This window comes from uncultured Polaribacter sp., from assembly GCF_947497125.1.
Classification (GTDB): Bacteria; Bacteroidota; Bacteroidia; order Flavobacteriales; family Flavobacteriaceae; genus Polaribacter.
On the sequence record NZ_CANMFI010000001.1, the window covers coordinates 115,344 to 576,716 of the forward strand.

Annotated in this window: 402 protein-coding genes, 3 tRNA genes, 1 other RNA gene, 2 pseudogenes and 1 riboswitch (2 of these 409 running past the window's edge); of the genes and pseudogenes, 215 read left to right on the forward strand and 193 right to left on the reverse strand. The window is 30.6% G+C overall.

What is annotated here, in order from left to right; translation table 11 throughout:
• The 5 genes from Q0678_RS00555 to rlmF all read left to right on the forward strand — a co-directional run.
• A protein-coding gene (locus Q0678_RS00555; RefSeq protein ID WP_299052417.1) for a DUF4295 domain-containing protein crosses the window boundary here: on the forward strand, positions 1–64 show its 3' end. 89 nt of this gene lie to the left of the window's left edge; 64 of the gene's 153 nt are visible here — the last part of the coding sequence; the start codon falls outside the window, past its left edge; it ends in the stop codon at positions 62–64.
• Positions 65–255: 191 nt separating this feature from the next.
• Entirely contained in the window at positions 256–1,230 is a 975-nt protein-coding gene (gene ftsY, locus Q0678_RS00560) for a signal recognition particle-docking protein FtsY (protein ID WP_299052420.1), read from the forward strand.
• 125 nt (positions 1,231–1,355) lie between these two features.
• Positions 1,356–2,708: a 30S ribosomal protein S12 methylthiotransferase RimO gene (rimO, locus tag Q0678_RS00565; RefSeq protein ID WP_299052422.1), complete on the forward strand. Its 1,353-nt coding sequence runs from the start codon at positions 1,356–1,358 to the stop codon at positions 2,706–2,708.
• Positions 2,709–2,852: 144 nt separating this feature from the next.
• A complete protein-coding gene (gene bshC / locus Q0678_RS00570) occupies positions 2,853–4,445 on the forward strand; it encodes a bacillithiol biosynthesis cysteine-adding enzyme BshC (protein WP_299052426.1) in 1,593 nt (530 codons plus the stop codon).
• Positions 4,442–5,299: a 23S rRNA (adenine(1618)-N(6))-methyltransferase RlmF gene (rlmF, locus tag Q0678_RS00575; RefSeq protein WP_299052429.1), complete on the forward strand. Its 858-nt coding sequence runs from the start codon at positions 4,442–4,444 to the stop codon at positions 5,297–5,299. Before bshC ends, rlmF begins: the two co-directional genes overlap by 4 nt.
• Positions 5,300–5,354: 55 nt before the next feature.
• Here rlmF and lon read toward each other — a convergent pair whose 3' ends face one another.
• A complete protein-coding gene (gene lon, locus Q0678_RS00580; RefSeq protein WP_299052431.1) occupies positions 5,355–7,808 on the reverse strand; it encodes an endopeptidase La in 2,454 nt (817 codons plus the stop codon).
• A 283-nt stretch (positions 7,809–8,091) separates the two neighbouring features.
• Between lon and Q0678_RS00585 the strand changes: the two genes are divergently transcribed.
• Positions 8,092–8,835, forward strand: coding sequence for a head GIN domain-containing protein (locus Q0678_RS00585; RefSeq protein WP_299052434.1), 744 nt, complete (start codon positions 8,092–8,094; stop codon positions 8,833–8,835).
• Positions 8,836–8,854: 19 nt separating this feature from the next.
• Here the strand turns inward: Q0678_RS00585 and Q0678_RS00590 are convergent, their stop codons facing one another.
• Positions 8,855–9,670: a DUF1853 family protein gene (locus Q0678_RS00590; protein WP_299052437.1), complete on the reverse strand. Its 816-nt coding sequence runs from the start codon at positions 9,668–9,670 to the stop codon at positions 8,855–8,857.
• Between the two features lie 56 nt (positions 9,671–9,726).
• On the opposite strand from Q0678_RS00590, the gene Q0678_RS00595 reads away from it, so the two are divergent.
• The 5 genes from Q0678_RS00595 to Q0678_RS00615 are packed head-to-tail and all read left to right on the forward strand — an operon-like array spanning position 9,727 to position 13,038.
• A complete protein-coding gene (locus Q0678_RS00595; protein WP_299052440.1) occupies positions 9,727–10,398 on the forward strand; it encodes a DUF2461 domain-containing protein in 672 nt (223 codons plus the stop codon).
• A complete protein-coding gene (locus Q0678_RS00600; RefSeq protein ID WP_299052442.1) occupies positions 10,398–10,793 on the forward strand; it encodes a thioesterase family protein in 396 nt (131 codons plus the stop codon). The genes Q0678_RS00595 and Q0678_RS00600 overlap by 1 nt, the downstream gene beginning before the upstream one ends.
• A gap of 31 nt (positions 10,794–10,824) precedes the next feature.
• The gene (locus Q0678_RS00605) at positions 10,825–11,946 is read left to right on the forward strand and encodes a DEAD/DEAH box helicase (RefSeq protein ID WP_299052444.1); all 1,122 of its coding nucleotides are present in this window, start codon (positions 10,825–10,827) and stop codon (positions 11,944–11,946) included.
• Complete coding sequence (locus tag Q0678_RS00610; protein WP_299052447.1) at positions 11,947–12,573, forward strand: trimeric intracellular cation channel family protein; 627 nt, start codon at positions 11,947–11,949, stop codon at positions 12,571–12,573.
• Positions 12,574–13,038, forward strand: a complete 465-nt coding sequence (locus Q0678_RS00615) for a MaoC family dehydratase (protein ID WP_299052450.1) — start codon at positions 12,574–12,576, stop codon at positions 13,036–13,038. It begins immediately after the preceding gene.
• Positions 13,039–13,062: 24 nt separating this feature from the next.
• Here the strand turns inward: Q0678_RS00615 and Q0678_RS00620 are convergent, their stop codons facing one another.
• From Q0678_RS00620 to Q0678_RS00635, 4 genes are read right to left on the reverse strand one after another with little or no spacing between them, the layout of a single operon-like run.
• On the reverse strand, positions 13,063–14,460 hold the full coding sequence (locus Q0678_RS00620; protein ID WP_299052453.1) for a TolC family protein: 1,398 nt from the start codon (positions 14,458–14,460) through the stop codon (positions 13,063–13,065).
• A gap of 29 nt (positions 14,461–14,489) precedes the next feature.
• On the reverse strand, positions 14,490–15,845 hold the full coding sequence (locus tag Q0678_RS00625) for an HlyD family secretion protein (RefSeq protein WP_299052455.1): 1,356 nt from the start codon (positions 15,843–15,845) through the stop codon (positions 14,490–14,492).
• Positions 15,846–15,851: 6 nt separating this feature from the next.
• On the reverse strand, positions 15,852–17,516 hold the full coding sequence (locus tag Q0678_RS00630; RefSeq protein WP_299052460.1) for a peptidase domain-containing ABC transporter: 1,665 nt from the start codon (positions 17,514–17,516) through the stop codon (positions 15,852–15,854).
• A gap of 2 nt (positions 17,517–17,518) precedes the next feature.
• Positions 17,519–18,190: a TetR/AcrR family transcriptional regulator gene (locus tag Q0678_RS00635; protein WP_299052464.1), complete on the reverse strand. Its 672-nt coding sequence runs from the start codon at positions 18,188–18,190 to the stop codon at positions 17,519–17,521.
• A 246-nt stretch (positions 18,191–18,436) separates the two neighbouring features.
• Between Q0678_RS00635 and Q0678_RS00640 the strand changes: the two genes are divergently transcribed.
• Both Q0678_RS00640 and Q0678_RS00645 read left to right on the forward strand, forming a co-directional pair.
• Entirely contained in the window at positions 18,437–18,889 is a 453-nt protein-coding gene (locus Q0678_RS00640; protein ID WP_299052466.1) for a cold-shock protein, read from the forward strand.
• Positions 18,890–19,025: 136 nt separating this feature from the next.
• Entirely contained in the window at positions 19,026–21,506 is a 2,481-nt protein-coding gene (locus tag Q0678_RS00645; RefSeq protein WP_299052469.1) for an outer membrane beta-barrel protein, read from the forward strand.
• A 12-nt stretch (positions 21,507–21,518) separates the two neighbouring features.
• Here the strand turns inward: Q0678_RS00645 and Q0678_RS00650 are convergent, their stop codons facing one another.
• Together Q0678_RS00650 and aroB are read right to left on the reverse strand one after the other, a co-directional pair.
• Positions 21,519–22,250, reverse strand: coding sequence for a hypothetical protein (locus Q0678_RS00650; protein WP_299052472.1), 732 nt, complete (start codon positions 22,248–22,250; stop codon positions 21,519–21,521).
• A gap of 53 nt (positions 22,251–22,303) precedes the next feature.
• Entirely contained in the window at positions 22,304–23,362 is a 1,059-nt protein-coding gene (gene aroB / locus Q0678_RS00655) for a 3-dehydroquinate synthase (RefSeq protein WP_299052475.1), read from the reverse strand.
• Positions 23,363–23,448: 86 nt separating this feature from the next.
• Here aroB and Q0678_RS00660 point away from each other — a divergent pair, with 86 nt between their 5' ends.
• The 3 genes from Q0678_RS00660 (at position 23,449) to typA (ending at position 26,918) form a co-directional block, all read left to right on the forward strand.
• Positions 23,449–24,612, forward strand: a complete 1,164-nt coding sequence (locus tag Q0678_RS00660) for a proline dehydrogenase family protein (protein WP_299052478.1) — start codon at positions 23,449–23,451, stop codon at positions 24,610–24,612.
• Complete coding sequence (locus Q0678_RS00665; protein ID WP_299052481.1) at positions 24,612–24,893, forward strand: LETM1 domain-containing protein; 282 nt, start codon at positions 24,612–24,614, stop codon at positions 24,891–24,893. Before Q0678_RS00660 ends, Q0678_RS00665 begins: the two co-directional genes overlap by 1 nt.
• 252 nt (positions 24,894–25,145) lie before the next feature.
• Positions 25,146–26,918: a translational GTPase TypA gene (gene typA / locus Q0678_RS00670; RefSeq protein WP_299052484.1), complete on the forward strand. Its 1,773-nt coding sequence runs from the start codon at positions 25,146–25,148 to the stop codon at positions 26,916–26,918.
• A 130-nt stretch (positions 26,919–27,048) separates the two neighbouring features.
• Here typA and Q0678_RS00675 read toward each other — a convergent pair whose 3' ends face one another.
• From Q0678_RS00675 to Q0678_RS00705, 7 genes are all read right to left on the reverse strand, one after another.
• On the reverse strand, positions 27,049–27,780 hold the full coding sequence (locus tag Q0678_RS00675) for an SIMPL domain-containing protein (protein ID WP_299052487.1): 732 nt from the start codon (positions 27,778–27,780) through the stop codon (positions 27,049–27,051).
• 250 nt (positions 27,781–28,030) lie between these two features.
• Complete coding sequence (locus tag Q0678_RS00680) at positions 28,031–28,789, reverse strand: carbonic anhydrase family protein (RefSeq protein ID WP_299052489.1); 759 nt, start codon at positions 28,787–28,789, stop codon at positions 28,031–28,033.
• 50 nt (positions 28,790–28,839) lie between these two features.
• Complete coding sequence (locus Q0678_RS00685; protein ID WP_299052491.1) at positions 28,840–29,289, reverse strand: RDD family protein; 450 nt, start codon at positions 29,287–29,289, stop codon at positions 28,840–28,842.
• Between the two features lie 49 nt (positions 29,290–29,338).
• The gene (locus tag Q0678_RS00690) at positions 29,339–30,013 is read right to left on the reverse strand and encodes a hypothetical protein (RefSeq protein ID WP_299052494.1); all 675 of its coding nucleotides are present in this window, start codon (positions 30,011–30,013) and stop codon (positions 29,339–29,341) included.
• A gap of 253 nt (positions 30,014–30,266) precedes the next feature.
• A complete protein-coding gene (locus tag Q0678_RS00695) occupies positions 30,267–30,989 on the reverse strand; it encodes a phospholipase D family protein (protein ID WP_299052496.1) in 723 nt (240 codons plus the stop codon).
• 161 nt (positions 30,990–31,150) lie between these two features.
• Entirely contained in the window at positions 31,151–32,071 is a 921-nt protein-coding gene (locus tag Q0678_RS00700; RefSeq protein WP_299052499.1) for a hypothetical protein, read from the reverse strand.
• A gap of 154 nt (positions 32,072–32,225) precedes the next feature.
• Positions 32,226–33,308, reverse strand: coding sequence for a hypothetical protein (locus Q0678_RS00705; protein ID WP_299052502.1), 1,083 nt, complete (start codon positions 33,306–33,308; stop codon positions 32,226–32,228).
• 577 nt (positions 33,309–33,885) lie between these two features.
• Between Q0678_RS00705 and hisG the strand changes: the two genes are divergently transcribed.
• The 11 genes and pseudogenes from hisG to Q0678_RS00760 all read left to right on the forward strand — a co-directional run bounded on the left by hisG (position 33,886) and on the right by Q0678_RS00760 (position 44,852).
• Positions 33,886–34,743, forward strand: a complete 858-nt coding sequence (hisG, locus tag Q0678_RS00710) for an ATP phosphoribosyltransferase (protein ID WP_299052505.1) — start codon at positions 33,886–33,888, stop codon at positions 34,741–34,743.
• A gap of 150 nt (positions 34,744–34,893) precedes the next feature.
• Positions 34,894–36,177: a histidinol dehydrogenase gene (gene hisD, locus Q0678_RS00715; RefSeq protein ID WP_299052509.1), complete on the forward strand. Its 1,284-nt coding sequence runs from the start codon at positions 34,894–34,896 to the stop codon at positions 36,175–36,177.
• A 101-nt stretch (positions 36,178–36,278) separates the two neighbouring features.
• The gene (gene hisC / locus Q0678_RS00720) at positions 36,279–37,334 is read left to right on the forward strand and encodes a histidinol-phosphate transaminase (protein ID WP_299052512.1); all 1,056 of its coding nucleotides are present in this window, start codon (positions 36,279–36,281) and stop codon (positions 37,332–37,334) included.
• 34 nt (positions 37,335–37,368) lie between these two features.
• Positions 37,369–37,650, forward strand: a pseudogene (locus tag Q0678_RS00725) (GIY-YIG nuclease family protein).
• Positions 37,651–37,714: 64 nt separating this feature from the next.
• The gene (hisB, locus tag Q0678_RS00730) at positions 37,715–38,851 is read left to right on the forward strand and encodes a bifunctional histidinol-phosphatase/imidazoleglycerol-phosphate dehydratase HisB (protein WP_299052515.1); all 1,137 of its coding nucleotides are present in this window, start codon (positions 37,715–37,717) and stop codon (positions 38,849–38,851) included.
• Between the two features lie 73 nt (positions 38,852–38,924).
• Positions 38,925–39,518 carry an imidazole glycerol phosphate synthase subunit HisH gene (gene hisH, locus Q0678_RS00735; protein ID WP_299052518.1) on the forward strand — a complete coding sequence of 198 codons (594 nt, stop codon included), beginning with the start codon at positions 38,925–38,927 and terminating at the stop codon, positions 39,516–39,518.
• Between the two features lie 15 nt (positions 39,519–39,533).
• Positions 39,534–40,292: a 1-(5-phosphoribosyl)-5-[(5-phosphoribosylamino)methylideneamino]imidazole-4-carboxamide isomerase gene (gene hisA, locus Q0678_RS00740; RefSeq protein WP_299052521.1), complete on the forward strand. Its 759-nt coding sequence runs from the start codon at positions 39,534–39,536 to the stop codon at positions 40,290–40,292.
• 74 nt (positions 40,293–40,366) lie between these two features.
• Entirely contained in the window at positions 40,367–41,122 is a 756-nt protein-coding gene (hisF, locus tag Q0678_RS00745; RefSeq protein ID WP_299052524.1) for an imidazole glycerol phosphate synthase subunit HisF, read from the forward strand.
• 70 nt (positions 41,123–41,192) lie between these two features.
• Entirely contained in the window at positions 41,193–41,795 is a 603-nt protein-coding gene (gene hisIE, locus Q0678_RS00750) for a bifunctional phosphoribosyl-AMP cyclohydrolase/phosphoribosyl-ATP diphosphatase HisIE (RefSeq protein WP_299053744.1), read from the forward strand.
• A 72-nt stretch (positions 41,796–41,867) separates the two neighbouring features.
• Positions 41,868–42,761, forward strand: a complete 894-nt coding sequence (locus Q0678_RS00755; RefSeq protein ID WP_299052528.1) for an EamA family transporter — start codon at positions 41,868–41,870, stop codon at positions 42,759–42,761.
• A gap of 297 nt (positions 42,762–43,058) precedes the next feature.
• Positions 43,059–44,852 carry a T9SS type A sorting domain-containing protein gene (locus Q0678_RS00760; RefSeq protein ID WP_299052531.1) on the forward strand — a complete coding sequence of 598 codons (1,794 nt, stop codon included), beginning with the start codon at positions 43,059–43,061 and terminating at the stop codon, positions 44,850–44,852.
• Between the two features lie 77 nt (positions 44,853–44,929).
• Here Q0678_RS00760 and Q0678_RS00765 read toward each other — a convergent pair.
• A tRNA-Lys gene (locus Q0678_RS00765) sits at positions 44,930–45,002 on the reverse strand.
• A gap of 93 nt (positions 45,003–45,095) precedes the next feature.
• On the opposite strand from Q0678_RS00765, the gene Q0678_RS00770 reads away from it, so the two are divergent.
• Positions 45,096–45,611, forward strand: a complete 516-nt coding sequence (locus Q0678_RS00770; protein WP_299052534.1) for a shikimate kinase — start codon at positions 45,096–45,098, stop codon at positions 45,609–45,611.
• Here the strand turns inward: Q0678_RS00770 and Q0678_RS00775 are convergent.
• Positions 45,603–46,106, reverse strand: a complete 504-nt coding sequence (locus Q0678_RS00775; RefSeq protein ID WP_299052537.1) for a phosphoribosyltransferase family protein — start codon at positions 46,104–46,106, stop codon at positions 45,603–45,605. The two genes, Q0678_RS00770 and Q0678_RS00775, sit on opposite strands and share 9 nt — an antisense overlap.
• On the reverse strand, positions 46,103–46,483 hold the full coding sequence (locus Q0678_RS00780; protein ID WP_299052540.1) for a S4 domain-containing protein: 381 nt from the start codon (positions 46,481–46,483) through the stop codon (positions 46,103–46,105). The genes Q0678_RS00775 and Q0678_RS00780 overlap by 4 nt, the downstream gene beginning before the upstream one ends.
• Before the next feature lie 79 nt (positions 46,484–46,562).
• Between Q0678_RS00780 and Q0678_RS00785 the strand changes: the two genes are divergently transcribed.
• Positions 46,563–47,396 (forward strand): peptidylprolyl isomerase, encoded by an 834-nt coding sequence (locus tag Q0678_RS00785; protein WP_299052543.1) that lies wholly within the window; start codon positions 46,563–46,565, stop codon positions 47,394–47,396.
• A gap of 73 nt (positions 47,397–47,469) precedes the next feature.
• Here the strand turns inward: Q0678_RS00785 and Q0678_RS00790 are convergent, their stop codons facing one another.
• The 5 genes from Q0678_RS00790 to smpB form a co-directional block, all read right to left on the reverse strand.
• On the reverse strand, positions 47,470–48,078 hold the full coding sequence (locus Q0678_RS00790) for a porin family protein (RefSeq protein ID WP_299052546.1): 609 nt from the start codon (positions 48,076–48,078) through the stop codon (positions 47,470–47,472).
• A gap of 34 nt (positions 48,079–48,112) precedes the next feature.
• Positions 48,113–49,066 (reverse strand): transketolase C-terminal domain-containing protein, encoded by a 954-nt coding sequence (locus Q0678_RS00795; RefSeq protein WP_299052549.1) that lies wholly within the window; start codon positions 49,064–49,066, stop codon positions 48,113–48,115.
• A 448-nt stretch (positions 49,067–49,514) separates the two neighbouring features.
• Positions 49,515–50,093: a Maf family nucleotide pyrophosphatase gene (locus Q0678_RS00800; RefSeq protein WP_299052552.1), complete on the reverse strand. Its 579-nt coding sequence runs from the start codon at positions 50,091–50,093 to the stop codon at positions 49,515–49,517.
• A 79-nt stretch (positions 50,094–50,172) separates the two neighbouring features.
• Positions 50,173–51,084: a geranylgeranylglycerol-phosphate geranylgeranyltransferase gene (locus tag Q0678_RS00805; RefSeq protein ID WP_299052555.1), complete on the reverse strand. Its 912-nt coding sequence runs from the start codon at positions 51,082–51,084 to the stop codon at positions 50,173–50,175.
• A gap of 9 nt (positions 51,085–51,093) precedes the next feature.
• On the reverse strand, positions 51,094–51,561 hold the full coding sequence (smpB, locus tag Q0678_RS00810; protein WP_299052558.1) for an SsrA-binding protein SmpB: 468 nt from the start codon (positions 51,559–51,561) through the stop codon (positions 51,094–51,096).
• Positions 51,562–51,659: 98 nt separating this feature from the next.
• Here smpB and Q0678_RS00815 point away from each other — a divergent pair, with 98 nt between their 5' ends.
• Entirely contained in the window at positions 51,660–52,388 is a 729-nt protein-coding gene (locus Q0678_RS00815) for a DUF6503 family protein (RefSeq protein WP_299052561.1), read from the forward strand.
• Positions 52,389–52,493: 105 nt separating this feature from the next.
• On the opposite strand, the gene Q0678_RS00820 is transcribed toward Q0678_RS00815, so the two are convergent.
• Both Q0678_RS00820 and clpB read right to left on the reverse strand, forming a co-directional pair.
• Positions 52,494–52,991 carry a phosphoglycerate mutase family protein gene (locus Q0678_RS00820; RefSeq protein ID WP_299052564.1) on the reverse strand — a complete coding sequence of 166 codons (498 nt, stop codon included), beginning with the start codon at positions 52,989–52,991 and terminating at the stop codon, positions 52,494–52,496.
• Positions 52,992–53,110: 119 nt separating this feature from the next.
• Complete coding sequence (gene clpB, locus Q0678_RS00825) at positions 53,111–55,717, reverse strand: ATP-dependent chaperone ClpB (protein WP_299052566.1); 2,607 nt, start codon at positions 55,715–55,717, stop codon at positions 53,111–53,113.
• A 173-nt stretch (positions 55,718–55,890) separates the two neighbouring features.
• Here clpB and ytxJ point away from each other — a divergent pair, with 173 nt between their 5' ends.
• The 7 genes from ytxJ (at position 55,891) to Q0678_RS00860 (ending at position 62,852) form a co-directional block, all read left to right on the forward strand.
• Positions 55,891–56,292 (forward strand): bacillithiol system redox-active protein YtxJ, encoded by a 402-nt coding sequence (gene ytxJ, locus Q0678_RS00830; RefSeq protein WP_299052569.1) that lies wholly within the window; start codon positions 55,891–55,893, stop codon positions 56,290–56,292.
• Between the two features lie 59 nt (positions 56,293–56,351).
• Positions 56,352–57,902, forward strand: a complete 1,551-nt coding sequence (locus Q0678_RS00835; RefSeq protein WP_299052572.1) for a DEAD/DEAH box helicase family protein — start codon at positions 56,352–56,354, stop codon at positions 57,900–57,902.
• Positions 57,903–58,396: 494 nt separating this feature from the next.
• A complete protein-coding gene (locus tag Q0678_RS00840; RefSeq protein WP_299052575.1) occupies positions 58,397–59,788 on the forward strand; it encodes an arginine decarboxylase in 1,392 nt (463 codons plus the stop codon).
• A 10-nt stretch (positions 59,789–59,798) separates the two neighbouring features.
• Positions 59,799–60,740, forward strand: a complete 942-nt coding sequence (gene speB, locus Q0678_RS00845; RefSeq protein WP_299052578.1) for an agmatinase — start codon at positions 59,799–59,801, stop codon at positions 60,738–60,740.
• 12 nt (positions 60,741–60,752) lie between these two features.
• Positions 60,753–61,514, forward strand: a complete 762-nt coding sequence (locus Q0678_RS00850; protein WP_299052585.1) for an RMD1 family protein — start codon at positions 60,753–60,755, stop codon at positions 61,512–61,514.
• A gap of 35 nt (positions 61,515–61,549) precedes the next feature.
• On the forward strand, positions 61,550–62,518 hold the full coding sequence (locus tag Q0678_RS00855) for a deoxyhypusine synthase family protein (protein ID WP_299052588.1): 969 nt from the start codon (positions 61,550–61,552) through the stop codon (positions 62,516–62,518).
• Positions 62,519–62,585: 67 nt separating this feature from the next.
• The gene (locus Q0678_RS00860; RefSeq protein ID WP_299052591.1) at positions 62,586–62,852 is read left to right on the forward strand and encodes a hypothetical protein; all 267 of its coding nucleotides are present in this window, start codon (positions 62,586–62,588) and stop codon (positions 62,850–62,852) included.
• Between the two features lie 55 nt (positions 62,853–62,907).
• Here the strand turns inward: Q0678_RS00860 and Q0678_RS00865 are convergent, their stop codons facing one another.
• The 8 genes from Q0678_RS00865 to Q0678_RS00900 form a co-directional block, all read right to left on the reverse strand.
• On the reverse strand, positions 62,908–63,426 hold the full coding sequence (locus Q0678_RS00865) for an OmpH family outer membrane protein (RefSeq protein ID WP_299052594.1): 519 nt from the start codon (positions 63,424–63,426) through the stop codon (positions 62,908–62,910).
• A gap of 68 nt (positions 63,427–63,494) precedes the next feature.
• Positions 63,495–64,409, reverse strand: coding sequence for a tRNA (adenosine(37)-N6)-dimethylallyltransferase MiaA (gene miaA, locus Q0678_RS00870; RefSeq protein WP_299052598.1), 915 nt, complete (start codon positions 64,407–64,409; stop codon positions 63,495–63,497).
• The gene (locus Q0678_RS00875) at positions 64,410–65,243 is read right to left on the reverse strand and encodes an ion transporter (RefSeq protein ID WP_299052601.1); all 834 of its coding nucleotides are present in this window, start codon (positions 65,241–65,243) and stop codon (positions 64,410–64,412) included. It lies immediately after the preceding gene.
• Positions 65,244–66,323: an exonuclease domain-containing protein gene (locus tag Q0678_RS00880; RefSeq protein WP_299052604.1), complete on the reverse strand. Its 1,080-nt coding sequence runs from the start codon at positions 66,321–66,323 to the stop codon at positions 65,244–65,246.
• 11 nt (positions 66,324–66,334) lie between these two features.
• Positions 66,335–67,003 (reverse strand): YggS family pyridoxal phosphate-dependent enzyme, encoded by a 669-nt coding sequence (locus tag Q0678_RS00885; protein WP_299052606.1) that lies wholly within the window; start codon positions 67,001–67,003, stop codon positions 66,335–66,337.
• 60 nt (positions 67,004–67,063) lie between these two features.
• The gene (locus tag Q0678_RS00890) at positions 67,064–68,017 is read right to left on the reverse strand and encodes a D-2-hydroxyacid dehydrogenase (RefSeq protein ID WP_299052609.1); all 954 of its coding nucleotides are present in this window, start codon (positions 68,015–68,017) and stop codon (positions 67,064–67,066) included.
• Positions 68,018–68,073: 56 nt separating this feature from the next.
• A complete protein-coding gene (gene serC / locus Q0678_RS00895; RefSeq protein ID WP_299052612.1) occupies positions 68,074–69,138 on the reverse strand; it encodes a 3-phosphoserine/phosphohydroxythreonine transaminase in 1,065 nt (354 codons plus the stop codon).
• 107 nt (positions 69,139–69,245) lie between these two features.
• On the reverse strand, positions 69,246–70,307 hold the full coding sequence (locus Q0678_RS00900; protein ID WP_299052615.1) for an acyl-CoA reductase: 1,062 nt from the start codon (positions 70,305–70,307) through the stop codon (positions 69,246–69,248).
• Between the two features lie 69 nt (positions 70,308–70,376).
• Here Q0678_RS00900 and Q0678_RS00905 point away from each other — a divergent pair, with 69 nt between their 5' ends.
• Both Q0678_RS00905 and ychF read left to right on the forward strand, forming a co-directional pair.
• Positions 70,377–70,727, forward strand: a complete 351-nt coding sequence (locus Q0678_RS00905) for a 4Fe-4S dicluster domain-containing protein (RefSeq protein WP_299052618.1) — start codon at positions 70,377–70,379, stop codon at positions 70,725–70,727.
• 148 nt (positions 70,728–70,875) lie between these two features.
• Positions 70,876–71,967 (forward strand): redox-regulated ATPase YchF, encoded by a 1,092-nt coding sequence (gene ychF / locus Q0678_RS00910; protein ID WP_299052621.1) that lies wholly within the window; start codon positions 70,876–70,878, stop codon positions 71,965–71,967.
• A 60-nt stretch (positions 71,968–72,027) separates the two neighbouring features.
• On the opposite strand, the gene gcvT is transcribed toward ychF, so the two are convergent.
• The gene (gene gcvT / locus Q0678_RS00915; RefSeq protein WP_299052623.1) at positions 72,028–73,113 is read right to left on the reverse strand and encodes a glycine cleavage system aminomethyltransferase GcvT; all 1,086 of its coding nucleotides are present in this window, start codon (positions 73,111–73,113) and stop codon (positions 72,028–72,030) included.
• 133 nt (positions 73,114–73,246) lie between these two features.
• Here gcvT and Q0678_RS00920 point away from each other — a divergent pair, with 133 nt between their 5' ends.
• Positions 73,247–74,872, forward strand: a complete 1,626-nt coding sequence (locus tag Q0678_RS00920) for an aminopeptidase P N-terminal domain-containing protein (protein ID WP_299052626.1) — start codon at positions 73,247–73,249, stop codon at positions 74,870–74,872.
• Positions 74,872–75,093, forward strand: coding sequence for a VF530 family protein (locus Q0678_RS00925; protein ID WP_299052628.1), 222 nt, complete (start codon positions 74,872–74,874; stop codon positions 75,091–75,093). The genes Q0678_RS00920 and Q0678_RS00925 overlap by 1 nt, the downstream gene beginning before the upstream one ends.
• Positions 75,094–75,199: 106 nt before the next feature.
• Here the strand turns inward: Q0678_RS00925 and Q0678_RS00930 are convergent, their stop codons facing one another.
• The 8 genes from Q0678_RS00930 to Q0678_RS00965 all read right to left on the reverse strand — a co-directional run bounded on the left by Q0678_RS00930 (position 75,200) and on the right by Q0678_RS00965 (position 84,788).
• On the reverse strand, positions 75,200–77,563 hold the full coding sequence (locus Q0678_RS00930) for a type IA DNA topoisomerase (RefSeq protein WP_299052630.1): 2,364 nt from the start codon (positions 77,561–77,563) through the stop codon (positions 75,200–75,202).
• Positions 77,564–77,609: 46 nt separating this feature from the next.
• Positions 77,610–77,912: a type II toxin-antitoxin system RelE/ParE family toxin gene (locus tag Q0678_RS00935; protein WP_299052633.1), complete on the reverse strand. Its 303-nt coding sequence runs from the start codon at positions 77,910–77,912 to the stop codon at positions 77,610–77,612.
• Positions 77,912–78,274, reverse strand: a complete 363-nt coding sequence (locus Q0678_RS00940) for a hypothetical protein (protein WP_299052637.1) — start codon at positions 78,272–78,274, stop codon at positions 77,912–77,914. The genes Q0678_RS00935 and Q0678_RS00940 overlap by 1 nt, the downstream gene beginning before the upstream one ends.
• 34 nt (positions 78,275–78,308) lie before the next feature.
• On the reverse strand, positions 78,309–80,432 hold the full coding sequence (locus Q0678_RS00945) for a Tex family protein (RefSeq protein ID WP_299052639.1): 2,124 nt from the start codon (positions 80,430–80,432) through the stop codon (positions 78,309–78,311).
• A gap of 81 nt (positions 80,433–80,513) precedes the next feature.
• On the reverse strand, positions 80,514–80,987 hold the full coding sequence (locus Q0678_RS00950) for an N-acetyltransferase (protein ID WP_299052641.1): 474 nt from the start codon (positions 80,985–80,987) through the stop codon (positions 80,514–80,516).
• A gap of 52 nt (positions 80,988–81,039) precedes the next feature.
• Positions 81,040–81,651 (reverse strand): fumarylacetoacetate hydrolase family protein, encoded by a 612-nt coding sequence (locus Q0678_RS00955; protein WP_299052644.1) that lies wholly within the window; start codon positions 81,649–81,651, stop codon positions 81,040–81,042.
• Positions 81,652–81,734: 83 nt separating this feature from the next.
• Positions 81,735–82,979, reverse strand: a complete 1,245-nt coding sequence (gene lysA / locus Q0678_RS00960) for a diaminopimelate decarboxylase (RefSeq protein WP_299052646.1) — start codon at positions 82,977–82,979, stop codon at positions 81,735–81,737.
• A 102-nt stretch (positions 82,980–83,081) separates the two neighbouring features.
• Positions 83,082–84,788: a sensor histidine kinase gene (locus Q0678_RS00965; RefSeq protein ID WP_299052649.1), complete on the reverse strand. Its 1,707-nt coding sequence runs from the start codon at positions 84,786–84,788 to the stop codon at positions 83,082–83,084.
• A 217-nt stretch (positions 84,789–85,005) separates the two neighbouring features.
• Here Q0678_RS00965 and Q0678_RS00970 point away from each other — a divergent pair, with 217 nt between their 5' ends.
• From Q0678_RS00970 to Q0678_RS00980, 3 genes are all read left to right on the forward strand, one after another.
• Positions 85,006–86,865: a DNA topoisomerase IV subunit B gene (locus Q0678_RS00970; RefSeq protein ID WP_299052651.1), complete on the forward strand. Its 1,860-nt coding sequence runs from the start codon at positions 85,006–85,008 to the stop codon at positions 86,863–86,865.
• Positions 86,862–87,059, forward strand: coding sequence for a hypothetical protein (locus Q0678_RS00975; protein ID WP_299052653.1), 198 nt, complete (start codon positions 86,862–86,864; stop codon positions 87,057–87,059). The genes Q0678_RS00970 and Q0678_RS00975 overlap by 4 nt, the downstream gene beginning before the upstream one ends.
• A gap of 192 nt (positions 87,060–87,251) precedes the next feature.
• Positions 87,252–89,993, forward strand: a complete 2,742-nt coding sequence (locus Q0678_RS00980) for a DNA gyrase/topoisomerase IV subunit A (protein WP_299052655.1) — start codon at positions 87,252–87,254, stop codon at positions 89,991–89,993.
• Positions 89,994–90,164: 171 nt separating this feature from the next.
• Here the strand turns inward: Q0678_RS00980 and Q0678_RS00985 are convergent, their stop codons facing one another.
• Complete coding sequence (locus Q0678_RS00985) at positions 90,165–91,298, reverse strand: ABC transporter substrate-binding protein (RefSeq protein ID WP_299052659.1); 1,134 nt, start codon at positions 91,296–91,298, stop codon at positions 90,165–90,167.
• Positions 91,299–91,359: 61 nt separating this feature from the next.
• A riboswitch (cobalamin riboswitch) is annotated at positions 91,360–91,604 on the forward strand.
• Between the two features lie 86 nt (positions 91,605–91,690).
• On the opposite strand from Q0678_RS00985, the gene Q0678_RS00990 reads away from it, so the two are divergent.
• A complete protein-coding gene (locus Q0678_RS00990; protein WP_299052662.1) occupies positions 91,691–93,637 on the forward strand; it encodes a TonB-dependent siderophore receptor in 1,947 nt (648 codons plus the stop codon).
• Between the two features lie 68 nt (positions 93,638–93,705).
• Here the strand turns inward: Q0678_RS00990 and Q0678_RS00995 are convergent, their stop codons facing one another.
• Genes Q0678_RS00995 through Q0678_RS01005 form a run of 3 tightly spaced genes read right to left on the reverse strand, consistent with a single transcriptional unit; the run spans position 93,706 to position 95,560 of the window.
• Positions 93,706–94,218: a hypothetical protein gene (locus Q0678_RS00995; protein WP_299052665.1), complete on the reverse strand. Its 513-nt coding sequence runs from the start codon at positions 94,216–94,218 to the stop codon at positions 93,706–93,708.
• Positions 94,219–94,941, reverse strand: a complete 723-nt coding sequence (locus tag Q0678_RS01000) for a DUF3307 domain-containing protein (RefSeq protein WP_299052668.1) — start codon at positions 94,939–94,941, stop codon at positions 94,219–94,221.
• Position 94,942: 1 nt separating this feature from the next.
• The gene (locus Q0678_RS01005; protein ID WP_299052670.1) at positions 94,943–95,560 is read right to left on the reverse strand and encodes a SatD family protein; all 618 of its coding nucleotides are present in this window, start codon (positions 95,558–95,560) and stop codon (positions 94,943–94,945) included.
• 239 nt (positions 95,561–95,799) lie between these two features.
• On the opposite strand from Q0678_RS01005, the gene Q0678_RS01010 reads away from it, so the two are divergent.
• From Q0678_RS01010 to Q0678_RS01050, 9 genes are all read left to right on the forward strand, one after another.
• Positions 95,800–98,121: an ATP-dependent helicase gene (locus tag Q0678_RS01010; protein WP_299052673.1), complete on the forward strand. Its 2,322-nt coding sequence runs from the start codon at positions 95,800–95,802 to the stop codon at positions 98,119–98,121.
• A gap of 141 nt (positions 98,122–98,262) precedes the next feature.
• Complete coding sequence (locus Q0678_RS01015; protein ID WP_299052676.1) at positions 98,263–98,916, forward strand: DUF4290 domain-containing protein; 654 nt, start codon at positions 98,263–98,265, stop codon at positions 98,914–98,916.
• Between the two features lie 5 nt (positions 98,917–98,921).
• Positions 98,922–100,232, forward strand: coding sequence for a UDP-N-acetylglucosamine 1-carboxyvinyltransferase (gene murA / locus Q0678_RS01020; RefSeq protein ID WP_299052679.1), 1,311 nt, complete (start codon positions 98,922–98,924; stop codon positions 100,230–100,232).
• Between the two features lie 231 nt (positions 100,233–100,463).
• Entirely contained in the window at positions 100,464–101,012 is a 549-nt protein-coding gene (locus Q0678_RS01025) for a nucleotide exchange factor GrpE (RefSeq protein ID WP_299052681.1), read from the forward strand.
• A gap of 54 nt (positions 101,013–101,066) precedes the next feature.
• Positions 101,067–102,191, forward strand: a complete 1,125-nt coding sequence (gene dnaJ, locus Q0678_RS01030; protein ID WP_299052683.1) for a molecular chaperone DnaJ — start codon at positions 101,067–101,069, stop codon at positions 102,189–102,191.
• Between the two features lie 190 nt (positions 102,192–102,381).
• An RNA gene (gene rnpB, locus Q0678_RS01035) (RNase P RNA component class A) lies at positions 102,382–102,683 on the forward strand.
• A 230-nt stretch (positions 102,684–102,913) separates the two neighbouring features.
• Positions 102,914–105,688, forward strand: a complete 2,775-nt coding sequence (locus tag Q0678_RS01040) for a bifunctional aconitate hydratase 2/2-methylisocitrate dehydratase (RefSeq protein ID WP_299052685.1) — start codon at positions 102,914–102,916, stop codon at positions 105,686–105,688.
• A 335-nt stretch (positions 105,689–106,023) separates the two neighbouring features.
• The gene (locus tag Q0678_RS01045; protein WP_299052688.1) at positions 106,024–108,291 is read left to right on the forward strand and encodes an aconitate hydratase; all 2,268 of its coding nucleotides are present in this window, start codon (positions 106,024–106,026) and stop codon (positions 108,289–108,291) included.
• Positions 108,292–108,386: 95 nt separating this feature from the next.
• Positions 108,387–109,079, forward strand: coding sequence for a peptidoglycan DD-metalloendopeptidase family protein (locus Q0678_RS01050; protein WP_299052691.1), 693 nt, complete (start codon positions 108,387–108,389; stop codon positions 109,077–109,079).
• Between the two features lie 9 nt (positions 109,080–109,088).
• On the opposite strand, the gene Q0678_RS01055 is transcribed toward Q0678_RS01050, so the two are convergent.
• Both Q0678_RS01055 and Q0678_RS01060 read right to left on the reverse strand, forming a co-directional pair.
• Complete coding sequence (locus Q0678_RS01055; RefSeq protein WP_299052694.1) at positions 109,089–110,270, reverse strand: aspartate aminotransferase family protein; 1,182 nt, start codon at positions 110,268–110,270, stop codon at positions 109,089–109,091.
• Positions 110,271–110,272: 2 nt separating this feature from the next.
• Complete coding sequence (locus tag Q0678_RS01060; RefSeq protein WP_299052696.1) at positions 110,273–111,892, reverse strand: OstA-like protein; 1,620 nt, start codon at positions 111,890–111,892, stop codon at positions 110,273–110,275.
• Between the two features lie 139 nt (positions 111,893–112,031).
• Here Q0678_RS01060 and Q0678_RS01065 point away from each other — a divergent pair, with 139 nt between their 5' ends.
• The gene (locus tag Q0678_RS01065) at positions 112,032–112,709 is read left to right on the forward strand and encodes an RNA methyltransferase (RefSeq protein WP_299053746.1); all 678 of its coding nucleotides are present in this window, start codon (positions 112,032–112,034) and stop codon (positions 112,707–112,709) included.
• Here the strand turns inward: Q0678_RS01065 and Q0678_RS01070 are convergent, their stop codons facing one another.
• The 4 genes from Q0678_RS01070 to Q0678_RS01085 form a co-directional block, all read right to left on the reverse strand.
• Complete coding sequence (locus Q0678_RS01070) at positions 112,710–113,081, reverse strand: DUF4258 domain-containing protein (protein ID WP_299052699.1); 372 nt, start codon at positions 113,079–113,081, stop codon at positions 112,710–112,712.
• Positions 113,082–113,129: 48 nt separating this feature from the next.
• Positions 113,130–114,326 (reverse strand): alanine dehydrogenase, encoded by a 1,197-nt coding sequence (locus Q0678_RS01075; RefSeq protein WP_299052701.1) that lies wholly within the window; start codon positions 114,324–114,326, stop codon positions 113,130–113,132.
• 4 nt (positions 114,327–114,330) lie between these two features.
• A complete protein-coding gene (gene tsaE / locus Q0678_RS01080) occupies positions 114,331–114,738 on the reverse strand; it encodes a tRNA (adenosine(37)-N6)-threonylcarbamoyltransferase complex ATPase subunit type 1 TsaE (RefSeq protein ID WP_299052706.1) in 408 nt (135 codons plus the stop codon).
• 246 nt (positions 114,739–114,984) lie between these two features.
• Positions 114,985–116,532 (reverse strand): bifunctional response regulator/alkaline phosphatase family protein, encoded by a 1,548-nt coding sequence (locus Q0678_RS01085; protein WP_299052709.1) that lies wholly within the window; start codon positions 116,530–116,532, stop codon positions 114,985–114,987.
• A gap of 229 nt (positions 116,533–116,761) precedes the next feature.
• On the opposite strand from Q0678_RS01085, the gene Q0678_RS01090 reads away from it, so the two are divergent.
• The 9 genes from Q0678_RS01090 to fabG all read left to right on the forward strand — a co-directional run bounded on the left by Q0678_RS01090 (position 116,762) and on the right by fabG (position 127,620).
• On the forward strand, positions 116,762–117,994 hold the full coding sequence (locus Q0678_RS01090; protein ID WP_299052712.1) for an HD domain-containing protein: 1,233 nt from the start codon (positions 116,762–116,764) through the stop codon (positions 117,992–117,994).
• Between the two features lie 45 nt (positions 117,995–118,039).
• The gene (gene lpxD, locus Q0678_RS01095) at positions 118,040–119,068 is read left to right on the forward strand and encodes a UDP-3-O-(3-hydroxymyristoyl)glucosamine N-acyltransferase (protein ID WP_299052715.1); all 1,029 of its coding nucleotides are present in this window, start codon (positions 118,040–118,042) and stop codon (positions 119,066–119,068) included.
• Between the two features lie 7 nt (positions 119,069–119,075).
• Positions 119,076–120,467 (forward strand): bifunctional UDP-3-O-[3-hydroxymyristoyl] N-acetylglucosamine deacetylase/3-hydroxyacyl-ACP dehydratase, encoded by a 1,392-nt coding sequence (locus Q0678_RS01100; protein ID WP_299052718.1) that lies wholly within the window; start codon positions 119,076–119,078, stop codon positions 120,465–120,467.
• A 2-nt stretch (positions 120,468–120,469) separates the two neighbouring features.
• On the forward strand, positions 120,470–121,255 hold the full coding sequence (lpxA, locus tag Q0678_RS01105; protein ID WP_299052721.1) for an acyl-ACP--UDP-N-acetylglucosamine O-acyltransferase: 786 nt from the start codon (positions 120,470–120,472) through the stop codon (positions 121,253–121,255).
• A 10-nt stretch (positions 121,256–121,265) separates the two neighbouring features.
• A complete protein-coding gene (efp, locus tag Q0678_RS01110) occupies positions 121,266–121,832 on the forward strand; it encodes an elongation factor P (protein WP_299052724.1) in 567 nt (188 codons plus the stop codon).
• Positions 121,833–121,851: 19 nt separating this feature from the next.
• The gene (locus Q0678_RS01115; protein WP_299052726.1) at positions 121,852–122,778 is read left to right on the forward strand and encodes a UDP-3-O-(3-hydroxymyristoyl)glucosamine N-acyltransferase; all 927 of its coding nucleotides are present in this window, start codon (positions 121,852–121,854) and stop codon (positions 122,776–122,778) included.
• Between the two features lie 62 nt (positions 122,779–122,840).
• Entirely contained in the window at positions 122,841–123,716 is an 876-nt protein-coding gene (gene sucD / locus Q0678_RS01120) for a succinate--CoA ligase subunit alpha (RefSeq protein ID WP_299052728.1), read from the forward strand.
• Positions 123,717–123,815: 99 nt separating this feature from the next.
• Positions 123,816–126,779 carry a pitrilysin family protein gene (locus Q0678_RS01125; protein ID WP_299052730.1) on the forward strand — a complete coding sequence of 988 codons (2,964 nt, stop codon included), beginning with the start codon at positions 123,816–123,818 and terminating at the stop codon, positions 126,777–126,779.
• Between the two features lie 97 nt (positions 126,780–126,876).
• On the forward strand, positions 126,877–127,620 hold the full coding sequence (gene fabG / locus Q0678_RS01130; RefSeq protein ID WP_299052732.1) for a 3-oxoacyl-[acyl-carrier-protein] reductase: 744 nt from the start codon (positions 126,877–126,879) through the stop codon (positions 127,618–127,620).
• Between the two features lie 54 nt (positions 127,621–127,674).
• On the opposite strand, the gene Q0678_RS01135 is transcribed toward fabG, so the two are convergent.
• Positions 127,675–128,574, reverse strand: coding sequence for an EamA family transporter (locus Q0678_RS01135; RefSeq protein WP_299052734.1), 900 nt, complete (start codon positions 128,572–128,574; stop codon positions 127,675–127,677).
• A 140-nt stretch (positions 128,575–128,714) separates the two neighbouring features.
• Here Q0678_RS01135 and Q0678_RS01140 point away from each other — a divergent pair, with 140 nt between their 5' ends.
• The 4 genes from Q0678_RS01140 (at position 128,715) to Q0678_RS01155 (ending at position 133,218) form a co-directional block, all read left to right on the forward strand.
• Positions 128,715–130,055 carry a DEAD/DEAH box helicase gene (locus Q0678_RS01140; RefSeq protein WP_299052736.1) on the forward strand — a complete coding sequence of 447 codons (1,341 nt, stop codon included), beginning with the start codon at positions 128,715–128,717 and terminating at the stop codon, positions 130,053–130,055.
• A gap of 2 nt (positions 130,056–130,057) precedes the next feature.
• Entirely contained in the window at positions 130,058–131,371 is a 1,314-nt protein-coding gene (locus Q0678_RS01145) for a DEAD/DEAH box helicase (RefSeq protein WP_299052738.1), read from the forward strand.
• A 1-nt stretch (position 131,372) separates the two neighbouring features.
• Positions 131,373–132,908 (forward strand): SDR family oxidoreductase, encoded by a 1,536-nt coding sequence (locus Q0678_RS01150; RefSeq protein WP_299052741.1) that lies wholly within the window; start codon positions 131,373–131,375, stop codon positions 132,906–132,908.
• A 118-nt stretch (positions 132,909–133,026) separates the two neighbouring features.
• Entirely contained in the window at positions 133,027–133,218 is a 192-nt protein-coding gene (locus Q0678_RS01155; RefSeq protein WP_299052744.1) for a cold-shock protein, read from the forward strand.
• Positions 133,219–133,297: 79 nt separating this feature from the next.
• Here Q0678_RS01155 and lipA read toward each other — a convergent pair whose 3' ends face one another.
• From lipA to Q0678_RS01170, 3 genes are all read right to left on the reverse strand, one after another.
• Positions 133,298–134,167: a lipoyl synthase gene (lipA, locus tag Q0678_RS01160; RefSeq protein ID WP_299052747.1), complete on the reverse strand. Its 870-nt coding sequence runs from the start codon at positions 134,165–134,167 to the stop codon at positions 133,298–133,300.
• Positions 134,168–134,337: 170 nt separating this feature from the next.
• On the reverse strand, positions 134,338–136,224 hold the full coding sequence (gene yidC, locus Q0678_RS01165; protein ID WP_299052750.1) for a membrane protein insertase YidC: 1,887 nt from the start codon (positions 136,222–136,224) through the stop codon (positions 134,338–134,340).
• A 166-nt stretch (positions 136,225–136,390) separates the two neighbouring features.
• Positions 136,391–138,004: a CTP synthase gene (locus Q0678_RS01170; protein ID WP_299052756.1), complete on the reverse strand. Its 1,614-nt coding sequence runs from the start codon at positions 138,002–138,004 to the stop codon at positions 136,391–136,393.
• A 279-nt stretch (positions 138,005–138,283) separates the two neighbouring features.
• On the opposite strand from Q0678_RS01170, the gene rpmH reads away from it, so the two are divergent.
• Positions 138,284–138,445, forward strand: coding sequence for a 50S ribosomal protein L34 (gene rpmH / locus Q0678_RS01175; RefSeq protein ID WP_026775082.1), 162 nt, complete (start codon positions 138,284–138,286; stop codon positions 138,443–138,445).
• A gap of 107 nt (positions 138,446–138,552) precedes the next feature.
• A complete protein-coding gene (gene carB / locus Q0678_RS01180; RefSeq protein WP_299052759.1) occupies positions 138,553–141,408 on the forward strand; it encodes a carbamoyl-phosphate synthase large subunit in 2,856 nt (951 codons plus the stop codon).
• A gap of 82 nt (positions 141,409–141,490) precedes the next feature.
• On the opposite strand, the gene fahA is transcribed toward carB, so the two are convergent.
• A complete protein-coding gene (fahA, locus tag Q0678_RS01185; protein WP_299052762.1) occupies positions 141,491–142,768 on the reverse strand; it encodes a fumarylacetoacetase in 1,278 nt (425 codons plus the stop codon).
• Positions 142,769–142,970: 202 nt separating this feature from the next.
• Here fahA and glyA point away from each other — a divergent pair, with 202 nt between their 5' ends.
• The gene (gene glyA, locus Q0678_RS01190) at positions 142,971–144,245 is read left to right on the forward strand and encodes a serine hydroxymethyltransferase (protein ID WP_299052765.1); all 1,275 of its coding nucleotides are present in this window, start codon (positions 142,971–142,973) and stop codon (positions 144,243–144,245) included.
• Positions 144,246–144,320: 75 nt separating this feature from the next.
• On the opposite strand, the gene rmuC is transcribed toward glyA, so the two are convergent.
• On the reverse strand, positions 144,321–145,652 hold the full coding sequence (gene rmuC, locus Q0678_RS01195) for a DNA recombination protein RmuC (protein ID WP_299053750.1): 1,332 nt from the start codon (positions 145,650–145,652) through the stop codon (positions 144,321–144,323).
• 89 nt (positions 145,653–145,741) lie between these two features.
• Here rmuC and Q0678_RS01200 point away from each other — a divergent pair, with 89 nt between their 5' ends.
• Positions 145,742–146,281: a 1-acyl-sn-glycerol-3-phosphate acyltransferase gene (locus Q0678_RS01200; protein WP_299052768.1), complete on the forward strand. Its 540-nt coding sequence runs from the start codon at positions 145,742–145,744 to the stop codon at positions 146,279–146,281.
• 6 nt (positions 146,282–146,287) lie between these two features.
• Here the strand turns inward: Q0678_RS01200 and pepT are convergent, their stop codons facing one another.
• Together pepT and Q0678_RS01210 are read right to left on the reverse strand one after the other, a co-directional pair.
• Positions 146,288–147,529 (reverse strand): peptidase T, encoded by a 1,242-nt coding sequence (pepT, locus tag Q0678_RS01205; RefSeq protein WP_299052771.1) that lies wholly within the window; start codon positions 147,527–147,529, stop codon positions 146,288–146,290.
• A 97-nt stretch (positions 147,530–147,626) separates the two neighbouring features.
• Positions 147,627–148,673 (reverse strand): oxidoreductase, encoded by a 1,047-nt coding sequence (locus Q0678_RS01210; RefSeq protein WP_299052773.1) that lies wholly within the window; start codon positions 148,671–148,673, stop codon positions 147,627–147,629.
• 46 nt (positions 148,674–148,719) lie between these two features.
• Here Q0678_RS01210 and Q0678_RS01215 point away from each other — a divergent pair, with 46 nt between their 5' ends.
• On the forward strand, positions 148,720–149,652 hold the full coding sequence (locus Q0678_RS01215; protein ID WP_299052775.1) for a patatin-like phospholipase family protein: 933 nt from the start codon (positions 148,720–148,722) through the stop codon (positions 149,650–149,652).
• A gap of 5 nt (positions 149,653–149,657) precedes the next feature.
• Here the strand turns inward: Q0678_RS01215 and Q0678_RS01220 are convergent, their stop codons facing one another.
• A complete protein-coding gene (locus tag Q0678_RS01220) occupies positions 149,658–151,121 on the reverse strand; it encodes a S41 family peptidase (protein ID WP_299052777.1) in 1,464 nt (487 codons plus the stop codon).
• 166 nt (positions 151,122–151,287) lie between these two features.
• Here Q0678_RS01220 and Q0678_RS01225 point away from each other — a divergent pair, with 166 nt between their 5' ends.
• The 5 genes from Q0678_RS01225 to Q0678_RS01245 all read left to right on the forward strand — a co-directional run bounded on the left by Q0678_RS01225 (position 151,288) and on the right by Q0678_RS01245 (position 155,993).
• A complete protein-coding gene (locus tag Q0678_RS01225; RefSeq protein WP_299052779.1) occupies positions 151,288–151,797 on the forward strand; it encodes a sigma-70 family RNA polymerase sigma factor in 510 nt (169 codons plus the stop codon).
• Positions 151,784–152,206, forward strand: coding sequence for a hypothetical protein (locus Q0678_RS01230; protein WP_299052782.1), 423 nt, complete (start codon positions 151,784–151,786; stop codon positions 152,204–152,206). Before Q0678_RS01225 ends, Q0678_RS01230 begins: the two co-directional genes overlap by 14 nt.
• Before the next feature lie 40 nt (positions 152,207–152,246).
• On the forward strand, positions 152,247–152,753 hold the full coding sequence (locus Q0678_RS01235) for a DUF4252 domain-containing protein (RefSeq protein ID WP_299052785.1): 507 nt from the start codon (positions 152,247–152,249) through the stop codon (positions 152,751–152,753).
• Positions 152,754–152,818: 65 nt separating this feature from the next.
• Entirely contained in the window at positions 152,819–153,376 is a 558-nt protein-coding gene (locus Q0678_RS01240; protein ID WP_299052787.1) for a DUF4252 domain-containing protein, read from the forward strand.
• Between the two features lie 166 nt (positions 153,377–153,542).
• Positions 153,543–155,993 carry a M1 family metallopeptidase gene (locus tag Q0678_RS01245; protein ID WP_299052790.1) on the forward strand — a complete coding sequence of 817 codons (2,451 nt, stop codon included), beginning with the start codon at positions 153,543–153,545 and terminating at the stop codon, positions 155,991–155,993.
• A 9-nt stretch (positions 155,994–156,002) separates the two neighbouring features.
• Here the strand turns inward: Q0678_RS01245 and Q0678_RS01250 are convergent, their stop codons facing one another.
• Positions 156,003–157,241: a DUF2130 domain-containing protein gene (locus Q0678_RS01250; RefSeq protein ID WP_299052793.1), complete on the reverse strand. Its 1,239-nt coding sequence runs from the start codon at positions 157,239–157,241 to the stop codon at positions 156,003–156,005.
• Between the two features lie 226 nt (positions 157,242–157,467).
• Between Q0678_RS01250 and Q0678_RS01255 the strand changes: the two genes are divergently transcribed.
• Positions 157,468–159,333, forward strand: a complete 1,866-nt coding sequence (locus tag Q0678_RS01255) for a radical SAM protein (protein ID WP_299052796.1) — start codon at positions 157,468–157,470, stop codon at positions 159,331–159,333.
• A gap of 12 nt (positions 159,334–159,345) precedes the next feature.
• Here the strand turns inward: Q0678_RS01255 and Q0678_RS01260 are convergent, their stop codons facing one another.
• Positions 159,346–159,696 carry a helix-turn-helix transcriptional regulator gene (locus Q0678_RS01260; RefSeq protein ID WP_299052799.1) on the reverse strand — a complete coding sequence of 117 codons (351 nt, stop codon included), beginning with the start codon at positions 159,694–159,696 and terminating at the stop codon, positions 159,346–159,348.
• A gap of 343 nt (positions 159,697–160,039) precedes the next feature.
• Here Q0678_RS01260 and Q0678_RS01265 point away from each other — a divergent pair, with 343 nt between their 5' ends.
• The 4 genes from Q0678_RS01265 (at position 160,040) to Q0678_RS01280 (ending at position 163,043) form a co-directional block, all read left to right on the forward strand.
• Entirely contained in the window at positions 160,040–161,113 is a 1,074-nt protein-coding gene (locus Q0678_RS01265; RefSeq protein ID WP_299052803.1) for a M14 family zinc carboxypeptidase, read from the forward strand.
• 85 nt (positions 161,114–161,198) lie between these two features.
• On the forward strand, positions 161,199–161,678 hold the full coding sequence (locus Q0678_RS01270) for a winged helix-turn-helix transcriptional regulator (RefSeq protein WP_299052806.1): 480 nt from the start codon (positions 161,199–161,201) through the stop codon (positions 161,676–161,678).
• Between the two features lie 175 nt (positions 161,679–161,853).
• Positions 161,854–162,858 carry an NADP-dependent oxidoreductase gene (locus tag Q0678_RS01275; protein ID WP_299052808.1) on the forward strand — a complete coding sequence of 335 codons (1,005 nt, stop codon included), beginning with the start codon at positions 161,854–161,856 and terminating at the stop codon, positions 162,856–162,858.
• On the forward strand, positions 162,858–163,043 hold the full coding sequence (locus Q0678_RS01280; protein WP_299052811.1) for a CPXCG motif-containing cysteine-rich protein: 186 nt from the start codon (positions 162,858–162,860) through the stop codon (positions 163,041–163,043). The genes Q0678_RS01275 and Q0678_RS01280 overlap by 1 nt, the downstream gene beginning before the upstream one ends.
• A gap of 128 nt (positions 163,044–163,171) precedes the next feature.
• On the opposite strand, the gene Q0678_RS01285 is transcribed toward Q0678_RS01280, so the two are convergent.
• Positions 163,172–163,873 carry a pseudouridine synthase gene (locus Q0678_RS01285; RefSeq protein WP_299052814.1) on the reverse strand — a complete coding sequence of 234 codons (702 nt, stop codon included), beginning with the start codon at positions 163,871–163,873 and terminating at the stop codon, positions 163,172–163,174.
• An 11-nt stretch (positions 163,874–163,884) separates the two neighbouring features.
• On the reverse strand, positions 163,885–165,093 hold the full coding sequence (locus Q0678_RS01290) for a multidrug effflux MFS transporter (RefSeq protein WP_299052817.1): 1,209 nt from the start codon (positions 165,091–165,093) through the stop codon (positions 163,885–163,887).
• 497 nt (positions 165,094–165,590) lie between these two features.
• Between Q0678_RS01290 and Q0678_RS11665 the strand changes: the two genes are divergently transcribed.
• From Q0678_RS11665 to Q0678_RS01300, 3 genes are all read left to right on the forward strand, one after another.
• Complete coding sequence (locus Q0678_RS11665) at positions 165,591–165,743, forward strand: T9SS type A sorting domain-containing protein (RefSeq protein WP_367181481.1); 153 nt, start codon at positions 165,591–165,593, stop codon at positions 165,741–165,743.
• A gap of 177 nt (positions 165,744–165,920) precedes the next feature.
• Entirely contained in the window at positions 165,921–166,535 is a 615-nt protein-coding gene (locus Q0678_RS01295) for a DEAD/DEAH box helicase (RefSeq protein WP_299052820.1), read from the forward strand.
• Between the two features lie 21 nt (positions 166,536–166,556).
• On the forward strand, positions 166,557–167,150 hold the full coding sequence (locus Q0678_RS01300) for a thiamine phosphate synthase (RefSeq protein ID WP_299052823.1): 594 nt from the start codon (positions 166,557–166,559) through the stop codon (positions 167,148–167,150).
• 58 nt (positions 167,151–167,208) lie between these two features.
• On the opposite strand, the gene guaB is transcribed toward Q0678_RS01300, so the two are convergent.
• Complete coding sequence (gene guaB, locus Q0678_RS01305) at positions 167,209–168,684, reverse strand: IMP dehydrogenase (RefSeq protein WP_299052826.1); 1,476 nt, start codon at positions 168,682–168,684, stop codon at positions 167,209–167,211.
• Between the two features lie 262 nt (positions 168,685–168,946).
• On the opposite strand from guaB, the gene Q0678_RS01310 reads away from it, so the two are divergent.
• Positions 168,947–171,178 (forward strand): TonB-dependent receptor, encoded by a 2,232-nt coding sequence (locus Q0678_RS01310; protein ID WP_299052829.1) that lies wholly within the window; start codon positions 168,947–168,949, stop codon positions 171,176–171,178.
• Between the two features lie 41 nt (positions 171,179–171,219).
• Here Q0678_RS01310 and Q0678_RS01315 read toward each other — a convergent pair whose 3' ends face one another.
• Both Q0678_RS01315 and Q0678_RS01320 read right to left on the reverse strand, forming a co-directional pair.
• Positions 171,220–172,740 (reverse strand): bifunctional metallophosphatase/5'-nucleotidase, encoded by a 1,521-nt coding sequence (locus Q0678_RS01315; protein WP_299052831.1) that lies wholly within the window; start codon positions 172,738–172,740, stop codon positions 171,220–171,222.
• 23 nt (positions 172,741–172,763) lie between these two features.
• A complete protein-coding gene (locus tag Q0678_RS01320; protein WP_299052833.1) occupies positions 172,764–173,621 on the reverse strand; it encodes a hydroxymethylglutaryl-CoA lyase in 858 nt (285 codons plus the stop codon).
• Between the two features lie 206 nt (positions 173,622–173,827).
• On the opposite strand from Q0678_RS01320, the gene Q0678_RS01325 reads away from it, so the two are divergent.
• Positions 173,828–176,734, forward strand: coding sequence for an FAD-binding and (Fe-S)-binding domain-containing protein (locus Q0678_RS01325; RefSeq protein ID WP_299053753.1), 2,907 nt, complete (start codon positions 173,828–173,830; stop codon positions 176,732–176,734).
• An 85-nt stretch (positions 176,735–176,819) separates the two neighbouring features.
• Here the strand turns inward: Q0678_RS01325 and Q0678_RS01330 are convergent, their stop codons facing one another.
• Complete coding sequence (locus Q0678_RS01330; RefSeq protein ID WP_299052836.1) at positions 176,820–179,459, reverse strand: valine--tRNA ligase; 2,640 nt, start codon at positions 179,457–179,459, stop codon at positions 176,820–176,822.
• 125 nt (positions 179,460–179,584) lie between these two features.
• Here Q0678_RS01330 and Q0678_RS01335 point away from each other — a divergent pair, with 125 nt between their 5' ends.
• The 5 genes from Q0678_RS01335 to Q0678_RS01355 all read left to right on the forward strand — a co-directional run bounded on the left by Q0678_RS01335 (position 179,585) and on the right by Q0678_RS01355 (position 183,426).
• Positions 179,585–179,989: a DUF1573 domain-containing protein gene (locus Q0678_RS01335; protein ID WP_299052839.1), complete on the forward strand. Its 405-nt coding sequence runs from the start codon at positions 179,585–179,587 to the stop codon at positions 179,987–179,989.
• Positions 179,990–180,107: 118 nt separating this feature from the next.
• A complete protein-coding gene (locus Q0678_RS01340) occupies positions 180,108–181,298 on the forward strand; it encodes a pyridoxal phosphate-dependent aminotransferase (RefSeq protein WP_299052841.1) in 1,191 nt (396 codons plus the stop codon).
• Complete coding sequence (murB, locus tag Q0678_RS01345; RefSeq protein ID WP_299052843.1) at positions 181,299–182,339, forward strand: UDP-N-acetylmuramate dehydrogenase; 1,041 nt, start codon at positions 181,299–181,301, stop codon at positions 182,337–182,339.
• Between the two features lie 128 nt (positions 182,340–182,467).
• Positions 182,468–182,551: transfer RNA gene (locus Q0678_RS01350), tRNA-Leu, on the forward strand.
• Positions 182,552–182,622: 71 nt separating this feature from the next.
• Positions 182,623–183,426 carry a carboxypeptidase-like regulatory domain-containing protein gene (locus tag Q0678_RS01355; protein WP_299052845.1) on the forward strand — a complete coding sequence of 268 codons (804 nt, stop codon included), beginning with the start codon at positions 182,623–182,625 and terminating at the stop codon, positions 183,424–183,426.
• A 71-nt stretch (positions 183,427–183,497) separates the two neighbouring features.
• Here the strand turns inward: Q0678_RS01355 and Q0678_RS01360 are convergent, their stop codons facing one another.
• Positions 183,498–184,328 carry a prohibitin family protein gene (locus tag Q0678_RS01360; RefSeq protein ID WP_299052847.1) on the reverse strand — a complete coding sequence of 277 codons (831 nt, stop codon included), beginning with the start codon at positions 184,326–184,328 and terminating at the stop codon, positions 183,498–183,500.
• A gap of 174 nt (positions 184,329–184,502) precedes the next feature.
• Positions 184,503–185,189, reverse strand: coding sequence for an aquaporin Z (gene aqpZ / locus Q0678_RS01365; RefSeq protein ID WP_299052849.1), 687 nt, complete (start codon positions 185,187–185,189; stop codon positions 184,503–184,505).
• A gap of 129 nt (positions 185,190–185,318) precedes the next feature.
• Between aqpZ and Q0678_RS01370 the strand changes: the two genes are divergently transcribed.
• The 4 genes from Q0678_RS01370 to priA all read left to right on the forward strand — a co-directional run bounded on the left by Q0678_RS01370 (position 185,319) and on the right by priA (position 189,766).
• Positions 185,319–185,522, forward strand: coding sequence for a membrane or secreted protein (locus Q0678_RS01370; protein ID WP_299052851.1), 204 nt, complete (start codon positions 185,319–185,321; stop codon positions 185,520–185,522).
• Between the two features lie 79 nt (positions 185,523–185,601).
• Positions 185,602–186,636 (forward strand): glycosyltransferase, encoded by a 1,035-nt coding sequence (locus Q0678_RS01375; RefSeq protein ID WP_367181475.1) that lies wholly within the window; start codon positions 185,602–185,604, stop codon positions 186,634–186,636.
• The gene (locus Q0678_RS01380; protein ID WP_299052855.1) at positions 186,627–187,190 is read left to right on the forward strand and encodes a sigma-70 family RNA polymerase sigma factor; all 564 of its coding nucleotides are present in this window, start codon (positions 186,627–186,629) and stop codon (positions 187,188–187,190) included. The genes Q0678_RS01375 and Q0678_RS01380 overlap by 10 nt, the downstream gene beginning before the upstream one ends.
• 134 nt (positions 187,191–187,324) lie before the next feature.
• Positions 187,325–189,766, forward strand: coding sequence for a primosomal protein N' (gene priA / locus Q0678_RS01385; protein WP_299052857.1), 2,442 nt, complete (start codon positions 187,325–187,327; stop codon positions 189,764–189,766).
• Positions 189,767–189,776: 10 nt separating this feature from the next.
• Here priA and Q0678_RS01390 read toward each other — a convergent pair whose 3' ends face one another.
• Positions 189,777–190,952: a GlmU family protein gene (locus Q0678_RS01390; RefSeq protein ID WP_299052860.1), complete on the reverse strand. Its 1,176-nt coding sequence runs from the start codon at positions 190,950–190,952 to the stop codon at positions 189,777–189,779.
• A gap of 111 nt (positions 190,953–191,063) precedes the next feature.
• Here Q0678_RS01390 and Q0678_RS01395 point away from each other — a divergent pair, with 111 nt between their 5' ends.
• Positions 191,064–191,609, forward strand: coding sequence for an acyl-CoA thioesterase (locus Q0678_RS01395; RefSeq protein WP_299052862.1), 546 nt, complete (start codon positions 191,064–191,066; stop codon positions 191,607–191,609).
• 87 nt (positions 191,610–191,696) lie between these two features.
• On the opposite strand, the gene Q0678_RS01400 is transcribed toward Q0678_RS01395, so the two are convergent.
• A complete protein-coding gene (locus Q0678_RS01400; RefSeq protein WP_299052864.1) occupies positions 191,697–192,125 on the reverse strand; it encodes a hypothetical protein in 429 nt (142 codons plus the stop codon).
• Between the two features lie 61 nt (positions 192,126–192,186).
• Entirely contained in the window at positions 192,187–193,350 is a 1,164-nt protein-coding gene (locus tag Q0678_RS01405) for a class I SAM-dependent RNA methyltransferase (protein WP_299052866.1), read from the reverse strand.
• A 209-nt stretch (positions 193,351–193,559) separates the two neighbouring features.
• Here Q0678_RS01405 and Q0678_RS01410 point away from each other — a divergent pair, with 209 nt between their 5' ends.
• Complete coding sequence (locus Q0678_RS01410; protein WP_299052868.1) at positions 193,560–194,291, forward strand: class I SAM-dependent methyltransferase; 732 nt, start codon at positions 193,560–193,562, stop codon at positions 194,289–194,291.
• Positions 194,291–194,968 carry a ZIP family metal transporter gene (locus Q0678_RS01415; RefSeq protein ID WP_299052870.1) on the forward strand — a complete coding sequence of 226 codons (678 nt, stop codon included), beginning with the start codon at positions 194,291–194,293 and terminating at the stop codon, positions 194,966–194,968. Before Q0678_RS01410 ends, Q0678_RS01415 begins: the two co-directional genes overlap by 1 nt.
• A 10-nt stretch (positions 194,969–194,978) precedes the next feature.
• On the opposite strand, the gene Q0678_RS01420 is transcribed toward Q0678_RS01415, so the two are convergent.
• On the reverse strand, positions 194,979–197,162 hold the full coding sequence (locus Q0678_RS01420; protein ID WP_299052872.1) for an ATP-dependent DNA helicase RecQ: 2,184 nt from the start codon (positions 197,160–197,162) through the stop codon (positions 194,979–194,981).
• A 135-nt stretch (positions 197,163–197,297) separates the two neighbouring features.
• Here Q0678_RS01420 and Q0678_RS01425 point away from each other — a divergent pair, with 135 nt between their 5' ends.
• The 4 genes from Q0678_RS01425 (at position 197,298) to lptB (ending at position 200,216) form a co-directional block, all read left to right on the forward strand.
• Positions 197,298–198,266, forward strand: coding sequence for a KpsF/GutQ family sugar-phosphate isomerase (locus tag Q0678_RS01425; RefSeq protein ID WP_299052875.1), 969 nt, complete (start codon positions 197,298–197,300; stop codon positions 198,264–198,266).
• On the forward strand, positions 198,266–199,078 hold the full coding sequence (gene tatC / locus Q0678_RS01430) for a twin-arginine translocase subunit TatC (RefSeq protein WP_299052878.1): 813 nt from the start codon (positions 198,266–198,268) through the stop codon (positions 199,076–199,078). Before Q0678_RS01425 ends, tatC begins: the two co-directional genes overlap by 1 nt.
• Positions 199,068–199,415 carry a carboxymuconolactone decarboxylase family protein gene (locus tag Q0678_RS01435; protein ID WP_299052881.1) on the forward strand — a complete coding sequence of 116 codons (348 nt, stop codon included), beginning with the start codon at positions 199,068–199,070 and terminating at the stop codon, positions 199,413–199,415. The genes tatC and Q0678_RS01435 overlap by 11 nt, the downstream gene beginning before the upstream one ends.
• A gap of 63 nt (positions 199,416–199,478) precedes the next feature.
• Positions 199,479–200,216: an LPS export ABC transporter ATP-binding protein gene (gene lptB, locus Q0678_RS01440; RefSeq protein WP_299052884.1), complete on the forward strand. Its 738-nt coding sequence runs from the start codon at positions 199,479–199,481 to the stop codon at positions 200,214–200,216.
• A 10-nt stretch (positions 200,217–200,226) separates the two neighbouring features.
• Here the strand turns inward: lptB and Q0678_RS01445 are convergent, their stop codons facing one another.
• The 9 genes from Q0678_RS01445 to Q0678_RS01485 form a co-directional block, all read right to left on the reverse strand.
• Positions 200,227–200,697, reverse strand: a complete 471-nt coding sequence (locus Q0678_RS01445; protein ID WP_299052887.1) for a DUF6495 family protein — start codon at positions 200,695–200,697, stop codon at positions 200,227–200,229.
• A 66-nt stretch (positions 200,698–200,763) separates the two neighbouring features.
• The gene (locus tag Q0678_RS01450) at positions 200,764–203,916 is read right to left on the reverse strand and encodes a carboxypeptidase regulatory-like domain-containing protein (protein ID WP_299052890.1); all 3,153 of its coding nucleotides are present in this window, start codon (positions 203,914–203,916) and stop codon (positions 200,764–200,766) included.
• A 107-nt stretch (positions 203,917–204,023) separates the two neighbouring features.
• A complete protein-coding gene (gene rplI, locus Q0678_RS01455; protein WP_299052892.1) occupies positions 204,024–204,470 on the reverse strand; it encodes a 50S ribosomal protein L9 in 447 nt (148 codons plus the stop codon).
• A 14-nt stretch (positions 204,471–204,484) separates the two neighbouring features.
• Positions 204,485–204,781 carry a 30S ribosomal protein S18 gene (gene rpsR / locus Q0678_RS01460; protein ID WP_299052895.1) on the reverse strand — a complete coding sequence of 99 codons (297 nt, stop codon included), beginning with the start codon at positions 204,779–204,781 and terminating at the stop codon, positions 204,485–204,487.
• Positions 204,782–204,784: 3 nt separating this feature from the next.
• A complete protein-coding gene (gene rpsF / locus Q0678_RS01465; protein WP_299052897.1) occupies positions 204,785–205,126 on the reverse strand; it encodes a 30S ribosomal protein S6 in 342 nt (113 codons plus the stop codon).
• 192 nt (positions 205,127–205,318) lie between these two features.
• Positions 205,319–206,428, reverse strand: a complete 1,110-nt coding sequence (locus Q0678_RS01470) for an efflux RND transporter periplasmic adaptor subunit (protein ID WP_299052900.1) — start codon at positions 206,426–206,428, stop codon at positions 205,319–205,321.
• Between the two features lie 24 nt (positions 206,429–206,452).
• Positions 206,453–207,697 (reverse strand): ABC transporter permease, encoded by a 1,245-nt coding sequence (locus Q0678_RS01475; protein ID WP_299052902.1) that lies wholly within the window; start codon positions 207,695–207,697, stop codon positions 206,453–206,455.
• Positions 207,698–207,699: 2 nt separating this feature from the next.
• Positions 207,700–208,932: an ABC transporter permease gene (locus Q0678_RS01480; RefSeq protein WP_299052904.1), complete on the reverse strand. Its 1,233-nt coding sequence runs from the start codon at positions 208,930–208,932 to the stop codon at positions 207,700–207,702.
• Between the two features lie 2 nt (positions 208,933–208,934).
• On the reverse strand, positions 208,935–209,627 hold the full coding sequence (locus Q0678_RS01485) for an ABC transporter ATP-binding protein (RefSeq protein WP_299052907.1): 693 nt from the start codon (positions 209,625–209,627) through the stop codon (positions 208,935–208,937).
• 243 nt (positions 209,628–209,870) lie between these two features.
• Between Q0678_RS01485 and Q0678_RS01490 the strand changes: the two genes are divergently transcribed.
• Together Q0678_RS01490 and Q0678_RS01495 are read left to right on the forward strand one after the other, a co-directional pair.
• Entirely contained in the window at positions 209,871–210,287 is a 417-nt protein-coding gene (locus Q0678_RS01490; protein ID WP_299052909.1) for a thiol-disulfide oxidoreductase DCC family protein, read from the forward strand.
• A gap of 8 nt (positions 210,288–210,295) precedes the next feature.
• Positions 210,296–210,961: an HAD family phosphatase gene (locus Q0678_RS01495; RefSeq protein ID WP_299052911.1), complete on the forward strand. Its 666-nt coding sequence runs from the start codon at positions 210,296–210,298 to the stop codon at positions 210,959–210,961.
• Between the two features lie 130 nt (positions 210,962–211,091).
• Here Q0678_RS01495 and Q0678_RS01500 read toward each other — a convergent pair whose 3' ends face one another.
• Positions 211,092–212,420 carry a dicarboxylate/amino acid:cation symporter gene (locus tag Q0678_RS01500; protein WP_299052913.1) on the reverse strand — a complete coding sequence of 443 codons (1,329 nt, stop codon included), beginning with the start codon at positions 212,418–212,420 and terminating at the stop codon, positions 211,092–211,094.
• Positions 212,421–212,539: 119 nt separating this feature from the next.
• Here Q0678_RS01500 and Q0678_RS01505 point away from each other — a divergent pair, with 119 nt between their 5' ends.
• Positions 212,540–213,175: a DUF937 domain-containing protein gene (locus tag Q0678_RS01505; RefSeq protein ID WP_299052915.1), complete on the forward strand. Its 636-nt coding sequence runs from the start codon at positions 212,540–212,542 to the stop codon at positions 213,173–213,175.
• A 106-nt stretch (positions 213,176–213,281) separates the two neighbouring features.
• Here the strand turns inward: Q0678_RS01505 and bshA are convergent, their stop codons facing one another.
• The 3 genes from bshA to dnaB form a co-directional block, all read right to left on the reverse strand.
• Complete coding sequence (gene bshA / locus Q0678_RS01510) at positions 213,282–214,403, reverse strand: N-acetyl-alpha-D-glucosaminyl L-malate synthase BshA (RefSeq protein WP_299052917.1); 1,122 nt, start codon at positions 214,401–214,403, stop codon at positions 213,282–213,284.
• Positions 214,404–214,572: 169 nt separating this feature from the next.
• Positions 214,573–215,418 (reverse strand): transketolase, encoded by an 846-nt coding sequence (locus Q0678_RS01515; protein ID WP_299052918.1) that lies wholly within the window; start codon positions 215,416–215,418, stop codon positions 214,573–214,575.
• Between the two features lie 221 nt (positions 215,419–215,639).
• Complete coding sequence (dnaB, locus tag Q0678_RS01520; RefSeq protein WP_299052921.1) at positions 215,640–217,148, reverse strand: replicative DNA helicase; 1,509 nt, start codon at positions 217,146–217,148, stop codon at positions 215,640–215,642.
• Between the two features lie 139 nt (positions 217,149–217,287).
• Here dnaB and Q0678_RS01525 point away from each other — a divergent pair, with 139 nt between their 5' ends.
• The 8 genes from Q0678_RS01525 to Q0678_RS01560 all read left to right on the forward strand — a co-directional run bounded on the left by Q0678_RS01525 (position 217,288) and on the right by Q0678_RS01560 (position 228,626).
• Complete coding sequence (locus tag Q0678_RS01525; protein ID WP_299052924.1) at positions 217,288–218,364, forward strand: DUF3810 domain-containing protein; 1,077 nt, start codon at positions 217,288–217,290, stop codon at positions 218,362–218,364.
• Between the two features lie 91 nt (positions 218,365–218,455).
• The gene (locus Q0678_RS01530; RefSeq protein ID WP_299052926.1) at positions 218,456–221,416 is read left to right on the forward strand and encodes an amidohydrolase family protein; all 2,961 of its coding nucleotides are present in this window, start codon (positions 218,456–218,458) and stop codon (positions 221,414–221,416) included.
• A 5-nt stretch (positions 221,417–221,421) separates the two neighbouring features.
• Positions 221,422–222,717, forward strand: coding sequence for an amidohydrolase family protein (locus tag Q0678_RS01535; protein ID WP_299052928.1), 1,296 nt, complete (start codon positions 221,422–221,424; stop codon positions 222,715–222,717).
• A gap of 124 nt (positions 222,718–222,841) precedes the next feature.
• Complete coding sequence (locus Q0678_RS01540; protein ID WP_299052930.1) at positions 222,842–223,633, forward strand: RNA methyltransferase; 792 nt, start codon at positions 222,842–222,844, stop codon at positions 223,631–223,633.
• An 84-nt stretch (positions 223,634–223,717) separates the two neighbouring features.
• Complete coding sequence (ppgK, locus tag Q0678_RS01545) at positions 223,718–224,464, forward strand: polyphosphate--glucose phosphotransferase (RefSeq protein WP_299052932.1); 747 nt, start codon at positions 223,718–223,720, stop codon at positions 224,462–224,464.
• A 119-nt stretch (positions 224,465–224,583) separates the two neighbouring features.
• Entirely contained in the window at positions 224,584–226,803 is a 2,220-nt protein-coding gene (locus tag Q0678_RS01550; RefSeq protein ID WP_299052934.1) for a RelA/SpoT family protein, read from the forward strand.
• 72 nt (positions 226,804–226,875) lie between these two features.
• Positions 226,876–227,355, forward strand: coding sequence for a Fur family transcriptional regulator (locus Q0678_RS01555; RefSeq protein ID WP_299052937.1), 480 nt, complete (start codon positions 226,876–226,878; stop codon positions 227,353–227,355).
• Positions 227,355–228,626: an adenylosuccinate synthase gene (locus Q0678_RS01560; protein WP_299052940.1), complete on the forward strand. Its 1,272-nt coding sequence runs from the start codon at positions 227,355–227,357 to the stop codon at positions 228,624–228,626. The genes Q0678_RS01555 and Q0678_RS01560 overlap by 1 nt, the downstream gene beginning before the upstream one ends.
• 72 nt (positions 228,627–228,698) lie before the next feature.
• Here Q0678_RS01560 and Q0678_RS01565 read toward each other — a convergent pair whose 3' ends face one another.
• Complete coding sequence (locus tag Q0678_RS01565) at positions 228,699–229,451, reverse strand: CDP-alcohol phosphatidyltransferase family protein (RefSeq protein ID WP_299053756.1); 753 nt, start codon at positions 229,449–229,451, stop codon at positions 228,699–228,701.
• 113 nt (positions 229,452–229,564) lie between these two features.
• Between Q0678_RS01565 and Q0678_RS01570 the strand changes: the two genes are divergently transcribed.
• The 3 genes from Q0678_RS01570 to Q0678_RS01580 all read left to right on the forward strand — a co-directional run bounded on the left by Q0678_RS01570 (position 229,565) and on the right by Q0678_RS01580 (position 232,874).
• Entirely contained in the window at positions 229,565–230,539 is a 975-nt protein-coding gene (locus Q0678_RS01570) for an alpha/beta fold hydrolase (protein ID WP_299052942.1), read from the forward strand.
• 106 nt (positions 230,540–230,645) lie between these two features.
• Positions 230,646–231,689, forward strand: coding sequence for a PorV/PorQ family protein (locus Q0678_RS01575; RefSeq protein ID WP_299052944.1), 1,044 nt, complete (start codon positions 230,646–230,648; stop codon positions 231,687–231,689).
• A gap of 3 nt (positions 231,690–231,692) precedes the next feature.
• A complete protein-coding gene (locus Q0678_RS01580) occupies positions 231,693–232,874 on the forward strand; it encodes a DUF4105 domain-containing protein (protein WP_299052946.1) in 1,182 nt (393 codons plus the stop codon).
• Here the strand turns inward: Q0678_RS01580 and Q0678_RS01585 are convergent.
• The 9 genes and pseudogenes from Q0678_RS01585 to Q0678_RS01625 form a co-directional block, all read right to left on the reverse strand.
• On the reverse strand, positions 232,854–234,236 hold the full coding sequence (locus Q0678_RS01585; RefSeq protein WP_299052948.1) for an exopolysaccharide biosynthesis polyprenyl glycosylphosphotransferase: 1,383 nt from the start codon (positions 234,234–234,236) through the stop codon (positions 232,854–232,856). The genes Q0678_RS01580 and Q0678_RS01585 overlap by 21 nt on opposite strands.
• Positions 234,237–234,311: 75 nt before the next feature.
• Positions 234,312–235,058, reverse strand: a complete 747-nt coding sequence (locus Q0678_RS01590) for a glycosyltransferase family 2 protein (RefSeq protein WP_299052950.1) — start codon at positions 235,056–235,058, stop codon at positions 234,312–234,314.
• Positions 235,059–236,381 (reverse strand): hypothetical protein, encoded by a 1,323-nt coding sequence (locus Q0678_RS01595; RefSeq protein WP_299052952.1) that lies wholly within the window; start codon positions 236,379–236,381, stop codon positions 235,059–235,061.
• Positions 236,374–237,393: a glycosyltransferase family 4 protein gene (locus Q0678_RS01600; protein ID WP_299052954.1), complete on the reverse strand. Its 1,020-nt coding sequence runs from the start codon at positions 237,391–237,393 to the stop codon at positions 236,374–236,376. Before Q0678_RS01600 ends, Q0678_RS01595 begins: the two co-directional genes overlap by 8 nt.
• Positions 237,394–238,719 carry an O-antigen ligase family protein gene (locus Q0678_RS01605; RefSeq protein WP_299052956.1) on the reverse strand — a complete coding sequence of 442 codons (1,326 nt, stop codon included), beginning with the start codon at positions 238,717–238,719 and terminating at the stop codon, positions 237,394–237,396.
• Complete coding sequence (locus tag Q0678_RS01610) at positions 238,716–239,783, reverse strand: glycosyltransferase (protein WP_299052958.1); 1,068 nt, start codon at positions 239,781–239,783, stop codon at positions 238,716–238,718. The genes Q0678_RS01605 and Q0678_RS01610 overlap by 4 nt, the downstream gene beginning before the upstream one ends.
• Position 239,784: 1 nt before the next feature.
• Positions 239,785–240,339, reverse strand: a complete 555-nt coding sequence (locus Q0678_RS01615) for a GNAT family protein (RefSeq protein WP_299052960.1) — start codon at positions 240,337–240,339, stop codon at positions 239,785–239,787.
• A complete protein-coding gene (locus Q0678_RS01620; protein ID WP_299052962.1) occupies positions 240,336–240,758 on the reverse strand; it encodes a glycosyltransferase in 423 nt (140 codons plus the stop codon). The genes Q0678_RS01615 and Q0678_RS01620 overlap by 4 nt, the downstream gene beginning before the upstream one ends.
• A gap of 13 nt (positions 240,759–240,771) precedes the next feature.
• A pseudogene (locus tag Q0678_RS01625) lies at positions 240,772–241,257 on the reverse strand (ABC transporter permease); the annotation flags it as partial.
• Positions 241,258–241,498: 241 nt separating this feature from the next.
• Between Q0678_RS01625 and Q0678_RS01630 the strand changes: the two are divergent.
• Positions 241,499–241,966, forward strand: a complete 468-nt coding sequence (locus Q0678_RS01630) for a GNAT family N-acetyltransferase (RefSeq protein WP_299052964.1) — start codon at positions 241,499–241,501, stop codon at positions 241,964–241,966.
• Here the strand turns inward: Q0678_RS01630 and aroQ are convergent.
• Complete coding sequence (gene aroQ / locus Q0678_RS01635) at positions 241,961–242,374, reverse strand: type II 3-dehydroquinate dehydratase (protein ID WP_299052966.1); 414 nt, start codon at positions 242,372–242,374, stop codon at positions 241,961–241,963. The two genes, Q0678_RS01630 and aroQ, sit on opposite strands and share 6 nt — an antisense overlap.
• A gap of 42 nt (positions 242,375–242,416) precedes the next feature.
• Between aroQ and xerD the strand changes: the two genes are divergently transcribed.
• Positions 242,417–243,313, forward strand: coding sequence for a site-specific tyrosine recombinase XerD (xerD, locus tag Q0678_RS01640; RefSeq protein ID WP_299052968.1), 897 nt, complete (start codon positions 242,417–242,419; stop codon positions 243,311–243,313).
• A 61-nt stretch (positions 243,314–243,374) separates the two neighbouring features.
• Here xerD and rny read toward each other — a convergent pair whose 3' ends face one another.
• The 3 genes from rny to Q0678_RS01655 all read right to left on the reverse strand — a co-directional run bounded on the left by rny (position 243,375) and on the right by Q0678_RS01655 (position 245,767).
• Positions 243,375–244,943, reverse strand: a complete 1,569-nt coding sequence (gene rny, locus Q0678_RS01645; protein ID WP_299052970.1) for a ribonuclease Y — start codon at positions 244,941–244,943, stop codon at positions 243,375–243,377.
• Between the two features lie 229 nt (positions 244,944–245,172).
• Positions 245,173–245,466 carry a cell division protein ZapA gene (locus tag Q0678_RS01650; RefSeq protein WP_299053759.1) on the reverse strand — a complete coding sequence of 98 codons (294 nt, stop codon included), beginning with the start codon at positions 245,464–245,466 and terminating at the stop codon, positions 245,173–245,175.
• A gap of 10 nt (positions 245,467–245,476) precedes the next feature.
• The gene (locus Q0678_RS01655; protein ID WP_299052972.1) at positions 245,477–245,767 is read right to left on the reverse strand and encodes a hypothetical protein; all 291 of its coding nucleotides are present in this window, start codon (positions 245,765–245,767) and stop codon (positions 245,477–245,479) included.
• Between the two features lie 144 nt (positions 245,768–245,911).
• Here Q0678_RS01655 and Q0678_RS01660 point away from each other — a divergent pair, with 144 nt between their 5' ends.
• Both Q0678_RS01660 and Q0678_RS01665 read left to right on the forward strand, forming a co-directional pair.
• The gene (locus Q0678_RS01660; protein WP_299052974.1) at positions 245,912–247,615 is read left to right on the forward strand and encodes a M23 family metallopeptidase; all 1,704 of its coding nucleotides are present in this window, start codon (positions 245,912–245,914) and stop codon (positions 247,613–247,615) included.
• 6 nt (positions 247,616–247,621) lie between these two features.
• The gene (locus Q0678_RS01665) at positions 247,622–250,069 is read left to right on the forward strand and encodes a TonB-dependent receptor (RefSeq protein ID WP_299052976.1); all 2,448 of its coding nucleotides are present in this window, start codon (positions 247,622–247,624) and stop codon (positions 250,067–250,069) included.
• Positions 250,070–250,076: 7 nt separating this feature from the next.
• Here the strand turns inward: Q0678_RS01665 and bcp are convergent, their stop codons facing one another.
• Positions 250,077–250,529, reverse strand: a complete 453-nt coding sequence (gene bcp, locus Q0678_RS01670; RefSeq protein ID WP_299052978.1) for a thioredoxin-dependent thiol peroxidase — start codon at positions 250,527–250,529, stop codon at positions 250,077–250,079.
• Positions 250,530–250,648: 119 nt separating this feature from the next.
• Here bcp and nth point away from each other — a divergent pair, with 119 nt between their 5' ends.
• Positions 250,649–251,302 carry an endonuclease III gene (gene nth / locus Q0678_RS01675; RefSeq protein WP_299052980.1) on the forward strand — a complete coding sequence of 218 codons (654 nt, stop codon included), beginning with the start codon at positions 250,649–250,651 and terminating at the stop codon, positions 251,300–251,302.
• Positions 251,303–251,554: 252 nt separating this feature from the next.
• On the opposite strand, the gene Q0678_RS01680 is transcribed toward nth, so the two are convergent.
• Positions 251,555–252,142, reverse strand: coding sequence for a sigma-70 family RNA polymerase sigma factor (locus Q0678_RS01680; RefSeq protein ID WP_299052982.1), 588 nt, complete (start codon positions 252,140–252,142; stop codon positions 251,555–251,557).
• Between the two features lie 218 nt (positions 252,143–252,360).
• On the opposite strand from Q0678_RS01680, the gene uvrA reads away from it, so the two are divergent.
• The 3 genes from uvrA to Q0678_RS01695 all read left to right on the forward strand — a co-directional run bounded on the left by uvrA (position 252,361) and on the right by Q0678_RS01695 (position 257,980).
• Positions 252,361–255,147, forward strand: a complete 2,787-nt coding sequence (gene uvrA / locus Q0678_RS01685) for an excinuclease ABC subunit UvrA (RefSeq protein WP_299052983.1) — start codon at positions 252,361–252,363, stop codon at positions 255,145–255,147.
• Positions 255,148–255,351: 204 nt separating this feature from the next.
• Positions 255,352–256,062 (forward strand): response regulator, encoded by a 711-nt coding sequence (locus Q0678_RS01690; protein WP_299052984.1) that lies wholly within the window; start codon positions 255,352–255,354, stop codon positions 256,060–256,062.
• A gap of 7 nt (positions 256,063–256,069) precedes the next feature.
• On the forward strand, positions 256,070–257,980 hold the full coding sequence (locus Q0678_RS01695) for a sensor histidine kinase (RefSeq protein ID WP_299052985.1): 1,911 nt from the start codon (positions 256,070–256,072) through the stop codon (positions 257,978–257,980).
• A 226-nt stretch (positions 257,981–258,206) separates the two neighbouring features.
• On the opposite strand, the gene Q0678_RS01700 is transcribed toward Q0678_RS01695, so the two are convergent.
• A tRNA-His gene (locus tag Q0678_RS01700) sits at positions 258,207–258,282 on the reverse strand.
• 54 nt (positions 258,283–258,336) lie between these two features.
• On the reverse strand, positions 258,337–259,053 hold the full coding sequence (gene bshB1 / locus Q0678_RS01705; RefSeq protein WP_299052987.1) for a bacillithiol biosynthesis deacetylase BshB1: 717 nt from the start codon (positions 259,051–259,053) through the stop codon (positions 258,337–258,339).
• A gap of 149 nt (positions 259,054–259,202) precedes the next feature.
• On the opposite strand from bshB1, the gene Q0678_RS01710 reads away from it, so the two are divergent.
• Genes Q0678_RS01710 through Q0678_RS01720 form a run of 3 tightly spaced genes read left to right on the forward strand, consistent with a single transcriptional unit; the run spans position 259,203 to position 260,860 of the window.
• The gene (locus tag Q0678_RS01710; protein WP_299052989.1) at positions 259,203–259,898 is read left to right on the forward strand and encodes a Rossmann-like and DUF2520 domain-containing protein; all 696 of its coding nucleotides are present in this window, start codon (positions 259,203–259,205) and stop codon (positions 259,896–259,898) included.
• The gene (locus tag Q0678_RS01715; RefSeq protein WP_299052991.1) at positions 259,888–260,412 is read left to right on the forward strand and encodes an HAD family hydrolase; all 525 of its coding nucleotides are present in this window, start codon (positions 259,888–259,890) and stop codon (positions 260,410–260,412) included. The genes Q0678_RS01710 and Q0678_RS01715 overlap by 11 nt, the downstream gene beginning before the upstream one ends.
• A 22-nt stretch (positions 260,413–260,434) precedes the next feature.
• A complete protein-coding gene (locus Q0678_RS01720) occupies positions 260,435–260,860 on the forward strand; it encodes a DUF2147 domain-containing protein (RefSeq protein ID WP_299052994.1) in 426 nt (141 codons plus the stop codon).
• A gap of 17 nt (positions 260,861–260,877) precedes the next feature.
• On the opposite strand, the gene Q0678_RS01725 is transcribed toward Q0678_RS01720, so the two are convergent.
• Positions 260,878–261,600: a toxin-antitoxin system YwqK family antitoxin gene (locus Q0678_RS01725; RefSeq protein WP_299052996.1), complete on the reverse strand. Its 723-nt coding sequence runs from the start codon at positions 261,598–261,600 to the stop codon at positions 260,878–260,880.
• 47 nt (positions 261,601–261,647) lie between these two features.
• Between Q0678_RS01725 and Q0678_RS01730 the strand changes: the two genes are divergently transcribed.
• Positions 261,648–262,226, forward strand: coding sequence for an adenylosuccinate lyase (locus Q0678_RS01730; protein WP_299052998.1), 579 nt, complete (start codon positions 261,648–261,650; stop codon positions 262,224–262,226).
• Positions 262,227–262,303: 77 nt separating this feature from the next.
• The gene (locus Q0678_RS01735; RefSeq protein ID WP_299053000.1) at positions 262,304–262,648 is read left to right on the forward strand and encodes a hypothetical protein; all 345 of its coding nucleotides are present in this window, start codon (positions 262,304–262,306) and stop codon (positions 262,646–262,648) included.
• Here Q0678_RS01735 and Q0678_RS01740 read toward each other — a convergent pair.
• Complete coding sequence (locus Q0678_RS01740) at positions 262,629–263,030, reverse strand: group III truncated hemoglobin (protein WP_299053003.1); 402 nt, start codon at positions 263,028–263,030, stop codon at positions 262,629–262,631. The two genes, Q0678_RS01735 and Q0678_RS01740, sit on opposite strands and share 20 nt — an antisense overlap.
• 47 nt (positions 263,031–263,077) lie before the next feature.
• Between Q0678_RS01740 and Q0678_RS01745 the strand changes: the two genes are divergently transcribed.
• Genes Q0678_RS01745 through Q0678_RS01775 form a run of 7 tightly spaced genes read left to right on the forward strand, consistent with a single transcriptional unit; the run spans position 263,078 to position 269,680 of the window.
• The gene (locus Q0678_RS01745; protein ID WP_299053005.1) at positions 263,078–263,689 is read left to right on the forward strand and encodes a Crp/Fnr family transcriptional regulator; all 612 of its coding nucleotides are present in this window, start codon (positions 263,078–263,080) and stop codon (positions 263,687–263,689) included.
• Between the two features lie 56 nt (positions 263,690–263,745).
• Positions 263,746–265,089 carry an adenylosuccinate lyase gene (gene purB / locus Q0678_RS01750; protein ID WP_299053007.1) on the forward strand — a complete coding sequence of 448 codons (1,344 nt, stop codon included), beginning with the start codon at positions 263,746–263,748 and terminating at the stop codon, positions 265,087–265,089.
• A gap of 24 nt (positions 265,090–265,113) precedes the next feature.
• On the forward strand, positions 265,114–265,569 hold the full coding sequence (locus Q0678_RS01755; RefSeq protein WP_299053010.1) for a hypothetical protein: 456 nt from the start codon (positions 265,114–265,116) through the stop codon (positions 265,567–265,569).
• Position 265,570: 1 nt separating this feature from the next.
• On the forward strand, positions 265,571–266,338 hold the full coding sequence (locus tag Q0678_RS01760) for a TerC family protein (protein WP_299053014.1): 768 nt from the start codon (positions 265,571–265,573) through the stop codon (positions 266,336–266,338).
• Positions 266,339–266,390: 52 nt separating this feature from the next.
• Positions 266,391–266,657, forward strand: a complete 267-nt coding sequence (locus Q0678_RS01765; RefSeq protein WP_299053016.1) for a hypothetical protein — start codon at positions 266,391–266,393, stop codon at positions 266,655–266,657.
• A gap of 39 nt (positions 266,658–266,696) precedes the next feature.
• Positions 266,697–269,102, forward strand: a complete 2,406-nt coding sequence (locus tag Q0678_RS01770; protein ID WP_299053018.1) for a TonB-dependent receptor — start codon at positions 266,697–266,699, stop codon at positions 269,100–269,102.
• 5 nt (positions 269,103–269,107) lie between these two features.
• Positions 269,108–269,680 (forward strand): type 1 periplasmic binding fold superfamily protein, encoded by a 573-nt coding sequence (locus Q0678_RS01775; protein ID WP_299053021.1) that lies wholly within the window; start codon positions 269,108–269,110, stop codon positions 269,678–269,680.
• 73 nt (positions 269,681–269,753) lie between these two features.
• Here the strand turns inward: Q0678_RS01775 and Q0678_RS01780 are convergent, their stop codons facing one another.
• A complete protein-coding gene (locus tag Q0678_RS01780; protein WP_299053022.1) occupies positions 269,754–271,061 on the reverse strand; it encodes an MFS transporter in 1,308 nt (435 codons plus the stop codon).
• 73 nt (positions 271,062–271,134) lie between these two features.
• Positions 271,135–271,950: a M48 family metallopeptidase gene (locus Q0678_RS01785; protein WP_299053025.1), complete on the reverse strand. Its 816-nt coding sequence runs from the start codon at positions 271,948–271,950 to the stop codon at positions 271,135–271,137.
• Positions 271,951–272,073: 123 nt separating this feature from the next.
• Between Q0678_RS01785 and msrB the strand changes: the two genes are divergently transcribed.
• From msrB to Q0678_RS01810, 5 genes are all read left to right on the forward strand, one after another.
• Positions 272,074–272,550, forward strand: coding sequence for a peptide-methionine (R)-S-oxide reductase MsrB (gene msrB / locus Q0678_RS01790; protein WP_299053027.1), 477 nt, complete (start codon positions 272,074–272,076; stop codon positions 272,548–272,550).
• Between the two features lie 149 nt (positions 272,551–272,699).
• A complete protein-coding gene (gene ffh / locus Q0678_RS01795; RefSeq protein WP_299053029.1) occupies positions 272,700–274,028 on the forward strand; it encodes a signal recognition particle protein in 1,329 nt (442 codons plus the stop codon).
• A gap of 59 nt (positions 274,029–274,087) precedes the next feature.
• Positions 274,088–274,963 (forward strand): bifunctional methylenetetrahydrofolate dehydrogenase/methenyltetrahydrofolate cyclohydrolase FolD, encoded by an 876-nt coding sequence (folD, locus tag Q0678_RS01800; protein WP_299053031.1) that lies wholly within the window; start codon positions 274,088–274,090, stop codon positions 274,961–274,963.
• A gap of 3 nt (positions 274,964–274,966) precedes the next feature.
• Complete coding sequence (locus tag Q0678_RS01805; protein WP_299053034.1) at positions 274,967–275,881, forward strand: YitT family protein; 915 nt, start codon at positions 274,967–274,969, stop codon at positions 275,879–275,881.
• 27 nt (positions 275,882–275,908) lie between these two features.
• Positions 275,909–276,610 (forward strand): TIGR02206 family membrane protein, encoded by a 702-nt coding sequence (locus Q0678_RS01810; RefSeq protein WP_299053036.1) that lies wholly within the window; start codon positions 275,909–275,911, stop codon positions 276,608–276,610.
• Here the strand turns inward: Q0678_RS01810 and Q0678_RS01815 are convergent.
• From Q0678_RS01815 to Q0678_RS01870, 12 genes are all read right to left on the reverse strand, one after another.
• Positions 276,607–276,978 carry a cupin domain-containing protein gene (locus Q0678_RS01815; protein ID WP_299053039.1) on the reverse strand — a complete coding sequence of 124 codons (372 nt, stop codon included), beginning with the start codon at positions 276,976–276,978 and terminating at the stop codon, positions 276,607–276,609. The two genes, Q0678_RS01810 and Q0678_RS01815, sit on opposite strands and share 4 nt — an antisense overlap.
• A gap of 97 nt (positions 276,979–277,075) precedes the next feature.
• A complete protein-coding gene (locus Q0678_RS01820; RefSeq protein ID WP_299053042.1) occupies positions 277,076–277,642 on the reverse strand; it encodes a hypothetical protein in 567 nt (188 codons plus the stop codon).
• A 41-nt stretch (positions 277,643–277,683) separates the two neighbouring features.
• Complete coding sequence (locus Q0678_RS01825) at positions 277,684–279,198, reverse strand: helicase HerA-like domain-containing protein (RefSeq protein ID WP_299053044.1); 1,515 nt, start codon at positions 279,196–279,198, stop codon at positions 277,684–277,686.
• A gap of 71 nt (positions 279,199–279,269) precedes the next feature.
• On the reverse strand, positions 279,270–280,265 hold the full coding sequence (locus Q0678_RS01830; protein ID WP_299053047.1) for a bifunctional oligoribonuclease/PAP phosphatase NrnA: 996 nt from the start codon (positions 280,263–280,265) through the stop codon (positions 279,270–279,272).
• A gap of 158 nt (positions 280,266–280,423) precedes the next feature.
• Positions 280,424–281,179 (reverse strand): LytTR family DNA-binding domain-containing protein, encoded by a 756-nt coding sequence (locus Q0678_RS01835; RefSeq protein WP_299053050.1) that lies wholly within the window; start codon positions 281,177–281,179, stop codon positions 280,424–280,426.
• Between the two features lie 68 nt (positions 281,180–281,247).
• A complete protein-coding gene (locus Q0678_RS01840) occupies positions 281,248–281,547 on the reverse strand; it encodes a 2TM domain-containing protein (RefSeq protein WP_299053053.1) in 300 nt (99 codons plus the stop codon).
• Positions 281,537–281,863 carry a 2TM domain-containing protein gene (locus Q0678_RS01845; protein WP_299053056.1) on the reverse strand — a complete coding sequence of 109 codons (327 nt, stop codon included), beginning with the start codon at positions 281,861–281,863 and terminating at the stop codon, positions 281,537–281,539. The genes Q0678_RS01840 and Q0678_RS01845 overlap by 11 nt, the downstream gene beginning before the upstream one ends.
• 5 nt (positions 281,864–281,868) lie before the next feature.
• Positions 281,869–282,189 carry a 2TM domain-containing protein gene (locus tag Q0678_RS01850; protein WP_299053059.1) on the reverse strand — a complete coding sequence of 107 codons (321 nt, stop codon included), beginning with the start codon at positions 282,187–282,189 and terminating at the stop codon, positions 281,869–281,871.
• Positions 282,190–282,191: 2 nt separating this feature from the next.
• Positions 282,192–282,518 (reverse strand): 2TM domain-containing protein, encoded by a 327-nt coding sequence (locus Q0678_RS01855; protein ID WP_299053061.1) that lies wholly within the window; start codon positions 282,516–282,518, stop codon positions 282,192–282,194.
• Positions 282,508–282,816, reverse strand: coding sequence for a 2TM domain-containing protein (locus Q0678_RS01860; protein ID WP_299053063.1), 309 nt, complete (start codon positions 282,814–282,816; stop codon positions 282,508–282,510). The genes Q0678_RS01855 and Q0678_RS01860 overlap by 11 nt, the downstream gene beginning before the upstream one ends.
• A gap of 1 nt (position 282,817) precedes the next feature.
• Positions 282,818–284,179, reverse strand: a complete 1,362-nt coding sequence (locus Q0678_RS01865; protein WP_299053065.1) for a 2TM domain-containing protein — start codon at positions 284,177–284,179, stop codon at positions 282,818–282,820.
• Between the two features lie 25 nt (positions 284,180–284,204).
• Complete coding sequence (locus Q0678_RS01870) at positions 284,205–284,618, reverse strand: DUF2141 domain-containing protein (RefSeq protein ID WP_299053068.1); 414 nt, start codon at positions 284,616–284,618, stop codon at positions 284,205–284,207.
• Positions 284,619–285,229: 611 nt separating this feature from the next.
• Between Q0678_RS01870 and Q0678_RS01875 the strand changes: the two genes are divergently transcribed.
• From Q0678_RS01875 to argH, 9 genes are all read left to right on the forward strand, one after another.
• Complete coding sequence (locus tag Q0678_RS01875) at positions 285,230–285,847, forward strand: GNAT family N-acetyltransferase (protein WP_299053070.1); 618 nt, start codon at positions 285,230–285,232, stop codon at positions 285,845–285,847.
• Positions 285,844–287,019: an argininosuccinate synthase domain-containing protein gene (locus tag Q0678_RS01880; protein WP_299053072.1), complete on the forward strand. Its 1,176-nt coding sequence runs from the start codon at positions 285,844–285,846 to the stop codon at positions 287,017–287,019. Before Q0678_RS01875 ends, Q0678_RS01880 begins: the two co-directional genes overlap by 4 nt.
• A gap of 57 nt (positions 287,020–287,076) precedes the next feature.
• A complete protein-coding gene (gene argC, locus Q0678_RS01885; RefSeq protein ID WP_299053074.1) occupies positions 287,077–288,060 on the forward strand; it encodes an N-acetyl-gamma-glutamyl-phosphate reductase in 984 nt (327 codons plus the stop codon).
• Positions 288,061–288,192: 132 nt separating this feature from the next.
• Positions 288,193–288,993 (forward strand): pyrroline-5-carboxylate reductase, encoded by an 801-nt coding sequence (gene proC / locus Q0678_RS01890; protein ID WP_299053076.1) that lies wholly within the window; start codon positions 288,193–288,195, stop codon positions 288,991–288,993.
• A gap of 50 nt (positions 288,994–289,043) precedes the next feature.
• Positions 289,044–290,171 (forward strand): aminotransferase class III-fold pyridoxal phosphate-dependent enzyme, encoded by a 1,128-nt coding sequence (locus Q0678_RS01895; RefSeq protein WP_299053078.1) that lies wholly within the window; start codon positions 289,044–289,046, stop codon positions 290,169–290,171.
• A 78-nt stretch (positions 290,172–290,249) separates the two neighbouring features.
• A complete protein-coding gene (locus Q0678_RS01900) occupies positions 290,250–291,188 on the forward strand; it encodes an N-acetylornithine carbamoyltransferase (protein WP_299053080.1) in 939 nt (312 codons plus the stop codon).
• A gap of 82 nt (positions 291,189–291,270) precedes the next feature.
• The gene (gene argB, locus Q0678_RS01905; protein ID WP_299053082.1) at positions 291,271–292,047 is read left to right on the forward strand and encodes an acetylglutamate kinase; all 777 of its coding nucleotides are present in this window, start codon (positions 291,271–291,273) and stop codon (positions 292,045–292,047) included.
• Between the two features lies 1 nt (position 292,048).
• The gene (locus Q0678_RS01910) at positions 292,049–293,116 is read left to right on the forward strand and encodes a M20 family metallo-hydrolase (protein ID WP_299053085.1); all 1,068 of its coding nucleotides are present in this window, start codon (positions 292,049–292,051) and stop codon (positions 293,114–293,116) included.
• A 75-nt stretch (positions 293,117–293,191) separates the two neighbouring features.
• The gene (gene argH, locus Q0678_RS01915; protein ID WP_299053089.1) at positions 293,192–294,469 is read left to right on the forward strand and encodes an argininosuccinate lyase; all 1,278 of its coding nucleotides are present in this window, start codon (positions 293,192–293,194) and stop codon (positions 294,467–294,469) included.
• Between the two features lie 23 nt (positions 294,470–294,492).
• Here the strand turns inward: argH and Q0678_RS01920 are convergent, their stop codons facing one another.
• Positions 294,493–295,713 carry a DUF1343 domain-containing protein gene (locus tag Q0678_RS01920; RefSeq protein WP_299053092.1) on the reverse strand — a complete coding sequence of 407 codons (1,221 nt, stop codon included), beginning with the start codon at positions 295,711–295,713 and terminating at the stop codon, positions 294,493–294,495.
• Between the two features lie 4 nt (positions 295,714–295,717).
• On the opposite strand from Q0678_RS01920, the gene Q0678_RS01925 reads away from it, so the two are divergent.
• Both Q0678_RS01925 and Q0678_RS01930 read left to right on the forward strand, forming a co-directional pair.
• Entirely contained in the window at positions 295,718–296,953 is a 1,236-nt protein-coding gene (locus tag Q0678_RS01925; RefSeq protein ID WP_299053095.1) for an FtsX-like permease family protein, read from the forward strand.
• Positions 296,954–297,087: 134 nt separating this feature from the next.
• Entirely contained in the window at positions 297,088–298,458 is a 1,371-nt protein-coding gene (locus Q0678_RS01930) for a pyridoxal-phosphate dependent enzyme (RefSeq protein WP_299053098.1), read from the forward strand.
• 138 nt (positions 298,459–298,596) lie between these two features.
• Here the strand turns inward: Q0678_RS01930 and Q0678_RS01935 are convergent, their stop codons facing one another.
• Positions 298,597–299,121, reverse strand: coding sequence for a YkgJ family cysteine cluster protein (locus Q0678_RS01935; RefSeq protein ID WP_299053101.1), 525 nt, complete (start codon positions 299,119–299,121; stop codon positions 298,597–298,599).
• A gap of 277 nt (positions 299,122–299,398) precedes the next feature.
• Between Q0678_RS01935 and Q0678_RS01940 the strand changes: the two genes are divergently transcribed.
• From Q0678_RS01940 to lpdA, 3 genes are all read left to right on the forward strand, one after another.
• The gene (locus Q0678_RS01940) at positions 299,399–300,475 is read left to right on the forward strand and encodes a DUF4143 domain-containing protein (RefSeq protein ID WP_299053762.1); all 1,077 of its coding nucleotides are present in this window, start codon (positions 299,399–299,401) and stop codon (positions 300,473–300,475) included.
• 232 nt (positions 300,476–300,707) lie between these two features.
• Positions 300,708–302,483, forward strand: a complete 1,776-nt coding sequence (gene argS / locus Q0678_RS01945; RefSeq protein WP_299053104.1) for an arginine--tRNA ligase — start codon at positions 300,708–300,710, stop codon at positions 302,481–302,483.
• A 263-nt stretch (positions 302,484–302,746) separates the two neighbouring features.
• The gene (gene lpdA / locus Q0678_RS01950) at positions 302,747–304,135 is read left to right on the forward strand and encodes a dihydrolipoyl dehydrogenase (protein ID WP_299053106.1); all 1,389 of its coding nucleotides are present in this window, start codon (positions 302,747–302,749) and stop codon (positions 304,133–304,135) included.
• Positions 304,136–304,240: 105 nt separating this feature from the next.
• Here lpdA and pheT read toward each other — a convergent pair whose 3' ends face one another.
• The 6 genes from pheT to Q0678_RS01980 all read right to left on the reverse strand — a co-directional run bounded on the left by pheT (position 304,241) and on the right by Q0678_RS01980 (position 310,887).
• Positions 304,241–306,667: a phenylalanine--tRNA ligase subunit beta gene (gene pheT, locus Q0678_RS01955; RefSeq protein ID WP_299053110.1), complete on the reverse strand. Its 2,427-nt coding sequence runs from the start codon at positions 306,665–306,667 to the stop codon at positions 304,241–304,243.
• 212 nt (positions 306,668–306,879) lie between these two features.
• Positions 306,880–307,443 carry a phosphatase PAP2 family protein gene (locus tag Q0678_RS01960; protein WP_299053112.1) on the reverse strand — a complete coding sequence of 188 codons (564 nt, stop codon included), beginning with the start codon at positions 307,441–307,443 and terminating at the stop codon, positions 306,880–306,882.
• A gap of 4 nt (positions 307,444–307,447) precedes the next feature.
• Positions 307,448–308,602, reverse strand: a complete 1,155-nt coding sequence (locus Q0678_RS01965) for a peptidylprolyl isomerase (protein WP_299053114.1) — start codon at positions 308,600–308,602, stop codon at positions 307,448–307,450.
• Positions 308,603–308,607: 5 nt separating this feature from the next.
• A complete protein-coding gene (locus Q0678_RS01970; RefSeq protein WP_299053116.1) occupies positions 308,608–309,333 on the reverse strand; it encodes an FKBP-type peptidyl-prolyl cis-trans isomerase in 726 nt (241 codons plus the stop codon).
• Entirely contained in the window at positions 309,330–309,869 is a 540-nt protein-coding gene (gene gldI / locus Q0678_RS01975) for a gliding motility-associated peptidyl-prolyl isomerase GldI (RefSeq protein ID WP_299053119.1), read from the reverse strand. The genes Q0678_RS01970 and gldI overlap by 4 nt, the downstream gene beginning before the upstream one ends.
• Positions 309,859–310,887 (reverse strand): bifunctional oligoribonuclease/PAP phosphatase NrnA, encoded by a 1,029-nt coding sequence (locus tag Q0678_RS01980; protein ID WP_299053121.1) that lies wholly within the window; start codon positions 310,885–310,887, stop codon positions 309,859–309,861. The genes gldI and Q0678_RS01980 overlap by 11 nt, the downstream gene beginning before the upstream one ends.
• 78 nt (positions 310,888–310,965) lie before the next feature.
• Between Q0678_RS01980 and Q0678_RS01985 the strand changes: the two genes are divergently transcribed.
• Positions 310,966–311,385, forward strand: coding sequence for a nucleoside-diphosphate kinase (locus Q0678_RS01985; RefSeq protein WP_299053123.1), 420 nt, complete (start codon positions 310,966–310,968; stop codon positions 311,383–311,385).
• A gap of 69 nt (positions 311,386–311,454) precedes the next feature.
• On the opposite strand, the gene Q0678_RS01990 is transcribed toward Q0678_RS01985, so the two are convergent.
• A complete protein-coding gene (locus Q0678_RS01990) occupies positions 311,455–311,751 on the reverse strand; it encodes a DUF721 domain-containing protein (protein WP_299053125.1) in 297 nt (98 codons plus the stop codon).
• A gap of 36 nt (positions 311,752–311,787) precedes the next feature.
• Positions 311,788–312,867: a DNA replication/repair protein RecF gene (locus Q0678_RS01995; protein WP_299053127.1), complete on the reverse strand. Its 1,080-nt coding sequence runs from the start codon at positions 312,865–312,867 to the stop codon at positions 311,788–311,790.
• A 114-nt stretch (positions 312,868–312,981) separates the two neighbouring features.
• Here Q0678_RS01995 and Q0678_RS02000 point away from each other — a divergent pair, with 114 nt between their 5' ends.
• From Q0678_RS02000 to Q0678_RS02030, 7 genes are all read left to right on the forward strand, one after another.
• Positions 312,982–313,746, forward strand: coding sequence for a hypothetical protein (locus Q0678_RS02000; RefSeq protein WP_299053130.1), 765 nt, complete (start codon positions 312,982–312,984; stop codon positions 313,744–313,746).
• Positions 313,747–313,804: 58 nt separating this feature from the next.
• Complete coding sequence (gene ribH / locus Q0678_RS02005) at positions 313,805–314,311, forward strand: 6,7-dimethyl-8-ribityllumazine synthase (RefSeq protein ID WP_299053132.1); 507 nt, start codon at positions 313,805–313,807, stop codon at positions 314,309–314,311.
• 163 nt (positions 314,312–314,474) lie between these two features.
• Positions 314,475–314,750, forward strand: coding sequence for a riboflavin synthase subunit beta (locus Q0678_RS02010; RefSeq protein ID WP_299053134.1), 276 nt, complete (start codon positions 314,475–314,477; stop codon positions 314,748–314,750).
• Positions 314,750–316,567 carry a DNA mismatch repair endonuclease MutL gene (gene mutL, locus Q0678_RS02015; RefSeq protein ID WP_299053137.1) on the forward strand — a complete coding sequence of 606 codons (1,818 nt, stop codon included), beginning with the start codon at positions 314,750–314,752 and terminating at the stop codon, positions 316,565–316,567. The genes Q0678_RS02010 and mutL overlap by 1 nt, the downstream gene beginning before the upstream one ends.
• A gap of 2 nt (positions 316,568–316,569) precedes the next feature.
• Positions 316,570–317,301 (forward strand): rhomboid family intramembrane serine protease, encoded by a 732-nt coding sequence (locus Q0678_RS02020; protein ID WP_299053139.1) that lies wholly within the window; start codon positions 316,570–316,572, stop codon positions 317,299–317,301.
• Entirely contained in the window at positions 317,301–318,152 is an 852-nt protein-coding gene (locus tag Q0678_RS02025) for a rhomboid family intramembrane serine protease (RefSeq protein ID WP_299053142.1), read from the forward strand. The genes Q0678_RS02020 and Q0678_RS02025 overlap by 1 nt, the downstream gene beginning before the upstream one ends.
• 4 nt (positions 318,153–318,156) lie before the next feature.
• Positions 318,157–319,167: an endonuclease/exonuclease/phosphatase family protein gene (locus tag Q0678_RS02030; protein ID WP_299053145.1), complete on the forward strand. Its 1,011-nt coding sequence runs from the start codon at positions 318,157–318,159 to the stop codon at positions 319,165–319,167.
• 3 nt (positions 319,168–319,170) lie between these two features.
• Here the strand turns inward: Q0678_RS02030 and Q0678_RS02035 are convergent, their stop codons facing one another.
• On the reverse strand, positions 319,171–319,488 hold the full coding sequence (locus tag Q0678_RS02035) for an antibiotic biosynthesis monooxygenase (protein WP_299053148.1): 318 nt from the start codon (positions 319,486–319,488) through the stop codon (positions 319,171–319,173).
• Between the two features lie 166 nt (positions 319,489–319,654).
• On the opposite strand from Q0678_RS02035, the gene mtaB reads away from it, so the two are divergent.
• The 4 genes from mtaB to Q0678_RS02055 are packed head-to-tail and all read left to right on the forward strand — an operon-like array spanning position 319,655 to position 323,350.
• Entirely contained in the window at positions 319,655–320,977 is a 1,323-nt protein-coding gene (gene mtaB, locus Q0678_RS02040; protein ID WP_299053151.1) for a tRNA (N(6)-L-threonylcarbamoyladenosine(37)-C(2))-methylthiotransferase MtaB, read from the forward strand.
• A gap of 11 nt (positions 320,978–320,988) precedes the next feature.
• Complete coding sequence (locus Q0678_RS02045) at positions 320,989–321,732, forward strand: DUF6438 domain-containing protein (protein WP_299053154.1); 744 nt, start codon at positions 320,989–320,991, stop codon at positions 321,730–321,732.
• 3 nt (positions 321,733–321,735) lie between these two features.
• On the forward strand, positions 321,736–322,398 hold the full coding sequence (locus Q0678_RS02050; protein ID WP_299053156.1) for an alpha/beta hydrolase: 663 nt from the start codon (positions 321,736–321,738) through the stop codon (positions 322,396–322,398).
• Between the two features lie 40 nt (positions 322,399–322,438).
• A complete protein-coding gene (locus Q0678_RS02055; RefSeq protein ID WP_299053158.1) occupies positions 322,439–323,350 on the forward strand; it encodes a lytic transglycosylase domain-containing protein in 912 nt (303 codons plus the stop codon).
• 91 nt (positions 323,351–323,441) lie between these two features.
• Here the strand turns inward: Q0678_RS02055 and Q0678_RS02060 are convergent, their stop codons facing one another.
• The 5 genes from Q0678_RS02060 to Q0678_RS02080 all read right to left on the reverse strand — a co-directional run bounded on the left by Q0678_RS02060 (position 323,442) and on the right by Q0678_RS02080 (position 328,317).
• Entirely contained in the window at positions 323,442–323,633 is a 192-nt protein-coding gene (locus Q0678_RS02060; RefSeq protein WP_036786735.1) for a cold shock domain-containing protein, read from the reverse strand.
• 116 nt (positions 323,634–323,749) lie between these two features.
• A complete protein-coding gene (locus Q0678_RS02065; RefSeq protein WP_299053163.1) occupies positions 323,750–324,691 on the reverse strand; it encodes a nitronate monooxygenase in 942 nt (313 codons plus the stop codon).
• Positions 324,691–326,364, reverse strand: a complete 1,674-nt coding sequence (locus Q0678_RS02070) for a S8 family serine peptidase (protein ID WP_299053166.1) — start codon at positions 326,362–326,364, stop codon at positions 324,691–324,693. Before Q0678_RS02070 ends, Q0678_RS02065 begins: the two co-directional genes overlap by 1 nt.
• 39 nt (positions 326,365–326,403) lie before the next feature.
• Complete coding sequence (mnmA, locus tag Q0678_RS02075) at positions 326,404–327,591, reverse strand: tRNA 2-thiouridine(34) synthase MnmA (RefSeq protein WP_299053170.1); 1,188 nt, start codon at positions 327,589–327,591, stop codon at positions 326,404–326,406.
• Between the two features lie 84 nt (positions 327,592–327,675).
• On the reverse strand, positions 327,676–328,317 hold the full coding sequence (locus Q0678_RS02080) for a protein-L-isoaspartate(D-aspartate) O-methyltransferase (RefSeq protein ID WP_299053172.1): 642 nt from the start codon (positions 328,315–328,317) through the stop codon (positions 327,676–327,678).
• 180 nt (positions 328,318–328,497) lie between these two features.
• Between Q0678_RS02080 and Q0678_RS02085 the strand changes: the two genes are divergently transcribed.
• The 3 genes from Q0678_RS02085 (at position 328,498) to Q0678_RS02095 (ending at position 331,191) form a co-directional block, all read left to right on the forward strand.
• Positions 328,498–329,457: a Gfo/Idh/MocA family oxidoreductase gene (locus Q0678_RS02085; protein ID WP_299053174.1), complete on the forward strand. Its 960-nt coding sequence runs from the start codon at positions 328,498–328,500 to the stop codon at positions 329,455–329,457.
• Between the two features lie 213 nt (positions 329,458–329,670).
• On the forward strand, positions 329,671–330,558 hold the full coding sequence (locus Q0678_RS02090) for a 3-hydroxybutyryl-CoA dehydrogenase (protein WP_299053177.1): 888 nt from the start codon (positions 329,671–329,673) through the stop codon (positions 330,556–330,558).
• 3 nt (positions 330,559–330,561) lie between these two features.
• Positions 330,562–331,191, forward strand: coding sequence for an acyloxyacyl hydrolase (locus Q0678_RS02095; protein ID WP_299053179.1), 630 nt, complete (start codon positions 330,562–330,564; stop codon positions 331,189–331,191).
• 51 nt (positions 331,192–331,242) lie between these two features.
• Here the strand turns inward: Q0678_RS02095 and Q0678_RS02100 are convergent, their stop codons facing one another.
• Entirely contained in the window at positions 331,243–331,716 is a 474-nt protein-coding gene (locus Q0678_RS02100) for a Dps family protein (RefSeq protein WP_299053182.1), read from the reverse strand.
• 93 nt (positions 331,717–331,809) lie between these two features.
• On the opposite strand from Q0678_RS02100, the gene Q0678_RS02105 reads away from it, so the two are divergent.
• The gene (locus Q0678_RS02105; protein WP_299053186.1) at positions 331,810–332,751 is read left to right on the forward strand and encodes a hydrogen peroxide-inducible genes activator; all 942 of its coding nucleotides are present in this window, start codon (positions 331,810–331,812) and stop codon (positions 332,749–332,751) included.
• 84 nt (positions 332,752–332,835) lie between these two features.
• On the opposite strand, the gene Q0678_RS02110 is transcribed toward Q0678_RS02105, so the two are convergent.
• The gene (locus Q0678_RS02110; RefSeq protein ID WP_299053189.1) at positions 332,836–334,455 is read right to left on the reverse strand and encodes an ABC-F family ATP-binding cassette domain-containing protein; all 1,620 of its coding nucleotides are present in this window, start codon (positions 334,453–334,455) and stop codon (positions 332,836–332,838) included.
• 177 nt (positions 334,456–334,632) lie between these two features.
• Here Q0678_RS02110 and Q0678_RS02115 point away from each other — a divergent pair, with 177 nt between their 5' ends.
• A complete protein-coding gene (locus tag Q0678_RS02115) occupies positions 334,633–336,024 on the forward strand; it encodes a hypothetical protein (protein WP_299053191.1) in 1,392 nt (463 codons plus the stop codon).
• Between the two features lie 132 nt (positions 336,025–336,156).
• Positions 336,157–337,992, forward strand: coding sequence for a DEAD/DEAH box helicase (locus Q0678_RS02120; protein WP_299053194.1), 1,836 nt, complete (start codon positions 336,157–336,159; stop codon positions 337,990–337,992).
• Positions 337,993–338,125: 133 nt separating this feature from the next.
• Here the strand turns inward: Q0678_RS02120 and Q0678_RS02125 are convergent, their stop codons facing one another.
• From Q0678_RS02125 to rocD, 4 genes are all read right to left on the reverse strand, one after another.
• Complete coding sequence (locus Q0678_RS02125; RefSeq protein WP_299053197.1) at positions 338,126–339,373, reverse strand: aminotransferase class I/II-fold pyridoxal phosphate-dependent enzyme; 1,248 nt, start codon at positions 339,371–339,373, stop codon at positions 338,126–338,128.
• A gap of 80 nt (positions 339,374–339,453) precedes the next feature.
• Positions 339,454–340,449 (reverse strand): PLP-dependent cysteine synthase family protein, encoded by a 996-nt coding sequence (locus Q0678_RS02130; RefSeq protein ID WP_299053200.1) that lies wholly within the window; start codon positions 340,447–340,449, stop codon positions 339,454–339,456.
• Positions 340,450–340,565: 116 nt separating this feature from the next.
• Entirely contained in the window at positions 340,566–342,668 is a 2,103-nt protein-coding gene (locus Q0678_RS02135) for a S9 family peptidase (RefSeq protein WP_299053764.1), read from the reverse strand.
• A gap of 146 nt (positions 342,669–342,814) precedes the next feature.
• Positions 342,815–344,092 carry an ornithine--oxo-acid transaminase gene (rocD, locus tag Q0678_RS02140; RefSeq protein ID WP_299053203.1) on the reverse strand — a complete coding sequence of 426 codons (1,278 nt, stop codon included), beginning with the start codon at positions 344,090–344,092 and terminating at the stop codon, positions 342,815–342,817.
• A 194-nt stretch (positions 344,093–344,286) separates the two neighbouring features.
• On the opposite strand from rocD, the gene Q0678_RS02145 reads away from it, so the two are divergent.
• From Q0678_RS02145 to Q0678_RS02190, 10 genes are all read left to right on the forward strand, one after another.
• Positions 344,287–344,772, forward strand: coding sequence for a hypothetical protein (locus Q0678_RS02145; RefSeq protein WP_299053206.1), 486 nt, complete (start codon positions 344,287–344,289; stop codon positions 344,770–344,772).
• A complete protein-coding gene (locus tag Q0678_RS02150; protein ID WP_299053208.1) occupies positions 344,769–345,464 on the forward strand; it encodes an OmpA family protein in 696 nt (231 codons plus the stop codon). The genes Q0678_RS02145 and Q0678_RS02150 overlap by 4 nt, the downstream gene beginning before the upstream one ends.
• Before the next feature lie 102 nt (positions 345,465–345,566).
• The gene (rlmD, locus tag Q0678_RS02155; RefSeq protein ID WP_299053210.1) at positions 345,567–347,018 is read left to right on the forward strand and encodes a 23S rRNA (uracil(1939)-C(5))-methyltransferase RlmD; all 1,452 of its coding nucleotides are present in this window, start codon (positions 345,567–345,569) and stop codon (positions 347,016–347,018) included.
• 51 nt (positions 347,019–347,069) lie between these two features.
• Positions 347,070–347,372 (forward strand): 4a-hydroxytetrahydrobiopterin dehydratase, encoded by a 303-nt coding sequence (locus Q0678_RS02160; protein WP_299053212.1) that lies wholly within the window; start codon positions 347,070–347,072, stop codon positions 347,370–347,372.
• A 35-nt stretch (positions 347,373–347,407) separates the two neighbouring features.
• Positions 347,408–347,893 (forward strand): DUF6452 family protein, encoded by a 486-nt coding sequence (locus Q0678_RS02165; protein ID WP_299053215.1) that lies wholly within the window; start codon positions 347,408–347,410, stop codon positions 347,891–347,893.
• Positions 347,874–348,581 (forward strand): DUF6048 family protein, encoded by a 708-nt coding sequence (locus Q0678_RS02170; RefSeq protein WP_299053218.1) that lies wholly within the window; start codon positions 347,874–347,876, stop codon positions 348,579–348,581. Before Q0678_RS02165 ends, Q0678_RS02170 begins: the two co-directional genes overlap by 20 nt.
• 62 nt (positions 348,582–348,643) lie before the next feature.
• The gene (locus Q0678_RS02175) at positions 348,644–349,591 is read left to right on the forward strand and encodes a 2-oxoglutarate and iron-dependent oxygenase domain-containing protein (RefSeq protein ID WP_299053221.1); all 948 of its coding nucleotides are present in this window, start codon (positions 348,644–348,646) and stop codon (positions 349,589–349,591) included.
• 53 nt (positions 349,592–349,644) lie between these two features.
• Complete coding sequence (locus Q0678_RS02180) at positions 349,645–349,968, forward strand: translation initiation factor (protein WP_299053223.1); 324 nt, start codon at positions 349,645–349,647, stop codon at positions 349,966–349,968.
• Between the two features lie 20 nt (positions 349,969–349,988).
• Entirely contained in the window at positions 349,989–350,858 is an 870-nt protein-coding gene (locus tag Q0678_RS02185) for a nucleoside phosphorylase (RefSeq protein ID WP_299053225.1), read from the forward strand.
• Positions 350,859–351,719: a substrate-binding domain-containing protein gene (locus Q0678_RS02190; RefSeq protein ID WP_299053227.1), complete on the forward strand. Its 861-nt coding sequence runs from the start codon at positions 350,859–350,861 to the stop codon at positions 351,717–351,719.
• Positions 351,720–351,911: 192 nt separating this feature from the next.
• Here Q0678_RS02190 and ung read toward each other — a convergent pair whose 3' ends face one another.
• On the reverse strand, positions 351,912–352,574 hold the full coding sequence (gene ung, locus Q0678_RS02195) for a uracil-DNA glycosylase (protein ID WP_299053230.1): 663 nt from the start codon (positions 352,572–352,574) through the stop codon (positions 351,912–351,914).
• Positions 352,575–352,725: 151 nt separating this feature from the next.
• Here ung and Q0678_RS02200 point away from each other — a divergent pair, with 151 nt between their 5' ends.
• Together Q0678_RS02200 and Q0678_RS02205 are read left to right on the forward strand one after the other, a co-directional pair.
• Positions 352,726–356,400, forward strand: a complete 3,675-nt coding sequence (locus tag Q0678_RS02200; RefSeq protein WP_299053234.1) for a T9SS type A sorting domain-containing protein — start codon at positions 352,726–352,728, stop codon at positions 356,398–356,400.
• A 172-nt stretch (positions 356,401–356,572) separates the two neighbouring features.
• Positions 356,573–358,780: a DNA mismatch repair protein MutS gene (locus tag Q0678_RS02205; protein ID WP_299053237.1), complete on the forward strand. Its 2,208-nt coding sequence runs from the start codon at positions 356,573–356,575 to the stop codon at positions 358,778–358,780.
• Positions 358,781–358,854: 74 nt separating this feature from the next.
• On the opposite strand, the gene leuB is transcribed toward Q0678_RS02205, so the two are convergent.
• The 4 genes from leuB to leuC all read right to left on the reverse strand — a co-directional run bounded on the left by leuB (position 358,855) and on the right by leuC (position 363,752).
• The gene (gene leuB, locus Q0678_RS02210; RefSeq protein WP_299053239.1) at positions 358,855–359,910 is read right to left on the reverse strand and encodes a 3-isopropylmalate dehydrogenase; all 1,056 of its coding nucleotides are present in this window, start codon (positions 359,908–359,910) and stop codon (positions 358,855–358,857) included.
• Positions 359,911–359,975: 65 nt separating this feature from the next.
• Positions 359,976–361,496 (reverse strand): alpha-isopropylmalate synthase regulatory domain-containing protein, encoded by a 1,521-nt coding sequence (locus Q0678_RS02215; protein WP_299053240.1) that lies wholly within the window; start codon positions 361,494–361,496, stop codon positions 359,976–359,978.
• A 158-nt stretch (positions 361,497–361,654) separates the two neighbouring features.
• The gene (leuD, locus tag Q0678_RS02220; protein ID WP_299053242.1) at positions 361,655–362,254 is read right to left on the reverse strand and encodes a 3-isopropylmalate dehydratase small subunit; all 600 of its coding nucleotides are present in this window, start codon (positions 362,252–362,254) and stop codon (positions 361,655–361,657) included.
• Between the two features lie 100 nt (positions 362,255–362,354).
• Positions 362,355–363,752 carry a 3-isopropylmalate dehydratase large subunit gene (leuC, locus tag Q0678_RS02225; RefSeq protein WP_299053245.1) on the reverse strand — a complete coding sequence of 466 codons (1,398 nt, stop codon included), beginning with the start codon at positions 363,750–363,752 and terminating at the stop codon, positions 362,355–362,357.
• A 316-nt stretch (positions 363,753–364,068) separates the two neighbouring features.
• Here leuC and Q0678_RS02230 point away from each other — a divergent pair, with 316 nt between their 5' ends.
• Positions 364,069–365,913 carry a PLP-dependent transferase gene (locus Q0678_RS02230; protein WP_299053247.1) on the forward strand — a complete coding sequence of 615 codons (1,845 nt, stop codon included), beginning with the start codon at positions 364,069–364,071 and terminating at the stop codon, positions 365,911–365,913.
• 207 nt (positions 365,914–366,120) lie between these two features.
• On the opposite strand, the gene Q0678_RS02235 is transcribed toward Q0678_RS02230, so the two are convergent.
• From Q0678_RS02235 to Q0678_RS02265, 7 genes are all read right to left on the reverse strand, one after another.
• Complete coding sequence (locus Q0678_RS02235; RefSeq protein ID WP_299053250.1) at positions 366,121–366,735, reverse strand: LysE family translocator; 615 nt, start codon at positions 366,733–366,735, stop codon at positions 366,121–366,123.
• 43 nt (positions 366,736–366,778) lie between these two features.
• Complete coding sequence (locus Q0678_RS02240) at positions 366,779–367,813, reverse strand: quinone-dependent dihydroorotate dehydrogenase (protein WP_299053253.1); 1,035 nt, start codon at positions 367,811–367,813, stop codon at positions 366,779–366,781.
• 118 nt (positions 367,814–367,931) lie between these two features.
• Entirely contained in the window at positions 367,932–368,375 is a 444-nt protein-coding gene (locus Q0678_RS02245) for a sterol desaturase family protein (RefSeq protein WP_299053255.1), read from the reverse strand.
• 1 nt (position 368,376) lies between these two features.
• Positions 368,377–369,219: a phytoene/squalene synthase family protein gene (locus Q0678_RS02250; protein WP_299053258.1), complete on the reverse strand. Its 843-nt coding sequence runs from the start codon at positions 369,217–369,219 to the stop codon at positions 368,377–368,379.
• 4 nt (positions 369,220–369,223) lie between these two features.
• Positions 369,224–370,687 carry an NAD(P)/FAD-dependent oxidoreductase gene (locus Q0678_RS02255; protein WP_299053261.1) on the reverse strand — a complete coding sequence of 488 codons (1,464 nt, stop codon included), beginning with the start codon at positions 370,685–370,687 and terminating at the stop codon, positions 369,224–369,226.
• 50 nt (positions 370,688–370,737) lie between these two features.
• Complete coding sequence (locus tag Q0678_RS02260) at positions 370,738–371,640, reverse strand: MerR family transcriptional regulator (RefSeq protein ID WP_299053264.1); 903 nt, start codon at positions 371,638–371,640, stop codon at positions 370,738–370,740.
• A 114-nt stretch (positions 371,641–371,754) separates the two neighbouring features.
• Positions 371,755–372,792, reverse strand: coding sequence for a low specificity L-threonine aldolase (locus Q0678_RS02265; RefSeq protein ID WP_299053267.1), 1,038 nt, complete (start codon positions 372,790–372,792; stop codon positions 371,755–371,757).
• Between the two features lie 87 nt (positions 372,793–372,879).
• On the opposite strand from Q0678_RS02265, the gene prfB reads away from it, so the two are divergent.
• From prfB to Q0678_RS02280, 3 genes are all read left to right on the forward strand, one after another.
• On the forward strand, positions 372,880–373,968 hold the full coding sequence (gene prfB / locus Q0678_RS02270) for a peptide chain release factor 2 (protein WP_299053270.1): 1,089 nt from the start codon (positions 372,880–372,882) through the stop codon (positions 373,966–373,968).
• A 61-nt stretch (positions 373,969–374,029) separates the two neighbouring features.
• Positions 374,030–374,371: an arsenate reductase (glutaredoxin) gene (gene arsC, locus Q0678_RS02275; RefSeq protein ID WP_299053273.1), complete on the forward strand. Its 342-nt coding sequence runs from the start codon at positions 374,030–374,032 to the stop codon at positions 374,369–374,371.
• Between the two features lie 87 nt (positions 374,372–374,458).
• A complete protein-coding gene (locus Q0678_RS02280; RefSeq protein WP_299053275.1) occupies positions 374,459–376,912 on the forward strand; it encodes an outer membrane beta-barrel protein in 2,454 nt (817 codons plus the stop codon).
• 161 nt (positions 376,913–377,073) lie between these two features.
• Here the strand turns inward: Q0678_RS02280 and Q0678_RS02285 are convergent, their stop codons facing one another.
• Entirely contained in the window at positions 377,074–377,247 is a 174-nt protein-coding gene (locus Q0678_RS02285; protein ID WP_299053278.1) for a hypothetical protein, read from the reverse strand.
• Positions 377,248–377,405: 158 nt separating this feature from the next.
• Between Q0678_RS02285 and fumC the strand changes: the two genes are divergently transcribed.
• On the forward strand, positions 377,406–378,803 hold the full coding sequence (gene fumC, locus Q0678_RS02290; RefSeq protein ID WP_299053281.1) for a class II fumarate hydratase: 1,398 nt from the start codon (positions 377,406–377,408) through the stop codon (positions 378,801–378,803).
• 81 nt (positions 378,804–378,884) lie between these two features.
• On the opposite strand, the gene Q0678_RS02295 is transcribed toward fumC, so the two are convergent.
• Genes Q0678_RS02295 through Q0678_RS02305 form a run of 3 tightly spaced genes read right to left on the reverse strand, consistent with a single transcriptional unit; the run spans position 378,885 to position 382,707 of the window.
• Positions 378,885–379,391 (reverse strand): DinB family protein, encoded by a 507-nt coding sequence (locus tag Q0678_RS02295; RefSeq protein ID WP_299053283.1) that lies wholly within the window; start codon positions 379,389–379,391, stop codon positions 378,885–378,887.
• Positions 379,392–379,444: 53 nt separating this feature from the next.
• The gene (locus Q0678_RS02300; RefSeq protein ID WP_299053285.1) at positions 379,445–381,901 is read right to left on the reverse strand and encodes a polysaccharide biosynthesis tyrosine autokinase; all 2,457 of its coding nucleotides are present in this window, start codon (positions 381,899–381,901) and stop codon (positions 379,445–379,447) included.
• A gap of 5 nt (positions 381,902–381,906) precedes the next feature.
• Positions 381,907–382,707: a polysaccharide biosynthesis/export family protein gene (locus tag Q0678_RS02305; protein WP_299053289.1), complete on the reverse strand. Its 801-nt coding sequence runs from the start codon at positions 382,705–382,707 to the stop codon at positions 381,907–381,909.
• An 85-nt stretch (positions 382,708–382,792) separates the two neighbouring features.
• Here Q0678_RS02305 and Q0678_RS02310 point away from each other — a divergent pair, with 85 nt between their 5' ends.
• From Q0678_RS02310 to secA, 4 genes are all read left to right on the forward strand, one after another.
• Positions 382,793–383,569, forward strand: a complete 777-nt coding sequence (locus Q0678_RS02310) for an O-methyltransferase (protein WP_299053292.1) — start codon at positions 382,793–382,795, stop codon at positions 383,567–383,569.
• A gap of 96 nt (positions 383,570–383,665) precedes the next feature.
• Positions 383,666–384,238 (forward strand): cob(I)yrinic acid a,c-diamide adenosyltransferase, encoded by a 573-nt coding sequence (locus Q0678_RS02315; RefSeq protein WP_299053295.1) that lies wholly within the window; start codon positions 383,666–383,668, stop codon positions 384,236–384,238.
• Between the two features lie 169 nt (positions 384,239–384,407).
• Positions 384,408–384,629: a DUF2795 domain-containing protein gene (locus tag Q0678_RS02320; RefSeq protein WP_299053299.1), complete on the forward strand. Its 222-nt coding sequence runs from the start codon at positions 384,408–384,410 to the stop codon at positions 384,627–384,629.
• 148 nt (positions 384,630–384,777) lie between these two features.
• Entirely contained in the window at positions 384,778–388,116 is a 3,339-nt protein-coding gene (secA, locus tag Q0678_RS02325) for a preprotein translocase subunit SecA (protein ID WP_299053301.1), read from the forward strand.
• Between the two features lie 68 nt (positions 388,117–388,184).
• Here the strand turns inward: secA and Q0678_RS02330 are convergent, their stop codons facing one another.
• The 6 genes from Q0678_RS02330 to nadC all read right to left on the reverse strand — a co-directional run bounded on the left by Q0678_RS02330 (position 388,185) and on the right by nadC (position 393,375).
• Positions 388,185–388,748 (reverse strand): HNH endonuclease, encoded by a 564-nt coding sequence (locus Q0678_RS02330; RefSeq protein ID WP_299053303.1) that lies wholly within the window; start codon positions 388,746–388,748, stop codon positions 388,185–388,187.
• Positions 388,749–388,763: 15 nt separating this feature from the next.
• Entirely contained in the window at positions 388,764–389,432 is a 669-nt protein-coding gene (gene folE, locus Q0678_RS02335; RefSeq protein ID WP_299053305.1) for a GTP cyclohydrolase I FolE, read from the reverse strand.
• A gap of 64 nt (positions 389,433–389,496) precedes the next feature.
• Positions 389,497–390,861, reverse strand: coding sequence for a histidine--tRNA ligase (gene hisS / locus Q0678_RS02340; RefSeq protein WP_299053308.1), 1,365 nt, complete (start codon positions 390,859–390,861; stop codon positions 389,497–389,499).
• A gap of 112 nt (positions 390,862–390,973) precedes the next feature.
• Entirely contained in the window at positions 390,974–391,912 is a 939-nt protein-coding gene (locus tag Q0678_RS02345) for a YihY/virulence factor BrkB family protein (protein ID WP_299053310.1), read from the reverse strand.
• Between the two features lie 2 nt (positions 391,913–391,914).
• Positions 391,915–392,487, reverse strand: a complete 573-nt coding sequence (locus Q0678_RS02350; protein ID WP_299053312.1) for a pentapeptide repeat-containing protein — start codon at positions 392,485–392,487, stop codon at positions 391,915–391,917.
• Positions 392,488–392,517: 30 nt separating this feature from the next.
• Complete coding sequence (gene nadC / locus Q0678_RS02355) at positions 392,518–393,375, reverse strand: carboxylating nicotinate-nucleotide diphosphorylase (RefSeq protein WP_299053314.1); 858 nt, start codon at positions 393,373–393,375, stop codon at positions 392,518–392,520.
• Between the two features lie 162 nt (positions 393,376–393,537).
• On the opposite strand from nadC, the gene rlmH reads away from it, so the two are divergent.
• From rlmH to Q0678_RS02380, 5 genes are all read left to right on the forward strand, one after another.
• Positions 393,538–394,011 carry a 23S rRNA (pseudouridine(1915)-N(3))-methyltransferase RlmH gene (rlmH, locus tag Q0678_RS02360; RefSeq protein WP_299053316.1) on the forward strand — a complete coding sequence of 158 codons (474 nt, stop codon included), beginning with the start codon at positions 393,538–393,540 and terminating at the stop codon, positions 394,009–394,011.
• An 84-nt stretch (positions 394,012–394,095) separates the two neighbouring features.
• Positions 394,096–394,677 (forward strand): non-canonical purine NTP diphosphatase, encoded by a 582-nt coding sequence (locus Q0678_RS02365; RefSeq protein ID WP_299053318.1) that lies wholly within the window; start codon positions 394,096–394,098, stop codon positions 394,675–394,677.
• Positions 394,678–394,748: 71 nt separating this feature from the next.
• Positions 394,749–395,777 carry an iron ABC transporter permease gene (locus tag Q0678_RS02370; protein ID WP_299053320.1) on the forward strand — a complete coding sequence of 343 codons (1,029 nt, stop codon included), beginning with the start codon at positions 394,749–394,751 and terminating at the stop codon, positions 395,775–395,777.
• A gap of 136 nt (positions 395,778–395,913) precedes the next feature.
• Entirely contained in the window at positions 395,914–396,612 is a 699-nt protein-coding gene (locus Q0678_RS02375; RefSeq protein ID WP_367181482.1) for an ABC transporter ATP-binding protein, read from the forward strand.
• 42 nt (positions 396,613–396,654) lie between these two features.
• Entirely contained in the window at positions 396,655–397,692 is a 1,038-nt protein-coding gene (locus Q0678_RS02380) for a M28 family metallopeptidase (protein ID WP_299053324.1), read from the forward strand.
• A gap of 72 nt (positions 397,693–397,764) precedes the next feature.
• Here Q0678_RS02380 and msrA read toward each other — a convergent pair whose 3' ends face one another.
• A complete protein-coding gene (msrA, locus tag Q0678_RS02385; protein ID WP_299053326.1) occupies positions 397,765–398,415 on the reverse strand; it encodes a peptide-methionine (S)-S-oxide reductase MsrA in 651 nt (216 codons plus the stop codon).
• A gap of 276 nt (positions 398,416–398,691) precedes the next feature.
• Here msrA and dnaX point away from each other — a divergent pair, with 276 nt between their 5' ends.
• Positions 398,692–400,386: a DNA polymerase III subunit gamma/tau gene (dnaX, locus tag Q0678_RS02390; RefSeq protein WP_299053329.1), complete on the forward strand. Its 1,695-nt coding sequence runs from the start codon at positions 398,692–398,694 to the stop codon at positions 400,384–400,386.
• Between the two features lie 5 nt (positions 400,387–400,391).
• Here the strand turns inward: dnaX and Q0678_RS02395 are convergent, their stop codons facing one another.
• Positions 400,392–402,215, reverse strand: a complete 1,824-nt coding sequence (locus tag Q0678_RS02395) for a sodium:proton antiporter (protein ID WP_299053332.1) — start codon at positions 402,213–402,215, stop codon at positions 400,392–400,394.
• A 103-nt stretch (positions 402,216–402,318) separates the two neighbouring features.
• Between Q0678_RS02395 and Q0678_RS02400 the strand changes: the two genes are divergently transcribed.
• From Q0678_RS02400 to Q0678_RS02430, 7 genes are all read left to right on the forward strand, one after another.
• The gene (locus Q0678_RS02400) at positions 402,319–402,900 is read left to right on the forward strand and encodes a tRNA-(ms[2]io[6]A)-hydroxylase (protein WP_299053335.1); all 582 of its coding nucleotides are present in this window, start codon (positions 402,319–402,321) and stop codon (positions 402,898–402,900) included.
• Between the two features lie 44 nt (positions 402,901–402,944).
• On the forward strand, positions 402,945–403,376 hold the full coding sequence (locus tag Q0678_RS02405; RefSeq protein WP_299053338.1) for a DUF4268 domain-containing protein: 432 nt from the start codon (positions 402,945–402,947) through the stop codon (positions 403,374–403,376).
• A gap of 300 nt (positions 403,377–403,676) precedes the next feature.
• Positions 403,677–405,071, forward strand: a complete 1,395-nt coding sequence (gene mnmE / locus Q0678_RS02410) for a tRNA uridine-5-carboxymethylaminomethyl(34) synthesis GTPase MnmE (protein WP_299053770.1) — start codon at positions 403,677–403,679, stop codon at positions 405,069–405,071.
• 317 nt (positions 405,072–405,388) lie between these two features.
• Positions 405,389–408,610, forward strand: a complete 3,222-nt coding sequence (locus Q0678_RS02415) for an AAA family ATPase (RefSeq protein WP_299053341.1) — start codon at positions 405,389–405,391, stop codon at positions 408,608–408,610.
• The gene (locus Q0678_RS02420) at positions 408,610–409,863 is read left to right on the forward strand and encodes a restriction endonuclease (RefSeq protein ID WP_299053344.1); all 1,254 of its coding nucleotides are present in this window, start codon (positions 408,610–408,612) and stop codon (positions 409,861–409,863) included. The genes Q0678_RS02415 and Q0678_RS02420 overlap by 1 nt, the downstream gene beginning before the upstream one ends.
• A 194-nt stretch (positions 409,864–410,057) precedes the next feature.
• Complete coding sequence (locus Q0678_RS02425; protein WP_299053348.1) at positions 410,058–411,176, forward strand: Fic family protein; 1,119 nt, start codon at positions 410,058–410,060, stop codon at positions 411,174–411,176.
• Between the two features lie 130 nt (positions 411,177–411,306).
• Positions 411,307–411,672 carry a YchJ family metal-binding protein gene (locus Q0678_RS02430; protein ID WP_299053351.1) on the forward strand — a complete coding sequence of 122 codons (366 nt, stop codon included), beginning with the start codon at positions 411,307–411,309 and terminating at the stop codon, positions 411,670–411,672.
• A 41-nt stretch (positions 411,673–411,713) separates the two neighbouring features.
• Here Q0678_RS02430 and Q0678_RS02435 read toward each other — a convergent pair whose 3' ends face one another.
• The 9 genes from Q0678_RS02435 to Q0678_RS02475 all read right to left on the reverse strand — a co-directional run bounded on the left by Q0678_RS02435 (position 411,714) and on the right by Q0678_RS02475 (position 421,843).
• Positions 411,714–412,415 (reverse strand): sulfite exporter TauE/SafE family protein, encoded by a 702-nt coding sequence (locus Q0678_RS02435; protein WP_299053354.1) that lies wholly within the window; start codon positions 412,413–412,415, stop codon positions 411,714–411,716.
• Entirely contained in the window at positions 412,415–412,861 is a 447-nt protein-coding gene (locus Q0678_RS02440; protein ID WP_299053357.1) for a FixH family protein, read from the reverse strand. The genes Q0678_RS02435 and Q0678_RS02440 overlap by 1 nt, the downstream gene beginning before the upstream one ends.
• A gap of 32 nt (positions 412,862–412,893) precedes the next feature.
• Entirely contained in the window at positions 412,894–414,315 is a 1,422-nt protein-coding gene (gene ccoG / locus Q0678_RS02445; protein WP_299053360.1) for a cytochrome c oxidase accessory protein CcoG, read from the reverse strand.
• 18 nt (positions 414,316–414,333) lie between these two features.
• Positions 414,334–415,209 carry a cbb3-type cytochrome c oxidase N-terminal domain-containing protein gene (locus Q0678_RS02450; protein ID WP_299053362.1) on the reverse strand — a complete coding sequence of 292 codons (876 nt, stop codon included), beginning with the start codon at positions 415,207–415,209 and terminating at the stop codon, positions 414,334–414,336.
• Between the two features lie 17 nt (positions 415,210–415,226).
• Positions 415,227–415,391, reverse strand: a complete 165-nt coding sequence (locus Q0678_RS02455) for a CcoQ/FixQ family Cbb3-type cytochrome c oxidase assembly chaperone (protein ID WP_299053365.1) — start codon at positions 415,389–415,391, stop codon at positions 415,227–415,229.
• 5 nt (positions 415,392–415,396) lie between these two features.
• A complete protein-coding gene (ccoN, locus tag Q0678_RS02460; RefSeq protein WP_299053369.1) occupies positions 415,397–417,592 on the reverse strand; it encodes a cytochrome-c oxidase, cbb3-type subunit I in 2,196 nt (731 codons plus the stop codon).
• Positions 417,593–417,602: 10 nt separating this feature from the next.
• Positions 417,603–417,779, reverse strand: a complete 177-nt coding sequence (gene ccoS, locus Q0678_RS02465) for a cbb3-type cytochrome oxidase assembly protein CcoS (protein WP_299053371.1) — start codon at positions 417,777–417,779, stop codon at positions 417,603–417,605.
• A 253-nt stretch (positions 417,780–418,032) separates the two neighbouring features.
• Complete coding sequence (gene hemN, locus Q0678_RS02470) at positions 418,033–419,400, reverse strand: oxygen-independent coproporphyrinogen III oxidase (RefSeq protein WP_299053374.1); 1,368 nt, start codon at positions 419,398–419,400, stop codon at positions 418,033–418,035.
• A 70-nt stretch (positions 419,401–419,470) separates the two neighbouring features.
• Positions 419,471–421,843, reverse strand: coding sequence for a heavy metal translocating P-type ATPase metal-binding domain-containing protein (locus Q0678_RS02475; RefSeq protein WP_299053377.1), 2,373 nt, complete (start codon positions 421,841–421,843; stop codon positions 419,471–419,473).
• A 105-nt stretch (positions 421,844–421,948) separates the two neighbouring features.
• Here Q0678_RS02475 and Q0678_RS02480 point away from each other — a divergent pair, with 105 nt between their 5' ends.
• Both Q0678_RS02480 and Q0678_RS02485 read left to right on the forward strand, forming a co-directional pair.
• Positions 421,949–422,638 carry a Crp/Fnr family transcriptional regulator gene (locus Q0678_RS02480; RefSeq protein ID WP_299053379.1) on the forward strand — a complete coding sequence of 230 codons (690 nt, stop codon included), beginning with the start codon at positions 421,949–421,951 and terminating at the stop codon, positions 422,636–422,638.
• 22 nt (positions 422,639–422,660) lie between these two features.
• Positions 422,661–423,017 (forward strand): hypothetical protein, encoded by a 357-nt coding sequence (locus Q0678_RS02485; RefSeq protein WP_299053382.1) that lies wholly within the window; start codon positions 422,661–422,663, stop codon positions 423,015–423,017.
• Positions 423,018–423,107: 90 nt separating this feature from the next.
• Here Q0678_RS02485 and bglX read toward each other — a convergent pair whose 3' ends face one another.
• From bglX to Q0678_RS02565, 16 genes are all read right to left on the reverse strand, one after another.
• A complete protein-coding gene (bglX, locus tag Q0678_RS02490) occupies positions 423,108–425,375 on the reverse strand; it encodes a beta-glucosidase BglX (RefSeq protein WP_299053385.1) in 2,268 nt (755 codons plus the stop codon).
• Positions 425,375–427,000, reverse strand: a complete 1,626-nt coding sequence (locus Q0678_RS02495; protein WP_299053388.1) for a glycoside hydrolase family 16 protein — start codon at positions 426,998–427,000, stop codon at positions 425,375–425,377. Before Q0678_RS02495 ends, bglX begins: the two co-directional genes overlap by 1 nt.
• An 8-nt stretch (positions 427,001–427,008) precedes the next feature.
• Complete coding sequence (locus Q0678_RS02500) at positions 427,009–429,081, reverse strand: hypothetical protein (protein WP_299053391.1); 2,073 nt, start codon at positions 429,079–429,081, stop codon at positions 427,009–427,011.
• Positions 429,082–429,107: 26 nt separating this feature from the next.
• The gene (locus Q0678_RS02505; protein WP_299053773.1) at positions 429,108–430,553 is read right to left on the reverse strand and encodes a RagB/SusD family nutrient uptake outer membrane protein; all 1,446 of its coding nucleotides are present in this window, start codon (positions 430,551–430,553) and stop codon (positions 429,108–429,110) included.
• 51 nt (positions 430,554–430,604) lie between these two features.
• Complete coding sequence (locus Q0678_RS02510) at positions 430,605–433,607, reverse strand: TonB-dependent receptor (RefSeq protein ID WP_299053394.1); 3,003 nt, start codon at positions 433,605–433,607, stop codon at positions 430,605–430,607.
• Between the two features lie 209 nt (positions 433,608–433,816).
• On the reverse strand, positions 433,817–436,624 hold the full coding sequence (locus Q0678_RS02515; RefSeq protein WP_299053397.1) for a triple tyrosine motif-containing protein: 2,808 nt from the start codon (positions 436,622–436,624) through the stop codon (positions 433,817–433,819).
• A gap of 209 nt (positions 436,625–436,833) precedes the next feature.
• Positions 436,834–438,486 (reverse strand): alpha-amylase family glycosyl hydrolase, encoded by a 1,653-nt coding sequence (locus Q0678_RS02520; RefSeq protein ID WP_299053400.1) that lies wholly within the window; start codon positions 438,484–438,486, stop codon positions 436,834–436,836.
• 9 nt (positions 438,487–438,495) lie between these two features.
• A complete protein-coding gene (locus Q0678_RS02525) occupies positions 438,496–440,370 on the reverse strand; it encodes an alpha-amylase family glycosyl hydrolase (RefSeq protein WP_299053403.1) in 1,875 nt (624 codons plus the stop codon).
• Between the two features lie 9 nt (positions 440,371–440,379).
• Entirely contained in the window at positions 440,380–442,806 is a 2,427-nt protein-coding gene (locus tag Q0678_RS02530) for a TIM-barrel domain-containing protein (protein ID WP_299053406.1), read from the reverse strand.
• A gap of 61 nt (positions 442,807–442,867) precedes the next feature.
• On the reverse strand, positions 442,868–443,836 hold the full coding sequence (locus Q0678_RS02535) for an alpha/beta hydrolase-fold protein (RefSeq protein WP_299053409.1): 969 nt from the start codon (positions 443,834–443,836) through the stop codon (positions 442,868–442,870).
• Between the two features lie 61 nt (positions 443,837–443,897).
• Entirely contained in the window at positions 443,898–445,823 is a 1,926-nt protein-coding gene (locus tag Q0678_RS02540) for a glycoside hydrolase family 13 protein (RefSeq protein WP_299053411.1), read from the reverse strand.
• A 3-nt stretch (positions 445,824–445,826) separates the two neighbouring features.
• Positions 445,827–447,995 (reverse strand): GH92 family glycosyl hydrolase, encoded by a 2,169-nt coding sequence (locus Q0678_RS02545; RefSeq protein ID WP_299053415.1) that lies wholly within the window; start codon positions 447,993–447,995, stop codon positions 445,827–445,829.
• Between the two features lie 168 nt (positions 447,996–448,163).
• Complete coding sequence (locus Q0678_RS02550; protein WP_299053417.1) at positions 448,164–450,470, reverse strand: glycoside hydrolase family 65 protein; 2,307 nt, start codon at positions 450,468–450,470, stop codon at positions 448,164–448,166.
• Positions 450,471–450,613: 143 nt separating this feature from the next.
• Positions 450,614–451,267 carry a beta-phosphoglucomutase gene (gene pgmB / locus Q0678_RS02555; RefSeq protein ID WP_299053420.1) on the reverse strand — a complete coding sequence of 218 codons (654 nt, stop codon included), beginning with the start codon at positions 451,265–451,267 and terminating at the stop codon, positions 450,614–450,616.
• Positions 451,268–451,275: 8 nt separating this feature from the next.
• Positions 451,276–452,646 (reverse strand): MFS transporter, encoded by a 1,371-nt coding sequence (locus Q0678_RS02560; RefSeq protein WP_299053422.1) that lies wholly within the window; start codon positions 452,644–452,646, stop codon positions 451,276–451,278.
• Positions 452,647–452,789: 143 nt separating this feature from the next.
• Positions 452,790–453,812, reverse strand: a complete 1,023-nt coding sequence (locus Q0678_RS02565) for a LacI family DNA-binding transcriptional regulator (protein ID WP_299053424.1) — start codon at positions 453,810–453,812, stop codon at positions 452,790–452,792.
• A gap of 197 nt (positions 453,813–454,009) precedes the next feature.
• Between Q0678_RS02565 and Q0678_RS02570 the strand changes: the two genes are divergently transcribed.
• From Q0678_RS02570 to Q0678_RS02585, 4 genes are all read left to right on the forward strand, one after another.
• Positions 454,010–456,922: a SusC/RagA family TonB-linked outer membrane protein gene (locus tag Q0678_RS02570; protein WP_299053426.1), complete on the forward strand. Its 2,913-nt coding sequence runs from the start codon at positions 454,010–454,012 to the stop codon at positions 456,920–456,922.
• A gap of 14 nt (positions 456,923–456,936) precedes the next feature.
• Positions 456,937–458,826, forward strand: a complete 1,890-nt coding sequence (locus Q0678_RS02575; RefSeq protein WP_299053429.1) for a RagB/SusD family nutrient uptake outer membrane protein — start codon at positions 456,937–456,939, stop codon at positions 458,824–458,826.
• Positions 458,827–458,837: 11 nt separating this feature from the next.
• Positions 458,838–460,157 carry a SusE domain-containing protein gene (locus Q0678_RS02580; protein ID WP_299053432.1) on the forward strand — a complete coding sequence of 440 codons (1,320 nt, stop codon included), beginning with the start codon at positions 458,838–458,840 and terminating at the stop codon, positions 460,155–460,157.
• A gap of 74 nt (positions 460,158–460,231) precedes the next feature.
• Positions 460,232–461,373, forward strand: the 5' end (the start) of a protein-coding gene (locus tag Q0678_RS02585; protein ID WP_299053435.1) for an alpha-amylase family glycosyl hydrolase. Its footprint extends 1,639 nt past the window's final position; only the first 1,142 of its 2,781 coding nucleotides appear in the window; it begins with the start codon at positions 460,232–460,234; its stop codon lies beyond the right edge, outside the window.

Sequence of the window (461,373 nt, forward strand, 5' to 3'; positions counted from 1 at the left end):
TTATACATTTGTAGAAACTATTATAGATCCTTCTAAAGTAGATGCATTTTTAGCTAAAAAGTAATTTATACTTTTAACAATATTTAAAACTATTTTCTAGATTAGAAAGTAGTTTTTTTTATGCTCTATAATTACGTATTTTTGAACATCAATAAATTACAGATCTGTAATTTTAAGCAAATACATTTATAATAAAGTAAATCAATCGTATAATTGACTTTATTTGAAGGTATTGCCGTAGTAAAAAAAATAAATATGAGTTTTTTTAAGAAAATTTTTTCAAAAGAAAAAAAAGAAACATTAGATAAAGGTTTAGAAAAATCTAAAGACAGTTTTTTAGGTAAATTGTCTAAAGCTGTTGCGGGTAAATCTAAAGTAGATGCAGCTGTTTTAGATGATTTAGAAGAGGTGCTTGTAGCTTCTGATGTAGGTGTAAATACAACGCTTAAAATTATTGACAGAATAGAAGAACGCGTTGCTAGAGATAAGTATTTAGGCACAGACGAGTTAAATAAAATTCTTAAAGAAGAAATTGCAAATTTATTGTCTGAAACCAATACAGGTAATGAAACCGATTTTACAATTCCTAAGATTGCTGCTGATTCTAACGGGCATAAGATGCCTTATGTTTTAATGGTAGTTGGTGTAAATGGTGTAGGTAAAACAACTACTATTGGTAAGTTGGCTTCTCAATTTAAAAAACAAGGTTTAAAAGTAGTATTAGGCGCAGCAGATACTTTTAGAGCTGCTGCTATAGATCAATTACAAGTTTGGGCAGATAGAACAGAAGTGCCTATTGTACGTCAAGAAATGGGTTCTGACCCTGCATCTGTAGCTTTTGATACACTAAAATCTGCAGTGACCCAAAATGCAGATGTAGTTATTGTAGATACAGCTGGTCGTTTACACAACAAGGTAAATTTAATGAATGAATTGACAAAAATTAAGCGTGTTATGCAGAAAGTAGTTGCAGATGCACCACACGATGTTTTGTTAGTTTTAGATGGTTCTACCGGACAAAATGCTTTTGAACAAGCAAAACAATTTACCAAAGCAACAGAAGTTACCTCGTTGGCAGTTACAAAATTAGACGGTACAGCAAAAGGTGGCGTAGTAATCGGAATTTCTGATCAGTTTCAAATTCCTGTAAAATATATTGGCGTAGGAGAAGGAATAGATGATTTACAAGTTTTTAATAAATTCGAATTTGTAGATTCCTTTTTTAAATAGTATTCTATCATAGAACAATCAACATTAAAGCTCTTACATAGAGCTTTTTTTTATTATACAACTTTGTAAAGCCTCTTTAAAAGTAGTTAATTTAGCTTTATATTTGCAGTCAGAAAAAAAACAATATGCGTACAAAAACCAGTAAACAAAATAAAATTAACGTAGTTACTTTAGGCTGCTCTAAAAACGTTTACGATAGTGAAGTTTTAATGGGACAATTGAAAGCCAATGGCAAAGATGTAGTGCATGAAGATGAAAATGACGATGGCAATATTGTAGTTATTAATACCTGCGGTTTTATTGGCAAAGCCAAAGAAGAATCTATAGATACTATTTTGCATTATGCGCAAAGAAAAGAAGCTGGCGAAATAGACAAAGTTTTTGTTTCTGGATGTTTAAGTGAAAGGTACAAGCCAGATTTAGAAAAAGAAATTACCAACGTAGATCAGTATTTTGGTACGCATGATTTGCCAAACTTATTACAAGCTTTAGAAGCAGATTATAAGCATGAATTGATTGGAGAGCGTTTAACAACGACTCCAAAACATTATGCATATCTAAAAATAGCAGAAGGTTGCGATAGACCTTGTTCTTTTTGTGCAATTCCGCTTATGCGAGGAAAACACGTATCTACACCAATTGAAAATTTGGTTACCGAAGCAACCAAACTTGCCGAAAAAGGGATTAAAGAAATTATGCTAATTGCACAAGATTTAACCTATTACGGTTTAGATATTTATAAAAAACGTGCACTTGCAGACTTATTAATTGCGTTGACAAAAGTAGAGGGTATAGAGTGGATTAGAATGCATTATGCTTTTCCAACAGGTTTTCCGATGGATGTTTTAGAGGTGATGAAAAACGAACCTAAAGTATGTAATTATTTAGACATACCCTTGCAACACATTAATACAGAGTTGTTAAAATCGATGAAACGTGGTACAACACATGAGAAAACAACTGCTTTAATACATAAATTTAGGGAAATAGTGCCAGAAATGGCTATAAGAACTACTTTAATAGTTGGGTATCCAGGAGAAACAGAAGAAATGTTTCAAGAGCTTAAAGATTGGGTAGAAGAGATGCGTTTCGAGCGTTTAGGTGCTTTTGAATATTCTCACGAAGAAAATACTGGCGCATATGTTTTAGATGATAATGTGCCCGCAGAAGTAAAGTTTAGAAGAGTTAATGAAATTATGGAGGTACAATCTCAAATTTCTTGGGAATTGAATCAACAGAAAATAGGAAAAACATTTAAATGTTTGTTTGACAGAAAAGACGGTGAGTTTTTCTATGGTAGAACAGAATCTGATTCGCCAGACGTAGACAACGATGTTTTGGTAGATGCCAAAGAACACTATATAAAAATTGGCGAGTTTATAGATGTTAAAATTTATGATGCCGGAGATTACGATTTGTATGGTACTCCTGTAAAAAGACAAGAGAAGCCAATGCCTTTGCATCAAAAAAGAAAATAGAAGTTACAGAAAAGTAATCATTATTTTTATAAGGTGTTTTCTAAAATTAAGATGGTATTTAAATCGTCTAATAGGTGCTTTTTAAGATAACAAAAACAAAAAACAGTTGTATTTTTAGTTTTTAACAAAGAACAATTAAGAGAAATGAAAGTAACTCATATACCTTATAAACAAACTGGTTTTTTTTCTAAAACCATGCTAGATTATCTTAACAAAACAGCATCTATAGCTCCATTTTATAATAATTTTCCAGATATAACAGGTTTTCATAATCAGATAGAAGAGAAAGAGAAATCTTTTCGGTTACAATCTCGATTGGTATTATCATCTGCTTTAAAAGAACAATACAATAACTTTAATACTTCTTTAAAGACAGCAGATAATATAGCTTCTTTAAAGGATAAAAATACGTTTACAATAACTACAGGTCACCAGTTAAATTTATTTACTGGGCCTTTGTACTTTTTGTATAAAATTATTTCTACGATTAATTTATGCAAAGAATTAAAACTAAAATTTCCTTCTAAAAATTTTGTACCAATTTATTGGATGGCTTCTGAAGATCATGATTTCGATGAAATTAATTATTTTAATTTTGATGGTAAAAAAGTAAGCTGGAATTATGAAGATGGTGGTGCAGTTGGTCGATTTTCTACCGAAAGTTTAGAAGCAGTCTTTGCAGTTTTTTCGGATCATTTGGGCAGTTCTAAAAATGCACTTTTTTTAAAACAACTTTTTTCTGATGCCTATTTAAAACATACAACTTTAACATCGGCAACACGGTATATTGCTAACGAATTGTTTGCTGACGATGGCTTGGTTATTATAGATGCAGACGATAAAAATTTAAAAGAACTATTTGTGCCTTTTGTAAAAGATGAGTTTGAAAATAAAACGTCATTTACAGCAGTTAGCAAAACGATTAAAGATTTAGAAAAGGAATATAAAATTCAGGTGAACCCTAGAGAAATTAATTTATTTTATTTAGGAAAACATTATCGAGAACGCATTGTTTTAGAGCAAGGAATTTATAAGGTTAATAATACAGATATAGTTTTTACAAAAGACGAAATAATTAAAGAGTTAGTAAATAACCCAGAAAACTTTTCGCCAAATGTAATTATGCGTCCGCTTTATCAAGAGGTAATTTTACCAAACATCTGTTATATTGGTGGTGGTGGCGAAATTGCTTATTGGCTAGAGTTAAAAGCGTATTTTAATAAAGTTAATGTTCCTTTTCCGGTATTGTTGTTAAGAAATTCTGTTCAAATTATAGAAAGCAATCAACAGAAAAAGTTACAAAAATTAAATATTTCTATTCAAGAACTCTTTTTGAGTCAGCATCAATTAATTGCAAATAAAGTAATTGAAAACGCCAACTTAGAAATAGATTTTGATGAAAAAATAGCTTTTTTAGAGCAACAATTTTTAGAGTTAAAGCAGGTTGCTAAACTAACAGATGTAACTTTTATAAATGCTGTAAACGCCCAAGAAAGAAAACAAGTTAAAGGACTACAAAACTTGCAAAAAAGATTGCTAAAAGCAGAAAAAAGGCGTCAAAAAGATTTAGTAGTAAGAATAAGTGAATTGCAAAATAAAATTTTACCAAACCAATCATTAGAGGAACGTCAGCGAAACTTTTCTGATTATTATCTTTCTTACGGAAGTACTTTTGTAGAAGTTTTAAAAGAGGTTTTACAGCCTTTAAAATTAGAATTTACAGTAATAGAATTATGAGTAAAGATAAAGGACTACATCCTAAAAATAGGTTTAATAAAGGTTATGAGTTTGAGAAGTTAATTCTTTTAAATCCGGCCTTAAAAGAATTTGTAATTACCAATCAGTATAACAGCGTAACAATCGACTTTTCGAATCCGAAGGCAGTAAAAGAATTAAATAAAGCATTATTATTCTCGTATGATGTAATTTCTAATTGGAATTTTCCTGACCAAAATTTATGTCCGCCAATACCTGGTAGATTAGATTATATTCATCATTTAGCATCACTTTTAAAAGATGAAAAAGATGTGAAAATATTAGACATTGGTACAGGAGCAACCTGTGTTTATCCTTTATTAGGTGTTGCAGAATATAATTGGGATTTTGTTGCAACAGATATCGATTTAGATTCTTTAGATACCGCACAAGATATTATTGATGACAATCATTTAACATCAAAAATTAATTTGCGCCAGCAGTTTGATGAATCTAAGATATTAGCAAATATTATAGAGAAAACAGACTCCTTTTCTGCAGTGATGTGCAATCCACCGTTTTATAAGTCTGCAGAAGAAGCACAAGGCGCTAATAAAAGAAAGAATAAGAATCTAGGCAATAGTGCGGTTCGTAATTTTTCTGGAAATAATAATGAATTATGGTATGTTGGTGGCGAAAAGGCTTTTTTACACAACTATCTGTATGAAAGTACGCTTTATAAAAATTCTAGTAAGTGGTTTACAAGCTTGGTTTCTAAAAAAGAGAATGTAGAGAGTTTAACAATTTCTTCAAAAAAATTAGGGGTTAAAGAGTTTAATGTTATTTCTATGAATCAAGGAAATAAAGTGACAAGAGTTGTCGCTTGGAGGTTTTAAATAAACCTAATTCATAAAAAAAAACCGCTATCTAATTAGATAGCGGTTTGTGGTTTTAAGCTAATTTTTTAGCATTTTTTACTTTTTGTTTGGTAAGTGCAATTGCAATTACCTCTTTCATTTCAGTTACGTAATGAAAAGTTAACCCTTTCAAATAACTTTCTTTTATTTCTAAAATATCTTTTTCGTTTTCTTTACACAAAATAATTTCTTTAATATTTGCTCTTTTTGCAGCAAGTATTTTTTCTTTAATACCACCTACAGGTAAAACTTTGCCTCTTAAAGTAATTTCGCCAGTCATGGCTAATTTGTTTTTAATTTTACGCTGTGTAAATGACGAAACTAAAGAAGTTAACATCGTAATACCAGCACTTGGCCCGTCTTTTGGTGTAGCGCCTTCTGGTACATGTATGTGTACATTGTATTTGTCTAAAATTGCTGGCTTAATACCAAATTCTTCTGCGTTAGATTTTATGTATTGCATTGCAATTGTTGCAGATTCTTTCATTACAGTACCTAAATTACCAGTAATAGAAAGTGTACCTTTTCCTTTAGATAAGATAGATTCTATAAATAAGATATCTCCACCAACTTGCGTCCATGCTAAACCAGTAACAACACCGGCAACCTCATTATTTTCAAATTTATCTCTATTTCTAGGCGTACCTAATATTTCTTCTATTTTTTCTGATGATAAAGCAATATCATAGTCTTCTTCTAAAGCAATTGATTTAGCAGCAAAACGAACTACTTTCGCAATCTTTTTTTCGAGTCCTCTAACACCAGATTCTCTTGTGTATCCTTCAACAATTAATTCTAGTTGTTTTTTGCCTAATTTTAAATGTTTACTATCTAAGCCATGTTCTTTTAGTTGTTTTGGTAACAAATGCCTTTTAGCAATCTCTACCTTTTCTTCTATAGTATAGCCAGTAACATTAATAATTTCCATTCGGTCTCTTAAAGCCCAAGGTATTTGTCCTAAATTATTAGCTGTAGCTATAAATAGTATTTTAGATAAATCATACCCAACTTCTAGATAGTTATCGTAAAAACTTTCATTTTGCTCTGGGTCTAAAACTTCTAACATTGCCGATGAAGGGTCTCCTTGATGACTTTGACTTAGCTTGTCAATTTCATCTAACACAAAAACCGGATTAGAAGTTTTGGCTTTTTTTAAGTTCTGAATTAAACGACCTGGCATTGCACCGATATATGTTTTTCTGTGGCCTCTTATTTCAGCTTCATCTCTTAAGCCTCCTAAAGACATTCTAACATATTTACGCCCTAAAGCTTCTGCAACCGATTTTCCTAAAGATGTTTTTCCAACTCCAGGAGGTCCGTATAAACAGATAATTGGAGACTTCATATCTCCTCTTAATTTTAAAACAGCCAAATGTTCTATAATTCTTTCTTTTACTTTTTCTAAGCCAAAATGTTCTCTATCTAAAACTTTAGTAGCAACTTTTAAATCGAATTTGTCTTTAGAGTAAACACCCCAAGGTAACTCTAAAAGTAGTTCTAAATAACTTCTTTGAACCCCATATTCTGCTGCTTGTGGGTTCATTCTTTTTAATCTATTTAGTTCTTTTTCAAAAGTTTCGGCAACTTCTTTATTCCATTTTTTACTTTTTGCCTTAGTGCGCATTTCCTCTAGCTCTTCATCGTTAGAAACGCCGCCTAATTCTTCTTGAATGGTTTTTAATTGTTGATTTAAATAATATTCTCTTTGTTGCTGATCTAGATCTTCACGTGTTTTAGATTGAATATCATTACGTAGTTTTAATTTTTGTAACTCTTTATTTAAGTTTGTTAAAGCTAATAACGCACGTTCTTTTAAATTATCTTTCTCTAAAATTAGTTGTTTTTGAGCAACTGTTAAATCCATATTAGAAGAAATAAAATTCACCAAAAAAGCGTCTGATTTTATATTTTTTATAGCAAAAGAAGCTTCCGAAGGTAACATCGGGTTTTCTTTAATAACTTCTAAAGATTGCTCTTTAATAGATTCTATAATTGCTTCAAATTCTTTAACATTTTCTACTTCCTTATCATCAATAGCCTCTTTTACAGTTGCTTTTAAATAAGGTTTGTCTTGTATAATTGCATCAATTTTAAAACGTTTTTTACCCTGAATAATAACAGTAGTGTTACCGTCTGGCATTTTTAAAACACGTAAAATTTGAGCAACCACACCAGTTGTATGAATGTCTTTTAAGCTAGGTTTTTCTTCTTCTTCATTTTTTTGAGCAACAACACCTATTACTTTGTCTCCTTTATTGGCATCTTTAATCAATTGTATAGATGTATCTCTACCTGCTGTAATAGGTATTACAACGCCAGGAAAAAGTACCGTATTTCTTAAAGGTAAAATAGGCAATATTTCGGGTACACTTTCTTTGTTAATAATTTCCTCATCTTCAGGAGTCATTAAAGGTATTAACTCAGAATCTTCGTTTAACATGCTGTTAAGCGACATATTGTCTAAATGCATTATTTTTGGTTTGCTCATAGTATTGTATATCTGTCATACTGACATTGATTTTGCTAAAGTATAAAAGCAATGTCAATTTTAAATTTTTAATTATCTGATAATCAATATTTTTATTATAATTAAATGATATTGTTTAATCATAAAAACAATTGTTGTGCCAAAGGATTTAATATCTTGTTTTTTTATAAAACATCTTTAAATCATAACGATTAAAAATAAAGTGTGTACTTTTATAATCAAAAGACAGTTATTTCTATTGTAAATAAATTTAGGGTAACTCTATTAAATTAACTCTATTAATATGAACACAATTATAAAAAAGGTCCTCTTATTAAATTTTATTTTTATAATAACCACATCTTTAAGTGCTCAAAATTGGTTTTCTGGCAATAAAAAAATAAAAGGAAATGGAGTCCTATTAAAAGAAGTTAGAGAGGTGCCTAACTATAAAGAGATTTCGATTGGCGGATTTTTCGAAGTTGTTTTGGTTTCTGGTAAACAAGGAAAAATTGACATTGAGGCAGAAGAAAATTTGATGGCTTACATAACAACAGAAGTTACAGACAGAGTTTTAAAAATAAATTTTAAAAAACACACAAACATCAATGCTACTAAAAAAATGCAACTTTTGGTTCCCTACAAAGGTTTAGAAGGTGTTGCAATTGGCGGTTCTGGTAGTGTTTCTAGCAATCATATAATAGATACAAATAACTTTAATATATCAATTGCAGGCTCTGGCGGTTTAAATCTTTCTTTAAAGGTTGTAAATGTAACTACCTCAATTAGTGGTTCTGGTACGATAGATTTACAGGGTAGTACAGAAAATTTAAATTGCTCAATTGCAGGTTCTGGGTCAGTAAATGCCTATGATTTAAAAGCAGACAAAGTAAGTATAAATATAGCGGGTTCTGGTAGCGTTAAAACCACTGCTATCACAAAATTAAAATCTAAATTAGTGGGTTCTGGGAATGTTTATTATAAAGGAAAACCAAATAAAATAGATACAAAATCGGTAGGTTCTGGTAGTGCATTTAATCGAAATTAATATGTAACAGCTTCTTTATTTAAGGCCACCAGATTAGAAAGAATTTTTCAATCTCTCCATTTTTCTTTTTTAACCAACAAAGCGGTGTAGTTTGTTTTGTTAAATATCCATCAGTTTTGGTAACAAAATCGTTATAATTTAGCCAGTTTACGGTTTTATGAGGAATGGTAATCCAATCTTTTTTTACAGGAATAAAAAACTTACAATTTTCGAACTGTTTTAGTTCTTTTCTATTTATATAAAAACCAGCAATGCAATTCTCGTCTAAATGATTTAAAGTAATATCTTTACTTGCAAAGGGCATAAATAATTGCCCCATAAAATAAACTTGTTGTTGTATGTTTTTAGCATTTAGGTTGATGTTTTTTAAATATGAATCACTTTCTTTAGAGTAGAGAAGTGGCAGTTGTTTTTCTTTTAGTTTCTTAATTTTTTCTAACAAAGAATCTTTTCTGTTAGGGCCAATAAAATGAGCTATTTCAGAATTGCCAACACTAGCATCGTACAAATAAAATTTATAGACAATTTCTAAATGAATGGGTTGTTTTTCTTTTAAAAGAATGCAATCTAACTCACCTAAAGTAATTTTTTCTTTTTGAATTTGAATGTTCTCGCTAATTATTTGGATGCTTTTGTTCTGCTTCAATTCAAAAGAAACAAAACGTTCGATGTATTTACCCAATCTTAATTTTTCATCGATATCAATTGATATTTTTGATGCTTTTTTTTCAATTTCAAATTGATGAAGCTCACAAACAGCATTCTTTTTCCACAAAGTATTTGTTTGTAGAAAACCTTCATATCTTTTTTGAATTATTTTTTCTTTTTGATGCATATAAAAACGAAGTTACAATTCTATTTTGTAAATTTAAACTTTCAAAATTCAATAAAATGCCCTTCCAAGAAACAAGTTTACAATTTTTAAAAACCTTACAAAAAAATAACAATAGAGATTGGTTTACTGCCAATAAACCATCTTTTGTAAAAATTCAAAAAGAAGTAAAAGAGGTTTTTTTAGAAATACAATCAGATCTAGAAAAACATGATGAAATAGAAAAAATGAAAATTTATAGAATCTATAGAGATGTTCGTTTTTCTAATGATAAAACACCTTATAATCCAAGGTTAGCAGCATCTTATACAAGATTAGGCAAAGCTTTAAGAGGCGGTTATTTTTTACAAATAAAACCAGGAGAAACAATGTTGGCTGGAGGTTTTTGGCAGCCAGAAAAAGACGATTTATTAAGAATTAGAAAAGAAATTGCACAAGATGCAAGTGAATTTCGTGAAATATTAAACGATAAAAACTTTAAGAAGTATTTTGGAGGTGTTTTTAAAGGAGACGAATTAAAATCTGCACCAAGAGGTTTCGATAAAGACCATAAAGACATCGATTTATTAAGAAAGAAAGGTTTTATTGCTATAAGAAGTTTTACAGATGCAGAAGTTTTAGCACCCAATTTTTTAAAAGAAATAGCAGATAGTTATAAGGCTTTACGACCTTTTTTTAATTTATTTAGCGATGTTTTAACAACTAATTTAAACGGAGAATCTATCTTATAATGAATACTGTGTTTTCTTTAACCATCAAAGTTTCATCCGAAGATATAGATACGCTACAACATGTAAATAATTTAGTTTATGTGAAGTGGATGGATGATATTGCTACAACCCATTGGTCTTATTTAACTAAAAATAATCCATTGCCACAATACGTTTGGGTAGTAACTAGGCATGAAATAGACTATAAAAACCAGGCAACTTTAGGAGATGAAATTCTTGTAAAAACATGGGTTGGAGAAACTAAAGGCATTACTTCTATAAGGTTTATGGAGTTTTATAAGAACGATATTTTGTTAGTAGCCGCAAAAACTACATGGGCAATGTTAGATGCCAAAACTTTTAAGCCTACAAGAATTAGAGAAAATGTTTTAAAAGTACTACAGCCTCTTAAATAAAAGTATCTTTGCATAAAAATTAAACTACAAAATGTCAACTTTTTCTTCATTAGGTATTCAAACAGATTATATAAAAGCACTTCAAGAATTAGGGATTACAAAACCCTCTGAAATTCAAGAAAAAGCAATTCCTATTTTAATAAATTCGAAAACAGATTTTATTGGTTTGGCGCAAACTGGTACTGGTAAAACAGCCGCTTTTGGATTGCCTGTTTTACATCATATAGATGCTAGTTCTAACAACATTCAAACCTTAATTTTATCTCCTACAAGAGAGTTGGTTCAGCAAATAAAAAAGCAATTATTTAAGTTTACTAAATTTAGTAATGATAAAATTTTTGTTGAAGCTGTTTTTGGTGGCGAAAAGATAGATCGACAAATGAATAATCTAAAAAGAACGACTCACGTAGTTGTGGCAACACCAGGTAGATTAATCGATTTAATAGAAAGAGGTAGCATTGATATTAGTCACGTTAAAACAGTTGTTTTAGATGAAGCTGATGAAATGCTAAGCATGGGTTTTAAGCAAGATTTAAATAGAATTTTAAAATTTACAACCAAATTAGATAGAAAAACATGGTTGTTTTCTGCCACAATGCCAGAAGAAATTAAGCGAATTGTTAAAACGTATATGGATGCGAATGCACCAAGAGTAGAAATTAATAGAAGTGCTTTGGTAAATGCAAATATTCGTCATCATTTTGTTAAAACAACTCTAAAAGAAAAACCTTTAGATATTATTTCTTTTCTAGAAAAAAGACAAGATCAAAGAGGTATTATTTTCTGTAGAACAAAAGCAGGAGCTCAAAATTTAGCAGCTTTACTAATAGAAGAAGGCTTTTCTGCGGCCGCATTAGAAGGAGATATGCAGCAAAAAGAACGCGATAAAGTAATGAGAGCCTTTAAAAAAGAAAATATTCAGTACTTAGTTTCGACAGATGTTTCTGCTCGTGGTATTGATGTTAGTGGATTAGAGTTTGTAATACATCATCAATTACCAGAACAATTAGAATACTATACACATAGAAGTGGTAGAACAGCAAGAGCAGGTAAAACCGGAGTTTCAATAGCTTTTATACTGCCATCAGAATTAGAGAGAATTCATCAAATTCAGAAAGAATTAAATATTAAATTCTCTGAAGTTACTGTATAAATGAATCTTATCTATTTTTTAGACATATCAGGAACCTTTGCCTTTGCTATTAGTGGTGCCTTGGTGGCTTCTGATAAAAAGTTCGATTTATTTGGTGTAGCAATAATTGCTTTTGTTACCGCCGTTGGTGGTGGTATGCTTCGAGATATCTTAATTGATGCACATCCAATCAATTGGATTGGAGATCTTAATTATTTATGGACTATCTTTTTAGCAGTGATTCTAACTTTTTTGTTTAAAAGTAAAATAGCACCTTTAAGTAAAACACTTTTTTTGTTTGATACCATTGGTTTAGGTGTTTTTACGTTACTGGGTTTGCAAAAAGGATTGTCTTTTAATTTGCATCCTATCATTGCTTTGATAATGGGAATGATTTCTGCTGTTTTTGGCGGCGTTTTAAGAGATGTGCTAACAAATAAAGTACCTTTAATTTTCGAAAAAGAAATTTATGCCTCTGCTTGTTTAGCCGGTGGTTTTACTTATTTAATTTTAAGTTATTTTAAACTGTCAGAAAATTTAATTTTTATTGTTTCTGCAACTATTATTGTTGTTATAAGAGTTATTGCTGTAAAATTTCAACTACAGTTACCAAAAATTAAAGACGATTTATTTACTAAAACGAAATAAATGAGTAGTGTAATATTTAATAATTTTGAAGATTTTAAACAGTGTAAAGGGCAACAGTTACCTTTAGGGGAATGGTTTCTTATAACACAAGAAATGATCAACAATTTTGCAAATGCTACTTTAGATAAACAGTGGATTCATGTTGATGAAAAAAGAGCTTTAAAAGAGAGTCCGTTTAAAAGTACAATAGCACATGGTTTTATGTCTGTTGCTATGATTTCTAAATTATTAGGAGAAATTTTTACTATTAAAAGCTTAAAAATTGGCTTAAATTATGGTTTAAACAAAGTTCGTTTTCCTAATCCGGTACCCGTTAACAGTCAGTTAAGAATGATTGCTAGTGTAATTGATGTTACAGAGATTAATAACAACGGTATTAGGGTTACTTTTTCTTGTATAGTAGCGATAAAAGGGCAAGAGAAACCTGCTTGTGCTGCAGAGTTTATTGCAGCCTTTTTTGAATAAAATAGATTGATAAAGTAGCCTTTCTTAGTCTGTTAAATTGATGACAGCAACCTTAAATAAATTAGCTTTAGTTTTAAAGAATGAGTTTTCTAAATCGATCGCTTTTAGTTTCGCTTCAATTAATTTTACTTCTCGATAGTTTACAAGAAATAGAGAGCTTTCTCCTAAAAAAAACTTACGATCTTCTGCATTAAGTAAGGTGTGGTAATCTTTTACAATACTGCTAGTTAGGTTGTTTTGGTATCGAAAAGAATTGAGTTCTTGTTGTATTGCGTTTACTTTGTTTTTTATTGTAATTTTTGCAATCTCATTTTCTAATTTTTGGTCTTGTAGTTTTATGTTTGCTAACTTTAAATCTCCTCTTTCTTTTCTTAAAAATATAGGTACTTTAAAGTTAATTCTAGCTTTATAATCTTGATTATTAAAAGAGTTTATTTGGTTTCTATTTTCAGTTAAAAAATTATATTCTACATCTAATTTAGGTAATAAATTATTTAGCTTTAATTTTCTATCAATGTTTAAACCATTAATTTTAAAGTTTAAAGATCTTATTTTTGGGTGATTATTAATGTCAAAATTTTCATCGTTAAACAATGCGATATTAAATGTTACATCTACATTATTTATAGTGTTTGTATCGGGAATAATATTTTCTTGTAGCTCTACAGGTGTATTATTGTTTAGCCATAAAAAATTAGACAATTCTAAAGAAGATTTTATCAGTTTTATTCTTGCTTTTTCGAAGTTTAACTTTCTTGTATTTAATGTAATTTTAGCTTCTGTAGTATCTATTGCCGGTTTTTGACCTTCAAAAAAAGCTCTCTTTGTTGCTTTAAATCGTGTATCTGCATTTATTAAAAAACTTTCATATACTTTTTTCTCGTTGTAAGTTTTAAGCCAGTTAAAGTAGGTTGTAGCAGCATTGTATAAAATTTCATTTACCAATATTTGTTGGTCTTCTTTTGCCTGATTTAAGAATAGCTTGGCTTGTTTTAAAGAAGCCATTCTTTTATTAATTAAAAGACCATTTAATAAAGAAGCAGAAATACCTGCACTATACAAACCATCATTTGGGGTATTTAGATCGTTACTTAAAAATTGACCACTATTATTTTCAAAATTAGCTTTCAACTCTAATCCGTAATACGTTGGTATTTTAAAAGTAGAATTTAATTCTGTGTAATAGTTTTTGTCTTTAAATTGTTTTTTATCAAAATCAACTTCTATTTTTGGATCAAAAGCACCTCTAGATTTTAAAAGTTTTGCTTCACTTTCATTAATAATAAGGTTTGCCTGTTTTACAATTGGATGGTAATTTTTTACATACCCTAAGTACTCAGACAATGTCATTACAGAAGTAACATTTTGAGATAGAATACACGTTGTAAAAAAGAATAAAAATACTGTTATAGATGCTTTCATGTGCTATTTTTAAAAGTAAGCAATTGAATTTATGATTTCTTTTTTTTGTCTTTTTTGTCTGTTTCTGGTTGATAGTAATTAGGAGGGAAACTATTTAATTGTCTCCAAAGTTCAAACCAAATAGGTACATCTTCTAGTAATGCAATTGTTTTAGCGCCAGACCCAACTCTAATGGCTTCTGGCCAGGTATGATCTTTTTCATCTGGGGCAAGTAACACTCTATATTTTCCGTTTTCACTAATAAAACGTTCAATGGCAACTACTTCTGCACCATAGGTACCGTAAGAAACATTTGGCCAACCAGAAAATACAATAGCAGGCCAACCATCAAATTGCACACGTACTTTTTCTCCGATATGAAGTAGTGGTAAATCTATAGGTCTTACAAAAGTTTCTACAGCCAAATCATAACTTGCGGGCATTATACCAACCAAATCATCACCTTCTTTAAAAGTACCTCCAATACCGCCTTTAACAGCTTTATTTATGTAACCATCATGTGGTGCCGTTATGTATAATAAACTGTTTCTAATTTTGTAGTTGCTGTTGCTATTTTCTAGTTTAGATACCTGTACTTCTGCATCAAAACCACTAGACATTGCAGTAGACATATCACTCTGTGCTTTAGAGATTTTATTTGTATACTCTGCTTTAATTCTTGTAATTTCTATTTTTGCATTTAAGATGTTATTCTTACTTTCTAATAGTTTATTTTCTTTATTGATTAATTCGGCTTGCGTTTTTTGTAGTTTTAAATTCTTTTCTTCTACGTCTTTCTTTGCAGCAATGCCTTCTTTTTCTAAAGTTTCTGCTCTGGTAAATTGCCTTTTTGCAATTTTAATATTTGTTTTTGCAGCTTCAAATTCAATACTATCGCTTTGTACTTTTAATTTAGATTGTATCAATTTATTTTCTGCCATTTCTAACTTAAAACCTTGTTCATTTTTAAGCGAAGAAATTTGTCTTTGCAGTGCACTTACTTTTTCTTTATAGGCACCTACAGAAGAAATTTTTGCATTAATTTGTTGATTGGTTCTTTCAATAAGTCTACTGTCAAAATATTCGCTTTTTACTTCGGATATTCTAAGGATAGTATCACCTTTTTTTACAAAATTACCTTCCCTAACAAACCATTGTTCTATTCTGCCCGGAATTTGTGATTGTATTGTTTGTGGTCTCTGTCCTGGTGTTAAAGTTGTAACCAATCCGTTACCAGAGATGTTTTGTGTCCAAGGTAAAAAGAGAGCAATAAAACCTACAATGGCAAAAACTAAAAGAAACTTATTTAAAGCTTTGTAATAGTCTTTGTTAAAAATAGTTTTACCTGATTTGTATTGCTGTATATCAAATGATTTGTGTAGTTGGTTTTTAGAGATATTTAACATAACAAATTATTTTATAGATTTAACTTCACCTTTTTCTAAGGTAATTATTTGACCGCATTGGGTGCTCCAACTTTTTTTACTACTAACAACAATTAAAGACCACGGTCTATTAAAATCTGTCAAATAGTTGATAATTCTTTCAGATTCTTCAACATTAAATTGATCTAATGGATCTTCTAAAATCATTACTTTTGGCTGTTTTATAATTGCTCTTGCAAGAAGGATTTTTTTAGCAATTGTAAAAGACATTTGTTTTCCCTCTGGATATAAAACAGTTTCAAGACCATTTGGTTGTTCTTTTAAAAATTGTGTTAAACCAACAATATCAAGTGCTTCATACATAATTGTATCTGCAATTTTATGATTGCCAAAAACTAAATTTTCTTTTATAGTACCTTCAAAAGGAGTTTCATCTGCTAAAGATAGTCCTAGTTGAGATCTGTAGTGGTTTAATTGCAAGCTATTTAATGATAAATTATTTACGTAAATATTACCACTTGTAGGTTCTACAATACCAGATATTAAACGTAATAAACTAGATTTTCCTGAACCACTTTCTCCAATTACTAAAATTCTACTTTTAGGTTCTAATTTAAGTGATATGTTTTCTAAAATGTGTTTTTTTCTATTTTCTACTCGGTAAGATGCTTCATCTAATTCGATAGTTAATCCCTCTTTAAATACTGGCATTTCTCCTTCTTGAGGTTCTAGCTCTTTGTCAACAACCTGACCAATTTTTTCAATTGATGTTAGTACATCGTAAAAAGATTCTAAGCCAATAATTAATTTTTCTACAGACTGAATAACTAAAAGAATAATGATTTCTGCAGCAACAAACTGACCAATATTCATTTCTTGATTTAAAACCAATGCACCCCCAATAAGAAGTAAGCTAGCAGTTACAATTACTTTAAAACCAATCATTTGGCTAAATTGTAGTATAAGTATTTTAAAGTGATTTTCTCTAGCTTTTAAGTATTTATCTACTAAATAATCGTTTTTAGTTAATGCCAAGTTGGTGTTTCCAGAAAGTTTAAAACTAACAACAGTTCTTGCTATTTCTTGAATCCAATGCGCTACTTTATATTTAATTTTAGACTCAGCTAAACTTGTTTCTAGTCCTTTTTGGGCGGTGAATTTAAAAACTATATATATTAATAGTAAAAGTAAAATTCCAAAAATAATAAAAAATGGGTGGTAAAAAGACAAGAGTATTAGCGCAAAAATAATTTGCAATAGTGCTGTTGGTACATCAATTAAAATTTTAGACAATCCTTTCTGTATGGTTAAAGTATCAAAAAAACGATTGGCTAATTCTGGTGGATACACATTTCTAAGCTGATTCATTTTTATTTTAGGAAATCGATAGCTTAACTCAAAAGAAGACCTTGTAAATATTCTTTGTTGTATGGTTTCTATAATTCTTAATTGCATTAATTGTAACAAGCCAGAAAAAATTACACCCATTGTTACTACAATCACTAAAACTACCCATGAAGTAGAAATTTGTGCACCTTGTATTAGGTTAATAATTGCTTGTATACCTAACGGTAATGAAAGTGCAACTACACCACCAAAAATGGCATAATAAAATATCTGAAAAATATCTTTTTTTTCAAGTTTTACTAAACCAACAAAACGTTGCCAAGGAGTTAATTGTTTATTTTTCATATTTATTTGATAGTATTTTTAACTAAATGAATAAAAAAACTAGTAGGTGTTTTTTCTTTGTCACAATTAGTAATTGAAGGAAAATGTTCTGTAAGGTAGTGTTGGTGTAGGCCACCTTCAATAATGCTACTTGCTAAACTTAATGCAAAAGGATACTCTTTTTTTACTCCTAAAATCATTTCACTAATACGTGTAATAATTCTTTTATAAATTTCAAAATACCCTTCTTTATTTTCGGTATCTACAGCTTTTGTTAAAAATGATTTAGAACTTTCTTTAACAATTATTTTATATAAAACTGTTTCGTTAATATGAGAATAATTACTGTCTTCTATAACCGTTCTGGTTACTATATCTATTGCTTTGTCTAGTTTTTCATTAGCGTCAGAAATACTAAATGTTTCTATTACTAGTTGGTATTCTAGCCATGCCCAATACCAAGAGGTTAAATAAAGAAGTAATTTGTGTTTACTTTCAAAGTACCTGTAAATAGAACTTTCATTAGAATTAATTTTTGCTCCTAATTTCTTAAAAGTAAAACTTTCAAAACCTATTTCTTCTATTAGAGAAATAGCATGTTCTATAATTCTTTTTCCTAATTCTGAAGTTTCAGGATCTTTGATAAATATTTTATCAGGTACAGATATTTTTAATACAGATAATAAATTTTTCATAATATTTGATTGCTGCGCAAATATAATAGTATTACTATTATAATATTGTGTTTTATCTGTTTTTTTAATATTTTTTTAACATCTTGTATTAAGAGGTAAAGAATAGTTACGCAATTAATAGTATATTTGCATCGTAAGAAAAAATACAAATCATTAATTACACTAGTTAGCTATAGTTTAATCTTTAGTTTTCTGTTAAGTATTTTATCTTATCAGATACAATAATTTAAAACTCTAATATTTTTAATGGCAAAATCGCAACAAACTTTTAGTAAAAGTGAAAAAGAAAAAAAACGTCTAAAAAAACGTTTAGATAAGCAAAAGAAAATGGAAGCCAGAAAGGCTGAAAAAGAAGAAAACGGTACAGCAGGTATTCAGTTTGCTTATGTAGATCATAATGGTAATTTAACAGATACTCCACCAGATCCAGAATTAAAGGTAGAGTATGAGTTAGAGGATATTCAAATTTCAGTTACTAAAAAAGAAGATTTACCAGAAGAAGATCCAGTAAGAAAAGGTAAAGTATCTTTCTTTGACTCATCTAAAGGATTTGGTTTTATTATAGATGCTGTAAATAGCGAAAAATATTTTACACACGTAAGTGGTTTAATTGATGAAATTGCAGAAAATGACAAAGTTTCTTTTGAGTTAGAAAGAGGTATGCGTGGTATGAATGCAGTAAAAGTTAAGAAAGTTTAATTTTTATATTATCAAAATATATAAAGTCTTTTTAGAAATAAAAAGGCTTTTTTTAGTTTAAAATTCACTATTAATTAAATTAATTTTTACTGTTGTAATGAAAACACTGATACATAAATTATATGTTATATTTAGTATGCTTTTTATCTCACAAATTGTTTGTGCACAGATCACAGGTAAGGTCGTAGATGCAGAAGACAACTATCCTTTAGAATATGCTTCTATTGCCTTGTTTAATGCTAGTTCAAAAATAATAGTAAGCGGAGTTGTAACTAATAAAAAAGGTGTTTTTGCTATAGAGAATATAAAACCAGGTGCGTATTATGCAGAAATTTCTTTTTTAGGATACCAGCTAAATATACAAGAGAATATAACCGTTTTAAAGACTGGAGAATCAATTTCTTTAGGAGTTATAAAACTTGTTTTAGGTTCTAGAAATGAATTGAATGAAGTTATAGTAACATCAGAAAAACAAGTGTTGTCTCATAAAATAGACAGACAAGTTTTTAGTACAAAAAAATTCTTGAATACCGTTGGCGGAAATGCTATAGACGTTATAAAAAACTTACCCTCAGTAACCACAAATGGATTAGGAGAAATTACGGTGAGAGGTAGTACTGGTTTTACAGTATTGATAAATGGCAAACCTACGCAAGGAGATCCAACAACTATTTTAAATCAATTGCCTGCCAATGCATTAGAAACGGTAGAGTTAATTACAGCACCTTCAGCAAAATATGACCCTGAAGGAAAAGGTGGTATTTTAAATATTATAACTAAAAAAGGTGCTACAAATGGCACATTTGCTCAAGTAAATATACGAGGAGGTTTTCCATCTATTGAAAACTACAATACACAAGTAGCTGCAAAAAGGTACGGAATAGATGCAACTGTAAATAAAAGAACCAAAGATTTTAATTTTTCTTTTGGTACAAGTTACCAAAGAAATGACAGAACGGGTAGAAGAGAAGGAGAATTATTTATAGTAAATACTCCTGAAAATAAAACAACGTTTTTACCCTCTGATGGCGAACGTAGTTTTGATGAAATTAGCTATAATGGACGTTTTAATGTAGATTATACACCCAATGAGTCTGATGTTTTTTCAGTGGGCTTCTTTGCAGGAAAACAAACTAAAGATAGACTGGCAGATATTGTGTATTCTAATTACGCGGTATCACCTATAAATAGCAATAACAGACTGTATAATTTCACCTATTTCAATCATAATTTAAGAACGAGAAAAGGAGATTTTGCTCTAGGAAGTATAGATTATGCTCACAAATTTGTTGACAATTCTAAAATTAGTGCCTCATTCTTATATGAATACACATTTTTAGGCGGTCCTACAGAAAATGATAATTTAGGTTATCCAGACAATACTATTGTTTATCAAAGAGAATTTAATACCAATAACAACCCTTTATACGGGAGTCGATTCAATCTAGATTACCAGTTAAAACCTTTAAAAATTGGTCTCGTAGAAATGGGATATCAATACAGAAATTTAGAACATTCTGGTACATTTATTTATGAAAGAGATGGTGTGTTGGTTCCAGAGTTTTCAAGTGAAATTAATTTAACACGTAAAATTCATTCGGGATACACTCAAGTTTCTGGTGCTAAAAATAAGTTGTCTTACAATGCAGGTGTTCGTTTAGAAGCAATGGATAGAGTTTATGTAGAAGCATTAAAGAGTGCTGCAACAAACAATACGTATTCGTATAATTTTTTAAAATTGTTTCCAACGGCATCACTTCAATATAAAATTGATGCGCAAACAAGTTTAAAAACAGCCTACAGTAAAAGAGTAGAAAGAACAACTACTTTTAAGATGAATAGTTTTGCTGAAAGAGAACACTCTGAAGTTTTTGAACAAGGAGATAACACTTTGCTTCCTGAATTTATAGATTTGGTAGAACTAGGGATCACTAAAAACTTTAAAAAAGGAAATACAGCGTATGCAACTCTTTATTATAGACATGTAGACAATGTAATAAATCGTGTAAATACTTTAGCATACGAAGAAAACGGAATGGTAATAGATAGCGTTTTAAACAGAGTATACTCTAATGTTGGCAAAAGCAATACGGTAGGTATAGAGCTTGGGGCAACTTTAAAACCTTCTAAAAACTGGACAAACTTTATAGGCGCTAATATTTACAACACAAATATAGAAGGCGTTTTAAACTTTAAGCACAGAGACGGCATAGAAAGAGCTTATGCCATCCAAACAAATGCTACAATGTATAGTATTAATTTAAATACAACGTATCGTTTCTGGGAAAATGCCTCTTTACAATTTACCTTCAATTACCTGTCAGATAGAACTACAGCTATGGGGCAAGACTCTCGTTTTTATTCTCCAAACTTAACTTTTGTAAAAAGCTTTTTCGATAACAAACTACTAGCTACATTACAATGGCAAAATATGGATGCCGGTTTGTTAAAAACAAACGAACAACGTATTACTACAGCCAGAGCAAATCAGTTTTATACAACAACTAATTATAGGTATGAGGTAGATATGATTTCTTTGAATTTGTCTTACACGTTTAATAAAAGTAAAAATAAATCAAAATTCATAAAAAGTGAATTCGGAAAAAGAGAATTTTAAATTGGCTTATTTTTAAAGAGAGAAGTAGCTTTTTTTAGCTCTAAAACCATTGTCTTTAAGAAATAACATGCCATTTTTATACATATTAAATTGCACTAGCTCATTTTCTAAAGAATCATTTAAAAAGCGACAAACATAAGAGAAGTTACCTGCTGTAAAAGTATAGCTAACTGAACCCTCTAAATAATTTGTAGTTTTAATACCCTTTAAAATTATTTTTTTTGGCTTTGAAGTGCTAACTGTATTTACAGGCCAGTATGCTAATCGATAAGAGTTATTCTCAAACAAATCTATTCTTATAAAAAACCGATTGGTATGTATAAAAGCTTCAAATGCTTGGTTTTCTCTTAAACTTTCATGGATGTTCTCTTTGTCTAAAGCTAAGAGTCGTTTTTTCTTTGCAATACTTTCTTTAGAATTGTAATTAACAGCAATTAATTTGCCATTAAAATCCAACCAAAGCAATCCGTTCTCTAGCATAATTCCTTTGAGACCAACAACAGACCATTTGCCAAGATTGTAAGAGTTTGTAATTAGATTTCTAAAACCTTCATCAAAAAGTACTTCATACTCATTTACAAAATCTACGGTATCTAAAATAGAGTTGAAAGGTTTCTTTCTATGTAACGGATATTGTACTTGATTTTTTAGGGAATCTATGTTATGATTGTTAATGAGTTGTATAAAGTTTAAAACTACTTTTTCTTCATCAGTATTTAATTTTTGGGCATTGCTATGATTCAAACAAAAGAACAATAAGAGAAAAAAACAACTTTTTTTAACCATTGAAATACTGTTTACGCATTGTAAAAATCCATACTTTCTATAAGTAGTTCTTCAGTTACTTTACAATCTAGTTTGCATTTCTCAAAAGCTTCTAACAAAACAAAGTTCACTTGTCCGTTTATGTTTTTCTTGTCATGCTTAAGCAGTTCTATAATGTCAGAAAAATCTTCTTTTAAAAGCCTTGTTTTGTCATAAATAGATAAAATCACCTCTTTTATTTCGTTTACATTTAGCATGTTAAAACCTAATAATTTAGAAGAAATATAGCTTTCGCAAACCATACCAATGGCAATAGCCTCGCCATGAGTAAGGTTTTCTTTGTCATTAGACTCTAGATAAAAAGATTCTATTGCATGCCCTAAAGTATGTCCGAAATTTAAAATTTTACGTAAGTTTTGTTCCTTAGGATCTTGTAAAACTACTTCGTTTTTAATTTCTATAGATCGGTAAATTAAATCTGTTATACCAAGACCTTTGTCTTTCTTAATCTGGTTAAAAAGATTGGTATCATAGGTAATACCATATTTAATAATTTCTGCAGTACCAGAGTTTATTTCTCTTTGTGTAACCGTTGCTAGATAATTGGTATCTACAAGTACCATTTCTGGATTTGCAAATAACCCAATCTGATTTTTTAATACGCCTAAATCTACTCCTGTTTTTCCGCCTACAGATGCATCAACCATAGAGAGTAGTGTAGTTGGTATGTTTACAAAATCAATCCCTCTTTTAAAGCAAGAAGCAACAAAGCCACCTAAATCTGTAATTACGCCACCACCTAAAGTAATTAGTAAACTTTTTCTATCGCCACCTAACTCAGTAATAGCGTTCCAAACGCCCATACATGTTTCTAAGTTTTTATGAATTTCACCAGAGCTTATCTCAATAACTTCAATTCTTTTAGTTGTAGATAAGTTGCTTATAAACTTTGGGTAGCAATGCTCAAAAGTATTTTCATCAACTAAAATAAAAAGGGTAGAGTACTTATTATCGTCAATTAATTTAGATAAATTTGTATACGCTTCTTCATTAAAATGGATAGGATAAGTAGCTGCTTTAATAGTTTTCATTTGTAATTTATTAAGTATGCAAATTAAAAATAAATTAATTAAATATTACTATTCTATGTCTATATTTGTTATATAAAATTTAATACATGAAACTTTTTGAAAACACAGAAGTAGCTTTCGCTTTAAAATCAGATTCACAATTAGAGCGCGCTTACTTTTTATTTAAAATGATACAAAACCAACCAATGGTTCGTATTGGTAGTGCGGTAACTAATTTTGCATTAAAAGTGCACTTGCCTATAGAGGGTTTGATTAGATCTACTGTTTTCGATCATTTTTGTGGTGGTGTAACAGAAGAAGATTGTATGCCTATTATAGATAATATGCATCAAAATGGTAATGTGCATAGTGTGTTAGATTATTCGGTAGAGGGTAAAGATCAAGAAATAAGTTTCGATGATGCGTTGTCTAAAATTATAAGAATTATTAATTTTTGCGAAGAAAAAAAATCGATTCCCTTTGCAGTTTTCAAACCTACTGGTTTTGGGCGTTTTGCCCTATATCAAAAATTATCAGAAGGTAAAACCTTAACTCCTGTAGAAGAAGAAGAGTGGCAAAGAGTAGTAGCAAGGTTTCATACTGTTTGTAAATTAGCACAAGAAAAAGACGTGCCGGTTTTAATTGATGCCGAAGAAAGCTGGATGCAAAAAGCAGCCGATGCGTTAATTGAAGAACTGATGCAGCTTTATAATAAAGACAAAGCCATTGTTTTTAACACCTTGCAAATGTATCGTCATGATCGATTAGAATATTTAAAAAATTTGCATCAAAAAGCCATCGATCATAATTTTCATATCGGTATGAAAGTGGTTCGTGGTGCTTATATGGAAAAAGAAAGAGAAAGAGCCGAAGAAAAAGGTTATCCGTCTCCGATCTGTAAAGACAAACAAGCAACAGATATTAATTACGATGCCGCTATAAATTATATGATGGAGCATTCTAAAATGGCCTTATTTGCAGGCACACACAACGAAGAAAGTTCTTATTTGTTAATGTCTTTAGCAGAAAAACACGCCATTAATAACAATGATAAGCGTTTGTGGTTTGGTCAGTTATTTGGCATGAGCGATCATATTAGTTACAATTTAGCAAACAAAGGATACAATGTTGCCAAATACTTGCCATTTGGCCCAGTTAGAGATGTAATGCCTTATTTAATAAGACGTGCAGAAGAAAATACTTCGGTAGCCGGACAAACAAGTAGAGAACTAAATTTGTTAAAAATAGAACGTAAACGAAGAAAACTGTAATGAAAACAGTAGAAGAGTTTAAAGAAATTTTACAGAAAAATAAATTAAGGCTTTTGCAAGAGTTATCTCAAAGCAAAGAAGCCATGCAGTTAATAAAAAAATCTACTCGCACGAAGTTATCTTCCGAAGAAAAAGAAAAAATTAAAATTCAATTAATAGATATTTGCAAATCCATCCCAGCGTTAGCCGTTTTTTTATTGCCAGGCGGCGCTTTGTTGCTGCCCCTTTTAATAAAACTAATTCCAGATATACTGCCTTCTGCTTTTAGAGACGATACTTAAAATACTATTTTTTTTGGGCATTACTTACCCTAAAAGCATTTAGGGTTTAAGTCACGCTTTACACTAAATCTTTTTTTTAAAACAAAAAAAAGGATACCGTTTCAATCGTTAATGCAACAATTTATTGCCAATTTTAAATAGTAAAAGATGTAAAAGTTGTCAGTAAACAAAAGCTAACAAAAAATAAATAGTTAGAATAGGTTTAAATTGCTAAGAAACAACTATTTTTGCACGAAATTTAAGAAATTACAAATGCAAGAAATAAGAAACATTGCAATTATTGCCCACGTAGATCATGGTAAGACTACATTAGTAGATAAGATTATAGATCAAGCTAAAATCTTAGACGAACGTAAAGAACGTACAGATTTGTTATTAGATAATAACGATTTAGAACGCGAAAGAGGAATTACAATTCTTTCTAAAAACGTTTCTGTAAATTATAAGAACACAAAAATTAATGTAATTGATACACCTGGTCACGCCGATTTTGGAGGAGAAGTAGAGCGTGTATTAAAAATGGCAGATGGTGTTTTATTATTAGTAGATGCATTTGAAGGGCCAATGCCACAAACTCGTTTTGTATTAGGTAAGGCACTAGAATTGGGATTAACACCTATTGTTGTTGTTAACAAAGTAGACAAAGAAAACTGTACACCAGACATCGTTCACGAAAAAGTATTCGATTTAATGTTTGCTTTAGAGGCAACAGAAGAGCAGTTAGATTTTACAACCATCTATGGTTCTGCAAAGAACAATTGGATGTCTACAGATTGGAAAAACCAAACAGAAGACATTGTACCATTATTAGATGCGGTACTAGAATCGATTCCTGCAACAAAATACAACGAAGGAACACCACAAATGCAAATTACTTCTTTAGATTTTTCTAAATTTACAGGAAGAATAGCAATCGGACGTGTTTTTAGAGGAGATTTAGAAGTTGGTAAAGATTACATGTTGTGCAAAGCAGACGGTACTACCAATAAAGTAAGAATTAAAGAATTACACGTTTTTGAAGGAATGGGTAAGGTGCAAGTAGATAAAGTACCTTGTGGAGATATTTGTGCTATTACTGGTGTAGATGGTTTTGAAATTGGCGATACAATTGCAGATTTAGAAAACCCAGAAGCATTGCCAAGAACAGAGATAGATCAGCCAACAATGAGTATGTTGTTTACAATTAACAACTCTCCTTTCTTTGGTAAAGAAGGTAAATTTGTAACCTCTCGTCACTTAAGAGATCGTTTATTTAAAGAATTAGAAAAAAACTTAGCCTTAAAAGTAGAAACTACAGATAGCGAAGATAAATTTAATGTTTTCGGTCGTGGAGTTTTACACTTATCTGTATTGATAGAAACAATGCGTAGAGAAGGGTATGAGTTACAAGTGGGAAGACCACAAGTAATTATTAAAGAAATAGACGGTAAAAAACACGAGCCAATGGAAACATTGTCTATCGATGTGCCAGAAGATATGGCTTCTAAAGCAATTAACTTAGTATCTCTTAGAAAAGGAGATATGTTGGTTATGGAACCAAAAGGAGACTTACAACATTTAGAGTTTTCAATTCCTTCTAGAGGTTTAATTGGTTTAAGAAACAAGATATTAACTGCAACAGGTGGTACTGCAATTATCAATCACCGTTTTAGTGAATATGGTCCTTATAAAGGAGACTTTACAGAAGAGGTAAAAGGAGCAATCGTTTCTTCTGCAGCTGGTAAAGCTACTGCATATGCTTTAAACCGTTTGCAAGATAGAGGTGTTTTCTTTATAGACATTAACCAAGAAATTTATGTTGGTCAGGTTATCGGAGAAAACAGTAAATCAGACGATATGGCTGTAAACTTAATTAAAGGTAAGCAATTGACAAACATGCGTAAATCTGGAACAGATGATGCAATGAAAATTGCTCCGAAAGTAGATTTCTCTTTAGAGGAAAATATGGAGTATATTAAAGCTGATGAGTACTTAGAAGTTACTCCAGAAAGCTTACGTATGCGTAAAATTACTTTTAAAGCATAACAAATTGTCACCTTCAGTGCAGTCTAAAGGTCTTTAATAGTTCTTGACTGCGCCAGAACAGACATTTATAATAAATAAAAAAGCTCAAGTTTTTAACTTGAGCTTTTTTTGTGTCTTAGAACCAACTATTTTAATTTGCTTTATAAATTAATTTCATTGTTATCGATGCTGTTTTTTCTCTAGAGCTCGTGTTAAAAGTGCCTCCCCAAGAATAATCTTCTTTAGAGTTTTGTCCCGTAATTTGAAAAATTCCCATTTTAGCAGATTTTAATTGTCCAAGTTTTCCGCCAGAGAATTTAGAAATATTTTCTGCTCTTACTTTTGCATCTTCTGTGGCTTTAGAAATCATTTCAATTTTTAGATCGGCAAGTTTTGTGTAGTAATATCTAGGTGATTCTGAATAAAATTCTACACCCTGATTTAATAATTCTGTTACTTCTCTTGATACTTTTTCAACCCTATCAACATCTCTAGATTCTATCTGAATAGATTGGCTAAGTTCATAGCCAACAAATTCAGAGCCCATGTATTTGCCACTATCAGAATATAAAGATTTACTTAGTTTATTGGTTTTAACAGCGCTAAAAACCAATTGTTCGGTTTTAATACCTTTGTTAGATAAGTATTTTTTTATGGTATTTTTCTTTACTTCTAAAGTGAGGTATGCCTTTTTTAAATCAACATTTTTAGCATTAAATTTTCCTTCCCAGACTATTAAATCAGAAGAAAAATCTGCTTTACCTAAACCAGTTACTCTAATTTCTCCATCGGTTTTATTTCTGTCTGTAAATGCTTTCCCTAGAAATATAGATGATACTACTATCGCGATTCCGAATACGATTGAACTTGTGTGTTGTTTCATTTTTTTTGATTTTTGGTTATAGTTTATAATTTTATTTTTAGTTAAAAACGAAATGCTATTTTGTTGTTTCCTTTTTCTCTATTTGTTTTTTACGAGAGAAGTTGAAGATACCTTCAATCCAAAAAAAGAAGAAAAATAATTTAAAATATTTTATATAATATGGGCAATCTATAAAGTAGGGTAGAAACCCAATAATTCCTAAGAACCCTATATAACTTAGTTTTTTCATTTTAACAATTTTATAGATGGCTTATTTTAAGAAATCTACACTTCCGTTATCCATATCGTAAACTGCACCTATAATTTTAATCTCCCCATTATCTTCCATTTCTTTAAGAATACTAATGTTTTTTCTTATTTCTAGAATTGTATTTTTCACGTTACTCTCACAAGCCATATGTACAAATTCTAGGTTTTTTGATGTTCTGTCACCCTCATACTTTATGTTTTCTACTGCAGGACGAATTTTTGACAACATTGGTGTTATGTTTCCTAGTTTTACATTATCTACAGCAGCTTTAACAGCGCCACAATGTTCGTGTCCCATAACTAAAACAAGTTTAGAGCCCGAAACTTTACAAGCAAACTCCATACTACCCAATATATCTTCATTTACAAAATTACCTGCCACTCTAGCTACAAAAATATCGCCTATTCCTCTATCAAAAACATCTTCTACAGGCACTCTACTATCTACACAAGAAAGTACAATAGCTTTAGGAAACTGTGCATTTGTACTTTTACGTACTTGCTCAGAGTGGTCTCTTGCAGTTAGTTCATTATTCATAAATCGTTTATTACCGTCTTTAAATAACTGTATTACCGTATCTGGTGTTAACGCATCTTGTTCTTCTTTTGTTAAAACATTTTCTACTAAACCTACAATACGTTCACTCTGTATTTCTTTAGTTTGTTCATTATTAGTTTGTTTTTTGGTTTCATTTTTACAAGCTGTCAAGCTTAAGCTAATACATAATATTGCAATTCCTGTTTTTCTTATTGTATTCATTTTTTTTTTTTTTTTTTTTTTGATTTTTGTTAAATAATTATAATTTTTTATTACTCCTGTTTTTCTTCTACAACTAAAGTCTTGGTAATTTTATCATATAAGTTCTGGTTTTTATCATCCCATAATATCCAAATAATCGGAATTATTAAATAACTTAATATATGTTTTAAACTTTCTCTAATAGCGCCTTTTTCTGGTTTTTTATAATCGTCTCCGTTTTCTTCTGAAATCACTTTCAATTTAAATATTTTATGGCCTAAATTACCTGTGAATAATGGGTAAAATATGCTTCCAATAAGTATGCCTGTTGCTAAAGAGTAGGCTAAATCTATTAATTGTAAGTCACTATTTAATGCATCCCAAAATTCAGAAGTTGTTTTTCCTAATATTAGATAAATTAGCAACATTAAAATTCCAAAAATAATTTCTTCAGTTAAAGCTGCAAGTAATCTTTTTCCTTTTGATGCTAATTTGTAACCGTGTGTTTGTGTTTCTTTCATAGTTTTTATTGTTTATAGTGGTACATTAGAATATCTAATTATACCTAGGTTAGTTATTTAATTCTTCCTGAATAATTTTAATTAAAGTATCTACCCTTTCAAGATCTATATGACCACTAATAAGGTTATATTTTGTTATTTGAAAATTGATTAAATTCATTAAAATTGGATCTTTTAATTTTTCTCTAACAATACTTTCATCAATCATTTTATTAAGATGTATAGGCAATTCTTTTAAAATGTAAGGTCTAAGAATGTTATAAGAAAATGCAGTATGCGATATGGTTAGTGCCTCATGACCGCTATAATAGGCCTCATAAAATGAAATCAATTCATTTTTGAGTTCATCATTATCTATAATGTTTAGCTTGCCTTCATATTTTAAATTCAAATAGGCCGAATTCATTTTTTGATGAACATATTCGTTTTCTAAATTTATAAGTATAGAATCTAGTGAAATATCATCTATTTTACCTTCAGATATTTTGGTTAAATACTTACTTGAGTTTTTCAATTTTTGTTTTGAATAACTCATTATGTATCTATCCATTTTCAACTCATTCACCAATAGTTTAAGTGCTTTTTCTTCTTCGGTTTTTAAGTGCACACCCTCATTCCAATTGTTTAATTGTAAGGCAAATAGAATACCTAAAACAACAATTAGAACCTCTATTAAAAAGTACTTTACATTTTTATTAATAGTTGGTTTGTTTAAAAAAGCCATTAGCGAGTATATTTTTAGATTGTTTCTGTTAGATATTTTTTAAAGTAAAAAATAATTTATCCAATCAAACTTACAAGTAATCTTTTTCCTTTTGATGCTGATTTGTAACCCTGTGTTTGTGTTTCTTTCATAGTTTTTATTAATTTATTTTACCGATAAGCCAAATTTTTAAATTTTGCAGACTTTGTAAAAATATACACACACCTTAAAAGTTTTAATAGCTAGGTTTTGAATATATTTTTGTGTGTATTTTTTATTCCGCTATTTGTTTTCCAATCTCTTCTGGCCAAATTATAAATTGTCCATATTGACCACTTTTTTCAATTCCTCCAATTTCTTTTCCGCGTTTTGTGGTAAGCCAATCATCTTCTTTCTTATACATAAGTTTATTATCCGTCAACCAACTATTAACTTTTCGACTACTTAATCCTGTAGTTTGAGCTAATTCTTTTGTTGTTAGAAGTTTCGAACTTGAAGAATTTATAATCTTTTGTTGTGTTTCTTTCTTTTCCGTTTTAACTACTTCAGAAATGGACGTGAATTCAAACCTTTCGCTTGTTTCGTCAATAAAATCTATTTCTTTATATGCGTCTTCAAATAATTCTTTGTCAGATTCGACATTCAAGTCTACTAAAACACCCATTTCTTTATTGTTGTTAATTGAGAATTCATAAAGATTTAGGGAAGTAATAATCATTTTATCATCATTCAGATAACATTTTGCGTGTAAATCTTGATTATATTTTAAAATTACAAATCTCAATCCTTGAAGAAATTTCATTTCATTCGGATTCAGTTCTTGTTTTCCGAAAATTACTGTTGTTATTTTATCCTTGCTGTTTCTGTATGTAAGTAATTCTTTAAAATCTTTTGATAATTTTAGATATGGTGAAATTAAAATCAGTCTGGTTTCAGCATTTCGTATTAAGTCTTCTATTTCAGATACTGCTTTTCTCGTGTTTAAAAATTTTGCCATTTATCTTTTAGTTTATTTTATTTTTTTTTTGTGAATTTTTTACAAAGTGATTGTATATGATTAGATACTAAATTCAGCGAATAAAACCGAATAGAAAGTCCCCGAGGACTTTCGTAAGTAGGTTATAACAAGTAATTAATTTTATACGTTGTTGGGCACAGTTATTTTTTTTCTATTATTTCTAATTTAACATGAAGACTACTTGATAAAACATTTACAGAGTAAAGATTATCTTTTTCAGATTTAAAGTAAAACCTATCTCCTTTAAATACCTCAATAATTTGACTGTCAAATGTACCGCTAGCAGTTTTTGATACACCTTTAATTCCTTTAAATTCAATTAAAGCCTTTTCTCCTATTTCGTCTTTTACAGTTATTAAAATTTCTCCCTCAAAAATCGATGTTGGTGATAAAAATGAAATGTCAATTTTTAATGGAAATAAACTTTGATTTGTCAAGTTCTCAGGAATTAGTTTGGTTAAGTTTTGAATTTTATTATTCGCAGAATCAAGCTCTTTAGTTAAACTGTCATTTTTCTTTTCAAGCAACCTGTTATTTTCAAATATCTCAAGTTTCTCAGTATCAAACTTTGCGTTTCCAATTATATTACCAAGGAAAAAAGCACCACCTAATGCCGTTAAAATACTTGGAATAAATATTCCCCAATTTATTTTATTCCAAAGACTTTTGCTCTTTCGAAGTTCACTGTTCTCTTGCGTTAATTCATCAATTCGAGAATTATCCTGAACTGTCACAATTTTCTCTATAATTCTTGGTTCAGATTTTGTCTTTGGTTTAGAAGTTAATTCAAGATTCTTTTCTTCAATTCTTGTGTCAAGAAAATTTATAAGCTTTTGCTTTCCATTTGTCCAAGAATCACGGTAAGGTTGGTCTCCCATTCCAGTCACATAAAAAGATGGTTTAAATTTTATTGCTACTATATCAGACTCATATGTTGGTTTCATGGGAAAAAGCTTCTCAACATACATTTTTGTTTTTCTGATTATGTCATCGAGTTCTTTTTCGTCCTTATAATTTAGGCTTTCAGCCCGAGATTTTAATTCTTCTATTTTTTCAATCATTTTCTGTGTATATTCTAATGGTATAGAACGTGTTTGTATATCGTTTGTTGCGTGGTTTAGCACATGATTTAGCAAATAAAAACCGAATAGAAAATCCGCGAGAATTTTCGCAAGTAAGCTAGAACCAAGCAATAAATTATATGCGGTGTTGGCATTAGTTTTTTCCGACTTTGACAGAGTTAGTTATTGAGTTGACCAAATCTTTAAGGTCTGTTTTATTTATTCTTGCTTTTTCTAATTCAACAGTTGTTTCTCCTTTTTTTAGAATAAAGTTCCTTTCAGTTTTTGAAAGCTCTAACGTAATTGCACTAATATCAATGTCTTTCCCAAAATTAATAGCTGTAGTAATTGATGCAAGTTTTAGTTCAACCGTTGTTAATTCATTCTGGAAGTATTTCATATCGTTAAGATTCAACTTGTATAATTTTAAAAAGAAATAAGCGAAGACTTCTATAAATATAATTAAAGAAATTCGTGGTATATAATGATATAGAATTTCAGTATAAGTTGTTAGAGTTACTCCACTTTGAAACACTAAAAAACTCAAAGTAATTAAAGCTACAATTGTTGTAAGTGAACCAATAACCAAATTGACATTGGCTTTTCTACTTAATTTTTCTATTTCTCCACTTAATCTACGCTTTATAGATTCAAAATCGTTTAAAAGTAAATCTAATCTGCTTCTTTTTTCTTTAGTTAGTTCAATTGATATGTTTTCATTTAACTTTTCAAAAAAATCATCATTCACGTTTATAGTAAATGATTCTTTTAATGAATTAAATAATTCGTCCTTTTGATTTTTATTTAGTTGTAATTCATTCTGTTTTTCAAATTGTTCTTCAAATCGTTTTAAAATTTCTCTTGTTTCATAGCGACTTCTATCTTGATTGTGTCTTGTTTCTTCAAGAAATCGTTTAAGTTCGAAATTGAGTTTTGTATTATCATGATTGTTAATAATATTTGGTTCATTAGGTTTAGAAACTTTATTACCTTCTAAATAACCAAACATTAAATATCCTATTCCAAGAACCATTAGAATTATTGGACTAAACCGTAAAATAGTTTTAAGAATTTGTTCAGAGTTATATAATTCTAAATTATAAACATTATCAAAGACAAATAGAATTGCTCCAAGATAAACTAGAATTATACCGATTCTAGATTGTCTTTTTTTCAGAATCGCAACCATTTTCCTTATTGGCGAATTATTTTTATCTCTCTTGTATTCTTCTTCCATTTCTGTTTTTTTTTAATGAATGATAACTAGTTTATATATATATATATATATATATATATATATATATATATATATAATTTATAACGTTATCAAGTCCAAAAACAAAGACAACAGTTCTATTCTATACCAATTGCATAGATGATTTTCAATAATATATGGGGGAAGTTTTAAAAGCGATAGATGAACTAATGTGCTTTTACTATACAAGTATAGTAAAAATATTTAGCATTTAATACTTATAAAACTTATTTAAGCAGTTGTTTTTTAGATGTTATGAAATAATTAAACAAAAATTAATAAAATGATAAATTTTTATATTTTAAAATTATTTTGTGGGTTTTTTATGCATACCTAAAATATATTTTAGATATTTGCATCATAATAAAAAGAACATGAAATTTATTCAATCACATCATCATCATTTTTTCAATTGCAATCAAGCGATTTAAATGTGTATTGAATAAAATCAAGATATTTATAAACCCGTTTGATTAAATCAAACGGGTTTTTATTTTTACTCGTTTGATCAAACAAGTAAAAACATTCTAACAAAGGTTAGAATCTAAAAAAAAAGAATATGAGTAATTTAAGAATTGCAGTACAAAAGTCAGGTAGATTAAATGAAGATTCTATGCGTCTTTTAAAAGACATCGGAATCTCTATCGACAATGGTAAAGATCAATTAAAAGCATCGGCAACAGATTTTCCGGTTGAAGTTTTTTATTTACGAAACGGAGACATTCCGCAATATTTAAGAGATGGCGTAGTAGATGCAGCCATTATTGGCGAAAATGTATTGATAGAAAAAGGGAACGATTTAGAATTTGTAGAGCGTTTAGGATTCTCTAAATGCAAGGTTTCTATTGCGGTGCCTAAAGATTCTAATGCAAACTCGTTAAAAGATTTAAACGGCAAACGCATAGCAACTTCGTATCCAGAAACGGTAAAAAAATATTTAAAAGAATACAATATTGATGCGCAACTGCACATTATTAACGGTTCTGTAGAAATTGCACCAAATATTGGTTTGGCAGACGGAATTTGTGATATTGTTTCTAGTGGTTCTACCTTGTTTAAAAATGGTTTAAAAGAGATTGAAGTCCTGCTAAAATCTGAAGCTGTGTTGGCTGTTTCTCCTGAAATTACTGACGAAAGAAAAGCGATTTTAAATAAAATTCAGTTTAGAATTCAGTCGGTTTTAAAAGGAAGAGCCTCTAAATATGTGTTGTTAAATGCACCAAATGATAAATTAGAAAATATTTTAAAATTATTACCAGGTATGCGTAGTCCTACAGTTTTGCCTTTGGCAGAAGCCGGTTGGAGCTCTGTACACACTGTAATTACTAAAAATGATTTCTGGGATATTATAGAAGATTTAAAGAAACAAGGAGCAGAAGGAATTTTAGTTTGCCAAATAGAAAAAATGGTGCTTTAGATTTTTTTTAAATCTAAAGTATGCTGAATAAGTTTCAGCATCTTATAAAACAGGCAAGGAAAATAAAAAGATACTGAAATAAATAGTAAGACCCTGAAACATACTGAAACAAGTTCAGCATAAAAGTTTAGGGTGATTAACAAGTTAATCATGAAAATTATAAATAATCCATCAAAAAAAGATTGGAACAAAATCTTAGAGAGACCCACAAAAACAGTTGGTGATATAGAAAATACTGTGAACGCTATTTTTGATGATATCAAAGGAAATGGTGATGTTGCTATTAAAAAATACACTCAACAATTTGATGGTGTCGCTGTAGAAAACATCTTAGTTTCTGAGCAAGAAATACAAGAGGCGATTGCATTTGTTTCTGGTGATTTAAAAAATGCCATTGCAATTGCAAAAGAAAACATTACAAAATTTCATGCGGCGCAAAAAACCGAAAAAGTATTTGTAGAAACTGCTGTAGGTGTAAACTGTTGGCAAGAAAAAAGACCTATTACTAAAGTTGGTTTGTACATTCCTGGCGGAACGGCACCTTTATTTTCAACAGTGTTAATGTTGGCAATTCCTGCACAAATTGCAGGTTGTAAAGAAATTGTATTGTGTTCTCCACCAAATTCTGAAGGTAAAATTCACCCAGCAATTTTATATGCTGCAAATTTGTGTGGTGTTACAAAAATTATAAAAGTAGGTGGTATTCAGGCCATTGCCGGAATGACATTTGGTACAGCAACCATACCGCAAGTATATAAAATATTCGGACCAGGAAATCAGTTTGTAACCGTTGCCAAACAAATAGCTACCAAATTTGGAGTTGCTATTGATATGCCTGCTGGGCCAAGTGAATTGTTGGTAGTTGCAGACGATGCTGCCAAGGCAAGTTATGTGGCTTCAGATTTATTAAGTCAAGCAGAACATGGTGTAGATTCTCAAGTAATTTTAGTGTCTACTTCTAAAACATTGATTGATAGCGTATTGATTGAGTTGCAGAAGCAGGTTTTAGCACTTTCAAGAAAAGAAATTGCTGTAAAAGCAATTGAAAATTCTAAAATGATTTATGTAGAAAATGATGCTATCGCGTTAAATTTAATTAACGAATACGGTCCAGAACATTTTATTGTTTGTACAAAAGATAACAATTACTATATAGACAATATCGAAAATGCGGGTTCTGTTTTTATTGGCAACTATACACCAGAAAGTGCAGGAGACTATGCTTCAGGCACCAACCATACATTGCCAACAAACGGATTTTCAAAATCGTATTCAGGTGTAAATTTAGATGCATTTACAAAGAGCATTACGTTTCAAGAAATCTCTAAAAAAGGATTGCAAAACATTGGCAATGCAATAGAAATTATGGCGGCTGCAGAAGGGTTAGACGCTCATAAAAATGCGGTTACTTTAAGATTGAAAGATTTAGAATAAATATTGTGTCATTCCGAACCAAGAATGAGTAGGAATCTCGTAATAAGATTTCTCAATCGCCTAAAAATGCTCATTTCGAAATGACAACAGAAACATATAAAATGAAAAATTTCAACATAAACAATATCATCAGAGAAAACATAAAATCTTTAAAACCATATTCTTCTGCAAGAGATGAGTATAAAGATGTTTCTATAGATGAAATGGTGTTTTTAGACGCCAATGAGAATCCGTTTGAAAATGGAGTGAATCGTTATCCAGATCCGCAACAACACTCGGTTAAAGAATTGTTGTCAACGATAAAAGGTGTTGCCACCAAAAATATGTTGTTAGGCAACGGAAGCGATGAAGTGTTGGATTTAATTTTTAGGGCTTTTTGCGAACCTAACAAAGACAACATTATTACATTACCGCCAACATATGGCATGTACGATGTTTTGGCAAATGTAAATGCCATTAGCAATACAGCGGTTTTATTAACTGAAGACTTTCAACCAAAAGTATCTCATATTTTAGAAGCAGTTACTAAAAACACCAAAGTTTTGTTTTTATGTTCGCCCAACAATCCTTCTGGAAATAGTTTTTCTGAAGCAAGTGTGCAAGAACTGTTAGAACAATTTAACGGTTTGGTGGTTATTGATGAAGCGTATATCGATTTTTCTGAGCAAAAAAGTTGGTTAGAAAAGTTAAACGAGTATCCGAATTTAATCATTACACAAACCTTGTCTAAAGCCTATGGTTTGGCAGGTATTCGCTTAGGTATTTGTTATGCATCCGAAGAAATTATAGCGGTTTTAAATCGTATAAAACCACCTTATAATGTAAACGAATTAACGCAACAAAAAGCAATAGAACGTTTGTTAAAAAGAGCTGAAGTTGCGCAAGAAGTTGCTGCAATTATAGCGCAAAGAACAAAAGTTATAGCTGTTTTAAAAGAAGTTTCTTTTATTACAGAAATATATCCAACAGATTGTAATTTTGTTTTGGTAAAAGTTGATGATGCAACCATGCGTTACCAACAATTAATCAAAAATGGAATTGTTATTAGAAATAGAACCACGCAACCATTGTGCGAAAACTGTTTGCGTTTTACAATCGGAACTGAAAAGGAGAATGAGAAATTATTGAAAGCACTTTCAATAATTTCGAAATCCTGAACTTGATTCAGGAACATTTAAAAGGTAAAAAATAATGGATCAATATTATTGTTATACACTAACAAATAAAAATAGAATGGTTTTATATATTGGTTACACAGATAATTTAAAAAGAAGAATAACTTAACATAGAAAAGGAACTGGCGCTTTATTTACAAAAAAGTATAACGCTAACGAATTAATTTATTTTGAAATATTTGGAAGTAAAAAAGAAGCAAAGAATAGAGAAAAACAGCTTAAAAATTGGCATAAAAAGGGGAAATGGGATTTAGTGAAAACTAAAAATCCAAATTTAAATACAGTAGAAATTAATTAGAGAGACCCTAAAACATACTGAAAGAAGTTCAGCATAAAAGTTTAGGGTGATTAACAAGTTAATCATGAAAAAAGTATTATTTATAGATAGAGACGGTACGTTGGTTTTAGAACCACCAGTAGATTACCAATTGGATAGTTTAGAGAAGTTAGAATTTTATCCAAAAGTGTTTCAATACATGGCAAAAATTGCCTCAGAATTGGACTACGAATTGGTAATGGTAACCAACCAAGACGGATTGGGAACAGACTCTTTTCCGGAGGAAACTTTTTGGCCTGCACAAAACAAAATTATTACTGCTTTTGAAAAAGAAGGCGTTGTGTTTTCTGAAATTTTAATCGATAAAACGTTTCCGCATGAAAATGCCGAAACACGCAAACCTAGAACAGGCTTGTTAACCAAGTATTTATCTGAGTCTTATGATTTAGAAAATTCTTTTGTGTTGGGTGATCGAATTACAGACATGGAATTGGCAAAGAATTTAGGTGCAAAAGGAATCTTTGTAGCTGAAAATTCTGAGTTAGGTGTTGATGAGATAGCCGCATCAAAACAAGAGATTTTAGACTGTATTGTATTAACTTCTACCGATTGGAAAACCATTTACGAGTTTTTAAAGTTAGAAGATCGTGTATCAGAAATAACAAGAAACACCAATGAAACTCAAATTTATATCAAATTAAATTTAGACGGTTCTGGTAAAAATGAAATTAATACTGGGTTAAAGTTTTTTGATCACATGTTAGATCAGATTGGTAGACATGGTAATATGGATTTAACAGTGCAAGTTAATGGCGATTTAGAGGTTGATGAGCATCATACAATAGAAGATACCATGATTGCTTTGGGCGAGTTATTTAACAAAGCATTGGGCAATAAATTAGGCATTGAAAGATACGGTTTCTGTTTGCCAATGGACGATTGTTTGGCACAAGTAGCGGTAGATTTTGGTGGTAGAAATTGGCTGGAATGGGATGCCGAATTTAAAAGAGAAAAAATTGGAGATTTGCCTACAGAAATGTTTTTTCACTTGTTTAAATCGTTTACAGACGGTGCAAAGTGTAATTTAAACATTAAAGCTGAAGGGGTAAACGAACATCATAAAATTGAAGGTATTTTTAAAGCTTTTGCAAAAGCAATGAAAATGGCGGTAAAAAGAGACCCAAATAAGATGTTTTTGCCATCAACAAAAGGAGTATTGTAAATCGTTTTTGATTTCTGTTGATGGTTGCTAATATTAACCATTAACTAAAAACCAATAACCAACAACCAAAAAAATGAAACTCATAATTATAGATTACGGAGCAGGAAACATAAAAAGCATTCAGTTTGCCTTTAAAAGACTAGGTGTAGATGCTGTTTTATCAAATAATATTGAAGAAATAAAAGCTGCCGATAAAGTAATTTTTCCTGGCGTTGGAGAAGCAAGTTCTGCTATGAAAATGTTGCGAGAAAGTGGTTTAGATTCAGTTATTCCTGAGTTAAAACAACCGGTGTTAGGTATTTGTTTGGGCATGCAGTTAATGTGTAATTCATCCGAAGAAGGTAACACCAAAGGATTGGGTATTTTTAACGTAGCCATAAAAAAGTTTTCGAGTGCTGTAAAAGTTCCACAAATGGGTTGGAATGTAATTACTGATTTAAAATCGGATTTATTTACTGGAGTAAAAGAGGAAGAATTCATGTATTTGGTGCATAGTTTTTATGCAGAAAATTGCAAAGAGGCCATTGCAACAACTTCTTATGAAATTGAGTACGCTTCTGCATTGCAAAAAGATAATTTTTATGGCGTGCAATTTCATCCAGAGAAATCATCAAAAGCAGGAGAACAAATTTTAAAGAATTTTTTGGAACTAAAAACCAATAACTAAAAACCAACAACTATTTTGAGAATAATACCAGCAATAGACATCATAGACGGCAAATGTGTTCGTTTGACAAAAGGCGATTACAATACTAAAAAAATATACAATGAAAATCCGTTAGAAGTAGCCAAAGAATTTGAAGCTGCCGGCATTGAATATTTGCATGTTGTTGATTTAGATGGCGCAAAAGCAAGTGAAATAATCAATTACAAAGTGTTAGAGCAAATTGCTTCTAAAACCAATTTAAAGATTGATTTTGGAGGTGGTTTAAAGTCTGATAAAGATTTAGAAATCGCTTTTAACTCGGGTGCAAACCAGATTACAGGCGGAAGTATTGCGGTAAAGAATCGTGCTGTTTTTGAAGGTTGGATATCAACTTATGGTGCACAGAAAATTATTTTAGGTGCCGATTTTTATCCTGACACTTCTGGAGGAAAAATTGCAACCAATGGTTGGCAAGAAGAAAGTAGTTTAGAATTGATTCCGTTTATTAAAGATTATCAGCAAAAAGGAATTCAGTATGTAATTTGTACAGATATCTCTAAAGACGGCATGTTACAAGGACCAAGTTTTGAGGTTTATAAACAAATTTTAAAAGAGTCTGCCATTTCGAGCGGAGTAGAGAACGCTTTAAAATTAATAGCTTCAGGAGGAATTTCTTCTTTTGAAGAACTGCCAAGACTTGCCGAGAATGGCTGTGAAGGCGTTATTATTGGTAAAGCAATTTATGAGAATAAAATTAGCTTAAAACAATTGACAAATTTCATTTTAAATAATTAAATGTCCGTTCGAGCGCAGTCGAGAACTCATTAACCTCTCGACTGCGCTCGAGGAGACACATTAAAAAAGAAAAAATGTTAACAAAAAGAATTATACCTTGTTTAGATATTAAAAACGGACGCACCGTAAAAGGGGTGAATTTTGTGAATTTAATTGATGCTGGAGATCCTGTGATATTGGCAAAACAGTATGCTGAATTGGGTGCAGACGAATTGGTGTTTTTAGATATTTCTGCAACATTAGAAGGAAGAAAAACCATGTTAGAAATGGTATTAAAAGTTGCAGAACAAGTAAACATACCGTTTACAGTTGGTGGCGGAATTTCTTCTGTTGAAGATGTTGATGCATTGTTAAAGTGTGGTGCAGATAAGATTTCGATCAATTCATCTGCAGTAAAAAGACCCGATTTGGTAAATGAATTGTCTAATAAATTCGGAAGTCAGTGTGTAGTGGTTGCTATTGATGCCAAACAGATAAATGGCGAATGGATGGTGCATTTGGCAGGTGGTACAATACCTACAGCACTTAATTTATTTGACTGGGCAAAAGAAGTAGAGAGTAGAGGAGCAGGAGAAATTTTATTTACTTCTATGAATAATGATGGCACAAAAGCTGGTTTTGCAAATGAAGCCTTGGCAAAACTATCAACAGAATTAAATATACCAATTATTGCTTCTGGTGGCGCAGGAACCGTACAACATTTTACAGATACTTTTACCATCGGAAAAGCAGATGCAGCTTTGGCAGCAAGTGTTTTTCATTTCGGGGAAATAGCCATTTCAGCATTAAAAAAAGAGTTAAAAGAACAAAAAATTCCAGTAAGACTTTAAAAATAGTTGTTGGTTTATAGTTGCTGGTTATTAGAACTAACAACAATAAACCAACCATCAACAAACAACAATTATGAATATAGATTTCAATAAAAATAACGACGGATTAGTGCCAGCAATCATTCAAGATGCAACTACAAAAAATGTATTGATGTTGGGATATATGAATGAGGAAGCGTTTAATAAAACCAACGAAACGAAATTGGTTACTTTTTTTAGCAGAACTAAAAATCGTTTATGGACCAAAGGCGAAGAAAGTGGCAATACATTACAGTTGGTTGATCTTAAATTAGATTGTGATAATGATACGTTGTTGATTTTTGTAAATCCGAATGGGCCAACCTGTCACAAAGGTTCTGATACCTGTTGGAATGAAGAAAACAATCAGAATTATGGATTCTTTTCTACTTTAGAAAATGTGATTTCTGAACGTGTTTCAAACAAAGACACTCAAAAATCTTATGTGGCAAGTTTGTTTGATAAAGGCATTAATAAAGTAGCGCAAAAAGTAGGAGAGGAAGCTGTAGAAGTTGTAATCGAAGCCATGGATACCAATGACGAATTATTTTTATACGAATCTGCAGATTTGTTGTTTCACTATTTAATGTTGTTGCAAGCAAAAGGATTTACCTTAAAAGACATTGAATTAGAATTGAAAAAAAGGCAGAAATAAGTATTTTTAAAATCAATTTAAGTAAAAGTTTGCAAAATATTAGTGGTAATATTGCAGCTTAATTTTTAAAAAATGAAAGGTAATAGGTCTCAAGTATTAGTAGTTATTGCATTTTTATCAATATACATTATTTGGGGTTCTACCTACTTATTCAATAAAGTTGCGGTAACAGAGTTGCCTCCGTTTTTTTTGGCTTCCATTCGTTTTTCTACAGCGGGTATTTTAATGTTAGTAATAGCCAAAATTCTTAAATTCAATTTTAGCATCACCAAAAAGCAGTTTAAAAATACTACAATAGCTTCTTTTTTCTTTTTACTATTAGGAAACAGCGTGTTTGTCTGGGCATTGCAATATGTAGACAGTGGTTTTGCCGCATTAATAGCAGCCACTCAACCTTTATTTGTTTTATTAATTTTACGATTCCTTGATAAAAAACCATTTCAAAAAAAATCAATTATAGGTGTTTGCTTAGGTATTTTTGGCATGTATTTGTTAATCAGCCAGCAAGAATTAGTAACCTCTAAAGAAACCTTATTAGGCATTTTAGTCATGTTAGGCTGCGTTATGGGGTGGAGTTATGGCGGTGTTTTTGTATCAAAAGCAGATTTACCTAAAAACTTTTTTGTAAGTACGGGTATTCAAATGGTATTTGCGGGTGTTGTACTTGCTTTTATCAGCTTGATAGCAAATGAAAGTTGGACTTCGCCACTGAGTTGGTCTTCTAATGTTCAGTTATCGATGCTTTTGCTAATTATTTTAGGTGGAGTAGTAGCTTTTACAGCTTTTAATTACTTGTTAAAAGTTGTTTCTACAGAAAAAGTAGCTACGTCTGCTTATGTAAATCCTGTAATTGCACTTTTTATGGGTTGGTATTTTTTAGATGAAAAAATATCCAATCAATCTATGATTGCCTCTGCTGTTCTTTTAACAGGGGTTTATTTTATTACTTCTAGAAAAAGAAGGTAAATGGTATTTTACTGATTTTTAAAAAGATACAAGATATATCTTTGATAAAAAAGATACAATTCTGTATTGTAGCTCTTCACAATCATCACAGCAACTACAACATTACCCATACATTTATGTTTTTTTATGATTTTGATGATTGAAAAAGAGTAAATTAAAACTGCTACAACGGTTACTCTCACTCAAAATAGAGTTTTTTATTTTACGATGTATGTTTTTTATATGGGTGTTTATTATTAAAAACACATAAAATACTATTTAAATTTACGATATTATTAATTTATAAATTAAATAGGTATGAAAAAAATTACTTTATTATTAACCTTATTGACTTTTTCAATTGGGTATTCTCAAACTTACGATCTATTAGAATCGTTTAATGGCTCTGGATTAGAAGGCACCTTTGGTAGTACCACTGCCCAATATGCAACCGATCCTGTTGGTACTGATCAAGTAGTTCAAATAACCAGTAATACTAATGGTGATGTTTGGCAAGGAGTAGACGTTGATTTAGCGAGCAACTATAAATTGACTTCTGATACTCAGCTTACAATGCAGTTAGATGTATACTCAACCACAGCAATAACAATTGCACCAAAAGCACAAGGAGGTGTATCAGGAGCACCAGATTCAGTTACCTCTGTTGATCATACTGGATCGGGATGGGAAAATTTAACATTAACTTTCGATAAAAGTTTAGATGGTAAAGTGCCTGCAAATGGAATTTATGCTGATTTTGCTTTACACATAAATTGGGATACAACGAACAACAATTTTGGAGCTTCAGATGGTAGGGTTTTTTATATAAAGAATCTTAAAGGTTTGCTCTCTGCACCGGTTGTAAATTCGCAAACGTATGATTTATTAGAATCGTTTAATGGCTCTGGATTAGAAGGCACCTTTGGTGATACAGCTGCCCAATATGCAACCGATCCTGTTGGTACTGATCAAGTACTTCAAATAACCAGTAATTCTAATGGTGCAATTTGGCAAGGTGTAAATTTCGATTTTGCTAGTAACTATAAATTGACATCCGATACACAGCTTACAATGCAGTTAGATGTATATTCAACCACAGCAATAACAATTGCACCAAAAGCACAAGGTGGTGAATCAGGAGCACCAGATTCAGTTACTTCTGTTGATCATACTGGATCGGGATGGGAAAATTTAACATTAACTTTCGATAAAAGTTTAGATGGTAAAGTGCCTGCAAATGGAATTTATGCTGATTTTGCGTTACACATAAATTGGGATACTGCGAACAATAATTTTGGAGCTTCAGATGGTAGGGTTTTTTATATAAGGAATCTTAAAGGTTTGCTCTCTGCTTCAACTGTAGAAATAGCTCCAACGAATACACCACCAACACCACCAAGTTTTGACGCACAAAATGTAATGTCTTTATATAGCGAGGCGTATACAGCTTCAACATCAATACTAAATTCAGATTGGGATGATTCTTCTATGGAAGAAGTTACCATTGCAGGTAATAAAGTTTTAAAGGTTTCTGGAAATAATTTTTTAGGAATAATTTTAGGTGATTATTTAGATGCGACAACTATGACTCATTTACATATGGATTATTGGTTAGCTGTAGATCATACTCAAGGTCAGGTTCTTAATCCTAAATTATCTAACCATGCTGCACAATCTGGTGAAACTAGTGCAATTGATATTACAAACACTATTAACAGTCAAAATGAGGTTAAAAAATGGCAATCTAAAGAATTTGCTTTAAACGGTGATAGAAATTCAGTTAAAGAATTTTTAATTACGCAAGCAGGTAAAACAGGATTGTATTATTTAGATAATGTATATTTATATGTTGCAGGAACTGCAAGCCTAGAAAACAATAAATTATTAGGTTTGTCTATGTTTCCAAACCCAGCATCTGATAAATTAAATATTTCTGTTAAAGAAGCTATTAGCAACCTAGAGATATTTAATATTTTAGGTAAAAAAGTAATGAGTGTAAATGTAAATGACACAAGAGCTTCAATAAATATTTCTAGTTTAACTTCTGGTGTTTATTTAATTAAATACAATGTTGGTAACACAATTGGTACTTCTAAATTTATCAAGCAATAAATTAATGTAACATTATTTTTAGAATGCGATATTGTATTGCATAAAAAAACCTTACTAAAATTAGTAAGGTTTTTTTGTGACCGGGCTGGGGCTCGAACCCAGGACCCTCTCCTTAAAAGGGAGATGCTCTACCAACTGAGCTACCAGGTCTTTTTTAATTGAGTGCAAATATACTATCAATGATTGGAATTATTGGCATTAATTTGAAAAAATTTTATAGATATTTGCATAAAACATAGATTGATGAAAATAGTATTATTAGGTTACATGACTTCTGGAAAATCGAGTATTGGTAAACAACTCTCTAAAAATTTGTCTATGAAGTTTTTAGACCTAGATGATTATATTGTTGAAAAAGAAAAAATGCCAATTACAGAAATTTTTTCTTCAAAGGGAGAAATATATTTTCGATTAATTGAAAACACCTATTTAAAAGAAGTATTGGCAAAAGAAGAAGATTTTATACTTTCTCTTGGCGGTGGTACTCCTTGTTATGCCAATAACATGGAGGCAATAAATAAAGGGAAAACCAAATCTGTTTACTTAAAGGCCACCAATCAAACCTTAATAGATCGATTAATTCTTAAAAAAAGCACTCGCCCAATAATAGCGAATTTAAGTGATGATCAAATTCCAGAATTTGTGGCAAAACATCTTTTTGAAAGACGCTTTTATTATGAACAAGCAAAGTATACTTTAAATGTTGATGATAAAACAATCAAAAAGGTTTCCGAAGAAATAGAAATGTTATTATATTAAATAAGCAACAGCCTTGTTTTTATGAAACTCTACCTGAATGTGTTCTTTGATAGAGGTTGATAAAGAAATGCCTTTAAAATCTGCTTTTACCGGATATTTTTTATGATTTCTATTTACTAAAACAGCTGTTTTAAATTTCTTTAACGGAACTTCTAAAAAATGTTTAATTCCGTATATTAAAGTTGTACCAGAATTTAAAACATCATCTACTAAAACCAACGATTTATTCTTATAATCTTCAACTTCTAGAGAGGTTTTAATAGGTTTTAAAGGCTTTTTTTTGTCTATATCAACCTTACAAAGGGTTACTTTTAAAGTAGATATTTCTTGTAATACATCTACAATTTTTTCAGCAAAAATAAAACCATTACCAACAATTCCTGCAAGTACAACTTCTTTTTCAGTATTATTTGTTTCGTAGATTTGATATGCAATTCTTCTAATTTTTTGTGAGATTTGCAATTCGTTTAATATAACGTTTTTAGTTGTTTTCATATATCTAGTGTTGTATCTTCTTGATAGTCATCAATATCACGTCTATCTTTTTTTGTTGGTCTGCCTGTACCTTTTTTTCTGTAATAATCTTTTGCATATTTTAAAAGCTCAGTTTTTTCAAAAGCTTCTTTGGGTGTAACATCTTTTCTGTAAAGATCTACAATTTTGGCACCAACTCTACTTTCTGGTAAATCTAAAACTTTTATTTGATAATTTATTTGATTTTTTCTTACTATAATCAATTCATCACCAAATATTTCTTTAGAAGGTTTTACGCTTTTATTTTCTAGTTTTACTTGTCCTTTTTTACAAGCTGTTGTTGCAATACTTCTTGTTTTAAAAATACGAATGCACCACAAATATTTATCAATTCTCATAAAAATAGTTAAAATGTAACGTTTGTCTTTTTACAAAGGTATAAAATTGGTAAATTGCGCGCTTAAAAATTATTGTTAAATGAATAAAATAAAATATAGTATTGTACTTTTCGTATTGTCAATTGTTATTTACTCTTGTGGAGACGATAATTTTAGAGGTATAAACAACCCATTTTTAGACATCGACCACGAGGCACTTGCTTTGTCTGATAATGACACATTAGTTAATTTTTTAAAGAATCATTATTACGATGATACTGTTGGGGTAGATTCTGTTAAAACATTAGTTGCTGGTAAAACACCATTGTTTGATAATATTATTACAATGAATGTAAAAAGAAACGATATTGACTATAAATTGTATGTATATAAAATTAAAGATGGAAATCCGATAGATCCTGTTTACGGTTCTCCTTCAGATGATAAAGGATATCCATCAGTTTCAGATTCTATTTATGCAAATTATTCTGGCCAAGCAATACTTTCTACAAACGAATTAGGTGTAAATTTTGATCGTAATACAACAGGATCGTGGTTTAGCTATACTAGTTTAGCGGTTAGAGGTTGGTCTTTTGGATTTACTAATTTTAAAGGGGGATATTTAAAGAAAGAAGCAGATGGTAGTGTTTTTAATGGGCCTATTACTTATTTAGATGGTGCTAAAGGAATACTATTTATTCCGTCTGGATTGTCTTATACTTCTATAGATACAAGAAACTATACGAGTAGTTTAGTAAATCAAAATTTACTTTTTTATGTAGAATTACTAGATTTTGTAAAAGATACTGACCATGATAACGATGGAACACCTTCAGATGAAGAAGATGCTAATAATGACGGAGATTTAACAAACGATTTTAGTGATGCTGATAATCCTACATTTGCAGATTACTTGAATCCGAATGTAAATTAGCCACATTTTAAAACATAAAAAAAAACTCTTGAATTTTTCAAGAGCTTTTTTTTGTACGTAAAATTTTTAAAACTTATAGCTTATAAGATAAACCAATTATAACTTGATTTACTCTCGTATCAAATTTTACATTAGTTGTATCGTCTAAAAAGGTAGATTCTATCCCGTTAAAGCCTCTTTCTACTCTAATGTCTAAACCAAGGTTTCCTATTTCTATACCACCACCAAACTGAAGTCCAACGGTAAATCCATCACCTTTAACATCTCCAATATCATTTAAGCTAAAATCTGAGCTTAATAGGTACTGAAAAGAAGGCCCTACAAATACGTTACCAATTCCAAAAACCTTTTTACCTAATAAAACCGGAATGTCTATTTTTTGAAAGTTGTAAGAAGTAGAAGTAGTACTTCCCGTTTTTTTATATAAAACTTCGTTTTCTAGATTTGTATAAACCAATTCTGGTCTAACATATAAACCAACAACAGGTATTTTAAGACGTAACCAAATACCAGCATGATATCCAGTTTTACTTTTTTCACCCTCAAATACTTTTTCTCCTGTTTCTTTGATAGAGTTAGAGTTGTAGTTGATACCACCTTTTACACCAAAATCTAATTGGGCATTTGATAGTTGACTAAATCCGAATGTTAAACACAATACTAAAATTATTTTTTTCATCATTTTTCTTTTTTAAGTTCTTTTAATAAAAACGTTTTTATTTTCTAGTTAGTACTTTTTTAACAGCTTTTACTACTGCATTTGCATCTAAACCATATTTTTCCATTAATTGTTCTGGTGTACCAGATTCTCCAAAAGTATCGTCTGTTGCCACAAATTCTTGAGGTGTTGGATTATTTAAAGCCAACGCTCTTGCAACACTTTCTCCTAAACCACCAAGTTTATTATGCTCTTCTGCAGTAACAATACATCCTGTTTTTGCTACAGATTTTAAGATAATATCTTCATCTAAAGGCTTAATGGTATGAATGTTAATTACTTCAACAGAAATACCTTCTGCTTCTAATTTTTCTGCGGCTTGTAAAGATTCCCAAACCAAATGACCAGTAGCTACAATAGTTACATCTGTCCCTTCAGTTAATTGAATCCCTTTTCCGATTTCAAAAGCATCTTCAGTAGGCATAAAAACCGGTACTTTTGGTCTACCAAAACGCAAGTATACTGGCCCATCAAAATCTGCAATAGCAATAGTTGCTGCTTTTGTTTGGTTATAATCACAAGTGTTGATAACTGTCATGCCAGGTAACATTTTCATCAAACCGATGTCTTCTAATATTTGATGAGTTGCGCCATCTTCTCCTAAAGTTACACCTGCATGAGAAGCACATATTTTTACATTTTTACCAGAATAAGCCACAGATTGGCGAATTTGGTCATACACTCTACCTGTAGAAAAGTTAGCAAATGTACCAGTAAATGGTATTTTTCCACCAATAGTTAAACCCGCTGCAATACCAATCATATTTGCTTCGGCTATACCAATTTGGAAAAATCTTTCTGGATTTTCTTTAATAAATTGATCCATTTTTAGAGAACCAATTAAATCTGCACATAAAGCAACTACATTAGGGTTTGTTCTACCTAATTCTGTCAATCCGTCTCCAAAGCCAGAACGTGTATCTTTTTTTTCTGTGTACGTGTATTTTTTCATTATAGTTTGTTGTGTTGTATAATTTGCGTAAAAATAAACTTTTATTTTACTTTACAGAAAATAAATGAAGTTTAAGATAAAAGACTTTTTAACATGCTTTTCATTTTATGAATATTATCAATATTTTTTATTGATTTTTAAATATCTGGTAAAAAAAATAAGCTCTTTTTTTACAAAGAGCTTATTTTATATTGAAAAGAATAGTTGTTTATCTGTAACGTCTTTTTAAATTCCAAATGATAGAATTTGTATTACTAAAGTTTCTTATTAGTAAGGTAACTTTACTTTCTTTTGTTGTTTTTTGATTTCTTGTTTTCATAATTTTTATTTAATACTGCAAATTTAGAGCATTTTAAAGTGTTGAAAAACAAGTGTTTAATATGTGTATACTATATTAACCCTACATTTTTTAATTTACATGAAATAGGGTTAATATTATTTCTAGCACTTATATATTCATTAATTCTTGGTATAATTTATGAACCGGCAAACCAACAACATTGTAAAAACTACCTTCTAAATGATCGATGGCAATATGGCCAATCCATTCTTGAATTCCGTATGCTCCTGCTTTGTCAAAAGGTTTGTAATTTGTAATGTAGTAGTTTATTTCATCATCAGAAATTTCTTTAAAAGAAACAACAGTAATATCATTAATAATTTTCTGAAAATTTTTGCTTTTTATACTTACAGAGGTAATAACTTCATGACGCTTACCAGATAATGCACGTAACATTTTAAAGGCATCTTCACTGTCTTTTGGTTTTCCTAATGCTTGGTTGTCTAACCAAACAATAGTATCAGAAGTAATTACAATATCATTTTTAGATAAATTGGCAAACGGCTTCGATTTTAAATCTGCTAAGAAATCTGTTATTTCTATACCTTTTAAATTTGTAGGATAAATTTCTTCTACCTCTTTTAATGCAATTGTAAAATCGATGTTTAGGTCTTTAAAAAATTGCTGTCTTCTTGGCGATTTAGATGCTAGAATAACGTTGTAGTCTTTTAGTTTTTCTTTTAACATTTCTTTGTTAGGTAGCGTGCAGTCTTAACCTATTAAATAATTTATACAAACCCTCTCGACTGCACTCGAGGAGTTAATTTTAATTTATGTTAAACAATAACATTGATAAAATTCCGAAGAACATTATCGTCTTTAAAAGCTTACTTACTGTAGCATACTCTTTTTTAGTTTTAGCTATTAATAACAAATACATAAAGTAGACTAGTGGTACTATTATAAAAATGCTACTGTAGGTTAAAAAAAAAGTGCTTTTTTTAACTTCTTTAATAATAAGTGTCAAAAATAGTAAAAGGAAACAAGAAAAAAAGAAAGCTACTTTTGCGGCTCTTTTTTTACCTATAAAAATTGGCAACGTATTGGCGGTTATTTTTAAATCGCCATTTACATCTTCTATATCTTTAATTATTTCTCTAATTAATGTTGTTATAAATGCAAACAAAGCATAGTAAAATATTACGTTATAAAGATTTGTGTGTAACATTGAATGACCACTTATAAGCATAGGGGCAGATAAAAAATGATACCAATACACTATAAAAATGACAAGACTTATAAAGCTAGAAATAAGCAAATTACCAACTAAAGGGATTTTTTTTAATATTTTTGAGTAGTAATACAAACCAACAATAGTACCAATAAAAATGAAGCTATAAAAAGGCATTTCTTTGTAAAAAGAGAGAATTATTGCTAAAAATAATCCTATAAAATTAAAAAGATAATAAAAGAAGTAGGCCTTTTTTTTTGAAATTGATACAGTAATAAAAACCTTGTCTGGCTTGTTTATTTTATCCGTTTCAATATCAAAAATATCATTTATAATATACCCCGATGCTGTTATTAGTAAGATGCTAAAGGTTAAAATAAAGAATTCTAAATGTGTTAAATGTGCTACAGATATAAAAGAATTTATTAAAGCATATTTAGTTAAAACCATGGTTAATAAAACCATCAATAGGTTTTTGTAACGAATTAGTTTTAAAAAAGAAATCATAGTAATTTATTAAGAATTAAAACTCTTTTTAATTCTTGCCAAATCTCGCTTATTATCTCTATCTTTTATCACCTCACGCTTATCATGGGTTTGTTTTCCTTTTGCCAGCGCAATTTCTAGTTTGGCAAACCCTCTATCATTTATAAATAAACGAAGTGGTACAATCGTGTTTCCTTTTGCTTCTACATCTCTTTTTAGGCTTCTTAATTCACGTTTGTTCATTAACAATCTACGTTCACTTTTAGGTTTGTGATTAAAGTGATGCCCAAACAAATACTCTTCAATGTACATATTTACTATAAACAATTCTCCTCGATCATTAAACTCGCAAAAACTTTCTGTAATTCTAGCTTTACTTAATCGAATCGATTTTATTTCTGTTCCAGTAAGTTGAATACCAGCAACAAAATTGTCTAGTATTTCGAACTCGAAACGTGCTTTTTTGTTTTTTATGTTAATGTTTTTCTGTACCGCCATTGACAGATATAAGTTTTATATAATTTTAACAAAGATACATTTTATCTTCGGTCAAAGAAATGTAATTTTGAAAACTATTAGAATCAAAAAACAATTTAATGAAATATTTATCGCTCTCTTTTTTACTCTTTTTAGTTGCCTGTACAAATTCTAAAAAAGAGCTAACAGCACAGCAAATTATAGATAAAACAATCCTTTTTTCAGGTGCAGAAAAAGTAGCAAACTCAGAGATTAACTTTACTTTTAGAGACAAAGCTTATTTTGCCTACAGACAAAAAGGGCAATTTAAGTTAATTAGAGAGTTCGATTCTATTATTGATGGTTTAACCAATACTGGATTTAGCCGTTTCGTAAATTTTAAAGAACAAATCTTATCAGACAAGCAAATCTCATCTTATTCTAATGCTGTAAATTCTGTCCATTATTTTTCGGTGTTGCCTTTCGGGTTAAATGATGCTGCTGTTCATAAATTAAAACTACCCAACAGCTTTATTAACGGAAAAGAATATTACAAAGTTCAAATCTCTTTTTCTGAAGATGGTGGCGGAGAAGATCATGAAGACATTTTTGTTTATTGGATTGGCAAAGATGATTTTTTAGTAGATTTTTTGGCTTATTCTTATAATACAAACGGAGGTGGTAAACGCTTTAGAGTTTTAAAAGAACAATGTGTAAAAGAGGGGATTCGTTTTGTAGATTATCATAATTACAAACCCTCATCAAAAGATATTTTATTGACTAATTTAGACAAAGCTTTCGAAAACGATAAACTAGAAAAAGTGTCAGAAATTATTTTAAAAAATATAGAAGTAACACTTTTACAATAATTTTTTTTGAAGCTATTTCCCGCTTTTCGCACTCGCTTCACGCTAAAAAGCGTGAGAGCTTAAGCAATTGCTACAATCGGGGCTATTTTAGTGTTTAAAAAAACACTAATTCACAGTAATAACCTTGCTCGTTTTTTTATCACCAGAGACAGTAACAACATACAAACTTGTGTTGTTGTTTTCAGTCATATTTTGAAACTTTTTTTCTCCTAAAATTTTATTAGCAAAAGCAGGTGTTGTATTACTATGACCAATAATTAATACATTTTTACCTTTGGATTCTGCTCTAAAAGTTTCGTCATACAATTTTCTAGGATCATATTTTATAATCTCTAAATTTTTACTTTCTGCAGTTGGTTGTGCGGTTTGTGTTGTTCTGTGGTAATTTGTCGAATAAACCGCATCTATTTTAATGTTTTTAAAATATTTTGCCCAATTGTCAGCTCTTTTTAACCCTTTTTCATTTAAATATGGATTTCTATTATTAGCGTCAGTTTTTATTTTTTCTGCATGACGAATTAAGTAATACGTACTCGTTTCTGTTTTTTTACAGCTGTAAAAAACAAAAAGCATAAAAATAAAAAGCAAGAATATTTTTTTCATATCAAAAATTTATGACTCAAATATAGATAAAAATGAGGCAGAAGAACAATTCGTGTAAGCATAAAAAAAAAGCAATCTCTTTATTAAGTGAGATTGCTTTTAAAACTATTTTGTTCTTTCTAATTAGTGACTAAGTCTGATTGGTTTCTAAAAACCAGTTGTTCATCAAAAGCATCAATTAAAATAATACTATCTGTACTAATTTTTCCGGCCAAAATCTGTTTAGACAGTTCGTTTAAAACTTCTTTTTGTAATACTCTTTTTACAGGTCTTGCGCCAAACTCTGGTTGATATCCTTTTTTAGCCAAGTATTTAATTGCTTCGTCAGTTGCATCAACAGTAATCTCTTGTTTGCCAATCATTTTTTTAATACCCTCTAATTGAATTTTAACAATTTTAAAAATATCTTTTTCATTTAAAGGAGCAAACATAATTATATCATCAATTCTGTTTAAAAACTCTGGTCTAACCGTGTTTTTTAACAAAGCAAGTACTTCATTTTTAGCTGTTGTAGTAATGCTTTCTAAATCTGCTTTTTTATCTGCAAATTTTTCTTGAATAATATGGCTTCCCATGTTAGAAGTCATAATAATAATTGTGTTTTTAAAATCGGCAATTCTCCCTTTATTATCAGTCAACCTTCCTTCGTCTAATACTTGTAGCAATAGATTAAAAGTATCTGGATGCGCTTTTTCAATCTCATCTAAAAGAATAACAGAGTAAGGTCTTCTTCTGACTGCTTCTGTTAACTGACCACCTTCATCATAACCAACATAGCCAGGAGGCGCACCAACCAATCTACTAACCGAATGACGTTCTTGGTATTCGCTCATGTCAATTCTTGTCATGGCATTTTCATCATCAAAAAGATAGGCGGCTAATGCTTTTGCCAAGGCAGTTTTACCAACACCAGTAGTTCCTAAAAACAGAAAGCTTCCAATGGGTTTATCTGGGTTTTGAAGTCCTGCTTTAGATCTTCTTACTGCATCAGATACAGCTACAATAGCCTCTTCTTGACCAACAATACTTTTGTGTAATTGTAGTTCTAGCTTTAATAGTTTGTCTTTTTCAGATTGAATCATTTTAGATACTGGTACACCAGTCCATTTTGCAACAACTTCCGCAACATCATCATAGGTAACTTCTTCTTTAATTAAAGAGCTCTCAGATTGATTTTCTTGTAATATTTTCTGATTTTTTTCTAATTCTTCTTGAGCTTCTTTTATCTTTCCATAGCGAATTTCTGCTACTTTACCGTAATTGCCTTCCCTTTCTGCTTTTTCTGCTTCAATTTTAAAATTTTCTATCGCAGCTTTTGCGTTCTGTATATTGTCTACAATTTTTTTCTCAGATTTCCATTTTGCATTAATATCTGTGCGTGTTTCTTTAAGGTTGGCTAAATCTGCTCTTAAAATTTTTAATTTAGTTTCATCTTTTTCTCTTTTAATTGCTTCAATTTCAATTTCTAACTGCATTACCTTTCTATCTAAAATGTCTAACTCTTCTGGTTTAGAGTTTATTTCCATTCGTAGTTTTGCCATAGCCTCGTCTATTAAATCGATGGCTTTGTCTGGTAAAAAACGATTGGTAATATAGCGTTGCGATAATTCTACCGCACCAATAATAGCTTCGTCTTTAATACGTACTTTATGGTGTGTTTCATATTTTTCTTTAATACCTCTTAAAATAGAAATGGCGCTTTCTATGTCTGGTTCATCGACTAAAACCTTCTGAAAACGTCTTTCTAGAGCTTTGTCTTTTTCAAAATATTTTTGATATTCGTCTAAAGTAGTTGCTCCAATCGCTCTTAACTCTCCTCTAGCCAAAGCAGGCTTTAAAATATTTGCAGCATCCATTGCACCTTGGCCACCACCAGCGCCAATTAAGGTATGTATTTCATCAATAAAAAGTACAATATCTCCGTTAGATGTAGTTACTTCTTTAATCACTGCTTTTAATCGCTCTTCAAATTCTCCTTTATACTTTGCTCCGGCAATTAAAGCACCCATATCTAAAGAAAAAATAAGTTTATCTTTTAGGTTTTCGGGTACATCTTTAGCCACAATTCTATGTGCTAAACCTTCTGCTATTGCTGTTTTTCCGGTTCCTGGTTCACCTACTAAAATAGGGTTGTTTTTAGTTCTACGAGATAAAATTTGAAGTAGTCTTCTAATTTCTTCATCTCTACCAATTACAGGGTCTAGTTTGTTTTCTTGTGCTAATTTATTTAAGTTTTTAGCAAATTTATTTAATGAATTATACGTTTCTTCTGCACTTTTAGAGGTTACTCTTTCTCCTTTTCTAAGCTCGTTAATGGTAGTTTTTAAATCTTTTTCTGTAACACCTTGGTCTTTTAAAAGTTGTGCTACAGTACTTTTAGATTTGTAAATGGCTAGAATTAAATGTTCGATCGAAACATAGTCATCTTGCATATTTTTAGCAATTATGCTAGCCTCGTTTAAGGTTTTACCAGTTTCTCTAGAAAACATTAGTTCGGCGCCAGAAACTTTAGAAAAGCGATCTAGTTCTTTTTCTAAAACTTGTTTAATAATCGCTATATTAATGTTTAGTTTTTTTAAAATAAAAGGTAAAACATTTGTATCTATTTCTAATAAACTTTTAAATAGATGTTCGTTTTCTATTTGTTGATGCCCCAATTCTTGTGCTAATTGATTTGCATACTGAAGCGTTTCTTGTGATTTTGTTGTATAGTTGTTCAAATTCATGCTATTATTATTTTAAGCAAGGTTGTTAATTTTGCTGTTTGTTAAAAGATTTATCAATAATAATACCATCAGTATTTAGTAATTATTAAAAGACATATTGTCTTAAAAACCCTTGTTAATACTGACTTTTTGTCTGAGTAAAGTTTCTTATATTTGCAAATAAAAATCATATAATGGGCTTACTTAATAATATTTTTGGCAATAAAGAAACAGATGCAACAAAAGAAGAGAAGACCTCTTTTTTAAATTTTATACCCCTAACTTCATCAGAAGAGTTACAAAATATTAAAGAATTGTCTGCAACTACAACTGTTTTAATTTTTAAACACTCTACACGTTGTGGTATTAGCAATATGGTTATTAAGCAGTTCGAGAAACTTTTTAAAGAAGAGCACAAACAATTAAAGGTCTATTATTTAGATTTATTAAATTACAGAAACGTTTCAGATGAGATTGCAGAAATGTTTCAGGTAATGCATCAATCGCCTCAATTATTGGTTATAAAAAATGGTGTTTCTGTCTACAATGCTTCTCATTCAGACATCAACTCTGTAAATTTAACAACATTTATATAGCATAAAGTTGCATTAAACCTTATTTAAGTCTTATTTTTGCTGCTTAAATTTATATTCCTTTGGCAGAAATAAACACTTCAGTAAACACATCAGGTAAAGAATTATACGGATATCAAAAAGATGCACTTCAAGAAATTTTTAGAAGATTTAAAGATGCACCTAAAGATTATCATTTATTATATCAATTACCAACAGGTGGTGGAAAAACTGTAATTTTTTCTGAAATTGTTAGGCGTTATTTAGAAACCTTTAAAAAGAAAGTATTAGTACTTACCCATAGAATTGAATTGAGTAAGCAAACCTCTAAAATGTTAAAAGAGTTTGGGGTTGCCAATAAAATTATTAATTCTACCGCAAAATTAGACGATCAGGAAGATTTTAGCTGTTTTGTTGCCATGGTAGAAACCTTAAAAAATAGGTTAAACGATGATAAATTAGATATTTCTGATATCGGTTTGGTTATTGTAGATGAGGCTCACTATAATTCTTTTACCAAGATTTTTAAGTTTTTTGATGAAGCATTTGTTTTAGGAGTTACTGCAACACCTTTAAGCTCGAACATTAAATTACCAATGTATGAAAATTATCAAGAGTTATTTGTTGGTGAATCTATACAGCATTTAATTGATAATGAATACTTAGCAAGTGCTAATTTATATTCTTACAACGTAGGGTTAACCTCTTTAGAAGTTGGTGCCAACGGAGATTATACCGTTAAATCATCAGAAGACTTATATACCAATTCAGACATGCTTTCTAAGTTAGTTTCTGCTTATGAAGAAACTGCAAAAGGTAAAAAAACATTGATTTTTAACAATGGTATTAATACCTCTATTCAAGTATTTCATGCTTTTAAGAAAGCAGGTTATCCAATTGCACATTTAGATAATACCAATACAAAAAGTGAGCGAGAGCTTATTTTAAAGTGGTTTAAAAAAACACCCAATGCAATTATTACTTCTGTAAGTATTTTAACTACAGGTTTTGATGAGCCCACAATAGAAGCAATTATTTTAAACAGAGCTACAAAATCTTTAACACTTTATTACCAAATGATTGGTCGTGGTTCTAGGGTATTAAACAATAAGAGTACTTTTGATGTAATTGACTTAGGAAATAATTTTCACAGATTTGGTCCTTGGGGTGCAGATTTAGACTGGCAAAAAATGTTTAGAGCGCCAGACTATTATTTAAATGCTATTTTATCTGATGAAGATATAGAAAGTACATTTAGGTATGAATTAACTGCGGATGTTAAAAAAGAGTTTGCTAAATCTACCGATACTTATTTCGATATGAAAAAAGTATATATAGATACTGTAAGACAAGGAGAATCTTCTAAAAGAGTTTTAGAAAAATCGATTGTACATCATGCTAAAATGTGTATCGAAAATAGCGAAGATGTTTTTGATGCTTTAATTTTAGCTAAATTATTAGGCGAAGAAATAGATGACAGAATTAACAGGTATGCAAAATGTATTTCTAAAAGCACACATAATTTTGTTACTTGGCTTAAAGACGATTATAGAAAAAAATTAAACGCCTATTTACGTGCAAACTTTGATGAAGATTTTGAAGAAATTCATGGTCATCCACCTATTGAAGAGTAAAATAAGTTTTATTAAATTAGCATGTATTATTTAACTTTATAATGTGTTTTTTTGATTTTTAAAAACACTTTTTTCATCAATTTTAGAACCTATAGTTTATTTTAAACTCTTTTTGTAGTTTGTAACCCTTTGTTTTAAAGGAGTTTGAAATTTTTTAAAATATTTTCATTTTTTTTTCATTTTTGTTTTTTGTATTTAAAAAAAAGATACATTTGCTTAACTTATTTAAGTAAAATGTTTAGTTTTTCTTATTTCGGGAATAACACTCAGTCGGAGAATGATTGTTATATCGCATTTTGGAAATGCAACGAAAAAATTAAGGTATCTCCATTTTCTACACTTCAAAATTTGCAGCTTTTCTCAAAGTTGCACGTCGTTTACTTACAAATATTACAGTGATAACAATCTTTTTATAGGGTTACTATTTCTATTCTAAAATGTTGATAATATTTTAGCTTAGACAGATTTATCATATAATTAATATAAAAAATAAAGTGAACACAAAATATATAGATTTAGTCGATCAAACATTCGACTTTCCTCAAGAAGAGTTTAAAACAGAAAATAATAAATTGTTTTGGCATGGCATCAATTTAATGCAATTAATAGAAGAATATGGCGCTCCGCTTAAATTTACCTATTTGCCAAAAATATCAGAAAATATAAATAGAGCCAAAGGTTGGTTTCAAAATAGTATTGATAAACATCAATACAAAGGCAAGTATTTTTATAGTTATTGCACTAAAAGTTCTCATTTTAAACACGTGTTACATGAGGCTTTAAAAAATGAAATTCATATAGAAACATCTTCTGCTTTTGACATTGATATAGTAAACAACCTAAAGAAAGAAGGTAAAATAAAGGATAACACTTTTGTTATTTGCAATGGCTTTAAAAGAGACCAATACATTAAAAATATAGGTGCTTTAATTAACTCGGGACATAAGAATGTAATTCCAATAATAGATAATTATGAAGAAATTAATCTATTGTTAGATGAAACAGATAAAAAGTTAAATGTAGGTATTAGAATAGCCTCTGAAGAAGAGCCTAAATTTGAATTTTATACCTCTCGATTAGGAATTGGTTATAAAAATATTGTTTCGTTTTACGAACGTGAAATTTCGAATAATAAACAAGTAGATTTAAAAATGTTGCATTTTTTCATCAATACAGGTATTAAAGACAATGCCTATTATTGGAACGAATTAATGAAGTGTTTAAATGTCTATATAAATCTAAAAAAGGTTTGCCCTACACTAGATAGTTTAAATATTGGTGGTGGTTTTCCTATAAAAAATTCTTTAGGTTTTGAGTATGATTATCAATACATGATTGATGAAATTATCAATCAAATTAACGAGGCTTGTAAAGAGGCAGATGTAGATGTACCTAATATTTTTACAGAGTTTGGAAGTTTTACTGTTGGCGAGTCTGGTGCTACAATTTATGAAATTTTATATCAGAAAAAGCAAAATGATAGAGAGCGATGGAACATGATAAACTCTTCGTTTATAACCACACTACCAGATGCTTGGGCTATTAATAAGCGTTTTATTATGTTGCCAATTAATAAATGGAACAGACAATATGAGCGTGTTTTATTAGGTGGTTTAACCTGCGATAGCGACGATTATTATAACTCTGAACAACATATAAATGGTATTTATTTACCTGTTTATGAGAAAGATAGTCCTTTGTATATCGGTTTTTTTAACACTGGTGCATATCAAGAATCTATCGGTGGCTTTGGTGGTTTACAGCACTGTTTAATTCCGCATCCAAAGCATTTAATATTAGACAGAGATGTAGACGGAAAATTAACCATTAAGGTATTTAAAGAACAACAAAAAAGTAGCGAACTATTATCAATTTTAGGATATTAAAAAAATCAAAATGAAAACAAACAAAACATACGCAGGCATACCAGAAGAGTTTGGCAACCTGTCAACATCAAAAATAGTAGTAATACCGGTTCCTTATGATGGAACAAGTACTTGGCAAAAAGGTGCAGATAAAGGGCCACAAGCTTTTTTAGATGCTTCAGAAAATATGGAGTTGTATGACATAGAAACCGATTCTGAAGTATACAAAGAAGGTGTTTTTTTAGCAGATGCAATTACAGAAAACTCTTCTCCAGAGGCTGTTGTAGAAGCCGTACATCAAGAAACAAAAAAGTACATCAATAGAAATAAATTTGTAACTATTTTTGGTGGCGAACATTCAATTTCTATTGGTACTATTAGGGCTTTTAATGAATGCTTTAATAATTTAACAGTTTTACATATTGATGCTCATGCCGATTTAAGAAAAGAATACGAAGGTTCTTCTTGCAATCATGCTTGTGCCGTTTATGAGGCTAATTCTACTACTAATTTAGTACAAGTTGGTATTAGAAGTATGGATATTTCTGAGAAAAGAAATATGAACTTAGATAAAGTTTTCTTTGCACATGATATGGCTGTTAATGAAGATTGGATGGTAGATGTTATCGATCAATTAACAGACAATGTATTTATTACCTTCGATTTAGATGCCTTAGATCCTTCTATCATGCCATCTACCGGAACACCAGAACCTGGCGGATTGTTCTATTATGAAACACTAGATTTCTTAAAACAAGTTTTTGATCAAAAGAATGTAGTTGGTTTTGATATGGTAGAATTACGACCTAATGAAAATGAAAAGTCATCAGATTTTTTAGCGGCAAAGTTATTTTATAAGATGTTAAGCTATAAGTTTTTAGATAAAGATGATACGTATGAAAACGGAGATGAAAATGATTCTAATCCTTTTAGTAAGTTGTCTAAATTTAAAGATCTTGAAGATAATTTCTAATCATTTACTATAATGGAAACTACTGTTACTGCATATCATTTAGAAAAATTAATCGATTTAAAAGAGTTTAGAAATCAGTTTAACTTTCATCTAATTAAAAGAGAGCACTCCTTTTTATTGTATAAATCTGATAATGATGCTTATGTTTATGTAAAAAACTACGGAAGTGTTGTTTTCTTAAACTGTTCTAAAGAGATTGTTAGCAATGTTTTTGGCATTATTAATCCTAAACACAAAAAGGTTAACGAGTATCCGAAAGAAACTTTTATAATTGCTCAAGGAGAGAATATTGAAGTAGATTTTGGTAAAATTACCATGCCAGAGCTTACAGTAGATATTGCTCATATTTTAATGTTAAACCTTGCACAATCGGTTGCTTTAAACAACTATGTAAATAAAACGTCTGACCTGCACGAGCGTACCTTTAAATATGTAAAACAATTAGAAGAAACAGGTAACATTAAAATGTCTAAAAAGAATATGCGCATTTTTATAGGGAAAACAATGAACCTAAAAAATAGCATTTCAGAGAATTTATTCATTTTAGATTCTTCAGATTTGGCATGGTCTAAAGAGCATTTATCAAAATTAGATTATCAATTAAAAGATGAGTTAGATATTGTTAAAAGACACCAAGGACTTCAATTTAGTATCGATGTTATTAAAGAAAATTTAGAGTTATTTAAAGATATTTTACAGCATAGATATAGCAGTATGTTAGAGTGGATTATTATTATTTTAATTCTTTTTGAAGTAGTACAAATTTTTATTTAAATATTAAAAAGCTATCAAAAATAGCAACAAAAACAATGAAAAAACCAATTACAAATTTTATAGAAAAATATTTTTTACACTTTAATGCAGCTGCTTTAGTAGATGCAGCAAAAGGATATGAAGCACAATTAAAGCAAGGTTCTAAGATGTTAGTTTCTTTGGCAGGCGCAATGAGTACTGCAGAATTAGGTAAAATTTTTGCAGAAATGATTCGTAAAGATAAAGTGCAAATTATTTCTTGTACAGGGGCAAATTTAGAAGAAGATATTATGAATTTAGTTGCGCATTCTCATTACAAACGTGTGCCCAATTATAGAGATTTAACACCTGAAGATGAATGGGCATTGTTAGAAAAAGGTTTAAACAGAGTAACAGATACTTGCATACCAGAAGAAGAAGCGTTTAGAAGAATACAAGAACATATTGTAAAAATTTGGAAAGATGCAGAAGCTGAAGGGAAACGTTATTTACCACATGAATACATGTACCAATTATTGTTATCGGGTGTTTTAGAGCAGTATTATGAAATTGACATAAAAAACTCTTGGATGTATGCTGCAGCAGAAAAAAACTTGCCTATTATTTGTCCTGGATGGGAAGATTCTACAATGGGTAATATTTTTGCTTCTTATGTAATGAAAGGAGAATTAAAAGCAAGTACCATGAAATCGGGGATCGAATACATGACTTTCTTGGCAGATTGGTATACAGAGAACTCTAACAATGGTATAGGATTCTTTCAAATAGGAGGAGGTATCGCAGGAGATTTTCCTATCTGTGTGGTTCCAATGTTGTACCAAGATATGGAAAGAACAGAAACACCTTTTTGGAGTTACTTTTGTCAAATTTCTGATTCTACAACTAGTTACGGATCTTATTCTGGCGCTGTACCGAACGAAAAAATTACATGGGGTAAGTTAGATATTAATACACCTAAGTTTATTATAGAAAGTGATGCAACCATTGTAGCACCTTTAATATTTGCTTACTTGTTAGAAATGTAAACTTAATATTTACAGAGGTCTTTGTGGCAATTAATAAGTTTGAATAAGAATTTTTAAAACTATAAAAATGAAAAGAGTAATCGTAGAATATTCTAAATTAACTAGAGATTTATTAGATCTGTTAATTGAAAAATATCCTGAGGGATATGATTATGATGATATCATTTCTTTCAAAAATGCAAAAGGTTTAACAGTTAAGGCAGTAGAAGTAAAAACCGTTGATACTGTTTATTTGGTAAAAATTAGCGACCGTTTAGAGCAAACAATGGAAGATTATGCAGATGACGAAACTTCTTTTGAGGAAGATTTAGACCAAGAAGAGCTAGATATATAAACATAAAAACACCTTACAATTGTAAGGTGTTTTTATGTTTTAAACTCGGTTAAAATTATTCTGTAGCTTTTGGAATTTCGATTCCTAAATTTTTTAAGACCAATTCTGTAATATCAAAGTCGTTATCTATATATGCAAATTCGTTACCAGTTATTGTTAAAATTTGAGTATAACCTGCATTTTTAGCAACCAATGCAATTGCATCACTCAGTTTTTTGTACAAAGGACGCATTAATTCTTCTCTTTTTAGCTGCATTAATTTGTTACCGTTTTCTTGATATTTTTTTATATCATTTTCCATTTCAGTAATTTCTTTAATTTCTGCTTGCTTTGTTAAAGGCCCTAAGGTATCCTCATTTTTCTTAAAAGTTTCTACTTTTGTTTTGTATTCTTCTACTTTTATTGAAAAAGAAGAATCTAACTTTGCACCATAAGATTGAGATCTTTCTAAAACAATGGTTGTTTCTGGCATTAAATTCATAATATACTCACTATCTACAGTACCAACTTTACTTTGTGCCACTGAAATTGTACTTAATAAAACAGCACAAATACCTATAATTTTTAATTTCATTTTTTTAATTTTAATAGTTGATGTCAAAGTTTCCAAAGAAAGGAAATTACAAATGTTTTTAAGTTATTTTAAAAGTTAATTTTATCAGAAATTTTAGCAGTTATTTCTTTAATATCTGTGTTAAAATCAAACCAAAGGGTGTTTATATCTTTTTTAAACCAAGTTATTTGCCTTTTTGCAAACCTACGAGTATTTTTTTTAATTTCAGAAATGGCAAATTCTTTAGTAAATTCACCCTCAAAATATGAGAATAATTCTCTGTAACCAACGGTTTGCAGTGCATTTAGTTTTTTATGTGTGTGCAGGTTTTTCGCTTCTTCTAACAATCCGTTTTTTACCATAATATCTACACGCTCATTAATTCTATCGTAAATTACTTTACGTTCTGCAGTTAAGCCTATTTTTAGTGCTGTAAAATTTCTTGGTGCTTTTGGTTTATTTTTAAAAGTTGAATAGGGTATGCCAGAACCGATGCAAACTTCTAAAGCTCTCAATACTCTTTTAGGGTTTTTTAGCTCGATGTTATTGTACGTTTCTAGGTCTAATTTTTTTAACTGCTCTTGTAGCACTTCTAAACCTTCGTTTTCTAGTTGAAAAGTTAGTTGTTCTCTTATTTTTAAATCTACTTTAGGAAAGTAATCTAATCCTTTTAATACAGCATCTACATACAAACCAGAGCCACCAACCATTATTTGAACTCTATTTTTTTTGAAAAGTTGCTCTAATTTAGCCAAGGTATCTCTTTCAAAAGAACCCACATTATAATCATCAAAAATACTTCTGTCTTGAATAAAATGGTGTTTTACAGCTGCTAATTCATTTGCATCAGGTACAGCCGTTCCAATAGTCATTTCTTTATAAAACTGCCTAGAATCGCAAGAAATAATTTCTGCATTAAAATGTTTTGCAAGTGCTATGCTTAGTGCTGTTTTTCCTATTGCTGTTGGCCCAACAATTGTAATTAATAAATTAGTAGAACTCATTTATTTTAATTTATGACCACAGTTATAGCAATATTCTGCATCATCTTTATGCTTTTCTTTTGCACAATTAGAGCAAGATTGTGTGTTTGTATCGATAGCGTTTAGGTTTGTTTTTGTCATTTCTGATGTTACAATTCCTGTAGGTATTGCAATGATACCATATCCTAAAATCATGATAATACTTGCAATAAATTGCCCAAAAGGGGTATGAGGCGCAATGTCTCCATAACCAACAGTAGTAAGGGTTACAATTGCCCAATAAACACTTGTTGGTATGCTTGTAAATCCATTTTCTTCTCCTTCTACCATGTACATGATAGTGCCTAAAATGATACACAAAATCATCACAAAAAATAAAAAAACCGCAATTTTTGCTTTACTAGCTTTTAAAGCAACAGATAGTCTGTTTGCAGCACCAACATATCTTGCTAATTTTAAAATTCTAAACACTCTTAGTAATCGCAATGCTCTTAATGCTGCTAAATGATGAGAACCAATAAATAATAATGATAAATATTTCGGAATGGTAGATAGCAAGTCTATGATGCCATAAAAGCTAAAGATGTATTTTAATGGTTTTTTTATCGATATGATTCTCAGAATATATTCTATTGAAAAAAGAATAGTAATAATCCATTCAGAAATATCTAAAAAAGTGTGATATTTTACATCAAAACTTTCAACACTTTCTAGCATAACAAGTAATATACTAGCAAGTATGGCTATTAATAAAATAACATCGAAAATTTTACCAGCATTGGTATCTGCTTCATATATTATTTCATAAAGTCGGTATTTCCAAGAATTATTTTTTGATTGTTTTTGGTCTTTCATTTACAATCTTATTATTTTTTGAATTTTATTTCTATTGATATAATTTTTTATGATGTTTTTAGCTTGTATTTTATTGTCAATTTTAGTTAGTACAGCTTTTAAAATGTCTATTTGATTTTCTTGATAGCTTAACGAGGTATATCCATATCCGTAAACTTCACTCTTTTCAACCAAAATAATAGCATTTTCGCCGGTATTTCTTCCTTTTTCAATAATTAAAAAGTCATCGTTATTAAAATAAGATATTTTTGTTTTTGGTTTCTTTTTAATATTTAATTTTGGCGATAAAATTTCGAGTTCAATAGCATATTTTAACTGTGTAAATAATTCATTACCGGTTTCGTTGTATGTAATTGAATCTGCTCTTTCTTGAATTTTAATTGCTCTTTTTGTTTCTTTTAAAAAGAGTTTATTTATTTCAGATTTTATGTCTTTTCCTTTTCCAATATAAACAACTTTTCCAGAGCTATCATGAATGTAAAATACAGCTTGTACATTTGGTATTTCGTCAATTAAAGTACGTAGTTTTTGTTTTTCTCTTCTTCTATCATAATATTTTACGGCACTTTGAATGATGGTTTTTTTATTGTCTTTATCTAAAAGTAGTTTAAATAATTGAACTGTAGCTAAAGCATCACCAGAGGCTCTATGTCTGTCTGTCATAGGGATTCCTAAAGACTTTGTTAATTTACCCAAACTATACGAAGGTTGGTCTAAAATTAATTTCTGACTCAGTTCTACCGTACACAATGTGTTTCTATTAAAATCATATCCTAAACGTTCAAATTCTGTACTTAAAATGCGATAATCAAAAACCGTATTATGTGCAACCAATGTACAATCAGAAGTTATTTCTATAATTCTTTTTGCAACTTCGTAAAACTTTGGGGCATTGCGCAACATTTTATTATTAATACCGGTTAGTTTAACAACAAATGCTTGTATTTCCCTTTCAGGATTAACTAAGGTAATAAATTGATCTACAATGTTATGACCATCAAATTTATAGATGGCAATTTCTGTAATGCCTTCTTCATTAAATTTACCACCCGTAGTTTCGATGTCTAAAATTGCGTACAAATTATTTAATTTTAATTGTAGTTTCTATTTCCAAAGATAGAACTTCCTACACGAACCATATTACTGCCTTCTTTGATTGCCAAATTAAAGTCACCGCTCATTCCCATAGACAATGTTTCTAAATGACAATTTATTGGTAACTCTACCTTTTGCTGCTTCTTATAAAACTTCTGTAAAGAAGAAAACTCTCCTTTTAATTGCTCTTGGTTATCTGTAAATGAGGCCATGCCCATAAACCCTACAATTTTTATATTCTCTAAATTTTTTAACTCTTGAGATTGTAAGATATTTTCAATTTCATCAAAAGACAAACCAAACTTAGTTGCTTCTTCTGCAATTTTAGCCTGTAAAAGACAGTTAATTACTCTGTTGTTTTTTTTAGCCTGCTTATTTATTTCTTTTAAGGTAGAAAATTTATCGATTCCATGAATTAAATCTACAAAAGGAGCCATATATTTTACCTTATTACTTTGTAAATGACCGATCATATGCCATTTAATATCTTTAGGCAAAACCTCATACTTGTCTGCCATTTCCTGAATTTTATTTTCACCAAAAATTCGTTGTCCAGCATTATAAGCTTCTTGCAAATCTGCAATGGGTTTTGTTTTTGATACAGCAACCAATGTTACATGATCAGGTATTTGTTGTTGTATTTCTTTTAAGTTTTCTTGTATCATTGTAAAAGTTTAAAATTTTAATTTTTAATAGTTTTTTCTATTTCAAACTAAAATTAAATACTAGTTTTTCATTAAAGCAATTATCTGATTTGCCAATTCCAACCCAATTCTATCTTGCGCTTCTATGGTTGCAGCACCAATGTGAGGAGTAAGAGAAATTTCTGGGTTCATTAATAGTTGAACAGCAGGTGTTGGTTCTGTTTCAAAAACATCTAAACCAGCAAATTGAACCTTACCTTCTTCAATAGCATTTACTAAATCTACCTCATTTAAAATTCCTCCTCTTGCAGCATTAACAATACCCACACCTTGTTTCATTTTAGCAAATTCTGTTTTTGTGATGATGTAATTTTCTTGAGCAGGTACATGAAGCGAAATAAAATCAGCTTCTTTTAATACTTCTTCTTTGTCTATGGTATCTATGGTAAACGTAATTTTTTGTCCGTTAAAGAAATCTAAGGTAATAGGAGCAGAAGTTATTAATTGGTCTGTAGCCAAAACGGTCATTCCTAAACCTAATGCAATTTTAGCAACTTGCTGACCTATTTTTCCAAAGCCAATAATTCCGATTGTTTTACCTCTTAACTCTGTTCCGTTGGCATATGCTTTTTTTAATTCTTTAAACCTTGTGTCTCCTTCTAAAGGCATTTCTCTGTTAGAGGAATGTAAAAAACGAACCATGCCAAATAAATGTGCAAAAACCAACTCTGCAACAGAGCTAGAAGAAGCAGCCGGAGTATTTATTACATGCAAACCGTTATCTTCTGCAAATTCTACATCAATATTGTCCATGCCAACACCACCACGACCAATCAATTTTAAACTTGGGCAAGCTTCAATTAATTCTTGTCTTACTTGTGTTGCACTTCTTACTAAAATTGCATCAATAGTATGTTCATTAATATAGTTTTCTAATTGATTTTGTGCTACTTTAGTAGTTATTACTTCAAAACCTCCATTTTCTAAAGCTTCAATTCCGCTCTTAGAAATTCCGTCATTTGCTAATATTTTCATTCTCTATTTTTAAAGATGGGTACTTTGCTTATTGCATTTACCCTTACACTTAATTCTTATTTGTTTTTTTCTAAGGCTTGCATTACATCCACTAAAACCTGAACACTATAAAGTGGTAAAGCATTGTACATACTTGCTCTATATCCGCCAACACTTCGGTGTCCTTTAAGTCCATTAATTCCGGCTTCCGCACACATTGTATCGAATTTTGCAGTCATTTCTTCATCTGTTAAAACAAATGTAGCATTCATAACACTTCTATCTTCTTTAGCTACAATTCCTTTAAATAAAGGGTTTCTATCTATTTCAGCATATAAAAGAGCAGCTTTTTTATTGTTTACATCTTCAATAAATTGAATGCCGCCTAAGTCTTTTAACCATTGTAAAGTTAACATAGACACATATACGGCAAAAACAGAAGGTGTGTTAAACATGCTGTCTTTGTCTATATGAGTTTGATAATCTAGCATTGCAGGAATTTGTCTTTCTACTTCTCCTAAAATTTCATCTTTTACAATAACCAGAGTGGTTCCTGCAGGGCCCATATTTTTTTGTGCACCCGCATAAATTAAATCGAATTTTTCAAAATCTAGCTGACGCGAAAATATATCTGAACTCATATCACAAACCAAAGGGATTTTAGTATCAGGAAAAGATTTCATCTGAGTACCAGCAACGGTATTGTTACTTGTGCAATGAAAATAATCTGCATCTTCTGGTATGGTGTAATTTTTAGGGATGTAGTTAAAATGATTGTCTTTAGAAGAACCAACTTCTACCACTTCTCCGAATGCTTTGGCCTCTTTAATCGCTTTATCAGACCACGTACCCGTGTTTAAATAAGCTGCCTTTTTATTTAATAAATTGTAGGCTACCATTAAAAATTCTAAGCTTGCGCCACCTTGTAAAAATAGAGCGGTATAGCCTTTGTTTTCTAATCCTAATAATTCTAAAGCCAAAGATCTAGCTTTCTCCATAACTGCAACAAAAGGTTTGCTTCTGTGAGAAATTTCGATCAAAGATAAATTGTCATCATTAAAATTTAAAATCGCTTCAGATGCTTTTTGTAACACTTCTTGTGGTAAAATACAAGGACCAGCACTAAAATTATGTTTTTTCATTATGGATTTTTTTAAATATTCATCAATTTAATAATTCATGAATTTATTAGTATCTGTTTATTTATTCTGAGAGTTATAACGTTCTATTTTAAACGGCTATAACTTTTTTATATTTCTGATAAAAATTCTAATGTGTTTATGCCATCTGCATAATCATTTAATTTAGGATGTTGTGTTTGCCCAAAAGCAATTTCATTTTCTACAAATCCTTTAGCAACTACACATTGTATTTTTTCTTTATCCTGTTCTATTTTTAACTTTAAATCGTCTAAATGGTCGTAATATTCATAAAAAACGGTTGCAATAGGAGAGGCGTAGCTCTTATCTTCTTTGATCATTAAAAAACCATTTTCTAATAAATCGAATAGGCTCATTAAATATACCGCTTTGTTATAATCGTAGTTATTGGCATATTTTGCGTTGTTAATCATCTCTTTTTTAGAATACATTCCATTAAAAAAAGCATCAAAATTATAATTTTTAGGGACATATAATTTAGAAACGGATCTACAACCCAAGCCAAAGTACTGAAAGATATCATCAGATAAATTTATAAAATCTTCTTCCGTTTCATTACCGGTTAAAACTGCAACGGAATTTCTGCTTTTTCTTATAATACTGGGTTTATTTTTAAAATAATACTCAAAATAACGAGCAGTATTGTTGCTTCCTGTGGCAATAACCGCATCAAAGTTTTCTAATTTTTCTGTTGTAAAAGTTATTGTTCCTTTAAAACTTTCTTCTACATACTCTAAATACTTTGCCAAAAAAGGTAATAAATACTTATCGTTAGAAGACTGTTTTACCAAAACATGATGCCCAGAAAGTAGTACCGATAAAAAATCATGAAAGCCCACCAAAGGAATGTTTCCTGCCATAATTATAGCAACTTTTTTTGTGTCTTTTTGAGGTGTTTTTACACTTTCTATAAAATCTGTAATGTTTTTTTGAGTTAACGCTTTGCTCCAAGATTCTAGAGCAAACAAGATATTCTCTTTGGTAAACCAAGAGTTTTTTTCTTGTGCTATTTTTAATTGATGCAAAAAACCATCAAAAAATAATTCATTATGTTCAATGTTTTTACTTTTTTTTATTCCATTAACTGAAAATTGACCTAAAAAGGCACCTAATTTAGCGAAAGCAGCAATTCTATTTTGAATACTAATCATTTATTTTGGTTGTCTATAATTTTGGCTTTATTTTTGCAAACACAAAGGTACAAAAACAGAACAAAAATTATGGCAATTATAATAACAGATGAATGTATAAATTGTGGGGCATGTGAACCAGAATGTCCTAATACTGCAATATATGAAGGTGCAGACGATTGGAAGTATGCAGATGGTACAGATTTAAAGGGCAATGCTGTGTTACCAAATGGTAAGCAAGTAAATGCAGACGAAGACCAAGAGCCAATATCAGATGAAATTTATTACATTGTTGCAGATAAATGTACAGAGTGTAAAGGTTTTCATGAAGAGCCACAATGTGCTGCGGTTTGTCCTGTAGATTGTTGTGTGCCAGATGATGACAATGTTGAAACTGAAGAAGAATTGTTGGCAAAACAAAAATTTATGCACAATGATTAAGTGATATTGATTTAAAAATCAATAAATACCTTACAAAATAACACAAAAATTCCCGAAGTAAATTCGGATTTTTTTGTTTTTAAAACACATATAACAGTAAATTATCAACCGTTGGTTCTTTTGTCTGTTATTTAAATATCTTAAAAGAATGAAAGCCGGAATTGTAGGATTACCAAACGTAGGAAAATCGACCTTATTTAATTGTTTATCAAATGCAAAAGCACAAAGTGCAAATTTTCCTTTTTGTACTATAGAACCAAACTTAGGTGTGGTAAATGTACCAGATAAAAGAATTGAAAAATTAGAAGAATTGGTTAATCCAGAGCGCGTTTTACCTGCTACTGTAGAGATAGTAGATATTGCTGGACTGGTAAAAGGAGCTAGTAAAGGTGAAGGTTTAGGAAATCAGTTTTTAGCAAATATTAGAGAAACAGATGCTATCTTGCATGTAGTTCGTTGTTTTGATAACGACAATATTATTCATGTAGACAATTCGATAGATCCGGTAAGAGACAAAGAAACGATAGATATAGAGTTGCAGTTAAAAGATTTAGAAACGGTTCAGAAAAGATTAGAACGTGTTAAAAGAACTGCAAAAACAGGTAATAAAGAAGCGCAAGCAGAATTAGTTGTTTTGTTAAAAATTGAAGAAACTTTATTGCAAGGTGTTTCTGTTAGAGCCTTAGATTTTAACGAAAAAGAGTTAGAGTTTGTACAATCGTTACAGTTTATAACAGCTAAACCAGTATTGTATGTTTGTAATGTAGATGAAGGATCTGCAGTGTCTGGAAATGCGTATGTAGATAAAGTTAAAGAAGCAGTAAAAGATGAAGGTGCAGAAGTTATTGTTTTAGCTGTTGGTACAGAAGCAGATATTACTGAATTAGATGATTATGAAGAGCGTCAGATGTTTTTAGCTGATATTGGTTTAGAAGAAGCTGGTGTTTCTAGATTGGTAAGATCTGCATATAAATTATTAAACTTACAGACCTATTTTACAGCGGGTGTTAAAGAAGTAAGAGCTTGGACAATACCGATTGGATCTACTGCACCACAAGCAGCTGGTGTAATTCATACCGATTTTGAAAAAGGTTTTATTAGAGCCGAAACAATTGGTTATGAAGATTATGTTGCCTTTGGTTCTGAAGCGAAAGTTAAAGAAGCTGGTAAAATGAGAGTAGAAGGTAAAGACTACATTGTTAAAGATGGCGATGTAATGCACTTTAGATTTAACGTCTAAGAAGTCTTAAAATTTATAATAAAAAAAAAGCTGACTTTAATTAGTCAGCTTTTTTTTGTCTTATTTTTTGTAAAACGGTAGTTTTACAATTGTTGCAGGTAGCGCTTTTTTACGAACCTGAATGTAAATTTTTGTATCTGCTTTAGCGAAGCTAGTTGGTACATAACCCATTCCAATTCCTTTACTAATAGACGGACTCATTGTGCCAGATGTTACCTTACCTATAATTACACCATTATCATCTACAATATCATAGCCTTGTCTTGGTACACCTTTTGTATCTAACATAAAACCAACTAATTTACGTGTTGGTTTTTGTTCTTTTTCTTTTAACAAGGCATCACAATTAATAAATTCTTTGTTAAATTTTGTAATCCAACTTAAACCAGCTTCAATAGGCGAGGTATTGTCATCAATATCATTGCCATATAAACAATAACCCATTTCTAATCGTAAAGTATCTCTTGCAGCCAATCCAATTGGTTTAATTCCATACTTTTCTCCAGCTTCAAATACCGCTTTCCATATCTGAGAAACTTCAGTATTTTTACAGTAAATTTCAAAACCACCAGCACCTGTATATCCTGTTGCAGAAATGATAACATTATCTATTCCTGCAAAATCACCAATTTTAAAAGTATAAAAAGGGATTTCGGCTAAATCTAAAGAAGTTAAATTTTGCATTGCTTTTACAGCTTTTGGTCCTTGAATGGCTAATAAAGAATACTCATCAGATAGATTTCTTAAGTCGGCATTAAAAGAAGTATTATGGCTTACAATCCAGTTCCAATCTTTTTCAATGTTAGATGCATTAACAACTAATAAGTAAGTGTCTTCTTTAAGTCTGTAACAAATTAAGTCATCTACAATTCCGTTATTTTCATTCGGAAAACAACTATATTGAGCATCACCAACATTTAATTTAGAGGCATCGTTAGAAGTTACTTTTTGTATTAGTGCAAGCGCATTTTTACCTGTAACTAAAAATTCTCCCATATGGCTTACATCAAAAACACCAACGGCATTTCTAACGGTTAAATGTTCTGCGGTTACTCCTTCGTATTGAACAGGCATATTAAAACCAGCAAAAGGAACCATTTTTGCACCTAGTGACTCATGAATGCTAGATAAAGCTATATTTTTCATTTGTAAATTTCTTGATATTTTGGCTAAATTATTGAAAATTCAGCAATAAACAATCACTAATTATTTGTTAATATTTTAACTAGCTAATAATAAATGTTACATTTGATGTTCTAAATTTGAATAGTTTTATCTCATGAAAAATTTTTATCCAATCTTTTTTAGCTTATTTCTTTTAGTAAGCAATGTTTTTTCTCAAATACCAACAGATTTTTTATCCAAAGAATTTCATCAAGAAAAACGTGCTGCTTTTAGAGCTAAAATGCCAAAAAATACTGTAGCTGTATTGTTTGCAAACCCTGTAAGAAATAGAGCTAATGATGTAGATTATGTATATCATCAAGATCCTAACTTCTACTATTTAACAGGTTACAGAGAACCAAATGGGGTATTAGTGTTGTTTTCTGATGATCAAGTTGATGCAAACGGAGCTGTATATAACGAAATTTTATATGTTCAAAAAAGAGATCAAAGAGCAGAGCAATGGAATGGCAAACGTTTGGGGATAGACGGCGCTAAAAAAGAGTTGGGATTTAAAATGGTCTTTAATGCCAACGATTTTATAACTACAGACATTAATTTTAAACAATTTGATAGAATTTTTATAGAACAATTTAAAGACGATTACAGAAATTCTAGCAATACTGCAGAAATATACGATTTGGTAACTGCATTTAAAAATAAGGTAAATTACCAGTCAGCCACTTTCTTATCCCCAGTAAAAAAGCAAGTGTACGAGCTTATTAAGGTAACACCAATTATAAATACAGCAAATGTTGCACAAGTTATTGGTAGGGCTTTAGTATATGATCCTTCTTTAAAAAATGATGCAGATTTAATGGCCTATAAAGCGGAAACCGATATGGCATTAAAGAAAGATTTAAAAGATAAAATATCCTTAAAATTAGACGCTAAAACAAACATAGATATTCAATTTTTGTCAAATTCGCTTGCAACTTTAAGAGAGATTAAAACGGAGGCTGAATTAAAGTTGCTTACTAAAGCGGTTCGTATTTCTGCAGTAGGTCAAATTGAGGTAATGAAGGCAATGAAACCACATATGTCTGAAACAGAGTTACAAGGAATTCATGAGTTTGTTTACAAAAAATACGGAGCAGAATATGAAGGCTATCCTTCAATTGTTGGTGCCGGTAATAATGGGTGTATTTTACATTACATAGAAAACAATAAAACACAGGTTGGTAACGAGTTGGTTTTAATGGATCTGGGTGCAGAATACAGAGGATATACTGCAGATGTAACTAGAACAATACCTGCAAATGGTAAATTTACAAAAGCCCAAAAAGAAATTTATCAACTAGTTTATGATGCTCAAGAAGCAGGTATTGCACTCTATAAAATAGGGAATTCTATGAGTGCGCCTAATAAAATTGCCAGAGAAATTATTAATAAAGGGTTGTATCAATTAGGCATTATAAAAAGTATTGATGAAAAGCATCCGTATTTTCCTCATGGTACTTCGCATCATATTGGTTTAGATGTTCACGATCCAGGGAATTATGGTAATTTTGAAGAAAATATGGTGGTTACTATGGAGCCAGGAATTTACATTCCGGAAGGTAGTAATTGTGATAAAAAATATTGGGGAATTGGTATTCGAATCGAAGATGATATCTTAGTTACCAAAACAGAACCAATTAATCTTTCTGCAGAAGCCCCAAGAACTATAAAAGAGATAGAAAAAATGATGGCAAAAAAATCTGTTTTAGATGATTTTGTGTTACCCGATTTAGATAAATAATGAGTAAAGAACAACCAAATAATCCATTACACGGCATAAAATTAGCGACTATGTTAGAACAGCTATTTTTAGAATATGGATGGGAAGAGTTAGGAGATGCCTTAAACATAAATGCGTTTAAAAACAACCCGACTTATAAATCTAGTTTAAAATTTTTAAGAACAACCCCTTGGGCAAGAGAAAAAGTAGAGCAGTTTTATTTAAAAAATATGATTGATTAATTTTTTGAAGCTATTTCCTGCTTTTCGCACTCGCTTCACGCAAAAAGCGTAAGAGCTCAAACAAATGCTACAATCAGGGCTAATGGTTTTTAGCTAACTTTGTTGTTTAGGTCTTAATTATTTGCAATACCAACTCTTTTGTTAAAGGCTTTCCATTGGCTATTTGCTTGATTTTATCAAACGTAAAAACAAAATTGCAACCAGTTTTGTAGGCAGAACAACCATAGGCAGTTTTTCCTTTTAAGATAGTACCATTTTTACATTTTGGGCAGGCAATTTTTTCATTCTCATTTTTACCTTGCAGAGACTTCTCAACTGCGCTAGTAGTTACAGTTTTCTTTTTAGGCTCTAATTGTAAGTCAAAATTATCATTAAAACGAATTAACGCTTCTATAGAGCCAGCATCTGTTTTAAAGCCTTTTAAATTAGTAGTAGAGCCTTTGTCTAGCAAACGAATAAGCTGATTTTCTGAAATCTTTTTATCTGAAAAAACAAATGGCAATTTAAAAGTACAATTGTTCTTGTATTCAGAGCATCCAAAGGCAGCAGCCCCTTTTAATAATTGCCCTTTTTTACATTTCGGGCACGTCTTACCAACAACTTGTTTTTTTACCTTTTTGTCACTTTTACTTTGTGTAGAAATACTTTTTTTAGAGTTCTCTGCTGCGCTAGAATTACCAGTTGAGTTAGAAGAAATTCTCTTTTTAACTTTGTTAGAGCGAACTTCGTACACCAATTCATCAACCATTTTTTTCATATTATTTATGAAAGTTCCAGCGTTAAATTCGCCACGTTCAATTTCTTTCAAACGTTTTTCCCATCTACCAGTTAATTCGGCAGATTTTAAAAGTTCGTTATCAATAATATGTATTAAATCAATGCCAGTTTCTGTAGGTAATACCAATTTTTTCTTGCGTTCTATGTATTTTCTTCTAAATAAAGTTTCTATAATACTTGCTCTTGTAGACGGTCTACCAATACCGTTTTCTTTCATCAGCTCACGCATTTCATCATCATCTACTTGTTTACCCGCAGTTTCCATGGCGCGTAATAAACTTGCTTCTGTAAAGTTTCTTGGTGGTTTGGTCTCTTTTTCTAAAAAAGAAGGTTCGTGCGTTCCTTTTTCTCCTTTTACAAAAGAAGGCAAAGTTGTTTGTGCATTTAGTTCTTTTTTAATTTTACTTTCTTCGGTTTCAAAAACAATACGCCAACCTTTGGTTAAAATTTCTTTTCCGGTAGTTTTAAAAGGTACTTCTGCTGCTTTTGCAATAACAGAAGTATTTGAAACATCAGAATCTGGATAAAATACACCAATAAACCTTTTTGTTATAATATCATATACTTGTTGCTGATTGTATTGTAAGTTTCCTTGAATTCCGGTAGGAATTATTGCATGGTGATCGGTTACTTTTTTATCGTCAAAAACACGTTTCGATTTCTTTATTTTCTTTCCTAAAAGTGGTTGTGTAAGTTCACTATAATTGGTAAGTTTCGATAAAATTCCTGCTACTTTAGGATACACGTCATTTGGTAAAAAAGTAGTATCTACTCTTGGGTAGGTAACCACTTTCATTTCGTATAATTTTTGTACCATTTTTAGAGTTTCATCCGCAGAAAAACCAAACTTATTGTTACAATATACTTGTAAGCCAGTTAGATCGAATAATTTTGGGGCGTATTCTTTTCCTTTCTTTTTGGTTACCGAAACAATTTCAAAATCAGATTGTGCCACTTTATCTGCCAACACTTGTCCGTCTTCTTGTTTTAAAAAACGCCCATCTTCATAATTAAAAAGAGTGTTTCTATAAGTTGTTTGCAACTCCCAATAAGGTTGTGGACTAAAATTTTTAATCTCTTCAAACCGATTTACCAACATGGCTAGGGTAGGAGTTTGAACTCTACCAACAGACAACACTTGTTTGTAGCCGCCAAACTTAACCGTATACAATCTTGTTGCATTTAAGCCTAAAAGCCAATCTCCGATAGCTCTAGAGTAGCCTGCGTAATACAAATTGTCGTATTGTTCTGCAGGTTTTAAATTGTTAAAACCTTCTTTAATAGCCTCTTCGGTTAAAGAAGAAATCCATAAACGTTCTACTTTTCCTTTGTAGTTGCATTGGTTAATTACCCAACGTTGTATAAGTTCTCCTTCTGTACCAGCATCACCACAGTTTATTACAACGGTAGCTTTTTCAAACAAAGATTTTACAATTTCAAATTGTTTTTTAATACCTGCATCGCCTGTAACTTTAGTGTCAAAACGCTCTGGCAACATTGGTAAATTGTTTAAATCCCAACTTTTCCAATGCGGTTTGTAGTCTTTGGGTTCTAAAAGTGTGCACAAATGGCCAAAAGTATAGGTAACAGCATAGCCATTGCCTTCATAAAAACCATCACGTTTTGTGTTGGCACCTAGAATGTTGGCAATTTCTCTGGCTACAGATGGTTTTTCGGCAATACAGACTTTCATGGGGTAATTTTACAATTTTCGAAAGTAAGAAAATAATTGAGAAGTTTTATAAATCTTTCTGTAACTTATTAGGGTTTTGTCTAGTATCGAAAATGGTAATGATTTCTATTTCTTGTTGATTTTGTAAAACTCTATAATACAGTGTGGTTTGTTTTGTAAGTACACATTTATAAAGTCCTTTGTTTTCAAAAGATACAATACAGCTAAAAGGATAATGTGATATTTGTTTAATTTTAAGTGTCAACTTTTTGTGAAAATCATTCTTAGTCTGTAGGCTAAAATTTTCTGTAAGATAATTGTATAATTTTATTAGCTTAGATGTAGCTAAATTGGAAAGAGAAACTTTCATTAAGAGGTTTTTACTAAAAAATCTTCCCAAGAGATTTTTTTACCCTCGTCTAACTCTTTAATTCCTTGTTCAATTTCTTCTTTTTCTGCAAAACTTAGATCATTCCAAAAATCATTATTTTTCCAGAGTAAATTTTCTAATTTAATTATAGTCTCTTCATTTTCTAAATTAATAAAATCTTTAATAAAATTAAGTTTTCTGTTAGTTTTAGACGTTGATTGATATCCACTTTCTGGTTCATTAGCCATATTAGAAAGTTCGTTTTCTTCTAAAAGTATGTTTTTTATTTTAAGAATTAATTCTTGAGAATCGATTTGTAATATTTCTTTAACTAAATTTAATTTTTCAGATTCAATGTCCATTTTCCTTTTTTATAAAGATACTAAAATTATTGATTTATTTCACCAATGCCAATTGAATTCTCTTTCTAGCAACATCAACTTCTACTACTTTTACAATAATTTGTTGCTGTAAGTGAACAATAGTATTTACATCTTTTACAAACGTATCCGATAAATTAGAAACATGAATTAAGCCGCTTTCTTTAATCCCAATGTCTACAAAACATCCAAAATTGGTGATGTTATTTACAATTCCGGGTAATAATTGCCCGGTTCTTAAATCATTAATCGTTTTAATATTTACATCAAAAGAAAATACTTTTGCTGTTGCTCTTGGGTCTAAACCTGGTTTTTCTAATTCTTTAACAATGTCTTGTAAAGTTGGCAAACCAGTGTTTTCAGTACTATAATTTACAAGATTAATTTTTTGAAGCAAGCTTGTGTTGCCAATTAATTCTTTAATTTTTATCTTATAATCTTTAGCCATTTTATCAACCAAAGCGTAACTTTCTGGGTGCACGGCAGAATCATCTAACGGATTTTTACCATTTTTAATTCTTAAAAAACCAGCAGCTTGTTCAAAAGCTTTGCTACCTATACGAGGAATTTTTTTAATATTGTTTCTATTAGAAAATGCCCCATTTGTATTTCTATGATTTACAATATTTGCTGCAATTTTTGGCCCTATTCCAGAGACGTAGCTCAATAAAGATTCGCTTGCAGTATTTATATTAACTCCCACAGTATTTACACAACTTTCTACTGTATTGTCTAGCGATTTTTTTAGCTTCGTTTGATCAACATCATGTTGATATTGCCCAACACCAATCGATTTTGCATCAATTTTAACCAATTCTGCCAACGGATCTTGCAAACGCCTGCCTATTGAAATTGCGCCTCTTACAGTCACATCATAATTAGGAAACTCTTCTCTGGCAATTTTAGAAGCAGAATATATAGATGCGCCAGCTTCACTAACAACAAATACAGCAATGTTATTTTTAAATTGAATTTTTTTGACAAATTGCGCTGTTTCTCTAGAAGCAGTTCCGTTACCAATGGCAATGGCTTCAATTTTATGCTCATCTACTAAAAAACTAATTTTTTTTATAGCCTCTAATTTCTGATTTTGAGGTTCGTGCGGATAGATAGTTTCATTGTGTTCTATATCGCCTTGTGCATTTAGACAAACCACTTTGCATCCAGATCTAAAACCAGGATCTATGGCCAATACTCTTTTTTCACCCAAAGGAGCTCCTAAAAGTAATTGTTTTAAATTTTTAGAAAATACAACAATGGCCTCTTCATCAGCTTTTTCTTTTGCGAGTGACATTCTTTCATTACATAGAGAAGGCGATAGCAACCTTTTATAAGCATCTTGAATTGCAAGTCTAATTTGTTCTGAACACTCATTTTCTATGCGAATTATTCTGTTTTCTATTCGATGTAAAAGTCTATCTGAATCTACTTCTATTTTAACACGAACAAAACCTTCGTTTTCTGCTCTTAAAATAGCCAACAATCGATGCGATGGTATGTTGCTTAAAGATTCACTCCAATCAAAATACTGACTGAATTTTTGCGCTTTTTCATCATCAATTTTATTTTTTATAACTTTTGAAGTAATTGTAGCATGTCTTTCTAATTCTTTACGAATGGTATTTCTGATATCGGTGCGTTCATTTATCCATTCTGCAATAATATAACGAGCACCTTCTAGAGCGTTTTCTGCATTTTTAATGTCTTTAGAAATGAACTTAGTTGCAGTTTGATGTAAGTTAGATACACGCTGACTCATCATCATCTTTGCCAATGGCTCTAAACCTTGTAAACGTGCTGTTTCTGCTTTTGTTTTTCGCTTTTTCTTAAAAGGTAAATACACATCTTCCAAAGAAATTAAATCTGTTGTATTGTGTATCTTTTTAGAGATTTCTTCTGTTAAAACTTGTTGTTCCTCTAGTGCTTTTAAAATGGCTTTTTTACGTTTTTCTAAGGCTTCAAAAAGACCTTTAAATTTTTCAATTTCACCAATTGCAACTTCATCTAGATTGCCTGTCATTTCTTTTCTATATCTAGCGATAAAAGGGATGGTGGCATCTTCATTTAAAAGAGAAATGGTGTTTTCTACAGCTTTTGAAGGAAGTTGTGTTTGCTGAATAATGTATGAAAGTAATTGCATTTTTAAGTTGAATTTATCTGAAAAAGAAACCTCATAAAAATGAATTTATGAGGTTGTAAATATAGTTTTATTTTGTGTTTTCTAGGAAACTATTTTCTCAAAAGCCAAGCGTTTTGCGTTGTAATTTGTATAAATAATTCCACAATATACATATCCTAATTTTTTTAGTAAAGATTGCATCCCGAGGTTGTCTTCATGCGTATCAATTTTAAGGCTCTGTATGTCATTTACTTTTAACTGTTGATGAAACTCGTTAAAAAGTAAAGTTGCTAAACCAAATTTTCTGTATTCTTTTTTAATTGCCATTCTATGGATAACTCCGTATATTTCTTCTTCAGAAACAAGCCAATTGCCATCAATTACTTTTTTGTAAGTAGGTTCTTTTCTTAGCGTAAACATTGCGGTGGCAAGTACTAGGTTTTCATCATTTACCAAAACATAGCTTTCTCCTTTTTTGATATCATTTTCAACTTGCGCTGTGTTCGGATATCCGTTTTGCCACTGGTCTATATTTTGTGCAGCCAAATAGCTTTTAGCATCGTTAATAACGATCATAATTTTCGGGATATCTTCAATTTTTGAAAGCCTAATTTTCATCAATAAAAAATTAAATCATTTTAAAATCTAACATTAATTCTCCGTTAACGCTACATTGTAAATGGTCTCCTTTAAAAATTTCACCTTTACCAACTGCAGGTGTTCCAGTAAAAATTAAATCACCGGGTTGTAGTGTCATGTATTTAGATATAAAGACAATAATATCTGCAAAATTATGAATCATATAGGCTGTATTGCTTTTTTGCTTTTCAATTCCGTTAATTTTTAAGTCGAAATTAATATCACTTAAATTATATTTAGAAACTGGTTTAAAGCTAGAAATGGGTGCAGCACCGTCAAAACCTTTTGCAAAGTCCCAAGGATGTTTTGTTTCTCTGGCATCATTTAAAAGATCTGCCGCTGTGTAATCTATGCCCACAGCAATTTCAGAAATGTATGAATTTGCATCTTCTTTAGAAATATTTTTACCTTCTTTTCCTATTTTAACTACCAATTCTACTTCATAAATCAAATTTGATGTAATGTCACTAGGATAGTCAACATCACAATTAACGGCTAAACTACTTTCTGGTTTCGAAAAAATAAATTTTTTATTGTTTCTTTTTTCTTTAATTTCTTTTAAGTCGGTTACATAATTACTACCAATGCCTAATATTTTCATTTTATAAAATTTTATTGTTTGTAAATATAAAAAATCCACTAAAAATAGTAGTTAGTGGATTAAAGGTTTGTTTGAAAGTTATTTTATGCTTTTATAGTTTCTCTCTTTTTTGTTTCTGTTTTAGAAAGATCTACTGCAACTTGATTGTGTAAAATGTCTTCTATTGTTTGACGTTTTCTAATTAAATAATCTTTACCGTTGTGTATCATTACTTCTGCAGGCAAGTATCTAGAGTTGTAGTTAGATGCCATTGAATAACAGTAGGCACCAGCATTATGAAAACACAAAACATCTTCTTCAGAAATTTCTGCTATTCTTCTGTTAGAACCAAAGGTGTCTGTTTCGCAAATGTAGCCAACTACAGAGTAGTACCTGTCACGCCCTTCTGGGTTAGAAATATTACTTATGTTATGGTAAGAATCATACATCATTGGTCTTACCAAATGATTAAAGCCAGAATCTACATGTGCAAAAACAGTTGAAGTGGTTTGTTTAACAACATTAACTTTTGCTAAAAATACACCAGCTTCAGAAACTAAAAATTTACCAGGTTCAAACATTAAGGTAATTTCTTTACCGTATTCTGTACAAAACTCATTAAATCTTTCAGATAGTTGTAATCCTAATTGTTCTATGTCTGTAGAAATATCTCCTTCTTTGTAAGGTACTTTAAATCCGCTACCAAAATCAATAAAATCGATATTAGTAAACTGTTTAGCTACATCAAATAAGATTTCTGTTGCACGTAAAAAAGTATCAATGTCAAGAATATCAGAACCAGTATGCATATGAATACCGTTAATATTCATGCCTGTATTTTCTACCACACGTTTGATATGCGGAACTTGGTGAATTGATATCCCAAATTTAGAATCGATATGACCTACAGAAATTTTAGAATTACCACCTGCCATAATATGAGGGTTAATTCTAACACAAACTGGTATAGTAGGGTGTTTTTGTCCAAACTGCTCTAAAATAGACAAATTGTCTATGTTTATTTGAACCCCTAACTTAGCAACTGCTTCAATTTCATTTAAGGAAACACCGTTTGGTGTAAATATTATTTTTTTAGGATCAATACCAGTTGTTAATCCTAATTGTACCTCTTGGATAGAAACGGTATCTAAACCTGCACCAATATTTTTAAAAAATTTTAATATATTGATGTTTGAAAGAGCTTTTACAGCGTAGTTTAATTTTAAGTTTTTAACAGCGCTAAATGCATTGGTAAGACGATTATATTGCGCCTCTATTTTTGCTGTGTCATATACATATACAGGTCCGCCGTATTTGTTTGCTATTTCTAAAAGTTGATTTCTATCCAAAATAAATATGTTTTAAGTAAGATCAAAAGTACATTATTAATTAGTGAGTAGATGTATTTGTTTAAAAATACAACAAATTGTTTTTTATTGTTTTTATTATAACTATTCCTTCCTATTAATTTTAAACTTAAACCAAACTTTTAGTCCGTTTTTAGAATCAAAATTAGCATCAGTACCTAATTGGTTCGCCAATCTATTTATTAAATTTACGCCTAATTTATTTGTCTTATTTAGTAAATCTTCAATATTAAAAGGTCTTCCAGAATCTTTATAATAAAAAGTTACAGTATTTAACTTCTTTTTAATGTCTATAAATATAGTGTCTTCATAATCGCTTTTAATTGCATGTTTAAAAGAGTTTGTAATTAGTTCATTTATTATAAGGCCTATTGAAATGGCGTCATCTATATTAGAATAAATATTTTTATCTAAATTTAAATTAAGAAATACTTTTTTATTTATGTTGTATACTTTGTGAATATCAGATGAAAGAGAAGTTATGTACTCGCATAATTTTATTTTAGTTAGGTCTTCATTTTCATATAGTTGATGGTGTATTTTAGAAAAAACACGAATTCTACTTACAGAATCTTTAAAAATTGTTTCAGAGTTTGTAGCGGTCATGTTTTTTTCTTGTAAGTTTAAGAGACTAACAATGGTTTGTAGGTTATTTTTAACTCTGTGATGTAATTCGTTTAGTAATAAGTTTTTTTGATCTAAGTTAGATTCAATGATTTCTTTTTGAGCTTCTATTACTTTTGTTTGTTTACTTTTTGTGTTTAAAAGAAAGATTGCTAAAAGAGTTGTCATAAAAAGAATTGTTAGAATTAAAAAAATAATTCTTATTTGAACCTCTTTAGAAGCTATATCGTCATTTTTTTTGTCAGAGATGGCTTTAATTTCTACTTGTTTTAATGCAAAAGAAGTGTTTCTATATTGTTCTTTAAATTTTTTATAAGCTTCATTTTGCTTGTCTAACATTTGATTCATGTAGTAATAAATAGAATCTTTATTTTTATCAGTCTTTAAATAATAGATTGCTTTGTAATAACTATATACTGCATATCTTTTTTTAGCATTTAATTCATTAGATTCCTCTAAAAATTTTTTTATTTCAACTAAAATTTCATGACCTTTTTCATGTTCACCCAATTCAATAAGAGCAAATGCTTTGTATGCTTTAATAGTATTCAATCCGTATGAATTGTAATATGTATCTTTATGGTTAGCTTCTTTTTTAAAGTGCCCTTTTTTTAATAAGTAAATGTATTCATCAGCTCTTTTTATAAGCTCCTCATAATTTTTATGTTCAAACATGTATTTTACATACGTTATTTGAATATCAAAATAATTAGAACTTTTTATTTTTTTTGTTTCTTTAATGGCAAGGTTTAAAATACTATCTCTTTTTTTAAATTGCTTTTTCTTGTTGTATATTATACCTAGATTTCCAATGAGTCTAATGGTTCTTACAGAGTCTTTTATCAAAGAAAAAACCTCAATACCTTTTTTAAAATTTGTTTCTCCAGCATCTAAATTTCCAGAGGCACTATACACGGTTCCTATAATATTATAAGCCAATCCTAAAGCAAGTTTATTGTTTTTTTTAGAGCCTTTTTCTAATAAAATACCACCAATTTTTATAGCTTTAGAAAATTCATCAATTTTAATAAGCGAATCTGCTTTTGCTGCTATTTTTATGTTTTCTTGATTGCTTAAATTAACTTGACCATTAATACAATGTGTCGAGAATAAAAGTATTATGATTAAAATTATTTTTATTTCTGTAGGTAAAATAATATTTTTCATAATAAAATTTTTAAAAATTGTTAATGCTTTTCTCAAATATAGCATTCTTATTTCAAGAATAGATTTGTTTTGTTGTGAACTGGGTTAAAAATGATGTGTTTTTGTATTTGAAATACTATTTTATAAAAAATTAAAACTATGTTGAAAACAAATTGAATAGTCCTTTTAGAATTGCTAAGTAAATGCTATTTTAGCAGGGTTAATTGCCACTTATTTTATGACACAAGAAACTAAATATACAGAAGATAATATTAGATCTTTAGATTGGAAAGAGCATATAAGAATGCGTCCAGGAATGTACATTGGAAAACTTGGAGACGGCTCTTCTGCAGATGATGGTATTTATATCTTAGTAAAAGAGGTGCTCGACAATTCTATTGATGAGTATGTAATGGGTGCTGGTAAAACCATCGAAATTTCTATACAAGGTAGTAAAGTAACTGTTAGAGATTATGGTCGTGGAATTCCTTTAGGTAAAGTGGTAGACGTTGTTTCTAAAATGAACACTGGTGGTAAATACGATTCTAAAGCATTTAAAAAATCGGTAGGTTTAAACGGAGTAGGTACGAAAGCAGTAAATGCTTTGTCATCATTTTTTAGAGTAGAATCTTCTAGAGAAGGTAAATCTGCCTCTGCAGAATTTAGCAAAGGTAATTTAGAAAATGAAGAGTTTTTAGATGAAACTTCTCGAAGAAAAGGAACCAAAGTACAATTTGTACCTGACGAAGAAATTTTTAAAAACTACAAGTTCAGAAATGAATATGTAGCAAAAATGTTAAAAAATTATGTGTATTTAAACCCCGGTTTAACCATTGTTTTTAACGGAGAAAAATTCTTTTCAGAAAACGGATTAAAAGATTTACTAGAAGATAACAACAATAAAGAAGACATGTTGTACCCAATCATTCACTTAAAAGGGAATGATATAGAGGTTGCAATAACCCATAGTAAAACACAATATTCAGAAGAGTACCATTCTTTTGTAAATGGGCAACACACTACACAAGGTGGTACACATCAATCGGCATTTAGAGAAGCTGTTGTAAAAACAATAAGAGATTTTTATGGCAAAAATTTTGAAGCTTCTGATGTTCGAAAATCTATTATTTCTGCCATTGCCATAAAAGTAATGGAACCTGTTTTTGAAAGTCAGACCAAAACAAAATTAGGATCTACAGATATGGGGGGAGATTTGCCAACCGTAAGAACCTACATCAACGATTTTTTAAAGACAGAATTAGATAATTTTTTACATAAAAATCCTAACGTTGCAGATGCATTACAACGTAAAATTATACAAGCAGAAAAAGAACGTAAAGAGCTATCTGGAATTAGAAAGTTAGCAAAAGATAGAGCTAAAAAAGCGAGTTTGCACAACAAAAAACTACGCGATTGTAGGGTTCATTTAGGTGATATTAAAAAAGACAATTACTTAGATTCTACGCTGTTTATTACAGAGGGAGATTCTGCTTCTGGATCTATAACAAAATCTAGAAATGTAAATACACAAGCTGTTTTTAGTTTAAAAGGAAAGCCTTTAAATTCTTACGGATTAAGTAAGAAGATTGTATACGAAAATGAAGAATTTAACCTATTGCAGGCGGCGCTAAATATAGAAGATGGTTTAGAAGATTTACGTTATAACAACATTGTAATTGCTACAGATGCCGATGTAGATGGTATGCACATTCGTTTGTTATTAATTACCTTTTTCTTACAGTTTTTTCCAGAACTGATTAAAGAAGGGCATTTGTATATTTTAGAAACACCTCTTTTTAGAGTTCGTAATAAAAAAGAAACTTTTTATTGTTATTCTGATGAAGAAAAACATGACGCGATAGAAAAATTAAAAGGAAAGCCAGAAATAACTCGATTTAAAGGTTTGGGAGAGATTTCACCAAACGAATTTGTGCATTTTATAGGTGATGATATTCGTTTAGATCCTGTAATGTTAGACAAGGAAATGTCTATTGAACAAATGTTAGAGTTTTACATGGGTAAAAATACGCCAGACAGGCAGAAGTTTATCATAAACAATTTAAAGGTTGAATTAGATTACGTAGAAGAGGAAGTATGAAAAAAATAAAAACAGTTTTTAATATTTTTTCAATTATTTTATTGGTCATTTTAATTTTTTGGCTCACTCAAATTAATTACAAAGAGTTATCATTTAAAGAAAATTCATCGGCGTATTTAGGAGTGTTATCTTCATCAATGATGTCTTTAGCTCTTCAAATGATAAAAGGAGGAATTAAAGAGAAAAAGAAATAAAATTAGAACCAAAAAAGATTCTGATTAAAGCAGATAGTTAGCAAACAGGCTTGCGTTAGGGATTGAAGTGACATCCTTTTTACTAAACCCTAAATTAATTTAGGGTTGCTGGAAAAAGATATAACGGAAAGCCCGTTAAAACGCCCAAATAATAAACAATGAAACGCTTAAACAAATAAACGTTTTTTTTAAATGAGTGAAGAAACAAACGAACACGAAGAGAAATTAACTGATCAAGAACATCTTGATAATCAAGCTGATTCGGTAGAAACCATTACTAAAGTTACAGGTATGTACAAAGAATGGTTTTTAGATTATGCTAGTTATGTAATCTTAGAAAGAGCCGTCCCTTCTTTAGAAGATGGATTAAAACCTGTGCAACGTAGAATTATGCATTCTATGAAAGATCTAGACGATGGCCGTTACAATAAAGTAGCGAATATTGTTGGTCATACCATGCAATATCACCCTCACGGAGATGCTTCTATTGCAGATGCGATGGTGCAAATTGGTCAGAAAGAATTGTTGATAGACATGCAAGGTAACTGGGGTAATATCTTAACAGGAGATAGAGCCGCAGCATCAAGATATATAGAAGCGCGTTTGTCTAAATTTGCTTTGGATGTTGTTTTTAACCCGAAAACGACAGAGTGGAAACTTTCTTATGACGGTCGTAGAAAAGAACCAATAGATTTACCAGTAAAGTTTCCATTATTACTAGCGCAAGGCGCAGAAGGTATTGCAGTAGGTTTGTCTACTAAAATATTACCACACAATTTTTTAGAATTAATAGATGCTTCTATTAAATATTTAAAAGGTAGAAGTTTTAAAATTGTACCTGATTTTTTAACTGGCGGAATTGCAGATTTTACCAATTATAATGATGGTAAACGTGGTGGTAAAGTACGTATTCGTGCTAAAATATCTCAATTAGATAAAAAAACATTGGTAATTAACGAAATTCCGTTTTCTACCACAACTTCCTCATTGATTGATAGCATCTTAAAAGCCAATGACAAAGGAAAAATCAAAATAAAAAAGATAGAAGACAACACGGCTGCAGAGGTAGAGATTTTGGTGCATTTACCACCGAATGTATCACCAGATAAATCCATTGATGCTTTGTATGCGTTTACCAATTGCGAAACTTCAATTTCACCTTTGGCATGTACCATAGAAAATAATACACCTGTTTTTGTTGGAGTTACAGAAATGCTAAAACATTCTACAGATTTAACCGTAGAATTGTTGAAAAAGGAATTAGAAATTCAGCTAAATGAATTAGAAGAACAATGGCATTTTTCTTCTTTAGAGCGTATTTTTATAGAAAATAGAATTTATAGAGATATAGAAGAAGAAGAAACTTGGGATGGTGTAATTGAAGCTATTGATAAAGGATTACAGCCTCATATAAAACATCTAAAACGTGCTATTACTATTGATGATATAACACGTTTAACAGAAATTAGAATTAAGAAAATATCTAAATTTGATATTGACAAAGCCAAGCAGTTTATTGAAGGTTTAGAAGAGAAAATTGCTGGGGTAAAACACCATTTAGCAAATCTTATCGATTTTGCAATCGACTATTTTAAGCGCTTAAAAGAAACGTACGGAAAAGGGAAAGAGCGTAAAACCGAAATAAGAATTTTTGATGACATTGTAGCTTCTAAAGTTGCAATGAACAACGCAAAACTATATGTAAATAGAGCGGAAGGTTTTATAGGTACCTCACTTAAAAAAGACGAATTTGTTACCGATTGTTCTGATATTGATGACATCATTATTTTTAGAAAAGATGGAGTAATGTCTGTTACAAAAGTAGACGCTAAAACTTTTGTAGGGAAAGATATCATTCATGTAGCTGTCTTTAAAAAGAAAGATAAAAGAACGGTGTACAACATGATTTATAGAGACGGTACAAAAGGTGCTTCTTATATGAAACGCTTTAATGTAACCTCTGTTACTAGAGATAAAGAATACGATTTAACCAATAATAAAAAGGGTTCTTTAGTGCATTATTTTACAGCAAATCCGAACGGAGAAGCAGAAGTAGTAACTGTTAATTTACGTGCAGTTGGTAGCGTTAAAAAACTAAAATGGGATATTAATTTTGCAGATTTAGCGGTAAAAGGTAGAGGGGTTAGAGGAAATACAATTACAAAGTATGGTATAAAGAGTATAGATTTTAAAAGTGAAGGAGTCTCTACATTAAAACCTCGTAAAATTTGGTTTGATGACGCTGTACAACGTTTAAATGTTGACAATAGAGGAGAGTTGTTGGGTGAGTTTAGAGCTGCGGATAAGTTATTGATTGTTACTCAAACGGGTAAAGCCAAAGCGGTAAAACCAGACTTAGCAATGCATTTTGAAGATGACATGATTGTACTTGAAAAATGGAAGCCAAACAAACCAATATCTGCCATTTATTACGATGGTGAAAAAGAGCGTTATTTTGTAAAACGTTTTTTAATTGAAACCACAGACAAAGAAGAAGAGTTTATTTCTGATCATCCAAAGAGTCAGTTAGAAATTGTAGCTACTGATTATAGACCTATTGCAGAGGTTCAGTTTTCTAAAAGAAGTTTAGAAAATGAGCTAGTTAATTTTGAGGAGTTTATTGCTGTTAAAGGAATAAAAGCACAAGGAAATCAATTAACTACAGAAAAGATAAAGAATGTTAATTTATTAGATTCTTTGCCTTTTGATTTAGAAGATGATGAAAAAGAAGAAACAGAAGCGGTAGTAAATGAGTCAAAAGAAGAAAGAGAAGAGCAATTACCGATTGAAATAGAAGAATCAAATATTGTAAAACCTGTCTTAGAAGAGTTATCTGCAGAAGAAAAAGCAAAAATTGCCTTGCAAAAGTCAATTGCAAAAAAGAAAGCAGAGCAAAAAAGAATTGATGATGAAAATCAAACCAAATTATTTTAATTTAAAATTTTAGGATGAATAAATACATTAAAAAACTTGTTGTGTTCGTTTTTATTCTAAGTTTAATTGAATTTAGTTGTCACTTTTTTAGTGGTTTAATTGCTCCATTTACAGTAAACTAAAGATGTTTTAAGTTAGTTAATCTCTTTTACAACCAAAAGTAATAAGGTTTTACTTCATTTTTTCAAAAAAAGTAAGGGTGTAATTGGGTAATAACTTTGGGTTGGTAATTTTTATGAAATCTTTTAGTACTAAATCTGGTCTTGTCGGAGCCAGTTCATAATAGATAACACCTCCAGTAGTTCCTTTTTTTGTGGTTGGTGTGTATATTTCATCATCTTTAAAAGCTTTAAATTCAGCATACAAATTATTACTCTTTAGTAAATCTTTTTTGGTAGTAAAATAGGCAGGTGCAATCCAAAAGTCAGCATTTTTACCTTTGTCAAAAACACTCTCAAAACTAAGAGATAAACTACCTTTTCCTTTGGTGTTTTTCCATAAGTAATTTAAATTGGCATCCTTCATAAATTGAGCAACAAAACTATCACCTGCGGGTAAATTCCAAATACCTTTACTCATTATTGCTCCAGAGATTATTTTGGGACTTATTTTTGATTTTTTTGCAATTTCCTTCGCCTCGTTATAGTTTTTTTCAATGGTTTTAAAAATACTATCGGCTTGTTTTTCTTTGTCGAAAAGTATGCCAAAAAACTGTATCCATTCAGCTCTTCCTAATGGCGTATTTTCTAGCCAATCAGCATTGTATATTACAGGTATTCCTGCTTTTTTTAGTGTAGTTAAATTTTTATCTTCAGATGCTACAGCAAAACCTACCACTAATTCTGGTTGTAATTCTAATATTATTTCTGTGTTTAAAGAGCTTTCTTTTCCAATTTCTTTTATTTGACCATTGTCTATTAATGATCTTGTTTTTTTTGATGAAATATATTTTGAATTTGGAAAGCCAATAATCGATTCTTCTTCATTTAAGAGTTCTACCATAGGTACATGTGTTGTAGAGGTAAGAATGATTTCTTTAATAGGAACTCTAATATTATAATGAGATTCAGCTACTTGCTGGTTATTTTTTTTTGTTATAGTGTAATCAGAAAAATTATTAGAATTTTTATAGTCTGTCTTAATAATTAATTTTTTACTTCCTTTTTTATCAATGATATCAAACCCTTTTGCGTACCTTATTTTACTTAATATTTTTTTCTTTTTATGATTGGTATTAGATTGTTTGTTGCAAGCAAACATTAAAAGGAAAGGTATTAAAAAAGATAATTTTAATATTTTGTTCATATTATTAGACGAAATTTTCAACAAGATTACAAAAATGTTTTTTAATACTAATTTAAAACTTACTTTTGCATCGAATTTTGGTTTTAATACAAATCTCATTTTGTATTAAATTAAAAGGGAATCTAGTTAAAATCTAGAACTGTTCCCGCAACTGTAAGTTAATACTGATTTTTAATTCGATAGAATTATTAAAAAGTACCTTTTTAAAGGATGTTATTTACACTCTAGCCACTGATAGGTTACTATTGGGAAGGCAAAATAACATAAAAACAAGTCAGGAGACCTGCCAAGAATCACAAGTTAAAAAACTTTCGGGATAAAAGTTTTCTGTACTAATCTATTTTCGTACACGAAATTTACCTGATTTATTGTTACAATTAAATCAAAAAAAAATGAAAAAACAATTATTAATTGTTGGTGTTTTGGCATGTAGTTTTGCTAGCACAAATCTATTTGCTCAAAAAAAAGAAAAGCAAACAGAACAGGTAGAATCTTTAGATGAAGTGGTTGTTACAGCCACAAAGTTTAATTTAAAAAAAGAGAATACAGGAAAAGTAATTCATGTAATTTCTCAAAAACAATTGCAAAGTAATGCAGGTAAAACGGTTATCGATCTAATTAATACTGTTGCAGGTATTGATGTTAAAGGTGTAAACACAAATCTTACAGAGCCAAGAAGTATAAATATAAGAGGCGGTAGAGCTAGGCAGGTTTTGGTGTTGATTGACGGTGTGCCAGTTACAGATCAATCTGCAATTAATCAAGAATTTGATATGCGTTTATTAGCGATTAATCAAATTGAAAAAATTGAAATTTTAAAAGGAGCCTCTTCTGCATTATATGGCTCTGGTGCTGCAGCTGCTGTTATTAATGTGATTTTAAAAAAAGCGTCTAATAAAATTATTTCTGGTTCTTTTGAAACTAGTTTAGGTACCAATAATTCCGCAAAAACGTCTAATAGTAATTTGTCTGATAGAAATCAGAATTTAAATTTAAACGGTACTTTAGGAAAATTTAATTTTTTAGGTTCTTATAGTTTAACGGGTTTAGATGGAATGTCTTCGGCAAAAAGCACTACCAATACTAATTATGAAAATGATGCTTATAATTCTGCAAACGGATTGTTTAAATTAGGATACCGCGTTAATGATCAGTTATCGCTAACTGCTTTTTTAAATTATGATGAATTTCAGTATGATTTTGATGCTGGTGCATTTTCTGATAGCGATGTAAATACTGGTAGCCAAGAACAATTAAGAGTAGGTTTTCAATCTAATTACACATACAAAAAAGGTGTATTTAATATTTTAGCATCAAAAAATAAAGTACAAAGAAGTTTTAATCAGTTTAACTCTTTTTCTAATACGTTAGATAATTATCAGTTTAACGGAAATAGCATCAATCTAGATTTTGTGCACAAATATGAATTAAGCAATAAATTACAGTTAATTACAGGTGTAAATTACCAAGAACATAGCAATAGTACAGTAACACCTTTTGCAACTATCGATAAAGAGGTGGCAAATTTTAATACTGTAGATCCTTATGCGAGTCTTGTTTATGTTTTAGATTTTGGGTTAAGTGCTAATATTGGAGGTCGTTACAACATGCACAATGTTTATGGTAATCAATTTGTATATGATGGTAACTTGGCTTACACGATTTTTAAGAATAAAAAAACAAAGTTGAAACTATTTACTTCATATAGTACAGCATTTATTGCCCCAAGTTTATATCAATTATATGACGGTTTTTCTGGAAATATCGATTTAAACCCTGAAACAAATGAAACTTTTGAATTTGGTTTTGATATTAATTACCAAGATTGGTTGCAGTTTGATGCGGTCTATTTTGATAGAAAAGAAACAAACGCTATAATTTACGACAACGCTAGCTTTAGTTATGCAAATGGTTCTTCTGATGCAAACGGAATAGAGTTAAATACACGTGTTATACCAACCTCATTTTTAACAATTAATGCATCTTATACCTATATTGATAGAGATAAATTTGAAGATTTTAACGATTATATTCCAGCACACAAGTTTGTTACAGATTTAGAAATTACTCCATTTAAAAATGCAATTTTTAATGTAGTATATAGACATGTCGGAGAACGAAGTATATTTGATAGATATGGCTCATTTACCACTGCAGGTAACAATGTTATTTTAGATAGCTTCAACGTGGTAGATTTTACTACAAATTATAAGTTTTTAGAAAATACTGTTAATTTATATGCGGCAGTTACCAATCTTTTAAATGAAGATTTTGATGATATTTTAGGTTTTTCTACAAGAGGAAGAAATTACAAAGTAGGCGTACGGTTAAATTTTTAATAACCAAATAACCTTTTTAAAGTTAATCGAAAAGCACTTATGTAATTAAAATAGGTGTTTTTTCGGTTTTATATCAAACCTTTAACTTCTTTTTTTATAAATGCGATTGCAGTTTCTGTTGGAGGCAATGTTTTAGAATAATCTATTAAAACATTTTCTCTAAAATCATTGGCAGAAGAAGCGTTTTCTGCAACTTGTTTTAATTTATTAATTACTGCATTTTTTGCAATACAGATGGTTGTCCAGGTTTCTTCTGATATGTAGATTTGTTGTACTAAATTATGTTCAAATTCTTGCTCTATGTTTGCTAATAATAGTTGTAAATAATCTTCGGTATTGTTAGATATTGGTTGAACCCTCATTAGCATTTTTACAGGGTTTATTCTGTCACAAAAAAGCATTAAGCGCTCGTAAGCTTGAAGTTTAATTGGTAAAGTTTCTTTTTTTCTTTCTGCTAATAATTCTAATTTTTTTTCAGAATTTTTATTTTGGATGAACCCATTAAACATATAATAAGCTACAAAACCAGTAACAACTGCTGGTAAAACATAAGCAATACTTTCTAATAATTTATCTTCCATTTATGATTGTAAATTTAATACATACAAATATAAAACTCCTAAAAAGATAGCAAAGCCAAAACTTAATAAAGTACCAATTAAAATATATTCCGTCAGTTTTCTGTCTTTTGAAGTTCTTAAATCTCCAAATCTAAAAACAGACTTTGCAGCCAATAAAAAACCAATAGCTTCCCAATGATTGGTAATTACAAAGGTAAAAACGAATAATCTTTCTAAAATTCCAATATAGCGTCCTGCTTTGGCTAAAGATTCATCATTTTCTTTTTTATTCTCAGGATTCCATTGTGTTATAATTATTTTAATGATAATTGCAGATACAAAACTAACCAAGAGTAAAAAGATGGTAACTAATAAAAGTTTATCTGTGATAAAGCTTTCTGCCGAAAAATAAAAATCAACATAAAAAGAAGCTGCTATAACTAAAAATAATAGATGTAACATTTGATCTATAAAAAACCAATATCTTTTTGTAGGCTTTTTTTGAAGGTATAGTTTTAGTAAATCAATAGTAAAATGACTACTTATTATCAACAAAAAACCAAGCCAATATTCTTGTAAATTTAATTGAAGTACCAGTAATAATAAAAAGGCGTGAACAGCTATATGAAAGTAAAGTTTTATAGATTTTACTTTCTTTTTTTCTTTGTCTTTTACCCATTTTTCTGGTTGAAAAACAAAATCTCCTAAAATATGTGCCAACAATAATTTTAAAAATAAAATCATTTTATACCTGTATCTTTTGTTGAATTAATTTTCTAAAATGTTTTTCTAATTTCATAATAGGTTCAAAACCTGCTCTTTTTTGACGTTCGCTAACGCTACTTTGAGATATTCCTAAAATTTTCGAAATCTCTTTTTGAGTAGCATCCATATTATCTAAAGAAAGTTTAAAAATTTCTGCAGAGTTTTGTGTCCAAGAATTTATGGTTAAAAGAGCCAAATCAAAAGCAATATTTAACTCTTCATCAACCTCTTTCCAGGGTGTTTTTATAGCTAAGTGTTGTTTTTTAAGATAATTATCAAAGGCAAAACCAGAGTTGATAAAAGCCTCTCCATTAGACTCTGTAATTTTAGAAGTACTAAATTCTTTTTTACCAATTCCTATGCCAATTCTAACATCAATATTTTCAGTCGATTTTAGGGCAGATTTTATTTGTAAAGCTGTAAATAAAGCACTTTCACAACTATTTATTTCTAATTGAAAACTATCTCCTCTGTATATTTCCCATGTTTTTGGAGATTCTCCATACATATTTAATATTTTCTTAAGGCTATTTATCAACCAAGAAACATCTTGCGTTTTTCTAGAATTTACAATGTCTGCTGTTAATATACTTGTCATTAGAATAGAATCATTTTTAACAAATATAGCTTTTTTATTTATCAAACAATAAGATTATCGGGTTTAGAGCAGATATTTTTCATTATCGGGTTTAAAGCAGATATTTTAAAATATCTGGTTAAGAGCAGATATTATTCGTTTAAATAATGAATAACTTTTGAATAAAAATATGTATCATATTTTATAAAAAACAAATAGTTTGGTTAAATTCACATTTTAATTTTTCAAAAAAATAGATATTGAATAGTTACTTAAATTCTTTAAACGAAGCACAGAAACAAGCGGTTCTTCAAAAAGACGGACCCATGATTATTATTGCAGGAGCAGGTTCTGGTAAAACACGTGTGTTAACCTACAGAATAGCTCACTTAATGCAACAAGGCGTAGATTCTTTTAATATTTTATCGCTAACTTTTACCAATAAGGCGGCAAGAGAAATGAAAGAAAGAATTGCGGGAGTAGTTGGTGCAAGTGAAGCAAAAAATCTTTGGATGGGAACATTTCACTCTGTCTTTGCAAGAATTTTACGTTCTGAAGCAGATAAGTTGGGTTTTCCTACCAACTTTACTATTTATGACACCCAAGATTCTGTTCGTTTGATATCGGCTATAATCAAAGAGAAAAATTTAAACAAAGAGCAATATAAGGCAAAGCAAATTTTAGGAAGAATATCATCTTTTAAAAATAGCTTAATTACTGTTAGAGCATATTTTAATAATAGTGATTTACAAGAAGCAGATTTGCATGCAAGTAGGCCAGAAGTAGGTAATATTTATAAAGAATATGTAGACAGGTGTTTTAAAGCAGGTGCTATGGATTTTGATGATTTATTGCTAAGAACCAATGAGTTATTAGTTCGTTTTCCAGAATCGTTGGCTAAATATCAAGACCGCTTTCGATATATTATGGTTGATGAGTATCAAGATACAAATCACTCGCAATATTTAATTGTAAAAGCTTTGGCAGACCGTTTTCAGAACATTTGTGTGGTGGGTGATGATAGCCAAAGTATCTATAGTTTTAGGGGTGCAAATATTCAGAATATTTTAAATTTTCAAAAAGATTATCCAGAAGTAAAAACCTTTAAATTAGAACAAAATTATCGTTCTACAAGCAATATAGTTAATGCAGCAAACTCTGTGATTGCAAAAAACAAAACAAAGTTAGATAAAGAAGTTTGGACAAGTAATGATGCCGGCGAAGCCATCAATGTTATGCGTACAATTTCTGATGGAGAAGAAGGACGTTTTGTGGCACAGTCTATTTGGGAAAACATGATGAACAATCAGTTAACACCAGATGGTTTTTGTGTTTTGTACAGAACCAATTCGCAATCTAGAGCCATAGAAGACGCATTGCGTAAAAAAGGAATTGATTATAAAATTTATGGTGGTATTTCTTTTTATCAAAGAAAAGAAATCAAAGATATTTTATCTTATTTACGTATTTTAATCAATCCGAGTGATGAAGAAGCGTTAAAAAGAATTATTAATTATCCTGCACGAGGTATTGGTGCAACTACGATCGATAAGTTAACAATAGCTGCAAATCATTATAAAAAATCTATTTTCGATATTATAAAATACATCGATAAAATTGATTTAAAAATAAATTCTGGTACTAAAAATAAGTTACAGAATTTTATGAATATGATGCAAAGTCTGCAAATAGAAGCGCAAACAAAAAACGCTTTCGAAATAGCAGAAATAGTAGTTAAAAAGACACTTTTAATAAAAGATTTAGAAAAAGAAGGTACACCAGAAGCGGTAAGTAAAGTAGAAAATGTACAAGAACTTTTAAATGGTATAAAAGACTTTATAACAGATAAAATAGAAGAAGGAGAAGATACCTCTTTAACTACTTTTTTAGAAGATGTTGCCTTGGCTACAGATTTTGATGCTAAAAAAGAAGACGATAAACCAAGCGTATCGTTAATGACCATTCATCAATCTAAAGGGTTAGAGTATTTGTATGTATATGTAGTTGGTTTAGAAGAAAATTTGTTTCCTTCTGCGATGAGTATGAATACCAGAAGCGAGTTAGAGGAAGAGCGAAGGTTGTTTTATGTAGCAATAACAAGAGCCGAAAAAGTAGCTTATTTAACCTATGCACAAACACGTTACAGGTGGGGGAAGTTAGTAGATGCAGAACCAAGTAGGTTTTTAGAAGAAATTGACGACCAATATTTACATTATTTAACACCAAAAGCACCCGAAAGAGCTGTAAATAATTTTATTGATAAAAGCATTTTTGAAGATGCACCAAAAGGAATTCGATTTCAAAAGCCAATTCAGCGTAAGAAAATGGAGCGTGATATGGCAAAAAAGAAAGAAATTATTATACCCAAAAATTTAAAAAAAGTTTCGGAAACCAACACAAAAGCAAATTTATTTGATGGCAATATTATTGTTGGTAATATTGTGGAACACAATCGTTTTGGTAGTGGAGAAGTAATTGCATTAGAAGGAAACGGGCCCAATAAAAAAGCGGAAATTAAATTTGGTACCGTTGGTAAAAAGAAATTATTACTACAATTCGCAAAATTAAAAGTGATTGGATAAAAAATCGATCTAAAAGACAAAAAAAAATGTTATTTTGCAACACTAAATAACTACAAATTACAAGTTGTCAGTTCGAGTGTTTTCTTTTTAAGAATTAAGTAAGAGAAAATGTATCGAGAACACTTCACAAATAATACACAAATGACATTCGATTTAGAATACAATTCTGAAAGACCGTTAATGATAATACCAGAATACGGCAGACACATACAAAAATTGGTAGATCATTGTTTGGCTTTAGAAACCAAAGAAGAAAGAGATAAAATGGCTAAGGCCATTGTAGATGTAATGGGTAATTTACAACCTCATTTAAGAGATGTGCCAGATTTTAAGCATAAATTATGGGATCAGTTGTATATTATGTCTGATTTTCAGTTAGACGCAGAGTCTCCTTATCCAAAGCCATCAAAAGAAGAGTTGCAAGAAAAACCAGAAGGTTTAGCATATCCAAAATCTGCTTCTAGATATCGTTACTACGGTAACAACATTCAAACCATGATAGACATTGCCTTAAGTTGGGAAGAAGGTGAGAAAAAAGAAGCGTTGGTTTTTACGATTGCCAACCACATGAAAAAATGTTATTTAAATTGGAATAAAGATACTGTAGATGATGCTGTAATTTTTAAACATCTGTATGATTTATCTGACGGAAAAATAGATTTAAGAGAAACAGAAGAGATCCTTTCTGAAAGTAAAAATTTGTTAAGAAAACCTAGAACTCAAGGTCAAAATAATACAAAAGGGACTTACAAGAAACCACATCATAATAATCAACATAAAAATAGAAAAAGATAAAGTCTATGGCATCATTTAAAATAGAAGGCGGTCATAAATTAAACGGAACCATTACACCGCAAGGCGCAAAAAATGAAGTATTACAAATACTTTGTGCCGTTTTATTAACTCCAGAAAGAGTGGTAGTTAATAATGTTCCTGATATTATAGATGTAAATAAATTAATTTTTATTTTAGGAGAGTTAGGTGTTAAAGTAGAAAAACTTTCACGTAATTCTTATGCTTTTCAGGCAGATGAAGTTAATTTACCTTATTTAGAGTCTGAAGCATTTAAAAAAGATGGAAGCTCTTTAAGAGGATCTATCATGATTGTTGGGCCTTTATTAGCACGTTTTGGTAAAGGATACATACCAAGACCAGGTGGAGATAAAATTGGAAGAAGACGTTTAGATACTCATTTTGAAGGATTTATTAGATTAGGTGCAACGTTTAGATACAATAAAGAAGAATCTTTTTACGGAGTAGAAGCTACGGAATTACAAGGCGTAGATATGTTGTTAGATGAAGCTTCTGTTACAGGAACAGCAAATATTTTAATGGCAGCCGTTTTAGCAAAAGGAACTACTAGAATATACAATGCAGCCTGCGAACCTTACATTCAGCAATTAAGTAAAATGTTGAATTCTATGGGCGCAAAAATATCAGGTGTTGGCTCTAATTTATTAATCATAGAAGGTGTAGAATCTTTGGGCGGTTGCAATCATAGGGTTTTACCAGATATGATTGAAATTGGCTCTTGGATTGGTGTTGCTGTTATGACAAGGTCTGAATTGACCATAAAAGATGTTTCTTGGGAAAACTTAGGACAGATTCCAAATGTGTTTCGTAAGTTAGGAATAACACTCGAAAAAAGAGGAGATGACATTTACATACCAGAACAAGAATCATATGAAATTCAGAATTATATAGACGGTTCTGTGTTAACAGTTGCAGATGCTCCTTGGCCTGGTTTTACACCAGATTTGTTAAGCATTGTGTTGGTAATTGCTACACAAGCCAAAGGAACTGTTTTAATACATCAAAAGATGTTTGAAAGCCGTTTGTTTTTTGTTGACAAGTTGATCGATATGGGAGCAAAAGTAATTTTATGTGATCCGCACAGAGCAACCGTTATTGGGCATAATTTTCAGAGCCAGTTAAAAGCAACAAAAATGACTTCTCCAGATATTAGAGCTGGTATTTCATTGTTAATCGCAGCACTATCGGCAAAAGGAACTTCTATTATCAACAACATAGAGCAGATAGATAGAGGTTACGAAAACATAGAGGCACGTCTAAAATCTATAGGAGCAAGAATAGAGCGAATTAACGATTAAGAGCATAAGTTTAAGTTGTTTTAGAAGCTATTTCCCGCTTTCAACACTCGCTTCCCGATAAAAATCGGGAGAGCTCAAACAGATGTTTCAATCGGGGCTATCTATTTTTAGAACATTCGGTTATAACTTTTAAAAGTTTATATTTTAAAAAAGAGTGTCAGTTTGACACTTTTTTTTTGTTGGCAACATTTTTGCAAACACAGCATATACAATTTAATGATTACAAAGAAAATGAGTAAAAAAGATAATACACCAGAAGAAGAAATAAAAAATGATCAAGAAACTACGCAAGTAGAAGAAAATCAAGAAATTGAAGCAGAGATAGTAGAAGAAGAACCAACACCAGAAGAGCTAATTCAGGCAGAAAAAGATAAGTTTTTACGTCTTTTTGCCGAATTTGAAAACTATAAAAAAAGAACAACCAAAGAAAGAATAGAGTTGTTTAAAACAGCAGGACAAGAAGTTATGACATCTTTACTGCCAGTTATAGACGATTTCGAAAGAGCACTGTCACATATAGAAGAAGATAAAGAAGCAGAAGAATTAAGAAAAGGTGTGTTGTTAATTTACAATAAATTTTACAATACATTAGAGCAAAAAGGGTTGTCTAAAGTAGAAACCAAAGCTGGTGATGTATTTGATGCAGAAATACACGAAGCAATTACGCAAATACCTGCTCCGTCAGAAGATTTAAAAGGGAAGGTTATTGACTGTGTAGAAAAAGGCTACAAGTTAGGCGATAAAATTATCAGATATCCAAAAGTAGTTATCGGACAGTAAATAAATTAGAATAACAATTACCTATATAGTGTTAATTGATCATTGAAACATAAAATGGCAAAACAAGATTATTACGAAATATTAGGCCTTTCAAAATCTGCTTCACAAGCAGAAATCAAAAAAGGATATAGAAAAATGGCGATAAAGTATCATCCAGATAAAAATCCTGATGATAAAACTGCAGAAGAAAACTTTAAAAAAGCAGCCGAAGCTTATGAGATTTTAAGTGACGAAAACAAAAAAGCACGTTATGACCAATATGGTCATGCAGCCTTTGACGGTCCACAAGGAGGTGGCGGTTTTGGTGGCGGTGGCATGAATATGGATGACATATTTAGCCAGTTTGGTGATATTTTTGGCGGTGGCGGCTTTGGTGGCGGCGGTTTTGGTGGTGGCCAAAGACAAGCCAGAGTTAAAGGGAGTAATATGCGTATACGTGTAAAACTTACTTTAGAAGAAATTGCAAAAGGAGTAGAGAAGAAGGTTAAAGTTAGACGTAAAGTACAAGCAGATGGTGTAACTTATAAAACGTGTACAACATGTAATGGTTCTGGCCAACAGATGCGTGTAACCAATACTATTTTAGGTAGAATGCAAACTGCTACTACCTGTGGTACTTGTTCTGGTGCAGGAGAAATAATGAATAGTAAGCCGAACGGTGCAGATGCTCAAGGTTTAATTGTTAAAGAAGAAACTGTTTCTATTAGCATACCTGCAGGGGTTACAGAAGGAGTTCAGTTAAAAGTTGGTGGTAAAGGAAATGAAGCACCAGGAAAAAATTCAATTGCTGGAGATTTACTTGTTTTAATAGAAGAAATTCAGCACGAAACATTAAAAAGAGAAGGAACAAATATTCATTTCGATTTATATGTTAGTTTTTCTGAAGCAATCTTAGGAACTAGCAAAGAAGTAGAAACCGTTACAGGTAAAGTTAAGATTAAAATTGATGCTGGAACACAATCTGGTAAAATTTTAAGACTTAAAGGAAAAGGATTGCCAAGTATAGAAAGATATGGTACTGGAGATTTTTTAATTCACATAAATGTTTGGACACCGCAAGAATTAAACAAAGAACAACGTCAGTTTTTTGAAAAAATGTCTGATAACGAGAATTTTAGACCGAACCCAAATGTCTCAGATAAATCGTTTTTCGAAAAAGTAAAAGACATGTTTTCATAAACATATGTTTATAGAATAAAAAAAAAGATTTATTTTTAAATACAATGCTATTTGCTATTAGTATTTAAGTTATATTTGCAGTGTTGTTAAGCAATTAACAACACTTTTTCTTTTTCATAGCAATTTTCCCACTCAATTTATTGAGTGGGTTTTTTTATAAAAAAGGATGTATTTTTACAACATTATAGATATTGCAGACTTATCTTATCGCCACGTTTTACGTGGAGGAAAGTCCGGACACCAAAGAGTATCATAGCGGATAACATCCGTCCAACGTAAGTTGAGGACCAGTGCAACAGAAAGCAAGTACAGTTCGGCTGTAGTGAAACCAGGTAAACTCTATGAGGTGCAATGCCATGTATATTAGAGCTTGAGAGCTACTCGCTCGATTCTAAAGGGTAGGCAGATAGATTCTAAGAGCAATTTTAGAACTAGATAAATGATAAGAGCCTTTTAAAGGAACAGGATTCGGCTTATTAGTCTGCATTTTCTATAATATTATCATATTACAATTAAAACTACATAAATTACTTATTTTGTTAAATTATATTTAACAAAATTTAAAATAACTTTTTTTTATTTATAAATTACTCTAATCTATTATTTATCTTTTAAAGTTCATATAAAAAATGTAGTTTTGTTTTACAAAATTATAAATAAAAGACTGTGTTTTTATAGGTGTAAAAACTATTTATATCACACGGTTATTAAAGAATACTTTCATGAGCATTTATAAAGATTACTTGAAGCAGATAGAAGCACGAAAAGAGCAAGGACTTCATCCGCAGCCAATAGATGGTGCAGCATTATTAAGCGAAATTATTGAGCAAATTAAAGATGTAAATAATGAGTATAGAGCAGATTCTCTAAACTTTTTTATCTATAATGTTTTGCCTGGTACCACAAGTGCTGCTAGTGTAAAGGCAACCTTTTTAAAAGAGATTATTTTAGGACAAGTCGTTGTTTCTGAAATTTCTACAGATTTTGCTTTCGAGCAGTTATCGCATATGAAAGGTGGTCCATCAATAAAAGTATTATTAGATATTGCTTTAGGATCTGATGCTAGCTTAGCAAAAAAAGCAGCAGAAGTTTTAAAAACACAAGTATTCTTATATGAAGCAGATACCGATAGGCTAGAAGCAGCTTTAAAAGAAGGTAATGCTATTGCAAAAGAAATTATAGAAAGCTATGTAAAAGCAGAGTTTTTTACAAAGTTACCTGAAATAGAAGAAGAAATAGAAGTTGTTACTTACATCGCGGGTGTTGGAGACATTTCTACAGATTTATTATCACCAGGTGGCGATGCACACTCAAGATCTGACCGTGAATTACACGGACAATGTATGTTTGAGCATAACAAAGATATGCAAAATGAATTGTTAGCATTAAAAAAAGAGCATCCAGATAAACGTGTAATGCTAATTGCAGAAAAAGGCACCATGGGTGTTGGTTCTTCTAGAATGTCTGGGGTTAACAATGTGGCTTTATGGACAGGTGTTCCTTTTAGTAAATACGTACCATTTATTAATTTTGCACCGGTTATTGCTGGTACCAATGGTATTGCTCCAATTTTTTTAACAACAGTTGGTGTAACAGGCGGTATTGGTTTAGATCTTAAAAACTGGGTAAAGCAAAAAGATGCAAATGGTAATACAATTGTAGATAAAGATGGCGAGCCAATCTTAAAAGAAGAGTATTCTGTAGCAACAGGTACAGTACTTACCATCAATACAAAAGAGAAAAAATTATACAATGGTACCAAAGAATTAAAAGATATATCTGCAGCGTTTACACCACAAAAAATGGAGTTTATGAAAGCAGGAGGTTCTTATGCTGTTGTTTTTGGTAAAAAATTACAAACATTTGCAGCCAAAGCTTTAGGTGTAGAGATGCCACAGGTATATGCTACTTCAAAAGAAGTGTCTATAGAAGGACAAGGCTTAACGGCAGTAGAAAAAATATTTAATAAAAATGCAGTAGGTACTTCAGGTGCTGTTTTACATGCAGGTTCTTATGTGCGTGCAGAAGTAAACATTGTAGGATCTCAAGATACTACTGGGTTAATGACATCGCAAGAATTAGAGATGATGGCTGCTACAGTTATTTCTCCTATTGTAGATGGTGCTTACCAATCTGGTTGTCATACTGCATCGGTTTGGGATGATAAATCAAAAGCAAACATTCCAAGATTAATGAGTTTTATGAACGACTTTGGTTTGATTACCGGTCGTGATCCTAAAGGGAAATATTTTCCAATGACAGATGTTATTCATAAAGTTTTGAATGACCTTACTGTTGGTGATTGGGATATTATTATTGGTGGAGATTCTCATACACGTATGTCTAAAGGAATTGCCTTTGGTGCCGATTCTGGTACTGTTGCCCTTGCTTTAGCTACCGGAGAAGCTTCTATGCCAATACCAGAGTCTGTTAAAGTAACCTTTAAAGGTGAAATGAAACCGTATATGGACTTTAGAGATGTGGTGCATGCTACGCAAGAGCAAATGTTACAACAGTTTGGTGGAGACAACGTTTTTCAAGGAAGAGTAATCGAAGTTCATATTGGTACACTTACTGCCGATGAAGCCTTTACTTTTACAGATTGGACAGCAGAAATGAAAGCAAAAGCCTCTATTTGTATTTCTGAAGATGATACTTTAATAGAATCTTTAGAGATTGCAAAAGGTAGAATTCAGATTATGATCGATAAAGGCATGGACAATGCCAAACAAGTTTTACAAGGTTTATTAGACAAAGCAAACAATCGTATTACAGAACTTAAAACTGGTATAAAACCAGCAATAAGACCTGATGCTGATGCAAAGTATTTTGCAGAAGTTATCATTGATTTAAATGAGATTGTAGAGCCAATGATTGCCGATCCAGATGTAAATAATGAAGATGTATCTAAAAGATATACACACGATAACATTCGTCCATTATCTTACTATGGCGGTACTAAAAAAGTAGATTTAGGATTTGTAGGTTCTTGTATGGTGCACAAAGGCGATATGAAAATATTAGCCCACATGTTAAAAAATATAGAAGCACAACATGGTAAAGTTGAGTTTAAGGCACCGTTAGTGGTAGCGCCACCAACATACAACATTGTAGACGAGTTAAAAGAAGAAGGAGACTGGGACGTTTTAGTAAAATACTCAGGTTTTGAATTTGACGATAGCGCACCAAAAGGATTGGCAAGAACTAAATACGAAAACATGTTGTATTTAGAGCGCCCAGGATGTAACCTTTGTATGGGGAATCAAGAAAAAGCAGAACCAGGAGATACCGTTATGGCAACTTCTACACGTTTGTTTCAAGGAAGAGTTGTAAAAGATGCTGGCGAGAAAAAAGGAGAATCTTTACTATCATCTACACCGGTGGTTGTTTTATCTACAGTTTTAGGAAGAACACCAACATTAGCAGAATATCAAGCAGCTGTAGACGGTATTGTTTTAACAAAATTCAAACCATCAACAAAGCAGTTGGTAAAATAAATTCATACTATTATAGAGTTAAAATCCCAAGTTTACCGCTTGGGATTTTTTTATGCCCTAAACATTTTATACTATCAAAAATAGTATGTGGGCGTTTCCCAAAAAAGGGTCGGGCTTTCCGTTATATCTTTTTTAGAAGACTATTTTGTAAAGTATTCTAAGATCATCTTTTCATCCAAAAGAGACAATATCCAAAAGAAAAAATCTCAATTCTAAAAAAGGATGCCACTTCAATCCCTAACGCAAGAATGATCACTCATAATTATTTAGAAATTAAATTTTTAAACTAAGGCTATATTTTGTAACTTAGATATTCAATACTTAAAATAAAAAAAATGGCATTCGATATAGAAATGATTAAAAAAGTGTACGCAAATGTTGTAGAACGTGTAGATGCAGCTCGTAAAATTACCGGAAAACCTTTAACCTTAGCAGAGAAAATTTTATATGCTCATCTTTGGGAAGGTAAACCAACCAAAGCATTTGCTAGGGGTAAAGATTATGTAGATTTTGCGCCAGATAGAATTGCCTTACAAGATGCAACAGCACAAATGGCTTTATTGCAATTTATGCAAGCAGGTAAAAATAAAGTTGCCGTTCCAACCACAACTCATTGCGATCACTTAATACAAGCAAAAAACGGTGCAAGTTCAGATTTACAAACAGCATTAAACACTAGTAATGAGGTTTTTAACTTTTTAGAATCTGTTTCTAATAAGTATGGTTTAGGGTTTTGGAAACCAGGTGCCGGAATTATACATCAAGTAGTTTTAGAAAATTATGCTTTTCCAGGAGGAATGATGATTGGTACAGATTCGCACACCGTAAATGCTGGTGGATTGGGTATGGTTGCCATAGGTGTTGGTGGTGCAGATGCTGTAGATGTAATGGCAGGAATGGCTTGGGAATTAAAATTTCCTAAATTAATTGGAGTAAAATTAACAGGTAAACTTTCTGGTTGGACAGCTCCAAAAGATGTTATTTTAAAAGTTGCCGATATTTTAACCGTTAAAGGTGGTACAGGTGCTATTGTAGAATATTTTGGCGAAGGTGCTACTGCAATGTCTTGTACAGGAAAAGGAACTATTTGTAATATGGGCGCAGAAATAGGAGCAACAACCTCTACTTTTGGGTATGACGATTCTATGGAACGTTATTTAAGAGCTACCGATAGAAGTGATGTTGCAGATGCTGCAAACAAAGTAAAAGACTATTTAACAGGTGATGCAGAAGTATATGCAAATCCAGAAGATTATTTTGACCAAGTAATCGAAATCAATTTATCTGAATTAAGTCCGTTATTAAATGGGCCATTTACACCAGACTTGTCTACAAAAGTAGGTGCAGATATGACCGCAATTGCAAATAAAAATGATTGGCCTTTAAAAGTAGAATGGGGTTTAATAGGGTCTTGTACCAACTCTTCTTATGAAGATTTATCTCGTGCTTCTTCTATTGCGCAACAAGCAATAGATAAAAATTTAGGTATTAAAGCAGAATTTGGTATCAATCCTGGTTCTGAAAAGGTACGATATACTGCAGATAGAGATGGTATTTTAGGAATTTTTGAACAACTAGATGCTACTATTTTTACAAATGCTTGTGGGCCATGTATAGGGCAATGGGCTCGATACTCAGATCCAGCAAACGCACCAAAAAATTCTATAATTCACTCTTTCAATAGAAACTTTGCAAAACGTGCAGATGGCAATCCAAATACACATGCCTTTGTAGCTTCACCAGAAATGGTTGCAGCAGTTACTATTGCAGGTCGTTTAGATTTTAATCCAATGACAGACACGTTAATTAATAAAAACGGAGAAGAAGTGATGTTAGACGAGCCTACTGGTTGGGAATTACCACCAAAAGGTTTTGAAGTAAAAGATGATGGTTTTCTTGCGCCAGAAGCAGACGGGAGTCATGTTAAAGTTGCAGTAAGCAAAGATTCTGAAAGATTGCAATTGTTAACGCCTTTTACTCCTCTAGGAGATACCATTAACGGAGCAAAATTACTAATTAAAGCTTTTGGTAAATGTACAACAGATCATATTTCTATGGCAGGACCGTGGTTGCGTTATAGAGGACACTTAGACAATATTGCAAACAATACTTTAATTGGTGCTGTAAATGCTTTTAATAAGAAGACAAATTTTGTGAAAAATCAATTAACAGGTGAATATGACGGAGTTCCTGCTGTGCAAAGAGCCTACAAAAAAGAAGGTATTAAAACTGTAGTTATTGGAGATCATAACTATGGCGAAGGTTCTTCTAGAGAGCATGCGGCAATGCAGCCAAGGCATCTAGGTGTTGCAGCAGTTATTGTAAAATCTTTTGCAAGAATTCATGAAACAAACCTTAAAAAACAAGGAATGTTAGGATTGACATTTGCAAATGAAGCAGATTATGATTTAATACAAGAAAACGATACTTTTAATTTTATTGATTTAAAAGAGTTTTCTCCTGAGAAACAACTAACTCTAGAAGTGGTGCATTCAGATGGAACAAAAGATCTAATTAAATTGAATCATACGTATAATGATGCTCAAATTAGTTGGTATCATGAAGGTTCTGCACTTAATTTAATTAAGAAAGAGAATGCTTAAAATAAGCGTTTTTTAGAGTTCATAAACAATTACTAGTTAGAAATAAATAGACGCTAAATAATTTAGTATATCATCTACTTATCATTATAAAATTAATGAATACAGAAAAATTTAATAATTTTTTATCTCAATTATCTAACTTACCTATTAGTGTAATTAAAACATCGGCTTTAAAAGATATTTTAAAGCCGATTGATCTTTCTGCCAAGAATAAAGAGTTGCTAAAGTTTGATACAGCTATTTCTAGTGACTGGGAAACTTATATAGCTACCTTTTTAGAAGATCATAAAGCAACCATTGCATTTGGTGGTTATTTAGAAAAAAGAAATTTATACGATAGAAGTAGTTATTTTAAAAATGTTTCTGAAAAAGAAAAAAGAAATATTCATTTAGGTGTTGACTTATGGTGTAAAGAAAACTCAAAAGTTTTAGCAGTACTTGATGGAAAGGTTCATAGTTTTAAAAATAATTTGAATTATGGAGATTATGGTCCTACAATTATCTTAGAGCATGAAATAGAAGGACAACTTTTTTACTCGCTTTATGGTCATTTAAACTTAAAATCGATACGTAATTTAAAAATAGGGCAATCCTTTTTACAAGGAAATGAAATTGGTGCCATAGGAAATGCATCTGTAAATGGAGATTATGCGCCCCATTTACATTTTCAACTCATTAGAAATTTAGAAAACTGTTTTGGTGATTATCCAGGTGTTTCATCCGAAGAAAAGAAAGAGTTTTATGCAAATAATTGCCCAGATCCCAATCTATTATTAAAATTGTATTAAATAGTGAGCCTATTTTACAATCTCATCGATGGCATTTATAATAATTTTACAACCTTTTTTAATTTCTTTGTCAGAGATTGTTAATGGTGGTGTTACTCGCATAGCACTTCCTTCAAACAATAAGAAAAATAAGATCAATCCTTTGTCGATACACTTGTAAATTACTTTTTGTGCCATTTCTGACGATTCTAAAATGACTGCTAACATTAACCCTTTACCTCTAATTTCTTTAATAGAAGGGTGGGTTAGTAGCTCTCTTATTAATATCTCTTTTCTTAAAGATTCTTTGAGTAAGTTTTTTCTTAAAATTTCTTTGACGGTTGCAACTGCTGCTGCTGCAATTACAGGATGACCAGCAAATGTAGAAATATGACCTAGTGTTGGGTTTTCTTTTAGCAGGCTCATGTGTTTGTAAGAGGCTATAAAAGCACCAATTGGCATACCACCGCCCAAACCTTTGCCTGTTATAACGATATCTGGTTGTACGTTATAATTTTCAAATCCCCAGAAACAGCCAGTTCTACCAATGCCTGTCTGTATTTCATCTAAAATTAGCAATGCGCCAACTTGTTCGCATCGTTGTTTTATTTTTAATAAAAAATTATTTTTAGGCTCAATAAAGCCAGCACCACCTTGAATAGTTTCTAAAATAACAGCAGCTGTTTTTGATGTTATATTAACAAGTTCTTTGTCATTATTAAACTCGATAAACTTTGTACCAGGTATTAAAGGTCTAAAAGCGGCATGTTGTTTTTCTACCCCAGAAACACTCATTGCACCCATAGTATTACCATGATAAGAGTTTTTTGCTGATATTATTTCGGCTCTATTGGTAACTCTTTTCGCTAATTTTATAGCACCTTCTGTTGCTTCTGTACCAGAATTTGTAATATAAACAGCCTCTAAATTTTTTGGAGAATTTTCTACAAGTAGCCTACATAAATCTACTTGTGGTTGTTGTACAAACTCGCCATAAACCATTACGTGTGCATACTTGTTTAGTTGCTTTTTGATGGCTCTTTTTACGTTGTAATTATTATGCCCAACACTGTTGGCAGAAACACCGGCAACAAAGTCTAGGTATTTTTTTCCAGAAGTATCATAAATATAGCTTCCTTTTGCTTTGGCTATTTCTAATGAAATAGGGTAATGAGATGTTTGCGCTTGGTATTTAAGAAAATCTTTTTTCAAACTTATTTTTTTATAGATAGGTTTGTACTAGGTTTAGGTGCTTTTTTTATCTTTTCTTTTTTGATGTCTAATTTATCAGTAGTTTTTGAACGCTCTTTTTTTACGATTGATAATTCAGATTTTATAAAAATATCTTCCATTTTTTTTGGTTGTTCACTTTCTCGCCAAATAAAACCTTCTAATTCTTTTACATCATCTGGTAATTGTGAGGGCGGATACGTTTTACCATCAGACTCTTTTAAGTATTTTATGGTTTGTATCAAACCATCTTTAAGTGTAAATTCTATATTGCTTGATATTTCTTTTGTAATTGTTTCTAAAACCTGTGTTTGTTCATTTCTATTAAAATAAACAGATTCAGCATTGCCCTTTACAAGTAAAAGATTGAGTTTGTTATTTTTAAATTTCCCAAAGATATTACGTCCTTTTATTTGGTTAAAATCTGTATTAGAAATAGAATCTTTAGAGATGATAAAAGAGTTATTAATCACTTTTAAAGAATCTAATTTTTGGGTATCTACTTTTGATTTTAGATGTATGGTATCTCCTGTTATTTGATTTTTTTCTGACCAAATTACAGGATTTGTAAACATTTTAGTCAAGCCTGTTTTCTGATTGGTATGAATAGAATCGCATTTTCCTTGTAAATCCGATTTAAATATTTTTACATTGTGGTAAGTACGTACAATTCTTTCTTTGGGTTTGCCAGTTACCAATAAGGTGTCTCCATGAATAAACATAGAGTCTTTATCGATAATCGATATTGCAACAGCTTTTTTGATGATAAATAACGAATCTTTTAATTCGAAAATTTCTGCATAATTGCCCTTTGTAATAAAATTTTTAACAGTATCGATTACTTTGATATTATTGGTTGCAGAGGCAAATCCTTTTCTTTTATCATAAAATAAACTATCGCCTTCAACAGTTCTTTCTTTTAAATATAATTTTGCATTTTTAACAAAGTGTGATACTGCTGTTTTCGTATTGTAAAAACCTCTTTCGCAATAAATTCTATTGTTATTACTAGAATTTGTAATTGTAGATGGGCCGTATAAATAGGTAAGACCAGAGTTTGTGTAATAATCTAAATGATTCGATTCTAAATGATGCTCTGGGTTTACAACCGTAACTCTAGTTGTTGCAGTAAATTTTTTATCTTCTAAATAATAATTACCGTTTTTACTTTTTAAAGTATTTGTTTGGTCTTTTATGGTAGCATAACTTCTGTAGTATAATTTTTGATTTAAGCGATCAAATTGCAATGTGTCCGATTTTAAAGTCATTGTATCATCCTTTAACACAACATTTCCCCAAGAAAGTGCTTGTTTCGAGTTGGCATCATAATCGGTATAATCACTTGTTTGCGTAATAGAATCTCCTTGCTTTATAATGACATTACCAATGGCTTTAAAAAAGTTTTTCTCTTTATAAAATAAGGCTTGTTCACTTTTTAAAACAATACCGTCATGCGTCATTTTTACATTACCAATTAGCAATGTTGCTCCTGGAAACTTGTCTTCATTGGCCTCTTGATATTCAGCTTCGTATTTTATTTTTTTCGATTGAGAAAAAAGAAATGAAGTTGATGCAATTAGGATTAAAAATAATATTTTTTTCAAACGGTTTAATTTTCAACAAAAATAAACAAAAGAATATTGCTTACTACTAAAGAAAAGTGAAAGTTCATTGATTACAATTCAATTCTTATTTTTTTTAAAAATTGATGAGGATAAAAATAATAATTTTAAGTTTGTATTTATGATAGATGCACAATTACTAAATTATTTAGAAGGTTTTTTAACAGACAAGAGAAAGCATTTGTTTAAAAAGGTTTTAGACAATAGAACCAATCATTTTACGGTTGTTTTAGAAGATATTTATCAAGCCCATAATGCAAGTGCGGTGGTTAGAACGGCAGATATTTTTGGTGTACAAGAAGTGCATACAATCGAAAATAAATACACCAATAGAGTTTCTAGACATGTTGCTAAAGGCTCTCAAAAATGGATTACCTCGAAACGTTATAATACAGACGGAGATAATACCAAAACTTGTTTAAATCATTTGCGCAATCAAGGATATCAAATAATAGCCACTACGCCTCATAATGACTCTTGTTTATTACACGAGTTTGATATTACTAAAAAATCGGCATTTGTTTTTGGGGTAGAAGCAAATGGGGTATCAGACCTTGTAAAAGAGCAAGCAGATGGATTTTTAAAAATACCGATGGTTGGTTTTACAGAGAGTTTAAATATTTCTGTAGCAGCGGCAATTATCTTACAAGAGGTAACAACTAAACTAAGAAAGTCTAATATTGCTTGGCAATTATCAACAAAAGAGAAAGAGGAGTTGTATTTTGATTGGGTACAGAAATCAATAAAAAATAGTGCAAAAATACAAGCACATTATCATCAAGAAATAAAAGAAAAGTAACTACGGTTTAACAATTACTTCTTTAACGGTAGCAGTAGAATCGCAGCGTTTTACCAATAAACTTATGTTTTCTAATGTTTTAACACCAGTAATATAATATTCGGCACAAGGTTTTTGTCTTGGTGCTCCTTTGCTAAAATTAACATCGCCGGTATGTAAGATGGTGCTTATTTTTAGGGTATCTATCTCAAACTTTTGCATTGCATTTTTTGCATCATCAGAATACAATCGTTGTTTTATACGAATCGATTTTAATGTTCTTGCATCCATACCATAATCAAATGTTGCTTTTTTCTTTTGCCAGAAAAAATACACACCAATACAGCCTAATGATAAACCCACTAAATAATATCCTATTCGTTTTAAAAGCATTGTAAAATTTTGAATTGCAAAGGTACTTTTTTGTTATGATAAAGTATCTTATAATATTAATAAATTAATATCTCTAAAAGGAATATCGAACCAATTTGCTACGGTTCTATTTGTTAAAACACCATGGTAAAAATACATACCGTTGCGCAAACTTTTATCAAATTTTGCCGCATTTTCGAAACCGCCTTCTTCTGCGATGTCTAGTAAATAAGGAGTAAAAATATTACTAATAGAAACAGAAGCAGTTCTTGCATATCGTGCAGGTATATTAGGTACACAATAATGTACTACACCATGTTTTATAAACGTAGGGTTTTTATGTGTGGTAACGTTAGAGGTTTCAAAACAACCACCTCTATCAATACTAACATCAATAATAACAGCACCTTCTTTCATGGTTTCTATCATTTCTTGTGTTGCACAAATTGGCGATCTATTTTTGCCTCTAATTGCACCAATGGCAACATCTGCTCGCATTAATGCTTTTGCAACAGATTTTGGTTGCAAAGTAGAAGTGTATATAGGTGCGTTTAAGCTGCTCTGTAATTTGCGTAATTTGGTAATAGAATTATCGAAAACTTTTACGCGAGCACCCAAACCAATAGCTGTTCTTGCTGCAAATTCGCCAACGGTACCTGCACCAAAAATAACAACGCTAGTAGGCGGTACACCACCAATGTTTCCTAATAACAAACCATTACCAACATTGGTGCCACTCATTAATTCGGCAGCAATTAAAACAGATGCAGTACCTGCAATTTCACTTAAAGATTTTACAATTGGGTAAGTGTCATGTTCATCTTTTATATAATCAAAGGCAACAGCGGTAATTCGTTTTTTTGATAATAAATGAAAGTAATTTTTGTTTTGTGTTTTTAGTTGAAGCGAAGAAATTAAAATTGTCTTCGGATTCATGTATTCAATTTCTTTTTCGCTCGGTGGTGCAACTTTTAATACAATATTACATTTAAAAGCTTCTTCTGTATTGTAAGATATTTTTGCCCCTGCATCGGAATATTCTTTGTCTGAATAATTTGCATTTTTACCGGCACCAGTTTCTAAAACAACTCGATGACCATGCGCAGATAAAGCAGAAACAGCATCTGGAGTTAAGCAAACTCTTTTTTCACCAGAATAGGTTTCTTTGGGCAAGCCAATAAACAACTCTCCTTTTTGCTTTTTTATTTCTAAGGTTTCTTCTTGCGGAAGCAACTCTTCTTTACTGAAAGGAGAAAATAAACTCATGATTTTATCTTATTTGAATATTTCTTTGTTGGTCTTCTAAAATTGTTAGCTCAATTTTAAGAGCTTCTAAAGGTAATAAATTTTCAATATTTTCTGGCCATTCTATCAAACACCAGTTTTTTGAGTCAAAATACTCATCTATTCCCATATCTAAGGCCTCTTCTTCGTCTTCTATTCTGTAGAAATCGAAATGATATACGATTTCATTTTCTTTAGTTTGATACTCGTTTACCAAAGAGAATGTAGGAGAAGAGATGCGATCTAAAACACCTAATTGTTTGCAAATTTCTTTGATAAGTGTTGTTTTACCAACACCCATTTCTCCGAAAAACAACAATGTTTTGTGTTCTTTTTTAGAAATAATTGCTGCAGCAATTTCAGAAACTTGATTTAAAGTATAGTTTTTGTTCATTTTGTAGTTAAAAATGTAAAAATAATAAACCTCAAAGTTATTTTAATGTCTTTGAAGTTTATTTTAAATGAAATAATTATATAGCCCAGATTGAAACGGCATCCTTTTTATGCGATGTAACTTTATAGATCTCATCTTAAACAAAACAAAGGCTTAACAAGATTAAAAGTTATTGCTATTTAAACTGCATAAAAAGATATAGTAGAAAGCTGGAAAAAGCTTCAAAAAAATATAATTATAAAACAGTTATTTTGGGCTATATATTGCACACGGAATAATGACTTCTTCTAATGAAATACCGCCATGCTGATAGGTGTTTTTATAGTATTTAACAAAATGGTTAAAGTTGTTTGGGTAAGCAAAAAACAAGTCTTCTTTAGCAAAGATAAAAGGACTATTCATTGATATTGAAGGTAAAAATATATCTTTCGGATTTTTTACTGCGTACACATTTTTCTCTTCATATGTTAAGCTTTTACCAGTCTTGTAACGAAGGTTTGCACTAATATTTTTGTCGCCAATAACTTTGCTAGGTTGTTTGCAATTAATGGTACCGTGGTCTGTGGTAATGATTAATTTTTGTCCAAGTTGCTGTGCTTTTTGTATGATTTCGAATAAAGGAGAGTTCTTAAACCAACTTAAAGTTAAGCTTCTGTAAGCTTTATCATCGCCAGCTAACTCTTTAATGACTTCCATTTCTGTTTTAGAATGCGATAGCATGTCAACAAAATTATATACAACCGCAGTTAAATCGTTTTCTTTAGTGCCATTGTAATTTTCTGCCAACTCTTTACCGTTTTTAAGGTTGGTAATTTTATAGTATTCATGTTTAATGTTTAGTCCTAATCTTTTAATTTGTGCAGATAGAAACTCGTTTTCATGCAAATTCATTCCACCTTCATCGGTATCGTTTTTCCAGAATTCAGGATATTTTTTATCCATATCTAGTGGCATCAAACCAGAAAAAATAGCATTTCTTGCATATTGAGTTGCGGTAGGTAGTATTGAAAAATAAGAATGTTCTTCTTCCTTTTTAAAATGGTTGTTTATGATAGGCTCTAAAATTCGGTATTGATCGAAACGCAAATTATCAATTACAACCCATAAAACACCTTGTTCTTTGCTTAGTTGTGGTGCCACATAATTTTTGAATAAAGTATGTGAAAATGTCGGTTTATCTTCAGAAGTTAAATACTCTTGGTAATTCTTTTTTATAAATTTAAAAAATTGATTATTGGCTTCTTGTTTTTGGCTTTCTAATATGCCTAACATACCGGTATCGTTAATATTTTCTAGCTCAAGCTCCCAATGAATTAGTTTTTTGTATAACTCTATCCAATCTTGGTAAGTAGTAACCATTCCCATATCCATAGATATTTTACGAAACTCTTGCTGATAATTTGCTGTTGTTTTTTCTGAGACCAATCTAGAGTTGTCTAAATTCTTTTTTAAACTTAAAAGAATTTGATTCGGATTTACAGGCTTAATCAAATAATCTGCAATTTTAGAGCCAATGGCTTCTTCCATAATATATTCTTCTTCACTTTTGGTAATCATTACCACAGGTAAATTTTGCTGTTGCTGTTTTATAGCCGCAAGTGTATCTAAACCAGACAAGCCAGGCATGTTTTCATCTAAAAAAACAATATCAAAATTTTGTTCGGTAACCAAATCAATTGCATCGGCACCATTTGTACAAGAAACTACCGTGTAATTTTTACTTTCTAAAAATAGAATGTGGGGTTTTAGCAATTCAATTTCATCATCTACCCATAAAATTTGTATCTGGCTCATATATTGTATTTATTTCTAAGATTAGAACGATAAAAATACATATTTGTTATTCTAGTAAGTGCTTATAAATGATAAAATATTGCCAATTATAACACGTCAATGATTAGATTGTAAAATAGGATTGAAAATGACTCTATAAAGTTTGGCTGATTTGCCTATAAATTATAAAAAACCAGCAAAACAAATTACTGTGAAACTATAAATTTGTATTTTGCCATTTATTGAAAAAATGAACCTTTTGAAGAATAAAATACCCAATAAATTAAAAATATTGAATGACCCTATTTATGGTTTTATTCAAATACCAAATACATTAATTTTTGATATTATAGAACATCCTTATTTTCAGCGTCTCAGAAGAATAACGCAAATGGGGTTTTCTAACTTGGTATATCCTGGTGCTAATCATACCCGTTTTCATCATGCAATAGGGTGTATGCATTTAATGCAAAAAGCTGTCAATGTTTTAAGGCTAAAACAAGTTGTAATTTCGAAAGAAGAAGAAACAGCCTTGTATGTGGCTATTTTATTACACGATATTGGTCATGGTGCTTTTTCTCATGCATTAGAGCATAGTATTGTTAGTGGTATTTCTCATGAAGAGATTTCTTTAAAATTTATGCAAAAGTTAAATGCCGAGTTTGATGGACAATTATCATTAGCAATTCAGATTTTTGAAGGCAATTATTCTCGTAAGTTTATGTGTCAGTTAATATCTAGTCAGTTAGATGTAGATCGATTAGACTATTTAAAGCGAGATAGTTTTTATACAGGTGTTACAGAGGGTAATATTTCTTCGGATCGATTAATAGCCATGATGAATGTTAAAGATGATGCCTTGGTCATAGAGGAAAAAGGAATTTATTCTGTTGAAAAATTTTTAATGGCAAGGCGTTTAATGTATTGGCAGGTTTATTTACATAAAACAGGCTTGGTGGCAGAAAACATGTTGGTTAATGTTTTAAAAAGAGCCAAACAATTGGCAGAGCAGGGCAAAGATTTATATGCAAGTACTGCTTTAAAATACTTTTTGTACAACCCAATATCTAAAGTAAATTTTAATGAAGAAACATTACGTAAATTTTCTATTTTAGATGATTATGATATTTTGTCTGCCATTAAAGAGTGGATGCATCATGAAGATAAAGTACTTTCTACATTGTCTAAAATGATTATTGATAGAAAATTGTTACGTATTGAAATTCAGGAAGATGTATTTACTGATTTGCAAATAGAGACCCGTATTAAAAAAGCAATGAAGAAGTTAGATGTTTCTGAAAACGAAGCCCAATTTTTTGTTTTTTCTAAAAAAATAGTGAATCAGGCGTACCAACAAGACAAGCCTATTTTTATACGTAATAAAAAAGGACAGTTGAAAGATATTGCAAAAGCTTCTGATCAATTAAACATTCAGGCACTCACAAATCCTGTTGTTAAACATTTTATTTGCTATCCAAAGTAAAAAGAGATTAGCCAAATCACTATAAATTTTATATTTTTGCATTTGATGAAATTTACAACAAAACAAATAGCTACTCTTTTAGATGGCGATATAGAAGGGAATCCGGATGAAGAGGTTTCTACACTTTCTAAAATAGAAGAAGGTAAAAAAGGTTCTTTATCTTTTTTGTCTAACCCTAAATACAACTCATACTTATACACTACAAATGCATCTATCGTAATCATTAATAAAGACTTTTTATTAGAGAAAGAGATAGATACTACGCTGATTAGAGTAGAAAATGCCTACGAGTCTTTTTCTAAATTACTAGCATTTTACAATGAAGTAAAAAATGATAAAGTAGGTGTAGAGCAACCTAGTTTTGTATCAACTTCAGCTAAAATAGGAACAAACGGGTATTTAGGTGCTTTTTCTTACATAGGAGAAAATGTTGTTATTGGTAATAATGTAAAAATTTACCCGAACTCATATATTGGTGATAATACTGTGATAGGCGATAATACAATCATTTTTGCAGGTGTTAAAATATATTCTGAAACAGTGATCGGGAAAAATTGTAAAATACATTCAGGCGTAGTAATAGGCTCTGATGGTTTTGGTTTTGCTCCTGATAATGACGGAGAATATACCGCAATACCTCAAATAGGAAATGTTGTCTTAGAAGACAATGTAGATATTGGTGCAGCTTCTACTATTGATAGAGCCACACTAGGGTCTACTATCATTAGAAAAGGGGTAAAGTTAGATAATCAAATACAGATAGCACACAATGTAGAAATTGGCAAGCATACTGTAATTGCCTCACAAACTGGCGTTGCAGGATCTACCAAAATAGGGAGTCACTGTATGATTGGTGGTCAAGTTGGTGTTGCAGGTCATGTGAAAATAGGTAACAACGTAAAAGTACTTGCGCAATCTGGCGTTACTAAAAACGTTAAAGAGAATCAAATAATTAGTGGTACACCTGCTTTTAAAGTTTTAGACTACAATAGAAGTTCGGTGCATTTTAAAAATTTACCAAAAATAGTATCAAAAGTTAATCAACTAGAAATAGAGTTGAGGGGGAACAAATAAATTGAATATGAGTAAGAAACAAAAAACGATTCAAAAAGAAGTAAGTTTATCTGGTGTTGGTATTCATACTGGTAACACCGTAAATATGACTATAAAACCTGCTCCTGTAAATCATGGATTTGCGTTTAGTAGAGTAGATCTAGAGGGTGCACCTATTATTGCTGCAAAAGCAGAGTATGTTGTAAACACACAAAGAGGAACCAATTTAGAGAAAAACGGTGTTCAAATTCAAACTTCAGAGCATGTTTTAGCGGCTGCTGTTGGTTTAGATATCGACAATTTATTAATTGAATTAGATTCTTCTGAGCCTCCTATTATGGATGGTTCTTCGAAATATTTTATAGAAGCATTAGAAAAAGCAGGCATACAAGAACAAGATGCAGATATAGAAGAATATGTAGTAAAAGAAATTATTTCTTACAAAGATGAGGCTACTGGTAGCGAGATTATTTTAATGCCTTCTGATGAGTATCAAGTAACCACAATGGTTGATTTTGGTACAAAAATATTAGGCACACAAAATGCAACACTGCAGAAAATGTCTGATTTTAAAGAAGAGATTGCTGCAGCAAGAACTTTTAGTTTTTTACATGAAATTGAAATGTTAATAGAAAATGACCTTATAAAAGGAGGTGATTTAAATAATGCTATTGTTTATGTAGACAAAGAATTGTCTAACGATACGATGCAAAAATTAAAAAAGGCATTTAACAAAAAAGACATTGCTGTTAAGCCAAACGGTATTTTAGATAACTTAACATTGCATTGGGCAAATGAAGCGGCTAGACACAAGTTGTTAGATGTTATTGGCGATTTAGCTTTGGTAGGTATTAGAATTAAAGGAAAAGTAATTGCTAACAAACCAGGACATTTAATTAATACATTATTTGCTAAAAAATTAGCAAAAATGATTAAGCTAGAAAAAAGAAACAATGTACCTGCATATAACTTAAATGAAACACCTTTGATGGATATTCATCAAATTATGGATGTTTTACCTCATAGACCACCCTTTTTACTAATAGACAGAATATTAGAGCTTTCTGATACGCATGTTGTTGGTATGAAAAATGTAACAATGAATGAAAATTTCTTTGTAGGGCATTTTCCAGGATCTCCAGTAATGCCAGGTGTTTTACAGGTAGAAGCTATGGCGCAATGTGGTGGTGTGTTGGTTTTAAATACAGTACCAGACCCAGAGAATTATCTAACGTATTTTATGAAGATGGATAATGTAAAGTTTAAGCAAAAAGTTTTACCAGGAGATACTGTTATTTTTAAATGCGAATTAATAACACCAATTAGAAGAGGTATTTGTCATATGCAAGCCTATGCGTATGCCAATGGTAAATTGGTAGCAGAAGCAGAATTAATGGCACAAATTTCAAAAATAAAATAACTATGAATCAACCATTAGCTTACGTTCATCCCCAAGCAAAAATAGCTAGAAATGTAGTTATAGAGCCTTTTACAACCATTCATAATAATGTTACTATAGGTTCTGGCACCTGGATAGGATCTAACGTTACCATTATGGAAGGTGCTAGAATAGGTAAAAACTGTAGGATTTTTCCGGGTGCAGTTATTTCTGCAATTCCGCAAGACTTAAAGTTTGATGATGAAGAGACCACAGTAGAAATTGGCGATAATGTAACTATAAGAGAATGTGTTACTATCAACAGAGGTACTTCTGATAGAATGAAAACAAAAATTGGAGACAATTGTTTGATTATGGCTTATTGTCACGTAGCGCATGATACTTTTGTTGGTGAAAATTGTATTTTTTCTAACAATACAACATTAGCAGGTCATGTAACTATTGGTAACAACGTAGTGCTTGCAGGTATGGTGGCTATTCATCAATTTGCATCAGTTGGTAATCATGCCTTTGTAACAGGCGGTTCTTTGGTTAGAAAAGATGTACCACCATTTGTTAAAGCTGCAAGAGAGCCACTATCATATGTAGGTATTAACTCTGTGGGATTAAGAAGAAGAGGTTTTACAACCGAAAAAATTAGAGAAATTCAGAATATTTATAGAATACTATTTCAGCAAAATTATAACTATACACAAGCGATAGATATTATTGAGGCAGAAATGGAAGCAACAACAGAACGTGATGAAATTGTGCAGTTTATAAAAGACTCGCACAGAGGAATTATGAAAGGTTATTATAAAGCAAATTAAACATATAGAAATGGCAACAACTTCAGATATTAGAAACGGATTATGTATTAGGTATAACAATGATATCTATAAAATAGTAGAATTTTTACACGTAAAGCCAGGTAAAGGCCCAGCTTTTGTAAGAACAAAATTAAAGAGTGTAACCAACGGTAAGGTAGTAGATAATACTTTTCCTGCAGGTAGAAAAATTGATGATGTTCGAGTAGAAACACATAAATTTCAATTTTTATACAATGATGGCGAGTTTTATCATTTTATGAATGAAGCAGATTATACACAAATTCGTTTGTTAGAAGCTGCTTTAGACAACCCTGGGTTAATGAAAGAAGGAGAAATAGTAACTATAATTATTAATTCTGAAGATAACATGCCGTTGTCTGTAGAGTTACCAGCAAGTGTAATTTTAGAAATAACAGCAACAGAGCCAGGTGTAAAAGGAAATACAGCGACCAACGCAACTAAACCAGCTACTGTAGAAACTGGTGCTTCTGTAAATGTGCCTTTATTTATTAATGAAGGTGATAAAATTAAAGTAGAAACAACTAAAGGTACTTACCAAGAAAGAATTAAAGAATAATTACTTTTAATAGGTACGTATGAAATTTAAAAAAGTACAAACTCTACAACAAATAGCAACACTAATAGATGCAAAATTTATTGGTGATGCTGTTTTTTCTATTTCAGGTATTAATGAAATTCATGTTGTAGAAAGTGGTGATATTGTTTTTGTAGATCACCCAAAGTATTATGACAAAGCATTAAATTCTGCGGCAACAACGATTCTAATTAACAAAGAAGTTGAGTGCCCAGAAGGAAAATCATTGTTAATTTCCGAAGATCCTTTTAGAGATTTTAATAAAATAACCAATCATTTTAATCCGTTTATAGCATCAAAAGAAAGCATTGCAGATACTGCTGTTATTGGAGAAGGAACAATTATACAGCCAAATGTTTTTATTGGTAACAATGTTGTTATTGGTAAAAATTGTGTCATACACCCAAATGTTACTATTTATGATGATAGTATTATTGGTAACAATGTAACGATTCATGCAAATACAGTTTTAGGAGCCGATGCTTTTTATTATAAGAATAGAGCAACAGGTTTTGATAAATTAATTTCTGGAGGTAGAGTAGTGTTAGAAGATGATGTAGATTTGGGTGCTTCTTGTACCATTGATAAAGGAGTTACAGGAGATACAACCATAGGTAAAGGAACTAAAATAGACAACCAAGTACATGTTGGGCATGATACACGTATCGGAAAAAAGTGTTTAATAGCCTCTCAAACAGGTATTGCAGGTTGTGTAGTTATAGAAGACGAGGTTACAATTTGGGGGCAAGTTGGTACCAATAGTGGAATTACAATTGGTAAAGGAGCTGTTATTTTAGGGCAAACTGGTGTTACAAAATCGGTTGCTGGTGGTAAAAGCTATTTTGGAACGCCAATATCAGAATCTAGAGAAAAATTAAAAGAATTAGCTGAAATAAAACGTTTTTTAAAAGAACGAAAGAAATCTTAATTTTCTTTTTTAAAAGACCTAAAAAAGTTATTTTTGCATCACAATAAATAAAAAGCAAACCAATGAGTGTTTTAGTAAATAAGAATTCAAAAATTATAGTTCAAGGTTTTACAGGTAGTGAAGGTACTTTTCATGCTGGTCAAATGATTGATTATGGAACAAACGTTGTTGGAGGTGTAACTCCAGGAAAAGGAGGTCAAGTTCATTTAGGGAAGCCAGTTTTTAATACTGTTTTAGAGTCTGTACAAAAAGTAGGTGCAGATACGTCTATTATTTTTGTGCCGCCTGCTTTTGCTGCGGATGCAATTATGGAGTCTGCTGATGCAGGTATTAAAGTAATTATTTGTATTACAGAAGGGATTCCTACTGCAGATATGGTAAAGGTAAAAGCTTACATAGATGGTAAAGATTGTAGATTAGTTGGGCCTAACTGTCCGGGTGTAATTACACCAGATGAAGCTAAAGTTGGTATTATGCCAGGTTTTATCTTTAAAAAAGGTAAAGTAGGGATTGTTTCTAAATCAGGTACATTAACTTATGAAGCTGCAGACCAAGTTGTAAAACAAGGTTTTGGTATTACTACTGCAATTGGTATTGGTGGAGATCCTATTATTGGAACTACTACTAAAGAAGCAGTAGAGTTGTTAATGAATGATGCAGATACAGAGGCAATTGTAATGATTGGTGAAATTGGTGGAAACCTAGAAGCTGAAGCAGCTAAATGGATTAAAGCTGATGGAAATAGAAAGCCAGTTGTAGGTTTTATTGCTGGTCAAACAGCTCCTGCAGGTAGAACAATGGGTCATGCAGGTGCCATTGTTGGTGGAGCAGATGATACTGCACAAGCAAAAATGAAAATTTTAGCAGAAAACGGAATTCATGTAGTAAGTTCTCCAGCAAAAATAGGAGAGATGATTGCTAAAGTTCTAAAAAAATAAATATCATATTAAACTGTTAAAGTTTAAAAATAAAATAGTTTTAAATCCGTTGAATTTGTAAATTCAACGGATTTTTTATTTCAACTTAAATTAATAACTATGAAAAAATTAAAATTAGTATGTATTAGTTTTTTATTAGTTGCAGCTGTTAGCTGTAAAACTAATAACGAAAAAACGTATAACGTTACTTCTAAAAAAGATGGTAATGGTCTTGCTTTTGAAACGGTAGAAAACGACCCAACTGGCTTGCGTTTGTATACTTTAGAAAATGGATTAAAGGTATATTTAAGTCAGAATTCTGATGAGCCTAAAATTCAAACTTATATTGCAGTAAGAGCTGGGTCTAATTACGATCCTAAAGAATCTACTGGTTTGGCTCATTATTTAGAACACATGGTTTTTAAAGGAACTCACAAAGTTGGAACTGCAAACTGGGAAAAAGAAAAAACATATTTAGAAAGAATAGCATCATTATACGAGCAACACAGAGCAGAAAACGATGCCGATAAAAAATTAGCACTCTATAAAGAAATAGATAAAGTTTCTTTAGAAGCATCTAACTATTCAATAGCAAATGAATACGATAAAATGACCGCTTCTTTGGGGGCAACTGGTACAAATGCTTATACTTGGTTTGAGCAAACTGTGTACACAAATAAAATTCCTGCTAACGAATTTGATAAATGGGTAGATTTAGAGGCAGAAAGATTTAGTACGCTAGTATTAAGGTTGTTTCATACAGAATTAGAAGCAGTTTTTGAAGAATTTAATAGAGGTCAGGATAATGATTTTAGAAAGCAATATGCAGCTATGTTAGATGGTTTGTTTCCTAATCATCCATACGGGCAGCAAACTACTATAGGCACGGCAGCTCATTTAAAAAATCCTTCTATGGTTGATATTCATAACTATTTTAACAAATATTATGTGCCTAATAATATGGCAGTTGTTTTAGTGGGCGACTTTGAGTTTGAGCCAACAATCAATAAAATAAATCAAACTTTTGGTAAATTTGAACGAAAAGAATTAACACACCCTAATTTACCAAAAGAAGCTACAATTACATCACCGGTTGTAAATGAAGTTTTTGGACCAACATCAGAATCAATTTCTATAGCATACAGATCAGAAGGAGTGAATAGCGATCAAGAGAAATTTGTAACCTTATGCGATATGATTATGGCTAACGGAAATGCAGGTATTATCGATTTAAACCTAAATCAAAAACAATTGGTACAAAGAGCAAGTTGTTCGCCAACTTTTTTAAATGATTATGGGTATCATTCTTTTACAGGATCACCTAAATCTGGCCAAACATTAGATGAGGTTAAAGATTTGTTATTAGCACAAATTGAAAAATTAAAAAACGGAGAGTTTGAAGATTGGATGATTGCTGCTGTTGTTAATGATTTAAAACTGAGTCAGACCAAACAATACGAAAACAACTCTGCGTTGGCAGATACTTATGTAGATGCTTTTATTTATCAACAAGATTGGTCTAAAAGAGTTCAATTTTTAGATGATTTAAAAAAGATTACAAAAGAAGAATTGGTTGCTTTCGCAAATGAATTTTATCAAAATAACTATGTAGTTACGTATAAGAAAAAAGGTGCAGATAAAAACATTGTAAAAGTTGCCAATCCTGGTATTACTCCTGTAAATTTAAACAGAGGTAAAAGTTCTGCATTTTTAAATGCCTTTAATAAAAAAGAATCTAAACCATTACAACCTCAATTTATAGATTATAAGACTGCTATAAAAGAGACAAAAACTACAAACGGTATTAAAGTTTCTTATGTGTTAAATGAAAAGAATGATTTGTTTGATATGAATATCATTTTTGATATGGGTAGTGATAATGATAAAAAATTATCTTTAGCTGCTGGCTATTTAGAATATATTGGTACCGATGTTTACAGTAACGAAGCCTTAAAAAAAGAATTTTATAAATTAGGTATTTCTTATTATGTAAGTACAGCTGCAGATAAAACGTATGTTGGTTTAAGCGGTTTAAAAGAAAATTTACCAAAAGGGTTAACCTTATTAGAACACCTTTGGGACAATGCAAAAGCAGATAAAGATGCTTATGATAAATATGTAGAAAAAATTTATAAAGGAAGGCAAGATGGTAAAACTCAAAAAGGAAACATTCTTTTTAATGGGTTGATGAACTTCGGTAAATATGGCGAGAATTCTCCTTTAAGAGATATTATGCAAATAGATGAATTAAAAGCTATCAATCCAGATGAATTAGTTGCTCTAATTAAAGATATGAAAAACTATAAGCAACGAATTTTTTATTATGGTAAAGATGTAGATGCTGCAGTATCGGCTTTAAACGAAAATCACAAAGTATTTGGTGATTTAAAAGCGTATCCTGAAGCAAAAAAATACGTAGAAACTGAAACAGGAGATAACGTGTTTTTTACAAATTACGATATGGTACAAACAGAATTGATCTTTTTAGCAAAAGGAGCACCATTTCAACCAGAAAACATGGCTGCTTCATCGTTGTTTAATACATATTTTGGTAGTGGATTATCGTCAATTGTTTTTCAAGAAATTAGAGAATCTAAGTCTTTGGCTTATTCTGCTTTTGCTTCTTACAGCAATGCCTCTAAAAAAGACGCACCTAATTATGTAATGGCTTATGTGGGTACGCAGGCAAATAAATTAGAGCAAGCAGTAGATGCAATGATGCAGTTAATGAATGATATGCCAGAGGCAGATAAACAGTTTGAAGCAGCAAAAGAAGCTACTTTAAAAAAGTTAGCAGCACAAAGAATTACAAAGTCTAATATTTTTTGGTCTTATGAAAGGTTGCAGAAATTAGGGATTGATAATGATCATAGAGAAGTAATGTATAACACCATACAAAATATGACCATAGCCGATTTAAAAGCTTTCTTTAATAAAAATATTAAAGGAGAATCTTATAATGTAATGGTCATTGGTAATAAAAAAGATTTGAATGTAAAATCGCTTCAAAAACTTGGAAAAATAAGAGAACTAGAAATTGATTATTTGTTTAATTATATAGACAAAAAAGAAGTTAAATTATAATTTATAATAACTAACACAACTTAAAACTCGTAAAATAAATTTGTTTTGCGAGTTTTTTAATTTTAGTATATTTGACACCTTAAAACAACACTATTATATGAAGTTATTAGAAAATAAATCTGCAATTATTACAGGGGCAACAAGAGGTATTGGTCGTGGTATTGCTATAGAATTTGCAAAACAAGGCGCCAATGTAGCTTTTACATATAGTTCTTCTGTAGATGCAGCAAATGCTTTGGAAGAAGAGTTAAAAGCGTTCGGAGTTTCTGCAAAAGGATATCAATCAAATGCAGCAAATTTTGATGCCGCTCAAGAATTAGCAAAAGAGGTGTTAAATGAGTTTGGTGCTATTGATATTTTAGTAAACAACGCAGGTATTACAAAAGATAATTTGTTAATGAGAATTACTGAAGATGACTTTGATAAAGTATTAGAAGTAAATTTAAAATCGGTATTTAATTTAACAAAAGCAGTTATAAGACCAATGATGAAGCAGCGAAACGGCTCTATCATAAATATGAGTTCTGTAGTAGGAATTAAAGGAAACGCAGGGCAGTCTAATTATGCGGCATCTAAAGCAGGTATTGTTGGTTTCTCTAAATCTGTTGCCTTAGAATTAGGGTCTAGAAATATTAGAAGTAACGTAGTTGCACCGGGCTTTATAGAAACAGAAATGACTGCTAAATTAGATGAAGCAACTGTACAAAGCTGGCGAGATGGAATTCCATTAAAAAGAGGTGGTCAGCCAATAGATATTGCAAATGCATGTGTGTTTTTAGCATCTGATATGAGTGCTTATATTACAGGGCAAACCTTGTCTGTAGATGGTGGTATGAACTAAACATCTTATAAACATTAACTTAAAAAACTTCAATAGTAACTTATTGAAGTTTTTTTATGCATATAAAATAAAGAAAACTCCTAAAAGAATTCCGAATAAAGGCACTAGTTTTTTACGCTTATTTTGCTCTTTAAAAAGCAGACCGCCAACAACAACAGCAATTAAAATCTGACTTCTTTTAATAGCAGATAATAGCATTATTAAAGCATCTGGGTCTTGTAGTGCTTTAAAGTAAAAATAATCTGCAGTTTGTAATAAAATACCAACGGCAGGTATAGACCATCTAAATTTAAAAGCTTTTCTTTTTTCTTGATACGGAAACCAAGTAATAGCAAGTATAATTAATAAAATAACAATGGTGTAAAAGCAAAACCAAAACTGTAATGTTTGCGGGTTTAAAGTTAAGCTCTGAATCAAAAATTTATCATACAAACCACTAGAAGCACCTAAAAAAGTAGCGCCAATGATGGCAAAAATCCATTTGTTTTTCTTGAAATTGATACCTTCTTTTTTTCCTATTTTAGAATACATTAAAACAGATAAAATAATAAGGAAAAAACCAATCCATTGCCAAAAACTAGGACTTTCATTATAAATAAAAATGGCACCAATAAAAGTAAAAAAAGGCCCTGCAGAACGAATAGGAGTAACGATTGTAATAGGTAAGTGCTTTAGTGCTTGATAGGCCAAAACCCAAGAAGAAGCCATTATCATAGATTTTATAGCAATAAAACCATGTGTTTTTAAAGAAATACTTGTAATGTAAAAACCAATCTCTTTAAAGTATTCAGGATAAAAAAGAGAGCCTAAATAGAAGGGAAGTATTAGTAAAAAACCAGCGACTATTGTTCCTAAAAGCACAGGAAACACTTCATTACCTTGCACAGCATGTTTTTTACATAAGTTGTGTAAGCCTAAAAATAATGCCGCTAAAAGTCCTAAATACATCCACATAATGGCGGTAAAGATACTTTAAAGAAAAATTTTCTATTGTAAAAAACACCCATATTTTTACTATAAATTAAAATAATTAATAACAATACAAATTATAGTATTCCTAATAAAGAGGAGTATCTTTGCCAAAAATAATAGTAATGTTAAAATCATTTTCAGCTTTAGGGGTTCATAAAGAATTAGAAACTCGATTAGCAAAGTTAGCAATTACAGTTCCTACTACTGTTCAAGAAAAAGCCATCCCTTTTATTCTTCATAAAAAGAAAGATATGGTTGTTTTGGCAAAAACGGGTTCTGGTAAAACAGCAGCTTTTGGGGTTCCGTTATTGCAGAAAATTAAAGCAGAAGAAACGCAAATACAGGTTTTAATTCTAGCGCCTACTAGAGAGCTGTGTAGTCAAATTTATCAGAATTTAGTTTCATTTTCTTCGGATGATCAACAAAAAAAGATAGTTTCTATTACAGGAGGAACTCCAATAAAACCTCAAATAGAAAGCATCAAAAGCAAACCGAACATTGTAGTTGCTACACCAGGTAGGTTGGCAGATTTAGTAGAAAGAAAAGCGATAGACATCACAAAAATTAGTTATTTAGTTTTAGATGAGGCAGACGAAATGGTTACTGCTTTAAAAGAAGAGTTAGTAGCTATTATTGCAGAAATTCCTAAAATAAGAAGAACATTGTTGTTTACGGCTACCATGCCAGGTACCATAAAGCAATTGGTACAAAACTACATGTCTAAACACGTTACGTATTTAGAGACAGACATAGAGCCTTTAGCTAAAAGTGGTATTGATCACCAATATGTTGTGGTAAAACCAATAGAAAAGCTAGATGTTTTAATGCATTTTTTAACCACAAAAGAAAACGAACGTGGTATTATTTTTTGTAAAACAAAAGCAGCAGTTAATAAATTAGCTAAAAATTTAGCCATTCATAAGTTTTCTTCTGGTGCCTTGCATGGTAGTTTATCTCAAGGAATTAGAGATCGTGTGATGGAGCAGTTTAGAGCTGGAAATATAGATATATTGGTGGCAACAGATTTGGCGGCAAGAGGTATTGATGTTAAAGAAATTTCGTATGTTGTAAATTATCATTTACCAGATAGGTATGATACGTATGTACACCGAAGCGGAAGAACTGCAAGAGCAGGAGCTACAGGGCTTTCTTTAAGTGTAATTCAAGAAGAAGAATTAGAAGAAATTCCTGAGTTTGAAGAAGATTTAGGGTTGGTTTTTACCGCATATAAAAAAGCAGATGCAAAAAGTATTGAAGAAAATAATACGTTGCTATGGGCTAAAAAAATCTTTAAAACGAAACCAAATCGTTCATTATCTGAAAATTTGAAATCAGAGATTAAAACTATTTTTCATCACCTTACAAAAGAGGAGTTGATTGATAAAGTAGTAGCGAATTATGTGGCGAATAACTCGGCTACTAAAACAATAGCATCAAATTCTAACAAGAAGAAAAAGAAATAGAGATGGCAAATACTATTAAAACACAGCAAGATATATTAGCAAAGTTGCAAATAGAAACTTTAAACCCGATGCAAGTAGAGGCTGTTGGGGTAATAAAAAAGAATGCAAATACAATTTTGCTTTCTCCTACGGGAACAGGAAAAACATTGGCCTTTTCTTTACCGTTGTTAGAAATGTTAGATCCAGAAAATAAAGAAGTGCAAGCTTTAATTTTGGTGCCTTCTAGAGAGTTAGCCATACAAATAGAGCAGGTAATTAGGTCTATGGGATCTGGTTATAAAGTAAATGCAGTGTATGGTGGTAGACCGATGTCTAAAGATAAAATAGAGCTTAAGCATATCCCTGCCATTTTAATAGGTACACCCGGAAGAATATCTGACCATTTTGCGAATGATCGTTTTTCTAAAGACGCTATTAAAACCTTAATTTTAGACGAGTTTGACAAGTCTTTAGAAGTTGGTTTTGAGTATGAAATGCGTAATATTATTAATCAATTAAAAACTTTAGATAAAAGGATATTAACTTCTGCAACACAAGGAGTTGAGATTCCAGATTTTGTTGATTTAAAGAATGCAAGAACCATCAATTATTTAAAAGGAAAAAGAACCTCTCAGCTTAATTTTAAGACTGTTATTTCTCCGAATAAAAATAAGTTAAAAACATTGCTAAATTTAGTACAGCATATTGGTAATGAGCCTGGTATTGTTTTTTGTAACTTAAAAGATTCTATTACTCAGTTGAGTTCTTTTTTAGAGGAAAATAAAATTAGTCATGCTTGTTTTTCTGGCGGAATGGAGCAAAAGGATAGAGAACGTGCCTTAATTAAATTTAGAAACGGAACCTGTCAGTTATTAATTGCAACAGATTTGGCGGCACGTGGTATTGATGTGCCAGAAATGAAGTTTATCATTCATTATGAATTGCCAAAGCACGAAGAAGAATTTATCCATAGAAACGGAAGAACAGCTAGGGTAAATGAAAAAGGAACTGCTTATATTCTGAAATGGGAGAATGAGCGAGTGCCAGATTTTATAAAAGAAAGTAAAGGAATTAACATCTCTAAAAAAGCAGCTCAAACTCCACAATATTGGGAAACTTTGTTTATTTCTGGTGGTAGAAAAGATAAAATATCTAAAGGAGATATTGCAGGCTTGTTTTTAAAGCAAGGTGGTATTTCTAAAGAGCAACTAGGTACTATTGAATTAAAACCCGACTGTGCTTTTGTTGCAATTCCGTTAACTTTGGCAGATGATTTGGTTGACAAACTAAACAATACCCGTTTAAAAAAGAAAAAAGTAAGAGTTACATTGTTGTAGTATGAGTGAAAATAAAAACAATTTAGAGGTTGCGTCTTGTATACATACGTTGCAAAATTTATTAGACGATACAAATAAAATTTTCGATTTACCAGAGGCGCAAAGAGTTGCACTTTTTAAGGCTGCTGGCGCTTTGTCTAGACCAAATAGAGATGAGTTTCAGCGCAGGAGAAAAGACGCTAAAAAAGCGGCAAAACGCAAGCAAATAGAAAGTGATAAACACGCAAGAAAATCTACCGGAATTCGATCTGCTAGAGAAGCGGCACTTTTTGTAGCACCAAAGCTTTTGGGAGCAGCAGAAATTACGAAAGAAACACCAGAGTTAGCATCCTCAAGAAATTGTTATGTATGTAAAACTGTTTTTACAAAATTACATCACTTTTACGATACGATGTGCACCAGTTGTGGCGATTTAAACTATGCCAAACGTTTTCAGACAACAGATTTAAAAGATCAAGTAGCGGTAATTACAGGTTCTCGACTAAAAATAGGCTATCATATTACCTTAATGTTGTTGCGTTCTGGGGCAACTGTTGTTGCAACTACCCGTTTTCCTGCAGATTCTGCAATTCGTTTTGCAAAAGAAGATGATTATAAGGATTGGAGTCATCGTTTGCACATACATGGCCTGGATTTAAGGCATATACCAAGTGTAGAAATATTTTGTAATTATATAGAGCAAAAGTACGATCGATTAGATATTTTAATAAACAATGCTGCACAAACGGTTAGAAGGCCTTCTGGTTTTTATTTCCATTTGATGGAAAATGAAAAGAAGCCGATAGATCAGTTGCCAAAGTTGGCACAGAGGTTATTGGAAGATCATGAAAGTTGTTTAGAAGAATTGTCTAGTTTAAGTGTTGGCCCTTCTAAAAACGATAAAAATAATGTGTTACCAGTAACTTGGCATGGTCCAGAACCAGGGATTGGACTTAGAAATTCGGCAGAATTATCTCAAATACCTTATAGTTTTGATAATTCTTTGCAAACTTCAGAGGTTTTTCCGGAAGGACAGTTAGATGCAGATTTACAACAAGTAGATTTAAGAAAAACAAATAGTTGGCGTTTACGATTGGGCGAAATAGAAACAACAGAAATGGTAGAAGTACAGTTGGTAAATGCTGTGGCGCCTTTTGTTTTGTGTAATCGGTTGTCTAACTTAATGATGAAAGAAAATACAGGTAAAAAGCATATTATAAATGTAACTGCGATGGAAGGGAAGTTTCATCGATTTAAAAAAGTAGACAGGCATCCGCATACAAATATGGCCAAAGCAGCCTTAAATATGCTTACGCATACTTCTGCATCAACTTTTGCGAAGTCTGGTATTTATATGAATGCTGTAGATACAGGTTGGGTTACTGATGAAGATCCGGCAGAATTATCAAAGAAAAAAATAGAAACACACGATTTTCAACCGCCTTTAGATATTGTAGACGGTGCCGCACGTGTAATGGATCCGTTAATTGATGGCATAAATACAGGTAAACACTGGTGCGGAAAGTTTTTAAAAGACTACTTTCCAATAGATTGGTAGTTGGTTATTGAGGCAGTTTTTTTAAATAAAATAAAAAAAAGTGTTTAAAATGTTGTTTTTCAGAAAAATGGCATCATCTTTGCAAAAGAATAAATATTATAAATTTAATAACACTATTATGAGTAAAGGTACAGTAAAGTTTTTCAACGAAACAAAAGGATTTGGTTTTATCACTGAAGAAGGTGTAGAAAGAGATCATTTTGTACACGTTTCTGGTTTAGTAGACGAAATTAGAGAAGGTGACGAAGTTGAATTTGACTTAAAAGAAGGAAACAAAGGATTAAATGCAGTTAACGTAAAAGTTATCTAATATATATAATTTAAGTTTTTAAAAAAGCCCATCAATTTATTGATAGGCTTTTTATTTTTACAAAAAATAGTAGTTATTTTTAGATGGCATGTTTATGTGCCTTGTATGAAGAACGAACTAAAGGTCCGCTTTCTACATACATAAAGCCCATTTCTAGGCCAATAGTTTCATATTTTTTAAATTGCTCTGGTGTTATAAACTCTTTTAAAGGCAAATGCTTTTTTGTAGGTTGTAAGTATTGACCAATTGTTAAAACATCTAAACCAACACCTTGTAAGTCTTTCATGGTTTGTATAACTTCATCTTCGGTTTCACCAAGCCCAAGCATTAAACCTGTTTTGGTTCGCATACCATTTTCTTTTAAGTACTTTAAAACACCCAAACTACGGTCGTATTTTGCTTGTATGCGTACTTCTCTAGTTAATCTTCTTACAGTTTCCATGTTATGAGATACAACTTCTGGATGAACTTCGATAATACGATCTATCTGTTTTGTGTTTCCTTGAAAATCAGGAATTAAAGTTTCTAGAGTTGTTTTAGGGTTTGCTCTTCTTATTGCATCTACTGTTTCTGCCCATATAATAGAGCCACCATCTTTTAAATCGTCTCTATCTACAGAGGTAATAACGGCATGCTTAATACCCATTATTTTTATAGAACGCGCTACTTTTTCTGGCTCATCCCATTCTACAGTATCTGGTCTTCCTGTTTTTACACCGCAAAAACCACAAGAACGTGTGCAGATGTTTCCTAAAATCATAAAAGTAGCAGTACCTTCTCCCCAACATTCACCCATATTAGGACAACTACCACTTGTACATATTGTATTTAGCTTATACTTGTCTACCAAACCTCTTAATTCGGTATATTTTTTACCAACAGGTAATTTAACACGCAGCCATTTTGGTTTTTTTGGTTTTTCTGGAAGTACTACAGATGCTATTGCCATTTCTATTGAATTTGTTATGCAAATATACAAAGGAAAGATTAATTTTTAGCAGCTTTAGAGGTAGATGATTTTAAGTTAATAGCTATTTATTTTTGATTTTATGAATCTATTTATCAAAAAAAAACCGAAACAGTTATGTTTCGGTTTTAAATGGTTTTAGAACAGTAAGCTTACTTTTTTCTTTGTTGTGCTTGTTGTTCTTGTGCTTGTTTCATTGCAGTGTCTATTCTTTCTCTAAACTTAGATTTTTTCTTTTCAGGTTTCTTTTTATTTTCTTCTATCTGTGCATGAATCTTGTCTTCATCGATTACATAGTTTTTAATAACCAACATAATTGCAATGGTTAATAAGTTAGAAATAAAATAATACAAACTTAAAGAACTTGCATAGTTATTAAAGAAAAATAGCATCATAATAGGAGAGAAGTAAATCATGTACTTCATCATTTTACCCATATCTGGCATACCTTCTTGAGTAGGTGCCTGCATGTTTGCTTGCTGGCTCTGGTTCATTTTCATGTAAAAGAAAATAGCAATAGAGGCTAGTATTGGAAACAAACTTACGTGGTCTCCATAAAAAGGAATTTTAAAAGGTAATGTAAAGATTGTATCATAAGAAGACAAATCTGGCGCCCACAAAAAGCTTTCTTGTCTTAGTGCTAAGTTTGTTGGAAAAAACTTAAACAAGGCAAAGAAAACAGGCATTTGTAACAATGCAGGAATACAACCAGAAAGCATGCTTACACCAGCTTTTCTCTGGATAGCCATGGTTTCTTGCTGACGTTTCATTGCATTCTCTTTCCCTGGATATTTTTCATTTAATGCTGTTAATTCTGGTCTAATAACCTTCATTTTTGCACTAGATAAGTAAGATTTATAGACTAATGGAGACATTATTAAACGAACTACAATGGTCATTAAAATGATTATTAAACCATAGTTTGATAAAAATCCTTTTAAGAAATTAAAAACAGGATAAAAAATAGTTCTATTTAAGAATCCGAAAATACCCCAACCTAAATCTGCAATCTGATCTAAATCTGTACCTTCAAACTGTTTACCATTTAATAAATTATAATCACTAGGTCCGTAAAACCATTTCATATTATAATTCAATTCTCCGTTTGATAGCGCTAAAGGTGTTTTTAATTCAAAACGTTTGGTAAAAACAGTATCAATTTCTTCATTTAAAACCAAATCGGTAGATGTTACCGTAGCATTTGTAAAAGGAGTATCTGTTAATAGGTTAGAGGTAAAGAAGTGTTGTTTGTAAGCAACCCAGTCTACATCATTTATTATTTCAGATTTTCCAGCATTTAAATAATCTACTTCACCTTCTGTTTTATAATAGTAATAAGAATACATTGTATTCTCTGTTTTTAAACTTTTTTCATGTCGGTAACCATCTAAAGACCAATCTAAATTAATTGGGGTAGAAGAATTAATAACACTATTTAAACCTTGAGATCTAACAGCAAAATTCACTAAGTAGTTATTCGGTTTAATTTCGTATCTGTATTCTAAAAACTTAGTCTCTGATACCTTTAATTTCATAGAAAGTACCGTAGTTCCTCTATTTTCTGTAAGTGTAGGTTCGAAAAATAAATCTTTAGTATTTAAAATTCTGTTATCAGTTGTACCAAAATTAATGTTAAAAGACGCGTTGTTGTCTTTTATCATATATAAAGGCAAAGAATCGTAGGTTTTATAGTTTTTAATTAGCGCTTCTTGTATTTGTCCACCTTTGTTGCTAATTGTTAATTTAACCAAGTCATTTTCTATAACAGAAACATTTTCAGAAGCATTTATGGCACTTAAAGCAAAGGCTCCTAATTTATTTTTTAGAGCTATTTGTTTAAGAGAATCATTCTCGAAAATTGGTTTTGCAGCTGTTTTAAGCGTATTGCTTTCGGTTGTATTGTTGGTAATTACCTGTGCAGGTACTTCTTTAGTATCAATAGGTTCTTCTGGTTTATTAGAGTTTAGCCACCATAGTGCAATACCTGCTAATAAAATCATTCCGATAAAAGAATTGTAGTCGAATTTTTTTTGTTCCATGTTTATATTTAAAATGTCAATTTGTCATTTTTGCTGTTATTTAAATAATAAAAGCCGACAAATTTAGCAAAACTGCACTGTTTTAGGTTTATTTTGCTATGATTATTGTTGTTACATTAACTAGTTCAAATAGTGTACCCTTTTGTACCGAACACAATCCAGTATCTTATTGTTTAGAATATTTTAAGGCTGCCTTAATAAAATCTACAAATAATGGATGTGGTTTTAACACCGTACTTTTGTATTCTGGATGATATTGAACGCCCACAAACCAAGGATGTTTTGTGATTTCTACAACTTCTACCAAACCAGTTTTTGGGTTGGTACCAGCGGCTTTCATTCCAGCATTTTCTATTTGTGTTAAATATTCGTTGTTAAATTCATAACGGTGTCTGTGTCGTTCGCTTATAGTTTCAGAATTATAGGCTTTAAACACATTCGATTTTTTGTTTAAAGTACAATCCCAAGCACCAAGACGCATTGTGCCACCTTTTTCTGTTACATTTTCTTGGCTTTCCATTAAATTGATAACAGGATGCTTCGTGCTTTTATTCATTTCTGTAGAAGAAGCATTTTCTAGCTGAAGTACATTTCTAGCAAATTCTATGACCGCCATTTGCATTCCTAAACAAATTCCGAAGAAAGGAATATTACTTTCTCTTGCATATTGTACCGCTCTAATTTTACCTTCAATACCTCTGTCTCCAAAACCAGGAGCTACCAAAATACCATGAACACCTTTTAATTTTTTCTCAAAATTCTTCGGAGTTAAACTTTCAGAATGTACCCATCTAACTTTTACTTTAGTTTCGTTTGATGAACCTGCGTGTATAAAAGCCTCTGTAATAGATTTATAAGAGTCTTGTAGCTCTATATATTTACCAATTAAAGCAATTTCTACTTCAGAAGTAGGATTTTTGTGCTTCTGCAAAAAGTTATTCCAAAGTTTTAGTTCTGGCTCTCCTTTAGAGGATAATTTCAATTTATTTAAAACAACAGTATCTAACCCTTGTTCTAACATTAAATTAGGAACATCGTAAATAGTTTCTGCATCTATAGATTGTATGACATCTTCTTGTTTTACATTGCAAAACAAAGCAAGCTTACGTTTAATATCATCAGAAATTTCATGTTCTGTTCTACAAACCAAAATATCAGGACTAACACCACTTTGCATTAACATTTTAACAGAATGTTGTGTAGGCTTTGTTTTTAACTCACCAGCAGCAGCTAAATATGGCACCAATGTTAAATGAATAACAATGGCATTATCTTCTCCTTTTTCCCAAAGCATTTGTCTTACAGACTCTACATAAGGTAAAGATTCTATATCGCCAACAGTACCACCGATTTCAGTAATTACAATGTCATAATCACCTGTTTCACCTAAAAGCTGAATGCGACGTTTAATTTCATCAGTAATATGAGGTATCACTTGTACCGTTTTTCCTAAAAAGGCTCCTTTACGCTCTTTATTAATTACCGATTGATAAATTTTACCAGTAGTAACATTATTTGCTTGGCTAGTTGGTATGTTTAAAAAACGCTCGTAATGACCTAAATCTAAATCTGTTTCGGCACCATCATCTGTTACATAGCATTCACCATGTTCATACGGATTTAAAGTTCCTGGATCGATGTTGATATATGGGTCTAATTTTTGAATGGTTACAGAAAAGCCTCTTTGCTGAAGTAGTTTTGCTAAAGACGCTGCTATTATTCCTTTTCCAAGGGATGAAGTTACGCCTCCTGTTACAAAAACATATTTAGTATTACTCATGGTATTCTTAGGTTTGCGCAAAAGTACTAACTCTAAAAATTCTGTCAAATAAAAAATGATGAAAAGATTATTTTTTTTGGCAACATCATATTTTTAAGACATTGAGCTAAGATATTGTAGTAATTATGATCACTAAATATCACTAATTAAAAATATTTCATTTTTTTTTAAAATAGTATTTGTGATAAATAAAAACAATTGTATATTTGCGCACGCTTACGAAGATGTAGAATTTTTAAGCAATATAATAATAACAGAAGATATTTAAAAATACAGATAATGCCAAAAAGAACTTACCAACCGTCAAAGAGAAAGAGAAGAAATAAACATGGTTTCATGGAGAGAATGGCTTCTGCTAACGGTAGAAAAGTATTAGCTCGTAGAAGAGCAAAAGGAAGAAAGAAAATTTCTGTTTCATCTGAAACTAGACATAAAAAATAAATGATTAACAATTGTTAATATATAAGGTGTTACTTTTTTAAGTAACACCTTTTTTTATACCCAAGCACTAACTATTTTTGTAAAACTAAATAACACAACAACTTACAATGCCAAAAAGAAAAGACCTTAAATCAATTTTAATTATCGGATCTGGACCTATTGTTATTGGTCAAGCTTGTGAATTCGACTATTCTGGTTCACAATCTTTACGTTCTTTAAGAGAAGACGGAATTGAAACAATCTTAATCAATTCGAATCCAGCAACTATTATGACAGACCCTTCAATGGCAGATCATATATACTTGTTGCCTTTAACAACAAAATCGATCATTCAAATTTTAAAAGAGCATCCTCAAATAGATGCCGTTTTACCAACAATGGGTGGTCAAACAGCTTTAAATCTTTGTATTGAAGCAGATGACAAAGGCATTTGGAAAGATTTTAATGTAAAATTAATTGGGGTTGATATCGATGCTATTAATGTTACAGAAGATAGAGAGCAGTTTAGAGAGTTGATGCTTAAAATTGATGTGCCAATGGCACCACAAGCAACAGCAACTTCTTTCTTAAAAGGTAAAGAAATAGCCCAAGAGTTTGGTTTTCCTTTAGTAATTAGATCTTCATACACCTTAGGTGGTGCAGGAGCTTCTATTGTTTATGATCCAAAAGATTTTGATGAGTTATTAAGTAGAGGCCTAGAAGCATCACCAATACATGAGGTGATGATAGATAAGGCAATGATGGGGTGGAAAGAGTATGAATTAGAATTATTACGTGATAAAAACGATAATGTTGTTATTATTTGTTCTATCGAAAATATGGATCCAATGGGTATTCATACCGGAGATTCTATCACAGTAGCTCCTGCAATGACACTTTCTGATAAAACGTATCAGAAAATGCGTGATATGGCCATTCATATGATGCGCTCTATTGGCGATTTTGAAGGTGGGTGTAATGTTCAATTTGCAGTTTCACCAGATGAAAAAGAAGAAATTATTGCCATTGAAATTAACCCACGTGTATCTAGATCATCTGCTTTAGCAAGTAAAGCAACAGGATATCCTATTGCAAAAGTTGCAACAAAATTAGCAATTGGTTATACGTTGGATGAGTTAGAAAACGGAATTACAAAATCTACATCAGCACTATTTGAGCCTACTTTAGATTATGTAATTGTAAAAATACCACGTTGGAATTTTGATAAATTTGAAGGTTCAGACAGAACTTTAGGTCTGCAAATGAAAGCTGTTGGTGAAGTTATGGGGATCGGTCGTTCTTTTCAAGAAGCCTTGCACAAAGCAACACAATCTTTAGAGATTAAAAGAAATGGTTTAGGTGCAGACGGTAAAGGATATACAGATTACAATCAAATTATAGAAAAATTAACCAATGCAAGTTGGGATAGAGTGTTTGCTATATATGACGCTATTGCAATGGGCATTCCATTAAGTAAAATTTACGATATCACTAAAATAGACATGTGGTATTTAAAGCAATACGAAGAGTTGTTTCAATTGCAAAAAGAAATTTCTACTTATACAATAGACACTTTAAGCAGAGATTTATTATTAGAAGCAAAACAAAAAGGATACGGAGATAGACAAATAGCACATATGTTAGGCTGTTTAGAAAGCGAAGTTTATACCAAAAGAGAGCAGCTAAAAGTACAGCGTGTTTTTAAATTAGTAGATACTTGTGCAGCAGAATTTACAGCAAAAACTCCTTATTACTATTCTACCTTCGAGAACGAAATAGAAACTGCATCTGGAGATATTACCATTGCCAATGAAAGTATTGTAACCGATAAAAAGAAAATAATCGTTTTAGGTTCTGGACCTAACAGAATAGGACAAGGTATTGAGTTCGATTATTGTTGTGTGCATGGTGTTTTAGCAGCGGCAGAATGTGGTTACGAGACTATTATGATCAACTGTAACCCAGAAACGGTTTCTACAGATTTTGATACTGCAGATAAATTATACTTCGAACCTGTTTTTTGGGAACATATCTATGATATCATCCGTCATGAAAAACCAGAAGGTGTTATTGTTCAATTAGGAGGACAAACAGCCTTAAAATTAGCAGAAAAGTTAACAAAATACGGTATTAAGATAATTGGTACTTCTTTTGAAGCTTTAGATTTAGCCGAAGACAGAGGTAGTTTTTCTGAGTTGTTAAAGAACAACAATATTCCTTATCCTGAATTTGGTATTGCCGAAACAGCAGATGAAGCTTTGGCTTTGGCAGACGAATTGAATTTCCCAATCTTAGTAAGACCATCCTATGTTTTAGGTGGTCAGGGAATGAAAATTGTAATCAATAAAGAAGAATTGGTAAAACATGTAGTAGATTTATTAGGTAGAATGCCGAATAACAAACTATTGTTAGATCATTATTTAGATGGTGCAATAGAGGCAGAGGCAGATGCAATTTGTGATGCCGATGGAAATGTATACATAATTGGTATTATGGAGCATATTGAACCTTGTGGTATTCACTCTGGAGATTCTAATGCAACCTTACCAGCTTTTAATTTAGGTGATTTGGTATTGCAACAAATTAAAGATCATACACATACCATTGCAAGAGAATTAAAGACAGTTGGTCTTATTAACGTTCAGTTTGCCATTAAAGATGATGTGGTTTATATTATTGAAGCAAACCCAAGAGCTTCTAGAACAGTGCCTTTTATTGCAAAAGCGTACAAAGAGCCATATGTAAATTATGCAACAAAAGTAATGCTAGGTCATAATAAAGTAACAGATTTTAATTTTAATCCTCAGTTAGATGGATATGCAATTAAACAACCTGTTTTCTCTTTTAATAAGTTTCCGAATGTAAATAAGAAATTAGGTCCAGAAATGAAATCTACTGGAGAAAGTATTTTATTTATTGATAGCTTAAAAGATGATGAGTTTTACAATTTATATGCAAGGCGAAAAATGTATTTAAGCAAGTAAATACAATAAATAGTTCAACAAAAAAGAGGTTTTCTAAATATAGAAAACCTCTTTTTTTTATAATCGTATTTTAAAATACAGCTTATTTTGCAGGTAAAATTTTACCAGTACAATTACCAAAACCGATACGAACTTTATCATTTTTACAATGAGCACGCATAATTACGGTATCATTATCATTGATAAATTTACGCTCAGTACCATCATTAAGTTTGATAGGGTTTTGTCCTTTCCAGGTAAGTTCTAGCATAGAACCAAAACTGTCTTTTGTTGGGCCAGAAATTGTACCAGACCCCATCATATCACCTGCTTCTACAGGGCAACCATTGACAGTATGATGCGCTAATTGTTGCGCCATGGTCCAATACATATATTTAAAGTTAGAGTTTACAACCACAGTTTCTTCTCCGTTTTCTGGTTGTATAGCCACTTGTAAATGAATGTCATAACTTCCTTTTCCTTCTTGTTTTAAGTAAGGTAAAGGCTCGTGTACTTGTTTCGGGTTATCTACCTTAAAAGGTGCTAATGCATCTAAAGTTACAATCCAAGGAGAAATTGTAGAGGCAAAACTTTTTCCTAAAAAAGGGCCTAATGGTACATATTCCCAAGCTTGAATGTCTCTTGCAGACCAATCATTAAATTGTACCAAACCAAAAATATGTTCTTCTGTTTCGTTAATTGGTATTCTTTCTCCCAACACATTGGCATCTGTTGTTATAAAAGCCATTTCTAACTCGAAATCTAACAATTTTGTTGGGCCAAAACCAGGTGTTTTACTTCCTTCTGTAGGTTTAGTTTGTCCGTAAGGTCTTCTTACAGGTGTGCCCGAAGGTATAATTGAAGAGCTTCTACCGTGATAACCAATTGGCACATGCAGCCAATTTGGTAACAACGCATTTTCTGGATCTCTAAACAAAGAGCCAACATTGGTGGCATGTTCTTTACTAGCATAAAAATCAGTGTAATCACCGACAGCTACAGGTAGTAACATTTCTACTTCATCCATTCTAAAGATAATTTTCTCTTTGTGAATAGCATTGTCTCTTAAAGTCCCGTTAGTAACATCAAACACTTCTGCAATTCTGTTTCTAACCAAACGCCAAGTTTTACGGCCATCAGCAATAAAATCATTTAAATTATCTTGTAAAAAAATATCATCTGTTAGTGGTATTCCTTCAAAATATCCTAATTGATGAAAAGCACCTAAATCAATCGCAAAATCTCCAATTCTACTTCCAATGGTAATAATATCATCTCTAGTTATAAAAACACCAAAAGGAATATTTTGTATCGGGAAATCTGAATCTTCATCTACTTTTAACCAAGATTTTCTGTTTGGGTTATTTGCTGTTATAATCATTGTGGGTAAGATTTATATTTATATCAAACCTACATAATTTTTTTTCATTTTTCCTATAAAAAGGCATCAATAACACATTTTTAACACTCCTTTTTTTCGATATATACAATATTAAAAAAAAGTAATAAATATCGGCTCAACTAATTTTTTACAAATAGGTTTTTTGTTATTTTTGTAAATCTTTAAAAAAACAACAACTACAATGCAACTAGACAATCAAATTTTTGATCTAATTCAAGAAGAAAATGAAAGACAATTAAACGGTTTAGAGTTAATTGCCTCAGAAAACTTTGTAAGCGACCAAGTAATGCGAGCACAAGGTTCTATTTTAACAAATAAATATGCCGAAGGATATCCTGGAAAAAGATATTATGGAGGTTGTGAAATTGTTGATATTGTAGAGCAAATAGCCATAGATAGAGCTAAAGAATTATTTGGTGCTGCGTATGTAAATGTTCAGCCTCATTCTGGTTCTCAAGCAAATACAGCGGTATTTTTTGCATGTTTAAACCCTGGTGATACTATTTTAGGGTTTGATCTTTCTCATGGAGGTCACTTAACACATGGTTCTCCAGTAAATTTCTCTGGTAAATTATACAACCCTGTTTTTTATGGTGTTGATAAAGAAACAGGTGTTTTAAATTATGATAAAATACAAGAAACAGCAACTAAAGAACAACCAAAATTAATAATTGCTGGTGCTTCTGCATATTCTAGAGATATTGATTTTAAAAAATTTAGAGAAATTGCCGATAGTGTTGGTGCTATTTTAATGGCAGATATTTCTCATCCAGCGGGTTTAATAGCCAAAGGTATTTTAAACGATCCTTTGCCTCATTGTCATATTGTTACTTCTACAACACACAAAACATTGCGTGGGCCAAGAGGTGGAATTATAATGATGGGTCAAGATTTTGACAATCCATTTGGTCAAACCTTAAAAAACGGAAGTCCTAAAAAAATGTCGATGTTGTTAAATTCTGCAGTTTTTCCTGGGAATCAAGGTGGTCCTTTAGAGCATGTTATTGCTGCCAAAGCAATTGCTTTCGGAGAAGCTTTAACAGACGAGTTTTTAGAATATCAAATTCAAGTAAAAGAAAATGCTGCTGCAATGGCAAAAGAGTTTGTTGCTAAAGGGTATAACATTATTTCTGGTGGTACAGACAACCATTGTATGTTAATCGACCTAAGAAATAAAAATATTTCTGGTAAAGACGCAGAAATTGCATTAGGTAAAGCAGACATTACTGTAAATAAAAACATGGTTCCTTTTGATGATAAAAGTCCTTTTGTTACTTCGGGTATTAGAGTAGGTACGCCTGCAATTACTACACGTGGTTTAAAAGAAGAAGACATGAAAGCGGTTGTAGATTTTATAGATGAAGCAATAACAAATGCTGCTAATGAGGTTGCTTTACATGAAATAGGAGAGCGTGTTTCTGATATGATGCGTTCTAAAAGATTGTTTGTTATGTAGTGTTATTTAATTAACACAAACTTACTAAATTACAAAAAGCATTAAGTTTTACTTAATGCTTTTTTTTATGACCTATTATTTTTCAGTTTCTTCTATTTGATTCTTTTCAATAAATTTTTCGGGGAGTGCTTTTTTAGCTTTTGCACCCATTTTCTTTAGTTTTTCTACACTGGTAATTAAATTACCTCTGCCTTCAACTAGTTTATTCATTGCATGGTCATGGGCGGTTTTGCTATCATCAATTCGTTTGCCCACAGCAATTAAGTCGGTTAATAAACCTTGAAATTTATCATACAAAGCGCCTGCTTGCCTAGCAATTTCAATAGCATTTTTTTGTTGTTTTTCGTTATTCCACATAGAATCTATTGTTCTAAGAGTTGCTAATAGAGTTGTTGGTGTAACAATTACAATGTTTTTTTCAAAAGCTTTGTTATACAGCTCATTATCAGCATTAATAGCAACAGCAAATGCTGGTTCTATAGGAATAAACAGCAACACAAAATCTGGTGATTCTATTTGATAAATATCTTCATATTTTTTTTCTGATAATTGATTAATATGTCTTTTAATAGAAGCAATATGGTCTTTTAGAAAAGACTTTTTTAAGGTTTCATCTTCTTCATTTATATACTGTTCATAGGCAGTTAAAGGCACTTTAGCATCAATAATCATTTTTCTATTACCGGGTAAATGAATAACAACATCTGGTAAAATTCTTTTGCCTTGCTTATTGGTAAAACTTTGTTGAACAAAATATTCTCTCTCTTTTTCTAAACCAGATTTTTCTAAAACACGCTCTAAAACTAACTCACCCCAATTACCTTGTGCTTTATTATCGCCTTTTAACGCTTTTGTAAGGTTAATGGTTTCTTTACTCATTTGTTGGTTTAGGTCTTTTAAACCAATAATTTGCTGACGTAAAGCGGCATGATAATCTATACTTTCTTTATGAGTTTGATCTACTTTATGCTCGAATGTTTTTATTTTTTCTTGTAATGGATCTAAAATAATTTTTAAATGTTCTTTATTTTGTTGGGTAAATTTAGCCGATTTTTCCTCTAGAATTTTATTTGCTAATATTTCAAAATCTGTGGTAAATTTTTCTTGAAGTTTTTTTACTTCGTTTTGATGTTCATCAAGTTTTTCTTGTAGGTTTTTAAGTTCTACTTCTTGTCTGGTGTTTAAATTGGTTGCAATTTCTTTTTCTTGCTGTAATTGCTTAAACTCTCTTTGTAGCTCGATGTAGTTGTTTTCTAATATCTCTTTTGATTGCTCTGTTAAAGAAGCTCTTTCTTCTAGTGTTGCTTTTTCTTTTTCTGAGTTTAATTTTGATAATAATTTACCTATAAAATAGCCTATTGTTATAAAAATAATAGCAGTTAGTAAGTATGTAATTAATTCGTTCATCATGTCAATTTAAGTGCCTAAATTTATCACTTTAATTTACGATATAAAAACCAATACTAATTGGTTGTAACATTTTTCATGTATTTACTATGCAAATAATTTCAAAGTTTATTTTAGGAACTGTTTTAGGATGGAAATTAGAAAACGATTTCCCTAAAGACATTCATAAATACGTTGTTATTGCTGCTCCGCATACCAGTTGGGTAGATTTTCCTATCGCTGTTTTATCTCGCTTGTCTTCTGGTGTTATGATTCATTTTATTGGTAAAAGCTCTTTGTTTAAATGGCCTTTTGGTTACTTTTTTAAGCTTTTAGGAGGCACACCGGTAGACAGAACTAAAAGTCATAATTTGGTAGATGCTGTTATCGAAATTTTTAATACCAAAAAAGAATTTAGATTAGGGTTGTCTCCAGAAGGAACTAGAAAAAAAGTTGATAAATGGAAAACAGGGTTTTATTATATCGCAAAAGGGGCAAATGTGCCAATAGTAATGGCAACTTTAGATTTTGAGAATAAAAAAGTTAAAATTTCTAAACCTTATTATACCACAGATAATAAGGAAAAAGATTTTGAACTTTACCACCATTTTTTTAAAGATGTTAAGGGTAAAAACCCAGAATTGTCCTAAAATTAGTTATTTAAATTTAGTTGCTACTTTATTTGCAATACCAATAATTACTTCTGTTGCCTTTATCATAGATTCTACCGGAACATATTCAAATCTTCCATGAAAATTATGACCGCCTGCAAAAATATTCGGACAAGGTAATCCTTTAAATGATAATTGAGATCCGTCTGTACCGCCTCTAATCGCTTTTATTAAAGGTTTAATTCCTAAATCGGTCATTACTTCTTCGGCAATATCTACAATATGCATTACTGGCGTAATTTTCTCTTTCATATTAAAGTATTGATCTTTAATATCGATGTTGATAAGTGCCGCATTGTATTTTTTATTCATCTCAGTTACAATTTTAAGAAGCAGTTCTTTTCTGTTTTCAAAAAGTAAAAAATCATGATCTCTAATAATATACTCTAATACTGTTTTTTCTACATTTCCGTTGATATCATGTAAATGGAAAAATCCCTCGTAACCACTAGTTTTTTCTGGTACTTCGTTGATAGGTAGTTTCGACATAAATTCGTTGGCAATTAACATCGAATTAATCATTTTTCCTTTTGCATATCCCGGATGCACAATTTTACCTGTTATGGTAACTTTAGCACTCGCGGCATTAAAATTTTCATATTCTAGCTCACCAATCTGGCTACCATCCATAGTGTAAGCCCATTCAGCATTAAATTTTTCAACATCAAATAAATGCGCACCTTTACCAACTTCTTCATCGGGTGTAAAACAAATTCTAATTGTACCGTGTTTAATTTCTGGGTGCTGCACAAGATACTCCATCGCAGTAACAATTTCTGTAACACCTGCTTTATCATCGGCACCTAAAAGTGTTGTGCCGTCTGTAGTTATAATTGTTTGACCTTTGTATTGCAATAAATCTTCGAAATAATCTGGAGATAAAATAATATTTTCATCACTATTTAACACAATATCCTTGCCGTCATAGTTTTCAATAATTTGTGGTTGTACGTTTGCACCTGTAAAATCTGGACTTGTGTCTATATGCGCAATAAAACCAATAGTGGGTACTTTGTAATTGATATTACTAGGTAAAGTAGCCATTAGATAACAATTTTTATCTAAAGTAACATCTTGTAAACCTATACGATGTAATTCTTCAGCTAAAATATTTGCCAAATTCCATTGTTTTTCTGTGCTTGGAAAAGCTGGGTTATTTGGGTCGGATTCTGTCTCTATTGTTACATATTTTATAAACCGATTGATAAGTTGCTGTTTTTGAATCATGTTTGGTGTGCTATTTTAATTTTTTGTTGATGTAAAAATAATTAACCTTTTAATTACACTTTTTTTTAATAATTATCTTAAAAATAGGAGAGAAGTGTTATTTAAAAACTAAGGTTCCTAATTTATTATTGCCAGACAACCAAGCGTTGTTTTTGTCAACAAACTTAATGGCATAAAATGGCTCTTTACTTATTTCTTGCCAAGAATAACCGCCATCTTTAGAATAAGAAATTCCGGTTTTACCTACTGCAACAATTTCTTTGCTATTTGAATTTGGTACATATTGTACGCAGCTTTTATAATTTGGATTTTGTTGGTTGGCAACCAATGTCCATGTTTTTCCACCATCAATAGTAATTGCTTTATTGGCAGTATTATTAAGTGGTTTTGCGTAGTTTCCGCCAATGGCAATTCCGTTTTCTTTATCATAAAAATCGATAGAATAGATGCCTTGCGGCCCATCGCCTTGTATGATTGGTGTTGTGAAAATGTCCCAAGTTTGTCCGTAATTATCAGATTTTAAAATTCTTGCTTTTTTACCACCAGAGGCAATCCAAACACTGCTACCAATGGTTTTAATATTGGTGTTACTTGCTGCAAAAAAAGCTTCACCATCTTCAAATAACGGAAGTTTAGAGCAGGGTATTTTGTGCCAAGTTTCTCCGCCGTTATCAGTTAATATAATTGACGGACAATCTTCTGTTGGATCGCCAACGGCAATACCGTGAAGTTTGTCATCAAAAAAATGCATCGAATCATAAAAAACTTTTTCATTTTTTTCGATGTATTTTAAATCATAATTATTTTTAGACACCTTATATAGTAGAGCAGGATTGCCAACACTTAACGCATAAATGCCAGTGTTACTACTTGCAATACTTCTAAAATTTGGTGTTAAAGAATCTAAATATTTTATAGAAACCGTTAAAGTTGTTGTATTTTCTTCTGCAGAAAATATACCAACACTTCCGTTAGAGCCAGCATAATAAACATGTTTAGTATCGATAGGATGTATTGCTCGAATACTAACACTATCCATTTTAAAAGTTTGAATGTGAATGTTGCTAGTATTTCTTTGCGCAAACGTATGAGCATGAATTAGAAATAATAGGAAAATTAAATTTATACTGTTTATTCTCTTCATTTTTGATACTTTTATAGCACTAAAATAAACAAATCATTTTTAGATAATGAAAAAAGCATTGGTAATTTCTGGGGGAGGAAGTAAAGGAGCTTTTGCAGGTGGTGTTGCCCAATACCTTATGAAAGAAGAAAAGAAAGAATATGATCTTTTTATAGGTACTTCTACAGGTAGTTTAATGGTTTCTCATCTTGCATTGGGTAAATTAGATGCCTTAAAAAAACTATATACCAATGTAAATCAAAAAACAATTTTTAGTAACAACCCTTTTAAGATTAGAAAGATTGCGGGTGAAAAAGTGGTGAGTATTCGTCATTTAAATACAATATGGAATTTTATAAATGGCAGAAAAACCTTCGGAGAAAGTAAAAATTTAAGGTCTCTTATTAAAAGAAATGTTACCGAAGAAATGTATCATCAAATTAAAGCAGATCATAAAGAAGTTGTAGTTACGGTTTCTAACTTAACAGCAAATCAGATAGAATATAAATCAATTAACGATTGTACTTATAAAGATTTTTGTGATTGGATTTGGGGTTCGTGTAATTATGTGCCTTTTATGAGTTTGTTAGAAAAAAACAACTGTCAATATGCAGATGGCGGTTTTGGTTCTTTAGTACCTATTAGAGAAGCCATTTTAAGAGGCGCAACAGAAATAGATGCTATTATTTTAGAAACAGAGGTAACCCAAATAAACAGATTGCCTGCAAAAAATCCTTTTTCTTTGTTGTTTGATGTTTTTGGTTTTATGCTAACCCATGTAGAAAGACACAATATTACAATTGGTAAATTGGCTGCAAATAATAAAGATATAAAGTTAAACCTTTATTATACACCTACTGTTTTAACTACAAATTCTTTAGTTTTTGATGAAGTTTTAATGCGTAAATGGTGGAAATCGGGTTACGAATATGCTAGATCAAAAAAAGAAGAAATTATGAGCGAGTTTAGGCCAAATGTTTTAACAGATAAAGAAATTTAACCGAGTTACTTTTTTAAATTAACATACATATTGTTACCAGTTGGTGTTGCTAATTTTGAATTGTAAATTTCAGAATATTCACCCACACTTTGCATTACATTAGCCCTTGCGCCATTAGTTATATAGCTTAAGGTTCTTTGTAGCAAAGGTTCAGTTTTATTACCTAAAACTCCTAAATTACCATAATCTTCGGCAATTTCTACTCCTGGTAAAGTAACACCAGGTGTAAAGCCTAAAAGTTCGTTTTGATTGTCTTTATTAGAAATTTCTAAAACAATTGGCTGAATTGCATACGTATGATTTGGGTTTAGATTAATACCTGTTTTAGTAAGGTTATCTGAATCGTATAAGGTAACAGAACCAACTTGTTTGCCAACAGTTGTGGTACCAATTATTGCTACATCAATATAAGCTCTTAAAGAATTGATAACCAGTTCAGATGCAGATGCAGTACTGCCAGTTACAATAAAATAGGCCTTTGTTAAATTAAGGCTGTTAATGGGTTCTTGTAAAACAATATTTTCGTTTTGATCGAAATTTAAAATTTCATCTGTAAAATAATTTAAAAAACGATCTTCACTAATTGCATTCTGTACTTTTTCATTCCATACTTCTTTAGAGTACACTTGTTCATCAAATTGACCAGTAATCATGCTTCCTAGATAAGTAGCTGTTTTTACAGAGCCACCACCATTATATCTTAAATCTACAATTAATTCATCTATATTTTCTGCTTTAAAAAAGTTAAAAGCAGCATTTAATTGTGCGTCATAAGCACTAGAAAATTGGTTGTAAAGTAAATAACCAATTTTTTTTCCATTTTCTGGTATTATATTATAAATGGCTACTGGGTTTTCTACTACTTGTTCTTTTGTTAAATTGATAAAAGTGCCATTGCTAATTGGATTGCCATCATTATAAGAAGCTAATTCAATATTTAAATTTGCATTGCTGTCAAACAATAAACTGTTGTAATTAGTATCAGTTAGTTGTGTGCCATTAACAGCATTAAAAATCATGCCTCTTTCTACATTATTTATTGCAGCACTAGAGTTTGGCACAACATATCTTACATAGCCATAAACTTTGGTGTCGTTGTCTTTGTATCGTTTTAAGCCAAATTCCATACCCGTACTTACGTTTATCCCTTGAAAAGAATTTTCTAAAGCGTTATAATCTTCAACCATCCAAGAAAAACGGTCTGTAGGCCTATTTAAAAGACTTTCAAAAAGTGACTCTGGACTATCATATGCCGCTAAAAAACTATTTAGTTCGTTTTGATTGTTAAAGTAGTTGTCTTGAAGTTCTAAAACACTACTTTGCCATAAATAGTATGCGTTTAGGCCTTTCCAAGCAAAAGTATGTACTTTAATTTCTTGAGGTGTTTGTTCTTTTTCTGATGAGCAATTGTAATATGTTATTGCCATTAGTAAAACAACAGCTATTTTTTTAAAAAATTTAAGAGTCATAAATTTTATTTTATTCTATTATACAATGCAATATAAATAGAATTCTTATTATTTTTAGCAAGAACTTGTAACAATATATAGTAATTGTCGTCTTACTTATATAAAACAAATAGAAATATAGTTTTTTATCAAAAAGCAATAAAGAATAACATTTGTTAATGGTTAAATGAAGCAATCAGAATTTTTAAATATTGTTTTACCTTTTAAAGATAAGGTCTTTAGATTGGCAAAAAGGCTTTTAGTCTCTACAGAAGAGGCAGAAGATGCTACTCAAGAGTTGTTCTTTAAGTTATGGAGAAATAAAAATAAAATTAAAGATTATAAAAACATAGAAGCTTTTGCAATGACCATGACAAAAAATTATTGTTATGATCGGTTAAAATCAAAACAAGCAAGTAATTTAACCTTAGTACATAGTAATTATAAAGAGAAAGAGACTTCTTTAGATAAGCAAGTTGAGTATAGAGATAGTGTAAACCAAGTACACGAATTGATAGAAAAACTACCCGAGCAACAGAAAATTATTATTCAGCTTAGAGATGTTGAACAATATGACTTTGATGAAATTTGTAAAATGGTACAAATGAAACCAACTGCTGTTAGAGTTGCTTTGTCTAGAGCTAGAAAAACAATACGAGAACAGTTAATTAAAAAACACAACTATGGAATTAGCTAACATAGAAAAATTAGTTCAGAAATACTTAAACGCAGAAACATCTTTGCAAGAAGAAGCAAGCCTAAAAGACTATTTTACAGCAGGTAATGTTGCGCCACATTTGCAGGAATATGAAAGTATGTTTAACTATTTTGCAACTGCAAAAAAAGATACGTTTACCAAAAACATTCAGTTATCACAAAGAAAACCTACAAAGAAAAACTTTAAATGGCTTTCTATAGCAGCGTCTTTTATGTTGTTGCTTAGTGTATATGTTGGTAAAAATGAATATGAAAGGTATCAAGCAAAAAAACAATTTATGCAAGTAACTAAAGGTTTAAAGTTGTTGTCTTACAATCTTAAAAAAGGAGAACAAGCACTTGCAACTTTATATACTTATGAAAACACTGTAAAAAAAATATTAAAATAAAACCAAGTAAAATAAATAAAACCAAGTAAATAGAAAAATTATGAAAAAAATAGCAATTTTAATTGCTTTTGTTTTAGCCCCTATGCTAGCAAATGCACAAACTTTTTTCGATTCTTTAGAAGATACCGATGGAGTAGATATGGTAGTAGTTACCAAAGACGCATTCGAGCTTATATCTAAATTTAAAGATATAAAAGTAGATGACAATGAAGCTTTACAAGTTTTTAATATGATAAAAGAATTGAAAGAGTTTAAAATGTTTTCTACCAGTAATGTAGGTATTGCAAATAAGATGGAAATCATGGCCAATGCTGCCATTAAAAAAATGAATTTAACACAGTTAATGAGAATTAAAGAAGATAACTCTCGTGTTAAGATTTATATAAAATCTACAGACAATAAAGACTTTGTTAGTCAGGTTTTAATGTTTGTTAAAGGTATAGACTCTAAAACGAAGGGACAATCAGAGGCAATGATTATTTCTTTAACAGGTAATATCGATATTAACAAAATGTCTCAACTAGCAGATACTTTTACAAAAGAGTAAAAAAGTTAAATGTTAAATTGAAGTAGGATTTACAGTCCTACTTTAATTTTTTAAATATATAAACAATGAAAAATAGATTTAAAGTTATTGTGTTGTTGCTTTTTGTAGCTTTTGTTTCTTGTGATAATAAGCCTTCTTTACAAAGTTATTTAGTTGAAAGTCAAGAAAAATCAGGTTTTATTACTTTAGATGTACCTACCAGTTTTTTGCAGTTAAAAGAAGATACTGTTTCTGATGAAGTAAAAGAAACGCTTAAAAGTATTCGAAAAATTAATGTTGTAGCTTATCCAAAGAAAGAAGGAGAAGAAACTTATGAGTTAGAAAAAGCCACATTAAAAACCATTTTAAAAGATACTAAAAAGTATAAAAATTTAATGGTTATGAAGGTCAAAGAAATGCACGTAAATATGTATTATACGGGTGATTCTAATTCGATAAACGAAGTAATTGCATTTGGTTACAATAATAAAATGGGTGTTGGTGTTGCAAGGTTATTAGGTGACAATATGAACCCAGCTAAGATTATTGAAATGATGAAAAGTATCAAGTTAGATTTTGATTCTTTAGATTTAAATCAGCTTAATGGACTCTTCTCTCAATTTGATAAAAATAAAATGAAGTAAACCAGTTACTATTACCTCTTTAAAAACCTATATTTTAATTAAAGTATAGGTTTTTTTATGTTGTAAACTTTCTATTTTTAATAAACAGTTTGTGTAAAATAAATTTATTTTAACGACTCATTAACAGCTACATTCTTTATATTTATTACTTTTGAAACTTATGAAAATGACCTTTAAAATGCTTAAAAATACTGTGTTTTTGTTTTTGTTGATGTTTAGTAATTTTAGCTTTACGCAAACATATTTAAACTATAAACCAGCAAAAGATAAAACCAATCAATTAATTCATACAAAGCTAAAAGTAGATTTTAATTTCAATAAAAAGCAGTTAAATGGTGAAGCTTGGGTTACAGTAAAACCATATTTTTATAAAACAGATATGCTTGTTTTAGATGCAAAAGCAATGCTAATACACGAGGTATCTTTAAATAATAAAGTAGTTGCTTACAAGTATGATGACCATCAACTAAAAGTTACATTACCTAAAACTTATTTAAAAGGAGAAGCATATACGGTTTATATTAAATATACAGCTCAACCAGAAAAAGTGCAACAAAAGGGTAGTGCTGCAATAACCGCTGCAAAAGGGTTGTACTTTATTAATGCAGATGGTTTAGATAAAAACAAACCAACTCAAATATGGACACAAGGAGAAACAGAAGCAAGTAGTTGTTGGTTTCCAACGATAGATAGTCCGAATCAAAAAACAACACAAGAAATTTTTATAACAGTACCTAATAAATTTGTAACCCTTTCTAACGGTAAATTAATAAGTAAAACACAAAAAGGAACTCTTAGAACCGACTATTGGAAAATGGATAAAAAACATGCTCCTTATTTAGTGTTTATGGGAGTAGGTGAGTTTGAAGTTGTAAAAGATTCTTACAAAGAAATTCCGGTTAATTATTACGTTGATAAAAAATATGCTAAGTATGCCAAAGATATTTTTGGTTTAACACCCGAAATGATAGGTTTCTTTTCTGAACTTTTAGGGGTAGATTATCCTTGGGATGCTTACAATCAAATAGTAGGTGTAGATTATGTTTCTGGGGCTATGGAGAATACAACTGCGGTAATTCATGGTGAAGCAGCTTATCAATCTCCCGGTCAATTAATTGATGAAAATAAGCAAGAAGACACTATAGCGCACGAATTATTTCATCATTGGTTTGGTAATTTAGTAACTTCAGAAAGTTGGTCTAACCTTACCTTAAACGAGTCTTTTGCAAATTATAGCGAGTATTTATGGAGAGAGCATAAGTATGGGTTGTTAAATGCTAACACACATTTATTTGATGTTAGAGAAGCTTATTTTAATGGGCAAAATGATAACAAACAGTTAGTTCGTTTTAATTATGATGACAAAGAAGACTTGTTCGATTTAGTAAGCTATAACAAAGGAGGAGCAATTTTACACATGCTAAGAAATTACTTAGGTGACGAGGCTTTTTTCTTAGGATTAAAAAATTATCTAACAACATATCAGTATAGCGCCACAGAAGTACATCAGTTAAGGTTGGTCTTCGAAAAATTGACAGGTAAAGACTTAAATTGGTTTTTTAATCAATGGTACTACAACTCTGGTCATCCAAATATTGAAATCACTTATGATTACAATACCATTCAGAAAACCGTAACCGTAAATATTTTACAGTTAAATGCCAATCCTTTTAAATTTCCTTTTGCAATAGATATTTTTGAGGGTGATAAACGAACAAGACACACTGTTTTTGTAGATAATAAAGATGCGTCTTTTACATTTTCTTATGCTAAGCAACCTACTTATATTCAGATGAATGCAGATGGTGTTTTATTGTGTAAAATAACCGAGAACAAAGTGTTAAGCGATTATGTTTTTCAGTTAAAAAATACCTTAAACTATGAGCACAGAAGGGCTGCATTGTTAGAGGTTGTTAAAAAACAAGATGACAAAGTTGCTTTTAATGCCGTAAAAGAAGCTATGGATGATGCTTCTTTTAAAATTAGAATTCTAGCACTTGAAAACATCGATTTAATTAATAAATTTTCTAAAAAAGAGGCCATTCAGCAAATAATGTTATTGGCTAATAATGATACAAATACATTAGTGCAAGCAGCTGCAATAGAAACATTGGGTAAACTAACAGACCCTTCATTAATAGCTATTTTTGAGAAAGGCTTACAAAGTAAATCTTATGCAGTATTAGGCAAATCTTTAGTAGCCATGTATTATGTAGATAAGTCTAAAGCAATCGCAAAATCTAAAGATTTACCCGATGAAGTAAGAAGAATATTAGCAACACCGCTAACGCAAATATATATTGAAGAAAAGGATGAAAAACAGCTTCCTTTTATCGCAAAAAATGTATTATCAGGAATGTATTTAACAGGTGATGATACTATCAAAAACATGTATCAGAAAGCTTTTAAGCAAATTTCTGAAAGTAATAATACGTTGGCAATTCAGAATTTAGTTAACGATATGGTAGAAAAAGGACAGCAATACAAATCATTTAATTTTGATAAAGTGGTTATCAATTTAATGAGAGGTATGATAAACGATCAGAAAAACAAAGCGACTGCCAATCAGCTTCGAAATATTGAAATTATTAAAGAAGCAATGGCAAAATTATTATAAAATGTATTTTTAAGAATCGATTGTAGTATCTGGTAAATTTAAGATAGCAGATGTAGACAACTCGTTACCAGCAATGCCTTTAATAGAGCCAAATAATACATTAATATTTTCTTGAACACCCCAAATTTGTTTTTCTCGGGTTGCAAAATTTTTAAATGCAGCTTTTTTCTCGTAGTTTAATTGCTGAATCATTGTATCATAGTTTTCAATAATTCTATTGATGTTTTGCACAAACTCGTTGCTTGTTAAGTAACTGTATAAAAGTTCCATTTTTTCTCCCTTATTTTCATCAGAAGATTTGATAGATTTTGTTTTTAAAAGTAACTCTCTAAGAACAAGAGAAACACTTTTTACTTCGTTAAAACTACAGATCCAAACACCATTTCTTTCTCCGAATCGATCCATATCACTTGGGTAGGTTTCGGTAACAATAACTGCAATGTCTGCTTTACAATTAATCTGATCTTGTTTTAATTTGTTTATCCAATCATTAGAAAAATTCTTTGTTCTTTTACTTTCATAAACAATTGAGCCACAATTTTGTTGAAGCGCATTAACAACGGTTTGTATACAATCTGCGCCTCTAATTCCCTTGCCAACTTCTTCAATGTTATCAAAAGGGTAGGTGTTTGTTAGTAATTCTTCTAAAGCTAATTCTTGCACTTCACCTTGCATTTGCATAGAGCCTTGCTCTGCTTTTCTTTTCATTTGATCAATTAGCTTCTTTTGATCTTCAAGCTGTTTCTGGTATTCTTTTTCTTTAAGCGCCATCGATTCTCTTTCTTTGGCTTTCGCTTTTTCTTCTATTTCGGTTTGCTTTTCAAGAAGTTCTTTTTGAACATTTAGCTTTAAATCTTCTGCTTTTTCTTTTAACTCATTTTCTCTTTTAAGTAAGTTAATTTCTTGGGCTCTTAATGTTCTGTTTTCTTCCTTCTTTTTTTCGTTTTCTTGTTGCAACGCTTTTAGCTGTTGTTCAAAGTTTTCATGCGTACTTTTTTGTATTCTTTCAGATTCTTTTACCAGCCTTTGTGCAAGTTTTTCTTTAAAAAGTTCGTTTTCTTTTTCTTTCTTTTTTTCAAAATCTTCTTTTTCTTGTTCTAAAAGACTACGTTCTTTATTAAATACTTTGGCTTGTTCGGCTATTTTAAGTTCGTATTCTGCTTTAAAATGAGCTTGCATTTTACCAGATAAAGCTTCTTCAACATCAAATTCATTTAAACAATTTGGGCATTTTATTTTATCTACCATATCTTTTTTTTACAAGCGTTAATCAGTATTTTATTTGTAGTTAAATATGTTTTTTAACTACAATTACGAAATTAAAGGTTTCCTTTTAAATATCACAAAAAAAGGCTGCTTTTAATTTAGGTGAGTGCTGTTATCAAAATAAAGGCTACACTATTTTGCAAACCCTTTTTAATTTTAGATGCTTTTTCTAAAACTGGTAGTATCTTTGCTGCCATACTTATTAATCATGTCTATACATACGCTTTTAATTACGCCACCTTTTACCCAGCTAAATACAGCTTATCCTGCAACCGCATACATTAAAGGTTTTTTAGATTCTAAAGGTGTAAAAACAACGCAAATAGATTTAAGTATCGAGTTATTTACGGCTATTTTTACAAAAGATTTTGTAGCCGCAATTTTTAAACAAGCTGCAATGCTTGGTCATAAAGAGTATCCTTTAGTCTTAAATTTACAACAAGAGTATATAGATAAGGTAGATACTGTTATGAGCTATTTACGCAATCAAGAAGTAACAGCCGCGTATCAAATAGTTCATAAAGATTTTTTGCCTTTCGGGCATAGGCGCGTTCTTTTAGAAACAGATTTATCAAATGATTTTGGTAAGCTTGGTATTTTAGATAAGGCCAAACACATAGCTACTTTGTTTGTAGAAGAATTAGGTGATTTTATCAATGCAAATATTGATGAGTTTTTTTCTTTTACAAGATATGCAGAGCAAATTGCAAGAGCAGCATCTAGTTTTGATACTTTAGATACCTATTTAAAGTACGAAACCACTTTAATAGAAGATGAAATGTTGTATTTGTTAAATGAGCAATTACAAAAAGATACTTATAATTTGGTCTGTTTTACGGTTCCTTTTCCGGGTAATTTATTTTCAGCACTTCGATGTGCGCAATTTATAAAAGAGCATTATCCGAAGGTAAAAATAGCAATGGGTGGTGGGTATTGTAATACAGAATTAAGGCGTTTGTCTGACCCAAGAATTTTTAATTTTGTAGATTTTATAACTTTAGATGATGGTGAAGGGCCTTTGTTAAGAATTACAGAATTTATAGCGGGTAACATCAAACAAGATCAATTAGAGAGAACTTATGTGTGTGTAGATAAAGAAGTGGTGTATGCAGATAAAACACCAAATACAATATTTCATCATAAAAATTTACCGGCACCAAGTTATATTGGTTTGCCAACAGAGAAGTATTTGTCTTTTTTAGATGTTAAAAATCCGATGCACAGAATGTGGTCTGATGGTAAATGGAATAAATTAACCATTTCTCATGGTTGTTACTGGAAAAAGTGCTCTTTTTGTGATGTTACATTAGATTATATTGGCAACTACCAAAATACTACTGCAGATGATTTGGTTGATAAAATTGAAAAAATAATATCAGAAACAGGTATTACAGGATTTCATTTTGTTGATGAAGCTGCGCCTCCTAAAATGTTAAAAGCATTGGCAACTAAGTTGATAGAAAGGAAGGTGTACATAACTTGGTGGACAAACATTAGGTTCGAAAAAACATTTACACAAGAGCTATGTGCCTTATTGTCTAAATCTGGCTGTATTGCTGTTACTGGAGGCTTAGAGGTAGCATCTGATCGATTGTTATTAAAAATGAAAAAAGGCGTAGATATTGCTCAAGTTGCGAATGTTACCAAGGCTTTTTCTGAAGAAAATATTATGGTGCATGCTTATTTAATGTTTGGTTTTCCTACAGAAACAGTACAAGAGACAATAGATTCTTTAGAGGTTGTAAGACAGTTATTTTATAATAATTGTATTCAGTCTGCGTTTTGGCATCAATTTGCGTGTACAAGTCATAGTCCGGTTGGTAAAAATCCAGAAGAGTTTCAGATTAAAATAACAGGGCCAGAATTTAAAGGTTTTGCAGAAAATGATTTATACCACGAAGATCCAACGGGGGCAGAGCATCATTTGTACAGTGAAGGTTTAAATAAAGCTTTAAACAACTACTTAAATTATAAGGGATTTGAAATTCCTTTACAGCGTTATTTTAATTTTAAGGTTCCGACAACTAGCATTAGCAATCGTTTGATAAAAAACTATCTATTAGCTTCAAAATAAGAATTATTATAATTATTTCTTGTATTCGTCAAAAGTACCATCTTCATAAAAAACAACAATTCGTTTTATTTTTTTAGCATTGTTTTTAGAAGTAGCATCTACAATTGGTGAAGTAGGAGTGATGCTTGCTTTTTTTGTATCAGGAAAAATACCTTCTCCTTTAAGAAGCCAATTTATATTTACGTCTTTAAATTCTGCAACAACTTTTAAAACAAAATCTAAACTTGGTTTGTTTCTACCAGATAAAATATGCGAAATACTTGAGCGTTGCACACCCACTTTATCTGCAAACAAAGAGGCAGATAATTGATTGAAATCCATAATTTTTTTTAGCCTAGATGTAAATTGCTCACTGTTTACCATTGTATAATTATTGTTTTTTACAAATGTAAAAAATTCAAAAACAACAACAATGATTATTTAATTAAATAATTTAAACTCAATTTATTTAATTAAAGTTATGGTTTATATAGGTTTTGTAAATTATTAATAATAAGTATTTTAAAAATAAAAATAAACTACACTTAAAAGAATTATAAGTTTTATAAATGATGTTGTGATGTTATTTGTAAAGCAGTTTACAGGTGTAATATTTTAACTGTAAAAAACGATTTACATTTGTAACAATTTAGTGATTTACAATTGTAATTTTATGTCATATAATACCTAGTTATAAATGATTGTAACTTTTAAAAATTCTTTATTTTTGAAGAAATATTTTTCATACATCATGCAAACTTTAACGCATCAATTTTTAGAATCGATTTATAATGTTCAAAAAGAAAATTCATTACACGGAAGATGGATTACCTTTAAAGATTTAGAAAATTTATTTAGTAAGTATTCTTCTAAGTTTAAAGTATCACAAATTGGTACATCCGAAGAAAACAGACCTATAATGCAATTAAAAATTGGTGTTGGTGCTAAAAAAATACTTTTATGGTCTCAAATGCATGGTAATGAAAGTACAGGTACAAAGGCTTTGTTTGATTTATTCAATTGCTTTTTAAACGAGTCTGATGTAGTTTTTGAAAATATTTTAACTACTTGTACTTTGGTTTTTATACCAATGTTAAACCCAGATGGTGCGTTGGCATATACAAGGGTTAATGCCAATAATATTGATTTAAATAGAGATGCAGTAGATCGATTAGCAGTTGAGAGTAAGCTTTTAAGACAGATTTTAGAAACATTTAACCCTCAGTTTTGCTTTAATTTGCACGACCAAAGAACTATTTTTGGTGTAGAAGGCACAAACAACCCAGCAACAATTTCATTTTTAGCGCCTTCCGAAGAAATTACAAGAGCCATTACTAGTGGTAGAAAACAAACAATGGATGTGATTGTTGGTATGAATTTAATGCTGCAACAAATTATACCAGATTTTGTGGGCAGGTATACAGATGAATTTTATCCAACGGCTACCGGAGATAATTTTCAGAAGCTTGGTTACAATACTATTTTAATAGAATCTGGCCATTATCCTAATGATTACGAAAGAGAAATTTCAAGAAAATTTACATTTTTTTCAATTTTACAAGGGCTATATCACATTGCAAGTAACGATGTATTTACTAATTACAAGCCTTATTTTAACATTCCGAATAATAATAAGAACTTCTTTGATGTAATACATCGATACACAGATTCTAAAAAGGATATTGCTTATCAATATAAAGAACAAATTTTAGAGAATAAATTTGTTTTAAAATTGGTAGAAGTGTCAGAAAAAGAATTATCTTCTAAGTCAGGACACTCCGAAATCGTTTTCGAAAGCTAATTTTCTTAATTTTTTCTCACTTTTTTTGTTACTTTATTAAATTAAAATCATAAATTTGCTTTTTTAATTGAATAATACGTAAAAAATGAAAAAGTTTATTTTAGATGAGATAGATCATCAAATTTTAGATGTCTTAATAGAAAATGCAAGAACCCCCTTTACAGATATTGCAAAGCAATTATTGGTATCTGCAGGTACAATTCACGTACGTGTAAAAAAGATGGAAGATGAAGGTATTATTCAGGGATCTACATTAACGCTTAATTATGAAAAAATGGGCTATTCTTTTATAGCTCACGTTGGTGTCTTTTTAGAGAAAACCTCAATGACACAGAATGTAATTGAAGATTTAAGAAAAATATCGAATGTTACCGTAGCTTATGTTACTGCTGGTAAGTATAATATTTTCTGTAAAGTAAGAGCAAAAGGGACTAATGATGCTAAAGATATTATTTATAGAATTGATGACATCCCTGGCGTTAATAGAACAGAAACAATGATTGCTTTAGAAGAAAGCATTAACGATAAAAAGAGAATGATGCATGCAATTTTTAAAGAATTGTAACCTTATTTTCTAATCATAATTTTGTACAAAACCTTATCATTTTCTGATAAGGTTTTTTTTTGATATTTAGCCTAGCTATGTTTGTTGTTTAATTATTTAAAATTAATAGATAACATTCAAAGCCCATTAATATTTATATAATTATTAAGTATCTTTAGCCTACAAATAAACATGTATGATTAACAAACAAATTATCTTTAAAAAAAGACCCTCTGGTATACCAGATACAGATACTTGGCAATTACAAGAAACAGAAGTTGCAGAACTACAAGCCGGAGAAATTTTAATAGAACAACATTATATTTCTTTAGATCCCGCAATGAGAGGTTGGATGAATGATACAAAATCATACATACCACCCATTGCTATTGATGATGTAATGCGAGCTGGATCTATTGGTAAGGTTATTAAAAACAATGGCAACCCTAAGTTTGAAGTAGGAGATTGTGTAACTAGTTGGGGCGGCGTGCAACAATATGCCATTACAAACGGAGATGGTTGGTATAAAGTAGATGATCAATTAGCACCAATGCCTTTGTACATCGGTTTGTTGGGTATGCCTGGTATGACAGCTTATTTTGGTATTACCCAAGTAGCAAAAATTAAAGAAGGCGATATTGTTTTGGTATCGGGTGCTGCAGGTGCTGTTGGAAGCACAGTAGGGCAAATTGCAAAAATTAAAGGTTGCAAAGTAATTGGTATTGCTGGTGGTTCAGAAAAATGTAAGTATTTAATTGACCAATTAGGTTTTGATGATGCCATTGATTATAAATCAGAAAATATTTACACAGCATTAAAAAGAAAATGCCCCAAAGGCATAGATGTTTATTTCGACAATGTTGGTGGTGTTATTTTAGATGCAGCATTAGGCAAGTTAAGAATGCATGCCAGAGTAGTAATTTGTGGCGCTATTTCTCAATACAACAATACCACAAAAATTAAAGGACCTAGCAATTACTTGTCTTTATTAGTTACTCGTTCTACCATGCAAGGTATGGTTGTTATGGATTATAGCAAAGAATTCGGAGTAGCAGCAAAACAAATGTCTTTATGGCTTAAAGAAGGCAAACTAACCTACAGAGAGGCAATGTATCACGGAATTGAGAATTTTCAGGAAACATATAACAGATTGTTTACCGGAGATAAAAAAGGAAAACTAATTTTAAAAGTAAAAGAGTAGTGGAGTTAGAGCATTTTTTTCAATGCCCACATTGTTGGGAATCTATTTCTATGATCTTAGATAAAAGTGTTGCACATCAAACCTATATAGAAGATTGTGAAGTTTGCTGCAACCCAATAGAAATTACACCCACCTTTAATGCTGGTGAGTTAGAAGGTTTTTACGCAGAATCTATAGAACAATAATTTTTTTAAGAAGCTTTTTCTTGCTTTCCGTTGTATCTTTTTTACAATTATTTTAGGCAATTAAAATGCCTTATTAGCGGTAAAAAAGGATGCCACTTCAATCAAGGCTAGAGAGAACGTCTTATAATTTACAAAGGATTTTTCCAATTAAATTCATTAAAAAGAGCAATCCAATCATCAGGAAAAGAAGCTTTTAATGTCAATTTTTCATTTGTAAACGGGTGATTAAATACTAAAATACCCGCATGTAAAAACATATTTTTCCATCCAAAGTTAGTTTCAAACATTACATCATGATTTTTGTCACCATACTTTGTATCACCAATTAAAGGATGGCTAATTTTATTGGTATGTATTCTTAGTTGATGCATTCTGCCTGTTTTTGGCATTAATTTTACCAGGCTATAACGAGATGAATTGTAGGGTTTTACAGCAATATCTAAGGTAACTTTATTTAGTGTTTCTAAATGCGTTAGTGCTTCTTTATGTATGTTTGCATCTTTACCTTTTACCGGAGTATCGATTGTCTTTGTAGCTTCAGAAAATCCGCGAACTACCCCAAAATAATTTTTATCAATTTTATTCTCGGTAAATAATTCTTGAAATTTAGAAACAAAACCAGTCTCTTTAGCAAGTAGAATAATGCCAGAGGTTTTTCTGTCTAACCGATGTATTGGGTATACTTTTAAACCAAGCGACTCGCTAATTAATTTTAACAGCGATACTTCATGGCTCATGTTTCTTGAGTGATGCGCATGGTGTACAAGCATGTTATTGGGTTTATTAACCGCAATAAAATAATTGTCTTCAAAAATAATTTCTAAGTCCATTTTTAAAGTTTTTAAATAGCTGACGATTTTTTATTGTTAAACTTTAAAAAACCAATTAATAGTAAAGAAATGAGTCCGCATATAAAAAAACCAATGAATAGCGGTAAAGCGGTTTTAACTAAATAGCTACCAATAAATGTTGCAATTGGCACTGCCATAATAGTAGAAGTAAAGCCGTTAATTGCTGCGCCAATGCCTGCTATATGTCCTATTGGTTCCATGGCTAAAGCTCTGGTATTGCCAAAAAGAAAACCGAGGGCAAAAAATTGCAGTCCGAAAAATAAAATTAACATATAAATACTTGGGTTCTGTTCGCCATAAAAGAAACAAATATATAGCAAAGGTATAGCGGTAAAAAGTAGCGTAAAAATGGTGACTAATTTTAACATGCCAAGTTTTACAACAAATTTTCCATTTAAAAAAGTGGCAAAACCAACACTAATTGCCAAGCCAGCAAATATGTACGGAAACTCTTCTTTTAAATTGTATTGCTGTTCAAAAATTAACTGACTAGCGCTTAAATATACCATAAAAGAACCTGTAATAAAACCAGAAAATAAGGTAAAAATAATAGCTTGTTTGTGTTTTAAAAACTCTTTTGTACCCTCTACAAAAAGTGCTAATTTAAAGGTTTTTCGATGTTCTTTTTTTAAGGTTTCTGGTTGTCTTTTCCAGACCCAAATCATTGTAAATAAGCCAAAAATCAATTGGCTATAAAATATAGAACGCCAACCATAATTATCTAACATTAATTTACCAATAGCAGGTGCTACAACCGGAACTAAAATAAAAATAACAACAATAAAAGACATCACTTTTGCCATTTGATTGCCACTAAAACGGTCTCTAACCATTGCAATACTTATAGTTCTAGGTGCAGACAAACCAATACCTTGTAAAAGTCTACCAACAATCATCGTTTCTAGGCTAGTAGCAGAAACACAAATAAAACTAGCAAAGGCAAATACAATAAAACCAACATAAATTACTGGTTTTCTTCCAAAACTATCCGATAATGGCCCAGATATTAATTGACCAGATCCTAAGCCAAGAAAAATCATTGTTATAAACAACTGATTATTTTTAGGACTTACAACTTGTATTGTTTTGCTAATATCTGTTATTGCTGGTAATAATGCATCGATTGCCAATGCAACCAAAGACATTAAAGATGCCATTACGATAATAAATTCTAGTTCTGTTTTTTTTCTGATCTCCACGCTGCAAAAGTAGTTTTATTTATAGTTTCTAAATACTTTTTATTTAAAACTATTTTACCAAACAGTAGAGATCTATAGTAAGTTAAAAATACTATTTAACATAATATAAATTATAGTACATGTATATAGTAATTTCTGTATAGCCGTTTTTCAGGCTATTTACAAATAATTGTAGATATGACTTCTTTAGAATCATATCATCAACAATTATGTTAAAAGAAATTACGGCTCATTAACTTATAGGTTTATTTCATAGCTATAATTCTCTATTATGTAAAATATCCTAGAAAGCTCTTAACATTAAATATTCATTCGCTTGTTGGTGTTTTAAAATTCGTTAACAAGTCTCAATTATAATTCCGTAGTATCTTGTATTTAGCAATATTCAATAGCATTTATTAAAAACGTCTTTAGAATTATAGTAATAGATATTTCGTTAAAAATAATTACGAATCTAATTATTATCAATTGTTTAATATCATATTAATTGAGTAGCTATTCTAAATCTACTTGGCCAACAATTAAAATCTTTTGACGTTAATTTTAAATCTACAGAAATTTCTATTAGTTCTCTTAGGAAAGGAGTTTACTTTTTAAAAGTATCATTTTATAATGGTAGCCACGTTTTAACAAAAATTGTTAAAGAATAAGACAAACTCTATTTAGTTTTTATTTACTATTTTCAATAAAAACATGAGATAATAATAATTAATACTATTAATAAATCTATCTTAAGTTAAGGTGTAATTTATCAGGTTATAATTCTATCAAAAGTAATTTAAAACACAAGTTTAATAGTATATTTGTGGTCTTTAAAGATTTATAGAATGGTATTTAAAAAGTTACATCCTTATATAAAAGAGAAGTTAGCATCGTTAGATATTACAACTCCTACCCTTTTTCAAACTAAAAGCATTCCACTTATAAAAAGTGGTGCCAATGTATATTGTTTTGCTCCAGAAAACAGCGGAAAAACAACAACATTAATACTTACAACATTGCATAAATTACAATGTGAAGAAGCTGGCAGCGCACCAAGAGCAATTATTTTAGTTGAAAATAATGTAAAAGCGGGCGAATTGTATGATGCTTTTATAAGTTATACCAGACATAGCACTTTACGTGTCTATTATGGTGATGAAAGAGAGCATATAGATCTTTTAAAGTCTGAAATATTTGAAGGCATTGATGTTTTAATAGCAACCCCGAAAATTGTAAACAAGCTACTTTTATTAGAAGGATTAAATACTACGCAAGTAAAAATATTTCATATTGATGATGCTTCTTTTCTATCAGAAAAATCTGCATATGCTGCTTTAATAGCTATTACGCAAAGTATTCATAAATGTCAGTATGTTATTTATGCAGATAAAATTGAACCTAACTTAAAAAAATTACAAGATTATTTTATGCAGTTTGCAAAAACAATTAGCATTAAATAACCTAAAAAAGACATCAGTATAATGATTATACCTAAATTACATTATGTATCGCAAGGAAATACTGCTAATGAACATCTAGAAAACATTCAGAAAGCATGTTCTTCTGGTGCAGAATTGGTGCAATTGAACATTAAAGATATCTCTGAAAAAAAATATTTAAAGTTTGCTGAAAAAGCAAGAGAAATAACAGCACACTATCAAACAAGACTTATAATTACAAACTATTATAAGGTGGCTAAAACTATAAAAGCAGATGGTGTTCATATAGATAATACCGAGTTTTGCCCTACCGTAGCGTTAGATTATTTATTTACTTGGCAAATTATTGGTGCAACAGCATCAAACTTAAAAGAATGCCAAGTTTTAGTAGAAAAAAAAGTAGATTATATTGTGTTCGATCCTTTTACAACTTTTGACTCTAATTCTTTAAGCACAACAATTCCAATTCTTGGTGCTGGTAGTATTACTGTGAAAGATATTCCTGTTATTTTACAAAAAGGGATTTCTGGTGTTGCAATTTCTGATGCTATAACAGAAGATTTTAATAGTATAAAGGTATTTCATCAGCTATTAAATGCTGCTTCTTCAGACGAAAAGAAGTATACATTTCAATAATAAGGCATAAAAAAAACACAACTATATTAGTTGTGTTTTTTTTAATAAATTCTATTGCTTAACGTCTGCTATAATTAGGAGACTCTTTTGTTATCACAACATCGTGTGGGTGACTTTCATTGATACCACTTGCTGTAATTCTTACAAATTTACCAGTATCTTTAAGTGTGGCTATATCTTTTGCACCACAATAGCCCATTCCTGCACGTAAACCACCAATAAATTGATGAATACTTTCTGATAATTCTCCTTTATAGGGTACTCTACCGACAATACCTTCGGGTACTAATTTTTTAATATCGTCTTCAACATCTTGAAAATATCGATCTTTAGAGCCTTTTTTCATTGCTTCTACAGATCCCATACCTCTGTACGATTTAAATTTTCTTCCTTCGTAAATAATTGTTTCTCCAGGAGATTCTTTTGTACCTGCAAGTAAAGAGCCTAGCATTACACAATCTGCACCGGCAGCAATTGCTTTTGGTATATCTCCGGTATAACGAATACCACCATCTGCAATAACTGGTACACCACTCCCCTTAATAGCGGCAGCAACTTCTAAAACGGCAGAAAATTGAGGAAACCCTACTCCTGCAACAATTCTAGTGGTACAAATAGAGCCAGGTCCAATTCCTACTTTTACAGCATCTGCGCCAGCAGCTACTAAATATTTAGCGGCTTCGGCAGTCGCAATATTTCCGACAACAACCTCTAATTCTGGAAACTTTTGCTTTACTTGTTTTAATACATCTACAACACCTTTGGTGTGGCCGTGAGCTGTGTCTATAATTACAGCATCTACACCTGCGGCAACCAATGCAGCTGCTCTATCTACAGCATCACCAGTAACACCTAAAGCAGCAGCAACTCTTAATCTACCATATACATCTTTATTGGCAATTGGTTTTTGAGTTACTTTGGTAATGTCTCTAAATGTGATCAATCCTTTTAATTTGTAATCTTCATCAACAATTAAAAGTTTTTCTATTTTATAGTTTTGTAAAATCTTTTCAGCATCGTTTAAAGAGGTTCCAACAGCAGCAGTAACCAAGTCTTTACTTGTCATTACTTCTACAATAGGTCTTTTTAAATTATGCTCAAAACGCAAATCTCTATTGGTTACAATTCCTTTTAAAATACCATTGTCATCAACAATAGGAATGCCACCAATGCCATGCTCTTTCATATATGTTTTAGCATCTAAAACTACTGCTGTTAAGGGCAAAGTAACGGGGTCTATTATCATGCCAGATTCTGCACGTTTAACTCTTCTAACCTCTTGCGCTTGTTGCTCAATGGTCATGTTTTTATGTAAAACACCAATTCCGCCTTCTCTTGCAATTGCAATTGCTAAAGAAGATTCTGTAACAGTATCCATAGCAGCAGATGCAATGGGTACATTAATAGTGATGTTTTTGGTAAATTGAGTTTGAATATTTACTTCTCTTGGAAGTACTTCTGAAAATGCAGGAACTAATAAAACGTCATCGTATGTTAGTCCTTCTCCTAAAATTTTGTTGTTGTGTGCTGTCATGTTGCAATTAAGGTATAATTGCGTGCAAATTTACAATTAATAAATCAATTTTCTATGATTTACCTATACTTGTTTTATTCTCATTACCATATTATTTACTTGCTAGTAATTTATGAAGGAAAAATATTTTCATTTTTAAAACATTGACTTCTAGTAATTTAACTTTATTATTCTTATTTGTTCTAAATAAGCTTTGTAAATATGTTGTTGTGATGTATCTTTGCACTCGAAATAAAAACTATTTATAATTAATCTAAATAAAATGAGGAAAGTACTTATTATTGCAACTACTTTATTTACAGTAGTATTAACTGCTCAAAAAGGTGAAAATAAAAAAGGGTCTTTAGACTCTATTCAGAAATTAGACGAAGTTATTATTGCTACAAATGCCATATTAGGTAATAAATATGTTGCTAAAAACAGAACTGGTTCTGCGTATTATTTATCACCTAAAGAATTAAAAAAGTTTAGCTTTACAGATGTGTCAAGAGCATTAAGAATTGTGCCTGGTGTAAATATTTATGAAGAAGATGGTTTCGGGTTAAGACCTAATATTAGTTTGCGAGGTACATCGCCAGAAAGAAGTTCTAAAATAACTTTAATGGAAGATGGTGTATTAATTTCTCCTGCTCCATACAGCGCTTCTGCTGCCTATTATTTTCCTACAATTGCAAGAATGGAAGCTGTAGAAGTTTTAAAAGGTAGTAGTCAAGTTCAATATGGTCCTTTTACTACGGGCGGTGCAATCAATATGATTTCTACGCAAATACCTAATGAGTTTGGTGGGCAAGTAAGAGCCAGTTACGGTAGTTTTAATTCGAACCAATTACATGCAAAAATTGGTGGTGGTAATGATAATTTTGGATACGCTTTAGAGTATTTAAATTATGGTTCTGATGGTTTTAAAACATTGCCAAGTGGTAAAAATACTGGTTTTAATAAAAATGATGTGGTTGCTAAAGTGCACGTTAACCTTTTTCCTAAGGCTGCAATCCAACAATCTTTATCATTCAAATTTCAATATTCTGATGAAGTGGGTAATGAAACTTATTTAGGCTTGTCTGAAGAAGATTTTAACAGCAATCCTTTTTCTAGATATGCTGCTTCTGATAACGATAAAATGACCACAGATCATAGGCAGTATATGTTAACTCATAAATTGGTTTTTTCAAAAAATTTACAAATTACAACCACTGCATATCAAAATAACTTTGCAAGAAATTGGTACAAATTAAATGATGTTACTTTTAATGGCGATAAGCAGTCTATTGCAAATGTTTTAGAAAATCCTACTTCTTTTTCTAATCATTTTTCAATACTTAACGGGTCTGTAAATTCTGATGTTGATGTGCTAGGAATAAAAGCAAATAACAGAAAATATATTTCTAAAGGTATTCAGACAAAATTAGATTATCATTGGTATAATGGCGATTTTTTTCATGACTTAGAAATTGGACTTCGCCTTCATTATGATGAAGAAGATCGTTTTCAATGGGTAGATAAATACAGTATTTCTAACCAAGGAGATTTACAATTAACTACCGCCGGAATACAAGGAAGTGATGCAAATAGAATAAGTAGTGCAAATGCTTTTGCTTCTTATATTACTTATAAGTTGAAATTTAATAAATGGACCTTTACACCTGGTATACGTTACGAAAACATTACGTTAGAAAGAGAAGATTTTGGTACAAGCGATGTTACCAGATCTGGCGTAAACTTGTCTGAAAGACAAAACTCTGTGGGTGTATTTATACCTGGTATCGGATTCAACCATAAATTTAATAACGAATTATCCCTTTTTGGTGGTGTACATAAAGGTTTTTCTCCTCCAGGAAATCAAGAAGAACAAAAGGCCGAAGAAAGTATTAATTATGAGCTTGGTACTCGTTTTAATTTTGGAAAAATTAAAGGAGAACTTGTAGGTTTCTTTAACGATTATTCTAACCTATTAGGTAGCGATTTAGCTGCTTCTGGCGGAACTGGTTCTTTAAATCAATTTAATGCAGGCGAAGTGAATGTTAATGGTATTGAAGTTCTATTAAACTATAACTTTTTAAATGAAAAGGCTTTATTTTCTCTTCCTTTTTCTTTTGGATACACCTTTACAAACACAGAGTTTTTAAATAGTTTTGGTAGTACAGATAGTCTTTGGGGCACTGTTGCCAAAGGAGATGAAATGCCATACATACCAAAACATCAATTTAATGCAACTCTATCTTTAGAGCATGCCAATTTCGAAATTAATTTAAACGGTCGTTATAATGGTGCTTTTAGAACTATGTCTGGTGCAGGTGATATTCCTGATAATGAAAAAGTAGCCTCTAATTTTATTATTGATGCTTCTAGTAAATATCATGTAAATAAAAATTTAAGTTTAACTGCAAATGTTATCAATGTTTTAAATAATACATATGCTGTCTCTAGAGTGCCAGCTGGTTTAAGACCAGGTCATCCATTCGGTATTTTTGGTGGATTAGAATTTAAGTTCTAATAACCAAACTAGAGATAAACTAAATGACAAAGAAGAACGCTTTACTTAAGGCGTTCTTTTTTTTGCTTTAAAAATATAATTACTGCTTTTCTAATATCCGAAGAAATAGCTGTAGAGTTTGTTTCAGCAATACTAATTACTTCTTTGTTTTCTTTGGATAAAAAAGGAATGTCGAATCCTTTTAATAAGTAATCAGAAAATGCGACTGTGTATATGTTATTTTCTTGTAGTTTTTGGTTTTTAATGTACCACTTCTCTCCTACTTTATTAGCATTAAAACGCTGTAAATAAGCTCCGGTACCTGCCGCTAAATGACCATAATCTAAAACTCTTTTTAACAAACGACCTTTAATCTTTACCTTTAAGATAGATCCACCATAAGGCAATACTCTAAAAATATCTACAGCATTAATAGCGCCTTCTAATTGATCATCAATTCTAATAGAACCGCCATTTACCAGTGCGCAATCTACTGTATCATCGAATGCAAAAGACATCGATTGGGTTATTAAATGTCCCAAATTTGTTTGCGTACTTCTAATTGGGGTATCTCTACCATCTAAAGGGGTGTTTGCTGTGAAAATTATTTCGTCTGGAGACTCTATTATATCTTTAATTTTAGCATTTAAAATAGTTTGCCATTTGCCTACAATTTCTGCTATTTTAGCATCGGGTTGTATGGTAGAATTTACTTCTTTTAGCTCAGAGTTTACAATAGTGTTTTTAGTTTTTTTATCAAACGTTATCTTATGAATATATACTGTTTTTGCATTTGCATCTGCCTTTGTTATTAGTACATTACCAACTTTATTCATACTATTGGTATGCTCATGACCGCCCATTATTAATGGAATGTTAGGTATTAGTTTTGCAATTCTTTTGTCGTTGGTTAATTTTACATGTGTTAAGCCAAACACAATATCTACTTTATCTTTAATTGCAGCATAAGAGGCTCTAGCTTTTACAAACATATTGCCATATTCTACATATTCTTTTGGATTAGAAGGTATGCAAACACTAATAAACCCTATCTTTATTTTGGTGCCATCATTATCTTGTAGTTCTTTGATAAAAGTTTCATGTAAAGGTTCTCTTTGTTTGTTTATTTCTTTGTAAAAAGGGATAGATCCCTCGGCAGTTTTTAGTTTTACATTGGCAGAAATCCACGGAAAATTACTTTCATTGAACCTTTTTTGAAGGTCATTCTTAGAAACATCAAATTCATGGTTGCCAAAAGCAACTAAATCAAAATTCATGGCATTCATCACTTCTACCATCTGTTTGCCCTTTACCCTTTCTCCTGCTACTTTTAAGGTGCCTAACAAAGACGGATTTAAAAAATCGCCAGCCATAAAAAGCAGGGTGTTTTTGTTTTCTTTTAATAGGTTTTTATGAATCGTTTCTACTCTTGCCATTCCGCCGAATTCACCTCCTTGTATCGGTGCAATTTCATAAACGTCATTTAATTGTAAAAAGGTAAACTCAATTTTATGATCGTCTTTTTTACAAGATGATACTAATAATATCAATATAAAATAGATGTGTGGTTTTAGAAATTTCATTAAAAAGGTGTAAAAAAATAGGTTTATAAAAGGATCTCTAAAGCTTTATTATAGGCGCTTTCGAAACTCATTGGTTTGATGTTGGTAATGGCTTTTTTTGCAGTAAAATAGCTTAATAATTTTTCAGTTGGCATATTACCTGTCAACTCATCTTTTGCCATTGGGCAACCTCCAAAACCCTTGATAGCACCATCAAACCTATTGCAACCTGCTGTGTATGCGGCATCTACTTTTTCGAACCATTTATCGGGTGTAGTGTGTAAATGAGCACCAAACTCTATATTAGGGTATTGCGAGATTAAGTTTGAAAACAAGTACTTTATATCTTCTGGTGTAGAGCTGCCAATAGTATCTGATAAAGACAAGATAGAAACCCCCATTTTAGATAGTTTTTCTGTCCAATTAGCTACAATTTCAACATTCCAAGGGTCTCCATACGGATTGCCAAAACCCATCGATAAATAAGCAACAACTTGTTTGTTATTTTTAGTAGCAATATTTAAAACATTGTCTAAAGTATGGATAGATTCTGCAATTGTTTTGTGCGTATTACGCATCTGAAAGTTTTCTGAGATTGAAAATGGGTATCCTAAATAATCAATTTCTTCAAATTGTACGGCATCGTTTGCTCCTCTGGTATTTGCTATAATTGCTAATAATTTACTGCTAGTTTTAGAAAGGTCTAATTTTGATAAAACTGCGGCAGTATCTCGCATTTGCGGTATTGCTTTTGGTGATACAAAACTACCAAAATCAATAGTATCAAACCCAACTTTAAGTAGAGAGTTTATGTACAATGCCTTTTTTTCTGTAGAAATAAAATGAGATTTTATTCCTTGCATTGCATCTCGTGGGCATTCTATAATTTTGACTTGCTTCATTTTAATCAAAGATAAAAATTCTAATCTATCAACAAAGCATTTTAATTGAATATTGATGTAATTTTAAAAAGAACTATAATATTAAAATTTCTTAAAAATATCAGGCTTAATTAATCAATTCAATAAAATTTAATAAACTATAGGCCTATTTTCTTTAAATGGATTTTTTATGCTGATATTTGTTATTTAAACAACGATTTTTTTTGATGATTGATAATGCTACTTTAAAAAAATTAAACAATTCGCTTTCAGGAACTGTTTTGTTTGATGATTTACACAAAACATTATATGCAACCGATGCATCTGTATACCGTAAAATACCTTTAGCAGTCGCTTTTCCTAAAACGGCACAAGATATTAAAACACTTATTTCGTTTGCAACGCAAAATAAGATTACTTTAATACCAAGAACAGCGGGTACTTCTTTGGCAGGGCAATGTGTTGGCGACGGAATTGTTGTAGACGTTTCTAAGCATTTTACCAATATTATTTCTTTTGATGAAAATGCCAGAACAATAAAGTTACAGCCAGGTATTGTTAGAGATTCTTTAAATGTTTATCTAAAAGAATTTGGTCTTTTCTTCGGCCCCAACACATCTACTTCAAATAGATGTATGATTGGTGGTATGGTTGGTAATAATTCATCTGGTAGTACGTCTATTAAATACGGAGTTACTAGAGATAAAGTTTTAGAAATTGAAGCTATTTTAAGTGATGGCTCTTCTGCAATATTTAAAGAAATTAGTTCTAAAGAATTCTTAGAAAAAGCATCACAAACAACCTTAGAAGGTAAAATTTATAAGGCTATTTTTGAAGAGCTTTCTAATACAGAAAATCAACAAGAAATTCACAAAGAGTTTCCCAAAGAAACCATTCATAGAAGGTGTACAGGCTATGCTGTTGACGAGTTTTTAAAGTCTGATTTATTTGGTGGGCAATTACCCACCATTAATGTTGCGAAGCTTTTATGTGGTAGCGAGGGCACCTTGGCTTTTACCACTTCTATCACTCTTCAATTAGATGCTTTACCACCAAAGGAAAGTATTATGGTTTGTACTCATTTTAACAGTATTAACGAGAGTTTAAAAGCTACTGTTATTGCTATGAATCATAATTTATACAATTGCGAACTAATGGATAAAACCATTTTAGATTGCACAAAAAACAATAGAGAATTAGCAAAAAATAGGTTTTTTTTACAAGGCGATCCTGAAGCTGTTTTAATGCTAGAAGTTGCCGCAGAGACCAAAGAAGAAGTTGCCGTTTTAGCAGATAAGTTAATTGCAGATTTAGAAAAAAATAACTTCGGATACCATCATCCAAAAGTATACGGACAAGATATTGCCAAAGTTCATTACCTACGAAAAGCAGGTTTGGGTGCATTGGCAAATATTATTGGTGATAAAAAAGCAGTTGCCTGTATAGAAGATACTGCGGTTGCTCTCGAAGATTTACCAAGTTATATAGAAGAGTTTACCAAAATTATGGCTAGGTATAAGCAAAGCGCTGTTTACTATGCTCATGCTGGTGCCGGAGAATTGCATTTAAGACCAATTTTAAATTTAAAGAAAAAAGAAGATGTTGTTTTATTTAGAAAAATAACAACAGAAACAGCGCAACTTGTAAAAAAATACAAAGGCTCTTTTAGTGGAGAACATGGCGATGGTATTGTACGAGCTGAATTTATTCCCTTAATGATTGGTGAAAAAAACTATCAATTATTAAGACGAATTAAAAAAGCTTTTGACACGAATAATGTTTTTAATCAAGGTAAAATAACTGATGCTTTTTCGATGGACGAAAGTCTACGTTACCAAGTAGATAGAAACGAACCAGTTATCAAAACAATTCAAGATTTTTCTGATAGTGAAGGAATTTTAAAGTTAGCGGAAAAATGTAATGGTTCTGGCGATTGTAGAAAGCCTGTAGAAGCTGGTGGTACCATGTGCCCTAGCTACAGAGCTACTAAAGACGAAAAAGATACAACCCGAGCTAGAGCTAATACTTTGCGAGAATTTTTAACAAATAATACTGCCGATAATAAGTTTGACGCTAAAGAGTTAAAAGAAGTTTTCGATTTATGCTTAAGCTGTAAGGCTTGTGCTTCAGAATGCCCAAGTAACGTAGATGTTGCAAGTTTAAAGGCAGAATTTTTATACCAATACCAAGAAACCAATGGGTATAGCTTTAGAAGTAAGATGTTTGCAAATAATGCCAAGTATAATAAACTAGGAGCTTTATTGCCCTCTGTTACTAATTTTATTACCAATACAAGCCTTACCAAAAAAATATTAGGAGTTGCCCAAGAAAGAACGGTACCTAAATTAGCAAAACAAACACTTGCCAGCTGGCTAAAGAATAGAAAAACGATAGATTATAAATCAAACTCTAAAGTTGTTTATTTATTTAATGACGAGTTTACTAATTTTTATGATGTTTCAATAGGAAAAGATGCTATTGTTTTGTTAGAAAAATTAGGGTATCAAGTTAAAAATATTGCCCATGATGAAAGTGGTAGAAGTCATATTTCTAAAGGGTTTTTAAAACAAGCGAAACAAATTTGTAACAATAATGTACGTATTTTTAAAGACATTATTACAGATAAAACCCCTTTAATTGGTATCGAGCCTTCTGCAATTTTAACTTTTAAAGACGAATACATTCGGTTGGCAGATGATAAAAAATCTGCAGAAAAAATTGCTTTAAACTGTTTTACGTTCGAAGAATTTTTATCAAAAGAATTAGAAAACCAACAAATTGATACTTCTTTGTTTACCGACACTTCTAAAACATTAAAAATTCATGGTCATTGCCATCAAAAAGCTTTAACAGGTACTTTTGCGGGTTTTAAAATGCTTAGCATTCCTAAAAACTACTCAGTTACCATTTTAAATACAGGTTGTTGCGGTATGGCAGGTTCTTTCGGATATGAAAAAGAACATTATAAAGTATCTATGCAAGTTGGTGAAGATACCTTGTTTCCTAAAATTAGAAATTGTGCAGAAACTACAGAAATTGCAGCTTCTGGAACAAGTTGTAGACATCAAATTTTTGATGGTACAAAGCGTATTGCAAAACACCCAATTACACTTTTAAAAGAAGCCTTAATTTAATTAGAGTTATTAAAACGCTGTATGTTAATTTTATAAACAAAAAAAAAGCCTTATTTCTAAGGCTTTTTTTACGATTTATTTTTAGTTAATTTAAACTTGCCAAACTACTTTTAATAGTTTCAATTTTAGCCAAAGTGTCTGCTTCTTTTTTACGCTCTAAAGCCAATACTTGCTCTGGCGCATTGTTTACAAAACGTTCGTTAGATAGCTTTTTTGTAATGCCAACTAAAAACCCTTCTGCCCTTTTAAGCTCGGTATTTAATTTTTCTATTTCTGCCTCAACATCAATATTATCTATAGAAATTGGCACAAAATACTCATTCGATTTTACTCTAAAAGAAGCACCTTCTACTTTTTCTGAAACATATTCTATAACATCTGTATTTGTAAGTTTTTGTATCACCTTATCAAACACTTGCGTATTGTTATCGTTATTAATTACAAATAAAGAAACAGCATCTTTAAAAGAAATGTTTTTATCTTTTCTGATGGTTCTAATTCCTGAAATTACATCTGTAGTAAATTCAAAGTTTGAAATAATGGTAGCATCAAAATCTTTTAAAACAGGATATTTTGCAATTACCAAGGCTTCTTCAGGAGTTCTTTCTGCAATAAATTGCCAAATTTCTTCTGTTAAAAATGGCATAAATGGATGCAATACTTTTAAGTTATTTTCTAAAACTTCAATAACTGCATCAAATGTTGTTTTGTCTATTGGTTGTTGATATGCTGGTTTTACAATCTCTAACAGCCAAGAAGAAAAATCGTCATTAATCAATTTATAAATTGCCATTAATGCATCTGACAAACGGTATTTAGAAAAATGATCTTCTATTTCTGCCAAGGTTTTTTGAAACTTCGCTTCGTACCATTCTAAACCAATTTTTGAGGTTTCTGGTTGTGATAGATTTGCATCTACTTCCCACCCTTTTATCAGTCGAAAAGCATTCCAAATTTTATTGGCAAAGCCTTTTCCTTGCTGACATAAATCTTCATCAAACATTAAATCGTTTCCAGCAGCAGAACTTAATAACAACCCAACACGTACGCCATCTGCTCCATAATCTGAAATTAATTTTAATGCATCTGGTGAATTCCCAAGAGATTTAGACATTTTACGTCTTTGTTTATCTCTAACCAAACCAGTTAAATACACATTATTAAAAGGCTTTTCATCTTTGTACTCGTATCCTGCAACAATCATTCTGGCAACCCAGAAAAATAAAATATCTGGACCAGTAACTAAATCGTTGGTTGGGTAATAGTATTTAATTTCTTCATTTTCTGGATTTCTAATTCCATCAAAAACAGACATTGGCCATAACCATGAAGAAAACCATGTATCTAAAGCATCTTCGTCCTGACGTAAATCTTCAATTTTAAAAGACTTCTCGACTGCGTTGGAAGAGACCGCTAATTTATATGCTTCTTCTTTAGTTTCTGCAACTACAAAATCTTCTTTTCCATCACCATAAAAATAGGCCGGAATTTGTTGTCCCCACCAAAGTTGACGAGAGATGTTCCAATCACGCACATTTTCCATCCAATGACGATACGTATTTTCAAATTTCTTTGGATATAAATTGATATCAGTATCGTCTCCTAAAACCGCCTTAATCGCTGGTTTCGCCAATTCTTCCATCTTTAAAAACCACTGGTCAGACAATCTTGGTTCTATGACTGCTTTGGTTCTTTCTGATGTTCCAACTTTATTTGTATGAACTTCTGTCTTAACTAAAATTCCCTTTTCTTCTAATTCTTTGGCAATCTCTTTTCGAACTACAAACCTATCTTTGCCTTGATAATGCAATCCGAAGGAATTTAAAGTAGCATCATCATTAAAGATATCTATTACCTCTAATTTGTGTTTATCGCCTAAATTTTTATCATTTTCATCGTGTGCAGGTGTTACTTTTAAGCATCCTGTACCAAATTCTAAATCTACATATTCATCTTCAATAATAGGAATAACTCTATTTGAAAGAGGTACAATTGCTTTTTTGCCTTTTAAATGGGTAAAACGCTCATCATTTGGGTTGATACAAATAGCTGTATCTCCAAAAATAGTTTCTGGTCTTGTAGTAGCAATCGTTAAAGTATCTGAAGAACCTTCTATTTTGTATTCTAAATAATACAAGTTTCCTTGTCTTTCTTCATGAATTACTTCTTCATCAGACAGCGTTGTTTTAGCTTCCGGATCCCAATTTACCATTCTATAGCCTCTGTAAATAAGCCCTTTGTTGTATAAGTCTACAAAAACTTTAATTACAGATTCAGACATTTCTGGATCCATTGTAAAAGCAGTTCTTTCCCAATCGCAAGAAGCACCTAGTTTTTTTAATTGTTCTAAAATAATACCTCCATATTCATCTTTCCAATCAAAAGCATGTTGTAAAAATTCTTCACGAGTTAAATCGCTTTTAGAAATACCTTGTTCTTTTAATTTGGCTACAACTTTTGCTTCTGTAGCAATAGAAGCATGATCTGTACCAGGTACCCAACACGCATTTTTACCCTGTAAACGGGCACGACGAATTAAGACATCTTGTATGGTATTGTTTAACATATGCCCCATATGCAAAACCCCTGTTACGTTTGGTGGCGGAATTACAATGGTGTAAGGCTCTCTTTCATCTGGTGTAGAATGAAAATAATTGTTTTTCATCCAGTAATCGTACCATTTATCTTCTACTTTACTTGCATCATATTTAGATGGAATTGTCATGTTTTGGTATTCTTTTTTTGATAATTAATGCGCAAAAATACAATTATCTAAATTTGTAGAGAAAATTAGTGCTTAGTTTTTTAAAACAAATTATTAGCACTAATTTTGTTGTAAAATATCATGTTATGAGATTATTATTTTGTTTTGTAGTGGCTTTTTTTGTTTCCTTATCGATGTTTTCTCAAGAGTTTAAATTCGAAAACGAAACAATCGATTATGGCAGCATAGAAAAAGGTAGTAATGGAGACCGTATTTTTACTTTTAAAAATATTGGTACAGAACCAATTATTATTACCAACATTGTATCGTCTTGCGGATGTACCATTCCTAAAAAACCAGAAAAGCCAATTATGCCAGGTGAAAAAGGAGAAATTAAAGTTTCTTACGACACGCAACGACTTGGTTCTTTTTCTAAAGTGATAACTATTTTTTCGAATGCAAAAAACACTAGAAAAGCAATTAAAATTAAAGGATTCATAAAAAAAGGGATTTCTTTAACAAAACAAAAAAGCATCTTATCTAACTATTAATTTTAGTTGAATTAAGCTTGTATCAAACAGAAAATAAAGAGATATTGTCTCTTAAAAAAAGATTTAGTAACCCTACATTTCGGGATTTTTTTTCCGTAATAAAATTAAAAATAAACGAATGCCTTCTATTTCACAAAAAGGAATATCAATGCCAGAATCGCCAATTAGAAAATTGGTACCTTATGCAGAAGATGCAAAAAAAAGAGGAACTAAAGTATATCATTTAAACATTGGTCAGCCAGATATTAAAACGCCTCAGGTTGCTTTAGATGCTGTAAAAAATAATGATGTAACAACACTTTCTTATGCTCGTTCTGAAGGATCTGAAGAATACAGAATAAAACTGGCTAATTACTACAAAGCACATCAAATAAACGTTACTGCGAATAATATTGTGGTTACAACTGGTGGTTCTGAAGCGTTACTTTTTACGATTGGTAGCATTACAGATCCTGGTGATGAAATTATAATTCCAGAACCTTTTTATGCCAATTACAATGGTTTTTCTAGAGCATCTGGTGTTACAGTTGTTCCTGTAATTTCTAAAATTGAAGATAATTTTGCGCTCCCAAAAATTGAAGATTTCGAGAAGTTAATTACTAAGAATACCAAGGCTATTTTAATATGTAATCCTGGTAATCCGACGGGATATTTATATTCTGAAGAAGAAATTAAGAAATTAAAAGCAATTGTTTTAAAGCATGATTTATTTTTAATTGCTGATGAAGTTTACAGAGAGTTTACCTATGATGGTGAACAGCATACATCTGTTTTATCTGTATCTGGTTTAGAACAACACGCTATCATTATCGATTCTGTTTCTAAGCGATATAGTATGTGTGGTGCTAGAATTGGATGTATTGTATCTAAAAACAACGATTTTATAACTACAGCTATCAAATTTGCACAGGCAAGATTGAGTCCGCCAACCTACGCTTTAATGGCAAGTGAAGCTGCTTTAGACACTCCGCAAAAATATTTTGATGATGTAAAAGAAGAATACGTTGCAAGAAGAAATACGCTTGTTACAGCTTTAAAACAAATACCTGGCGTAAAAGTAGCCAATCCTAAAGGGGCATTTTACTGTGTTGCAGAATTGCCTGTAAAAGACACAGATCATTTTGCACAATGGTTGTTAGAATCGTTTAGTTATCGAAATGAAACGGTTATGGTGGCACCAGCAAGCGGATTTTATTCTACGGAAGGAGAAGGAAAAAACCAAATAAGAATGGCATATGTTTTAAATAAGCAAGATTTAATTAAGTCTGCAGAAATTTTAAAACAAGCTCTAAATAGCTATCAAGACTAATTGAAGATACTAGAAAATATATCCTTAAAAAAATACAATACATTTGGTATTGATGTTACTGCAAAACGGTTTATTTCTATAAAGTCTGTATACGAGTTACAGCAGTTATTAAAAATAGAAAAAGAACTGTTTTTAATTTCTGGTGGAAGCAATATGTTATTGACGAAAGATATTAATAAACTAGTTGTACATATTGATATTAAAGGAATTTCTATTGACAATGAAGATGATTCTTTTGTTAATTTAACAGTAAACGCTGGCGAAAATTGGCACGAATTTGTGCTGTGGTGTGTTGATAGTAATTATGGAGGTTTAGAAAATTTATCTCTAATACCGGGTAATGTTGGTACCTGCCCTATTCAGAACATTGGTGCTTATGGTGTAGAAGTAAAAGATACAATTACCAAAGTAGAAGCGTTAGAAGTTGCCAGTGGTAAATTAGTAACTTTTTCTAATGAAGATTGTAAATTTGGGTATCGAAATTCCATTTTTAAAAATGAAGTTAAGGGCAATTATATTGTTACTTCCGTTAGTTTTAAACTGACTAAAAAACAACACCATTTAAATTCTTCTTATGGTGCAATTGAAGTAGCACTTGCAGAAAATAATATAACACAACCCTCTTTAAAAGATATTTCTAATGCAGTTATTGCCATTAGAAAATCGAAATTACCAGACCCAAAAGAAATTGGTAATAGTGGTAGTTTCTTTAAAAATCCTGTGATTTTAGAAACCCACTTTTTAAAGCTTCAGAAAAAGTATCCAAAAATACCTTTCTATCCTGTAGTTGCAAGCGCTAAAGTGAAAGCTCTTGATAAAGAAGCACAAGTAAAAGTTCCGGCTGGTTGGTTGATAGAAAAACTAGGTTTTAAAGGCAAACGTTACGGTAGTTATGGTGTGCATGAAAAACAGGCATTGGTTTTGGTTAATTATAGCAATGCAAGCGGAATAGAAATATATGAATTAGCTAAAAAAATTCAGAGAGAAGTTCATACTACTTTTAAAATTGCTTTAGAAATTGAGGTGAATGTAATTCAGTAATTTTTATTCTAAAACTTCTTTAGTAATTCTGAATAATATCCATAGAAAACAATTAAATTTGCCCGTATTTTAAAATTAGGATTTAATACTGTTCTTAAACAGATTACTCATAATCTACACTAGAAAAAGCGCACGTGGCGAAATTGGTAGACGCGCAGCCTTGAGGGGGCTGTGAACGTAAGTTCGTGGAAGTTCGAATCTTCTCGTGCGCACTTAAATAAAAATTAAAGAGGCTTTCACAAAAAATTAACCTTTCTAAATTCTTTTATTACTAATATTGCATATGCAAAAACTTCTATTATTTACCTGTTTAATAGCTTCTTTAAGCTTGTTCTCTCAAAATGATACTCTTCGTGTTAACCATTTAAAAGGACAGATTATTCATGCTGAAAGTAAGAAAGCACTTAGTGCTGCTCATATCTTAAACTTAAATACTGTTCAAGGATCGATAACAAATGAAAATGGTTTTTTTGAAATACCAACCAAAGCAAATGACACCATTTTAGTTTCTTATTTAGGGTATGCTTCTATAAAGTTAAAAATAACAAACGACCTTTTAAAAGGAAATGAACTTTTAATTGCTTTGTATGAAAAACCCGAGGAAATTAAAGAAGTGGTTATCAAGTCTACCAATTTAATTGGTGTTTTAGAAATAGACATAAAACAAGTGCCTAAAGATAGATTTACTAGGATTAAAATTAATGGTTTGCCTCAAACTTATGAAGTTGGTAAGCCAAAAGCAAAAGACTTCTCATCTCCTATTGCAGCATTGTTTAACCCAGTAGACTTCTTATATGCTCATTTTGGTAAAAAACCAAAACAGTTAAAAAAGCTTCAAAAATTAAAAAAAGAAGACAATTTACGTAAAATGTTGTCTGGTAAATTTGATAGAGAAGTAATGATGGAATATTTACAAATGGATAGACAAGAATTAACAGCGTTATTGTCTGATTGTAATTACTCTGAATATTTTGTAAAAAAAGCATCAGATTTACAAATGATTGAGGCCGTTTTAGACTGTTATGAAAACTATAAAGCATTAAAAAACGGAAAGATTGAAAGAGATAAAATTCCTACTAAAGACTAGTAATTAATTTTTATTTTAAGCATAAAAAAAACCAGCATTAGCTGGTTTTTTTGTTGTACTAAATTTGTATTTTATTGATTGCCTAATATGATTGGCAATCCATCTTTGCCAGAACCAATAACAATTACTTTACTGTTAGGAGACTTCGATAGCTCTAAAGTAGCATCGATACCTTTTTCTTGTAAAATTTTCTCTGTTAAAGAGGCACTTAAAATTTTATTTGCAATAGCCTTTCCTTCTGCATCAATTTTTTGTCTTTCGGCCTCTTTTTTAGCTTTAGATAATCTAAATTCATATTCTAAAGATTCTTGCTCTTGCTTTAATTTTGTTTCAATAGCAATTCTAATAGTACTAGGTAACTTTACATCTTCAACTAATACTCTAGTAACTAAAAGGTATTGGTCTTTTAAAACGTTTTGTACTTCTTCTAAAATTTCTTGCTCTATCACATCTCTTTTACTCGAATACAATTGCTCTGGAGTATAACGTCCTACAACGCTTCTAGCAGCAGCATTAATTGCAGGGTCTAGTAATTCTCTTTCATAGTCTTGCCCTTTTGTCTTAATTAGTTTACCAAGGTTAGAAAATTCTGGTTCATACCAAATAGTACCGTTAACCTTTACTTCTAAACCATTTACAGATAGAACATTCATCTCATCTGAAATAGATTGCTGACGTACTTTTCTTACAATCATTTTGTTCCAAGGAAACATAAAGTGAAATCCTTCTCCGTAAGTTGTGTCGGTATCAATACCATCACCTAAAGTTCTAAAAATTACACCACCCTCACCTGGGCCAATTGTTACGGTAGATTTTGAAAAAGCGATAATTGCAATTACCACTAGTATGATAAAAAAAGCACCCCCTTTTGGAAACTTGATATCCATTTGATTATTTGACATTTTTATTTTTTTTAAATTCAATCAAATTTACAACTTAACTTTGTGAAACACAATCTATCGTTGCACAAAATTTTTAAATTGTTCTTTGTTTTATTCTGATATACATATCGTTTTAACCAAAAAAAAACCAGATAAATACAAGATTTATCTGGTTTAAAAATAAGTTATTAAAACTTAATCTTTATCAAACAATGCTTTATGTAGCAAACCTGCAACTACTGCACCTGCTAATGGCGCTACCCAAAATAACCAAGACTGAGACAAATAGGCTCCTTCCGCAAAAATTGCCTGACTTAATGATCGAGCTGGGTTAACAGATGTATTTGTTATTGGTATGCTAATTAAATGTATTAGTGTTAGTGCCAAACCTATTGCAATTGGTGCAAATCCTTTTGGTGCATTCTTATTAGTACTTCCTAAAATAATTAATAAGAAAAATAGGGTTAATAAAAACTCTACAATAAAGGCAGATTGCATTGAATAATTATCTGGTGATAATTCGCCAAAACCATTTGCAGCAAAACCACCAACAGATTCAAAATCGGCTTTGCCAGAAACAATTAAATATAATGCAGATGCTGCTAAAATAGCACCAATTAATTGAGCAATAATATATGGTATTAATTCTTTTATAGAAAATTTACCAGCAGCAAAAAGCCCCACAGAAACAGCAGGATTAAAATGACCTCCAGAAATGTGTCCTACAGCATAAGCCATTGTTAAAACTGTTAAACCGAAAGCCAAAGAAACACCAACAAAACCGATGCCTAAATCTGGGTATCCAGCAGCAAAAATTGCACTACCACAACCGCCAAAAACTAACCAAAAAGTTCCGAAAAACTCTGCTATGTATTTTTTCATAATATTTTTTATTTTAAGGTATTCACAATGTTAAGACACCAAAAAAAGAAGGAAGTCACATTGCAAATTATAAAAGAACATTTTTAAAAGAACATAAGAATTTGTATCTTTGTTTAAGATTTTTATACAATGAAATTATTATTTATTACTATTGGTTTATTAGCGTTTGGTGTTGCAGGTATTGCAATTAAAATTTGGGCAAAAAAAGACGGCAAATTTGCAGGTACCTGTGCAAGTCAAAATCCGATGCTAAACAAAACTGGCGAATCTTGTGGTTTTTGTGGTAAATTACCAGAAGAATTTAATACATGTGCAGAGCCACAACATAACTAAAACATATTTTTATTAAATGATTTTAACTGTGCTTTTCTACTTTTTCGTAGCATTTACAGTCATACAAATTATTTATTATTTGTTCTTTTCTTCAATCTTATTTCATAAAGATGTAATCGAAAAAGGCGTTTCTTTACCTGTTTCAGTTATTATTTGTGCTAAAAATGAAGCCAAAAACCTCAGTTCTTTTCTACCTTATATATTAGAACAATCTTATTCAAATTTTGAAGTTATTTTAATTAATGATGCCTCTTCTGATGCAACCCTTGAGGTGATGCAGTCTTTTAAAAAAGAGAATGAACGAATTACGATAATTGATGTAAAAAATAATGAAAGTTTTTGGGGAAATAAAAAATATGCATTAACACTAGGTATTAAAGCTGCAAAAAACAATCATTTACTATTTACAGATGCCGATTGTAAACCTCTTTCTAAAAATTGGATTACTACTATGGTACAAAAATTTAAAACAGAAAAAACAATTGTTTTAGGCTATGGTAAATACAAAGCAGAAAAAAGTATTATAAATCTACTGGTTAGGTATGAGACCTTATTAACTGCCATGCAATATTTTAGTTATGCTAAAATTCAATTTCCTTACATGGGTGTTGGTAGAAATTTAGCCTATACAAAAGATACGTTTTTTAATGTAAATGGTTTTATAAGTCATATTCAGCTAAAATCTGGTGATGATGATTTATTTATACAAGATGCTGCAAATAAAGAGAATACAACAATTTCTATGTCTAAAAGTAGTTTTACAGAGTCTTTAGCACCGACAACTTTTAAGCAATGGTTTCTTCAAAAAAGAAGACATGTATCTACTGCAAAACACTATAAGTTTAAGCACCAATTTTTTTTAGCACTATTTTATATTTCTAAATTATTATTTTATTTAATGGGTAGTGTGTTATTATTTTTTAATCCGTTAAAAATTTTAGTATTCATATTAACTTATTACCTAGTTCAGATATTGGTTACTTATTTTTCTGCTAAAAAGTTAGAAGAACCAAAGGTGGCATTATTTGCTCCTTTTCTAGAAATAGGACTCTTATTATTTCAGTTATCAATATTTATTACTAATTTGACCTCAAAACCAACTCATTGGAAATAAGTGAAAATAAATTAAGTTTAAATATAACTAATGCCAAGCAAGGCGATCAAGCGGCATTTAGGTATTTATTAAATTCTTTTTGGGGTGCTGTATATGCCTATCAATTAAAAAGAACACAGAGTGAAAATGATGCAGAGGATATTACCATTCAAACGTTTTCTAAAGCTTTTGATAAAATTGAAACTTATGATGAAAAGTATGTATTTAAGACATGGTTAATTGCCATTTCTAAAAATGTTCATATCGATTTGTTAAGAAAAAAGTCTATTTCTATTTCTGCTGATAATTCTAAAGAGCATGAAAAAAAAGTCTATTTAATTGTAGATGAAAGCCCTACGCCCGAAGACAAAATTATAACCGAACAAAATTTAGCTAAATTATTAAGAGATATTAAACAGTTAAAGCCCAAGTACCAAGAGGTCATACATTTAAGATACTTTCAAGAATTAAGTTATAAAGAAATTTCTAAACAAATAGATGAACCTATGAATAATGTGAAAATTAAGCTTTTAAGAGCAAAAAAATTACTTGCAGAAATTATTAAAAAGTCTTAAAAAATAGATTATTTCTAATGATTAGTTAGTTTTAGATTCTCAATTTAAACTTCATTTAAATTCTATAAATTACTGTTGATTATTTTACGTAATTTTGAAATATTAAAGTAATTTTTTAATCACTTTTAGTGAAAATGCACTTCATAGACGTTATACTTCCCATACCCATTCAAAAAACATTTACATATGCTGTAACTGAAGAAGAAGCTGTATTTTTAAAAAAAGGAATGCGTGTTGCGGTATCATTTGGTAAAACTAAAATGTATACTGCATTGGTGCTAAATATACATCAAACTAGTCCCGTTTTATATGAAGCAAAAGACATTCATCAAATTTTAGATGAAACGCCTCTTGTAAATGAAAAACAGCTAAAACATTGGCAATGGATTGCCGACTATTATATGTGCTCTTTAGGCGATGTATATAGAGCAGCACTACCCTCTTCTTTTTTATTAGAAAGTGAAACAATTATTTTTAAAAATAAATCTTTTTCTGATGAAAGTATTTTAACTGATAACGAGTATCTAATTTTTGAAGCATTGAGTAATCAATCTCAATTAACAATACATCAAGTTTCTAGTATTTTAGGAAAGAAAAAAGTAATGCCTATTGTTAATGAGTTGATTAATAAAGAGGTAATTACTATTAAAGAAGAAATATATGAACAGTACAAACCAAAATTAGTAAAATATGTTCGTTTACATGCTTCTCATTCTTCAGACACATCTTTAGAGATATTGCTAAATACATTGGCAAGAGCAAAAAAACAGCGTGAAGTTATTTTATGCTTCTTTCAGCTAATGAGTGCTAAAAAACCAATAAAGGTAAAAGAGTTAGAAGAAAAATCGAATGTTTCTAGTTCTATAATAAAATCTTTAGTAGATAAAAATATCTTAGAATTCTATACAATTCAAACCGATAGAATTCAATTTAATGGAGATACAAACGACTTAAAAAAGTTGAATACCCATCAAGAGAAAGCTCTTACTGAAATAAAAGAGAGTTTTAAAGACAAAGATGTTACTTTGTTGCATGGTATTACAAGTTCTGGTAAAACAGAAGTATATACAAAGTTAATTAAAGAAGTTTTAGACCAAGGCAAACAAGTACTATTCTTATTACCAGAAATTGCGTTAACTACTCAAATTATAACTCGTTTGCAGTTTTATTTTGGAGAACAAATTTCTGTTTTTCACTCTAAATATTCATTAAATGAACGTGTAGAAGTATGGATTAATATTTTAGAAAATAAGTCTAAAGCAAAAATTATTTTAGGAGCTAGATCTTCTATTTTTTTACCATTTTCTAATCTAGGATTGATTGTTGTTGATGAAGAACATGAAACTTCTTATAAGCAATTTGAGCCATCACCTAGATATAATGCTAGAGATGCAGCCATTGTTTTAGCTAAGATTCATGGTTCTAAAATACTTTTAGGGTCTGCTACTCCATCTTTAGAAAGTTATTTTAATGCCCAACAAAATAAATATGGTTTTGTGTCATTAAATAAACGTCACGGAAATGTTTTGTTGCCAAAAATTGAGTTAATAGATGTTAAAGAAAAGCAACGAAAAAAGGAAATGTCTGGTCATTTTTCTGATCGATTACTTACTTTAATTCAAGAAGCATTAGATTTAAAAGAACAGGTTATATTATTTCAAAATAGGCGTGGTTATTCGCCAGTAGTAGAGTGTAACACTTGTGGTATTTCTCCGCAATGCCCAAATTGTGATGTTAGTTTAACCTATCATAAATTTAAGCATGAACTTCGTTGTCATTATTGCAACTATCAAAGAGCAATGCCAAATAGTTGTGGTGCTTGTGGCAGTAACACACTAGATAATAAGGGCTTTGGAACAGAGCAAATAGAGTTAGAACTAAAAACATTGTTTCCAAATTATAATATTGGCAGAATGGATTTAGATACCACAAGAGGTAAAAATGGGTATCAAAAAATTATAGGTTCTTTTGAGAATAAAGAAATAGATATTTTGGTTGGTACACAAATGCTTTCTAAAGGATTGGATTTTGAGAATGTTTCTTTAGTAGGTGTTTTAAATGCCGATTCTATGCTTAATTTCCCAGATTTTAGAGCCCATGAACGTGCCTATGATATGATGGTACAAGTATCTGGTAGAGCTGGTAGAAATAAAAAACAAGGTAATGTAGCCATACAAACTTACAATCCTTATCATAAAATACTACAGCAAGTTTCTACAACAAACTATACAGAAATGTATAAAGAACAATTGCAAGAAAGGTGGCAATATAAATACCCACCTTATTATAGATTGATAAAAATAACCTTAAAACATAGAGATTACACAAAAGTTGATAATGGTGTTAATTGGTTGTTTAAAGCTTTATATAGCTCTTTCGGAGAACATGTTTTAGGACCAACAACGCCTGTTGTATCAAGAGTTAGAAATCAATATATAAAAAATATTGTCATTAAAATTCCACCAAAGCAACACTTGTCAAATACGAAACAACAACTTCAAAAAATTAAAAACACTTTTGAAGCTGTTAAAGATTTTAGACCAATTCGTTTTATTATAGATGTTGATGCTTATTAAAACCTAATGGTTAATAATTTCTGTATTGTTTGGTTTCGTTAAATACATGCTCTAATATTTTTTGCTCCTTTTCATCAAAAATAAGATTTCTACGTTTCATTACCATTGTAGCAACTTCTGCAACTTTATTAGTTTTGTATTCCGTAAAACCAGCAGCACCACCCCAACTAAAAGAGGGTATAAAGTTTCTTGGAAAACCACTTCCAAAAAGATTAGCACTAACGCCAACTACTGTCCCTGTATTAAACATGGTGTTAATTCCGCATTTAGAATGATCTCCCATCATTAATCCACAAAATTGTAAGCCAGTATTGGTAAAACGTCCTGTTTCATAATTCCATAACTTAACATCTGCGTAATTATTTTTTAAATTAGAATTATTGGTGTCTGCGCCTAAATTACACCACTCTCCAATAACAGAATTACCCAAATAACCATCATGGCCTTTACTAGAATAACCAAATAAAACACTGTTACTAACCTCGCCTCCTACTTTACAAAAAGGTCCTAAAGTTGTACCTCCATAAATTTTGGCACCCATTTTTAATACCGCATCTTCACACATTGCAAACGGACCTTTTACAGCAGAGTTTTCAAGAATTGTGGCGTTTTTTCCAATATATATTGGACCAGAAGAAGCATTTAAAATAGCAAAAGTTATTTCTGCACCTTCTTCAATAAAAATATTTTCTTTATTAATATACCTTGTTCCTTCTGGTATTGGTTCAGAAGTTCTACCTTCTGTAATTAAATCAAAATCTTGCTGAATGGCTTTTTCGTTTAAAGCAAAAATATCCCAAGTGTTTTTAATTTGCAAAAGCGGTGATTCGAATTCTATATGCTGGTAGGTGTCAAAATCTACTTCTTCTTGAGTATCTAAAGTATAAAAAGCAATAACATCATCTCCTTTAAAAATAGCTTCATTTTCAGAAAGATTTTTAATTTTACCAACAAGTTCTTTAGTCGGACAAAAAGAAGCATTTATCAAAATATTTCTTTCCATTTCTACCATCGGATACTTTTCTTCTAAGTATTCTTCTGTTATTGTAGTTGTAGTTAAACCTAAATGTTTCTCCCATTTTTCTCTTAAGGTTAAAATACCAACTCTAATATCTGCAACTGGTCTTGTGTAAGTAAATGGTAAAAGAGCATTTCTAACAGCTCCATCAAATAAAATATAGTTCATTTTTTTATTTTTAACTGTCACAAATTTACTTTAAATATAAGCAGTATAAAAGTAAAAAATATAATTGTATTTTTGAACGACCAATAGCTATCAATTATTAAAATACACGCAATGTCTAGTTTCAAACACATATCAGCATCTCAAATTACAATTACAGAATTAATGTTGCCTTCTCATTCTAATTTTAGTGGAAAAATTCATGGGGGACATATATTAAATTTAATGGATCAAATTGCTTTTGCTTGTGCATCTAAACATTCTGGTTATTATTGTGTAACAGCCTCTGTAAATAAAGTAGATTTTTTAAACCCAATAGAAGTAGGAGAACTTTTAACCTTAAAAGCTTCTATAAATTATACTGGTAGAACCTCTATGGTTGTTGGTTTAAGAGTAGAGTCTGAAAACATTAGAACTGGTAAAATAACACATTGTAATTCTTCTTATTTTACCATGGTTGCTAAAGATGATGATGGTAAAAGCGCTGCTGTACCTGGTATAATTTTAACCTCTAAAGAAGAAATTAGACGATTTGCTAGAAGTATTACTAGACAAAATGAAGGGAAAAATAGAACTTCTAGATTTAACAGTAAAACGTTTAAAGTTGATAAATTTATTCACTTATTAGAAAAAAGTAACTCTAAAATTGAGTTTAAATAAGCTTTCTTCTAGCGACCACTTTTAGTATAAAAACTAGAGACTGTATCTGTAATTAATAAGTTTTATATAGAAATAATATAGGGTGTTTTAATTATTTTCTTTTGATTTTAACTTGATAACATGACCAATAATCAACGTTAAAAAACTTAAAATCCATAAGTAATACCCAATTTTATAGCCAGTTATTTCTCTAATGTTTCCTGCTTCATCAACAATAATTTCATCAAAAAACACAAAACTAACTCCAATTAAGAATGCTAAAATACTGGTAATCAAAGAAAATTTTGTTTTTCTATAAGTAATCCACGAAATTAAAATAATTGGGTTTGCCAACCATGTTAAGCAAGGACCTCCAATAAATATTCCAAAAATTCCAGATATTAAAACGGCCAAACCACTCCATTCACTTCCACAATCATAATTTGTACAATAAACTCTTTGAGAACAAGCAAGCATAAAAAGTAGTATGCTAATGAGTAAAAAAATATCGGGTATTTTATGTTTTAAGTTAGACATATTTTAAAATTTATATTTTACTAATTTAAGAAAAAATAAAAATTATCTGTTTGCCTGTTGTTTATTCTTTCAATTCTTTAAACTTTCTAGTACCTTCATACAACTCATATTTTACAAATTTACAATTAAGGTCACCGTTTTTTAGAGCTATTCTTCTAGAAGTTCTTAAGCCAACCGCTTTTAGAGCGTCTATATCTGAGGTTATTAACCAAGCTACAGAACCTGGATAATTATGTTTTAGCGTATCGCCTATTTTTTTGTAAAACTCTTCTGTATCAATGTTTAATCGTTCTCCGTAAGGCGGATTAAATAAAATGGTAGTATTACCAAACACCTCTTTTTTAGAGTTAAAAAAGTTAACATGGTGCACTCCAATAAATTCATCTAAATTGGCATTTTCTATGTTTGCTTGTGCTTTTTTAACCGCCGAAGGAGCTTTATCAAAGCCCATAATTTTAAAATGTGATGAGCGTATTTTTTTTAACAAAGAATCTTGAATTAAAAAATATAAATCTTCATCATAATCTTTCCAATTTTCAAAAGCAAAAAGTTTTCTATTAATATTTGCAGGAATATTATTGGCAATCATTGCAGCTTCTATCAAAATTGTACCAGAACCACACATTGGGTCTATAAAGTTTTCATCACCTGTATAACCAGATAATAATACCATACCAGCAGCCAAAACCTCGTTTATAGGAGCAATATTGGTTGCAGTTCTATAGCCTCTTTTATGTAAAGAATCTCCTGATGAATCCAAAGAAATTGTTAACCATTCTTTATGAATATGGATGTGAATTTTTAAATCAGGGAAATCTAAATCTACATTAGGCCTTTTACTATATTTATGTCTAAAGTAATCTGCAATAGCATCTTTAGATTTTAAAGAGATGTAATGAGAATTAGACGTAAAATTTTTAGAGTTTACAACAGCACCAATTGCAAAACTACCTTCTATTTCTAAATAATTTTCCCATTTTATTTTCTGTATTGCCTCGTATAAATCTTCTTCATCGTAAATTTTACAAGTTTTAATTGGTTTTAAAATTCTTACAGCAGTTCTTAAAGCAATATTTGCCTTGTACATAAAACCTTTATCGCCTTTAAAAGAAACACTTCTAATGCCTTCTTTTACATCTTGCGCCCCTAGGTTTTTTAATTCATCTGCTAAAACACCTTCTAAACCAAAAAGTGTAGTGGCTGTCATTTTAAAATCGTTATTCATACTCATAAAATTAGCCACAAAAATACATTTTATTAATAGGAATATTAGTTCTAGCACTCTTTTTATTAAGCTGTAATACTTTTTTTATTTTTCTGTTAATCAACTATAACAATAAAATGAAAGAATAAGTATGAAAACGAATTTTTTGAAAGGTAAGATTTAGTTACTTTTACAACTTTTAATAAATTAAAATAACATCTTGCAAGTATATGAGTAGTAAAAAAGAAGATTGGTTTACAGATTGGTTTAACACTTCTTATTATCATATTTTATATAAAGATAGAAATGACGCAGAGGCAGAATTATTTATGAAGAATATTACTTCATTTTTAAATTTGCCAACAACAGCACATATTCTAGATTTACCCTGTGGTAAAGGGCGTCATGCTGTTTTTTTAAATTCTCTTGGATACAAAGTTACTGGTGTAGATTTAGCAGTAAATAGTATAAAGGAAGCAAAAAAATATGAAAATGAGACCTTACAATTTAAGGTGCATGATATGCGAGATTCTTTAAACTGTTCTTATGATGCAATTTTTAATTTATTTACAAGTTTTGGTTATTTTGAAAATGATATTATTGATATTAAAATTTTAGAAGAAATTAAAAAAGGTATAAATAATAACGGTTTTTTTGTGTTTGATTTTCTAAATGCCGAAAAAGTAAAAAAACAGCTTGTTTCATCAGAAATTAAAACGGTTGATACGATTAGTTTTAATATTAAAAGAGAAATTAAAGATGGTTTTATCTTAAAACACATTAATTTTTTTGCAGATGAAAAGCAGCATTTTTTTACAGAACGTGTAAAATATTTAGATTTAGAAAAAATGACTGATTATTTAAAAAAAGTTGGTTTTAAAATTGAGCATATTTTTGGAGATTACACTCTTAATCAGTTCGATTCTAAAACATCTAATCGTTTAATTATAGTTGCAAGATAATGAGTTACATATTATTGTTTTTATCTGTTATAGTTGGTGTTGTACTTGTTTTTATTAAAAAACCTAGTACTAAAATAGTACGTCTTTTATTAGCTTTTAGTGGTGCCTATTTATTATCTGTAACCATTTTACATTTACTACCAGAGGTTTATTCTGAAGCTACAGATTTTAAGAAAATTGGTGTATTTATTTTAGTAGGTATTATTTTACAATCGGTTTTAGAGTCTTTTTCTAAAGGCGCTGAACATGGTCATATTCACATTCATTCTGATGGTAACAAATTTCCGGTCTTACTATTTATAAGTCTTTGTTTGCATGCTTTTTCTGAAGGTTTACCAATACACAATGCAAATGATAATTTATTGTGGGCAATTATTGTTCACAAAATTCCGATTGCAATTGTATTATCAACTTTTTTGATACACACCAATTATTCTAAAAAAACAATAGTTACTTTTTTATTCTTTTTTGCAGTTATGAGTCCTTTAGGAGTCTTGATAGGAGATAAAATTGAGTTTTTTAACAATTACAACAAAGAAATTACAGCTTTAATTATTGGTGTTTTCTTACACATTTCTACCATTATTCTTTTTGAAAGCTCTGAAAATCATACATTTAATTTGCAAAAATTTACAGCAATATTAATAGGTATTTTATTAACCTTCTTTACATTGTAAAATAACAGATTTAATTTGCTACTTCGTTGATAAATTTAATTCTCATTAAACGTAGTTCTTCCTCATCATAATCACCATCAAACTCATCTAAAGCCACTTGTATTTTATCAGTGTCAGCTTCCATAAAGTAATCAAATATTTCTTCTTGTTGATCTTCATCTAATAAATCATCTAAAGAATAATCGATATTTAGTTTAGTACCAGAAAAGATTATCATCTCCATTTCTTTAATAAGCGCACTCATTTCTAGTCCTTTAGATTTTGCAATATCTATTAGAGGTAGTTTTTTATCTGTATTTTGTATGATAAATAATTTAAGTCCAGAATTGTTACCTGTACTTTTTACAATTAAATCATCAGGTCTTAAAATATCATTTTCTTCAACATATTTTTCGATAATCTTTATAAACTCTTTACCAAATTTTCTAGCCTTACCCTCTCCTACGCCATGAACAGTAGAAAGTTCTGCTAAAGAAATTGGGTATTTTAAAGCCATATCATCTAAAGATGGATCTTGAAAAACAGCAAAAGGTGGCACACCTTGTTTGGTTGCAACACTTTTTCTTAAATCCTTTAGTAGTTTTATTAATTTTTGATCTGTTACGCCTGCAGCAGACTTTGTATTTGTGATAATGGCACTATCATCATCTTCATTGTAAGTATGATCTTCTGTCATTAAAAAAGAATGCGGGTTGTCTATATATTGATTTCCCTTATCAGTCAGTTTAACAACACCATATTGTTCTATTTCTTTTTTAATTAAATTAACTACTAAAACTTGCCTAATTAAGGCCATCCAATACAAAGCAGATTTCTCTTTACCACTTCCAAAAAATGGCTGTAAATGAGTTCTATGTGAAGTTAAAAGGGCATTTTCTTTACCAATGATAGTATTAACAACTTCTTTCGCTTTGTACTTTTGAAGTGTCTTTTTTATAACTTTTAGTAGTAGTTGAACATCTTCTTTAGCTTCATGCTTTTTCTTTGGATTTTTTGTATTGTCATCCATATCAGCACCATCACCATTTACTTCATCAAACTCTTCGCCAAAATAATGTAATAAATACTTTCGCCTATTCATAGAAGTTTCTGCATAACCAACAACTTCCTGTAATAATGCATGACCAATTTCTTGTTCTGCAATAGGCTTACTAGCCATAAATTTTTCTAGTTTTTCGATATCTTTGTAAGCATAAAAAGCCAAACAATACCCTTCTCCATCATCTCTACCTGCTCTTCCGGTTTCTTGATAATAGCTTTCTAAACTTTTAGGAATGTCGTGATGAATTACAAACCGAACATCTGGTTTGTCAATTCCCATACCAAAAGCAATAGTAGCAACCACTACATCACAATCTTCCATTAAAAACATATCTTGATGCTTTGCTCTTGTTTTTGCATCTAAACCAGCGTGGTAAGGAAGTGCTTTAATGCCATTAACTTGAAGTATTTGAGCAACTTCTTCAACTTTTTTACGACTTAAACAATAAATAATGCCCGATTTTCCCATTCGTTGTTTTACAAAACGGATGATATCTTTGCCTACATCTTTTGTTTTTGGCCTAACTTCATAAAATAAATTTGGTCTGTTAAAAGAAGCTTTAAACCTATTTGCATCTGTAATGCCAAGTGTTTTTAAAATATCTTCTTGTACTTTTTCTGTAGCAGTAGCTGTTAAACAGATAACAGGTACATTGTCTATGGCTTTAATTATGTGTTTTAAGTTTCTATATTCAGGTCTAAAATCATGCCCCCATTCAGAAATACAGTGGGCTTCATCAATGGCTACAAAAGATATTTTTTGAGTTCTTAAAAAAGTTACATATTCTTCTTTAATTAAAGACTCTGGTGCTACATATAATAGTTTGGTAATACCATTGTTTATATCTTCTTTTACCTGATTAACTTCAGTTTTATTTAAAGATGAGTTTAATACATGAGCCACACCATTGTGCTCAGATATACCTCGAATTGCATCTACTTGATTTTTCATTAAAGCAATTAAAGGAGAAACTACAATAGCAGTTCCTTCAGACATTAACGCAGGTAGTTGGTAACAAAGCGATTTACCACCACCGGTAGGCATTATTACAAAAGTATTGTTATTGTTTACAATGCTTTTTATTACCTGCTCTTGTAATCCTTTAAACTTATTAAAACCAAAGAATTTTTTAAGAGAATCATATAACTCCATCTTCTAGAAATATTTATTTAACATCAATCAACTTACAAACCAATGAATAAGTTTGTTCAAACTATTATTTGTAGTAAATTTGCTTGTTTACTATACCAAGGTATAACTTTTTTTATTCTGATAAAAACAAAACGATTGAAAGATATAAACACCATTATTAAAACAGCAAAAGAAACAATATTAATTGAAAGCAATGCCATTGCTAATTTAGCCAATTTAATTGATGACAATTTTGACAAAGCCGTAAGATTTATTTTAAATGCTAACGGAAGAGTTATTGTTACTGGTATTGGTAAAAGTGCAAATATAGCTACCAAAATCGTTGCTACTTTAAATTCTACAGGCACACCAGCAATTTTTATGCATGCTGCAGATGCCATACATGGAGATTTAGGAAACGTTCAGGATGAAGATGTGGTAATATGTATTTCTAAGAGTGGTAATACACCCGAAATTAAAGTTTTAGTGCCATTAATTAAAAATTATGGCAATAAAATTGTGGCAATTACAGGTAATATTTCTTCTTATTTAGGCGAAAATGCAGACTTTACTCTTAATGCTTTTGTAGAAAAAGAAGCTTGCCCTAATAATTTAGCACCTACTACAAGTACAACGGCACAGTTGGTGTTAGGTGATGCTTTAGCGGTTTGTCTACAAGAATTAAGAGGCTTTACAAGTAAAGATTTTGCAAAATATCATCCAGGAGGTGCTTTGGGGAAACGTTTGTATTTAAGAGTATCAGATTTATTAAAAGATAATCAAGTACCAAGAGTAAATAAAGAAGATAGTATTGCAACTGTTATTTTAGAAATTTCAGCAAAAAGATTGGGCGTAACTGCGGTTGTTGAAAATGATATTGTTGTAGGTATTATTACAGATGGTGATATAAGAAGAATGCTATCTAAAACAACAGATATTACAACTTTAGTTGCAAAAGATATTATGGGCGCTAACCCAAAAACCATAAAAGAAGATGCAATGGCTATTGATGCTCTAAATACTATGGAAAACAATAGCATTACGCAGATATTAGTAACAAACGATTCGGATAAATACTTAGGTGTTGTTCATTTACACGACTTAATTAAAGAAGGTATTTTTTAATGAAAGAGAAACAAAAAGAAATGTCTTTTTTAGGGCATCTAGAAGAGTTAAGATGGCATCTTGTTAGAAGCGCATCTGCTATTTTAATCATAGGTATTTTAATCTTTATTTTTCAGAAAGAAGTCTATGAAAATTTTTTATTGGCACATAGAAAACCAGATTTTATTACCTATCAATTATTTTGTGATTTTTTTAGTTTTCTTGGCTTAGATAGTAGTTTCTGCAACGTTACATTTAAAGATAACTTAATAAGTTTAAAGCCTACTCAACAATTAATGAATGCAATTTGGTCCTCATTAATATTGGGCATCATACTTTCGTTTCCTTATTTGTTATGGGAAATTTGGCGTTTTATTGCACCAGGATTAACTAAAAATGAAGTAAATAAGTCTAAAGGATTTATTTTTGTAGCGTCTTTTTTATTTTTCTGCGGAATCGCTTTTAGCTTTTATGTAATTGCTCCGATCTCTATTCATTTCTTATACAACTATCAAATAACAGATCTTATACAGAATAATTTTACAATGGACTCTCATATTGGTTTGGTAACAAATATGTTACTAGGAGTTTCTATTTTATTTGAATTGCCTGTTTTAATATTTTTCTTAACTAAAATAGGATTGGTTACCCCTACTTTTTTAAAAAAATATAGAAAGCATGCCTTGGTTGTAGTACTTATTTTAGCGGCTATTATTACTCCGCCAGATATTGCTAGCCAAGTTATTGTAGCAATACCTATTTTAATATTATATGAAATAAGTATAAAAGTTTCTAAAATTGTCATCAAAAAACAAAAAAATAATGCATCCTAAAGTACAAGAGTTTAACGATTATCGTCAAAAAATGAATGATAAAATTTTATCATCAGACAATAAAGTATTAAAAAGAATATTTAATTTAGATACCAACACTTTTAAAGAGGCTCATTTACCAGTAAAAACTAAAGAGCTTTTAGGATTGGTAGCTTCTGCTGTGTTAAGGTGTGATGATTGTGTGCAATATCATTTAGAGGCTGCAATGAAGAACGGAGTTACTAAAGAAGAAATGATGGAAACAATGTCTATAGCCACTTTGGTTGGTGGTACAATTGTAATTCCGCATTTAAGAAGAGCCGTTGAATATTGGGAAGCATTAGAAAGTGAAATCTAAATTTTTATAACCTTATTCAAGTACTTTTACAATGAATATTAATTTACACATTTTTTACTAATTATGATTTTAAGAGCAGATAATATTCAAAAAATTTACGGAAGTAGAAAAGTAGTTCAAGGAATTTCTTTAGAAGTTAAGCAGGGTGAAATTGTAGGACTTTTAGGACCAAACGGAGCAGGAAAAACAACTTCTTTTTACATGATTGTTGGAATGGTTAAACCCAATGGTGGCTCTATATTTTTAAATGATAAAGAAATTACAAATGATGCAATGTATAAGCGTGCCGAAAAAGGCATTGGTTATTTAGCACAAGAGGCCTCTATTTTTAGAAAGTTGTCTGTAGAAGAAAATATTATGTCTGTATTACAATTTACAGACTTATCTAAAAAAGAGCAAAAAATAAAGTTAGAGTCTTTAATTGAAGAGTTTAATATTGGTCATGTTCGTAAAAACAGAGGAGATTTATTGTCTGGTGGCGAAAGACGAAGAACAGAAATTGCACGTTGTTTAGCATCTGACCCAAACTTTATATTATTAGATGAGCCTTTTGCTGGTGTAGATCCTATTGCGGTTGAAGATATACAGAGTATTGTAGCTCAATTAAAAAATAAAAACATTGGTATATTAATTACCGATCATGATGTACAGGCAACTTTAGCCATTACAGATAAAACTTATTTAATGTACAATGGTAGTATTTTAAAAGAAGGAACTCCCGAAGAATTGGCTGCAGATGAAATGGTAAGAAAAGTATATTTAGGAAAGGACTTTGAATTAAAAAGAAAAAAAGTATTTTAAAACTCTTCTTTTAAGAAATTAACTGATTAAAATAATCGAATATTTCTCCTTTAGAAATTGCGCCACCTTTTTCAATTAAATCAAATAACTCACTATTTCTTTTATTGTTATTGTAAGGTTTACTGCCTTTGTAAATAGAAACTGAATTGTCTAATGGGTTTTGCATCAACCACTCAAAACCCTTTTGTTCAAGTAAATTAATGTCCCAACTTATTTCTATTGCAATTCTGTGAATTTCATTTTCTTCACACTTAAATAAATTTAAAGTAGTCTTCGAAAAGTGTTCTATATAATTTGTCTTATTTAGTACATCATCCCAAACCATATCAGAAAAAACATCTAATTGCTTTTCAGCCAACGGCATATTTTCTGCTTTAATAGTGTTCCATTCTTTTATATCAATACTTTGCGTGGCTAAAAAACTAGCAAAATCTTTGTGCAAACTCTCAAATTGTTCTTTAGATAGTTGTCTGTATTTCATATGGTACATTGTAAAAAAAACCGCTCAAAAAATTGAGCGGTTCAAATATCTTATTTTTAAAATGATTTAGAAAATATAACGTAAACCAATTTGAGCTTGCCAACGAGATCTTAAATCAGAAACAGGTGTAAATGTTTCTTGTAAGTCTGTGTTAAAAGTATAAGTTGGTGTATTTGTTGCATCAACAGTTACAGATAAAGGCTGTAAATCTCTTGGTTCTTTTACAACTCCCCAATCAGAATTTAATAAGTTTCCAATGTTTAATACATCTAAACTAATCTGAATGGTATGTTCTTTACTTTCTGAAACTTTAATTTGAATATCTTGAAGTGCTTTAAAATCCCAACGAGATCTCCAAGGAGATAAAGCTCCGTAACGTTCTACATACTGCCCTCTTCTTCCACTTAAATAATCATCTTGGTTGATGTAAGCTTCAAAAGCAGCTGCTTGTCCTGCTCCTGTAAACTGCATCTGATTTAATTCTGATGCTGTTGGTACATATAACAAGTCATTATTCTGAAAAGAAGAATCTCCATTTATATTTCCTGCATAGGTATAATTAAATCTTCCACCTCTAGCATACTCAAAGAATGTAGAAAATGTTGTTGGAGAGTTTTCACCGAAAAAATTAAACTTCTTAGAAGCTACACCAATAAACCTATGGGTATCTCCATATTTAGAATATGACAACACATCTTGGTTTGCATTTCCTAAATTTGGATTAAAATCGAATGCATCTCCTGTTATTTCTGCTTCAATTGAATTTACATCTTTCGCATTTAAATAATTGTATGCAACACTTGTATACAAACCATTATCAAATGATTTTTGTAGTTTTAAAGAAGCATTCCAAACTCTACCTTTATCAGAATTTGTAAATACATAAGCATTGTTTTCTTTGTCACTAGCTATATAAACAGGTCTATTATCACCAGGAGCATTCAACGTTCCAGAAGGATTTCTTAATCCCCAGTTTTGTACATGTGCTCCGTTAATATCTTTTGTGTAAGAAATGTCTGTAGTAGCAATTATGCCGTTTTCGAAACGGTGATCTACCCCAATATTTGTTCTCCAAACTTGTGGCCATTTAAATTCAGGATCTACAATTTGATAGAAAAAACTATCTAAGCCTTGTACTTGGTTACCCAACCAAACAAAAGGAAAACGACCAGTAAATATACCGCTTCCACCTCTAACTTGGGTTGTGCCGTCTCCATTTACATCCCAATTAAAACCAAACCTTGGCGAAAATAAGAAGCCATTATCTGGTAATTGTCTAGAATCTAAAGTAGTTGTTTCATTTGTATTTGGGTTAAAATATTCTATACTTGGATCGAAAGTAAAAGGTTTTCTATCGATGTTTTCATCAATTTTATCTTGAGTGTCAAAGTATAAAGGCTTGTCTAAACGAATACCATAAGTTAATTTAAAATTGTCATTCACATTCCATTCATCTTGCACATAAAATGACAACTGACCAACATTTGTTTCTGCTAAAGACCAACCATCACCAGTTGGTAAATTATTATTGGTATTGTAAAGAGATTCTGCATTTGCTATTGCATCTGCTAAAAAACCATTATTTACAGCTGTTTCAAAATCTGCAATGCTTGCATAAGCCCCAAAAGCGCCTATATATCCTCTTGCATCTCCAAAACCATAAGCACCTAAGTTAAAAGAATTATCAAACTGAAATTTCTCAAAAGAAACCCCTGCTGTAATTGTATGATTTTCTAATAAAAAGTTCGTGTTATTTGTAAATTGAAATACTTTTTGATCTAATTTATTGTTAGTAGAAAATGGTTCGTGACCTGTTATAATATAATTAGTTCCGCTTCCATCTTGTATAGAAATTGCTGGTATTGGTGTTGATAATGGAGTTCTAAAATCATCAAAATGAGTATAACCAGCTTGAAATTTATTCGTAATTTTATCAGATAATGTTGAATTTAATTCTACCTGAAATGAATTTATATTGTTATTAATCTCATAACCAGAATTTTCGAATTGTAATGTTTGAAAATTTGGACCTCTAGTACCTAATGCTGTTGGATGCGCTGGGTTTTCTTTAGAAGCATTCAAGAAGTTATAAATTAAAGATAATCTATGGTCTTCATTTATGTTTAAATCTAATTTAAAAATACCTTTAGAAGATTTAGACCCATAATTAAAACCTTGATATCTACCAGTTTCATAACCTAAGCCAGAAAGTGCATTTTTTACGGTAATTAAATCAGATTCTAAAACACTAGATTCATTAATAGACAATGTTCCGTCATTATTATTAGGAATCCATCCCGCAGTTCCTAAATCAGTTCTATCATCTTTCTCATAATTTGCAAAGAAAAATAATTTGTTTTTAATAATCGGTCCACCAATGCTAAAACCAAATTGTTTTTGGCTTAAATCTGGCTTTACAACATCTTGTCCTTTAATTTTACCACCTGTTAAATTTTCGTTTCTAAAAAAACCATAAACAGTTCCTTTAAATTCGTTGGTACCACTCTTTGTAACAGCATTTACAGAAGCACCAGTAAACCCAGATTGAGTAACATCATAAGGTGCTATAGAAACAGAAATTTGTTCAATTGCATCTAAAGATATTGGTTGCGCCCCTGTTTGACCTCCAGGAGTTGGAGAATCTAACCCAAAAGGGTTGTTAAAGATAGCTCCGTCTAAAGAGAAGTTATTAAACTGATCATTTCTACCACCAAAAGAATTTCCACTTGCAGAAGGTTCTAATCTTGTAAAATCTGATGCCGATCTAGAAATTGTTGGCAATGTTTTTAGTTGTTCTACAGAAACACTCGTTTGTGCGCCAGTTCTATCACTATTAAACGTTGAGTTTTTAGAAGATGAAATTACTATTTCATCTAAAGATTCTCCTTCTTCAAACAATTTACCATTTACGTTAAAAGTTTTACCTAATGACAAATAAATATCATTTACCTCTTGAGATTTGAATCCCAAGTAACTAAATGTAACTTTGTAAGGACCACCAACTCTTAGGTTTAAAACGGTAAATCTTCCGTTTTCTTGAGCTGTTGTACCTGTTAAAGTACCTGTCGGAGTGTGTAGTACAGAAATAGTTGCACCAAATAACGGTTCTCCTGCAACGTCTGTTACAATCCCTTTAATTTTTGATGTAGTAACCTGTGCATTTACAGCGCTAAAAATCAAAAAAAGAAATGATAATGATAAAAGTAATTTTTTGTTCATCTTTTTTTAGTTTGAATTAACGTTAACAAAAATAAATCAAAATAAAAGCAAAAAAAAAACATCTACTATAATTAGTAGATGTTTTTTTAACAATTAGTTAACAACTATTACTCTGCAATAACCTCAAAAGTAATATCTGCAACTACAGCTCTGTGTAATCTTACAGATGCTTCGTATTTACCTAATCTTTTTACAGAACCACCAACAACTTTGATAAACTTTTTATCTAAGTTTGTTCCTGCTTTTGCAAGTGCTGCAGCTAAATCTATGTTGTTTACAGAGCCAAATAACTTGTCTCCAGAACCAACTTTAGATGCAATCTTAATTTCATATCCTTTAATTGTTTCTGCTATTTTATTAGCTTCTTCAATTAATTTAGCTTCTTTAAAAGCACGTTGTTTTAAATTCTCTGCTAAAACTTTCTTTGCAGAAGAAGTAGCTAAAACTGCTTGTCCTGTAGGGATTAAAAAGTTTCTACCATAACCGTTTTTTACAGCTACAACATCATCTTTAAATCCTAAATTTTCTACGTCTTGTCTTAATATCAATTCCATGTCCTACGTCTTTATTATTTTAACATATCTCCAACGTAAGGCATTAATGCCAAATGACGACATCTTTTAATTGCTTGCGCAACTTTACGTTGATATTTTAATGAAGTTCCTGTTAAACGTCTTGGTAAAATTTTACCTTGTTCGTTTACTAAATACATTAAGAAGTCTGCATCTTTATAATCGATATACTTAATACCTTTCTTCTTAAATCTACAGTACTTTGATTCTTTTTTAGTATCAATATCTAATGGCGTTAAATATCTAACGTCAGCAGATTTACCACCTTTTGCTTGTTGTTCTATTGTAGCCATTTGTTATTTTTTTGAAGATTTAACACGTTCAGTTCTAACTTTTGCCCAAGCAGCAGCATGTTTGTCAAGTTTTACAGTTAAATAACGCATAACGCTATCATCTCTTCTAAACTCTAACTCGAATGCTGAGATTTCTTCTCCGGCAACTTTAAACTCTAATAAGTGATAAAAACCACTTTTTTTCTTCTGAATTGGGTATGCTAATTTTTTTAAGCCCCAATCTTCTTTTGAGATCATTTCAGCTCCTTTAGAAACTAAATAATCTTCGAACTTTTGTACTGTCTCCTTTATCTGAGTATCAGATAAAACGGGATTCATAATGAAAACAGTTTCGTAATGATTCATAAATTAAATATTTATTGTTTATTTTTAAGGCTGCAAATATACTAACTTTTTCTTATTTAAAAGCATATAACATCAATAAAAATAAGCTATTGATTATTTTGCATTTGTAAGGCTCTTTTTTTTAGGTTTATTTTGATAAAAAAAAAGAGGAACTTAATTTGTAAGTTCCTCTTTTAAATACTTTAATATCTATTAACTCTTATCTTTATTTTCTGATTTAGAAGCTTTGTTCCAAATTTTAATTTCATCTTCTATTGCAACACCTTCTACTACTTCTACATTTACACCATCTGAAGTACCTAGTTTTAGAGTCTTTTTTTCAAACGTACCATCTTCAACCTTAACTTCTACATACGGTTCTTCTGTTTTTTTGTCAAATCTTAACAATGCTTCTTTTATAGAAAGAACACTGTCTTTTTTAACCAACACAATATCTGCGTTGGCACTATATCCTGCTCTAATAAAAAAGTCATCATCTAAAGAAACATCTGCTTTAATTTTAAATTGAACAGCACCACCCTCTTCGGTTCCTTTTGGAGCAATAAAATTAAGTTTCGCAGGAAACTTTTTACCTTCTATAGCACCAATAGAAACTTCAATATCGGTTCCTTTAATTAATTTACCTACTTCAGATTCATCTACTTTACCTTCAAAAATCATTTTGGTCATATCTGCAATGGTTGCAATTGTTGTTCCCGCACTAAAACCGTTTGTTTCTACAACTTGAGTTCCTTTTTTTACTGGAATTTCAACCACCATACCAGAAGTAGTTGCTCTAATATTTGTGTTTGCTCCAGAAGCACCTGCAGAACCTTTCTTTATAATTTGATAATCGTTCTGAGCATTTCTTAAATCATTTTTTGCTTGATTGTAAGAAAATTCTAAAGTTTCAAATTCTTGACGAGATATAACCCCTTTGTCAAATAAATTCTTATTTCTGTCATATTGAATTTTAGCATTATTCAATTGAATTTGAATCGAATTAACTCTACCTTTTGCACTGGTTAATGACTGCTCGTTAGGCACTACTCTTACGGTTGCAATCAAATCTCCTGTTTTAACAACAGCACCTTCTTCCACAACAATTTTATCTATAATACCCGCAATTTGAGGCTTTATTTCAACTTCTTCTAACGGAGTTACTTTACCTGTTGCTACTGTTTTTTTAACAATGGTAGTTTTAAATGGCGTTTCTGTTTCATAGGCAACAATACTTTTTTTGTTTTTTTTACCAAACCAAATAAGTGCTGCTATAAAACCTATTGCAATAACTATTAAAATAATTTTAGATCTTTTACTCATGATATATTATTAATTGATTGATTTTTATTCTTCTCTTAATGCTTCTATTGGCCTTACTATTGTTGCCATATGAGCCGGTATTAGTCCTATTAAAGTACCCAACACAATTAGTGTGGTAAATGCAATTATAATGATAGGTATGTCTACTGTTGGATTTATTAAAACAGCATCATCACCAGCTCCCAGAAAAGTATCTATTAGTGCTAAAATAGATGCTCCAGAAATAATACCAATCATACCTGCAATGGTAGTTAAAAAAACCGACTCTAATATAATTTGTTGCCTTATGCTTTTAGGTGTTGCTCCTAATGCTCTTCTAATTCCTATTTCTTGTGTTCTTTCTTTAACGGTAATTAATAAAATGTTACCAATCGCAAAAACACCTGCAATTAAAGTTGCTATACCTACAAACCAAGTTAAAAACTGCATGCCTGTTAAAAAACCTGTCACTTTACCAATTTCTTTCCCTAGATTTACACTACCAAAAGCTCTTTCATCTTCTGGATGCACTTTATGAAGCCCTTTTAAGGTAAGTAATACGTCTTTTTCCATTTGCTCTATATCAACGCCTTCATACGCAGTAATCATCATCCAATCTACTCTGTTTGCTGTATTGTATACTTTTTTAAAAGTTGTAAAAGGTATGTAAGCAGTATCTCCATCAAAATCAACAGATGTAGAAGGCTTGTAAACACCAATTACTTTATAGTTGATGCTATTTATTTTCACCAATTGTCCTATTGGAAACTCATCCAAATCAAACAATTGTTTATACATATCTTCTGATATTACTGCAACTTTTGCATTTGATAGAATATCATTTTCGTTTAAAAAACGTCCATATAAAAGTTGTTTTTTCTGAATTTGATCGACGATGGGATAATCTCCACTTACATTAAAACTTCCAGATTTAAAGTCTTTTATAATAAGGTTGTTTGTCTGATTTCTGGGTGCTAAAAGTCTAATTTCATTAGCATATTCAGATGTTAAAAGTTCAATATCATTTAATGTTAAAGTAAATCTTCTACCCTCTTGAAAACCTTTAAAAGGTTTGTCTGTAGATTGTGTCCAAACAAAAACACTATTGGTTGCAAAATTACCAAACAACTTGTTAAAACTATTTTCTAAACCTCTTGCAGAACCTAATAAAACTACCAGTAAAAAAATACCCCATAACACTCCAATAATTGTTATTGCAGTTCTTATTTTGTTTTTACGGATGCTACCGTAAATTTCTTGCCAAGTATCTGAATCGAATAAAAATTTCATAATTAATCTGCTCTTAAGGCTTCTATAGGTTTAATATTTGCTGCTTTTTTTGCGGGTACATAGCCTGCAATCAATCCAGAAATAATCAACACAATTGTTGCACCAATTACCACTCCAGAACTTACACTTGGGTCTTTTATAAAATATTTTTCTTCTAAGCTATTGCCTATAAAACTTAAAATATAAGTTCCTAAACTTAAACCAATATAACCTGCAATAGTTGTAATTAAAACAGATTCTTGAACAACCATACCAACTATAGAAGATGGTTTTGCACCTAGTGCTTTTCGAATACCAAATTCTTTGGTTCTTTCTTTAATAACAAATATCATAATATTAGAAATACCAATAATACCAGCAATAAGAGTTCCAGATCCTATAAAAATTATAATAAACAAGAGTGCTAAGCTTACAGTGCTCACAAATTGATTTGCTTCGGCCATGTTTCTTATAGAAAGTGCACTTTGATCATCTGGATGAATGTTTAGTTTTTTTCTTAAGTCACGTTCCATCTTATTCCCAAAAGCAATCGCTTCATTGGTACTTAATTTCGGATTATAGCCTAAGTTAATCTGACTGATATAATCGTTATTACCATACATCATTTGAGAGGTAGTAACGGGTATATAAGCCTTACGTTCTTCATTATCTCCTCCATCATCAGAAAAAATTCCGATTATCAAAAAAGAACTTCCGTTTACATTTACACGCTTACCCAAAGCGGGCTTTTCGCCAAATAAATCTTTTTTAATAAGCCTTCCGATAACAATTACTTTCGATTTTTCTCTTAAATCTCGCTCATTTAAATATCGACCCTCATCAATCATTGTTTTTTCTAAAAATTGATGATCTGGATTTACTGCCATTACACTATATGTACTAGCCTCATTTTTGTATTTAATTACAAAGTTTTTGTAAATTCTAGTAGATTGATACTCTATCTTATCAGCATACTCTTCGGTTACATAATTGTAATCTTTGTTTTTTAACTGTATTTTTCTGCCTGTTTGTAATCCTTTATATGGTTTAGAGGTTTTCCAGACTCTTACAAACATCGAATTTTGAGCATCATCTGCAAAAGCTCCTTTAAAAAAGTTGCCAAGACCATTAGAAATACCAAATAATAGTGTGAAAAGTAAAATTGCAAATGCAACTGTAAATCCCGACATTACAGAACGTAATCGGTTTTTATTAATACTTTGAAAAATCTCTCTCCATCTATCTATATCAAACATAATTAATTAGATTTTGCTGCATTAGTATATTCATCACTAATAATAACACCATCTTTAAGCCTTACAATTCTTTTGGTTTGTTCTGCAACTTCTTCTTCATGTGTAATTACAAAAACCGTCATTCCTTCATTATTAATGTCTTTTAACAAATCCATTACAGAGTCTGTCGTGGTAGAATCTAGTGCACCAGTTGGTTCATCTGCCAAAACAACTTTAGGTTTAGTAACTAAAGCTCTTGCGATGGCAACACGTTGTTTTTGACCACCAGATAGCTCGTTTGGTAAATGATTTGCCCAATCTTTTAGACCTACTTTGTCTAAATATTCTAATGCTATTTCTAAACGTTGTTTTCTATTCATTCCCTTATAATATAAAGGAAGAGCAACATTTTCTAGTGCAGTTTTGTAAGATATAAGATTAAATGACTGAAAGATAAAGCCTAAGAACTTATTTCTTAAAGTAGCCGCCTTCTTCTCATTCATATCTTTTATTAACTGACCGTTTAAAAAATAGTTACCTTCATCATGAATATCTAAAAGACCCACAATATTTAATAAAGTAGATTTTCCTGAACCAGAAGACCCCATAATCGAAACAAACTCACCCTCTTTTATGTGTAAATCTATCCCCTTTAAAACATGTAAAGAATCTTTACCAATTGGATACGATTTATGAAGTTTTTCTATTTTAATCATTTCTTATTAAATTTTTAACGAAAGTAGCAATTATCAAATGCCAGCAATACTAATTTTATGTTAAAAGCAATTGCTTTTAAAGCACACAAACATAAGACGACTTATTTTAATTTATGTTACAATCAATAACTATTTTTTTAATATTAGCAATTGTAGATGCTTCTTATTAATTAAAAAATGTTCTGTTATTTAATGGTTATATAAAGTATCTTTGTTTTTTCTACCAAATATTAATTGTTTTAAATGATTGAAATCCCTAAACATAAAAAAGTTATTATTTTTGATGGTATTTGTAATTTATGCAATTCTACAGTAGAAAAAATTATAAAATTGGATGTTAAACATCATTTTATGTTTGTTTCCAATCAATCAGAAGTTGGTCAAAATTTAATTCGTTATTTAAATATAGATCCTGCTTTAACAGATTCTGTAATTTTATATGAACCTGGTGTTTCTTATGATATAAAATCTACTGCAGCCATAAAAGTGATGAGTAGTTTTGGCGGATTTTGGACGATTACCAAAGTTTTTTGGTTGTTTCCTGAAAGTTTTAGAGATGCTATTTATGATTATATAGCCAGTAATAGATACCAATGGTTTGGACAAAAAGATACTTGTATGCGACCGTCAAGTGATTTAAAAGAGCGATTTTTAGAATAAAATTTTACATGAAAAAGCAATTAGAATATAAAATTAAATGTGTCATTTTTGACATGGATGGTGTAATTATAGATTCAGAAGAAATACATAAAAAAGCTTATTATGAAACTTTTGTTTCTTTAGGTTTAAATGTTTCTGAAGATTTATATAAAACCCTAACAGGATCTTCTACAATTAATGCTTTTCAGAAACTAGTAAAACATTTTGATTTAAATTTAAATCCCGAAGATTTAGTTTTAGATAAAAGAAAACGCTATGTAAATTTCTTTGAAAATGACCCGAATTTAAAATTGGTTGCCGGTGTTGAAGACATTATTAAATATTTCTACGAAAAACAAATAACATTAATTTTAGCTTCATCTTCTGCAATGATTAATATTGATCGAGTTTTTAACCGGTTCAATTTAAACAACTATTTTACCGCTAAAATTAGTGGTGCAGACTTAACTGCTTCTAAACCTCATCCAGAAATTTTTGAAAAAGCAGCTATTTTAGCCAATATTCCTAAAGAAAACTGTGTTGTTATCGAAGATTCAGACAATGGCATTATGGCCGCTAATGATGCAGGTATTTTTGTGTTTGGATATAAAAATCCTTTGTCTGAAGGACAAACTTTAGAAAATGCAGACTTTATAATTAATAACTTTAAGCGCTTAAAGAAGTTTGTAAGTTAAACTTCTAAGAATCCATTTTTTATTTATCATACAATTAAAAATAGCTAAAAAATAAATACTTTACTCTAAACTAAAATAGTTTAAGAATAAAGTATTTACTGAATTATATTATAAAATGATTAAAGTAAAACTACTTTACTTTATCGTAATTATCATCCCATTCTTTGGTATTTGGTTTGTCTTTTAACTTACCTAAAGATTTAGCAACTAACATAGAAACAGTAGCGTCACCTGTAACATTTACAGTAGTTCTACACATGTCTAACGGTCTGTCTACTGCAAATATAAGTGCCAAACCAATAGGCAATAACTCTGCCGGAAAACCAATAGATTCTAACACAATTACCAACATTACCATACCCGCACTTGGCACAGCTGCAGAACCAATAGATGCCAACAAGGCAGTAAAAACAATTACCATTTGATTGCTAAAAGTTAATCCCTCTGGCCAAATAACCTGCATGATAAAAACAGCTGCAATACCTTGGTATAAACTTGTACCATCCATATTAATGGTTGCTCCAACAGGCAATACAAAACCAGAAACTTCTTTATCTACACCTAAATGCTCTTCTACCCTTTCCATAGTAACTGGTAGAGTTGCTGCACTAGAACTAGTAGAAAAAGCCAATAATTGTGCAGGACTTATTTGTTTTAGAAACCATAACGGAGATTTTTTAGTAATTACACTAATTAATAGCAAATAAAAACCAATCATTAATAGCAAACCACCAACTACACACAATGCATATTGTAAGAGTTTTAAGAGGATTTCTGTATCATCAAAAGCAATAATAACGTTTGCTAATAAGGCAAAAACGGCATAAGGTGCAAAAAGCATGATAAGGTCTACCATTTTCATCACCATTTCATTTAAAGAATCAAAAAAGTCCATTAAAGGTTTTGCTTTTTTCTCTGGAATTAATAACAAAGAAATACCGACAAACATGGCGAAAAATATAATTTGAAGCATGCTAGCATCTACAAACGACTGAAAAATATTACTCGGAAAAATATCTACCAATGCTTGTAAAGGACCTGCATCATTTTGTGCAGTTGCTTTGGTTAACTTATCTGTAACATCTGCAGAAGTTTCGTACTTGGCTTTAATTTTTTCGATGGTATCTAATGCCATTCCTTCTCCTGGCTTTACTATATTAACAATACCCAAACCGATAATAATAGCAACTAAAGTAGTACCTATATATATTGAAATGGTTTTAAACCCCATTTTCTTAATTTTAGAAATATCTTTTAAATCAGAAATTCCTTTAATTAAAGAAGCTAAAATAAGTGGTACCGCAATTAATTTTAATAAATTGATAAAAATGGTTCCAAAAGGTTTTATCCAATCTGTTACAAAACCTTTACCGCCATCTATAGAATTCATTATAAAACCAAATAGGATTCCTAATGTCATTCCAATTAAAATTTTCCAGTGTAGTGCTAATTTTTTCATTAATATATGAGTTTATTTAATGCTGAAAGATAAAAAATAATTAAAACTTTGAGTGACTTAATGCATAAAATGTGTCAAATTTGTATAAAACAATAACATAAATTATTAAAAAAACAAAAATGGGGGGTATTTTAGATTTATTAAACAGTGATTTAGGGAAACAAATTGTATCAGGTGTTGCAGGTGCTACAGGTAATGACAGCAATAAAACAGGAAGTGCATTAACAATGGCTTTGCCAGTATTAATGAAAGCTATGGAGCGTAATGCTGCTACTCCAGAAGGTGCTGCAGGATTAATGAGTGCTTTGTCTGGCAAACATGATGGTAGTATTTTAGACAACCTTGGTGGTTTTTTTGGCGGTGGTGTTGATGAATCTGCAAAACAAGATGGCGCAGGAATTTTAAAACATGTTTTAGGAACAAAGCAACAAGGTGTTGAACAAGTAATTGGACAAAAATCTGGATTAGATGCGGGCGCTGTTGCAAATATTTTAAAAGTTGCCGCACCTTTAGTAATGGGAATGTTAGGTAAACAAAAGAACCAACAAAATGTTAGTGATTCTAATGGTTTAGGTAGTCTTTTAGGCGGAATGTTAGGTGCTGGAGATAGTACTACTGACCAAAGTTTTCTTGAAAAAATATTAGATGCAGATGGTGACGGAAGTATGATTGACGATGTTGCAGGAATGTTATTAGGTGGTGATAAAAAGAAAGGTGGTCTTGGTAGTTTATTAGGTGGCCTTTTTGGGAAATAAAAAGTATTTGTAAAAAATTACATTTTACTTATAGGGTAAAAAGCTCAAACAGATGTCTGTTTGAGCTTTTTATTGTATTTAATTTTAACTAATTAAGCAATTGTATTTAAACAATCGACTTGTAGATACCTTCATAAACAGGTAAAATACTTTCTAAAGAAAATTGCTTTGTATGTTTTTTTGCATTGCTTTTAAAACGTTTTAAAGTAGCATCGTCTTTTAAAATAGAAATAGCATTTTTAGCCATATCGTTTACATCACCCAAGTCACTTAAATACCCTGTTTTTCCTTGGGTATTTACTTCTGGTAAACCTCCTGTATTTGTAGAAATTACAGGTGTACTAGCAGCCATGGCTTCTAAAGCTGCCAATCCAAAACTTTCTGTTTGCGATGGTAACAAAAACACATCAGAATAACATAAAATTTTTGCCACTTCTGTACTATTTCCTAAGAAAAAAACATCTTTAGAAATTTTTAATTCTTTTACTAATTTTTCTGCTTTTACTCTTTCCGGTCCTTCACCAATTAATAATAACTTAGAGGGTATTTCTTTATGTACTTCGCTAAAAATACGTACAACATCTTCTACTCTTTTTACAGGTCTAAAGTTACTTACATGTGTTAAAATACGTTCGTGAGGCTTGGCAAGAGCAATTCTTTTACACTCTTCGTTATGCAACACCTCATACTTATCTGTATCAATAAAATTGTAAATAACCTCTATTTTTTTAGATATATTAAAGAGTGTATTTGTAGTTTCCTTTAGGTTGTTAGACACTGCTGTAACAACATCAGAATTGTTGATGCTAAATTCTACCGCTGTTTTATAGGTTGGATGACTGCCTACCAAAGTAATATCTGTACCATGCAAAGTTGTAACCACTTTTACATCTAAGCCCTTTTCTTTTAACATTTGCTTTGCCATATATGCTGCGTAAGCATGTGGTATTGCATAATGTACATGCAGTACTTCTAATTCATGCTTTCTTACAACTTCAACCATTTTACTAGACAGAGCCAATTCGTACGGTTGGTATTCAAACAATGGATATTCTTCTATAACTACTTGATGAAAATGTAAATTGTGTGATAAAAAATCTAATCGAACAGGCTGATTATAGGTGATAAAGTGCACCTCATGCCCTTTATCTGCCAAAGCCATTCCTAATTCTGTAGCTACTACTCCACTTCCTCCAAAAGTTGGATAACATACAATACCTATTTTCATGAAATTATATAAAATTTAAACAATATGTAAAGGTAGAACTATTCTTATGGTTTAATTCTAAATAAAACTATAAAAAAGCAACCTCTTAAATCTATTAGAAATAAAAAACCTGCACGTTGTGTACAGGTTTAAAATTTATCTTTAAAAAATACTAAAAACAAGTTTAGTATTAATAATCACCTAAAGTTACAGGGTTTTGCTCTAAAGCACTTTCTAATTGTGCATCATTAGGTGCTTTTCCGTGCCAAGCATGCGTATGCATCATAAAATCTACACCATTCCCCATTTCTGTATACAATAAAATACAAACAGGCTTTCCTTTTCCTGTTAATGATTTTGCTGCTGCCAAACCAGCAAGAATAGATTCGATATCATTTCCTTTTTTTACTTGTAATACTTCCCAGTCAAAAGCTTCAAACTTCGCTTTTAAACTTCCCATTGCAAGAACTTCGTCAGTTGTTCCGTCAATCTGCTTTTCATTAACATCAATTGTACAAATAAGGTTGTCTACTTTTTTTGCAGATGCATACATAATTGCCTCCCAGTTTTGTCCTTCTTGCAATTCTCCATCTCCGTGTAAAGTATATACTATTTTAGAATCTCCATTCAGTTTTTTTGCTTGTGCAGCACCTAAAGCAACAGACATTCCTTGCCCTAAAGAACCAGAAGCCATTCTAATACCAGGCAAACCTTCGTGCGTAGTTGGGTGGCCTTGCAATCTAGAATTTAACAATCTAAAAGTGCTTAATTCTTCTACTGGAAAAAATCCAGAATGTGCCAAAACACTGTAAAAAACAGGAGAAATATGTCCGTTTGATAAAAAGAATAGATCTTCATTATTACCATCCATCGTAAAATCTGTACTATAATCCATTACTTCTTGATACAAACAAGTAATAAATTCTGCACAACCTAAAGAACCTCCCGGATGCCCAGAATTAACTTTGTGTACCATTCTTAAAATATCTCTACGAACCTGTTGGGTAAAATCTTGTAACTGTTGTGTTGTTGGCATTTTGTTATTTGTTTATAAAAACAAAAATACAAAAGAGAATGAATTAGTAGTGGTTTTAATAATTTTTTATTTGATAATTATAAACAGTTATAATTTATAAATCCATAAATACTTTTATTAAAAATTGGTCAAAATAGGATGACCTTAAAATAGTTATCAAAAAAAAGACAGTTACTATTTAGCAACTGTCTTGTAATATAATTGTGTTAATCATTTAATCTTTAAAAGGGAACATCGTCACCAAAAGCATCTTTAGGTTCAATTCTCTGATTAATAGTAGTGTCATCATCAAAAGGATTGTTCATAGAAGACTGAAACTCGCTACTAAAACCTTCTTCTAAATCAGAAAATTTAGCAAGATGTCCAGTAAATTTCAAACGAATATTGTCTAAACCACCATTTCTGTGTTTTGCTACAATAAACTCACCTTGTCCTTCACAAGGGGTGTGTTCATCATCATCCCATTCTGTCATTCCGTAGTATTCTGGTCTAAAAATAAAGCTTACAATATCTGCATCTTGCTCTATGGCTCCAGATTCACGTAAATCTGATAACAATGGTCTTTTAGAACCACCACGGGTTTCAACGGCACGAGATAGTTGAGATAGTGCAATAACGGGTACTTCTAATTCTTTTGCTAATGCTTTTAAATTTCTAGAAATCATAGAGATTTCTTGTTCACGGTTCCCTCCTGCTTTACCACCAGCTGTCATTAATTGTAAATAATCTATTACAATAATTTTTACATTATGTTGCGATACTAATCTTCTTGCTTTTGCACGTAAATCAAATACAGAAAGAGAAGGGGTATCATCTATAAAAATAGGTGCGTCAGATAGTTTTTTAACCTTTACGTTTAGTTGTTCCCACTCATGAGGCTCTAGGTTTCCTTTTCTTAATTTTTCTGATGTTAGCCCTGTTTCAGAAGAAATCATACGCGTTATTAACTGCACAGAAGACATCTCTAGAGAAAATACCGCAACACCATGATTAAAATCAATAGCCATGTTTTTTGCCATAGAAATTACAAAAGCTGTTTTTCCCATACCTGGTCTTGCAGCAATAATTACCAAATCAGAAGGTTGCCAACCAGAGGTTAAAGCATCTAATTTTGTAAAACCTGTTGCCAAACCAGACATTCCTTCTTGATTCCCAATTTCTTGAATCTTCTTTAAAGCTTGTTTAACAAGAGATCCTGCAGGTTCTGAACTCTTTTTTAAATTGCCTTGGGTAACTTCAAATAATTTTGCTTCTGCGTCATCTAACAAATCAAATACATCTGTACCTTCATCGTAGGCATTTTCAATTATTTCACTAGAAATAGAAATTAATTTACGTTGAATATATTTTTGTAAAATAATACGAGCATGGAACTCGATATGTGCAGAAGAGGCTACTTTTTGTGTAAGTCTTATCAATGAGAAATCACCACCAACAAAATCTAATTTCCCGTTCTTTTTTAACAAGTTAGATACTGTTAATAAATCGATAGGTTCAGAATTTTGAAACAACTGATAAATTGCTGCATATATTTCTTGGTGTTTTTGATCATAAAAAGCATCAGAACTTAAAACATCAATTACATCATCAATTCCTTTTTTATCAATCATCATTGCACCCAAAACAGCTTCTTCTAATTCTACTGCTTGTGGCGGAATTTTACCTTTTTCGAGGCTAATAATTCTTGCTTTATCTTTTTTTTTACCTGCTATTGCATTCGTTTTTTCCATGACTACAAATGTACTTTTTTAGGTTGATTGTATTTTTAAATTTCTAATTTTTATTTGTACACATTTTTTGTAAACTAAATTGTTATTATCTTGTTAACAACCAGTCAACTTGTAAAAAATAATAGTATTTTTACAATAAATGAAGTTAAACAAAAACCATCTTTTTCTTTGTATTTCTCTACCAATTCAGATTTTTTTGGTACAATTATCTGCAAAAAATCCTAGTTTTGTAGAACAGTATTATGCAAATGGAATCTACCCTTTTATTTCTAAATTTTTAAGAATTATTTTTGGTTGGCTCCCTTTTTCAATTGGAGATCTTTTATTGGGTTTCCTCCTATTTATGTTTCTACGCTTTTTAGTTAGATTGATAACGTCTCGTTTTAAAAACTTTATTCCAAAAGTAATTCATTTTACGGCAATCGTATCAGTACTTTATTTTTGTTTCTATCTTTTTTGGGGATTGAATTATTATCGAAAACCATTGGCTGAAAACTTAAATTATCAACAAAAAAAATATACTACAGTACAACTTCAAAATGTTACAGAACATATTATAGAAAAACTTAATTTTTATCAACTTGAAATCACAAAAAACGATACTCTACAAGTAAAAAATCCTTATCAACAAAAAGAAATGTATGATATGGCTGTTGTAGGTTATCAAAATTTAGAGAAAGAGTATCCGCAGTTAAAATACCGATATGCATCTGTAAAAAGCTCTTTAATGAGTTTGTTGCAAACCTATAATAGTACCGGAGGTTATATGAATCCGTTAACCGGAGAAGCTCAGGTAAATGATAAAATTCCGAAAACAGGATATCCAACAACGGTTTGTCATGAAATGGCACATCAGATTGGGTATGCGGCAGAAAATGAAGCCAATTTTGTAGGTTTTTTAGCAGCAACCTGTAATGAGGATCTGTATTTTAAATATGCAAGTTACAGAATGGCTTTTAGTTACTGTATTTCTGAACTTAGAAAAAGAGACTCACAGCTATCTAAAGAACTTTGGCTATCTGTAAACAAAGGTGTTTTAAAAGATTTTAACTCGAGTTATTTGTTTTGGGAAACGTATAAAAATCCTTTTGAACCCATTGTGAAAAAAGGATATAATGCGTATTTGAAAGCCAATAAACAAGCCAAAGGCATTGCTTCTTATAATTATGTAGTAGATCTATTAATCACTTATTTTGATACTTTAGAGCTGAACTAGTTTCCTTAAAAAATTGTTAATTTTTTGTTTTTTAACAACTAACAAAAATGGTATCTATAAATTTAGCAACAATTCAAATAACCCAAACTACATGAAAAAACTATTTTTCCTACTCTTTTTCTTGTCGCTAACCTTTTCTTATGCGCAAGACTATTTCCCTACGGATGCAGGAGTAAAAACAACAGAAAACACCTTAACGGCATTTACAAATGCTATCATTTATGAAACCCCAAAAAAAGTAATTAAAAATGGGACTTTACTAATAGAAAATGGCAAAGTATTGGCTATTGGAAAATCTGTAAAAATTCCAAAAAATGCAAAAATCATTGATTTAGAGGGTAAAACAATCTACCCTTCTTTTATAGATGTGTATTCTAATTTCGGAATCAATAAACCTAAAAGAGCAAGTAGCAACTCTAGATCAACACAATACGAACCTTCTAGAGAAGGCTATTATTGGAACGATCATATTAGACCAGACGTAAATCCTTTAAAAGATTTTTCTTTTGATGGTAAAAAAGCAAAAGAATTAATTGCTGCTGGTTTTGGTGTAGTAAATACGCACATGGAAGACGGTATTGTTAGAGGAAACGGAATATTGGTTGCTTTAAACCCTAATTCTTCTGATGCATACAGAATTTTAGATACCAAGTCAGCACAATATTTATCGTTCTCTAAAAGTGCTGCTTCTAGTCAAGCTTATCCTGGTTCTAAAATGGGTGCTATGGCATTGTTAAGACAAACCTATAATGATGCTTCTTGGTATGCAGACGGAAATATGCAGAATAAAGATTTAGCATTAGAAGCTTTAAATAAGAACAAAAACTTAGTTCAAATTTTTAAAACTGATAACCTTTTAGATGCATTTAGAGCAGATAAGGTAGGAGATGAATTTGGAATTCAATACACCATTGTTGGATCTGGAGAAGAATATGAAAGAATTACTGATGTTAAAAACACAAATGCAAATTTTATAATTCCGATTAATTTTAGCAATGCATACGATGTTTCTAATCCGCTTTTGGCGCAACAAATATCTCTAAGAGATATGCGTAAATGGAATCAAGAACCATCAAATTTAAAAGTATTAGCAGAAAACAATGTAAACTTTGCAATTACCACAAATGGTTTAAAATCTGTAAAAACATTTCATACAAACCTACAGAAGGCCATAAAATATGGTTTTGATAAAGAAAAAGCGCTAGAAGCTCTTACAACAATACCTGCAAGCATCATTGGTAACAACCTAGTTGGTAATTTAACTGAAGGTAGTTATGCCAATTTTATCATTACTTCTGGCGATGTTTTTGATGCCGAAACAACCTTATATGAAAATTGGGTGCAAGGCGGTAAAAATGTAGTAAACAGCATGTCTATAAAAGACATTACAGGTGAGTACATGCTTTCTGTAAATGGCCAAAATTATTCAATGTCTGTTTCAGGAAAAGGAGCTAAACAAACTGCAGCCATTCAATTAGGAGATCAAAAAATTAAGTCTAAATTTTCTTTTAAAGATGATTGGATTGCGATTACTTTAAACGAAGATAGTGGCTACACAAGGTTAATGGGGCAAACTATTAACAATGCTTCTGTTTTAGAAGGAATAGCCTATGATACAAAAGGAAATGAAACTTCTTGGTCTGCAAGTAAAAAAGTAGCTAAAGATTCTGAAAAGAAAAAACAAAAAGAAACCAAACAAACTCCAGTTGTTGTACTTCCGGTTAGTTATCCAAACCTTGGTTTTGGAAATATAAAGGTACCAGAAACTGAAACGATTTTAATAAAAAACACAACTGTTTGGACTAGTGAAGACGCAGGTATATTAAAAAACACAGATGTACTTTTAAAAGATGGAAAGATAGCAGCCATCGGTAAAAATTTAAAATCAAGAAATGCTACCGAAATTGACGGAACAGGCAAACATTTAACTGCTGGTATTGTAGACGAACATTCACACATTGCAACATCTGCAGTAAATGAATGGGCTCAAAACTCTACAGCAGAAGTAACCATAGAAGATGTAATAGATCCGAACGATATTAATATTTATAGAAATCTTTCTGGTGGTACTACTACATCACAAATATTACATGGTTCTGCAAACCCAATTGGTGGACGTTCTGCAATTATCAAACTAAAATGGGGAGAAAATGCAGAAAATATGATTTATGACAATTCGCCTAAATTTATAAAGTTTGCTTTAGGAGAAAATGTAAAACAGTCTAGATATGAGAATGGTACTCGTTTTCCACAAACCAGAATGGGTGTAGAACAATTGTTTATAGATTATTTTACAAGAGCCAAAGCCTATGATGCTGTTAAAAAAAGTGGCAAACCCTACAGAAAGGATGACGAAATGGAAACCTTGGCGGAAATTTTAAACGGAGAACGTTTTATTTCTTGTCACTCTTATGTTCAATCAGAAATTAATATGTTAATGAAGGTTGCAGATAAAATGGGCTTTAAAGTAAACACGTTTACACATATTTTAGAAGGCTATAAAGTAGCAGATAAAATGGCGGCTCATGGTGTTGGAGGTTCTACTTTTTCTGATTGGTGGGCATACAAATACGAAGTAAATGATGCCATTCCTTACAATGCTGCAATTATGCACAATGCGGGTGTAACTGTTGCTATTAATTCTGATGATAGAGAAATGTCTAGAAGATTAAACCAAGAAGCAGCTAAAACTATAAAATATGGAGGTATGTCTGAGTTAGAAGCTTGGAAAACAGTAACCATTAACCCTGCAAAGTTATTGCATATAGACGACAGGGTTGGTAGTATAAAAGAAGGTAAAGATGCTGATGTAGTGTTGTGGAGCCATCATCCGATGTCTATTTATGCAAAAGTTGAAAAAACAATTGTAGAAGGTAGTATTTTTTTTGACAGAATAGAAGATCAGAAAAAACGTGTTGCAATTCAACAAGAAAAAAGTACTTTAATTACAATGATGTTGAATGAAAAATTGAATGGCGGAAAAACAAAACCACCAATGAAAAGAGAAGACAGAAACTTTGAATGTGATACTTTAGAAGAACTTAAAAACTAATAACCATGAAAAAAACATTATATAGTTTGCTATTTTTCTTCTTAGTAGGAAATAGTATAGCGCAGCAAACACCAGCAGATACACAAACAATGCCATTTTCTATTGAAGGTGCAACAGCACATTTAGGAAACGGAAAAGTAATAGAGAACTCATTAATTATATTTAGTGATGGGAAACTTACGTTTGTAGGCTCTGCAATGAATAAAATTGCAAGACAAGGCACCATTATTGATGCCAAAAACAAACACGTATATCCTGGATTTATTGCTACCAATGCCACTTTAGGTTTGGTAGAAATAGATGCCGTAAAAGCAAGTGATGATGAAGATGAAATTGGTCCAGTAAATCCGCATATTAGAAGTATTATTGCCTACAATGCAGAAAGTAAGGTAGTAGAATCTATGCGTCCGAATGGTGTTTTAATGGCACAAATTACTCCAAGAGGCGGTATTATTTCAGGTACTTCTTCTGTTGTACAATTAGATGCTTGGAACTGGGAAGATGCAGCCATAAAAACAGATGACGGAATTCATATGAATTGGCCAGGAAGTTTTAAGCGTGGTAGATGGTGGTTGGGTGAAGATCCGGCAATGAAACCAGACACAAAATATGCCGAAAACATCCAAGAGATAAAAGGTTATTTAGAAAATGCTAAATTGTATCTATCAAACACCAATGTAGAAAAACATCTACCATACGAAGCTACTGCTGGCTTGTTTGATGGTTCTAAAAGATTGTATGTACATGTAGATGGTTTAAAAGAAATAACAGATGCAGTAACCATTGCAAAACAATTAGGAGTTAAAAAAGTTACCATTGTAAGAGCTGCAGAAGCAGATAAAGTAACAGAGCTATTAAAAAAGCACAATGTTTCTGTTATAATAAACAGACCTCATAGAAATCCTGATAATGAAGATGATGCTTATGATGCTTCTTATACAATTGCAAAAACATTAAATGATGCCGGTATTGTGGTAAGTGTTGGTATGGAAGGGCAAATGGAGCGTATGAATACTAGAAATATTCCGTTTTACGCTGGTACTTTTGCCGCTCACGGTTTAGAAAAAGAAGAAGCTGTAAAATTAATTACCCTAAATGCAGCTAAAATAATTGGTATAGATGCTTTTGCAGGTTCTTTGGAAGTTGGTAAAGATGCTACCCTATTTATTTCTGAAGGAGATGCATTAGAAATGACAGGAAACATTTTAACAGATGCATTTATTCAAGGAAGAAAAATTAGTTTAGAAACGCACCAAACAAAATTATGGAAACGTTATTCTAATAAATACAAGTCTAAGTAAATGTATTGAAAATAAAAGTAAAGGCTCGCTATTTGCGAGCCTTTACTTTTTAAATGAAATAGACAGACAGTTAATACATGTTGTTAGTAGTAAAAAACACCAACAATTAGGTATATTTGTGCTAATGAAAGAAATTACAAGCACGCAGAACCCTTACATTAAAGACCTTTTAAAACTGCAGGAAAAAGCAAGAGAACGCAAAAAAAAAGGACTTTTTATTATTGAAGGAAAAAGAGAAATATCACTCGCAGTAACTGCAAATTATGTTTTTGATACTGTACTTTTTGTCCCAGATTTAATTACTGAACAAGAACTCTTAGCATTGTTTAACGAAAACGTAAATCGTATTGTAATTTCTAAAGAAGTCTATCAAAAAGTTGCTTATAGAGATTCTACGGAAGGCATTATTGCAGTTACAAAAACCAAAAACTTTGCACTAGATCAAATCGTGTTTAACAACAAAAAACCATTAGTTTTAGTTGCAGAAGGCATTGAAAAACCTGGAAACCTTGGAGCACTTTTAAGAACTGCAGACGCAGCAAATGCAGATGCGGTATTTATTGCAAATCCAAAAACAGACGTTTACAATACAAATATTATTAGATCTAGCGTAGGATGTGTATTTACCAATCAAATCGGCATTGGCACATCAGAAGAAATTGTAACCTTTTTACATGCAAACAATATCGCTATGTTTGCTACTACCTTGCAAAACTCAAATCCCTATTTTAAAGAAGATTATACCAAGGCAACTGCTATTGTAGTTGGTACAGAAGCAACAGGTTTAACTACTATTTTTAGAGAAAAAGCAACTCAAAATATAAACATACCAATGCAAGGCAAAATAGATTCTATGAATGTATCTGTTGCTGCAGCTATTGTTTTGTTTGAAGCAAAAAGACAACGCGGTTTTTAAACAAAACCCAAACAATAGTCGTATTATTTTCGCGAAAAATTGTAAATTGTATGCGAACACCTCATATAAAGTAACGTAGAGAAAATGAAAATGTTAGGAATAGATATTGGTGGTTCTGGTATAAAAGGAGCCATTGTAAATACAAAGACAGGAGCTTTATTGTCTGATAGATTTAGAATAGAAACACCAAAACCTGCTACACCAGAAGCTGTTGCCAAAGTAATACAAGAAATGGTTACTCATTTTAATTGGAAAAAAGCTGTGGGTTGTAGTTTTCCTACTACAATTGTAGATGGTAAATGCATACATTCAGGAAATTTAAGCGAAAAATGGCTACATGTAAAAGTAGACAAGTTGTTTAAAAAAGAATGCAACTTACCTTTTTACATTAGCAATGATGCAGATTTAGCTGGTTTGGCTGAAGTTAGTTTAGGAGCTGCAAAAAAAGAAAAAGGAGTTGTAATTGTAATTACAATTGGCACAGGCATTGGTTCTGGCTTATTTTATAATGGTAAATTAATTCCGAATCTAGAAATAGGTAAAATGCTACATTCAAACGGTAAAATTATTGAGCTTTATACTGCAGATTCTGTAAGAAAAAAAGAAGGTTTAAAATTGGCGGAATGGGCAAAAAGATTTGACAATCTTTTAGAATATATTAGAGTTGTGTACACACCCAGTTTAATTGTGTTAGGTGGTGGTATTAGTAAAAAATTCGATAATTTTAAACAACACCTAACCACAGATGTAAAAGTAAAAGTTGCTAAATTTAAAAACAATGCAGGCATTATTGGTGCTGCAATGCATGCTGCTAATAATTCTAAAAAGTAATTTTATCTAAAATTAGATTACACCCTTCATTTAGCTATAAATATTTTTAAATGATAATCTTTGTAAGTTATCATTCTTATTGTTAATTTCACTTTATCATATACTAACAAACATTTCACTTGAATTACACAGCAACAATAGAAGAAGAAAACAAGGAAATAGCAAATCGATACAAAGATTTACTGAAAGGCACCTATGAGATTTTATCAAAGGAAGATAAAGAACTGATAAGAAAAGCCTTCGATATTGCTGTAGATGCACATGCAGATCAACGAAGAAAAACAGGAGAACCATATATATATCATCCTATTGCTGTTGCCAAAATAGTAGCATATGAAATAGGTTTAGATGCAGTCTCTATTGCATCTGCACTTTTACATGATGTTGTAGAAGATACCTCCTACACCATTGAAGATATGGAGCGTTTATTTGGTGAAACGATTGCTAAAATTGTCAATGGTTTAACCAAAATTTCAAGACTAAATAAAGAACAAGACGCATCTATACAAGCCGAAAATTTTAGAAAAATGCTTTTGACATTAAATGATGATGTTCGAGTTATCTTGATAAAAATTGCAGATCGGCTTCATAACATGCAGACCATGGATGCCATGCCTGCATATAAACAAGTTAAAATAGCCTCTGAAACCCTTTATATTTATGCTCCTTTAGCACATAGACTTGGGTTGTATAATATTAAAACATCTTTAGAGGATTTAGGTTTAAAATATACAGAACCAGAAGCATATTACGGAATTTTAAGTAAAATTAAAGAAAGTAAAGAAGATCAAAATAAATACCTAGCTAGTTTCGAAGAAACTTTAAAAGCAGGCTTAGATAAAGAAAATTTTGATTACGAAATAAAAGGACGATTTAAATCTATTTATTCTATTAGAAGAAAGATGATTCGTCAGAATGTAACTTTTGATGAAGTATATGACAAATATGCCATTCGAATTATTTACAATACAAAATCGAATGATGATAAATTTGATGCTTGGAAAATTTATACCATTGTAACCGATTACTTTAAACCCAATCCCTCTCGATTAAGAGATTGGATTTCTCAACCAAAATCTACAGGGTATGAAGCCCTACATATAACAGTTGTAGGACCTGGCTCTGAATGGGTTGAAGTTCAGATTCGTTCTAATAGAATGAATGAAATAGCAGAAAAAGGGTATGCAGCTCATTTTAAATACAAACAAGTTGCCAGTAATGAAAATGGTCTAGAAGATTGGCTAAATAAGCTTAAAGAAACCTTAGAAACTCAATCTTTAAATGCTGTAGATTTTGTAGAGAATTTTAAATTAAACCTATATTCTAAAGAAATTTATGTTTTTACACCTAAAGGGGATTTAAAATCTTTACCTAAAAATGCAACAGCATTAGATTTTGCTTTTTCGATACATACAGATGTTGGTTTAAAATGTAGAGGAGCTAAAGTAAACGGAAAGTTAATGCCTTTAAGTCATCAACTTAAGAGTGGTGATCAGATAGAAGTAATTACTACAACCAATAATAAACCTAACTCTAGATGGTTAGATTTTGTAATAACCGCAAGAGCTAAAGCAAAAATTAGAACCGCATTAAAAGAAGAAGAAAAAGCTATTTCTATTGAAGGAAAAGCAATTTTATTAAGAAAATTGCGTCATCTAAAAATTACTTTTAATGAAAAAGTAACCAATGAATTGGTTAATTACTTTAAGTTAAAAACAAGTTTCGATCTATTTTTTAGAATTGGTAATGGCGCAATAGACAACACACATTTAAAGGCATTTGTATCGCAACGAAATAGTAAGTTGATAAATTTCTTTAAAACAAAATTAAGAAAAAATACGGCTGTTAAAGAAGTAATTGACACCGAAGAAGTAAATTTTAAGTATGACGATTTAGTTTTTGGTAGAGAAGAAGAAAAATTAGACTATAAATTTTCTAAGTGCTGTAATGCAATACCAGGAGATAAAGTTTTTGGTTTTTTAACTATAAATGACGGAATTAAGGTTCATAAAACGAATTGTCCGAATGCAATTTCTTTACAATCTAATTATGCTTACAGAATCATGCAAGCAAAATGGATAGACTCTACAAAACAGGATTTTAAAGTTATCATACATATTTCTGGAGTTGATAACCAAGGTATGGCAAATGACGTTACAAAAACAATTTCTAACAATATGGGAGTTTTTATTCACAGTATTAACATTGCAGGTAACGAAGGTGTTTTTGATGGAAAAATATCTATAAGTGTTAAAAACAGTACTCAGTTAGACAAATTGATTAAAAGCCTTTCTAAGATAGAAGGAATGAAAAAAGTAGAACGTGTTAATACTTTGTAAATATCATTTGATAAAAGTATTTTTTAATTCAGAAATAACTGTAAATTTGTTTTTTTGTAAAATCATTTATAAATGAGTAATTCTCTTGAAAATCAAGAAATAGTAAAAAAAGTTTTCACTAGCTATTTAGAAGAAAAAAAGCATAGAAAAACACCCGAACGTTACGCTATACTTCAAGAAATTTATGTAGCCGATGAACATTTTGATATCGAATCTCTTTATATCAAAATGAAAAATAAAAACTACCGCGTTAGTAGGGCTACACTCTACAATACAATTGACTTACTTTTAGATTGTGGATTGGTTAGAAAACACCAATTTGATGGACAATCGATGGCTCGATATGAAAAAAGTTATTTTGATAAAAATCACGATCATGTAATATTTACAGATTCTGGAGATGTAAAAGAGTTTTGCGACCCTAGAATTCAAATTATCAAAAAAACAATTGAAGAAATTTTTGATATCGACATACATAGCCATTCGCTATATTTTTACGGAACAAAAAAAAACACAACAGAAAATAACAACACAACAGAAAATAACAACTAATGGCTGTAGATTTATTATTAGGATTACAATGGGGAGATGAAGGAAAAGGAAAAATTGTAGACGTACTTACAAAAAATTATGACATCATTGCACGTTTTCAGGGCGGGCCAAATGCAGGTCATACTTTAATTTTTGATGGTCGTAAACATGTTTTACATACAATACCTTCCGGAATTTTTCATAAAACAGCTTTAAATGTTGTTGGTAACGGTGTTGTAATAGACCCTGTTATCTTTAAAAAAGAATTAGAAAACTTAGACAAACATAAAATTGATTATACTTCTAAATTACTAATTTCTAGAAAAGCACATTTAATTTTACCAACACACCGTTTGTTAGATGCCGCTTCTGAAACCTCTAAAGGTAAAGCAAAAATTGGCTCTACATTAAAAGGAATTGGTCCAACGTACATGGATAAAACCGGAAGAAATGGAATGCGTGTTGGAGATTTAGAATTAGAGAATTGGAAAGATAAGTATGATGCTTTAACTGCAAAGCACATTAAAATGCTTGAATTTTTTGATGTACAAGTTGAATATGATTTAAAAGAGTTAGAAGCAGAATTTTGTAGAGGAATTGATAAATTAAGAACGCTTAAGTTTATTGATAGTGAAGAATTTTTGAATCAAGCTATAAAAGATAAAAAAACAATTTTAGCAGAAGGTGCTCAAGGTTCTTTATTAGACATCGATTTTGGTACTTATCCATTTGTTACATCATCTAACACTACTGCGGCAGGTGCTTGTACAGGTTTGGGTGTTGCACCAAATAGAATTGGCGAAGTTTTTGGTATTTTTAAAGCCTATACAACTCGTGTTGGTTCTGGCCCCTTCCCTACTGAGCTGTTTGATAAAGATGGTGAAGACATGGCAAGAATTGGTCATGAATTTGGAGCTACAACAGGAAGACCAAGAAGATGTGGTTGGCTAGATTTAGTTGCCCTAAAATATGCCGTAGATGTAAATGGGGTTACACAGTTAATGATGATGAAAGGTGATGTTTTATCAGGCTTTGATACTTTAAAAGTTTGTACTACTTACAACTATAAAGGAGAAGAAATCAGTCATCTTCCTTATAATATAGAACCAGAAAATGTAACAGTTAATTATACTGAATTTAAAGGTTGGGATGAAGATTTAACAAAAATGACATCAGCAGAACAACTGCCTAAAAACTTATTAGATTACGTTGCTTTTATTGAAAAGGAAACAGGTGTACCTGTATCAATTGTTTCTGTAGGACCAGACAGAAAACAAACAATAATTAGATAAATACTACTTACAACAAATAATAAACGCCTTTTAAGAATTTTAAAAGGCGTTTTTTATATAACTATTTTAAAATTATTTATTTGCCGTTGGTTTGTTTGAAAATAAAGACATTACTACATACAAGGTAATAATTAATGGTATAGAAACATATTTTAAAAAAAATACTAGTAAAAACGAAGCTAAAATAAATATGTATTTAACAAGGTTATTTTTTAAAGTATAGTCTTTAAATTTTAGAGAAAATAAAGGGATTTCAGCGTTCATCAAATAAGTCAATAAAAAGGTTATACCAATTAAAAAATAATTATTTGAAATTAAATTTTGAACCATTATAATTGTGGTATGCTCTTGAATTAGAGGTAAAGAAATTACAAATAAACTCATCGCTGGTGTTGGTAAGCCAATAAAAGAGTCTGTCTGTCTTGTGTCTATATTAAATTTTGCCAGTCTATAACAAGCACCTAAAGTTAATAGTAAACCAATAATTTGAATAGAACTACTATTAAAAGTAAACCAGTCGTTTGTTACTGTATTCTCTGCAAAAGAGCCAGAATTGCTGTTGTTTGCTATTAAATAAAACATAATAATTCCTGGTACTACCCCACTAGTTACCATGTCTGCCAAAGAATCTAATTGTTTACCTAGCTCACCAGAAACATTTAAAAGTCTTGCTGCAAAACCATCAAAAAAATCTAACAAAATACCAATAAGCACAAATAATCCTGCAGCAACAAAGTTGTTTTGAACCGCAAATATTGTAGCAATTGTACCGCATAAAAGATTTCCTAATGTAATTAAATTCGGAATGTGTTTTTTTAGTGTCATATCTATTAATTGAACAGCGAAAATAAGAAATCCTATTTTGCTAGTTTTCAATAAACTGTTTTTTTTATCAATTAAAAAAAAAATCGTTACTTAGAGCACATCAAACACATACAATGCCCATATTAAAAACAAGCTTCTCGCCTACTTTGCCCTTTAAAAATGGTTATTTTAACACAATATATAGGCCATTATTTATGAAAGATAAAGCCGTTTATAGTAGAAAAAGAATCACTACCTGGGATGGAGATTTTATAGATTTAGATTTCTCTATAGTTGGCTCTAAAACCCTTGTTTTATTAATACATGGTTTAGAAGGCAGTTCTAACTCTAGGTACATGGCCTCTACAAGCAACCATTTAAATAAAATTGGTTTTGATACGGTTTGTTTTAATTTAAGAGGGTGTTCTGGCGAAGATAATTTATTACTATCTACTTACCACAGTGGTAAAACTGATGATGTAGATTTTATTGTTAAAAATTTAATTGAAAATTATACTTATAAGAATATTATTATAGTTGGTTTTAGCTTGGGCGGAAATTTGACTTTAAAATACATTGGAGAACAAGGAAATAAAATTTCACCTATAGTAAAAGGTGCTATTGCTATTTCTGTTCCGATAGATATTACTTCTGCTGAAAAAGAAATGGATAAATTTAAAAACAAATTTTATATAGAAATGTTTTTTAAAACCATGAAAAACAAACTAATTGAAAAAGCTGCAAAATTCCCTACTTATAATTTAGACAAAGAAAAGTTATCAAAAGCTACTAAATTTAAACATCTAGAATATTTATATACTGTTCCTGTATTTGGTTTTAAAAACCCCGAAGATTATTGGCAACAAGCAAGTGCAAAGCCTTATTTAAATACTATTGCAAGACCAACACTATTAATTAATTCTAAAGACGATACTTTTTTATCAAAAGAATGTTTTCCATATCAAGAAGCAAAAAATTCTAATTATTTCTTTTTTGAAGCAACTAAATATGGTGGGCATGTCGGTTTTATGTCTTCGTTTGTTACCGAAGAAAATAATTGGTTAGAAAAGCGAATAGAAAGGTTTATTATAGAAAACATTTTAATATGATTTGTTGTCACAATAATTTTAAAAAACAAGTGTTAATTAAAGAAGGATTTTAGATATTTGTTCTGATAATTAATTGATTTTGAAACATAAAAAATTTTTTTTCTTATTGTTACTTCCTACTCTTTTAAATGCACAAGCATTTAGAGGGTATTCGAACGAGTTTTTGTCAATTGGTGTAGATGCTGCTGGTTTAGGAATGAGTAAAAGTGTGGTAGCAACCACAAATGATGTAAATTCAACTTACTGGAATCCTGCGGGTTTGGTAGGTATCGAAGACTATCAAGGTTCTTTAATGCATACTTCTTATTTTGCAGGTATTGCTAGCTATAATCATGCTGCTTTTGCAATGCCAATAGACAAACAAAGTGCTGTTGGAGTTTCTATTATTCGTTTTGGGGTTGATGATATATTAAATACAACAACATTAATTGATAATGATGGAAATATCAATTTTGATAGAATTAGCCTTTTTTCTTCTGTAGATTATGCTTTTAATATTGCTTATGCTAGAAACTTAATTTTAAAAGATATTAAGTTTGGTGTCAATACAAAGATCATTAGAAGAATTATAGGCGATTTTGCGTCTTCTTGGGGTTTTGGTTTTGATGTTGGAATTCAGTTTGAACGTAATTCTTGGAAGTTTGGTGTAATGGCAAGAGATATAACAACTACATTTAATAGTTGGTCTATTAATGAAAATGCTTTTAATACGATTAAAGATGCTATTCCGGGCGAAAATCAAGAATTACCAGAAACAACAGAACTTACCAAACCTAAAGTACAATTAGGTATTGCCAAATCATGGAATATTGGACGTTCATTTAATCTTTTATCTGAAGTAAATGCTAATATTCGTTTCACAAAAACTAATGATTTATTTTCATCAGAAGCGTTTAGTATAGATCCTGCAATCGGATTTCAAATTGACTATGAGTCTCTTGTTTATCTAAGAACAGGCGTTGGTAACTTTCAATATATTACCGATTTTAATGACACAAAATCACTATCATTACAGCCAAATTTTGGTGTAGGTTTTAATTATAACGGAATTAAAATTGATTATGCTTTAACTAATATAGGAAGTATTGGAAATGCTTTATATTCTAATATTTTCTCTGTTACAGTAGATTTTAGTTACTTTAGGCAATAATTTATGAATATCAGATCTTTACTATTAATCCTTTGTTTTTTTACTTTTAACTCTATAACAGCACAAGCTAAGCTTTCTGTTTATTCAGAAATTAGTATCTTAACTGTAGGTCCCGGAGAAGATTTACACGTCGCCTTTGGTCATTCTGCAATTAGAGTTAAAGACCCTGTATTGAATCTAGATTTAGTTTACAATTATGGTGTTTTTGACTTTGATGCCCCAAACTTTTTAATAAATTTTGCTAATGGAAATATGATTTATAGTCTTGCTCGCTATGATTTTAAATATTTTTTAGCAAGCTATAAAAACGAAAAACGTTGGGTTAAACAACAAACGTTAAACTTAAATCAACAAGAAAAACAAGCATATTTCTTATTTTTAGAAAACAACGCACTCCCAAAAAATAAAAATTATCAGTACGACCCGTATTTTAATAACTGTGCCACCAAACTAAGAGATATTACAACCTCTATTTTAAAAGAAAAAGTTGTCTTTTTTGATAATAATAAAGCAACAAATACTAGTTTTAGAAAGTTAACAAACAACGAGTTATTATCTAATTCTTGGAGTTCTTTTGGATTAAATTTAATTGCAGGTACAAAATTAGATAGAAAAACAACCTTAGACGAGCAGTTGTTTTTACCAGATTATGTTTATAAATCGTTTAAGGAAGCTAAATTATTTCGAAAAAACCAACCAGAAGAATTGGTTAAAAAAGAAACAATCTTATTGAATTTTGAAGAAAAGAAAGCGGAAATAATTTTATTTAATCCACTATTTTGTTTTACTCTTTTCCTCCTTTTTACAATTTACATTACTTATCAAAATTTAAAAAAGAAGAAAAGATCTACATGGTTCGATTTCATTTTGTTCTTTATACCTGGTTTAATAGGAAGTATTTTATTGTATTTATGGCTATTTTCTAGCCATTCTACTGCACCTAATAATTTTAATGTTTTTTGGGCTTTTCCAATAAACCTTATTGTTGCTTTTTTGATGTTAAAAAAAGAAGTTTCTAGATGGATTAAAATGTATGTACTTTTTTTAATAGTTTTTCTGTTCGTTCTTATGTTAATTTGGATACAAGAAATACAAGTGTTTCCGTTTGTAATTATACCTTTATTAATATCATTATTAATTAGATATACTTACTTAAAAGGAAATCTATTGACCTTTTTTAAGTAAAACTGTTGTAAATGTTTTAATTAGAATTTTAAAATCTAAGAAAGTTGTTCTTTCCTTAATATAATATAAATCATAGCGTAATTTTATTTCTTGTTCTTCTACCGAATTTGCATACGGATAATTAACTTGTGCCCAACCTGTTAATCCGGGTCTTATTATGTTTCTAATAGTGTAAAAAGGGATTTCTTTTGCCAGTTCTTTTACAAATTCTGGTCTTTCTGGTCTTGGGCCAATAATACTCATATCGCCTTTAATAATATTAAAAAATTGTGGTAATTCATCAATTCTTGTATCTCGTAAAAACTTACCAAAATAGGTAATTCGAACATCATTTTTACTTGCCCAAATAGCAGTGCCATTTTCGGCATTTGGCACCATAGTTCTAAATTTATATATAGTAAATAATTCACCACTCATTCCCATTCTTTTTTGAGTATAAAATAACGGTCCTTTGTTAAAAAATAGATTGCATATAAATACAATTGGAGTTACTAATAGCATTACACTTAAGCCAAATAAAGAAGACACTAAATCTAAGGTTCTTAAAATAAAAAGATAAAACCGATTGCTATTATTTTGATTTAAGCTTATAAACTTATAAAAATTTTCATTTAAATATTCTTTGGGTACTCTTTGGTATATTTCTTCATAAAAATTTTCAAAACTTTTAATTTCAATTCCCTTCTCAAAAAAGAATAATAAATCTTTATCTATGCTATTTACAATGCTTAAGGGAAAACCACCTGTACAAACTACTATTTCGTAATTATTATGATTGTTAGCCAAAGTAGAAAGTTTTACTTCTTCAATAGAACTAAATCCCTTAACGTCATTAATTTCTTTATCTGATAAATAGGCTTTTAAATTGTGAATATTGTTTTTGTTAATCGCTTTAAGAATTGCACTAATTTTATCGGACTTACCTACAAAAATTATATTTTTAAACTTTTCAGGTGAAAAAAACATCCATAAGTAGAGAAAACGCCATAAAAATACTGGAATGCTAAGAATTAGAAAAAAGTAAATAATTTGTAATCTATTAGAAGGAAGATCAGGTGTTAAAAATGGGGTAATTACATAAGTAATTGTTGTAAAGTAAGAAGTTAAAATGATACTTCTAAAAATATCATATCTATTATTTAGTATTTTAGGGTTGTATAATTGAAATACTTCTCCGATGATTAGGTAATAAATAGTTAATAAAACAGCCCAATAAAAAATATATTGTTTATTAAAATTAAAGTATGTAAAATCTAAATAAGTAAATGAAATATTTAATCCTAAAAGAATTAATGTGATATCAACAACCCTTAAAAGTGATATTCTTTCGTAAATATTATATTTTTTCTTATTAATATTCAAAGTACATTATTGTGTGTATTTTTATAAACAGCCATAAAGATAATTATTATAATATTGAATATTCTAAAATGGTTACTAAAAAAATAATTTATTAATTACATTACATAAAGTATAGTAACTAGCTCTAAAGAATGAAAATTTTTCAACTTCATAAAATAATTTAAAATTCCATTTAATCATTTCTATTTTATTATTAGAAATTGAGTTATTAGTTTTGCGATAAGAAGCATAAATACCTCTCATTCCAGATGCATGACTATACTTTTTTAAAATAAATAACCATAAACCATAATCTTGTCTTTTTCTTATATTTGGCATATATATTTTACCTATAATATCTTTGTTATACATAGCTGTCAGACATCCTATCTTATTAGAGTACAACATTTTTTTATAAGTCATCTTTGAATCACAATATATCGGTTTTTCAATTTCTATACTATTTGCATTCATAATTTTGTAGGAAGTATATGATAGTGGTAATTTATTATCTAGCATAAATTTTAACTGATGTTCTAGCTTAGATGGTATCCATAGATCATCACTGTCTAAAAAAGCAATAAAATTACCTTTAGAAAGTTCAATAGCCTTATTTCTAGCTATTGCAGTACCTGAGTTGTTTTTTAATTGATGAACTTTAATACGTAAATCTTTTTTTGCGTAAGAATTAATTATTTGTAAACTATTATCAGTTGACAAATCATCTACTATAATTAATTCCCAATTTTTAAATGTTTGATTAACAACACTCTCAATAGTTTCAGCTATAAAATTTTCTGAATTAAAACATGGTGTAATTATAGATACTAAATTGTTTGACATTTATAAAGTTAAATAAGATTTTATCAACTGTGTTTTACCTGAAACAGCACTTTTTATAGATGTTACTTCTATAAATTCTATATAAAATTCTTCATTTGCTATGTGCTTTTGAAGTTTCCTTTTAATGTTAGCAAGTATATTATTTTCAAAATTATCAGCAGGTATGTATTCTATTAATATCCCACTTTTATCCTTTTGAATTATTTTGAACTGTTTGATTTCTACTATATATTCAAATATGCCAGTGAATGAGTGTACTACCATTTTTCTATTATCTGGTAAAATTACAATATCAGTATTTCTACCAACAACCTTTTCTAATAATGGAAAATTATATTTTCTCTTTTTGGGGTAATGTTCTTTGGGTAACTTTATAGCCAAATCTCCTATTTTATACCTTATTAATGGCATATTGTAATTATCTAACCTCGTTACTACTACATTTCCAATTTCACCATCTTTCACCTCATTATCATTGTCATCTAACAATTCTAAATAAACCTGTGGAGAATATTGATACATGTATTTTAAGTCATATTGAAAACCAATTTGAAAACCTTCAGAAGTACCATACATTTCATAAATTTCACATTTTAATGCTTTTTTAATATTCAATTTATATTTTGATAGCATTGCATCACCAATACCTATAAATCTTGCTATTGAAAGATCTAAATCATTTTCTAAAATATAACTTGCTATTATATTTACTGAAGAAGGATACCCTATAATTGTATATAATTTATTTTTATTCAGCTTTTTACATATAGTTTGTAACTGTTTTTCTGTTAATGAAAATGCCGATATATACATTGTGCCAAAGAATATATCTTTTAATTTTTTTAATAAACTTCTTTTTGGTGAAATTCCTGTTTGTAAAACAGGCATACCAATTTTATATCCACACAATTCCCATAAATGAAATTGAAGAGCTTGAAGTGATGTTAAGTCTTTAATATTCATAAAAACAGTGGTACTCTCTCCTGTAGAACCACTACTCGATATTTTTGTTGATTTTTCTTTTGAGTTAGAAATCAAAATATTGGGGTTAACCTTTAAATCAGTTTTAGTTAAAATAGGAAATTTAAGTAACATCTCTTCTATTGTATCGTTATCTGAAAGAAGAATATCTTTATATTTTATTATATTTTCATTGGCAAACTGTAATTTCTTCTTTAAAGCTTTTTTTTGATAATCCTCTAGATCTTTTTGTGAAAAATCTTTAAATTTTCTCCAAAAACGTAAACTTTTTATAAAGTTGCCTTTAAAAACAATATCTCCAAATGGAAGAATAAACCTCATTAAAATTAAATTCCTAAGCATCCTTTAATATTTTATGCCATTTAGTCTTTAAATTTTTCCATTTAAAGCTTTCTACCTTTTTCCTAGCATTATAAATTATTTGCTTGTTTTCATTTTTCAATAAAAGTATAACAGCGTTATAAAACATTTTTGAATTATTTTTTTCTACCAACAGCGCATCTTTTTTATTTTCTAATAAGTAAGGAATTCCACCAACATTAGTACTAATTACAGGTAAGCCCAAAGCCATTGCTTCCATTACGCTAACTGGCGTGTTATCAAAGTCTGTCGTATTCAAAAAAATATCAAAATCTTCAGATTTCTTATGCCATTCTTCTTTTAAAAGTACACCTGTAAATTCGATTGAATCTTCTAAATTATACTTTTTCACTAACGATAAACATTGATTATATGAACTATCTACAAAAGGGCCTATCATGCATAATTTTGCGCTTTTGTATTTACTTTTAACCTCTTTAAATACTTTTATGGCTAACGTTGGATTGTAAATATGTTTAAAGGCTCTGACCCAAAGTAATTTTGGAGCTAATACGTCTCTTTTCTTAAATTGATATTTTTCAACTTCTAAAATATTGGGTATTAAATCTGTTATAAAACCATGTTTTTCAAATTCAATTTTTAAATAATTTGATGGAGCAATATTTTTATAAGAGTTTTTAAAAATTAATTTAGAAAGCCATTTAGAATTAGAAATTCTATACGGTAAGTTACCTCCATGTAAAATTGTAATGTATTTAACTGAATATATTCTTGCCAGTTGTGAAATTATAAATGCATAATAAAAATTATATGTGCTATAGGTATCAATTAAAATATAATTCACCTTTCTCTTATTTTTAAAAAAAGAGAATACCATATCTAAGATTCTTAATACTTTATTTTGTTTAGAAGAGGATTTGTAAACAATATATCCTTCTTTCTCTAAAAGATCAGATAAAACTGTATATGTAGAATTATACTTTGTCTTCTTTGTTAAATTATTACCAATATATAGAACTTTTATTTTTTTCATTTAATCTTCGATATTGGTGATTTTGATTAAACTTAAAGCGTAAATAAAGCCTGGCATAGCAATTCGCATTGCAGAATGGTTTATTGTTAGAAACCATATGAGATAAAAACACCCAATAAATGCTTTTTGAAAATTGTTACTTTTACTCATTATTAATATGGGGATCGTTAACAACATAATTAAAAGAGATAAACCAATAAAACCATGCTCTTCGATTAACCTACCTACTTCGTTATGAGAAGTTGTACTTATGTTTTCTGCTATCTTTTCTCGTTCAAATTTACCATTTCCAACACCTATACCTAAAGGGTTATTAAAAAAATTAATTACTTGAACTTCAAAAATAGCTATTCTTCCTGTAGAAATATCTTTCTTCTGAACGCCTAAAGCATTTTGACCTGCATATCTATTATCTAACATGCCTCCGGTAACTTCAGAAGTGTAAATCCAAATTGCAAATATAAAAAAGAGTATTATAGATATATATTTTAATAATAATTTACCTGAAATCTTCTTATATAAAAAAAAGAAAAAAAGAAAAAACAGTAAACTAATAACTGCAGTAAATATACCTCCTCTAGAGAAAGTTAGTAAACCTCTGTAAATGAAATAAGTTAAAATACAAAAATCTAATAACAAAAAACCAGAAAGTTTTTCTTTTGAAACAATAAAAATAGTTATAATTACAACACCTAAACCAATAGCAGTAGCTACTTGATTTGGTCCAAACCCTCCTGATGTTTCAAAATTTGCAGAAGTACCAAATATTATTTCAGATAATTCTGGAGTTCTAAAATATAGAAATGTAATAGTAGATATTAGAGGTAACAACATAAAAAATAATATGTTGTATAATTCTTTTTTACTTACGGGTCTATGATAAAAATATATTGCTGAAATACCCAAAAGAACCGGACCACTTAAATTAAAAACTATAGAGTTTCTTATTGATTGACCTTCTGGCACTTGAGTGAAAACTATACCTAATAATAATAGCAATATGTATAAGATATAATGAATTGAAAATTTTTGTTTAAAATGCCCAACAAAAACACCAATCATTAAAAGAATAATTACGTAGTATTTTCCAGTCTCATAAAAAAAATAACCTTTAGTCATTCTTAAAAACACTTCTGAACCTACAATATATGCGGCAAAAACCCCAGCTTCTTCATTTATGTTTTTTCTTTTTACTATATAAAATATGAATACTAATATTGAAAAAGAACTATATACTAATGGGAAATAAGAAAATGTAGCCAGAATACCGATTAAAATGTGGGCTATTATCCAGTATATTTTTTTATTACTTATTTTATTGTTCAAGAGGTATAGATTTTTAATAATTTTTTAAAGAATATATCTTTAGAATATTTTTCAGTTATATTCTTTTGATGATTCTTTCCAAAATAAATTCTTTTTTCTTTTGATAATATTAACTCTTCTAATGCCAATGCTAACTGTAAACTATTTTCTCTATCTACTATTAATCCAGATTTTTGATGTTTAACGATTTTTTTACATTCGCCAACGTCAGTAACTACGACTGGTAATTTAGCCAAACCATATTCTAAAATAGAAATAGGTAAACCTTCATTTTTTGATTGTAAAACACCTATATTAGATTGTAAAAGTATGTTTTTTATGTCTCTTTGTAAATCATAAATAAAAACATTATAGTCTAACTTATTTGATGTTATAAATTGTTTTATTTTTTTTGAATAATTATCATTATAATCTTTACCAACTAAATGTAACGTCCAATTAGGATATTTAGCATAGTTTATATAAAATGCTTTTAATAGATTAATATGGTCTTTTTCAGGTCTTAATGCTGCAAGACAAACAATCTTATTTCCAATTTTACCCCGTAATATTGTTTTCTTACTAGTATCAACAAATTCAGGAAAATTATTTAGTTTAATTGAATTTTTATGATTTAACTTGTTTAGTGACCACGTATTTAAATCTTCATTTACACAAATAATTTTACTATAAATAAAACTAAACCATTTTATAAAAATAAATTTCAAACCTTTTAAATTAACATAATCTCCAGTGTGATTATGCCAAATAAAATTAACATTTTTAATAAAAAAACTAAAACAAAAAATAAAGAAAATTGAGGTATTATGGGTGTGAATAATTTCAATTTTATGCTCCTTTACGTATCTCTTTAATTTTTTAATAGCTTTAATTTCGATACTTTTTTTCCTATTCAGGTATATATAACCGACACTCGAATTAATATTTTCTTTTAATTCCCCTTCAACTCTAGTTACACAAATATGAGAGTCAATCTTTTTTTCTGATAGACCATTTGCAATGTTAACTGCTAATACTTCAGCCCCACCTATACTTAAAGAATCTATAACTTGTAATACTCTCATTTTAAAATTTAAATAGATCTAAATAAAATATTTCTTCATTTTGATAATATTCTTCTTTTAAAATTGATAATAAAATGTTGTCATGATAATCATTATTCATAAAAATACTTTTACGCTCTTTACCCTCTATTACCCAATAACACTTCCTAAATAAGTTTAAAGAAGCTAAATTGTAATCAATGATGTGAGTATGCAATCGGTTTATGTTTATTTTATTAAATAAAAAAGACATACCTGTTTTTAAAGAGTCTGTACCGATCTTTTTACCCCTAGAATTCTTTATAATTTTTATTGCTATTAGTCCACTTTTCGAGATTGAATTTGTGTATTTAAATGAAAAATACCCTAGTTTTAAATTTGTTTCTTTTTCATAAATAATAAATCGATAACCAGTACTTAAATTTTTTAAAAACCATTCCTTTTGAGATTCATTAGTTTTTAAAAACTCATTTTTACCTTCCCAATAAGCTAATTCTTGATTATTAACTAAAGTTAACATGAAATCTATATCATTTTGCTCTAATGCTTTTAAATAAATATTTTTACCTTCTATCATTGTAATGATTTTATAATATTACTCAACTTAATTTGAAAATTCTCTAGTGAATATTGAATAGCAAATTTTGTGAGATTTATTTTTTCTTTGTTTTCTAATAAGTATTTAAATGCTTTTTTAATTGTTTTTGATAATTCTTCAGCTGTTGGTTCAAAACACAAACCTTTATTTTTAGTATCAATTATATCAGGAACATTGCCTTTATTTGCAGCTAATGGCAGACAGTTATGAGCCCAAGATTCTGCAATAGGTTTGGGCCAACCTTCCATAACACCTGGCATTATTAGAACATGACATTTTGCTAAAACACTTTGTGCTTCTTTAAAAGGTAAACCACCATAAAAAGTAATATTGCTTAGTAAATTTAATTCTTTTGCTTTATTATGTATTTCTTCTTTTAAGTGACCATCACCGATCAATTGGCAAATATGCTATGTTCGAAGATATATTTACAAGCATTCCTTTATATGCAAAATAAGCAAAGAAACTACTGAAAATTAGTAATTGAATTCCAAATTTTATCAAGTTTGAAACAATAATAGACATTGGCATAATTACTCTTGGAAAATATACTTTTCCAAAAATAGCCTCATTTTTTTTAAAGGTATCCGAAGTTTCAGTTAAACAATCTTTAAAATAATTCCATGCAGTTATTCCTGCTAAATTGAATAAAAAAGAAGGTATATGACCCGTTGTAATGCCCGCTATATTATTGAAAACTAATGTAAAAATGATAGAGGTAAATAAAGGTTGAATAATATACCAAAGAGGGCCTAATATGGTTTGCTTATACAACGTAACCACATCTCTTTTTACAAATAGCATTAAAAGATCTCTATACTGCCAAACTTCTTTTAAGTTTAAATCTAATAAATTGTTTTTTGGCGATATTTCATAAAGCCACTTTTCTTTTTTCATTGTGTAATTCACTTCTTCAACAAATATAATTTATTTTGAACTAAAGCTCTGTTGTTTTTCGTTCAATCGTCTTATTTTTACGATAGAAAAAGAATTGAAATTAATTATATCTATAACTATTAAAAAGATTGAATTATTCTAATTATCTATTAACTTCATCCATAATAAAAGATAACTTTATTGATTTTTAATAGATAATATATTGACATTATATCAACTACAACTAAATTTATAAAAGCAAATGAATTTAAAAAATTTAAAAATTATACCATACCAACCAAATCTTGCGAAAGATTTTTACAACTTAAATGTCGAATGGCTTAAAAAATACTTTTATGTAGAACCTTATGATGAAAAAGTATTAAGCAATCCTCAGAAATATATTATTGATGAAGGCGGATATATTTTTTATGCAACATACAACGATGAAATTATTGGAGTTGCTGCTTATATAAACCAAAAATCATACTTCGAATTAAGTAAAATGGCAATTTCACCCAAATACCGTGGTTTAAAAATAGGTTTATTTCTAATTAACTTTTGTGTTCAATTTGCTAAAAATAAAGAATGGGAAAGTATTACATTGTATTCTAACACAAAGTTAGTGCCTGCAATAAACTTATACAAAAAAATAGGTTTTAAAGAAGTACCATTAGAGCAAGAAGCTCATTATAAGCGTTCAGACATTAAAATGATTCTTAACCTATAAAAAACTTTGTATTGCTAAATTATATCCTTTTAATCCAAAACCAAATAGCACACCTTTTGCTGCAGGAGCAATAAAACTTTGATGCCTAAACTCTTCTCTAGCATGAACGTTAGAAATATGCAACTCTACTACTGGTGTTGTAATTGCTTTTACAGCATCACCAATACCTACAGAAGTATGCGTATAAGCAGCAGCATTTAAAATTACACCATCATAAGTAAAACCAATTTCATGTAATTTATCTATAATTTCTCCTTCTATATTAGACTGAAAATAAAACAATTCTACATTTTTAAATTGCGATTGCAATTCTTTAAAATAATCTTCAAAGGTTTTAGATCCATATATTTCTGGTTCTCTTTTGCCTAGAAGATTTAAATTTGGACCGTTTATTATAATTAGTTTCATAAATAACTTTAAGATTGTAAATATAAACTTTATTTTTAGCACATGAAATGGCAAAATGCAATTATCGATTTTCAACTATTTTTAAAAATAGAAAGAGGCTTGTCTCAGAACACCATTGATAGTTATTCTAGAGATATAGAAAAATTGATACTATTCATCACAAATAACTCTATAAATATTTCACCAATTTCTATTGACGAGTCTATAGTTCAACAGTTTATTTATCATATTTCTAAAGAAATAAATGCCAGAAGCCAGGCAAGAATTATCTCTGGTTTGCGAAGTTTCTTTGATTATTTAGTTTTTGAAAACTATAGAGAAACAAATCCGACAGAAATAATAGAAGCACCTAAAATAGGCTTGAAATTACCAGATACATTAACAGAAGATGAAATTAATAGCCTTATTACTGCGATAGATTTAAGTAAAGCAAACGGAGAAAGAAATAGGTGTATTTTAGAAACAATGTACAGTTGTGGTTTAAGAGTTAGTGAATTAATTACTTTAAAAATTTCAGATTTATTTTTTGATGAAGGATTGATTAGAGTAATTGGTAAGGGTAATAAACAACGCTTTATTCCTATCCATTATAAAGCGCAGAAAATGATATCGCTATACATCAATCAAACTAGGTGTATGATAAAACCAGCAAAAGGACATGACGATATTTTATTTTTAAATAGACGAGGAAAATCACTAACAAGACAAATGATTTTTATTATCCTTAAAGATTTAGGAAATTTAATAGATCTTCAAAAAAAGATTAGCCCGCACACACTTCGACATTCTTTTGCTACGCATTTACTTAAAAATGGTGCAGATTTAAGAGCTATTCAACAAATGTTAGGACATGAAAGCATTACTACAACCGAGGTTTACGTTCATTTAGATAAAAGCTATTTAAAAGAAGTTGTAGAAAAATTTCATCCTAGAAAATAACCCATAAAAAAACTCCTAACTGTTACAGATTAGGAGTTTTTAAATTATTTAGAAGATACTTTTACTTCGCTACATTTACAGCTCTTGTTTCTCTAATTACTGTAACTTTAACTTGACCAGGATACGTCATGTCTGTTTGTATTTTTTGGGAAATACTAAAAGATAATTCTGCGGCTTTTGTATCATTTACTTTAGTACTTTCTACCATTACCCTTAATTCTCTTCCTGCCTGAATAGCATAGGCTTTTTGCACCCCTGGAAATCCAAAAGCAATGTTTTCTAAATCTTTTAATCGTTGAATGTAAGAATCTAACACTTGTCTTCTAGCACCAGGTCTAGCACCAGAAATAGCATCACAAACCTGAACGATTGGAGCTATTAATGATTTCATTTCAATTTCATCATGATGGGCTCCGATGGCATTACACACATCTGGTTTTTCACCATATTTTTCGGCCCATTGCATTCCTAACAAAGCATGTGGTAATTCACTCTCTGTATCAGGCACTTTACCAATGTCATGTAACAATCCGGCACGTTTAGCAACTTTAGAATTTAAGCCCATTTCAGAGGCCATAATTCCACATAAATTTGCTACTTCTCGCGAGTGTTGTAATAAATTTTGTCCGTAAGAAGAGCGATACTTCATTCTACCTACAGTTTTAATTAACTCTGGATGTAAACCATGAATTCCTAAATCAATTACCGTTCTTTTACCAACTTCAATAATTTCTTGTGTAATTTGATTTTCTGTCTTTTTTACTACTTCTTCTATTCTCGCTGGGTGTATTCTACCATCTGTAACAAGTTTATGCATAGACAAGCGTGCAATTTCTCTTCGAACAGGATCAAAACAAGAAAGAATAATTGCTTCCGGAGTATCATCTACAATAATTTCCACACCAGTTGCTGCTTCTAAAGCTCTAATATTACGTCCTTCTCTACCAATAATTCTACCTTTAACATCATCAGACTCTAAATTAAAAACTGAAACACAATTTTCTACAGCTTGTTCTACACCAACTCTTTGTATGGTTCCTAAAACTACTTTTCTAGCTTCTTGTTCTGCGGTTAATTTTGCCTCTTCGATAGCTGTTTGTACAAAAGCCATTGCCTCTGTTTTAGCTTCGTCTTTTAAAGAAGTAACCAGTTCTACTTTTGCTTCATCTGCAGATAAGCCAGAAATTTGCTCTAACATATCTACATGACGCTTGTGCATAACATCTAATTCTGATTCTTTATTTTCTAAAAAATCTAATTTATTATTGTAGTCATTTTCTTTGTGCTCTAAAGATTTGTTAAGACGTTTATTTTTGTCTACTTCAGAAGCTACTTGAGATTCTCTATCACGTATTCTTTTTTCTACATCAGAAATCTTTTTTTCTCTTGTAAGAATCACTTTTTCGTGCTCAGACTTAAGTTCAATAAATTTTTCTTTTGCTTGTAAAATCTTATCTTTTTTAAGAGATTCTGCATCAATTTTGGCTTGCTTTAATATTGAAGAAGCTTCTTTTCTTGTTGCATTTAATAATTTTTTACCTTTTGATTTCTCTATCGCCTTTAAGATAAAGAAACCCACTGTAACTCCTATAAAAATTCCCACAATAAGGGGAAGTATCATTCCATCCATAATTTATTTTTGTATAAAAAAAGCCTACATCAGTTTGGTTTTTTAAACTCTAGTTATGGTATTTATAGGACTAACTAACTATTTAAGAATCCATTTAAAAATTGAATAAATTCAATAATAATGGCGTGCTTTTGTAGTTAAGACTCATCCTTCATAATTGAATCGTGTTGAGTTTAATAAACAATTTACTAACGTAGGCAGTGTGTTGTTAATGTGTATTTTAATGAACTTATTTTAAATGAGAATCAACCAAAAGGGTCAATTCTTTAATTTTATCTACTACTTCTCTACTTGTAGAATCTTTTTCTATGGATGATATTTCAATTTTTGAAGCAAACTGTAAAGCACACATGGCTAAAACATCTTGTTTGTCGCTTACTGCATAATTTTTTTCATACATAGAAATTAAGTTGTTTATTGCATTGGCAGCTTTTCTCATCCCCTCTTCTTCTTTTGTGTTTTGTACACTTAAAGGATAATTTCTACCTGCTATAACAACGTTAATTTTTAGTTTTTCCACAATTTAATGAACTTTATTCTTGTATTTGAATAATACATTTATCGATTTCTCGAATTAAAGCATTTATTTTGAGTTTTGTATCTCTTGTATTTTCACTACTGCCATTTATAGTTTTTGCAATTTTAAGCAAATCATATTGTTTTTTCTGAGCTTCTAAAAATTGCAATTGTTCTTTTAGTTGATAATGTAATTTAGTGTTATTTTGAAGCAATAATTCATTTTCATTTTTTAAAAACTCATAATTAGAAAGTAAGTTTTTTAACTTATCTTCCAGTAAATGAATTGCTTCTACTTTATTACTCATCTAACTTTTAAGAATAAACTATTCCTACAAAGTTAACATTCTGTTTTAAATTTTACAACATTTTGTTACTTTTTTAATAATAGACTATTTACTAGCACTTTATCTAAAAAATGATTTTTAGTATTTTTACAAAAAAAATTAATCTTGAAAGTATTATTATTTTTAATAACCTTATTTTATTCTGTAAGTTTTTGTGCACAAAAATCTATTGATAACGATTATTTTAGAAATCCATTAAATATACCAACAGTTCTCTCTGGTACTTTTGGAGAGTTGCGATCTAACCATTTTCATTCTGGTATTGATATAAAAACGCAAGGCAAAGAAGGTTTAAATATTTATGCTGCTGCAGACGGTTTTGTTTCTAGAATTAAAGTTGCTCAATATGGTTTTGGCAAAGCTCTTTACGTTACACATTCTAATGGCTTCACAACTGTGTATGCACATTTAAGCAAATATGCCCCTAAAATAGAAAATTATATAAAAAAAATACAGTATCAAAAGGAAAATTATCAAACTGGTAATTTATTTTTTAAAAACGATAAGTTTCCGGTAAAAAAAGGAGAAATTATTGCTTATTCTGGTGATACTGGAAGTTCTGGCGGACCTCATTTACACTATGAAGTTAGAGATACTAAAACCGAAAAAATAATAAACCCTTTGTTATTTGGCATTTCGGCTAAAGACACAAAACCACCAACTTTTAATTCTTTAAAAATATATGCTCTAAATGGCAATGCAAGAATTAACAATCAAAACAAAAGCTTTGTAATTCCCTTAAAAAACACCGCTCATCAAAAGCATACTGTAAATAGTATTACAGCATCTGGAGCTATTGGTTTTGGTGTTAATGTATTTGATAGATTAAACGATGCCAATAATAAAAATGGTATATATAGCCTAGAAATGAAAGTAAACGGATCCCTAGTTTACTACCACGATGTAAAAACGTTTTCTTTTGCAGAAAGCAAGTTTATCAACTTACATATAGATTATAAGCACTACAAAACATACAAAAGAAAATACCAGAAAACATACAAACAAAAGGCTAACAGGTTATCTACTTATAAAAACTTGGTGAATGATGGTAAAATTACAATTGAACCGGGACTAAATTACCAAGTTACTATTACTGCAAAAGATTTTAAAGGGAACAATAGTTCTATTACAATTCCTATTATTGGTGTTAAAAACAATGTACTTTATACCACACCTAAAGACACTACTAATTACAAGATTGTTGCGCAAAATTTTCAAAAATTTACTAAAGAAAATGTTACTGTCGCATTTCCTAAAAATACCTTTTACCAAAATTTATATTTAGATTTTGATGTTGATAATGGAATAGCAACAATACACAACCCTACAGTTCCATTAGATAAAAAATTTACACTTACTTTTGATGTTACAAAATATTCTGATATCGAAAAACAACAACTTTATATAGCCAATGTTAGCAATCCTAAGTATCCTAACTATCAATACACCATAAAAAAAGAGAACACTTTTTATACCACTAGTAAAACTTTAGGCAAATATGCTTTATTAAAAGATACATCAAAACCAAAAATAAAAACTTTGTATTTTAAAGACAATCAATGGATTTCTAAACTAAATACATTAAAAGTTAAAATTTCTGATACTGGTTCTGGCATAAAAAACTACCGAGCAACTATAGATGGGCAATGGGTTTTAATGCAATACAATCATAAAAAAGGAATACTTACTTATAATTTTAGTGATAAAAAATTGGTTGGTAGCAAACATATCTTTAAAATTGTAGTCTCAGACAATGTAGGAAATACGAATTCTTATTCTACAACGTTTTTTAAAAAACAAGTAAACTAAACCTACGTGAAAAAAGTCATTTTTATTATCTTTTTATTCCCCCTTCTCGCTTACTCACAAAAAACGACGATCTTAAAAGGCACAGTAAAAAACAAAAACAAGGAGCCAATTGAAGGTGTTTCTATTAAGTATCAAAAAACAGGAACAACTACAGATAAAAATGGTAATTATATAATTAGAATACCTCTTAAAGAAGAAATTACATTAGTCTTTAGTCATGTTGCTTATCAAAAAGCAACCAAAAAGTATACCACAAGTAGTAGAAATGGCGCTCGCTTTTCTGTTGTTTTAACATCAAAAACAGAAACATTAACAGAGATTATAATCAAAGACAATAAAAAAGCTGCTGCAGGTATTAAAACGATAGACATTGCAACAGTTAAAAATGTTATTGGTGCAAACGAAGGTGTAGAAAATATTTTAATGACTTTACCGGGTGTTAATAACAACAATGAATTAAGTACACAATACAATGTTAGAGGTGGCAATTTTGATGAAAACCTAGTGTATGTTAATGACATAGAAGTGTATAGGCCTTTTTTAATTCGATCTGGGCAACAAGAAGGATTAAGTTTTATAAACCCTCAATTGGTACAAAATATCAATTTTTCTGCTGGTGGTTTTCAAGCAAAATATGGAGATAAATTATCTTCTGTATTAGACATAACCTACAGAAAACCCACAGAAACAGCAACAAGCGTTGCTTTAAGCCTATTAGGAGCAAGTGCTACTTTTGAAACGACTATGTTTAACAATAAACTAACCGCTATTAGTAGCTTTAGATACAGAAATAACAGTCTTTTTGTGAATAGTAAACAGATAGAAACTAATTTTAAACCTGTTTTTATAGATTTTCAAACCTATTTATCGTACGCGCTAACTAAAGATTTAACTGTTAATTTTTTAGGCACTATTTCGTCAAACAATTATAACTACACACCTTTATCTAGAAGAACACGTTTTGGTACGGTTGCAGATCCATTAGAGTTGGTGGTTTTTTATCAAGGTCAAGAACAAAATAATTACAAAACATATTTTGGAGCTATTTCTACCACATATGAGGTTAACGATAAACTATCATTAACAACAACATTATCTAGCTACAATACCCAAGAAGAAGAATATTTTGATATCTCTGCGGCTTATAATATTGGTGAAGTTGATGCTAATATTGGTTCTGAAAATTTTGGAAATGTTGAATTTTCACAAGGCATTGGCGCTCAATTAAATCATGCCAGAAATGATTTAGATGCATTAATTACCAACTTACAGGTAAAAGGAAGGTATAAAACAGATAAAAGTCAGATTGATTTTGGTGTAAAGTATCAAAAAGAAGATATAAAAGATCGTATTAGAGAATGGGAGTTGATTGATTCTTTAGGGTTTTCAGTTAGACCTCCTAATCATATTGGTAATCAACAACCGTATCAACCTTTTGAAGGACCTTTAGAGGCGTATCAAAATATTAGGGTTGATAACAATGTTCAAATTAACCGTTTATCCGGATTTTTTCAGTTTAATAAACGTGCTTTCATAAATGATCATGAAGTTGCTTATAACCTAGGTATTAGAGCTCAAAACTGGAACGTAACAGGAAATGGTATTTCTTCAAAAAATAAAATGATTATTAGTCCAAGAGCTCAGTTTTCTATAAAACCAAATTGGGAAAAAGATATTTTATTTAGAGTTTCTGGAGGTTGGTATTTGCAACCCCCAAGTTATAGAGAATTAAGAAATGCTGCTGGTAATATAAATGTAGATTTAGAGGCTCAAAATTCTATTCATTTAGTCTCTGGTATGGATTATAGCTTTAACTTATGGAAAAGACCTTTTAAGTTAACTACAGAAATGTATTATAAAGATTTATCAAACGTTAACACTTATACGGTAGATAATGTTCGAATAAGGTACAGTGCAAATAACAACGCACAAGCTTATGCTTATGGTCTTGATGTTAGACTTAATGGTGAATTTGTGCCAGGTAGTGATAGTTGGATAAGTCTTGGGTATTTAAAAACAGAAGAAAACATAGACAACCGAGGATTTATTGCAAGACCTTCTGATCAACGCTTAAAATTAGGCATTTTATTTCAAGATTATGTACCAAACTTACCAAACTTAAAAGCCTATTTAAATTTAGTTTACAATACGGGTGTTCCTGGTGGCTCTCCTTCTTATGCAGATGTTTATCAGTTTCAAGAACGATTAAGAGATTATAAAAGAGCAGACTTAGGTGTTTCTTATGTTTTTACAGATGCTACAAAAGTTTACAAAGAAGGCTTTCTTTCTAATTTTAAAGAATTTAGCGTTGGTTTAGAGCTTTTTAATATGTTTGATATTCAAAACTCAATTACAAATACCTGGGTTAGAGATGTCTATTCTAAAAGACAATACGGCATCCCTAACTTTATGACAGGTAGAGTTTTAAACATTAAAACAAGTATTAAGTTTTAGTGCAAAACTATTCTAAAATTTGAGCAGCGTGTGCTTTTGTTTTTACTTTTAAAATTATGTTTTCGATAGTTCCTTTTTCATCAATAACAAATGTTGTTCTATGAATTCCGTCGTATTCTTTACCCATAAATTTTTTAGGGCCCCAAACACCAAAAGCTTCAATTACAGTTTTGTCTTCATCTGCTAAAAGAGGAAAAGGTAGATCGTGTTTATCAATCCAGTTTTGCTGCCTTTTTGCAGAGTCTGCACTAACACCAAGAATGGCATAGCCTTTTGCTAAAAAAGAGGCATGGTGGTCTCTTAAATCACAAGCCTCTGCAGTACAACCTGGTGTGCTTGCTTTTGGATAAAAAAACAAAACTAATTTTTTCCCTAAATAATCTGATAGTTTTACAAGATTTCCTTTTTCATCTTTAGCTTCAAATGAAGGTGCCTTGTCTCCTATTTTTAATGTTGTCATATAATTATTGTTCTTTTAATTTATAAAGTCGAAAGTTAAAAAGTTAAAATGATAATTGAAACTTTATTGTAAAAAACTTTATAAACTTTGTACTTTTATACTTTACAATTTATAATAAAATGAATAAAATAGAAAAAGTACAATTTGTAATTGATACGCTTCAAGAGTTATATCCAGAAATTCCAATTCCGTTAGACCATAAAGACCCTTATACATTATTAATTGCTGTTTTATTATCTGCCCAATGTACAGATGTAAGGGTAAATCAAATTACCCCTTTGTTATTTGCAAAAGCAGACAATCCGTTTGATATGGTTAAAATGTCTGTAGAGCAAATAAAAGAAATTATTAGGCCCTGTGGCTTATCGCCAATGAAAAGTAAAGGGATTTATGGATTATCTAAAATTTTAATTGAAAAATATAATGGTGAAGTTCCGCAAAGTTTTGAAGGCTTAGAAGAATTACCAGCTGTTGGCCATAAAACTGCAAGCGTAGTAATGAGTCAGGCTTTCGGTGTGCCTGCTTTTCCGGTTGATACTCATATTCATCGTTTAATGTATCGTTGGAATTTAACGAACGGTAAAAGTGTTGTGCAAACAGAAAAAGATGCAAAGCGCTTGTTTCCAAGAGAATTATGGAATGATTTGCACTTGCAAATTATTTGGTATGGTAGAGAATATTCACCTGCAAGAGGCTGGCAATTAGAAAAAGATATTATTACCAAAACAATTGGTAGAAAATCTGTTTTAGACCAATTATCAAATAAAAAATAGTGTTATTAAATTAGAAAAAGTTTTAACCACTGGCTAAAACTTTTTCTTTTCTAATTCAAATTCAATTCAATGAAGGTTTTTGATTTGGTTTTTACAAAATGTAACGATTTAGAAAAATTAATCAAAAATTGAACTGTTTCTTTTTTGGGTTGCATTTGGGTTTCAAATGACTTCTCTGAGTAAAGTTGCATCATATATAGTTATTTAATCTATTGGTTATAAATAAGTAACGCAACTTTACAGGTTATAGTATTAAGAAACTAAAATAATTTTATTTTTTTCGATCAACTTACGTATATTTATAAGCGCATATCGCATTCTACCCAATGCAGTATTAATACTTACCCCTGTATTTTCGCTAATTTCTTTAAAACTCATATCTTTATACATACGCATAATTAACACTTCTTTTTGCTCTAGAGGCAATTCATCAACTAAGTTTTTTACGTCGTTATAAATTTGTTCTTGTATGGTTTTGCTTTCTATATTTAAGCTATCATCACCTAAAACAGAAAAAATATCAAAAGTATCTGTGTTTTTAAATTTTGGAATTCTTTTAGATTTTCTAAAATGATCTATGACCAAGTTGTGAGCAATTCTCATTACCCATGGTAAAAATTTACCTTCCTCATTATACTTGCCTTTTTTAAGGGTTTTGATAACTTTAATAAAAGTATCCTGAAAAATATCTTCAGTTAAATCTTTATCTTGAATTTTACTGTAAATAAAAGCATAAAGTCTTTGTTGGTGTCTTTTAATAAGAATTGCTAAATCACTTTCTTTACCTTGAATGTAATTACTAACTAATATACTATCTGAAATTTCTTGTTTTTGCATCATAACTATCTTTTAGAAGAGATTGAGATTCTTCTGGTTAATTATTTATTAAATAATTTTAAAGAGTAGTTTTTTGTATATGCAACTAATTTATAGATTGTTAAGAACTTCAAATATGATGCTTTTTTTTTAAAGCGACAAATAAATTAGCAAATTTCAATAATTATTAGCTACAAAACAGCTTAAAATAAGGTATTTTTGTAATTCATTTTATTTGATATATGAAGACAGATCTTTCTACTATAAATCCAAAACATAATATTATAATTAAAGGAGCTAAACTCCATAATTTAAAGAATATAGACGTAGTAATACCCCGAAATAAATTGGTTGTAATTACAGGTCTTTCTGGTTCTGGAAAATCTTCATTAGCCTTTGATACTTTGTATGCCGAAGGGCAAAGACGGTATGTAGAAAGTTTAAGTTCTTATGCTCGTCAATTTTTAGGTAAATTAGACAAGCCAAAAGTAGATTATATCAAAGGGATTGCCCCAGCAATTGCCATTGAGCAGAAAGTAAACTCAACCAACCCAAGATCTACTGTAGGAACAAGTACAGAGATTTACGATTATATTAAGTTATTATATGCAAGAATTGGGGTTACCTACTCACCTATTTCTGGCAGAAAAGTAAAAAAAGATACCATTACAGATGTTGTAAATTTTGTTAAAGAATTTAAAGACAATACAAAATTACTTCTTTTATCACCTGTCAATATAGATGAAAACAGAGATTTAAAAACAGTTTTACAAGTTTTAGAACAGCAAGGATATGCTAGATTAAAATGGAAAGATACTGTTTATAAGATAACCGATTTTCCTCAAGAAGAATTTCAAAAAGAACCTTTGTATTTGGTAGTTGATAGAGTTATTACTAAAAATGATGAAGATTTTTACAATCGATTAGCAGATGCCATTCAGACAGCATTTTTTGAAGGAAAAGGAGTTTGTTTTATTGAAAACTTAGCTACAAGTAAGGTGTCAGAATTTAGTAACAAATTTGATTTAGATGGTCTTAGTTTTTTAGAGCCTAACACACATTTATTTAGTTTTAACAATCCTTATGGAGCTTGCCCAACTTGTGAAGGATATGGTAATGTTGTTGGTATTGATAAAGATCTAGTAATACCAAATACTGGGTTGTCTATTTTCGAAGACTGTATTTTTCCTTTTAAAACGCCATCTTACTCACATTATAAAGAACAATTAATAGCAGTTGCTTATCAATTTGATATTCCTGTTCATAAACCTTGGTTTCAATTAACAGACGAACAAAAAGAGTTAGTATGGCAAGGAAATAAATCGTTTAAAGGTATTCAACACTTCTTTAACACATTAGAAGAAAAAAGTTATAAAATTCAAAACCGAGTTATGCTTTCGAGATATCGAGGCAAAACCAAATGTACTTCTTGTAATGGCAATCGATTAAGACATGAAACCAATTTTGTTAAAATAAATAATAAAACTATTTCAGACTTAGTAGCGCTTCCATTAGATGAATTGTCTGTTTTTTTTAATACTATTGAATTAAATGTTTACGAAGAAAAAATTGGCAAGCGTTTATTGACAGAAATTATAAATCGATTACAGTTTTTAACAGATGTTGGTCTATCTTACTTAACTATAAACAGAACTTCTAATACCTTATCAGGCGGAGAAAGTCAACGAATTAATTTAGCAACATCTTTAGGGAGTTCTTTAGTTGGTTCTATGTATATTTTAGATGAGCCTAGTATTGGTTTGCATCCAAAAGACACAGAAAAACTAATAAAAGTATTAAAAGACTTAAGAAATTTAGGGAATACAGTTGTAGTAGTTGAGCATGACGAAGACATCATGAAACAGGCCGACTACATTATAGATATCGGACCAGAAGCTGGTTCTTTTGGAGGAAATGTAGTTGCAGAAGGCACCTATAAAGATTTATTAGCCTCTAGCTCTTTAACCGCTAAATATCTTAATGAAGAGCTAAAAATAGAGGTGCCTAAAAAACGTAGAGTATCAAAAAACAGCATAGAAATAATTGGTGCCAAAGAACATAATTTACAAAATATAGACGTCACTTTCCCTTTAAACTGCTTAACTGTCATTACAGGTGTTTCTGGTTCAGGTAAAAGCACCTTAGTTAAAAATATTTTATACCCTAGCTTGCAAAAAAATCTTTTTGGTTATGGAGACAGAATAGGACAACATACTGATATAAAAGGAGATTTTAGCACCTTAAAGCATGTAGAATTTATAGATCAAAACCCAATTGGTAGATCATCTAGATCAAACCCAGTTACGTATATAAAAGCATACGATGATATTAGGGCATTGTTTTCTAATGAAAAATTATCGAAAATTAGAAATTACAAACCCAAACACTTCTCTTTTAATGTAGAAGGTGGCCGATGTGAGGTATGTAAAGGTGAAGGAGAAGTAACCATAGAAATGCAGTTTATGGCAGATGTTCATTTAGAATGTGATGCATGTAACGGAAAACGATTTAAAAAAGAAGTTTTAGAAATTACTTTTGCAGACAAATCTATTGATGCTATTTTAAACCTTACAATTGATGATGCAGTAACATTTTTTTCTGAAAATTTAGCTACTAAAATTGCTCAGAAATTAAAGCCGCTTCAAGATGTTGGTTTGGGCTATGTAAAATTGGGGCAGTCATCCTCTACCCTTTCTGGTGGCGAGGCACAAAGAATTAAATTGGCTTCATTTCTAGTAAAAGGAAACACAAAGGACAAAGCGTTGTTTATATTTGATGAACCTACAACCGGCTTACATTTTCATGATATTAAAAAATTATTGAGATCGTTTAATGCTTTGATAGAAAAAGGACATTCTATCATTGTAATAGAGCATAATATTGATCTTATTAAATGTGCCGATTATATTATTGACCTTGGTTTAGAGGGCGGTAAAAATGGTGGAAGACTTATTTTTCAAGGATCGCCACAAGATTTAGCTAAAAACAAAGAATCATACACTTCAAAATTTTTAGCAGAAAAGCTATAATTTTTTTAAAAAAAAATAGTAAAAAATAAAAAATGTTAAAAATTTATTAAAATTTATGTTCAATTGTAGTTTTTTATTGATATCTTTAGTAAAACCTTAATAAAGAAAATTAAAAAACGTTTAATTTTACCCTCCTTCTAAAGATCCCCCTTCTTTAATGCTTAATGAAGTAGCAGTGTATAAAGCTCATTATAATTAAAAAGTATGGATACTGATATTAAAATTTTAATAGTTGAAGACAATGTTATCATTGCCGATGATCTACAACTAACCCTCGAAGACTTAGGTTACACTGTTTTAGACAGTGTTATTTCTTATGAAAAAGCCATAGAGTATTTAGATAATAACAGTGTAGATTTAGTGCTTTTAGATATAAGTCTTGCTACAAAAAAAACAGGAATTGATGTAGCTCAATATATCAACGAAAAAATTAAAATTCCGTTTATATTTATTACTTCAAACTCTGATTCTAAAACAATAAAAGAAGCCAGTAAAACAAAGCCAAATGCTTACTTAGTAAAACCGTTTGATAAAAAAAACATTCATGCTTCTATAGAACTCGCAGTTACAAATCATAACACTAAAGAAACTAGTAATTCTATTATTAAAGACAATTTATTTGTAAAAAAGAACAATTTATATCATAAGATTTCTATTAATAATATTGCTTATGTTAAGGCAGATAACGTTTATTTAGAAATATATTCTGCAGAAAATAAAAAATATATTTTAAGATCAACTTTAAAAAGTTTCTTTCTTAAACTTCCTGATAATTTTCATAAATGCCACAAATCTTACATTATAAACCTAGATCATGTAATGGCATTTAATGCAAGACAAGTTGTTGTAAACAACACCAAAATACCTGTTTCTGAAGAGTTTAAAACATTTTTGAAAAACTTTATAACTAAATAATTTTAAAATGAAATATTTAATACACTTAGTTTTATTTTTAAATTTAAGTGTATTTTATGGGCAACAAGAAAATTATAAGCTTTTTAAATACAAGAAACTTTTAACGGATGTTAATTATTTTCAAAAAGAAGAATTATTTAAAAGGATAGATCAATTAAAAAGTAATAACACAAACGATTGGATTGCTTTTTTTGAAAAGGAAAGAGAAAATAAAAAAGATTTTATTACTCAAGAGTATATTTTACAAACAATTATTATTGACTTACACAAAACTTCTGGCGATATTATTAAAGCAAATGATATAGCCTTAAATTATTACTATTCAAGTTTAGATAAGTTAGAAAAAAAGGATCTTTGTGATTTATTGGTTAATATTGAAAAAAACTGCATTGTACTAAACCAGACAATAAATCTTATTCTAATAAACAAAGAAAAATTAAAAGTTTGCAAACCAGAACAAGTAGATTTTTACAACATTTATACTAAATTAGATTTACATGATTCTGCGTTAGAAAGTTATCGAAATAAATACAAAAAAGATTTAGAAGACAATACCAACAATATTAAAAAAGGCATGCACTATAACAATATTGGTGTATTTTTTAAGAGAGACTTAAATATAGATTCTGCCTTATATTACTTTAACAAGTCATTACATATTGTTGACGATGTTATTGCCAAAACCCAAAAAAATAATCTAAATCTTAGAAACTATTATTATTGCAAAGGAATGATACAAGGTAATTTAGGTGATTGCTATCTAAGTTTAGAAAAATACAACCTAGCTATAGATCAATTTAAAGCAGAAGCTAAAGCTGCAAAAATTTATTACAAAAATATCTTTTGGTTTGGAGAAAATAAGTTTTATGAAAATATGGCAATTGCTCATATCAAAATAAAAAAACAAAAAGAAGCTGATATTTATATAAACCTATTAAAAAAGGATAAAGTTGTTTATAATAAGCTTAAGTATGTATACTTCGAGAGCCTTAAAAAGTATGATTCGGCAAATTACTATTCTCTAAAATACATCAAACAAAAAGATTCACTTAGAGATACAAACATCAAACAAAATAATAAAAGCATTGTTAAAATTTTAGATTTTATAGATGATGTTGTAGAACAGAGAAAAATAATTCAAAATATTAATAATCAAAACAACTCTAAAGAAATTAAGATTAAAGTAATCTACTTTATAGCGGTAGCTCTTTTAATTATTGTTTTGATATTAAGCTTTTTATTTATAAAATTAAGTAAACAAAAGAAAATAATTTCAAAGCAAAACAAAGCAATAAAAAACACCTTATCAGAAAAAAATATTCTTCTTAGTGAACTTCATCATCGTGTAAAAAATAATTTACAAATTATGAGTAGTATTTTAAACTTACAGTTAAGTAAATTACAAAGTGCAGATTTAAAAGAGGTTTTTCAATACAGTATAAATAGAATAAATGTACTATCAAGAGTACAAAGTAAATTATTAGCAAATGAAAGTTTGTCTAAAATTTCTTTAAGGAACTATGTTCTTAGTATTATTAATGAACTAAAAAGTGTTTATGAAACAATGGAAGAAATTAATTTTACTACTAAAATTGATCCTAACTTGTTCATTCACATAGATCAAACACAAACAATTGGTCTTATCACAAATGAACTTCTAACAAATTCTTTAAAACACGCATTTAAAAACAACTTTGAATGTAAAATTAAGATTGAAATACATAATAAAAAAAATGAAGTTTCTTATAAGTATTCTGATAATGGAAAAGGGTTTGACATTCTTAGTATTAAAAAAACATCTTCTATTGGTTTAAGTCTAATTTTTAAGCTTATTAAACAATTAGATACTGTCGGTGAATTGGTAAACAATAATGGTATGCAAATTTCTTTTACTTTTAAAAATAAATTAAAACTGTAAAAAGAAGTTTTACAACAAATATCAGGTACTTTACAACATTAGTAATTAAAATAAAGGGGCAATACATTAATTTTGAACAAGCAAAATATTTTAAAAGTTAATTTAGATTAATTGTTCCCCCAGCAGCGTTAGAATTCTTTACTGAATGAGCGCTGTTTTTTTTGTTTAAATAGTAACCTTAATAGCACAAAAAAAGCCTCTCTAAATAGAGAGGCTTTTACTTTCTGGGTGGAAGACGGGACTCGAACCCGCGACACTCGGTACCACAAACCGATACTCTAACCAACTGAGCTACAACCACCATGTAATTAACGGGTGCAAATATAATTCTTTTTTCTATTCTTGGAAAAGAAAAATTAAATTAATTTATCTAAATTTTTTACTGCAACATAACGTTCTGTAGTAAAGCCTTCTGCATAAGAAACTCCTATCAATCTCCCTAAATCTTTTGCCCTATACGCTATACTTTCTATAAAGTTTTTACTAGAAATAGGTGTTTCTGGTTCATTACTTGTTGGATCAAAAAATTGAGAAGCATAGGCTTGTAAAGATTTTGTTTTAATTTCAATAAAATTAGAAACATCTACAACAAAGTCTGGCTCAATATTTTTCCATTGAATGTAATGATATACATTTTTGGGTCTCCATTTTTCTTGTTGCTTCCCTTCTACTTCAGTTTCAATTTTTAATAATCCACTTAAAAAGCAAGCATCAGAAACTAATTTACTACCCTTTGAATGATCTATATGTCTGTCATCTATTGCGTTGCATAATACAATATCTGGCTGGTATTTTCTTATCAACTTGATAACTTCTAATTGATGCTTTTTATCATTTACAAAAAAACCATCTGCAAAACCTAAGTTTTCTCGAACAGAGATTCCTAAAATATTAGCAGCGTTATTAGCTTCTACATCTCTAATAGCTGCAGATCCTCTTGTGCCCAATTCTCCTCTTGTTAAATCTACAACACCCACTTTCTTTCCTAAAGAAATTTCTTTTGCAATGGTTGCGCCACAGCCTAATTCTACATCATCTGGATGTGCCCCAAAAGCTAAAATATCTAATTTCATGATCTTTATTTAAATAATTATTTATGCCTTCAATAAAATAATAATTAAAAACTTTAAAGTAAAATTAAAGCTTAATTTATCAAAAGTATTAAAAATGCTAATTTAAGAATTCCTAACGCAAAACGATCAAAAATTAATACCTTCGTAAAATGATGTCAGTCTTAATTATTGGTAGTGGAAATGTTGGTATGCATTTGTATAGCGCTTTACTTGAAACAAAAAATATTATTGTTACTCAAATAAGCTCTAGAAATATTAGTAAAGTACCTAATGCAGATGTAACAATTATTGCCGTTTCAGACAATGCTATTGCAGAGGTTTCTGCTAAAATAACCAATTCATTTGTTGTTCATACCTCTGGTGCATGTGCTATTAACGAACTACAAAACAATTCTAGTAAAGGAGTATTTTATATGCTACAAACTTTTACGAAAGATAAAAAAGTTGCATTTTCTGAGGTTCCTTTTTGTCTTGAAGCAGAAACAACTGAGAATTATAAATTATTAAAAAAACTAGCAAATTCTTTAGGTGAAAATATATATCCTATAAACTCTAAACAAAGAAAAGCACTTCATTTGGCTGCTGTATTTGTTAATAATTTTACAAACCATATGTATAAAATTGGGAATGATATCTGTGAAAATAATCAAATACCTTTTAATATTTTACACCCTTTGATAAAAGAAACTTCAGAAAAAATTACCACTCTTACCCCGAGAAAGGCACAAACAGGACCAGCAATAAGAAAAGATAGCAATACGATAAAAGAACATTTATCTTTGTTAAATAATAAAGAACAAGAAATTTATAAATTACTTACAAAATCGATCCAGAATGGAAATTAGTTATAAGCAGTTATTACCACAAATAAACACTTTTATTTTTGATGTAGACGGTGTATTAACCAACGGAATGCTAACCATTATGCCAGATGGTGAATTGGTAAGACACATGAACGTTAAAGATGGCTATGCCATGAAAAATGCTTTAAATAAAGGCTATCGTGTTTGCATTATTTCTGGAGGCACTAATGAAGGTGTAAAAACACGTTTGGCAGCTTTAGGGATAGAAGACATCTATTTAGGTGCGCACAATAAAATTGAACAGTATAGAGAACTGGTAAAAAAATATGATTTAAAACAAGAAAATGTTTTATATATGGGAGATGATGTTCCTGATTATCCTGTAATGAAATTAGTAGGTTTGTCTACATGCCCCAATGATGCCGTTAGAGAAATTAAAAATGTATCTAAATATATTTCTGATAAAAAAGGCGGAGAAGGTTGTGTTAGAGACGTAATTGAACAAGTATTACGTGTTCAAGAAAAATGGGATGAAAATTTTGATGCTTCACTATAAATTATAACTAAAAACAATAATTATGAAAAAAATTGCTCTTACAAGTTTACTTATCGTATTAACTTCAATTATTAATGCACAATCAATATTTGGTAAGTGGAACTCTATCAATGAAGAAACAAATGAAATTGACTCGGTGGTAGAAGTTTATGAAGAAAGTGGAAAAGCGTACGCCAAAATAATTGAAATTAAAGATTTTAATGCTAAAGATGCTATTTGTGATCTTTGTGAAGGTGATAATAAAAATGCACCAATTCTTGGTTTAAATATTTTAACGGGGTTAGAAAAAAATGATGAAGAATGGTCTGGTGGAAGTATTTTAGATCCTAGAAATGGAAAAGTGTATAAATGCTACATTAAGCTTGTTAATAAAGACAAACTTAAGATTAGAGGTTACATAGGTATTTCTCTGATAGGAAAAACAGCTTATTGGGAACGTGTAAAATAAATTAAAAAAAAATGAGCTTATTGCTCATTTTTTTTTCGATTATAACTCGTTTTACTTTTTAAAACTTCTGTATCTGATGCCTCTTCTCCATCTAGATAAAAATTCCATTTACCAACTCTTTTTCCATTATTATAATTCCCAGACTCTTTTAAATTTCCATTTAATTCAAAATATTTAGCCAATCCATGCGGAACACCTTTATGGTATGTAATTTCCTCTATCAAAACACCATCACTAGAAAACTTACTAGCAATATCTTCTAACAATCCATTCTCATAAGTAGAAAAAGATGTTATTTTACCATCAGGATAGTAAACTAAATGATTGCCGTGTAGCTTTCCATTTTCATTGTAATTTTCTTCAGACATTAGAGTTCCATCCGGATAAAAATATTTCCAATTTCCTACTCTTGATCTTTTATTTAAAATACCTTCTGTTTTAATTTGTCCTTTTAAAGTAAAAAACTGGACAAATAGAGAGTCTGAATTGTCAAAAAAAGTTTTAATAGCAACTGGATGCTCTGATGATGTAATATCATAAAATTTAAAAACACCTATTTCTTTTCCTTCTTTAAATTGCCCTGTATATCGTATTCTTTTGTTCGGATGGTACTTTTTCCAAACACCGGTTCTTTGTTTGTTTTTGTCATATCGATTTATATTTTGTGCATCGATTTTTTGAGCAACAAAAAAACAGACAAAGAAGGAAAATAAAAAAGTTACTTTTTTTATGTGTATCATTGTGATAGCTTTTTAAACAAATATACAATAATGCTTTTTTAATAGTAATGTTAAACAGAGATACCCTTTTTGTAATTCATCAACTAGAAAACCTAGGAACCGCTGGCATCGAAAATAGACAAAGAGTTGCCAATATCATTTTAGCTAACAAAATGCTATTTAAAGAATTGGTAACAATTACTTTTTTTGTTGATGATAAAATATCTATTAAAGCCGCTTGGATTTTAGAGTGGATTTGTACACATCATCATTTAAATTGGCTTTCTCCGCATTTAAAAGAGTTTTCTAAAAATATTGCAACTTTACAGTTTGATAGCGCTATACGACCTTGTGCAAAAATTTGCGAACATATTGCAACTGCTTATTTTAGCAAAGAAGATTCAGAAATTAAAAACAATCTTACAGAAACGGATATCAATGCCATTGTTAATACAGGTTTCGATTGGTTAATAACTCCTCAAAAAATAGCTGTAAGAGCTTACACAATGAATGTCTTATATTTATTTGGACAAGTACAAAAATGGATTCATCCAGAATTAAAATACTTAATTGCAACCAAAATAATACACGAAAGCAAGGGTTGTAAAGCAAGAGGCTCTCAAATTTTAAAATTGATCGATAAGTGATTGTTTAGTTTATGATTTAGCTCATAAACCAACCGGTAAACAACTCTTAATTTTGAAGAAATTTTAAAATCAAAGAGATGAATATTTTAGCATTTGAAACGAACAAAACAGCACGAAAAAAAAGTAGTTATTCTATTTTTTCCTACATCAACAATAAAATTATTTTAGAAAAAGAAAATGCCATTGGTATTACAATTATTTTAATAATGGTAGGCACTATGATTGCTTCTTTAACAGCTGCAATGGCAGTACAAAGCAACTTTTCTTTACCTATCTTAATGGCGGCAACTATAACTGCAATGGCTGCAAATGTAACAGCTATTAGCCAACAATCCTTTCAAACAATTGTTTGGGTTTTTCTTGCAAATATATTTATTAATAGTAGTCTGTTGGTGTATCAAATTATTTTGATAAGCCTCTAGCTTCAAAAATTCTTAGAAAGAGCATAAAACCAATATTTTTTGCTCTTTCTTTTGCTAAAATGGCTTTTTCTCCTGTAAATAAAGCATCAACAGTTACAATCCATAGTTCTAGCCACTTACCAAAATGCACTTGTGTTATTTGGTTGTTAAATTTTACATCTAAGTTTTTATGAGCTGCTATTGGGTTTCCTTTAAATCTTTTTACAAACAATAAATTTGTTTCCCAAAAATCTGTTATTTTAATCAAATGCGTATCCCAAGATTCTTCTGGAATTGTTTCTGTAAAAAAAGCACCAATTACAGGATCTATTTTAACCTTGTCATAAAAAGTGGTAACTAATAAATGTATGTCTTCTCTTGTTTTAATTTCTTTGTGTATCATTCTCAACATTTAAGATGTAAAAATATATCTTTGAAAAAAGAAACAACATGACTTCAATCATAAGTATACCAAAAACAATACTACTCAATTTTGGTGCATTAAAAAAACAGTTTCTTAAAAATGAGCTCATTTTTAAAGAGCACACAACAGCAAATTATTTTTACTGTATTGAAAGCGGCATGGTAAAAATGAATAATTTTAATGATGATGGTAAAGAATTTATTCAGGGTATTTTTTATGAAGGGCAAAGTTTTGGCGAACCTCCTTTATTCATCAACACAACATACCCAGCCAATGCTATTGCAATTACCGATGTAACTTTACTTGTGCTATCAAAAAATAAATTATTCGACCTGTTGCAACAAAATCAAGATATTCATCTTATGATTACAACAAATTTGGCTAAAAGATTGCATTACAAAGCCATTATTGCATCCGAAATATCTAGCCAAGAACCAGAACATCGCATTCTACGTTATTTTGATTATCTAAAGAAAGAAAACAATTCTAATACAACTAAATTTAGCTATAAAATTAACCATACTCGCCAGCAAATTGCAGATATTTTAGGTTTAAGAGTAGAGACCGTTATCAGAGGAATTAAAAATTTAGAAAAAAATAAAGAACTTCAAATTATTAAAAGAAAAGTTTTTAGATAAAACCTTAGAATTACATTTAGTTCTTTTTATTTTTGCAGTTAACAATACAACAAACCATGAGCTTATCAAAATTAAATGCTATATCTCCTATCGACGGAAGGTATAGAGGTAAAATATCAAAATTAGCAAACTTTTTTTCTGAAGAAGCGTTGATAAAATATAGAGTGCACGTAGAAATTGAATATTTTATTGCACTCTGTGAAATTCCGTTGCCACAATTGGCAAATTTTGATGCTAATTTATTTGATGAATTGCGTAAAATTTACACTCATTTTACTGCTGAAGATGCTCAAAAAATAAAAGAAATAGAAAGCATTACAAATCATGATGTAAAGGCTGTAGAATATTTTATAAAAGAAAAATTTGATACTTTAGGCTTACAAATTTATAAAGAGTTTATTCATTTCGGATTGACTTCACAAGACATTAACAACACGGCAATACCACTTTCTATAAAAGACGCGATGCATGCTGTGTATGTGCCAAATTACCTAGAACTTTTAAACAAACTAGAAGCACTTGTCATCGAATGGGAAGATATTTCTATGTTGGCAAGAACACATGGGCAACCTGCTTCTCCTACAAGATTAGGAAAAGAAATAAATGTTTATGTTACAAGATTAAAAGAACAATTTAATTTGTTGAATGATGTGCCAAGTGCTGCAAAATTTGGAGGTGCAACAGGTAATTTTAATGCTCACAAAGTTGCTTATCCGAATATTGATTGGAAAGAGTTCGGAACAAAGTTTGTGCAAGAAAAGTTAGGCTTACACCACTCTTTTCCTACCACACAAATTGAACATTACGATCATATGGCAGCTTTGTTTGATGGTCTAAAAAGAATAAACAACATTGTTTTAGATTTAGATAGAGATTTCTGGACCTATGTTTCTATGGATTATTTTAAACAAAAAATAAAGGCTGGCGAAGTAGGTTCTTCTGCAATGCCACACAAAGTAAACCCGATAGATTTTGAAAACTCTGAAGGTAATTTAGGCTTGGCAAATGCCATTTTCGAACATCTTTCTGCAAAATTACCAATATCTCGTTTGCAAAGAGATTTAACAGATAGTACTGTATTGCGTAACGTTGGTGTACCTTTCGGACATACAATCATCGCCTTTACTTCTACCTTAAAAGGATTGAATAAATTGCTACTAAACAAAGAAAAGTTTGCTCAAGATTTAGAAAATAATTGGGCCGTTGTGGCAGAAGCTATTCAAACTATTTTAAGAAGAGAAGCATATCCAAATCCGTATGAAGCTCTTAAAGGACTTACAAGAACTAATGAGAAAATAAATCAGCTATCGATAGCTAATTTTATAGATACGCTAGAAGTATCATCAACAATAAAAGAAGAATTAAAAGCAATTACACCTTCTAATTACACAGGTATTTAGTTTTTAGCAACAAAAAAATAAGATATGTATTTTAAGTTTCAAAATAACACGTTTAAAAGTGTATCACTCTACTTTGTTTCCTTTTTAATATTTGTGGTTTTAGGTTTTTCTTGTAGTTCAGAAAAACCAAATGCAGACCGTTTTAAAGAAGGTGTTTTTGAAATACCTGCTGGCAAAGGGTACAGCAAAACTACTATTGTAAGAAAAGATAGTTTGCAAATAGAAACTTACGAAAAAATTATAAGCATTTCTAATGACAGTGTTGTAACTGAAAAAAAAATGCAGAGAATTGATACTTTGTATATTAAATGGAAAAACAATTTCTTCTATTCTTTAAAGATGAAATCTCCTAAAAAACAATTAGACAAAGATGCCATTTATGTACAAATTACAAAAGTAACTGACAGCTCTTATGATTTTTCTGCAAAAGTTGGCTTTAGTAATTTTAAAACTGATGGAATACTCTATAAAATAAAGTAATATGGAAATATTTGCACATGTAGACACCTGGGTAGCCTTGTTAACACTTACCTTTTTAGAGATAATTTTAGGTATAGATAATATTATATTCATCTCTATTTCTGCCAATAAACTACCAGAAAATCAGGTAAGAAAAGCAACTCTTTTAGGCTTGGCATTGGCAATGATTACTAGAATACTACTACTTTTTAGTGTGTCTTATTTAATTGCTTTAAAAGACCCATTTTTAACAATAGATTTAGAATGGTTTCATACAGGTTTAACTGGACAAAGCATTATCTTGTTTTTAGGTGGTTTGTTCTTAATCTATAAAAGCACCAAAGAAATTCGTCATAAAGTAGATACTACAAATGATGTAGATGTACTAAAAACGCCCAAAGTAATTTCTTTTACAAACGTAATCGTTCAAATTATATTAATAGATATTGTTTTTTCTTTTGATAGTATTTTAACAGCTGTCGGTATGACGAACGGTGTTGAAGGTGCTTTAACGATCATGGTAATTGCCGTAATTGTTTCTATTGTTATTATGATGATTTTTTCGAAACCAATTAGTCTTTTTGTAAACAGAAACCCTACCATACAAATGTTGGCTTTGTCATTTTTAATATTAATTGGGTTTATGCTTATTACAGAAGGAGCGCATTTATCGCACACAGAAATATTTAACAAATCTGTAGGTACTATTCCAAAAGGATATTTGTACTTTGCCATTGCGTTTTCTTTAGGCGTAGAAATGCTGAATTTAAAAATCAGAAAAAAGAAATAATATCAAAAAAATAAACAAACATATAAGTATTGTATTGCTGGCACTTTTTATAATGCCACTATTAATGTTGTCTTTGCATGCATTTAGCAATCATGAACATGGTGTTGTTTGTATATCTAAGGTAGAAAAGCATTTGCATGAAAAAGAGGTAGATTGTAATCTTCATCTGTTAAAGCAAAACGAAACTTTTTTACCGAACAACACGTTTGAAATACAAGAAATTAGTGTTTACAACACAGAAGTTTTTGAAACGTATGTTTACTTAAAACAACACCCACACTTATCTTATTCTTTAAGAGGACCACCAGTAACAATTTAAATTAAGTAGTTCTAAATTTAAATTTTTACTAAAGACAAAATGACAAAACTTTTTCTTTGTTGTGCATTTTTGTGTACTTTTTGTACACTAACAATAGCGCAAGATTGCAACTATACTTTTACGGGTAAAGTTACAGACTTTCATGACAATTCATCTATTATAGGTGCTTCTTTGCATATAGAAAATTCAAACAAATATACCGCAACCGATACATCTGGTAATTTTAAGTTCGAAAATTTATGTGAAGGAAAATACAGTGTAGAAATTAAACACGTTGCCTGTGATACAAAACGAATTACCATTAACATTGTAAAAAATAGTTACAAAGAAATTTATTTAGAACATCACTTAAACGAATTGAATGAAGTGATTGTAAAAACAAACACTAAAACCGAAAAAACAAGTGTAGAGCAAGTCTTAAAAAAAGATATTATCGATAATTTTACAGATAAATCTATAGGAGACGCATTGAATACTTTAAGTGGCGTATCATCCTTAAATACAGGAAATACTATTGTAAAACCTATGATACATGGGTTGCATAGCAGCCGTCTTTTAATTATAAATAATAATGTTAGAATGTTTGACCAAGAATGGGGAGACGAACATGCACCAAATATAGACATTAATGCTAGCAATAGAATTACAGTTGTAAAAGGGGCAAATACATTAAAGTTTGGAAGCGATGCTATTGGCGGTTTAATTTTAATTAAACCAAAAAAGTACGCGATAAAAGATAGTATTTTTGGGAGTACAATAACCTCTTTTAACACAAATGGTTTGGGTGGCAATATCAATTCTGAAATTGTAAAAACATATGCCTCTGGTTTCTTCGGAAAATTTCAGTTAAATTACAAGCAATTGGGCGATTTTAATACGCCAAATTACAACTTAACCAATACAGGATTAAAAAATAGTAATGCATCATTTACTACAGGTTACAACAGCTATCAAAAAGGATTTACTTTTTTTTATAGTTATGTAGATAATGAAATTGGTATTTTACAATCTTCTCATATTGGTAATGTAAATGATTTGGTAAACGCCATCAATAACAAAGAGCCTAGTGTTAAAGAAAAGTTTTCTTATGCGATTGATGTACCGAAACAAAAAATTGTACATCATTTAGCGAAACTAGAAGCATATAAACGTTTTAAAGGATTAGGTAAACTTTCTGTTCAATACGATTTTCAGATTAATAGAAGACAAGAATTCGATCTAAGAAGAGGCGACAGAAAAAACACACCTGTTATCGACTTAAGATTGTTTACAAACTCTTTGCAAACAGATCTAGAAATAGATGCTTTTAGTGATTTTAAAATACATACCGGAGCCTTGATTAGGTATCAGCAAAACAATGCCATATCTGGAACTGGGACCAGTCCTTTAATTCCTGATTTTGATAAATATGATGCTGGTATATATGTAGTTGCCAACTACAATTTAAATGATACAAGTGAGTTGAGCGCAGGCATACGATATGATTTTTCTAAAATTGATGCAAGAAAAAGCTATGCTGTTAGTGAATGGCAAGAAACCTACAATTATGACGAACTGTTTCCTGAATTTGAAACTGGCAACATAGAAGGTACTACCATTTTTACAAATCCGAATTTTGTTTTTCACAATACATCTGCTAGTTTGGGGTATTCTAAAGTCTTTGAAAACAATATGTCTTTATTTGTAAATTATGGTTTGGCATCAAGAATACCAAATCCGTCTGAATTATTTAGCAGTGGCTTACACCACTCTGCAGCCAGAATAGAAACAGGATTACTGAATTTAGACAAAGAGATTGCAAATAAATTTATAGTTTCTTTAGAAAAAAACAACGAACACTTTGGTTTTACAATCAGCCCGTATTTTAAGAGCATTCAGGGCTTCATTCAATTAATTCCTGTAGGAATAACCACCACAATAAGAGGTGCTTTTCCTGTTTGGGAATACCAACAAACGAATGCTCAAATTTTTGGAGTCGATATTGATGTCAACAAAAAAGTTACAGAAAAAATTAGTTATCAAGGTACTATCAGTTTGCTAAAAGGTACAAATTTAAAGGAACATACTCCTTTAATTCATATGCCTTCTACAAACTTTAACAATAGTATTACTTATAGAAATGTAGCTTTAAAGCAACTAACAATTCGTTTAGAAAACAGAACTGTTTTACAACAAAATCAATATCCAGATTATAATTTTAACACCTTTAATGCTATTCAACAAAAAGATGTTTTTGTAGATATTAGCACAACACCACCAGGTTATTCGCTTTTTAATTTTTCTTCTTCGGCAGTTTTTAAACCGTTTAAAAAAGGAGATTTAAAATTAGAATTTAATATAGACAATCTATTGAATGTTTCTTACAGAGAAAACTTAAATAGGCTTCGATATTTTGCGGATGAATTGGGTAGAAATTTCAATATAAAACTAAAAATAAATTATTAATACTTATGAATACTTTAAACACAAACGCCCTAAAAACAATTAAACTAATTGCATTATTTTTTATAGCAACACTAACCATAACAAGCTGTTCAGACGATGACTATGACCACGATCATGACCATGAAGAAGAGTTAATTACAACTGTTACCTATACACTAGCCAATGGAAACGATGTAGTAACTTTAAAATTTACAGATTTAACTGGCGAGAGTACAGATGATGCAACTTACGAAGTTTCTGGACCTTTAATGGCAAATACGACCTATACAGGTGTTCTTAAATTAGAAAACGAAACAGAATCTCCTGCAGAAGACATTACAGAAGAAATTAAAGCTGAGGATGATGAGCATGAATTTTTCTATGCATCTTCTGTTACAGGTTTGTCTATTAACAAAACAGACACAGATGGTAATGGTAATCCTGTTGGAATTGAAACTTCTTTAACAACTGGTGCTGCAGGTTCTGGTAGTATTACAATTATTTTAAAGCATGAACCAAGCAAACCAAATGGCGGAACTTCTGCAAACGCAGGTGGAAGTACAGATCTAGAAGTAACTTTTACTATTTCTGTGCAATAATTTAAATTTGCTAAACAAAAAGTGCTGAGAAATCAGCACTTTTTTTGTTTGCAAAAAATTTTACTTCATAATTTTAATGAACATGTTTTGTTTTTTTAATTTTACTTAAAGTAATAAAAGCAGCAAGAAAGAAAATTGCTAATGCTAATACACTAGATTGTATAGAAATTATAGAATTTAAAAAACCAAAAGTAACCATCCCAACAACCAAAGCAATTTTCTCTGTTACATCAAAAAAGCTAAAATAAGAAGCTGTATCTTTTGTTTCTGGTAATAATTTAGAATAAGTAGAACGCGCTAGAGATTGAATTGCTCCCATAACAAGACCTATTAAAGCTCCTAAAACATAAAAATAGAGTTCTATATTCGGTGTTTCTTTTGTTAAATTAAAACCTATAAAACAAACCAATCCCCAAATAGCAATTGTAATTTTTAATGTTTTAATATTTCCAATTTTATTTGAGAGTCTAGAAAAAAGATATGCACCTAAAATACCTACAAATTGTACAAGTAAAATGGTTGCTATTAAATTTAAAGTTGCCAATCCTAAAATGGTTCCAAAAATGCCTGCCATCAAAATAATTGTCTGTACACCAATACTTAAGAAAAAGAATGCAATTAAAAATATTTTAAGTTCTCTGTATGCAAATAACTCTAGGGCAACTAATTTTAGTTCTTTAATTCCTTTGGTAAAATAATTGTCTTTTGGCAAAGCTTTTATTTCTTCATTGGGTAATTTAGCATACGTAAACTGCGCAAAACCTAACCACCATAAGCCAACTAATAGAAATGATAATTGAGAACCAAACTGTTTATTGTAATAACCAAAAACGCTAGTTTCTATTAAAATTAAACAAAAAAGCAACAATATGATAGAACCTAAATACCCTAACATAAATCCTTTTGCACTAACATTGTCTTGTTGCTCTGGAAACGCAACTTCGGGTAAATAGGCATTGTAAAAAACGATGCTTCCCCAAAACCCAATACTTGCTAAAATTGTGAATAAAATTCCTACCCAAAGAGTTTCTTTACTTGTAAAAAAAAACAAACACATCACCGAAAGTGATCCTAACAAGCAAAAACCTTTTAAAAACTTCTTTTTATTACCAGCATAATCTGCAATACCAGATAACATTGGCGATATTAATGCAACTATTAAAAAAGAACATGCCAAAGCATAATTGTACAGCGTAGTTGGTGTCCATAAAGTGCCCAGAAAAGCAATTTTACCATCAAGGTTTGCAAACCCTTCAGACATTGTTAGACCTGCATAATATATTGGAAAAATTGCCGTACTAATTACTAATGAATATACAGAATTTGCCCAATCATAAAAAGCCCAAGCATTGATTAATTTTTTATCTCCTATTTTTAACATTGTATAAATAAAAACCGCTCAAATTAATTTTTGAACGGTTAAATATAGGAAAAGTATTTCTTTGTTAGTTTTTTTATTTACTACTACCTTTTGTATTGTAGGTTAACGCATATTTCTTAGCCGTTGGTAAATAATTCTTTAAATCTTGAATTCTAGACTCATTTGTTGGGTGTGTGCTTAAAATTGCAGGCTGAGAGCTTCCACCAGATTTCTGGCTCATTCTTACCCAAACTTCAGCGGCTTCTGCCCCATCATAACCAGCCATTATCATAAAAACCAACCCTAAACGGTCTGCTTCTTGTTCATGAACTCTACTAAATTTTAACATTCCTAAACCAGAACCAATTCCAAAGGCGGTATTCCAAATTTGCTGTGTTTTTGGATCTTTGGTAGAAGTACCTAATGCGACTGCTAAACCACCTATTTGCTGCATTTGTCCTTGAGACATTCGTTCTTGACCATGTTTTGCAAATGCATGCGCAACCTCATGCCCCATTACCGCTGCTACTCCATCTTCATTATCACAAATAGGCATAATTCCAGTATAAAATACAACCTTACCACCAGGCATACACCAAGCGTTTACTGTTTTATCTTCTATTAAATTAAATTCCCATTTGTAAGAATTTGCTTCAGCTGTCATATTATTTGCTCTCATAAAACGATCTACTGCCTCAGAAATATTTTTACCAACCGTTTTTATTTGCGTAGTCATTTTAACATTCGTAGAAACATTATTTTCTTCTAGAAAGCCTTTGTATTGTGCAAAACTTGCTGGTAATACTTTACTATCACTTACAAAATTTACACGCTTTCTACCTGAAATTGGCACTGTACTACAAGAAATTAAAAATAAAACGGATAGACCTAGAAGAATGTTCTTTTTCATAAAATATATTTTTATTGATGTACTAATTTCGACACATAATCTGTTATTTGTCACTTTTAAAAGAATTTTAACAGTTACTAAATTTACAAATTATATCTTTAAATTATTAATATTCAAAAAAAAATGATGAAATATAAATTCCTTTTTATTGCCTTAATTCTATTTATCAATTGCAGTAAAGCTCAAAATTCTAATCAGAAACAGAAAAAATATACTGTTATAAAAACTGCAGAAGAATGGCAAAATCAACTAACAGAATTGCAATATTATGTTTTACGAGAATCGGGAACAGAAAGAGCATTTACAAGTCCACTTAATAAAAATTACAAGAAAGGTATTTATGCATGTGCCGCGTGTAAAACTCCGCTTTATAAATCTGAACATAAATATGATTCTGGATCTGGTTGGCCTTCTTTTGATAGAGCAATTGAAAAAAATATTGAACTAGATACAGATTATAAAATTGGCTACCAAAGAACAGAATTAAAGTGCAATACTTGTGGTAGTCATTTAGGGCATTCCTTTGATGATGGGCCTTCTGATACAACAGGTAAACGCCATTGTATTAATGGAGCTGCATTGTCTTTTATTGCAAAATAGAAATAGGGTATAATAATTTATTTACCATTCCTTTTTTAAGTAATCATTCTTAAGCTTTAAAGATTATGTATTCATAAAAAAACCTACATATTTGTTAACAAATCGTCTCTAATTATTATATTTGTGTTTCCTAAAAAAGAAGACAAATTATGTTTAATAATTTAAGCGAAAAATTAGATAAAGCCTTACACACCTTAAAAGGGCATGGTAAAATTACAGAGGTTAATGTAGCGGAAACTTTAAAAGAAGTTAGAAGAGCATTATTAGACGCCGATGTAAACTTTAAAATAGCCAAAGAATTTACAAAAAGGGTACAAACAAAAGCCATTGGTCAAGATGTTTTAACAACTTTAAACCCAGGGCAATTAATGGTTAAATTAGTTAAAGATGAATTGACTGATTTAATGGGTGGTGAAACTGTTGGGGTAAACCTTACCGGATCTCCAACGGTAATTTTAATGTCTGGTTTACAAGGTTCTGGTAAAACTACTTTTTCGGGTAAATTAGCAAATTATCTTAAAGATAAAAAAGCAAAACAAGTACTTTTAGTTGGTTGTGATGTTTACAGACCAGCCGCTATTAATCAGTTACAAGTTGTCGGAGAGCAAATTGGTGTAGAAGTATATGCTGAAGTTGGCAATAACAATCCTGTAGAAATTTCTGTAAATGCAATACAACATGCAAAAGCTAATGGTAAAAATGTAGTTATTATTGATACTGCTGGTCGTTTGGCTGTAGATCAAGAAATGATGACAGAAATAGCGAATATTCACAAAGCCATTACTCCACAAGAAACCTTGTTTGTAGTAGATTCTATGACGGGGCAAGATGCTGTAAATACTGCTAAGTCGTTTAATGATATTTTAAATTTTGATGGTGTAGTATTAACCAAATTAGATGGTGATACTCGAGGTGGTGCCGCGTTATCAATTAAATCTGTGGTAGACAAACCAATAAAATTTATTGGTACAGGAGAAAAAATGGATGCGATTGATGTATTTCATCCAGATCGTATGGCAGATCGTATTTTAGGAATGGGAGATGTTGTTTCTTTAGTTGAAAGAGCTCAAGATCAATACGATGAAAAAGAAGCCAGAAAATTACAGAAAAAAATAGCTAAAAATCAGTTTGGTTTTGATGACTTTTTAAATCAAATTCAGCAAATCAAGAAGATGGGAAGCATGAAAGACTTAGTAGGTATGATTCCTGGTGCTGGTAAAGCAATGAAAGATGTAGACATTGATGATGATGCTTTTAAAGGAATTGAAGCTATTATTCATTCGATGACTCCAACAGAAAGAACAAAACCAACTACAATAAATGCAAGTAGAAAGAAAAGAATTGCAAAAGGTTCTGGTACTAGCATACAAGAAGTAAATCAGTTGATGAAACAGTTCAATCAAATGAGTAAAATGATGAAGATGATGCAAGGTGGCGGCGGAAAAAAGATGATGCAAATGATGCAGGGAATGAAATAAGTAATTTAGTTTAAAAATATAACTTAAAATAACAAATTAAGTTCAACAACACAACACAAATGACATTATTAGACGGTAAAAAAACAGCTGCTGAAATTAAAGAAGAAATTGCTTTAGAAGTAAGAGAGTTAAAAGATAGAGGAAATAAAACACCACATTTAGCCGCTATAATTGTTGGTAATAATGGTGCCAGTATAACTTATGTAAACGCAAAAGTAAAAGCTTGCGAGCGTGTTGGATTTGAATCTACTTTAATAAGATTACCAGAAAACACTTCTGAAGAAGATTTATTAAATGAAATTGCAATACTAAATATTGATAAAGACATTGACGGTTTTATAGTACAATTACCACTACCAAAACACATTGATGAGCAAAAGATATTAATGGCAGTAGATCCTAACAAAGATGTTGATGGTTTTCACCCAACAAATGTTGGAAAAATGGCTTTAAATTTGCCAACTTTTATTTCTGCAACTCCATTTGGTATTTTAGAATTACTTGAAAGGTATCAAGTAGAAACTTCAGGAAAACATGTTGTTGTTTTAGGTAGAAGTCATATTGTAGGAAGCCCAATGAGTATTTTATTATCTCAAAAAAGAAAAGTTGGTAATGCTACAGTAACTATGTGTCATAGTAGAACAAAAAACTTAAAAGAAATAACTTTACAAGCAGATATTGTAATTGCAGCCATTGGAATACCAGAATTTTTAAAAGCAGATATGGTAAAAGACAATGTAACTGTAATAGATGTTGGTATTACTCGATTGGCAGACCCATCTAAGAAAAACGGATATAGACTAGTAGGTGATGTTGCTTTTAATGAAGTAGCCCAAAAATCTGATTTTATTACTCCTGTACCTGGTGGTGTAGGTCCAATGACAATTGCAATGCTTTTAAAAAACACCTTATTAGCTTGTCAAAGAAATAACTAAAAAATGCATCTAAGAACACTAAAAACTAACTTATCAGAATATTTTCAAATATTTATAGGTATTGTTTTAGCTAGTTTAGGATTGAAAGCATTTTTATTGCCAAATGGTTTTTTAGATGGTGGTGTAACTGGTATTGCCCTGTTGGTAAAAACTCAGGTATCAATAAACATATCTTTACTACTCGTTTTATTTAGCATTCCATTTTTAATTTTAGGATATTTTACTGTTTCAAAAAGAATCGTTATAAAATCGATAATAAGTATTGTAGGCTTAGCTATATTTATTCATTTCGAGAATTTTCAGACCATTACAAACGATAAATTATTAATTTCAATTTTTGGTGGTTTGCTCGTTGGTGCCGGTATTGGTATTGCAATTAGAAATGGTGCTGTTTTAGATGGTTCAGAAATTTTAGGAATTTATTTAAACGATAAGTTTGGTATTAGTATTGGTAAAATAGTGCTCCTTTTTAATATTATATTATTTGGTATTACCTCTTTTGTAATATCTTTAGAAGTTGCTTTATACTCTATTTTAACCTACATAATTACTGCGAAAGTTACCGATACTGTAATAGAGGGTTTCGAAGACTTTATTGGAATAACTATTGTTTCTAAAAAAAATGATCTTATTAAAAAGGCTATTTTAGAAGAATTAGGTGTTGGTTTAACCATTTACAAAGGCTCTTCTGGTTTTGGTAACAATGGTAAAATAGAAGATTTTGACATTATACATTCTATCATTAACAGAATTGATATTAAAAAAATGTATCGAGTTGTTCATTATATTGACAAAGAAGCTTTTATTGTAGAGTTTGATGTAAACAATATTAGAGGCGGTGTTTTAAGACATTATATCGATAAAAAAAAGAATCGGAAACTAGCTGTTTCTAAATCTAAAATTACAAAAAAAATATAAATTCTTGATATCTTAAATAAATAATAAATGGATTTTTTCTTAAAAGAAAATAGCAACTTTACTCCTTTTACCTTGCAGCATTTATTGGTTATTCTATTTTTTATTCTTGCTGGTACTTGTTTAATTTACTTCACAAAAAGACAAAAAATAAAAACACAGCATGAAATAGGAAATATCTTTGCTTTTTCGATTTCTTTCACTGTTATTTTCGGAACATTATTACACTACTACAAAGGCAATTTTAATTACAAAGAAGATTTACCTTTGCATTTATGTAGTTTTTTAGCACTTATAATTCCTGTTTTATCTGTTACTAGAAAGTATCTATACTACGAAATATTTTTGTTCTTAATTTTAGGTGGCACTATGCAATCTTTAATTACACCAGACGAATTAAACTTTTTAAATTTTCCTTTTTTTAGATATTGGTTTGTGCATGCTGGCCTTGTTATATTTATATTATTTGCAACATTTATATATAAAATGAAACCTACCTTAAAAACTGTTTTTAAGTCTTTTTTAGGTATGCAAGCATACATGCTACTAATGTTTGTGCTAAATTATTTTTTAGAATCTAACTATTTTTACACAAACAGAAAACCAGATGCCACCACTTTATTAGATGTTTTTGGCAATTGGCCTCAGTATGTTTTTGTAGTAGAATTAATTGTAATTCCGTATTTTTTAATATTATACCTACCGTTTTACTTGACAAGAAAAAGAGCTTAATCCTCTTCTCTATTTACCAAATCCATAGAAAAAGCAGGCAAACAAATTGCAATATATTCGCATTTATCTGCAAAAGGGTTCGAATATTGAACACGAGTATTTTTTTCTATTTTTATAGATTGTCCTGCTTCTAAGACAATGGTTTCTCCGTCTATTATAAACTGTTTTTTACCTTTGATAATATAAGTGTACTCATCGAATTCTGGCGTTTGGTAGGGTTCACTCCAACCTGCTGGTGCAAACATATGAGCAATACTTACCTCTTTATTGTTATTTGTAGCATTGCCAAAATGTTCTTCAATTAACTTACCGTCTGTTGTTGGTACAACAAATGGAGATTTTTGAATGGTATATTTTTTTTTCATCATAGTTGTTTTGCAAAAGCGATTGAAACGACATCCTTTTTTCTTTTTCTGAAAAAAGATACAGTGGAAAGCGCGGTTGTGCTTTTTTGCACAATTTGCCCTAGTTAAACCAAACGATAAAGGTTTTCATTTTAGCTAAATCAGGAATTTGCTCTTTTGTTACTTTTTGGGTATTAAATTCTTTTAACCCCAACTCTTCATTATCGATCGTAATTGTGCTGTTTAAATTATCTAAAAAGAGAGTTGCAGATGCAAATGTGCGCTCTATTTTATTAATTTGATTACTCGCATTAATTTCTGAATAATTAGAATTGATATTGATCCCTGTTTCTGTCTGAAAACGTGCGTCGTTAATTTCGATACTCTTGATGGTTGATGTAGAATCTAATTGTTCTTTTGGCAAAATAGTTAATAGCAACTTCCCTCCTTTTTCAAAAATATAGTATTGATCATCTTCTTGAAAATAATCATCGCCTTGTGCACCTTCACTTAAATTTTTAACAATAGAGTCGTTTTTAAAAATATTATTTAACTCTTGTATGGTTGTTTTCGTAGTAATATGACCAACTTTTCCTTTTTCAATTTTAAATTTACTGTTGCTGTTACAGCTACTTAAAATTGTAATAAATGCGAATGCTACAAATGGTACTATGCTCTTTTTAATCATACTTTTAGGTTTGCTCGTTTTATAAACGTTTAATTTAATTTTTATTTTAATACTTTTTTTAAGATTCCGAATGCTGCTCTAATAAACGTAGCACTTGTTAATACTTTTATTATTGGGTTTTGTCTGGTACTAGTTCTAGAAGTAGTTTTTGCCCTTTTTTCTTGGTTGTTTTCTTTGGCTTCTTGAGCTGCTTCGGTATTAATTTTTTCTATTTTTTTATTTAGCAATTCGTAAGCACTATCTCTATCTAAATTTTCGTGATATTTATAATACAGTCTAGAATTTTGTATCACATTTTTTAATTCTTCTTTTGATAAAATATCCATACGACTCATTGGCGCTCGCAACATTGTTCTTGCCAAAGGAGTCGGAATTCCTTTTTCATTTAAAACAGAAACAAATGCTTCTCCGATACCTAACTTTGTTAATACTTCTTTAGTATCGTAATAATCGGATATTGGATAATTTTCGGCTGCTAATTTAATTGCTTTTCTATCTTTTGCGGTAAAAGCTCTTAATGCATGCTGAATTTTAAGTCCCAATTGTGCTAAAATATCTTCTGGCACATCTTTTGGATTCTGTGTTACAAAATACAATCCTATTCCTTTAGAACGTATTAACTTTACAATACTTTCTATCTGATTTAATAAGGCTTTAGAGGCTTCTTCAAAAACCAAATGAGCTTCATCTATAAAAATAATTAACTCTGGCGAGTCGCTATCTCCCTGCTCTGGAAAAGTTTCATAAACTTCTGCTAACAACTGTAGCATAAACGTAGAAAACAACTTTGGTTTGTCTTGTATGTCTGTTAACCTTAATACAGAAATAATTCCGCGTCCGTTTTCATCTACGCGAGTTAAATCTTCAACATCAAAAGATTTTTCACCAAAAAACAAATCGCCTCCTTGTTGTTCTATCTCTATAATTTTACGGAGTATAGCTCCTGTAGAAGCGGTTGAAATTCGCCCATATTCATTTTGAATTTCTTCTTTACCTTCATTAGTTACAAAATGTAAGACTTTTTTAAAGTCTTTAATATCTAAAAGAGGTAATTTATTATCGTCGCAATATTTAAAAATAATAGCGACAATACCACTTTGTGTTTCCGATAAATCTAAAATTCTTGATAATAAAACTGGTCCAAATTCTGATACAGTAGCTCGCATTTTTGTGCCCTCTTGTTCAGAAATTGTAAGTACTTCTATCGGAAATTTCTTAGCATTAAAAGGCAACCCAATTTTAGCATGTCTTTCATCAATTTTTGGGTGTCCTGGGCTTGCTGCTGCTAAACCAGACAAATCTCCTTTAATATCCATTAACAAAACAGGCACTCCTTTTTCAGATAAATTTTCTGCTAAAACTTGTAATGTTTTGGTTTTTCCTGTACCGGTTGCTCCTGCAATTAAACCATGTCTGTTTAGTGTTTTTAAAGGTATTTTTACAATAGCGTCTGTAATGGTTTCTTCGCCTAACATTGCGGCTCCCAAAGCAATATAATCTCCTTTGGTTTTGTATCCTTGCTTAATATATTCTAAAAACACATCAGATTGATTCATAAATGGCTATTTTTTGATAAAAATAATCAAAGTTTTATGGTTTAAAAATTATTTATAGAATTTGTTTGATTTTAAAAATATAACGGAATTAATCTTTTTATTTTTTCTAATGTTTCTATGACAGATAAATCACTCATTCCGCCAGAAGCATTTGCATGACCACCACCATTAAAATGTTCTTTGGCTAAAACGTTTACAGGGTTTTCTGCACCTTTAGACCTAAAAGAAATTTTCATAATACCATCTCTTTCTGTAAATACAATTGCAACTTTCATGTCTCTGATAGACAAAATAGTATTTGCCAAACTGTCTGTGTCTCCTTTTACATACTTAAATTTTGCTAATTCTTCTTTTGATAAAGAAATAATACCAACTTTATTTTCATACAAAATTTCTAATTTTTCGCTCATAGCGTAGCCTTGCAATCGCAAACGAGATTCTGTATTATTATCGCTTAATTGCTCATGAATTAAGTGGTGCTGAACACCTGCTGCCAAAATTTTTGCTAAAACTTCATGCGTTCTTGGTTTAACAGAATTAAATCTAAAACTACCCGTATCTGTTAAAATACCTAAGTATAAAGGCTTGCCAATTTTTTCATCTAACAAAGCTAAATTACCCGAATGCTCAATTAAATCTACAATTAATTGCGATGTAGATGAAGCGGTCGTTTCTGAAAGTGTTAATGTTGGAAACTCTTCAGGATTTAAATGATGATCTATCATAATTTTCTTACAACTTGCTGCTTCTAACAAAACTTGCATTTCTTCTCCTAATCGGTAGGTAGCATTGTAATCTAAACAAAATATTAAATCTGCTTTTTGCATTTGTAAGGTTACTTCTTCTGGATTTTCATCCATTAAAAGAATGGCAGAACTGTCAAAAAAATATAAAAAATCGGGTGCTTTATCTGGATGACATACTACTGCTTTTTTCCCTAATTTCTCTATAAAATTAAGTAAGCCCAAAGAAGAGCCTACAGAGTCTCCGTCTGCAGATTTATGTGCTGTAATTACAATATGAGAAGCTGCTAATATTTCTGTTACTATTTGTTTGTAAATATTCATGTACTGTTTTTTCTACTGCTAGTATTTTTGCAATTCTATTTTTTTAAAGCTGCGAAGTTAGCTTTATTATTGAGTAGAAAAAGAAAGTAACTGTATTTTTTACCTTTAAAATCATCAAACAAAAAACATACGAATTCTCGATAGTTTAAAACAAAATATTACTCAATCCAAGCTTTAAAATCTTTTACACGTTCTCTACTTACTATAATTTCTTGTTCAGAAAAGGAATGTAATATCAATTTTAAACGAGAGTTTGTATAAGAAATAATGTCTTTAATAGCGCTTATATGAACAATAAAAGTTCTATTGACCCTGTAAAAATGAGCAGGATCTAATTGTTCTTGCCAATGTTCTAAAGAATGGTCTAAAAGATGGTTTCTATTTTCTAATGTATGAATATATGTCGCTTTATTTTCGCTATAAAAACAAGCAACATCTTCTAAATTAATAATTTTTATATGCTGCCCAACTTTAATAGTTAGTCGTTTTTTAAATTTTCTATCAACAGGGTTTATCAGTAGTTTTCTTATGGCATTTAAATCTACTTGTACATTCGATATTTTGGGTTGATGTTCTTTAAATTTATTTACAGCAACTTTTAATTCGTCTTCGTCTAAAGGTTTTAATAAATAATCGATACTATTTAGTTTAAAAGCTTTTAACGCATATTCATCATAAGCTGTGGTAAAAATAATGGCAGATTTTACCTCAATTTCTTCAAAAATCTCAAAAGACAATCCGTCTGAAAGCTGAATGTCTAAAAATATTAAATCTGGATGTTTATTATTTTGCAGCCAGCTTAAAGACTCTTCTACAGAATGCAGCATCTGCTGTACTTCTATGTTTAAAGCACCTAACATTCTGTTTAATCTTCTTGCTGCGGGTTTTTCGTCTTCTATAATTAATACGTTCATCCTTTTATTTTTTTTAGATGGATTTATTTTAAGTCTTTTTATCAATTTAAAGCTTTAAAATAAACCCACTACTTTTTCATTAATTCTTCAATCTTTTTAGCTTCCCAATCTTTGCTTACTAGTCTTGGTGCTCCAAAAACTATAATTGCATGAATTATTAAACCAACTCCCCACCAAAAGAAAAACTTATAGTTTGTAATATCTGTTACAGCTTCAATTACTGTGTCTCCTCTATAAATGTCTTTATAAATTCTTCTTCCAATAAAAATTAAGTTCACAATAATATATGCAAAAAAGTGTTTATAAAACTTTTTCAACTCAGTTACTCTTTTTCTTGCTTTCGCTAATCTTTCTTCTTCAGTGTGCATCTTTTTTGTCTTTTTTATTGATATAAGCTTCAATTTTGTTTTGTTCCCAATTCTTTACAAAACCAAATTTATATTTGTAGGCAATTAAACCTTGAATTAGTATAACAAACAGCCAAATACCAGCATTGATCCATATATTTAATTCAATCCAATACAGTGCATTTGAGTTTGATATTCTTTCGGAAAAGAAGTTCATAATAACATCAGAAAAAAGAATAAGTACAAGCATCATTATTACAAATATTTGTAAATGATTGTAAAACTTCCGAATTCTTTTTACTTGTTTTTCGATTTCTAAATAGTTGTTCTTGTCCATAGAAATTAGTTGTTTTTATTCATATATTTTTCCACTTTTCTTTGTTCCCAATTGTCTCCTAAAAACAAGTTTAACCCAAATGTTTTAAATGTGTGAGACAATAAGAAAATTCCCCAGAAAAACGGAGTTATATAATTAAAATAATTGGTAAATGCTTCTTTTAAAGACGCTCCATCTTGAAGGTTATTGTATACTTTAAAAGAAAATATAATACTATTTACAACCATATAAATTGCCAAATGAATGTAATATTTTTTCAATTCGTCCACTCTTTTTTTGGCCAAAAGATAGCTTTGATGTTCGTTGTAATTATCTATCGATTCCATAATTAATTATTGGTTTGTTTGTCTTTTTCCATAATTTCTTTAATTTTCTTGGCTTCCCAATCTTTGCTAATTATAGATCCAAAGCCAAAAACATTTAACCAATGGAAAAACAAACCTATGCCCCAGAATATCCAAGTAGAATACACACCGAAATTGCTGGTGGCTTCAGCCAAAGTTTCTCCGCTTTGAGTTAATCCAAAGATGATAATTCCGCTTAAAAAAATATTTACCAAAACATACACAATTAAATGTATGTAAAATGCTTTCATCTCTTTTACTTTCTTTTTTGCTCGAATATATTCTTGTTCTTTTAAAAAATTATTTTCCATTGTAATTGTTTTTATTTTGTTGCATTATTTCCTGAATCTTTTTCTCTTCCCAATCTTTTCCATACCCAAGTTTTCTAAACCCGAAAGTATTAAACCAATGCACTCCAAGGCCTATTCCCCAGCCAATAGTAGAAAACCAAAACCAATGAAAATGAGGTTCAAATCTTAGATTCATAAAAATAATTGTAGGTATTATAATACAATAAACGGTGGCATGTGTATAAAATGCTTTTATCTGTTTTACACGAGATTTTGCTGCTTTATAATCTTGATCTTCTTTATTATAATTAGGTTCCATATTAGTTGTATCTATTGTTTTTGTTATTTTCTTCCATCATTTTTTTAATCTGCTTTTCTTCCCAATCATTTCCTAAGAAAATATTGTAATTATTAACTTCTAAAAAGTGAAAAGTCAATCCTATTCCCCATCCGAAAATTGGAAACCAAAACCAGTGAAACCCTGGAGAAAATCTTAAATTGATAAATATTAAGAAAGGAATTACCAAACAGAATGATACTAAATTCTGATAAAATTCTTTTAGTTTTTGAACCCTTTCTACTGCTCTAATGTATTTGCTGTTTTCTAAATTGTCTGTATGAATCATGTGTTGTGTTTTTTGCAACAGTGGTAAACTCACTGTAAATAGTTGATGATTGTTTTCTATTAAAACGTTCTTATTTGTTAATAAACCATAGCGATCTGCAATATTTCGCAAACCAACTTTGGTGCTTTTACCCAAAACTTCTTTTGGATTGATATTGTTCTGAATATGCACATAACCATCCTTCTCGAAAATATGTATTTCTAAAGGCTTAGTAGTTGAAACTACATTGTGTTTTACTGCATTTTCTAATAATAATTGTAACGAAAGTGGTACTATTTTTAATTCTGAATTAGAAACTGTATCCGGAATTGTAAATTTTACAGCTTCCTCAAAACGCATTGCTAATAAATCCATATAAGCATTTGCAAATTTTAATTCTTCTTCTAACGGAATTAATTCTTTGTTTCTTTGCTCTAAAACATACCGATATATTTTAGACAATTTGGTTGTAAAACGCTCTGCTTGCTTCGGATTTTCGCCAATTAAACTGGTCAAAACATTCAAACTATTAAACAAAAAATGTGGGTCTAATTGATTTTTTAAAGACTCGAACTTTGCCGTTTCTGTTTTTGCTACAATTTCTTGCTTTGTAGTTTCTGAAGTCATGGCAGCTTTCCAATTTTGCATAAATCCTTTGGCATGCAAAAAAGTAGAAATTCCTAAAGAAAGAATGATGTAAAATAGATGTATCCAAATAAAATTCCCTTTAAAAAACAAACTTGCATCATTACCATTAATAAGTATAAAAACAATATAATTAATCCCTAAAACTACAGGAACAGTATACAAAACAGTTGCAATGATACCCGCCCAAACTCGCTGGTTTGTTTGAGTTATCCAACTCCAACGCATCGATAAAAATTTGTTTATAAATCCGTTACCAAAACCAATTCCAAAAGTATAAATAGCAGAAACACCCATAGACCATAAAATACTTTTTAGAGTAAAGTCTCCAAATATGATTGAAAAAAACAATCCAAAAGCAGCTGTAATTTTTAAACAAAGAACTATGGCTTGCTTAAGATTTTTTATGGTATAAACTTCGTTGTCTTTCATTGGTATTTTGCTTAAAATGCTAAAGTTAAAACTTAATCTCTAAATTTAGGTTGTTTTCATCCAGGATAAATTTAGCCGCTTCAAATCTAGGAGGTCCAAAAGACATGTCATTATTACTTGCGCCATAATCTTCTAAAGGCATTCCGTTGGATGCAAAATCTAGTTGACCATTATTATTTTTATCATGATAACAAGTAATTGCATAAACTCCAGAAGGCACATTCTCAAAAATTACTTCTGTTTTGCCGTTTGTAATTTTTCCTTCTTTTGCCTGAACAGGTATTCCCATAAAATTATCTTTCTGATACAACGCAAACCCTACTTTACCGTCATCTGAGTTCATATTTTGAACAGTAACTGTAATACTACTTTGTTGGGCAAAGATTAAATTTGTGATGAATAGTAAGAATGTCGTCAAAATTGTGATTAAAATTTTCATCTGTTTTCGTTTTAATAATTAATATGCCACAAATATGTAACAGTATTTAAAGAGATAAAACAAAAGCATACCCAACTGTTCTTTTTATATGATGAATTGTATTTTTAAGTAAAATAAGGCATTCTACAGTATCTTATTCTGTCAATATCAGCATTTTTAGAAACCAACTTTAATAAATTTATCTATAAATAAGAATACCAAACTAAGAAATTAACATTCAAAAAGATATTTTTTTATCAAATTGATAAAAATTCAAAAAAAAGATTGAATTTAAACTATCAATTAAAAAAAAGATATACATTTACAACATGTTTACAATTAAAAATAACTTATTAATTACGGCTCCCAGGTTGCGCTCTCGCAACACAACTCGCTAATTCTAAAATTCAGCATTAAACGGAACCTAATTTTTATTTTTTATCATGTATACTCACAATTCAACAAATTTTAAAAGCCAATCAAACACTATTATTTCAATAAATAATAGCACTCCTTTACGCCGCTTTTATACGCCTCGCCCTTTGGGTGTTCTTTAAATTATGGAATTAGGTGAGTCCAGTTCCGCTTTTCAAAATCAAAAAATATACATTAAAACTTAAAATATCAATGCAATGGAAATTGTAATTGCTAACAAATCGCATATTGTGTATGCAGATATTATTTGCAAAACAATCGCAGAAGCCGCTCAAGTAAGAGGCACAGGAATCGCTAAAAGAGAGCCAGAATATGTGGCTGCTAAAATGGAAAACGGCAATGCTGTAATTGCTTTAGAGGGCGATAAATTTGCTGGTTTCTGTTATATAGAAGCTTGGGGACACGGAAAATTTGTAGCCAATTCTGGGTTAATTGTGCATCCAGATTTTAGAAATCTTGGTTTGGCAAAACAAATTAAAGAAGTCATTTTTAAACACTCTAGAACCAAGTTTCCGGATGCTAAAGTATTTAGCATAACTACAGGTTTAGCGGTAATGAAACTAAATAGCGATTTAGGCTACAAACCTGTAACTTTCTCTGAACTTACAGACGATCAGTCCTTTTGGAAAGGTTGCCAAACCTGTAAAAATTACGATGTTTTAACAAGAACAGAGCAAAAAATGTGCTTGTGTACAGGTATGTTGTTCGATCCAAAGAACAATAACAAAACAGCTTCAAAAGAAGTAAAAGAAAACGTATTTAAAAGATTAAAAAACATCAAACAGAACTTGTTTTTAAAAAAAGATAAAAAATGAAAAAATTAGTAATTGCTTACAGTGGTGGTTTAGATACTTCGTATTGTGCCGTTAGCCTTAGTAAAGAATATGATGTACATGCTGTAAGTGTAAATACTGGCGGTTTTACAACTGATGAAATTAAAAATATAGAAAGCAATGCTTATAAAATGGGCGTTACTACTTATAAAAATATTGATGCAGTTGCTACATTCTATAACAAAGTAGTAAAATATTTAATTTTCGGAAATGTATTAAAAAACAGCACATACCCGCTTTCTGTAAGTGCAGAACGTATAATTCAAGCCATTGAAATTATAGAATATGCCAAAAGTATTGATGCCGAATATATTGCACACGGAAGTACAGGTGCAGGAAATGACCAAGTTCGTTTTGATATGATTTTTCAAACTTTGGCGCCAAATATTAAGATTATTACTCCTATTAGAGATCAAAAACTTACCAGACAAGAAGAAATAGATTATTTAAAATCTGAAGGAATAGATATGCCTTGGGAAAAATCTAAGTACTCTGTTAACAAAGGTCTTTGGGGAACTTCTGTAGGTGGTGTAGAAACACTAAAATCTGAAAAACCATTGCCTAATGAAGCTTATCCGTCTCAATTAGAAAAGCAAAGTGAAGAAAAGGTAAGTTTGACATTTAAAAATGGAGAATTTATTGCTTTTAACGGACAAGAAAACAAGCCAGAAATAAATATCGAAAACTTAAATACCATTGCTTCTAAATATGCCATTGGTAGAGATATTCATGTTGGAGATACTATTGTTGGTACCAAAGGAAGAGTTGGTTTTGAGGCTGCTGCTGCGTTAATTACTATTAAAGCACATCATTTGTTAGAAAAACACACACTAACCAAATGGCAGTTGCAACACAAAGAATATTTAGCAAGTTTTTATGGGATGCATCTGCATGAAGGGCAATATTTAGATCCGGTTATGAGAGATACAGAAGCTTTTTTACAGAGTTCTCAAAAAATGGTTTCGGGCACAGTAGTGGTAACTCTAAAACCGTATCATTTTTCTTTGGATGGAATTGTTTCTAACCATGATTTAATGTCGAGTGCTTTTAGTACGTATGGTGAAGAAAATAAAGCTTGGACAGCAGATGATGCGAAAGGATTTATAAAAATTATAGGAAATCAGAATAAAATTTATAGACAAGTAAATAATTAATTTACGAAAAAGACCTCACAGGTTTTAAAAACCTGTGAGGTCTATAAAACTATTAAAATGAAAAATTTACAAGTAGGAATTATTGGTGGCGCTGGTTATACGGCGGGCGAATTGATACGTTTGTTGTTAAACCATTCTAAAACAACCATTAATTTTGTGTATAGCACTTCTAATGCAGGCAATAAATTATACAAAGTACACCAAGATTTAATTGGTGAAACTGAATTGTCTTTTAGTTCAGAAATAAACAAAGAGATCGATGTACTTTTCTTGTGCTTAGGTCATGGAAATTCAACTGCTTTTTTAGAAAAAAATACGTTTTCTAAACATACAAGCATCATTGATTTAAGTAATGATTTTAGATTGACTGCTGATAAAAATTTTGACGGAAAAGAGTTTGTATATGGTTTGCCAGAACTAAACAAAGAAGCTATTGTAAACGCAAAGTATATTGCAAATCCGGGTTGTTTTGCAACTGCCCTTCAGTTGGCAATTTTACCATTGGCAGCAAACAGTTTGCTAACTAATGATGTGCATATAAATGCAGTAACAGGCGCAACAGGTGCAGGAACCTCACTATCTGCAACGACGCATTTTACATGGAGAGACAATAATTTTTCGCATTACAAGGCTTTCAATCATCAGCATTTAGGAGAAATTAACCAAACCGTACACCAGTTACAAGCTAATTTTAATTCAGAAATTAACTTTATGCCAAACAGAGGCGATTTTTCTAGAGGAATTTTTGCAACTACCTATACAAAGTTTGAGGGTACTTTAGAAGAAGCCAAAAAAATATATAAAGCATATTACAAAGAGGCTGCTTTTACGGTTGTTTCTGATGACAGCATTTTTTTAAAACAAGTGGTAAACACTAACAAATGCATCATTCAATTAGAAAAACACGGCAATAAATTATTAATTACAAGTACTATTGATAATTTATTAAAAGGGGCTTCTGGACAAGCAATACAGAACATGAATTTGATGTTTGGATTTGAAGAAACTGAAGGATTACAATTAAAGGCTACTTATTTTTAGTAGTAACTAGCTTGCGTTAGCGATTGAAACGGCATCCTTTTTATAGGTGGCTTTAAACGCAGTGTAAAAGAGAACATATAAAAAGATATAGTGTAAAGCGCGACCCTTGTGGTAACGCCAAAAAAATAAAAAATGAAAATAGCAATTATAGGAACCGGAAATTTAGGAAAATCTATCGCCAAGGGTTTAATTACCAACAATGCAATTACTTCTTTGTATTTAACCAAAAGAAATATTAGTGGTATTGCAGAATTTGAAGGCTACAAAAATGTGTTTTTAACAACCGATAACAAAGAAGCCGTTAAAAACTCTGATGTATTGATATTTGCAGTTCAACCTGCTCATTTCGAGAATATTTTAAGTGATATAAAACCTCTGTTAACAGAAAAACATGTGTTAATTTCTACAATTGCTGGTTTTTTAATTCCGCAAATGGAAGCTGTTGTTGGATCAGAGGCATTTATTATTAGAGCCATGCCAAATACAGCGATTGCAGTAGGAAAATCGATGACATGCTTGTGCGCAAACCAACAAGGTACCAAAAGAATACAATTGGCAGAGGCAATTTTTAACAGATTGGGGCATTGTTTATCGATTCCGGAATCTCAAATGCAAGCTGCAACTGTGGTTTGTGCAAGCGGAATTGCGTTTTGGATGCGCTTGATTCGTGCAACCACACAAGCTGCTATTCAATTAGGGTTTGATGCGAAAGAGGCACAAGAATTGGCAATGTATACCAGTGAAGGTGCTGCGAATTTATTGATTACAAACGGCAATCATCCAGAGGAAGAAATAGACCGAGTGACCACACCAAAAGGTTGTACTATAGAAGGCTTGAATGAAATGGAACACAAAGGATTGAGTTCTTCTTTAATACAAGGTATGGTTGCTTCTTACAATAAAATTAGCAACTTAAAAAAGGAACAGATTTAACAACAGTATTGTGAATGCCAAACTTGATTTGGCATCAAAAAAAATATATTATGAGTTTATTCAACGTTTATCCATTATTCGATATTACACCTGTAAAAGCAGCAGATGTCTATGTTTTTGATGAAAAAGGAACTAAATATTTAGATTTATATGGCGGTCATGCAGTAATTTCTATTGGCCACTCTCACCCTACTTATGTGAAAAACATTAGCGAACAAGTAGCAAAAATGGGGTTTTATAGCAATTCTATTCAGAATCCTTTACAGGTAACTTTAAGTAAAAAGTTAATAGCACTTTCTGGTTGTAAAGACTACGAATTATTTTTATGTAATTCTGGTGCAGAAGCCAACGAAAATGCCTTAAAACTTGCTTCTTTTCATACTAATAAGAAAAAGGTAGTTGCCTTTAAAAATGGTTTTCATGGTAGAACTTCTGCCGCAGTTGCTGCAACTGACAATCCTAAAATTATTGCGCCAATTAACGCACAACAAGAGGTAGAAATTTTAGAATTGGGTGATTTAGAAGGTTTAGAAAAAGCATTGGCAAAAAATGATGTATGTGCTGTTATTATAGAGTTCATACAAGGTGTTGGCGGATTGGATGAAGCTACCACAGCATTTTATGAAGGTGCAGATGCTTTGTGTAAAAAATACAACACTTGTTTTATTGCAGATGAAGTACAGTCTGGTTTTGGTAGAACTGGCGATTTTTTTGCCTTTCAGAAGTACAATGTAACACCAGACATCATTCCGATTGCGAAAGGAATGGGAAATGGGTTTCCGATTGGTGGCATTTTAATTCACCCTAATATTAAAGCTTCTTTTGGTTTGTTAGGTACTACTTTTGGTGGAAATCACTTGGCTTGCATTGCTTCTTTAACCGTTTTAAATGTTATTGAAGAAGAAAAATTAATGGATAATGTTAAAGACGTTGCTGCCTATTTTTTAGAAAAAGCAAAATACTTACCAAAACTTAAAAAAGTGAAAGGTCGTGGTTTAATGTTAGGCTTAGAGTTTGATTTTCCGATTGCAGAAATTCGTAAAAATTTAATTTACAATCATAAAATATTTACTGGAAGCGCAAAAAACCCGAATGTGATTCGAATTTTACCTTCTTTAACAGTAAAAAAAGAACATATCGATATGTTTTTTGAGGCTTTAACAAAGGAGTTAGTTTAATTTTCAAACCTTTCTACTGCATATAAAAAGACAGTATTAATTGTTAATTTAAATACAGTAAAGAACTAAAAGTAACACATGAAAAACTATACACACATAAATGACATTGACGATATAAATTCTTGGATAGCAGAAGCGATTGCTTTAAAGAAAAATCCGTTAAAAGATAATGCTCTGGGTAAAAACAAAACCCTTGGCTTGTTATTTTTTAACAGCAGTCTTCGTACACGTTTAAGCACTCAAAAAGCAGCCTTAAATTTAGGTATGAATGTGATTGTAATGAATGTTTCTGGTGATGCTTGGGGAATTGAATTTGAAGACGGTGCCATTATGAACGGAACAACTGCAGAGCATATCAAAGAAGGCGCAGCTGTAATCTCTCAATATTGTGATGTAATTGCGGTAAGGGCTTTTCCGAGTTTAACAGACAAAGAAAAAGATGAGTCTGAACAAGTTTTAAGTGCCTTTGTAAAATATGCAACAGTACCCGTAATTAGTATGGAAAGCGCTATTGGGCACCCTTTACAAGGCTTAACAGATGCTATTACAATTACAGAAAACACCTCTAAGAAAAGACCTAAAGTAGTATTAACGTGGGCACCTCACATAAAAGCATTGCCGCATGCAGTTGCCAATAGTTTTACACAAGCGATGCAAAAAATGGAGGTAGATTTTGTGATTACAAATCCGGAAGGATATGATTTAAATCCTGAAATTACAAAAAACACAACCATTATTCGCAATCAAGAAGAAGCTTTAAAAAATGCCGATTTTGTGTATGCTAAAAACTGGAGTTCCTACACTGAATATGGTAAAGTTTTAAAAACAGATTTCGACTGGATGCTTACAAAAGAAAAAATTGGCAACGCAAAATTTATGCACTGTTTGCCTGTTCGTAGAAATGTAGTTGTTGCCGACGAAGTTTTAGATGCAGATAATTCAATTGTTATTGAGCAAGCAAATAACAGAACTTTTGCCGCACAATTGGTATTGAAAAAGATACTAGAAAATATGTAAGATTTTCTAATGCTGAACTTGATTTAGCATTTCAATAAATAGATAAAACTCAGATAAAAAACTGAAATAAGTTCAGCTAAAAATGGAAAAATTATCAATCATAAAAATTGGAGGAAATATTATTGAAGATGAAACATCTTTGGGTAAATTTCTGAAACTATTTTCTAATATAGAAGGTAAGAAAATACTAGTTCACGGTGGAGGAAAACGTGCAACGCAAGTTTCTGAAAAACTTGGCATACCCTATAAAATGATAGATGGAAGACGAATTACTGATGCCGAAACTTTAGAGGTAATTACCATGGTTTACGGTGGTCTTGTTAACAAAAATATTGTAGCAAAATTACAAGCTTTACAAGTAGATGCTATTGGTTTAACAGGTGCAGACATTAACAGTATTACATCAGAAAAAAGACCTGTAAAAGAAATAGATTTTGGCTTTGTAGGTGATGTAAAAAAAGTAGCTTCTAACTCTATAGATAAATTGATAAAAGCCGATTTTACTCCTGTTTTTTGTGCCATTACACATGATAAAAATGGGCAATTATTAAATACAAATGCAGATACTATTGCCAGTACAATTGGAGTTGGTATGAGTAAAATTTACGAAACTTCAATTTACTATTGTTTTGAATTGAATGGTGTTTTAGAAGATTTTAAAGACAAAGAATCTGTTGTAAAAACCATTAATTCAGAAAGTTATAAAAAATTATTAGCTAATAAAATTATTACAGACGGTATGATTCCTAAAATAGACAATTGTTTTGATGCTTTAAATAATGGTGTATCAAAAGTATACATAGGAAATACAGGTATGTTTACAAAAGAAAATAAAAACTTTACAACAATAACTTTATAAAATGAACATTCAGCAATTAACAAAAGAGGCAATTTCACTTTTAAAGAGTTTAATTGAAACACAGTCTTTTTCTTCAGAAGAAGAAAACACAGCATTATTGATAGAAAATTGGTTCAATAATTTTAAAATTCCGTTTCATAGAAACAACAACAATGTTTGGGCAACCAACAAACATTTTGACGAAAACAAACCTACTTTACTATTAAATTCGCATCACGATACCGTAAAACCAAATTCTGCCTACACAAACGATCCTTTTAAAGCCATCGAAAAAGACGGTAAATTATATGGTTTGGGTTCTAATGATGCTGGGGGTTGTTTGGTTTCATTAATAGCAACATTTACACACTTTTATGCGCAAGAAAATTTAAAATACAATTTGGTATTGGTTGCTTCTGCTGAAGAAGAAAGTAGCGGACCAAACGGATTAAACTCGATGCTTACAATAATTCCTAAAATTGATGTTGCCATTGTTGGCGAACCAACTTTAATGAATTTAGCGGTTGCAGAAAAAGGCTTGGTTGTTTTTGATGCTGTTGTAGCGGGTACACCAAGTCATGCAGCACATCCAAACGAAAACAATTCAATTTACAACACTATCGAAGTGTTGCAATGGTTTAAAGATTTTAAGTTTGAAAAAACTTCTGATGCTTTAGGTGATGTTAAGATGACAGTTACACAAATAGCTGCAGGATCGCAACACAATGTTGTGCCTGCTCATGTAGATTTAGTAGTAGATGTTCGTGTAAATGACGCTTATTCCAATGAGGAAATTGCTGCTATTTTACAAAATAAATCGCCTTGTACTTCTATAACACCTAGAAGTTTACGTTTAAATTCGTCTTCTATTGCTACAAGTCATGCTTTGGTAAAAGCAGGGTTAGAAATGGGAAGAGAAACCTATGGATCTCCAACTTTATCTGACCAATCAGTGTTAAGTTGTCAGTCTTTAAAACTAGGTCCAGGCGATAGTACCAGATCTCATTCTGCAGATGAATTTATTTACTTAGCAGAAATTGAAGAAGGTATAGAAATATACATTGAATTGTTAAACCGTGTAATAGTTTAAAAGAAAATACGCAAAACAGTTAAACGATTCAATCAATTACACAAATAAACGATTACACGATTAAAAAATATACTTATGAAACTTTGGGATAAAGGATTTACCATAGACAAACAAATAGAAAATTTTACGGTTGGTAACGATCGAGAAATTGACATACATATTGCAAAATATGATGTTCAAGCTTCTTTGGCACATGCAATAATGCTTGCCTCTATTGGCATTATTTCTGATGATGAACTAAAAGAATTGAAAAGTGGTTTGCAAGAATTAGCCACAGATATAGAAAACGGAACCTTTGTAATTGAACCCTCTTTTGAAGATGTGCATTCTAAAATTGAATGGGAATTGACCAATAAATTAGGTGAAGTTGGTAAAAAAATACACACGGCGCGTTCTAGAAACGATCAAGTTTTAGTTGCCTTACAACTATACTACAAAGAGAATTTAGCAATTATAAATAGTAAAACAAATACACTTTTTACTACTTTATTAGACCTTGCTGAAACGCATAAAAAAAGTTTGTTACCTGGTTACACACATTTACAAGTTGCCATGCCATCTTCTTTCGGATTGTGGTTTTCTGCCTATGCAGAATTATTAATAGATGATGTTTATATGCTAAACGCAGTTGCCAAAGTGGTCGATCAAAATCCGTTAGGTTCTGCTGCTGGTTATGGTAGCTCCTTCCCTATTGACAGAGAATTAACCACCAAAGAACTAGCCTTTGCAACGCTAAAATACAACGTGGTTGCGGCTCAATTAAGTAGAGGAAAAAGTGAGCGCTCTATTGCTGCTGCTTTGGGTGGTTTGTGTAACACTATGGCTCGTTTTGCGATGGATGTCTGTTTGTACATGAGTCAGAATTTTGGTTTTATTACGTTTCCGGATGAGTTAACAACCGGAAGTAGTATTATGCCGCACAAGAAAAATCCGGATGTTTTTGAATTGATTCGTGGTAAATGCAATAAAATACAGGCATTGCACACAGAAATGTTACTTATTACCAATAATCTACCAACAGGTTACCATAGAGATTTTCAATTATTAAAAGAAAATATCATCAATGCTTTTGAAGATGTAAAAGATATTTTAGACATTTTTAATTATGCAATTCAGCAAGTAATTGTAAAAGACATCGATCTAAATGATGAAAAATATCAGTATCTATTTACTGTAGATAGTATTAATAATCTTGTGGTTGATGGCATGCCTTTTAGAGAAGCTTATCAACAAATTGGCGGACAAGTTCAAGCAGGAACCTACCAACCAGATTTAGGCAAACAACATACGCACGTTGGTAGTATACATAATTTAAGTTTGGATAAAATACGAGAGAAATATCCGAAGCAATAAAAGATAGTAATACCTGAGTTACTTTATTTGTAAATCAGGTATTTTTTTCTAATTTTTTTAAATGATTTTAAATCCTTTTGCCAAGTTTTTTTAATTTCTTCGGCTGTAAATCCACTTTCAATCTGTTGCTGTAACTTGGTATTACCTGCATGAATGGTAAAGGTGTTTCCAAAAAACTTCTCTGATTTTGGTGTTTTTTGATATCCATCTATCAACCAATCTAAATGAATAGTAATTAAACGTTTAGTATTACTTAAGTCTACACCATAACAACGTTGGTTTTTATGCTTCGGATATTTAGCTCCAAAATTGGCAACTGGTGTATAGTTAAAAGTAGTTTCACTAAAAAAAGGTGCACCATATCTTTGAAACTGAAACTCTGTTCCTCTTCCTGCATTTATAATTGTGCCTTCAAAAAAACCTAAACTTGGGTATAAGTTAATAGACAAATCATTTGGTAAATTAGGTGATGGTCTAATGGGTAAATGATAAATACTATCATGTGTATAATTTTTTAAAGGAATTACTTTTAGGTTAGCTGCTATTTTATTTTTTAGCCATTTTTCGCCATTTATCATTTGTCCGTATTCGCCAATAGTCATTCCGTAAACAACTGGCACGGCATGCATACCAACAAAACTTTTATGTGCCAACTCTAAAACGGGTCCGTCAATATAATGTGCATTTGGGTTTGGCCTGTCTAAAATAATTATTTCGATACCTGCTTCTGCACAAGCTTCCATAACATAATGCAACGTAGAAATGTAGGTATAAAAACGCACACCAACATCTTGAATATCAAAAACAACAACATCAATACCCGCTAATTGTTCTTTCGTTGGTTTTTTATTTTTTCCGTAAAGAGATATAATTTGCAATCCTGTTTTAGTATCAAAACCGTCTTTAACGATCTCTGCAGCATCTGCTTTACCTCTAAAACCATGTTCTGGAGCAAAAACTTTTTTCACGTTTATATTTAATAAAAGTAAACTGTCTATTAAATGATTCTCTCCAAGATTACTTTTATTAATTACAGAAGTTTGATTCGCGACTACCGCAACATTTCTTCCTTCTAAAAATTTTAAATACGCATTTGTTTGAGCTGCACCAACTTGTATAAAGTTTGTACTTGTAATTTTATTTTTAATGGTTTCTTTCGGATTTTGAGCACAAGAAATGAGCTGAAAATTCAGAAATAAAACTAAGAATAAATATGTACTTTTGATGTGACTAAAATTGATCATTAATTTGAATTACGAATTATATATAGCGAAACGAATTATTGCTGGTAAAAAGTATAAAAATAGCATTTCATCGCCAATAATAAAAATTGCCATTGCAGCAATTGCGTTAGGAATTATAATTATGCTAATTGCAGTTGCCACAGGCGCTGGTTTGCAATTTAAAATAAGAGACAAAATCGCTGGTTTTAAAGGGCATGTTCAAATTGTAAATTATGATACAAATAACTCAAATGTATCAACAGTTCCTATCGATAAAAATCAAAATTTTTATCCAAAGTTTAAAAACATTAGTGGTGTTAAAAACGTACAAGTTTTTGCAAACAAAGGTGGAATTTTAAGAACAGAAAAAGATTTTGAAGGTGTTATTTTTAAAGGAGTGTCTAAAGATTATGATTGGTCTTTTTTTAAAGACTACTTAATTAGCGGTAGATTACCGAATTTTAATCTAAGCAGAAACAAAGAAGTTTTATTATCAGAAACAATTTTAAATAGACTGCATTTAAAAGTAACAGATACCGTTTTAGCAACTTTTTTAAAAACAGCTTCAAGCAAACTACCCTCAAATAGAAAATATATAATTGTAGGTGTTTATAATTCTGGTTTTGCAGAGTTTGATAAAACCATGATGATTGGAGATATTAGAGAAGTTCAGAACTTAAATAAATGGACAGAAAATGAAATTGGTGGTTTTGAAATACTTTTAGAAGATTTTGATAGTATTGAAGAAAAAGGAACAGAAATTTATAGAGAAATTGGTGCAACATTAAATAGCAAAACTGTTTTAGAAACCAATCCAAATGTTTTTGAGTGGATTCAACTTTTTGATAATAATATTTGGTTTATCATCATCATCATGATTTTAGTTGCTGGTATAAATATGATTACAGCATTGCTTGTTTTAATTTTAGAACGAGTGCAAATGATTGGTATTTTAAAAGCCTTAGGAAGCACCAACACAAGTATTCGTAAAATATTCTTATACAACGCTACGTATCTAATTTTAAAAGGACTTTTAGTAGGAAACATCATTGGGTTATCAATTATATTTATACAACATTACTTTAAAATAATCACTTTAAATCCAGAGACTTACTATGTATCTACAATGCCAGTACACATAACATTGTCTAACATCGTATTGCTTAATATTGGCACATTAATAATGTCTTTTATCATGTTGATTGTCCCTTCTTATTTAATCACTAAAATTAAACCAGCTAAGTCTATTAAGTTTGCTTAATTTTTAATTCCGCTATTTTTTAAAATAGAATAAGTTTTTTTTGATCTTCTAAAGATGATAAATAAAAAGGAATACATCCATTACTTTTGGCTGGGCATAAAAATAATATAACTTTGCATTTATAATAATTAGATATGATTTACGCAGAAAATATACTTGAAACCATAGGAAACACCCCCTTAGTAAAACTGAATGTTTTAACCAAAGAGCTTCCTTGTTTGGTGCTTTCTAAATATGAAACTTTTAACCCTGGTAATTCTGTAAAAGATAGAATGGCCTTGCAAATGATTGAAGATGCAGAAGCAGATGGTCGCTTAAAACCTGGCGGAACAATTATTGAGGGTACCTCTGGTAATACCGGAATGGGATTGGCATTAGCAGCAATTGTAAAAGGATACAAGTGTATTTTTGTAATGGCAGATAAACAATCTAAAGAAAAAATAGATATTTTAAGAGCAGTTGGTGCAGAAGTGGTTGTTTGCCCTACAAATGTAGAACCAGATGATGCCAGATCTTACTATTCAGTGTCTAAAAGATTAGGAGAAGAAACACCAAATTCTTGGTATGTAAATCAGTATGATAATCCAAGTAATTGCAAAGCTCATTTTTTAAGTACAGGGCCAGAAATCTGGGAGCAAACAGCTGGTAAAGTAACACATTTTGTGGTAGGTGTTGGTACTGGAGGAACCATTTCTGGTGTAGGAAGTTACTTAAAAATGAAAGCTAAAGAAGCAGGTACAACTGTTAAAATATGGGGAATAGACACTTATGGTTCTGTGTTTAAAAAATACCATGAAACTGGTGTTTTTGATGAAAATGAAATTTACCCATACATTACAGAAGGAATTGGAGAAGATATTTTACCAAAAAATGTAAACTTTGGTGTTATTGATGGTTTTACAAAAGTAACAGATAAAGATGCTGCTATTTACACACAAAAGTTAGCAAAAGAAGAAGGAATGTTTTTAGGTAATTCTGCCGGAGCAGCTATTAAAGGCCTATTACAACTAAAAGAACATTTTACAAAAGACGATGTAGTTGTTGTTTTATTTCATGACCATGGAAGTAGATATGTTGGTAAAATGTTTAATAATGATTGGATGCGCGACAGAGGTTTTATAGAAGAAGAGTTAAAAACCGCAGAAGATTTATTAAAAAACAATACAAATACTTCTTTGGTATCTGTGCAAACAGAAGAATTAGTATCTCATGCCATCGAAAGAATGAAGAAATATAAAATTTCTCAAATTCCGGTTAAAGATACCAATGGTTTTGTGGGTGCTATTGATGAAACTGTTTTATTACATCATTTTATAGAAGATAAAAATATTGCAGACAAACCAATTAAAGAAGTTATGGGTAACCCCTATCCTATTGTAAAGAAAACTGAAAGTTTAGAAAGTATTTCTAAATTAATTACCAAAGAAAATAGTGCCGTTTTAATTGATTTAGAAGACGGAAATCATCATATAGTTACAAAATATGATATTATTAGCGCTATTTAAAAATACTAAAAAACCATCTCTAAGTTAGAGATGGTTTTTATTAATTCTTCAAATAATTTACTTACTAGAGGTTTACTACGTCTCTCAATATTATAATACCAAGCATTGTGCCAAATAGATAAATTATCTGTTTTTTTTTTAACTTCTTTTCTTTTTTACTTTAGAAACCATTGGTAAACTCTTTTTTAAATTCTCTACAATAGAGTAAACTGCCGGACAAATAGCTGTATTGGCAACTGTTAAATCGCTTATATTTAAAAACTTTTTTCTATTAGTGTGCGGATACTCTGCACAAGCCTTTGGGCGAACATTGTAAATTGTACAAGTATTATCTGTTTCATCTAAAAACGAACAAGGAGCTGTTTTAAGAACCATAAAATCATCTTCATCTCTTTCTAAAAAATGCTTCTGAAAATCTGCAACTTTCATTTTTAAGTGCTTGGCAATTCTTTCTGTGTCTTTATCTGTAAAAATAGGACTTGTAGTTTTACAACAGTTACCACAAGTTAAGCAATCTGTTTTTTCAAATTCTTTGTTGTGCAACTCTTGCACTACATAATCTAAGTTTTTGGGAGTTCTCTTTTTTAGATTCGCAAAATATTTTAGGTTTTCCTTTTTAGCATCATTTGCTAATTTTGGTAGTTGTGCTAAGCGTTTTTCCATTTTGTAAAATTACAATAATGAAACTTGTAAATACAAAAATGATTTATAAATAGTTAATTCATCATTAAAAACTTTAAACTAAACCAACAAAATGACTAAATTAATGAAAACATGGTCAACTAACTGACTGTATTAATATAAATACAGTCAGTTAATTGACTTAATTAATACAAATACAGTCATTTTATAAAATAAATAGTATCTTTAACTTATGAAAAAAGTATTATAAAGAGCTGTAATTGAAAAAGTTAAACACAAAGCAAAGCCAAATAAAGTAATTTTATTGGTAGGTGCAATACGTGTTGGTAAAACTAAATTCATTAAAAAATATATAGAAAATTTTTCAGCAAATAAAGTTTTAAAATTAAACGGAGAAGATATTGATGATGTAAAATTATTAGAAAGAAAAAGTGTTGCAAATTATAAACGTTTGTTAAACGGAATAGAATTACTAGCTATAGATGAAGCACAAAATATACCAAATATTGGACTCATTTTAAAACTTATTATTGATGAAATTGAAGGTATAAAAATAATAGTTACAGGGAGTTCTATGTTTGATTTAAACAACCAATTGGGTGAGCCTTTGGTAGGAAGAAAACATACTATTTATATGTATCCTATAAGTCAGATTGAGTTTTCTAAATACGAAAATTATAAAATAACCACAGAAAAACTGGAAGAAAGATTGTTGTTTGGTGGTTATCCAGAGCTAATTCATCTTCCAAAATGGAAAGACAAGCAAGAGTATTTGCAAGAAATTATTAATGATTATTTATTAAAAGATATTCTAATTTTTCAGAATATAAAAAAAGCAGATAAAATATATAATTTATTAAGGTTGTTGGCTTTTCAAGTAGGTAATGAAGTTTCTTTAAATGAATTAGGCAATCAATTACAAATCTCTAAAAATACGGTAGAAAATTATTTAGATTTATTAACCAAAGTTTTTGTAATTTTTAAAGTAGAAGGTTTTAGTAAAAACCTAAGAAAAGAAGTTACAAAATCTAGTAAATGGTACTTTTATGATGTTGGTATAAGAAACGCCATTATTAAAAACTTCAACCTTTTAGAAAACAGAAATGATGTAGGGCAATTGTGGGAAAACTACCTAATTATAGAGCGTTTAAAAAAGCAAGAATACCAAGGATTATCTTGTAATAATTATTTTTGGAGAACGTATGACCAACAAGAACTAGATTGGCTAGAAGAAAAAGCAGATCATTTAAATGCCTATGAGTTTAAATGGAACGCAAATAAGAAAGTGAAAATTCCTACTGCTTTTGGTAAAGCATATACTGAAGCAAATTTTGAAGTAATTAATAGAGAGAATTATTTAGATTTTATAAATTGAAACGTGTAACTGTTGAATTGTATAAATGTTTAACTAAAAAAGGCTTTATACTTTATAGATCTCACAGTTTGTAAAACTTTTGATTTTAAAACTGATAATCGCCCAATTTTAATAGTATTTATTAAACCTCACAGGTTAAAAAAACCTGTGAGGTTTAATTTACAAAAGGTTATTTAATACTTCTAAAAACAAATAAAAAACATTAATTTTGCATCTCAATTTTTAGACCTAAATGAATATTCAAAACACCATAGAAACCAAAGTAAAAGAAGGTTTTTTAAAATTATATAACATTGAAATTCCATCTGTAGAATTTCAGGCAACTAGAAAAGAATTTGATGGAGATATTACTGTTGTGGTTTTTCCTTTGTTGCGTTACAAAAAAGGGAACCCTGCAGCTATTGGAGAAGATTTAGGGAATTTTCTTAAAGAAAATGTATCAGAAATTACCAATTACAATGTGGTAAAAGGGTTTTTAAATTTGGTGATTGATGATGCTGTTTACAGTACGTTTTTTAACTCCATATACGCAGACAACTATTTTGGCTTTGTTACGCCAAAGGCGTATGACAAAGCGATGATGGTAGAATATTCATCACCCAATACCAACAAACCGTTGCATTTAGGGCATGTTCGAAATAATCTATTAGGCTATTCTGTTGCTGAAATTATAAAGGCAGCAGGAAAAAAGGTCTATAAAACTCAGATAATTAACGATAGAGGAATTCATATATGTAAATCGATGTTGGCTTGGCAAAAGTTTGGCCATGGAGAAACTCCTACATCTACTGGTTTAAAAGGTGATAAATTGGTTGGAAATTATTATGTAAAGTTTGACCAAGAATATAAAAAAGAAATCTCGGCATTAATTGCTGAAGGACAAACAGAAGAAGAAGCAAAAAAGGAAGCTCCGTTATTTGTTGAAGCACAACAAATGTTGCTAAAATGGGAAGCCGGAGATAAAGAAGTTGTTGCTCTTTGGAAAGAAATGAACGCTTGGGTATATGCTGGTTTTGATGTTACCTACAAAAATATGGGTGTTAATTTTGACAACCTATACTACGAAAGCAATACCTATTTATTAGGAAAAGATGTTGTTGCGCAAGGTTTAGAGAAAGGAGTTTTCTATAAAAAAGAAGATGGTTCTGTTTGGTGCGATCTTACCGAAGATGGCTTGGATGAAAAAATTGTGTTGCGTTCAGACGGGACAGCTGTTTACATGACCCAAGACATTGGTACAGCCATACAACGTGTTAAAGATTATGCAGATGTTGGTGGTATGGTCTATACCGTTGGTAATGAGCAAGATTATCACTTTCAGGTATTGTTTTTAATCTTAAAGAAATTAGGGTTTGATTGGTCTCAACAATTACACCATTTAAGCTACGGAATGGTAGATTTACCGTCTGGTAAAATGAAATCTAGAGAAGGTACTGTTGTTGATGCAGATGAATTAATGGATGAAATGACAACTACTGCCAAAGAAATATCTGAAGAACTTGGCAAACTAGATGGATACTCTGAAGAAGAGAAAAACGAATTGTATAAAACCATTGGTTTGGGTGCTTTAAAATACTTTATCTTAAAGGTAGATCCAAAGAAGCGTATTTTATTTGACCCAAAAAGTTCTGTAGATTTTCAAGGAAATACTGGGCCTTTTATTCAGTATACATATGCTAGAATTCAATCTATCATTAGAAAAGCAGATTTTGACTATTCGAAATCGGTAACCATAGCATTGCACGAAAAAGAAAAGGAATTGTTAAAACAATTAGAATTGTACCCTGAAACCATACAGCAAGCAGCTGCTAATTATTCACCAGCAGTTATTGCAAATTACACGTATGACTTGGTAAAAGAATTCAACTCTTTTTACCAAAACGTATCTATTTTAGGAGAAGCAGATCTTGATAAAAAAATATTTAGAGTACAATTGGCCAAAAAAGTTGCAGACACTATTAAAACTGCCTTTTTATTGTTAGGAATAACTGTGCCAGAAAGAATGTAAATAGCTCTTTTAATTTCTACAAAGTAGAAAAACTATTATGGAGAAAATAAATAGTAAATTACGTTTTTAGTAAAACCAAAAGTTTGTAAATTAGCACGCGTTAGGGATTGAAATGACATCCTTTTTATGCTAAACTTTTTTTAGTATGTTTTGTAAAATAGCAATTAGCTATTATAAAAGAACAACTATTGATGTAAATTTAGCATAAAAAGATACAATGGAAAGCCCGTTAAAACGCCCAAATAATATCAAAATAAATTAGAATGAAATACGACATCATTATTATTGGAAGTGGACCTGGCGGATACGTTACAGGGATTAGAGCAAGTCAGTTAGGCTTTAAAGTTGCCATTGTAGAAAAAGAGTCTTTAGGCGGAATCTGTTTAAATTGGGGCTGTATACCTACAAAAGCATTGTTAAAATCTGCACAAGTGTATGATTATTTAAAGCATGTAGACCAATATGGTTTAAAGGCAGAAGCAATTGACAAAGATTTTGATGCTGTAATTAAAAGAAGTCGTGGTGTTGCTGACGGAATGAGTAAAGGAGTTTCTTTTTTAATGAAGAAAAACAAAATTGATATTATAAACGGTTTTGGAAAAATTAAAACGGGTAAAAAAGTTGATGTTACTGCAGAAGATGGTACCGTTACAGAATACAGTGCAGACAATATAATTATTGCAACTGGTGCTCGTTCTAGAGAATTGCCTAGTTTGCCTCAGGATGGTGAAAAAGTAATTGGCTATAGAAAAGCAATGACTTTACCTAAGCAACCAAAATCTATGATTGTAGTAGGTTCTGGAGCTATTGGTGTAGAGTTTGCGCATTTTTACAATACCATGGGCACCGAGGTAACTATTGTAGAATACATGCCAAATATTGTACCTGTAGAAGACATAGACGTATCGAAACAATTTGAGCGATCTATTAAAAAAGCAGGTATTAAAGTAATGACAAATGCTTCTGTAGAGTCTGTTGATACTTCTGGTGAAGGTGTTGTTGCTACTGTAAAAACTAAAAAAGGAGAAGAAACTCTAAAAGCTGATATTTTGCTATCTGCTGTAGGAATTAAATCGAATATAGAAAATATAGGTTTAGAAGATGTTGGTATTATTGTTGACAGAGATAAAATTTTAGTGAACGATTTTTACCAAACAAACATACCAGGTTATTATGCAATTGGTGATGTGGTACCAGGACAAGCATTGGCACACGTTGCTTCTGCAGAAGGTATTACTTGTGTAGAAAAATTAGCAGGTTTGCATACAGAGCCAATTGATTATGGCAATGTACCAGGTTGTACCTACGCAACACCAGAAATTGCTTCTGTAGGTATGACAGAGGCTAAAGCCATTGAAGCTGGTTACGAAATTAAAGTTGGTAAATTTCCTTTTTCTGCCTCTGGTAAAGCAACGGCAGCAGGAACTACTGATGGTTTTGTTAAAGTAATTTTTGATGCCAAATATGGCGAATGGTTAGGATGCCATATGATTGGTGCTGGTGTTACCGACATGATTGCTGAAGCAGTTTTAGGTCGTAAATTAGAAACTACTGGGCATGAAGTGTTAAAAACAATTCACCCACACCCTACCATGAGTGAAGCTGTTATGGAAGCAGTTGCAGATGCATATGATGAAGTAATACATTTGTAAAAATTAGTTCATATTTAAACAAAAAAATACCTTCTAAAATTAGAAGGTATTTTTTTGTGATATAAATTATATTACTCTATTTTAATGTAACTAACTGAGGTAATTTTATCTTAATACAGCAGATACATTCTTCTCAAAAGTTTGAAGTAATTTTTGCATTACTTTATCTATTTGTTTCTCTGTTAATGTTTTAGAAACATCTTGTAATAAAAAACTAACCGCATAAGATTTTTTACCCTCAGGTAGTTTATCGCCTTGATAAACATCAAATAAATCTACTTCTTTTAATAGGTTTTTCTCTGCCTGAAAAGCTAAGTTATGTATTTCATTATAAGTAATCTTATCATCTAAAAGCAAAGCCAAATCTCTTTTTACAGCAGGAAATTTAGGTAATTCAGATACTTTCATCTTTTTATTACTTGCTAATTTTAAAATAGCATCCCAATTAAAATCTGCAAATAAAACTTCTTGTTTTATACTAAATTCTTTTAATATAGGCTGAGAAACAACTCCAAATTCAACTACTTTAGATTTTCCTAAATTAATTGATATACCTTCAGAAAAAATATCCTGTTTAGTGGGTGTAGTTTTTAAGTTAGAAATACCTAATCTCTCTAAAATATTAATAACAATTCCTTTTGCATAAAAGAAATCAGATTTTTTGTTTTCTACAGTCCAATTATCTTTATTTTGATTCCCTGTAAAAAACAATGTTAAATGCTTATCCTCTTGATATTTATCATTGTATTTATGATATGTTTTTCCGAATTCGAAAAACTGCAGTGCATTATTTTTTCGATTGATATTGTAAGAAACAGACTCTAAACCACTAAATAATAACGATTGACGCATTACTTTTAAATCGTTACTCAACGGATTTAACATGGTTACATTCGCGTCTTCATTTATGTTTTCTGATAAATGTACATATGAAGGTTTTGTTAAAGAATTTGCCATTGTTTCATTAAACCCAAGCGCACTTAATTGATTAGCAACTATGTTTTCTAATTTCGTTTGATTATTAGTATCAAAAGAAATAGAGCTATTTAGTTTATGAGAAAAAGCAATGTTATTGTAGCCATAAACTCTTAAAATTTCTTCTATAATGTCTGCTTCTCTTTGTACATCTGTTCTGTAAGAAGGTATGGTTAAACCAAGGCCACCATCGTTTTCACTATTAATTTTAATTTCTAAAGAAGCTAAAATATTTTTTATTGTTTCTTTTGGTATTTCTTGCCCTATTAATCGGTAAGCATTTTCATAAGAAAGAAATACTTGACATTCTTCTGCTCTTTTAGGATAAAAATCTGAAATATCAGACCCCATTTTACCTCCTGCAATTTCTTCAATCAATAAAGCAGCTCTTTTTAAAGCATATTCACAAGAATTAATATCGATACCACGCTCGAAACGGAAAGAAGCATCTGTATTTAGACCATGTCTTTTGGCGGTTTTTCTAACACTAACAGGATTAAAGTAAGCACTTTCTAAAAATATTGAGGTTGTTTTTTCTGTAACACCAGATTCTAAACCACCAAATACACCAGCTATACAAAGCGGATTTAACTCCGCATCACAAATCATTACATCTTCTTCAGATAATTCTCTTTCTACCCCATCTAAAGTGGTAAATTTTGTGCCTTGCTTAAGTGTTTTAACAATAATTTTGTTACCATTTATTTGATTTGCATCAAATGCATGCAATGGTTGCCCTAACTCATGAAGCACATAATTTGTAATATCTACAATATTATTTTTTGGTGTTAAACCTATTGCTTTTAACTTATTTTTAATCCATTCTGGCGATTCTTTTACCACAACATCTGTAATGGAAATCCCGCAATAACGTGGCACCAACTCTTTATTATCAATTTCTACATCAATTCTTAAAGTTCTTTCATCTACATGAAAATTACTTACTGATGGAGAAATCAATTCTAACTGAATATCTTTTTGTATTAATCCTGCACGCAAATCTCTAGCAACACCATAGTGACTCATAGCGTCAGATCTATTAGGTGTTAAGCCTATTTCGAAAACTGCATCTTTTTCTATCTTAAAAACTTCAGATAAAGGAGTTCCAACTGTAAGATTAGACTCTAAAACTAAAATACCATCATGTCCCTTACCCAATCCTAATTCATCTTCAGCGCAAATCATTCCATGACTTTCTTCGCCTCTAATTTTTCCTTTCTTTATTTTAAAACTCTCACCTTTATCATCATACAAAGTTGTTCCTATTGTTGCTACAGGTACTTTCTGCCCTTCAGCAACATTTGGTGCTCCACAAACAATCTGTACAGGTGCATCTAAACCTATATCTACAGTTGTTACTTTTAGCCTATCTGCATTTGTATGCTGTGTACAAGTTAACACCTCGCCAACTACAATACCTTGCAGACTTCCTTTAATAGATTCTACAACTTCTATGCCTTCTACTTCTAAACCTAAATCGGTTAATAATTCGCCTGTTTGTTCAGGTTGCCAATCTACCTGTAAAAACTGTTTTAACCAATTGTATGATATTTTCATGCTTCTATTGAGTTTTAATCGTGCAAATTTACTGAAAATCTAGTTTTTATTCTGCTTTTTCATTTTAAAAATAGCAGTTTATTTTAAACAAATTATAAAGTATAATGAATAGCAACCAAAGAAATATTTAGAAGTCTTAAATTGATTTTATAAATGACTTTTAAAAAGGGTTAAATTGAAGTAAAAATAAACAATTGAAATATTAAGCAGTTTTATACGCTTCTAAAAATCTTTGTGTCTATCTGTTTAAAAAAGTAAAAATAAATTTTTGCAAAAGTAGCACCAATAGTAATACCTACGATGATATCTATTGGAAAATGAACCCCTAAATAAAGCCTGCTGTAAGCAAATACTAGAGGGAAAAGAATGACAAAATAAATATACTTATAAATGTCTTTTAATAACAAAATAACAAATACAGAAAAGAACGTAGATGTAGTTGCATGACCAGACATAAAGCTAAAACTCTGCGGGTTAATCAAGGTTCTTAACAAATGTTTAATTTCTGGATCGTTATTTGGACGTAAACGTTGAACTGAATTTTTAATTAAATTGGTAAATTGATCTGAAAAAGCAACCAATAAAATCATACTAAAAATCATAAATCCACCTCGTTTCCAACCAAAATTTTTAATAACCAAATAGAAAATAAAAATAAAAAGAGGACTCCAATATAACTGATTGGTAATTGCTAACCAGATAAAATCCCATTCAGTATTACCCAAATTATTTAAAAAAATAAGAAGATTTTTATCAATCTGAATTAGCTTTTCCATTTAATTAGTTCTTAATTTTTAATACTTCAACTTCAAATACCAGATCTGATTTTGCAGGAAATGGTCCAAATTTATCGGCACCATATCCTAAATAATACGGTATAAATAAACGAGCCTTCTCTCCTTCTCTCATTAATAAAACTCCTTCTTTAAACCCTGTAATCATTGGGTTATTAAAATCGTTTAATTGACATTCAAAAGGAGTATTATCTTTTAAAGTAGATTTTATTTTTGTACCGTCTGCAGTGTACAAAGTATAATGAATTGACAACCGTTTGCTATCAATTACTTTTTGTCCGGTTGTTTTTTTTAACTTTAAAATTCTTAGTCCAGAGCTTGTTTTTTTTGCGTTGTTTTCATCCATCTTAGCTAAAAAACGTTTCTTTTTAAGCAAATATGATGCATATCTTGCTTTTTCTACAGTTATTGCAGCATTTTTTAGTTCTTCTTCAGACTCAGAAAAACTTGCTAATTCTCTATCAAATATAGAAGTAGAATTAAAGTTATTGGCAAACTCACCAATTCTTATAATTTTTATATCTTCGATTGTATCATTTACAGCTATTTGATTTACAACAGCCATTCTTAAAGAATCGATAGATTTTTTTAACTGTACAGAATCTTTGATTTTCTTTTTTAATTCTTTTAACTGTAAAGAATTAACAATTGTTTTACCAAAAACAGTATGCTTACCATCTAAATGCGGTATCGATCTGTGGGTTATAAAAAATTGAGAATTGTTAGTTGCTTTCCCACCATTTGCCATCGAAAGAATTCCTTTGTCATTGTGTTTAAACTTTAAATCTCCATTTTTTGCTGTCGGAAATTCATCTCCAAAAGAATACCCTACATTTTTTTTACCTTCAGAAGTAAAACCACCTGCTTGAATTACAAAATTTCTTACAACTCTATGAAAAATAACATCTTCATAAAAATTTTTATCTTTAAGAGAGTCGGTTAATCTACTATGACTACCTTCTACTAAAGCCAAAAAATTTGCAACTGTCATTGGCACATCTTTAGCATATAACTGCACCAGAATAGCCCCCTTGTTTGTTGAAAATTCTGCATATAACCCGTCTTTTAAATCACTATATTTTGGTGATTTACAGGCAGCAAATAAAATGGCAAAAAGTAGAAGATAGCTTAGTTTTTTCATTAAAATTATTTTAATTCTAATAATTCTACTTCAAATATTAATGTAGAAAAAGGCTTGATGTCTGCTCCTTTTTGTTGAGCTCCGTAAGCTAATTCTTGTGGTATAAAAAACTTGTATTTTGCACCTTCATTCATTAATTGCACACCTTCTGTCCAACCTTTAATTACTTGGTTTAAACCAAACTCAGATGGAGTTCCTCTATCTACAGAGCTATCAAAAACCTTCCCTTCTATATTAGTACCATGATAATGTACTTTTACTTTAGCTGTAGGTCCTGCAGGTTTGTTTCCTTTTCCTTTTTTAAGCACTACGTATTGCAAACCACTTGCTGTAGTTACAACTCCTTTTTTAGTTTTATTATCTGCTAAAAAATCTTCACCTGCTTTTTTATTATCTGCAAATTTGGTTAAAGCTTCTTGTTCCATTTTAGCTTGTTGTTCTTTCATTTTTTCTGCTTGCTGTTTTTGAAAAAACACTCTTAAAAAACCATTTAAATCTTTGGTATCGATTAACAAATTTGTAGAATCGATTCCGTTTTTATAGCCTTGTAAAAATAAATCTCTATCAGCATTTTTAAAATTAGCTTTTACTTTAATAGCCATATCTAATCCTAAAGCATAACTAGCAGAATCGATTTCTGTTTCTAAAGATTTTACTTCTTTTAATTGGTTTCCGCAAGAAAACAATGATGCTGCAACTGCAATTGTTGCAATACTTCTAACTACTTTCATTTTTTATTATTTATGTTAATTAATGTTACTGTACTTTTTATTGATTGATTAATACCTATTTTATTACCGTCTCCTACAATACCAAAAGCATTATATGACGGAATTATAAAGGTAATTGTTTCTCCTAATTTCATTAACTTTATTCCATTTTGTAATGCAGAAATAAAATCTTCTTTGTCTACTTTATATTGTTTTAAACCGAGCTCTTCTTCACTGTATATTATGTTATTCTCTAAATCAGAAATTTCATAACGAATGGTAACAAGATCTCCTTCTACTGGCGAAACTAAATTCTTTTTACTTTTTTTAATGTAAGTATACCAAAAACCATTAGACGACATTAAATAAGAATTGCTTGAATCTTTTCTTATAATTGCTGCTATTTTTTTGTCTTCTTTAGTATTTAATTTTATAGATTGGCTAAGTGTTTCGCTTAAAATGGTAGCTGATGGTTTTGGGTTTATTGGCCTTCTGGGTGTTGTTTTAGAACATCCGAAACAAATAACCATTAAAAAAATTAGCAGCTTACTTTTCATAAGACGATTTTAATTCTGTTAAATATGTTGGTAATAATGTTACAAACTTTGTAACAGTTTCTGGCATAGAAATTTCAGATTTACCACCAGCAGCATTATCATGACCGCCACCAGAAAAATGATTTCTAGAAAAATTATTGACAGAAAAGCTTCCTTTGGATCTAAAAGATATTTTTACAATTTTCTGTTCTGCATCTTCAATAAAAATAGCGGCAAAAACAATTCCTTTTAGAGATAATGCATAATTTACAACACCTTCTGTATCTCCTTTTTTAAAATCGAACCGTTTTTTTTCTTCAGATGAAAGCGTAATATACGCAGTATTATAACTTGGTAAAATTTGCAAATTACTTAAAGCTTGCCCTAATAATAAGAGTCTATTGTAAGAATTTGCATCATATACATTGCTATGTATTTTGTCATTTTTTGCGCCTTTATCAATTAAATCTGCAATAATTCTGTGTGTTTTACTAGTGGTAGATCGGTAACGAAAAGACCCGGTGTCTGTCATAATACCTGTGTATAGACAAGTAGCAATAGCTGCATCAATCAACCCCAAATCATTATTCATTTCAATAAATTGATACACCATCTGACTAGTAGCACAAACAGATACATCAGAATACATATAGGTAACATCATCGGGTTGTTGATGATGATCTATCATAGCAAAATCATTCGGATATTTTTCAAGAGTATTTTGCATATCAGCACCAACTCTATGTAAAGTATTAAAATCTAAAAGAAAAATAATATCAGAATTATCGATTGCTTTAACGGATTGATTGTTTTGCCAATCGAATCTGTAAGTGGTATTAGAACCAGGTAACCAATGTAAAAAATCTGGATATTCATTTGGCACTACCACAGTAGCTTTATGACCTTTTTTATCAAAATAATGTTTTAAAGCCAAGGTAGAACCCATAGCATCGCCGTCTGGGTTTCTGTGCCCAACAACAACAATATTTCTTGGCTTTGCAAGAAAGGTTTTTAATGCTTCAAATCCTTTTAAAATCATAAGGTGCGAATATACAATTTAATTAAAAAATTTATGTAATTTCGCGCCGAATTTAAGAAAACTTGAAAAACATTAATAATGGCAACAAATAGAACATTTACTATGCTAAAACCAGATGCTGTAGAAAACGGACATACTGGTGCAATTTTAGAAAAAATTAATGCTGCAGGATTTAGAATTGTAGCATTAAAGAAAACACAAATGACCAAAGCAGATGCAGAAGCTTTTTATGCAGTACATAATGAGCGTCCGTTTTTTGGTGAACTAGTAGAATTTATGACTAGAGGACCAATTGTAGCTGCAATTTTAGAGAAAGAAAATGCTGTTGAAGATTTTAGAACTTTAATTGGTGCTACAAACCCAGCTGATGCTGCAGAAGGTACTATTAGAAAATTATATGCAACTTCTATGGGAGAAAATGCTGTACATGGTTCAGATTCTGATGACAATGCACAAATTGAAGGAAACTTTCATTTTTCTGGAAGAGACCAATTTTAGTATCATTCAATTCAAAAATAAAAAAACTTGTAGCTTAACAACTACAAGTTTTTTTGTTAAAAGTAACTCTTATACTAGTAGTAATTTAGAAATTACCTGATCTCCAATTTCTTCATTTAACATTTTTATTATTTTTTCTTTTCCGTAACTTAATTCTTCTCTTAAAACAGATGAACTTAAGCTAATAATTAATGTTTTGTTTTGATATCGAATACTAGTAGTATGATTGGCAACACCTGGTCCCATCATGCTTGCCCATGCCTCTTCAATCTTAATTTTTTGCATTCCTTTAGTAAGGTTGTTTTCTTTAATAAAACCTTTCATTAAATCTTTTACTGAAAAAGAATCGTTTTCTCTTTTTGCCATTGCTTTCTCTACTCTTAAAATTCGATTAATAAAGATTTATAGTTTAAAAATCTGGTATTCTTTATCTCCTTGTTTTAATATACTTTCTGTTCTATCAACGTGTGTATCGGTTATAAATATCTGCCCAAATTCATCATTATTTACCAAATCTATTATTTGAGCTACTCTTAATTCATCTAACTTATCAAAAATATCATCTAATAATAAAATCGGTGTAACTTTAGATTGTTGTTTGATAAACTCAAATTGTGCTAATTTTAAAGCTATTAAATATGATTTTTGTTGCCCTTGAGAACCAAATTTTTTGATAGGATAATCACCAATATCAAAACTTAAGTCGTCTTTATGAATACCACAAGTAGTGTATTGAATTATTTTATCTTTTACCAAAGATTTCTTTAAAATATCTGGCATAGTAGCGTCATTTAAATGACTTTTGTAAGATAAATTTACATGCTCTTTATCGCCAGAAATTATTTGATACTTTTGATTAAATATTGGAATAAACGCTTCTAAAAATTTCTTTCTAACTTCAAATATACGAGTACCATATTCTGATAATTGATCATCATAAACACTTAAATTTAACGCATCAAAGGTTCTGTTTGCTGCAAAATATTTAAGCAATGTATTTCTTTGTGATAAAACCTTGTTATAAGAAAGTAAATCTTGTAAATATTTCTTATTTTGTTGAGAGATAACACCATCAATAAATTTTCTACGAGTATCACTTCCTTCGGTAACCAAATCTCTATCTGCTGGCGAAATAATCACCAAGGGTAGTTGCCCTATATGTTCAGAGAATTTTTCATAACTTTTGTCATTTCTCTTTAGTACTTTTTTTTGTCCTTTTTTTAAACTACAAACTATTTTTTCATTTCTATCGTTTAAAAGATAATCTCCTTCTATCATAAAAAAACCTTCGCCATGTCTAATATTCTGTATTGCCACAGAATTAAAGTAACTTTTAGTAAAAGACAAATAGTAAATTGCATCTAAAACATTTGTCTTACCAATACCATTGTTACCAACAAAACAATTTATTTTCTTCTGAAAATCAAAAGTTTGCGATGTTATATTTTTAAAATTAAGTAAAGAAAGCTTCTTTAGATACATATTACTTTTTGGGGTTTAAAAAGGAATTGCAAATTATTGAAAATTTGCGAAATATCCGCTTTTAAAATCCAATTAAAAAAACTATTTTTGTCGGCATTAATTTAATAAAATACAATGGCAACTTACAAGAAAAAATATAAAGCAGAGAGTAAAAAAGCAGAAAATATCGTTGATGAATCTGAATTTGAAACCGCAGGTGTTTTAAATACTTTAGATGAAACAGCTTCTAAATCTGAGAAATGGATCGAAAAAAACAGCAAACCTTTATTCTATTCATTAGTTGGTGTGGTTGTTCTTTTTATTGCTTTTTTAGCCTATAATAAGTATGTTGTAGAACCTAATGAATTAGAAGCATCTAATGAATTGGCGTTTCCAAGAAAACATTTTGATGAAGCTGCAACTGCAGGTTCTGGTATAGATTCTTTATTGACTCTTGGTTTAGAGGGTGCAGATGGTAAATATGGATTTTTAGATATTGCAGAGGCATTTAGTGGAACTGATGCAGGTAATTTAGCAAACTATTACGCTGGTGCATCATACTTACAAATGAAAGATTACGAGAATGCAATTACTTATTTAAGTAAGTTTAATTCTGATGATAAAATGTTAGGCCCTGTTGCCTTAGGTGCAATTGGCGATGCTTTTGCAGACATCAACCAACAAGAAGACGCTTTAGAATATTATGAAAAAGCAGCTTCTAAACAAAATAATGAGTTTACTACACCTTTATTTTTATTAAAAGCAGGTAAAACAGCTTTATACTTAAAAGAATATAGCAAAGCAACATCTTTATTTACAAAAATTAAAGAAGGTTATGCTAAATCTGACCAAGGTAAAGACATTGAAAAATATATAGCAGCTGCAAAATACGCTGAATAATAGTAGTTAATTGTTTTAAGAAGTTCTTAAAATAAAAGCTTAATAAAAAAAACAATTAATGGCAACAACAAATTTATCTTACTACGATAAAACAACAATCCCAAATGCGAAGTCTTTTCGATTTGGGATTGTTGTTTCTGAATGGAATTCAGAAATAACTTCTAACCTTAAAAAAGGGGCAATAGAAACTTTAATTGATTGTGGTACACTAGAAGAAAATATTATTTCTTGGGATGTACCTGGTAGTTTTGAGCTTATTTATGGTTGTAAAAAAATGGTGCAACACCAAGAATTAGACGCTGTAATTGCCATTGGAAACGTAATACAAGGAGAAACAAAACATTTCGATTTTGTTTGCGAAGGTGTTACACAAGGTATTGTAGATCTAAATATTAAGCAAGACACACCCGTTATTTTCTGTGTACTAACAGACAATACAAAGCAACAATCTATTGATAGATCTGGGGGTAAACTTGGTAACAAAGGAATTGAATGTGCTATTGCTGCTATAAAAATGGCCGCTATAAGAAATAGTGATAAAAAAACAGAAAGCATCGGTTTTTAAAATACCAATCTGTTTTTAAACTTTTTAAAACAGTAGCTTTTGTTAAGAAAATAAAAGGTTTATACTTGAAAAACTCTTTTAAATTCTGTAAATTTGAAATGCCTTTTTTTTTTGGTAAAACAAGTACTATTTTAAACATCTATATTAAAATACTTCTAAAACTATGGGATTTTTAAAAAGAACATACTCTAAATTTGATTACAAGCCACGTTACTATAAAGGAGAAGGAAACCCTTTTAAAATTGAGCACAAATTAGATAAGTTTAGAAAAACTGCAGGAGAAAACAAAAATATTAAAGGCAAATTTAATGATGCCATAGACGATTTAAAAAATCCAGATAAAAGTGTTAATAAGACACTTATAATTATCATTAGTATCTTGGTATTTATCTTCTTGTACATTATCGATTTCGATCTGTCTATATTTAAAAGAAATTAATGTCAGACATTATTCAATTATTACCCGATCATGTTGCAAACCAAATAGCAGCAGGAGAAGTTGTTCAGAGACCCGCTTCTGTTGTAAAAGAGTTATTAGAAAATGCGATAGATGCTGGGGCAAAAAACATTAAGTTATTATTAAAAGATGCTGGAAAATCATTAATACAAGTGATCGATGATGGTAAAGGAATGAGTACTACCGATGCCAGAATGTGTTTTGAACGCCATGCAACATCAAAAATCACAAAAGCAGAAGATTTATTTAACTTATGTACCAAAGGTTTTAGAGGCGAAGCTTTAGCTTCTATTGCGGCAATAGCTCATGTAGAGTTAAAAACAAAAACCGCAAACGAAGAATTAGGCAATTTTATAAAAATTGAAGGTAGTAAAATTAGTGCTCAAGACTTTATAGCCACTAGTAAAGGAACAAGTATTGCTATAAAAAACTTGTTTTACAACATTCCTGCAAGAAGAAATTTCTTAAAATCTAATACTGTAGAAACAAGGCATATTATAGATGAATTTCAACGTGTTGCATTGGCACATCCAGATATTTCGTTTTTAATGCATCATAACAATAATGAGGTGTATCATTTAAAAGCTAGCAATCTAAGAAAAAGGATTGTAAGTGTTTTTGGCGCTAAAATGAATGAAAAACTAGTACCTATTAACGAAAAAACTGGCATTGTTTCTATTGAAGGTTTTGTAGCAAAACCAGAATATTCTAAAAGAAAACGTGGCGAACAATTCTTTTTTGTCAACGACAGGTTTATAAAAAGTTCTTATCTAAACCATGCTGTTGTTAATGCTTTTGATGGCCTTTTAGAACAAGGAGCACATCCGTCATACTTTTTGTATTTAACGGTACCAGCAAATACGATTGACATCAATATTCATCCTACTAAAACAGAAATTAAATTCGATAATGAAAAGGACTTGTATGCTATGTTAAGAGCAACTGTTAAGCATAGTTTAGGGCAATACAATGTTGCCCCTATATTAGATTTTAATAGAGATGCTACCCTAGACACACCTTATCATTTAAATACTACAAAACATCAATCGAGTACAACACCTAAAATTTCAGTAGATCCAGATTTTAACCCTTTTAAAGAGCAAGAAGATAAAGTACCTCATGTTGCTTACCATAAGGAAAAACAAACAGATAACTGGCAATCTCTATACACTTCTACTCTATCTATAACAGACAAAGAAGAACAAACAGAACTGTTTAACGACAAGGCTACAACTTCTAATAAAACATTTCAAATACAGCGAAAATATTTATTTAGTTCAATAAAATCTGGGGTTGTTTTAATTAATCAATCATTAGCGCATCAACGAATATTATACGAAGAATTTTTAGAAAGCATTACTGTAAAAGAAGCAAACAGTCAGCAACTACTATTCCCTGTAAAAATATCGTTTACATCTGCAGAAATTGAGATGATTTATACGATAAAAACAGAATTAGAAAATGCAGGTTTTTCGTTTGATGAATTTACAAAAGACAGTGTAACAATTAAAGGAATTCCGGTTTCGGTTACAGAAAGTAAAATAACAATAATTTTAGAAGAGTTGTTAAGTGATATTGATTTAGAAGTACCTGATGCAAGTTTTAGCCACTTTGATATTATGGCGAAATCTTTTGCAAAAACATTGTCTATAAAAACAGGAACGCAACTGTCTGAAAAAGAACAAGAAGGCTTAGTAGATGATTTATTTTCTTGTAAAGAACCAAGCATCTCTCCTTTCGGAAAACCTACCTTTAAAACATTAACTTTAAACCAAATAGACCAACTATTTAATAGCTAAAAATGAATAAAATTACAGATGCCATAAAACATTTAATAATTATAAATATTATTTTATTTGTAGCTCCGCAATTATTACAAATAGATTTTTCTAACATATTAGCATTGCATTTCCCTAAAAACGAACATTTTGGTTTGTGGCAATATGTATCGCATATGTTTATGCATGGTGGTTTTGGACATATATTATTTAACATGTATGGTTTGTGGGCATTTGGTACTCCTTTAGAACAAATGTGGGGTAAAAATAAATTTATATTCTTCTATTTTTCTGCAGGATTAGGGGCTGGTGTTATATATACATTGGCTAATTATTATCAATTTAATAGCATTTATGAACTTTTTGTTGATGCAGGATTGAATCCAACAGAAATAATGACTATTTTAGAAAATGCATCTACCAGTGATAGTAGAGTTGTGCAAAACATATCTCAAGAACAATTTAGTAAAGTTATTGGTCTATACAATGCAAAAGCTGTAGGTGCTTCTGGTGCTGTTTATGGTGTTTTAGTAGCATTTGGTATGTATTTTAAAGATGCAAAATTAGCGTTGCTATTTTTCCCAGTACCTATTGCTGCAAAATACTTTATACCGATAATTTTAATTTTTGATTTGTTTTTTGGAATGACAAAATACTCTGTTGGTAATATTGCTCATTTTGCTCATATTGGTGGCGCTTTAATAGGGTTTTTAATAGCATTGTATTGGAAAAAAAATCAATTTAAATTTCATTAATGAGCTTCAAAAACAACTTATTGTCGAAATACAAAAACGGGAGTATTGTAGAGAAATTAATTTATATTAATATTCTTGTTTTTGTAGTAACATTATTAACAAGTGTTTTTAAAGACTTGTTTAAAGTTGAAAATAATTTTATTGTTAGTTGGTTTGCTTTAGAAGACAACCTTGATTCATTAATATTAAAACCATGGTCTATTGTTAGTTATGGTTTTTTACATGCAGATTTTGTTCACTTATTACTAAACCTTATCACACTTTACTTTATTGGTAATTTGTTTATTGAGTATTTTAAACAAAAACAGCTAATAACATTTTATTTGGTAGGTACGTTTTTTGGTGGATTGGTCTTTTTAATAAGTCATAATTACTTTCCTTTATTTCAAGGACAAAATAGCACACTAGTTGGAGCGTCTGCAGGTATTTCTGCAATATTTATAGGCATTGCAACATACATACCAAACTACCAACTAAAAATTCGTTTTATTGGCTTTGTAAAGCTTTGGTATTTAGCATTAATTTGGGTTGTTTTAGATGTTTTAGCTTTATCTGGCAGTAATGCTGGCGGACATTTTGCGCATCTTGGTGGTGCTTTATTTGGATTTTTATATGTTAAAAAAGCAACCGATAACAATACTTCGATTTGGGAAACATTCATTTCTTTTATAACTCCAAAAAAGACCGCTTTAAAAACAGTTTACAAATCAAAAAAAAAGAAACAGAAAAGCACAAAAAATACTAATTTAAATCAGCAACAGATTAATACAATTTTAGATAAAATTAGTGCTTCTGGATATGATACTTTAACCAAAGAAGAAAAAGAATTTTTATTTAAGCAAGGTAAATAATAGCATGAAAAAACGATCCCCTATAAATGTCCTCTTATTTTTTATAAATTCTCTAGCAGCAACATTATTACTGTTTTCATATGCGCTACCTTATGTTTCACCAAAATCGATACCTGTATTTGCAGTTTTAAGTTTACTAGTACCAGTATTACTAGTTATAAACATCGGTTTTTTTATTTTTTGGTTAATCAAATTAAAAAAACAACTTTTATTAACAGTATTTGTATTAGCTATTGGTTGGTTTTCTATAACACCATTTTACAAACTTTCTAAAAAAAACACCTCTTTAAATACCGATTTAAAGGTAATGAGTTATAATGTTAGAATGTTTAACCACTGGAAATGGTTACAAAAAGAAGGAGTTGAAAATGAAATTTCGAATTTTATATCAGAAAATGATCCTGATGTTTTGTTGATACAAGAAAATATGTCTGTAAAAAAATACGAATTAGATTTCCCTTACAAATACATTCAAAAAAAGTATCAAAATGGTAGATTTGGTATGGCAATTTATTCGAAGTTACCAATAATAAAGAAAGGATATTTAAAATTAGAAAACACGTCAAATAGTATCATTTTCGCAGATATAATTAGACAAAAAGATACAATAAGAGTGTATAACTTACACTTACAATCACTTAGTATTTCGCCTGATAAAGAAAATTTTGGCAAAGAAAATTCAGAAAAATTATTTAAGACATTAAAAGAAAGTTTTAAAAAACAAGCAGAACAAACAACCCTTTTTTTAGCACACGAAAAAGATTGGAAAGGCAAAAAGATAGTCTGTGGCGATTTTAATAATACTGCCTATTCTTGGGTTTACAATCAAATTTCTAAGAATAAAAAAGATGCTTTTATTGAGGCCGGACAAGGTTTTGGAAAAACATTTAAATATCCTTTTCCGCTTCGTATCGATTTTATTCTAACAGACAATAAAGCCGCTATTAATCAGTTTAACACATACGCTGTAGAATACTCTGACCACTACCCTATTTTAGCCAGAATAAACTGGTAAAAGTTATTTTTTAAAGCCATAATTTCTTTCAACCAAGCAAACACGTAATTGGTATTGTTGATACCATTTTTCGCGACCTAATTTTCTTGATTCAGAATGTTCAATGTCATTCTTCCATGCTATAATATCGGCTTCAGTTTTCCAATAAGAAATTGTTATCCCAATATCAGCTCTTGCAGATTCTACTCCTAAAAAACCTTTCTGTAATTTTGCCAAATTCTTCATCCTAACAGCCATTTCTTCATAACCAGAGCTTGTATTAGATAGCAAAGAGGTGAAAATTACAGCATAATAAGGGGTTTCAAAATTTTCTTGTAACATCTTAATTTAAAAATACGTTTATAGGTAAATATTAGTTGTCTAAGACTAAAGTAAACTTTTAGAAATATAAATTGATAATTTTTAACAATAAAATTACATGTTATTGCCAATCAACTTTAAAAATTATCAATAAAATTGTAGATTTGTTGCACTTAAATGTACCCAAATGACTGCACAAAAAAACGTTGCTTTTTACACCTTAGGCTGCAAGCTAAACTTTTCTGAAACTTCTACAATAGCACGTAATTTTGTGAATGAAGGCTTTAATAGAGTCGATTTTGAAGAAAAAGCAGATGTGTATGTTATTAATACTTGTTCTGTTACAGACAATGCAGATAAAAGATTTAAAACAATTGTTAAAAATGCTTTGAAAAAAAATGAAGATGCCTTTTTAATTGCAATTGGCTGTTATGCACAACTAAAGCCAGAAGAATTGGCTGCCATAGATGGTGTAGATTTAGTTTTAGGTGCAACAGAAAAATTTAATGTAACTAGTTATATCAACGATTTAACCAAAAATAATGTTGGCGAAGTTCATTCTTGCGAAATTACAGAAGCAGATTTTTATGTAGGCTCTTACTCTATAGGAGATAGAACGCGTGCATTTTTAAAAGTACAAGATGGTTGCGATTATAAATGCACCTATTGTACCATACCGTTAGCCAGAGGTATTTCTAGATCTGACACCCTTAATAATGTTCTTAAAAATGCAAGTGAAATTGCAAACAAAGGCATTAAAGAAATAGTTTTAACAGGCGTTAATATCGGTGATTACGGAAAAGGTGAATTTGGCAATAAAAAACACGAACACACCTTTCTAGAGTTGGTAAAAGAGTTAGATACTGTTAAAGGAATTCACCGTTTAAGAATTTCTTCTATTGAACCTAACCTATTAAAAGATGAAACAATTGCTTTTGTGGCAAAATCGAACTCTTTTGTACCTCATTTTCACATTCCGTTACAATCTGGAAGTGATGCATTATTAAAAAAAATGAAACGTAGGTATCTTACCAATACCTATACAGATCGAGTAGATAAGATTAAAAAAGAAATGCCAAATGCCTGTATTGGTGTTGATGTAATTGTTGGTTTCCCTGGCGAAACAGATGAGCTGTTTTTAGAAACATATAACTATTTAAATGAAATGGATATTTCATATTTACATGTTTTTACCTATTCGGAAAGACCAAATACAGAGGCAATTCATTTAGAAGGCCTTGTCCCTAAAAAAGTACGTGCTAAAAGAAGTAAAATGTTACGTGGGTTATCGGCTAAAAAAAGACGTTCATTTTACGAGAGTCAGTTAGGTAATACGTTAACTGTTTTATTTGAAAGCGAGAACAAAGAAGGCTACATCAATGGTTTTACAGAAAATTATGTAAAAGTAAAAACACCTTGGAATCCGGATTTGGTAAATACACTACACACTGTTAAACTAACTGAAATTGATGAAGATGGCCTAGTGAGGTTTGATTTTATTGAAAGCTAAAATAAATTACTATGAAATATATACTTATAAGTTTTTTGATGATTGCTACTGCATGCAACCGTCAAATAACAACATCTACCAAAAAATCAACTCAGAACACTAAAGAAGTATCCAGCGAAAAAGAGACCACAAATATGCAAGATTTAAGTAGTACTCTAATTGTTGTATTAAACAATGCCAATGAAATTGAAAATGCTAAGTCTTTAATTACAAACAGTGGCTTAACTTGGCAGTCTGTAGTTATAAACAAAGAAAATTTTAAAGCCGCGTTGATAAAAGTACCTACTGATAAAAAAGAATTTTGGCTTAATCGCTTAAAATCTGACAATACTTTTTATTCGGTAGATGAAAATAAAAAAGAGACTTTACAAAATATTGTTTCTATTTCTGACAACACAATTGTTAAAATACGTAAAACTGCATGCAGAGGTTATTGCCCTGTTTTTACTGCCTTTTTACTAAATGATGGTACCCTTGTTTTTAACGGGCTTAAAAATACGCTTATAGAAGGTAAAAGAGAGGTTGTTATTTCTAAACTTGAAGTAGGCGAAATTAAAAAAATGTTTGAAGCTGTTACTGTAAGTAGTCTTAATCAAAATTTCACCAATGCAAATTTAATGGATGTACCAAGTACTTTTATAAATTACAGAGAGCATCAAATAGAAATTCAAGTTTGGAAAAACGTACCATCAAAACTTAAAAATGCCTATGACTCTTTTGAAAAAATATTAAAAGAGCAAAAAATGATAAAATAAGGAATGGCTAAAATTCCGATATATTGTATTCCTGGTTTAGGTTCTGGACCTGAGATTTTTAAAAATTTAAATTTATCAGAAGAACTTTATGAAGTTTTTACCTTAAAATGGATAGAACCGATTTCTAATCAAGAAGAGATTACCGATTATGCACAAAGAATGTGTAAACATGTGATAAAAGAAAACCCGGTACTTTTAGGAGTTTCTTTTGGAGGAATTATGGCACAAGAAATGGGGAATCATTTAAATTGTAAAAAAATTATTCTTATTTCCAGTTTAAAACATCAAACAGAAAAACCTAAAATATTTAAGTTCTTAAAAGTTACTAAATTATACCAACTAGCACCATGTTCATTGATTACTAATTTAGAGCGATATAGAATATTTTTTATCGGAGTAAAACTAAAAAGGAAGTTTAACAATATAAAAACCTATTTAAATTATAGGAATAAAAAACAATTACAATGGGCCATTAAAAACACTTTACTTTGGCAAGTAAAAAAAGAATCAAAAAACATAGTTCATATTCATGGCAACAAAGACGGTGTTTTTCCAATAAAACACATCTCTAATTACATTGAAATAAACAATGGAAATCATAGTATGATTCTTACAAAAGCAAAAGAAATTTCTGCAATTATTAATCGAGTTTTAATAAATAATTAGATAATTTCTTAAATTAGAAAAATCAAAATCAAAAAAAAATATGAAAAAATCAGTTCGTTTTCTTGGCATTATAAGCATCTTAATAATTACATTTTTATTTATAAACGGAATACAAAAAAAAGAAACTTCTGTTGCCGAACCGCTGCATACTAACACCCACGAAACCTATAAAATTAAAGCATTAAAACTACCCGAAAATTTAAATTTAGCTGGCGAAAGAGTACCTATTGAAATACAAGATGTTAAAGAAAGAATGGATAGAGAACTGATGGTAAACACCTATTGGCAATCTAACGGACTATTATTAATTAAAAGGGCGCACAAATACTTTCCTATAATAGAACCTTTGTTAAAAAAATATGGCTTGCCAGAAGATTTTAAATTTTTAGCATTGGCAGAAAGTGGTTTTATAGACGAAACTTCGTCAGTTGGAGCAGCTGGTATGTGGCATTTTATGAAAGCAACAGGTAAAGAGTATGGTTTAGAAATTAACAGCAATGTAGATGAACGCTACCATATTGATAAAGCTACTAAAGTTGCTGCTACCTACTTGTTAAATGCCAAAGAACGTTTTAACTCTTGGACACTTGCCGCAGCTGCATATAATGCTGGTAATTATGGCATTAGTAAAAGGTTAGAAGAACAACAAGTAGATAATTATTATGATGCATTGTTACCAGATGAAACTGAACGTTATGTTTTTAGAATATTAGCCTTAAAAGAAGTAATTACCAACCCAGAAAAGTATGGGTTTGTATTTAAAAAATCTGATTTATATACTTTAAAAGACACAAAAATCATAAAGGTAGATACTGCAATTGCCAACATTACTGTTTTTGCAAAAAAGTTTGGATTAACTTATAAAGAGTTTAAAATTTACAATCCTTGGTTAAGAGAAAATAAACTAAATAATAAAAGTAAAAAAGTATACGAAATAAAAGTGCCAATATAGCAACTGTCTTTTATACGAAGCTATAAATAACAAAAAAGCCTATCGAGAATCGATAGGCTTTTTCTTAAAAAATTAACTAGTAATAAATATATTATAATACTCTTACGTTTACTGCGTTTAATCCTTTTTTTCCATCTTGTAAGTCAAACTCAACTTCATCGTTCTCACGAATTTCATCAACTAATCCTGACACATGTACAAAATGTTCTTTGTTGCTTCCTTCTTCAGTAATAAATCCAAATCCTTTAGATTCGTTGAAAAATTTTACGGTACCTTTATTCATAATAATAATTTAAATGTGTTGTTTATTTAATTACAAACAACATTTTATTGAGTTACAAATATAATGCCATTAATTAACTAAAAGCATAAAAGTATCAGATAGTTTAACAAACACCCCTAAACTCTAGTTATCAGGTATTTAGATTCGTTAAACTCGTTTATTATTTCATCTACAACTTCTTTTGCTGATTTTATACTGTGTATTAAACCTGCAACCTGCCCTATTTCTAACTCACCTTGCTCTAAATCTCCTTCAAACATTCCTTTTTTTGCCCTTGCCCTACCCAATAATTCCTTCAACTCTTCGATAGATGGTTTTTGTTGATATAATTCTTGTACTTCCTCATAAAATTTATTTTTAATTAGACGAACAGGCGCCAATTCTTTTAAGGTAAGTTGTGTATCTCCATCATTAACATTTAAAATTGAATTTTTAAAATTAATATGAGCAGAAGATTCTTCTGTTGCTGCAAACCTACTACCTATTTGAACACCATCTGCACCTAAAACCATTGCAGCAAGCATGCCCTTACCAGTTGCAATACCACCTGCAGCAATTACTGGTATTTTTAGCTGCTCTTTTACCATAGGAATCAAAGTAAATGAGGTAGTTTCTTCTCTTCCATTATGTCCACCTGCTTCAAAACCCTCACATACAACTGCATCTACTCCGGCTTTTTCTGCTTTTAATGCAAACTTTACAGAACTAACTACATGTACCACAATAATTCCTTTTTCTTTTAACATTTTAGTCCATGTATTCGGATTTCCAGCAGATGTAAAAACAATTTTAACATCTTCTTCAATAACAATTTCCATCAATTTTTCTATATCAGGATATAGCAATGGTATGTTAACACCAAAAGGTTTATTAGTCGCTTTTTTACATTTTTGAATGTGTTCACGTAAAACATCTGGATACATAGAGCCTGCTCCAATTAAACCAAGTCCACCAGCATTAGAAACAGCAGATGCCAATTTATAACCAGAAACCCAAATCATTCCTCCTTGAATAATTGGATGTGCTATTTTAAATAATTCGGTTATTTTATTCATCATTAATTTTTAATTAATTTTAAGGTTTTAAAAGTATTTCCTTTTGATATTTTAGCCACATACACGCCATTACTTAAAAATGACACATCAATTGTATTGGTTATTAAATTGTCTTTCTTATAAACTTTTTCGCCTAAAATAGTATAGATTTCTATTGTATAATCTTCAAAAAGAAGTCCATCTAACATAATTGTAAAACTACTAGTAGTTGGATTTGGATATATTTTTAAATTGTTTAAAGAGGCATCATTAGTGGTAAAATAAGATCTATACTTTTCGAAAGCTATCTTAAAATCTGGAATACCATAACCATGCTGTTCTGATGGTAGACTATATTTATCTGCAGACTCGAACAATGCCTTTTTCAAATAAAAGTTTCTATTTTTTTTTGTCATTGATCTTGACTCATTTAAAGGCAAACTATTTTCATATTGATTTAAACATGCAATTAAACCTGCCATAATAGGAGAAGAAAAAGAAGTTCCGCTTCCAGCATTTGTAATTGCACCAGAAGCAAAATGAATTAAATATGGGTTTTGACCTTGTGCTAAAATTTCTGGTTTAATTCTACCGTCATAAGTAGGTCCGTAAGAACTAAAACCAGCAATTTCTTCTGAAGCTTTTACAGCACCAACTGTTATTACAGAAGCCGCATCTGCTGGTGCACCAATATATTTCCAAGAACTATTACCACTATTTCCTGCAGAATTAACCAATAACATTCCTCTAGATGCAGCAATTTCTGCACCTCTTGAAATAAAAGTTGTTTTACCATCCATGTGTTGATATGTATGATGGTGATTAGGATTATCGAAGGTTGTATAACCTAATGATGTATTGATAATATCAACCCCTAAACTATCTGCCTTTTCAGCAGCTTCTACCCAAAGAGTTTCTTCTAAAACAGTTTCATTTTCTGCAATTTCTGAAATAAATAGGTAAAATTTAGCATCTGGTGCAGCCCCAACAAACTCATCTTTAACATACCCAGAAATGGTTGATAATACATGTGTACCATGACTATTTCTTGAATAAAAATCTGTATTTCTATCAGCAAAATTATAGCCTCCTAAAATTTGATTATTATCTCTAATTCTTTTAAAAGCAGGCAATGTATTAACATTCGGAAAACCAGCGTCGATAATTGCTATAATTTGATTGTTACCTGTATACCCATTTTCGTGTAAAAAATTACCCTGCAACATTTTAATTTGATGATCTGCCGCTCCATAATTAAAGTCTGTAGTAATTTCTTCAAACTTTTTAGTATGGTTTAAAGAGCTATTTACTTTGTTATACTTTGCAGAAATATTAAGAGATTTATTAGCAAATTCTATGTTATTAATAAAAGGGTAATTAAGTTTTAAAAGCTTAATATTATCGATAGTCCCTTGTATGTGAAGGGCATTTAACCATTTAGATTTGCCTAAAATTACAACCGATGTATCTATTTTTATTTGATTAAAATAATCAATATCGATGGGTACATCTTTACTATCTAAAGAAATTTGTTGTTTTATTCTTCTATCTAAAGCGCGTTGAGATAATATGCTTAAAGGATTGTTTAAAAAAACACTTTCGTTAGGTTTATCTTTAAAAAACAACCAAGCATCTTCTTTATCTTGCGCAAAAAAAGAGCAAGTAACAAGCATAAAAAAGAGCAATAATTTCTTCATGTTTCGAAATTACTACTTTTTTATGATTCTTTACATTTTTTATGAAATAACCCCAGAACCTAATAATTCTTCATCGAGATACCAGGCAACAAATTGCCCTTCTTGAATAGCAGACTGTTTATTTTTAAAAGCTACAAATAAACCTGAATCTACTTTGTGTAAAGTGGCAACTTCTAGTTTTTGTCTGTATCTAATTCTAGCCTGAACTTGCATAGTTTCGCCAGATTTTAACAGTAAATCTTCTCGAATCCAATGAACTTCTTCATTTGCAACAAACAAAACATTTCTGTACAAACCTTGATGATTTTTACCTTCGCCTGTATAAATTACATTCTCTACAACATCCGTTTCTATAACGTATAATGCCTCTTTGGTACCCCCAACATTTAACCCTTTTCGTTGCCCTTTTGTAAAATAATGAGCTCCGTTATGCGTGCCTACAATTTTACCATCTTGTTTATTGTAAGTAAATTTGGTTGCTAAATATTTTAACTCTTCTTCTTTATTTAAAAAAGTTGGTGGCTCTTTTGTGTATTGATTAAAATTGTTTGGTATGGTAACGATTTCTCCTTGTTTGGGTTGTAATTTTTGCTGTAAAAATTCTGGTAAACGAACCTTACCAATAAAACACAAACCCTGAGAATCTTTTTTTTCTGCAGTAATTAAATCTGCTTCTTTAGCAATTTCTCTTACTTGTGGTTTTGTTAATTCGCCAATAGGAAATAAAGCTTTTGCTAATTGTTGCTGAGAAAGCTGACATAAAAAATACGATTGATCTTTATTAGCATCTTTACCTGATAATAATTTATAAACCGTTTCTCCGTTTACTTGGTCTTCTGCTTTTCTACAATAATGGCCTGTTGCAACATAATCTGCGCCTAATTCTAGGGCGATATCCATAAAAACATCAAACTTAATTTCTCTGTTGCAAAGTACATCTGGATTTGGAGTTCTACCTTTGCTATACTCATCAAACATATAATCTACGATACGTTCTTTATATTGATTGCTTAAATCTACAACTTGAAAAGGAATGCCTAATTTTTCGGCAACAATCATCGCGTCATTAGAGTCTTCTAACCAAGGACATTCATTAGAAATTGTGACAGAATCGTCATGCCAATTTTTCATAAATAACCCAACAACATCAAAACCTTGTTCTTTTAACAAATAAGCAGTAACACTAGAATCTACACCACCAGAAAGACCAACAACAACTCTTTTCATTCATTATTTTTAAGGCCACAAAGTTACAAATTTGTTGGTAATTTTAATGCCCAAAAAATGATTTATAATTACAACTATAAAGACTTAGTTTTTCTGTTCTAACATAGGTACAAAAGCAAAATCGCCCAACTCTTTTTTCTCGAACTCTGTGGCAGATTTTCTAATAAAAAGTGTCATAATTTGCTTGGTATCACCAACAGGTATTAATAATTTTCCACCAATTTTTAATTGTGACAATAATGGTTTTGGTACAAATGGTGCACCAGCTGTTACAATTATTTTATCGAAAGGCGCCATAGAAGGCAATCCTTTATAACCGTCTCCGAAAATAAACTTTTTAGGATTATACCCTAACTTTGGTAAAAAAAGAGAGGTTTTTTTGTACAATTCTCGTTGTCTTTCTATAGTATAAACTGTAGCTTTTAAAGTTAGTAAAACTGCCGTTTGGTATCCAGAACCCGTACCAATCTCTAATATTTTATCTTCTGGATGTATTGCTAATGTTTGAGACTGAAAAGCAACAGTATATGGCATAGAGATTGTTTGATCTGCAGCAATAGGAAATGCTTTGTCTTGGTATGCATGATACTCAAAACTACTATCTATAAACAAATGACGTGGTATGGTTCGTATTGCTTGCAATACATTTTCATCTACAATTCCTTTGGCTTTTAATACGCTAGCCAATTGATTTCTAAGTCCTTGATGTTTAGATGTGTCTCTCAATTTTATGAAATTTCTGAACCCTAAAAATAGTAATTAATCTATATACATGCACATAAAATTGTATCTTTGTTTGAGGTGATTTTTTAAAATCAGAAAACAGAAAACAAACGTCTTAATAGCAATTAACAATCAATACGTTACATAAAATTGTTATAAATAGAAGACTAAAAATAAAGGAATATGTTAAAAGTAGGAGTATTAGGTGCTGGTCATTTAGGTAAAATTCACTTGCGATTATTGCAAGCATCTGATAAATATGATTTAGTAGGCTTTTTTGATCCATCAGAAGAAAATGCCAAACAGATTGAGAAAGAATTTGGTTATACTGCTTTTAATTCTATTGCTGCTTTAATTGCCGCTGTAGATGTTATTGATATTGTAACACCTACTCTTTCTCATTTCGATTGCGCTAAAGAAGCCATAGAAAATGGATGCCATGTTTTTATAGAAAAACCAATTTCTAAAACAGTGATAGAAGCAGAAGCTATTAAAACCTTAGCAAGCCAATATCATGTAAAAGGGCAAGTGGGTCATGTAGAAAGATTTAACCCTGCTTTTACAGCTGTTAAAGATAAAATAGAAAACCCAATGTTTATTGAATGTCATCGATTGGCAGAATTTAACCCAAGAGGTACCGATGTGCCTGTTGTTTTAGATTTGATGATACATGATATTGACATTATATTATCTGTTGTAAAATCTAAAGTTAAAAATGTGCATGCAAGCGGTGTTTCTGTTATTTCTGACACCCCAGATATTGCCAATGCTAGAATAGAATTTGAAAACGGTTGTGTTGCAAATTTAACTGCAAGTAGAATATCGATGAAAAACATGCGTAAAACAAGGTTTTTTCAGAAAGATGCCTACATTTCTGTTAATTTTTTAAGCAAAGAATCTGAATTGGTAAGAATGAAAGATGTACCTGAAAATCCGGGTGAATTTGCCATGATTTTACAAAATGCCGAGGGTGTTAAAAAACAAATATATTTTGAAAACCCAGAGGTAGAAAACAACAATGCCATTTTAGACGAATTAGAAACTTTTGCCGATGCCATTAATAACAATACAACACCTATTGTTACTTTAGGCCAAGGAACAGAAGCATTAAGAGTTGCACAAATGATTATAGATTGTTTTTAACAAACTAGATTATAAAATAAACACTTACTATTACGCAATTGAAAATCAATTTATACTACCAAGTTGAAATTGAAACTTTCTAATTGCTTATACTCAATAAATATGCGTTAAGGATAGAGCGGTTTGTTTGAGCTCTCTCGATTTTTATCGAGAAGCGAGTAGCGAAAGCCTGTTAAAACGCCCAAATAAATATAAATATTAAAGTTATTATTAATGAAAAATATTGCAGTTATTGGTGCGGGTACCATGGGAAATGGTATTGCACATACTTTTGCACAATTTGATTATAGTGTTCATTTGATTGACATTTCTGAAGATTCTTTAAAAAGAGGAATGGCTACAATTGCTAAAAATTTAGATAGAATGGTTGCTAAAGAAAAAATTTCTGAGGCAAAAAAAACAGCTACTCTAAATAACATTACAACTTACACCGCTATTAAAAAAGGTGTTAAAAATGCAGACTTGGTAATAGAAGCGGCTACTGAAAATGCCGTTTTAAAGAGTAAAATTTTTAAAGAGTTAGATGTAGAATGTAACAAAAACACCATTTTGGCAACAAATACATCTTCTATTTCTATTACACAAATTGCTGCCGCAACTAACAGGCCCGAAAAGGTAATTGGCATGCATTTTATGAATCCGGTGCCTATTATGAAACTGGTAGAAATTATAAAAGGTTACTCTACAGATGATGCTGTAATGGAAACTATTACAGAGCTTTCTAAAAAAATTAATAAAATACCTGTTGCTGTAAATGATTACCCAGGATTTGTTGCTAACAGAATTTTAATGCCAATGATAAATGAAGCCATTGAAACATTATACAATAAAGTTGCAGGCGTTTCTGAAATAGATACGGTTATGAAACTTGGTATGGCACACCCAATGGGACCATTACAATTAGCAGATTTTATTGGCTTAGATGTATGTTTATCTATTTTAAATGTTTTACATGATGGCTTTAAAAACCCTAAATATGCACCATGCCCATTATTGGTAAACATGGTAATGGCAGGTAAATTAGGTGTTAAATCTAGCGAAGGTTTTTACGATTATACAGAAAGTAGAAAGGCAGAAAAAGTAGCTAAAATGTTTCTGTAAATTATGATTTGTAAAGGCATTACGTTCTTTTTTTTATTGGTAAGCTTTCCTTTTTTTGCGCAACAAAAAAGAAGTCTTAATAAAGTAGGATTGCAATATAGTTATGCCACAGAAGATAATTTTTTATTTAACGACAAAGACTATTCATACAATGCAGCAACTTATAAAGTTCAGCTGTTTTATGAACTCGGAAATTGGAAGTCTATACAGTTTGAAATTCTATTACAGCCGCAAATACAATACATACAACACCAGCTATTAAACAGTTATTTTGTACTGCCAACTGAAGAAAATTTTGAGGAAAAAATTAGTGAATTTACTAAACCAAAAAACATAAATCTACTTGGTTTTGAAGTAGGTTTTAACGCCAAAAGAAAAATAAGCAACTACCTTTTTATACAAAGCACAATTGGCTTAGGGGTAGCAACAATTAGTAATAGAACTGAACGATTGGCAAAAGGGTTTACTTTTATAGAAAATGCTGCAATTGGTTTTTTGTATGAAACCAAGTCTAAAATTGGTTATTATCTTGGCACCACAATTGGTCATGTATCTAACTTTAATACCCAAAAACCAAATAGTGGCTACAATCAGTTGGGTTTAGAGATTGGATTAACATACAAACTAAAATAGCGCAAAGAAATTAGTATTAATTAATTTGCGCTATTTAAAAAAATACTGGTTTTATTTACCTAACCAAGAGTTAAGCATCCAGATTGTTTTTTCTTGCTCTGCTATAAAATCACTCATCATAGAGTTGGTTCCTTCATCTGAAGCAGCATCTGATAATTCTAAAATAGATCTTTCGTTTTTTAGTAATTCTGACAGTGAATTAACTACAAGCTCTACCCCTTCTACATCATTAGAAATATCTTTACCAACTGCAATAGTTGCTGTGTTTAAATAATCTGTAAATGTATGTAATGGTTTGCCATGCAGGGTTAAAATTCTTTCTGCTATTTCGTCTATTTTTATTTGAGAATCTGTATAAAATTCTTCAAATTTAAGATGTAACTCAAAAAAATTCTTCCCTTTAATATTCCAATGTAAACCTCTTAGATTTTGATAAAATATTTGAAAGTTAGCTAGTAACCCATTTAACTCTTTTACTAAATCTGAATTCTTTTGAGTGTCTAACCCTAATAATGTTTTGTTCATGTTTTTATTTTTTTCAAAATTATATGAAAATAAACAAAAATTACTATCATTAATATTGATAGTTTTAATATCTTTATCAGAAATTCTTATATAATGACAATTACACAACTTAAATATGTTTTATCTGTTGCAGAGTATCAAAACTTTACAATTGCAGCAGAAAATAGCTTTGTGACACAACCCACTTTAAGTATGCAAATTCAAAAATTGGAAGAGCAATTAGAGGTTAAAATTTTTAATAGAGCTAAAAAACCAATCGAATTAACAGAAATAGGTAAAAAAATAGTAGAACAAGCAAAAGTAATTGTAGATGAAAGCAATCGGATTTTAGATATTGTGCATCAGCAAAAAGGTTTTATTGGTGGCGAATTTAAGTTGGGAATTATCCCTACTATTATGCCTACATTATTGCCTATGTTTTTACAAAATTTTACCAAGAAATATCCGAAAGTAAAACTAATTATAGAAGAATTAACTACCGAAGAAATTGTTAGAAAACTAACTGACGGTCATATTGATGCTGCTTTAGCGGCAACACCTTTAGAAAATGAGGCTATTAAAGAAAGACCTTTATATTATGAACCTTTTGTAGGGTTAGTACCTCAAAATCATCGATTGTTTAAAAACAAGACAATTACTGCAGATGAGTTGGAAATGGAAGATATTTTATTGCTAGAAGATGGTCATTGTTTTAAAGATAGTGTGCTAAATTTATGTAGAACTCATAAAATTGATAACAAAAAGGGCTTTCAGCTAGAAAGTGGTAGTTTTGATACATTGATAAAATTATCTAAAGAAGGATTGGGAATGACATTATTGCCTTACCTACATACTTTAGATTTAAATGAAGTAGACAAAAACCATTTAAGAGAATTTACAAACCCACCACCTGCAAGAGAGGTAAGTTTAATTTACCATAAATCGCAATTAAAAATGCAGTTAATAGAAGCGCTTTTAAAAACGATAGAAGGTATTGTAAGAGGTGCTATTTCTTTTTCTGATGTAAAAATTATTAGTCCACTTCAAAAAAAATAAAAACTATATTTTACTAAAAAACACCTTACAATTGATACTTGTAAGGTGTTTTTATTTTAGGCTACTAATTTTATAGCAAGCTATTTACGCGTACATTTTATCTCTTAATTCTTTAATTTTTGGGTCTGTAAGATACTCATCAAATGTTGTATGTCTATCTATTACTCCTTTTGGTGTTAACTCTATCACTCTGTTAGCAACTGTTTGCGCAAACTCGTGATCGTGAGTTGTAAAAAGAACTGTTCCTTTAAAGTTAATTAAAGCATTGTTTAAAGCTTGAATAGACTCTAAATCTAAGTGATTTGTTGGTTCGTCTAACACTAAAATATTTGCTCTTTTCATCATCATTCTAGAGAGCATACATCTAACTTTTTCTCCTCCAGATAATACATTACTTTTCTTTAAAGCCTCTTCACCAGAAAAAATCATTTTCCCTAAAAAGCCTCTTAAAAAAACTTCTTCACGTTCTTCTTCTGTTTGTGCATATTGTCTTAACCAGTCTACTAGATTAAGATCTCCGTTCTGAAAAAATGAAGAGTTATCTAAAGGTAAGTAAGACTGTGTGGTGGTTACACCCCAAGAAAAAGTACCAGCATCTTGTTTTTCATTTCCGTTTATAATCTGATAAAAAGCAGTAACGGCTCTCGAGTTTTTTGATATTATAGCAATTTTATCGCCTTTATTTAGGTTGATATCTACGTTTGCAAATAAATTTTCTCCTTCAAACTCTTTAGATAAGCCTTCTACATTTAAAATTTGATCGCCTGCTTCTCTATCTCTGTCATAAATAATAGCAGGATATCTTCTACTAGAAGGTTTAATTTCTTCTACATTAAGCTTGTCAATCATTTTTTTACGAGAGGTAGCTTGTTTCGATTTTGCCATGTTTGCAGAAAAACGACGAATAAACTCTTCAAGTTCTTTCTTTTTATCTTCTGCCTTTTTATTTTGCTGTGCTCTTTGTCTTGTTGCTAATTGGCTAGATTCGTACCAAAAAGTATAGTTTCCAGAAAAATGGTTTATTTTACCATAATCAATATCAGAAATATGGGTACAAACAGCATCTAAAAAGTGTCTATCATGCGATACTACAATAACACAGTTATCAAAATTTGCAATAAAGTTTTCTAACCAAGCAATAGTTTCAAAATCTAAATCGTTGGTAGGCTCATCCATAATTAACACATCTGGGTTGCCAAACAAAGCTTGTGCAATTAATACACGTACTTTTTGCTTACCATCTAAATCTTTCATTAAAGTATAGTGTAATTCTTCAGATATACCAAGATTAGATAACATTGCAGCGGCATCAGAATCTGCATTCCAACCATTCATTTCTTCAAAAATTATTTGAAGCTCTCCTATCTTTTCTGCATTTTCATCTGTATAATCTGCATATAGATCATCTATCTGTTTTTTAATTTGAAACAGCTCTTTATTACCCATTACCACCGTTTCTAAAACAGGAAACTCATCAAAAGCATAATGATCTTGTGTTAAAACAGACATTCGTTTACCTTTCTCTAGATGAACTTGTCCTGAAGTTGCTTCTTGAACACCAGAAATAATTTTAAGAAAAGTAGACTTTCCTGCTCCGTTTGCGCCTATAATACCGTAACAATTACCGGTTTGAAATTTTGTGTTTACATCATCAAACAAAATGCGTTTTCCGAATTGTACAGATAAGTTAGATACTGATAACATACTCTAATTTTTAAATTTGTGCAAAAGTACAAATTTGATTTATCTTTTAGCCCTCGATTCTAAATGGTTTTTAAAGAAATAAATTAATAATTTGCCACCTTTAATTTAACAACGAATTAACAATTTAAGCTTTTTCGAATACATAACTTTGTAAGTACACAGAGAACAGAATGGTATATGATTAAAAGTTTACTTACATACTTTTTACTTACTTCAATTTTATTATTAGCAAGCTGTAAATCAGCTACTAAAAATAATGATACTTACTTTGGTGGTAAAATAATCAACCCAAAATCTAACTTTGTGGTGCTATATAGCATGGATAAAGTAGTGGACACCATGTTTCTTGGTAAAGACAATAAGTTTTTAGGTAAACTAAAAAACACAAAAGAAGGCTTGTACTATTTTGTACATGGCAATGAAAATCAATACATCTATTTAGAGCCACAAGACAGTTTAATGTTACGACTAAATACTTGGGATTTTGATGAGTCTATTGTTTTTGCTGGTAAAGGTGCCGAAAGAAATAATATTTTAATAGACTGTTTTTTAGAAGATGAAAAAGAAAATAAGATGTTTTATAACTTGTATAAGTTAGATGCAGCAACGTTTTTAAAAAAAACAGATTCTCTTTTAATTAAAAAAGAAAAAACGTATAAAGATTATGTAAGCAATCATTCAGAAGAAACAGCTAATTACAAGCATATTTTAAAGATAGCCCTTACCTACCCAATATACTCTAGAATAGAGAGATACCCAATTGCAAATTTAAAATATCACAACTACCTAAATTTATCACCTTTAGACGATCAATTTTTTAAACATAGGGTTTTAACTAATATTGAAAATGACTCGTTAATGTACTACCCACCTTACACGCAATATGTACGTAATTTTCTTTATAATTCTACATACAAGTTGGGCCATAAACCTATGTTAGATGAATATTCTTCTGAATTTACTGTTGATTTACTAAATATTATTTCTGACAACATAAAATCTAATTCTTCAAAAAACGCTTTTCTTAAGCAAACAGTAATAGGGCATTTTTTTAAAAAAGCTAGCTGTAATATTAATGAAGAAACTTTTAACACCTATTTTAAATTAAGTAATAACGTAGAAGATAAAAATTTAGTTGCTAACTTATTAAAAGATGCAAAAACACTACACAAAGGCTTATTATTACCTAATTTTGAAGTGTATAATTTTAAAAACGAAACTATAAATAGCCATCAAATTATAAAAAACAGCGATAGTTTTTTGTTCTTTTGGAATCCAGAATATGTTTCTCCTTCTTACATTTCATCAAGAATTGGATATTTATCAAAAAAGTTACCAAACATAAAGTTTATTACCATTAGAATTGATGGTAATATCAATTCTAAAATTGCCAATTTAGATGTAAAAAATCAATTTTTTATCACTTCTAAAAACCCTGCCAACTCCTTCTTAACAAGTAAAATGCCCAGAAGTATTTTAATTAATAGCAAAGGTATAATTACCAATGGTTTTTCTTCAATTACCTCTAAAAACCTAACTACAGAGCTGGCTACTATAAGTAAACACTAAAAGACACTACCATTCTATAATATTTTTGTACATTTGCACGATTTTTAGAATGAGTCTAACTCATTTAAAATCAGGTCGAATTTATAATCGGGTTTGCAGGTGGGCGTTCTGTGAATCCAAAAAAACACAGTAATGTCAACATTTTTAGAATTAGGTTTAAAAGAACCTATCAACAGAGCATTAACAGATTTAGGGTATGAAAAACCAACTGTTATTCAAGAAAAAGCAATTCCGCAAATTATTTCATCTACAGACGATTTAAAAGCTTTTGCACAAACAGGTACCGGTAAAACTGCTGCCTTTAGTTTACCAATCTTAGAATTGATAGACGAAAGCAACAGCAATGTACAAGCAATTATTTTATCTCCAACAAGAGAATTAGCAGTACAGATTGGTAAAAACATCGAAGACTTTTGTAAATATTTAAAAAACATAAAAGTTACTACAGTTTATGGTGGTGCTAATATGGATACACAAATTAGATCTCTAAAAAGAGGTTCTCAAATTGTTGTTGGTACACCAGGTAGAACGGTAGATTTAATAAATAGAAGAGCTTTAAAATTAGGAAACGTTCAATGGCTAGTTTTAGACGAAGCTGATGAAATGTTAAACATGGGTTTTAAAGACGAATTAGATGCTGTTTTAGAAGCTACACCAAATACAAAACAAACCTTGTTATTTTCTGCAACTTTTCCTAGAGAAGTAGAAGCAATTGCAAGAAACTACATGACAAACCCTGTAGAAGTAGCTTCTGGTGAAAAAAATTCTGGTTCAGAAAACGTAACACATGAATACTATTCTGTTACAGAAAGAACACGTTATCCTGCCTTAAAAAGAATTGCAGATTTAAATCCAGATATTTATGCAATTATCTTTTGTAGAACTCGAAGAGAAACACAAGAAGTAGCAGACAACTTAATTAGAGATGGTTATAGCGCAGACTCTTTACACGGAGATTTATCTCAAGGACAAAGAGATTCTGTAATGGGTAAATTTCGTAAAAAGACCATTAAAATTTTAGTTGCTACAGATGTTGCAGCAAGAGGATTGGACGTAAACGAATTAACACACGTACTTAACCATAAATTACCAGATCAAATAGAAAACTACACACACAGAAGTGGTAGAACTGGTAGAGCTGGCAACAAAGGTATTTCTATTGTTTTAGTAAACGGAAAAGAAAAAGGAAAGCTAAGACAGATAGAAAGAATAATTAAAAAGAAATTTATAGAAGGTAAAGTACCTTCTGGTAAAGAAATTGTACAAAATCAATTAATGAATTTAATTGATAAGGTTCAAAATACGGAAGTAAACGAATCTGAAATGTCTGAATTTTTACCTAATATCTATGAAAAATTAGAATCTTTAGACAGAGAAGAATTAATAAAGAAATTTGTTTCTCTTGAGTTTAATACCATGTTAAAGTATTATGAAAACTCTAAAGATTTAAACGATTTATCTTCTAGAGATAATTCTCGTGCCAGATCTACTGATGAAAATATGACACGTTTCTTTATCAATATTGGTAGAAAAGATAACTTAAACCCTGGTAAATTAATCGGTTTAATTAACGAGCAAAATATTGGAGATAAAATAGAAATTGGTGCAATTGACATTTTAGACACATTCTCTTTCTTTGAAATCGATAAAAATTACGAAGACAAAACATTAGAAGCATTTTTAGAAAATCAACCAGATTTTGATGGTCGTTCTGTAAATGTAGAAATTACCAAAAAAGAAAGATCTGGCGGCGGCGGAAGACGTGGCGGAAGAAAACCCTTTGGTAAAAAAGATGGCGGATTTGGACGCAGAAGAAGCGCAGAAGGTTCATCATCTAGAAGAAGTGATTCTGGTGGCGGAAGAAGATCTGAAAGACGTTCTTCTGACAGACCAGATAGAGCTAGCAGAAGTTCTGGTGGAGAAAGAAAGTCTTCTGGTGGTTTTGGTAGAAAACGTAGAGAAAACTAATAAAGACTTAATTATATTACAACCTCATCAATATTTTGATGAGGTTTTTTTATGAGTAATATTATCAAAAAAATTAAACCAAAAAAAAACCGAACAGTACATGTTCGGCTTTTTTAAAATAGTTATCAAAATACTACATCATTGCAGCTGCCATTTTTTTATAAACCCCATCTTCTAATAAAGTTCTAATCGCAGAAAATGCTGTAATAGTTTCATCTATATCTTCTTGTGTATGTGTTGCCGTAGGTATTAATCGTAAAATAATTAACCCTTTTGGTATTACTGGATACACTACGATAGAACAAAATATACCATGATTTTCTCTTAAATCGTTTACCATTGCCATTGCCTCTGGTATGTCTCCTTTTAAAAACACAGGAGTTATACACGTTTCTGTAGTTCCTAAATCAAAACCAGCATTGCGCAAACCAGATTGTAGTGCATTTGTATTTGCCCATAATTTTTCTTTTAATTCTGGCATTGTACGCAACATATCTAAACGTTTTAAGGCTCCTTTTACCATTGCCATTGGCAAAGATTTTGCAAAAGTTTGAGAACGCATGTTGTATTGCAAATACTGAATTACATCTTTATTACCTGCTAAAAAAGCACCAATACCTGCCATTGACTTTGCAAAAGTGGCAAAATATACATCAATTTCTGCTTGAACACCTTGTTCGAAACCTGTACCTCTACCTCCTTCTCCTAGAGTACCAAATCCGTGCGCATCATCAACTAATAATCTAAAGTTATATTCTTCTTTAAAAGCTACTATTTCTTTTAACCTACCTTGCTCTCCTCGCATTCCAAAAACCCCTTCAGAAATTACTAAAATTCCTCCGCCAGTTTTCTCTGCCATTTTTTTAGCACGCTTAATGTTTTTCTCAAAACTCTCCATATCATTATGACGATAAACAAAACGTTTACCTGCGTGTAAACGAACACCATCAATAATACAAGCGTGGGTATCCATATCATAAACAATAATATCATTTTTAGTAACTAGGGCGTCTATGGCAGACATGATCCCTTGATAACCAAAATTTAATAAATATGCCTTTTCTTTATCTACAAACTCGGCACATTCTTTCTCTAATTGCTCATGAAAAGGCGTATGACCAGACATCATTCTTGCTCCCATTGGGTAAGCCATTCCGTGCTCTGCAGCAGCTTCTCCATCAACTTTTAATACCTCTGGATGATTGGCTAAACCTAAGTAATCATTTATACTCCAAGTAACTACTTTTTTTCCGTTAAAAGACATTCTATTAGAAATTGGCCCTTCTAACTTAGGAAAAACATAGTATCCTTCTGCTTGTTGTGCCCATTTTCCTAAAGGTCCTTTATCTTTTATTATTCTTTCAAATAAATCTGTGGTCATGTTGTAATTTTTTATTTTTAAGTACTACAAATAAACCGCTTTTTTTGCAGTTTATCAAATTGTAAAGTAAGGAATTGTTTCTATAGAAAGTCGTTTTCTTTCATCCAATCATCACTATATATTTTATTCATATATCGAGAACCATGATCGGCAAAAATTAATACTACAAAGCTGTCTTCAGAAAACATATCTTTTGCAGCATATTGTTTGGTTGCCTGCATAACAGCACCACTTGTATAACCAGGGAATATGCCCTCTTTTTTAACAATATTTCTAGCTTCTAGAGCTGCGTCTTTATCTGACACTTTTTCATAAATATCAATCACATCAAAATCGGTAGCTGTTGGTATTAAATTTTTACCTAACCCTTCAATTTTGTAGGGTTTTACCTCGTTTAAATCTAATTTTTTAGTTTCGTGATATTTCTTTAGTACAGAGCCAATTGCATCAACACCTAAAATTTTAATATCTGGGTTTTGTTCTTTTAAATATTTACCTGTGCCAGAAATGGTACCTCCTGTTCCGCTTGCTACTACTAAATGAGTTATTTTACCAGCTGTTTGTTTCCAAATTTCTGGCCCCGTTGTCTTATAATGTGCTTCAATATTTAACTCATTAAAATACTGATTAATATACACCGAATTTTTTGTTTTTTTATGAATAGCCTTTGCTACTTCATAATAAGATCTTGGGTCTTCTGGTTTTACGTTTGCAGGACAAACATGCACCTCTGCTCCCATTGATTTTAATAAGTTTATTTTATCTTTAGAAGACTTATCACTAACTGCTAAAATACATTTATAGCCTTTAACAATACTTATCATAGCCAAACTAAAACCAGTATTACCAGAGGTTGTTTCTATAATAGTAGCGCCTTTTTTAAGGATTCCTTTTTTTTCTGCGTCTTGTACAATATGAAGTGCAATTCTATCTTTAGCGGAATGTCCTGGGTTAAAAGCCTCAAATTTTGCATAGTAGTTACCTGGTAATTTTTTGGTAATTTTTTGCAACTTAATCAAAGGGGTTTCTCCTACTAGTTCTAAAATCGAATTGGTAATTCCGTTGTTTCTCGTCATCTTTTATTTTCATAAAAAAACCTCACAGAATTATAAAACCTGTGAGGTTTTTTCTTTAACCTTGTGCAAAAGTACGTTTTATCTTTAAATTTTAAAATTGATTTTAAAACTTAATTTTAAAGGGGAATTAATTTATCTTCTAAAGCTAAAAGAAAGGTATACATTTTTGCAGTTTCTTTTAATGCATCAAACCTACCAGAGGCACCACCATGCCCTGCCTCCATATTAGTATCTAATAGCAATAAATTAGTATCAGTTTTTAAATCTCTTAATTTAGCAACCCATTTTGCAGGTTCCCAATATTGAACTTGAGAATCATGAAAACCAGTAGTAACTAATATATTCGGATAATCTTGTGCAGCTACTTGATCATACGGAGAATACGATTTTATATAATTATAATACGCTTCATCATTTGGGTTCCCCCACTCGTCATACTCACCTGTTGTTAAAGGAATGCTATCATCTAACATGGTAGAAACAACATCTACAAAAGGCACCGAAGCTATAATACCATTATACAACTCAGGGTTTGTATTTACAATTACCCCCATTAATAATCCACCTGCAGAACCACCCATAGCATATAAGTTTTCGGGTGATGTATAGTTGTTTTCAATCAAAAATTTAGAGCAATCAACAAAGTCGTTAAAAGTATTTTTTTTCTGTAACATTTTTCCGTCTTCATACCATTGTCTTCCCAAATATTCGCTACCTCTAATGTGTGCAACGGCATACACAAAACCTCTATCTAACAAACTTAATCTAGTTGAAGAAAAATTATCTGGTATTGTATGCCCATAAGAACCATAAGCATATTGTAAAAGCGCCGTTTTAGAGTTTAAAGCAGTGTTTTTATGATATACTAATGATATTGCAACGCGTTTACCATCTCTTGCTGTAGCCCAAATACGCTTACTCTTATAATTCTCTTTATTAAATTTATCTCCTAAAATTAATTGTTCTTTTTTAATTTCTTTGGATTGATCAGCCATGTTAAAATCGATCACAGAACTCGGCGTAGTAAACGAGTTATAAGAATATCTAATAATCTCAGTATCAAAATCTGGATTTGCATATACCCCAACAGAATACGTTTCTTCATTAAATGGCAGGTAATAATCTTCAGATAAATCCCATCTTTTAATACGTATTTTGTTTAAACCATCGGTACGTTCTTCTAAAACCAAGTATTCTTTAAATATTGAAAAATCTTCTAATAAAGTAGTTTCTCTATGCGGAATTACATCTACCCAATTCTCTTTTAAAGTATTGGTTATTGGCGTTTTCATTAACTTAAAGTTAACCGCTTTATCTTTATTTGTCAGTAAATAAAAATGATCATTAAAATGAGAAACACTGTACTCTAAATCTCTTTCTCTAGGTTGAATGATTGTAAATCTGCCAGTAGGATTGTTAGCATCTAAATACTGGGCCTCTGTAGAAACAGTGCTGTAAGAACCAATTATAAGGTATTTATCTGATTTAGATTTGGTTACATAAGTACCAAAAGTATCGTCTTTTTCATGAAACACCAATACATCTTCGGTTGTTAGTGTTCCTAAAACATGTCTATAAATTTTTACACTTCTTAAAGTAACAGGGTCTTTTTGGGTATAAAAAATAGTTTTATGATCATTTGCCCAAACAGAACCGCCTGTGGTGTTTTCTATAATGTCTTTATAAATTTCACCAGTTTCAATATTTTTAATGCGTAAGGTATATTGCCTTCTACTAACTGTATCGGTTGCAAAAACCATTAGCTTATTGTCTAGAGAAATATTTAAGCCGCCTAATTGATAATAATCAAAACCAGCAGCCATTTCATTTACGTCAAAAAGTATTTCTTCTTCAGCGTCTAAATGCTCTTTTCTTCTACTATAAATTGGGTATTGTTTTCCTTTTTCATACCGTGTACTATAGTAATAACCATTGTCTTTGTAGGGTACAGAAGAATCATCTTCTTTAATTCTGCCTTTCATCTCTTCAAACAATGCTTCTTGAAAAGGAAGGGTGTTTTTAGTAACTTTTTTATAGTATGAATTTTCTGCTTCTAAATAATCTACTACACTTTGGGTGTGTGCATCTTTTACCTCATCATTTTTTTGAGAATCAGATAAACGCATCCAAAAATAATCATCTACCCTAGTGTCTCCATGTTTTTCTAATTTTGTAGGCTTTTTTGCTGCTACAGGTATTATTGCATCGGTACTTTTCATCATCATTATATTTAAAAACGCTTGCAAATGTAAGACTTAAAAGGAAGAAAGGAACAGATATTCTTTTCATTTTTTAAAATAAAAAAAAGCCAGAAAACAAGTATTTAGATAGTTGTTTTCTGACTTAAAAGTAACTTAAATTCTAATTATTTAAAATTAGTAATGGTATTTTTTATTATAGATATACAATCCATTAACTGCTCTTTATTCATTACTAAAGGCGGTGCAAAACGAATGATATTTCCGTGAGTAGGTTTTGCAAGCAAACCATTGTCTCTTAATTTCATACAAATATCCCAAGCAGTAGAGCTATCTTCTGTATCATTAATTAAAATGGCGTTTAACAAGCCTTTTCCTCTAACAGATTTTACTAAAGGGTTGGTTTTGGCAAATTCAGACAACTCTTCTCTAAAAATGACTCCTAAAGCATCGGCATTAATCGCTAATTTTTCATCTGCAACTACTTCTAAAGCTGCAATAGCAACAGCGGCAGCAACAGGATTACCACCAAATGTAGAACCATGATTACCTGGTTCAATCACATTCATAATAGCATCATTTGCTAACACTGCAGAAACAGGATATGCTCCTCCGCTTAAAGCTTTCCCTAAAATTAGAATATCTGCTTTTACTTCTGGTGTACCAGAACAGTTTTTATCAGCACAACTACAATTACCACAAGTAGCTAATAAACGCCCCGTTCTTGCAATACCCGTCTGCACTTCATCGGCAATAAACAATACATTGTGCTCTTTACACATTTTTTTTGCTGCCGCTAAATATCCTTCAGAAGGAACAAATACGCCAGCTTCTCCTTGTATTGGTTCTACTAAAAAGGCAGCAATATTATTACTGCTTTCTAATGCTTCTTGTAATTGTTGTAAGTTATCGTATTCTATTTTTAAAAATCCTTTTGTGTAAGGACCAAAGTTTTTTCTTGCAACTGGGTCGTTAGAAAAAGAAATAATAGTAGTAGTTCTACCATGAAAATTATTTTCACAGACAATAATTTCTGCTTTATTTTCAGGTATTCCTTTTACTTCATAAGCCCATTTTCTGGCAATTTTTAAAGCTGTTTCTACAGCTTCTGCACCAGTATTCATTGGCAACAATTTATCAAAACCAAAAAGTTCTGTTGCAAATTTTTCATATTTACCTAACATGTCATTATAAAATGCTCTTGATGTTAGGGTTAATGTTTTTGCTTGATGCACCATGGCATCTACAATTTTAGGATGACAGTGCCCTTGGTTTACTGCAGAATAAGCAGATAAAAAATCGTAATACTTTTTTCCTTCTGCATCCCAAACATGCACCCCTTCTCCTCTACTTAATACTACAGGTAACGGATGATAGTTGTGTGCACCATACTTGTTCTCTAATTCGATTGCTTCTTTTGAAGTTAATTGGTCTAAAACAGCCATTTTTAATAATTATTAAATTTATAAAATAACCATTCCTGTTCTACCTTTATCCTTTCAGAAAGTTCTGAAAATTCAGCGTGGGAAAGAAATCATCCCTAAAAAGTATGGCAATTTAGTAAATATTAGTGACTAACTGAACATTTTGTGTCTAAAAATAAAATGAACTTTGTTATAACAACTAAAACAATTATTTAATGAAAAAAACTTTATTTATTCTCTTATTTGCAAGTGTATTTATTGGGTGTAAATCCACCTCTAGTGTAAATACAAAATTAGATAACAAAACCGAAAAAATGTTAAAAGGAGATTTTACAATTACTTCTGTAAACTTCCCAGGATCTAAATTTTTAAAAGTAAATTCTTTTAATTTAAGCGATTCTAAATGTTTTATTGGAAGCCAATGGAACTTCATTTCTAATAATAACAAAGGTGAAATGAAAATTAATAACCTAGATACAAACTGTAAAGATTTTAGCTCGCCAATAACTTGGTATGTTAATAAAGACGGAAATTTTGTTTTAAAAATAATTAACAATTACAAAGCTAAAGAGGTTAACTCTGGTTTTGTATTAAGTCTTAATAATGTAACTGAAACAAGTTTCGAACTAGTAGATAAAATTAATGTTTCTGGAGAAACAAAAAACATAACTTATTCATTTCAAAAAAAAATAACAAAATGAGAAAAACTATAATTTATAATTTATCAGTATTACTAATATCTGCAAGTATGTTTACATCTTGTAAAGCTATTCAAAAGACAAATAATACTCAAAAAGGTGCCGGTATAGGTACCGCTGCAGGGGCAATTTTAGGTGCTGTAATTGGCAACAATGTTGGAAATAAAAAAAATTCTGAATTAGGAGCCATTTTAGGTGGTGTTATTGGCGGTGTTGCTGGTGGTGTTATTGGAAACAAAATGGACAAACAAGCACGTGAATTAGAAATTGCTTTACCAGGTGCAGAAGTAGAAAGAGTTGGAGAAGGAATTATGTTAACCTTAGGAGAAAACTCTGTAAGGTTCGCAACAAATAAAGCGACACTATCTTCAACAGCCCAAGAAAATTTAGAGAAAATAATACCTGTGCTTAATGAGTATAAAAACACCGATATTATTATTTATGGATATACAGACAGTACAGGAAGAGTAGAGTATAACTTAACCCTTTCTGCACAAAGAGCTAGTTCTGTAAAAAAATATTTAACTGACAAAGGAATAGATGGTAATAGAATCAAAACCAAAGGCTTGGGTATTAATGATCCTATTGCTTCAAATGAAACAATAGAAGGTAGAAGCAAAAATAGACGTGTAGAATTTGCTATAATTGCAAATGAAGAAATGGTTAAAGAAGCTAAAAAAGAAATAGGCAAATAAATAAAATCTTTATTTGTAAAGAAAGACTACTCAAATGAGTAGTCTTTTTTGTTTTAACAAACCATATTTTTCCTAATTTTGCAATCCATAAACAAAATAAGAATGCCACGTAGAGAACGCAACAAATTTGTAAAAAAGAATCAAGTTTTAGAGTTGAAAATTGAAGATTACGCTTTTGGCGGAAAAGGAATTGCAAGGATACACTCTGATGAAGGTAGTTTTGTTGTTTTTGTACCCAATACATTACCTGGCCAACTGGTAAAAGCACAAATAAGTAAATCCAGTAAAAACTATGCAGAAGCAAAGTTAATAGATGTTTTAGAAACTTCTGAAGATGAAGTTGCAGTTCCTTACCAAGACATACCGGGTGCACCATATATTCAATTACCAATTGAATTACAACATCAGTATAAAAAAGAAAGTACACTCTCTTTGTTCAAAAGAATTGGTAAAGTAGAAAATATTACAGATTTGTTTGATGAGTTTGTAACCTCGCCAAATGTATTTCACTACAGAAATAAAATGGAGTATGGTTTTTCTGCCATTGGTTACGACAGAATAAACAAAACCGATAAAGATGAATTTACACTAGGCTTTAAAAGACGTGGTGTTTGGTGGATGGGAGATAATTTAGAGAAAGACTCTGGTTTGTTTGACAAACAACTAGAAGACAATTTAAAAAACATACGCCAATATTGTATAGAAACTGGTTTAGAACCTTGGCACGGTCCAAAAAAGACAGGTTTCTTTCGTTATTTTGTTGTAAGAAAATCTTTTAAAACAGACGAGTTATTATGTAATTTAGTTACTACTTCTCCAGAATTAGAGAACTTTGATTTACAAAAATTTGCTGCTTTCTTAAAAGATATTTTAGGAGATCGTTTAGCTGGTTTATTACACACCATAAATGATGAAACTGGTGATAGAACAATCGCTACATCTGGCAGCATTAATTTAGTGTATGGTAAAGATAAAATTGTAGAAGAACTCTTGGGCTTAAATTTTGAAATTAGTATGAAAAGCTTTTTTCAGACCAACCCTAAATGTGCCGAAAAACTTTATGCCAAAGTAGTTGAATATGTTTTGGAAGACAAAACCAAAGTAGACAATACAGTTGTTATGGATTTATTTTGCGGAACAGGTACTATTGGGCAAATTGTTGCTTCTAAATCTGAAAATGCAAAAATAGTAGGTGTAGATATTGTTGCGTCGGCAATTGAAGATGCTAAAAAGAATGCCAAAAGAAATAATATTGATGGTTTAAAGTTTTACGCTGCTGATGTTGGTAAATTCTTAATTGCGCATCCAGAATATCAAAATAAAATAAAAACCATTATTTTAGACCCCGCAAGAGCAGGAATTGCGCCTAAAACATTGCAAAAAATTATTCATCTAAATGCAGACAGAATGGTATATGTTTCTTGCAACCCTGCAACTCAGGCCAGAGATACCGAGTTATTAGCCGAAGCAGGTTACACAATAAAAAAGATTAGTTTGGTAGATCAATTTCCGCATACAAGTCATATTGAAACAGTTGTTTTATTTGAAAAATAATAAACTGACCATAAAAGTCATAACAGTTAAATAATAATAAATTATTTTTACATGAAAACTATAAAACTATCTGAGAAAGCCATCGAAAAAAAATTAGAAAACCTTGCAGATTGGGAGTATTACGACAATGCATTACACACCGATTTTGAGTTCGATAATTTTAAAGACTGTATGTCTGCAATGAATAGAATTGCTTTTGAATGTGAGGCTTTAAACCATCATCCAGAATGGACAAACGTTTACAACACCTTAGATATTAAGCTAACAACCCATGATGCAGACGGAGTTACAGAATTAGATTTTAAACTAGCTGCAGCCATAAATAACATTGTTGAAGAGGAAGAAATAGATTAAAAAAAATACAAATTGTATTCTAAAATATTCAAAAATTGAAAAAAATAATTCTTTTAGCACTCTTTACAATATTCGTTTTTTATGGATGTGAAAAAGACGATTTCTGTATTAAAAACCCTGTAACACCTAATTTAGTTTTACGCTTTTATGATGATGCAGATAGAACTTCTTTAAAAACTGCACAACAATTATCTGTTTGGGCAGAAAATAAAGACACGATTGTTACCTACACAAGTACAAATACAGATAGTATTGCAATTCCGTTAAATAGTGCTGCAAATACTACTACTTATTATTTTAAAACAAATGCAACAGATACTTCTATCAGTAATAATGAAGTATCTAGCTTTGTAATTAATTACATCCCAAAAGAAGAGTATGTATCTCGCTCTTGCGGATTTAAAATTATTTTTGAAAACGTTTCTTTTTCAGCTCAAAATGGTTGGATCAAAGATTTTTCTCCAGCAACACTAACTACCATAAACAATCAAAATGCAGCACATGTACAAATTTTTCATTAGCATTTTTTTTCTTTTTGTTTTTGTTGATGCTATCTCTCAAGAACAAAATAGTGATGATCTTGTATCTTCAGAAAAAGACAGCATCTCATACAAAACAAACTATGGTTTAAGAGTTGGTTTTGATATCAGTAAGCCTATAAAAGCACAATTTAGCAATACCTATAAAGGGTTAGAAATTGTGGCAGATTATCGAATTAAAAAAAACGTATACATTGCTACAGAAATTGGTTTCGAAGAAGAAACAACACAAGAAGATTACACCAACTCTACTGCTAAAGGAAACTATATTCGTTTAGGTTTTAACTACAATGCCTATAAAAATTGGTTGGATATGAATAATGAAATTTTTGTGGGTTACAGATATGGTTTTAGTCTTTTTAATCAAACATTAAATAGTAGTACACCAAATGTTAACACCCAATATTTTCCAGCAAATATAAACACAAACCCAGTAATAACTAATAATTTAAATGCTCATTGGTCTGAGTTTGTTGTTGGATTGAAGGTAGAAACGGTAAAAAATATTTTTATCAGTGTTAGTGGCTCATACAATATTATGATGTCTGTTAAAGAACCAACAAATTTTAAAACTTTATTTTCACCTGGCTTTAATAGAATTTATGAAAGCAACACCGGTTTTGGCTTTAATTATACAATAACCTATTTAATCCCCTTTAAAAAGAAATAAAAAAGTTATTTAGTGTAAATTTTAGTAACTTTATGGTCTTTATTTCCTTAAAATAAATTAGTATGAATACAATACCAAGCGTAAACTTAGCAGACTTCTTATCGGAAGACAAAAATAAAAAAGAGCAATTTATTAATGAAATTGGTCATGCCTATGAAAACATAGGTTTTGTTGCTTTAAAGGGTCATTTTTTAGACACCGCACTTGTTGAAAGCTTATATGCTGAAATTAAAAGTTTTTTTGATTTACCATTACAAATCAAAGAAAAATATGAAATACCGGGAATTGGCGGTCAACGAGGATATATTTCTTTTGGAAAAGAATCTGCTAAAGGGAAAAAAGAAGCAGATTTAAAAGAGTTTTGGCATTTTGGTCAATATGTAGAAGCGGCCTCTAAATACGCAAAAGAATACCCAGAAAATGTTACTGTTACAGAATTAGAGAATTTTAACAAGGTTGGTAAAAAAGCTTACCAAATGTTAGAAAAAACAGCAAAATATGTTTTAAGATCGCTGGCTTTGCACCTAAATTTAGAAGAAACTTATTTTGATGCTTTTATAGAAAACGGAAATAGTATTTTAAGACCCATACATTATCCGCCAATACAAACAGCACCTAAAGGAGCAGAAAGAGCTGCTGCCCATGGCGATATTAATTTAATAACCCTTTTAATGGGGGCACAAGGAAAAGGACTTCAAGTACAAAACCATGCTGGTGATTGGATTGACGCTGTTGCTGCACCTGATGAATTGATGATTAATGTTGGAGACATGCTCTCTAGACACAGTAACAACAAATTAAAATCTACCATTCACAGAGTGGTAAATCCGCCAAAAGAACTTTGGGGAACCTCAAGATATTCAATTCCGTTTTTTATGCATCCTGTTTCTGATATGAAATTAGATGTCCTAGAAAATTGCATTGATAAAGACAATCCGAAACAATTTAAAGACATTACTGCTGGCGAGTTTTTAGACGAACGTTTAAAAGAACTTGGACTAAAAAAATAGGCACCTATTTTTGATAGTAAAAAATTAAATACTTCAACTAACTACCCATAAGTATGGACTTAAAGGATCAATTAAAAAATTTATTTCCAGAGCACAAAGAAATAGAAGAAACGGTAAAAGAAGCCTCTAATATTTGGCTGCAAGAAGAACCTATTTTATGCAAATATGAAAAAAGAAAGGGCAAACCAATAACAATTTTAGATGGTTATACAGGTGCTACAAAAGACTTTAAAATATTAGCAAAAGAAATAAAAACTATACTTTCTGTTGGTGGAAGTTTTAAAGATGATAAAATTATTATTCAAGGAGATTTTAGAGATCGAATTATGTCTATTTTAAAAGACAAAGGCTTTAAGGTTAAAAGAGTTGGTGGGTAATAGTATCAAAAGAAAAATAAATGACACTTAAAAATTCTGAATTAATTTTAAATAAAGATGGTAGTATTTATCATTTAAATTTAAAACCCGAAAACATTGCAAAAACCATCATTTTTGTTGGCGATCAAGACAGGGTAAATGAAATTACAAAACATTTTGACACTATTGAATTTACTACTCAGAAAAGAGAATTTAAAACAACAACAGGCTACTACAAATCAAAAAAAATAACTGTCATTTCTACAGGTATTGGCCCAGATAACATAGATATTGTTTTAAATGAATTAGATGCTTTAGTTAACATAGATTTAAAAACAAGACTTGTAAAAGAAAATCATACTGCACTTACAATTGTTAGAATTGGTACCTCTGGTTCTTTACAAGAAGAAGTACCGATAAACTCTTTCTTATTGAGTTCGCATGCGTTAGACCTAAACGGAATGTTACATGCATATCAAATAGAAAAAATTTCTAATACAGAAATAGAAAATGCTTTTATAAAACATACCAATTGGAATCCTAAAAAGGCAGCACCAATAGTCATCAAAAATTGTAGCGATTTAGAAAAAAAGCTTACATCAGAAAACATGATTAAAGGGATAACGGCAACTGCTGGTGGATTTTATGGACCTCAAGGGCGAATTTTAAGATTACCAATACAAGACCCTCTTTTAAATAAAAATATAAACTCTTTTGTTTTTGAAGGTAAAAAAATAACTAATTTAGAAATGGAAACTTCGGCTATTTACGGACTTTCTAAGTTACTTGGACATAAAGCGGTTTCTTTAAATGCAATTATTGCAAACAGAGCAACGGGTAACTTTAGTGAAAATCCTACCAAAATAGTTGAAAACTTAATACAACACACCTTAGAAAAATTAGTTGATTAAATGACAAATTTAAAAATTGGAGGAGTTCCGGAACACTTTAATTACCCTTGGTATTTAACCTTAAAAAATAAAGAATACAGCAAAGAAAACATTCAATTACGTTGGCAAGATTATGCCGGTGGTACAGGGCAAATGTGTAAAGCATTAAGAGATGGAAGCGTAGATATTGCCATTGTCTTAACAGAAGGTATTCTTAAAGATATAGCTGATGGTAATCCTTCAAAAATTGTACAGACTTATGTAAAATCTCCTTTAATTTGGGGAATACACGTGAGTGCATCTTCTTCATTTAAAAAAATAGCAGATTTAGAAAACGCAACAATAGCAATAAGTCGTTTTGGCTCTGGATCGCATTTAATGGCTATTGTAAATGCTCACAACCAAGGTTGGGATGTTTCTAAATTAAAGTTTAAAGTTATTAATAATTTACAAGGCGGCATTGATGCCTTAACAAAAGGAGAAGCCGACTACTTTATGTGGGAACATTTTACAACCAAACCATTAGTAGATAATGGTACTTTTAGAAGAATTGATGACTGCCCTACCCCTTGGCCATGTTTTGTAATTGCTGTTAGAAATGAAGTTTTAAAAACAAATTTTGAAGAGGTAAAAAAAGTATTATCAATAATAAATAAGGAAACAAAAAACTTTAAAAAAATAGCTTTAATTGACACTATTTTAGCCGAAAGATATGATCAAAAACTATCAGACATCAATCAATGGCTTAAAATTACCGAATGGAATGCTGGAAAACCAATTACAAAGAATTTAATTACAAGAATTCAAAATAAAATGGTTAAGTATAACGTTATACAGAAAAAACAGCATTCAGGTAAATTTATAAAAAATATGTACCTTTGATTTTTAAAAAATTATGAAAAAAGAAACCCTCATCTCAATTTGTATCCTAGCATTGATACTCTTATCCTCTTGCAGAAGTACTTCTTCTTCATGCGGATTAGCAGACAACACAAGTAATAACACAACTACCGAATTAGTAAATATTGTTTAATTAATAATAATTTTTATACTAATTAAAAAAACAAACCAATGTTACCAAACAATTGGCAGCTGCCCTGTTTGTTTTAAATAGGTATTTGTACTTGAAAAATGCTTACAACCAAACCAACCTCGCCATGCACCTAAAGGCGAAGGATGTGGTGCTATAAAAACTTGATGTTTAGAAGTATCTATAAGTGCTTTTTTACTTTCGGCAAACTTACCCCAAAGTAAAAAAACAACCTTTTCTTTGTCTTTAGATAGTAATTTAATAACATTATCTGTAAAGGTTTCCCACCCCTTTTGCTGATGACTCCCTGCTTGGTTAGCCCTAACTGTCAAGGTTGCATTTAATAACAAAACGCCTTGTTTTGCCCAGTTTTCTAAATTACCACTTTCCGGAATTTCTACGCTTAAATCTGCGGCTAATTCTTTATGAATATTAACTAATGAAGGTGGTTTTTTAACGCCATCTTTAACTGAAAAACACAAACCATTTGCTTGATTTTCTCCATGATAAGGATCTTGACCTATAATAACAACTTTTAAATCTTTGAAAGAACAAAAATTAAATGCTGCAAAAATTTCTTCTTCCTTAGGAAAACAAAGATGATTTTTAAACTCTAAGTCAACAAAATTTTGCAATTCTTTAAAATAGGGTTTAGAAAACTGTTCTTTAAGAATAGTTTGCCAATCGTTTGTTATGGTTGGTTTCATGTTAAATAGTATCAAACAAAAATACGCTATTAAATAGAATTAATTAACATCATTTAAAAAACTAAAAAAAGGGATTTACATTACTGCTTTTAAGTGTTTTACCTTTAAATATGTTTTAAACTAACGCTAGTTTTGTGAAAAAATAATTCTCATGAAAACAAAAATACTTTCAATCATCCTTTTATGTTTCTTTACATCTACTTTTTGTCAAATAGTTACAATACCAGATTATGAGTTTAAACAAGCTCTTCTAAATTACTCGCCTACTATTGATACCAATAATGATAATGAAATACAATTTACAGAAGCTTTAGCGGTAACAACATTAAATATATCTGGTTATCAAGAATTTATTATTAATGATCCTATGAACCCATTAGGAGGATCAAGTTCACAGGGTATTTCTGATTTTACAGGTATTGAAGCTTTTACAAACTTAACATCATTAATATGTTCTCAAAATGATTTAAATAATTTAGATGTTTCTGCACTTACACAACTAACTTATTTAGACTGTTCAAATAATATAAACCAATTTGGAACAACAACAAATACAACTGGTATCACAACTTTAACGCTACCAAATAGTGCTTCTTTACAAACTTTAATTTGCAAAGAAAATTATATAACTTCTATTGATGTATCTAATAAAACATTGTTAACTGTAATAAATGCATCAAGCAATTCTTTAACAAACTTAAACTTAACAAATACGCCTGCTTTAGAAAGTTTAAATGTTAATTACAATTATAGTCTAGGTTCTATCGATGCCTCTAATCATTCTGCATTAAATTCAATATTATCAGAAAATTGTGCTTTAACAACGTTAAATATTCAGAATACGCCACAATTAGAAACACTAAAATGTAAACAAAATCAGTTAAATTCATTAGATGTATCTACAAGTATTGCTTTAGAAACTTTAGAGGTCCATCAAAATAATATTATTTCATTAGACTTAACAAATAATTCGAACTTAATAACTGTAACTTGTAATAACAATTTACTTGCTAGCTTGTTAATACCAAGCACAAATAGTTTAAAAACGTTACTTTGTTACACTAATAAATTAACTAATTTAAATGTAAGTATGGCAACTGGGTTAATTACTCTAAATTCTAATTTAAACCTATTAACAAATTTAATTTTGCCAGCTACAAATTCATTAAAAACTATTGAAACTTCCTCTAATAAACTTACAACATTAAATACTTCTATTACGAATGGTTTAACTTCTTTAAAGGCAAATAATAATCTTTTAAATAACTTAATATTACCAAATTCTACAACACTTCAAAATTTAGAAGCTTTTAATAATCAATTAACTAATATTAATGTTAATCAGCAAAGTAATTTAACTGCCCTTAATATTAATAATAATCTATTGTCTTTATTAAATATTTCGGCAAACCTAAATTTACAATCTCTATATTGTGCTAACAATCAATTAACCACATTAAATACCCTATCAAATACATCTTTAAATTCAATAGAATGTTCGGGTAATCTAATTACAGCTTTAGACACAACAACAATAAATACCATATCAAGCCTATCATGTTCAAACAACTTACTTACAGAATTAGATTTATCTAGTTTTACTAATTTAACTAAAATTTATTGTAATAATAATTTACTTACCAAACTAAACCTTAAAAATGGAAACTCTAATTCTTTGAGGTATTTTACCAATCCATTTGCTGGTACAAGTACTTTTAACGCAAAAAATAACACCAACTTAAATGCAATATGTGTAGATGATGCGTTAATTGCAGCAGGCAACTTAACTAATGGAATTGATACGCACACAAATTTTACAGAATACTGTTCTTTTGCTCCTGTAAACTCTAATACTATTAGTGGTACAGTTTCTTATGATTTTAACAACAATGGTTGTGATGCCGCAGATACAAAGTCTGTAAATACCAGAATTAATAGTGTCAGTTCAAATTTAAGTGCTTCCTCTTTTAGCGCTTCAGACGGAACTTATACGATTTACATTAATGACACAAACGTAAACACAGAAATTATTCCAAATTTTCCGTCATTCTTTTCAGTAAGCCCTACTTCTCAATCTACAACTTTTAATGGCTCTGGAAACACTGAAAATATCAATTTTTGTATTACTGCTAATAGCCAAGTAAATGATGTAACAGTAACCGCTTTTACAACAAGTGAATCTAGACCTGGTTTTAATACAGTACTAAGAATTTTTTATAAAAACAACGGATCTACAATTATCTCATCTGGAATCGTAAAATTAAATTTTAACGAACAGGTAGAAACATTTAATAGCGCCAGTATAAATCCTGATGCTCAGACAAACAATACTTTGAGTTGGGATTATTTAAATTTGTTACCTTTTGAAGAAAAATATATTGATGTAAATTTTACTATTAACACGCCCATACACCCAACAAACCCTATAAATGGTGGTGATACAATTAGTTACACTACTACTATTACACCACTAACCGGCGATGCCACACCAACAGACAATACTAATATTTTTACCGATATTATTGTAAATGCCTATGATCCAAATGATGTTACTTGTTTTGAAGGCGATAAAATTAATACAATGCAAGTTCCAAATGATTTAACCTACAGAATTCGTTTTCAGAATACTGGATCTGCATCTGCAATAAATATTGTAGTAAAAGAAATAATAGATCAAGATTTAGATGTAAATACATTTATACCTATTGCAGCAAGTCATAATTATAGAATTGCACTAAAAGAGACTAACAAATTAGAGTTTATTTTTGAAAACATACAATTAGCAGATAGCACTACTAATGAACCCGCTAGCCATGGATGGATCTTTTATAAAATTAAACCAAAAAGTACTGCTGTAATTGGAGATGCTTTTAACACAACCGCTAATATTTATTTCGATTATAATGCACCTGTCATAACAAATACAGCTATTACGACAGTTTCTGCCACTACTAGTATACCTGATGCAAATTTTGAGCAAGCTTTGATTGATTTAGGTCATGACGCTGGTCCTATAGATGGCCTTGTTTTTACATCGAATGTTAGTAATTTATTATCATTAAATGTCTCTAACAAAAACATATCAGATTTAACAGGCATTGAGGATTTTGTAGCTCTTACAGAACTAAATTGTGGCCAAAATCAACTAACAACCTTAAACCTAAATAGTAACATAGCATTGGTTACATTACTAAGCAATAATAACCAATTAACAAGTTTAGATGTAAGTAATAATGTATTATTAGAAAACTTACATATCCAATTTAATAACATAACTGCTATTGATCTATCTCTAAATACAGTAATCAAATCTGTAAGATGTAATAACAACAGCATTACAAATTTAGATTTAAGTTTACACACACAGTTAAATAATTTAATTTGTAATAACAATTTATTAACTAGATTAAATATTATTAATGGAAATAATTCGAATATAACTACTGCAAACTTTAATACAACAAACAACCCTAATTTAACATGTATTGAAGTAGATGATATATCTTATGCTGTATCAAATTTTACAAATATAGATTCAATTGTAAACTTTGTAAATAGCCAAGCAGAATGTACAGCACTAAATACTTCTGAAATTAAGACTGAAAAGTTTTCAATTTTCCCAAATCCTGCTAAAAAATATGTGACTATTTTTACAGAAATAGACGCAATAAATATTTTATTTGACATTAGCGGTAAAGAAATAAAACGCTTTCATATCACAAATGGAGATAATAAGATAAATATAAGTGACTTACATAAAGGGATTTACATCTTAAAAACAATTGGAGTTAACATTAATAAAACTTCTAAAATAGTAATTGAGTAATTTATAATAAAAAGTAAAGATCTATATTTTAATTAATATGGAGCTTTTACATAAATAAATGCTTCTAAAAAACAAATGTATAATATGATTTATTCACTCAATATTTTTTAATATAATTTAAAACAATACTAGCTTTCTTTCTTATTTTTGTACTTATATCAAACACCTTATTTTGAACAAAAGTATCTCAGAAAAAACATTACAAGATTTAGAATTTTCTACTGTATTACAACATGTATCCGAACATTGTATTTCTGGCTTAGGCAAAACAAGTGTAAAAGAGTTAAGCCCTATAATTAGCAAAAAAAAACTTTTTATAGAACTGCATTTAGTCAATGAATATGTAGCTTCTTTTGTAAGTGAAAATAGAGTGCCAAACCATGGTTTTGATAATATAACAGAAAGCATTAAACGATTAAAAATTGAAAATAGTTATATAGAAACTGATGCTTTTTTAAAAATTGCAACCACTTCTTTAACTGTAAATGAGCATCTAAAGTTTTTTAAGAAATTTAAGCTACAATTTCCAACTTTTTTTGAAAGTTCTCAAAAAATAGAGTTAACGACTTACATAGATGATGAAATAAAAAGAATCATTGATATTTCTGGCGAAGTTAAAAACAATGCTTCGAGTGCTTTAAAACAGATTAGAAGAGATATTAACAATATTAGAGGCAAAATAGGTGCTAGTTTTTCGAGTGCTTTATCCAAAGCTGTTAGTGCTGGTTATTTAGATGACATTAAAGAAACAGTAATTGACAATCAGCGTGTTTTAGCAGTCTCTGCAATGCATAGAAGAAAGGTTTCTGGAAGTTTATTAGGTGCTTCTAAATCGGGTAATATTGTTTACATTGCTCCGCAAGCAACGCTTGCTTATAGTAGAGAATATCAAAACTTAATTTACGAAGAAAAACAAGAGGTTATAAGGATTCTTAGAAGTTTAGCAGAAACTATTAGACCTTTTACCTCTCTATTAGAAGAATACATTACCTACCTTGTTCATACAGATGTTGTAGCCGCAAAAGCTAAATATGCTAGAGAACTAAATGCTGTTTTACCAAAAATATCAAAAGAAAAAAGAATTTATTTTAAAGATGCTTATCACCCTATTTTATGGAGAAAGAATAATGCACAAAAAATAAAAACAATTGCACAATCTATAGAACTAAACGAAAAACAGCAAATTATTGTAATTTCTGGCCCAAATGCTGGTGGTAAAAGTATTACATTAAAAACAATTGGTTTGTTGCAATTAATGCTTCAGAGCGGACTTTTAATTCCTGTGCATGAAAGAAGTCAGACCTATATTTTCGATTCTATTTTAACCGACATTGGAGACAATCAATCGATAGAAAATCAACTAAGTACTTATAGTTATCGATTAAAAAATATGCGTAATTTTTTAAGAAGATGTAACGAAAACACCTTGTTTTTAATTGATGAATTTGGTACAGGTTCAGACCCAGAACTAGGCGGAGCATTGGCTGAGATATTTTTAGAAGAATTTTACAGTAAAAAAGCATTCGGTATAATTACAACCCATTACTCGAACTTAAAAGTGTTGGCCAACGAATTAGAAAATGTTACCAACGCAAATATGCAGTTTGATGAATACTCGCTAGAACCATTGTACAAACTTTTTGTTGGCCAAGCTGGTAGTTCTTTTACGTTTGAAGTAGCACAGAAAAACGGAATTCCTTTTAGCTTAATTAACAAAGCTAAGAAAAGAGTAGACACAGAAAAAGTAAGGTTAGATAAAACAATCTCTAAGTTGCAAAAAGAACGCACCAAGCTGCAGAAAAATTCAGACAACTTAGAAAAACAAAAATCTAAAGGACAAGAACACTTAGATAGTTTGCAGGAGAAGGAAGCTAAAATTCAGGCAAAACTAGCAGGCTTTCAAGAATTATATGACAGTAATCAGAAAATGCTTTCATTGGGTAGAAAAACAAACGAACTGATAAATAAGTATTTTCAAACCAACAATAAAAAAGAATTAAATACAAATTTTAATAAGTGGGTAGCAGACTTAAAAGTTAAAAATGCTAAGAAAAACCCAATAGCACCTAAAACAAAATCTCAAAAACAAAAAGCTAAAATTGTAGAAAAACAATTAAAAGAGGTTATTCAGAAAGTAGAAAAAGAAGTTTTACACAAGGTTGTAAAAGTAAGAGAAGAAAAGAAAATTGAAGCCGAAAAAATTGCAAAAGAAAGAGCTGCATATGTTTTTAAAATTAATGACAGAGTAAGAATAACAGATTCTAACTCTATTGGCACAATTGATAAAATAAGTAAAAATAATGTGGTTATAAATTACGGAGTTTTTACCACAAAAACTTCTGTAGAAAAATTAGAATTGGTAGAGAAAGCAAAAAAATAACATCCTCTTTTAAAATATACACAAACAAAAAAGCGCTCTTTACAGAGCGCTTTTTTAATATATAAATTTTTATTTTAAATGTTGCTAGCCAACCAGTCTCCTACTTCTTTGGTACCATAAGCTTTGCCACCATCTGCTAAATCTTCTGTAACAATTCCTTTTTCAAGAGCATTGTTTACAGCATCTCTAATTGCTTGTCCTTCTGCTTGTAAACCAAAGTTTTCAAACATCATTGCAGCAGATAAAACAGTTGCCATTGGATTTGCAATATTTAATCCTGTTGCTTGTGGATAAGAACCATGAATTGGCTCAAACAAACCAATCTTAGCACCTAAAGAAGCACTTGGCATTAAACCCATAGAACCTGAAATTACAGAAGCTTCATCAGTTAAAATATCTCCGAATAAGTTTTCGGTAATCAATACATCATAACTATTTGGCCATTGTACCAAACGCATGGCAACAGCATCTACAAACTCATAAGAAACAGTAACTTCTGGATACTCTTTTTCCATTGCTTGCACAGTCTCTCTCCATAATCTAGAAGTTTCTAAAACATTTGCTTTGTCTACACAACATAGTTTTTTACCACGTGTCATCGCCAATTCAAATCCTTTTTTTGCCAAACGTTGTACTTCTGCTCTTGTGTATACACAGTTATCGTAAGCAGTTTCACCCGCATCTCTTCTACCCTTTTCGCCAAAATAAATTCCACCTGTTAGTTCACGTAAAAAAACCAAATCTGTACCTTCTATTCTTTCTCTTTTTAAAGGAGATTTATCTAATAAAGAAGGAAACGTAAATGTTGGTCTTACATTTGCAAACAAACCTAATTTTTTACGCATTTTAAGCAATCCTTGTTCTGGTCTTACTTTTGCAGAAGGGTCATTATCAAAACGTGGATGCCCAATAGCACCAAATAAAACAGCATCTGAAGACGCACAAATATCATGCGTTGTATCTGGATAAGGATCTCCAACTGCATCAATAGCAGCTGCACCTGTTAGTGCTGGTTTCCAATGAATTTGATGGTTGAATTTTTTAGCAATCGCATCTGATACTTTTACAGCTTGGTCTATTACTTCTGGTCCAATTCCGTCTCCTGCTAATACTGCAATGTTTAATTTCATGTGTTTTTATTAAAAGATTAAATGATTGAAAGATTAAAACTTTCAATTTTTAAATTTTTGAGTTTTTAAATAATATTCAACATTTTCTCTGTGGCCTTAATTGCAGATACTGTTTGATCTGAGTCTAAACCACGTGTTATAAATTCTTTTTCTTCACCTTGCCAAGTAATAATTGTTTCACACAGTGCATCAGAATGACTTCCTGGAGGAATTCTTACTGCATAATCAATCAATTTTGGCAACTCTTTTTTACTATGCGTCTTATAAAGTTTTTTTAATGCGTTCATAAAAGCATCAAACTGACCATCTCCTTGCGCATGTGCTTCATAATGAACTCCTTCTACAATTAATTGCAAAGTCGTAGAAGGCTTCATACCTTTTGCGTGACCTAGCACATAATTTTCTACAACTACTCGTTTTTCAATTGTATCAGAATCTAATACATCAGAAATTATATAGGGTAAATCTTCTTGAGAAACAACTTCTTTCTTGTCTCCTAATTCAATTATTCGTTGGGTAACTTTTTTTAATTCCTCATCATTCAAACTCAACCCTAGGTCTTGTAAATTTTTCTGAATATTTGCCTTACCCGAGGTTTTACCCAATGCATATTTACGTTTTCTACCAAAACGCTCTGGCATTAAATCGTTAAAATACAAATTGTGCTTATTATCTCCATCCGCATGAATACCAGCAGTTTGCGTAAAGACATTTGCACCAACAACAGGTTTGTTTACAGGTATTCTAAACCCAGAAAAGGTTTCTACCAATTTACTTACCTTATGCAAAGCTTTCTCATTTACAGCAATTTTTACATCACTTAAAAAATCATTAATAACAGCTATAACACTTGCCATTGGTGCGTTACCAGCACGCTCTCCCATTCCGTTTATGGTTAAATGCAATCCATTTGCACCTGCTTTTACCGCTTCCATTACATTGGCAACTCCCAAATCATAATCATTATGACCATGAAAATCAAAATGCATGTTTGGGTATTTATTTTTTACTTCAGAAATAAATTCAAACGTTTCTGTATGTGTCAATATCCCAAGGGTATCGGGCAATAATATACGCTCAATCTTTTGTGTAGTTAAAAAATCTAAATAGCTAAAAACATACTCTTTAGAATTGCGCATTCCGTTAGACCAATCTTCTAAATACACATTTGTTGCAATACCGTTTGAGGCTGCTAAAGCTATAGTTGCTTCTATATCTGCAAAATGCTCTTTAGGTGTTTTTTTAAGTTGATGTGTTAAGTGGTTTAGAGAACCTTTGGTTAATAAATTCTGAACTTTAGCACCAGCCTCTAACATCCAATCGATAGATTTTCCTCCATCTACAAAAGTTAGCACTTCTATTTGATTTAAAAAATGGTGCTCTTTGGCCCAAGAGGTAATTTTATTGACTGCTTCTAATTCTCCTTTAGAAACTCTTGCTGAAGCAATTTCAATACGATCTACTTTCAGCTCTTCTAACAATAATTTTGCAATGGTTAGTTTTTCTGAAACTGAAAAAGACACTCCTGATGTTTGTTCTCCATCACGAAGTGTTGTATCCATTATTTCTATTTTCCTCTTGGTCATTTTATTTTTAAAATAAAAAAGGGAGGGCTCTGTCATTTATACGTTAAGAGAAATCCCATAGTATTAGATTTAAAAATTATATAGCTTTATGTGATTTCTCCTTTGTTCGAAATGACAAAACTGGACGTAATCAACTGGCTGCTTTTTCTAATTAATGTCTAAAACGGTCTTGTTTCTGCAAAAGCAGCAATTTCGTTTTCGATATTTTTTAGGTAATCGATATCATCAAAACCATTTAACATATTGTCTTTTTTGTAGGTATTAATCTCAAAAGACTCAGACTCTCCAGTGGCAACTAAAGTTACTGTTTGATTTGGTAAGTCTACGTTGATTTCTGTTTTAGGATCTGCCATAATAGCTGCAAATAAAGTATCTGCAAATTTTGGAGAAACCTGTACTGGCAAAACCCCAACGTTTAAACAGTTATTTTTAAAAATATCTGCAAATGCCGATGAAATAACACAACGCAATCCAAAGTCATACACAGACCAAGCAGCATGCTCTCTAGAAGAACCTGAACCAAAATTTCTACCACCTACTAAAATTTTAGAACCTGCATAGATTTCTTTATTCAAAGGAAAATCTTCTTTTGGGGTTCCGTCTTGATTGTATCTCCAATCTCTAAAAAAGTTGATATCAAAATCTACACGCTCTGTTGCTTTTAAAAAACGAGCAGGAATTATCTGATCTGTATCTACATTTTCTGTTGGTAAAGGATATGCTGTACTTGTTAGGGTATTAAATTTATCGTAAGCCATTGTTTTCTTTGTTTGAAAATTTCAAAGTTTTAAAGTTTTAAAGTTCTTACTATTGCGAACTTTATAACTATTACTTCTCAACTTTTGTACTTTTTAACTTTTATACTAATAATGTTCTAGGGTCTGTAACTACGCCTTGCACTGCAGATGCTGCAGCTACTAACGGACTTGCTAATAAGGTTCTAGAACCTGGACCTTGTCTACCTTCAAAATTTCTATTAGAAGTAGAAACTGATAATTTTCCTGACGGAATTTTATCATCATTCATAGCCAAACATGCAGAACAACCTGGTTCTCTTAAAACAAAACCTGCGTCTGTAATAATTTTATCTAAGCCTTCTTCTTTAATTTGATCTACTACTTTATGAGATCCTGGTACCAACCAAGCAGTTACATTATCTGCTTTTTTACGTCCTTTTACAATTGATGAAAAAGCTCTAAAATCTTCTATTCTACCATTGGTACAAGATCCTAAAAACACAAAGTCTATTTCTTTACCAATCATGGTATCACCTTCGTTAAAAGACATATACCCAAGAGATTTTTTATACGTTTCTACACCACCTTCTACATTTTGTGCAAGCGGAATAGATTTTGTTACACCAATTCCCATACCTGGGTTTGTACCATAAGTAATCATTGGTTCTATATCTGCAGCATCATAATTAAATTCAGCATCAAAAACAGCATTTTCTTCTGTATATAGTGTTTCCCAATATTTCATGGCCTTGTCCCATTCTGCTCCTTTCGGAGTTTGAGATCTTCCTTTAATATAATCGAATGTTTTACTATCAGGAGCAATCATTCCTCCTCTTGCACCCATTTCTATGGATAAATTACAAACAGTCATCCTACCTTCCATAGACATGTCTCTAAAAACATCACCTGCATATTCTACAAAATATCCGGTTGCGCCAGAGGTTGTTTGTTTAGCAATAATGTACAAAGCAACATCTTTTGGAGTAACACCCAAACCTAATTTACCGTTTACGTTTATACGCATCGATTTTGGTTTTGGCTGCATAATACATTGTGTAGACAACACCATTTCTACTTCTGATGTACCAATACCAAACGCAATGGCACCAAAAGCACCATGTGTAGATGTATGAGAATCTCCACAAACAATAGTAGCACCTGGCAATGTTATTCCGTTTTCTGGACCTACAACATGCACAATTCCGTTATTTTTATCACCTAAACCCCAATGAGAAATACCATGCTTGGCTGCATTTTTTTCTAAGGCATCTAACTGATTTGCAGACAATGCGTCTTCTACTGGTAAATGCTGATTTATAGTTGGTGTGTTATGATCTGCAGTTGCAAAAGTTTTTGCTGGATACACAACGCTATTCCCTCTACTTTCTAGGCCTAAAAAGGCAACGGGACTGGTAACTTCATGTATAAAGTGTCTATCAATAAAAAACACATCTGGTCCGTCTTTAACCTGACGTACTACATGTGAATCCCAAACTTTGTCAAATAATGTATTTGCCATTTTCTATTTTTTAATTATTTAGATAATCATCAAGTATCAAAAATACAGTAATCTTCTGTTTTTATCCAAAAAATAGCTAGTCACGAATTATACCCAAAGAATAAAGAAATACATAAAACATTAATTTACAAACACTTAAACTTAATAAAAATACGATGTCTATTATTTTTTATTCTAAAAAAAAGAATGCGAATAGATTTAAGATAGTTTTATAAGTAGCAATTTCGTTTGCAATAATATCAGTATTTGTAAGAAAGAAAACTTTTAATAAAAAACGAATTAATGTACCTTTACAAGCTCTAAAAAGTTTAAAATAATGAAAAATAATACGGTTCTAAATTTTACTAAAAACATTTTAAATAACATGCCAACTGGTTGGTTAGAAACTACTACACATCGGTTAGATATTTATAATGAAAAATTGGCGAAGACAGAATTTTTAACTGAATTAGAAACTTTATTTAAAAACGAAAATACATCCAAAGAAGTATTACAAGAACTACCTACCGCATATGATTACATCCGTTTAGGACACCCTTTATCTTGTTTACTTGAATGGACAATTGCAAAAACACAACAACTAGATCCCGAAAATATTATCTGTTTTTCTTCTAAGACAATGCCAATTTTAGCCATTTTAAGAGCTAATTTATTACAACAAAAAAATACTAAAATATATTATTTAAAAAATACGATCCCCCTATTTGAGTTTGATAAAATAAAAAACATTTACGGTTATCAATTTGAAGTTGTAGCGATTGAGAATACTGATGAAATAACACCGTTTAACGGAACTACCCTTTTTATTTCTGAAAGTTTAAATCTAGCAAATATTAAAACTGATAATAATATTAATTTCTATATTACATCCTATGCAACTTTGGGAAGTATTTTAATTGCAAACAGCTCTAAAAAAAGTGATTACATCTCTGAAATACAACACGTAAGAAGAAGAGAAACTATTGCTATGACACCGATAAACACCCATATAGCATTGCAATCTTTAATAAATAGCAGTGTTATAGAATTAGATACTAACACTCTAAACACAGATAAAGCAAACGTAACAAAAGAGATACAAAAAATAACAAGCTCAGACACCTCTGTGCTAGTTGGCTCTAGCGGATTGTCTATACAGTTCGCAATTGTGATGGGTTTAATTGATGATGCAATTAAAAATTATCCTGATAAAAAAATTAAAATAGTAGTGCCTACAAATTGTTACGGTGGCACCAACGATCAAGCTAGAAGAATTGCCGCTTGTGTTAATAATGTTAGTGTTGTTGATCTTGCTGTTGATGGCAAAAATAACATGGTTAAAAGTATAGATATTGTTTTATCAGAAATTGCAAAAGAAGATGCAATTCCGTTTATTATTGCAGAAATACCTACAAATCCTAGAGTAGAAGTTCCTAACTTAATGGCACTTAAGGAGGTATTAGCTGAAAAGCGTAAAACAGTACAAAATACAGATGCAATTGCTCCTGTTTTTATTTTAGACCAAACATTTTGCCCAAATGTTCACTTTTTAAGAGACCACGATATTTTAGCGCCAATTAAAATAATTTCTTATGCAAGTGGTTCTAAATTTCCGAGTGGTGGTATATGTACAGCCGGATATTGCATTGCCAATAAGAAGGCAAATTATTACATGCCAACAATAGAAAATCACCTTCAAATATGTGATAATGAAGCCACGGAATTACAATATCAAATACTTGCAAAGCAACTACCTTCTATGAACAATAGAATAATTGAAGCGTATAAAAACACTCGTAGTTTTGTAACATTTATAAAAGAAAATTTACCTACGGCAAAAATTAATTTTGTTTCAGATGAATTGGCTGCACAAGGGTTTACACCTTCTGTTTTCTCTTTAGATTTACCAACAAAAGGTAATACAAATGCCGAAAAAGAAGCTTATAAACGTCGCTTAAACAATACGCTAATCAACTTAATGATTGATAAAATACCTCATGAAAGTAAGTATTGTGTAAGCTACGGTCAGTTAAATGGATGTTACTGGACCATCCCTGCTACATCTACACAAGGAACTACAAAAGAGGGCGATAAAGATTATATTGCACGTGTTGCTCTTTCGGCAAACATGGATCTTAATCTTCACAAAGAGGTGTTTTTAGAATTTGTAAAAGGTTTATAATCTAGAAAATGAAAGCTTAAAAATAAAACCTTTCACGTAAACTAATAATTTAAAATAAAATATTAGCCAGCCATCGATAAAGTGTTTTTGAAAAAAATCAAACAAGAACAATAAACTTTTTGTATTTATTCAAAAGAAGCAATACAAAGCGATTGCAATCATTGTTTAATTATATCAATGCTATATCAAACGTTATAAATATGTTGTTTATAATAGAATCATAAAAGCTATTGCAGTAAAAACAATTATCTGTGTCCATTTTAAATACAACCCTATAGAAGGTTTTTCTCTTATAAATGTAGAAACTCTCGCTGCTAAAAGAGATATGCTAGTAAACACGATAAAAGAAACGAGTATAAAAATAAATCCTAAGACATAAAACTGAACAGAAGTTGGTATGCTAGAAGAAAACAAAAATTGTGGAAACAATGCTAAAAAGAACAACGTAACTTTCGGATTTAAGACATTCATAATAAAGCCTTTCTTAAATAGCTGAATACTAGTTGTTTTTTTAACTATTTGATTAGACAGCACTAATTTAGCATCACTTTTATATACTTTAAAAGCTAAATAAAGTAAGTAACTTGCCCCTAAAATTTTTATGAAAATAAAAATATTTTCGTTCTCTTTAATAATCACAGATACACCAAAAGCAATAAGTGTTGTATGAATAAGACAACCAGACATGAGTCCGAAAACTGTTAACAAACCTGCTTTTTTACCATTAGCAATACTTTGTGTAAGCACAAAAATATTATCTGGACCAGGAGAAATTGCTAAAAAAAAGGTTGCAAAAGCAAATGATATTAGCGTCTGTAACATAAATTTTTAATAGAAAGAATAGAAAATATATTTTAGAATAAAATTATAATTCTTCTAAAATAGCTTTATTAATTTTCTTTACCAAACCAGGACCTTCATATATAAAACCTGTGTAAATTTGAACAAGATCTGCACCTGCATTTAGTTTTTCTAAAGCATCTTCTTTAGAATGAATACCACCAACACCAATTATTGGAAAAGATTTATGAGATGCATCTGCCAAGTATTTAATAACTGCTGTACTTTTTTCTTTAACTGGCTGTCCGCTAACACCACCATTACCAATAGCGGATAATTGCTGTTTACTTGCAACTAAATTATCTCTATTTGTAGAAGTATTAGAAGCAATTACACCATCTATTTTAGTTTCATTAACTAATTCGATAATTTCATCTAATTGAATGGTATTTAAATCGGGTGCAATTTTTAATAAAATTGGTTTTTGTATTGCTTCTTTTAAGTTTAAACTTTTACACGCATTGATAAGTTCTACCAAATAATCTTTATCGTTTAATTTTGCATGACTACCAACATTTGGGCAACTTACGTTTAATACAAAATAATCTACATACGGATGTAATTCTTTAAAAACTTTGCAATAATCTTCTGTGTAATTATCAGGGTTTGTAGTGGTATTTTTACCAATATTACCTCCAATAATAAGCTGAGTTTTATTCTTTTTTAAATTCTGAATTACCGCTTCTACCCCATCATTATTAAAGCCCATTCTGTTAATAATCCCTTGATCGTCTTTTAACCGAAATAATCTTTTTTTAGGATTACCAATTTGTCCTTTCGGTGTTACGGTTCCTATTTCAATAAAACCAAATCCGAAGTTTGTTAATTCATTGAATAAAACTGCATTTTTATCAAAACCAGCTGCTAAACCAACAGGATTTTTAAAAGTGAGTCCAAATAATTTTCTTTCTAACTTTTTATCTTCTAAAACATATAATTTCTTAAAAATACTTGGCAAAAAAGGTATTTTACAAAGTGTCTTTATTAATGAAAAAGTAAAATAATGTATTTTTTCTGGATCAAATAAAAAGAAAATAGGCCTTACGATAAGTTTATACATAGGTTGCAAGTTAATTGTAGACGTCTAAAAACTACCTTGCAAAATTAAGTATATTAAACCTTGAAAAGAAATGAATGGTAAAATTTATAATAACAAAAATAAAATCTATCTAAAAAGCCTAAATTTTAGGCTTTTTAAAATATTTAAAAGGTACAAATAGCATACCAAAACATTCGCTATCTTCTTTACCCATATTTTTATGATGAATTTTATGCGCTTTTCTTAAACCTCTTAAATAACCATTATTGGTATTTTTAAACCACTTAAAACGTTGATGAATTAATACATCATGAACTAAAAAATAAGCCAATCCGTAACATAAAATACCCAAACCTATAAAAAATAGATAAGTATGTTCTGTATAGGTACCAAAATAAAATAAGGCAATACTAGGAATAGCAAAAACAATAAAAAAAGCATCATTTTTTTCGAATCCGTTGTATTTAGGTTGATGATGATCTTCATGTAAATACCAACCAAAACCATGCATTACAAATTTGTGTGTACACCAAGTAACACCTTCCATTAATATAAAAACACCCAAAGTAATTAACCCTAACATCTTAAATAATATTTAATTTATATTTTACATAACTTCTAGCCAATAAATTTATTTTCATTGGGTTAGAAATTCGAATTCTTGTATCCATAATTTTTTCTGAAGGAACAGATTTCAACTTTTTTAACAACCTTCTATAATACCTGTAAGCCATGTATACGCCAAATTTAGCTTCTACAGGTAGTTTTAAAATCCCGTTGGTATAAGCATATTCAAAATCTGCCTCAATTTCATCTATAATTAATTGTTTAGATGTTGCATCTAGTTTCCCTAAATCAATATTAGGAAAATAAGAACGATTTAAAAGCTCGTAATCATCCTTTAAGTCTCGTAAAAAATTCACCTTTTGAAAAGCTGATCCTAAACGCATTGCAGCATCTTTTAATTCGTTGTACATGGCATCATTACCATTCACAAAAACCTTTAAACACATTAAACCCACTACATCTGCAGAACCATAAATATAGGCATCATAAGCTTCTTTGGTATCATATTCTGTTTGATGTAAATCTGCTTTCATACTCTTTAAAAAAGCTTGCACCATTTCATCAGGAATATGATATCTATGAATAGTCTGCTGAAAAGAATTTAAAATAGGATTTAAACTTATACCTTGCTCTTTGGCTTGATAATAATCTTTTTCAAAATTATTCATCAGTAATTCTTTGTCATAATCATGAAAAGTATCTACTATTTCATCTGCAAATCGGACAAAGCCATATATATTATAAATGTCTGTTCTAATCTTTGGCGATAACATTTTTACCGCTAAAGAAAAAGAAGTACTGTAACTCTTAGTTACTAACTTACTACAATTATTAGAGACACTATCGAATAATTCTTTCATATTATTATTGATTTTTTACAATTAATTCTGACGCTATTTTACCAGAAATTAATGCAGGAGGAACACCAGGACCAGGCACTGTTAACTGGCCTGTAAAATACAAATTATTTACATTATTACTTTTAATTTTTGGTCTTAAAAAAGCAGTTTGTAAAAGAGTGTTTGCCATACCATAAGCATTGCCCTTATAAGAATTGTACTCTTCTTTAAAATCATTGACACAAAATGCTTTCTTAAAAAGCACATGCTCTTTTACTTTTTGATTTGTTAATTGCTCAAATCGATCCATAATTTTATTAAAATAATCTTCTCTTAAAGCTTCTGTATCTTCAATTCCAGGTGCTAAAGGAATTAGAAAAAAACCAGCTTCTTTGCCTTCTGGTGCAGATGTTACATCTGTTACAGAAGTAAAGTTAGCATAAAATAACGGATCTGTTGGCCATTTTGGAGTATCGTAAATTTCTTTTGCATGAGCATCAAAATCAGTATCAAAAAATAAAGTATGATGACTTACATTTTCTATCTTCTTATCAAAACCTACATAAAACAACAAAGATGAAGGCGCAAATATCTTTTTATCCCAGTATTTTTCTGAATATTGTCTGTATTTTTCGTCAAGTAACGTTTCTGTATGATGATAATCTGCACCACTTAAAATTAAGTTTGTAGGCAACTCCTCTCCGTTCACAGAAATTCCTTTTACGTTATTTTTATCATCAACCAATATTTTGTCTACAGTTGCATTTGTTTTAAAGTTTACACCTAAACTTTCTGCCAAAGAAACCATTCCTTCTATAACTTTGTACATTCCGCCACGAGGATGCCAAGTACCAAGTCCAAAATCTGCATAATTCATAAAGTTATAAAATGCAGGGGTATTGCTTGGTTTAGCTCCTAAAAAGAGTACCGGAAATTCTAATATTTTAATTAATTTAAGACTTTTAATGTTTTTTCTAACCTGCTTTCTAATCGTAGAAAAAAATTGACCAACTCTAACCGCCGTTTTAGTAGTTACTAATTCTAAAGGAGAAATTCCGGGTTTGTAAACCATCTCATTTACTGCAATGTCATAGTTTACCTTTGCTGAATCAATAAACGTTTTTAAATGTTTTGCACTTCCTTTTTCTTCAGATTCAAACATTTTATAAATTTCTTCTAATTTATCTGACACTTTTAAAGAAGAGTTTTCACCAAAATAAACTTCGTAACCTGGACTTAATTTGTCTAAAGTATAATAGTCTGAAGGTTTTTTACCAAAGTCGGCAAAAAACTTCTCAAAAACATCTGGCATCCAATACCAAGACGGACCTAAATCAAACGTAAAACCGTCTTTTTTAAATTGTCTTGCTCTACCCCCCAGAGTATCATTTTTTTCTAATACTGTTACTTCAAAACCAGCTTTTGCCAAATAGCATGAAGCAGATAATGCAGAGAAACCAGCACCAATTATATAAATATTTTTTTTCATGTGTACTATTGTTTGATAAATATAAAATAACACTAAACAACTTTAATTTTCTATGAAACCGGTAAACTAGCCAATAAAGTAGAAAATGAAGTGTATAATTTAATATTAGATGTAAACTTAAAATCTTTTACCAATTCTGTTTTTTTACCAATTGCAAGTAATTGGTGAGGTGTATCTTTTAAAATATCATCTAATTTTGTGAAATAATCGGGGGTTTTATCATCATGGGGCATTACTGTTAAAGCAGTTACAAATACAATTTCTTTACTATTTTTATAAAAGAAATCTAAATTATCTAAGGGTAAGTTTTGTCCTAAATAGATCGTGTGACTTCCTCTTAAAACTAATTCGTAGTTCAAATATAGTAAACCTAACTCATGAATTTCTTTTTCAGGTAAAAATAAAACGTAAGTTTTTGAAGGGTTACTTGCAGAAAACTGTAATTTCTCTGTATTAATATGAATTTTCTGAGCAATTAAGCTAGAGATAAAATGCTCATGAGCAGGCATTAAAGTATCTGTTTGCCACAACAAACCAATCTGATTAAGCAACGGAATAAATACGTTTTTAAATACCTCTCTAAAAGTATTATTTTGTAATAATTTACTGTAAGTATCGTTAAAAAGCACTATATCAAACTGAAACATTGCTAATTTTAAAGCATTTACGGCATCACTATTTACTGCTTCGTTAATTGTAATTTCTCTACAATGCAAGATGATTTCCTCATCTGTCATTTTAGCAATTTTAGAAATCTTAAAATTATTATTATTTAATAAAACAATATTTAAAAGCTTTCTTAAATTTTCATCAGTATAAAATCTAATATTTGTTTCTGTTCTTTGTGGCTCTAAAAGATTGTATCTTTTTTCCCAGATTCGAATAGTATGTGCCTTGATACCTGAAACATTTTCGAGATCTTTAATTGTAAAAACTTGTTTAAAATTGTTCAATTTATATTAATTTTAGTTAAACAAATTTAGTAAAAAAATCTAAAGCATAAACACATTTAGGTAATAATGTCTAATTAATTCATAATTAGTATTGATAAACAAAATGAAAACAAACTATTTTGATTTATTGATCTTAAAATCTTTTAATTCCTTTAAAAGAATTTGATGCAATACTTCTGTATAATCTAAATGTGTTACAATTCTTATTTTACCCTCTCCCATTGGTGTTAATAGTATGTTTTTCTGCTTCATTTGTTCTATAAAAGTAGTTGCTCCTAGTTTTTCATCAACATAAAAAATAACAATATTCGTTTCAATATTTTCTACTTTTTTAACATAAGAAACATTCTTTAATACTTTTCCTATTTCTCTGGCTCTTTTATGGTCATCTGCTAACCTATCTATATGATTGTCTAATGCATAAATACCTGCTGCAGCCAAAAAACCAACTTGCCGCATACCACCACCTAATAATTTTCTAATTCTTAATGCTTTATCAATATGTGCTTTAGAGCCTAGTAAAATAGAACCTATTGGCGCGCCCAAACCTTTAGACAAACAAATAGAAATGGTGTCAAATAATTTTCCGTATTGTTTTGGTGTTTCATTTTTGGCTACAAGTGCGTTAAACAAACGTGCACCGTCTAAATGAAAAGCTAAATTATTCTTTTCTGCAATTTTTTTAATTTTTTCTAATTCGTTAAAATCCCAACAAGCGCCACCACCCTTATTTGTGGTATTTTCTACACAAATCATTTTAGTAAAAGGCAAATATATTTGAGGCGTTACTGCAGCTATTTCTTCTATTTGATTTGCAGTAAACATACCTCTATCTCCATCAATTAATTTACAGGTAACACCAGAGTTAAAAGCAACTCCGCCACTTTCGTAGTTGTAAATATGAGCATATTTGTCTGCAATTACCAAATCTCCGGGGTTTGTATGTAACTTTATCGCTGTTTGATTTGCCATAGTTCCTGAAGGAAAAAACAACGCGGCTTCCATATCAAACATTTTTGCTGCTTTTTCTTGCAACTCATTTACTGTCGGATCCATTTGAAAAACATCATCCCCAACTTTAGCATTTAGCATGGCTTCCAACATTTTGGGAGTTGGTTTTGTTACGGTATCAGAAATTAGGTCTATTATCATCTTTTGTAAATATATTTTATAAATCTATACATAACAATTGTTATTTAAAAGTAGAATTGAAAAAAAATAATTTATTTTTGTAATTCTATGATAACACAAGACCAGCTTAAAAGTATTTCAGAGAGAATTGATAAACTAAAAGACTATTTAGAAATCGATAAAAAACTGATTGAAATTAGCAACGAAGAAGAAAAAACTGCAAATCCAAATTTTTGGAACGACCCGAAAGCTGCTGAAGTTGTGATGAAAGAGTTGCGTTTCAAAAAAAAATGGGTAGAAGATTATACAAAAACAATTGCTCTAAATGATGATTTATTGGTTTTGTATGATTTTTTTAAAGAAGGCGACGTAGCGGAAGAAGAAATAACTTCTCAATTTGAAAAAACACTTACTTTTTTAGAAGATTTAGAATTTAAAAATATGCTTTCTGAAGAAGGTGATGCGCTATCTGCAACCATACAAATTAATGCTGGTGCAGGCGGAACAGAAAGTTGCGATTGGGTAGAAATGCTTTCTAGAATGTACACCATGTGGGCAGAAAAGCAAGGTTATAAATTAAAAACGCTCAATTATCAAGCAGGTGATGTTGCAGGAATTAAAACAATTACCATAGAAATAGAAGGCGATTATGCTTTTGGATGGTTAAAAGGTGAAAACGGTGTTCATAGATTGGTGCGTATTTCTCCTTTTGATTCTAATGCAAAAAGACACACTACTTTTGGTTCTGTATATGTTTTTCCTGTTGCAGATGATTCTATTGAAATAGAAATAAACCCAGCAGATATAGAAATTGTAACTGCAAGATCTAGTGGTGCTGGTGGGCAAAACGTTAACAAAGTAGAAACTAAAGTTCAATTAACACACAAACCAACAGGCATTCAAATTTCTTGCTCTAACTCTCGTTCTCAGCATGACAATAGAGCTACGGCTTTAAAAATGCTTAAATCTCAATTATACGAAATTGAACTACAGAAACAACAAGCCACTAGAGACGAAATAGAGTCTGGAAAACTAAAAACAGAATGGGGAAGCCAGATAAGAAACTATGTAATGCATCCTTATAAATTGGTAAAAGATGTAAGAACTGCCCACGAAACTGGTAATGTAGACAATGTAATGAATGGCGATTTAAATCCGTTTTTAAAGGCTTATTTAATGTTAAACGGACAAAAATAATGCTCATTCAAAAAAACTAATTCAAACTTTTGTATTCATTTTAATATAAAAATTCAAAAAAATGATAAAAATTTACCACAATCCTCGTTGTAGAAAATCTAGAGAAGGCCTAACTATACTTGAAAATTCTGGAAAAGAATTTGAAGTTGTTAAATATTTAGAAAACTTACCTACAGAAAAAGAACTAACAAATATTATAAGTCTTTTAAACATCTCTCCTATTCAACTGGTTAGAAAATCAGAAAAAATTTGGAAAGAAAAATATAAAGGTCAAGAATTGACTGATATAGAAATTATTAAGGCAATGTTAGAAAACCCAAAGCTGATAGAAAGACCAATTGTTATTAGTAATAACCAAGCAGTTATTGGTAGACCTTCTGAAACTATTTTATCAATCTTATAAAACTTTACGTTACATTTTAGTTTAACTTAAAATTAACAATATATAAGAAGCATAAACAAGAACTTTGTAAAAAAAACTTAATGCTTTATGATGAACAAAACTGTTCTTTTTTTACTGCTACTACTAACAACAACCTATACACAAGCCCAAAAAAACTCAAAAGACCCATACATAATAAAAGGTAAAGTTGTAGACGCAATTACAAAGCAACCCCTAGAATATGCTACTTTAATTTTCAAGAACAATAAAACTGCTCAAATTTCTGGAGGTATAACTGATGAAAATGGTTTTTTTAGCATTAAAAGTTCTGCTGGAAAATATTTAATTAGTGTTGAGTTTATTTCTTTTGAATCAAAAAAATACCCATTAACAGAAATAAATTCTAACCTAGATTTAGGAGTCATAGAATTAAAGGAAGCTGCAAATAGTTTAGATGAAGTTGTTGTTATTGCAGAAAAATCTACGGTAGACATTCGCTTAGATAAAAAAATATACAACATTGGTAAAGACATGTCTATTAGAGGTGGTAATGCAAGTGATGTACTTGGTAATGTACCCTCTGTTCAAGTAGATGTAGAAGGCGCAGTAAGTTTAAGAGGAAACGAAAATGTTACTATCTTAATAGATGGCAGACCTAGTGCTTTAGTAGGTCTTAACGGTGCAGAAGCATTAAGACAAATACCTGCAGAAGCCATTGAAAAAGTAGAAATCATTACCTCTCCATCTGCAAGGTATGATGCAGAAGGTACCGCTGGTATTTTAAACATCATTTTAAGAAAAAATAAGTTAACGGGGTTCAATGGTTCTCTGCAATTAGATTTAGGATATCCTGCAAGAGTAGGAAGTGCATTTAATGCAAATTGGAGAACAAAAAAATGGAATTTATTTACAAATACAGGTTTTAGATACAATGAAACACCCGGAAACTCTTTTTATGACACAAATTACTTATTGGCAACTGCACAAAATGCAAGAGTTGTAGAAAAAAGAAATTTCGACAGGTTAGGCAGATCTATTTTTACAAGCTTTGGTGCAGAGTATTACCTTACTAAAAACGCTAGCATCATTGGAAATATTATTTTTAATGGCGGTAATGATGATGATGTTAACACAAATAGTATCGAACGTTTTAACTCTAACGGAAACATCAATGAAGCATCGTTAAGAACTGAAAACGAAAGTGAAGACGAAGAAAGAATTCAGTACACATTAGATTACGTAAACACCTTTAATGATAGTGGAAAAAGATTGTCCGTAAACATACAATACTCTACAGAAGTAGAAGATATTTTAAACGATATACCAGAAGTAAATACACAAATAAATTTTACAGACGAGATAGAAAAAGTTATCGAAAACCAGAATGAAGACAGGGCTTTACTTCAAGTAGACTATGCACATCCTGTAGGAGAAAACATTCAGTTTGAAGCGGGTTATAGAGGTAATTATAGAGATATTTCTAACAGTTTCTTTTTAGAACAAACAGACTTTAAAAACAACATTCCAACAGAAGTGCTTTTAGATAATAACTTTAATTACAAAGAATTTGTAAACGCAGCTTATTTTCAATACGGTCAAAAATTTAACAACCTTTCTCTTTTAGTTGGTTTGCGTTACGAGCTAACTTCAGTAGAAATAGATCAAGAAAATTCTAACTTACCAGAAGAAAAAAATTACAACAATTTATTTCCAACTTTAAATGTAGGCTATGAAATTAAAGATGGTGAAAACATTACGCTAGGGTACAATAGAAGAATTAGAAGACCAAGAGGAAGAAGCTTAAATCCGTTTCCAAGCAGATCAAGTGAAGCAAATATTTACACCGGTAATGTAGATTTAAATCCTGTTTTTACAGATGCGTTAGACTTTGGATACCTAAAAAGATGGGATAAATTTACTTTAAGTACTTCTTTGTACTATAACATAAGTAATGATAGCTGGGAAAGAATACAAGAAGACACTGGTGATGTTACAGACAATGGAGACCCAATTACTAAAAGGTTTCCCATTAACTTATCTACTGAAGAAAGAATTGGTTTTGAGTTTACCTTAAACTACAGGCCTCTTAAAATTTGGAATATTAACAGCGATTTTAACCTATTTAAAGTAACTACCGAAGGCGATTACACTAACCCAACAACAAATGTTACCCAAAATTTCGACTTTAATAACACCGCTTTCTCAGTTCGATTAAATCAAAAAATTACGTTACCAGGTAAAACGGATGTACAAATTAACTCTAATTACAGAGGTGCTTCTCAAAACGCACAATCAGAAACAAATGGTATTTTTACAATGGATCTTTCAGCCAGCAAAGATTTGTTTGACGAAAAAGCCTCTGTAAGCTTAAATGTAAGCGATCTTTTTAATGGACGAAGAAGAGAAAGCACTACAATAATTCCTGGGTTTTCTGAGCAATACAGTGAGTTTCAATGGAGAGAACGCCAAATAAGAGTAAGCTTTGTGTATCGTTTCAACCAAAAGAAACAAAAACAAAGAGGTGGTAGAGAAAATGGTGGCGCAGAAGAATACGAAGGATAATTCTTTGGGCGTTTTAACAGGCTTTACGTTGCAATCTTTTTTAAGAAAAAAAAAAAAGGATTTCCACTGCAATCCTTAACGCAACTGGCTAATAAATTTAAAAATAAAAAACTCGTAACGCATTTAGCGTTACGAGTTTTTTAATATATGTACTAAGAAAACTACTTTCCTTCAGCAGCTTGTCTTGCTTCTTTCTTTAATTTTAAATTCTCCCAAATTGTACCACCAATCCAATAAGGTACTACAAAAGTTAATAAAAATATCAACAACCAAAAACCAGCTGTAAAAATAAACATGAATAAAACTAAACCTGAGAATTGAGAAAAATCTAACATTTTTATTGTTTTAAATAATAATTAATGCAAAAATAAGATATATTTTCAAATTTCACTATCAAAATTTATTTTTTTTCGTAGCTATTTAAAACAAATTCATCCTAATTATTTTGGTTTGATTTTCGTAAATTTGTAATCTTAAATATACCTTACGAATTATGAAATATAGAATCGAAAAAGATACAATGGGTAATGTAGAAGTACCCGCAGATAAATATTGGGGTGCACAAACAGAACGTTCTCGAAATAACTTTAAAATTGGTGCAGCAGGATCTATGCCTTTAGAAATTGTTTATGGTTTTGCATACCTTAAAAAGGCTGCAGCATACACAAATTGCGATCTTGGTGTATTATCATCAGAAAAAAGAGACTTAATTGCACAAGTTTGTGATGAAATATTAGCTGGAAAATTAGACGACCAATTTCCGCTAGTAATTTGGCAAACAGGCTCTGGTACTCAATCGAACATGAATGTGAACGAAGTAATTGCAAACAGAGCGCATGAAATCGCAGGCAAGGTAATTGGTGAAGGAGAAAAAACAATTCAACCAAATGATGATGTTAATAAATCGCAATCATCTAACGATACTTTTCCTACAGGTATGCACATTGCAGCCTACAAAAAAATCATAGAAACAACCATTCCTGGTGTTACTCAACTAAGAGATACTTTACAAGCAAAATCTGAGGCATTTAAAGATGTAGTAAAAATAGGTAGAACGCATTTAATGGATGCTACTCCACTTACTTTAGGTCAAGAATTTTCTGGGTACGTTGCACAATTAAACTTTGGTTTAAAAGCTTTAAACAATACTTTAGAGCACTTATCTCAATTAGCCTTAGGCGGAACTGCGGTAGGAACCGGATTAAATACACCAGCTGGTTATGATGTTTTAGTAGCAAAATACATTGCTAAATTTACAGAAATGCCTTTTATTACTGCAGAAAATAAATTTGAAGCTTTGGCTGCACACGATGCTTTGGTAGAAACTCATGGAGCTTTAAAACAAATTGCTGTATCTTTAAATAAGATTGCCAATGATATTAGAATGATGGCCTCTGGACCAAGATCTGGTATTGGAGAAATTATAATTCCTGCAAATGAACCAGGTTCTTCTATTATGCCAGGAAAAGTAAACCCAACACAAGCAGAAGCAATAACAATGGTTTGTGCACAAGTAATGGGGAACGATGTTGCAGTAACAATCGGAGGAACTCAAGGACATTATGAGCTAAACGTTTTTAAACCAATGATGGCTGCTAATGTTTTACAATCGGCTCAGTTAATTGGTGATGCTTGTGCTTCTTTTGAAGAAAATTGTGCTTCAGGAATAGAACCAAATCATACAAGAATTAAAGAATTATTAAACAATTCTTTAATGTTAGTTACCGCTTTAAACACCAAAATCGGGTATTATAAAGCAGCAGAAATTGCAAATACAGCTCACGAAAACGGAACTACTTTAAAAACAGAAGCAGTTCGTTTAGGGTATGTTACAGAACAAGAATATGACGAATGGGTTAAACCTGAGGAAATGACAGGAAGTCTTAAATAATTTTAAAAACTAAAAAAGCTGCAAATTAATTTGCAGCTTTTTTTTTAGCATATTTTACTTAAAACAAATTGTTGTTTTTAACTACAAATACCTTTCTTTCACAATATTTAAATGATGTATTTGATGCCCAGAAAACAAATACCCTAAAGCTCTTACAGAGATTTTATTTTCTGACGCAATACCTACTCTAAGCAATGCATCTTCAGAAAAACTTTTAAATAAGTGAATTGTAGATTGTCTTAACACCTGCATTTCTTCAATTAAATGCCTATAATCTCTTTCGTTTGCATTGTCGTTTGCAACAAAAACATCTTGATCAAAACCTGGTAAAGATGTAGTATCATTTCTTCCAAAACACAAAGCTCTGTAGGTAAAAACACGTTCTGTATCTATGATGTGCTGAATCAGTTCTTTCAACGTCCATTTACCATCTGCATAAGCATAATTGTGTTTTTCTTGAGGCACGCTTTGTAATAAAGTATCAAAACTTTTTTGTGAATTTTCTAAATTATCTAAAATCGATGTATCAGAATTGACAAGTTGAATGTATTTTTCAAAATATTCGTGGTATTCTTCTTTAGGAATCATATGATAATAAATATGTTTATATGAAAAAAGCATCGAATTAACGATGCTTTAAATTATTTTTTTAGTTTTAAAAATCTTAATACTTTAGAAAAAACAGAATTTGACTCTTCATTTTCATGATAACCATTTCCATATTTTCCGTAACCATAACCGTATCCATAACCATAGCCATAACCATATTTATTTTGAACAGTAAAATCATTTAAAACATAACTAATATTAGAAACTTCTTTATTTCTATACTTTTCATCTATCATTTTCATCATTCCTTTTTCTGAATAGTTTTGACGAATTACATACATAATTGCATCACCATACTTAAAAAGCTCTAAAGCATCAGAAACCAAACCTACAGGCGGTGTATCAATAATTACATAATCATACTTTTCTTGTAAACTTTTAATCATTGCATCTGTAGTATCACTTAAAAGAAGTTCAGAAGGGTTTGGCGGAATTGGCCCAGACAAAATAACATCTAAATTTGGTACTTCTGTTTTAAGTATAACTTCTTCTAAAGACTTTTGATGAATTAAATGATTTACAACACCAATATCGTTATTCAAACCAAAATCATCATAAATCTTTGGTTTTCTCAAATCTAAACCAATTAAAACGGTTTTCTTTCCACTTAAAGCAAAAGCAGATGCCATGTTAATAGAAATCATTGTTTTACCTTCTCCACTTACAGAAGAAGTTAATAATATTGTTTTAGAGTTTGATGAACTAGCATCTTTAAATAAAAATTGTATATTAGATCTTAATGCTCTAAAAGATTCTGATATAGAAGATTTAGGGCTCTCAAAAACAACTAAATTACTTTTTCTTAAATTTTTACCTACAACACCTAAAACAGGAATAGAGTAATTATTCTGAATTTCTTCTGCTGAATGAATTTTATTATCTAATACTTCTTTAATAATGATATAAAAAAGTGGTAAGATAATACCTAACATCAAACCAATTAAATAATTAAATTGAGGTTTTGGGTAATTAGGACCTTCACCCAAGTCTTTTGCTTCATCTATAATTTTAATATCAGAAACATTAGCTGCAATTGCAGTACCAGCTTCATAACTTTTCTGTTTTAAATAATTATAATTTGTTTCAGAAATTTCAAAATTTCTTTGATATTTTAATAGACCTTGCTCTCTAGCAGGTAATTTTTTTAGTTTAGAATTTGACTTTGAAAGAGTTTTATTTAAACTAGAAATCTTACTTAAATTTATCGATCTTAAATTAGCTATATTTTCTAATAGATTATTCTTTGCTACACTAATCTGATTATTTAACTCTATTAACTGCGGATAATTATCAGTAACAGTTCTTCTTAACTGCTCTTTTAGAGTAGATTTTTGTATTAAAATAGCTATTTCTTGAGCTATTTTAGCATCTTGAATTTTAATGAGTGCAGGCATAGGTATGCCTTCTGTGTACTGATTGTGTGAAACAATATATTTTTTTAAATTATTTAAATAATCATTAAACTCTAATAATTCTTTTTTCTCTTTTTCTAAATCGATAATTTCGGTAAAAACCTGAGATCCTTCTGTAGATAAATCAAAAATATTATTAACTGATTTATAAGCACCCAGCTCTTTTTCAATTCTCTTTAAACTATCTTTTTCTTTAACAAATAATTCATCTATAAATTTTTTGGTATTTCTAGCATAAAGAATCTTTTCTTCTTTTTTATCATCTTCTAAAACCTTAATTGTTGTATTTAAATAAGCAACAATTCTGTTTTTATTAGGGCCACTCATGGATAGCTTCATAATAGAAGAAGCACCATCTAAAATATTAACTGATACACTTTTATAGCTAGACACTGTACTATCGAAATTATTAAACTTTACGTAAAAAACATCACCAACATTAAAGATATCATTCTTAGTTATTGTAAAGTTTAAAAAAGGAGAATTAAATGCTTCACCCACAGTAATTTCTTCAGAAAAACGGTTGGTATTTGGTATATAATCTACAATTTCATTAGTATTATAAGTAACCGTTTTATTACCCCCAAGCTCATTGAAATCAAAAGATAATTTAAGTTTGTTTTTACCCGTAATTTCTACCTTAATTAAAGAATTATATATTTGTGGTTTAGCAGTATTTAGCTCAATTTTAAAAGGTGTATAACCATACACATCATCCATTCTATATTTTGCTTCTTTTAAGTAACTTATGTAGAATTTTAGTTTTTTTACAACCTTTTCATTATGAGTTCTAGAACCTAATATCACTTTAATTGTCTCTACCTCATTACTACTACCGCCCCAATTAAATGCAATATTTGTTCCAGTAGAAAATAAAGGATTATTTTCTTCTTTAACAGAAATCATAGAACTTAAAGTATACCTTTTTTGTTTAAAACCATTTATAAATTTGGCAACAACTAGGCACAAAACTATTGTTGTTAAAAATAATTTCCAATAAGATAATAGCTTAAAAAAATAGCTTTTAACATCTATATTTTCCTGAATATTTTGTGTAGAATTTATTTTCTTTTCCATATAAATTATAAATTTCTAGCAAGTATAAAGGTAGAGGTTAACAACGTAAAAATAGAGATTATTGTTGTAAGTGTCTGAAGACCAGTAGTACCTGTACCCCACGCCTTTTGCTTTAAAGGAATTATATTGATAATATCATTTGGCTTGATATAAAATACTGGCGAATTGATAGCATTAATATCAGTTAGATCTATTAAAAATTTTTCGGTGCCCGATAAAGAGTTTCTAATAATTTCTACTTTTTTTCTATTACCAACTAAAGTAATGTCTCCAGAATTTGCGATTGCATCAATAATTGAAACTCTATTTCTAAAAATTACTTTCGGACCAGGCTGATTTATTTCACCAATAATCGTATATTTTATACCTGATAATTTTACAGTTACAAAAACGTTTTCTGTATTTTTAATAAACGCAGTAAGCGCTTCCTCAATTTTACTTCTAACTTCTAAAACTGTGTACCCTAAAACATTAACATTACCAATAGTTGGCAATCTAATATTCCCATAAGCATCAATACTGTAATCTGTATAATATCCTTCACCGCTACTAGTAGCATTTATATTTGATGAACCAGCAGAAGCATTTTCTAAAGTTTGTTTATTAAAAATAGAAACCATTTCGGGGTTGCTCGATTTAATATTAATATTTAAAATATCGTCTACTTGTAATTTGTATGGTATATTATTTATTCGGGTAATTTCTTTTTTTTGAGTAGGCGTGCCTTGTAGATAAATTAAATCTTTCCCAGGAACACAAGAAAAAAGAAAAGGTATAAATAAGAGGGTTAAAAAGTGTTTTTTCATTTTTTTTGATCATCAATTAGCACAAATATACTTTTTAAAAGTGGTATGCTATAATTTTATTTTATTTTCGTTTTTTATTCTAAATATGATTCAATCAATTCTTTCTTACATCACTTTTTTATTAAAATCTACAAACCAGCATGGTGTTCACTCTCCTTTTGTGTACAATTTGGTTACCAAATGTTTCTACAAAAAAAAGAATGCTAGTTCATGGATTTTTTTCAAAAAGGTAAAGCAACAATTATTAGACAATAAAAATAAAATTAAAGTCACAGATTTTGGCTCGGGTTCTAAAATTTTTAAATCACCTTATCGTTCTATTTCTAAAATTGCTAAAGTGGCAGGCATGTCTAACACAAAAGGAAAATTATTAATTAAAATAATAAATTATTTTAAACCTCTAAATGTGTTAGAAATTGGCACTTCTGTTGGATTAGGAACGACTGCAATTAAAACAGGTAACAAGGAAGCAAACATAATTACGTTAGAAGGCTGTAAAACAACGAGTAATGTTGCAAAAGAATTATTTTTAAAAAATAATTTTAAAAATATTGAAATAGTAAATGGTCATTTTAACACCACGCTAGAAAATATCATCAAAAACAAAAAGTTTGATTTTATCTATTTTGATGGCAACCATACCAAAGCAGATACTTTAAACTATTTTAACTTGTGTTTACCGACAATAACCAATGATTCTCTTTGGATTTTCGATGATATCTACTGGACAAAAGAAATGACTGAAGCTTGGGTAGAAATTAAAAATCATCCGAAAGTAAAAGTTACAGTAGATGTCTTTCATTTTGGTCTTGTTTTTTTTAGAAATGAGCAAGAAAAAGAACATTTTAAAATAAGGACATAACACTATTAAAACATTGTAATTAAATCTAAAATAGAAAGAAAATAAGTGACAAACTTCGTAACTTTGATACTTTTACAAATAGACACTTAATTTTAGATGAAAATATATACAAAAACAGGTGATACTGGCACAACGTCCCTTTTTGGAGGCACAAGAGTTAAAAAATACAATTTAAGAATAGAAAGTTATGGCACCGTAGATGAGTTAAACTCTTACATCGGTTTAATTAAAGACCAAGACATTAGCAAAGACGTTAAAAATTCTTTGTTAAAAATACAAACAGAGTTATTTACTTTAGGTGCAATGTTGGCAACACCAACAGATAAAGAAACACTAAAAAATGGGAAAGAGCGTTTAAACATTCCAAAAATAAATAACAATTCTGTTCTATTTTTAGAACAAGAAATAGATAAAATGGATGCAGTACTTTCTCAAATGACCCATTTTATATTACCAGGTGGTCATCAAGCGGTGTCATTTTGTCACGTAGCAAGATGCGTATGTAGACGAGCAGAACGTTTAACTGTTGAATTAAACGATCAAGAAACAATACAAAATGAGGTAATTATATACCTAAACCGCCTATCTGACTATCTTTTTATGTTGGCACGAAAATTGACCAAAGATTTAGGAGTTGAAGAAATTAAATGGATTCCCGAAAAAAATTAATAAGTTCTTTTTTTATCGATTTTAATTGAAAATAAATTTTATTCAAACCATAAAACACTGTTTAAAAGGTTTTTATTGAAAAATATTTTTAGTTAACCGTAAATTTCTTAAAAAAGACTTGCATAATTAGGTAAAAAAATTATTTTTGCACAAAATTAAACAATAAGAAATGTATTGGACATTAGAATTAGCATCTTATTTAGCAGATGCACCTTGGCCAGCAACCAAAGACGAATTAATAGATTACGCTATTAGAACCGGTTCTCCTTTAGAAGTAGTAGAAAACCTACAAGATATTGAAGACGAAGGTGACTCTTACGATTCTATCATAGAAATCTGGCCAGATTACCCCACCGAAGATGATTATCTTTGGAACGAAGATGAATATTAAAAATTAAAACAATACAAAAAGTCTCTAAAGAGGCTTTTTTTTGGTTTTAACTCAGGCTTAATAATATTAAAAAATCAGGTTTTTAAACTCTTGATTTACAATAAAATAATGTAACAGATAAAACTGTTACTAAAAATATAGAAAACACATGAGCATTATAAATTCAGTTATTAAACTTTTTGTAGGAGACAAACAACAAAAAGATTTAAAAGGGTTACAACCCGTTGTAGAAGATGTTAAAAAATTTGAAGCTACTTTTTCTAAATTATCAAACGATGAACTTCGAGCAAAAACGATCGAATTTAAAGCTTTAATTAAAGAAGCTACAAAAGATTTCGATGATAAAATTTTAGCCTTAGAAGAAGAAGCAAAAATAGCAGATATTGATCGTCAAGAAGATATCTATAACGAAATAGATGTTTTAAAAGATGAGTCTTACACTGTTTCAGAAGCAACATTAATTAAAATAATGCCAGCAGCTTTTGCCGTAGTAAAAGAAACTGCTAAACGTTTTGCAGAAAATGAGTTTTTAGAAGTAACTGCAACACCTTATGATAGAGAAATTTCTGTAGAAAGAGAGAATGTTTCTTTAAAAGAAGACAAAGCAATCTGGGCTAACTCATGGGATGCCGCAGGTAAACCAATTACTTGGGACATGATTCATTATGATGTACAACTTATTGGTGGCTCTGTATTACACCAAGGAAAAGTTGCCGAAATGATGACAGGAGAAGGAAAAACCCTAGTTTCTACCCTACCCGTTTATCTAAATGCATTAACAGGAAACGGCGTTCATTTAGTTACCGTAAATGACTACTTAGCAAAACGTGATAAAGCTTGGATGGGGCCAATCTTCGAATTTCATGGCTTTACAACAGATTGTATAGACTATCATCAACCAAACTCAGACGCTAGAAGAAAAGCTTATAATGCTGATATAACTTATGGAACAAATAACGAATTTGGTTTCGATTATTTACGTGATAATATGGCTAGTTCTAAAGATGATTTAGTACAAAGAACACCAAATTACGCTATTATAGATGAGGTAGATTCTGTTTTAATTGATGATGCAAGAACTCCTTTAATTATTTCTGGCCCTGTACCTCAAGGAGACAGACACGAGTTTAATGAACTTAAACCTTTAGTATCTGATATTGTTAGTTTACAAAAACAACATCTTGTAGGTGTTTTTGCTGAAGCAAAAAAATTAATAGCAGAAGGCAATGACAAAGATGGTGGTTTTTTATTACTAAGAGTATACAGAGGATTGCCAAAAAACAAAGCACTTATTAAATTTTTATCAAAAGAAGGTGTTAAACAAATTTTGCAGAAAACAGAAAACTACTACATGCAAGATAACAACAAGTTGATGCCAGAAGTAGATAAAGATTTATGGTTTGTTGTAGAAGAAAAAAATAATCAAATTGATTTAACCGATAAAGGAATAGCACATTTGTCTGAAAAAACAGCAAATGACAACTTCTTTGTATTACCAGATATTGGTGTAAAAATAGGAGAAATTGATACTTCGGAAGAGTCTTTGGAAGAAAAAGCAATTCAAAAAGAAGCTCTTTACAAAGATTTTAGCATTAAAAGTGAACGTATACATACAATGAACCAACTTTTAAAAGCATACACTGTTTTTGAAAAAGATGTAGAGTACGTTGTAATGGATAATAAAGTAATGATTGTTGATGAGCAAACAGGTCGTATTATGGATGGCCGTCGTTACTCTGACGGATTACACCAAGCAATTGAAGCAAAAGAAAATGTAAAAATTGAAGATGCTACTCAAACATTTGCTACGGTAACATTACAGAATTACTTTAGAATGTACAGAAAACTGTCTGGTATGACAGGTACCGCTATTACAGAAGCTGGAGAATTATGGGAAATCTATAAATTAGATGTGGTAGAAATACCAACTAACAAACCTATTTTAAGAGACGATAAAGAAGATTTAATCTATAAAACTGCAAGAGAAAAATACAATGCTGTAATTGAAGACATTGTTACATTAGTAGAGCAAAAAAGACCCGTTTTAGTTGGTACAACTTCTGTAGAAATTTCAGAATTACTAGGTAGAATGTTGCAAATGCGTAAAATACCGCACAATATTTTAAATGCAAAATTACACAAAAGAGAAGCTGATGTTGTTGCAGCAGCAGGTAATCCTGGTGTGGTTACAATTGCTACAAATATGGCTGGTCGTGGTACAGATATAAAATTATCTAATGAGGTAAAAGAATATGGTGGTTTGGCTATTATTGGTACAGAAAGACACGATTCTAGACGAGTAGATAGACAACTTAGAGGACGTGCCGGAAGACAAGGAGACATTGGTTCTACACAGTTTTATGTAGCATTAGATGATAATTTAATGCGTCTTTTTGGTTCTGATAGAATTGCCAAGATGATGGATAGAATGGGATTAAAAGAAGGAGAAGTTATACAACACTCTATGATTACCAAGTCTATCGAAAGAGCACAGAAGAAAGTAGAAGAAAACAATTTTGGTATTCGTAAACGTTTACTAGAATATGATGATATTATGAACGCTCAAAGAGAGTTTGTTTATAAGAGAAGACGCCATGCATTAGACGGTAAACGTTTACAAGTAGATATTGCAAACATGATTTATGATACCTGCGAGTCAATTATAAATAATAATAAAGCGGCAAAAGACTTTCAGAATTTTGAATTTGAATTGATTCGTTTTTCTTCAATGACATCACCATTTAATGAAGAAGAATTTGGTAAAAAGTCTGAAAAAGAATTAGCAGACATACTTTACAATGAGGTTGCCAAACATTACAAAAATAAAATAGAAAGAAATGCTGTGTTAGCATTTCCAGTAATAAAAGATGTTTTTGAAAACGAAGGTGACAAATATGAAAGAATAGTTGTTCCTTTTACAGATGGTACAAAATCTTTACAGGTAGTAACCAATTTAAAAGAAGCTTATGAAAGTGAAGGGAAATCTTTGGTTACAGACTTCGAGAAAAATATTACGCTTGCAATTATAGATGAAAATTGGAAAGATCATTTACGTAAAATGGATGATTTAAAACAGTCTGTACAAAATGCTTCTTACGAACAAAAAGACCCTTTATTAATTTATAAATTCGAAGCGTTTGAATTGTTTAAAACTACTGTTGATGAAATAAACAGAGAAGTATTGTCTTTCTTATTTAAAGGAGAATTACCTGCACAAGATAGAAGTCAGATTTCTGCAGCTCAGCAACAGAAAAGAGAACGCTTAAACACCAGTAAAGCAGACGTTCAAAACTCTACAGAACAGGCTATTCAAAACTCTAAACAGCAATCAGAGCCTGTAGAAACCATCACTAGAGAGCATCCAAAAGTTGGTAGAAATGAAAGAGTTACTATAAAAAATGTAATGAGCGGAGAAGAAAAAGAAGTAAAATACAAACAAGCAATACCACTAATCGAAAAAGGAGATTGGGTAATTGTTAATCAATAAAATAATCAACAAAAATAAAAACCGTTTAGAAAATTTCTAAACGGTTTTTTTATGTTGTAAAATTGAAATTAAAAATCGGTTATGTGCCCCCAATTTTCACCTGTTTTAATTCTATGCAACTGCATGGTAGAAACACCAAACTGCTTGGCAATCATTTTTAAACGAGTTCTTCTATTTGGGTCAAATAATTTTCTCTTTATCAATCGAACCCTTCCTTCTGATAATTTTGAGGTAGGTATAAATTTACCTCTTTTTTCATAAAAAGGATTTGCAAATTGATGCAGTTCTTTTTCTCTTTTGGTTGCCCACTTTAAATTAGAGAGTTTATTGTTTTTTTTATCGTAGTCTAAATGAAGAACACAAACAGCATCTTCTGGCTTTTCTAAAAAAGCATCTGCCATTAGCTTGTGTATATAAAGTGAAGTAGACTTATTTTTAAATTTAGTACCAGGCTCTCTTTTAACGTTTAAAATTAAATAGCCATTTATAAAACTATCTTTAACCAAACTATAATCTGCATCTTTCAATTTTAAAACTCTACCTAAGGTAGAAATTCTAAATTTCTGATCTTGATCTATGCCTTTTTTAAATTTAATATCTTTCCATTGTTCGTCGGGGGAATTACGAATCATATACTTGTTTTAAAATTAATCGAAATTTGTATCCATTTTAAGGTAATCTAAAAACTCACGTTTTCTATCTTTTTCTTTAAATTTACCACCAAATTCTGCGGTAACTGTAGAGCTTTCTATGTCTTTTATTCCTCTAGAATTTACACATAAATGTTTTGCATCAATAACACATGCAACATCTTGTGTGCCCAAGGCTTCTTGCATTGCCTGTACCACTTGCATTGTTAAACGCTCTTGAACTTGTGGCCTTTTAGCAAAATATTCTACAATTCTATTCATTTTAGACAAACCGATAACCTTTCCATCAGAAATATAAGCTACATGTGCTCTACCAATAATTGGTAGTAAATGATGCTCGCAAGTAGAATAAACAACAATGTTTTTTTCTACCAACATTTCACCATAATTATAGTTATTATCAAATGTAGATGCCTTAGGTTTATTTTTTGGATTTAAACCCATAAACAACTCATTTACAAAAGCTTTAGCAACTCTTTTAGGAGTACCTTGTAAACTATCATCAGATAAATCCATTCCTAAAGTAGTTAAAATATCTTTAACACTTTCTTGTATTTTTTCTATTTTCTGTTCATCAGTAATATCAAAAGCATCTGCTCTTAAAGGGGTCTTTGCCGATGTACCAACATGGTTCTCACCTATTTCTTCAATTCTTTCGTCATTCATTTTGCTACTCAATTCAAACATTTCAATCGTTAGTTATACTGCAAATTTACGAGTTTACTACGTATTATTTTAATTTTTCTAATAAATCTGATAAAGAACAATTTAATTGTTCTCCTGAAATCATGTTTTTTAGAATAAAGTCATCATTTTCAACACCAGAAACAACAAATTCAATTGCTCTACTAGAGACATACTTCCATTGTTTTTTTTGTTGCTTATTACTTTCACCTAAATCAGGATAAAACTCTGCCTTAATACCATGTTCTCTTAAAAATTTAATGGCTTTCATTTTAGTAAAATCATTAGATGCATCAAAATTTAAGAAAACAATTTTAGGTTTTGGGTTGTCTACTTTTTTAAACAAGTCTAACTCCTCTAAAACAAGATAAATTCTGTCTAATCCGAAAGAAACACCAACACCAGAAACATCTTTTAATCCAAATATACCTGTTAAATCATCATATCTTCCTCCTCCACCAATAGAGCCCATTTTTACACCTTCTGGAGCAGCAACTTCAAAAATTGCACCTGTGTAATAATTTAAGCCTCTTGCTAAAGTTACATCTATCTCTAAATTAGCGGTTTTTAAACCTAACTCTTTGATTGAATTGATTATAAAACGCAACTCTTCTACTCCTTTTGTTCCTTCTTCTGATGCTTGTAACATTGTTGCTAAAGCATCTAAGTTTTCAGAATTTGTGCCATTAAAAGAAAATAATGGTTGTACTTTTTTTATGGCATCAGAAGAAATTCCTTTAGATAACATTTCTGTTTCTACTTTTTCTTGACCTATTTTATCTAACTTATCTAAGGCAACAGTAAAATCAATTAATTTGTCTTTTGCACCAATGACTTCTGCAATACCAGACAATATTTTTCTATTATTAATTTTGATGGTTGTACCAGACAAACCTAATTTTGTAAAAACGGCATCATACAACTGAATAAAATCTACTTCTTGCCATAACGACTCGCTACCTACTACATCTGCATCGCATTGAAAAAATTCTCTAAAACGACCTTTTTGAGGTCTATCTGCACGCCAAACTGGTTGAATTTGATATCTTTTAAAAGGAAATGTAATTTCATTTTGATGCTGAACAACATACCTTGCAAAAGGCACTGTAAGATCATATCTTAAGGCTTTTTCTGATATTTGAGAAGTAACTTTTAAACTGTTTTTGTTTGATAAAAGTTTCTCGTCTGCTTTCTTTAAAAAATCGCCAGAATTTAAAATTTTAAATATCAAACGATCTCCTTCTTCTCCATACTTACCCATTAAAGTCGCTGAGTTCTCGAAACTAGGAGTCTCTATTGGCTGAAAACCAAATGTTTGAAAACTCTCTTTTATTGTATTGATGATGTAGGTTCGATTAGCAACTTCGGTCGGCGAAAAATCTCTGGTTCCTTTTGGAATGCTTGGTTTCATTAAATAGTTTTTAGTTTTTGGCTTTTAGTTTATGGTGAAATCACTCATAACTTAAAACTCAACACTTGTCATTATGAATTGCGGATACAAATATCGTGAAAATTATACTTTTTTAAAGTTTCTTGAAGCTTTTATTTTGATGTCTTAAACTATATAAAGAAGCATTTAACTCGAAACCTAATAAAAGTATTATTGAATTTAACCAAACAAAAAGCATCAATATTAAAAGGGTACCAATTGAGCCATATAATTGATTGTATTGCGCAAATTTAACAACATAAATTCCGAATAAATAAAATGTAAATAAAGAAACTACAGTAGTTAAAAGTGCCCCAGCAGAAAAAAACTTGGTTTCTTTACCTTGTTTGGTACCATATCTAAATAATAATGCAACAATTGTAAAAATCATCATTAAAAACAAGAGTCCTTTTCCTAAAAAAAACAGATTTAAATCGTTGGTATTAAACCAACCTTTTTCATCAATCTTAGACAAAGCTACTTGATATAAAATAAGTGAAATTATAGTTACTATTAAGAAAAAAGACATCAACAATGAAACTCCTAAAGAAATAAAGTAACTTTTAAATACATTTCTAACATCTGTAACATGATAAGAATATTCGAAACCTCCAAAAATTGCATTAACACCATTGGTCATTAAGAAAATCGACAATAAAAAACCAAAAGAAAGTAAGCCTCCGTATTGATTGTTTATAATATCTACCAGAACGGTATTAACAGCATCGAAGGTTTGCGGAGGTAAAATTTCTTTAATAAAAGAGAATAATCCTTCCTGAAAACCTTCTATAGGTATGTATGGTATTAATGTTAAAATGAATAATAAAAAGGGAAATACTGCCATAAAAAAACTGAATGCAATACCGCCAGCTCTTGTTGTTAATGCTCCTCTAACAATACCAACTGTATACATTTCTAAGACATCGTATAAAGTCATTCCTTTTAAACCTGGTACTTTTATTTTTTGCAAGAAAGTCACCAAAATATTTAAAATTGGTATTTTTTTTAACTTTTCTTCAATTTCTTTACTCATTATTAACGTATGATAATTTTATGTTTTAGTAACAATCCATCAACCGTATCTCTACTAAACTTTGCTCCTTTTAACTTATTTTCTTCAGGATTAATTCCAAAATTAGTCGCTGTCAAAAAATCTGACTTTTCTAAATTGCTATTCTCAAAAATAGCATTTTTTAAATCGCAATTACCAAAAAAAGAATTTGTTAATGTAGTTTCTGTAAAATCTACTTCTTGTAAATTACAATCTTTAAATTGGGTATTTGGTATTTTTAGCTGATAAAAAGAGGCTAAATTTAACAAACAATCTTTAAAACTGACCTGTAATAAAAAAGGGTCTACTTCATTAAACTTTACACCTATCATTTTGCAATTAGTAAAAACTACATCTTTAAAGGCGGTGTCTTTTACAATCGTATTGCTAAAGTTACAATCTATAAATTCACACTCTACAAACTGAATATTAGAGGCATGTACATTTTCGAAATTACAGTTTTTAAATGTACAATTATCGTACTCCCCTTTCTTAATTTTTGTTTTGGTAAAATCTATTTTTGAATATATTTCTGTATCAAAATAATTGTGCGTCATTGCTGTATTTATGTAAAATTAAAGCACGCTTTAAATTGCTTTTAAACTCAAATCTAAATTATAAACAGAGTGTGTTAATGCGCCCGAAGAGATAAAATCTACTCCACATTCTGCATATTTTCTAATGGTTTTTTCATTGATACCACCAGAAGATTCAGTTAAACAGGTATCCCCTATTAAAGCAACTGCTTTTTTGGTATCTTCATAATTAAAGTTGTCAATTAAAATTCTATAAACACCTTTATTCTTTAAAATTTCTTTAATTTCTTCTATACTTCTCGCCTCTACAATTATTTTTATATCTAAACCTTTGTCTGCTAAATATTGTTTTGTTTTTGTAATTGCAGCTGTTATTCCGCCAGCAAAATCGATATGGTTGTCTTTTATCATTACCATATCATACAATGCGAATCGATGGTTTTCACCGCCACCAATTTTTACCGCCCATTTTTCTAAAGCTCTAATACCTGGGGTTGTTTTTCTGGTATCTAAAACTTTCGTTTTTGTACCTTTTAATAAATTAGCAAAAAAAGTAGTTTTTGTTGCTATTGCACTCATTCTTTGCATGGCATTTAACACCAAACGCTCTGCCATTAAAATCGATTGTGATTTACCTGAAACATGAAAAACAACATCTCCAAAGTGAACCTTTTCACCATCATTTATAAAGGTTTCTACTTTTAGATCTGCATCTACATAAGCAAAAACTTGTTTTGCAAATGCTACTCCTGCTATAATTCCTTCTTCTTTTACCAAAAGTTTTGCTTTACCAGTTGCTTCTTTTGGAATACAAGAAAGCGATGTATGATCTCCATCTCCAATATCTTCTCTAATAGCATTGGCAATTATTAACTCTAGTTCTTTTTCAAATTGTTTTTTTGATATCATATTTCATCTATTCTGATGTAAAAATAACAATGATTTTCATTTTTTTACTACTTCTGATGTTTTTATGTATTAAAACTAATAAATTTGTGCCGACAATATTGTCTCCTCGAGCGCAGTCGAGAGGTTTTAATAAGGTTCCGACTGCGCTCGACCAGACAACAAATGAAAATTAAATTACTAGCCATTGGTAAAACTGACAATAAAAATTTAATTCAATTGATTGATGAATATCAAAAGAGATTAAAACATTATATAAAGTTTGAGTTAGAAATTATACCCGACATAAAAAATGTAAAAAATTTAAGCGAAGTTCAGCAGAAAGAAAAAGAAGGTGATCTTATTTTAAATAAATTACAAAATACAGACCAATTGGTTTTGTTAGATGATAAAGGAAAACATTTTACCTCTATCGAATTTTCTAAATACCTTCAGAAAAAAATGAATGCAGGAATCAAACAACTGGTTTTGGTAATTGGTGGCCCATATGGTTTTTCTGATGCTGTATATGCTAAATCGACAGGAAAAATATCTCTTTCTAAAATGACATTTTCTCACCAAATGATTCGTTTATTTATTGTTGAACAACTATACCGAGGTTTTACTATTTTAAAAAATGAACCATATCATCACGAATAAAATTAATAATAGTATTTCTTCTCAAATTTTAAAATTGAAGGAATAAAAACTTTGTAACTTTGACTATCAAATACAACCAATAAAATGAAATTAGTTTTTGCTACTAACAATCTAAATAAACTAAAAGAAGTACAAGAAATGTTGCCAAGTTCTATTGAATTATTGAGCTTAGAAGACATTAATTGTTTTGATGAAGTAGCCGAAACAGAGACTACTTTACAAGGAAATGCTAAACTTAAAGCAAATTATATTACAGATAAATTTGGTTATAATTGTTTTGCAGACGATACAGGTTTAGAAGTAGATATTTTAGAAGGTAAACCTGGCGTTTATTCTGCAAGATACGCTGGCGTACCGACAAACTCAGAAAATAATATGCAAAAATTATTAGCTGAATTAAATGATAAAGAAAATAGAAAAGCACAATTTAGAACGGCAATTTGCTTAAATTTAGACGGGAAACAAACTCTTTTTGAAGGAGTTTGTAAAGGAGAAATTTTAAGTAAAAAACAGGGTGAAAAAGGTTTTGGCTACGACCCTATTTTTAAACCTGTAGGCTTTTCAAATTCTTTTGCTCAAATGAAATCAGAAGAAAAAAACAAAATTTCTCACAGAGGAATTGCAATTCAGAAGTTAGTAGATTTTTTAACAGACTATAAATCGTAAGTTTGTGTTTTTTAGCAAAAACAAATGTTTGATGTAAGTTATTTAAACTTTGCCAAACCAGATATGCATATATGAAACAAAAGAAGTACACAAAACACTTTATAATTTTATCAGTTTTACTGGTTTTTTTGTTTGTTATTAATATCAGTTTAGGTTCTGTTTCAATACCGTTTAAAGATATTTTTAACACCTTATTAGGCGGTGTACCTTGTAAAGAAAGTTGGGAAACCATTATCTTAAATTTTCGTTTACCAAAAGCAATTACCGCTGTATTGGTAGGTTCTGGCCTCTCTATTTGTGGATTATTAATGCAAACGTTATTCAGAAATCCGTTAGCAGGGCCTTTTGTATTGGGTATCTCTTCTGGCGCCAGTTTAGGTGTTGCCATTTTAATTTTAGGAACAACTATTTTTGGCGGTTTTTTATCAAACAGTTCAGCAGCCTCATTTTCTTTACCAATTGCAGCAAGTCTTGGTGCTTTTTTAGTTTTATCAGCAGTTATTATTGCTGCAAATAAAGTTAGAAATACCATGTCTATTTTAATAATAGGGTTAATGTTTGGTAGTTTAACTGCGGCTATAATTAGCGTTTTAGCTTATTTTTCTGAAGCCGCTCAAATACAACAATACCTATTTTGGTCTTTTGGAAGTTTAGGTAATTTAACTTGGAATGAAATTGGCGTTTTTGCAATTATTTATAGCATCGGAATTATAGGATCAATCGCTGTAACAAAACCTTTGAACAGTTTTTTATTGGGAGAAAATTATGCTAAAAGTCTCGGAATTAATGTAAAGAAAAGTAGAAATATTATTTTAATAATTACCAGTATTTTAACAGGGGTAATTACTGCTTTCTCGGGCCCAATTGCCTTTATAGGACTTGCTATACCTCATGTAGCTAGAATGTTATTTTCTAGCGCCAACCACAAAATATTATTACCAGCAACAGCTTTAATTGGTGCTATTGCAATGTTAATTTGCGACATGATTGCACAATTACCAACTAGTGAGTTTACATTGCCAATAAATGCAATTACTTCTCTATTAGGCGCACCTGTTGTAATTTGGCTACTTGTTAGAAAAAAAAGAACTTTTGTGTAAAGTGTATATTTGAAATTTATCAACTAAAAATAAAAAAATCAAACATAATAAAGAAAATATAATTTTAGAAACCGAAAAATTATCGATTGGTTATCACAACAAAAAAGAAGATCTAATTCTTTTTTCTGATGTAAACCTGTCTATAGAAAAAGGAAAACTGATAACTATTCTGGGTAAAAATGGAATAGGGAAATCTACGCTATTAAAAACACTTTCTAAGGTTCACAAACCAATATCTGGCGAAGTTTTACTGAATCAAACAAACATTAAAAATTTTTCAGAGAAAAAAATAGCTAAAAAATTAAGTTTAGTGTTAACAGAAAAATTGCCAGAGAGCCAATTAACAGTTTATGAAATTATTGCTTTAGGCAGACAGCCTTACACCAATTGGATTGATACACTCTCTGATATTGATATTGAAAAAATAGAGACTGCCATCAAAAATACAGAAATAGAACACCTTAAAAACAAGTATTTTTATCAATTAAGTGACGGTCAATTACAAACAGTTTTAATTGCAAGAGCCTTGGCACAAGATACCGAGATTATTATATTAGACGAACCTACTGCTCATTTAGACATGCATCAAACACTAAAAGTTTTTTCTTTATTAAAAAAATTAGTCACAAAAACTCAAAAAACGATCATTATATCATCACATGAAATTAATTTAAGTATTCAATTAGCAGATCAAATTATTCTTTTAAATGATCAATTTATAACCTCGGGATCTGCTGAAGAATTGACTAAAAACAATGCATTTGATAATTTATTTCCAAAAAATCTTATTAAATTTAACAAAACCTTACAACAATTTGTAATCAACAAAAGTTAAATTTGGAGTTATTTTTATTTAAACAACTATATTCTAAAACCAATGAAAAAATTATTTTACCTTTTTGGCTTATCAATTTTTGTAGGCTGTTACACTGTTAAAAACAATACAGAAAAAGACAACAATAAAAATTATGCTGCAAAATATGCCTCTACAATTACTGCAGAAGACCTAAAAACTCATTTATACATATTTGCTTCTGATGAGTTTGAAGGAAGAAATACAGGTGAACTAGGGCAAAAAAAAGCAGTTAATTATTTAAAAGACTTTTATGTAAATCAAAAAATTGCCTCTCCGTTAGGTAAAGACGATTATTTTCAGGAAGTATCATCAGAATGGTTAAATAAAAATGCACGTAGAGGAACATTAAAAGACTCAGAAAATGTTTTGGCTTTTATCAAAGGTTCTGAAAAACCAGATGAAGTTATTGTAATTTCTGCCCATTTAGATCATGAAGGTGTAAAAGACGGAAAAATTTACAATGGTGCAGATGACGATGGCTCTGGATCTATGGCTATTTTAGAAATAGCAGAAGCATTTAAGAAAGCGGTAAAAGACGGAAGAAGTCCTAAAAGATCTATTTTATTTTTACATGTTACCGGAGAAGAAAAGGGTTTATTGGGGTCTAAATATTATACAGAAAACCCAACATTCCCTTTAGCAAACACCGTTTGTAATTTAAATATCGATATGATTGGTAGAATTGATGAAGCGCACGCTTTAGATACTAATTATTTGTATTTAATTGGTTCAGATAAGTTAAGTACAGAGTTGCACGAAGTATCAGAAGAAATGAATACGAAGTACACCAATATTAATTTAGACTATACTTATAATGATGAAAACGACCCAAATCGTTTTTATTACAGATCTGACCATTACAACTTTGCAAAACACAATGTACCCGTAATTTTTTATTTTAATGGTACTCATGAAGATTATCATAAGCCTTCAGACACACCAGACAAAATTGAATACGACTTATTAGCAAAAAGAACCCAATTAATATTTTACACTGCTTGGGAAATTGCCAATAAAGAAACCAGAATTATAGCTGACAAAGCCGAATTAACGGAGTAAAAACAGCTTTATAATTAGAAAAAACACCTCATTATTAATGAGGTGTTTTTTATTGATTAAAAGTAAAAATACTTACTCTTCCGATTTAAGTAAGGCTGGAAACTTTTTCTTAAAACGATTTAATCTTGGTATCGAAACTGCTTTTACATAAGATTGATTTGGGTTTCTACGCTCAAAATTTTGATGATATTCTTCCGCTTTGTAAAACTTTGTAAACGGCATTACTTCTGTAGCAATTTTACCATCATAAATATCTTTATTAAGTTTACTAATAGCATTTTTTATAATATTCTTTTCTTGATCAGAGCTGTAAAATGCTATTGATCTATATTGAGAACCATAATCTGGATGCTGACCGTTTACCGTTGTTGGATCATGAGAACCAAAAAATACAGTTACTAGGGTTTTAAAAGACACTATTTCTGGATTGTAATAAACGGCTACAGCTTCTGCATGGCCTGTATTACCAGACCCTATTGATTGATATGTTGGGTTTTTCGTAAATCCGCCAGCATAACCAGAAACAGCCTCTTCTACACCAATAACACTCTCAAAAATAGCTTCTACACACCAAAAACAACCGCTCGCAAAATAAGCAACTTTAAGTGTTTGCGTTGTCTGTTTATCATCAATAATATCATTTACCGAAGGAGTCGAAAATGAAAAAGTATTGAAAGAAAAAAAGATAAAATTTACAATTAATAAAGATTTAAAAACGTTCATTTATTTATAATTTATAAGGGGTTCAATTAATTTTACAATTACCACCTAAAAAGGTATATTTATTGATTTACAAAGATAGTCGTATGAAATGGCTATTATTTACAAGTTGTTTACAACTTTCACCTTTTGTTAAGAAACCTTTTTGCTTAAAACCTTTTAGATAGCTATTTTTGTTAAACAATTGGATAAATAAATTTATCTCTTTTGAGTGCCATCGAAAATCTATTATAGTTATCGTCGGTTCTTAATCAAAATTTTATAATACTAAATATTTTAATGGAGCATTTTATAGTATCAGCACGTAAATATCGTCCTCAAAATTTCGAGGATGTTGTTGGGCAACAAGCCATAACAAATACGTTATTAAAATCTATAGAAAACAACCATTTAGCACAAGCACTATTGTTTACTGGGCCAAGAGGTGTTGGAAAAACATCTTGTGCAAGAATACTAGCAAAAAAAATAAATCAACAAGATGCAGAAATTGCTGCTGATGAAGATTTTGCTTTTAATATTTTTGAACTAGATGCTGCCTCTAATAATTCTGTTGATGATATTAGAAGTTTAACAGAACAGGTTCGCATACCTCCGCAAACGGGTAAATATAAAGTGTATATTATTGATGAGGTACACATGTTATCTCAAGCGGCTTTTAATGCTTTTTTAAAGACATTAGAAGAACCACCTGCACATGCAATTTTTATATTAGCAACAACAGAGAAACATAAGATTATTCCTACAATTTTATCGAGATGTCAAATTTTTGATTTTAAACGTATCGGTGTTTTAGATGCTAAAAATTATTTAAAAGTAATTTGCGAAAAAGAAGAGATTACGGCAGAAGATGATGCCCTGCATATTATTGCTCAAAAAGCAGATGGCGCAATGAGAGATGCACTTTCTATTTTTGACAGAGTTGTTTCTTTTTCTGGAAAAAACTTAACAAGAGAAGCGGTTACCGAAAACTTAAACGTTTTAGACTACGAAACGTATTTTAATATGACTGATTTGGTTATAGAAAATAAAATACCTCAAGTTTTAAATGCTTTTAACACCATTCTATCAAAAGGATTTGAAGGTCACCATTTTATAAACGGATTGGCAAGTCATTTTAGAGATTTACTAGTCGCTAAAGATAAGGCTACTTTAAATTTATTAGAAGTGGGCGATGCTGCTAAGAAAAAATATCTAGCACAGGCTACAAAAGCAACCATTCCTTTTTTAATGCAAGCCATAAACAAAGCTAACGATTGCGATTTAAATTTTAAAACGAGTAAAAACCAGCGATTACTTGTAGAATTAACTCTAATGCAAATTGCCTCTATCACTTTTGATGGAGAAAAAAAAAAGAGCAATAACTACATAATTCCCGCTACTTTCTTTCAATCTCTGTCTCCCGCTAAAAAATTAAAAGATGAGGTAAAATCGATTGAGAAAAAAGATATAAAAATTACAGCTTTAAAAACTCAAGTACCACCTCCATCATTAAAAAGTCCTGTTTTAAAAAGTGCTCAAAGAAGAACTTCTTCTTTATCCTTAAAGAGTATTCATCAGAAAAAAGAAGAAAAAAAAATAACTTCTGAAGAAAATTTTGACAACCATCCTAAAGATATATTTACAGAACAAACCCTTCAGGATTATTGGAAAAAATATATTGCTATTTTAAATGAAAAAGGAGAACGAAGTATGGCGTCTATTGTTGGCACAGATGTTCCGCTACTAAAAGATAATTTTAAAATTACTTTTACCGTACCAAATAAATTAATGAAAGATCAGTTTAAAAAAGGGAGACCTAAAATTTTAAACTATTTAAGAAAAGAATTAAATAATTATGGTATTTCTATTGAAGTTATCTTAAATGAAACTGTAGAAAAAAAGTTTGCATACACACCTCAAGAAAAGTACAATAAGTTAAAAGAAAAAAACCCTCTTTTAGACAAATTAAAGCATTCTTTTGAGTTGGATTTATAAGCCCACTACTCCATTTTTAGTTTTTTTCCTAAATAAGAAAGCGTTAAATTTTCTTTAGTCTCTTTGGTTTTTTCAAACTCTGGTATTAAATAAATTCCTTTTCCTTTTTCTATAAATAATGGTATCGATTTTTCTTCTTTAGAAAGTAAAAACAACACATTATTATAAGCAGCTTCATCCTTAATTTCAACCTCCATAATCTCAGGATTTTCTCTGTACGCCTCACTTAAATTAATATAATCATCATTAGGTGTAAAAAAGTGTTGTCTTTCTTGTGTAGAAGCATCTAAGATCTCTTTTGAAGAAGCCAATTTGTAAGAACCATGTTCTCCAAAAGCCTTTGAAAATCTATTTAATGCATACTTGTTTACCATATCACTACCGGTTATAGCAATTAAATAACCAACATCATTCAACTCTATATTGTCCGTTAAATCTTCATCGTAAATATCTACTTTTAAAGCTTCTAAATCGTTCTTTTTAGCTTGTTCTATAAAATTGTGATTAGAATCTATTAGAATGATACGTTTTCCTTTCTCCCTTAAATAATTTGCAATAATTCTTGCAGGATCAGAAGCACCAACAAACAAAATAGCGTCTGAGCTTTTTAAGAAAACACCTACCATTTTTGCAAACAATCTTGCTGTAGTTGCGTTTAAAAGCACGGTTCCTAAAACAATCATAAATACCAATGGTGTTATATATTCTGCACCTTCTACCCCTTGTTTTAAAAGCTTACTACCAAATAATGAAGCAATACCCGCCGCAACAATACCTCTTGGACCTACCCAACTTATAAATAACTTTTCATTAAATTTTAACTTTGAATTGAATGTACTAATAAAAACTGCCAAAGGTCTAATTACAAAAACTACAATGGCAAAAAGTGCCGCTGTTTTCCAGGTATACAACAACATTAAGTCTTCTATATTGATGTTTGCTGCTAGTAAAATAAATAAAATTGAAATCAATAAAACACTAAGCGATTCTTTAAAATACAGTAATTCTTTTAAATTTTTTAAGTTACCATTACCTAAAACCATACCCATTACTACTACTGCCAATAAACCAGACTCATGTGCAAAAAGTTCAGATTCTACAAACACCAATAAAACCGTAGACAAAGAAACTACATTTAATAAATAATGCGGAATTAATTTTTTATTGATTGCATAAGCCAAAGCATGTGCAAACGTAAAACCAAAACTAGTACCGAATAGTAAAATTTTACCAAACTCCATTAAAGCTGTTTTGGTAAAGCCGCCGCCACCGCCAACACTAATAAATTCGAACACCAAAACCGCCACCAAAGCACCTATTGGATCTATTAAGATTCCTTCCCATTTTAAAACGGTAGAAACATCTTTCTTTAAAGGAATATTTCTAAGAATTGGTGTAATTACGGTGGGACCAGTAACAATAATTAGCCCTGCAAAAAGAAAAGAAATTTCCCAACCTAAATTAAAAACTTCATGAGCAACAATACCTGCACCAAAAAAAGTAATGGCAGAACCTACTGTAATTAGTTTTGTAATAACAGGTCCAACATTTTTAATTTCACTTCTTTTTAGGGTTAAACCACCTTCAAAAAGGATGATACTTATTGCCAAAGAAACAAAATAATACAAAGAATCTCCAGGAAATAAACCTTTGGTACCATTCCAGACGGGTTCTATCCATTTAGAACCATCTTCACTTAAATATGCAGCAGCAATTGGCCCAACTAAAAGTCCAATTAATATTAATGGTAAGATTGCCGGAATTTTAAATTTCCAAGCAACCCATTGTGCCAATATTCCTAAAATAATAATTCCTGCAAGTTCTAACATAGTCACTTTTTAAATCTTTGGGGAAGTTATAAAAAAATAAGAAAACAGTACTATTCTTCTTCAAAATAATGCCTAATTTTGTAGAAATTTAGGAAACTTTACAATGTTAGGATTACAATTTGAAACCGAAACTTCTTGGGCAGAAATTGCCAAAGTAAATTTAGAGCAAATATTAACAGATCATGCTTTTTTAGAACAAAAAGCAGCATCTAATGCCGTGTCTATTATTATCAATTATTCTGAAGAAACAGCGTTGGTAAAAGAAATGAGCAATATTGCCATTGAAGAAATGCAACATTTTAAAATGGTTCACCTACTAATGGTAAAGCGCGGAATGGTTTTAGGGCGTGAACAAAAAAATGATTATGCCATTCGTCTGCAAAAGTTTTTTAAGAAAACTGGTGATAGAACAGATGCATTGGTGCAACGTTTATTAATTGCCGCTTTAATTGAAGCAAGAAGTTGTGAACGTTTTAAAGTATTTTCTGAAAATATGGAAGATGAAGAATTGTCTAAATTTTATAAAAATTTAATGATTTCTGAAGCAGGCCATTATACTACTTTCTTAAAATTTGCCCGCGAATACCAAGATCGAGAAATTGTAGATCAAAAATGGAATGCTTTGCTTGCTTTTGAAGCTGAAATGATGCGAGAACGTGGTCATTTAGCTAAAATTCATGGATAATTGATAGTGGTTTGTAAAACTAAAAAAAGAACTAATTTAAAATTATGTTTTCTAAAGAAGAAGCAGCTAAATTGCGAAAAGAATTTTGGACTAGTTTTGGAAAATCTTTTCCGAGAAAATGGCTACTATACAATACTAAAATAAAAGGAGTTGCTTTTAAATTTGTTGCAGATAGAAAAAAAGCAATGGTTTGTTTAGATATTGAAAACCCAGATGAATTGGTAAATCTATTGTATTATGACCAACTCCTTTCTTTAAAAACGATACTAGAAACCGACATCCCTGAAGTAATTTTTGATGATGAATACCTTTTAGAAAGTGGCAAAACAATTCACAGAATCTATGTGCCTTATCTTAACAAATTTAGTGTTTACAATAAAAATTCTTGGAGAGACTGTTTTGAATTTTATGTAAAAGTTATGCCTAAGTTTGAACTGTTTTTTTATGAATATGAAGATATTATTAAAAACATATAATTTCTTAACAATCAACTACTACTTAACTCTCTTTATGCCTGCAAACTAGCACGCGTTAAGGATTGTAGCATTTGTTTGAGCTCTCCCGATTTTTCGGGAAGCGAGTGCGTAAAGCCTGACCACGCTTTTTTGCGTGGTAACGCCCAAAAAATATTTTAAATCTGGATGCTTAAAAGAATAGCTTGACTGATCTCTGTGACCCGTTTTAATGGTATTTAAATTCAAGTAAATTAGGTAATAAAAAGTTAATTTGAATGCATTTTTACACGAAGCAAAAAAATGTTTGCGTATTTTTGCACCATGATTAAAAATGATACAATTGTTGCGCTGGCAACTTCTTCTGGCGTTGGTGCTATTGCTGTAATTAGACTTTCTGGAGACCATGCGATTGGTATTGTTGATACTTTTTTTAAATCTGTTAGAAAAGGAAAATCATTAAAAACACAGAAAACACATACCATACATTTAGGGCATATTGTTAAAGATGGTTCAATTATAGACGAAGTTTTGGTGTCGGTTTTTAAAAATCCGAATTCATATACTGGTGAAGATGTTGTTGAAATTTCTTGTCATGGATCTAGCTTTATTCAGCAAGAAATTATTCAGTTATTTCTTGAAAATGGTTGTAGAATGGCAGATAATGGCGAGTTTACCATGCGTGCGTTTTTAAACGGAAAAATGGATTTGAGCCAGGCTGAAGCTGTTGCTGATGTAATTGCATCTAATTCTGCGGCAAGTCATCAAATGGCAATTCAACAAATGCGCGGTGGTATAACCAACGAACTAAAAGAATTGCGTGTACAATTGCTAGATTTTGCTGCTTTAATTGAGCTAGAACTCGACTTTTCTGGTGAAGATGTTGAATTTGCTGACAGAACAAAATTTATAGAGTTGGTTTCTAAAATTAGCTTTGTTTTAAAACGATTGATCGATTCTTTTGCTTTTGGAAATGCGATGAAAAATGGAATTCCGGTTGCCATTATTGGAGAGCCAAACGTTGGAAAATCTACTTTATTAAATACACTTTTAAATGAAGAGAAAGCCATTGTTTCTGATATTGCTGGTACCACACGCGATGCCATTGAAGATGAAATGATTATTGATGGCGTAGCTTTTAGATTTATTGATACTGCAGGAATTAGAGAAACTGAAGATGTTGTAGAAAGTATCGGAATTAAAAAAGCATATGAAAAAGCAGAAAATGCGCAACTGATTATTTTCTTAATAGACGCCAATAAATTTTCGTACGCTAGTGAAGATTTTATCGAAGAAATTAAAACAATTAAAGAACGTTTTCCTAACAAACGTTTGTTAGTTATTGCTAATAAAACAGACACCATTAGTTGTCATGATTTGGCTGTCTTACAGTCTGAAATTGAACCCTTAATTTTACTTTCTGCAAAGCAAAAAACAGGTATTGAAGAATTAAAAGCGGAATTAACTGCTTTGGTAAATATTGGTGCTTTAAGTAATAACGAAACTATTGTTACCAATTCACGTCATTTTGAAGCTTTAAATAATGCCTTACAAGCAATTAATTCTGTTAAAGAAGGGATTGATTTAGAAATTTCTACCGATTTATTTTCTATTGATATTAGAGAATGTCTTCGCCATTTAGGAAATATTACCGGAGAATATGATGTTGACAAAGACATACTTGGACACATATTTGGTAATTTTTGTATTGGGAAGTAATAAAGTAAAATAAAGGAAGTCAAAAGAAAACAAAAGTCTTTAAATCAGTATTTTAAAACAAAATACTTTGAGGTTCTTTTCTTTTAATTTACTTTTATAGGATAATTATGGACACCAGAATCCACCTCAAAATAGATTTTTTAATAGAGGTGTAATTAAGGTTGTACTTTGTAATAATTCTGAAAACGATTCTTTATATTACAATTTTAAATACACAGGTAAAAATTGGAAATCAATTGAACCTGATACTTTTGACCTGATAAATAATTTTGATGAAATTAAGAACGGTAAAATTAAGGATTGATTTAAAAAAGAAAATGAAAGAAATAGAAATTATAAAACAGAAAGCAAGTTTCTTAAACAATTTAAGTAATAATGAAGATAAGCTTTTTGAATATATTAATAAAAATAAAGAAAATTTAGATGAAGTTATAATTCAGTATAAACCAGAACGTGAATTTAGACCTGTAAATACTTTACGTTTTTTAATTGCAAACGAATTAAAAAAAGGTAATACTGTAACTAAAATAGTAGTAAAAGAACTAAAAAAAGCAATAGAAAATAGAAATGTTTCAGCATATTTTAATTTAACGGAATCAGTAAAGCAAAGCATGGATAACTATAAGGATAGTAAAAGTGGTATGTTTCCTAACTGGAGTCATACCTTTAAAATATTATTCCCTTTTATTCATAATTCATCAGAAAACAATAAAGTAAAAACATTACTTAATCAATTAGCAGATGAAATAATTAATACTAATAATTTAGAAAATGTTACAAAACATATAGTCAGTTTTCAAGGCTCTCAAAATTATGGTTCTGATAATGTTTGGGTTGCCATTATACCTAAATCATCGCCAAGCGTTCAATATGCATATCAACAATTTTTTATTGTAAATAAAGACGGACTATCTGGTGGTATTCACAAAGGACACAACCTTATAGAACAACAATTTGATGATCAAAATTTTAGCTTTAACATTTGGGAAGATTATCTAGAGCATTCAATGCAGATAAAAGAAGAATGGTCTCAATTAAACTCTGAAATAAATTTCATTTTTATAAAAGACGAAAAAGAGTTTGAAAAAACGATTCGAAAATTAAACCCTACTGCATTAATAAATTATTTTAACATACTAGATAAATTAAAAGAAGACCTAGATATACAAGACGAAGAAAAATTAGTCTTTAGTATAGCAAAAAACCGTTTAAGTTTTCAAATAGGAAAACGGTATTGCTTAAATTTAAATAAAGAAACTTTTGACTATATATCTAATAAAGATTCAGTAACTGTTAATGGTAAAAGAGAAGTTTTTTCTGGTGAAGAAATAGCTTACTTGTACAATGACCGAAAGTTTGAAGAAGTTATAGATAATTTAGAAGAAATAAAATTTGCAGTAGAAAATGAAATTGAAAGAGACAATCATGCACTAGCAAAAATTTATGATAATTCTGCCTTTAGAAAAGCTTTATTTGATAAAGAGTATCGCAAAAAATTTATCAAAAAAAAAGAATTAAAGATGAGTAATAAAAAATATTGGGCTTTAGGATTTAATTCTAACTCAGAAAGGTTAGAAACTTTTAAAAAGGAAAGTTACTGGCAAGCTATAGATTATACTAAAGGCGATACAAGAAAGGCTGCAATAAGAGCAAGAAAACTATTTAAAGAAATTCAATCTGGCGATTATATTATAATAAAAGGTTATGGCGGATCTCATGATTTAGTAATTCATTATAAAGCCGAAGTTCTATCAAAAGATAATGAAACAGAACGTTTAGAATTAAAAAAAATAGACGGATCTCTATATAAAGGAAAAGCACCTAGAGGAAATGGAGCTGGTAATTGGCATGAAACAATACTTTTAGTTAAGCGTGAAGAAGACATCAAATTATTATTTGGACAGGAAATGGAAAATGTTAAAAAAGAATTTATCAATTGGTTAATCAGTAAACCTAAATCAAACTATTTTAATAATGATGAAGAAACCTTAAATAGATATTTAGATACTTATAACACCTATTTTGAAATTGATCTTTTTGAAGCATCTAAATTAAACTATAAAACCATTATTGAAACGATCGATAAAGTAGCTTATCAAGATGAAAAAAGTGCTTTTTTTAAATTTAGTGATGGAGAAAGTACGCATAGACCTAGAGCTATTTTAGGGAAAACAAATTATTATCAATTTTTAGAATATAAATTTAATACGTCGCAAGTGACTAGTAGTAAAACTAAATTAAACAAAGCGCCTATAAATCAAATACTTTTCGGCCCTCCAGGTACTGGAAAAACTTACGCAACTATATCTAAAGCTGTTGGCATTGCAAATCCTAGTTTTAACTTAAATCAAGATCGTGCAAAAATTAAAAGTGAATACAAAAGATTAGTTGATTTAAATCAAATTGTATTTACAACATTTCATCAGTCTATGAGTTATGAAGAATTTGTAGAAGGTATTAAACCACAAACAAAAGATGATATAGTAACGTATGACATTGAAGAAGGAATCTTTAAAAAAATATGTGCAGACGCAGAACTTTATAGCACAGACAAAGTCGCTTCTGTTTCTGAAAGGGTAGATTTAGATAAAAGAATAAAGAAATTAAGAGATGAGTTAGAGCAGTCTGAAAATTCAGAGATTGAAATTGCAATGACAAAAACTTCGTATCATATTACATCAATAACAGAAAAGCATATTAAGTTTAGAAAAGCCTCTGGAGGTACAGGTCATGATTTAGTAATTGATACTTTAAAAGACTTAGCACTTGGCGAAAGAGATATTATTGGAGGTTTAAGGCCTTATTACGATTACTTAATTCAGTATTTAAACATCTATAACATAACTGACGAAATCATTGAAGAAAATAAGCCTTTTGTTTTAATAATAGATGAAATAAATAGAGGAAATGTCTCTCAAATATTTGGAGAACTTATTACTTTAATAGAAAAAGATAAGCGTTTAGGAGAAGATGAAGCTTTAAAAGTAAAATTACCATATAGTAAAACTAAATTTGGAGTCCCCCAAAACCTTTATATTATTGGCACAATGAATACTGCTGATAGAAGTATCGAAGCTTTAGATACGGCATTAAGAAGACGTTTTGTTTTTGAAGAGACACCTCCAAAACCAAGTTTATTGAAAACAGTTGGAAAATCTGGAGAACGAAAAGGTATTATAACTTTAAAAGATAATAATACTGTTGACTTAGAAACCTTACTTACCACAATTAATAATCGTATTGAAAAACTAATTGATAAAGATCATAAAATAGGGCACTCATACTTCTTGAAAGTAAATTCAGAAAAAAGCTTAAAAAAGGCCTTTAAAAACAAAGTAATTCCATTATTAGAGGAATACTTTTTTGGTGACTTTGGCAAAATTGGTCTTGTTTTGGGTGATTCATTTATAGATAGAAAAGATGAAGTATTTAATTTTTCGCAATTTAAACACTATGATTCTGATATTATTGAAGATCTAAAATCTAAACCAATCTTTAAAATTAATAATGATAACCTTTGGGATTTTAAAGCAATATAATGCTAAAACCTATACAAGTTTTCGAATTTGAAAGACTCGTTGCTTCTGATACTTCTTTTTTTAAAACGGAAGCATTGGGTAAAAAAGTAATTGATAAACTTTGGCAATTTAATGATGCTAATAAAAATATTTATTTTGAAGCCATTAGAAATGGTGTGAAATTTAAAAACTATGTTGGTGTTATACAAATTGGTACCGTTACTATTGAAATTCTTCCAAAGGCAGACAAACATTTACCAACAGAAGATGATAAAGGACAATGGCATACAGTTTTATTAAAAATGTTAGCTAAATGTAAGAGAGTAAAAATAGATTCAGTATCTAAGGCTTCCTTAAAAAAACGTCATCATTCATTATTAGACTTGTACTTCGATTTGTTTTTAGATGAAGTAAATATGCTTATAAATAAAGGGTTAATAAAACAATATAGAAAAGAAAGTGGAAATGTATTAGCTTTAAAAGGAAGACTTGAATTTTCTAAAAATGTACAACATAATTTAGTTCATAAAGAACGATTTTACACGAATCATCAAGTGTATGATTATAGCCACTTAATAAATCAAATACTACTTAAAGCATTATTAACGCTAAAAAATATTTCAAATAACATTTCTATGAATGATCGAATTGAAAGAGTGTTAAGTTATTTTCCAGAAGTAAAAGAAATCAATATTAATAAATCTCATTTTGACAAACTCACTGCCAATAAAAAAACAATAGATTACCAAGAAGCTATTAAAATTGCTAAAATGATATTATTAAACTATTCGCCAGACATTAAAGGTGGTAGAGAAAATATGCTAGCTTTATTATTTGATATGAATATGCTTTGGGAAGAATACGTATATAGAATGTTGGCAAAAATTCAAACAGACACATTAAAAGTAAAATTCCAAAACAGAAAACAATTTTGGGAAACTAAAGTGATAAAACCAGATATTGTTATCGAAAAAACTGAAGAAGACAGAACCGTTTCTACATATGTTATTGATACCAAATGGAAAGTTATCGACCCTAAAAAACCAAGTGATAATGATTTGAAACAAATGTATGCCTACAACATGTATTGGAATGCATCAAAAAGTATGTTACTATACCCTACTTCTGTTGATTTGAATACAGATTTTGGTGATTTTCATAAAGGTAGAACAGAAGAAAATCAATGCAAATTAGGATTTATTAAGGTTATGGATAATAACACACTAAACATGAGTATTGGCAAAGATATTCTGAATTTACTTGATATTGAGTAATAATCGTTAGCTTGTAACAGATCTTACCTCACTATGTCTTTGTACTTCCTTATCTCAAATCTTTACTTGTTTCATTTTGTTAAGTTGGTTTAAAACACATATAAATTAACTCAAAATAAGAAGTGAGCTATAAAAATAAATATATAGCCCAAATTTTCATTATATTTGAGCTATAAAAATCATATTTATAGCTCATGGTATATAAAAATTGGAATTGGTTACACAAAGAATGGCCAAATTTTACTTACAACAAAGAGTCTCTTGAACAATTAGAAATGCAATTTTCTAAAAACTCAGGGCTTGTATTAGGTGCCATAAAACATATAGAAGGGGTCTCAAAAGATGATTTATTAGTAGAAATACTTAGTGAAGAAGCTATAAAAACTTCAGAAATTGAAGGAGAAATTTTGAATAGAGAAAGTGTACAATCTTCCATTAAAAAAAATCTTGGTTTTGCTACGGACAAAAGAAAAATAGCACCTGCAGAACTTGGCATTTCTGAAATGATGGTTGATTTGTATCATCACTTCAATCAACCATTAAGTCATAATCTACTGTTTAATTGGCATAAAATGTTAACCAATGGTAGAAGAGATTTAACAAATATTGGAAGCTATAGAACACATACAGATCCAATGCAAGTTGTTTCTGGTAGACTTGATAGACCCAATGTTCATTTTGAAGCTCCTCCCTCGGACAAGGTACCTATTGAAATGGAACAATTTATTTTATGGTTCAATAAAGTTCATCATCCAAATAATACAAATATATTACCACTTGCAAAAGCTAGCATTACGCATTTATATTTTGTATGTATTCATCCTTTTGAAGATGGAAATGGAAGAATTGCTAGAGCATTAGCTGAGAAATCTATTGCCATCAGTTCTAAACAGCCAACATTAAGTTCATTATCACACACCATAGAAGGTAATAGAAAAATGTATTACACGTCACTTGAAACAAACAATACAACTTTAGAAATTACCAACTGGTTACAATACTTTAGTGAAACTATTTTAAATGCTCAAGAAAATACTTTAAAACGTGTAGATTTTATTGTAGAAAAAGCAAAGTTTTTTGAACGATATAAAAATCAATTAAACGAACGACAATATAAAGTATCGTTAAGAATCTTTGAAGCTGGATATACTGGTTTTATAGGTGGATTAAGTGCCGAAAAATATACTAAAATTGCTAAAACATCTGCTTCCACCGCTACTAGAGATTTAAAAGATATGGTGGATAAAGGTGTTTTAACAAAAACAGGAACCTTAAAAAGCAGTCGTTATGAATTGAATATAAAAACCATTTAATTTTATATTTTTCTTCTTTTACTTGACTAAATCAATCAAAAGAAGACAAAACACTACACCAAAACTCCACCCAACACCCTCAAACCCCTTTAAAATAAAGGATTATTACATATTGTATTAGTAAATAAAAATGAAATGTCCTTGTAATCCATCTAAGTTGTATTTTAACTGTTGTAAAAAAGCACACCAGAATATACTTTCTGTAACTACACCAGAAGAATTAATGCGCTCTAGATATAGTGCTTTTGTGATGGGGAATATTGACTATTTACAAATAAGTCATCATAGCAGTACAAGACCTAATAAAGCTGAAAAAAAAGAAATATTAGCTTGGACAAAATCTGTAGAATGGATAAAATTAGAAGTGCTAAATAAGACAGAAAACACGGTAGAATTTAAAGCTTACTTTTATGAAAATGGAATGTTAAATGTTATACATGAAAATTCCTTATTTGTACAAGAAAAGAACCATTGGGTATATAAAGAAGCACAATAGATGCATGAAGTTTTTTAAGTTTTCCTTAAAAAAATTATACACTAATGACAACCAACCACAGTTGATACAGCTTCACTATTTATTGGTACTGGAGAAATATAAGGAATACCTAGCCCCAAACCTCTTAAAATAAATAGCACTCCAATACATACTACAAAAACAGGTAATAATTTTTGGATATTTTTTCTAAAAGCACCTTTGGTAAAGTTTCCTAAATAAACAACAGATGTCATTAACGGAATGGTGCCTACACCAAATAAAAACATATACAAACTACCCGAAAATATATTTGTAGTAGCCAACGCGCCAAAGACAGCCATATACACTAAACCACAAGGTAAAAACCCGTTTAAAAAACCAATGGTAAAAAAAGTATCGTTTCTTTTGTTTTTTAACTCGCTACCCAATCTGTTTTTTAAATTGGATACTATGCTTGTTATTTTTGAAGAGAAATTTACTTTTTTTAAAAGTTTAGGAAATAAGATAAAAACAATCATTAAAACACCTACAAGAATAGATATTTGTTGCTGAAAACCAAACAAGAAAAAACCTTTGCCTAAAAAACCAAAAAGCAATCCTATAAGACTATAAGTAAACAATCTGCCTAAGTGATAATTTAAAAGTTGAAAAAAACCTTTTGTCTTATTTTTTCTATCAATTGGTAACATAAAAGCAATAGGCCCACACATACCAACACAATGAAAACTACCCAGCAAACCAAAAAGTAACGCAGATAAATACATTAATAAATAATTTCTTTTTTTAAGAGGTACGCTTTGTCTTTATAATTAAAAGTAATGTTTATGTTCCAACGACCATCTACTAAACGTTTCTCAGGCACGAGCAAATATGTGTTAGAAATTGAAATAGGTATTTCAAAATCTAACTGTTTATTAGATGGTCTGTATAGGAACACTTTTCCTTTTATTTCATTTGCTTTTAGCTCTTCTGGAAACACTATTTGAAGTCCATTTTTAGCTCTATTAATTGTAAATTTTCCTTTTAATTCTTTGACATTAATTTCTGCATCAATTTCATCTTGAAACCCCAATTCTTTTTTGTAGTATTTCTCGGTCACTAAATCATGACTAAACTGATGATTAGTACTCATGGTAATTACAAAATATAAGATAAAAGATATAAAACCTATGATAGCAATTACAATTCCTGTTCCCCAATTAAATTTCATAATTTCTAGTTTTTGATACTAACAGCCTAGCTTTATTTATAACTTCTAGGTCCTAAAAAATTAGTTGTTGTTGTTTCTATTAATCTATTGCCGCTATATACCTCTATTTTTAATTGATCTTTGTCACTTTTTAAAGCTGCTGAGGGCAATTCGATAAACAAAGTACCTTCTGCCAAACCTTGTTTTGGTATTGTAAAATTATGGTTTGATACTAATTTTATAACGCCTTTATGAGACACTAATTTATAGCTAACATCTAGTATATCTTTTGTTGTTTTATTGATTACCTTGTAAGTGTATACATTACTAATAATATTGTTTTCTTTTTGTTGATATAACTGCCCTGGTAACCTTAAAATAGTTGCCTCTACATCATTTCTTAAAAATAACATTCCGATTAAAACACCTACTAAAATTAGTAATACTGAAGAATATCCTTTTATTCTTGCTGAAAACTCAAAAGGCTTCTTTTTTGCAATAGCATCTTCACTTGCATACCTAATCAATCCTTTTGGCAAACCAACACTCTCCATTATATGATCGCACTCGTCAATACATGCCGTACAATTTACACATTCTAGCTGCGTACCATTTCTAATATCTATACCTGTTGGGCAAACTACAACGCATTGTTTACAATCTATGCAATCTCCTTTACCTAAGGCTTTTCTATCTTCATTTTTTTTGAATTTAGACCTACCTTCTTCTCTTTCTCCTCGCTTATAATCATAGGCTACATTTATTGTTTTGTTGTCTAATAACACACCTTGTAATCGTCCGTAAGGACAAGCTATAATACAAACCTGCTCTCTAAACCAAGCAAATACAAAGTAAAAAACAGCGGTAAAAATAGTTAATGAAATAAGGGTTTTGCTATTATCTAACGGATTACCAGTTATGTAGGTTATTAAAGTATCGCCACCTATTAAATAAGCTAAAAAGACGTTGGCAATTAGAAACGAAATCACAAAGAAAATAAACCATTTTAACAGTCTTTTTCTTATTTTTTCTGCATTCCAGGGTTGCTTGTCTAAACGAATTTGTTTTCCACGATCACCGTCTATCCAATACTCTATTTTTCTGAACACCATTTCTAAAAAAATGGTTTGCGGACAAATCCATCCACAGAAAATACGACCGAAAATTACAGTAAAAAGAATCACAAAAACGACACCAACAATCATTGAAATCACTAAAAGGTGAAAATCTTGTGGCCAAAACGGAAAACTAAAAATATTAAACTTACGCTCTAAAACATTAAATAATAAAAACTGATTGCCATTAATTTTAACAAAAGGTGCCGAAAGTAGAAAAGCCAATAAAAAGTAACTTACCAGACTTCTATACTTATAATACTTACCACTTGGTTTTTTAGGAAAAACCCAAGAACGCTTTCCTTCTGCATTAATAGTACCAATACTATCTCTAAATGTTTCGTTGTTGGTTTTTTTCATTGTTAACTACTAAAATTACTATTCTTCTTTTTCTTTCTTAGAATCTTCCCATATTTCTCCTTGCGGTGCTTTGCTTGTAGCTGGTATTGTGCCTTGCAAAGACAACACATAACTAGACACTTTTGCCATGTCTGCTGCCTTTAGTGTTTTGTTCCAAGCTATCATACCCTTACCATCTCTACCACCATTTGCAACGGTGTTAAAAACATTTTTGATACCTCCACCTAAAATCCAATATTTGTCTGTAAGATTTGGCCCGATAGATCCTCCTCCATCAGCTAAATGACAAGAAGCACAATTTAAATTAAATACTGCTTTACCTCTTTTTAAATCTGTTGGTGCTGTTAATAGGGTTACATTTTCTGCTGTAATTAAATCGGTTGCTGTAGCCTTGTATATACTTACATCTCGTTTCGCTTGAGCCACTGCATTCTCATATTCCATAATTTGCGAATCGCCATCTAGCACATGAAATCTTACCAAATAAACAACTGCAAAAACAATTGTAGCATAAAACATATACACCCACCAAGGTGGTAACGTATTGTCTAATTCTTTAATGCCATCGTAATTGTGGTCTAAAATAATTTCTTCTTCCTGATCTATGTGTTTTGCTCTTGTCCATTTTGACAATAGTTTTTTAACCCAAGCATCACTTTCTTCTGGTACAATACCCTCTTTTTCATTTTGAAGTAATCTAGCTTTATTTACAGCCAAGACATTTACTACTTCTTTAAGCACTATTACCAATACAAAACCTATTAATGCTAACCACACTAGTGGATTTTCATAAACACTAAATGGATTTTCGTATACCATAAACGCTTTTGAAAGAGCTATAAATGTTGTGATTACAAAAATTACATATATTGTAGATTGAAACGTTCTTTTCATTTTTTTAAGCTTTATTATTAATCTAACGGTATGTTACTTACTGTTTTTATATAGTCTTTTTTAGCTGTAAATACCCACCAAAATAGAACTACAAAAAAGGTAAAGAATATAATTAACGATAACATTGGGTAAATCTCTATTCCTGAAATACTCTCTAAATGTCCTTTTAAAAATTTAAACATGCTTTTTAGTTTTTAGAAATTTTTTGTTCATCTTTTACTTTTATATCTGTCCCTAAACGTTGTATGTATGCAATAACAGCAGTAATCTCTCTATTTTTCATTTCTACAAAGGTTTCGCCATTTTCTTCTGCATATTTTTTATCTGCATCGTAATTTTTAGCAAAATCTGGATCTGCATATAAATTAGCTTCAATTGCGGCACCTTGTGCTAACATGTGTTGTGGTGCATTGGCAATTTCTTCTTCAGAATAAGGCACTCCTAAAGAAACCATTACCCTCATTTTATCTTGCGTAGAAGATTTATCTAATTCATTTATAATTAACCATTTGTATGAAGGCATAATAGATCCTGGTGATGTACTTTGAGGGTCATACATGTGGTTTAAGTGCCAACTATCGTTGTATTTTGCTCCTACTCTATGCAAATCTGGCCCCGTACGTTTACTTCCCCATAAAAAAGGATGATCGTATACAAACTCTCCAGCTTTAGAATATTCTCCGTAACGTTCTACTTCACTTCTAAAAGGCCTTACCATTTGTGAGTGACAACCTACACATCCTTCTCTTATATAGATATCTCTACCTTCTAACTCTAAAGGGGTATAAGGTTTAACACTACTAATGGTAGGAATATTAGATTTTACCAATAACGTAGGTATAATCTGTATTGCGCCTCCTATTAAAATAGCAATTGTTGCGTAAATAGTTAATTTTATAGGTTTACGCTCTAACCAAGTATGGTATGCCTCGCCTTTTGTTCTGTATTTTGGTACTTTAGTTAATGCAGCGGCTTCTGCCAATTCATCTGTAACATTGCTACCTAATTTTACAGTTCTAATAACATTGTACAACATTATTAAAGCCCCAATAATATACATGGTACCACCAATGGCACGCATCCAATACATCGGTATAATTTCGTTAACAGTTTCTAAAAAGTTACCATACATTAAAGAACCGTCTGGGTTAAATTGTTTCCACATAGATGCTTGTACAAAACCTGCAACATACATTGGTAAAGCATATAAAATAATACCTAAAGTACCTACCCAAAAATGGACATTTGCTAGTGCTACAGAATACAATTTTGTTTTAAACAACCTTGGTATCATCCAATACAACATACCAAATGCTAAGAAACCATTCCATGCCAGTGCACCTACGTGAACGTGTGCTATAATCCAATCAGAAAAATGTGCAATTGCATTTACATTTTTTAAAGACAACATTGGTCCTTCAAAAGTTGCCATACCGTAGCCTGTTATTGCTACTACCATAAACTTTAAAACAGGATCTGTACGAACTTTATCCCAAGCACCACGTAATGTTAGCAATCCATTAATCATACCTCCCCAAGAAGGTGCAATTAACATTACAGAAAACGCTACTCCTAAGTTTTGTGCCCATTCTGGTAAAGAAGTATATAATAAATGATGAGGCCCAGCCCAGATATAAATAAAGATTAAAGACCAAAAATGGACAATAGAAAGCTTGTAAGAATATACAGGCCTGTTAGCTGCCTTAGGTACAAAATAATACATTAACCCTAAAAACGGAGTGGTTAAAAAGAATGCCACAGCATTATGCCCGTACCACCATTGTACCAATGCGTCTTGCACACCTGCATACACAGAATACGACTTTAAAAAACTTACAGGCAATGCCAAACTATTAAAAATATGTAAAACTGCAACGGTAACAAAAGTTCCTAAATAAAACCAAATTGCCACATACAAATGACGTTGCCTTCTTTGTAAGATTGTCCAAATCATATTAAACCCAAAAGCAACCCAAACCACTGCAATTGCAATATCTATTGGCCACTCTAATTCTGCATATTCTTTAGAAGAAGTATATCCTAAAGGAAGTGTAATTGCTGCTGCAACAATAATCGCTTGCCAACCCCAAAAATTAAAGTTACTTAAAAAGTTACTTGCCATTCTTGCTTTTAGCAATCGCTGAAGCGAATAATACACCCCCGCAAAAATTGCATTCCCTACAAATGCAAAAATTACAGCATTTGTATGTAAAGGTCTTAAACGACCAAAACTTAACCAAGATATACCTTCGGTATAATTTGGAAAAATAAACATAAAGGCCAACATAAGCCCAACAGACATACCAACAATACCCCATAATAAGGTTGCATAAATAAATTTCTTAACGATTTTGTTATCGTAATAAAATTGCTGCATTTCCATAATTTAAAATTTAATCTTTTGTTTGTTTTTCTATTTTATCAATCACAAGTTCGTCATCAAACAGCATTCTTACAGAAGGTGTGTAAGCATCGTCATACTGTCCGTTTTTTACGGAATAAATAAATGCAATAAAAAATACAATTGCCACTAGAATACTTAGTGTTAGCAGTAGGTATATTACGCTCATATCTTGCCTGATAATTTTAATACATCAAAAATACTATGCTTGCTATTCTTAAAATATGACAATTATCATGTTTCTTAATTTTGTGTTAATTAGTTTTATTTTTTTTACACAGTTTGTTATTTCGTAAGAATCTTTAACGGAATATTTACTATTATTTGAAACACTTACTGAGTGACAAACTGAATGGAAACATTACTAATTAAAACACTTAAAACCAATAATTCGAAATGACAGGTAAATAAAAATTCTACAACTAAATCGTCATTGAAAACAATTGTGTTTTTGGTTTATTTTTAAGCAAATGCATATCAAAAGCCATACAGATATTTCTTACATATGGTCTTGCATGCTCTGGTATTATTAGTGTTTTTTCTTTTCTATCAATAGATACCAAACCATCATTTTCCATTTCTTTTAGCAACTCTAAATGTTCTTCAATAGTAGCTATTTGACTATTTTCTTCTTTCCAAGAAGTCTTAAAATGACACATCATATTTAAAATATGTTTTCTAATAATACAATCTTCTTTCGATAACAAATGTCCTCTAAAAATTGGCAGCTCGCCCTCTGCAACAATTTGCTGATATTCTTTTACTGTTTTTACATTTTGTGCAAATGCATACCAAGAATCTGAAATTGCAGACATACCCAAACCAATCATTAATTGTGTTTTATTTGCGGTGTAACCCATAAAATTTCTATGCAAAGTTTTCTCTTTTGTTGCTGTATACAAACTATCTGTTTTTAGGGCAAAATGATCCATGCCTATTTCTTCATATCCCAATTCTGAAAACAACGATTTACCTATTTCATAAAGCGCTCTTTTTTCTTCATCTTTTGGCAAATCTAAATCGCTAAAACCCCTTTGACCAACTCCTTTTACCCAAGGTACATGCGCGTAACTGTAAAATGAAATTCGGTCTGGCTGCAACTCTTTGGTTTTGTTTATGGTATGAATTACATTTTCTTTGGTTTGATGTGGCAATCCAAAAATTAAATCGTGACTTACAGAAGTATATCCAATTTCTCTAGACCATTTTGTTACTTGTGCAACCGCTTCAAAAGGCTGCACTCTATGTATGGCTTCTTGTACTTTTAAATTGTAATCTTGTACACCAAAACTAACTCTTGTAAAACCAGAATTATAAAGTGTTTGCAACTGCTCTTTAGTGGTATTATTTGGATGTCCCTCAAAACTAAACTCGGCTTTTGAATGTTTTTTTGCGTTTTCAAAAATACCATCCATTAAGTATTTTAAATTTTCTTTAGAAAAGAAAGTGGGCGTTCCGCCACCCAAATGCAGTTCTTTTATAATAGGAATTTCTGAAACCAAGGCAACATACAATTTCCATTCTTTTAAAACCGTTTCTATATATTCTTCCTCTACTTCATGTCGTTTTGTAATGTGTTTGTGACAAGCACAAAACGTGCACAAACTCTCACAAAAAGGCAGATGAATGTATAAACTAATTCCTTCTGTACTATTGGTTTCTTTAAATGATTGCTTAAAAGAGGCAATCCAATCTTTTTTAGAGATGCCTAATTTATTCCAGTAAGGTACTGTTGGGTAACTAGTATATCTTGGTCCCGGTATATTGTATTTTTGAATAAGTGATTTCATTTTTTATTTTTTTTATCTAGAACGCAATCGAGACCTAATGAACCTCTAAATTGCAATCTAGAAACATTTGTTACTTTATTTTTTTTCCTAATAAATTGGTAGAGACCGTTGTAAAAACAACAATACTAATAGAGCTTAAAGGCATTAATATTGCTGCTATAACCGGTTGTAATTGCCCCGTTATTGCGAAATACAATCCTATTAAATTATAACACAAAGAGAGTATAAAACTGAGTTTTATAATTTTTAAAGCCTTTTTAGAGGCCATAATAAAAGCAGGTATCTTGTTAAATCTAGAAGCATCTAAAATACCATCGCAAGCCGGAGAAAAAATATTAATATTCTCTGATAACGCAATCCCTACATCACTCTGAGCCAAAGCACCTGCATCATTTAAACCATCACCAATCATGGCAACTTTTTTCTGTTCTTTTTGCAATTGAGCAACTACCGTTAATTTGTCTTCTGGCTTTTGATTGAATAATAGCGAAGTATCTTTTGGTAAATTGTCTTGTAAAAAATCTTTTTCACCTTCATTATCACCAGAAACAACAGACAAATTAAATGCATCTTTTAAAGCATTAAAAAGCGACCAGACTCCTTTTCTGTATGAATTTTTGATACTAAACTTACCCTTATAATCACCATTAAAAGAAACATGAACTGCCGTATCTAAACTTGTTTCTTGTAATTCTTGATTTACAAAGGATGCAGCCCCTAATTTTAAACTAGTGTTGTTTTGATGTACAGAAATACCTTTGCCCAAAACTTCCTCAAAACTTGAAATAGCAATGGTTTTTTCTTCTTTAAAATTTCGATACAACGTTCTACTCAAAGGGTGATTAGATGCCCTTAAAGCACTTTTTAAAAGCACTTTTTCTGATATTTTTAAAGGTATACCCGTATATGAAATGGTATTTTCTTTGTGGGTGGTAAGTGTCCCGGTTTTATCGAATATTATTGTATCTATTTGTGCTAATTGCTCGATTACTGTAGTGTTTTTTAGATACAATTTTTGCTTACCAAAAATACGCAACATATTACCCAATGTAAAAGGTGCAGCCAATGCTATGGCACAAGGACAAGCAATTATTAAAACTGCAGTAAATACATTTAAAGCCTTACTAACATCAATAAAAAGCCAAACAATTGTTGCTACAATTGCAATTGATAAAACTGCAACGGTAAAATTTTTACTGATGGTATCTGTAATCGTTTTAAAGGATGATTTGTAGTCTTTACTAAAAACATCATTAGACCAAAGTTGTGTTAAATAACTTTGAGAGACCGAATTTAAAACTTCAACTTCTATGCTGCCAGACAATTGTTTACCACCTGCAAATAACTTGTCTCCAGATTTTTTTAAAACAGGCACCGCTTCACCTGTAACAAAACTATAATCGATTTGCGCTGTTCCGTTTATTAAAATAGCATCTACTGGTAATAATTCTTGATTTCTGATAAGTAACCTATCACCTTTTTCAATGGCATAAATTTGTACGTTTTCTTCTTTACTATTATTAATTCTAGTAACTGCAATCGGAAAATAAGATTTATAATCTCTTTCAAAAGATAAAAAATTATATGTTTTCTGTTGAAAAAACTTCCCTAATAAAAGAAAGAAAACCAACCCTGTTAAGCTATCAAAAAAACCAGTTCCTAAATCGAATACAATTTCTATGGTACTTCTCAAAAAAAGAACAGTAATCCCTAGAGCTATGGGTATATCTATATTTAAAATTTTAGAACGAATCCCTTTATAAGCAGAAACAAAATAATCTTTACTTGCATAAAAAACTACTGGCAATGAAAAAGTAAACATCAACCACCTAAAAACGTTTTTATAAGTTTCTATCCAATAACCATCTACTTCAAAATACTCTGGAAAAGACAAAAACATTACGTTTCCAAAAGCAAAACCAGCTACTCCAAGTTTATACGTTAGGCTTCTATCTACTTTGTTTGAACCACGTTCATAATCTTCTAAACTAATGTAAGGCTCGTAAGCTATGGCACTTAACAGCAATACCACTTCTTTTAGTGTTGTGGTTTCGGAATTATAGGTAATTCGTACTTTTTTCTTTGGAAAATCTACTTGAGAATTTACAATTTCTGACTGTAACTTGTGTAAGTTTTCTAATACCCAAATACAAGAACTGCAATGAATATGAGGAATATACAAGGTAACTATTTGGGTGTTTGTATCTGAAAAATCGAGTAGTTTATCGACTATTTCTTGGGATTCAAGAAAATCGTATTTACCCTTAATTTCGTTTGGTATTGCACCAGGATTGTCTTGAAAATTATAATAACAAGTTAAATCATTATCAGAAAATATTTCATAAACTGTCTTACAACCGTTACAACAGAAATGTTTGTCATCAAACTCTATAACATCATCATTACAAGAATCGCCACAGTGATAACATTGTGTAGCTTTCATATTTACTCTTTTGCCTAGTACAAATGTCTAAGAAATTGCAATCTTAAAATATGATATTTATCAGGTTTTTAATATCTTTGATATCTTATTATTTCCCCACATGCTATGAGTAAATGCCAACAATGTATTATTCGTCAATTTAATTCTCTAAAACACCTTTCTAAAGAAGAGTTGGTAAGAGTTTCTGCTTGTAAAACTTCTAAAATTGTAAAAAAAGGTGAATATCTTTTTGAAGAAGGAACTAGAATAAATGGCATTTTTTGTATTAAAGATGGTATTTGTAAAGTTTCTAAAATGAGTGAGAATGGTAGAAACCAAACTATTAATTTAATTAAAAAAGGAGATTTAATTGGAGAAAGAAGCCTTATTTCTGACGAACCTTCTAACTTAAATGCCATTGCATTGAATGATTTAGAGGTGTGCTTTATACCAAAAGAAGAAATTATTAGAGATTTGAAAAGCAATCCTACATTTACAATGAGTGTATTAAACGACTTGGCCAAAAGTTTAAAAAATTCTGATAATTTTGTTGTAGATATGGCCCAAAAAACGGTAAAACAACGTTTGGCAGAAACACTAATTAAACTAGAAGACAAGTTTGGCACCAATGATGCTGGCATTATTAATTTGCAACTTTCTAGAGATGATTTTGCTAACATTGTAGGTACTGCAACAGAATCTGCTATTCGATTACTATCTGAATTTAAGAAAAAAGAATTGCTAGAGTTTAAAGGAAAAGAAATTAAAATATTAAACCCAAAAGGCTTAGAAAAAATTGCTCAAGGATTTTCTTAAAATTCCATACTTAAAAAAAATAATGAAAATTAACGATTTAATTGGTACCTATCAAATTATTGGTAGCAATCAAAACGAGTCTGAAGATAGTTATAAGGGTACGCTTACCTTATCTTTTGATACTGAAGGTAGAATAGTTGCTAAATGGATCATTAATAAAAGTCAAGAGCAGTTTGGCATTGGTTTTTTTAAAAACAATATTCTAGTCATTAACTTCAATTATATTGGCGAAGAAAACACTCAATATTTTGGCACAGTAGTTTACAAATGCATTACCAAAGATGTATTAGAGGGTTTCTGGTCTGAAGAATATGGAAATCCTGCTTATTTAGGTGAAGAAAATTGTTTTAGGATTGAAAAGGAACAACTTTTGAACTAAAAATTAATCTTAAAGTAATATTATATAAGAAAAAGCTATCTAAAATTTTAGATAGCTTTTATACATTAGAATTACCTGTAGTTTTAAGTTTTAGATTTTAAAATCTATTGAAGTATCTAAAGTTGTTATAGAACTACCGCCAACAAATATTTTAAATTCACCAGATTCTACAATAAACTTACCTGAATTGTCGTAGAAACCTAGTTCTTTTTCAGTTAATGTAAATTCGATTTTTTTAGTTTCTCCGGGTTGTATTTCTATCAAATTAAAACCTTTTAACTCTTTAACAGGTCTGGTTATACTTGCAAATAAATCTTGAATATACAACTGTACAACTTCTTTCCCCTTTAACTTACTGGTATTAGAAACATTTACAGAAACTTTTATCGTGTTATTTTCTTGTTGAACAAGCAAGTCTTTGTATGAAAAGTTTGCATAACTTAAACCATGACCAAACGGATACAATGGCGTGTTTTTTTCATCTTGATAATGCGACCAAAAAACAACATCTTTTTCTGGTAATGTTGGTCTACCTGTATTTTTGTAGTTATAGTAAATTGGTATTTGACCAACATTTCTTGGAAAAGACATTGGTAATTTTCCACTTGGATTATAATCTCCGTACAAAACTTGCGCTATCGCGTTTCCACTTTGTGACCCTAACTGCCAAGCCTCTACAATTGCAGGTATGTTATTATCTGCCCAATTAATTGTTAAAGGTCTTCCGTTGTTTAAAACCAAAACAATATTAGAATTTACTTTGTGTATCGCTTTTAATAAATCTTCTTGTACACCTGGCAAATCTAAATTAGTACTACTTCTACCCTCGCCACTTTGGTAACCAACTTCACCTAAAACCATTACAACAACATCTGCCTTTTTTGCTACTGAAATAGCTTCTGCAAAATCGCTTTTATCTGTGTTGTTAATATAAACTTCAGTAATAAAATCTGTCTTACCTAAAGACACATCTGCTCCTTTTGCATACATCAGTTTGTTACCAGTGTATTGTTGCATACCTTCTAATACAGATACAGCAGAATTGTCTTTTGCTGCAATTCTCCAACTACCTAAAGGACTATTTTTGTCTGAAGCCAAAGCACCAATCAATGCAATTTTTTGACCTTCTTTTTTAAGAGGCAATGTATTGTTTTCATTTTTTAATAAAACAATACATTTTTTTGCCATGTCAAGAGAAGCCTCATGTATTTTTGCACTTCCAATTATTTCTTTCTCACGTGTTTCATCACAATATTTATAAGGATCTTCAAACAGGCCCAACTCAAACTTTACACGTAAAATTCTTTTAGCAGCATCATCTATTAACGTTTCTGAAACTTTACCATCTTTTACCAACGAAGCAAGTTCTTTTACATAGGCATACGATTCCATATCCATATCAGAACCAGCATTTACAGCAATTTCTGCAGCTTGGTTTAAGTCTTTAGCAAAACCGTGAACTTTCATTTCTATAATTGAACCCCAATCAGAAACTACAAAACCTTTGTAATTCCACTTATCTTTTAGAATTTCTCTTTGTAAATAAGCATTTCCTGTTGCAGGAATACCGTTTAACTCGTTAAACGAATTCATAAAAGTTTTTACATCTGCTTTTATTGTAGCTTCAAAAGGTGGAAAAATTATATTATATAACGTAGAAGTACCCACATCTACAGTATTATAATCTTTACCAGATTCAGAAAAACCATAACCTGCAAAATGTTTTGCACATGCAGCAATAGTTCTAGGGTCTGATAAATCTTCTCCTTGAAAGCCTTGTACTCTAGCCATTGCTATTTTACTACCAAGAAAAGGATCTTCTCCGGCTCCTTCCATTACTCTTCCCCAACGTGCATCTCTAGAAATATCTACCATTGGCGCAAAAGTCCAGTTGATTCCTGCTGCTGCAGCTTCTTCAGCCGCCATTTCAGCAGATTTTTTAATCGCTTCTAAATCCCAACTCGCAGATTCTGCTAAAGGAATTGGACTTAAAGTTTCATACCCATGTATAACATCAAAACCAATAATTAAAGGGATACCCAGTCTGGTTTCTTCAACTGCTATTTTTTGAACTGCTTTTACGTCTTTTACACCTCTAACATTTAACATAGAGCCTACCAAACCATTTTTTAAATGGTCGTATTTATCGGCTTGCTCTCCGTTTTTTGGTGATGGACCTGTTACATTCCAAAAACCATTGTATTGGTTCATTTGCCCTATTTTTTCCTCTAAAGTCATTTGAGAAAGTAAACTTTCTACTCTTTGATCTATTGAAGCACTTGGGTCTTTAAAAAGATTTTTATCGTTTTTACATGAAGTAAAAACGATAAAAATTATAACTGCTAATATTTTTTTCATTATTGAAAGACTTTTACATAATCAATTTCCATCATATCTTCTGTAAATGCTGAATCTACAGGGCCTCCTAAAGTACCGCCCATTGCAACATTTAAAATTAAAAAGAAATCTTCATTAAAAGGCAAAGTAGAATCATTTGGCAAAGTATGATATACTTGATCATCTATGGCAAACTTAATTTCTGTTGCAGACCATTCTAAAGTATAATTATGAAACTGAGTTGTAGAAGTCGCTAATTGCGTTGAACTAGAAGGACCACCACCACCAAAATTACCTGGATAATGTAACGTGCTTAACACCGTATTTTTATCTGTTCCTTTTTGTTCCATGATATCAATTTCACCAGAAGCTGGCCAACCAACTGTGCTAAAATTAGCACCTAACATCCAAATTGCTGGCCACGTACCTGCAGAAGCTGGTAATTTTGCTCTTACTTCTACTCTACCATACGTAAATTCATATAATCCCTGAGATTTTAATCTTGCCGAAGAATACGCACTTCCATCTGCTTTGGCTTTAATCTTTAAACTACCACCTTCTACAATTGCATTATCTGTGCTATTTGTATAGGTCTGTAATTCTTGGTTACCCCAACCACCTGCACCTAAATCGTAGGTCCATTTTGTTGCATCTGGCGCTCCATCAGTATTAAAATCATCTTCCCAAACAAGATTTGTATAGGCAGAATTTAAAGTGTTATCTACAATTGATTCATTTGTTAAAACAACAAACCATGCCAAACCGTCTGCTCCTACTGTTTTAAGCAACATCTCTGTTGCAGATCTTGTAATTATTTGATATTGATGATTTCCACCGGTATAGAAGCCTAGGAAACCATTGTTAGAAAGTGTAATTGTCTCTTGACCACTTGGTGCAGTTAATGCCCAAACTCCTTCAAAATCATCTAAAGGATAGTTTTCATATTCGCCACCTGGATTTGCTGTAACACCAATATCTCCTAACTCTTGATCCATTGGTCCTTTTTGGCCAAATATAGTTCCTGTAACATCTTCTACTACGTCATCATTTAAACTATTGGTAACATATTTAATAGTACCATCAACATTAAAAATATACGCATCATCATACATACCTGTAATAGATTTTTCTCCTGGAGCAGCAGCATACCAAATTGGATACGTTTCTTCTGCAGGACCTACACCAAAATGTGCAGGATCTTCAGATTTCACTCTCCAAATCTGAGAACTATCATTGGTTAACATTGTTATTAACTCTGCAGGAGCAGCATAAGTAGACAATACGTCTACAGTTATAATTTTACTTGAACTTACACCACCTGTACCAACTGCAACAACATTTATTGTATAGGTTTGTAAACCTAAGTCGCTAAAATTAAAAGTAGTGATTCCTGAAGGCGCTGCTTTGGCAACTCCTTCAAAGTAATATGTATATGACAATGCATTGTCTGCTGTTGCAGAAAAAGTTACCACACCGCTTCCATCTCCGTTAGGATTTGCGTCATCTGCCCCAAATATATCTGCAGAAACATTAATATTTGTTGGAGGAATAATCTCACCAAATTTGTACTCATTCTCTTGACAACCAAGTAAATTAGCTACCACTAAAACAAATAGTAAATTGAATATTTTAGTTATTTTCATCATAATATTTTTTATTGTTTTACTAATTTATAAGTCCAAAAAGCAGTTCCGTTGCCAACCTCTATTAGCAGTTCCATTTCTGTATTATTATTAGAAAGTGACACTACGGTGTATGTAATTGAATCTGGAGCATCATTTGGATTTGACAACTCATTGGCATTGTTCACTTTTGCCAAACCTATATAAGCACCTTTACCATTTAATTTTATGGTATTGGCTGTAGCATCATATTCGTAAGTTGCAGAAGTAGATCCATCGTGAGGTGTAACTGGAGCACCACAAGCATCTGAACCACCTTGCCAAGCTTCTACCCAAGTATCTGTTCCTAATTTATTTTCAAAATTACCACCAGAAAACACATACTCATCATCAAAATAACAAGCTCTTTGTGTAACACCTGCTGCATCTATAGACCACCACTCTCCACTACCGGCAGCAGGACCTACTTTTAAAGAACCTGCTTCTTCAGCAACTTTCCAAGTACCGTCTATTGGGCTAGAAGCGACGCTTCCATCTTTAACCATTTTATAAGTCCAAAAAACACCAGAACCAGCTTCAACACTAACTTCCATCTCTGTGTTATTGTTAGATAAAGTAATATCATAAGTAATAGAAGAGGTAATTGGCACGTTTGGTAATTCGCCAGTATTTAAAGCTTTTGGTAAACCTAAATAAGAACCTTCACCAGAAATTGTAACTTTATTTGTTGCTGCATCATGAATAAAGGTTGCTTGTCCTCCATTATGAGGAGCTACAGGAGCCCCACAACTATCTGAGCCACCTTGCCAACCTTCTGTCCAGGTTGCTGTTCCTAATTCGTTTTTAAAACTAAAATCTGCACCAAAAACATAAGTATCATCATAATAACAAGCTCTAAGAGCAACACCAGCGTCATCTATAGACCACCATTCTCCGCTTCCTTTAGAAGGACCTACTTTTAATGACCCAGCTTCAGTAGCTACTCTCCAAGTTCCTGTTAATACAGAAGCTGCAGAAGGAGCCTTATAGAAGTATAAATTATCTATAAAAACAGTTCCACCACCTACAAGCTTGAATTGCATAATATCACTAATAGACAAACCTTGATCGGTAAAATCTGTTAGAGGAATATCAAAACTATTCCATTGGTCTGCTACCAAATCTTTGGTTACAAAAAACTCTGCTGAACTTGCACTAATAGGAAAAATATCTATTGAAGTTGCATCTGCTGTCCATACATCTATATGAAGTGTTTCCATAGAAGACGCATCTTGTAGATTTCCAGAAAAATCTATTCCTTGATAATTTAAATTACTATACTGTAACATTTTATCACCATTTAAATCAAACAAAGCATATTGTGTTTGTTGACCCCAATTTGGATAATAATCTACACCTGTAATAGCTGTGTAAGCATCACTAAAAACAGAAATCACATCAATATCGTTTCTTGAAGGAGGTGTTGTTGCAGAAGCCAAAGGAGCTAAAATAGCAGTAACCTCGAAACTTGCTGTATACTCTGTGGTAGCAATAGCACCACCTTTAGCAATTACCTTAATATCATACGTACCTGCATCTGTGTATTGATAATTAATTGTTTCGCCAATGTTTGCAGTTAAAACAGGTTGTGTTACACCAGATTCACCAGAATAAAACTCGTATGTTGTTGCAAAACTTGCCTCTGCAGTTACATTTACTTGTTTAGAAATTGCTGCATCGTTCTCTACAGTAACCACTAAATTTTGTGGTGCTTGAAAAGAAACCACCAGTGGTACTATAACCTCTGCTGTTTTACCTATAGAGTTGTATGCAACCACCTTAACATCATAAGTGCCTTCTGCATAGGTATGTGTTGTACTTTTACCTTGTTCTAACTTTTCTGGTGTTGTAGTTGCATCACCATAAAAAATATTAAAATAAATTGCGCCTTCTGCTGTTGGCATTATAGTTACAACACCCGTATTATCTTGCGTTATGTTGTAAGTTGCAGTAACATTAGAAGGTAAAGGAATGTTTTCTAGAAAATCTAAATTTTCGTTTTCGGTACAAGCACTAATAAAAACTAAAATAATTAGTGCTTTAAATATTGTTTTTAATTGTTTCATATTTTCTAATATTAATATGTTAAATTTTAGTAACCTTCATTTTGAGACCAATTACCTTGTGAGAATTGAATTTCTTCAATTGGAATTGGAAAAACCTCGTTTTTATTAGGTGTAAAACCAGGTATTTCTGATCCTCTACCGGTTCTAACCAAATCGAAAAAATGATGTCCTTCTCCAACTAACTCCACTCTTCTTTCGTGATAAATTGCGTCTGTTAAATCTGAGCCACTCAACGTAATATTATTTGTAGTGTTGCCAAAAGCTCTTTCTCTAACTCTATTTAAAAACAATCTAGCCTTTGTATCATTAGGTATTGCTTTTCTGTTATTTGCTTCTGCTGCCAATAATAAAACATCTGCAAATCGTATGGCTCTGTAGTTGTTTGGATTGGTTAAATTTAAATCTCCTGCAGCATCTGCACTTCTTTTTCTAGGGATGTACTTTCTGTTGAAAAAACCTGTATGCTCATAACCTGTTGTAAAAGTTGCGCCTGTTGTTGTTGCCCAAGCATCTATGTCTAAAATTGCTACTTCTTTACGATTGTCTCCTGCTTCAAATTGATCTACCATTTCTTGGGTAGGAACATTAAAACTAAAACCAGAAGTAAACAAATCTCCAGAATAACCTCTTACTCCCTGAAAACCAACTGCAACATTACCTTCACTACACTGTAAACAACCAAAACCGGCTCCTTGTATGTCTGTATATTGAACTTCAAAAACAGATCCTACTCCATTTTCTCCTTGAAACTCGAAAATTTTATTGTAATCTGTTTCTAACATAAACCCACCGTTAGTAATTACGCTGTCAAATATATCTGAAGCCTCTGTAAACTTTTCTTGGTAAACATATACTTTACCTAACAAAGCCTCTGCAGCAGCTTTTGTTGCTCTACCTACTTGTGGAGTGGTGTATTCTAAATTATCTACTGCATATTTTAAATCTTCTTCTATTAAATTATACACCTCATTTATTGGAGCTCTTGGTATGGTCTTTTCATCACCTACAGAAAAACGACCTTCTGGTTTAATTGGAATTGCACCAAACCATTTTACCAATTCGAAATTATAATACGCTCTTAAAAAACGTGCTTCTCCAATAATTACATTTTTTCCTTCAAAATCTGTTTTGTCTTGATTTTCTATGATATACGCAGCTCTGTTAACACCACCATACATCCAACTCCAAAGATTTTGTAATTGAGAATTTACAGGTGTATGTGTCATGTCATCTATTTGCTGATAACCAGGTACATCTGTTGCACTTTCTCCACCTGCAAGTGTATTGTTAGAAGCTATTTCGCCCATTAATACATTTATAAAGGTAGATTGTAAAGGATCATAGGCAGCAACTAAGGCGTTGTAATAATCTGCTTCTGAATTAAAGAATGATTCAGAATCTTCTGCATACACCTTTGTATTGTCTAAATACTCGTCTGAACAAGCTGTTGTTAAGAACAAACTTGTAATCATCAGTATTAAAATTGATAAATTATTTTGTATTTTTTTCATCTTTCGTTCTTTTTAAAATTCAACATTTAAACCTATAATAAATTGTCTTGCAGAAGGATATGATCCGTAATCTATACCTGCACCAATAGCGCCACCGTTAATTGTTGGATCGAAACCAGAGTAATCTGTAAGAGTAAATAAGTTATTGATGCTTGTGTACAATCTTAACTTAGCAACACCCACTTTTTCTAATGTATTCGGAGAAAAGTTATACCCAATTTGAATGTTTTGCAATCTTAAAAAAGAAGCATCTTCTACAAAAAAGTCTGAAAACAACTTATTATTTGTTGCATCATTAGTTAATCTTGGTACGGAGTTACTTGTTCCTTCGCCAGTCCATCTGTCTAAATAATAGGCTGGTTTATTAACATTTGGTAAAAAACGTTCGTAATTACGTACCATTTCTTTGCCTAATTCTGAATATAAGTATGCACTAAAATCCCAGTTTTTATACCTTCCAGAAAGGTTAAAGCCCATGAAGAAATCTGCTTGTGGTTTTCCTATGTTCGTTCTGTCATTTATATCTATTACGCCATCCTCATTTACATCTTTATATCTAATGTCTCCTGGTGAAGTAACATTTGCTCCTAAATCATTTTGAGAAGGATGTGCATCTATTTCTGCTTGATTTTGAAAAATACCATCTGTTTGCAAACCATAAAAATAACCTATAGACTGCCCTACTTCCATTCTTGATGGAGGCAAATTACCAATAGCAAAAGAACCACCCTCTATAAAAGCACCTCCATTAACATCTGTTACCTCATTTTTAACATAAGTTACATTGTAAGAAAGATTTAAAGAAGCATCTTCTGTATTTATTGCGTTGTAATTAATAGCTAATTCTGCACCCGTATTTTTAGAAGTACCAGCATTTACTGTTGGATTTCCACCTCCAGGAGCGCCTGTTCCTAAAATACCAGAAACCGGAAAATTTTCTATTAACAGATTTTCTCTACTTTCTTCAAAATAATCTGCAACAATAGAAAGCTTATCATTGAAAAAGTTAACATCTAAACCAATGTCTAACTTTACTGCAGTTTCCCATTGCGCTAACGGATTTGGAATTCTACCCTGTGCTGTACCGTCTACCAAAGAACCATCTAAAACATACGTTCCTTCACCACTTAAAAATGACCTGTTTAAATTATTGCCTACTAAGTTTCCTAAAGTACCATAACTTGCTCTTAATTTTAAGAAACTAATAGTTTCATTATCCTTTAAAAAATCTTCATCAGACAACTTCCAACCTGTGGTTGCAGACCAAAAATGATCTACTCTTAAGTTTTTATCAAAAACAGAAGCCGCATCTCTTCTAACTAATCCAGAAAACAAATATTTCCCTTTATAATCGTATTGTAATCTTGAAAAGTAAGAAATCAATCTTAAATCATTAAAACCAGCATTTAAACTTCTTTGTTCGTTTTGAGGATCTGTTAAACTTAAATCTGCAAAATCATACGAATTGTTAGGTACATTTATACCTGTAGCATAAATACCATCAAATAAATCGTTTTGCACACTTGTACCTAAAGTAAAGGTAGTATTGTGGTTTTCTGCAAAGGTTTTTTCATAGTTCGCAAAGTTTTCCCAAACAACTCTTGTAGAGGTTTGTTTGTATTGATAAACAGAACTTTGCAACTGGTTAAACACCTTGCTAGAACCATAAGATTGTATAGGTGTAAAAGTACGTCCTTTATCATTGTATATCTTATAACCTAATCTAGACGTTATAGACAAACCTTCTATAGGTTTATACTCTAACTTAAAGTTTCCTTCTAAACCGTTTCCATTATATTCATTAAATGTATTGTTTAATTGACTTAATGGATTAACAATTTCTATCCCTAAAAAGTTAGCAGTATCATCTTCATCCAAACCAAAAGTTGGTGCAAAATTTAATCCATTAAATAATACTGAGTTATCAAAACCATTAGAGGCAGAAGTATAATAATTTGCAATTACAGAGAAGTTTAACTTGTCTGATAAATCAACTCCTAAATTCAACTTAATATTATTTCTTATAAAGTTAGAGTTTTGTTTGGCAATGATACCCTCTTGCTCAGTTCTAGATGCAGACATAAAATACCTAAAATTTTCGCCACCACCTGCAACACTAATGTTATGGTTCATTAATAGTGCATCATTAAATAATTCGTCCTGAAAATCTGAACCAACACCTAACTGAGATACATCATTGTATGGTAATGATTGCCCACTAACAGCATATGCCTCATTTAAAACTAATGCATATTCTGTTGCATTTAAGTAGTTTAATTTACGAGTTGTTTGCTGTAAAGAAGCAAAAGTTTGATATTTAACTGAAGGTGCTTTATTCTTTTTACCAATTTTAGTGGTAACTAAAACTACACCATTTGCACCTTTAATACCATAAATTGCCGCTTGTGCATCTTTTAAAACCGTTATAGATTCTATATCATTTGGGTTGATACTATTCAAATCTCCCTCATAACCATCTACAATTGTTAAGGGCTGGTTATTTGTGTTAGAACTTACACCACGAATTAAAATGTTAACTTTAGCACCAGGAGCACCAGAAGATAAATTAACAGCCACACCAGAGGTAGTACCTTGTAAAGCGGTTGTTGCATCGATTGGTTTTAAGACCTCAAAGGTTTCTTCTCCTACGATAGAAACAGAACCCGTAACGTCTTTTCTTTTTTGCTTACCATAACCTACTACAATAATCTCATCTAAAGCTTCTGCTTGTATTTCTAATGATACATTTATTGTGGCACTGTTTACAGTTACTTCTTTTTGTTTGTAACCTAAATACCTAAAAACTAATACTGACCCAGAAGTAATATTTTGAAGCGAATACATTCCGTCAAAATCGCTTTCTGCTCCCAATTTAGTTCCTTTAACAATTACACTCACTCCTGGAAGTACATCTCCATTAGCAGCATCTTTTACAACACCCTTTACATTTAAAGTTTGTGCAGTTACAGCAAAACCTATAAATAAAAGAATTAAAAATGTGATTTGTTTTCTCATGAATTAAGAATTTTAATTTTTTGATAAATTTAACACCTTATTGTTATTAAATTAACAAATACCACCACAACAAAAAACATACATAGCAATATTTAGGAAAAATTTACAATGTTTATGTAATATATGTTCAGTTTATTTTATGTGAAAAAAGAAACAAAAAAACCTAATGTTGTGGTAATGTATGGGTAATAAATAACCTTGATGTAGTCTTATATTTCTAAAATATAATTTGTTAAGTTGGCATTGTGGTCTAAATCCATTTTTTTTCTGAGACGATATCTCTTCACTTCTACACTTCTAGGAGAAATATTTAAAAGCGGTGCTATTTCTTTAGAAGTTAAATTTAATCTTAAATAAGCGCACAACCTTAAATCGTTGGGTGTTAATTCTGGGTGTTTTGCTTTAATTTTGTCTAAAAACTTTTTATCTGCATTGTTAAAAGCCTCTTCGAAGAGCTTCCAATCGTCTGTATTGTTTAAATTGGTATCAATTATTTTTACAACTTTGGTAATGTTTTTACCACTACCTTCTAACAATTCATTTTTAATATCATTTAAAAATTCGTTCTTTTTAATAATACTCATTGTAGAGTTTGCCAACTCTCTATTTTTACTCTCAATATCTGCTCTTAGTTTGTCATTATTCAACTTAATAATCTGCTGAGAACTTTCTAAATCTTTTAAAGCAGCTTCTTTTTGTGCCTTTTCTAATAATTCTTTCCGTTGTTTTGCATAGTATATTTTAGAAAAAACGTGCACTAAATAAAAGGAAAGTAGCGCAATTAAAACATAGAGCACAGTCATATATATAGAAATATACCAGGGTTTTTGTATAGAAAAATGATACTCTGAAACATTACTACTTACTACATCTCCTATAATTGCTCTTACTTTAAAAACATATTCTCCGTAAGGTATATTTTCAAATAAAATTGAATTTGCTTCTTGGGGCAAACTCCAGTTTTTATTTAGTCCCACCAATTGATATTGGTACTTTGTAGTATTTACAGTATTAAATATTGGCACACTAAAAGAAAATATAAAGTTGTTCTCTTTGGCACTAAAACTATTTTTTGATAAAATATTAATATTTTTTTTAGGTGAATCTGTTACAAAACTTTTTACATTATTAATGTATACATCAAAATTTTTCTGCTTTTGTAAAGCATCTAAATCAACTTTAAGGTAGCCGTTTGAAGTACCTATTAAATACTCTTCATTATTTAGATGTATAATATTTTCATAACCAGAAGCTGCTTTAGGTATTTTATTTGCCAATGAAATAGTACGTATTTTTGCTCTATCACTCAAAGTTCCTGGAGACACATATTTTATTGAATTCTTTGCAAATAACCAAATTCTATTTTTTGCAGTATCATTTATCAATTTAGCAGAAATAAAAGAATCATCTGTAAAAAGATTACTATGTATGCTATCTTTTAAAAAAGTTTGCTGAGTGTTGTCATATACATACACTCCATTCTTTTTAGCATACAATATTTTATTATTGTGTTTAATAATGCTAGAATGTATTCCTTTTTCTAAAGAGGGTTCAATTTGTACATTTTCTACTTTTTTAAGATCCTTGTCTATCTTTAACTTAAAAACGCCTTTGTATTCATGGTTTATAAAATATTCTGAAGCATTTAATTGAACAACATATTTACTTGAAGTATCAAAACCTGCTATTTTATGGGCATAAAACCAATTGTTATTTTCTTTTTTAAGAACAAATAAACCATCATAACATCCTAGTAAGAGAGTATTTTTATCAATCTGAGTAAAATTCCATGTCCCAGATTTGCCAAATATATTTTTAGCCTTGTTCTGTTTTATAGTAAAAGTACCCGAATCATGTCCACAGAATAATGTAGCATCAATTACGGTAAGATTCCAAACTTGCCCTTCTGTTTTCTCTATAAATTGAAAAGGTTGATTAGAATCTAAATTCTTATAAAACAATCCTTGATTAGTTCCCAAATACAATTTATCATTAAAAACTACAGAAGTGTAAATGGTACCTAAAAAATCCATTTTCTTATTATATGTTTTAAATGCCGATGTATTGTTTATGTAGTTGATACCGTTATCTAAACCCAACCAAATATTTTTATCTCTGTCTTCAAAAACCGATAATATGGTATTGTTGCTTAATCCAGAAAACTGACTTATTGTGTACTTTAAATTACCATTTTTATCTAAGTAAATTAAGCCGTTAGAGACCGTTCCTATGGCAAAACCATTGTCTGTTAATTTGGAAACACTATATACTTTTTTATGCTCTAGAATAGTTGCATCGGGTAAGTTCCATTTTTGTATGATTCCTTTTACTATTGAATAAAAACCATCTTCTTCAGTTAAAAAGAACAAGCGATTGTCTTTTTCAAAAAAATTAACAATTAATTTCTCTTTTACAAAACGTGAGTTAGAAACTAATTTTGGGTGTCCGTTTTCAATTTTAAAAACACCTTTATTAAGCTCTTGATAATAAATAACATCTTCTACTTTAGATATTTTTTGGATTCTGTTCTCAGACTCAATAATATTAATTTCTGAAGTGCTTATATTGTAAAGATAGATTCTTTGTAAAGACTTAAATAGTATCCAACCATCTAACTCTACGATATGCCAAACTTGCTCATCTTCTAACATTTGTATTTGCAACTTTTCTACCAAAGAGGTAAATATTAAAGTTCCAAATTCATCTTTTTCCCAGAATCCAAAATCCATATAAAAACCTGTAAAAACTTTTTTATCAATTGCTTTTACAGAACGCATTATGGTTTCATTAGGTGTTTCATATAAATTCCAAGAAGCTCCGTTAAACTCTAAAAGTCCTTTACTATTTGCAACGTAAATAAATCCTTTTGCATCTTGTGAAATTGCCCAGTTTTGGTTTTCTGCTTTATAGTCTTCTGATGTAAATATTTGTATTGGCGGAATTTCTTGTGAGTAACATAGTGATATGAAGAATAAAAAAAGAAACTTAAAATATTTTACTCTTAAAAAATGTATCATCTATATCTTTTTTTGTTGTGCTAAATTTATGTGTAAAATATTTTATTTCAATAATTTACATATTTACAAATATACCTGTGTATAGTTTTTAAAGCATATAAATTTACACGTAAACTTTGGTTTAAACAAGTTTAATAAAAAAAACCGTAACATAATTACGGTTTTTATTTAAACAAAATAAGTTTTAAGCATCAAAAAAAAATAAAAATTTATATTTTTTCTAATAAAACAATATTAAAAGCTGAGTGTAATTTTACCTTTCCATCAATAACTTTTAACGTTTTATTTGAGTAAAAATCTCTTAACAACGCACCATTTTTAAATATTGATGACACCTTTATTTCTATGGGTTCTTTGGGCAAGTTTAAACCGACAATTACTTTGTCATTATTTCTAACTCTAGAAAAAACCAAACCATTGGCATCTGAAATAAGTTGATGTCTACCGGCTCCAATAGCCATATGGTTTGCTCTAAACTGTCCTATTTTTTGCCAATGAGTAAGTATCTTTTGTGCAGTTTCATTATTTCTTATTTCATTCCAATTCATAAAAGACCTTAAAGTAGCATCTCCAACAGTTCCTTCTATCGTTAAATCTCTTGCAGTTTCATCACCATAATATACTTGCGAAGTTCCTGGTGTTAACAACAACATTTCTGCTGTTTTATAAGGTTGTATTCTTTCTTTATCAAAAGGTTGCCCATCATCATGTGAAGTCATATAATTTAAGACACCATACCCTTTTAACTCTGTGTTTAAGATAGAATCATACTTAACAAACACCTCATTTGCTGATAATTGCTTTACATTCCATTTAAGCTCAAAATTGATTAAACTATTGAATGCTTTGTCAAAATAATTTACCTTTTTATCACCAAAATCGTATGCTTTTCCGTGAGAAATCGCATAATTATATACCTCGCCAACCAAATAAAAATTATTATTATCTAACACTTTTTCTGGATTGTTTTTCTTGTAATTGTCAAAAGCAACATCACACTCTTGTTTAAATTCTTGCCATACAAATTCTTCAGTATGTTTTACGGTATCTACTCTGTAACCATCAATACCAAATTCTGTAATGTAATCTGTTAGCCATTTTATAATGTAAAAACGGGGTGCTCTTGGGTAGTTAGTTCTTTCAAAAAAAGCATCTAACTCACTCATTTCTTGCTCTAAACGCCCTTCTGCTTTCCATTTAGCAACCAATTGAGGTGGCAAATCAACTGCTGTATTGCTTTCTGTTTTAATATCTGGCAAGTTTTTAACCAAGGTACAAGCAGTAGTATTTTCATAAGAATCGTATGAGCAATGCGGCTCGGTTCTTACCCACTCTTCTGGCCAAACAGTATCTTGTTCTGTAACCGGACCTGTATGATTTATAACGGCATCTAATAAAATTCGAATTCCTTTTTTATGAGCCAATTCTACCAATTCCTTTACATCTTCTTTGGTACCAAAATTTGGATCAATAGCTGTCCAATCTTTTGTCCAATATCCATGATAACCGTAAGAAACGCCTGTTCCTTCATCTGTAGCTCCATGAATTTGCTCTACAATTGGGGTCATCCAAATAGCATTAATCCCCAAATCTGTAAAGTAACCTTCTTTTATTTTTTGAATGATTCCCTTAATATCTCCTCCTTTAAAACCTCTTAAAGTTCCCGTTTCTCTTGTTCTATTAAAGTTTACATCATTAGACGGATCTCCGTTATTAAAACGATCGGTTAACAGAAAATAGATGTTAGCGCCTTCCCAAACAAATTCTTTTTTTGCAATTTCTTGCACATTATTTTTATCTGGTGATTTTTGTTGACAACTAAACATTGACACTAAAAAAAGGAAGAAAAATATTTTTTTCATAAAATTATTTTATTGAAGTTTTAAAATGAACGACTCTAAAGCATCTATTTCTATCAAAATAGTTCCTTCAGAATTTTCTACCTCTAAAGTAAACATTTTTGAATTATAGAGCATATCTTTTAATTGATATTTACCATCTTTTAAATTCCATTTTGCTAAAATTTCTGAAGGAATTTTTAAGGCAAATTTCTGGGGATTTTCAGCGTCAAAATTAGCTAAAACAACTAATTTTTCAGCATCAGAATATCTAACAAAAGAAAGTACTTTAGAGGTATAATTTTGGGTAGCATTTCTATTATACTGATGAATGTCTTCATAATCGCCCATTAATGCCTCTGAGTTGATCGTAAAATTAAGCAAACGCTTGTAAAATTCTCTTAAATCTGTTTCTTCTATTGTAGATTGACCACCATCAAACTGTTTGTTATTAACCCATCTTTGCAAACTTGGCACTCCCACATAATCAAATATTGAAGTTCTAGAAGGAGTTCCAAAACCAGCATTTTCAGAACCATCTTCACCAAACTCTTGGCCAAAATAAAGCATGGTTGGTGCAGAAGAAATGGTTGCAGAAACTACCATGGCTGGCTTCCCTTTTAAAGCATTTCCTGCAAACTCTTTACTTGCAATTCTCTGCTCATCATGGTTTTCTAAAAAATGCAACATGTTGTGTTCTATATCTTTTAAATCTTCTTGTATTGGTGGTATATTATCGGTTAAACCATGCCCTTGCATTATGTGTTTTATGGTGTCGTATAACTGCACTTTATCATACAAATAATCCATTTTTCCTTTTCTAATATAATCTCTGTACAAAGATGGATTGTAAACTTCTGCCAATAAAAATGCCTCTGAATTTTTCATTTTAATTGCAGAGTTCATAAAACTCCAAAACTCTACAGGAACCATTTCGGCCATATCAAAACGGAAACCATCCACGCCTTTCTCTAACCAATACAGTGCAATATCTCTAAATTTTATCCAAGAATCTGGTACTCTTTTTCCTTGCCAAAATTCAAAATGCTTTTTATAATCTTCATTTTCAAAACCAACAGGCAATTCGTCAAAGTCTTTTTTTCCTTCAGGTGAAATTCCGTAATTTACTTTTACAGTTTCATACCAATCATAAAAATTTGGTTTCGAAGCTCTAGAACCATTTCCAGTCCATTTTGCTGGGTTTTCATCAAATTTCTTATCAGATAATGGCTGTTTTTCTCCTCCTAAAGGCAGATATCCATTTAAAAAATCGGGCACCTCAAAAGAAGTATTTGGCACATAATAAAAATTATTATCTATTGCATAAGCTACAGAAGTATCATCTGTTGCACCAAAATCTTTAGTACCTTCCGGATTTGTTAAACTCTGATAATTTCTAGCAACATGGTTTGGGACAATATCAATAATAACTTTTAATTTAGCTTTGTGAGAACGCGCAATCAATGCTTCAAATTCTTTCAAACGATTGCTTACATTTTCTGCCAAATCAGGATTTACATTGTAATAATCTTTTACTGCATAAGGAGAACCTGCTCTTCCTTTTACGACATCAGGATCGTCGTTAGAAATACCGTATGCAGTATAATCTCTTATTACATTATGGTGTGGCACACCTGTGTACCAAATATGCGTAATGCCTAAATCTTTAATTTCTAATAGGGCTTTGTCTGTAAAGTCATTAAATTTTCCAACACCATTTTCTTCAATAGTACCCCAAGGTTTATTGGTTGTATTGGTATTGCCAAACAAACGTGTAAAAGCCTGATAAACAACTACTTTATTTTTATCTTTTTCTTGCATCACTTTCTTTTCTTCTTTTTTATTGGTTTCACAACTTGCCATACTTATTAAAACCACAACTGCTAAAGCACTGTATATTTTTTTCATTCTAAAAATCTATTTTAAGGATATTTTAATTTTTAATTCTTTCTTCGGATGCCATTTTACAGGAATCCTTAACTGATTTTGTTCTGATAAAACTTGTCTTCTTTTTCCATTTACTTTAACCTTTTTTGGAGTCCAATTTATATGATGTACAACCAACTCAATTTCTTTTTCTTGCAAATTCCAGTGTTCTCCAAATTCTGCCTCTATATCAATTTCTAAATATTTTTTTTCAATTTCAGCTTCAAACTCTAACATTTCATATGCACCGTTTTCAAAAGCATTTGCTGTTAAACCATCATCATTATAAAGAATTCTTTCTGATTTTTTTACAGTAGCATCATACCAATAATGCAATTCTAATACAGCACCGTTATAATTCTCTGTGGTTTGCACCAATTTGGTCATCGGAATAACAACACCTCCTCTTACATAAGTTGGTATCGCTTGCTTTGTAAGCGTTACTTTTTTTGTTTGTCCTCCTTTAATTTTTTCATCAGTATAAAAATCAAACCAATTTGCCGTTTTAGGAAAATAAATTGCTGTAGTTTGAACTGAATCTTTTAAAATAGGTGTAATTAAAAAATCTTTCCCCCAAAGATAAGAAGTAGAATTTGTCATTAAATTTTTAGCATCTTCTTCAAAGAAAATAGGACGCATTAACGGAGTTCCTTTTTGATTGTTTTCGAAGGCTAAATTGTAATTATAAGGCAACATTTTATATCGTAATTCTATGGCTATTTTTGCTAACTTTTTTGCTTCGTCACTTCTAAAAACAGGTTCGCTTGGTACATCTTCTTGCGCATGCGGTCTGTAAATTGGCTGAAAAACACCATATTGCAACCATCTTACATACAAATTATCATCTAGATTTGCTCCTGCAAATCCGCCCAAATCAGAATGCATATACCCCAAACCTTGCATCCCCATTTGCAATGCAATTTCTGGCTGACTTTGCAATCCGCCCCAACTTCTACTAACATCACCAGACCAAGGAATCATACCGAAGCGTTGCGAACCAGAACTTCCTGCACGCATTAAAATAAAAGGTCTTTCTGTTGGATATTCTTTCTGATATCCTTCAAAAATTAATTTTGACCAATCATGGCCATATATATTGTGTATTTCATCTGCTTTTTGTGTTTGGTTAAAAGTAACCCAAGATGGCAACACTTCTGGCTCACCCAAATCGCCCCACAATCCTTTTACACCATCATTCAAAATGTCTTTATAAACATTCCAAAACCAATCTCTACCCAATTTTTTATAGATATCTACAATGCTTGTGTTGCCAAAATAGAAATCGTATTTGGCAGCATTTTGTAAGGTATCTATTGCCAAAACTTGTTTTTTTTCTGCTTCTGCCCATTTTTTTGAAGTAGATAAAACAAAAGGCTCTGTAATTAAAACAGTTTTTACTCCTTTCTTTTTTAAATTTGAAACCATTTGCTTTAGATCAGGAAAAGAATCTTTGTCTACTTCTAAATTTCCCATTGTACCTTGTACTTCTTTTCCAAACCAATACAAATCTAAAATAACAGCATCTACAGGAATTTCTTCTTCTTTAAATTTCTGAATGGTTTTTTCTGTTTCTTCTTGCGAACGATACCCAAATCTACTCGAAAAGTTTCCTAAAGTCCACCTAGCAGGCAAAGGCTGTTTTCCCGTTAAATCTGTATATACGTCAACCAAATCTTCCCAAGAATCTCCTACAATGACTTGATAGGTTTTACGTCCAGAGATTGTTTCATACGTTAAAGAATTGTCTTTTTTGCTATCTAAATCTAAATAACCAACAGGTGCATTGTCAAAATGCAACATGTATTTTTTTGATGAAATTACTAACGGAATCGTAAAATTCATTAACTCTGAATAGCTTTCATACCCATAATGCGCTCTATTGTAAAGCGGCAAACGATGGCCTCTTCTGTTCATCCCTAATGCTCTTGCGCCTCCACCAAATAATACCTCGTCTTTGGTTAAGTTGAATTCTATTTTCTCTGTTTCTTTATAAACAATATTGCCTTTTACCAAATCCATTGGCTCGTGTTTAGATTTGAAATAACCTTGTTTTTCTGAGGTTATAAGCTTGTTTTTGTAATAATATGTTAGTTGAAATGGCGATTTTTGAATGGTAACAGAAATACCATCAGAACTATATGTTACCTGATTTTCTGTATCATTTATTAAAATATGAGTTGCTATAGGCTTTAAAACAACAGCATGTGAAGTCTTATTATAAAACTGATTGGTAGGTACAAAAGCAGTCTCAATAATTTTAGAATTGTAAAAGTTTATAAAATAAGTACCATCAGAAACATTTACCTGAAACTGATTCTCTTTTAAAAAAGTGGCACTTTTAAATATTCGATTTGAATTTTGAGCAAACGAAAAAATCGAAATAAAAAGGAATAAAAAAAGAATTTTATAGTTTTTCATGTTTTATATTTTGAAAACCTCACAGGTTTTAAAAAACCTTTGAAATCTTATATAATTTATACTATTTTTTCAATAAAAAAGTAATCGGAATATCTATTCTTGCTTGCCAAGATTTCTCTGAATGGTCTGTGCCCTCAAAAAACAAGTTCTTGTAATTTTTGGCAGAATAGCCACCATTCATAAAAATAGCATCTACTTTTGGTGCATACTTAGGATAGTAAGCATCCAAGGTTTTATTACCATAATCAAAATACATTTTATGTGTCTGGGCATCTGGTAAATTAGCTGCTAAATAATCAAAAATTGCTGCTGGCAATTTATTATCTTCTTTAGGCGCTGCACCAACCCAATGGGTAGAAATACAAGCTGCTCCTCCAAAAATAGTTGGATATTCTGCTACCGCATACATAGACATTAAACCGCCCATAGAAGAACCTGCAACAAAGGTATTTTCTTTAGATGTTAGCACAGAATATGTCTTATCAACATAAGGCTTTAATTCGTGTACTAAAAACTGTAAATAGGCATCTCCTTTTAAATTGGTGCTAAAATTATTGTCTAAAGCTTCTTTATAAACAGCCTCTTTGTCTACTTTATTTAGATAGTCCATTGCTTTTTCTGGAAACAAGTCTTGCCAACGAATTTCTGGAATGTTATGAATACCTACAACTATAAAATCTCTTACTCTATTCTCTTCCATTAATTTTGAAGCAACCTCATCTATCATCCATTCTTGTTTGTTCCAAGTTGTAGTTGCGTCAAACAACATTTGACCATCATGCATGTATAATACTGCGTATTTTTTTACTGATGAATAGTTTTCTGGCAACCAAACATCTACAGGTCTTGGGGTTATCTTTTTAGATGGAAAAGCAGAAATTCTTACTAATTTTCCGCTTGATAAATTTGCAGAATCTAAAACTTTGGCTTCAATTTTTGGTTGATGTTGAACTTCATTTTTTTCTTCTTGTTTTGATTTTTGACAAGAAATCAGAAGTAAAATTGAAAATAGAAATAGTATATTTTTCATGTTTTATGATTTTCAGACCTCACAGGTTTTAATGACCTTTAGGGCTACTAAATTTTAAGTACTACTTTTTGGTTGTTAAAACAATGCTTCCTCTTTCTTTTAATTCTATTTGATTATTCCAAATAAATTCTTCGCCAGAAATAATATTTTTTAAGGTTTTACCTTCCAAACCTACTTCTGCATATCTATTTAAATCTATAGTAATTGGTGTATCATTTTTATTAATAATATGCACAACAGTCTCATCTTCTAACATTCTAAACAAAAAATAGGTTCCTTTAAAAGGTGCAAAATGCATCGTTTTTCCTTGTTGTATTGCTTTACTATTTTTTCTGTAATTTAATATTGATTTTACAAAAGTCTGCATGTTTAGTTGCTCTGCGTTTAAACCTTCGCCTGTAAACGCATTTACTAAATCTCCTTGCCAGCCACCAGGAAAATCTGTTCTTATCAAACCGTGATCTCCATGATTAGCCGTATCGTCCATTAAAATTTCTGTTCCGTAATATATTTGTGGTATTCTAGGCAACATCAACAAATAACTTAAAGCCATTTTTGCATTTGCAACATCTTCATCTAATGCAGTAAACATTCTTCCTTCATCATGATTGTCTAAAAACAACATAATGTCTTTTGGTGTTGTATAATGAAAATCGTTTGCCAAACCTTCGTACAACTTCACCAAACCTGTTCCCCAAGTTTCTGCCTCATTTAAACCTTCTATGATTGCTTTTTGCATCGGAAAATCCATAGTAGATTTTAAGTTAGACGCATACCCGTCTTTATTATTAGCGCCTTTTTGCCAATAACCAACTAGTAATGGATTGTAGCTCCATTCTTCGCCAACAATAGAAAAATTTGGATATTCATTCATAATTGTTCCTGCCCAATTTGCCATAAATTGTTTGTCCGGATAAGGATAGGTATCTTGTCTTATACCTCCCAAACCTAAAGTTTCTATCCACCAAATACTATTTTGAATAATGTACGAGGCTAAAAAAGGATTGCGCTGATTTAAATCTGGCATTGCAGGTACAAACCAACCTTCGTTATTGCCACGTTTGTCTATTTCTGATGTGTATGGGTCTTGATTGGTAGTTCTTCTATGGTTAGAGTTGATGTTGTGTTTATTGCCCCAATCTTGTTTGTTGTCTTCATAGTTTTTTTGATGATTTACCCAATCTTCAAAAGGCAAGTCTTTCATCCACCAATGCTCTAAACCACAATGATTTGCTACTTGATCCATGATTAACTTCATTCCTTTTTCTTGCAACTTATTTGCCAAATTTTTATAGTCTTCTAAAGTACCAAACCTTGGATCTACTTGATAATAATCGGTAATTGCATACCCATGATATGATGCTGTAGCCATATCATTTGTTAAAACAGGTGTTGGCCAAACGGTTGTAAAACCTAGGTCTGAGATGTAATCAACTCCGTTAATAATACCTTTTAAATCGCCACCATGACGTTTGTAACCATCTGTTCTATCTAAAGACTGATCTTTTAAATCTGGAAGTTTATCATTGCTTGCATCTGCATTTGCAAATCGATCTGGTGTTATCAAATAAATTGCATCTGAACTGTCAAAACCTTTAAAATCTGCTGCTTGTTTTTCTCTAGACTTTAACTTGTAGGTATGTGTTTTTTTTGTACCGTCTGCTAACGTAAATTCAATATCAAAAACGCCTGCTTTGGTGTTTTTACCTATTTGTAAATCTATAAAAAGATAATTATTACTTCTTGCTTTGTGTACTTTTTGGATGGTAACACCTGCATACGAAATTGTAGGTGTTGCAGAACCAATTGCCTGTTCTTTAACTAATAACTGAAGCGACGTATCTTTAAAACCAACCCACCAATTTAAAGGTTCTACTCGTTCTAAAGATGTGTTAGAAACAACCGTTTTTAATGGTTTTTCTGAAGAATTATTGCATGAAAATAACACCAATAATAGTGTTAAAACAAAAAGCTGTAAAGTTTTCATATATTATTTTTTAAATTGAAGTGTTCCACCTTGCATTAGGCTTTTGTAACTAATTTCTTTGGAGAGTAATGCATCATTTAATACTGTTTTATCAAATGTATCTGAATGATTTTCTATCTTTAAAACTGTAGCATTTTTTAAATTTAACTGTGCTTTTTTTACTTGTGGTTTCCCTAAAACAAACTTGCCATTTGCAGGGTTTACAGGATAAAAACCTAAGGTAGTAAAAATGTACCAAGCACTCATTTGCCCACAATCGTCATTGCCTGTAATTCCTTTGGGGGTATCGTTATAAAAAGTATTATAAATTTGTGTTAACAAATCTTTCCCTTTCTCTGGCTTGTTAGAATATGCGTATAAATATGCTATGTGATGACTTGGTTCATTACCATGTGCATATTGCCCAATTAAACCTTCTTGCCCCAAATGTTTATTATCTTTATCACTTTTAATAGAAAAAAATAGGTCTAGCTGTTCTGTAAACTTCTCTTTTCCGCCTAACAATTCTATATAACCTTCTACATCGTATAAACTTGGTGTCCAACAATATTGCCAAGCATTCGCTTCGGTATAATCACCAGGGTTGTTCATTGGAGATGTTGGTGTTAAAGGATCAAATGGAGTTCTAAATTCACCTTTTTTATTTTTACCTCTCATAAGTCCAGTTGAAGAATCAAATAAGTTTTTATAATAAGAAGCTCTTTTAGAATAATATTCAGTTACAGAATCTTTGCCCATTAATTTAGACATTAAAGAAACAGCATAATCATCAAAACCACTTTCTAAAGTTCTAGAAACCGACTCATTATCGATATAATCATAAGGATAATAACCATACTTAGTATATACATCCCAATTAGAGTTTAAATGATTTTTAGTTGTAGAAGAAACCATTGCTTTTAAAGCTTCACCTGCATCAAAACCGCTAAACCCTTTTACAAATGCATCTGTAATAACTGGTATGGCATGGTTTCCAATCATGCAATGATTTTCCTGACCCCAAGCTGTCCAAATAGTTAAATATCCTTGGGCTTTGTGGTGTAAAAGCATTGTATTTACAAAACCATTTACACGCTCTGGAACCAAAATTGTATACAAAGGATGTGCTGCTCTAAATGTATCCCATAGAGACAAGGTAGAATAATATTGTTTATCTGTAGCTACTGCAATTTTATCATCAGCACCACGATATTTACCATCTACATCTGCAATATTAGAAGGCTGAATAAATAAATGATACATCGCTGTGTAAAATATTGTTTTTTGTTTTCTTGATGCTTCAATAGCTATTTTATTCAAATAAGTATTCCATGTTTTTTGTGCATTTTTTTTCACCAATTCAAAATTCCAATGAGGCATTTCTGCTGCTAGGTTATTGGCAGCTCCTAAAACACTCACAGTAGAAAAAGCAATTTTTACATTCAACTTTTTGTGGCTCAAGTTAAAATCAAAAATATATTTTGGAGCATTCTCTTTTGGGGCTTTTGGCAATTCTTTAAAGCTAGTATAAGACTCTTCAAATACTAATTTAAAGAAATATTTTCTAGATACCCAGTTTTTTGTATGGCAATAACCAGTGATTGTTTTCTTATCTTTTAACAGCGTAACTTTGCTATCTAAGACCAAACTGTCTGTTAAAAAACGCAACCCATGCTGAAGATTTAAAAAAACTTTTGCCTTATTTGTTGGAAATGTATATTGATGCAAGGCAACTCTTTCGGTTGCAGTTAGCGCTACTTTTACTTTGTTTGCTAGCGCTACACTATAATACCCAACTGAGGCATTTTCTTTTATTTTTTTTGATGAAAGTGTTGTTTCGTTATCTACAAAAGGAAATAAAAGTACATCTCCAAACTCGCTTATTCCTGTTCCACTAGCACGTGTATTAGAAAACCCGAGAATAGTAGAATCTTGTAATTGATATCCGCTGGTATAATCCCAACCAATATCAGTATTGTCTGGTCCAGGTTGTACCATTCCGAAAGGCATTGTTGGACCAGGGAATGTATGACCGGTACCATCTGTACCTATAAACGGATTTACAAATTTTGTGTAATCTATAAATTCTAAATCAGCCTCAGATTTTTGATTGCAGGAAATCATCATACCAAATGTAAAAACAAATAGTATTTTTCTTATTATGAATTTAGAAAGTATCAACTTTGTATTCATATTTATAGACATTCACGTAAAATCATACTCCTTTTACTTAAGACAACAACATTATTTTTAAAATTAGAAACTTCAGAAACACTCTTATTTGTTTCTACTTTTTTAAAACAAAAAAAATAGAATGATTACAAAAGACAGCATGTTTCTGAAAAGTTTCATAATTTATATTTAAACTGTAATTAATTTATTTGGAGATACTTCCAAAGCGTTTCCATTCACAATAATAGACAATTCTTTGGTTCCTTCTAATTCAAAATTAGCACCATTTTGGCTCACATTAACTGTAATTACCTGGTTTCTAAAATTCACTTTAAAAGAATACGATTGCCATTGTTTAGGAATTTTTGGCGCAAAAGAAAGGGTGTTATTCAACACTCTCATTCCACCAAAACCTTCTACAATACTCATCCAAGTTCCTGCCATAGAAGTAATATGCAAACCTTCTTCTACTTCGTGATTATAGTCATCTAAATCTAAACGAGAGGTTCTTAAATAGAATTCGTAGGCCTGCTCCATTCTATCTAATTTTGCTGCCTGAATACTGTGTACACAAGGTGATAGAGAACTTTCATGCACCGTAAATGGTTCGTAAAAATCGAAATGACGCTCTAATTCTTCTGTAGAAAATTGATCTTCAAACATATAAAACCCTTGTAAGGTATCTGCTTGTTTTATATATGGAGATCGTAAAATACGATCCCAACTCCATTTCTGATTGATGGGTCTTTCGCTCTTATTTAAATCTTTTACAGTAATTAACTCTTTGTCTAAAAAGCCATCTTGCTGCAAGTAAATATTGTGTTTTTCAGAATATGGAAAATACATGTTGTCTGCAAGCTCTTTCCAAGAAGCCAATTCATCATCTGTAAAAGAAACTTTTTCTTTAATTCTGATATAATCTGACACATGATCTTTATGCACCGTTGCAATATTTTCTAAAGCATATGCAATACACCATTTGGCAATATAATTTGTATAAAAATTATTGTTGATGTTGTTTTCATATTCATTAGGCCCAGTAACTCCTAAAATTACGTATTTATTTTTATCCGAAGAAAAGGTTGCTCTTTGGTGCCAAAAACGTGCAATGCCGATCAATACTTCCAAGCCTTTTTCTGGAATGTAAGAATAATCGTTTGTAAAGCGATGGTAATTGTAAATGGCAAAAGCAATGGCACCATTTCTATGAATTTCTTCGAAGGTAATTTCCCATTCATTATGGCATTCTTCACCATTCATAGTTACCATTGGGTACAACGCAGCACCATTTTTAAAACCTAACTTTTCAGCATTTTCAATGGCTTTTTCTAGGTGATTGTATCTGTACTCTAACAACGTTCTTGCTACAGACTGATCTTTGGTTGCCATGTAAAAAGGTATACAATAAGCTTCTGTATCCCAATAAGTTGAACCTCCATATTTTTCACCTGTAAATCCTTTCGGTCCAATATTTAAACTGGCATCTGTACCTAAATAGGTTTGGTTTAATTGAAAAATATTAAATCGAATACCTTGTTGTGCTTTTACATCTCCATGTATGGTTATGTCTGATGTTTCCCAGATTTTTGCCCAAGATTGTTTTTGCATTTCTAACAATGCATCAAAACCAAAACTTACAGCTTTGTCTAAACTTTCTTTAGCTGCAGCAACTAAGGTTTCTTTTTTATGATTTCTATCAACTACATACCCACCAAATTTATGAATTGCGTAGGTTTGATTTTGTGTTACTTCTTGACTATATGTACAAGTAGCTGTTTTTTCTGTTTTAGAAGTGTTACCATTGATAACAATTTCATTTCCATCTACAAACAAACGAGACTCCATAAAAGTACACGTATAAAAATGTGTTTTCATAGTTCTTGCCTCTACAAAACTCTGTTGGTTGTTTTGTGTTACTTGTAAAACATCCCAAAATTGATCATCCCAATTGGTGTCTTCATTGGTAATACTTGCATCTAAATACGGAGAAAATGTAATTTTTGCATCCGCATTAATTGGAGTAACAGCATAGTTAATCGCTCCAATTTCATCCAATTCTAGACTTAAAAAACGCTTTGTTTCAACTTTAATTTTAATTCCGTTTTGCAAAACAGCTTCAAAACTTCTAGACAACCAACCTTCTTGCATGTTTAGTTCTCTCTTAAATTTTGAAACTTCTTTACAGGTATGTAAATCTAAATTTTCATCGTTAATTTGCACGTTAATTCCAATCCAATTGGGTGCGTTTAAAACTTTCGCAAAGTACTCTGGATATCCATTTTTCCACCAACCTACTCTTGTTTTGTCAGGATAATAAACACCTGCTATATAACTTCCCTGAAATGTTTTTCCTGTATATGTTTCTTCAAAATTGGCACGCTGTCCCATTGCACCGTTACCGATACTAAACAAGCTTTCTGAAGATTTTACCTTGTCTGTATCAAAACCTTCTTCTAAGATAGACCAGTCATTTGGTTGTATATATTCTTGATTCATATGTATTGAGATATAAGAACTAAGATGCTAGGTAATTTTGCCTCTAGACTTAATTCTTGTTCTATAATTTATTTTATTTTTAAAGAAATACTAAAAACATCTTTTCTTGACTGTTTTCTATTATTTCCTTTTGTATATGTTTCCTATTTTTCAATCAATTTTTGAATGAAAGCATTGCTAATTTCTGTAAAATCTGTAAAATTACAATCTGCTTCAGAAAGTACCTCTGCAGCTCCAATACCAATGCTAATCATGTTTGCAGCATTTGCAGCTTCTACACCTGCAACCGCATCTTCAAAAACAACACAATTATCTGCATTTACATCTAACTGTTTTGCTGCTAACAAAAACACCTCTGGATCTGGCTTTGCTTTGGTAACATTATTACCATCTACAATAGCATCAAAATAATGTAACAAACCTACTTTTTCTAAAATTGGTTGCGCATTTTTACTTGCAGAGCCTAAAGCAATTGGTATGTTTTTTTCTTTTAAATATGCTAAAATTCTTGGTACATCTGGTAAAATTTCAGAGGCATCCATGTTTTCTATGTAGGTTAAATAATCTACATTTTTTTCAATCATCCAAGTATCAAATTCTTCTTGGGTTGCTTCTCTTTTTCCTATTTCTAGTAAAATCTCTAAACAACGCTTTCTACTTACACCTTTAAACAATTCATTTTGCGCTTCGGTAAATTCAAAACCTAATTGATTGGCTAACTTTTTCCAAGCTAAATAATGATATTTTGCAGTGTCTACAATAACACCGTCTAAATCGAATATAAATCCTTTTTTCATTTTTACTTTTAAATTTCTTCTTGATAACTAATTGCGTCTTTGTTGGTAATTAATAAATTACACAGACCCGCAATTACTAAACTAATTCCTGCAACTGTCATTGCATGTATTGCCTCTTCCCCTAATAACCCTGATATAAAATTTATACCATTTAAAGCTGCTACAATTTGTGGTATTACAATAAACATATTAAAAATACCCATTATTACTCCCATTTTCTTTGGATCTACAGAACTAGACAACATGGCATAAGGCATCGATAAAATACTACCCCAAGCAATACCAATTAGTATGAATGAGTATTTTAAAGTTTCTGGAGTTGCATAATTCATATACAAAAAACCAATACCACCCAATACTAAAGAAAATAAATGGACGAACTTTCTGTTTATTTTTCGTTTTGAAGTATACAAAACCAACAACAATGCAAAAGCCATAGAAGACAAACCATAAATTCCCATTGCAGAACCCACTAAATTAGAAGATTCCTGAAACTTTGTATTCGCTTCATTAAAAGATGCTACTTGTAGAGCATCAGACATATTGAATGCTGTTTCTAAAGGAGCAGGTGTGTTAAAAACATGCTCAGTTAACGCAGGATTTGCCATAGACCACATTGTAAAAAATGCAAACCAAGAAAAGAACTGAATTACCCCTAACTTTTTCATTGTTAAAGGCATGTTTCCGATATTGTTAATGATATCTGAAATGAAGTTATTTTTCTTTGCTTTTTCTTTTTCAAACTCCTCCATGTCTTCTGGCGGATATTCATCTGTTGTAAAAACTGTAAACAAAATACTGGCTAAAAAAACAAACGCACCAATGGCAAAAGCAACTTTTACAGACATAGGTACTACACCAGAAGCAGCTTCATTAGAAACGCCAAACTGAGAAACCATCCAAGGTAAATTACTTGCCACCCAAGTACCAATTCCAATAATTAGTGTTTGTACAACAAACCCGTAAGATCTTTGAGATTCTGGCAATTTATCTGCCACAAGCGCCCTAAAAGGTTCCATAGAAATATTAATAGACGCATCTAAAATCCAAAGAAAACCAACAGCAATCCATAAAGCAGGAGAGTTTGGTACAAAAAATAAGGCCATAGAACTTAAAATTGCACCTACTAAAAAGTAAGGCCTTCTTCTGCCCCATTTCACACTCCAAGTTCGGTCACTCATATACCCAATTACTGGTTGTACAAGCAAACCTGTTAGAGGCGCAGCAATCCACAGTAAAGGAATTTCTTCTTTACCGGCTCCTAATGTTTGAAAGATTCTGGACATAAATCCACCCTGAAGGGCAAATCCAAATTGTATTCCTAGAAATCCGAAACTCATGTTCCAGATTTGCCAGAAACTTAATTTCTGTTTGTTCATTTATCGAATATTATTAATGAATATTACGATAAGTTTTTATGACTTATCTATTACTATTTTGTGGAATGTAATTTAAAGATAAATCGGTTGATATTTCAAAAGTAGTTAATTTTGATTGAGTAAAAATAAGTAATCTAAAATTTTTACGACGACGGTTTCGTAGATTGTCGTATTTTTAAATCGCTAGAAATCACAATTTTTTTAGGCTTAAATATTTCTGATTCATTTTCTATTCTATCAATTAAAAGCGCCACAGACTGTTTGCCCATTATATAGCCATGTTGTGCAACTGTTGTGATAGAAGGTGAAGAAAATTCGGAAATTAAACCATCTGTAAACCCAATAACAGAAAGGTCTTTAGGCACATTTAAACCTTTCTCTTTTGCAATTCTAATAGCTGTTGCTGCATAAATTTCATTTACAGCAAAGATTGAATCTATATCTTCATTAAAAAGTTTGATGATTTGTTGCTTTACATCTTGCTTTTCATCTACTTCAACTATTAAATTATCAGATGTTTTTAAATAAGATTCTATCAAAGCTTTCTCATACCCCTGCCTTCTTAAAGCACCAACGTTTACATAATTAGGAGTGGTAATCATCCCTATTTTACTTCTACCACTTTCTAGTAAATGTTTAGTTGCTTTATACCCTGCACCTACATCATCAACAACTACTTTATCACAAGCTATTTCGTTAACAACACGATCAAATAATACAAAAGGTATTTCTTCTGACACCAACTCTTTTAAATGATTAAAATCTTTATTTAACAGCGTTTCATTAGCTACAGACATGATAATACCATCTACACTTCCGTTTGATAAAACCTTTAAGGTTTCTACTTCTTTTTGATAAGATTCATTAGAGAAACAAACCATAATATGATACCCCTTTTCTATAGCCCCTTCCTCGATACCCATAATAACCGTAGAAAAAAAATGGTGTACAATTTTAGGGAGTATAACCCCAATTACTTTCGTCTTTTGTGTTCTTAACTGAAGTGCTAAATGATTAGGTTTATAGTTATAAAGATTTGCAAATGCTTGTATTTTTTGCTTGGTTTCTTTACTGATTTCGTGACTGTCTTTTAAAGCCTTAGAAACAGTTGAACTAGAAACACCCAACTCTTTAGCAATTGTCTTTATCGTAATTTTTTGTTTCATAATTTTAAATTATGCAATTTTTAGGGGGTAAAATCAACAAATTAATGATTCTACAAAAAAACTTATTAACACGAAACCGTTTTCGTAATATCTTAAATATTGAAATTATAAACTTACCTTCTATATTTACGAAGTGGAATGTAAATTTAATGAAAATCAAAAGCAAATTTACAGTTAATTATTTTAACAAAATATACATGAAAAAATTTAAACTATTATTAATTGGAGTTCTTTTAACTTCATCGTTTAGCATGTTTGCACAGCAGACAGTTAAAGGTGTTGTAAAAGAAAAATCATCAGGAGAATCCCTACCTGGTGTAAGTGTAGTAATTAAAGGAACCACAAAAGGTGCTCAGACAGATTTTGATGGTAAATTTACAATCGATAATGTAAAAACAGGTAACACACTTGTTTTTAGATACCTAGGATTCGAAACACAAGAGATTACCATAGAAAACAATTTTAATATTTCTATTTCACTAATTGATTCTGCTGAATCATTAGATGAAATTGTTGTTGTTGGTTATGGCTCTGTTAAAAAAGAAGATTTAACAGGTACAACTGATTTATTAACTAGCAAAGACTTTAACAAAGGTCCTATTGTATCTGCTCAATCACTTATTAGTGGTAAAGTTGCAGGTGTTAATGTAATAGCAGGTTCTGGTGCTCCAGGAGACGGACAAACTATTAATATTCGTGGTACAGGTTCTTTATCTTTAAACAGCCAACCTTTATATGTAATAGATGGTATTCCTTTAGATAACGGAGGTGTTGGTGGATCTAGAAACCCTTTAAACTTTATAAACCCTAACGATATTGAAGCTTTTGTTGTTTTAAAAGACGCTTCTTCAACGGCTATTTATGGTTCTAGAGCAGCAAACGGTGTAATTTTAATTACTACTAAAAAAGGAAAAGACAATGATTTTAAGTTTAATGTTAGTTCTCAAACTACTGTTTATAGCTTAAGAGATAAAGTAGATGTCTTATCGGGTACACAGTTTAGAAGCCTAATAAATACTATTGGCACTCCTGCGCAAAACGCATTATTAGGTGATGCAAATACAGATTGGCAAGAAGAAATTTACACAACAGCTATAGGGCAAGACCATAATTTTAGTGCTTTAGGGAGTGTTTTTGGTGTACCAATGAGAGCCTCTTTAGGGTATTCTGAACACGAAGGGATCTTACAAGGAGATAACCTAGAACGTACAACTGCTTCTGTGAGTTTATCTCCGTCATTCTTTGATAAACATTTAAAAGTAGAATTAAATGTGAAAGGAATGTATACTGAAAATCAGTTTGCAGACAGAGGTGCAATTGGTGGAGCTGTTAGCTTTGATCCTACACAACCTGTATTTGATGCAAACTCTCAATACGGTGGTTACTTTGCTTGGTTAGATGCTGGTACTGGTAACCAAAATAACCTAGCACCAACAAACCCATTAGCATTATTAAACTTAATAGATGATAGTGCAGAAATTAGACGTTTTGTAGGAAATGCTAAATTTGATTATAATTTTCATGGTTTTGAAGAATTAACAGCAACAGTTAATGTTGGTTATGACACTTCAAACAGTAACGGACGTAAAGTAACAGACGCTTCTATACCTACTTCAGATGCTACATTTAATGGTTCTTTAACAAGCTATAAGCAAAATTCTGATAATAAGGTTTTTGATGCGTATTTAACTTATCAAAAATCATTTAATGAAGCTCATAATTTAACAGCAGTTCTTGGGCACGCATATCAATCTTTTGAATATGATAACTATAGTTATGATAGTGAAGCGGAAGAAGATGGTAATACGTTTGAATTTATAGATAAATCTAAAAATGTATTGTTATCATACTTTGCAAGAACAAATTACGATTACAAAGGTAAATATTACTTAACAGCTACTGTAAGAGCAGATGCTTCTTCTAAATTAAACCCAGATGACCGTTGGGGATTTTTCCCTTCATTTGCGGCTGCTTGGAGTATCCATAAAGAAGATTTTATGGCAGACTCTTTCTTTAACGAGTTAAAATTAAGAGTTGGTTATGGAGAGATCGGAAACATTAATGGTTTAGGAGACTACCAGTTTTTAACAAGATACCAAGGAAGTACAGATACTGCTAGTTATCAATTTGGCAATGCTTTTTATCAAACATTTAGACCAGAACCAATTAACAAAGATTTAAGATGGGAAGTTGGAAAAACTTTAAACTTAGGGATAGACTTTTCTTTTCTTGATAGAAGAATCTCTGGTTCTGTAAATGCATACATTAAACAAACAAATGATCTTATTGCAAGCTCTATTGTAGATCCTTTTACAAATTTTGGAAACAGAATTAATGCAAATATTGGAAATATGGAAAATAGAGGTGTAGAATTTAATATAAATGCATCTCCTATTAAAACAGATAATTTCGAGTGGTCTATTAACTACAACGTTTCTCTAAACGATAACAAAATTACTAAGTTATCTGTAGACCAGCCTCAAGGAGGTATTTCTACTGGTGTTGGTAACAACGTTCAAGTACATAGAGAAGGTGAAACTGCAAATAGTTTCCTTGTTTTTCAACAAGTATATGATGCTTCAGGAAAACCTTTAGAAGGTGTATTTGTTGATAGAAATTCTGACAACATTATAAATGATGATGATAAATATATTAACGAAGATCCTTTTGGAGATATATTAATGGGTTTTAATACAAATGTAAATTACAAAAACTGGGATTTATCTGTACAAACTAGAGCTAGCTTTGGCAACTACATGTACAACGATGTTGCTGCAAATAGAGGTGTTCGTGTAAATGCAGTTAATAATAATATTTTATCTAACTTACATGCAGATTACTACAATAGTGGTTTTACAGTTATTAATGATAAAACAGCATTAAGTGACCATTTTGTTCAAGATGCCTCTTTCTTTAAAATAGATAACATAGCAATTGGTTACACATTAGATACAATTAAAAATACCACGTTTAGATTTTACGGATCATTACAAAATGTTTTAATTGTAACAGACTACCAAGGTTTAGATCCAGAAATTAACTTAGGTATTGATAATAATTTTTACCCAAGACCTAGATCTCTAGTATTAGGATTAAACATTAACTTTTAATAAAAAAGAAAAAAATGCAACAAAAATTTAAATATTTCATTGTAATCATGATATTCTCTTTAGTAGCAATATCATGTCATGAAGACTTAAATCAATCACCGATTGATCCAGATAGTTTTACAGAACAAGATGTGTTTTCTAACGCAACAGAAGCACAAAGTGCATTAGCTAAATTATACGCTAGTTTTGCTTTAACAGGTCAACAAGGCCCTGCAGGTCAGGCAGATATTCAAGATATTGACGAAGGTTTTTCTCAATACTCTAGAATGTTATTCAATTTAAATGAATTAACAACAGACCACGCAGTAGTTGGTTGGGGAGATGCAGGTTTACCAGACTTACACGGTATGTATTGGTCTAGTAGTAACGATTTTTCTGAAGCTATGTACTACAGATTGGCACAAGAAGTATCTTTTTGTAACTCATTTATAGACAATGCATCTATATTATCAGATACAGAAGTAACTAGTTATATTGCAGAAGCACGTTTTTTAAGAGCTTTTACCTATTATAACTTAATGGATTTATATGGTAGCGTACCTTTAGTTACTTCTGTAACAACAGAATTACCATCGCAAGCAACAAGAACAGAATTATTTAATTTTATTGAAACAGAATTATTAGAGATAGAAACTCTTTTAAAAGATAGTGGTTCTAATGAATATGGTAGAGTAGATAAAGTTGCTGCATGGGCATTATTATCTAAATTATACCTAAATGCTGAAGTTTGGACTGGTGCTACTAAATACACAGAATCTGTAACTTACTCTAATAAAGTAATGACATCTAGCTATATTATAAACACAACGGATGCTAACGGAAACGGATCTGCATACGATGAGTTATTTTTAGCAGACAACAATACCAATGGAGCTCAAAATGAATTTATTTTTGCTTTAAATTTTGATGGTCTTAGATCTCAAACTTATGGTGGTAGTACTTTTATTGTACACGCTGCAATTGGTGGTAGTATGAATGCAACAGATTTTGGAGTAAATGGTGGCTGGGGAGGCTTAAGAACTACTAAAAATTTAGTAAATAAATTTGACGTAGATGTAGCAGCTTTAAACAACAACCTAGGTACACAATCTGATTGGGGTCTTGTAGGTGATGCAACTTTAAACTCATGGAACGGACCAGATATGGAAATGTTTGAAACAGCAACCAACGTATTTTCTATTTATGCTACTTTGAATACTGGTGAAATGAAATTCCGATTCAATGAAGACTGGGGTAATAACTACGGAGATGATAATAATGATGGTTCTTTAGAAGCAGGAGGAGCAAATATTCCTGTAACTTCAGCTGGTACTTATTTTATAACCTTAGACCTAAATAATGCTACCTATACAATTACTCCTTTTGTTGGTGATAGTAGAGGAATGTTTTATAAAGACGGGCAAACTCTAGAAATAGAAGAAATACCAACTTTTGAAAATGGATACGCCGTAACAAAATTTAAAAACATAGACTCTAGCGGTAATCAAGGTTCTGATGCTGCAGGAGATTTTGTAGACACAGATTTACCGTTACTTAGAGTAGCAGAAATTTACTTAAACTATGCAGAAGCTACGCTAAGAGGCGGTGGTGGAGATTTAAGTCTTGCCGTTACTAAAATAAACGAGCTTAGAGAAAGAGCTTATGGCAATACAAGCGGTAACATTAGCAGTGGAGATTTAACCTTAGATTTTGTTTTAGATGAAAGATCTCGCGAGCTATATTGGGAAGGACAAAGAAGAACAGATTTAGTAAGATATAACTATTTTACTTCAGACACTTATCTATGGCCTTTTAAAGGAGATACTAAAGATGGTTCTGGGGTAGATGATTATAGAAATATTTTCCCTTTACCGAACAATATTATAACAACAAATCCTAACTTAATTCAAAATACTGGATACTAATAACTAAAGACATGAAAAAAATAATAAATTCATTATTCGCTCTAATTATAGTATCAATTGGTTTTACCAGTTGTGAAGATCTTAGTGATAGAGTAATTATAAATTCTGATGTAGAAGCTACCACAGAATTAATTATTGAAGAAACCACTCCTATTGTGCTTTTAGAAGCAAATGCAGAAGTTATATCTTTATCTACAAGTTGGGCAGAACCAGATTATGGTTTTAATGCTGCACCAAATTATAAATTATTGATAGACTTAGCATCTGGAGATTTCACAAATGCTGTAACCGTAAATGTTGGCGATGATTTAGAGAAAACATTTACTACTCTAGCATTAAATGCAATTGCTTTAGGCTTAGGAGCAGAAGCAGATACCGACACAGATTTAGCAATAAAATTACAAGGTTTTGTTGGGGGTCAATTATTAATAGATGCTACTGCAAAAACAATCAATGTAACACCATATTCTAGCATATTAGATTTATCTTCTACTTGGGGTGTTGTTGGCTCTGCTGCTAATGATTGGGGTGCAACTCCAGATTTACCATTTTATACTTCAAGTGATTCTGGTGTTCTAGTAGCATACGTTACTTTAATTGATGGAGAAATAAAGTTTAGAGAAAATAATGATTGGGCAAACAATTATGGTGATACTGGTGTTGATGGAACTTTAGATGCAGCAGGAGATAACATAGCTGTATCTGCAGGTTCTTATAAAATTTCTATGGATTTAAACAACCTAACTTATACAATAGAAGAATTTAGTATTGGTATTGTAGGTTCTGCATATAATAATTGGGGAGCATCACCAGATTATGCTTTAACTTATGATGCATATTCAGACCAATTTAGAGGAATTGTAAAATTAGAAGAAGGAGAAATGAAGTTTAGAATGAATAATGATTGGACTACAGCTTATGGAGATGGTGGTCCAGGATTATTAGATACTTCAGGTGGTAATATTACAACTACAGCAGGTAGATATATTGTTACAGTTAATTTAAATGATTTATCTTATTCTTTACAACCAATAGAGCATATTTGGGGTCTTGTAGGTTCTGCTTATAACGATTGGGGTGCAACACAAGATGCTATATTTACAAGAGATTGGTCTCAGCCAAATGATGATATTTGGGTTTTAAACAACGTAACTCTTATCGATGGAGAATATAAGTTTAGATCTAATGAAGCATGGACTCTTAGCTATGGCGATAATGATGTAGATGGAACTTTAGAAGATAATGGTGGTAACATACCAGCAACTTCAGGTACTTATTCTTTTGTGCTAGATTTTACAGATCCACAAAACCCTACTTACACAATTAACTAAGTATTGTTTTTTAATATTTAAAAGGCTATCTATCATATTAAGGTAGATAGCCTTTTTATTTAACACCTAATTTTATGAAAAAAATTACATTCCTTTTTACTTTACTTATTAGTACGATAAGTTTCTGTCAGGTTACTATTTCTCCAAACCCTTTCGAAATCACATCATCTATTACAATTAGTTTAGATGCCAATAGTACTTCAACAGATTGTAATGGCTTTTCAAACCCTTCAAAAATTTACATGCATTCTGGTGTAGGTTCTGATACCAATGCTTTTGATATTGCTGTAACAGGTAATTGGGGCCAAGATGATGGTATTGGCGAAATGACTTTTAATGCTACTAATAACCGATGGGAAATTACTTTGGTCCCAAAAACATATTATGGCTTAACAGACGCACAAGCAAATAGTGTTACCAAATTAGGAATGGTTTTTAGAAGCGCGGATGGTAATCAAGAATTAAAAGATAATGGCTGTGCAGACTTCATCTTTAATGTAGGTACTTTTCAATTAACATTAAATACTCCATCAACAGAAACAACAATCTTAAATACAGGCGAAACGATAGCTATAAATGCCACATCTACATTGGCTGCTAATTTTTCTTTAAAAGCAAATGGTGCTGTTATCAACCAACAAAATAACATAACAACATACAACTTCACTCCTTCTGTAAATACAAACACTACTTTTATTTTAGAAGCAGAAAACAATGGAGATATAAAAAGTAAAACTTTTAAAGCAGTAGTTAGACCTACAGTTATTGAAGCTACTTTACCTGCAGAAATGAAAGACGGTATTAATTTAAATACCACAGATGCTACAAAGGCTACGTTAGTATTTTATGCTCCAGGCAAAGAGTTTGTTCATTTAATTGGAAGTTTTAACAATTGGGAGATAAACGACAATTATTTACTTAAAAAAGATACTGCTAAAAATCGTTTTTGGATAGAACTTACACAATTAACACCTCAAACAGATTTTACATATCAATATTTAATAGAAGGCACTTTAAGAGTTGCAGACCCATACTCTACTATAATTTTATCTGAATATAATGATCAATATATAAATAATACAACTTACCCAAACCTACCTAGTTACCCTACAGGGCTAACAAACCATGCAGTAACTTTACTTAGAACAGGTGACTCGCCATATGTTTGGCAAACAACAAATTTTCAGAAACCTGCAAAAACAGATTTGGTAGTTTA

What these genes read in the sequence shown, in the direction of transcription:
- ftsY (WP_299052420.1), top strand. Translation starts at nt 256, where the DNA reads ATGAGTTTTTTTAAGAAAATTTTTTCAAAAGAAAAAAAAGAAACATTA.
- rimO (WP_299052422.1), top strand. Translation starts at nt 1,356, where the DNA reads ATGCGTACAAAAACCAGTAAACAAAATAAAATTAACGTAGTTACTTTA.
- bshC (WP_299052426.1), top strand. Translation starts at nt 2,853, where the DNA reads ATGAAAGTAACTCATATACCTTATAAACAAACTGGTTTTTTTTCTAAA.
- rlmF (WP_299052429.1), top strand. Translation starts at nt 4,442, where the DNA reads ATGAGTAAAGATAAAGGACTACATCCTAAAAATAGGTTTAATAAAGGT.
- lon (WP_299052431.1), bottom strand. Translation starts at nt 7,808, where the DNA reads ATGAGCAAACCAAAAATAATGCATTTAGACAATATGTCGCTTAACAGC.
- Q0678_RS00585 (WP_299052434.1), top strand. Translation starts at nt 8,092, where the DNA reads ATGAACACAATTATAAAAAAGGTCCTCTTATTAAATTTTATTTTTATA.
- Q0678_RS00590 (WP_299052437.1), bottom strand. Translation starts at nt 9,670, where the DNA reads ATGCATCAAAAAGAAAAAATAATTCAAAAAAGATATGAAGGTTTTCTA.
- Q0678_RS00595 (WP_299052440.1), top strand. Translation starts at nt 9,727, where the DNA reads ATGCCCTTCCAAGAAACAAGTTTACAATTTTTAAAAACCTTACAAAAA.
- Q0678_RS00600 (WP_299052442.1), top strand. Translation starts at nt 10,398, where the DNA reads ATGAATACTGTGTTTTCTTTAACCATCAAAGTTTCATCCGAAGATATA.
- Q0678_RS00605 (WP_299052444.1), top strand. Translation starts at nt 10,825, where the DNA reads ATGTCAACTTTTTCTTCATTAGGTATTCAAACAGATTATATAAAAGCA.
- Q0678_RS00610 (WP_299052447.1), top strand. Translation starts at nt 11,947, where the DNA reads ATGAATCTTATCTATTTTTTAGACATATCAGGAACCTTTGCCTTTGCT.
- Q0678_RS00615 (WP_299052450.1), top strand. Translation starts at nt 12,574, where the DNA reads ATGAGTAGTGTAATATTTAATAATTTTGAAGATTTTAAACAGTGTAAA.
- Q0678_RS00620 (WP_299052453.1), bottom strand. Translation starts at nt 14,460, where the DNA reads ATGAAAGCATCTATAACAGTATTTTTATTCTTTTTTACAACGTGTATT.
- Q0678_RS00625 (WP_299052455.1), bottom strand. Translation starts at nt 15,845, where the DNA reads ATGTTAAATATCTCTAAAAACCAACTACACAAATCATTTGATATACAG.
- Q0678_RS00630 (WP_299052460.1), bottom strand. Translation starts at nt 17,516, where the DNA reads ATGAAAAATAAACAATTAACTCCTTGGCAACGTTTTGTTGGTTTAGTA.
- Q0678_RS00635 (WP_299052464.1), bottom strand. Translation starts at nt 18,190, where the DNA reads ATGAAAAATTTATTATCTGTATTAAAAATATCTGTACCTGATAAAATA.
- Q0678_RS00640 (WP_299052466.1), top strand. Translation starts at nt 18,437, where the DNA reads ATGGCAAAATCGCAACAAACTTTTAGTAAAAGTGAAAAAGAAAAAAAA.
- Q0678_RS00645 (WP_299052469.1), top strand. Translation starts at nt 19,026, where the DNA reads ATGCTTTTTATCTCACAAATTGTTTGTGCACAGATCACAGGTAAGGTC.
- aroB (WP_299052475.1), bottom strand. Translation starts at nt 23,362, where the DNA reads ATGAAAACTATTAAAGCAGCTACTTATCCTATCCATTTTAATGAAGAA.
- Q0678_RS00660 (WP_299052478.1), top strand. Translation starts at nt 23,449, where the DNA reads ATGAAACTTTTTGAAAACACAGAAGTAGCTTTCGCTTTAAAATCAGAT.
- Q0678_RS00665 (WP_299052481.1), top strand. Translation starts at nt 24,612, where the DNA reads ATGAAAACAGTAGAAGAGTTTAAAGAAATTTTACAGAAAAATAAATTA.
- typA (WP_299052484.1), top strand. Translation starts at nt 25,146, where the DNA reads ATGCAAGAAATAAGAAACATTGCAATTATTGCCCACGTAGATCATGGT.
- Q0678_RS00675 (WP_299052487.1), bottom strand. Translation starts at nt 27,780, where the DNA reads ATGAAACAACACACAAGTTCAATCGTATTCGGAATCGCGATAGTAGTA.
- Q0678_RS00680 (WP_299052489.1), bottom strand. Translation starts at nt 28,789, where the DNA reads ATGAATACAATAAGAAAAACAGGAATTGCAATATTATGTATTAGCTTA.
- Q0678_RS00685 (WP_299052491.1), bottom strand. Translation starts at nt 29,289, where the DNA reads ATGAAAGAAACACAAACACACGGTTACAAATTAGCATCAAAAGGAAAA.
- Q0678_RS00690 (WP_299052494.1), bottom strand. Translation starts at nt 30,013, where the DNA reads ATGGCTTTTTTAAACAAACCAACTATTAATAAAAATGTAAAGTACTTT.
- Q0678_RS00695 (WP_299052496.1), bottom strand. Translation starts at nt 30,989, where the DNA reads ATGGCAAAATTTTTAAACACGAGAAAAGCAGTATCTGAAATAGAAGAC.
- Q0678_RS00700 (WP_299052499.1), bottom strand. Translation starts at nt 32,071, where the DNA reads ATGATTGAAAAAATAGAAGAATTAAAATCTCGGGCTGAAAGCCTAAAT.
- Q0678_RS00705 (WP_299052502.1), bottom strand. Translation starts at nt 33,308, where the DNA reads ATGGAAGAAGAATACAAGAGAGATAAAAATAATTCGCCAATAAGGAAA.
- hisG (WP_299052505.1), top strand. Translation starts at nt 33,886, where the DNA reads ATGAGTAATTTAAGAATTGCAGTACAAAAGTCAGGTAGATTAAATGAA.
- hisD (WP_299052509.1), top strand. Translation starts at nt 34,894, where the DNA reads ATGAAAATTATAAATAATCCATCAAAAAAAGATTGGAACAAAATCTTA.
- hisC (WP_299052512.1), top strand. Translation starts at nt 36,279, where the DNA reads ATGAAAAATTTCAACATAAACAATATCATCAGAGAAAACATAAAATCT.
- hisB (WP_299052515.1), top strand. Translation starts at nt 37,715, where the DNA reads ATGAAAAAAGTATTATTTATAGATAGAGACGGTACGTTGGTTTTAGAA.
- hisH (WP_299052518.1), top strand. Translation starts at nt 38,925, where the DNA reads ATGAAACTCATAATTATAGATTACGGAGCAGGAAACATAAAAAGCATT.
- hisF (WP_299052524.1), top strand. Translation starts at nt 40,367, where the DNA reads ATGTTAACAAAAAGAATTATACCTTGTTTAGATATTAAAAACGGACGC.
- Q0678_RS00755 (WP_299052528.1), top strand. Translation starts at nt 41,868, where the DNA reads ATGAAAGGTAATAGGTCTCAAGTATTAGTAGTTATTGCATTTTTATCA.
- Q0678_RS00760 (WP_299052531.1), top strand. Translation starts at nt 43,059, where the DNA reads ATGAAAAAAATTACTTTATTATTAACCTTATTGACTTTTTCAATTGGG.
- Q0678_RS00770 (WP_299052534.1), top strand. Translation starts at nt 45,096, where the DNA reads ATGAAAATAGTATTATTAGGTTACATGACTTCTGGAAAATCGAGTATT.
- Q0678_RS00775 (WP_299052537.1), bottom strand. Translation starts at nt 46,106, where the DNA reads ATGAAAACAACTAAAAACGTTATATTAAACGAATTGCAAATCTCACAA.
- Q0678_RS00780 (WP_299052540.1), bottom strand. Translation starts at nt 46,483, where the DNA reads ATGAGAATTGATAAATATTTGTGGTGCATTCGTATTTTTAAAACAAGA.
- Q0678_RS00785 (WP_299052543.1), top strand. Translation starts at nt 46,563, where the DNA reads ATGAATAAAATAAAATATAGTATTGTACTTTTCGTATTGTCAATTGTT.
- Q0678_RS00790 (WP_299052546.1), bottom strand. Translation starts at nt 48,078, where the DNA reads ATGATGAAAAAAATAATTTTAGTATTGTGTTTAACATTCGGATTTAGT.
- Q0678_RS00795 (WP_299052549.1), bottom strand. Translation starts at nt 49,066, where the DNA reads ATGAAAAAATACACGTACACAGAAAAAAAAGATACACGTTCTGGCTTT.
- Q0678_RS00800 (WP_299052552.1), bottom strand. Translation starts at nt 50,093, where the DNA reads ATGTTAAAAGAAAAACTAAAAGACTACAACGTTATTCTAGCATCTAAA.
- Q0678_RS00805 (WP_299052555.1), bottom strand. Translation starts at nt 51,084, where the DNA reads ATGATTTCTTTTTTAAAACTAATTCGTTACAAAAACCTATTGATGGTT.
- smpB (WP_299052558.1), bottom strand. Translation starts at nt 51,561, where the DNA reads ATGGCGGTACAGAAAAACATTAACATAAAAAACAAAAAAGCACGTTTC.
- Q0678_RS00815 (WP_299052561.1), top strand. Translation starts at nt 51,660, where the DNA reads ATGAAATATTTATCGCTCTCTTTTTTACTCTTTTTAGTTGCCTGTACA.
- Q0678_RS00820 (WP_299052564.1), bottom strand. Translation starts at nt 52,991, where the DNA reads ATGAAAAAAATATTCTTGCTTTTTATTTTTATGCTTTTTGTTTTTTAC.
- clpB (WP_299052566.1), bottom strand. Translation starts at nt 55,717, where the DNA reads ATGAATTTGAACAACTATACAACAAAATCACAAGAAACGCTTCAGTAT.
- ytxJ (WP_299052569.1), top strand. Translation starts at nt 55,891, where the DNA reads ATGGGCTTACTTAATAATATTTTTGGCAATAAAGAAACAGATGCAACA.
- speB (WP_299052578.1), top strand. Translation starts at nt 59,799, where the DNA reads ATGAAAACAAACAAAACATACGCAGGCATACCAGAAGAGTTTGGCAAC.
- Q0678_RS00850 (WP_299052585.1), top strand. Translation starts at nt 60,753, where the DNA reads ATGGAAACTACTGTTACTGCATATCATTTAGAAAAATTAATCGATTTA.
- Q0678_RS00855 (WP_299052588.1), top strand. Translation starts at nt 61,550, where the DNA reads ATGAAAAAACCAATTACAAATTTTATAGAAAAATATTTTTTACACTTT.
- Q0678_RS00860 (WP_299052591.1), top strand. Translation starts at nt 62,586, where the DNA reads ATGAAAAGAGTAATCGTAGAATATTCTAAATTAACTAGAGATTTATTA.
- Q0678_RS00865 (WP_299052594.1), bottom strand. Translation starts at nt 63,426, where the DNA reads ATGAAATTAAAAATTATAGGTATTTGTGCTGTTTTATTAAGTACAATT.
- miaA (WP_299052598.1), bottom strand. Translation starts at nt 64,409, where the DNA reads ATGAGTTCTACTAATTTATTAATTACAATTGTTGGGCCAACAGCAATA.
- Q0678_RS00875 (WP_299052601.1), bottom strand. Translation starts at nt 65,243, where the DNA reads ATGAAAGACCAAAAACAATCAAAAAATAATTCTTGGAAATACCGACTT.
- Q0678_RS00885 (WP_299052606.1), bottom strand. Translation starts at nt 67,003, where the DNA reads ATGATACAAGAAAACTTAAAAGAAATACAACAACAAATACCTGATCAT.
- Q0678_RS00890 (WP_299052609.1), bottom strand. Translation starts at nt 68,017, where the DNA reads ATGAAAATATTAGCAAATGACGGAATTTCTAAGAGCGGAATTGAAGCT.
- serC (WP_299052612.1), bottom strand. Translation starts at nt 69,138, where the DNA reads ATGAAAAAACATAATTTTAGTGCTGGTCCTTGTATTTTACCACAAGAA.
- Q0678_RS00900 (WP_299052615.1), bottom strand. Translation starts at nt 70,307, where the DNA reads ATGATTAGTATTCAAAATAGAATTGCTGCTTTCGCTAAATTAGGTGCC.
- Q0678_RS00905 (WP_299052618.1), top strand. Translation starts at nt 70,377, where the DNA reads ATGGCAATTATAATAACAGATGAATGTATAAATTGTGGGGCATGTGAA.
- ychF (WP_299052621.1), top strand. Translation starts at nt 70,876, where the DNA reads ATGAAAGCCGGAATTGTAGGATTACCAAACGTAGGAAAATCGACCTTA.
- gcvT (WP_299052623.1), bottom strand. Translation starts at nt 73,113, where the DNA reads ATGAAAAATATAGCTTTATCTAGCATTCATGAGTCACTAGGTGCAAAA.
- Q0678_RS00920 (WP_299052626.1), top strand. Translation starts at nt 73,247, where the DNA reads ATGAAAAATTTTTATCCAATCTTTTTTAGCTTATTTCTTTTAGTAAGC.
- Q0678_RS00925 (WP_299052628.1), top strand. Translation starts at nt 74,872, where the DNA reads ATGAGTAAAGAACAACCAAATAATCCATTACACGGCATAAAATTAGCG.
- Q0678_RS00930 (WP_299052630.1), bottom strand. Translation starts at nt 77,563, where the DNA reads ATGAAAGTCTGTATTGCCGAAAAACCATCTGTAGCCAGAGAAATTGCC.
- Q0678_RS00935 (WP_299052633.1), bottom strand. Translation starts at nt 77,912, where the DNA reads ATGAAAGTTTCTCTTTCCAATTTAGCTACATCTAAGCTAATAAAATTA.
- Q0678_RS00940 (WP_299052637.1), bottom strand. Translation starts at nt 78,274, where the DNA reads ATGGACATTGAATCTGAAAAATTAAATTTAGTTAAAGAAATATTACAA.
- Q0678_RS00945 (WP_299052639.1), bottom strand. Translation starts at nt 80,432, where the DNA reads ATGCAATTACTTTCATACATTATTCAGCAAACACAACTTCCTTCAAAA.
- Q0678_RS00950 (WP_299052641.1), bottom strand. Translation starts at nt 80,987, where the DNA reads ATGATCGTTATTAACGATGCTAAAAGCTATTTGGCTGCACAAAATATA.
- Q0678_RS00955 (WP_299052644.1), bottom strand. Translation starts at nt 81,651, where the DNA reads ATGAAAATATTAGGCATTGGTAGTAATTATGTAACCGACTTAAAAGAA.
- Q0678_RS00965 (WP_299052649.1), bottom strand. Translation starts at nt 84,788, where the DNA reads ATGAAAAATATTATTTTACCTACAGAAATAAAAATAATTTTAATCATA.
- Q0678_RS00970 (WP_299052651.1), top strand. Translation starts at nt 85,006, where the DNA reads ATGACACAAGAAACTAAATATACAGAAGATAATATTAGATCTTTAGAT.
- Q0678_RS00975 (WP_299052653.1), top strand. Translation starts at nt 86,862, where the DNA reads ATGAAAAAAATAAAAACAGTTTTTAATATTTTTTCAATTATTTTATTG.
- Q0678_RS00980 (WP_299052655.1), top strand. Translation starts at nt 87,252, where the DNA reads ATGAGTGAAGAAACAAACGAACACGAAGAGAAATTAACTGATCAAGAA.
- Q0678_RS00985 (WP_299052659.1), bottom strand. Translation starts at nt 91,298, where the DNA reads ATGAACAAAATATTAAAATTATCTTTTTTAATACCTTTCCTTTTAATG.
- Q0678_RS00990 (WP_299052662.1), top strand. Translation starts at nt 91,691, where the DNA reads ATGAAAAAACAATTATTAATTGTTGGTGTTTTGGCATGTAGTTTTGCT.
- Q0678_RS00995 (WP_299052665.1), bottom strand. Translation starts at nt 94,218, where the DNA reads ATGGAAGATAAATTATTAGAAAGTATTGCTTATGTTTTACCAGCAGTT.
- Q0678_RS01000 (WP_299052668.1), bottom strand. Translation starts at nt 94,941, where the DNA reads ATGATTTTATTTTTAAAATTATTGTTGGCACATATTTTAGGAGATTTT.
- Q0678_RS01005 (WP_299052670.1), bottom strand. Translation starts at nt 95,560, where the DNA reads ATGACAAGTATATTAACAGCAGACATTGTAAATTCTAGAAAAACGCAA.
- Q0678_RS01015 (WP_299052676.1), top strand. Translation starts at nt 98,263, where the DNA reads ATGACATTCGATTTAGAATACAATTCTGAAAGACCGTTAATGATAATA.
- murA (WP_299052679.1), top strand. Translation starts at nt 98,922, where the DNA reads ATGGCATCATTTAAAATAGAAGGCGGTCATAAATTAAACGGAACCATT.
- Q0678_RS01025 (WP_299052681.1), top strand. Translation starts at nt 100,464, where the DNA reads ATGAGTAAAAAAGATAATACACCAGAAGAAGAAATAAAAAATGATCAA.
- dnaJ (WP_299052683.1), top strand. Translation starts at nt 101,067, where the DNA reads ATGGCAAAACAAGATTATTACGAAATATTAGGCCTTTCAAAATCTGCT.
- Q0678_RS01040 (WP_299052685.1), top strand. Translation starts at nt 102,914, where the DNA reads ATGAGCATTTATAAAGATTACTTGAAGCAGATAGAAGCACGAAAAGAG.
- Q0678_RS01045 (WP_299052688.1), top strand. Translation starts at nt 106,024, where the DNA reads ATGGCATTCGATATAGAAATGATTAAAAAAGTGTACGCAAATGTTGTA.
- Q0678_RS01050 (WP_299052691.1), top strand. Translation starts at nt 108,387, where the DNA reads ATGAATACAGAAAAATTTAATAATTTTTTATCTCAATTATCTAACTTA.
- Q0678_RS01065 (WP_299053746.1), top strand. Translation starts at nt 112,032, where the DNA reads ATGATAGATGCACAATTACTAAATTATTTAGAAGGTTTTTTAACAGAC.
- Q0678_RS01070 (WP_299052699.1), bottom strand. Translation starts at nt 113,081, where the DNA reads ATGCTTTTAAAACGAATAGGATATTATTTAGTGGGTTTATCATTAGGC.
- Q0678_RS01075 (WP_299052701.1), bottom strand. Translation starts at nt 114,326, where the DNA reads ATGAGTTTATTTTCTCCTTTCAGTAAAGAAGAGTTGCTTCCGCAAGAA.
- tsaE (WP_299052706.1), bottom strand. Translation starts at nt 114,738, where the DNA reads ATGAACAAAAACTATACTTTAAATCAAGTTTCTGAAATTGCTGCAGCA.
- Q0678_RS01085 (WP_299052709.1), bottom strand. Translation starts at nt 116,532, where the DNA reads ATGAGCCAGATACAAATTTTATGGGTAGATGATGAAATTGAATTGCTA.
- Q0678_RS01090 (WP_299052712.1), top strand. Translation starts at nt 116,762, where the DNA reads ATGAACCTTTTGAAGAATAAAATACCCAATAAATTAAAAATATTGAAT.
- lpxD (WP_299052715.1), top strand. Translation starts at nt 118,040, where the DNA reads ATGAAATTTACAACAAAACAAATAGCTACTCTTTTAGATGGCGATATA.
- Q0678_RS01100 (WP_299052718.1), top strand. Translation starts at nt 119,076, where the DNA reads ATGAGTAAGAAACAAAAAACGATTCAAAAAGAAGTAAGTTTATCTGGT.
- lpxA (WP_299052721.1), top strand. Translation starts at nt 120,470, where the DNA reads ATGAATCAACCATTAGCTTACGTTCATCCCCAAGCAAAAATAGCTAGA.
- efp (WP_299052724.1), top strand. Translation starts at nt 121,266, where the DNA reads ATGGCAACAACTTCAGATATTAGAAACGGATTATGTATTAGGTATAAC.
- Q0678_RS01115 (WP_299052726.1), top strand. Translation starts at nt 121,852, where the DNA reads ATGAAATTTAAAAAAGTACAAACTCTACAACAAATAGCAACACTAATA.
- sucD (WP_299052728.1), top strand. Translation starts at nt 122,841, where the DNA reads ATGAGTGTTTTAGTAAATAAGAATTCAAAAATTATAGTTCAAGGTTTT.
- Q0678_RS01125 (WP_299052730.1), top strand. Translation starts at nt 123,816, where the DNA reads ATGAAAAAATTAAAATTAGTATGTATTAGTTTTTTATTAGTTGCAGCT.
- fabG (WP_299052732.1), top strand. Translation starts at nt 126,877, where the DNA reads ATGAAGTTATTAGAAAATAAATCTGCAATTATTACAGGGGCAACAAGA.
- Q0678_RS01135 (WP_299052734.1), bottom strand. Translation starts at nt 128,574, where the DNA reads ATGTGGATGTATTTAGGACTTTTAGCGGCATTATTTTTAGGCTTACAC.
- Q0678_RS01140 (WP_299052736.1), top strand. Translation starts at nt 128,715, where the DNA reads ATGTTAAAATCATTTTCAGCTTTAGGGGTTCATAAAGAATTAGAAACT.
- Q0678_RS01145 (WP_299052738.1), top strand. Translation starts at nt 130,058, where the DNA reads ATGGCAAATACTATTAAAACACAGCAAGATATATTAGCAAAGTTGCAA.
- Q0678_RS01150 (WP_299052741.1), top strand. Translation starts at nt 131,373, where the DNA reads ATGAGTGAAAATAAAAACAATTTAGAGGTTGCGTCTTGTATACATACG.
- Q0678_RS01155 (WP_299052744.1), top strand. Translation starts at nt 133,027, where the DNA reads ATGAGTAAAGGTACAGTAAAGTTTTTCAACGAAACAAAAGGATTTGGT.
- lipA (WP_299052747.1), bottom strand. Translation starts at nt 134,167, where the DNA reads ATGGCAATAGCATCTGTAGTACTTCCAGAAAAACCAAAAAAACCAAAA.
- yidC (WP_299052750.1), bottom strand. Translation starts at nt 136,224, where the DNA reads ATGGAACAAAAAAAATTCGACTACAATTCTTTTATCGGAATGATTTTA.
- Q0678_RS01170 (WP_299052756.1), bottom strand. Translation starts at nt 138,004, where the DNA reads ATGAGTAATACTAAATATGTTTTTGTAACAGGAGGCGTAACTTCATCC.
- rpmH (WP_026775082.1), top strand. Translation starts at nt 138,284, where the DNA reads ATGCCAAAAAGAACTTACCAACCGTCAAAGAGAAAGAGAAGAAATAAA.
- carB (WP_299052759.1), top strand. Translation starts at nt 138,553, where the DNA reads ATGCCAAAAAGAAAAGACCTTAAATCAATTTTAATTATCGGATCTGGA.
- fahA (WP_299052762.1), bottom strand. Translation starts at nt 142,768, where the DNA reads ATGATTATAACAGCAAATAACCCAAACAGAAAATCTTGGTTAAAAGTA.
- glyA (WP_299052765.1), top strand. Translation starts at nt 142,971, where the DNA reads ATGCAACTAGACAATCAAATTTTTGATCTAATTCAAGAAGAAAATGAA.
- rmuC (WP_299053750.1), bottom strand. Translation starts at nt 145,652, where the DNA reads ATGAACGAATTAATTACATACTTACTAACTGCTATTATTTTTATAACA.
- Q0678_RS01200 (WP_299052768.1), top strand. Translation starts at nt 145,742, where the DNA reads ATGCAAATAATTTCAAAGTTTATTTTAGGAACTGTTTTAGGATGGAAA.
- pepT (WP_299052771.1), bottom strand. Translation starts at nt 147,529, where the DNA reads ATGATTCAAAAACAGCAACTTATCAATCGGTTTATAAAATATGTAACA.
- Q0678_RS01210 (WP_299052773.1), bottom strand. Translation starts at nt 148,673, where the DNA reads ATGAAGAGAATAAACAGTATAAATTTAATTTTCCTATTATTTCTAATT.
- Q0678_RS01215 (WP_299052775.1), top strand. Translation starts at nt 148,720, where the DNA reads ATGAAAAAAGCATTGGTAATTTCTGGGGGAGGAAGTAAAGGAGCTTTT.
- Q0678_RS01220 (WP_299052777.1), bottom strand. Translation starts at nt 151,121, where the DNA reads ATGACTCTTAAATTTTTTAAAAAAATAGCTGTTGTTTTACTAATGGCA.
- Q0678_RS01225 (WP_299052779.1), top strand. Translation starts at nt 151,288, where the DNA reads ATGAAGCAATCAGAATTTTTAAATATTGTTTTACCTTTTAAAGATAAG.
- Q0678_RS01230 (WP_299052782.1), top strand. Translation starts at nt 151,784, where the DNA reads ATGGAATTAGCTAACATAGAAAAATTAGTTCAGAAATACTTAAACGCA.
- Q0678_RS01235 (WP_299052785.1), top strand. Translation starts at nt 152,247, where the DNA reads ATGAAAAAAATAGCAATTTTAATTGCTTTTGTTTTAGCCCCTATGCTA.
- Q0678_RS01240 (WP_299052787.1), top strand. Translation starts at nt 152,819, where the DNA reads ATGAAAAATAGATTTAAAGTTATTGTGTTGTTGCTTTTTGTAGCTTTT.
- Q0678_RS01245 (WP_299052790.1), top strand. Translation starts at nt 153,543, where the DNA reads ATGACCTTTAAAATGCTTAAAAATACTGTGTTTTTGTTTTTGTTGATG.
- Q0678_RS01250 (WP_299052793.1), bottom strand. Translation starts at nt 157,241, where the DNA reads ATGGTAGATAAAATAAAATGCCCAAATTGTTTAAATGAATTTGATGTT.
- Q0678_RS01255 (WP_299052796.1), top strand. Translation starts at nt 157,468, where the DNA reads ATGTCTATACATACGCTTTTAATTACGCCACCTTTTACCCAGCTAAAT.
- Q0678_RS01260 (WP_299052799.1), bottom strand. Translation starts at nt 159,696, where the DNA reads ATGGTAAACAGTGAGCAATTTACATCTAGGCTAAAAAAAATTATGGAT.
- Q0678_RS01270 (WP_299052806.1), top strand. Translation starts at nt 161,199, where the DNA reads ATGAAAAAGTTTATTTTAGATGAGATAGATCATCAAATTTTAGATGTC.
- Q0678_RS01275 (WP_299052808.1), top strand. Translation starts at nt 161,854, where the DNA reads ATGATTAACAAACAAATTATCTTTAAAAAAAGACCCTCTGGTATACCA.
- Q0678_RS01285 (WP_299052814.1), bottom strand. Translation starts at nt 163,873, where the DNA reads ATGGACTTAGAAATTATTTTTGAAGACAATTATTTTATTGCGGTTAAT.
- Q0678_RS01295 (WP_299052820.1), top strand. Translation starts at nt 165,921, where the DNA reads ATGGTATTTAAAAAGTTACATCCTTATATAAAAGAGAAGTTAGCATCG.
- Q0678_RS01300 (WP_299052823.1), top strand. Translation starts at nt 166,557, where the DNA reads ATGATTATACCTAAATTACATTATGTATCGCAAGGAAATACTGCTAAT.
- guaB (WP_299052826.1), bottom strand. Translation starts at nt 168,684, where the DNA reads ATGACAGCACACAACAACAAAATTTTAGGAGAAGGACTAACATACGAT.
- Q0678_RS01310 (WP_299052829.1), top strand. Translation starts at nt 168,947, where the DNA reads ATGAGGAAAGTACTTATTATTGCAACTACTTTATTTACAGTAGTATTA.
- Q0678_RS01315 (WP_299052831.1), bottom strand. Translation starts at nt 172,740, where the DNA reads ATGAAATTTCTAAAACCACACATCTATTTTATATTGATATTATTAGTA.
- Q0678_RS01320 (WP_299052833.1), bottom strand. Translation starts at nt 173,621, where the DNA reads ATGAAGCAAGTCAAAATTATAGAATGCCCACGAGATGCAATGCAAGGA.
- Q0678_RS01325 (WP_299053753.1), top strand. Translation starts at nt 173,828, where the DNA reads ATGATTGATAATGCTACTTTAAAAAAATTAAACAATTCGCTTTCAGGA.
- Q0678_RS01330 (WP_299052836.1), bottom strand. Translation starts at nt 179,459, where the DNA reads ATGACAATTCCATCTAAATATGATGCAAGTAAAGTAGAAGATAAATGG.
- Q0678_RS01335 (WP_299052839.1), top strand. Translation starts at nt 179,585, where the DNA reads ATGAGATTATTATTTTGTTTTGTAGTGGCTTTTTTTGTTTCCTTATCG.
- Q0678_RS01340 (WP_299052841.1), top strand. Translation starts at nt 180,108, where the DNA reads ATGCCTTCTATTTCACAAAAAGGAATATCAATGCCAGAATCGCCAATT.
- Q0678_RS01355 (WP_299052845.1), top strand. Translation starts at nt 182,623, where the DNA reads ATGCAAAAACTTCTATTATTTACCTGTTTAATAGCTTCTTTAAGCTTG.
- Q0678_RS01360 (WP_299052847.1), bottom strand. Translation starts at nt 184,328, where the DNA reads ATGTCAAATAATCAAATGGATATCAAGTTTCCAAAAGGGGGTGCTTTT.
- aqpZ (WP_299052849.1), bottom strand. Translation starts at nt 185,189, where the DNA reads ATGAAAAAATACATAGCAGAGTTTTTCGGAACTTTTTGGTTAGTTTTT.
- Q0678_RS01370 (WP_299052851.1), top strand. Translation starts at nt 185,319, where the DNA reads ATGAAATTATTATTTATTACTATTGGTTTATTAGCGTTTGGTGTTGCA.
- priA (WP_299052857.1), top strand. Translation starts at nt 187,325, where the DNA reads ATGCACTTCATAGACGTTATACTTCCCATACCCATTCAAAAAACATTT.
- Q0678_RS01390 (WP_299052860.1), bottom strand. Translation starts at nt 190,952, where the DNA reads ATGAACTATATTTTATTTGATGGAGCTGTTAGAAATGCTCTTTTACCA.
- Q0678_RS01395 (WP_299052862.1), top strand. Translation starts at nt 191,064, where the DNA reads ATGTCTAGTTTCAAACACATATCAGCATCTCAAATTACAATTACAGAA.
- Q0678_RS01400 (WP_299052864.1), bottom strand. Translation starts at nt 192,125, where the DNA reads ATGTCTAACTTAAAACATAAAATACCCGATATTTTTTTACTCATTAGC.
- Q0678_RS01405 (WP_299052866.1), bottom strand. Translation starts at nt 193,350, where the DNA reads ATGAATAACGATTTTAAAATGACAGCCACTACACTTTTTGGTTTAGAA.
- Q0678_RS01410 (WP_299052868.1), top strand. Translation starts at nt 193,560, where the DNA reads ATGAGTAGTAAAAAAGAAGATTGGTTTACAGATTGGTTTAACACTTCT.
- Q0678_RS01415 (WP_299052870.1), top strand. Translation starts at nt 194,291, where the DNA reads ATGAGTTACATATTATTGTTTTTATCTGTTATAGTTGGTGTTGTACTT.
- Q0678_RS01420 (WP_299052872.1), bottom strand. Translation starts at nt 197,162, where the DNA reads ATGGAGTTATATGATTCTCTTAAAAAATTCTTTGGTTTTAATAAGTTT.
- tatC (WP_299052878.1), top strand. Translation starts at nt 198,266, where the DNA reads ATGAAAGAGAAACAAAAAGAAATGTCTTTTTTAGGGCATCTAGAAGAG.
- Q0678_RS01435 (WP_299052881.1), top strand. Translation starts at nt 199,068, where the DNA reads ATGCATCCTAAAGTACAAGAGTTTAACGATTATCGTCAAAAAATGAAT.
- lptB (WP_299052884.1), top strand. Translation starts at nt 199,479, where the DNA reads ATGATTTTAAGAGCAGATAATATTCAAAAAATTTACGGAAGTAGAAAA.
- Q0678_RS01445 (WP_299052887.1), bottom strand. Translation starts at nt 200,697, where the DNA reads ATGAAATACAGACAACTATCTAAAGAACAATTTGAGAGTTTGCACAAA.
- Q0678_RS01450 (WP_299052890.1), bottom strand. Translation starts at nt 203,916, where the DNA reads ATGAACAAAAAATTACTTTTATCATTATCATTTCTTTTTTTGATTTTT.
- rplI (WP_299052892.1), bottom strand. Translation starts at nt 204,470, where the DNA reads ATGGAATTGATATTAAGACAAGACGTAGAAAATTTAGGATTTAAAGAT.
- rpsR (WP_299052895.1), bottom strand. Translation starts at nt 204,781, where the DNA reads ATGGCTACAATAGAACAACAAGCAAAAGGTGGTAAATCTGCTGACGTT.
- rpsF (WP_299052897.1), bottom strand. Translation starts at nt 205,126, where the DNA reads ATGAATCATTACGAAACTGTTTTCATTATGAATCCCGTTTTATCTGAT.
- Q0678_RS01470 (WP_299052900.1), bottom strand. Translation starts at nt 206,428, where the DNA reads ATGAGTAAAAGATCTAAAATTATTTTAATAGTTATTGCAATAGGTTTT.
- Q0678_RS01475 (WP_299052902.1), bottom strand. Translation starts at nt 207,697, where the DNA reads ATGAAATTTTTATTCGATTCAGATACTTGGCAAGAAATTTACGGTAGC.
- Q0678_RS01480 (WP_299052904.1), bottom strand. Translation starts at nt 208,932, where the DNA reads ATGTTTGATATAGATAGATGGAGAGAGATTTTTCAAAGTATTAATAAA.
- Q0678_RS01485 (WP_299052907.1), bottom strand. Translation starts at nt 209,627, where the DNA reads ATGATTAAAATAGAAAAACTTCATAAATCGTATCCAATTGGTAAAGAT.
- Q0678_RS01490 (WP_299052909.1), top strand. Translation starts at nt 209,871, where the DNA reads ATGATTGAAATCCCTAAACATAAAAAAGTTATTATTTTTGATGGTATT.
- Q0678_RS01495 (WP_299052911.1), top strand. Translation starts at nt 210,296, where the DNA reads ATGAAAAAGCAATTAGAATATAAAATTAAATGTGTCATTTTTGACATG.
- Q0678_RS01500 (WP_299052913.1), bottom strand. Translation starts at nt 212,420, where the DNA reads ATGAAAAAATTAGCACTACACTGGAAAATTTTAATTGGAATGACATTA.
- Q0678_RS01505 (WP_299052915.1), top strand. Translation starts at nt 212,540, where the DNA reads ATGGGGGGTATTTTAGATTTATTAAACAGTGATTTAGGGAAACAAATT.
- bshA (WP_299052917.1), bottom strand. Translation starts at nt 214,403, where the DNA reads ATGAAAATAGGTATTGTATGTTATCCAACTTTTGGAGGAAGTGGAGTA.
- Q0678_RS01515 (WP_299052918.1), bottom strand. Translation starts at nt 215,418, where the DNA reads ATGCCAACAACACAACAGTTACAAGATTTTACCCAACAGGTTCGTAGA.
- dnaB (WP_299052921.1), bottom strand. Translation starts at nt 217,148, where the DNA reads ATGGAAAAAACGAATGCAATAGCAGGTAAAAAAAAAGATAAAGCAAGA.
- Q0678_RS01525 (WP_299052924.1), top strand. Translation starts at nt 217,288, where the DNA reads ATGAAGTTAAACAAAAACCATCTTTTTCTTTGTATTTCTCTACCAATT.
- Q0678_RS01530 (WP_299052926.1), top strand. Translation starts at nt 218,456, where the DNA reads ATGAAAAAACTATTTTTCCTACTCTTTTTCTTGTCGCTAACCTTTTCT.
- Q0678_RS01535 (WP_299052928.1), top strand. Translation starts at nt 221,422, where the DNA reads ATGAAAAAAACATTATATAGTTTGCTATTTTTCTTCTTAGTAGGAAAT.
- Q0678_RS01540 (WP_299052930.1), top strand. Translation starts at nt 222,842, where the DNA reads ATGAAAGAAATTACAAGCACGCAGAACCCTTACATTAAAGACCTTTTA.
- ppgK (WP_299052932.1), top strand. Translation starts at nt 223,718, where the DNA reads ATGAAAATGTTAGGAATAGATATTGGTGGTTCTGGTATAAAAGGAGCC.
- Q0678_RS01555 (WP_299052937.1), top strand. Translation starts at nt 226,876, where the DNA reads ATGAGTAATTCTCTTGAAAATCAAGAAATAGTAAAAAAAGTTTTCACT.
- Q0678_RS01560 (WP_299052940.1), top strand. Translation starts at nt 227,355, where the DNA reads ATGGCTGTAGATTTATTATTAGGATTACAATGGGGAGATGAAGGAAAA.
- Q0678_RS01565 (WP_299053756.1), bottom strand. Translation starts at nt 229,451, where the DNA reads ATGACACTAAAAAAACACATTCCGAATTTAATTACATTAGGAAATCTT.
- Q0678_RS01570 (WP_299052942.1), top strand. Translation starts at nt 229,565, where the DNA reads ATGCCCATATTAAAAACAAGCTTCTCGCCTACTTTGCCCTTTAAAAAT.
- Q0678_RS01580 (WP_299052946.1), top strand. Translation starts at nt 231,693, where the DNA reads ATGAATATCAGATCTTTACTATTAATCCTTTGTTTTTTTACTTTTAAC.
- Q0678_RS01590 (WP_299052950.1), bottom strand. Translation starts at nt 235,058, where the DNA reads ATGTCAAACAATTTAGTATCTATAATTACACCATGTTTTAATTCAGAA.
- Q0678_RS01595 (WP_299052952.1), bottom strand. Translation starts at nt 236,381, where the DNA reads ATGCTTAGGAATTTAATTTTAATGAGGTTTATTCTTCCATTTGGAGAT.
- Q0678_RS01600 (WP_299052954.1), bottom strand. Translation starts at nt 237,393, where the DNA reads ATGAAAAAAATAAAAGTTCTATATATTGGTAATAATTTAACAAAGAAG.
- Q0678_RS01610 (WP_299052958.1), bottom strand. Translation starts at nt 239,783, where the DNA reads ATGAGAGTATTACAAGTTATAGATTCTTTAAGTATAGGTGGGGCTGAA.
- Q0678_RS01615 (WP_299052960.1), bottom strand. Translation starts at nt 240,339, where the DNA reads ATGATAGAAGGTAAAAATATTTATTTAAAAGCATTAGAGCAAAATGAT.
- Q0678_RS01630 (WP_299052964.1), top strand. Translation starts at nt 241,499, where the DNA reads ATGAATTTAAAAAATTTAAAAATTATACCATACCAACCAAATCTTGCG.
- aroQ (WP_299052966.1), bottom strand. Translation starts at nt 242,374, where the DNA reads ATGAAACTAATTATAATAAACGGTCCAAATTTAAATCTTCTAGGCAAA.
- xerD (WP_299052968.1), top strand. Translation starts at nt 242,417, where the DNA reads ATGAAATGGCAAAATGCAATTATCGATTTTCAACTATTTTTAAAAATA.
- rny (WP_299052970.1), bottom strand. Translation starts at nt 244,943, where the DNA reads ATGGATGGAATGATACTTCCCCTTATTGTGGGAATTTTTATAGGAGTT.
- Q0678_RS01655 (WP_299052972.1), bottom strand. Translation starts at nt 245,767, where the DNA reads ATGAGTAATAAAGTAGAAGCAATTCATTTACTGGAAGATAAGTTAAAA.
- bcp (WP_299052978.1), bottom strand. Translation starts at nt 250,529, where the DNA reads ATGACAACATTAAAAATAGGAGACAAGGCACCTTCATTTGAAGCTAAA.
- nth (WP_299052980.1), top strand. Translation starts at nt 250,649, where the DNA reads ATGAATAAAATAGAAAAAGTACAATTTGTAATTGATACGCTTCAAGAG.
- Q0678_RS01680 (WP_299052982.1), bottom strand. Translation starts at nt 252,142, where the DNA reads ATGATGCAAAAACAAGAAATTTCAGATAGTATATTAGTTAGTAATTAC.
- uvrA (WP_299052983.1), top strand. Translation starts at nt 252,361, where the DNA reads ATGAAGACAGATCTTTCTACTATAAATCCAAAACATAATATTATAATT.
- Q0678_RS01690 (WP_299052984.1), top strand. Translation starts at nt 255,352, where the DNA reads ATGGATACTGATATTAAAATTTTAATAGTTGAAGACAATGTTATCATT.
- Q0678_RS01695 (WP_299052985.1), top strand. Translation starts at nt 256,070, where the DNA reads ATGAAATATTTAATACACTTAGTTTTATTTTTAAATTTAAGTGTATTT.
- bshB1 (WP_299052987.1), bottom strand. Translation starts at nt 259,053, where the DNA reads ATGAAATTAGATATTTTAGCTTTTGGGGCACATCCAGATGATGTAGAA.
- Q0678_RS01710 (WP_299052989.1), top strand. Translation starts at nt 259,203, where the DNA reads ATGATGTCAGTCTTAATTATTGGTAGTGGAAATGTTGGTATGCATTTG.
- Q0678_RS01715 (WP_299052991.1), top strand. Translation starts at nt 259,888, where the DNA reads ATGGAAATTAGTTATAAGCAGTTATTACCACAAATAAACACTTTTATT.
- Q0678_RS01720 (WP_299052994.1), top strand. Translation starts at nt 260,435, where the DNA reads ATGAAAAAAATTGCTCTTACAAGTTTACTTATCGTATTAACTTCAATT.
- Q0678_RS01725 (WP_299052996.1), bottom strand. Translation starts at nt 261,600, where the DNA reads ATGATACACATAAAAAAAGTAACTTTTTTATTTTCCTTCTTTGTCTGT.
- Q0678_RS01730 (WP_299052998.1), top strand. Translation starts at nt 261,648, where the DNA reads ATGTTAAACAGAGATACCCTTTTTGTAATTCATCAACTAGAAAACCTA.
- Q0678_RS01735 (WP_299053000.1), top strand. Translation starts at nt 262,304, where the DNA reads ATGAATATTTTAGCATTTGAAACGAACAAAACAGCACGAAAAAAAAGT.
- Q0678_RS01740 (WP_299053003.1), bottom strand. Translation starts at nt 263,030, where the DNA reads ATGATACACAAAGAAATTAAAACAAGAGAAGACATACATTTATTAGTT.
- Q0678_RS01745 (WP_299053005.1), top strand. Translation starts at nt 263,078, where the DNA reads ATGACTTCAATCATAAGTATACCAAAAACAATACTACTCAATTTTGGT.
- purB (WP_299053007.1), top strand. Translation starts at nt 263,746, where the DNA reads ATGAGCTTATCAAAATTAAATGCTATATCTCCTATCGACGGAAGGTAT.
- Q0678_RS01755 (WP_299053010.1), top strand. Translation starts at nt 265,114, where the DNA reads ATGTATTTTAAGTTTCAAAATAACACGTTTAAAAGTGTATCACTCTAC.
- Q0678_RS01760 (WP_299053014.1), top strand. Translation starts at nt 265,571, where the DNA reads ATGGAAATATTTGCACATGTAGACACCTGGGTAGCCTTGTTAACACTT.
- Q0678_RS01765 (WP_299053016.1), top strand. Translation starts at nt 266,391, where the DNA reads ATGCCACTATTAATGTTGTCTTTGCATGCATTTAGCAATCATGAACAT.
- Q0678_RS01770 (WP_299053018.1), top strand. Translation starts at nt 266,697, where the DNA reads ATGACAAAACTTTTTCTTTGTTGTGCATTTTTGTGTACTTTTTGTACA.
- Q0678_RS01775 (WP_299053021.1), top strand. Translation starts at nt 269,108, where the DNA reads ATGAATACTTTAAACACAAACGCCCTAAAAACAATTAAACTAATTGCA.
- Q0678_RS01780 (WP_299053022.1), bottom strand. Translation starts at nt 271,061, where the DNA reads ATGTTAAAAATAGGAGATAAAAAATTAATCAATGCTTGGGCTTTTTAT.
- Q0678_RS01785 (WP_299053025.1), bottom strand. Translation starts at nt 271,950, where the DNA reads ATGAAAAAGAACATTCTTCTAGGTCTATCCGTTTTATTTTTAATTTCT.
- msrB (WP_299053027.1), top strand. Translation starts at nt 272,074, where the DNA reads ATGATGAAATATAAATTCCTTTTTATTGCCTTAATTCTATTTATCAAT.
- ffh (WP_299053029.1), top strand. Translation starts at nt 272,700, where the DNA reads ATGTTTAATAATTTAAGCGAAAAATTAGATAAAGCCTTACACACCTTA.
- folD (WP_299053031.1), top strand. Translation starts at nt 274,088, where the DNA reads ATGACATTATTAGACGGTAAAAAAACAGCTGCTGAAATTAAAGAAGAA.
- Q0678_RS01805 (WP_299053034.1), top strand. Translation starts at nt 274,967, where the DNA reads ATGCATCTAAGAACACTAAAAACTAACTTATCAGAATATTTTCAAATA.
- Q0678_RS01810 (WP_299053036.1), top strand. Translation starts at nt 275,909, where the DNA reads ATGGATTTTTTCTTAAAAGAAAATAGCAACTTTACTCCTTTTACCTTG.
- Q0678_RS01815 (WP_299053039.1), bottom strand. Translation starts at nt 276,978, where the DNA reads ATGATGAAAAAAAAATATACCATTCAAAAATCTCCATTTGTTGTACCA.
- Q0678_RS01820 (WP_299053042.1), bottom strand. Translation starts at nt 277,642, where the DNA reads ATGATTAAAAAGAGCATAGTACCATTTGTAGCATTCGCATTTATTACA.
- Q0678_RS01825 (WP_299053044.1), bottom strand. Translation starts at nt 279,198, where the DNA reads ATGAATCAATCTGATGTGTTTTTAGAATATATTAAGCAAGGATACAAA.
- Q0678_RS01830 (WP_299053047.1), bottom strand. Translation starts at nt 280,265, where the DNA reads ATGAATATTTACAAACAAATAGTAACAGAAATATTAGCAGCTTCTCAT.
- Q0678_RS01835 (WP_299053050.1), bottom strand. Translation starts at nt 281,179, where the DNA reads ATGAACGTATTAATTATAGAAGACGAAAAACCCGCAGCAAGAAGATTA.
- Q0678_RS01840 (WP_299053053.1), bottom strand. Translation starts at nt 281,547, where the DNA reads ATGCACACTGAAGAAGAAAGATTAGCGAAAGCAAGAAAAAGAGTAACT.
- Q0678_RS01845 (WP_299053056.1), bottom strand. Translation starts at nt 281,863, where the DNA reads ATGGACAAGAACAACTATTTAGAAATCGAAAAACAAGTAAAAAGAATT.
- Q0678_RS01850 (WP_299053059.1), bottom strand. Translation starts at nt 282,189, where the DNA reads ATGGAATCGATAGATAATTACAACGAACATCAAAGCTATCTTTTGGCC.
- Q0678_RS01855 (WP_299053061.1), bottom strand. Translation starts at nt 282,518, where the DNA reads ATGGAAAATAATTTTTTAAAAGAACAAGAATATATTCGAGCAAAAAAG.
- Q0678_RS01860 (WP_299053063.1), bottom strand. Translation starts at nt 282,816, where the DNA reads ATGGAACCTAATTATAATAAAGAAGATCAAGATTATAAAGCAGCAAAA.
- Q0678_RS01865 (WP_299053065.1), bottom strand. Translation starts at nt 284,179, where the DNA reads ATGAAAGACAACGAAGTTTATACCATAAAAAATCTTAAGCAAGCCATA.
- Q0678_RS01870 (WP_299053068.1), bottom strand. Translation starts at nt 284,618, where the DNA reads ATGAAAATTTTAATCACAATTTTGACGACATTCTTACTATTCATCACA.
- Q0678_RS01875 (WP_299053070.1), top strand. Translation starts at nt 285,230, where the DNA reads ATGGAAATTGTAATTGCTAACAAATCGCATATTGTGTATGCAGATATT.
- Q0678_RS01880 (WP_299053072.1), top strand. Translation starts at nt 285,844, where the DNA reads ATGAAAAAATTAGTAATTGCTTACAGTGGTGGTTTAGATACTTCGTAT.
- argC (WP_299053074.1), top strand. Translation starts at nt 287,077, where the DNA reads ATGAAAAATTTACAAGTAGGAATTATTGGTGGCGCTGGTTATACGGCG.
- proC (WP_299053076.1), top strand. Translation starts at nt 288,193, where the DNA reads ATGAAAATAGCAATTATAGGAACCGGAAATTTAGGAAAATCTATCGCC.
- Q0678_RS01895 (WP_299053078.1), top strand. Translation starts at nt 289,044, where the DNA reads ATGAGTTTATTCAACGTTTATCCATTATTCGATATTACACCTGTAAAA.
- Q0678_RS01900 (WP_299053080.1), top strand. Translation starts at nt 290,250, where the DNA reads ATGAAAAACTATACACACATAAATGACATTGACGATATAAATTCTTGG.
- argB (WP_299053082.1), top strand. Translation starts at nt 291,271, where the DNA reads ATGGAAAAATTATCAATCATAAAAATTGGAGGAAATATTATTGAAGAT.
- Q0678_RS01910 (WP_299053085.1), top strand. Translation starts at nt 292,049, where the DNA reads ATGAACATTCAGCAATTAACAAAAGAGGCAATTTCACTTTTAAAGAGT.
- argH (WP_299053089.1), top strand. Translation starts at nt 293,192, where the DNA reads ATGAAACTTTGGGATAAAGGATTTACCATAGACAAACAAATAGAAAAT.
- Q0678_RS01920 (WP_299053092.1), bottom strand. Translation starts at nt 295,713, where the DNA reads ATGATCAATTTTAGTCACATCAAAAGTACATATTTATTCTTAGTTTTA.
- Q0678_RS01930 (WP_299053098.1), top strand. Translation starts at nt 297,088, where the DNA reads ATGATTTACGCAGAAAATATACTTGAAACCATAGGAAACACCCCCTTA.
- Q0678_RS01935 (WP_299053101.1), bottom strand. Translation starts at nt 299,121, where the DNA reads ATGGAAAAACGCTTAGCACAACTACCAAAATTAGCAAATGATGCTAAA.
- argS (WP_299053104.1), top strand. Translation starts at nt 300,708, where the DNA reads ATGAATATTCAAAACACCATAGAAACCAAAGTAAAAGAAGGTTTTTTA.
- lpdA (WP_299053106.1), top strand. Translation starts at nt 302,747, where the DNA reads ATGAAATACGACATCATTATTATTGGAAGTGGACCTGGCGGATACGTT.
- pheT (WP_299053110.1), bottom strand. Translation starts at nt 306,667, where the DNA reads ATGAAAATATCATACAATTGGTTAAAACAGTTTTTACAGGTAGATTGG.
- Q0678_RS01960 (WP_299053112.1), bottom strand. Translation starts at nt 307,443, where the DNA reads ATGGAAAAGCTAATTCAGATTGATAAAAATCTTCTTATTTTTTTAAAT.
- Q0678_RS01965 (WP_299053114.1), bottom strand. Translation starts at nt 308,602, where the DNA reads ATGAAAAAACTAAGCTATCTTCTACTTTTTGCCATTTTATTTGCTGCC.
- Q0678_RS01970 (WP_299053116.1), bottom strand. Translation starts at nt 309,333, where the DNA reads ATGAAAGTAGTTAGAAGTATTGCAACAATTGCAGTTGCAGCATCATTG.
- gldI (WP_299053119.1), bottom strand. Translation starts at nt 309,869, where the DNA reads ATGAAAAGTAAGCTGCTAATTTTTTTAATGGTTATTTGTTTCGGATGT.
- Q0678_RS01980 (WP_299053121.1), bottom strand. Translation starts at nt 310,887, where the DNA reads ATGATTTTAAAAGGATTTGAAGCATTAAAAACCTTTCTTGCAAAGCCA.
- Q0678_RS01985 (WP_299053123.1), top strand. Translation starts at nt 310,966, where the DNA reads ATGGCAACAAATAGAACATTTACTATGCTAAAACCAGATGCTGTAGAA.
- Q0678_RS01990 (WP_299053125.1), bottom strand. Translation starts at nt 311,751, where the DNA reads ATGGCAAAAAGAGAAAACGATTCTTTTTCAGTAAAAGATTTAATGAAA.
- Q0678_RS01995 (WP_299053127.1), bottom strand. Translation starts at nt 312,867, where the DNA reads ATGTATCTAAAGAAGCTTTCTTTACTTAATTTTAAAAATATAACATCG.
- Q0678_RS02000 (WP_299053130.1), top strand. Translation starts at nt 312,982, where the DNA reads ATGGCAACTTACAAGAAAAAATATAAAGCAGAGAGTAAAAAAGCAGAA.
- ribH (WP_299053132.1), top strand. Translation starts at nt 313,805, where the DNA reads ATGGCAACAACAAATTTATCTTACTACGATAAAACAACAATCCCAAAT.
- Q0678_RS02010 (WP_299053134.1), top strand. Translation starts at nt 314,475, where the DNA reads ATGGGATTTTTAAAAAGAACATACTCTAAATTTGATTACAAGCCACGT.
- mutL (WP_299053137.1), top strand. Translation starts at nt 314,750, where the DNA reads ATGTCAGACATTATTCAATTATTACCCGATCATGTTGCAAACCAAATA.
- Q0678_RS02020 (WP_299053139.1), top strand. Translation starts at nt 316,570, where the DNA reads ATGAATAAAATTACAGATGCCATAAAACATTTAATAATTATAAATATT.
- Q0678_RS02025 (WP_299053142.1), top strand. Translation starts at nt 317,301, where the DNA reads ATGAGCTTCAAAAACAACTTATTGTCGAAATACAAAAACGGGAGTATT.
- Q0678_RS02030 (WP_299053145.1), top strand. Translation starts at nt 318,157, where the DNA reads ATGAAAAAACGATCCCCTATAAATGTCCTCTTATTTTTTATAAATTCT.
- Q0678_RS02035 (WP_299053148.1), bottom strand. Translation starts at nt 319,488, where the DNA reads ATGTTACAAGAAAATTTTGAAACCCCTTATTATGCTGTAATTTTCACC.
- mtaB (WP_299053151.1), top strand. Translation starts at nt 319,655, where the DNA reads ATGACTGCACAAAAAAACGTTGCTTTTTACACCTTAGGCTGCAAGCTA.
- Q0678_RS02045 (WP_299053154.1), top strand. Translation starts at nt 320,989, where the DNA reads ATGAAATATATACTTATAAGTTTTTTGATGATTGCTACTGCATGCAAC.
- Q0678_RS02050 (WP_299053156.1), top strand. Translation starts at nt 321,736, where the DNA reads ATGGCTAAAATTCCGATATATTGTATTCCTGGTTTAGGTTCTGGACCT.
- Q0678_RS02055 (WP_299053158.1), top strand. Translation starts at nt 322,439, where the DNA reads ATGAAAAAATCAGTTCGTTTTCTTGGCATTATAAGCATCTTAATAATT.
- Q0678_RS02060 (WP_036786735.1), bottom strand. Translation starts at nt 323,633, where the DNA reads ATGAATAAAGGTACCGTAAAATTTTTCAACGAATCTAAAGGATTTGGA.
- Q0678_RS02065 (WP_299053163.1), bottom strand. Translation starts at nt 324,691, where the DNA reads ATGATGAATAAAATAACCGAATTATTTAAAATAGCACATCCAATTATT.
- Q0678_RS02070 (WP_299053166.1), bottom strand. Translation starts at nt 326,364, where the DNA reads ATGAAGAAATTATTGCTCTTTTTTATGCTTGTTACTTGCTCTTTTTTT.
- mnmA (WP_299053170.1), bottom strand. Translation starts at nt 327,591, where the DNA reads ATGAAAAGAGTTGTTGTTGGTCTTTCTGGTGGTGTAGATTCTAGTGTT.
- Q0678_RS02085 (WP_299053174.1), top strand. Translation starts at nt 328,498, where the DNA reads ATGTTAAAAGTAGGAGTATTAGGTGCTGGTCATTTAGGTAAAATTCAC.
- Q0678_RS02090 (WP_299053177.1), top strand. Translation starts at nt 329,671, where the DNA reads ATGAAAAATATTGCAGTTATTGGTGCGGGTACCATGGGAAATGGTATT.
- Q0678_RS02095 (WP_299053179.1), top strand. Translation starts at nt 330,562, where the DNA reads ATGATTTGTAAAGGCATTACGTTCTTTTTTTTATTGGTAAGCTTTCCT.
- Q0678_RS02100 (WP_299053182.1), bottom strand. Translation starts at nt 331,716, where the DNA reads ATGAACAAAACATTATTAGGGTTAGACACTCAAAAGAATTCAGATTTA.
- Q0678_RS02105 (WP_299053186.1), top strand. Translation starts at nt 331,810, where the DNA reads ATGACAATTACACAACTTAAATATGTTTTATCTGTTGCAGAGTATCAA.
- Q0678_RS02110 (WP_299053189.1), bottom strand. Translation starts at nt 334,455, where the DNA reads ATGTTATCAGTATCTAACTTATCTGTACAATTCGGAAAACGCATTTTG.
- Q0678_RS02115 (WP_299053191.1), top strand. Translation starts at nt 334,633, where the DNA reads ATGATTAAAAGTTTACTTACATACTTTTTACTTACTTCAATTTTATTA.
- Q0678_RS02120 (WP_299053194.1), top strand. Translation starts at nt 336,157, where the DNA reads ATGTCAACATTTTTAGAATTAGGTTTAAAAGAACCTATCAACAGAGCA.
- Q0678_RS02125 (WP_299053197.1), bottom strand. Translation starts at nt 339,373, where the DNA reads ATGACCACAGATTTATTTGAAAGAATAATAAAAGATAAAGGACCTTTA.
- Q0678_RS02130 (WP_299053200.1), bottom strand. Translation starts at nt 340,449, where the DNA reads ATGACGAGAAACAACGGAATTACCAATTCGATTTTAGAACTAGTAGGA.
- Q0678_RS02135 (WP_299053764.1), bottom strand. Translation starts at nt 342,668, where the DNA reads ATGAAAAGTACCGATGCAATAATACCTGTAGCAGCAAAAAAGCCTACA.
- rocD (WP_299053203.1), bottom strand. Translation starts at nt 344,092, where the DNA reads ATGGCTGTTTTAGACCAATTAACTTCAAAAGAAGCAATCGAATTAGAG.
- Q0678_RS02145 (WP_299053206.1), top strand. Translation starts at nt 344,287, where the DNA reads ATGAAAAAAACTTTATTTATTCTCTTATTTGCAAGTGTATTTATTGGG.
- Q0678_RS02150 (WP_299053208.1), top strand. Translation starts at nt 344,769, where the DNA reads ATGAGAAAAACTATAATTTATAATTTATCAGTATTACTAATATCTGCA.
- rlmD (WP_299053210.1), top strand. Translation starts at nt 345,567, where the DNA reads ATGCCACGTAGAGAACGCAACAAATTTGTAAAAAAGAATCAAGTTTTA.
- Q0678_RS02160 (WP_299053212.1), top strand. Translation starts at nt 347,070, where the DNA reads ATGAAAACTATAAAACTATCTGAGAAAGCCATCGAAAAAAAATTAGAA.
- Q0678_RS02170 (WP_299053218.1), top strand. Translation starts at nt 347,874, where the DNA reads ATGTACAAATTTTTCATTAGCATTTTTTTTCTTTTTGTTTTTGTTGAT.
- Q0678_RS02175 (WP_299053221.1), top strand. Translation starts at nt 348,644, where the DNA reads ATGAATACAATACCAAGCGTAAACTTAGCAGACTTCTTATCGGAAGAC.
- Q0678_RS02180 (WP_299053223.1), top strand. Translation starts at nt 349,645, where the DNA reads ATGGACTTAAAGGATCAATTAAAAAATTTATTTCCAGAGCACAAAGAA.
- Q0678_RS02185 (WP_299053225.1), top strand. Translation starts at nt 349,989, where the DNA reads ATGACACTTAAAAATTCTGAATTAATTTTAAATAAAGATGGTAGTATT.
- Q0678_RS02190 (WP_299053227.1), top strand. Translation starts at nt 350,859, where the DNA reads ATGACAAATTTAAAAATTGGAGGAGTTCCGGAACACTTTAATTACCCT.
- ung (WP_299053230.1), bottom strand. Translation starts at nt 352,574, where the DNA reads ATGAAACCAACCATAACAAACGATTGGCAAACTATTCTTAAAGAACAG.
- Q0678_RS02200 (WP_299053234.1), top strand. Translation starts at nt 352,726, where the DNA reads ATGAAAACAAAAATACTTTCAATCATCCTTTTATGTTTCTTTACATCT.
- leuB (WP_299053239.1), bottom strand. Translation starts at nt 359,910, where the DNA reads ATGAAATTAAACATTGCAGTATTAGCAGGAGACGGAATTGGACCAGAA.
- Q0678_RS02215 (WP_299053240.1), bottom strand. Translation starts at nt 361,496, where the DNA reads ATGACCAAGAGGAAAATAGAAATAATGGATACAACACTTCGTGATGGA.
- leuD (WP_299053242.1), bottom strand. Translation starts at nt 362,254, where the DNA reads ATGGCTTACGATAAATTTAATACCCTAACAAGTACAGCATATCCTTTA.
- leuC (WP_299053245.1), bottom strand. Translation starts at nt 363,752, where the DNA reads ATGGCAAATACATTATTTGACAAAGTTTGGGATTCACATGTAGTACGT.
- Q0678_RS02230 (WP_299053247.1), top strand. Translation starts at nt 364,069, where the DNA reads ATGAAAAATAATACGGTTCTAAATTTTACTAAAAACATTTTAAATAAC.
- Q0678_RS02235 (WP_299053250.1), bottom strand. Translation starts at nt 366,735, where the DNA reads ATGTTACAGACGCTAATATCATTTGCTTTTGCAACCTTTTTTTTAGCA.
- Q0678_RS02240 (WP_299053253.1), bottom strand. Translation starts at nt 367,813, where the DNA reads ATGTATAAACTTATCGTAAGGCCTATTTTCTTTTTATTTGATCCAGAA.
- Q0678_RS02245 (WP_299053255.1), bottom strand. Translation starts at nt 368,375, where the DNA reads ATGTTAGGGTTAATTACTTTGGGTGTTTTTATATTAATGGAAGGTGTT.
- Q0678_RS02250 (WP_299053258.1), bottom strand. Translation starts at nt 369,219, where the DNA reads ATGAAAGAATTATTCGATAGTGTCTCTAATAATTGTAGTAAGTTAGTA.
- Q0678_RS02255 (WP_299053261.1), bottom strand. Translation starts at nt 370,687, where the DNA reads ATGAAAAAAAATATTTATATAATTGGTGCTGGTTTCTCTGCATTATCT.
- Q0678_RS02265 (WP_299053267.1), bottom strand. Translation starts at nt 372,792, where the DNA reads ATGATAATAGACCTAATTTCTGATACCGTAACAAAACCAACTCCCAAA.
- prfB (WP_299053270.1), top strand. Translation starts at nt 372,880, where the DNA reads ATGATAACACAAGACCAGCTTAAAAGTATTTCAGAGAGAATTGATAAA.
- arsC (WP_299053273.1), top strand. Translation starts at nt 374,030, where the DNA reads ATGATAAAAATTTACCACAATCCTCGTTGTAGAAAATCTAGAGAAGGC.
- Q0678_RS02280 (WP_299053275.1), top strand. Translation starts at nt 374,459, where the DNA reads ATGATGAACAAAACTGTTCTTTTTTTACTGCTACTACTAACAACAACC.
- Q0678_RS02285 (WP_299053278.1), bottom strand. Translation starts at nt 377,247, where the DNA reads ATGTTAGATTTTTCTCAATTCTCAGGTTTAGTTTTATTCATGTTTATT.
- fumC (WP_299053281.1), top strand. Translation starts at nt 377,406, where the DNA reads ATGAAATATAGAATCGAAAAAGATACAATGGGTAATGTAGAAGTACCC.
- Q0678_RS02295 (WP_299053283.1), bottom strand. Translation starts at nt 379,391, where the DNA reads ATGATTCCTAAAGAAGAATACCACGAATATTTTGAAAAATACATTCAA.
- Q0678_RS02300 (WP_299053285.1), bottom strand. Translation starts at nt 381,901, where the DNA reads ATGGAAAAGAAAATAAATTCTACACAAAATATTCAGGAAAATATAGAT.
- Q0678_RS02305 (WP_299053289.1), bottom strand. Translation starts at nt 382,707, where the DNA reads ATGAAAAAACACTTTTTAACCCTCTTATTTATACCTTTTCTTTTTTCT.
- Q0678_RS02310 (WP_299053292.1), top strand. Translation starts at nt 382,793, where the DNA reads ATGATTCAATCAATTCTTTCTTACATCACTTTTTTATTAAAATCTACA.
- Q0678_RS02315 (WP_299053295.1), top strand. Translation starts at nt 383,666, where the DNA reads ATGAAAATATATACAAAAACAGGTGATACTGGCACAACGTCCCTTTTT.
- Q0678_RS02320 (WP_299053299.1), top strand. Translation starts at nt 384,408, where the DNA reads ATGTATTGGACATTAGAATTAGCATCTTATTTAGCAGATGCACCTTGG.
- secA (WP_299053301.1), top strand. Translation starts at nt 384,778, where the DNA reads ATGAGCATTATAAATTCAGTTATTAAACTTTTTGTAGGAGACAAACAA.
- Q0678_RS02330 (WP_299053303.1), bottom strand. Translation starts at nt 388,748, where the DNA reads ATGATTCGTAATTCCCCCGACGAACAATGGAAAGATATTAAATTTAAA.
- folE (WP_299053305.1), bottom strand. Translation starts at nt 389,432, where the DNA reads ATGAATGACGAAAGAATTGAAGAAATAGGTGAGAACCATGTTGGTACA.
- hisS (WP_299053308.1), bottom strand. Translation starts at nt 390,861, where the DNA reads ATGAAACCAAGCATTCCAAAAGGAACCAGAGATTTTTCGCCGACCGAA.
- Q0678_RS02345 (WP_299053310.1), bottom strand. Translation starts at nt 391,912, where the DNA reads ATGAGTAAAGAAATTGAAGAAAAGTTAAAAAAAATACCAATTTTAAAT.
- Q0678_RS02350 (WP_299053312.1), bottom strand. Translation starts at nt 392,487, where the DNA reads ATGACGCACAATTATTTTGATACAGAAATATATTCAAAAATAGATTTT.
- nadC (WP_299053314.1), bottom strand. Translation starts at nt 393,375, where the DNA reads ATGATATCAAAAAAACAATTTGAAAAAGAACTAGAGTTAATAATTGCC.
- rlmH (WP_299053316.1), top strand. Translation starts at nt 393,538, where the DNA reads ATGAAAATTAAATTACTAGCCATTGGTAAAACTGACAATAAAAATTTA.
- Q0678_RS02365 (WP_299053318.1), top strand. Translation starts at nt 394,096, where the DNA reads ATGAAATTAGTTTTTGCTACTAACAATCTAAATAAACTAAAAGAAGTA.
- Q0678_RS02370 (WP_299053320.1), top strand. Translation starts at nt 394,749, where the DNA reads ATGAAACAAAAGAAGTACACAAAACACTTTATAATTTTATCAGTTTTA.
- Q0678_RS02380 (WP_299053324.1), top strand. Translation starts at nt 396,655, where the DNA reads ATGAAAAAATTATTTTACCTTTTTGGCTTATCAATTTTTGTAGGCTGT.
- msrA (WP_299053326.1), bottom strand. Translation starts at nt 398,415, where the DNA reads ATGAACGTTTTTAAATCTTTATTAATTGTAAATTTTATCTTTTTTTCT.
- dnaX (WP_299053329.1), top strand. Translation starts at nt 398,692, where the DNA reads ATGGAGCATTTTATAGTATCAGCACGTAAATATCGTCCTCAAAATTTC.
- Q0678_RS02395 (WP_299053332.1), bottom strand. Translation starts at nt 402,215, where the DNA reads ATGTTAGAACTTGCAGGAATTATTATTTTAGGAATATTGGCACAATGG.
- Q0678_RS02400 (WP_299053335.1), top strand. Translation starts at nt 402,319, where the DNA reads ATGTTAGGATTACAATTTGAAACCGAAACTTCTTGGGCAGAAATTGCC.
- Q0678_RS02405 (WP_299053338.1), top strand. Translation starts at nt 402,945, where the DNA reads ATGTTTTCTAAAGAAGAAGCAGCTAAATTGCGAAAAGAATTTTGGACT.
- mnmE (WP_299053770.1), top strand. Translation starts at nt 403,677, where the DNA reads ATGATTAAAAATGATACAATTGTTGCGCTGGCAACTTCTTCTGGCGTT.
- Q0678_RS02415 (WP_299053341.1), top strand. Translation starts at nt 405,389, where the DNA reads ATGAAAGAAATAGAAATTATAAAACAGAAAGCAAGTTTCTTAAACAAT.
- Q0678_RS02420 (WP_299053344.1), top strand. Translation starts at nt 408,610, where the DNA reads ATGCTAAAACCTATACAAGTTTTCGAATTTGAAAGACTCGTTGCTTCT.
- Q0678_RS02425 (WP_299053348.1), top strand. Translation starts at nt 410,058, where the DNA reads ATGGTATATAAAAATTGGAATTGGTTACACAAAGAATGGCCAAATTTT.
- Q0678_RS02430 (WP_299053351.1), top strand. Translation starts at nt 411,307, where the DNA reads ATGAAATGTCCTTGTAATCCATCTAAGTTGTATTTTAACTGTTGTAAA.
- Q0678_RS02435 (WP_299053354.1), bottom strand. Translation starts at nt 412,415, where the DNA reads ATGTATTTATCTGCGTTACTTTTTGGTTTGCTGGGTAGTTTTCATTGT.
- Q0678_RS02440 (WP_299053357.1), bottom strand. Translation starts at nt 412,861, where the DNA reads ATGAAATTTAATTGGGGAACAGGAATTGTAATTGCTATCATAGGTTTT.
- ccoG (WP_299053360.1), bottom strand. Translation starts at nt 414,315, where the DNA reads ATGAAAAAAACCAACAACGAAACATTTAGAGATAGTATTGGTACTATT.
- Q0678_RS02450 (WP_299053362.1), bottom strand. Translation starts at nt 415,209, where the DNA reads ATGAAAAGAACGTTTCAATCTACAATATATGTAATTTTTGTAATCACA.
- Q0678_RS02455 (WP_299053365.1), bottom strand. Translation starts at nt 415,391, where the DNA reads ATGTTTAAATTTTTAAAAGGACATTTAGAGAGTATTTCAGGAATAGAG.
- ccoN (WP_299053369.1), bottom strand. Translation starts at nt 417,592, where the DNA reads ATGGAAATGCAGCAATTTTATTACGATAACAAAATCGTTAAGAAATTT.
- ccoS (WP_299053371.1), bottom strand. Translation starts at nt 417,779, where the DNA reads ATGAGCGTAATATACCTACTGCTAACACTAAGTATTCTAGTGGCAATT.
- hemN (WP_299053374.1), bottom strand. Translation starts at nt 419,400, where the DNA reads ATGAAATCACTTATTCAAAAATACAATATACCGGGACCAAGATATACT.
- Q0678_RS02475 (WP_299053377.1), bottom strand. Translation starts at nt 421,843, where the DNA reads ATGAAAGCTACACAATGTTATCACTGTGGCGATTCTTGTAATGATGAT.
- Q0678_RS02480 (WP_299053379.1), top strand. Translation starts at nt 421,949, where the DNA reads ATGAGTAAATGCCAACAATGTATTATTCGTCAATTTAATTCTCTAAAA.
- Q0678_RS02485 (WP_299053382.1), top strand. Translation starts at nt 422,661, where the DNA reads ATGAAAATTAACGATTTAATTGGTACCTATCAAATTATTGGTAGCAAT.
- bglX (WP_299053385.1), bottom strand. Translation starts at nt 425,375, where the DNA reads ATGAAAAAAATATTAGCAGTTATAATTTTTATCGTTTTTACTTCATGT.
- Q0678_RS02495 (WP_299053388.1), bottom strand. Translation starts at nt 427,000, where the DNA reads ATGATGAAAATAACTAAAATATTCAATTTACTATTTGTTTTAGTGGTA.
- Q0678_RS02500 (WP_299053391.1), bottom strand. Translation starts at nt 429,081, where the DNA reads ATGAAACAATTAAAAACAATATTTAAAGCACTAATTATTTTAGTTTTT.
- Q0678_RS02505 (WP_299053773.1), bottom strand. Translation starts at nt 430,553, where the DNA reads ATGATTACAAGTTTGTTCTTAACAACAGCTTGTTCAGACGAGTATTTA.
- Q0678_RS02510 (WP_299053394.1), bottom strand. Translation starts at nt 433,607, where the DNA reads ATGAGAAAACAAATCACATTTTTAATTCTTTTATTTATAGGTTTTGCT.
- Q0678_RS02515 (WP_299053397.1), bottom strand. Translation starts at nt 436,624, where the DNA reads ATGATACATTTTTTAAGAGTAAAATATTTTAAGTTTCTTTTTTTATTC.
- Q0678_RS02520 (WP_299053400.1), bottom strand. Translation starts at nt 438,486, where the DNA reads ATGAAAAAAATATTTTTCTTCCTTTTTTTAGTGTCAATGTTTAGTTGT.
- Q0678_RS02525 (WP_299053403.1), bottom strand. Translation starts at nt 440,370, where the DNA reads ATGAAAAAAATATACAGTGCTTTAGCAGTTGTGGTTTTAATAAGTATG.
- Q0678_RS02530 (WP_299053406.1), bottom strand. Translation starts at nt 442,806, where the DNA reads ATGAAAAACTATAAAATTCTTTTTTTATTCCTTTTTATTTCGATTTTT.
- Q0678_RS02535 (WP_299053409.1), bottom strand. Translation starts at nt 443,836, where the DNA reads ATGAAAAATATACTATTTCTATTTTCAATTTTACTTCTGATTTCTTGT.
- Q0678_RS02540 (WP_299053411.1), bottom strand. Translation starts at nt 445,823, where the DNA reads ATGAAAACTTTACAGCTTTTTGTTTTAACACTATTATTGGTGTTATTT.
- Q0678_RS02545 (WP_299053415.1), bottom strand. Translation starts at nt 447,995, where the DNA reads ATGAATACAAAGTTGATACTTTCTAAATTCATAATAAGAAAAATACTA.
- Q0678_RS02550 (WP_299053417.1), bottom strand. Translation starts at nt 450,470, where the DNA reads ATGAATCAAGAATATATACAACCAAATGACTGGTCTATCTTAGAAGAA.
- pgmB (WP_299053420.1), bottom strand. Translation starts at nt 451,267, where the DNA reads ATGAAAAAAGGATTTATATTCGATTTAGACGGTGTTATTGTAGACACT.
- Q0678_RS02560 (WP_299053422.1), bottom strand. Translation starts at nt 452,646, where the DNA reads ATGAACAAACAGAAATTAAGTTTCTGGCAAATCTGGAACATGAGTTTC.
- Q0678_RS02565 (WP_299053424.1), bottom strand. Translation starts at nt 453,812, where the DNA reads ATGAAACAAAAAATTACGATAAAGACAATTGCTAAAGAGTTGGGTGTT.
- Q0678_RS02570 (WP_299053426.1), top strand. Translation starts at nt 454,010, where the DNA reads ATGAAAAAATTTAAACTATTATTAATTGGAGTTCTTTTAACTTCATCG.
- Q0678_RS02575 (WP_299053429.1), top strand. Translation starts at nt 456,937, where the DNA reads ATGCAACAAAAATTTAAATATTTCATTGTAATCATGATATTCTCTTTA.
- Q0678_RS02580 (WP_299053432.1), top strand. Translation starts at nt 458,838, where the DNA reads ATGAAAAAAATAATAAATTCATTATTCGCTCTAATTATAGTATCAATT.